The following is a 461,373-nucleotide window of genomic DNA, read 5'->3' as shown; positions in this document are numbered from 1 at the left end:
GGCGTTGAAATTTTGTAGAACAAAAATAGCAATTTATTCTGGAAAGAATCTGGAATAAATTTTAAATAAGAGACTTCCGGGAGTACATTTCCAATTTATTCCTTTATATTTGCTGCGATGCAAAAAGAGGTTGTATGAAGGATAAAGACCTGTCTTCGGACATTCCGGCCGAATATACGGTATGGCTCATCCCGTTGTTTGGGATAGTCATGCTGATCGGGGCTATTCAGAAATGGAAATGGGTGTTGCAAATGCAAGGTACTCGCCCCTTTGGTTTCCTGTATTGGTTAGGATACTTGTGGGGAGAGAAAGGGTATCGTGTAGGGATGATCTTACTTTCTATAATCATTATTATTTGCGGGCTGTTATTGGCTTTTTTGATGTAATAATAATTTAAACAATAGAAATATGGAATATCCGAGTGTTGAGGTTTTAATGAAACAGATCCGGGATTGGGCGGAAGAGGAAGATTACGATGCAATTATAGAGGTGTTGCCGGAATTGAAAACTCCCGGGCAATATTACGAGGCGGTATTATGCGTGGCTTATGCTTATTTGAATCAGGGATTTTACCATGATGCGGAAGAGTGGTTACGTAAAGTGGAAGACCAAGGACGTGAGAGTGGTGTTTGGAATTACCGGTTGGCTGTTGCGTTGATGCATCAGATGCGATTAGAGGAGGCTTTGCCGTATGCCGAACGTGCGGTGACGGTGGAGGCTGGTTACCCGTGGGGATGGTTGGTGTATAGCAAATTATTGTATGGATGTCAAAGAACCGAAGAGGCGTTGGAGGCTGCCAAGAAGGGATTAGTTTTGATGCCGGGGGATGAAGAATTTACTTCATTGATTGAGGATATTTCTAACGGCCTGTCATTTTTTGAAGTTACAGGTGTGGAGGAAGACGATGGGAAAGTGGAGAACGGGGAAGAGAAGGCCGGGACCTTTTGCGGGTCCGTGTTGCTAAACTCGGTAAGTTTCGACGTGGATAAGGTCATGGCAGATTTGAAGACGGAGTGGGGAATAGAGCCATCCGATAAGCCGGGAGATATGGCCAGTGATGATGCGAGTGCAGACGAATCGACCCGGGTGTTTTATCTCGGTGAAACTTTAGTGGCTATCAGTCTCATGCCGGCAAGAGTTCCGGATGGAGAGGCCGAGTATTATGCAGAGACAAATTATATGTGGCCGAAAGCCGTAGAGGTAACGAAGACGCATAAAGCTCACGTGCTGGTAGCTGTTCTTGCTCATGGCTTGACCCCGGTGGAAGCAGGTAAGTTACACGTGAAAGTGATCGCTACTTGTTTGAAACAGCCCAATGCTATTGGCGTTTATGTTTCCGGGACAGTGTTTCAACCGGAATTTTATATCGAGGTGGCCAATATGATGAAGGAAGATGAGGAAAACTTACCCGTGTTGACTTGGGTGTATTTGGGCCTGTACCGGAACGAGGAGGGAAATAATATATACACGTACGGGATGACAGCTTTCGGGAAAGAAGAGATCGAGATATTGGGAAGTAAACATAATTTCCCCGAGTTGCAAAGATTCATGCTTGAAATAGCCTATTATGTTATCGGTTCGGACGTGACGCTACGGGAAGGAGAAACATTAGGAGTCAGCGAAGAACAAAAATTACCAATTACCCGGTCAAAAGGAGTAGCCGTGGAGGGTATGACTTTGAAGATTGAATATTAAATATTAATTTGAATTTATTGGTTTATGCTATTTTTTATATACATTTGTAACCTAAAGGTTTCTTTTTATAACCTAAAGGTTATCATGTTGTTTAATAAAAAATGATTGGTGTCATGGAAAATTCTAAAATTGAACAGGTGGAAGTCGAGCGATTTAAATCGCTTTTTCTTCGTGGTATTGCTTTTATTTTCTGGTTCCCGGGGATAATATTGATGGAACTTCCATTAAATAAATTTCTGATGGCGATTGTAGCTGTTATAAGTTCTGTATTTGGAATCTTGTTTATTTATGCGGTAATAAAGGTATTCCGGGTATTTCGGAAAATCAAGGGAGATCAAGTTCTCCAACAAGCACTAATGAACGAAATGTACTTGAGTTTTGATTATAAGGCATTAGTGACCGGTTTTTATTCAACCTTGATTTATGTTATACTTTTGTTTCTTTTGAGTGATTTTGTGGATATACCTGTACGGGTAATATGTCTGACAATTGTTTATGTTGCGGTTGTCGTAACGGAATTGCGTAGATTCTTTTTATACAGACAATAGTGCTTATGGCTGTTCAGGAATTAAATAATAAAATAAAAGTGTATCGGGCAATGAAAAATATAAGTCAGGAGGAATTGGCCGTTGCTATAGGGGTTACTCGTAAAACGATTAACACGATAGAAACGGGTAAATTCGTTCCCTCTACAATAATTGCGTTAAAAATAGCCCGGTATTTTAAGGTATCCGTGGAGGATATTTTTGAACTTGATAATGGGATTGTTGAGTAATAAAGTGTTTTTCTGTATTTTTGAAAAGGTGTTTTGATTAAAAATAATGGATTAAGATGAGTTTGGAAGATTTAAAGAATAGTTTGGGAGAAGATGTATTGACTTCAATGTATGAGTACTTGATCCCAGAGGAAGATGACGAGATGGAAGGATTTGTTCCGGCTTACGGGAAGAAAGACGTGAAGACTTGTGAGGAGATTCTGTTGGAATTTATTGATGCTTTGTCTCGGGCTGATGAAAACAAGGAGATCATCATGGGACAGGTTAAAGAAACTGTGCTGGCTTTGAATGTTTTGAACGAGAAGTGCGAGTATGAACTGATCGAGACGGATCAGCGGGAAGATATTTGTAAATTTATCATTACGGCCGTAAATGTGGCCGGGTTGAAGACCGATGAGGACGTGACGGAAGAGTGGAGAGAATGGTAGTTCTTTGACCGGAGTAACGTGATTTTAGGCGAGAGTGGAAGGTGTATCGTATTTTATAAGGTGTAGAAGTTTGATATTGTTGATGATTCGTTATCTTTGCGAGTAATAAATCCTTGAAATAGGTGAAAATAGTGCATGGATAGTGATGATATACTTATGGGGTTGAAACGTCGGGATGAAACAGCTTTGTCTGTTCTTTTCGATACATATTACGAGAAGTTGTATCTTTTCGCGGAAAAGTATATCTATGATTCTGATAAAGCGCATGACATCGTGCAGGATGTTTTTCTGAAAATATGGGAGAATGCCGAACGTTTGGAGTTAACATCTTCCATTCAACATTATCTTTTTGCATCCGTTCGTAATGGTTGTTTGAATTACCTGAAAAGTCTGCAAATCGAAGATCGTAATAATCGTAAGTACATGGAGGCCTATATCGAGTCGCAGAACGTGGATATGGTAGATGATGAAGAACTCCTTGCCCGTATTCGGCAAGTGCTTGACGAGTTGCCGGAAAAGTGTCGGGAAGTGTGTCTTTTACGTTTCGTGGAAGGCTGTAAGTACGCTGAGATTGCAGCTCGACTTGATATGAATGAGAACACCGTGAAAGCACAGTTGCACCGGGGTATGGAGCGCTTGAAACAAGCGTTTGCCACGTATGACTACGTGCTTGTTCTTTGCGCTCTTGGTAGAATTTTTATAGATCGGTGATTATTCCAGGATGATATTTGAATATTTGGAGACGGAGGCTCTCCTGTTAATAGGAGATAGAGCGAACACGTAAGCGATACAGTTGGCCGGGGTAAAATCTTCGTGTAAAGGGTATTTTTTTGTTCCGGGTAGTCCTCGTTTACCTAACGGATAAGCTAATGAGTCTTGCTCTTGAGTGTCATAAATGACCAGAAATAAGTCGTCTTCATCTTTGGCAATAGGACTGAGTGGTTGACGTAGCCATTCTGCGTGAATGATACGTTTGTTTTCTTGAATACGAATATTTACCACAGGAGGAGTCAAGTTACCTGTCGTGAAAGTAATTCGCTCCGGATGGAACGTGACGTTTAGGGTTTCTTCATCAACTTCTACGGTGTTTTGGTTGAGTCCGATAAATTGAACCCGGGAGGTCGACCACGACTGGTGAGGTGATCCGGCTCGTATTGCCGTGTAAAAATGGAATGCAATGTCAGATAGTGCTTTAAAGCGAATTTGCTGACAGACTTGTGCTGCGGATTGTTTTTTGCTTTTAAAACATATTTTTCCTTTGGCGATATTTTTCCCTTTGTACCTGCTTATCGTGACGTTCCCCACGGAACCGGATGCGTTATCGAAAATATGTGAATGAATGATAGCCATACTGATTTTAGATTTAAAATTTTGGATTTCAGATAGGATAATAGGGGTTACTTCAATTTTATCTTGTAGTAAAGGCTATTCGAGAATGAGTCCCTGTCTGCATTTGTGAAGAAGGTGTAGATGTGGGCTTCTGTGGCATTCGTTTGGTCGAGGAGAATATTGGCTATCCCGTCATTCCGGGTGATTCCCGTGTTTTCGATGATTTGTACCCGAAATGGTTCGTTGTCGTAAATTACCGCAAGTACGAGTTCATCCTTATTTCTGCGGTCACAAATCCACGGGGCGGTATCCCAGGTAATTGAGAGTATTCCTTCCGGAGCCTCTTGTTGCCTGAATTGAAAGGGGGTTTGTAAATCTCCCAGGGTAAATTTTAATAAAGCGAAATCTCCGACATTGTAATCCGTGTCAAAAGCGTTGATATTTTCCTTGACGAAAAGGTTGTAACCGGAGGAAATGTCTCTGTTGTTCGCTTCCCTGTTCCACGAGTAAACGAGGAAAGTGTTCTTCACGGATTGATAAAGCGTGACCACCGACGATAACCGTGCATTTTGCCGTGCCCGGATTGGAGAATCTACATTACCGTCATACGAGGGAAGTTTACGACCGAACGTTTTTCCTCTTTTGTGGTATATGACCATTCCATCGTGTCGCCCGTGGGCATCTTTTAATAGACCGGATTTAATTTCTACCATAACTTTGTTCTTGTTAATAATTGCCTATGTCTCTCTTGTTTTATTTGTATTGTTTGCTAAATAGGAGAATAAAGATACGATACAAATGACCGTTTGTCAAGTTAAATATCCTTTTCTTTCCTTAAAATGGCGGCTATAAGCGGGCGACTAGGCGGCGAATGGGCGGCGACGACGCCTGATTGTCGCCTATTTGTCGAGTGACAACCATGTAACAGGGTATCGAATCCATGAGGAATGAGTATTTTTAGGGGTGCGAATGGTTTGTAATGTAAAATATTTGTTGCGATATAATTTGTTTATTTCCAGTGTAATAAATGTTAGTATGCCGAGGTGTGAACATTTTTTTGAAAAATAATTCGTTTTCTTGTAAACATTTTGAAGAGGGAGTTTGTCTTTAGGGTGTAATGAAGATGAAAAATAATGGAAAAAGAAAATATACATATTGATTGGGATGTGATTTCGAAAAGTTTTCGGGGCGAGTTGTCCGGGGAGGAACGGGAGATGTTGGAAAGTTGGTTGGCGGCGTCTTCCCGGCATCGGGATTTCTACCGTCAGGCACTTAAAGGGGGCGAGACGGATGCTATAGTTGGAATGGATAAGGGTATATTGGCTGCGAAAAAAAATGAGTTGATGCAACGGGCAAGGGCAATGAAAGGTGAAGTAAAACCTCGGAGATCATTGAAGTTTGTGTGGTATGCAGCAGCAGTCATTTTACCTTTAGCGATAGCTGTCGGGATGTGGATGAATATGGAAGGGAGGAATGAGGGGGTGATTGTCGCTCAACGAGTGCAACCGGGGAGTGGGCGTGCCGTGCTGGAGTTACATGATGGAAGAACTTATTTCTTGGACACGACCCGGGTGGTTGAAACCGGAATAGAGGGAAATCTGGCGAAAGCCGAAAAGCAATCGCTGGTTTACGCGAAGCAGGAGGCTGAAGAACTGGTGTATAATAAAGTGATTATCCCTCGTGCCGGGGAGTATTCTTTGACATTGTCGGACGGGACACGGGTGTGGTTGAATTCTGATTCGGAAATTCGTTATCCCGTGGCTTTCGGGAAAGATCGGAGAACGGTTTTCCTGTCCGGGGAAGCTTATTTTGAAGTGACGAAGGATGCCGTGCGACCGTTTTACGTGGTACTGGACGGAATGGAAGTGAAGGTGTATGGGACGTCATTCAACGTGAACACGCATTATCAAGGGAAAATTTTAACCACATTGATAGAAGGAAAGGTAGGAATTCGGGTGAAGTCGACGGGGGCGGAGAGTTTGCTGCAACCGAACCAGATGGCCGAGTTTAGTTTGGAAAATAAAGATGTTAAAGTAACGGACGTGGATACGTACTACTACACGGCTTGGAGGGCGGGAGAGTTCGTGTTCCAGAACGAAACGGTCGAGGAGATCATGGAGCGTTTGTGTCGCTGGTATGACACGGAGGTATTTTATGCGAATGACAGCGTGAAGGGGAAACGTTTTACGGGAGTTATTGCTCGGTTCACGGATGTGGCGGATGTGTTGCACCTGATCGGGGAGACGGCTACCGTTCAGTTTAATTTGAAAGGAAATACAATCACGGTGAGTGATTCAAGATAAAACCGCGAATCGTTGGCGCGAGTCGCGGTTTGATAACGGATGTTGTGTGTACATCCATAATGTTTAATATTAATCAACAAATCTATGAAAAAAATCAGAAAGTCGTTTGATTTTTCGAGTTTTTTATGCTCGTTAAAGATGAGACTACTATTGAGAAGGTGGGGATTAATGGCGTTGATGCTACTGGGACTGCCTTTCGTGGTTTCAGCACAAAATCAAAAGGTGACGATCAACGTGAAGGACGTTGACGTGCAGGTGGTGTTTAAACAGATCAAGGAACAAACGAGCCTGAATTTCGTGTATAACGCGGATCAGTTGAAAGTGATGAAAGCCGTGACGCTGGACGTGAAAGATGTAACGGTGGATGCAGCCTTGGCTAAATTGTTCGAGGGAACCGCTTTCGAGTACAAGTTCGAGATGCAGTCGATCGTGATCAAGAAGAAAGTGGAACAGGCGGAGAATAAGAAAGTGACTTTGTCCGGGCAAGTGACGGATAAAAGTGGAGCACCATTACCCGGTGTGGCTGTGTTGTTGAGAGGTACGACGGTTGGGACGGCCACGGATATGAACGGGAATTTTAAATTTTTGGTTCCCCGGGAGGAGAATACAATATTGGTGTTCTCGTTTATCGGGATGAAACGTTTGGAGGTTCCGGCCAAGTTTGACGAGCCGATGAAGGTTAAACTGGAGGAGGATGCGACGGAGTTGGAGGAAGTGAACGTGATTTCCACGGGGTATTATAACGTGGACAAACGTCACTTGACGAGTTCCGTGACCTCGTTGAAGATGGACGATATTATGATGCCGGGGGTGAGTACGATTGACCAGATGTTGGAAGGGAATGTTCCCGGAATGATTTTCATGCAGAATTCGGGACAGGTGGGTGCTGCGCCGAAGTTGAAGATCCGGGGATCGACCACAGTGCTGGGATCACAGGCTCCTTTGTGGGTGCTGGACGGGGTTATCCTGTCTGATCCGGTGAATGTTGATCCGCAACAGATTAATGATCTTGATTTCGTGAATTTATTGGGAAATGCGATTTCGGGATTGAACCCGGATGATATTGATCGAATTGACGTGTTGAAGGATGCCTCTGCAACGGCAATTTATGGCCCGCAGGCATCTAACGGTGTGATCGTGATTACGACAAAGAAAGGTAAGGTGGGAGCCCCGGCGGTGTCTTATTCCGTAACGGGTACATTGCGTCGCCGTCCGCATTACTCGGATAGGTCCGTGAATGTGATGAATTCGAAAGAGAGAATCGATTTATCACGGGAACTTGTAGACAAACGTTTGGCTGTTGCCAATCTGAATAGCTGGGTTGGCTACGAAGCTGCTGCTTATGACTATTTTAACGGGGTGATTGATCATGCCGAGTTTGACCGGAGAGTGAGGGATATGGAGACTTGTAACACAGATTGGTTTGATCTCTTGTTAAGAAATTCATTTTCTCATAATCATTCTTTAAGTATTTCCGGAGGAGCAGAAAACGTGAGGTATTATGCATCCATGGGGTATAGTAACGAGAATGGAAATATCCGTAAGGAGAAGAATGATCGTTACACGGGAATGGCTAAAATTGATATTAATTATAAGCGATTTAATATGACTTTTTCTTTAAACGGGAATTTGCAGAAAAAGGATTACACGCCTAGTGAGGTGGGAGTGATGAATTATGCTTATAACACGAGCCGGAGTGTGAGGGCCTATGACGAGGAAGGCGAGTTGTGGTTTTACCAAAGGCATGATTTAATAGGTACCGAGACTTATGATCAACCATTCAGTATTATCAACGAACAGAATAATTCGTATAACAAGATTGAGACGGATCAGGTGGCGTTGACAATGGCTTTGGGATATAAATTAACGTCTTGGTTGAAAGCGGATGCTCAATTTTCTTTTAATATATCCCATTCTTCAAATGATACTTATTATGGAGAAAAGACTTGGTATGCAGCGTGCCTGAGAAAATTGAAAACATCCACGGGTGTTATTGATAATAATAAAACGTTATTATTGAGTGGTGGCGAGTTAACCCAGGATGATACGAAAAGCGAGTCGTATAATTTACGTGGTCAGTTGACTTTTAATCGTTTTCTGGATAAGGAGAATATACATCAGCTCACGGCAACCGTGATCGGGGAGTTAAGTTCCACGACGTATTCCGGTTTTAAGATTGTTCGTAGGGGGTATATTCCGGATCGGGGAATGTTGTTTGATAAGGTTGAGATCGGATTGGATGAGGAGACGAATAGGCTGAAATATCCGGATTATTATACTTGGCTGGAATCCGACGATGCCCGTGGAACAATGAAAGATAATTTAACTCGTAAGGTGGGATTGGTTGCCAGTGCTTCTTATGTTTATAAGAATTCTTATATTTTGAATGCAAATATGCGGATTGATGCCTCGAATAAATTCGGGGATGCGAGTAATGATCGCTTGTTGCCGATTTGGTCTGTATCCGGACGTTGGAATTTACATGAGAATGTGTTGAAAAACGTGCGTCAAGTGAACACGCTGGCGTTGAAATTGTCTTTCGGTTACCAAGGAAATATGTCAGCGCAGGATTCACCCCGGTTGATTATTAAAAAAGGTACGACAAATGAATATTTTGGAGAGTACGAATCGACGATTACTCAATATCCTAACCCGGATTTGAAATGGGAAAAGACATCAACTTTGAATGCTGACGTGGAATTTTCTCTGTTTAATAATAAATTGAACGGTTCAATTGGATACTATTACCGTCACACAACGGATGCTTTCTTGAGTAAAACCGTTTCTTTCGTGAACGGGGTGGGGCAATATACCGTTAATAAAGGGGAGTTGACGAATCAAGGTTACGAGCTGACGCTTAATTTCGTGCCGATTAATACGATGACTTCTATAAACGGGCAGAATAAAGGGTTCGTGTGGAGATTTGATCCGAATTTCGGTTCTGTTTTCAACCAGTTGTTGGATAAGATAAAACCAAAGGATAAAACGATTCAAGATGAGATCAAATATTCGGATTATCTGAATGGTAGTGTGCAGATTGCCGGTCGTCCGTTGAACACGTTTTATTCGTATAAATTTAAGGGGTTGAGTCCGGAAGATGGTCGCCCGATGTTTTACGGGACAGAGGAGACAATGATGGTGAACGGGGAAGAAGTGAAGACTAGGGATGTTTATGCTGAAATGGATAAGGAAGAAGTGTTTATGACCGTCATGGAACGTTCCGGTTGCCGGGAACCGTTTTTACAGGGAAGTATCAGGAACTATTTCGGATGGAGAAACTGGGGGTTGAATTTGAACCTGTCTTATAGTATAGGGTCGAAAGTTCGGATGTTACAAATGTATCCGAACGGGACAACTGCCGCTCCGGGACCGGAGACGAATATGCGACGGGAATTTACTCGCCGTTGGCAACAGCCCGGTGATGAGAGATATACTAATATTCCCGGGTTATTGTCATCAAGAGAATACGAAAGTACGCTTAGCGGTTATTGGTGGAGTGGGATTCCGAACGAGTTTGCCTCGAATATCTGGAAAATGTATGATAATTCGAATTTGAGAGTTGCATCCGGGGATTATTTGAGATTGCAAAATGTTTCTTTGCGGTACGTTGTTCCTGAAAGGTTATGCCAGAAATTACTTTTGAAATCAGCCTATGTGAGCGTGACGGGTACGAATTTGTTTACTCTTTGCAGTAAGAAATTGAAAGGACAGGACCCCTCTCAATCCGGTTCTTCTTCATTGGTAAACTTGTCTATTCGTCCGATGTATTCATTCCAATTAAATGTAACATTCTAAAATATAGAAAGATGAAAAATATAGTATATTTGATAATAGTATGTTTTTTATGTGTTTCGTGTGGAGATTTCTTGAAAGAATATTCCAAAGACTTGACGTACGCATCATCGTGTAAGGATCTGGATGAGGTGATGATCGGGAACGGGTATATGAAATCTGATGCGACGAGTAGTTTGTCAAGTTCGCTAATTTCTCAAAGTACATTGTATTACCCGTGGCTATTTGTCATGGATGATGATGTGGAAGAGTTTGCTACCGGAGTGTATAAGGTGACATCAGAGGGACCGCTTACGTTAATGAGACCTTTTTACGGTTGGCAAAAAAAACCTTTTCAGACGATAAAGGGGGTTCTTTATGACGATCCTTGCTGGAAAAAACTATACGAGCATATCGGATACTTAAATGTGATTCTTTCAGAAATTAAAGAGTTTTCTCACGAGCCGGAGGAAGACAGGAACCGGATAACCGGTGAGGCCGAGTTTTTAAGAGGTGCGTATTATTATTTACTAGTGAATATGTACGCTAAACCTTACGTGAAAGCAACGGCATCTTCTGACATGGGTGTGCCTTTGAATATCACGGAGAAGATCGAGGATAAGTATTTTAGTCGGGAGTCCGTGGAGACGATATATAAACAGATTGTGAAGGATTTGAAGAATGCTGTGGATCACTTGGCCGGGATTCAGCAGGCGACTATTTATCGGGTGAACGAGACTGCAGCCAGAATCTTGTTGAGCCGGGTATATTTGTACATGGGTGAATGGGAATTGGCAGAGGTTGAAAGCGAAAAGGCTATTCAGGCCGGTTGCCCGTTGTGGGATCTGAACGGGGTTGATATGACGGATAACGGATCGGAGTCAACCGGAAATTTAAAACAACAATATATGATTTCCGCTACTTCTCCGGAAGTGTTGTTTACACAAGGGATGAACGTGATGAATTTGTTAATGTATGATGGTACGAACGTGGGACGTTTCAAGGCATCGGATGAATTACTTCAGTTGTATTCGAAATACAGTGGAGAGGGAATAACGGATTTACGTATGACAGGATATTTCTCCGTGTCTCGAAAGAAATCGGATTGTTATTTCAGTCGCAAGACGTCCGTGTTGGCAAAGGATATAAAGGCTTTTGACGCTTTCGTGATACGTTCGGCAGAGGCTTATTTGAATAAAGCAGAGGCTCAGGCGATGCAAGGAAAAAGCGAAGCGATCCAGACGTTGAAGACTTTATTGGAAAATCGTTTTGAAAATGGTGAGATCCCGACCTCCATCGACGGGTTACAGGGGGAGAATCTTGTGAGATTTATCCGGGAGGAAAGACGCCGTGAATTGTGTTTCGAGTGTCATCGTTGGTTTGATTTGCGACGATATGCCGTTTGTGAGAAGTATCCGGAGAAAAAAGAGGTCCGTCACGCGTTGTATGCTCCGGCCACGGTGTCAAACGGGATGGGGGTTTATGAAGGAGAGTATGTGCTGAAACCTTATGGAGAGGATGCGGCTTGGCTAATGCCGATTCCTGATTATGAGATAACTTATAATAAGGGAGAGATGAAACAGAATGACGAGCGGGAAGAGCGTGGTATTCAATAAAGAATGCTTGAGAAAGATGTGATTGTAAAATGATGAAATTATGAATAGATATTTCTTTATATGTATTTCTTTGGGCTTGACGTTATTGTTCGGATGTAACAATGATGACGAGAATTTAAAACCTGCCGGGGTGGGACCGGATTGGTTTGTCATTCAGAATAAGCCCGGACGGTTTAACGAGTTGGCTTACCAAATATATAGTGAAACCGGGATGCCGATGTTTGTGAATGATACGTTAGGTGTGGAGAATCGGGGAACGGATTCTTTTGGAAATCCGATTATTCATTATGAGATGTTCGTGATTGATTATAGTATTTTTAATCAAGTGTACCGTGCGGCAGCTGTCTTGTCAGCAGATACGACGGCGATGGTGAAAGCGGCGGAATTAATCCGGGATGAAGTATTGCCTCGTTATTACCGGGAATACAAGCCTGCCAGTATATTGTTGGTGGATACTCTTTATGCTATAGACCGGGGCTGGTCCTCGGTGCAGGGTGTTAAAGCTTATAAAACCCAAGAGTATGCACATAAAAATATGATAGGAACTGTTGTCGGGCATTTGTCGGATATATTGAAGATGACTGAAGACGAGCAGAATATGTGGGTCGGAAGAATTTTGGCGGAGGAGATTACTGACGAAATTCAGGTGCGGTATGCTGATGAGGTAAAGGAATTTTGTAACGTGTCGTTGCGAACAGGGACATGGACTTGGCATGGGGAGAGCAGGTATGCGGATCTTGAAGGAAAGCCGGCCGGTTCTTTAGGGTATGACGTGGACTATCGAGAACTTGGTTTTTTGGAATGGATATGGGACGGGGTGTATTCTGAGGATCGACTGGTTCGGAGGTATCCGACGGAATATATTGATGTTGCCGGGTATATTGCTGCCGTATATGCTTATAGCGAGGAAAGATTTGAGAGTTTATACCAGGATTTTCCTAAATGTGTCGAGAAATTCAAAATGATGAAAGCTATTTTGGCGAAGTTCGATGCGGAAATGAATAAATAATTGTTTTGTGTGGGGGGAGCCGGAAGGCTTTTCGGCTCCCTGATTGTATGTTTTTAGTGCCGGATACCCGGTGCTTGGGAGAGTATTGTATTAAAATTGCAGGTGTATGAAAAGATTTTTTAGGGTTATCGAGTTGTGTACGTGCTGTTTGTGCGTATGCTTGACAGATGGGACCGGACAGGTAAAAAAGGGGCGGGAGCAGGGAATGCAAGCGACTTCGGTGCGAGAGTCGGGGGTGAAAGAAGCGGTTACCATTGAGAAATTCGTGAAACCGACAGCACAACGATATAAAGGGATGTTTAATGTTTACGTGCAGGAGGGGCGGTATTTCGTGGAGATTCCCAAACGGTTATTGGGACGGGATATTGCAGCGATGCAGGTGTTGGCGAAGGGATCTGCCCAAAATAAAAGAGCGGATACTCAATTGCTGGGGTATGCGGGAGATCCTTTGTCTACCCGGTTAATTCGTTTCGAGGTTGGGAGGGAGAATGAGGTGTGGCTGGTGGAGCCGGAAACTGATAAATGGGTAAAGGATACGACAAGCGAGATTGTCCGGTTGATGAAAGCAACGGAACGTAAGCCTGTTGCCATGATTTTTGACGTGAAGGCAACGGGGGATGAGAGTGTGTTGATTGATATGACGGAGGTCTTGTTGACGGACAATAATATATTTTCATTAAAAGATATGAAAGCAACGCTTGGTCTGGGTGGTTATCAAGCCGATCGGGCGAGCGTGGCCGGATGTAGTGTGTTTCCGGATAATGTGGTTTTTCGGATGATTAAATGTTACGGGGCGGGAGCCGCACCACAATTGTCACCTTTCGCCCGGGAGGAGAAGGTGGAGCAGAATCCGACGGTGTGGGAATTGGCGGTGTCTTTACGTTTGTTGCCGGAAGAGCCGATGCGTCCGAGATACGAGGATAAACGGGTTGGGTATTTCGTGGTGAAGGGTACGGAGTACGGGGATTCCTTGAAGATGAAACAAGCGACATACGCCTGCCGGTGGAGGATGGAACCCCGGCCGGAAGAGGTGGAGAAATATAAACGGGGGGAATTGGTGGAACCCCGGAAACCAATCGTTTTTTATATAGATTATGATATTCCGGAATTTATGATCCCTCATTTGATCGAGGGAGTACGGGATTGGGAGAAGGCGTTTGAACGGGCGGGATTCAAGAATGCGATCGTGGCGAAACGGATGCCCCAACCTGAAGAAGATCCGGATTTCCGACCGGAGGATGCACGGAATTCAATTATTTCGTACAAGGCCTCACCGATTGGGAATGCTTTCGGATTGCAAACAAGTGATCCGAGAACCGGGGAGATTCTAGGAGCCCGTATTTCCTTGTTCCATTGTGTACGCGATTTGTTACAGAAATGGTATTTTGCCCAAGCGGGTGCGGTGGATGAACGAGTGCATCATTTCCCTTTCCCGGAAGAGGTGATGGGGAGACTGGTACGTTACCTTGTTTCTCATGAGGTTGGGCACACGTTGGGATTACGACATAATTTTTATAGTAGCAGTACTTATTCTGTCGAACAGATCCGGGATAAGGATTACGTGAAAGAACATGGACACACGGCATCGATCATGGATTATGCCCGCTTTAATTACGTGGCGCAACCCGGTGATGGAATTGCGTTGGAAGATTTGGTTCCGAGGCTGGGCGAGTATGATTTGTTTGCTATTGAGTGGGGATACCGTTATTTCCCGGAGATGAAGGACGAGCAGGAGGAAAAAGCTTATTTGAGGGCGTGGACTACTCGGCAAAGGACTGAGAACGAGCGTCGTTTCTTTGGTACGGAGTATGATGCTCGCAATCCCCGTTGCCAGAGTGAGGATTTGGGGGATAATAATATGAAAGCGAATGAGCTGGGAATGGAAAATCTGAAACGGATCGTGAAAAATATAACGGACTGGACGGAAGGAGATGATACATTTGGTTCCATTCAGGCAGAGATGTACAAGGGGGTATGTGATCAGTATTTGAAATATATCACTCATGTAGTGAATAATATCGGAGGACATTTCGTGTATGATAAATCACGTTCGGAGGGGGCAGGTATGGATATGCCTATCGGTAGGGAACAACAGAAGGAGGCATTGGCTTTTTTGGACAAGCATTTTTTCCATGCCCCGGAGTGGTTGTTTGAAGAGCATTTGACGGATGTTGCTCGAATGAATAAAGTACGGGTGATGCGGATGTTGTACGGGATGATATGCAAGCAGTTGGCCGGTTCTTTCTTAAAAATGTCGGAACAGGAACAGGTGGAAGAGTGTACATATACTTTGCGGGAGTGTTTGGACGATTTGTATGGAATGATTTTTACAGAGGTCTTGAATAATCAACCGGTGACTTCGTACCGCAGGGAGTTACAACGGATGTACGTGGCGAGTTTGAGAGGCGTGATGGCCCGGGATTTTGTGGATAACCCCGCAATTACTTCTTTGATTTTCGAACAGTTGGAGAGGATAAAGGCGGATGCCCGGAAGGCCGGAAAGAAGAGCAAGGATTTTATGACGAGGGCGTATTGGGACAGTTTTGAATTTTAGATCTAACTAATTTTAGATTTTAAATTTTAGATTGAAAAATTCAACGATAGGAGAATTAAAAGATTTATGATTAAGCGTTTTATGATGAAAAGATATATAAGTATTATCGTACTACTGGTGTTGGCTCTCGGGGCTATGGCACAGGGGAAGGAACCGATGGCGTTTACAGCATTTTTTAAAAATGGGATGGATAAGGTAGAAGGGATTTTACCGGTTTACAAGGGGGCGGATAAGTATTATCTAGAGATTCCTATGAATTTGTTGGGACGGGAGATGTTTTTTTCCGGGGTCGTGATGAGGGGAACGGGGATTCCTTACGCGATGACGGAAGGAATGGGGGTTGCCGTGTTCAAGGCAGAACCGGGAAACCGGGTGTCGTTGTCAAAAGGGATTTTGGGAGAACGGGTTTCCGATACGACTTCAGGGATGTATAAATTGATGGCGGAACGGATACTGGAACCGGTTCATGTCATGTATCCCGTTGTGGCAAGAGGAACGGATGGGGTAAGTCCGATTATTGAGATTACCTCACTGGTGAAAACGAGTCCGGAATGGTTTGGTAGTGCCGAGAGAGGTGCCGCTGATGCGTCTAATTCAGAGATTACGGGGGTGAAGAAGTTGGAGGACGGAGTGAAATTTTCTGTGGTACGGGTTCATTCGTTTGCGAAACAAGGATTCTTGGGAGTACCAGGAAAAGAGGGAATCGTACCGATTGAAATGGAATGTATTATACGGGTGTTACCGGAAAAGTCGATGGTGGTACGTTACGCTGATCCTCGTGTCGGTTACCGGACATTGAGTTATTTGGATTACGGGAGTAACCCGCAGGGGGTGAAGAAAGAGTCGTTGATTTATAAATGGAATCTTTCGGTAAACCCTAAGGATCAGGAGTTAGTGCAACGAAATCAGCTGGTTGAACCGGAGAAACCGATTGTATTTTACATTGCCCCGGAGGTTCCGGAACGTTTTCGTCCGGCTATTCGGAAAGGGATTTTGGCTTGGCAGGCGGCTTTTGAGCAGGCTGGTTTTAAGGATGCAATACAGGTGAAGGATGCGGATCAGACTGTGGATTTGGCGTTAGCGGATGCTGTTGTGTGTTGTTATCCGGGGAGTGGAAATGTGAGTTCTTCTATTTTGGTACATCCGAGGACGGGGGAAATTTTGAAGTGTCGGGTGAATGTTCCGTATTATTTCATGGCGGATGATATGAGAGAGTATTTGTTACAATGTGGGAATGTGGATGAACGTGTGATAAAGGATTTGTCTGACGAGGAGTTGGTGATGGATTTGTTGCGTTATAAGGTGTCTTCGGAAGTGGCGAATGTTTTCGGGATGCTCCCGAATTATGCGGCTAGTATGGCGTTTTCGGCCAAGCAGATGAGAAATCCGAAATGGGTTGCCGAGAACGGGTACACAGTTTCCGTGACGGATGAATTGCCTTTTAATTATGCGGTTCAACCGGGAGACGGGGTAAACGTGAAAGATCTGATCCCGCGGGTAGGATCTTATGATCGGTGGGCGATTATGTGGGGCTACAAACAATATTCAGCGGTGACCGATGCGGAGAAGGATAGATTGATCTTGAATCGATTATGCGGTTCTGTGAAAAAGGCAAAAGTGTTGCATTATAGAGGTTTTGACAGTAATAATCCAATGGGTATACGGGGTGATTTGGGGAAAGACCGGGTTGTAGTGACAGAGTTGGGAATGAAGAATTTGGAGAGAATGTACCCGAAATTGGAAGAGATTACGGCAAAAATAGATGGAGAGGGATGGAGTGAGTTGGAAAAAATGTATTCTAAAGCTCAATCTTTGTATTGCGATTATTTGAAACAGGTCGGGGGATTGATTGGCGGGCGGTATACCGCTCCCGTGATAAAGGAAAGTGATGAAAGACCGGTTACATATGTTTCCCGGGAAGAGCAAAAAGAGGCAATGGAGTTTATGAATCGTTATTTGTTTTCAGGGATTCCGGCATGGTTTGACAGTAGTTTAAACTTGAAGAATGGGTGGCTGACGATTGAAGAGATGGTTAGGCGTTTTGTGGGTTCTTGGATGAAAGAGAAACTGGACGAGGGATGTATCGGTATTTTGTTACAAGGGGAAATGGCTGATGGGAAGAATGCGTACACGGTAGAGAATTTCTTTAACGATTTGGATCGTATGATTTTTAATGATTATCGAGTTACCGAAGTGACGAGTGTACATCGGAAAAATGTACAGTATAGCTACGTGAAGGGTATGGCGGATGGTATGGTGGAAGTGCAGGGAAAGCCCAAGTCCGAAGAGTATATGATGGTGATGAAAATGCACGCTCGGGAGATGAAGGAGAAATTGGAACAATTGGGTGAATCTCATCGAGATAAGGGGGAAAGAGCGTATTTCAGAAGTTTGGCGGCAAAACTTAAATTATGATCTGTTATGAAAGGAATTGTTTTATGTTTGATGTTCGTAACGTTGTTTCTGGTGGCAGGAGGATGCCACCGGGGCACGGACGGGAAACAGGGGTTGAAGGTTTTGTATGTGGGTTTTAATCCGGACCGGGAGTTGCCTCCTAGGAATTTTGCTCACGGGGCGGGAATCGCGGAAAGTCGTTACGAGAAAGATATGAGGGAGAGAATGCCTGCATTTGAAAAATTGCTGAAGCAGTATTTCGTAAAGGTGCAAACGGTGGATGCCCGGGATTATGAAGAGAGTATGACGGAAGAGTTTGATGTGATCGTGTTTGACGGGGTACCGGAGCCTGTCTACCCTAAACAGGAAGAAGCAGAAACCGAGCTTGCTCCTGTTGCAAAAAAGTTGGCAGACGTGGTGGATACAAAGGCTTTGTTTGCTGCACATTATTTCTCGGATCAGTATAATAAACCGACTTTGTTTGTTGGTGATAAAGCTGGAATTTTAGGGGCTGCACTGGGGTTGAAATTGAACTGGTATTGCCGTTGTTTGGATGCCCATGCTTATGATGTACGGGGGGATCACCCGATTTTTCAGGGACCGCTACCCGTGGATATGACGTACGAAAGACGATTGGCACCCTCGTCGGCTATTTCCGGGGTGGAAGGTGTGACGACACCGGGAGTGATGGATATGTGGCGGGTGCAAACAGAGGGGTATCGTGAAGGAGGACGGGAACGTTACCGGCAGGGATTGGTGGCTTTCGGAGATGGTTTTGAAGAGAATGGTGACGGGGAACGGATTGCCGGAGGGGTGAGCGATAAGTACCGGAATGCAGTGGCAATCGGACGACATGGTAATTTTTTCATGTGGGGATTTGCGGCAGACCCGAATTATATGACGGAAACGGCACAAAGGGTGTTTATTAATGCGATATGTTATATCAGTAAGTTCGATGGAAAAGTTCCTGTGACGAGAAAGTACGAGAATGGTTATGTGACGAGGGAAAAGTTACGGCAACAACTGGCCTTATTCGAACGAGATACATTTGAACATTACCGGGAGGCAAGAATGACTTATAACGAGAAATTGATGGAGTTGAAACGTGAAGTTGAGGATCTGAATGCCGCGGGAAAAGAGGTGCCGGGTGATTTGATGGGACAGGCGTGGCCTCAGCCTCAGAAGGTGATGGAGTACGAGGAGTATCTGAATAGTTATTTGAAAAGAGACAGGGAAAGAGCCGGATGTTCGGATGCGGAAGAGTATCGTGTGTATTTGAAGGAGAATATGGATTATTTCTACGGGGGAACGGGTAATTTTTCGTTCCGGGTAGATCGGGATTTGAAACAATTGGGGATTGCCGTGGGGGACGTGAAAGGATTGGAGAGGGCTATCGAGTTGTTGGAGGGTTCACCGGAGGAACGGGAAAAGGGAGAACGTTTGTTGGCCCGCTATTCTATGGAAAATTTTTCGACCGCGGCGGAATGGAAAACATGGTTGGATGAGGTGAGGGACCGTTTGATCTTTTCGGAGGCGTGCGGGTATAAATTTGTTGATAAAGTTAAGGGGATGGCTATCAATTGGATCGATAAGACACAAGGGGGTGTACAGCAGGATAACCCCGTGAGCGTGCTTGCCATGAGGATTGGGAAGGAGATTCAAGTGCAATTTACAATGAAGGAGGGTTTCCATATTTATGCCAATTCGGGAGAGGAAGGAGCTTACGTGTTGACAGATGTTAAGTTTGAATACCCTAGAGGTATTGAGCCGGATGGTAAATTGAAGGTGCCGGAAGGGAAAGCGTATGAGGCAGATTCCAAGGTGAAAATTTACGAGAAGAAAGTAACGCTTGTTCAGCCCGTGAAGGTTATCCCAGCCGATAATAAAGGTGTGATTATTTGTACGGTGACTTACCAGGCTTGTGATGATATGATTTGTATGCCGCCGGTGACGGAAGAGATTGAGGTGATAAATCTTTAGTGAGTGTAATGATATTTAATAATAAAAAAAATGAATCTGATGAAACAAATTATTTTAGTATTGGTCGTGTTGTTCGCCGGAATAAATTTGGCAAACGGACAGATTGAAACGGAACCGGAGAAGTATGGTTTTAAGGTGTGGACAGGAAATGATGTACCTGATTTCGAGGTGACAATGACGAATGGTAAGGCTATTAAAATGAAAAAATTGCGGGGAAAAGTGGTGTTGTTGGATTTTGTGGGTACGCAGTGTACGCCTTGTATCGCTGGGTTGAAAAAATTTAAGAAGGAGATATTCGAACGTTTTAAAGGAAAAGATTTGGTTGTTGTTCCTGTTATTGTGAAGTATAAAAATGAGGAGGATATAAAAAAGTTTCAGGAGCGTTTCGGATTTGATTTTCCTTTTGGAAAGGATAAAGATAGAAAGATTGCCAATTTGTTTTTCGAGGGGGGGATACCCCGTTATTTCGTGATTGACAGGAAAGGGAAAATCGTGTATCACGGACCGAGTTACATGCCCGGAACGTGGGAAGTAATGTTGGATACGATAACAAAAGCATTGGAAAGTAAAAAATAGGTCGGATATGAAAGGGATAACCTTACTATTGAGTTTCTTTTTTCTCTTTGGGAGCGTACGGGGACAGAAGGCGAATTATGAACAGGCGGAACGTTTCGGAAAGATGAAATTCGGGATGTTGGCAGGCTCCCTAGAGGTGAGGCCCAACTATATCGGGGAGAGCGATGTGTTTTGGTATACTTTTAAAACAGGTGATGGTGTACGTTATTATTACGTGGACCCGAAACGTGGCGTGAAACGAGAGCTTTTTGACCGGAAGTTGTTGGCGAAGAAACTAGAAGAGGTGACCGGTGAAGTTGTCCGTGAAGAGGCTTTGTCTTTGAGGAGTGTTCGTGTGAAGGAGGGTGGCCGGGCAGTGGAGTTTAAGTATGCTAAACGTTGTTTCGAGTATGATGTGAAGGAAAATGTACTTGTTCAGGTTGAAGAAGAAGTTCACAATTCACCCGTGAAGAGAGGAGAGGTTTTGTTTGGGAAATCTTCACCGGATGGGGCTTATGTGGCTTACGTGAAACGGCATGACTTGTATGTGATGCGGGTGAAGGATTCGGTGGAAACACGATTAACAACGGACGGGGAACGTTATTTTTCTTATGGGAAGTCGGATAGTGATACGAGCGGGAATGTCGGGACAACTCGTGCCGAATGGTTCGGGGATTCCAAGAAGATGTACGTGATCCGGGAAGATTTGAGGAAGGTGGGGGAACTACCGCTGATTTCTTCAAACGGGGATCGTCCGACAGTGCAAGCATATAAGTGTGCTTTACCGGGGGATGAGCACGTGCCGCAATACGAGGCCGCAATATTTGATGTTACCACGGGAAAGCAGGTGAAAGTGAAGATGGAGAAGTGGAAAGATCAGTTATTATGGTTGTCATATGCGGGGAAACGGTCGGATCAACTTTTTATCCAACGGAAAAAGCGTACCCGGGATGAACTAGAAATATGTGCCGTGGACACGGAGACTGGAGAAGTTCGGGTTGTGATTCACGAAAAAGGGAAACCTTATTTGAATGATGAGTTGTATTCGATAGCTTATTTGAATGATGCGAGCGAGATTTTGTGGTGGTCGGAACGTTCTGGATGGGGAAATTACTATTTGTATGATAATCAAGGTAGATTGAAGAATCAGGTTACTTCCGAAAATTGGACTTCTGGGAGAATTGTGAGGATAGATACAGTTGGTCGGACGTTATATTTCGAGGGACACGGACAGGTAGAAGGTGGTAATCCTTACTATGCCCGTTTGAACCGGGTGAACTTGGACGGGAAAGGGAAAATCAAGATGCTGACTCCGGAAGAGGGGAATCATAAAGTGACATTTTCTCCGTCGGGACGTTATATTATAGATACTTATTCCCGACCGGATCAAGCTCCAAGAAATGTAGTACGAGATGTAAGCGGGAAGCTTTTGTTCACGTTGGAACGACCTGATTTGAATAATTTGTATGCGGAAGGCTGGCGAGAGCCGGAGTGTTTCACGGTGAAGGCGGCTGATGAGGAAACAGATTTATACGGGGTGATGTGGAAACCGATGGATTTTGATTCCACGAAACGTTACCCGGTTATTGCTTACGTGTACCCCGGACCGTGGACGGAATATATACCTCTTGATTTTGAATTTTCTTCTCCTTCGGGAGCCCCGCAACTGGCTCAACTCGGATTCGTGGTTGTCTGTTTTGGTAACCGGGGAGGCAGTCCTTATCGTGGACGGGATTATCATTGCTACGGGTATGGTAATTTGCGGGATTATCCTTTGGCAGATAATAAATACGGGTTGGAGCAATTGATCGCGAGGTATTCATTTATTGATGGGACGAAAGTGGGAATCTTTGGTCATTCGGGAGGGGGATCGATGACGGTGGCAGCTATATGTACTTATCCGGATTTTTACAAAGCTGCAGTGGCCTCTTCCGGTAATTATGACAATACGATTTTTGATTACGGGTGGAGTGAGATTCATCACGGTATAAAAGAGGTGACCAAGGAGGGAAAGGTTAGTTTTGAATTTTCAATACCAGTCCATTTAGAGTTGGCGAAGAATTTGAAAGGGCATTTGATGTTAGTTACGGGAGATGCGGATGATACGGTGAACCCAGCAAACACGTCCCGAATGGTTCATTCTCTGATTCTAGCAGGGAAAGATTTTGAGTTGGTGGTGTTACCCGGACAGAGGCACGGGTACATGGGGTTGGCAAAGGAATATTATTTCCGGAAGATGTGGCGACATTTCGAGCGATATTTGCTGGATGAATGACAAATAAGAGCGGTTCCCAAAGGAATCGTTCTTATTTTTGATTTTATGTGTGTTGCTATTTTGGTGTGTTTTGTACGAATAATTGGCTTGTCATCATGTTTTTTCATTATATTTGAACGGATTTTCGTGTGTAGTCGGTGAAAAATAAGAAGGATATGAGGAACTTGACTTGTAATATGTATATTAAAATTGAGCCTCAGCTTGGGGCGCAATTAGAAGGTAGGCAAATGGCGTGTGTTGAAATTATTGAAAAGGGTGATGACATAATTGCTCCCCAAGCTGGGGACCAATTGTAAGCATTAATATAGAAAAAATTGGAAATGAGTGGAGTGATGATAGGTAATCAGCGTGTGAAAGCGTGAATTGTTACGAGATGGTGAGGTGTATAAAAGATAGGTTGGTAGCTTTTAAAGAGGGAGATGAAGATGCGTTTCGTTTTTATTACGAGATGTATTATCACGCTTTGTGTCTGTTCGGAATCCGGATGGTGAAGGAGGAAGATGACGTGTTGGATATTGCGCAGGATGTTTTCGTGAATCTGTGGAAGGCGAGGGAGACGATAGAATCGTTGGTTCATATGCGAATGTATTTGTACCAATCGATGCGACATCGTTGTTTGAATTATATGCGGGTGAAGAAGTTGGAGGAGATGTATTGTCATGAATATGCGTTGTTCGAATCGGAAGAGGGATTTGGGGATGCGGTCGTGGAGGAGGAAGTGCATCGGATGGTGATGGAGGAAATTGAGCAGCTACCGTTGGAACAGCGTCGGGTGATCATGTTGCATCTGGAAGGAAAGAATAATATTGAAATTGCTGAGATTCTGAAAGTTTCTGTGAACACGGTGAAGACGCATAAAGCCCGAGCCCGCCAGCAATTGAAAACTAAATTGAAGGATCTTTTCGTGATGACGTTCGTCTTAGGATTATAATCTTTGTGTATTTTTTAGAAAAAAGTGATGATTCGTGTCATCCTCTTGGTTGAGATCTTTGTATTAAGAATAGTTAGTGGGTGAGAAACCTGTAATTATTTGAATATGGAAAAAGGGATAGAAAGGTCTATAGAGGAAAAAATTCAACGAATAAAAGCTTATTGGGATGGGGTATTGTCTCCGGAAGAGGAGGCGGAATTTTCGCGTTGGATAGATTCATCTCCGAAGAATAAGGCTTTGTTGGATAGGGTGCAGGATGAGCGTGTTTGGTTGGAAAAGATTCATTTCCGGGAAAGAAATGATTTGGAGAGAGGATGGCATGGTATTCAGAAAAAGATGCAGAAGCGTCCGATGCTGTTTGTTCGTTTGATGCGTTATGCAGCCATGTTGGTTGTTGTTATGTTGACGGGATTGATCGCTTTTAGTGTTTGGGATGATGGAAAAGGTGATGATCTCAAGTTGGGTGTTCAGAACGAAACTCTTTCTGCGAAAGGTGGATATAAGGCCTATCTGGAATTGACGAACGGTAAACGTTTGGAACTGGATAGTTTGAGTAAATTGGAAACACATGTCGAAGGTGCCGTGATAAAAGCGGAAGACCAAGGAACCGTGATTGTTCATGAACAGCAAGGGGATTCTTTGGTGGAGAGCGTGGAGTATAACCGAATGATAATTCCTCGTGGGGGAGAATACAAGATCGTGTTGGCAGATGGTAGTCAGGTGTGGATAAATTCTCAATCTGTATTGGAGTTTCCTTCTCGGTTTACGGGAGGTGAACGGCGAGTAAAATTGAAGGGAGAGGCTTATTTTGAAGTTTCAAGGAATGAGAGTAAACCTTTTGTCGTGGAAGTTGAAGATAAAGAAGTCCGGGTTTTGGGAACTCAATTTAATACAAGTGATTACAAGGGGAGCTTTGTGACGACATTAGTTTCCGGAAAAGTGCAGGTTCGTGTTGGTGATGCGGACTATATTCTTCATCCTTCCATGCAGGCAAGAGTGGAATCGGGCAAGGTGGTGGTGGAGAAAGTGGATATAAAGGAATTTACAGCTTGGAAAGATGGTCTTTTTGTTTTTAAAAAGAAGAGATTACAAGATGTGTTGGATATTTTATCCCGTTGGTATGATGTAGACGTGTTCTATCAGAATTTAGATTTACAGGATTTACATTTCACGGGAACAATTCAGCGGCATAGTAATATTGCTGATGTATTAAAATTTCTGGAGAAGACGAATATGGTGAAGTTTACCTTGAAAGGAAGGACTTTGATCGTTTCTAAATAAAAAGCTGTTGAAAAATTGGCCCTTTTCAACAGCTTGGATAAACAACAATGTGTTTAATCTTTTAGTAAAACAAATTTATGAGAAAAAATCGACAAATGCGATTTTTGAGGAATCGTATTCTAAAAAAAGTGGTGAACATGATGAAATTAACATCTTTTTTGCTGTTGGTTAGTTTTATGCAGGTCTCTGCGGCCCTGTATTCACAGGATTCCAAGGTTTCGATACAGGTGAAAGAATGCCCTATCGAACAAGTGTTTGAATTGATTGAAAATCAATCCAGTTATGTCTTCGTGTATAATCATGAGCAGGTAAAGAACGTGGGACGTGTTACGGCTAATTTCCAAAATGAGAGTGTCGCTCAAATTTTGAAAACTTGTCTGAAGGGATCTGGGCTATATTACGAGTTTGTGGATAACACGATCGTTATACGTTTGGGTCAAGAGGACAAAAAGTTCAAGACGATACGAGGTAAAGTGATGGATCGGGATTCCGTGCCTTTACCCGGTGTGACGGTGAAGATGAAAGGGACTACTATAGGGACGGCAAGTGATATGCATGGAAAATTTGAATTAGTGATTCCTGAAGCTCAGAAAGTTGTGCTTGTATTTACATTCATAGGTATGAAACAGATCGAGAGGGAAGTAAAAGTCGGTCTGCCAATTAACGTGGTCATGGAGGAAGATGTGGCCACGCTGGATGAGGTCGTTTCCTACGGGTATTATAACGTGGATAAACGGCACATGACGAGTTCGGTGACTTCTTTGAAGATGGATGATATTATGATGCCGGGGGTAAGTTCGGTGGATCAAATGTTGGAGGGGCGAGTACCGGGGATGATTTTCATGCAGAATTCGGGACAGGTGGGTGCGGCTCCAAAGATTAAGATCCGGGGAACGACGACGGTTTTGGGGTCTCAAGCTCCATTGTGGGTGTTGGATGGTGTGATTTTGTCTGATCCGGTGAATATTGACCCGACGAGCATCAATGATTTGGATTTTGTGAATTTGTTGGGGAATGCTATTTCCGGTATTAACCCGGACGATATTGACAAGATCGACGTGTTGAAGGACGCTTCGGCCACGGCTATATACGGTCCGAGGGCATCAAACGGCGTGATCGTGATCACGACAAAGAAAGGAAAAGTGGGGGCCCCGTCGGTTTCCTATTCTTTGACAGGAACATTTCGTCAGCGGCCCCGGTACACGGACCGGGCGGTGAACGTGATGAATTCTCAGGAGAGGATAGATTATTCTCGGGATATTGTTGAAAATAAACTGGAGATCCCGGATTTGGAGAGTTGGGTTGGTTATGAATCCGCCTATTATGATTACCAAAGCGGTAAAATCAATCACGCAGAGTTTTTGAATGCCGTTCATAAAATGGAAACCGTGAACACGGATTGGTTAGGGATTCTAATGAAAGATTCTTATTCACACAATCATACGGTGAGTGTTTCCGGTGGTACGGATAATATTCGCTATTACGCGTCCTTGGGGTATAGTAACGAGAATGGTAATATCCGGGGAGAGAAAAATGATCGTTATTCCGCTCTGACCCGTTTAAATCTGAACTATAAAAATTTCACGATGCAATTCGGGTTGAATGGTAGTACGATTAAAAAGGAATATACACCAGAGAAAGTCGGGGTGACCGATTACGCTTACAATACTTCCCGTAGTATTCAAGCGTATGATGATAACGGAGATCTTTGGTTTTATCAAAAGAGAAAAGCAGATGCAGGTGCCTATGATCAGTTATTTAATATCATAAACGAACAAAATAATACTTATGATAAGATTAAAACGGAACAAATCGGTTTGAATGTTTCCTTAGGATATTACTTGCTCCCGAAATTGAAAGCTGAAGTATTCTGTTCCTATAACGTCTCTAATTCAAACGAAGAAATATATTTTGGGGAGAAAACGTGGTATATTGCCGAATTAAGGAAAAAGAACGCGGAAACGGGAGAAATAGATTTCGGGAAGACATTGTGTCCTTCCGGGGGAGAATTGCGGCTGGATAACACGAAAAACGAGAACTATAGTTTCCGGGGATCTCTTACTTTTAATAAAAGTATCGATAAGGAACAGGAGCATGTCGTTTCTGCTTCCGTGATCGGGGAATTGAGTTCTTCGAGATATAGTGGTTTCAAGATTACAAAACGCGGGTATCTACCGGAGCGAGGGTTGATTTTTGACAAGATCGAGTCGATGACAGACGGCAATCTTTACACGAAATATAATGAATGGTTGTTGACTGATGCGGCAAGAGGACAACTGAAAGACAATCTGACGAATTTGGTGGGGTTGATTGGTACGGCAACTTATTCATACCGGAATGCTTATATTTTTAACGTGAATGCGAGAATTGATTTTTCGAATAAATTCGGGGATGCCAGTAATGATCGGTTGTTGCCGATATGGTCTGTTTCCGGACGTTGGAATATGCACGAGAATGTGTTGCGAAATGTGAGTTGGATTGATATGCTGGCGCTGAAAATGTCGTTCGGGTATCAGGGAAATATGTCTGCACAGGATTCTCCCCGTTTGATTATTAAAAAGGGAGGGACGGATAACGATTTCAAGGAATATTCCTCGACGATTGATAGATACCCGAATCCTAACTTGAAATGGGAGAAGACTTCAACTTACAACGTGGATGTGGATTTCTCGTTATTTAATAATAAAATTAACGGTACGGTCGGTTATTATTACCGTTACACAACAGATGCTTTCCTCTCGAAGAAAGTATCCGTGGTGAATGGTATTGATACTTACACGGTGAATAGTGGGAATTTGAAAAATCAAGGTTACGAGTTGACGTTGAATTTTGTACCAATCAACACGATGACAACGGTTAACGGGGAACGTCGTGGGTTAGTCTGGCGTTTTGATCCGAATTTTGGTTCGGTTTTCAACCAGTTGATTGATAAGGTAAAACATAAGGATCAAGTGTTACAAGACGAAGTGACGTTTGAAGATTATTTAAATGGTCGGGTACAAATATCCGGACGTCCGGTGAACACGTTCTATTCCTATAGATACAAGGGACTGGATCCGAAGAACGGGGCTCCGATGTTTTACGGGACAGAGGCGACGACTATCGTAGATGGGGAAGAAAGAAATACGAGCGAGATTTACGAGGCGATGGATCGTGAGGATGTGTGGATGACCGTGATGGAACATTCCGGATGTCGGGAGCCGTTTTTACAGGGAAGTATAAGTAATTACCTCGGATGGAAGAATTGGGGACTTTCTTTTAACTTGTCATATAGTATCGGTTCGAAAATTCGTTTGTTCAGGTTGTACCCGAATCAAGGAGTTGTGAATGGACCGGAACAGAATCTTCGTCGAGAACTGGTAAATCGTTGGCGTCGTCCGGGAGATGAGTTAAACACGAATGTTCCCGGTATCTTGTCGGGAAGAGATCATCTGGATGCTGTTTTCCCTTGGTGGGATGGAGAGACATACGATTTTTCCAGGACGTTGTGGGATATGTATGACTTTTCCAATCTTCGGGTGGCATCCGGTAATTATTTGAAATTGTCAAGTATCTCGTTGCGATATGTCGTGCCGGAAAGTTTTTGTGAGAAATTGCGGGTGAAGTCTCTCTATCTGAATTTGAGCGGGACAAATTTATTTACCTTGTGTAGTCGGAAACTAAAAGGACAGGACCCATCTCAATCCGGTTCTACCGATTTGATTAATATCTCCGTGCGTCCGACGTATTCACTTCAATTAAATGTAACGTTTTAAGTAAGCAGAGTTATGAAAAGAATATTATTTGTTGTTGTCGTAGGATGTTTCTTGTTTAGCTCGTGTGGGGATTTTTTGGAAGAGTACTCCAAGGATCTCGTGTACGCCAGCTCTTGCGAGGATTTGGACGAGATTATTATTGGTAACGGGTATATGAAAAGAAATGCGAATCAGGAATATGCTTATTATAGGGAAAATGAACTGTATTACCCGTATTTACACGTGATGGATGACGACGTGGAAGAGTTTCTTTCCGGAGCGGTAAAAATGTTAACAAATGCGAATCCTGCTGTCCGATACCGGAATTTCTACACGTGGGGAGAACGTCCTTTTTCTGATATGACCGGGGTGGAATTGGTTGATTCTGACTGGAAAAGATTATACGAGCATATCGGGTATGTTAACGTGATTATATCTTACGTGAAGGAGTTCGAGAGTGATCCGGAGGAAATTCGTCACCGGATTGCGGGAGAGGCTCAGTTTTTACGCGGGTGGTATTATTATATGTTGGTAAATCTTTACGCTAAACCTTATTCAAAGGAGACGGCAGCAAAGGATTTGGGTGTACCTTTGAACGTCACGGAGTTTATCGAGGACAAGTATTTTAGCCGGGATCCGGTGGAGAAGGTGTACGAACAAATTGTTTCGGATTTGAAAAATGCGGCGGATAACTTGGCTGGTATCGTTCAGCCAACTTTTTACAGAGTAAATGAAGCGGCAGCCCGCACTTTGCTAAGTCGGGTTTATTTGTACATGGGGGAATGGCAATTGGCTATTGACGAGTGTGATAAGGTGTTAGCCCTGGGATGTAAGTTGCGTGACATGAATGGTCTGGACGAAAAATGGTTGAACACGGTAAACTCTCCGGAAATATTGTTTACCCAGGGTAGTTACGCTATTGGAGGGTTGATGAACAATAATCTATCACGATACGGTGTTACGGGTGGTGGACGTTATCGTGTTTCGGATGAACTTCTGGCCTTGTATAAGAAATACAAGAACGATGGCGTGGTTGATTTACGGGAAAGTGTATTTTTAGAGCCTTCCTCAAGTTATTGTCCGGGATATTTCTTTATCAGGAAGACTCCTGATTATAGTAATAATCGTAAAGGATCAGTAAAAGTTTATGATGCTTGTCTGATTCGCTCTGCCGAGGTTTATTTGAATAAGGCAGAGGCTCAGGCGATGCTGGATCAGCCGGATGCGATAAGTACGGTCAAGGTTTTGATGGAGAAACGTTATAAAGATAGCGTGTTGCCCGCAATAGACGGTTTGAAGGGAAAGGAGTTGGTTGATTTTATCCGGGAGGAACGGCGTCGGGAATTGACTTGCGAGGGGCATCGGTGGTTTGATTTGAGACGTTATGCCGTGTCACCTAAATATCCGGAATTGAAAGAAATCATGCATGGGGTTTACCAGTCCGCGATGGCGAGCTTGAAACCGGGCGTGTATGATGGGAGTTACACGTTGAAACCGTATGGCCAGGATAATGCCTGGGTGTTACCGATACCGGATTACGAGATTATTTTTGATCGGGGGGCCATGGTGGACAACGATAAGCGGGAGTCTCGGGAGAAGAATGAAAATTAACATTAAAAATTGCGAGTATGCTAAGAAATATTTTTGTTGTACTGGGAATGGTGTTTTGCTTTTGCGTGAGTTGTGACAAGGAAGACAATGATGTAAAGGCAGTCGAAAACATGCGCGATTGGTATAAGGTTGAGGATAAACCGGGCGAGGTGAATCATTTGCTTTATAAAATGTACAAGTATTATGACGTGACTATTTTTATTAATGATACTCTTGGACAGGAAGAACGAGGTGTGGATGCTTACGGGGAACCTATCGTTCACACGGAATTGTTTGATATGGGGTATTACGTGTACGGGACTTACACGGATGGGCGAATGACGTTATCCGCTGACAGTGCAGCCATGATTGTTGCTATTAATATGATTGAAGATCGGGTGATTCCGCATCTGCCGGAGCCGGGAGCTTACCGACCACATTCTTTTTTGTTGGCAGATTCTGTTTTCTTGACGCAACAAATCGGTTTTTCCTATGTTACTTACGAAACGGATATTTATAGCCGGGGGATAAGAGGAATGGTGATTGGGAAATTGAATGCGATCAAAAAGATGAGTGAGGATGAACTGAAATGGTTCGGAGGGGAGATCTTGGCTGTGAAATGTGCGGACTGGATTCAGGAGTTTTGTGTGGATGAGTTACTGGATTTTTATAAAATATCCGGGGATTCTAATTATGATGAAGCGAGTATGTTTGCCCCGGCAGATTGTCCGGAAGAGCTTGGATTTATCAAATGGCTGGAAGTGGAGGTTTCATCCCGTAATTGGGTTAAGACCCCTACTAAGGAACAAGACATTCGGGATTACATCGCGGCTATTTACGCCTATTGGGGAGAAAAGGAGAGGTTCTACGAGTTGTATCGTGATTATAAGGATATAATTAAGAAGTTTGATTTGATGGTGCCTTTGGTCGAACGGTTTGAGGAAGCAAATTGTGAGGTGAAGTAGGAGAAAAGCGAATCCCACGAAGTTGATACTCCGTGGGATTCTTTTTATTTGTTTGGTTTTATTGTTTCAACCACTTATCCAGCCAAGAGGCGAAAGTCCGTTGCCATAGGATTCCGTTTTGGCAACCTAATACCCAGTGACATTCTTCGGGGAAGTACAGGTACTGTGCCGGGATGCCACGCATACGGGCTGCATTGAAAGCTCCCATACCTTGAGAGGCGTCAATACGGAAGTCTTTCTGACCGTGAATCACTAGGATCGGGGTGTCCCATTCTCCCACGAATTTGTGAGGAGAGTTGTCGAACGTGCGTTGGGCCACCTTGTTATTCTTTTCCCAAGGAGCGCCGCCCATATCCCAGTTAGCAAACCACATCTCTTCGGTGTTGTAGTATTGCATTTCCATATTGAAGATACCACAGTGAGCGATGAATGCTTTGAAGCGCTTGTCGTGATGTCCGGCAAGGAAATACACGGAGAAACCACCATAAGAGGCTCCCACGCAACCTAAACGGTTTTCATCAATATAAGGCTCTTGCTTCATCTCGTCGATGGCAGAAAGGTAATCCTTGATGTTTTGTCCGGGGTAGTCACCACTGATTTGCTCGTTCCATTCTTGTCCGAATCCCGGTAGACCGCGACGGTTCGGGGCAACAATGATGTAACCGTTGGCAGCCATCATCTGGAAGTTCCAGCGATAGCTCCAGAATTGGCTTACCGTGCTTTGAGGACCGCCTTCGCAATAAAGGATTGCCGGGTATTTTTTGTTCGGATCGAAGTGGGGAGGGTAGATGATCCAAGTCAACATTTGTTTGTTGTCCGTGGTCTTGATCCAACGAGATTCAACCTTACCCATGGTTAATTGATCCAAAATACCTTTGTTCACGAATGATAATTCGGTGTCTTTTCCGGTTTTCGGGTCAACTTTGTAGATTTCTGCCGGTTGACTCATAGATACCTTGGTAGCAATGAGGTAGTCGTTCACGGGAATAACCGAGGTGTAATTGTGTACGCCTTCGGTTAATTTGGTGATAACACCGTCATTCAAGGTTAATCGATAGATCTCGTCCGTAGCGTGATGGTCTGAAATGAAATAGATCGTGTTGTCATCCCCCCAAGAGAGAGCCCCAACATTTTGATCGAAATCTTTCGTGTATTCTTTCTTCTCTCCGGTTTTCAAGTTCATCACGAATAGACGAATTTTGTCAGCCTCGTAACCGTCACGTTCCATGCTTTCCCAAGCCATTAGTTCTCCATTGGGGGAAATCACTTGGTTTTGGTCGTAACCCATCATCCCCTCTGTAAGGTTGCGGGTTTTACCGGAATTCAAATCGTAAAGATAGAGGTCCGTATTGGTAGAAGTCATGTAAGCGATTCCCTCTTTTTTGCGGGCCATATAGATCACGCCTTTTCCGTCTTTGGTCCAGGTGATCTGTTCTGTACCGCCCCAAGGACGAACGGGTGATTCCCATTTTTCTCCTTCCATGATGTCTTTACCCGTGGTAACCATTTGGCCGGGGATGTAATCTGCCACGAAAGGATGGGTGTAAGCCTCTACCCAGTCATTCCAGTGACGATATACTTGACCGTCGATCAAGCGGGCGTTTGCCTTCGGAAGATCGGGGTGAAGATCGTGAACATCTTGTTCCAGTTTCACGTCTTTCAAGAAAAGAAGTTTGGATTTGTCCGGGGAGAAAATGAACCCCCCGATACCGCCTTCGATATTGGTTAACTGGGTAAGCCCACTACCATCGGCATTCATTTCCCATAATTGTACGGAACCGGATTTGCTGGACATGAAGGCAATTTTACCGTCGGAAGTCCACGTCTCTCCGAATTCCTTGTAATCCGTGTCTGTCAGTTGTTTTGATTTTCCATCGGCCAGGTTCATCACGTAGATGTCACTGTATGAACGATCTTCTTCCTTGTTGAAGTAAGTCACGTCGTACACGAGTGTTTTTTGATCGGGGGATACGCTTACGCTACCGATTCTACCAAATGACCATAACACCTCGGGAGTCATCACGTCGGATGCTAGTTTCATATCCGGTGTTTTATAACTTGGTTTTACTGCCTCTTTCTTGCTGTCACACGACACCATTGCCAACAAGACTAATGCAGAACATAAATAACTTTTCATTGTAATTTTAGCTGTTTTATTACTCGATTTTCTTATTTCGTTGCCGCTTGCACGCCGTTCTCCATGGCTTCCACGATTTTTTGGGTAAGCTCTTCCGCCAGTTCCGGGTTATCCATCACCAGTTGTTTCACGGTTTCCCGTCCTTGTCCCAGTTTGCTTTCACCGTAAGAGAACCAGCTACCGCTTTTCTTGATCACGTTGTATTCAACACCGAGATCCACGATTTCTCCTGAACGGGAGATGCCTTCCCCGTACATAATGTCGAATTCGGCTTTCTTGAATGGAGGAGCAACTTTGTTTTTCACCACTTTCACGCGGGTGTGGTTACCGTAGATTTCCTCTCCGTCTTTGATTTGTCCTACACGACGGATGTCCAGACGCACGGAGGCATAGAATTTCAACGCATTACCACCCGTGGTTGTTTCGGGATTACCGAACATGACACCGATTTTATCACGCAACTGGTTGATGAATATACAGCAGGTATTTGTTTTGCTGATGGTTCCTGTCAGTTTACGTAGTGCTTGTGACATCAAACGGGCTTGTAATCCCATCACGCTATCACCCATATCTCCCTCTATTTCAGCTTTGGGGGTTAGGGCAGCTACGGAGTCGATCACGATGATGTCGATTGCTGCCGAGCGGATCAGTTGTTCCGCAATTTCAAGGGCTTGTTCCCCGTTGTCCGGTTGGGATATAAACAAGTTGTTCACGTCAACTCCCAGTTTCTCGGCGTATGACCGATCGAAGGCGTGTTCGGCATCGATGATAGCCGCGATACCGCCTTGTTTTTGTGCCTCGGCGATGGCATGGATGGCTAATGTAGTCTTACCGGAAGATTCGGGACCGAAAATCTCGATCACACGGCCTTTCGGGTATCCGCCTACTCCTAATGCTCTGTCCAGTCCGATAGAGCCGGAAGGGATCACTGCGACATCTTCCACGACATTATCGCCAAGTTTCATGACGCTCCCCTTACCGAAGTTCTTTTCGATCTTGTCAAGGGTAAGTTGAAGTGCTTTTAACTTGTCTTGATTGGTTTCTGTGTTTGCCATAATTTATTGATTTTAAATTTTAGATTTTAGATTTGAACTCCCTCCCCCCTTCGGGGTACTCCCTCTATAAACAGAGGGAGAGTTGAGTTACTTACCATCTTTGGTAAGAGTTACCAGCTCCTCCTCTGTTTATAGAGGAGGTGGTCGAAGGCCGGAGGAGTGCTTTATTTTATTTTTAATTGTTCCAGGATTTGTTTCGCGTGATCTTTCGTGTTTACTTTCGTGATCACTTTTTCAATGATCCCGTTCTCGTCAATGACAAAGGTGGTGCGCACGACTCCCATGTAAGTTCTGCCATATAATTTCTTTTCGGCCCATACACCGTAGGTTTCCAGTATCTTTTTCTCGGTATCAGCAATTAGGTTGAAAGCCAAGTTGTATTTGGCAATGAACTTTAAATGAGAACTTGCCGAATCGGGACTGACACCAACGACTTCAAATCCTTTTTCCGTGAGGGAAGAATAACCATCATTCAAGCTACATGCTTCCGCGGTGCATCCCGACGTGTTGTCCTTCGGGTAAAAATAGAGGATTAATTTTTTCCCTTTAAAATCTTCCAGCGTGATTTTTTTCCCGTCCTGATTTATGCCCTCGAAGTAAGGGGCTTTATCTCCTTCTTTTAATGGTGCCATATTCGTTTATAATTAGTGATTTACGATAAGGAATATAAACAATTTATGATTTGATAAAACTTGTTTACTTCTTTTCCCGTAGTCTATGTACAAAAGTAGGAATATTTTGGTGAAATGAAATAGAGTTTTGGAATATTTGTACATTTGCATAAATCTAAAAATAGAGTATGGAATTTATAGAAACGTATAATTTGACAGGGCTGATTATCGGGATTTGCACGTTCCTGATTATCGGATTATTTCATCCAGTGGTGATTAAAGCGGAATATTATTGGGGAACAGGTTGTTGGTGGATTTTTCTCGTTCTGGGAATCGTGGGAACAGTGGCCGCTTTGTGGGTGACGAACGTGCTATGGTCTTCTTTACTAGGCGTGTTTGCCTTTTCTTCTTTCTGGACGATCAAGGAGATTTTCGAGCAGGAAGAACGAGTGCGTAAAGGGTGGTTTCCCGAAAACCCAAAGAGAAAAGCTAGAAAAGAATAAATTTGTAATTTACGATAAAAAGGCGTTAGCTTTGTGTGTGGAAATCACTGAATCGAAAAATCATAAATCAAGAAATTAATACATGGATAGTTCAGCAATTATAGAGCGGATGAACCGGGAGAGCCGGGGTACATTAATGGCAAGTTTAGGTATAGAGTTTATTGGTATCGGAGAGAATTGGTTGGAGGCAAAAATGCCTATTGACGAACGGACGATGCGCCCCGGTAATTTATTGCATGGTGGAGCAATTATGGCATTAGTAGAGACCGTGGGGAGTGGATTAACTTATATCGGAGAGAATCTGGAAGAAAATCACGTGTTTGGAATCGAGATTAATGCCAACCACGTTCGGAAAGCTCAAGGAAGTTATGTTATTGGTCGTGCGGAGTTTATTCATAAAGGACATCGTACTCACGTGGTATCTGTTAACGTGACGGATGAATTTGGGAACTTGGCATCTGTTGGACGGATCACGAATGTGGTGCTGCCTAAGTCTTAGTTAATAGAAAGCTTATAGGATAGCAGCAATTTTACGTATTTTGCTCAGTTTTTCCATAAACTTGCTATCGTTTTTTGCCATTTGCAGATTGTAGCATGTTTGCATTTTAAGTAAAGGTTCAGCATCAATGTCTAAAGCTGCCCCTATAAGCATGGCATATTCTGTATTTAATGGACGTTTTGCATTTAGTATCTCATTTAAGACTGTATAAGATACGCCCATTTCTTTTGCAAGTTTCTTTTGAGAAATGCCTCTGTATTCAATTTCATCCTTCAAAATTTCTCCAGGGTGTGTTGGCTCAAAAGGAGTAATATTATTGGCAATCATTTTAGGGTCGATATTATCTATTTTGCTCATAACTTTTTCTATTTATAATGGTTTGATAATTCAATTATATTACAAATGGTAGTTACAATTTCGCCTCGCATCTCTGTTACTATGAATTCAATTCGATATTGATTGTTGACTCTAATGGAACAAAGTTCTTTTCTATTTCCTGATAGTTTTTCAAAATTTAGTCCGTTGTATTTGTAAAGTGCTGTAATGTTAGAAACGTTAATCATGATATCTATACAACGTTTGTATCTACGTATAATCTCAGGCTGAAAATGATGTTTTTTGTCATTAGCTTTTCCTGATTCATATAATTCTTTTAGATACTCTTTATCGAATGTAACAATCATATTAGTTGTTTCTTTGAATACAAAGATAGGGAATAAATTTTATAAATTCGCAAATTTGCGAATTTATATGATGATTTTGAGGTAGTGTCGTGGTTTTATACATAAACACTGATCGAAAAAATTTAATATAATCTTGCATTCCTGTTTGCTATTTGTTTATAGTTTGATACCTTTGCTATTGACTTACATTATAACAACCGCAGGGAGTTCCTGCCTAATTGTAGCAGGCATTTTTCATGCCTGTTACTCAACATACGGTTCTGTACCCCCGTGTGGTGTATTAATGTACCCACTGCTGCGGTTGTAGTGTAAGTCAACGGGAAAGGCGGAACCGTTTTTTTCTGCCTGACTTAAACCTATAACTTATGGAAAAGAATGATGCTTTGAAGGCGCAATCAGAAAATGGAGATGCGTTAGGTGGCCTGTCCACGGAAGAAATTGAAAGGCTGGAAAATTACTACATTTGGGAGGCAGAACGTTTAATGGCGTTTGGGGTGCAAGAGAAAAAGGAACCTTTAGAGGGTATGTTGAAACACTTGCGTATCGTGGAAAACCTATTACACAGTTTACAATTTCAGTGGGAGGATAGTATTTCAGTACTATATAGTAGTTTTATGCATTATGTAGTTCTGGTAGAGGGAAAAGAGAAGCAAAATCGCTTATCAGATTTGGTGATAGAGTTGATAAAAAAGATGAAATATCTCTCAAAGAAAGAACCTTTGATTATGGGTTTGGCACGTCGATACCAGCAACAGAGGAAAGAAGTAGAAGCTTTGATTGGTTTGAGGAGTAATGGACCTGAAATGTGACTATCATGGGTGAAAAGGATGAAAGTGCTTTTTCTGACGGGATGTCGGGAGAGCAACAAAGAATGTCTTCGAAAGATTTCTATCTGACGAAGTCTCAGGTTATGAGAAGGTTTCGGAGTAATAAATTGAGCGGAGATTGTGATGAAAATTTATTGGGAGGCTTGCTCCATGAAATGAATGAAACGCAACAACTCTTAGATTGTATGCGACTTCCTTGGATGAAATTGGCTGATGCTTTTTTTCAAGGTTACGTTGATGTCCCCTCGTATAGTAAGGATAAGAGACTGTTAGCTTCACGATTAATAGAATTAATGGTGAAATTATCAAGGGAAACTTCTTTTGTTGAGAAATGGTTTGTGTACAATTCTTTTCAAGCGAAAGAAATTAAAGAATTAGAGGTTGCGTGTAAGATGCGACGCCTCTATAGTATTTCCATTGGTGATGAGTTATTGTACGATCTTTCGTTGAAACAATTAGTTGAAATTCATGATACGATCGAAATATTTCTTGAACAAGGCGATACCTCTTTTCAGGAATTTGAGGATGATGATTTATATGGAATTGATGTGGATATGTCTGTTTGTCGTTTTGCGGACAAAGATACTTATGGTGTTTCTTACTATATTGATACTTACGAGGGGGAGATGCACTTTACATCTTCCGAGCAAATAAGCTGTGTTGTCGAGCAAATGCAACAATTCTTGGATCGGATGGAAAAGAGAGAGTTTATGAATATTGAGGAGGCTACAGAAAAAGAAGGGGCTTTCATTACAATACGGGAAGACTATACCCCAAGAAAGAATGTCTTGAACGAGATTCCACTTGTAAGTAAAAGTATTCGTCAATGTGATGGGGAGGCATTAACGGGAAGTTACACGATAAGTGCTAATGGTTTGTATTTAAATGATCTATCTTCCCCGAAATTAAAAGAAATTTCCGTGAAACTTGAAGAATTTTTAGAATCTGTAGATAAACAATGGAGAATACTTCGAACACCTGTAGAATGTGGGTTCGAATTTTGATTGGAAGGGTAAAAAGCAACTGGAAAAACAGTTGCTTTTTGCTATAATAACGAAGCACAAATATTTCGTAACTTCTCAAATTTGTCAATGTTTTTCTTGTTTTGTCGAGCCAGTTGTAAATTGTAGCGAGTTTGCATATTTACTAACATTTCGGCATTGATACCTAATGAAACTTCGATTAGCAAGGCGAAATCTGTAGATACGGGGCGTTTCCCGTTCAGAATATCATTAAGCATGGTGTACGAAAAATCTACAATTTGGGCAAATTGTTTCTGCGAGATTTTTCTGAATTCCAATTCTTCTTTTATGATTTCACCCGGATGTATTGGAATAAATGGTTCTCCTAAATTTCCCATGGTAATTTTTTTATTTGTAATGATTCGTTTTAAGAATTCAGCCGTTTGATTGTTTCTTCCAGTTTAAACATTTCATCCCGGAGGCGGGCAGCTTCAAGGAAATCCATTTCTTTGGCGGCTTTTTGCATGGCGGCTTTTGTTTTTTGCAGCATTTTTTCCAGTTCCGGTTTACTCATGTAAGCGGTAACGGGGTCTGCGGCCAAGTTCACATGCTCTTCTTCGATGTAAGCACGGGAAGTTTCTTTTAGTACGGATTCCGTGGATTTCCGTATTTGGGTAGGGGTGATGCCGTGTTGAAGGTTATACTCCATCTGTTTTGCCCGGCGGTACTGGGTTTCATTGATGGTTTCCTGCATAGAGCGAGTGATTGTGTCGGCATACATGATCACTTTGCCATTTAGGTTACGGGCGGCACGTCCGGAGGTCTGTATCAGTGAACGGGTAGAACGTAGGAATCCTTCTTTGTCGGCATCGAGGATGGCAACAAGTGAAACTTCAGGCATATCTAATCCTTCACGTAACAAGTTAACTCCGACAATTACGTCAATTACTCCTTTACGTAAATTTTCGATGATCTGTACTCGTTCCAGTGTGTCCACGTCAGAGTGAATGTACTGGCATTTGATGCGAATGCGGTCCAAATATTTACTTAGTTCCTCCGCCATTCGCTTGGTCAGCGTGGTTACAAGAACTTTTTCGTTGATCTCAATTCGTTTTTGTATTTCGTTGATGAGGTGGTCTATCTGGTTCTTGCTGGGAACGACTTCGATTTCCGGATCAAGAATTCCGGTGGGACGAATAATCTGTTCCACGACAACCCCATTGCATTTTTCCAGTTCATAATCGGCCGGGGTGGCACTGACGTATATGGTTTGCCCCGTGTTGGCCTCGAATTCTTCAAACGTGAGTGGACGGTTGTCGAAAGCTGCCGGAAGACGGAACCCGTATTCCACGAGTGATTGTTTACGGGAACGGTCACCGCCATACATGGCTCTGACTTGCGGGAGGGTCACGTGTGACTCGTCAACGACAAGCAGGAAATCCTGCGGGAAGTAATCCAGCAGGCAGAAGGGGCGAACTCCGGCAGCCCGCCCGTCTAGGTAACGGGAGTAGTTCTCGATACCGGAGCAATAGCCTAGTTCCCGGATCATTTCCACGTCATATTTTACCCGTTCGTCCAGTCGTTTTGCCTCAAAGTGTTTACCGATGGAGTTTAAGAAATCAACTTGCACGACAAGATCGTGTTCTATGTCATGTATGGCTTTCGCGAGCGTGGCTTTATCCGTGACAAACAGGTTTGCGGGGTAGATGTTCAGATTTTCCATTTCGTCGATCGTTTTCCCGGTTTGCGGGCTAAACGAGGTAATTCGGTCAATCTCATCATCCCAGAACTCAATCCGGTAGGCCATTCCCTCGAAGGTTTCAATGGCCGGAAAGATGTCCACGGTTTCTCCTTTTGCCCGGAAACTACCGCGTTTGAATTCCAGTTCGTTATTCACGTAAAGGGCATCCACCAAACGGCGTAAAAGTTGATTACGGGCTATCTTTTGACCTTTCTGCAAGTAGATAATATTTGAACCGAAAGCAGTCGGGTCTGCCATACCGTAAAGACATGAGACCGATGAAATCACAATTACATCCCGGCGTCCGGATAGCAAGGATGCCGTGGTTCGTAACCGTAATTTGTCGATCTCGTCATTGATCATGAGATCTTTTTCGATATACGTGTTGGTAGTGGGTAAGTAAGCCTCCGGTTGGTAATAGTCGTAGTAAGATACAAAGTACTCCACCGCATTTTCGGGAAAAAAGGCTTTGAACTCCCCGTATAACTGGGCGGCCAACGTCTTGTTGTGACTGAGGATTAGTGTCGGACGCTGAACCTCTTGTATCACGTTGGCAATCGTAAATGTCTTTCCCGATCCTGTAACTCCCAATAATACCTGCCCCGGGACTTCATCCAGAAGTCCTTGCGTTAGTTCCTTGATTGCTTCCGGTTGATCCCCGGTCGGTTCGAATGCTGAGGTCAGTTTAAACATCTATGATTAAATGATTTTATTTATTCTGAGATTTAGTGATTTTAGATTAGGTGATTAAAAGTGTTGGATTGTGTGGTTGGAATCTAAAATCTAAAATCATTAAATCTAAAATTATTAAAGTTTGCTCATGAATTTTTCCGGGTTGATGATAAAGCGGTCGTGGATGGCTGAGCCGATAGGGGCGGTTTCATCCCATGCCTCGATAGAGAAACGAATACGGCGACCATCAACCTCGGTGATGGTCGCTTTGCAGGTTACTTTCTTGCCAACAGCGGTTGCTTTTACGTGTTTGGTATTGATTTCGATACCTACGGTGTCGCTGTCGGCTTCCAACATACCTTCCAGGCATTTGATAGCCGTGTTTTCCATTAAACCTACCATTGCGGGTGTTGCGAATACTTCCAGTTTCCCGGAACCGTAAACGGCAGCCGTGTCTTTATGTTGCACGGTAATTTCTTGTGTGAAAGAGTGTCCTATTTTTATTTCCATGATCTTTGAATTTGAATTGCAAAGTTAACTAATAATCCTGTATGGAAAGATCGTTTTAAGAAGTTTTCACGTGATGTTATGGATTGTTTAAATCCGGTTAACTGAAAAACAGGCGTACGGCTACAATGACAAGTACGACGAGCAGGAAATACCGAATGTATTTGGCTCCCCATTTGATACTGAAACGTACTCCTAACCATGCCCCAAGCATATTTCCACAGGCTAGGATAAGTCCGACTTTAAAATCCACGAGATCGTTCCAGATAAAGATTGACAGAGCGATAATCGTGTAGAATAGCACGATAAATAGTTTTATGGCATTGGCTTTTAATAGATCATAACCGCATCCGAGAACCAACCCCGCCAGCAGGAAGAATCCGATACCGATTTGGATAAATCCGCCGTAAATTCCCAGGAAGAAGAAGATAATGTTTCGTAGCCACGGGCTTTTCATTTTTGCCTTGTCCACATTTGCTTTAACCCAAGCATCCGGGTTCAAGAGTAGCATGAAAAACATGACGATTAAAAGTCCGGCAATGACTTTTTTGAATATCTCTTCGTTGATGTCCACGGCAATAAATGCACCCACGATACTACCGAGGGCCACGGGGAGTAGCAGTTTAGAATCGGTTTTGAAATCAAGTATTTTCTTTTGTTTAAAGCCGCTGACGGATACCACGTTTTGCAATAAAATAGCAATCCGATTGGTTGCGTTCGCCACGTTTGCCGGTAAGCCGATGAAGATAAGGAAAGGTACTACCAACATGGAGCCGCCCCCGGCAAACGTGTTGATAAAACCTGCGGCAGTACCGAGAAGTATGGTGACGATGATTTCGGTTATTGTCATGGGGCAAAGTTAAGAAGTAAAAGTTTAAAATTTAATAGCCTGTTTAAATTTTGTTCAACAAAATTTTATCGTTGTTTGATTACCTCTAGGTCAGGCTAATGTTCCTTCGGTGTTCCTATATGTCTCCGTCTTGATTCGTGCCGCGTTCAAATGTATTTCCTCCGGTGATCACTCGCAAGTGACACGGAGAAAGCACGGAGAAGACCTAGCCAAACAATAGAGTAACAGCGAATGTCTCTTGAACAACTGACTCCCAATATTTTTATCTTATCAATGCGAAATTTAAACAGGTTCTAAAATGAAATATTTGAACTATTAGATTTATAAAGAGTATTTCTGGGGATAGCGGAAGAATATAGCCAAAAGGGCGGCAACACCCATCAAGTACGGGTAGTAGAGGTACTGCATGATGGCTAGCGGGGTAATGGAGGCTAGACCGGCGGCCATGAGTAATTGTGCCCCGTAGGGAATGATACCTTGCACGAAACACGAGAACGTGTCTAGCAGGCTAGCTGATTTCCGGGGATCGACGCCAAAACGACGGGCAATATCTTTAGCTATGGGGCCGGACATGATGAGGGCTATCGTGTTGTTTGCCGTGCATAAATCGGCGAAACTGACGAGGGCGGCAATACTTAATTCGGCTCCTTTTTTTGATTTGACATGAGTTGTCAATTTCTGAATGATGTAGGCAATTCCCCCGTTGTAGCGAATCATTTCGAGTATTCCGCCTGCCAGTAACGTGATAATGATCAGTTCTCCCATGCCGGAGATACCCGTACCCATGGCGGCAATCCATTCCCAGAATTGAATGCTTCCGGTAATTATCCCGACTATACCGGAACAGAGAATACCGAGTAGAAGTACGATCATGACATTCACGCCAGCTAATGCGGTGGTAAGTACCAAAATGTAAGGAATTACTTTTAACCACTCGATCGGGGTGGTGTTGGGTGTTGTTGTTATTTCGCTGCCTTGGAACAGGTAAACGATAGTTACGAGTATGGCAACCGGGATGACAATTAAGCTATTGACTTTAAATTTATCTTTCATGTTACAGCCTTGCGTGCGGGTGGCAACAATGGTCGTGTCGGAGATAAAGGATAGGTTATCCCCGAACATGGCTCCTCCGACCACGATGGCTACCATGAAAGGTGTGTTTATGCCTGTTTGTGCGGCAATACCGACGGCGACGGGGGTAAGGGCCACGATCGTACCGACAGAAGTTCCCATGGAAAGTGAAATGAAACAGGCGGCAATAAACATCCCCGCGAGTAAGAGACTGTCCGGAAGTACGGATAAAGCGAGATTAACAGTCGCATCTACCGCCCCCACGGCTTTTGCCGTTTGGGCAAATGCCCCGGCAAGGATAAAAATCCATACCATGAGCATGATATTGCTGTTGGCGGCTCCTTTACAGAATAGGTCTATCCGTTTGTGGAGTTTTCCCCCGGAAGAGATGGCCACGGCCACAACGGAAGAGACGAGAAATGCTACCGTGATCGGCATTTTGTAAAAATCTCCCATGATGATAGAGGCGATCAGGTAGATACTTAAAAATACGATCAAGGGAGTTAGTGCCCAAAAGTTTGGTTTAGTTTCTTGTTGCATAGCTTAGAAAACTTGTTTTACAATTTCCTGAATATTTTCCGATTTCCCCATCGTGTAGTAATGAACGGCGGGAACCCCGTGTGCGATGAGTTCTTTACTCTGTGCCACGCACCATTCTATACCGACTTGGTTGATCTCCTTGTTATTTTTGCATGAACGAATCTCTTTAACCAGTTCGTGTGGGATGTCTATACTGAATGTACGTGGGAGCATTTCCAGATGTTTGAATGTTGATATGGGTTTTAATCCCGGTACGATAGGTACGTTAATTCCTTGCGCCCGGCATTTATCGACAAACTGGAAAAATTTGGAGTTATCGAAAAACATCTGGGTGACGATATAATTCACTCCCGCATCGACTTTCTTTTTCAGGTTCTCGATGTCACAGGCTTGGTTGGGTGCCTCGTAATGTTTTTCCGGGTATCCGGCAACCCCGATGCAGAAGTTCGTGGGAACGGCATCTGTCAGCGTGTCATCCAAGTATTGGCCGTGGTTCATGCGAGTGATTTGTTCTACCAGTTCACAACTATATTGGTGTCCGCCTTCTTCGGGAGTAAAGAAACGTTCTCCCGGTATGGGATCACCCCGGAGTGCCATCACGTTTTCAATGTCAAGGAAATTCAAGTCTATGAGTTCGTTTTCGATCTTGTGGCGGGTGGCTCCCCCGCACACGATATGAGGAACCATGTCCACGTTGTACCGTCTCATGATGGCTGCGGCCAGTGCCACGGAACCGGGGCGTTTTGTCACGGTAACTTTTTTGATCGTTCCGTCCGGGTATTCACGATATACCACTTCATCCCGGTGAAAGGTAATGTTAATGAATGGGGGAGCAAGGGCAATCAAGGGTTCGATGGCCTCGTATATTTTATTGATGTCTCCGCCTTTTAGTGGCGGTACCAGCTCGAAAGAGAATACCGCTTTGTCTGTATTGTTGAGTATGTCGATGACTTTCATAATTTTAGATTTTTAGATTCCAATAGTTTATCTATTTTAGAGTTCAAACTCCTCCGTCAGCTTTGCTGCCACCTCCTCTATAAACAGAGGAGGAGTTGGTGACTCTTCCCGAAAACAGGGAGTATTCCAGCTCTCCCTCTGTTTATAGAGGGAGTACCCCGAAGGGGGGAGGGAGTTTGTTACTTTTATCTTATTTTAGAGTCTTATACGCTAAAATATTTTGCTTTAGGATGAGAAATCAGCATACCACACAGGCTTGTCGAGGGATAGATGGAATACCCCTCGGTGAGGCGTACCCCGATCTGGGCAGGAGCATCCAGAATGTCAAAGGCCAATTTCTTCATCGCATGATCCGGGCAAGTCGGGTAACCGAAAGCGGGACGGATGATGTGAGTTCCTTCATTGACTTGTTCCTGCATCCATTCCGCGCAGGCTTCTGCTAACCGGGCACAGAGACTTCCTCGTAACAAGTGTTCAAAATCACGGCAATCGTTGCATTGGTGATCATCCTGTACTTTCAAGCAGAATAGTCCCACGCTGCCAATTCCTTTTTCTTTCGGGATGACGAAATCAGCCAGTGAAAGACACTCTTCCAAGTCCGCTTGCTGTCGGGGCATCGTGAATCGATATTGACCATCCAGAACGATGTCTTCATGCTCCGAATAGGCATCAAAGAAACGGACAATGATGGAAACGTCAAATTCATTTCCGGCGATCACTTTACCCAGCATATCCAGTGCTGCCTGGTAAGTACGGTCCGCCTCGTCGTTCGTGTAAATGATTTCCGGGTATATCCCTTTGAATCCCCAGAAATGGAAAAATGGTGTCCAGTCGATTCTTTCCACTAAATCTTCGAGATTCAAGCGTTTTACCAGTAGATTGTGTTCTCCGAAAGTTGTGGGCTCCATGTGATCCCAATCGTACCGAGGGGCTCTCCGGCGAGCCTCTTCGAGTGATATTTGTTTTTGTTGATGTTGATTGTACAAAGTTCGAATGTTTTCTTGTTCAACTTTTATTTCACGAATATAATTTTCCCGGTCATTCAGTAAACGCTTGATGATTCCCACGGTCCGGGATGCGTCACCGCCTGATACAACGCAATAATCGTATTTAGGTGCTAGTTTGACGGCCGTATGCACGGTTGAGGTCGTAGCCCCGCCAACAAGTAGGGGAACTTGTAATTGTTCTTTTTGCAACAGTTCGCACAGGTTTTCCATTTCCCCCAGAGAGGGCGTGATCAAACCGCTGACTCCGATAATATCTGCCTCGTGTTCTTTGGCAGCCTTAACAATACTCTGATTGTCAACCATGACACCAAGGTCGATTACATCCAGATTATTACAGGTCAGAACAATATTCACGATATTTTTACCGATGTCGTGTACGTCTCCTTTCACCGTGGCAATCACGACACGGGGGCGGCGGGTTACGTTTTTGCCCGATGCGTTGTGACGTTCGATTTCCGGTTGCAGGATGTGTACGGCTTCTTTCATAACCTTGGCTGATTTCACGACCTGTGGCAAGAACATTTTTCCTTCCCCGAAGAATTGTCCGACCCGTTCCATGCCTTTCATTAAAGGTTCTTCAATGATCTCGACCGGGCTGGCATAATGCGCGAGTGCCTCTTGAAGGTCTTCCGTCAGATAATCCGTGATTCCCTTGATCAGAGCGTGTCCGAGACGTTCTTCCAGGGGACGGTTCCGCCATTCTTCCTGTTGCACTGTTTTTACTTCTCCTTTCGTTTCCTTGTATTTTTCGGCAAGGGTGATCAGGGTTTCCGTTGCTTCAGGTGTACGGTTTAGTACGACGTCTTCCACGGCTTTCAGCAATATCGGGTCGATCTCGTCATATACCTGTAACATGGCAGGATTCACGATCGCCATGTCCAACCCTGCATGGATGGCATGGTACAAGAAAACGGAGTGCATGGCTTCCCGCACCGTGTTGTTTCCCCGGAACGAGAATGACAGGTTGGAGACACCACCGGATGTGCGGCATCCTTTCAAGTTTTGTTTAATCCAGCGTACCGCTTCGATATAGTCCACGGCATAATTGTTGTGTTCCTCGATGCCGGTTCCGATGGCTAGGATATTCACGTCGAAGATAATGTTTTCGGGAGTGAATCCGGCTTGCGAGGTCAACAAGTCGTAAGCTCTTTGGCAAATGTCTATTTTGCGTTGGAATGTCGTGGCTTGGCCTTCTTCGTCAAATGCCATCACGACCACGGCCGCCCCCAGACGTTGAATTTCTTTGGCTTTGTAAAGGAAGTCTTTTTCCCCTTCTTTCAAGCTGATCGAGTTTACAATACATTTTCCTTGCGTGTTTTTTAACCCGGCAAGGATGGTTTCCCACTTGGAAGAATCTATCATGAAAGCCGCTTTGGCAATATCCGGTTCGTTGCTGATGATTCGCACGAAACGTTCCATCTCGGCCGTGCCGTCCAACATGGCATCATCCATGTTGATGTCGATGATAGACGCTCCTGCCTCGATCTGTTTCCGGGCGATCGTGGCAGCCTCCGTGTAATTCTTTTCCCGGATAAGACGGGCAAATTTAGCGGAACCTGCCACGTTTGTACGTTCGCCGATATTGATAAAATTGTTTAATTCCTTATCCACCACGACGGTATCGAGACCACTCACTTTTAGTTGGTGGTTGGATGTCGGGACTTTTCTAGGGGGGATGTCTTTCAAGGCGTTTGCGATTGCCCGGATGTGTTCCGGTGTCGTTCCGCAACATCCTCCGGCAATATTGATCAATCCCTCTTTTGCCATGTTCTGGAGACAAAGAGCGGTGAATTCCGGTGATTCGTCGTATTCTCCCATTTCATTCGGTAGTCCCGCGTTCGGGTATATACTGATGTAACACGGGATGCGTGGAGCCAGTTCCCGCAGGAAATGGTGTAACTCTTTCGCTCCGAATGAACAGTTCAGGCCAAAGCTGAGAATCGGGTAGTGGGAAAGGCTTGTGAACAGGGCCTCTAGTGATTGTCCGGTCAGTGTACGTCCGCTTTTGTCGTTTACCGTGGCGGAGAGCATCACGGGAAGATGCGTGCCTTTCTCTTCCTGTACTTTTGCGATAGCGTAAAGAGCGGCTTTCGCATTCAGCCCGTCATAGATGGTTTCAACCAGCAACAAATCTACACCGCCTTCTATTAATGCCGTTACCTGACTGGCGTATGCGTTGGCCAGCGTGTCGAAATCCACGATTCGGTAAGTCGGTTGATCGGGATCGGGGGCGAGGGTCAGGGATTTATCGGTTGGTCCGATACTTCCTGCCACGTAAATTTTCCGTTCTTTACAAGCGGCTGCGGTTTCTTTTGCCAGACGGGCGCCTTCCAAGTTAAAGCGTTCCACCCATTCCGAACAGCCATATTCGGTTTGTGAAATAGCATTGGCATTGAAGGTGTTGGTTTCGATAATATCGGCTCCCGCATCAATATAGTTTTGATGTACCTGACGAATCACGTCCGGGCGGGTAATATTCAGCACATCGTTGTTTCCCTTTAGGGGGATCGGGTGTTGTGCAAATTCCTCGCCTCGGAAATCGGTTTCTGTCAACCGGAATTGCTGCAAAGCTGTTCCGGTGGCTCCATCTAGTATGTATATGCGATCTTGTAGGTTCATTTTTGTAATTTAGAATTTAAAGTTTAGAATGAAAGAGTTTTAAATCAAAAATGCCGTGAATTCCGATTTTGTCATCCTTGATGCAGATGGCGGCAAGGATGTCTTTCGTCTTCCCGATCTTTTCGATGCAGGGGGCGATGTCATCTGTTGTTTTGATCTCGTTGGCAAAAGCCGTGGCGTACGTGTCGGCTAAAGCACAATTTTTACAAATAATCATGACAGCATCCGCTTTCCCGAAACTTAAAGAGGGACCCACGGTTCCGGATGAAGTACAAATTCCCAGGGGGGCGTGGTCAGCCCGGAGGGTGAAACCCACTTTTTCCGACAGGGGAGAGGCCCCGGCAAACACGGCAATATCTATGTTTTCTTGTATGTCTGCGTAGATGTCCCCGCCATTTTCCACGATGATTTCCCGCACCCCGTACTTTTCTTTGACCTCTTGACCAATTCGGCTGGCAACAGCCCCGGCAACTGCGCTCATCGGACCGATTCCGGATTTTCTGGCCACCTCAGACATCTCTTGAAAAATGGTCGGGGCTCCCGGTTGTGCCTCGTAGGGAACGAGTGACGTGGCGTAATCCGGATCATTTTGCAGGTAAGCATCCATATATTCCCGTAATGTTCGGATTCGGGATTCCGTGAATGTAGGTATGCTTTCTTGGAAAGATGCTTGATCTATTCCGATCCACAGGTCTGTCTCTTTGTAAGCAACCGTGAAAGAATACCAGCGCTCTTTCTGCAAATGCTCCCGATATGTGCGATTTTTGTACTCGATCATAACCGAATTAATTTATAATTTCAATTTTCAATTGTCTAGCAGCTTTCCGGATTACTGAATTCAATCTTGAAAAGTTTCAACGGGCAAGCTTTTAAACATAGTTTGCAGGCGATACATTTTTCGGGATTGAATTGTAGTTTCCAGTCGGGAGCCTCGATCGTCAAGGCGTGGGAGAAACAGGCCGAGGCACAGTTACCACAATTGATACAACGGGATTCGTCGTAAGAAATCTTGCTGGATACAGGGCTTACGGTTACCCCGTTATCATTCAGGAAGGCGATAGCCTGTTCTATTCTCAAGGGATCCGCGTCCATTTCGATCAAGAGTGATCCGGTTTTTCCGGGTTGTATCTCCGCCTTTAGGATATTTACTTTTACATCATAGATACGAATTAAGTCGTATGTCAAGGGTCTGTCTGTTGCGTCAACCGGGAAGGTTAATATTACTTTTTTAGTCATAGCCGCTATTAATTTTAGATTTTACTAATTATTTGATTCTGTGATTTCCGATTAGATGATTATAAAATCACGTAATCGTTGAATCGGCAAGCACTTAATCTTTTTTCAATTCTCCATTTTCAATTTCTTGGAGTCCTTTTAGAGAAGTGCCTGTTGGCATGGGGCGAACGGGTTCCGTGAGCAGGAAATCTCCTTTCTGAATCCATGACTTTAAAATCTCGGCAATTTGCCGGGCTTTTGACAAGCTGGCAACAGGAGCCGTTTTGATTTTATGGCCATTGACCTCGATCTCTCCACTTTGCAGGGCGGCATAATTTGTTTTACCTAAAATCTTATTCCCGTCTCCGTAATCGACAACCGTGGTTTCTATTTGTTCATTTCGGATAGATACTCTGCGGGCAAGGTCTTCATCCAGAATCGGGATGGGGATGCCGATGCCGACAAACATGCTTACCCCGTATTTTTCGTAATAAACTCCTCTTAAAAATTCCGTACTCATATTTTTTAAGTCTCCGATCACGGCAATCGTGCGGGCATTGCTGGTGGGAATACCGTGTTCGTTCGTTTCTTTTGTGGAGTGGAATTGTGTTCCGTTCCAAGTGACGTATCCTTCTGTCCCGCAGAGGAAAATACGAGTTCCTAAACCGATCGTGCGACATTCCGGATCGTTCAACAGGGGAGATAATTCTCCGGCCGTGCTGTAAGAGGCGTTTCGCAATTTTGGCAACAAGGTTCCCATGTACGTGTATTTAATTTTATCCGTGGAATTAGTAGCCACGTTATAATTCTGGTAGGCATTTCTGGGGTTGTACAGGATAGCCTCGTTGATCGTGTCTTTGGTGATCACTGTTTTGATATGTTTCCGGGGATAACAATCCGTACCTTTTCCCCAGGCCTCCAGCGTGATTTCTTTACCTGCAATCAGATCTTCTATGATGTGGGCTCCCCCGTAACTGGGGTTTTCCGGATTGCAATCAGTTGCTCCCACGTAAGTGTCCACGGCAGCCAATCCGCCACTGACACGAATGCCGTTCAATTCGATTTTTTCCATGCGAATCGGGGGATTAGCGTGTCCGAAGTTTAAAAATGCCCCGGAGGAACACATTGCCCCGAAAGTGGCCGTGGTCACGACATCCACTTTCTCTGCGATCTCTTTCGGGGAGAGCGTTTTTGCCAGTTCTGCAACCTCTTCGGCAGTCAACACGACAGCCGTACCTTTCTTGATTTTATCGTTTATTTCTGCGTATGTTTTAGCCATGATCTTGTACAATTTTTTAATGGATAAATTTTTTTTTGTTGATTTTTTATCTGTTAGCTGCCTTGCAACTAATTGATTCCTAGTGATAATTTGATGGTATGCAATGACACGTTTTCACACGGTTTATCCTTGAAACCGATTCATGAAATCCTGAAAATTAACGTGTAATTTCCCAATCAAAAATCTGAAATTAAAAAAATCTAAAATAAAAAGTCCGGGGTATAAAAAATATTAGCGCATGCAGCGCATACGCATAGACATGGCGATAGAATGAATGAAAAGAGTGCTACAATTTGTAGTGCAATAAATGCTGTTTTGTTTTGTTGTTTCTGTTTTCATTTTCTTTCAGCTTAAATTATAACTCCTGGTTCTCAGGTCGGGTTTTGGCACCTTGCAAGTAGCCTTGCAGGTTGTCGGAGTTTCCATGAGCCCGTTCTCTCGACTCCTCTTTATAATTCAAACAATCCTTGCAGATTGAATTGATAGGGACAAAGGAAAACAGAATAAATGAATAATGCAAGTATTTGATAATTTTTTTTCTGTAGTTTCCTAAAATCGGTTTACTCGATTTTAGGAAACTACCCTAGAAATAGGGTGGGATTAGATAATCTTGAATCCCAAGGTTAAGTTCCATGATTTGGGTGCTTTTACCCCATCTCCGAATTTCTTTAATCCGAATTCGTAGTCAATATCGAAAGTTACTTTCCATACATCGACTCCGGCTCCGATTTTTCCGTTCCACATCATTTTGTCCGTGTTGAAATCGCTTTTTAAATCTTTCGTGACGAAAGATGCAACGGGACCAGCGAATCCGCGTAATTTGAATATGGGGAGTTTGAGAATGTTATATCCGACCATAACAGGGATGTCGATGGAGCTGTATTTGAATTTTCCGATAGAACCGACTTTGATTTTACTTTCTTTGTGTGCAAAGTTCAAGGCTGGTTCTAAGTAAATACTCCCAAGATTGATTCTTGCGAAGGCACCAATCATGTATCCACCATGCGAATCTACTTTATATTCTTTTGCTTTGATTTTTGCGTCATTCCAACCGCCATGAATACCGATATTTATAGGTAAGGATTGAGCCATGGTGGTTAAACCGATGAGACTAAAGAGAGCTAAAATTACTAATTTTTTCATACTGTCCTTTTTTGTTTTAAATAATTGATTTATCTATTTAATTATATTCTATTCGTTTGAATTCCGAAAGGATGATGCCAGTGGCAACTCCCACGTTCAGGGATTCTGTCGAATAAAGACTGTGTGCAAAACTGGGAATTGTTATTTTATGGTCTACCAGTTGTTCGATACCCGCGGTAATTCCGTTTCCCTCGTTTCCCATGACGATAAATCCCTTGGTTTGGAGGTTCATCCGGTAGATGTTTTCTCCTTCCAGAAATGTCCCGTAACAGGGAAAGTTCGGGTTCGTGAACCGGGGGATAAAACTGACAAGATCCAAGTAAAAAACGTTCACCCGGAATATTGCACCCATGCTTGCTTGAACGGATTTCGGGTTAAAAATGTTTGCACAATCGTGATCGCAAAATATGTTCCGGATACCGAACCAGTCGCAAACCCGGAGTATCGTGCCGATATTGCCGGGGTCTTGAATACCGTTGAGAATCACTGAAAGCGAGTCTTTTATCTCCTCCGGGTTGTATGTTTTAATGGGAATTTCGGCTAGTGCGATGACTTCCGGTAGGGATTTGAAATTGGAAATACGTCCCATCTCGATCTCGTTTACCTCGATCGTGTTATATTTTTTCACGTGTTGTTGATTGCTTTCGATCCACGAGGGACGGGCAATCAATGAATCTATTTTCATGTCAGAGAGGAGTAATTCCTGTACGAGTTTATCTCCTTCTACCTTGTATAAATTATATTTTTCCCTGAATTTCTTTTTTTCAAGGTTTTGAATTACATTTGTTAGGTGTTTGCTAAGCATCATTTTTAAGCTTGCTGGTTAAAATTAAAACACAAACATAGTATTTTTTTGAGATTTTTGAGCATGCGGGTAGCGTACAAGATAAGTTTTATTTTTTTTATATTCTTCATTTTTTATTCGTGTTCACCGACGAAGTATGTCGGGAAAGACGAGTATTTGCTGGATCGTGTGAAGGTGAAAGTGGATGATTATAAGCTTAATCGGTCTGATTTGAAACGAAATATCCGACAAAAACCGAATACCCGGATTTTGGGGGTTGCCCGTTTTCATCTGGGATTATATAATTTAAGCGGGAGGAATGAAAAAAAGAAATTTAACCAATGGTTACGACGTATCGGGGAGGCTCCCGTTATTTACGATCCTTTCATGACGCAACGAAGTGCCAGCCAGATTGAATTGTATCTCCATAATAAAGGGTTTTATAGTGCGGAAGTATCAGATACGATCTTTTATAAGAAAAGGAAGGCGTTTGTGGAATACCACGTGAAAGTGGGACCTGTTACCCGGATTCAGGAAGTGCGATTTGATGATAAGGAGGGGGGACGGGTAAACCAGATCGCCGAGGAAAGCGGGTTGATGGCCAATTTTCGACGGGATACGGTGAATACTCTTTTGGAGAAAGACGCTCCATTGGATCTTGACGTTCTGGATGACGAACGGGAACGAATCACGAAAATGCTCCGGGAAAAAGGGTATTTCAATTTTTCAAAGAATTTTATCCAGTTTTTTGCCGATACAACAAGTGCGGTTAAAGAAAATATGGCCAAAGTTTTCGTACGGGTGGTAGAGAATGCCGTGGATAGCAACGCTTACAGGCGTTATTTCGTGCGGAACATCAGCGTGAATTTTGATTACGACCCGATGCTGACTGCAGAACAGGTGGATTCTACGTATAATACGTTGTATTACAATGGTTATAATATCTTGTACAAGGATAAGCTAAAGATAAAGCCTAAAATGATTATAGAAACCATCCAGTTGCAGCAGATGGAATTGTACGATGCCCGGCGGGTGATAGATACTTACGTGCGATTGCAGGCGCTGAATCTTTTCAAGATGGTGAATATCGATTTTAAAGAGGTGGAGTCGGATGGAGACGTGAAAGCTTTGGACTGCGTGATCCAGTTATCGCCCGTGAAGAGGCAATCCTATAACGTGTTCTTGGAGGGGACGCATAATTCGGGCAACATGGGAGTGGGAGGTAATTTTACCTATAACCATCGTAACGTGTTCCGTGCGGGGGAGAATATTTCGGCCAGTATTTGGGGAAGTTTGCGGAAAGAGCAGGTCAATGGAGAGGGAAAAATATTTAATACCTCGGAAATCGGAGCTGAATTGAAACTCGTGACCCCGCAGTTTTGGATGCCGTTTTTCAAGATGAAAGATTTCCGGCGGAATTATGCCCCGAAGACTTCGATTTCTTTTTCGTATAGTTATGAATATACCCCGTATTATACCCGTTCGATTGCTAATGCCCGTTTCGGTTATTTATGGCGGAAAGCGAACAAAAAGTGGAGGTATAATTTTGATTTGATAGATTTGAACTATGTGTTGATGAAGGATGTGGACCAGAATTTTATCGATGGTTTGAAAAATGAGTATATCAAAAATGCCTACACGGACCATATGATCCTTTCTGCCGTTTTCTCTGCCACTTACACGGATCAGCAGGTGAACGTGAAAACTGCGAATTATAGTTATTTCAGGGTAAACACGGAGACTTCGGGAAATTTTCTTTCCGTTATAGACGGGATTGCCGGAAGTAAAAGTTCTGCGAGTGGAACGTTAAATGAAAAGTATTACAAAATCTTCGGGGTTAGGTACGCGCAATTTGTGAAAGCAGATGCCGAATACCGTTATAACTGGTATATCAACCGGGCGAATTCACTCGTGGGACGTCTTTTCGTGGGGTGTGGTTACCCGTATGGAAACATGAAGGTATTGCCTTTTGAGGAGGCGTATTACGGGGGTGGGGCAAACGACATCCGGGCTTGGCAGGCTAGGACATTAGGTCCCGGTTCTTATCTGGCCACGGAGAAATACCCGAATAGCGTGGGGGATTTCAAATTGGCGGGAAATATTGAATACCGTTTCAAGTTGATTTGGTTGTTGGAGGGAGCGTTGTTCGTGGATGCCGGAAACGTGTGGAATATTAACCCGAAAGAAAATCGTTCCGGGGCAAAACTGAATTATAATTTCTTTAACCAGATTGCTATCGGTACGGGGGCGGGTCTGAGGTTGAACGCTAATTTCTTTTTGTTACGTTTTGATTTGGGAATCAAGGTGAAAGATCCTTCCATGCCCGTGGGAAATCGTTTCGTATTGTTTGATTCGCGTGGAGGATTCAAGCGGTCCGTGTTTAACGTGGCGATCGGGTACCCGTTCTAGGTCATGTTAATCTTGTACTAATAAAGATAAAAATAATAGTTATGTTTTAATAGATAATTTATATCTTTGGAACGTAATTTTATTGAAGATACAAGGCGTTTAAAGAATTATCCGTGTTCAGGAAATCCCCAATTTCAATACTACAATGGATAATGCAGACAACGTCCCTCGTGCTATATCGTATACTCATTTGATTATATCATATAGGCGTGGGGCTTTATGTATTTACTTGTAGTGAGTATGGGGATACTTCTGAACGGTAATACTAAAGTTCCCACGCTTAACCTTATATGGATTCAACCCATGGGAACAGGGTTGTTGTATATTTGAGTTTTATGAAAATTATGAAATTGAAAAAAGAAATTATCATTGTCCCCAGATTTAGGCTTCTTATCCGTCACTGTTTTAAAGACACGCTTGATTTTCACTTCTTCTCGTCGATCACTTCATTTTTGTCATTTCCTCTATTTCTTATTGCGCAAACAATATGCCAAAATAGAGGTTTCATTCATGTTAATAGATGAGGAGACATTCCAGAGAAGAGGATTTTCGGATGTTATTTTTAGTTTTATCGAAGGAAATCCGGGAGTTAAAGCGTGGTTTACAAGGGGATTCCTGGGAATTCGTTCTCAGTAGAATTGAGGATATTGAAAAAGAACTGGATCTTATGTTGACTTTTTTACAAGTGGAAGAGGACAAAAAGGCATAAGATTCTTTTTACTTGACGATATGTCACGATTTTATAGAAGTATGAAACAGTAATTAAATTTTAAGTTGATAATGGATAAGCGAATAGAATATGCCGTGAATGAGTTAATAAATGCGGAGTTATGGTCTGCGAACTTGTATTTGTCGTTACAAGTTTATTTCGAAGAACAACAACTGGCAGAACTGGCTTCTTGGGTAAATTTGCAATCTCAGGATAATATGAGTAGGATTTGTCGGATGATTGAATCTATTTATCGTTCTAAGGGAAGTGTTCTGATTCGGGAAATGAAACGGGATGCATGGGATTGGAATAATACGTTACATGCCTTAAACGAATTGATCAAACATGAAAAATATATGGCAGAGCAGATTGAAATACTTTTGGTGCTTACCGAGAATGTTGACGTAGCTTTTCATGCTTTTGTCCGTGAAATATATTTGCAGAAGAGATTTACTTCTAGGATTTTTATAGAGTTACTTCATATTTTCACCCAAGAGAAGAGATGGAGATTACCCTTGAATATTGACTTGAATAATCGAGAAAATGAGAGTTAGTTGAATGGGTTTGGGAGATATGCAAATTTGCATATCTCCCAAGAATCATGACATATACTTGCTGATAATGTATAATGTTCGAAGTCTAAAAACTTGGTAAGTTTGGAAATAATGCCGATATTTGAACATAGCTTTTATCTTTTAGTTTTTAACTTTTAACTAATACATATATCGTGGTTACACAAATAGTTGTATATTTGTCTTTGTTGTTACAGATCGTTGCGATGGGATTTGCGATTAGTTTGTTTAAGCGGACGAAGTTCAATGCTGCTTGGATTTTGATTTCAACAGGCTTTTTTTTGATGGCGATTTACCGGGCGATAGAATTGGTTCCCTCGATGCACCGGGGAGAGTCGGAAGAGTTGTACCAGACGAAAGTGTGGTTGTCATTTGTTATTTCGCTGGCCTTTGCTATCGGGACATTTTATATACGGAAGGTATTCCAGTTTTTACGTCGGCTGGATGGTATACGGAGTGAGACGGAAAAGCGGGTACTGTCGGCTGTTATCCGCACGGAGGAACAGGAGCGGCAGCGTTTTGCCAAGGAGTTGCATGACGGGCTAGGGCCTTTATTAAGTGTTATAAAGATGTTGCTTTCCGGTTTCGAGGAAAAGAACTCGTCGGAGGTAAACGACAAAATCAAAGGGAACTTGAAACAGGCTGTTGACGAGGCTATCACGAGCGTGCGAGAGATTTCAGCTAATATCAGTCCTCATATATTGAATAATTTCGGTTTAAAGGATGCCACGGAATCATTTATTCGAAAATTGCGTCCGGCTGAAGGTATTAGTATTAATTTTAAAACAAATATTGATAATCGTCGTTTTATATATAACGTGGAAGTAATCATGTACCGGGTGATTTGCGAGTTGATCAATAACACGTTGCGACATGCTAATGCCAGTAAAATCAGTATTGACCTACAGTTGCAGGGGGATGTTTTGTACTTGGAATACGAGGATAACGGCATGGGGTTTGACGTGAAACAAGCTGAAAGTGATGGCGGGATGGGATTGAGCAACATGCAGTACCGATTGAATTCGGGAAATGGGGATATCAAGATTTCCAGCGAGTCAGGACGGGGAATGATTGCGAGAGCTTTTATAAAGTGTAAGTAAATCTTGTTTTATGGATAAATTGAGAATATATCTGGTTGATGACCACAAGTTGTTCCGGGAGGGATTGAAGTTATTGCTTTCAACTCAGGATTTCGTTCGACATATCTACGAGGCCTCGAACGGGAGGGAGTTTGTTGAGAATTTGTCGTTTGTTGATTGTGATGTCGTGCTGATGGATATAGAGATGCCGGAGATGAATGGTATTGATGCCACGATCGAGGCGATGAAAATGAAACCCAATTTGAAGATTATAGTTCTTTCCATGTACGGGGACGAGCAGTATTATTACAAGATGATTGATGCGGGTGCGAAGGGATTCTTGTTGAAGAATTCGGGAATTGATAAGGTGGTAACGGCTATTCAGAAGGTGGCGGAAGGGGAGAGTTTCTTTTCGGAAGAGTTATTGGTGAATATATTGAATAATATGCGTGACAACAAAAGCGAAACACCGGAAACTGTGGATAATGATATTTCGGAACGAGAGCTGGAAATTTTGTATCACGTGTGTAAAGGATTGTCAAATCAGGAGATTGCGGACGAATTGTTTATCAGTAAACGTACGGTAGACAAGCATCGGGCAAATCTGCTCAGTAAGACGGGATGTCGGAATACGGCGGCATTGGTGATGTACGCGATTAAAAATAATATTATAGAGATATAGATGAATGGGATGATTTTTGCAGCCGGTTTAGGTACCCGGTTGCGGCCGTTGACAAACGATCGCCCGAAAGCTTTGGTGGAGTTGAAAGGAAAGACTCTGTTGGAGCGGGTGATCGAGAGAATGAGAGAAGTGCAGGTGGAGCGGTTAGTGATTAATATTCATCATTTTGCCGATCAGGTAGAACACTTTCTGAAAGAGAAAGGAGATTTCGGTATGGACATCGTTTTGTCCGATGAACGAGATGAGTTACTGGATACGGGAGGAGGGGTTTTGAAGGCCCGGGAATTATTTATTCCGGGGAAACCCGTGCTTATTCATAATGTGGATATTTTAACGGACTTGGATTTGAAGGCGCTCGTTCGTCAGCATGAATCACGTGAGGCATACGCCACGTTGGTCGTGCAACAGGCAGTTGCAGATCGGGTATTGAAGTTTAATCATGGTGTTTTGAAAGGTTGGGAGAACAAGCGAACCGGGGAGCAGAAGATCGTGGACGAAGGCTTTTACGGGGCCACGGAGTTCAATTACTGCGGGATCCAGATTCTTAGCCCGGAATATTTAAAGCATATCATTCATCAGGGAGTATTCTCTATCATCGACGAGCATCTGGCGCAGGCAAGAGAACATCCTATCGAGCTTTTTCGGCACGATGGCCGATGTCTCGACTTGGGTACCCCGGAGGCCATAAAAGAAGCGAGTAATTTTAGATTTAGTGATTTATGATTTTAGATTGAGAGATTAAAAGAAGGGATAGCTTGTGTGGCTGGAATTTGAAATCTAAAATCATTAAATCTAAAATTATTAAAGGTTTCTGTTTCCTGGGATTAGTTTTATCCTGTTTGTGTCTTCGAAGAACCTGAAATACATGTAGAGTTTGTAATTAAAATCAAACCCGTAATCTCTGTTCAAGCTGTAATCGATGTAACTGTTGATTCTCGGATCTCCGGCAGCATACCTTCTGTTCCATTCGATAGCATACTGGTGATTCATACTTTGATAATAACTTTCTGAGTGCTGACTGGCCATGCTCTGGTGACTTGTCAACCAAAAATCGAATCCCGAATCAAAAACGATCAATTCATATTGCGCTGAATCTTTGATAGCGCAACGCCCCTTTTTATTTTGGGCTACCTCTTTTTGAGATGCACAGGAGAAAAATAGGGCAAGTACAAGGAGTAAACCGAATATTCTCATCATGTTTGATTTAAGTTATGCACTACTTTCCCCTAAGGTAAGAAAAAAAAATGAAAAAACGGCTGATTCAGCCGTTTTTATCTTTATTTTACAGCGATGGTTTCAATTTCAACCATAGCACCCATCGGGAGAGCTTTTACGGCAAAAGCTGCACGGGCAGGACAATCTGTCTTGTAATATTTAGCATAGATTTCGTTCATATCAGCGAAATAAGACATATCTCCCAACAGGCAAGTTGATTTAACCACGTTGTCAAAAGTATATCCGGCTTCTTCCAGGATGTAACCGATGTTTTTCAAACATTGTTCTGTTTGTTCTTTTACTCCACCTTCAACGAATTTTCCGGTATTCACGTCAATAGGAAGTTGACCACTGATGTAAAGCGTTCCGTTTGCTTCAATTGCTTGACTGTAAGGACCGATGGCTTTCGGTGCTTTCGGTGCGTTGATTACTTTTTTCATAATAACTTTATTTTATCAATTAAAAAATAGATTTCAGTTTCTTTGTCGCGAATATAACGAAAATCAAGTTGTGATTTCTTCGTGACGGGTAAAATAAAAAACTAAAAGTTGAGACATCTGCCTCAACTTTTAGTTTTTTATCCTCAATTACAAGTATGATTAGTAATTGTTTTTCTTTTCTTCGAAATATGCTTGAGGGTGAGCGCAAGCGGGACACGCTTTCGGGGCTGTTTTGCCTTCGTAAACGAAACCGCAGTTACGGCATTGCCACAGGATCACTTCGTCTCTTTCGAATACTTTACCGGCTTCCACGCGAGCTAAAAGCGTTCTGTAACGAGCCTCGTGTTCAGCTTCCACTTTTGCAATGTTACGGAACACGGCTGCGATGGCGGTAAATCCTTCTTCTTCTGCAACTTTAGCAAATTCCGGATAGAGGTCTGCCCATTCTTCGTTTTCTCCTTCTGCGGCAGCTTTCAGATTTTCTGCTGTCGTTCCGATTACACCTGCGGGGTAAGATGCGGTGATTTCAACCATTCCGCCTTCCAAGAATTTGAAGAATCTCTTGGCGTGTTCTTTTTCCTGTTCGGCAGTTTCCATGAATACTCCCGCGATTTGTTCGAATCCTTCTTTTTTAGCTACACTAGCGAAAAAAGTATAACGACTTCTGGCCTGTGATTCACCGGCAAATGATTTCAATAAGTTTTGTTCTGTTTTTGTTCCTTTAATGCTCATAAATTTAATCTTTTTAGTGGTCATGTTTTGATAGCACAATAATACGACAATTTGTTTATCAAAACAAATATTTAGTTTTTATCAGATGATAGAAAATGCCTATAAAGTGTAATTTTTCTTATCTCTGATGTACTACCGTATGGCTAGTATCAAGCATTTTTTTGAATTGAATAATCCGTGATCCCTAGGCTTTCATAAGTCTTCATGAGAGCTTCATCATCATCCGTGATCACGAGTAACTTATCTCCGGTATGTAGTTTGGTTTTTCCTTTGGGGACGCAATATGAATCGTTCTTTTTGATCAAGGCTACCAACGTGTTATCCGGTAATACCAAATCCATTAATTTGTCACCTTTTGCCAACATGGAAGGAATGACTTCAATTTCAGACATGGCGGTTTTAATTTCTTCGGGTAGTTCGACGTTAAAGACGTTTTTGCGTTCTTCGGGGGTTGACAAACCGAGTAGTTTCGCCATGAAACTGACTGTTGTTCCCTGTACAACCAAAGAAAGAATGGTAATGAAGAACACCACGTTAAATATTAATGATGCGTGCTGGATGTTTGCGATTAGCGGGTAGGTGGCAAAAATGATGGGGACTGCTCCGCGCAGACCGACCCATGAAACGTATGCCCGTGCCTTGGTGGTCATTTTCCGGAAGGGGATAAGGCATAAAAATACACTTATCGGACGAGCCAGTATAATCATGAATACCCCGATAAGAATGCTTAACGCTGCGACCGGGAGTAATTCTGCCGGGTTTACCAGAAGGCCTAACGTGAGGAACATCACGATCTGGAATAACCATGTGATACCGTCGAAAAAGGTGGTAAGACTCTTTTTGTGTACCACTTTATGATTTCCAACCACTAAGCCGGCTAAATAAACAGCCAGGTAACCGTTACCTTTTACCAGATCCGTGAACGAGAAAATGAAGAACACGAAAGCTAATAAAAGAACAGGATATAATGATTGATTGATGTTTAGTTTATTGATGCAGTATACGGCCAGTCTTCCCAGTAGATAACCGGATACAGCACCGATGCTCATCTGCATGATGAATTGCAGTATTGTGTTACTTAAACTGTTTTCTCCGGATTGAATAATTCCGATAAGTAATATGGTTAACATATAGGCCATCGGGTCATTACTACCACTTTCCAGCTCTAGCATGGGACGTAGGTTCTCTTTTAGCCCTTGTCGTTTGGAACGGAGAATCGAGAACACGGATGCAGAATCGGTAGACGACATGACGGATGCGAGTAATAATGATTCCGTGAAATTTAGGGTGACGAAACTATTTTCGAGATTCGTGATGTAGTAGATAAAATAACCCGTGAGGAAGGCTGTAAACATGACTCCGACTGTGGCGAGAACAATACCTTGTCCTAAAACAGGTTTGATCTCTGCCGCACTTGTATCCATACCACCGGAAAATAATATAATACTTAATGCAATGACTCCGATGAATTGAGCAGTTTGCGGGTTGTTGAATTCTATTCCTAAACCGTCGGTTCCGAAAAGCATTCCTACTCCTAGGAAAAGGAGTAAGGCGGGAACTCCGAAACGGAAACCTGCTTTTCCGACAACGATACTGACAAATAATAGGATAGATCCAATAAGTAATATATTTCCGGCATTTAGAATCATAAGTGTTTAGTTTTAAAAGGTTATTTATCTAGTTTGAGCCTCCTTCTCGCTTGGCGTGGTTTTTCTTTTTTACGAAAGAACGGCCGCTAGGTTTCCGTCCCCTGCCTTTTGACGAGCCATGTTCGAATGCTTTCGGATTGTATTCCGGTGCCGATCCCAAGTGAGCAGGGAGTGGTATCTTGTAAATCGTTTCTTCGATGAACTGCTCTATGCGGTAAAACTTTCCTTGCTCTGCCCCGGAGACAAAGGTCAAGGCAACACCTTCCGCGCTGGCTCTCGCTGTTCGTCCGATACGGTGAATATAATCTTCCGGATCATGGGGTACATCAAAGTTGATTACCAATCCTATCTCATCAATATCTATACCACGGGACACGATGTCGGTGGCAACGAGTATATCTATTTTATTATTTTTAAAATCCATCATAACAGATTCCCGCTCTGACTGCTCCAAGTCGGAATGCATGGCTGCCACGTTGAATTTTTTACGTTTTAAGGTGAAGGCGAGGTCTTTTACTTTTTGTTTGGAAGAGGCGAAGATTAGCGTTTTGTGTAAGACCGGTTTGCTGAAAAGTTCTTCGATGATACCCATTTTCTGGCTTTCGTGGCAGATGTAAGCGGCTTGCATGATGGCTTCGTTGGGTTTGGATACTGCCACGTTGATTTCTACCGGGTCTCGAAGTACATTTTGGGCTAGCTGTCGTATCTTCGGGGGCATCGTAGCCGAGAAGAGTATGGTTTGTCGGTCTTTGGGCAGTTTGTTCACGATTTGCATGATGTCGTCAAAAAATCCCATGTCCAGCATCCGGTCAGCCTCGTCAAGGATAAAGTATTTTACTTGCGAAAGGTCTACATCGCTATGTTGCAGATGTGCGATCAACCGTCCCGGTGTTGCGATGGCAACATCTGCTCCCAGACGCAATGCTTTTTTCTGTTGATCCCATAAACTTCCGTCACCACCCCCGTAGACGACTACCGTCGAAACGGGGAGAAAATAAGAAAATCCCTCGAATTGTACGTCTATTTGTTGGGCTAATTCCCGGGTGGGAGCCATGATAACAGCTTTTACCGTGTCCGATCGGTTCTCTTCTTTGATTAATCGATTTAAAATCGGAAGAGTGTAAGCGGCTGTTTTTCCGGTGCCTGTTTGTGCGCAGGCGATTAAATCTTTTCCCTCTAAGATAACAGGGATTGTTAATTCTTGTATAGGGGTTGTTTCCTGAAAATTCATGGCATCTAATCCTTGCAACAATGAATCCTCTAGTTCCAGCTCGTCAAATCTCATCTTTTATATCTCTACTATTCTTTATTTTTAATGCTGCCTTTTTCCTGTTTTAAAGTACAGCGGCAGGAGAAAATTACACATAAATCTATCATCGTGTCAATCCCTTCTGTTTGTTGCAAAGTTAAAAAAAAAATCATTTTATTCCCATTCACTCGTGGAATCTTTTAACTCCGGTATGAACGAGGACTTGAATATGATATTTTTCTTGCTGATACGACGTTGACGGTTGTAGTCCTGTAATGCTTTCAAGGCGATTTTACCCAGTAATACGATCGCGATCAGGTTGGTTATAGCCATGATTGCCATGAATAGATCGGCAATATTCCAGACGAGATCCAGGGCGGCGATTGATCCGAACATGACCATTCCCCCCACGATAATCCGGTAAAGTTGTAAATAGGTTTTATTCTTGGATATGAAAAATAAGTTTGTTTCACAGTATGAATAGTTACCCACGATGGAACTGAAGGCAAAAAGGAGTATACAAATAGCGATAAATTGTCCTCCCACGCTTCCGATCTGGTGGGACAGGGCCATTTGTGTCAGTTGGATTCCTTTCACCGAACCATCTAGCGGAACGTCCGAAAGTAGAATAATGAATGCCGTACAACTACAAATGATTAACGTGTCGGTGAAAACACTGAGGGCTTGGATTAATCCTTGTTTCACCGGGTGGGAGACTGTTGCCGTTGCGGCAGCGTTCGGGGCGGAACCCATACCCGCTTCATTTGAGAAAAGTCCTCGCCGGACACCTTGCATGATGACGGCTCCTAAACCCCCGCCCGCGAATTGTTCGAATCCGAATGCGTTCGTGAAAATAGAACCAATGACATGGGGTAATGTTCCAAGGTGCGTGAATAGGATGAAAGCGGCAAGCAGAATGTATGCAATAGCCATAAGGGGGACGATGATTCCGGATATAACGGCAATCCGGTGTATTCCACCGAATATGACCAGTAGGGTAAACAGGGTTAGAATGATTCCCAGCCAGACACGGTTTGTCCCAAAGACTTCATGAAATGCCAAGGTAACGGTATTTGCTTGTACCGAGTTGAATACAAGTCCGAAGGTAATAGTAATGATGACAGCGAAAAGAATGCCTAACCATCGTTTCTTTAAACCTTTTTCCATGTAAAAGGCGGGGCCCCCGATGAACGAGCGTTCTCCTTTAACTTTATATATTTGGGCTAACGTGGATTCGATGAAGGCAGAGGCAGAACCGATAAGCGCTATAAGCCACATCCAGAATATGGCTCCCGGTCCTCCCAGGGCTAGGGCTGTTGCCACACCCGCCAGGTTACCTGTGCCTACCCGCGAAGCGGTTGCAATGCAAAATGCTTGAAAAGAAGAAACCGAGTTCTTGTGGTTCCCGCTTGCTATTCCGTCGCCAAGCAGCCGGAACATTTCCCGGATATTCCGGAATTGTACGAATTTACTCTTGAAGGTAAAGTAGACCCCGATACAGATTAGCAGGGCTATTAATATATAGGTCCAAATAAAATCATTGGTTGCTATAATCCAGTTGTTTAAATTTTCCATAACCGCATCACGTATTTAAATTACGAGTAAAATACGTGATGAAACGGGTGAAAGTTGTAAAAATTAGATTATATTTAAAGAAAAAGTTCACACCATTCTTCGAAACGGGCGACTGTTTCTTCCCCATAAAAAGCCATTTCTGCCCGGATTTTGCCTAGTTTCTTTTCCCGGGTTAAATTGGTTTTCGAATAAAACTTATCGGCAAAAGCGATTAGTTTTTCTTCAAGAGTAACGGGGAGCATATCCCGTTGGGGTAAAGGTAAATGATTTTTCTTGATCATTTCAAGTGATATGCCGGCCCCCGTGTGTCGTTCACATACTAGGGCATGACGGGGAAGGCCTTCTTCGCGGAGTAGATCGGCTCCCAGATAACCGTGGCAGATGTAGGGATGTTCTCCGAAACAACCGATGTCCGGGGCCTTCGTGAGAAAAATCCCGATGTCGTGGAGCATGGCAGCCTCTTGAATGAAGGGGATGTCCAGATCCATTTCGGGATGTCGGATAGCCAGTGATTGTGCTTTATCTCGAACAAGTTGGCTATGTATGAGGAGGGATTGCCCGGCGAGGGAATCCAACGTGTAATATTTACGAATAATATCTAATGGGTTTATCATTATTTGTTCTTTTTTTAAAACTTACAAATATAGATGTTTGTTCGTGAAAATGTCATGATTGGTTTTATATATAAATATTCCGGGCTATTTGTAACGGGCCCCGATGGTTCTCCAGTCAATAATTGTCCATATTTTTTCGATGTGTTCCGGACGGAGATTCTGGTAATCAAGGTAATAAGCATGTTCCCAAACATCGATCCCCAGTATCGGAGTGTAACCTTTGGTAATTGGGTTCCCGGCGTTACTCTCGGAGAAAATGTATAGTTTCCCTTTTTTGTCCTTCGCGAGCCATACCCATCCGGACCCGAATAACGAGGTGACGGCAGCCGAGAACTCCTTTTTGAAATTATCGAATGAACCCCATTCTTTTTCTATGGCAGCAAGCAGCGCTCCTGACGGGGTATGTTCTGCTTTCGGAGAGAACGAGTTGAAATAGATAATATGGTTCAGCGCTTGTGCTGCGTTGTTAAATATCGCTCCGGTGGAGTTCTTGACGATGGTTTCAAGATCACAGTTCTCGAATGGTGTCCCCACGATCAATTTATTCAGGTTATCAATGTAGGCTTTCAGATGTTTACCATGATGTAGTTTTATGGTGGTTTCACTGATAACGGGTGCGAGGGCATTTGTTTCGTAAGGTAAAGGTGGGAGGGAAAATTTCTCTTTCGTTGTTTGTTGTTGAGCCCACAATGCCCCGCTTGTTGTGATGAGAAGGGTAACTATCCATATCCTTTTGAATGCTTGTTTTGTTTTCATCTTCTATTTTTCTTTTAAAGTTTATGTGATTTACGAATAAAAGTACATTTTGGTTATTAAAAAGTCCTCTAACTTTTATAATTTTGACCGTTTTTATGAAAGAGAGTGGTGGGGAACAAATGTGCAATTTCAAAATTTGAGTATATGATCAGGATAAATGTTACAGTTGAGGTGAAGAGCGAGGTTCGCGCTCAAGTCGTGGAACTTTTGCGTGAGATGTCTGAATTGTCAAGGCAGGAAAAGGGGTGTATCGGGTACGAAATACTTGAAAATAATCGTTTGGATAACGTGTTGATGATCATAGAAACGTGGGAAAATGAAACCTTGCTGGCTGTTCATAAAGGAAGTGATCATTTCGTGAGAATTATCCCGCGGGTTCGGGAACTGGCAACGGAAATGTGTAGCCAGAAGTTCACGGATATGGCAGCCGTGAACGAGGCTATCGTGGGACGTCGTAGTGTGAGAAATTATGCTCCGGATAAGGTGTGCGTGGAGACGATCGAGCGATTGCTGAGAGCGGCCATGTACGCACCTTCGGTTAAAGATCGCCGTCCCTGGGAGTTTTTCGTGATAGAAGATCGGGAACATCTTGATACTTTGGCTGAGACTTTACCGGAAGGGATGGCTTTAAGAACAGCCCCGGCCGCGATTTTAGTTTGTTGTAATACCCGCCGGGCCGGGCTTGACGGGGGAAACTGGCCCCAAGAGCTGGGAGCGTGTGTCCAAAACCTGATGTTGCAGGCCTACGGGGAGAAACTGGGAACCACTTGGGTTGGAATTTATCCTCAGATGCACCGGGTTCATCAAGTGAAAACTTTGTTTCACTTGTCATCGGAATTCGTGCCGTTTGCCGTTGTGGCAATCGGGAAACCGGCAGATGAGCAAGCACCTGTTCCCGAGCGTTATGACCCTTCGAAAATACATTTTATCACTCGTTAAAAATATTCGTAAAAAAATCACTAAAAAGAGAACCTTTTCATGTTTCAGTTCGTTAAATTAGGTACGAACATAAAAATTAAAGAATATGAAACATGAAACTTCAAATCTACTGATAGGGCTAGGTATTGGCGCTGTTGTAGGAGTTGCTGTCGGTTATTTAATGGTAGCTGATAATCGTAAAAAATTAGCGGAAGAGTTTGATCGTGCCGTGTCTAAAGTGAAGGAAGAGGTGAAGGACGTTTATTCAAAAGCAAAAAACAAGGCCGAGAACGTGAAAGAACACGTGACCGAGGATGTCAATCATGTAGCTGAAAAGGTTGCGGGGAAGACTGCTACGGAAACGAAGTAATAGCTTATGGAGAATATTGCCGAGAAGACGTTTGCTGAGTTGAAAGAGGATATTTCAACTTACGTGGAATTGAGGCTAGAGCTATTAAAATTGAATACATACGAAAGGGTTGCCAAGACAATGGCAGTCTTTTCGTATGGTATTGTTTTGGTTTTATTGGCTTTTTTTGCCATTTTATTTTTGTTCCTGGCGTTAGGTTTTTTCTTGGGAGAATTATTGGGTAGCATGGCTTTGGGATTCGTGTTGGTGGTTGGGATGTACCTGTTGTTGTTCGGGATAACGATGTTTTTCAAGAGAAAGATCACGTCCAAGGTGATGAACGAGATTATAACAGCAATGATGAGTAAGGATGAAAAAGATAATGAAGAGACAACCGACCCCGCTGGACATGTTGATGGCGGAACAGCGCCGGGTGCGTGAGAGTTGCCGGGTGCAGGAACAGAAAATAAACGAGGATTTTAAGTTCATACATGATCATTCCGGGCGGATTTTGTTTGCCGGGATTTCTTCTTTGTTTTTTTCTAAACGAAGAGAAAACAGGGAGAATGACGGGGGAGAAGAGGCGGAAGGACAAATCCCGATGTTGGGAATGATGTTTAAAAATATTTCACCCTTGTTGTGGGAGGCCGCTTTGCCAATCCTTTTACGTTGGGGACTGGGGCGAATCGGGAATTTGTTTAAAAAACGACCCCAATGATAAACGATAAAAGTTAAAAGATAAAAACTAAAAGTTGAAGTAGGAAATTAAGAAGCGTTGGCCTTGTGCGGTTGGAATCTAAAATCTAAAATTAATAAGGTCTTGTACGGTTGGAATCTAAAATTTAGAATCTAAAATCTAAAATAAACGACGAGTTTTATTATCTTTGTGTCCTCTATTCGGGTTATATTTCTGAAAATAGTGGGTCAATCACGACCATTCCATCAAGAGGTGTTTTATTTTAATAGAAGGAGGATAAAGAGTTATGTCGAGTATTAATGCATCGCAGGTTTTGGAGACAAAGCCAGTCGGGAAGTTATTATTACAGTATTCAATCCCTGCAATCATCGGGATGACAGTAACGTCGTTGTATAATATTATTGATAGTGTTTTTATCGGGCATGGTGTGGGGCCGTTAGCTATATCGGGTTTAGCGATCACTTTTCCCTTGATGAACCTGATTATTGCTTTTTCGACTTTGGTAGGAATCGGGGGAGCGACAATCAGTTCGATTTATCTCGGGCAGAAAGACACGGAGAAAACGAATTCTGTCTTGGGGAACGTGTTGTTGTTATGCGTGATTAACGGGTTTTGTTTCGGGGGATTGACTTTGATATTCTTAGATCCGATCTTGCATTTCTTCGGGGCTAGTCCGGCGACTTTACCTTACGCCCGGGATTTTATGCAGGTTATTTTGATGGGAAATCCGATTGCTTTTACTTTTATCGGTCTGAACAACGTGATGCGAGCCACGGGATACCCGAAAAAGGCCATGTTGAGTTCTTTACTGACCGTATTTGCCAATATTATTCTAGCCCCGATATTCATTTTTCATTTGGATTGGGGAATCCGGGGAGCAGCATTGGCCACGGTGATCTCCCAGTCGATCGGTTTAATCTGGATCGTGAGTCACTATCTGAACAAGAACACGACGATACGTTTTAAACCGGGAATATTTAAATTGAAAGGTCGGATTATCATGAGTATTTTTTCCATCGGGATGTCACCTTTCTTGATGAACGTGTGTGCTAGTTCAGTGGTCATTATATTGAATAATAGTTTTATGCGCTATGGTGGTGACTTGGCTATCGGGGCCTACGGGATTGTGAATCGGGTACTGACCTTGTTTATCATGATCGAGATCGGGGTGACACAGGGGATGCAGCCGGTAATCGGGTTTAATTACGGGGCGCTTCTTTTTGACCGGGTACGTAAGACTTTACGTTATGCATTGATTGCCGGGGTTTCTATCATGACGTTTGGTTTTTTGTTGAGCCAGTTGTTTCCCTCGGCAATTGTGGGGATGTTTACGGATAATCATGAGTTGATGGAATTATCTAAATTTGGCTTACGAGTGACTTGTTTGATGTTCCCTCTCGCGGGGTGCCAGATTATTATCACGAACTTTTTTCAATCCATTGGGAAAGCTAAAGTCTCCATATTTTTGTCTCTTTCCCGACAATTGTTATTTTTGATTCCGTTTTTGTTAATATTACCTCGTTTCTGGGGGATTACAGGCGTGTGGAGTAGTATGCCCATGGCAGATTTTATTTCTTTCATGACCACGATAGGCACGTTCATGTATTTTGTCAGAAAAGGACTTTTGTTTAAAACTAATAAAACAATAGAATGAGAATAGTTCAGTTATTATTTGGCGTGTGGGTAGGGATATGTTTCCTTGCGTGTGGAGAGAAATCGGATTCTTTTACACGGGAGGAACGGGAACGCATCGGACATTCGGAAGAAGAGGGTATTATGCCTCTGTTTCTTGTAACAAACCGGGTAGATTCATTGTTCCTGCGTTTGCAGGCAAAAGAATTCGGGAAAGAAGATGTCGAGACGGAAACCTTTCGTGTTTTAAGATCACGTATGCTTGCTACCGTGAGGGATTCCTTGAACGAGGGAGTGGGTATTGCGGCTCCTCAAGTCGGTATATCACGTCAATTAGTTGCTGTGCAGCGATTGGATAAAACGGGAGAGCCTTTTGAATTTTACGTGAATCCGGAAATCGTTTATTTCTCTCAAGATACTGTTTTAGGGCAGGAAGGATGTTTGTCTATTCCGGGTCGGATGGGGTCGGTATATCGGTCTAAAGAGATTGTCGTGCGCTATCGGGATGAACTTTCTTTCGAGTGGAGACAAGATACGGTGAGAGAATTTACAGCTCGCATTTTTCAACACGAGATCGACCATTTGAATGGAATTCTGTACACGGATTATCTTCCGTGAGTTTTAAGGATATAAATAATAAACGGGTTCTCGATTTTCGGGAACCCGTTTATTAAAAAAAATGTCTATTCGTCGAGCGTTACGGCTCCTGAAAGAGCCACAGCCTCTTTATTACGGAAAGTCATGATCGGTGATACAGCCTCGTAAGCTGACATGATGTACTCGAAGAGTTGTGCCGTCACCAATTTTCCGCGTTCAGCTAATGAGAGTTTTAATTTAATCCCTGTGTCCTCGTCCTCTGAACTTTGTAATTCGGAAAGTTCCCCGAATTGTTTGGTTTCTAATAGATATTGCACCCGATGCAATTCATCTGATTCGAAAAATAACTCGTAATTTTTCTCGTCCCGGTTCTTACTGAATAAAGTTGTTTTCATCTTCTTGTGTGTTGTGTGTGTGTATATATATACAACGTTCCCAGCGTTGCTCTGTTTTTTTTATATCAAAGGATAACACTTAATCGTGTAAACATCTTGTATTAGTACAAGATACGTGCCATATATACGTGAGGTTTCAAATAATTAACAAACAGAGTTCATGGAAATATCGCTTGGGGTGCGATATGAATACTTCGTGTATTCCCGTGTGATCTGCCTCCTTGTTAATGGTAAGACTTTCATTTGCCTGTTTGTAGACCCCGTCCAGCATCACCCGAACCCGGCAGGGTAGCTCTGATCTTGTCATGCTGACAAGTGAAGTCCGGATTAACGGGCTGGGATATTGATTCTGAAAATCAAGGCTTTGTCCCTTGTTTATGGAGTCATGTAATTGTGCTAATTGGTAGGTCACCGCTGTATGTTGAGATTCTGTCATGATCAATCCCATGGCAACATTGCTGAGTTGTGTTACCACAAGAATGAGGATACTATGTAATATGAATCTTATCATACTTAGTGTTTGTTTCAAATTTAAAGAATATAAATTGCATTTGCAATGTTTTTCTTCTTTTTTCTATCGATCTATATAAAAATAAGTATTTTTACTACCGGAAATTGTTTTTTTGTTTCGAAAAGGTTACAAATTAACATTTCATATACCCCATCATTCTACAATTTATGTGGATTTATTACTCATTTATAATTTTTTTTACGATAGAAGTTGAAAAAAGATATAGAATAATAAATAATTTTGGAACTCGGATTGCATTATAAAGCGAACTTGATGGAAATAAAAAGTAAACAGGAAAATTTTAGATTGCGGGAGTGGAAGTTGACGGATATAGTATCATTAGTAAAACATATTAATAACGAGAAAATATGGAATAACGTGCGGGATGGACTTCCATACCCGTATACAATGTTGGATGCTGATAAGTATATCCGGATGGTACAGGCCCAACCTTATGTTCAAAATTTTGCCATAGAGGTAGCGGGAGAGGCCGTGGGAGGAGTTGGGATCGTACCCTTGACAGATGTGGAGCGCCTTAGTGCAGAGGTCGGTTATTGGCTGGGTGAGGACTATTGGGGGCGGGGAATTACGAGCGAGGCTGTTGCGTTGTTGGTTGATTACGTGTTTCGGGAAACCGGAATTATTCGTTTGTTTGCCTCTGTTTACGAGTATAATCCGGCCTCGATGAAAGTGTTGGAAAAAGTCGGTTTTACCAGACAGGCTATTTTGCGTGATGCTGCGATTAAAAACGGACGGGTGATAGATATGTATTATTATGATCTGATAAAGCGTGAAATATGGGAAAGCGTGTATTGATCACCGGTGCCGCAGGGAATTTGGGAGGACTGCTCGCCCGTCGTTTGTTAAAAGACGAGGTGTTGTTGCATCTTCTCGTTCATCGTCAAGATGTAAGTCCGGAATTAAAGGCAAAAGATAATGTGAATGTGTTCTGGGCGGATCTTGCCGTTCGGGAGAGTTTGGGAAGTGCTTTGGACGGGGTTGATACGATCGTTCATTTTGCCGGGGTCCTTTTCAAGCATAATCCGGAAAAGTTTTTAAAGACGACAAACACCCTGTATTTTAAAAATTTATTGGATGTGGCCGTTCAAAAAGGGGTAAAGCGGGTAATTCTAATTAGTTTCCCGCACGTGGAGGGTGAGACAACCCCGGATCATCCTGCTAGGGGAAGATTGGATGGAAATCCTGTTTCGATGCATGCCCGGACTCGCTTGGAAGAGGAAAGGTTACTATTCGAGTATGGGGAGCGAAGAGGTTTTGAACCTGTCGCTTTAAGAGTCGGGATGGTCTACGGGAATGGGATCTTGATGATTGATGCGGCCCGTTGGTTTTCTCGTCATGCTCTGCTGGGAGTTTGGAGAAAGCCTACTTGTATTCATTTGATCTCCACGGATGACTTTTTGGAGGCGACGAGGGCGGCAATCATGAATGAAGGGGTACGTGGAATTTATCATGTTGGGGATGAAGGTATTCAGACCTTGCAAGAATTCTTAGACGAGGCTACAAAATACTGGCACACATGTAGGCCTTGGCGAATGCCTTTATGGATGATTAACACGGCGGCACGAGTGTTCGAGTTGGTTTCCCGACTGTTCGGGGTTAGAAGCCCGTTAACCATCGATTTTATCCGGATCGGGCGAGTGTCATATTACGGGGATACTTCCCGGATGAGGGAGGAGCTATTACCTCGTTTAAAATACAAGAATTTTAGAGAAGGATTGGAAACACTATAATATAAGAATTATGATGAAGTACGGCGTTTTATTGATTTTAGTGGTGATGGCTGTTTCGTGTGCCACTCCCAGTTATATGCATTTATACGAGTCCCCGAAAAGTTTGGATTTCACGACGGGTAAATGGTTGGTGACGAACGTGGAAACTCAGTTACCTCTCATGTACAGGGAAGGGTTGACACGTGATCTATTAAAGGAATTGAAAAAAATGGGAGGGGATTCTATTTATTTTTTAAATGATATATCCTTGAAATACCTGTCTCATGACAAACTCACTTTTGAGTTGTCTCCCGAAGTGATGGAGACGTTGAAGAAAACGACGGATTACAAGTATGTGGTGACTGCTATGGCTCGAAAAGTGCGTAATGAGGTCAGTGATTTGATTTATCCCGGGGGACCACTTTCTTACCAGAAGAGCGAGTCGGAAGTCTGTATTGCCGTGTATGATGTCTCCTTGGGAGCCCGGATTTATTTTCAGCGAATAATAGCATCCGTGACTCTGGATGCGGGAGACGAGCAAGTTGTGTTTGCTCGTTCGGCTGGTACATTATTATATAATGCAATGAAAAAAGGGCTGAAGGATATAAAAAAGAATTCCCGGAAGGTAAAGAAAGGACGAGGTGGGAAGTAATGGTATTGACAGTCTATTTCGCCCGTGTCTTGCCGTAGTCTCGTTAATATGATGATTGTATGAGAACATGATATCGGGAACACATTAATTCCCCGTATCGTTGACCTATCGTTAATCTATCGTTAACCTATCGTTAACCTCTTAGCGAGACATAGGCGGGTTACCGGTGTATTTACCTTGAGATACAGAGAGAGCCAAATGCAAGATTGCCATGAAATCTCGTGATAGACTAAATACTAATTAACAAATAAAAAAGACCGCAATCCATGTTGCGGTCTTTTTGTATATTTAGAAAGTCTTATTACCAGGCGAACATAGGTCTGTCGCTCATCATGGCGTTTACTTCTTTCTTTACTTGTGCGATTACGGTTTCATCGTCCGGGGCACTCAATACTCTGTCGATCATGTCCACGATGATAGGCATATGTTCTTCCTTCAAACCACGGGTAGTGATTGCCGGGGTTCCTACACGAAGACCTGAAGTAGAGAACGGGGTACGGGTATCGAACGGAACCATGTTCTTGTTGATCGTGATGTCAGCTTTAACAAGCGTGTTTTCAGCTTTCTTACCGGTTAATTCCGGGAATTTGGTTCTCAGGTCAATCAACATGGAATGGTTGTCGGTACCACCGGAAACAACTTTATAACCTTTTTCCACGAATGCTTTGGCCATAGCTCTGGCGTTAGCTAGCATTTGTTTTGCGTATTCGGTGTACTCTTCAGACAGCGCCTCTCCGAAAGCAACGGCCTTAGCAGCGATCACGTGTTCAAGCGGTCCACCTTGTTGTCCCGGGAATACGGCAAAGTTGATTACTTGTGACATCATCTTGATCTCTCCCTTCGGAGTTTTTAATCCCCAAGGATTCGGGAAATCTTTCGGAAGAAGGATCATACCACCACGAGGTCCGCGAAGGGTTTTGTGAGTGGTTGTGGTCACGATGTGGCAATATTCCATCGGGTTGTTCAATAAACCTTTGGCAATCAAACCGGCAGGGTGAGACATGTCGCACATTAACAAAGCACCTACTTTATCAGCGATTTCGCGCATACGTTTGTAATCCCAGTCGCGAGAATAAGCGGATGCTCCGGACACGATTAATTTCGGTTTGTGTTCCAAAGCCAATTGTTCCATCTCGTCATAGTCAACCATTCCGGTTTCTTCTTTCACATGGTAAGCTACCGGGTGATAGTTAATACCGGAAAGATTCACGGGAGATCCGTGTGAAAGGTGACCACCATGAGCCAGGTCAAGACCCAGGAAGGTATCGCCGGGTTTCATGCAAGCGAAGAACACGGCAGCGTTAGCTTGTGCGCCGGAGTGCGGTTGTACGTTAGCGAATTCAGCCCCGAATAATTGGCAAGCCCGATCAATAGCCAGTTGTTCTGTCTGGTCAACAATTTGGCAACCACCGTAATAACGGGCTCCGGGGTATCCCTCTGCATATTTGTTGGTCAGGCAAGATCCCATAGCCTGCATTACTTGCTCGCTCACGAAGTTTTCAGATGCGATTAATTCAAGTCCTTCTTTTTGACGATGACATTCTTTGTCAATCAGGTCGAAAATTTGAGTGTCTCTTTTCATTATTTAGATTTTTAATACTATAGACGTTTATAAATCTAGGCCAAAATTATACTAATCGTGCATGTAAACAAAGTATTTGGCAACTTTTTTTCATCTCTTGTTTTTTAATTTTCGAATATTTGTGTACGTTTGTTGTGTATAAAATTTATTTGATTATGGAAAATCCCTTTAGCGTAGAAAAACCGGTCAGACCGACTTTTCTCACCGTACTTTGCATCTTGACATTTATTGGTAGTGGTTGGGGCTTAATTAACAATTTGTTCCAGTTAGCCATGTTTACACCGGAGCGCTTAGTCGTCCAGATTCAACAGATAACGAACATGGCGGGAGCCGAAGCCCAACCTTCGTGGGTTTCTTCTATCATGAGTTCGTCCTTGGAGGTGTTACAAACGACCATAATGCACGGGAAAGCAATTTACTCGTTAGCTGCCTTGTGTGCCGTGATCAGTTTGATCGGGGCTTTCATGATGTACAAGCTAAAAAGGAATGGTTTTTATTTATATGCGATCGCGCAGATTGGCCAGTTGTTTATCCTGCCGATTTATTCCGGTTGGAATAGCGTCGTGGTGATTTCCATGGCTATGTCCGGATTCTTGGCGTTGGTATTTATCATCTTGTATGGCTTGAATTATAGTAAGCTGAAGTATTGATAATTTGAACGTATATTCCCTTCTGAAAGGGATTTGTGCTTGGCATGATACATGTCATTAAACGATCGTTTATTGATATGTATTTTTTTTATTGCCGGGGATTCAGGAAAAAGAATTAAATAATTGAAAATGAATTTTTAAGAAAATGATTGAAAAGTCGATTTAATCCGTTTTATTTGTAACTATTATATGATCATTTCTTAATACAATCGTTTATGATGTTTGATACTTCTAAATCAGGGGGATGCACTGAAAGAGTGAATTATTTGAAGAGAGGTTTTCTGTTTTATATGTGCGCCTCTTGTATGTTACTCGTTCAATTTGTGATCTATCTCGTGAATAGTAATTATTGGGAATCTTTGAATTTTGTCGGGGGCTTTTATTATCTGATGGCGGCATTGGGGCAAGCTTTTCTTTTCAATTTGATCCCTTGGGTTATTTTATATATTCCCTTCACGTGGTGGCGGCAGATGCGGAAGGTCGGTACCATTCTGTTCACCTGTGCTATATTTTTATTGAACGTGCTGGCCTATCTGAACGGGATTGTTTTCCAGTTGTATAAATTTCATATCAACGGGTTTGTGCTGGATCTGGCTTTTGGTGGGGGAGGAAACCAGGTATTCGTGTTTAATAATACTTTGGTCTTGCATGGGGTTCTTATCGGGTTACTTATTTTGTTGTTTACTTTAGCGGTCGTTTTTATCGCTTACCGGTATGCCCGGTATGTTACTTCTAAACAGGTGAAAATCGGTATTTATCTTTTCCTGTTCTCCTGTATCGCTCCCCAGTTAACCCATGCTTATGCTGCTGCGGCTAACGTGAATTCGATCACGGAAGTATCGGCTTGTTTACCGCAATTTTATCCTTTGACAGCCAATCGTTTGATGTTAAAGTTGGGTGTGGTCAAAAAGGAGGACTTATATGTGAATAACCCGGATAAAGGGAAGGGGCATAGTTTCGTGTACCCCCTTCATCCGCTGGAAAAAGTGGATAGCGTGAAACCGTTGAATATTATTTATCTTATTCTGGATTCATGGAATTTCAGGACTTTTACACGGGAGTGTTGTCCTAACATCCGGGCTTTTGGTGATCGTTCCGCGGTATTTAATCGTCATTTAAGTTCCAGTAATGGTACGCGGGGTGGGATATTCGGTCTGTTTTTCGGTATTTCCGCAACATACTGGCAAGATTTTGAACGTACGGGTGTACAGCCTTTGTTTATCGAGAATTTACTGGAAAATGGGTATGATATAGAGACGTTCGCCAGTGCGACGCTTGTTAATCCTCCTTTTTATCGAATCGTCTTCGGAGACGTGAAAGATATTCGCAAGGAAACCCCGGGAGCAACTCCTTTTGATCGGGATAACAGGATCACGGAAGATTTTTTGAATTATTTGGATGAACGGAAAGAGGGGGATAAACCATTTTTTTCTTTTGTGTTTTATGATTTGTTGCACGCGATTGATATTCCGGCTCCTTATCGTAAGAAATTTCAACCCTCGTGGGATTACGCCAATTATCTGGCTTTAAATAATAATTTGGACCCGGAACCGTTCTTTAACCTGTACCGTAATTGTGCCTATTACGTGGATTCACTTGTGGGAAAGGTGGTGAATAAACTGGAAGCGAACGGGTTGTTGGATAATTCCGTGATCGTTATTACCGGGGATCATGGGCAGGAGTTTAACGAGAATAAGAAGAACTTTTGGGGACATGGAAGTGATTTTTCGAACGCACAGGTGCATGTCCCGTTTATCCTGTATTACCCGGGGAACACTCCCGGCGTGTACTCGCACAGAACGTCTCATTATGATGTGACGCCGACTTTAATGAAACGGGTGTTGGGGGTAAAGAATCCCGCGGAAGATTATTCTATGGGAAGAGATTTGTTTGATCCCGAACGCCAGCCTTTTCATCTGGCCGGAGACCCGCAGAATTACGCTTTTATCATGGATAACGTGATTTACGAGAAGAAAGTGGCTGGGAATATCCAAGTGACGGATTCTTTGTTGAATCGTCTTTCCCGGAATCAGATAAATTCGGGATTGCTGCTTAAAGCAATCGAATTCAAGAATATGTTTTTGAAGAAGTAGGGAGTAAACTCAAAACTTGCTGGTACTCATTTGAAATAAAAAAGCTGCTTGTACAAGCAGCTTTTTTATTTTGATTATCCTCCGAAGTTATCGTACATCACGTTTTCATCCGGAACTCCAAGGTCGTACAGCATTTTGGTTACTGCCGAGATCATCATAGGAGGACCGCAGAGGTAGTATTCAATATCTTCCGGGTTTTCATGATTCTTCAAATAATTCTCGAAGATTACTTGATGAACAAAGCCCGGTTTGTAAGCCACTCCGGCTGCGTCAGCCACGGGATCCGGTCTGTCGAGAGCCAGAGTCCAGTGGAAGTTCGGGTTCTCTTCTTGAATCTTGTTGAACTCGTCCACGTAAGGAGCTTCTTGCAAAGCACGTGCGCCGTACCAGAAAGTAACTTTACGATCGGTGTGCATCGTGTGGAAGAGGTTGAAGATGTGTGAACGCATGGGGGCCATACCGGCACCACCACCGATGAACATCATCTCGTTGTTCGTGTCTCTCAAGAAGAACTCTCCGTAAGGTCCGGAAATACTTACTTTATCTCCCGGTTTACGAGAGAAGATGTAAGAAGAACAGATTCCGGGGTTCACGTTGGCAAAACCACCGATAGCTTTGTCGAACGGGGGAGTTGCGATACGAATGTTCAGCATGATAATGTTACCCTCTGCCGGGGAGTTTGCCATGGAGTAAGCACGGTAGGTTGCTTCCGGGTTGTGCATTTTAAGATCGAACATTTTCATGCGTTCCCAATCCGCCTTGTACTTCTCGTCAATATCGAACGTCTTGAAGTCAACGTCGATTGCAGGCACGTCAATCTGAATGTATCCTCCGGATTTGAATTTCAAGTTTTCGCCTTCCGGTAATTTTACCACGAATTCTTTCAAGAAGGTAGAGATATTTCTGTTGGAAACCACTTCGCACTCCCATTTTTTGATTCCGAGAACTTCTTCCGGAATGTGCATTTCAATATTCTCTTTCACTTTTACCTGACAAGCCAAGCGCCAGTTATCGTGTTGTTGTTTGTAGGAGAAGAATCCCGTTTCGGTCGGTAGGATAGACCCTGCTCCGGATTCGACCTGACAACGACACATACCGCATGAACCTTTACCTCCACAAGCCGAAGGGAGGAAGATTTTGTTGTTTCCAAGGGTGGCTAATAGCGTGGACCCCGGTTCGGTTACCAATTCCTTTTCGCCATGATTAATGTCAACTTTCACCTCTCCTTTGGGAGTCAGTTTGGCTTTGGCGAACAAAAGCATGCCCACGAGAATCAGTGTTACGATGAGGAACACGATGACCCCTGACATGACAATTGTTGTATTTATTGCTAATAACATCATTTTTAATTTTAGATTTTATGATTTTAAATTTTAAATTGAGGACTCCAGAGAAATTTACAATCTAAAATTTACAATTTAAAATTACTTTACAGGTTAATTCCCAAGAAACTCATGAATGAAATAGCCATCAATCCGGTCACGATAAAGGTGATACCGATACCTCTAAGCGGGGCGGGGATGTTTGAATATTTCAGTTTCTCGCGAATAGCGGCGATACCCACGATAGCGAGTAACCAACCGATACCTGAACCCAAACCGAAAGCCGTTGCCTCTCCAATGTTAGCATATCCTCTTTCCTGCATGAATAGGGATGCTCCCATGATGGCACAGTTTACCGCGATCAACGGTAGGAAGATTCCTAACTGGTTGTAAAGTGCCGGGGCAAATTTTTCAACTACCATTTCCACGAGTTGCACGATGGCGGCAATGACCGCGATGAACATGATGAAACTCAAGAAACTCAAATCAATGTTTGCAGCGTTTTCACCAAGTAACCAGCTTAAAGCTCCGGCTTTCAACACGAAGTTATCCAGCAAGTAGTTTACCGGGACGGTGATTAATAACACGAATACAACGGCAATACCTAATCCGAATGATGTCTTCACGGTCTTTGATACGGCAAGGTATGAACACATACCCAAGAAGTAAGCAAAGATCATGTTATCAATGAATACGGACCGTACAAATATATTTAATAGATTTTCCATATCGTTATTTCACTTTTAGTTGACTATTTCTGTTCTATTAAATCCTTGTTCTTGGAACGGTGAACCCAAATGATCAAACCCACCAGCATCAATGCCATCGGGGGAAGGATCATTAAACCGTTGTTTTGATAACCCCAATCGTAGAATATTTGTGGGATTACTTTTACCCCGAACAAAGTTCCGGACCCGAGTAATTCACGGAAGAATGCCACGATCACGAGAACTAACCCGTATCCGAGACCGTTACCGATACCGTCCAGTAATGAAGGCCACGGTTTGTTTGCCAAGGCGAAAGCCTCGATACGTCCCATGATGATACAGTTCGTGATGATCAACCCGACGAATACGGATAATTGTTTACTTACCTCGTAAGCGAACGCTTTCAATACCTGATCCACCATGATTACCAATGCGGCAACCACGACCAACTGCACGATGATACGTATACGCGTCGGGATTGTATTTCTCAGTAGCGAAAGAATCACGTTAGAGAATGCCGTTACGGCTGTAACCGAAAGAGCCATCACGATGGCCGGTTCCATTTTTGCGGTTACGGCGAGAGCAGAACATATACCCAGAATCTGCACCAGAACGGGGTTATTTTTGCTCAAGGGGCCGAGTAGCAAGCCTCGGTTCTTAGCTGAAAATAATGTTTCTTTATCGCTCATTATTGTATTTGTTTTAAGAATTGTTCGTAACATTTTAAGTAGTCGGCGATCATCGTCTCAACACCTTTCGAGGTGATTGTTCCTCCCGAAATTGCGTCTACTTCATGAGCCCCGGTAGCGTTTCCTCCCTTTTTTACAGTGATGGCTTTTAACGTGGAGTTCTCGAAAATCGTTTTCCCGCTGAATTGTTCTTGGAAAAACGGTTGGGTGATCTCGGCTCCAAGTCCGGGAGTTTCTCCTTTGTGGTCGAACAGAACCCCGTAAACGGTATTCTTGTCTTCATTTAAAGAAATATATCCCCAAACCGGCCCCCAAAGTCCAACCCCGTAAGTGGGCAGGATGTACTTGATGGCACCGTCAATGTCGGCCACGAATACTGGGAATTTGACATCTGCTAATGCTTTGTCATCTTTGATCGTTTCTGAAAGCAATTTTCCGTCTTTCAATGCTTGTTGAAGTTCCGGATTTTTAAGTGCTTTCTGAAGTTTCTTACCTTCCGTCGGGATGTCCACGGCGAAAGCGTTTCCTTCGATAGCCTCACCCTTGTAGTTCAGAATGAATTGTTTCGTGATGATTTTGTTGAACAATTCAGCCGAAGTCTCCGGGGTAGAACTAACATTTACAGAACTCAGAATGTTTTGTCTCTTCTCGTTCTCTATATTCTCATCTTGGTATGGCTTTAGTGAAAGAGACACTATCGCCAGTATGGCTGCAACTACGACAACCAAAACGATGGAATAGATAAAGGTATATGTATTTCCTTGTTTGTTCATCTCGTTATTAATTTTAAATTTTAGATTTTAGATTTTAAATTCGTATCAGAATAAATTTACAATTTAAAATTTAAAATCTACAATTGCATCGCTTTAGCTCTTTTCAGTCTGCGCTTGATGTTACCTTGAACGACAAACCAGTCAATAAGCGGAGCAAAGGTGTTCATTAACAGGATGGCTAACATCATTCCTTCCGGGTAACCGGGGTTTAGCGTACGAATAAGGATGGCCATGATACCTAAAATGAAACCATATATCCATTTCCCTCTTTCCGTTTGTGCCGATGTTACAGGGTCTGTTGCCATGAATACGGCTCCGAAAGCAAAACCTCCCATGATTAAATGAGTAATCGGGGTGATTGCTGCGTACGGGTTGGTTGCGGGTAACGTGTAGTTAAGTAATAAAGCCATGCAGTAACCTCCGATGAAAGTGGAAAGCATGATTTTCCAACTTCCGATTCCGGTGGCAATTAACAAGATGGCTCCGAGCAATATACAGAAAGTTGACGTCTCACCCACGGATCCCGGGATCAATCCCCAGAACATGGAAGACATATCATAGGTCGTGGGTAGACCTTGGGCAGCCTCGGCAAGCGGGGTTGCTTGCGAGAACCCGTCGGGCATTCCGGCGATCCATACTTTATCCCCCGAAATCATGGAAGGGTAGGAGAAGAAGAAAAACGCACGGGCTAACAATGCCGGGTTCCAGATGTTCATTCCGGTACCACCGAAGATTTCTTTACCGATAATTACCGCGAAGGCAGTGGAAACTCCCACCATCCAAAGGGGTGCGTTTATCGGCATAATCATCGGGATCAATAAACCGGATACGAGGAATCCCTCGTTGATCTCGTGTCCCCTGATTTGTGCTGCAGCAAACTCAATACCCAATCCGACCACGTAGGAAACGACGATCATGGGTAACACTCTCCACAGTCCATAGAAGAATAACTCGAAGAAACTGGTATCGGACAAGGTCCCCATAGCGTTGAAATGCTGGTAACCCACGTTATAGATACCAAATAGAAGGGCCGGAATCAAGGCCATCACGACAATGATCATGGTTCTTTTCAGATCAATCGCGTCCCGGATATTACAGCCTGAAGATGTCGTGCGGTTAGGCACGAAAAGAAAAGACTCAAAACCCGTGAAAACGGAATGCAACTTGTATAGTTTGCCTCCCTTTTCAAATTTTGGCTTTTGCTTATCTAGATAGTTGCGTAAAAAATTCATCTTTATAATTTTAAATTTTAGATTTTAGATTTTAAATTTTGAATCGTGTCCCATCAAGGAATTGACAATTTAAAATTTGCAATTTAAAATTAGCTTAGTTCTTTTATCATTAACTCTATACCTTTTTCCAGTATTTCCTGTACCGGAGTTTTAGAGGTACAAACGAACTCGCATAAAGCCATATCTTCCGGGACAATCTCGTACATACCGAGTTGTTCCATCTTGTCCAAGTCCTCTGCCAGTACCGCTTTCAGCAGGTAAACGGGAAGGATGTCCATGGGAAGAACTTTCTCGTATTGTCCGGTTACCACGAAGGCTCTTTCTTCCCCGTGATAGTTGGCATCAAGAGTGTATTTCTTGTTCGGACATAAGAAAGAGGGGAAAGTTTTTGATATGGAGAATTTGTTGAAACCGGGAGTTGCCCAACCCAAAAATTCGTAATTATCACCTTCGGGGATAACGGTTACCATATTATTATAGAATCCGAGATAGTTCTCTTCAGTTACTTTATAACCCGTGAGTACGTTACCGGAAATAATACGTTGATGAACTTGATTCTTCAGTTTCCCGTTCACGATACAACCGATTTTTGCTCCCAGAATGGTTTTGTAGTAAGCAGGCTTTTCAACTTCTGAACCTGCGAGAGCAATCGTCTTGCGGGCGTCGAATTTTCCGGAAGTGAATAATCGTCCGATAATGGCAAGGTCCATTGCGTTTACCACCCAAACGATTTCCCCTTTGTTGATCGGGTTCAGATGGTGAATCTGGATTCCTGCATTTCCTGCCGGGTGTGGTCCCGCGAAATAATTTACATCCACGTTTTTCAGCTTGGCGAACACGGATGTTGAAGGCGTCCCTTCTTTCAAGTTCAAGTTCACGTTTTTACCGCATAATTTTTTTAAGCAATCGATTCCGGATTGGAGTGCGGTTAATTCATCTGCAAGAGTGATGTCGAAATCCGGAGCGAGAGGGGCGGAATCAAAACCGGACACGAATATCGCCTTCGGCATATCAGCCGGGGTTGCGATGATGTCGTACGGACGTTGTTTGATCATGGGCCAAACCCCGCTGTCAAGTAATTTTTCGATGATTTCGTCTCTGGAAAGTTTGTTCACGTCTGCAGCCCCGAAATCCTTGTATTGGATTTGGTCATCCGCTTTAACCACGACCTCCAGCAACTTCCTTCTTTCTCCTCTGTTTACGGTTTCGACTGTACCGCTAACAGGTGATGTGAATTTGACTTCAGGTCTGTACTTGTCGATAAACAACACGTCACCCGCTTTCACTTGATCGCCTGCCTTTACTGCAAGTTTGGGAGTAAGCAGACGGAAATCTGTTGGTTTTACCGCATAGAAATCACATCTCTCGATGTTTTTCACCAGATTTTCGGCTTCTCCTTTTAACTTGATATCAAGGCCTTTTTTCAGTTTTATAACCTTGGACATTGTTTTATTATGTTTTTGATATGTAGATAATTATTTCTAATTCACCCTGTAATTGTTTATTTTAAAAACACGTGCAAATATATAATCAATTATTGAATTTATTCAGTAATTCAAAAGTTAATTCATCCCTTTAGATGTTTTTTTTTACTGCTTGATTTCTCAAATAAATGAATGTTTGAATGAGGTGAGGTTTATTGATGAAATTCCCTTTTGGCATGGTATTTGTAGAAAAGAATGAGAAAACTAATGAGTACTAATTATCCAAAATGGTGATTGAATTATGAAAGGAATATTTTTTTGTTGTGTATTAGCAATATGGATGACTTCGTGCAAGTCGGCAAAGGAGAGCGTTTCTCTGACCGGGGTGAAATGGGTTGCGGAGAGTTTGAACGGGAAAGAGATTAAGTTCAAGGAAGGTGGGAGCGAGGTATTCATCACGCTTGAAAGCAGTGATAAGAAAGTATTTGGAAGGGCGGGATGTAATCGCTTTTTTGGTGTTTACGAACAAAACGAGTCACAATTGACTTTTAGCGGGATGGGAGCGACTAAGATGGCTTGTCCTGATATGGATATTGAAACAAGTTTTTTCAAGGTTCTGGAAGATACGAAGAGTTTTATCATAAAGAATGATAAGTTGACGCTGAAAGATAGTAATAACGTGATAGCGGTATTTAAAGCGCAAAAAGAAACTCCTAAAAAGGAATAAGACAAAGTTTATAGTTTGATTTTTCGTGTAGTAAAAAGAGTGTCAACATTTATTTTTGACACTCTTTTAGTTTATAAGTTTTTTTAAATCACTTCCGCGACAACAAAAGTACTTCCCCCGATGTATATCATATCCCGGTTGCTGGCGGCTTCACGGGCGGCTTGATAGGCTGCAGCAACTGTCGGGAAGGTTTCCCCGTGAAGATGATTTGCCCGGGCTTTCTCGGCTAAAGTTTTCTCATCCATAGCCCTGGGTATGGATGCTTTACAGAAATAGTAAATAGCGTCTTTGGGCAGGATGTGTAACACGCTGTCCACGTCCTTGTCGTTTACCATACCAATCACGAAATGAAGTTGTTCGTACGTGCAGGTTTTTAATTGGGCGACAATCTCGGTTAGTCCATCGATGTTGTGTCCGGTGTCGCATACCGTATAGGGCGTTTGTGATAATTCTTGCCAACGTCCAAGCAATCCCGTGTTGCGAATCGTGTTGGCTATGCCGTTGTATATGTTTTGATCGGAGATGTGCAAGCCATTGTTTCTTAGGCTTAGAACCGTTTCCAGAACGGCCGGGATATTTTTTCGTTGATAAAGTCCTTTCAGGTCTGCTTGCACGGGGGCAAACGTGATCCCGTTTTTGTTTTCCAGCCGGTAGGCGTTTTTATTATCCCGTGTTACTTGCCAGTTTTCGGATGCAAATTCAAGGGTGGTTTCACACTCTTTTGCTTTCTCAATAAAGACAAAGTCACTGGCGGGGTCTTTCGTCCCGATGATTGCGGGAACGCCGGGTTTGATAATACCCGCTTTCTCGTGTGCGATTTTTTCCAACGTGTCACCGAGAAGAGCCATATGATCGAATGAAATATTCGTGATCACCGAGGCCAGAGGGGTAATGATATTCGTGGAGTCCAGTCGCCCCCCAAGTCCGACTTCGATAACAGCAATATCAACTTGTTGGTCCGCGAAATATTGGAAGGCCATAGCCACCGTCATTTCGAAGAAGGACGGTTTGATCCCGGCGAAAAGTGATTTATTCTCTTCCACGAAATTGATCACGTATTGTTCCATGATCATCTCCCCGTTTATTTTGATACGTTCACGGAAATCTTTCAAGTGCGGTGACGTGTATAGTCCGGTTTTATACCCGGCTTCTTGTAATATGGAGGCCAGCATGTGAGACACTGAACCCTTACCGTTTGTACCCCCCACGTGGATGGTCTTGAATTGTTTGTGCGGAGAACCGAAGTGTTCATCCAGTTTTAACGTGTTGTCCAGATTGGCTTTGTATGCGGCCTTACCTTCTCTTTGGTACATGGGAAGCTGGGCAAATAACCATTCTAATGTTTCCTTGTAGTTCATGTATATTCTTTTAAATAAACTGGTTCATTCTGTTGAGCGGGCAAAAATAGTAAAAATATACAGTGGGTGTAAGTTCGGGCTTTGATATTTCTTTTCAGTGAAAAAAGGCGTGTGTTTGAGGATGAAAATGTTAATAATATATAAGAAGTATATGGCATTGATTTCGTACAAATATGGAATAAATTCGGGAAATGTAGGCTGTGTGGTGTGTTCTTTTCGTGCGTTTCATCTGACGAGCATGGGGCGTGAAGTGAAGAGATCGTGTGTGCCGGTGGAGATGATGTATGTATTTGACGAAATTTCACTAACTTTAAACCCGGAATTAGTATGTCATGATAAGAAAACGTGCTAATTGTCGTAGTAACGTATGTGTTGCATTTGGGAAAATAAAAATGAAATAAAGATATGGGAAAGGAAGTACAGGCAATCTTGAATCTTTTGAGTGAAGGTGTCATCGTCGAGGGGGATATTCAAACGCCAAGGGATATACGGATTGACGGCACGCTTGTCGGGACAGTTCATACTGACGGGCGTTTGGTTCTCGGGCCTTCTTCTCGTGTTACGGGAAAAGTCAATTCTCCGAATATTGACGTGTTCGGGAACGTGGAGGGGGATATAGTTTCAACCGGTATTGTCGTGTTAAGGGCAAAATCAAACGTGAAGGGAACGATCTCCACTGCAACTATGGTTGTTGAGGCCGGGGCGGTGTTTAACGGGGAAAGTAATATGATCGCGTCGGCCAAAGGTGTTGTTCGCCCGGAAACGACAGAAAAGAAATAATGCAAATTCTTTGTGTCGGATTTCGCCGAAAAGATATAACTTTGCAGAAATTATAGAACGTTATATGGCTAATGATAGTAAAGTTGTTCCAGTTCCGGTTTTGAGGCGGATGCCCGCGTATCTTTCTTTCGTGAAGACATTGCAAAAACAGGGAGAGAAGTACGTCTCATCGACAAGAATTGCCGAATACATGGAAATAGACGCCACGCAAGTGACGAAAGATTTGTCGCATACCGGTATCTCCGGTAAAACTCGTGTTGGTTACGAGGTGGATAATTTCGTGGAGATACTGGATGACTTTCTTGGTTTTAACAAGATTAATAACGCTTTTCTAGTCGGGGCGGGTTCGTTAGGATGTGCCTTGTTGCAGGATAAGGGACTGAGAAATTTCGGTTTGAATATACAGAAGGCTTTCGACGTGGACAAATCTAAAATCGGGACAAAGATTAATGATGTCGAGATTTTTCATGTGGACCAGTTCCGGGGAATGCCGGGAGAATGTAACGTGGCGATAGGAATCATTACCGTTCCGGCCGAATGTGCCCAGAACGTGGCCGATTTAATGGTTGCTTGGGGAATCAAGGCTATTTGGAATTTTACCCCGGCCCGGATTAAAGTACCTGCTCATATTGCCGTGCAAAACACGACGATATACACGAACTTGGCCATTTTATTTAATAAATTACACGGACAGGAATAGCTTTTTAATTTTAGCTTTTAAATTTTAGATTCCAGCGCACGAGCCGACATCTTTTAATTTTTAGTTTTTAGTTTCCCCTTGCACAGGGGGGAAGGTTGCTGTTTTGAGCATGACTTTTGAGTTCGCCTCTCATTTTTTCTCGTGCTAAAATCTACACGTTACGTTTTTTTAGAAAAATACAAATTTTGTTAGGCAAGGTGTTATAAATCAATTTTTTATATTTTATGTATTTACTTATTATCATACATTGATCAGCTCGTTTGTATATCGTATTATAATTTAATATATTTTTAATATTAATAGGAGGGGAATAGGGGAGGAATGGGAGCGGAATGGGAGCGGGTCACAATGTGAATGCAATAAAGTAAATAAATAATAGCGAATATTTGCATTTGTTAAATGATGTCCGGGATCGTTTTTGAACATGCCTCGTGTCTGTTTCTTTTTCAAGAGAAGAGGCGTGTTTAAGCCGGGCTTTTTCTTTGATATTCCGATGTTTTTTTATAATTTTGCGGTTCGTAAATTACAAAGAGTAATAACTAAAAGAAAGCAGAATGGTAAAGATTAAATTTCCCGATGGGAATGTAAAAGAGTTCGAGTCCGGGGTAACCGGCATGGACATAGCTAAGTCGATTAGCCATAAGCTGGCTAAGGAAGTGTTGTCTATATCCGTAAATGGCGTCACGTGGGATTTGATGCGCGGTATAACAACTGACTCCGAGATTAAGCTATATACATGGGACGATGAAGAGGGACGCCATGCTTTCTGGCACTCATCTGCACACCTTATGGCAGAAGCTTTGCAGGCTATTTACCCGAATATCAAGTTCGGTATCGGTCCGGCAATTGAAAATGGTTTCTACTATGACGTGGACCCGGGAGAAGGTGTTGCTATCCAAGAGAAAGATTTGGTGGAGATCGAGAAGAAAATGTTGGAATTGGCAAGAAAGAACGAGGAGTATTGCAGGATAGACGTTAGTAAGCAAGAGGCGTTGAATCATTTTTCATCGCTCAATGAAACATATAAAGTAGAGTTAATCAACGATTTGGAAGACGGAACAATCACGTATTACCGTCAGGGTGATTTCACGGACTTGTGCCGCGGACCACACTTGCCCAATACATCCTATATCAAGGCTATCAAGTTGACTTCAGTTGCCGGGGCATACTGGAGAGGGAACGAACATAACAAGATGTTAACCCGTATATACGGTATCACTTTCCCGAAACAGAAAATGCTGGACGAATGGCTGGTATTGATGGAGGAGGCAAAACAACGCGATCACCGTAAGATTGGTAAGGAAATGGAGTTGTTCATGTTCTCGCAAGCGGTTGGTTCGGGACTTCCGATGTGGTTGCCGAAGGGAGCCATGTTGAGAGATCGTCTGGAAGCTTTCTTGCGCAAGGTACAGAAGAAGTACGGTTACGAGCAGGTGATCACCCCGCATATCGGTAACGTGAACTTGTACAAGACTTCAGGACATTTCCAGAAGTACGGTAAAGATAGTTTCCAGGTCATCACGACCCCGCAAGAAGGCGAGGAATTCATGTTGAAACCGATGAACTGCCCGCACCACTGCGAGATGTACAAATTCAAACCGCGGTCTTATAAGGATCTTCCGGTTCGTTTTGCAGAATTCGGTACGGTGTATCGCTACGAGCAGAGCGGGGAATTGCACGGGTTGACAAGGGTTCGCGGGTTCACGCAGGATGATGCTCACTTGTTCTGTACGCCCGATCAGTTGAAAGAGGAATTCAAGAAAGTAATCGACATTATTTTCACGATATTCAAAGCGTTGAGTTTCGAGAATTTCACCGCGCAGGTTTCTTTGAGAGACCCGAATAATAAGGAGAAATACATCGGAACCGATGAAAACTGGGAGAAAGCCGAGAGTGCTATTATCGAGGCTGCTGCCGAGAAAGGATTGAAAACAACTGTCGAGTTGGGTGAGGCCGCATTCTATGGGCCGAAATTGGACTTCATGGTGAAGGATGCCATCGGGCGGAAGTGGCAGTTAGGAACGATCCAAGTGGATTATAACTTGCCGGAACGTTTCGAGCTGGAATACACGGGTGCTGATAACCAGAAACATCGTCCGGTAATGATTCACCGGGCTCCGTTCGGAAGTATGGAGCGGTTCGTGGCCGTGCTGATCGAACACACAGGTGGAAAATTCCCGTTGTGGTTGACTCCGGACCAGGTCGTGGTACTCCCGATCAGTGAAAAATACAACGATTATGCTCAAAAAGTTGTAAATTTCTTAAATAATTCCGACATTCGCACCGTTTTAGACGATCGTAACGAAAAGATTGGTCGTAAGATACGTGATAACGAGTTGAAAAAGATTCCTTACATGTTGATTGTCGGGGAACAGGAAATGAACGAAAATAAAGTTTCTGTTCGTCGTCAAGGAGAGGGAGACAAAGGAGCTATGACAACGGAAGAATTCGCAGAAATGATAAATAAAGAGGTAGAAGCTCAGTTGAACTCTATCTACAATGAATAATAATAAAAGGAGGATTAATTATAGCAAGAACAATGGAAATTAGGGGCAGAGGTCAAAATGACAAGCCACAGCACAGAGTGAACGAGCAAATTCGGGCTGCTTCTGTGAGAGTCGTTGGTGAAAATGTAGAAGCGGGTGTTTATCCTTTAAAAGAGGCTTTAGCCATGGCTGAAGCTGCCGGAGCTGATCTGGTAGAGATATCCCCAAATGCCGATCCACCTGTATGCAGGATCATTGATTACAGCAAGTTCCTGTATCAGTTGAAGAAAAAGCAGAAAGAGATTAAAGCCAAGAGCGTGAAGGTCGTTGTAAAGGAGATCCGTTTCGGGCCTCAAACAGACGATCATGATTTCAATTTCAAGTTGAAACACGCGATCGGGTTCCTGCAAGAAGGTGCGAAGGTAAGAGCCTACGTGTTCTTCAAAGGGCGTTCGATCCTGTTTAAAGACCAGGGGGCTGACTTGTTGGAACGCTTTGTCAATGCGTTGGAAGATTACGGGAAACTGGAATCCGCTCCCATGCTTGAGGGAAAGAAAATGATCGTGGTTATTGCTCCTAAGAAATAATGGAAGTTTAGAGTTTAAAGTTTAGAATTTAGAATGAATAGATCCGCGAATCTAAAATCATTCCATTATTGGATTTTTCAATCTGAAATCTAAAATCATTAAATCTAAAATCGATAAGGGATATTTTATAATTACATATATTCTGAAACAAATTAAAATTAGAACAAATGCCAAAGATGAAGAGTGTGAGCAGTGCAAAGAAAAGATTTACTTTGACTGCTACCGGGAAGATTAAGAGAAAACATGCTTTTAAAAGTCATATTTTGACCAAAAAAGCAACCAAGAGAAAAAGAAATTTGACTCATACAGCTATCGTTGACGTGGCTAACGACGCAACCGTGAGAAAAATGCTTTGTATCTAAGAAATTTAAAAAAAAACAGTAATTAACCAGGATGTTACGCCAGTTAAGTTCCTTGAGGGACGCTAACATTCAAAAAACAAAAGATTATGCCAAGAGCTAAAAATGCCGTTGCTTCAAGAGCACGTAGAAAAAAGGTTTTAAGTCAAACCAGAGGTAACTTTGGTGCAAGAAAAAATGTCTGGACGGTTGCCAAAAACACGTATGAAAAAGGCTTAACGTACGCGTACCGTGACAGAAAGAAGAAAAAATCAGAATTTAGAGCGTTGTGGATTCAGAGAATTAACGCCGCGGTTAGAATGGAAGGTTTGTCTTACTCTAAGTTTATGGGCTTAGTTCATAAAGCAGAGGTAAACATGAACCGTAAAGTTCTGGCTGATCTGGCTATGAATCAACCGGAAGCTTTCAAAGCAATCGTTGCGAAAGTGAAAGAGTTAGCTTAGTAATTATAAAATATCAGAAAAGGCTGCCCTCGGGTGGCCTTTTTTTATTTTTAAATATTACCTTTGTAAGACAGTGGTACATTATTTTTTAATTCAATATAATGAAGATTGCATTACTTGGATACGGGAAAATGGGGAAAACGATAGAGCGTGTGGCTCGTGATCGCGGGCATGAAGTCGTGTTGGTCGTGGATGAGAATAACCGGGCTACATGTACGGATGATCAATTGAAACAGGCTGATGTCGCGATTGAATTTACAACCCCGGCCGTGGCAGTCGATAATTATAATTGGTGTTTCCGTAATCATGTTCCGGTGGTATCCGGTACGACGGGATGGCTGGAAAGATGGAGGGAAGTGATGATGTCACGCGAGCAATTAGGGGGAGCATTTTTTTACGCGTCCAATTATAGTATCGGGGTGAATATATTTTTTCATCTGAATCGTTGGCTGGCACAGACCATGGCTCGATTTTCCGATTATAAAGTTTCTGTCGAGGAAACCCATCACATCCACAAGCTGGATGCTCCCAGTGGAACAGCCATTACTTTGGTAAAAGATATTTTGGAAGAGCATCCGGAATACTCGTCTTGGGTACTGGATGAAGGAAAGGTCGGTGCGGGAGAATTGCCCGTGAAAGCCAAAAGAGAAGGTGAAGTTCCGGGGATTCACACGGTAACTTATAAATCGAACGTGGATGAAATCCAGATATACCATTCCGCTTATTCCCGGGATGGTTTTGCCCAGGGAGCCGTGATGGCGGCTGAATTCCTGATGGGGAAAAAAGGTGTTTTTGGAATGGAAGACTTGTTGAAAATTTAGAATGAAAACTGAAATAACAAACTCCTTCCCCCCTTCGGGGTACTCCCTCTATAAACAGAGGGAGAGTTGAATGCTCCCTGTCTTGGGGAGAGGTTACCAGCTCCTCCTCTGTTTATAGAGGAGGTGGCAGCGAAGCTGACGGAGGAGTTTAATTTAATAAATCAAGAAATATATGAGTAGGATATTGACAAATAAATGGTTTAAATTAGGGTGCGTTCTTTTCGTGTACCTGCTGTGGACGTTATGGATCGGGAGCTGGTGGTTGTTATTAGGTGTGCCTGTTCTGTTTGATATTTATATCACGAAGAAGGTGCATTGGGCTTTCTGGAAGAAGAAAGGAGTGGAAAAACAGACCAAGACGGTGGAGTGGATCGATGCTTTGATCTTCGCTATTATCGCGGCTACATTGATTCGTATGTTTTTCTTCGAGGCGTACACGATCCCGACTTCCTCTATGGAGAAGTCCATGCTGGTCGGGGATTATCTTTTCGTGAGCAAAGTGGCTTACGGACCGAAATTACCTAATACCCCGTTGTCAGTACCGTTTACTCATCATACCCTGCCTTTCACCCAGTCAACGAAAGCTTATTCAGACTTGATTCAATGGCCTTACAAACGGATTGCCGGGTTGGGAGAGATTAAACGTGAAGATATTGTCGTGTTTAACTTCCCGGCGGGGGATACGGTAGTCGTCGGAAGGGAAAACCCGGATTACTATTCGCAAATCAGGGGACAGGAGGCTGCTATTCGGTATGTGGCACAAGAGAAGGGATTGAGTGTAACCCCGGAGGAGGCCTGGTCTATCGCTCGTAAACAGATTTGGCGGGAGAACGAGATTATCGCCCGTCCGGTAGATAAGCGGGAGAATTACATCAAGCGATGCGTCGGGATTCCGGGGGATGTTCTGGAAATGAAGGATGCCGTACTTTACGTGAACGGGAAGAAGTTGGAGGATAAAGATAAAATGCAATATAATTATGATATTATCGTGAATTCTCCCTTTAATAAGGTAAAGTTGCAAGAGATGGGGATTTCCATGGAAGATATTAATGGTGGTTATATGGGGAATAATCATTACGTGTTGCCTCTGACGGTTGAAATGGTGGAGAAAATTAAGAAAATGCCGAACGTTCTGTCGGTGAATCATCAGGAGGATGATGGACAAATATTCCCGTATAGCCCGAATTACCCGTGGACCCGTGATAATTTCGGACCGTTACCGATCCCAAAGAAAGGGGAAACTATTGACCTGACGTTGGAAAATCTGCCGCTTTATGACCGTATTATCGGGGCATACGAGGAGAATAAACTGGAGGTAAAGGATTCCGTTATATATATTAATGGCGCCCCGGCAGATAAATATACTTTCAAGATGAACTACTACTGGATGATGGGGGATAACCGTCACAATTCGGCTGACTCTCGTTACTGGGGATTTGTTCCTGAAGATCATATTGTCGGGAAAGCTTATTTTATCTGGCTTTCTCTGGATAAGGATAAATCCTTCCTAGGTAAGATACGTTGGAACAGGATGTTCCGGTTCATACATTAAAAAAAGCGGCATGTGCCGCTTTTTTTGTTATTATATTTTGTAACTTGTCATTGTTTTAAAAAATTACATTATGACTAAAACTAAAAATAAGAAAACATTTGTATTAGATACGAATGTGATTTTACACGATTACAGATCCATCTACAATTTCGAGGATAATGATATTGTTATTCCAATCACGGTATTGGAGGAGTTAGATAAGTTTAAACGCGGGAATGACCAGATTAATTACCATGCCCGTGAGTTTGTCAGGGAATTGGATCAGATTTCCGGATCAGATTTTTTTCTAAAAGGAGCGCCGTTAGGTAAGGGAAGAGGGCGTTTGTTTATCCAGACGGGAGTGCCTTTCTCTCCCAAAATGAATGATTCTTTTAGCGAGGATATTCCCGATCATCGAATATTGGCTATTGCTGAATATATAACAGAGAAGAGAGAAGGAGAAAAGGTCGTTTTGGTGTCGAAGGATATGAATTTGAGGATGAAAGCGAGGTCTCTGGGAATTTTGGCAGAGGACTACAAGACCGATCAGGTGAAGGACTTGGAAGTGTCGTTAAACAAGTGTATAGAAACAAAAGAGGATTTCTCTCAAGAGTTGATCGCAAAGCTTTACGAAAGCGGGGAGGCAGGAGTTCCGGTAGAGACGTTTTTCCCGAAGGAAGAAATTAAAGGAAATAATTACTATATATTGAAGAATGGTAGTAATTCGGTATTGGCTTGTTATGATCCCGTCCGGAAAGTGGTGCGGAAAGTGGAGAAGCTAAATACTTTCGGCATTTACCCGAAGAATTCGGAGCAGGCGTTTGCTCTGGATGCCTTAATGAATCCGAATATCTCGTTGGTAGCATTGAGCGGTAAGGCCGGTACGGGAAAGACATTATTGGCTTTAGCGGCAGCTTTGCAACAAAACAAGGCATTCGAGCAAATTTACCTGGCACGTCCGATCGTGGCCTTGTCAAACAAGGATTTGGGGTATTTGCCGGGGGATGTGAACGAGAAAGTTAGCCCGTACATGCAGCCTTTGTTTGATAATCTGGCCGTGATCAAGCATCGTTATAATATGCATAGCCAGGAAAACCGGTTGATTGAGGATATGTTGAAAGATGAACGTCTGGTGATTTCGGCACTGGCCTATATCAGGGGGCGGAGTTTGTCAAATGTCTTTTTCATCGTGGATGAAGCGCAGAATCTTACACCACATGAGGTAAAGACGATCATCACTCGTGCAGGAGAGGGCGTGAAGATGGTATTCACGGGAGATATTGACCAGATAGACTCTCCTTACTTGGATCGACAATCGAATGGTTTATCGCATTTGTTTGACCGTATGCAGGGGCAGGATATTTTTGCCCACGTGCATCTGGAGAAGGGAGAGAGAAGTTACCTGGCAGAAGTGGCAAGTAACTTGCTGTAAAGATAAAAACTAAAAGATAAAAGCTAAAAGTTCAATGATTTAGGACTATTAGCTTTTATCTTTGGGATTAAACTTTTATCTTTTAGTTTTCAACTTTTAGTTTTTTCAAGTGAATATACTGGGTTTTTTAAGTGCGGCCATTTTATTGACTTTGATGCCGGGGCCGGATATTTTATTCGTGATCACGCAAAGTATTACCCGGGGAAAGAAAGCGGGAATTATTTTTGCTTGCGGGTTGTGTACGGGGTTGATCGCTCACACGGCGGCTGTGAGTCTGGGACTTTCTTTGATTTTATATAATTCTCCGGTGGCATTCAGCATACTGAAATACATGGGGGCGGCTTACTTGATTTATTTGGGCGTGAAATCATATATCCACCGGAAGGAAAATTCGTTGGCTTTGCCGACTGCTACCGGGGTAGAATATAAACTGTACCGGAAGGGAATTCTGATGAATATACTGAATCCGAAGGTGCTGTTGTTCTTTATTGCATTTTTTCCCCAGTTTGTAAGTCCTGCCACGGAGAACCCGGCAGGAGAGTTACTGATACTGGGATTGCTTTTTATGGCACAGGCCATTGTTATATTCACGTTGGTAGCCTTGCTGGCCGACCGGTTGTCACGTCGGTTGATGCAAAATGCTCGATTCTCGTTGATCATGCATATCATCGAATCGTTGGTCTATTTTGCCATCGGAATCAGTCTGATTTTCGTGACTGTTTGATCAGAATTTTCTTAACCGAAGTATTCGAGGTATATAGGTCGAGATGTGACGGGCTTTCTTGGTTTCGTATACATCTGCAATCTTGATCAGAATTGCTGTTTCTTCCACACCACCAAAGCCCGGGTTTATGGCTGTCCCAAAGGATTTCATGGAAGGTGACAGGCTCATGTAGGCATTTACTAAGGGTGGGATATTTTCTCCATGTTCCCGGACGTAACGAGAGAGGATTCGATAATCCTCGTCATAATTATTTCCGCAGAGTATTTTCCCAAGTTTATTATCATCAATATGAATTTCCAATGGAGTGATCGGCTCGACAAGTCTTTCCGTATCTTTGAAGTACTTCCGCATAAAGAATAAGATCATGTCACGAGCCTCTATATTGAAACTGGTGTACATGGTTACTTTCCCGAAGAAGTATTCCATACCCGGATTCTCCACGGTAAGAGCGCCCAGACCGTCCCACAAGTTATCCAAAGCGAACAGGGATTTGCGTCCCATTTTTGTAGACTGGTACAAAGGTTGTACGAAAGAACGCCCCAACTCAATCATTTTAGTGAGATATTGCTTTTTGAAGGCCTCGGAGAAACGGAATAATTCAGTCGTGGCCAAGTTGGGTTCTCCCTCTTGATTTAAAGGAAGGTTGTCACATAAAATATACCGGTACCCGCCTAGGATTTCCTGCTCTTTCGGGTCCCATACGATTAATTGCTGGTAGGGAACCTGCTCGTCAACATCAAATGGATCAATGTCTACCTCTTTTCCAGTACCGCCCCCGGCAGTCCTGAAGGTTAATTCCCGTAATCTTCCCACCTCTTTCATCAGGTTAGGACTGTTGAAAGCATTAAACGAGTAAATCTCGTTTCCCCCTTTGTTGGTTTTACGAATGAATCTTTCTTCTGTCAGTTCTGCTAATAATTTCGCTTTGTTTACAGGATAGATGACTGGTTGCATAGTTTATGTAGATCTATAATTGGTAGACAATATTCTTTATCTCTTCCGCCCATTCTTTCGGTGTTTTACTTTTATCTAGGGTTTCCCATTTAATGGGTTTCCCGATGACAAGTGTAAAAGTTGAACCTTTCTTGTTGAATGTTTCCTTGGGGAGATACATCATTTCCAGATTAACCTTTAGTCCTATTTTGGTACGAAAGTTTGCTAAATTATAAAAGAATTTTGAATTTTCCGCTTTTACCCGTATCGGAATAATGTCCCGTTGGTATTTAACAGCTTTAACCACGAAACTTTTTTGCCATTCCAAATCTTTAACCACGCCTTTAACTTTGCGGCTTACCATTCCGGCAGGGAAGGTGATGATCTGGGCATCGGAGGCAAACGCATTTTCCAAATCCACGGCAGCTTCTTTGGCTAAGGCTCCGTGTTTGTTAACCGGTAAAAAGATATTATTCAGATTCTTGAGATTCATGAGTAAATCGTTTACCGGGAATTTAAGCTTTTTATATATTTTCCCCAAGAAAGAGATCAGAATGATACCATCCGGTCCACCGAGAGCGTGATTTGCGGCAAAAATATAGCGTCCGTCGGGGGCAGGTAAATTCTCTTTACCTTCGATGATGTAAGAAATATCAAGATATTCCAAGATACCTTCGGCGAAATCCAAGCCTTTTTGATCCCCGTATTTAGAGATGAAGTCGTTGATCTGGTCTTGGCAGATCACACGTTTTAAAAATGAATAAACGAATTTCGGAATCCAGCGGGCTAACTTCGGATTCTTACTTTTGAAAAGTTGTTCAATATATATCGGTTTAACAGTTTCTTCCATAATAAATGTGAATTGAATCTCCTTGTTTCAAAACTTTTGACAAAGATAAAAAACCTTATTCAATAAAATTCGTTAGAGAGGATATGAATTGAAAAATATGAACATTTTTAATGGATAGAATAAGTTAAACGCAAAAAAAGAGAACTATGAGAAAATTATCTTTGATAACGAGTGGAGTTATTTTGATGCTCTCTTTCTTGATGGTGGGGTGTAATACCATGAAGAAGTTGGAGAGAGAGGCCATCGAAACGGCAATTGTGGGGAAAGTTTCTCCTCAGCAGTTGACTGCGGTGGATGGGGTTGTGAATTTTAATTATAATATTGCTTTTGCTCCCAGGCAGTTTTATAAAAAGTTAATTTTGAAAGTGACTCCTAAAATGCAATATCCCGGTGGGGAAGAAGCGATGGAACCGCTTTATTTCCAAGGTGAGAAGGTGAAGGGTACCAATTACCCGGTGGTGGAATATAAAGGAAACACGTTGGGAACTTATAATTTATCATTCCCTTATCGTGACGGTATGCAAAAAGGGGTACTAATCGCTGATATTGAGGCGATCATGGGAAATAAAACTGTTGCGTTTACTCCGGCAATATTAAACACGAATGGGGTGAAGGAATGGAAAACATATATGTATTCTCTACCGAACAATCCGGATGCAATTCCTTTGTTTACCGAAACTTTTGTGAAAGATGTTCCGGCAACAGGTGTGGGAATCATTAGCGGGTATGTGTTATTCCCGTTATCTAAATCAGTGATTACAGATGCGCAGAAAAAATCGTCTGTTATGGCACAGGCTGCTCAAGAAATGAAGAAAATTCTGGCAGACAAAAATGCCAAGATTACCAATATGTTAATGTACGTTTCCAGCTCCCCGGAAGGACCGGAAAGATTAAACAAGAACTTGACCACGAATCGTTTCAATACGGCTAAGGCTTATTTCATGAAAGATTTGGGATTGGCTAACACGCCGATGGCAAAAGATACTAAATTTATCGTTTCCAACACGGTGAGCGAGAATTGGGAAGGTTTGTATATGTTGTTGAATGATTCCAACTTGAAGAATAAGGCACAAATCGTGAAGGATTTACAGAATGCCCCGAATTTACAGAAACGGGAGGCTGTTTTGGAATCGTATATTAAGACCGTACCGGAATTGAAAGATGTGATTCTTCCGACATTGCGGCGGGCTGATTTCTACATTTTCTATACCGTGCCTGAAGTGATGCAGGTGGAGGATCAGGTGACAACTTATTACGTACCTCAATTACAAGAGACTTCAGTTTTGTCAGCTCGTACGGATGTAAATTTGTTGAATGATTTGGCTGTCATTGCTATTCGTAACAAAGATTACAGAAAAGCTAGAAAGTTACTGGAATCGGCAGCTGTAATTAATCAAAAACCGGAAGTGCTGAATAATCTTGGTATTGTTTATCAAAATGAAGGGAATAATACTCAGGCTAAAGATATGTATACGAAAGCTTCTATAAAGAATGAGGCGAAGTATAATTTGGGAATGTTGTTATTGAAAGATAAAGAGTACAATAAAGCTATTCCTTACTTGAAAGCGATGCCGAATGTGAATCTGGCTTACGCTCAGTTGATGGCTAATGATAATCGTGCCGCTTTGGAGACATTGAAGAAGTTGAATCTGACGGAAGGGTACGAGTATTACATGATGGCCGTGGCTGCAGCAAGAGTAAAAGATGTACAGGTAATGGCTGTTGCTTTACAGAAAGCTATACAACTTGACCCGCAATTGAAAGAGAGGGCAAGTACTGATAAAGAATTTTATCCTTACGCTCAAGAAAGTATTTATTTGGATATTGTTGATTAAAATTGTTTGACTTTGCATTTTAAATCGGGCCGTAGCGAGAGCTATGGCCCGATTTGTTACAGGTTACAAGTTTGCAAGTTACACGTTATGACGAACCTGTAACCTGTTAACTTGTAACCTGTAACTTTGTGAAACAATTCATTGTTTCACAAAACCTTATCCGGATTCTGTTTGATAAAGTCACCCCAATCCTTGCATTTGGGATTTCCCGTGGTGGGTAAGTTGCCTTGTAGGTGGTGGCAATAGGCGATGGCGATGGCGTCTGTTTCATCCAAGGTGGAAATGGTGGTCGGTATCGTCATGAATTTGCCTAGCAAAAGGGCAATCTGCTCTTTGGAGGCCTCTCCTGTTCCCGTGATACTCATTTTAATTTTCTTCGGGGCATATTCGAAAATGGGAATATTCCGTTGTAGAGCGGCTGCGATGGCTACACCTTGTGCCCGTCCGAGTTTCAGCATAGATTGGATGTTCTTACCGTAGAATTGTGATTCGATAGCCAATTCGTCCGGATGGTAAGAATCAATGACTTGCAGTGTGCGTTGAAATACTCTTTGCAGTTTGAGATACGGATCGGTCATTTTTTTCATGTCAACGACTCCCGACACGACAAGTTCCGGTTTGCAATTCTTTCCGGTTGTTTTAAGAATTGCATATCCCATGAAGTTTGTACCGGGGTCTATCCCCATGATTAATTTTTCCATCTATCAGTTTTAGATTACAAATATAGCGAAAATCTGTCAGAATTTCGATTTATTCAATCTCTTCGAGAGTGGTACTGAAATATAAAAGATTCTCCCCGAACACATCTACCAGCATGTGCAATAACCTGTCCTTGTAGTTTTCTATAAAGATGGTGTATTCTTCGGCAGAAGGGAATATGAGTTGTAGGGATAGGGACAGGCCTTCTCCTTCACGAATCATGACACGGGTAAATAGAATGTCATTACAAAGGTTTTTGCCTTTGAGATAAGCGATGTAACCACCCCGGATAACCTGAATGAATTCCTCTGCAATGTTTTCGTCAATACTGAATGTCGTGTTGTATATAAAGCGCATATTAAGCTAAAAGATAAAAGTTAAAAACTAAAAGCTAAAAGATAAAAGATCCGTGAAGGATTAACTTTTATCTTTTAGTTTTCAGTTTTTATCTTATATAGTCGGTACCCATAAACCCACGGAGTACATCCGGTACCCGGATACCTTCCGGAGTCTGGTTGTTCTCCAGCAAGGAGGCCACGATTCTCGGTAATGCCAGGGCGCTACCGTTTAGTGTGTGTACCATGGTCGTTTTCTTGTCTCCCTTATCCCGGAAACGTAGTTTCAGACGGTTTGCCTGATACTCTTCGAAATTGGAAACAGAGCTGACTTCCAGCCAACGATCCTGTGCTTTTGAATACACTTCAAAATCGAAGGTTAGGGCAGAGGTGAAACTCAAATCACCACCGCATAGACGTACGATACGATAAGGTAATCCTAACTTGATTAACAGTCCTTCCACGTGTTTCACCATACCGTCGAGAGCCTCGTAAGACATTTCCGGACGGGTGATCTGCACGATCTCTACTTTATCGAACTGGTGCAGGCGGTTCAACCCGCGCACGTCTTTTCCGTATGATCCGGCTTCCCGGCGGAAACAGGCGGAGTAAGCCGTGTTTTTGATTGGTAACTGGTCGGCATCCACGATCATATCCCGGTAAAGGTTGGTTACAGGCACTTCTGCCGTGGGGATAAGATATAGTTTGTCCTCGTTCACGTAATACATCTGTCCGTCTTTATCGGGCAACTGACCGGTACCGAAACCTGAATCTTCATTAACGACAAGCGGGGGCTGCACTTCTTGATAGCCCGCTTTGGTGTTTTCTTCCAAGAAGAAGTAGATCAAGGCTCTTTGTAAACGGGCTCCCAACCCTTTGTAGACGGGGAATCCGGCACCCGTGATCTTCACACCTACTTCGAAATCAATCAACTGATACTTTTTCGCCAAGTCCCAGTGGGGAAGTTGTCCTTCTTCATGGGCAGGCACGTTATCACTGATTTTCACGATCACGTTGTCCGCATCACTCTTTCCGGGAGGTACGGAGTCATGTGGTAAATTCGGTAAACGAACGATGAGTGAGTTCAACTCGTTCTGGGTGCTATTATGTTGGGCAGTCAAGGCTGCAATCTCTTCTTTCAGACGGGTTGTATTAGCCCTTGCTTGCTCGGCTTCCTCTTTTTTTCCTTCTTTCATCAAGGAACCGATTTGCTTGGAGATGCTATTCATTTCGGATTGCTTGTTATCCGATTCTTTTTGTAAATTCTTTCTCTCGTTGTCGAGAGCGATAATCTTCTCAACTAATTCCTTGGCATCAAAGTTCTTCACGGCTAATTTCCGAATGACCGTGTCTTTGTTTTCCTGAATAAATTTAAGGTTTAGCATCTCTGGTAATTTTAAATTTTAGATTTTAATTTTAAATCATCGAAACGGGAACACGGATGTTCTTGTTTCGAGGCGTAAAAATAAAAAAAAACTCCTGTACTTTGTAAGGACAGGAGCTTAAATATGTTCATTTTTCTACTTATTCGGCGATAGCCTCAATAGAAACGTAAGATTTGTTGTCTTGTTTTTTTCTGAAAACAACTTTTCCGTCAATCAATGCGAATAAGGTATGATCTCTACCGATACCCACGTTTAATCCCGGGTTATGTACTGTTCCTCTTTGACGAACGATGATATTACCTGCTTTAGCAAATTGTCCGCCGTATACCTTTACTCCTAATCGTTTACTTTCTGATTCACGACCGTTCTTAGAGCTACCGACTCCTTTCTTGTGTGCCATATCGTTTTAAATTTTAGAAGTTACAAAATAAATTAAGCGTTGATAGCTTCGATTTGAATCTGGGTCATACATTGACGATGACCGTTTTTCTTACAATATCCTTTTCTTCTCTTTTTCTTGAAAACTATTACTTTGTCAGCTTTCACGTGAGATAATACCTTTGCCGTAACTTTAGCTCCTTCTACAACCGGAGTTCCGATTTTGATGTCACCTTCGTTGTCTACTAAAAGCACTTTGTCAAATTCAACTTGAGCGCCTTCTTCTGCAGTCAGTCTGTGAACATAGACTTTACGGTCTTTTTCAACTTTGAATTGTTGTCCTGCGATTTCTACAATTGCGTACATTGTTCTATTTCATTATTAAGTTAATACCGTGGGGTGGGATTCTTCCACTTGTTGTACCCCTGAGGTTAAATTTTCGCTCGGCAAAAGTAATAATTGTTTTTGTACGAACCAATAGTTTACCGAAGTTTTATCAATAATTTTATCTTTCCTCAAAAAACACTAACTTTGACGGGATTTAAGAAAACAGAATGGTTATGAAACATATTGCACGGCTGATATTGAAGATATTCGGATGGAAACTCAAGGGCGGCTTGCCTGCGGATAAAAAAGCGGTGGTTATATCCGTACCGCATACTTCTATCATGGATTTTATCTGGGGAAAGCTGACTTTTATAAGTCAAGGAGTTCCTACTTATATTTTAATGAAGAAGGAGTTTTTCTTTTTTCCGTTAGGACCGATATTAAGGGCTTTGAACGTGATTCCTGTTGATCGGGGGAATAAGGAGAATCATATCGTGGAGAGAATGGTGGAGGAATTCAAAAAACGGGATGTTATGTATTTGACTATAACCCCGGAGGGGAGCCGGAAAAAACGGAAGAAATGGAAAAAGGGATTTCTGGTGATAGCTAAGGAGGCTGGGGTGCCGGTGTATTTGGGACGTATTGATTACAAGGATAAATATTGCACGTGGGGCCCCCGCTTTGAACCAACGGGTGATCCGGATGCGGATTTGAAATATATCATGTCAACATACAAGGATGCGAACCCGCGTCACCCGGAAAACTTTTCCGCGGGCGATTAACAGAAATCATTATTGTATAATAAATAATAGTATATATGAATGTTGCGATCGTACAGGCACATTTGGAATGGGAGAATGTACCGGTGAACTTGAAACTTTTTAACAAGCGGATAGCAGCGATAGAAGGAGCAAACATAATCGTTTTGCCCGAGATGTTTGCGTCGGGATTTACCATGAAGGGAAAAGAACGGGTAGCGCCTTTTTACGAGGCTGTTTACCAGTGTATGCAGGAATGGGCAAGGGAAAAAGACGCGTTGATCATGGGATCGACCGTTTATTTCGAAGACGAGCATTATTACAACCGTTTGTTGGTGGCTTTTCCGGATGGTAAAATCTTGCATTATGACAAAAAGCATTTGTTCACGATGGGAGAGGAAAAAGAGCATTTCACAGCAGGGAATGAGTTGTTGGTGTTTGATTACCAGGGAGTAAGAATCGCACCGTTCATTTGTTATGATTTACGTTTTCCCGTGTGGAGTCGTAACACGTGTGGCTACGACTTGGCCGTGTACGTGGCTAACTGGCCGGAGGCAAGGAGGCAACCGTGGCAAATTTTATTAATGGCCAGGGCAATCGAGAATCAATGTTACGTCATTGGGGTGAACCGAGTGGGCGAAGACGGGGTAGGATTGAGTTATTCCGGTGATTCGGCAGTTATTTCTCCTAAAGGGGATGTCTTGGTTGCTTGTGAACCTTTTGCCGACGAGGTGAAACAGGTGGATATTGATTTGAAAGCTTTACGGGAATTTCGTGTGAAGTTCCCCGTGTTGGAGGATCGGGATGAATTTACAATTGAAGATTAATAATAACAGCTAAAAGTAAAGCATGAAAAGGATGTTTTTGGCAATAATCGGATTAAGTATGATGTTCGATTTAAGCGCACAAAAAAAGGTTTTAACCATGGAAGAGGCCGTGGTAGGGTATCATTTATATCCCCGGTCCAAGTATATTCAATGGCAAGGCGACAAGAATCAGTTGACCTATCTGGACCGGGAAGGTTTGATGGGTGAATCTGTCGATAAAGGTGAAAAGAGTGTATTGCTCACGGTGGCGGAATTGAACAGGATCTTGGGAGCCGAATTGAGAGGATTCCCTAATTTTTCTTGGTTGGATGATAACACTCTGGTGATAGCTCGTCAAGGGAGTATCTACCACATTGACGTTGCCAAGAAACAGGTGAAACAGAAATTTACATTCCCGAAAGGGGCTGCTAACGAGACTTATTCTAAAGCGGGTAATATGTATGCTTACACGATCGATAATAACTTGTATTACATGGACGAACGTGGAAATAGTTATACCGTTACCGCGGACGAGGACAAGAATATCGTGAACGGGCAGGTGGTTAGCCGGAATGAATTCGGAATTACGGGTGGTATTTTTTGGTCTCCGGACGGAAAGAAACTGGGATTTTACCGTAAAGACGAGAGCCAGGTAACGAATTTCCCGTTGCTGGACATCAATACCCGCACGGGCGAGTTAAAGGAGATTAAGTATCCCATGGCAGGAATGAAATCCGAGTTAGTGAGTCTTGGGATTTATGATATAGCTTCTGCTAAGACGACTTTTCTGGATGCGAATGATTTCGGCCGCGAACAATACCTGACGGGAATTACTTGGGCTCCGGAGTCTGATATGGTATATGTTCAGGTGCTTAACCGGGGACAGGATCATATGCGTTTGAATAAATATGACGCGTCAACGGGTAAATTGATTGCTACCTTATTCGAGGAAAAGTCCAATACTTACGTGGAACCGCAAAGCGGTTTGGTGTTCTTGGCTAACAACCCGAAACAATTCATTTATTCTACGAATAACCGGGATGGTTTCATGAACCTTTACCTGCACGATGTGAACGGTAAATTAATTCGTCGTCTGACAGACGTGGATGCAGACGTGGAATTCGTGGCTGTTGATCCTGCCGGGAAATATGTATATTATCTTTCATCGGAAATCTCTCCGGTGGAGAAACAACTTTTCCGGGTAGAGGTAAAAAGCGGGAAGAAAAACCGTTTGACGATGGAAGAGGGATGGCACAATATCACGATGAGTGGTGACTGTGCTTATTTCGTTGATAATTATAGTAGCATCAAAGTACCTCGTAACGTGGATCTGACGATGAATACCGGAAAGGTTGTACGTCGTTTGCAGGAAGTGGAGAACCCGAATAAGGATTACAATTTCGGGGAGATCACGTTGGGTAAGATTAAGGCAGATGATGGTAGTGATTTATACTATCGTTTGATTAAACCGATGGATTTTGATCCGAACAAGAAATATCCTGTGATTCATTACGTGTATGGTGGGCCTCATTCACAGTTGGTAACCAATACGTGGAATGCTTCCTTGCGGATGTGGGAAATGTATATGGCTCAACATGGTTACGTGGTATTCGTGATCGATAATCACGGTACGCCGAACCGCGGTAAGGCTTTCGAGGATATTATTCACCGTCAATGCGGACAAGTTGAGATGAAAGATCAGGTGAAGGGAATTGAGTGGTTGAAAGCTTTCCCGTGGGTGGATGCGAATCGTATCGGGGTTCATGGTTGGAGTTACGGTGGTTTCATGACCATTTCGTTGATTACTAATTATCCTGACATTTATAAAGTGGCGGTTGCCGGAGGTCCCGTAATCGACTGGAAATGGTATGAAGTGATGTACGGAGAACGTTACATGGATACCCCGCAGGAGAACCCGGAAGGATATGCTAAAACGAGCTTAATCGCCAAGGCAAAAGATCTGAAAGGTAAGTTGTTGATCTGCCAGGGAGCTGTTGACCCGGTTGTGGTTTGGGAACAGAGTTTGAGCTTTATCCGGGAGTGTATCAAGAATAACGTGCAGGTGGATTACTTCCCTTACCCGTGTGCCGAGCATAACGTGATGGGACGGGACCGGATTCATCTAATGCAGAAAGTGACGAATTATTTCGAGGACTACTTGCGGTAATTGAAAATGAAGAATTGAAAATGGGAGGGTGTGTTAAAAGGTATTTCAGCTCTCCCTCTGTTTATAGAGGGAGTACCCCGAAGGGGGGAGGGAGTTTGAAAAATACCTTTTGACACACCCTCTCCATTTATAGTATCTTTTCGTAAAGGCGGAATCTATGTAGTCCGTAGTCCCCCAAGCCTAAATCAACCGTGTCGATATAGTTAAAACCGAATTTTTCATACAGCTTGATGGCGGGAATGTTGTTTTCGTATACATCGAGCCGGATAGCTTTCATGTGTAGCTCTTTTCCCAACTCACAGGCAAAAGAGATCAGTTTTTTTCCTACACCCGCTTTCAGGAAATCGGGATGAACCACGAGAGTGTGGATCACGAATATTTTGCTGTAATCCGATTCGATCCCCCAAGAAGCCTTATTGTATGCCGGTTCCGGATGGTGATTTAAAATGATTGAGCCGATAATTCGTCCTTCCTGCCTTACCACGTGAAGGTGTTGTTCGTTAATCCCAGCTTCTGCGATTTGCCGAACGGGATATACTCCTTTGATCCATCCGGGGTGATTTATATCCGAGTCCAGAAAATCATTTAAATCATCGTATAGTCGTGCCAGTTCATCAATATCTGCGTGTACACCTTTTTCAATAACCATTTTCGTCATTTTTAAATATACGGGCAAAGATAAATAAATTACTATCTTTGTACCGAATTTGAAAAGTCATTTTCAATTTTCATTTTTCAACATTCAATTGTTTAGTCATGCGTATCGATATATTAAGTGTAGTGCCGGAATTGCTGGAAAGCCCTTTGAATCATTCGATTATTAAACGGGCGAAAGAAAAGGGAATCGTGGAAATCCATATTCATAACATTCGGGATTGGTCGAAAGATAAACACCGGAAGGTGGACGATTATTCTTTCGGGGGTGATGCTGGGTTAGTGATGGCAGTTCAGCCTATTTTTGATTGTATCAACGAGTTGACTTCCCAGCGACATTATGACGAGATTATCTATACGGCACCGGATGCTCCTGTTTTTAACCAGAAGACGGCGAACGAATTGTCATTGAAAGAAAATATCATGATTCTTTGCGGACACTACAAGGGGGTGGACCACCGGGTGCGTGAACATCTGATTACGAGGGAAATATCCGTGGGTGATTACGTGTTGACGGGTGGTGAGTTACCTGCCTGCATCATGACGGATGCCGTTGTACGCCTGTTGCCGGGAGCCATGGGGGATGAAACTTCTGCCTTGACTGATTCTTTTCAAGATAACTTGTTAGCCCCGCCTGTATATACGCGTCCTGCTGAATTTAACGGGTGGCGGGTTCCGGAAGTCTTGTTATCCGGTAATCATGCCTTGATTGACGAGTGGCAGGAGCAACAAGCATTGGAACGGACGAGGGCTTTGCGGCCGGATTTGCTCGATGAGTAAACGGAGAATCGAATGTCTTTGGCTATACACGTTAAACGTCTGAAATGTCTGTAAGAATTTTGCGTGTAATGAAAAATTCGTAAGTTTGTACCCAAAATAAGAGGGGCGTAGTTATGATAGTCAAAAACATGGACGAATTAGGGGAAATAGAATCCCTGTACAAGGAATATTACGGTTCCCTCTGTTATTACGCCTTGAATTATGTCTGTGATATGGAAGTTGCGCAGGATATTGTGCAAGATATTTTCGTACACTTGATCGAGGCCCGTCCGAAGTTCGAGACTTCTCTTCACGGACGAAATTTCCTTTATTTATCCGTTAAGAACGCAAGTTTGAATTACATCGATAAAAAACGGTCAAAACTCAAGTATCTTCACCTGCACAGGGAAGAGGAGATTATCGAATTGCCGGATGACGAGGTTTTTATCGCCGAGGTTTACCGGAAATTAAAAAAAGCGGTGGACGAACTTCCCCCGGAATGTCGGAAGATTTTTTACATGAGTTATATAGAGAATCAAAGTAACGAGATTATTGCCCGGGAACTTGCTATTAGCGTGAACACGGTGAGGGCCCAGAAAATGAGAGGGAAACAATTACTTCGTGAAAAGTTGAAAAATCTTTACGTGTTGATTTTTATTCTTCCGGAAGTGTTTAAGTAAATGGAATTATTTGCCTAAGTCATGGGATTTACTCGCTTGTTACCTGCCTGTTGTCTGCCTGTTAGGTGCTGTCACCGCCTTATTACCGCCTTATCGCCCGATTATCGCCGCCATTTTAACAGACGATAAGTAAAAATAACAGGGAATTACTTCCCGTTCTGACGTGCAACAAGGAATCCACGGTCAGACAAGAATGCACTTTCGTTTATTTATAACCATCTGTAAAAGTTGGATTCAGCTATGTTTCTCCCGGGACGATTGAACTTGTCGGGAGGACAGTTGTTTCTTTCTAAATAATCCTGTCAAGCTCATGGGTGGAAAAATTTTTTGAAAAAAAATTGCGTGTCATTTAGTCTTTCCCGGATTTTGCCTGTAATTATTGAAAAATGAAATAATAAAGATATTGACGATGAACTACCCAAAAGGATTAGAACAATGGATCGTGGAAATGCTGCAAGGCGAACTCGACGAGGAACAACGGCAAAAACTGGAAAGCTGGCTGGAAGAGGACCCTGCTAACCGGGAATTACTGGACAAAATCCGGGAGGAAAAGCGTTGGCAGGGGGGAATACGGCAAATCGCGTATTTCGATGATAAGATGGACTGGTCGGCTGTATTGCAGACAAGCTTTCGTCGCCGCCGGGTGATTCGAATGTACCGGGCGTGTGCTGTCGCGGGGATTGTCTTGCTACTGGGAGTCGGGGGTTTGTTCCTGATGCAAAAACCGGAGAAGACGCGGGTAATTATTGCACGGGTGCAACCACATGAGGTGAAGTTGAACACGGCGTCGGGAAAATCTTACTCGTTGGATCTTGCCGGGGATATTATAACAGAGGAGACCGTGCTGAAAAGTGATGGAAAGAAGTTGATGTTTGAAGCCCGGGAACAAGCAAACGGGAAGGTGGAGTGGAACACGGTTGACGTTCCCCGAGGGGGAACTTATAACGTGGAGTTGAGCGACGGGACCGAGGTGTTCCTGAACGCGGAAAGTATCCTTCGTTTCCCGAATAGCTTCGAGGAGGGAACGTGCCGGGAAATATGGATTGACGGGGAAGCTTATTTCAAGGTGAAGCGGGACGAGGCACACCCGTTCGTTGTCCACACGGGAAATATTGAAGTGGAGGTGTTGGGGACGGAATTTAACTTGATGGCATATCACCAGAATCCCGAGGAACACGTGACTCTTGTACGGGGAAAGGTGAAAGTCAGGGATTGTGAAAGAAGGGGGGAGGTTGTTTTGACCCCGGGTGTGCAAGCTGTTTTTGATAAAGACCGGGAAATAATGACTAGCCAAAAGGTAGACGTGGGGTACTACACGGCGTGGATGGAGGACCTGTTTGCGTTCCGGGAGACCCCGTTCGATGAAGTGATGCGGATACTGGCGCGGTGGTATGATTTCGAGTTTTTCTTCCAGAACCCGGATGTCCAGGATTTTATTTATTCGGGGAAGGTGGCGCGATACGCCACGTTGAACGAAGTTCTCGATGTCTTCCGGCAGACGGGTGATCTGGATTTCGACGTGAAGGACAAGGTGGTTATCGTGCGACGGGTGTCTTCGTTGTAGAGGTGTGATTTTTACATATAATCAATATATCAATTAAATAAATTTATGAGAAACATTTTAATTCACAGAAGATTTCATCGGGGGATGGGATCCGTTCTCCTGTCTCTCTTTTTCATGTTGGGGATAGGGCTTTCCGCCACGGCGCAGGAAAAAACGGTCTCGCTCCAGATGAAACAAGTATCTTTGGTCCAGGTGTTTGATCGGTTGGAACAAATGACCGGGATTCATTTCTTGTATAATGCGGAGGTGATAAAGGCTAAAGGCGTGGTTGATATAAACGTGACGAATAAAACGTTGGATGAGTTATTGAAAATTATCCTGGTCCCGAAGGGATTAACGCATTCTATCAATGGAAAGCAGGTGGTGATACGCCCGGGGGCGGCGGAGCCGTTACAGGAATTTATGATCACGGGGACCGTGACGGACGAAAAGGGTAACCCGCTACCGGGGGCAACAGTCCGCATCGATAGCACGTCGGTGGGTACTGCCACGGATGTCGCGGGACGGTTCACTCTTCGTTTCATGAAAAAAACTGGTAACTTGAAATTCTCGTTCGTGGGGTACAAGATGAAGACGATGAAGTTCGAGTCCGGTAAGCCGGTAACGGTGAAGTTGGACCCGGATGCGGCGGATTTGGACCAGGTAACGGTAATCGCTTACGGTAGCCGTAAAAAGCGGGAAATTGTCGGGGCTATTTCATCTGTCACGGCTGAAGATATTAAGGAGGTGCCGGCTCCCAGTCTCGAAACCTTGCTGCAAGGACGGGTCGCGGGGTTGGGTGTCTTCCAGCAATCGGGGTCTCCCGGTGGCGGGGGAAACAGCGTTGCCGTGAGAGGGTATAATTCTTTACTGGATGACGAGACGGGATATAAAAGTAGCGGGGCCCCGCTGTACGTGGTTGACGGGGTGCCGGTGAGTTCTTTTACCTCCCCGATCACGGGAACGAACACGATGGCTGAAATTGATCCTTCAACGATAGAATCTATCCAAGTGTTAAAGGACGCGGCTTCCGCAGCCATTTACGGTTCGCGGGCTGCCAACGGGGTGATTCTGATCACGACGAAAAAAGGAAGAGCGGGACGGGGAAAGTTCTCTGCCAATTTCTCTTACACGGGATCTATCTTGCCGGAGACCCCGGTGCAAACCGGGGGGAAGGGGGAACGCCTTTATCACATGGCTATGATGAAGGCCACGAAGAGTGCGTATTATGACGCGGAAACGGGAGAATATAGATACCCGTCCAACAAGTACGAGGCTGCTTTGAACGGGGCGAATTATGACTCATTCTGGAACCAAGGAAAGGGAATCCAGTCGGGAGGTGTGATGAAGATCATCCAGGATTCTCTTAACCCGTTTTTTAATAATTCAACGAACTGGTATAAACATGTTTTCCGTCCGGGAAGAATTTATAACGCCAATATCCAGACAAGCGGTGGAACGGAGACGATTAATTATATGATCGGGGCGGGTTTCTACAAGGAGGAAGGAATCATGCCGGGAAGTAATTTTGTCCGGGGAAATATCCTCACGAACCTGTCGGTTATTCCGGTCAAGAACCTGACAATCGATTCCCGTCTTTATCTTGCTTACACGGATAGAAGCAGGGGATCGGGTTCGGTAGCCGGCTTGGCGGAATCGTTCACAGTGGATCCCAAGAGTACGTCGACGTTAATGCCAGGGAGCGGGGAGATGTTTGACATCATGCTGAAAAAGTTGAATGGTAAAATAGAGGATAACACGTCCTATCGTTTACGGGCGAACCTGAAACTGGGGTACGAGGTCATCAAAGGATTGAATATTTCGACGTCTTTAGCGTTGGATTTTACGCAGGCGAACTTGAACACGTTTTCCCCGACGTATTTGGATCCCACGTATCACGAGGCGAAATCGGAGGGGGAGATCGGGCGTGACTTGACGTTGCTTAACGATAACTTGGTGAGCTATAATTTCTCGTTAAAGGAGGTTCATAATTTTGATTTATTACTTGGGTTATCCAATGAACGGAGTATGACGTGGTCTATTGGCGGGTACGGGCTTGGCTCTCCAAGTAATTCCATTCACTACGTGAGCGGTTCTTTCCCCCAGGAGATATATAATTCCGTGAGCGGGGTTTACCGGGCCATGCAGTCGTATAAATCTGATTTTAGTGAAACACTCATGCTTAGTTATTTCGGGCGAATTGCTTATAACTATGACACGAAATATTTGATCGAGGCCACGTTCCGCCGGGACGGGTCGTCCGTTTTCGGTTCTGATAATCGCTGGGGAACGTTCCCTTCCGTTGCCGCGGGGTGGGCGTTTTCGCAGGAAAATTTCATGCGTTGGGCCTGGTGGTTGAGTTACGGGAAATTGCGGGCAAGCTGGGGAAGGACGGGTAGCCAATTCGGGATTCCTTATCTTGCTCAAGGATTGATGAACGCGGGGAGCATATTTGACGGCGTGCAGGGGATGATGCCGGAAGGTATCACGAATCACAAATTGAAATGGGAAGAATCCGACCAGTATGATTTCGGGTTGGACATAGATATGTTCGAGTATCGTTTGGGTTTGACGATTGATTATTACTACAAATATACCCGGGATTTGATTTACAAGACTGTTCTCCCGGGCGATATGTACGGGCAGAACGGGGTGCAATGGCAAAATGCGATGGAAGTTTCTAACGAGGGGTTGGAAGTGGATATTAAATATGACGTGTTCCGGGACGGGCCTTTTACTTGGCGGGCACGTTTTAATCTGGCGAAAAACTGGAACCGTTTCGAGAAGAGTTACCTTGGGGTGGACACGGATGGCATGATTATCGGGAAGCCGTTAAATGGAATTTACCTATATAAAGATGGCGGGTTGATCCAGTCGGAAGGGGATATTCCGGTTGTTTACGGCGAGGATGGGAAGAAACACGTGCTTTCTCCCGGGGGTGACGAGGAATATTTTTACACGTTGGGAATGCGCAAACCGGTAGATATTAACGGTGACGGGCAGATCTCGGAAGATGATATTTATTACGCGGGTAGTTCTTTGCCCACGTTGTATGGCGGGTTCGCCAGCGAGTTGAAATGGAAAAATTTCGACTTGAATTTTTTGATCATGTATGAATTGGGGCGAAAGATGATTAACGCCGAGAAATGGCAAACACTGGCATCTCCAGATGCGGGAAGTAACCCGTTGTTTAGTGACGTGAAATTGGAAGATTTCTGGCAGAAGCCGGGAGATGATACGGAGTACCCCGCTCCCGGTATTTACCCGCAGGATGCGTTGCAGTACATGGGTGCGTTCGATTCGAATATTGAGAATGTTAGTTACATGAAGGTGAAACAGTTGACATTGGGGTATAATGTACCTTCGAAGTACGTGAAGAAGTTGCACTTGGATAATATCCGTGTGTTTGTTACCGGGGAGAATTTGCTGACCCTGGATAATTATTCCGGGCTTGATCCTGAAGTGGTAAATGTTCACACGGGTGTTGATCTCGGTCGGACTTACCCGTTGGCTAGGAAGTGGACCGTGGGTTTAACCGTGAACTTTTAATTATAAAGTATGAGAAGAATATTTATATATATGATTTGTTTCGCTTCCCTTGTATTTGGTGGATGCGACTTGAATTTGGAACCGGAGAATGGGGTCACTTTTGATCATTATTTTCAAGAAGAATCCGATTGTAATGCTTTGCTCAGGCAAATGGAGGCTGACCTCCGGGTGATTTGGAGCGCTGTGACTTTCCATGAGCACATGGGGCTGCTGACAGACCGGGTTTATAATGCCGCGAGTATTGAAAAAGTTCGGAATTTGGATCCGAATTATTTGACCGATCGAGCTAAACAGCAACAATGGAAGCCGTATTATAACGTGATAACCAATACTCACTTGCTAGAGGAGAACGTGGGTAGAGTTCCTAATTTGGAGAAAAAGCGCCAGTCCTTTTACCTAGGTCAAGTTTATTTCATGCGAGCTGCTTGTTATTTTTGGTTATCCCGCACGTGGGGTGACGCGGTTATCGTGAAAAGTAGTAGCTATATTGATCGTTACGAGAAAAGCCCGGCGGTGGAAGTGATTGATTCCGCTATTGCTAACGCCAAGCGTGCTTACCGGTTATTACCTCGTTTTGACAAGTTGCGGGACTTGAATAACAAGGCTCTCGTTTCAAAACAATACGGCAGCAGGGGGAGTGCCGCGGCGCTGTTAGCTCATATTTATGCGTGGAAAGGGTCCGTGCAGAAGAATGATGATGATTTGCGGGCTTCTGTTGATTGGGCCAGCCGGTTGATCGAGCCGCAATATCAAGATTCCGTGGGCGTGTACACCCTGGCCGGGAGCGCGGAAGAGGTGGTTACAAGCGTGATGGACCGCAATAGCGCGGAAGGAATATTCGAGATTGAAGTTAATTACGCTGATATTTCATATTACGGTTTGTTTTTTCCGGGCAGTTATTTCGTTTCTTACCCGGTGATGCGAAACTCCGGTAAAAATGATATAACGACAATTAATTACGGGTTATACCGTAGTACGGTACTCAACATGTACGAGGAGGGGGATGAACGGAGGGATGCTTTCTTTTACGCCTTGGATTCAGCGGGTATGAACACGGCTGATTTGACGTACTTGTACAAATGGCGTACACCGCGGTACGAGTCGAGTGGATCTAGTATTGATTTTAAAGGTATGGATTGCAATCGTGTCTTGATGCGTTTAGCAGACATTTACCTGTTGCGAGCCGAGTGCGAGGCGAAGTTAGGAATGACGGCTCAAGCACGGGAGGATTTGAACGCTATCCGGGGACGTCGGAAGGCCAATCTTTTCCCTGCCGGGAAAAACGATGACGGGGGCAGTGATTTGCAATATAGTATTTTCTTGGAGCGGGAACGTGAATTGTTATTTGAAGGGCATCGTTATTATGACGCGGTTCGAAACGGGTACTACGGGCAGAACAGCCGGCATCGGGTGTTACCGGATGCTTTTTATAACCTGACAGATCAAGACATTACCGAAGGAGCTCTTTATCTTCCCGTGCCACAAATGGCATTTAATGACAATGATTTGATGATACAAAATGCTTATTGGATTTCTAAAATGAGATAAAAATGAAAGGTATATTTTTGATATTAGGCTGCGTTTTATGTTTTTCTTGTTCGACAAAATATAATTATATCGATACGGGTACCGCTGTTGGGTATTATGATGGCACGATGTTGGAGTATTTTCGTCATGATACATGGCATAATTGGGATTCTATTGCGAAAGTCATTGATCGTTGTAGCCCGGAGCTAAAGTCTTTGTTCGAGTCAACGGATGCGAATATCACGTTTTTCGGCCCGAAGAATATCTCTTTCGAGAAGTTTTTCTTTTGGGCAGAGCATGAAGGTTCGGATGTGACGAATTACAATAAAAATTATTACAGGAGTATTGATGAGTTTCCCCGTGATTTCTGTGACCAGATTGTTAAAACTCATCTCTATACCGGGGGAAAGGTCATGAGGGATGATGTTCCGCGTTTGGAAAGGGACGAGGAAGGTGTGGCTGATGGCGGGGGAATGGTATTGTCCATGATGTACGGGAATAAGATCTGGATATGGAGTTTACGTAACGCTTTTGCCGGGGTGGAAGAGACGGCCGACGTGGAGTTGCGGGCTGCTGCCGTGGAAGAAGACGGGAAGACGATAACCAATAATCTGGGGACTATCGCTACCACGAATCTTGAAAACCAGTCCGGGGTGGTACATGCCCTCGGTGATCAGTATTTCTTGGGACAATTATTTGAACTTGAATAAGAAAATATATTGACGTATGAGAGCTTATGTGTTTATTTTGATGGCAATTACAGGGACAATGTTGATGAGTTGCCATGATACGACGGAAGGATACCTTAAAACGGATAGCGCCCGGTATGTCCCGGATACGATGGAAATTCGCCTGCAGTTGGACGAGACGCTCGATGCTTACCGGATGCACAACATGGCTCCCTGGGTTAGCCCGAAGTTGCAAGGGGTGATCGGGACTTCTCCCATCGAGTTCGAGGTGGTTGAGGTGGAAGCTACCGAAGGGGGTAATGCCGAGTTGTTCCGGCATTTGGTTAACGTGCGTGGGGGAGGACGAATGGAATTTCCGTTAATCAGTGATATTACCCCGGGAAGATACAGGGTATCCCTGCGTGTTTTTAACGAGGGGTATAGTCATATCGTGAAAGACGTGTTTACTTTTATCGTGAAATAGTTATGAGGCAAATTATTTTAATCGGGCTGATAGCCATCGTGTTACTACCGGGTAGTAACACGATGGGACAAGGCATTCAATTCATGCAAGGTTCTTACCGGGAGGTGCTGGAAAAAGCCAAGGCGGAAAACAAGAAGGTGTTTATTGATTTTTACACTACATGGTGTGGCCCTTGCAAGGAAATGTCCTCCAAGGTGTTCACGGATGCCGATGTTGCGAAGTATTTTAACGAGAAATTTATCTCGTACCAGATTAATGCTGAAGATAAGGCTTTCGCGACGGAAGTTTCCCGGTATGAAGTAACGGCTTATCCCACGCTTGTTATTGCGGATGAAACCGGGAAATTGTTAGGCAAGCAGGTTGGCGCATGTGACAGGAGTTATTTCCTGAAATTCGCTCAATCCGCCACGGGGGAGTGTTTGAGTTTCGAAGCGATGTACAATAAGCTGAAAAAGGAGAAGCAGAATGATGCTCTCGTGCAGGATTTTCTGCTTGAAGCCCCGAACTATCTGGTACGTCAATCCGGGCAGGAGCTTACTCGATGGGAGTTACGGGTGGAACGGGTGTACAAGGATTATTGTAAACGTAAAACGACGGCGGACTGGATGAATGCGAAAGATTTTGACGTCTTGCAGTTGTTTCACACCGAGGCGGAGACTGATGATCCATTTTTGAACTATATCATGTCACATTATGACGAGGTGGTTCAGGCCGTGGGGGAGGAAAACGTGTTTAGGTTCGTGTTTACCCTTCACTTGGGATTGATTGATCACCAGGCCCGGAAGGGAAATATGGACTATCTCAAGAATCTCGAACGTGTACGGGGTGATATGAAACAAATGTATGTCGCGCTCGTGGATTTCGGGGGGAAAGACGTGTACACGGGATTGAAGTACCTGTATGACGGGTATTATTACATTTATGCCAAGAAAGACGTGGATAAATATATCGACCTGATGGAGGAGTACGTGAAATATCTGGGGCAAGGTATCAAAGGAGCGGATTATCTCGCCATGGTGAACGCCATGTCAGAGGCGTTAGGGGAGTCGAAGGATAATAAGGTGTTGGAGAAGTACATCGAATGGGTGACTGCCGCTCTTCAGTTCGAATTGACGCCGGATGATAAATTGAACTGCATGTTGATGTTGGGCGATTGTTATAAGAAGTTGAATAATATCGAGCTGGCGAAGAAGTGTTACAATCAAGCGTACGTGTTCTCCTTGCAATTCGGTAATCCGGGATTATCCTCGGCCGTGCAACAGTATATTAAAGAATTGGAAACCTTACAATAAGTGATAAATATGAGAAAATGGTTAATGATATGGATATTGGCGGTTGTTTACCTTACCGCTTGTTCCGACGACAAGGATGCCCCGGTTGTTGACACGGACCCGTTTCTGCCGGTGACGCAATTGGAAATTCCAAAGCGGCAATTGGTGGGGACTGATATTACAATATGCGGGAAAGGAATTGATGCTGAATGTAGTGTTTTTCTTCAATTGAATGGTGGAGACACGTTCTCTGCTGAAATCGTGGAAGTTGGTGGAGATAGTCTGGTTCTTCGTCCTTCAGGGGAATTGGAAGCTGGTTTCTATATTATCATCTTGAAAAAGGGTGATAAGCAATATCGTATCGGGGGAATAAACCTGTACTCCGACTCGTTGAACTTGAAGGATATGGAGGCCTATGCCGTGGGAAAAAGTTCAGATGGTCTGGGATTTTATCCCGTGTCTGTTTCCAAGCAATTGAAGGGAGAACTTCTCTTTTCTATCGGGGGAGCGGAAAGTGAATTTTACGGTGGACTTGTCATCGGGCCAACTTTCTATCATGCGAGTTTTGTTTCAAGGGATGTATTCGAGGAGCCGTTCACGCGTGTGTATGATTTTTTCACTATTGGTAGTTATGACTTGGAGTCGGGAGAACAAGAGACGTTGATGAATGAAGAGCGGGGTTTGGTTGGTATCGGGAATATAGATGGTTTGTTGCATATCATTCAATTCGACAAGGCGGAAAATCTTTACCGTTTGAAGAAATGGGAAGACGGGGAGTTTATCGAAATAAAGAGTTTCACGGCAGGCGGTACGGAGCTCATCCGGCTTAATAGCGGGGTATTCCTTCACGATGCCTCCCGGAACACGCTCCTTATGGGTGTGTTTGACATGGCCGGTTTGACGGAATCTTTTGCGTGGAAGTTGGATATGAGTGCTGCTAATTGGCAATTAGCGAAATTTGGTGGTACGAGTGATATAGATTATAATTTCATCCCGTGTGGGGAGGATATATACGTGGCCGGGGCGAGGTCAGTTATTACGGATGAAGACATAGGAATAGAAACTTACACTTCGTATATTTTCAAGCCGCAAGATCCAAGTAACTGGTCGTTTAATTCGGGAAACTTGATCAGTACTTTTGAAAATTCTCTGTTTATATCACCTTGTTATAATGCTGATAAAGAAGTGATCTATCTGATTTCAGAAGATGACCAGACGATAAATACCTATGATATTCAAAAAGAGCAATTGACTGGAGGTAAGTGGGTTAATTCCAGTATATACGGTCTCTTTATATTCAATAATAATAACTAATAATTTTTACAACTATGAAAACGTTTACTTTTTTATTTTTAGTGCTGATATTAAGTTGCAGTATGTCATTGTGGACAAGTTGTTCGGACGATAATGGAAAGGATGATCCTGTTCCACCCGAACAACCAACAGATTCTATCGTTAAAGACACGACTTGGCTGATTACGAAATTGAACATCGGAACGGATGATAATAATGGTGTTCTGGTGGTGAACCTCACCTTGGATAAAACGACGAAAAAGGTTACTAAAATTACCACGGATGACGAGGGGAGTACGGACTACACTACGACCTATACGATGACCTACACGGATGGAAAAGTTACTGTTGCTTGTGCGGGGGACTTTACTGACTTGGAACAAATTGTTTACACGTTAAATGATAAAGGTTTTGTTTCTAAAGCCGATGGAGGAGAAGATGGTGGAGTGTTTACTTTCTCTTATAATACTCAAAATCAATTAACATCTATAAATCAGGATGATGAACCGTTCTTCACTGTTTTGTATGATGCGAATAAAAATTGGAAAGGTTTTACTCTTGGTGATGATATTGAAGATGCCGTGGCAAGTGCATCTTCCTTAAAGAATACGTGTTATAACATGGATATGAATATGTTACTTGTCTGCGATCAAATGAGCATGGAGGTTCTTAGTGTTGCTGCTTACTTGGGTTTGTTCCCGGCATCCCCGAATGTCATTTCAGGGTTTAATGCTACGGCTTATGGTGAGGATTTAAGTATAAAGGTTCATAACGAAAAGAATGCTGACGGTTCAATTAAATCGTTAGTGGCAGATACGGAATTAGAGGGAACGACCGTAGAATTTAGCGTGATTAAAATATTTTCTTCGGAAAAGCAAATTGTTGATAGAAAAATAGAATAGGTGAATCTATTTTATGTAGAAAATCTTTAAGGAATTAATAGTAGAGAAAATCCGGGTATAATGTAGAAATTTGTACCCGGATCGTTTGTATATCATGGTACAGTCCGGGGATAAGAGTAGGATATTTTGGGGTTGCGGAAAATATTCCTTGTTTCTTTCTTTTTATTTAGAAAGATACTATATATTGGCAAATTATTTTGATAATTATGCGGCAATATAAAACTTATCTTTTTGATTTTGACTATACGTTAGTGGATTCGAGTAATGGAATTGTCATGTGTTTTCGTCATGTGCTGGACAAGCACGGGTATAAGAATGTAGATGATAGAGCAATAAAGCGTACTATCGGCATGACGTTGGATGATGCTTTCGCCCTCCTTACGGGGGTGTCTGGTCGGGAAGTTTTGGTTTCTTATCGGAAAGAATATGTAGCGAAAGCTGATGTATGCATGAGTGATAATACCATTTTGTTTTCGGAGGTTACCAATGTGTTGCAGGCTTTGAAACAGCAAGGATCAAAGATTGGTGTTATTTCAACCAAGTATCGTTACCGTATTATGGAGTTTGTGAACCGGCATTTTCCTGCTGGATTTTTTGATATCGTGGTTGGAGGGGAAGATGTCAGTAAAGCTAAACCTTCCCCTGAAGGGGTGTGGTATGCGATGAAACAGTTGAATAGCGATACTCGTGATTGTCTTTATGTGGGAGATTGTGTCATTGATGCCCAGACTGCTCAGGCTGCTGCTTTAGATTTTGTCGGGGTACTGCATGGTACAACAACCAGAGAAGAATTGCTTGCGTATCCACATATTGCTATAATTGATGATTTGGGAACGATAAGAGTGAAATAATTATTCTACATCATTGGGGGTAATATAAAAATTGGTTCTATGGGGTAAAGCCTTTTGTCAGGGCAGAGATTACCTGTTATTAAGGAGTACTATTGCATCAAAATGAACGTTTTTACACAATAGTACCCCTTCTGGAAAACTCTAATAATAATCCATTTATTTAATAATAATCATAGAGTCCAGCACAAGTTCTCATCTTATTTCATTTAAATTGCGAATCCATTTCTTTTCCAGTAAATATTCTGCGTCATTTTGGTGTTGTTTTGGAAGGCGTCAAAAGAGATCGGGAAGAATAAAGCCCCGTCTTTCACGTCTTGGGCTGAGAGGGTCTTGAATTTACCCCTGAGTTTTTCACGGAATGCCCTGTTACGGACAATATCAAGATATCTCGTGCATATCCCTTCGAGAAATAATTCTTTGTCTCTTTCTAGTGCAATTGCCTCTTCCAAGTTTTCATCCGGGGTATATTCTTTTGCCCCGGCTCGTTTCCTGATCACGTTCAAGTCGGCTATCGCTCCCGGAATATCACCGGATTTCGCTCTCATTTCAGCCCGGAGCAGGTATATATCTGCGAGACGAATCTGGATTTCATTCAGGTCATAGATAGAGAAGTAGTGGCTGAAAGTTAAGTTTGCTATAAGTTGGGAAGAGAGTTATTTAAAGTATATGTTTATCTTATTGAGCAGTTGTATAAAACCGTAAGAGAAGCTATGAAGATACTTTCAAGAAACTACTTCTTCTTCGTTGATCTCTCGAAGATTATTCAGAGCTTCTCCATACGAGCATGGATGAACAACGTTTGATCTTCGAATGAACTCTGAATGAGGGGTATTATTTGGTACTTATCTGTACTTTATTTGGAATATATTTCCTTTTGATTAATAATTCTCTTTTCACTTTCCAGTTTAATGAAGGAACGGAGTCTTTTTTAATCATACTACCTTTTAATACTGTAAAGCCAGAAGCATTATAATATCCTTTAGCATTATATCCTCGACCTGTAGTATAGAAGAGGTGTAAATCTTGCTGTTCTTTAGTTTTAATTATTTCAAAAATATTACACCCAATAAAAGATGTTAAGAACTTAACATCCTCAAAAAATTCATCCATTGAGTCTCGTTGATATTCTGGTAGATTTGGAACTTTCGGTATTTGCTTATTTTCGTTTAACACAAACGTATTTGCTTTTTTAGCTTCGGTAATAGCTTTATGTTCTAAATATGTACGTATTGACTTTCTTTAGGATCCCCATCTATTAAATATGTAGTAACTGTTTTTCCCATAATTTATTTTATCGAAGGTATTTGTCTAATATCACTTTCTTTTGCTCAATGCATAGGTTCATCCTTGCTTTAGCTTCATTTATTATTGTTTCGTATTCTTCAACCTCTGTCATAGCCATATTTTGCACATCCAATGGTATATTAGGTATGGTTAAGCTCTTAATTCTATCAATAGAGGCTCTATTGCTACGATTAAATGCGGCTTGTTTGCCAGCCATCTCAAGCATAAACATCACAAAATGAGGGTTCATTTTCGTTTCATCTACTCGTAGTACTCCGCAATGATCTGTTGGGTAAAACGGTGTATTAGCAGGGATATAATTTACCATCCAATCGCCATCTATACCCCACAATATAGAACCTTTTGTAAAATCATCTATTAAAAGTTTATTAATCTTACCGAATGGTTCCTTAACATTGGCACTATACACTGGTATATCGTAGTTGCTGTTCATCTCATTTGATAGAACTCTTTTGCCTATTAATATTGTAAATAATTGGTTATTGGAAAATTTTATTCTAGTCCAATTGGATGTGTTGGTAATTTGTAAAGCATCAAATACTTCTGCTATTTTGTGTTGATGACTCTCAATAGTTATTCGACTATTATTATACTCAGCATCAACTTTTTTACATTCTTCTATTACATATCTCTGTATGTCAGGAGGAACGTTAGGGATAGGTATTGTTTCAATATCTTTTGGATATACATGAGGTTGTGCTGCACCTTTTTGTAAGTAGAAAATCTGAGATTGAATACCTTTTAGGTAATTAAATATAAATTCTGTGGAGAAACCGTTAGTACCGATAATTGTAGTGCAGTCTGATGCAAATATAAGGTAACTCGCTCACATACGGATGGATTTCAGAGGAATAATGCAAAGTGCTTGGACGAGAAAGGGATAAGTCGTTTTGTTCCACATTCTTCCTTTTGAGGTTTTTGACCTGTTTTTGGGGAGTTAGGCAAACAAATTGCTACTTATCCGTTGCCTTTTCGGGATTGAAAATAGGTATGAAATTTACTTCCAAAACTGTTTTTCTACCCCTGTTCACCACCGCAAGAACGCTGTTCTGTCTGTTTTTTGCTAATGCAAAGTTAGTCAAAATTTTCCGTATCAGGAAAAAATACAGTCTCAGATTGGAAGTCAAGGGGGCTTTTTCTATATTCCGCTATATTTTTCATGCCATTCATTTGCTCGCTATATAATAATTTTGCAAACAAAGGAATAGGTTATGAATCAGGCAAATGTAAAGGTGTCGTTCTACCTGAAAAAGAGCGAGGCGGATGCCAATGGCGAATGTCCGGTAATGGCTAAGTTGAACATCGGAAAATACTCTGAAGCGGCATTCAGCGTGAAGATGAAAGTGCCGCAATCCCGATGGACTTCGGGGCGTGCGTCTGGCAAGAGTGTGACGGCAAAGGAAATCAACAACCGGCTGGATGAGATCCGTGCGGTGGCGTTGAGTATCTATAACGAGCAGTCTGCCGTCCGTGACGGTGTGACCGCTGAGGAAGTGAAAAGCATTTTGCTTGGAATGGCAAGCGGGCAGGAAACACTGTTGAGCTATTTCAGGCAATTCATCAACAACTTTGAAAAGCGAGTTGGAGTCAACCGCACAGCCAAAAGTTTGCAGGCATACCGCAATGCCTATAGGCACATTGAGAAGTTTCTGCAAGAAAAATACAGGCTAACGGATATTCCTTTCTCGGCATTGGACCGCTCCTTCATCGACAAATACGACCTGTACCTTCGTACCGAACGCAATCTCGCTCCCGGAACCGTCATCAACCTGACCGTCCAACTGAAAACCATCGTGGGTGAGGCTATCGCTGACGGTATCATTACCGTTTATCCGTTCATGGGTTACGAGCCGGTTCGTCCGAAAGCGGTGCAGAAGTATCTTACCGATGAAGAGCTGCAACGGCTTATGACCACTCCGCTCCATAGGCAGACACTTTACCTTGTCCGTGACATGTTCCTGTTTTCCTGCTTCACCGGCATTTCATACAGGGATATGCGCTCGCTGACAAAAGAAAACCTGTCGCTTGCGGAAGACGGCACATGGTGGATTAAAAGTGCCCGCCAGAAGACCAAGATAGAATTTGAAATCCCCTTGTTGGACTTGCCGTTACAGATTCTGAAAAAGTACAGTGATGCCGTTTCTGATAACAGGCTGCTACCGATGTATTGTAATTCCAACATGAATCTCTACCTGAAAGAGATTGCCCGGATTTGCAACATCAACCGTCCGCTGGTATTTCATGTAGCCAGGCACACCTACGCCACGGAAATCACCCTTTCGCATGGGGTTCCTCTTGAAACCGTCAGCAAAATGCTCGGACATAGCCGGATTGAAACCACACGTATTTACGCGAAAGTGACCGATGACAAGATTGATTCCGACACAAGGACTTTGAACCGGAAAATATCGGAACGTTTTTCCGTCGTGATTTGATTACCTCTTAAAAAAACAAGAACATGGAAAAGAATATGGAAAACCAGAATATCAAGCGGCGTAGTACATTTGCCGTATTGTTCTATATAAACCGCACGAAAGTCCGCAAGGACGGAATGTGCCAGTTATTGTGCAAGGTAAGCATTGATGCCGAATGGGCACAGATAGGAACCAAAGTATCCGTCAATCCCTCTATTTGGAATCCCGACAAAGGACGCGCCGACGGACGGAGTGAAAATGCAGTTACGGTGAACCGTGCCATAGATGACCTGACAGACGAGATAACCGGACATTACGACAGGATAAAGAACAGTCTGGGGTTCATTACAGCGGAACTTGTCAAGAATGCAGTCAAAGGCATCGGGCAGAAACCACTTACCCTGCTTGCCTTGTTCAGGGAGCATAACGAGGAGTTCAAGAAGCGTATCGGGATAGACCGCATACAGGAAACATACGACTCCTACAAGCGTTCCTACAAGCACCTTTCCGCTTTTGTTCAGGAGAAGAAAGGCGTGGAGGACGTGACATTGAGAAGCCTTGACCGTGCGTTTTATGACGACTTCGAGTTGTTCCTGCGCACGAACCGCAACCAAAAACCCAAGACCGTACATGAACACCTGTACCGCCTGAAGAAGCTGACAATGCGGGCGGTCAGCCAGGGGACATTGCGCCGTGACCCTTACTGCCGCCTGCATCCCGAACTGCCAAAAAGAAAAAGCCGGCACATGAAATTGGAGGACTTGAAGACACTGATGACCACCCCGGTGGAGAAGCCTCAACTGCAATTCGTAAGGGATATGTTCATTTTCTCGACATTTACCGGATTGGCGTATGCGGACTTGAAAAAACTGTCGGTCAATGATGTCACGCAGGCTGAGGACGGCACATGGTGGATTCACATCCACAGGCAAAAGACGGATACGCTTTCGTCTGTCCGCCTGTTGGATATTCCCCTTCAAATCATCGAGAAATATCGTAGCCAAAGAACCGGGGACAAGGTATTCAATGTTTACAATCGTGGATATTTTATAACATTGACACGAGAGCTGGGACAGGTATATGGCTTTGATTTGACCTACCATCAGGCCAGGCATAATTTCGGGACCCACATCACCCTCTCGCTCGGTGTGCCGATAGAGACGGTCAGCCGCATGATGGGACACAACTCCATTTCCACCACCCAGCTGTATGCCCAAGTAACGGACACCAAAGTGGACGAGGATATGAAACGGCTAAAGTCCACAGGTTTCGGAAAACAGATACAGCTTTGCGAAGAAGATTTCATCGTCAAGAAAAAACGGGGAAGAAAGTCTGAAATGGCATAAAATAAAAACGGAGAAATGCCCTTTGTAAAAAGGAAATCATTTCTCCGTCTCTTTTAGTGAACGATGCTATACCCATCGTTGTTCTTCCCGGCAACGCTTGTAGGAATCCTCCAGTATCTTCAGAATATCCGATTCCTTATACAGAGTCTTGCCCTGCACCATGTAATAAGGAACCACCCCGAATGTCCGGTACTCCTGCAATGTGCGCCTGCTTACCCGCAGGACTTTGGAGAGTTCCTCGTCAGTGAGGAAGCGCTCACCGTTAAAGAGGGATTTCGGCATCTTCTCAATCACGGAGAGCATCTTCTCCATTTTTTCCAGCCCTTGAAACATCACGTCGATCCGAGGGTCTTTGTCGTCCAAGAAATGATAGCTCATAATCTGCTTTTTATTAAAGGGTGATAATTCAAATCCAACAATCTCTGTACGTCTTCAGGCTTGTAGAACAGCTTGTTCTTGATACGGCTGAAAGGCAATATCCCTTTGTTGCGATATACCTGTAGTGTCTTCTTGTTGATGCGAAGCACATCGCACACCTCCTGATTATCCAGCCAGTTTTTCAAGCCGAGGTCCTCGGCCGGACGGCATACCCGCGTCATCCGTTCCTCAAAATCACAGAACCGGACACGCAATTCTTCAAAAGTCTGTTTGTCAACACATATTATTTCCATAATCCTTGCTTCATTTTAATTAAACATTTGGCTGATGTCTGAACCTCGCCGGCAATGACTTGCCCTTTTGGTTGAGGAACGCCTCCACTTCGGATGCCTTGTAGTAGGTTCTCCCGTCAATCATGTAATAGGTCACGAGCTTCTTCTGGCGGTAACGCGCCAGCGTGCGTTTGGTGATGCCGAGCAGCCGGCACAGGTCGTAGTTGTCCAAGAGCGTGTCGCCGTCCAGGCATTCCTTCAGCTTGTTCATACGCTCCAATGCCCGCTCTATCCTGTCGAACCGTTCCATGATTTGGGCGAACATCTCGCTGTTTATCTGTAACATGAGTAATCTGTTTTAAGTGTAACTTATCGTTTGCTTACACCTTGTTGCGCAACAGGTTATATCATATTATAAGGCCAACAGCGTACCAATGACACCGATAGACACCAAGAGGAACTGATATAACATTGTATATCAGTGAAATAAAAATCTGAGGCTGTAAAAATGAATAAATGGCGAATCTTGCAAATTGCAAGATTTCCTTGCAGGATGCAATGGACTATCGCGAGGATTTGCGATAAATGAGACGGACAATCCCGTTTTTGAAAGCAACTGTCCTGTAAAGTTTCCAACGATTGACCGGAAGTCGATGCAGGCAGTCCGTACCGTTGCCTGTTGTCAGAGGAAGAATGTAGATGATGATTTCGTCAATGAGGTGGTAGATGGAAAGCCCGTGTAGCAAGTCAAGGCTCTTTGGGTCGGATATTTCTGAGGTAAAGGTAAAGGAGTCCGGTTTCTCGTCCTTTTCACAAATCAAGTCCAGCATGGGATAGCCGGGAAACAGCGTGAAGGTACTCCTCTCGTGCCAGAACGGGAAACCTTGGCTGTCCGTCTTCACCCATTGCAACAACTCTTCATTCGGGTCGGGAAGATAACCGTCCAATGTCACTGCCGTTATGATTTGTATTCTTGCCATACCTGTCCGTCTAAAAAAAGAAGCGTGGTAGCCACGCACTCAGACAGAGGCTCTGGTAAAGCCTAAAGGAGAACACGCAACACCACGCTATGACAGAGCATAGCATAAGCATTACGCAATCATTCTCCTTTAACGTCAATTTACCAGATTTCTGTCCGAGAAGCTTGCGCTCTTATGTTATATAATCAGCAGAGGGGTTTTCCCTCCACCGGTTTTCTTCTATGTTTCAGACCGGCAAGGCTATACCCTGCCAAATCTTTTGCAAATTTACAAAATTTCAGTCGGATTGAAAAATCATTTCAATATATTCTGTGTCAACACTGTTGCCGGAAATAGATAGAATATCGGGGATTATCTTATCCCGTATTTCTTCATCTTCCGGTACAGTGTTGAAGAGTTTACATTCAACAATCGTGCGGTCTGTTCACGATGCCCGTTGCACGCTTGAAGGGCATTTGCAATGGCTTCCCTCTCGCTGTTTTCGTCTTTCAAAGGCAATATGTCCGGAGTTTTCTCCGTAATCCGAATATCAGTCTGACTGTCTGCGTTCAAGTCCGGCAACTCCAATACAGGGGTTTCCGTAAGCAACACCGCCCGTTTGATCCGGTTCTGCAATTCCCTGACATTGCCCGGCCAACGATAAGAACGAAGTCGGTATATGGCATCTTTTGAAAAGCCTTTTGTCTCTTTCTTAAGTTCTTTGGAAAACCGTTCACGGAAAAATTCCGCCAAAGGCAAAATGTCATCAGCACACTCGGCCAAAGATGGCATCCTGATTTCCATCTCTGCCAGACGGTGGTACAGGTCTTCCCGGAATCGTCCTTCCTTGATGGCCCGTTCCAGATTTTCATTCGTTGCCGCCACAATCCGCACGTCTGCCATCCGCTCCCTGTCGCTGCCGATAGGGGTATAGGTATTCTCCTGCAACACTCTAAGGAGCATGGACTGTATGTCAATAGGCATCGTGCCGATTTCATCCAGGAAGAGCGTACCGCCTTTTGCCATGTCGAAATATCCGTTCTTTGCCGTATCCGCACCGGTGAAGGCGCCTTTCTCGTGTCCGAACAGGAGGGATGCCGCAAGTTCGCGTGGCAACGCTCCGCAATTGACCGCTACAAACTTGCCGTCACGTCCGCTGTTCGCGTGAATGCCCTGTGCCACGGACTCCTTGCCGGTACCGTTGGCACCGAGTATCAGCACCGACATATCCGACGGGGCTACTATCCTCGCGTATCTCTCCACCTCAAGTATTTTAGGGCAGGTACGTCTGAACAGGTCTTTCGGTTTCGTGCGGACAGTCGCGAGCGGACGGAATATCTCTTCCGCCAGTTCAAGCAGGTGTTCCCGGTGTACCGGCTTGGGCAGATAGTCTTTTGCCCCCAACTTGATGGCGCGTACCGCATCCGGTATAGACCCGTATTCCGTTGTCACTATGAATGGAATGTCTTTCTTCTCTTTTGTGAGCCACTCTAAAAGCGATATTCCGTCACCTTCAGGCAAGCGCACATCGGACAATATGAAGTCGAACCGATGCTTGCGTATCAATGCACGTGCGGCCGGTTCACGCATGGCGGTCATTACATCGTACCCCGCCTGTTCAAGCCAGTCTTTCTGGCGTTGTGACAAACTTATATTGTCTTCAACTATCAGTACCTTCTGTTTCATCGCTCATTTTCTTTATTTCCTTTTCAGCTTCTGTTATAAGTCCGGAGATGTGTCCTATCAGCAGCTTCACCTGTTCATTGACGGTATTCATATCGCATGCAGAATCGTTTAACGTGGTGCGGAGTTTTACCAGTGGAGCATCGGCCCGTAACAACTCCAACGAGGGCTTTATCTCGTGGGCTATGTCATGGAGCTTTTCAATGTCCCCTGTCTTTATTGCCGATTGCAAGTCTGCCATATTTTGTTCGGACTGGATAATGAAAGTTCTTAGCAGTTCTCTTTTATCAAGCACATCTGCCGTGAACGTGGCAAAATCCGGTGTATGTGACTCTTCCACATCGCGTGACACCACAGAAGAGACCATATCCAACAGTTCTCTCATGGAAAACGGCTTGTGGATGGAGTCCGTGAATCCGCCCTTTATGAATGCCTCTTTTTCTCCTTCTCCTCGTGCAGTCATGGCTACTATCGGAATTGTGTGTGAATTTCCGATGCTGGATTTGCGAAGCAATGCCAGAATTTCAAAACCGTTGGTTTCCGGCATCTGTATGTCGCTTAGCAGCAAGTCGTAATCCTGCCTGCGCATCTCATTGACCAGTTCTTTGGCATTGGAACAGGTGGTACACGATACTCCGTTGCGTTCAAGCATTTCCTTGGCTATTTCCAGTTGTAATGTGTCATTGTCTATAACAAGTACGCGCTGTGGCAATGGCAGACGGTCTTGCGGAACTGCCGACGCTTCACTATTGATTTTCTCATTGGAAACCGCTAACGGCAGGGATACACGAAATGTGCTGCCATGCCCGATTTTACTTTCCACATCAATGCTGCCTCCTAAAAGTTTGACCAATCCTTTTGTGATGGGCAAGCCCAACCCGAAACCTTCGGCATTCGCCTCAGACGACAGGCGTTCAAACGGACGGAAGATACGCGAAACGGTGTCTTGATCCATACCGATTCCCGTATCCTTTATTTCTATATAAAGCATTCCATTTTCATATCGGACATTGAACTGTATCATACCGGCGTTTGTAAACTTCACAGCATTCGTCAGTAGATTGTCTATAATTTGAGAGATACGATCCATGTCACCGCACAGTACGACATCCGTATTTTGGGAATCATGGTGGAATATGATTCCCTTATTATTGGCAATATGTGAAAATCCGGTCACAATACGTTCCAACAGATCATTAAGGTTGAACGGTACATTGTTGCAGGTTTCCTTGGACTCGTTCAGGCGGTACACGTCCAGCAGATTGTTCAGCAGGTGCAGGATATGTTTGCACTCCGTTTCGATATTTTCCAAATGGTGATTCCTGCGTTTCCTGTCCCGGGTATCTTTTGCCAGTTCGACATATCCGTAAATGATGTTCAGGGGGCCGCGTATGTCATGCGAGATAGTAAGTATGACGTTTTTACGCGTTTCCAGCAGTTCATTATTCCGGTCAATGACACCCTCCATCTTTTTCCTGAGCAGCGAATCCCGTTTCAGATGTTTCTGGATAATCAGGTACGAGAACACCAGCAGGAGGATGGCGGCGATGATCAGCCCGGTGATGATGGAGGTGGAGCGTTGGTGCGCTTGGGCTATCTGCTCTTCCCTGTCCCGGAAGGCGGCTTGTGCATGGTCGCTGATGTTACCGAGCAGGGCGAACAGTTTGCGGTTCAGTTCCCTGTTGCGGATGCGCAGGCTGTCGGTGTAATTCTCCATGTTGCGTATCCGCTCCGCTTGCAGGGCGATAAGCTGTTCGTTCAGCGAGCGGAGCTTGTCGGACGAGGCGGGCACTTGCACCGTTTCCTTGCCGCCGAACCATCCGGCTATGCCTTTCTTCTTCTGCACGACGGTACGGGTCTGTGTCGCTTGCCTTGCAGCTTCTGGCAGATGGTTCACCAGCAGGCTGTCGGCTTTGTCCTGCCGGTGGAACACCTGCATGATTTGGTGCAGGTGTGTCTCCTTGTCCGCCAACAACTGTTGCAGGGTATCTATCTGCGACAGACCGAATATGTAGCTATGGTTCGTTTGCAGCATTTGCAGCAGGCTGTCCACCCTCAGCCGTCTCGTTTGGTAGGCATGGTAGTCCTCATCCTCCCAAGCGATGACGCTCTCGCCCAATGAGGCGAGTACCGTGATGTTGCGGTGTATCTCGGATATGTCACGGCGTGCCTGTCTGATTTCGTAGGTGTCGGCCTCGATTTTCCGAAGGCGTGCGTGTTCATGGAAAAGAATAGCGGCCATGCTGATGATGACCGCCATTAACATCATATAGCCGAAGAGGATTTTAGCTTGCAGGGGTATGTTTCTGTTCATATATAACAAGGTCATATTAAACATCTGTATCGTAAATCCTCTTTTGCAGCAGGTCTATAAAGTTCATGGCATCCATAGGGGTGGAGCGAGAGAGGTCGAACGAGAGTATCATAGCCTGCAGGCTGTTGTCATACGAACTTTTGCTGCCCTTGCGGTCTTGCCCGCCCTCCGTTTTTTCGGGGATGGAGACCAACGCCTCCGCTTCGCTGCCGTCTATGCCGGAAAAGACGAAAGAACCGTCGTCCTGCCGGTCGATTTTCCCTCCGGCGGCTATTATCTGTTCCATCACTTTCCCTACATGGCTTTCCGGGAATCCTGTGGTCAGCACAAAATTTCCGCCTTTACGCTGCCGGTGCATGACACGGTAGCCTGTGGCGCGTGCCAAGGCGAAAGCCCCGCAACCGTAGGCGGAGAAAAACTTGCCCGACCGGGTCACGAGGAAACGGCTGTCGCCGAGTTCCTGCTGTTGTTGTATCAATTCGCGTTCTGTCATACAGTCCTCCTCAGTTCTTTGATTTCATTACAAATCTCCTCTTTTTTGCATTCAATCTGTCTGTACCGTTTTTTCAACACGACTTTCTCCAAGTGTCCGGCAAAATAGATGACCTGCCACCATTCCTTACCGATACGGCTCATGACCTTGCACCGCAGGTTGTAGGAGGAAAAATGCCGCATCATTCCCAAATAGGAGTTTATCGTACTGACAAACTCCTCCCCGTGGGTTTTCACGTAATCGGGCGAGCCTGCCGCCAAGCGGTTCAGGCGGTCGATGGCATCGTAGCAGAAGCCGACTGTGCGGTTGCTCAGGTATTTCCGCCCCGGAAGTATCATCCCTCCGATAAACAGGACACCTTTCGTGTAATGTTGCAGATAGATCTTGCGCGGGTGCAGCGACAGCCCGTGTTCGGAGAGCCAGCCGGCAATTTTCGCTTTCACCTCTATCAGGTGCTCTTTCGAGGGATGGACAAGCACCATGTCGTCCACATACCTGCCGTAGTGCTTCACGCCCCATTCTTCGCTGATGAGATGGTCCAGTCCGTCCAGGAAGTTAAGGGCGAGCAACTGGCTTGTCAGGTTGCCGATAGGCAGTCCGCACGAGCCGTCGGAATGGAACAGGCTCTTGTCTTTGGGCAGTCCGCGCCAGCTTTGGGGAGGCGTCTTGCGGATGCAGTTCTTTTCCGGACGGTTGAATATCGTCTCACGGAGCAGATAGAGCAGTATCGCCAGGTCGTTTCCCCCGTAGCGTTCGTGCAAGAGTTCTTCGGTCAGGTCATACAGCCGCCTCTTCGATATTTTCATGAAGAACGAACGGATGTCTATTTTCAGGATATAGCAATCCCGCGTGTAGTTCTCGGAGCAGAGCCGGATATGTTCTTCCACCCGTTCTATGCCGTAGAGCGTACCCTTTCCCTTGCGGGTACTGTAACTGTCATCGATGAACTTCTCTTCCAAAAGCGGAACGAGCCTGTGGGCTATGAGGTGGTGTACAACACGGTCGCGGAAGTCGGCGGCGAAAATCTCCCGTTTCACGGGTTTGTTGATAATGAAAGCGATGGAACGCGAAGGGCGGTATGTGCCGGCATTGATTTCCCGCCACAGTTCCACACACCTGCGTTCGTAATCGCTCTCGAAGGCAAGGGCATTGCAGGTATTGCGTTTCTTTTTACGGCACTCGAAATACGCCTCGAAGACATCCTCCAACGGAATGCCTCCGAGTTCCTCATCTGTAAAAAGACTTTGTTGCAACTCCATATCGCTATACCATTTTGTTTATCGTAAAGTTTTTATTGAAAAAGCCAAGACCGGACGCACGTAACTATTTCTGTTGTTCTTATTGTTGTTGTTCACGTTGCCGTTGTTCACATTCACATAAAGAGCGTTGTTCGCCGGATTGTTGTAGTTCTCAGAAGAGGACCAGTAAATGTTGTCTGTATTTGTCTTTGCGAGTCTCCCTGCACGAGGGAAGCCTGCCGACAACCCTTTTTCAATAATAAACAGTTCACTCCGGGTAGCCTTGACCGCCCGGATTCCGACCGACGAATCATTCATTGCCTTTTATCTTCCTGTTTCTTCATCCCGCGTTCATTATATTGTTTCCAGCTCGTAGCCTGCTTGCCTATCTTCTCCAACAGCAACCCGAACGAGGCGTATTTGCGCTCGGTAATGACCTTCTGCTCCACACATACGCGGAAAAGCATCTGCAACATGCGGTAACGGTCGAGAAATTCGGTCAATACGCCCACTTTTTCATAGCTGCTGTTCGCCTTGTAAATCAGAGACAGCATATCCAAAGTCAAATCCACCATACGGCTGCCCATACTGTACCGGAAGAAGCGGGGAAAATCCTGCGTAAGCACCAGCAGGTTGTTCAACAACCTGTAAGTGTCGCGGTATAGGGTAATTCTTCGGATAATGCCATAACTCGATTTTTCAAAAATTTTTCCGACCCGCTTCGCGGGGATTTAGCCTTTATCAACAAGCGGCTACGCCGCATAATAGATAAATAGATTAAATAGACAAATAGGTCAGAAAGCCAAGACCGGACGCACGTAACTACTCCTGTTGTCCTTAGGGTAGTCGTCCACGTCGCCGCTGCTCACATTCACATAAAGAGCGTTGCTCGCCGGAAAGAAGTAGCTCTCAGAAGAGGACCAGTACCAATCCCTCTGTAAGACTGATACTCCTGTCTTGCCGTCAAACAAAGAAGTACGGTTTTGATAAACATTCCACATCTGGCCGATGGAGGGCAAAAACCAGCCGGTGCTGTTGGCAGGGGACGGGACTTTGCTCGCATAATCCACAACGGCATAGTAGGTGGCAGGATAACCGGAATCTTCGGTGGCATTCAACTTGTCCTTGCCGCCGGCAGCGGTGATGATTTTCTGTGTCCAGGCGTAGCCGCTCCAGTCGATGTCAGGTGCAGAGTAATTGTTCTGTTTTTTTCCGCTTCCATCCGTGGGGCAGCAACCCAACTCGGTTCCGTAAACGCCCCACTGACAATAACCGTTTGTGGCATCCTGCAAGGCAACGGCATAGCCGTGGCACTTCTGCTGACCGATACCGGTGGCGGAGTAATCGGAGGCATCGTTTTCGTGATGACCGGCATGGAACACGATGGCGATGCACTCCTCATTCGGCATTTCCTCACCGGGGATAATATACCAATTACCATCGGAATTCTTGCACAGGTAGTCGCCCATCTGCAAGTTATAATTCTTTTCCATAGCCTGCGCACCGTCCACCTTATAGGTCTTGTAGTTGCCTGTGGCAATGCCGTTCGGGGTGAGGGTAAACTCTTTCTTGCCGCCGTCGAAGCTGCCGGTGAGGGTCGGGGCAGTCTGTGCGGGATTCACGATGCAGCGGTACGAGCCGTCCGCCATACGGCAGGGCTTGACGCTGCTGTTGGTGAAGTCGGCGGCGGTCGGCACGGTGTAGTCGGGGATGCTCGTGTCGGTGAACTTGTACACCGTCTTGGGCATTTCGATGACGGCGAGCGTCATGCGGTGGGTCATGGCGAAGGAGAGCAAGACCTTGCCATTGGCTTTGTCAGCATTGCCACTGGCGGTCATGAGGTCGGAGGCGGTGTAGCCTGCGGTGTAGTCGCTTTGGTCGGAAGCCGGCTGCCAGTCATTGATGAGCGGGGCGAAGAAGTCGGCATCGTCCGTGACTTTTACCTTGCCCGTCATGTCCGCCTGGTAGGGATAGTAGAGGAAATACTGCTCGCCAGCGAGTCCTCCGGCGAGAGTAACGCCCGCTTCGGGCTGCCATGCCAAGTTGCCGTCCGGGCCTGCGGTGGCTGTGAGCTTTACATTTTCATATACTACCGCTTCGCCGCGCACGATGTAGAGTCCGCACTCGTCGCCGGCCGTGAACTCGGTGCGGTAGCCATTCTCCGTGGCGCGGGTAAGGGTTTTCTGCATTCCGCCGTCGGAAGCCGCCGGAGCATAGCCGCCGTCGGTGATGGTGATGGCGAGCGGTGCGGCATTGTCAGCACCGGGCAGGGGAAGCTCCTCCTGCGTGCAGCCGGTCAGCAGCAGTGCCGCCGCCCAAAGGGTATGTAGGATATTTCGTTTCATTGTCACACTTTTTATTTTAACTTTACGTTACTTGTTTTTATCTTCCTTGCGGGGCAAAGACTGCAAGCGGCCGTTGCCACAATTCCGTTTGTAAATCCGACCCGCTTCGCGGGTATTCAGCCTTTATCAACGAGCGGCTACGCCGCATAATAGATAAATAGGCTGAATAGGTAAATAGGTCAGAAAGCCAAGACCGGACGCACGTAACTATCCCTGCGGTCCTTACGGTCGTAGCTCACGTCGCCGTTGCGCACATCCACACAAAGAGCGTAGTCCGCCGGAACGTAGTAGAACTCCGAGGAGGACCAGTACCAGTCAGACTTTAAGCCTGATACCACTGTCTTGCCTTCAAACAAAGAAGCGCGGTTTTGATAAACATTCCACATCTGGCCGATGGAGGGCAAAAACCAGCCGGTGCTGTTGGCAGGGGACGGGACTTTGTGCGCATAATCCACAACGGCATAGTAGGTGGCAGGATAACCGGAATCTTCGGTGGCATGCAACTTGTCCTTGCCGCCGGCAGCGGTGATGATTTTCTGTGTCCAGGCGTAGCCGCTCCAGTCGATGTCAGGTGCAGAGTAATTGTTCTGTTTTTTTCCGCTTCCATCCGTGGGGCAGCAACCCAACTTGGTTCCGTAAACGCCCCACTGACAATAACCGTTTGTGGCATCCTGCAAGGCAACGGCATAGCCGTGGCACTTCTGCTGACCGATACCGGTGGCGGAGTAATCGGAGGCATCGTTTTCGTGATGACCGGCATGGAACACGATGGCGATAACGTTCTTACCGTTCTCCGGCTGCGGCTTGGTCTCTGCCCACTCCATCGTGCCGTCGGCATAGAGCTTGCGCAGGCCACCGTCGCTCCAGGTGCCGTCGGAGTAGTAATAGTCGCCGATTTTCGGTTCTGTTTCCGTGCCGTCATAGGTGATGGTCACGCCCACATTCTCGCTGCCGCCGGCGTTCCACGTTCCGCCCTTGGCTGCGGTCACCTCTATGCCACTGGCTTTCACGGTGATGGTGTAGGCATACCGCTTGCCACCGAAAAACCCAAATTTGCCGGCAGCTTCTGTTTCGGGAGTGTAGGTAAAGTCATTGCTGCCTATGCTGATTCGGATGAGCGGCTTGCCCGTCATATCCTGCGGCGGCACTAACGCCTCGTATTTCTTCGTTGCGGCATCGTAATAGGGCTTTATCTCGCCGTCCGATTGGTCACCCGGTGATACCAAGCCGGCGGTTGAGTGCGTTAGCGGGTCTCCGAAAATGGTGACGGTCGCACCCTCCAACTCCTCTTCCGTAATGCCTTCGCCAGCTTTGAGAATTACTTCGATTTTCGCCATGCGGTGGATGAAACGGAGATTTATGGCTTGGTCATAACGCCCTATGGCACTGGCGTACAGGACATCGAAAGCGGCGTACCCGCCACTTTGGTCGGAAATATCCGTTTCCGATTCTATGTCCGGGGTCCATGCACTGACGCGGGCTTCATCGGTGTTCTTCCAATAGAAGGCATTATCGGCATCCTTCGGGCTTGCATTGCCCGATGCGTCCATCACGTATGTTTTGTTACCAAACACGCCTTCCAGTGACACTCTAATCTCCTCGCCGCCCGTCCACGCGTCCTTACCTCCGGCGCGGGTCTGCGGCTGCGCCACCTCCGCCGTCAGTTGCAGCGGGTACTTGCCGTCGGGCAGGGGCGCGGTGCTTTCATCCTCACTGCTACAGGAAGCGAGCACCCCACAGATGAGCATCACAACCGGCAACCAGTCGCCGATGCGCGGCCACGGCCTTCTCGCTATGTTCCTTATTATTTTCATATTGTCTTTATTTATTTCGTTTTGTGCCACTGCCCGTTGCGACGCGGGCTGCCGCACCATTTATTATATATGGCGTGCCTCCGTCTTACGCCTGATGCACGGCAGTGGCTTTCAGACACACTACATTTTTGCATCACCCGCATGGCTACCACCGTCGTTCCAGTTTTCGATGGTGCTTCCGCTAAGGGTCAGCCCCGTCTTCTTCACCGTGATGGTGTAGGTATAAGAATAACCGGCCTCCAACGCGGGTTTGATCATGTCCTTGTTGGAGTAGCTCTGGTATTCCTCGTCATCGGGAGATATCTCAAGCACCAAAGCGTTGGCGAGTGTCTGCGGGAGCAGGATCATGGTGAAAGTCATCACGCCCGTGGCGGCGTCAAAGGTTGCCACGCACTTGTCCGTGGCCGTCTTCGGGGCACCGGTGCACTGGCGTAACATCCAGTCGCTCACAACGCTGCCCGTGGTCGCGGCGGTACCGGTCTTCACATCGAACGTTCCCTCGTGAACCAGGCCGCCCAGCTTGTAGTCGGCGAATTCCAGCACGGCAGTGTCGTCGAAACCGTCGGTGTTCGACACCTGCACCTTGAGGATAAGACGGGCCATCTTGTGCTTGAAGGAGCAGTCGCTGCCGCCCGCGGCGGTGTTGTCCGTGAAGCTGACGGTCGGGCTGTCTTTATCGGCCTTGGCTCCCGTGGCATGGATGTAGTCCACCTTCTCCTGTTCCGTGGTCGTGGGCTGGTTGCTTGTATTTACCGTAATCTTCCCGTCTGTACCAGGCAGGGTGGAGGCGTTTGCGCCCGATGCGTAAGGCGCGTAGGCGGCAAAAGTAAACTCGAGGAAAGCGTCCTCGAAGAAGATGCCGCCACCCGCCGTCATCGGGGTGAAGTCCGCGTTGGTGCCGGTACTCGTGGTCGCGTATCCCACGTTCTTGTACTTGCCGCCCATGGTCGTGGTCGTGCCAGGGGCATCCACCACCATCACGCCGATTCGGTCGGCGTTCCACCCGTTGTCCACAGCACGGGTCTTCGGCCCGCTCACGCCTGCCGTGATTCGTGCTTCCACCGGATTGTTCTGTACCTCGTTCTCTTGTGTACACGCAGCCAATAGCGTTGCTGCTGCTGCAATAATGAAAAACCTCATGTTCATTGTCATAATCTTGTTTTTTTAATTAAAATATTTATCGTCAGTTAGCATCCCCATTGCCGCTTTCTACCTCGTTCCAGCCCGTGATGGTTGCGCCCGTTACCCCGGCCTCTACGGGCAAAAGCAGATTACCCGTGAGTTTAACCGGTTTGGTGCCGTTATTGAAGTCCCTTATGGCCTCGGTAAGGTCGCTCACTACCCGCTGCGTGTCACCGTTGTTGAAAGTGATGTCCACCGTCAGCGTATGCGTTTCCGTCGGGACGATGCCGAGCAGTCGGAAAAAGATTGTGAACTTGTTGCCGTCCTGCCTGAAAGCGTTTGTTACTTGTGCCGCTGCACTCCGGTCGCCTGTTGCCATATCCGCTGCCGAAGCCACGCCGGAGAGCGTTGCCGTAGCCGACTGTACACGGCTGTAGTCGCCTTCCGTGGCGGTCAGTTCGATGTCGAGCCTGCGCACGTATTGTCTCATCGGGGCGGTGACGTGCAGGGTGTCATCCGCCACGACGCTGATGTCCTGGTGCGAGGCGAAGAGGTAGCCGGGGTGCGGCTCTATTGCACCCGTCAGATCCACCGGATTCACCGTTGCCTTGTTTCCGTCGATACTAATCCCCTCCGGGGAGTTGTACACCGTCAGGCCGTAGCCACCGGGCGCGAGCAGCGCGTCGAACACGTTGGTCGCCGCGCTCACGTTCTGTTCCCTCCCGCCGATGCGCAGTGTGTATGCCTGCGGTATGTCCGCCTCGGTGCTCTTTCCGCTCCAGTCCGTGGTTACGACCACCGCCCCACGGTCGGGGTGCGGCGTGTCATAGAGGTCGTCCTTCACGCACGAGGTCAGTATGGTCACCGCACCTATTAGATATAATAAGGTATAAGCCTTTCCGTATGCTCCCATATATTCCTTTATCTGTCGTATGATTGTCGTTGTATTCATTGTTCCTCCTTTCCGCTAAAAGATGTTCCACACCAGGGTGACACCCGCCGAGACGGGGCCCCACCAGTTCTTTGTTTCGCTGCCGCGCCTTACCCTCACGCCGTTGATGACCACATACTTGTCATAGTCGGCATGGATATAGCCGATGCCGAGGTTGAAATCAAGAGAAAGGGCATTGTTGAGTTTCAGCTGATAACCTCCGACGATACCACCGCCCATGAGGTCGCCCTGACGGCCTGTTTCGGACAGCTTGTAGTTGAACTGCCCGGCCTTGTACATCGCACCGATATAGCCCCGTTTCTCCTTGCCGAGATACCATCGCACTTCGGGGGCCACTTCCCAAAGGGCATAGCGGCGGTTCTTGTCGTCCCAGCTCCATGAAGCCCACGTACCGTTCACGGCAATACCCACATGGCGGTTGATGCGCCACTCGATACCCAAATCGGGAGTGAGGGTTGCCCAACGCAGGAGGTTGGCACGCAAGGCAAAATGATACGGGGTGGCTATTGCCGTTTCTTCAGCTTGCAGGCGGGCTTGTTCCTCCGCTTCCAGACGCTCTTTTTCGACTTGTTCCGCTGCCATGCGTTCACGCTCCATCCGTTCCGCCTCGGCTTTCTCTCGGGCTGCCTGCTCTGCAGCGATACGCTCCTGTTCTGCCTTTTCCTTGGCAGTCTGTTCCGCTTTTGCCTGCTCTTTCGCTGCCATACGTTCGCGCTCCGCCTCGCCAGACACCTCTTTGTTATAGGCTTCCACTCTGGCGGCGGCTTCCGCACCGGCTATCTCCGCCACTTTCTCAACAGAGGCAGGGAGGGTGACGATGACCATGTTGTGCAGGGATTTTCCGTTCCCGTCCGTATAGGCTTCGTCAAACAACTGGTCGGTGACGAAGTTCGACTCTTTTATCTTGCCGCGCACAATCAGTTCCGACTTCACACGATTGCGGCGTGTCTTTGCCACTTGCGCCGCAGTCTGTTCTTCGTTGCCGTCCGTAGCGTAGCTTGTCACTAAAAGATACATTTGTCCGGCTTCGATGGCGGGGCGGTGTTCGTCGATGGCTGCAAGCAACCGCTCAAGTTCCTGTCCGTTGCCGCTCCACGGGGAGAAGAACATATCGTTCTCTGCCACGAACCGGAAACGGTAGGCAGTGGAGTCCGGCTTCTCCTGTGCCGAAAGCGACAATCCTGTAACGGCAAGAAAGACCGTCAATAATATTCGTTTTATCACTGTCATATTTGATAAGATTTGTTGTTACGGGTTAATAAAAAAGCATATCGGCGGCGTATGCGGGCATTGTTGTTCCATGCTCCGGCATACACCGCCGACGGATATGACGATACGCGCCCCCGATTGGTGAGGGCGGCATGTAAAGGTTCGGATAATAACGTGGAAAGGAGAGATATTCCGGAAAACGGACTCTCCGTAAGTGATTGGTATTTAAGGAATATTTTGTATATTGACGCGCGTAGCCATGAGAGAGAGAGAGAGAGAGAGAGAGAGAGAGAGTAACCGAATTATCTGAATATCCAAATAATCGGCACACATTTTAAGCGCATCGGACAAATATTTTCCGGATATGGAAACAACTTTACGAAACGGTAATGACACGAAAAAAGCCTCCGTCTTATAGGACGAAGCACCGCCTGAACAAAAAATATTTGTTATATACGGGTGGTATTTATATGTGCTTTTATTGCCGTTCATACATCGTTAACAAAACATTCTCGAAATACAATAGCAAAAGTACAAATAATTTCTCATTCCGCAATGAATTGAATGATATTATTTTGCAGAAACTTTTCCGGCAAGGCGGTTCCACTTTTTCATATTTGCTTTTGCCTGTCTTATACCCCTATCGGATTGACTTTCATCGTTTCTAAGTTCAGGAACAGCCCGTGATGCTCAATCATCCCGTGGCGGAACATTTTCCAGAGGATATTGCAGCCGAGTTGCGCCAGCGTGGAGTTGATAAACAGATCCTGTTTTTCCAATGCCTCTGCCAGTGAGCAACTCGGTCCGGAATCCACTTCTTTCACTCTCGCATATTTCACAAAACGGGTAATGACTTTCAGTGAGCCGACCGTTTCATACATCGTGGAAACCGGCTGTTTGATTTTCTTCGGCACGGTTCCCAGTACAACCTGCCCGGCGGTCTTTGTATTCCCGAAATCCATCCAGTAGAGCGGCGTGTTATTGTCCGTATAGGAGGATGAAGGAACTTTCGCAAGCACGTTCCACAAATCGAGTCTGGATTTTATATTATCCGTACAGGTAATGGTGATGTTCGCAATTTCGGTCCGCTTTACCTCCTTCAATACCGACGGATAGAAACTCGCCTCCGCTTTCCAGTCGTTTCCGAAAAAATTGTTTATCCTTGTGACCAGACATTGTGACTTGTTCAGTCCCAGGTCCGACGGTCCGAAGAGCTGCCGCCCAATGTTTGCGTCCGTCACGATGTCTGGATCGTAGACCGTTACGAACAATCCCGGATGTCCGAGTGCACGGAGCGTGACATCCAGTCTTGCCATACCGGTCAGCACTTGCGAGCCTGTACCGCCCGCGCCTATGATGTTTACCGTCACCGGATGTTGCGGGTTCATCAGGTAACTGTCTGTATAATGTACTCTTTTCATCGCAATATGTCTTTTAGTTTCAGTTTTTTTAAAGGTTGCAGTTCGTCAAGGTCAAAAGGCTTGTCCTTTGCCGCTTTCGTTACCAGTACCAGATTGGATTTCGTGGGGTTCCCACCTCCACCCAGATGGGAGAACTCCGTCAGCCAGAACCTCTTTTCCCAATACTCCAGCAGGTTCGTGTAGGTCAGGTCTTTCGGCTTCTCAATTTTTGCGGAGCCCAGACAGACGCTCGCTCCCGTCACATTGAAGAACGGAGCCGCAAAAAGGTCCGAATTGTCTGTCAGTTCAACATCTGTATAGGCATAGACATTCAGACGGTTTTCTCCGGCCTCATAGATCACGCCCGGCAGGTTGTATTCCGCGCTTTCAATCTTCAGGATGTCATGGAAGAACATCATGCGCTTTTGGGGCGGGTTGTACCAGATGTATTTCTCACTGCCCTTGCGCGGGTCAAACCACAGCAGGTTGGACGGTATCCTGCCGTATGGTGTCACACTGTGGCTTTCGGAATAGCCCCGTACCAGTTCGTTCATGAACTCCACCGTCACCGGACGGCCTTCGCCCATTGTCCCATTTTCGTCTATGTCCCTGACTTCGATAAAATAACCGTCGTCATCCGTGCTGTGGTTGTCATTCTCTTCCGCATAGACAATCAACGCCGCCCTCGGATGAAGCAGCGTCCTCAGTTTTCTTGTAAGTTCATTCGTTTCTACCATAATCTTTCAATATACAATGTTAATAAATTCATCCGCCCACTTGAAGAACCGTTCCGGATAGTCATCCATGATAAACAGGCGGTCGGTTTCCGGTGACAGGGCACAGGTGGTAATCGGGATGATATCGTATGTCTCCTGGCTGTTATTATTGTAATAGTCCACCAGATATTCGGACACCATGTCGTCGCAGTCATAGACCACCCTTATCTGCTGATCCAGACGCATCGGCTGAAAATCCGGTTCCTCCTCGTAAAAGGCATCATAGCCGTATTGCATGATACCGTGTTCCGGGTTAAGGAAGGGCAATCCCTTTTTCATCGCTCCGACAATGGAACGCTCGAAGTCGTTTTGCGGGGTGTATTTTTCAAGTGCCTTCGGCAAATCCTTGTAATAGGACTTTTTTTCAACATGCTTTAGCAGCCTGCCGATTTTCCCTTTCTCGTATGACCGTACCAGTTCCAGTCTTTTGACAGTTTCCTCTTCCTCCTCCTGCGGATCATCCTCTTTCAGCCACATGAATATATAATCCGTGTCCTCTTCGTCCAAAATGGTAGAGATTCCGTTTGCCCACATCAGCTTGTTAATGAATGTAATGGAAATCCTCCTGAGCGTAGAATTGAGAGATTCAACGAATTTCATCGGGAAATAGTACAAGGTCAGTTCGCCCCATTTGTGACACTTCCACAGATTGAAATAGAGCCTGCCGTTATCCTGTTCGATATTCACATTCATCCCTTCCCCGACAAGTTTGTCCATCTCGTCGTACAGATTGGCTATGCTTGCCCCGATACTTTTGCCCGGAGTATGCACCGCTTCCTGTTTCAACAAAAGGGCATAGTTGAAAAACGAGTCACGCAGGAACTCGTAGTTTTCCTGCGTAATCACGTTGATGCCATTACTGCCGTATGAATCCACGACAATACTTTTCTGTGCTATCGGGGCAAGTGCCGTATTCAGAAAAGAATTACGGCCCCGCTTGGAGCCGTAATCCGTTCTGTCCTGTTCACACCGTGTCGTACATTCCGTTCTGTCTGGCCGATGATGAGCCTTGCGAGCAGTGCCGACTGATGTTCGTCCAATGGTACACATGATTTCTTCTTTTTATTGTCCTTCTTCATGGTTTCCTATCCTTTTGTCCCGATGGTGGTCTTGAACTCGTACACCGCCTTGTCATTCTTGATGACCGGTCCGTGTACCGTCGCCGTGGTCAGCTCCGGGTAGAAGTTGGAGTAGTAACTCATGACCATTTCGGGGCTGTCCGACGGGTTGGGATCGTCGAGCGTAATCATTCCGCTGCCTTTCTTGAACGTGAACGAGCGTGTCATTCCTGTGATTTCGAGTGCCATAATCTTAAACTGTCTGATAAGGTGAATACTTGGGTTCTAACATGGATTGGGGAAAATCGGGATATTCCTCGTAATCCTTGGGATTGTAATTGATTTCTCCGTCCGCGGGATATTGCGCAGGGTAGTCTTCGGGAGAGAATGCCTGTTCCTGCCAGTGCGTGTCAGACTGTGCCCCGTATGGAGGCTGCGGAGCCGTAGGCTGTTGTCCGGCATATTGCGGCTGTGGCGGAAGCGGTCTTTGCGGCGGTTGTTGCGGTGGCCACATCGAAGGCTGTTGCAGCGGTTGTGCCGTCATAGGCCGCTGCGGTTGTCCTGCTATCGGTCTCGGAGCCTGGGGCTGCGGCGGATAGGGCGGTTGCTGCACGGGAACTGCCATTGGTCGTGGCTGTGGCTGTTGTGCCGTTGCCGCCATAGGTTGCGGTTGCTGCTGTGGCTGTGGCTGCGGTTGCGGTGCCGGTTCATCCATCAGCTCGAACAGGCTGCCCTTGTTCATCGCCTTCTTCTGTTCCTCCACCATGCTGTCAATCTTCTTCAGGTCTTGCGGCTTGGCATGGAGGCGTGCCTGGCCGAGTGCGGAGACAGCCTCGCTGTGCTTCCCGGCGGCAATCAGTTCCTCCGCCTTCTTGAGATGCTTCTCGTACTTCTCGCGTTTCTCCTTCTCCTCCTTCGTCTCTTTGGCTTTTTCTTCCTTCGCCGCCTTGCTGTCGGCAGCGGCCTTGTCAGCCTGCGCCTCGAACTGCGCCATGTTGGTGATCAGTCCCGCCACCTTCTGTATCGGCCGGGCGACGGTTTGCAGGAATCCCGCGTCCAGTTCCTCCGGCAGTCCGCTGACCGTCAGGGGCACGATGTGGTTCTGGGCCTCGTCCTTCAGCCCGTTCGACTTCGGCAGTGTGGATACCGCCATTTGTCCGTTCGCTTTGCGGATGACTATCGTGAGGTCCACGCCCTCGGTCATCATCTGGTTGATTGCTGTAAAAAACATAACTGTAATAATTTAAAGTGTGAATAATCGTATTTTTTATTGGTTGAAGAACTCCGCCAGCAGCCTGTCCCTGTCGGGATGGTGGCATATTTCCAGGATGGGGTTCAGCAGCGTGGAGATGTGTACCGGTCCTGTGCCTCTTGGCGGGAACTTGACTACGGGATTCGGCTCCACTGTCCTTTTTCTTCTTGTTGCGGGCATCGGCATCTGCACCGGTGCCATCGGCGGTCTTGAGATGATTGCTTGGTTCATGACTTTATAATTTTAATTGTGAATATCCGGGCTTTGGCAGCCCGTTGAACTACAAGGGCTTTACGGTAAACGCTTCCGGAAAGGCAAGGCTTTCGGGAAAAATACCGGAGCGCAGCGAGGATGATTTTTCCGCGAAACCCGAAGGGCCCGGCCTTGCCGTCCGAAAAGAAGCGTTTGCCAACTTTGCCCTGTAGTTCACGGTCTGTCAATGGCTGTATGCGCTTCCCTGTCTTTTCCATGCGTGTCCTCGTCATTCTCATTTCCATAAGGCATGGGAAACAAAAAGAGCCGCCCGAAAGGACAGCCCTGTTCCGCGAGGTGATATTTGGACCTGTATGGTATATCCGCTTCATATGTCTGTATCTTTAGAAAACCAGATAGCTGAGAATGCAGAAAAGTATAGCCGCCGCTACCAGCAGGCAGGCTATTTTATATAAAAACCTGAAGAATCCCTTGAAACACACGATGGCGACTGCCGCCCATACGGGCGATATTCCTCTTGAGTGGAGATAGCTGAACACGATGAAGGCGACAATGGCCAATGCCATAATCCTTATCCATTTGGCTGTCCTGAGTTTTTCGATACATTCCCTTGTTTTCATGACCGTATATGGTTAATGGGTGAAACATGTCATTTCCAATTTCAGGGGCCGGAAAGCGGACCGCCTCCACCGGCAAGGTTTTCGGGGAAAATACCGGAACGCGAGTGAGGATGATTTTCCCCGAAACCTGCAAGGCCCGACCTTGCGGGTGGAAACGGGCGGTTCCGCTACCTTTGCCCTTGAATTGGAATGGCAGTGCATTATTTCCCCTTCCCTCCCTTGGGCTTGGGGAACGAGAGTTTCAGGTTGAAGTCCGCGTCAAAGGCTACCGCGGCGTCGAAAGAGGCCCCTTTCTTGCCCTTGACCCCCTTGATCAGCCTGGTGGAGCCGGAAGAGAAAAGCTGTTCCAGATGCTGGTCGGTCAGCTCCTTGTTCAGGAAACGGCGGAACACCAGCAGTCCGCACCCCTCATGGTCGCACTTGGCGACTTTTGCCTTCACTATCACATTGCCGGTCTTGCACTTGGGGCAGGTAAAGGCGCGTGACGACGGTTCGGGGAATTTGAGACGCAGTATCTCACCGGTCACTTTCCCGGTGTATTCCCGGATGGAGAGCATGAAGCTTTCCGGATCGAGGGTGTGCCCCTCTATCTGTGCCAGTGCCTTCTCCCATGTACCGGTCAGTTCGGCATCGGCCACCATCATGCCCTTGACCGACTCGTAGAGGTAAAGCCCCTTTTCCGTCGGGCGGATGCTCTTGCCGGAACGCTCGATATAGTCACGCTTGAAAAGGGTCGTGATGATGGCGGCACGGGTAGCGGGCGTGCCGATGCCCAGCTCCTTCACCGCTTCCCGTGCCTGTCCGTCAGCGATTTCCTTACCGCAGTTCTCCATGGCGGTGAGCAAGGTCGCTTCCGTGTAAAGGGGTCTGGGCAGGGTCTTTTTCTGTGCCAGCCCGTATCCCATGACCGGGATTTCCTCGCCTTCGGCAAACACCGCCGTTCCCCCGTTACCTTCCGGCTCGTCCTTTTCACGGTCTTCCTTCCGGGAGAACACGGCACGCCAGCCGGGATTGACGATGACGGCGGATTGTGAGCGGAAATCCATACCCTCGCACACGCACTCCATCTTCAGTGACTCTTTCTCGCAGCGTGGAGAGAAGGCTTCCAGCATCCTTCCGGCTATCATCTCATAAACAACCGCTTCCGCCTCGGACAGCCCTTCGGGAACGACGCCCGTGACGATCAGTGCATGGTGGTCGGTCACTTTCGTGGCGTCCACGCTCCGGGTGTTCAGGCCGGAAAGGTCGAAAGTCCGTCCGTATTCCCTGAACCAGGGCATGGTGATGACCTTTTCCAGCAAGGCCGGGACATGTGCCATGACATCCTCCGGGATATAACGGCTGCCCGTTCTCGGGTAGGAGACCAGTTTCTTTTCGTACAGGGACTGGGCGATGGAAAGGGTCTTGTCCGCCGAAAGGTCGTGGTGGATGTTGCAGTCCTTCTGTAGTGCGGTAAGGTCATACAGAAGCGGAGCCTGCTGAAATACCGTCTTTCGTTCTACCTTATTTATGGTCACCACAGAGTCGGAAGTAATGCGCCTGTACGCGGCCTCCGCCCCATTCTTGTCCCTGAAGTCCTCCGGGTTGAAGAACTGCCGGTGCACGTCGTCTTTTTTCAGCGCGATATGCAGCTGCCAGTATGGAGTGGAGACGAAGTTCCGGTTTTCCTTGAAGCGTGCGCATATCATGGCGAGCGTGGGAGTCTGCACACGGCCTATGGAGTTGTTCGCCGATCCGGAGGCTGTCGCCAGGGCGCGGCTCGCGTTCATGCCCACCAGCCAGTCGGCCTTCGCACGGCTGTCGGCGGCGGCATAGAGGCTGTCGTATCCGCTTCCCTCCCTGAGGTTCGCCATGCCCTCGCGGATGGCCTCGTCGGTAAGCGAGGAGATCCACAGCCGTCTGAAGGGCTTGGTATAGCCCAGATAAGAATATATCCACCGGAAGATAAGTTCCCCCTCGCGGCCCGCGTCCGTTGCCACGATGATGCTGTCGCATTTGGAGAATACTTCATCAATGATTTTGAGCTGTTTGCCGGCGGCGATGTCCGTCACCATCCCCCTGTCCGTGCGTATCTGCCGTGGCACAAGGCGGAACGGTTCGGGAATCATCGGGAGGTCTTCGGCGGTGGTCCTCGTGTAGCCGTATGTTCCCGGCAATGCCAGCGACACTAAATGTCCCAGCGCCCATGTCACCATGTAGCCGTTTCCTGTTATGTAGCCGTCCATTTTTTCTGTAGCCCCGACTACGCGGGCTATGTCCTGACCGACACTCGGTTTCTCTGCTATGATTGCTATCATGATTCGGATAAAATTTAAGCCGTTTCCCGCTTGCCGGTACGCGAAGACGGGAAACGGCGGTTATACATTCGGTTTACATATTATAAGAAGGCGGGGTTACTGTTCCACGGGCTTGATACCGAGGATTTCGAGCAGCGGGTCGCCGTCCTTGCGTACCAACTGGAGTGTGGCGTCCATCACCACGTCCACGCCGAGCAGCACCAGGCTGAGCGATACCACGTTTGTCTTCTCACCGCTGAGCAGCGTATCGAGTTCCCCGGCCATTTCCAGTTCATCCTTCAGAATGCCGATGGCTGCCAGCTCGTCCCAGTTCACGTCTTCCGCCTTGAAAGGCGTGTTGTTTTCCTTGTTCATTTCCATGTTCTGATTCTTTTGGGTTCAACATTCGTTTTGCTTTGACCGTCAGGCTATGCTCGCCCCCCTGGATTGGCGGTTTTCCTCTCCCTGTCTTTGTGTGGCGGACACCACGTTGCGCTGCGAGGCGTCGCGTCTGCGGTCGGGATTCTCGTTGTAGAAGTCCAGTCTGCCCTGGTTGAAGTTCGCCTTGACGTACTGCGAGATGGTCTTGCCGTCATACCCCTTGATGCCCTCGACCAGCACCGCCTTGCCGCTCTGGAGGTCGGCACGCTGCTTGCGGGTAAGCTCTACGTCCCATACCTTGGCCGGTATCTTGAACTCCTCGCGCTGGTCGAAGCCGTCCCGGGTGCGCGAGTAGCTCAGCCTGCCCGTTTCGAGGTCTGCCTTGATGAACGAGGAGAATTCCTCTCCCTTGCGGTTCACCATGTCGTTGAGGAAGATGGGCTTCCCTTCGCGCAACTCTTTCTGTTCCTCGGGAGTGATTTTCACGCCATTGATTTCATTCGGGATGTAGATTTCCCGTGCGCCTTCCGGGGAGTCGGGATTGTAGCGGGTGTAGGACGGACGGCCTGTCGCCTCGTCGAGTTTCACGTAGGAGGAGAACAGTTCCCCGTCCTTGCGCTTCATGCCCTCCACGAAGATGGCCTTGCCCTCGTTCAGGTCGTCAATCTGCTTCTTGGTCAGTTCGACGCCTCCCAAAGACTGCCGGTTGAAGAGCTTGTCGTTCTCGAAGATGAATTCCACGCCCCTGCGCTCGGCGTTGACCTGGAGGTGGGCGTCGAACGGGTTGCCCGATCTGGCTGTCATTCCTTCGACGAATATCTTCTTGCCTTCCCGCAGGTCGTTCTGCTCCTGCTCGGTCAGTTCAACTCCGCTGATTTCACGCGGTATGAAGACATTCTCGGCTTTCATCGCCACCACCTCGTTGGTCAGCTTGTCGATGCTGACGAAAGAGGGGACATACTCGCCGTTGCGGTTCTTCAGTTCCACGACACGCCCCATGTTGCCCGTCTCAAGCAAATTTTTCTTGTCCTCGTCCGAGAAGATGTGCCCGAAGTAGGGACGGTCGAGGTCGGGTTTCTGCCGGATACCGTGGATGCCCAGCACGATGTCTCCGGAGCGGGACTGCTGGAACGAGAGCCTCGCGTCGGTGCGTAGCACGGCGGAGCCGAAGTTCATGCTGATGGGCACGACCTGGTTGGTCTTGTAGCCCCTGAGCATCTGGTCGAGCAGCCCCCGTTCCTGGAGTTCTTCACGGGAGAGCCCGAAGTTCTTCAGCTGCTCCCAGTTGATCATGGACTCGTTGTAGCGGTACTGGGGCTGCTGCTGCGTGCCGTCACCTTGGGCGGCCTGCTGCTGTGTTTCGTTTTTCTTTGCCATTTCTTCTTGATTTTGATGGTTGATACTTTGGTTTTCCTTGTCGCGGGGGACAATCTCGTACTGTTTGAGGAATTCCTCCACCGCGTCTGTCTTTTTTCCGGCGGCGAGGTCTTCGACGGCCTGCCGCACTTTCGGGTCGTCCAGCGTGTCTTCCTTGATGGAAAGGATGCCGAAGCGTGTCGGGTCCTTGAGCTGGCTCCAGAAGTTCTTCAGGAAATTCTCGAACATGTTCGCGTAGCGGTCGATTTTGAGGAAGGAGTTGCGGTGCTCCTTGTCTGCCGGCACTGTTTCGTACCTGCCGTCCTTGTCGAGCTTGCTGACCGCCTGGAGGAGCAGCTCCATCTTGTCGAGGATAAGGACGATGTCACTCATCTGCTCGTTCTCGGTGACTTGCGGTTTGAGGGGTTCGTCCCTCACGTTTTTCTTTGCCATAACTTTGAGTTTTTAGCGTTGATAATTGTTGTTGTCACCGCAAATATATAGGCATAATTTTGATAAATGACTATGTTTCAATGCGTTAGGCTATCCATTTCATCAAGTGTCATCATGTTTCACCGCGAGAGGAAAGAGTGTGGGCCGGAAAATGGGAAAAACGGAGGGAGAAGCCGGAACAACGCACCAAAGCCCGAAAGCGGAAAAAAGGGGGAAGCGTACGGACAGCCGCAACCAATCGAGGAAAAACGGCAGGGACGACACGGAAAACGGAGGCAAACCGCAAGGACGGCACGCAAACGGCAAAGGAAAAACTGTAATATGCAGAGTTGGGAGCGAGCGCAGCCCTTGTCCCCGTTTGAGGTATCCCCTGATGGGACAGGAAGAAGATTTTGTTTGGAAAACTCCGGGTGGCGTGACCCATTGGGATATCATAACGCGGCAAAATATCCCCCGGCAGATTTTTTCATTGACCTTGTATTATGCGTCGTAGGTCGCTTCGCTTGCCAAGTCCCAAACCTTTCCGCAACTCGGACGGCAATACCGGAGCGTTTTTTCGGGCGGAAAATTACCGCAGGGAATTTTATGTCCCGAAAACCGAAGGCTTGAACGTGCAGGTATTCGCCCTCCGAGTTACCTTCTTGATGGGACTTGGTAAGCGAAGCGACATTAATAAGCCCGGCTATTGCTATTGGAGAAATTTGGTACTTTTCCCATTTTTTTCCAATAGAATAATCGCACTACAGATAATTTTTACTACTTTTGCAACATGAAAATACCAAGAGACAAATACTTACAAGAGCTGCAAAGTGTGATGCACAACGGAATGATTAAGATTATTACCGGTGTACGACGTTGTGGAAAATCTTACCTTCTATTTGAGTTATTCAAACAATCATTACTTGATAATGGCGTGAATGAAGATCATGTTATTCAAGTAGATTTGGAAAACCGACGTAGTAAAGATCTCAGGAATCCGGACACATTATTGGATTATATTGACGGGCATATTGTAGATAACGATATGTACTACATACTATTGGATGAGATTCAACTTGTTCCAGAATTTGAAGATGTACTCAATAGCTATCTGAAAATTAAAAATGCAGATGTATATGTGACCGGTAGTAATAGTCGAATGCTATCCAGTGATGTAAAAACCGAATTTCGTGGTCGAGGATATGAAATCAGAGTACATCCTTTAAGTTTTTCGGAATTTCTCAAGACAGGACAGTACGCAAGCGAACTTAACGCTCTGCAAGACTATATGATTTATGGAGGAATGCCGCAGATTGTGTCTTTTTCTGACAAAAAGAAGAAAGAAAACTATCTTAAATCATTGTTTCAGGGTACTTATATACGCGATATAAAAGAACGGTATAATATTAGGAATGATGATGATTTGAACGAACTTATAGACATTATAGCTTCTAATATCGGTTGCCTGACAAATCCGACAAACCTTGAAAATACATTCAAATCTGTGAAAGGTCATAGTATCTCAGATACAACCATACAGAGTTATCTCGGGATGTTACAAGATGCGTTTATGGTGGAAAAAGCCATTCGGTATGACATTAAAGGTAAGCATTACATCAATACACCTTCAAAATACTATTTTGAAGATGTAGGATTGCGCAATGCCCGTCTGAATTATCGTCAGATTGACGGTGGCCACCTTATGGAAAATATTATATATAATGAACTGCGTATCAGAGGGTATTCTGTTGATGTCGGGCAAGTGGAGGTGAGAACAACAAATGCCGAAGGAAAGAAAATACGAAAACTATTGGAAGTGGATTTTATTTGTAACAGTGGGAACAAACGTATGTATATACAATCAGCACTTGATATGCCTACTCCTGAGAAAATTGATCAGGAAACAAATTCACTTCGTCATATCAATGATGGATTCCCTAAAATAGTCATAGTTGGAGGCTTAACCCCTTCTTATGTGAATACTGATGGCATATCAATCATGAATGTGATTGACTTCCTTAAAGATACAGAAATGGGGCTATTGTAAATAATTACAATATGGGCAAAATGGTGTGCTAAAAATGGTGCGTAGGTCTCTATACAAGATGACCTACGCATCATTTTTATAATCCAGGATTCCTTTTAGAGATATACAAGTTCAAGTATGTATACTCCAGCCGTGTATGGGAGTCAGTGTAACCGCATAAGACTGGTCCGGTTTTCCATGGTAAAGCAATCCTCCGACAATACCGCTGCTTCCGTTAGCGGCCACTTCCGCAAAACCGAATGAATGTGGGGCGAAATCCCGGTAGAGTTCAATTTCATACCTGCCGTTTGAGTTCTTCTCCCATTGTTTGAGGCGTTCAATGCAATTCTGAAATGTTGTGTCGCCGATACTTTTGGCGTACTCCACTACCTTATCGTAGTGTTCCTGACATCTGATTTTCATAACATGATTTAATTGGATTTATAATAGTTCTTCGTATGTTCCGAAACCGATACACTCTGCTATGGTGAAATCTTCCCTGCCTTTGTCCGCCATGGATTTCATATCATTCAGGCTGTCGCAGTAGAAGAATATTTCATCGTCCTTTTCCGTATCGGCATCCATAGCCAAAGCAATTCTTGCCTCTTCCGTTTCCAACGTATCGTTCCACCGTATCACGCAATCCGCGTAATGAGGTTCACATCCTTTTTCTGTATAGAATTTAAGATAATGGCTTCCGATTTCCTTTCTGACCTCATCCGGCTTTTTCCATGAACTGTCATCCACGATTTCAAAACCCAGCCCTTCGACCAGCAGGCAAGTACCATTATCATATACCATCATGGTGCGTTTGCCGATGTGTTTTTTACGCATTTCCGCCCAGTCGGGTATATCCCAACGCTCGGTAGTCCATACCCCGCGATAGGCTTCAGATATGGAATTGTATTCGCTTAATGTTATCTTCTTCATGTCAATGTTTTTATAGGATACAGAAAGTTACCTTATAAGTCTTGCACGCCTTTCCGAATGCCGGATTGGTGTCGAATTCGTTGTATGACTCCCAATCCACCGACATGGTGTAACCGTTCGGAAAGTTTTCAACGATGAACTTGGTTATCATCTCCTTGTCTTCATCGGGCAGGAACAGTTCCTCGTCGATGCCGTACTCCAATGAAAAAATCGCCCATTCGGGAATGTTGTCCCAAACGATCGTCTTGCTGTTATTGTTATTCATAGTCCTGCTGATTATTGGGGTGAAACCATAAGTCTTTTTATAATTTCGTCAAGCTCCGTTTCCCACTTGTCCGCCCCCTCAATGAGTGACGGGTAGGTCAGCTGTTTCCACTGTCGGTAATCGAACAGTTTCATCCGTAGCGGATAGTAGTCGAACAGCTTCCTGTTGTCAGCGAATATTCTCAGGTGGTTGGTTCCCACCTCCATCAGTTTCAGTCCGTATCGGTCGATTATCTCTTTGAACCGTCCCATCGGTGTAAAGTTGCTTCTGCTCATACCTTTTGTTTTTTGAGTTAGACATCCCCGGCTTTGTAGAGCCGAGATTTTATTTCTTGCCTGCCCCGCCGTTCCGTGCCGGATTGCGCAAGGCTTTCGGGAAAAATACCGCAAGCGCAGCGAGGATGATTTTTCCGCGAAACCCGAAGGGCCCGGCCTTGCACAATCCATAAGGCACGGGACGAACTTTGCAGGCTGAAATAAAACAGCGGTGTCCTATTCCTCTTTTTTTCCGTCCTCCTGTGGAATCAGGTGTTTCAAATCCGGGTCATTGGCAATTCTTTCCATCTCATCTTCAATTATTTGCAGTACGTCCGCCTTGATACGGGAGTAGTTGCGGTCTATCTGCTGCTGCATGATGTCGTTACCGTCTGCATCCTTGAACTCGTTGATGACAGGGATTTTTTTGTAGGCTCTGGTCTCCGCCGCCACCTTCTCGTTATCGACGATGATACGGGCATGGAAAATCTTCTGCTCGATTTCCTCACCGAAGTTGTCCGCCACGCTGCCCACGAATGTACCCTGCGAGAGGTTGGCAATCTTGGAAGCGGGTATCAGGGAATCCAATTGCGTGTTGATGGAGGTGGATGTGTCCTGCCGGTTGATGGATATGGACTGCCTTTGCTGAAGGATTTTGCCGAAACGCTCCGAAAGGTTCTTTGCCGTTTCGCCTACCACCTGTCCGGAGAAAATATTGCCGACTGTATTTTGGATCACTTTCGCCTCTTTTTCACCGTAGTCACGGGTCAGCTGCGAGAAGTCCTGGAAGCCGAGACATACCGCCACCTTGTTGCTTCGGGCGGTGGCTATCAGGTTGTCGATGCCGCGGAAATAGATGGTCGGTAGCTCGTCTATAATAATGGAACTCTTCAGCTGTCCCTTCTTGTTCACCAACTTCACGATACGGGAATTGTACAGTCCCAAGGCCGCCGAATAGATGTTCTGCCTGTCAGGATTGTTTCCCACACAGAGGATTTTGGGCTGTTCCGGATTGTTCAGATCAAGTGTAAAATCATCGCCCGTCATCACCCAATACAACTGGGGTGAAATCATCCTCGAAAGCGGAATTTTTGCGGACGCTATCTGGCCCTGGAGCTGATCTTGCGCTCCAGATTGCCAGGCATCCATGAATGGGGAAAGGTAGTTTTCCAGCGAGGGATAAGAGGTAAGAATCGTGAAGATATCGGCATACGGCTTGTTAAGAAATTCTATCGCGTGGGGGAAGGTGCAATACTTGCCGTCTTTGTAAATCCGCAAGTACCAGATAATCGCCGCGAGCAGGATAATCGGTGACTCCACGAAGAAATCACCCTGTTTCTGTATCCAGGTCTTGTTCAAATTGAGCATTATCGTGTAGGCGGATTCGTAGGCATCGGAAATATCCACCATGAATTTGGGATTGATGGGATTGCACCTGTGCGAGCGTCGGGGGTCATCGAAGTTTATGACATAGAACTCCGGTTTAACCTTGTAATGTTCCTTGTGTTTAAGCAGGTGATTATAAGCTATTTCGGATAAATCCGGAAACTTGTAATCATAAATGTACATGGCAAAGGATTTCTCGATTTGCTGTTTGATGTAGTTGTTTACCACCGCGTAGGATTTCCCGCTGCCCGGTGTTCCAAGCACGATGGACGCACGAAAAACGTTTACAACGTTGATCCATCCGTCCCATTCCTTGCCCTGATACACGAACTTGGTCGGCAGGTTGACGGAATACTCGTTTTCCATAAAGCGGGTTTCCTGCATGAAACTCTCGTTGGCGGTGTTGAACACGTCCTCCATAAGGTTGTGTTTCAGCATACGGCTTATCCATACGCCCGACATCAAAAGAAGGATGTACCCGGCGGTCAGCGTTACCGTGTAAATGGCGGCATTGACCGTAGGATTGAACGGCAAATCAAGCATCCACCAGTTCATGAAGAACAATACAAGCCCCGAAAGGAAGGCGGTATATATCTTCCGCCAGGTCATCTTCTGGTTCTTCACGCCCTTCGTGCCCAAACATGACAGGGCAAGGAATATGACGGCGAATACTTTTGTCACCAGCAGGTTGCTGAAAAGCCCCGCCGTCCTCTGGAAATTCAGGAGTATCTTATCGACCACTCCGATGTTGATACCCGCATCCACGAATGCCCGGTAACAGAACCAATAAACGTGGATGACGACAAACACGATGGATATGGCACGCATGAACTCCATGACCTTTGCCAATCCTCTCAAATCATCTTCTTGTTGCATATTGAATAATTTTAATGGTGAATGAATACTGTTTTCAGGAGATACCCCGTGAGCGGCGTTTCTTTTTCTTCTTGCGTTGCAGCCTGCGTGCGAGAGCCTCTTCCTGCGGGTCGGGACCATTGGCTTCAAAATCGAAGATTCCGAAAGCCTGCCCGATGGCGTTTTCCATGTCGGCAGAGAAACTGCTTTGCCTGCTGATTTCCGGTGTGGGAGCATCCAAGTCAGGAATATTGTTCGGCCCATTGAACAATCGTTCAAAGGCATTTGCCGAGAACTCCTTTCCGAGCCGCGAGCCGTTATACACCTCCCTGTTCTTGTGGTCGATGAAAGTAGCACCGTAAATGCGGCCTTCATTATTTTCACGGAATACCACGTCTATTCCCTGCCTGTTGAGCAGGCGGATGAAGTCCTCCCGGTTGCCCCGGCAGCCGTGCATGGCGAGTGCGACACCGTTCCGTATCTTGGGCTGCCATTTCTTGTCCTTGTATTCACGGGCATTGAATCCGATACGCTTTTCCAGTCCTTCATAGCCGAAGCGTTTTCCGATAAGGGAGGACTTGATGGGCGTACATACCGGCTTGCCTGTATCGTCTGTCATGGTATAGACAATGCCGTTGTAAGGCGTCCCTTCAAATTCGCCCCTGACCTGCTTCGCCTCGATGTTGAAGCAGGACAGCAACGCGCTGTACTCCCCGAATGACTGAAAGCGGTAAGTGGAGAATACGCTCTTGAGGATGTTGGAAACTTGTTGCTTTACATCGCCATTCTGATAGTCTGCTTTTTTCAGATATGGTTCCAACATTTCCCTGCGTTTGTCCTCCACCTGCTTCAGTCCGAACTTGCGTTCCAGTTCCCGGCAGGCTTTCATCGAGCGATTCCACTCGTAGGCGTCATTTATCTTTTCCCCTTTCTCGTTCACGCAGGTGGAAACGATATGGATATGCCTGCGGTCTATGTCCTCGTGGATATACACGATGTAAGGCTGGTCGCCGTAGCCCATGCGTTGCATATACTCCCTTGCCAAATCCGCAAACTGGCTATCGGTCAGTTTGTCGTCCACAGAAGGATTAAGGGATATATGCAGTATGGGCTTTTCCGTATTCTTGTTGGCGAGCAGGTAGTTCTCGAATGCCCAAAGCGTGTTCCTCATGACCTGCTCCGGATTACCCGTGACATCGGCAATCATGCGGTTGCCCGAAATGATGCGTGCCGTGGAGTCGTCCACTTTCTGCTGGTTGTAGATGACAGCCCCATAGAGCGAGGCGCCCCTGTTGATTTTCGCCACCATGTCATTCCTCCTCCCTCTGCTTTTTGATAAGGTAGGTTTCCTCAAACTCATGGGTCAGCATGATGATCCGCTTGCTCAGCACCACCAGATCTATGGTCGTCTTTTCCAGATTGCGGAGCAGGGCGTATGCCCGTTTCTCCCCGAAATTGTTCTTGATTGCCTTGACCGTCTGGTTGTAGTTGTTGCCGATGGCCTGGAACTGGTGGTAGAAATTGGTAAGGCGGACATAGTAGTCCATCGTCGCCTTGTCGATTCTGACCACCTTGATTTCCTTTCCGAAAATCATTGCTTTGATGAATTTGGAGCGTTCCCTCAGTCCCGATTTTTGAAACTGGATATCGAACTTTACGTTCTCTTCCGAGTTTAGCCGCACCACATAACGGTACACGGCAGGGTCGGTTTTCGGTTTCCGCCCTACACCTTTTCTTGTTTTTCTGTTCTTGTTTTCTTCCATACGCATTGATGTTTTTTGTTTCTGATCTTCCGTCATGGATTCACGACTTTGGAGTGAATCCCACCCTGAGCCGGCAGGCGAGCGGCAAGTTGTTTTGAGTGCCCGAATTCATTTCGGGTGCCTCAAAACACAACTTGCTATTACCGCTTGGTAATGAATTTTCCTTCGTCAAATTAAATTTTGACCTTCAGCCTCATTCTTCGGCTTCGGGAAACCTCCGCAGCGGTATCCGTTCCGTTGTCGGTGCAAAGTTATGGCGGTTTATCCTGTTGTAAAATAGCGGGTTATATGTAACGTGATGACATATGGTGACACAGGTCGTCACCTCCCTTGAAACATAGTGATGATATGAAAAAATACCTTTTTATTTGCAACATAAACGGTAAAACAAACCAATAGTCAAGTAACTGTCCGTTGTATTGCTGGTTAGCGAAAACACTTGTTGCAACAGGTGGGCAGTGATTGTTTACTTGCTTTGTTAGGGCAGATAACTATCGGTTGGTCGGTTTGCCGGTTGGTGAGCACAAAGTAACCATATCACTAACAAACCTTGTCACAAAGTAAATAACAGACAAGTAAAACAATAGTGTAATAAACCATTAAAAAAGTTCAGTTATGAAGAAGAATCCGTTATTCGTTGCGGTCAGCAACCAGAAAGGTGGGGTCGGCAAAAGTACCATGCTGGTAACGCTTGCCAGTCTCCTGAATTATTCGATGGATAAGAGTGTGGCCATCGTTGATTGTGACTCCACCCAGCGCAGCCTGTTCAATCTGAGGGAACGGGACATGGAGATGGTGGAGAAGAACAAGAAGTACATGGTGCTGTTGGAAGAGCAGAGGCTTAGGGGGTGCAGGATTTATCCTATCAGGCAGGCAAAGCCGGAGAATGCACGCCAGGTGGCCGGAGAGTTGGCGGCAAAAGCAGATTTTGATATCGTTTTCATAGATTTGCCAGGGTCTATGGACATATCCGGTGTGTTGCAGACCATTTTCAATGTGGATTATGTATTGACCCCCATTGCCGCTGACAATTTCGTTATGGACAGCAGTTTTGTCTTTGCCAAAAGCGTCATGAAGTTTTTGGAAAACCGGAAGAATATTCCTTTGAAAGACGTGTTCCTGTTCTGGACCAAGGTAAAGAAAAGAAGCAATACTGAAGTGCTTGACAACTATATGGCACTGATGAAGAAACAGGGGCTGAAAATTCTGGATTCAGCCATTCCGGACCTCTGCCGTTATGACAAGGAACTCTCATCCCGGACCCGCACCTATTTCCGCTGTTCACTCCTTCCACCGCCGGCAGGACAACTTAAAGGCAGCGGATTGCAGGAACTGGCAAATGAACTGATTGTAAAATTTAACCTGTAATTGAGGTATGGCAAAGAATATAGTAAAAGTAAATGAAGAGGAAATCAGGGGGTATATGGTCGGTAACATTCCTGATGCCATTGAGAAAGAGGATGTCATCGTGGTAGAAGTTCCAGCAGAGGAAACCGATAAAAGGCCGGATAAGGAAAAGGAAACAGCCTCGGAAAATCCCGAACCTCACCCAAAGCGTAAAAGTGAAAGCGGTTTCCGTCAGAAGTATCTGGTGAATACCCCCATGCCCGGACGTATCCAGGTGTACCTGAACCGCAAGCTGTACGACGAGATAAAGAATTATCTCAATGTGATAGCTCCCGAAGTAAGTATCGCGAGCTATATCAGTAACATCATAGCCGAGCATATAGAACTCAACATCGAGGAAATCACCCGAATGTATAAAGACCGTTTTTCACCCCCTAAAATTCAATAGTCATGGAAACAACATTAATTTATTTTTCAGTAAAAGCCATGTCGGCAACCTATATATTATATAAGGTATGGATGTTTATATTCAGTCCGAAAGTTTATAAATTCTGGGACAATCAGCTTCGTTATATGCGTATGGCACGTATCCGGTTATGGAAATCACGTAAAAAACGAATGGTGGAAAAAGCAAGGAAAGCCCGGTATAGGGCAAGACTGGACAAGGCTGAAGCATGGATCGCACAAGCGGAGAACGATATCCTAAAAGTCGGGCATGAAAAGAAAACCGAAACGCAGCCGAATCCCCTGGACGAGTACAATGAAGTAATCGGCAAGACGAAGATAGTCTATCTTGAAGACCCGGAAGTGGCGAGAAAAACTCCCACACGTTCTGAACCTATGAAAAAGGAACCCATAGAGGAGGATAAGGATATAAATACGGATGACGTGATTGATGACTTTACTCCCAAAAAAGGACTGACTGAATCAGAAAAACGGGAACTCATGTCAAATGACGGGTGCGTTCCTGACCCGGATTTTTCAAGGGCATTGACTTTTGAAGAACTGAACAATGTCGCTGATGTGCTTATTTCGGGAACGGATGACAGAAAGAAAATCCGAAATGCTGCCGAAACCCTGTACCAACTTCAGGATACAGACCTGTTCAGTTTTTTTTCAACCGAACTGAGTACTCAAAGCCAATTGGAAAAACTGCTCAAAGAAAATATGCCAAATGGAAAAGAGACATCAAAACAGTCTTTGGAACAGATTGGAATTGATTGGAATAAATACATGTAAATATGGAATCGAATATGAAGGACAAAAAACAACAAGCAGTACCGCAGTCAGAAGCAGAATCTTTTGGCATAAAAAGAAATCCTGCAGTTCGTGCCCCACGCATCTGTCTATCTGAAGAAGAAGTCATCAGAATTATGCGGAATGAAGACGCTATCAAAAAGAAGATAGGAAATCTTATTGATAGTATGCTTTGTGATGACTCGCAAATTTCAGAAATGGATAATACAAAAAATAAGACAGAGGCATTCGATATAGATGAATTCGTTTAATTGTTTCTTTTTGCTGTCATAGTTTCAGAAGGCATGTCGATGTGATATCGGCCTGCCTTTGATTTTTAAGTATTATTCAACTCTTTTGGCATTATCTAATCTCCTATGACAGTAAGAAATCAAAGACAAAATTTCTAAAGCATCTTGTTCACTCACTGGCCACTCAATTTTTGGTTGATGAGCTTCTGGATTCCTAAACATATTGCACAAACCTTCTAAGATTGCCTCGAAACCTTTCTGTTCATCTTTTTCCTGTTTGGATTTATACGAATTGATTACCAATATAGGATGATTAAACACATATTCCACTAACCGTATTCCATCAGTATTAATTAATGACAGTTGCCGTATTCTTGCAAATAACCCTTTGCAAGCTTCAAATACAGCATGAAAGTAGTTCTTATCAACTAGTTCTGTTGTGCAATATTTGAATATTTCTTGATGTGCATTCCTCATCTGAAGATTTACTAAAAGGTCATTTGCACGTTGTTGGGCTTCACTAATAGTTTTTGCAGTAGTAACGACCCTAAAACGGCCGTTTGATTGTAATTCATAACCTACATAAGATAGGCATTCATTAATCGCCTTTCTTTTTGTCTCAAAAATTTGATTATCTGTAAAACGCGCAGGGTTCAATACAATTTGGATGAATCTCAATATTTTGTTTGAACATTTATCAAAGTTCTGAACGGATGCAAGTGCACTGTAAAGCCTTTTCCATTTCGTTATTTCAGGAGTCACATCTTTAATATTACACTGCTGAAGGAAATAAGATATTTCAGATCCAGTAAGTCCATTCGATGTATCTCCTAGTATTTTTGAAATACGTTCCAATATACCTTGGTTTAAGCAATATCTTAGTTCCATAACTGTCAATATATATAAGTGTTATCAATAAATGTTGAACAAACTAATTTCATCAATGTCTATTACTGGAGTGTAACTATCCCTTACCCATTCAGTGCAAATTTTATATTGAGGAAACGCACCCTTATAGGGTTCATCTACCCAATCATTATTCCATAAATTAACGCCAGTCTCACCATTTACGATTTTACATATATTTTCAGTATATGTAACAGGGTGAGGCAAATTAAATGCTATACGTTGAATCCATATTTGAATTTCGCCAATATTCGGAAACCTCTGAAACTTCGCATAAACATTATTAACAATTCGCTCTCTTTCATCTGTCGAAGGAATTTTACTAAGGAGTTTACTGATGATAGAAAGAATTACCTTGTACGTTTTCGGACTATATAGTGCTATTTCTGTGAAAATTGATATCATCACAAGGTAATCGCCACAAATCGCAATTTTTTTGTTCAATCTTTGGGCAAAAGTTGTTAAAAGTTTTATTAGTGTACCGCTGTTTGGATGTTTTTTGGAAAATTGGTATATAAAAAGAGCCTCCTGCTGAAGATTGGACATTGTAGAGTATATCCTTTTCTGCGTTTTCCTATAAATTGGACCTTCTGAAATATATGCTTTCTTATCAGGTTTTATAGAATCACTGATGACATCTTCTGTCAGATATGTCTTTTTCCCATTCAATTGAAAATTGAGTTCTGCAAGAACTTCTTGAAGAAAGAATGCTATTCGTTCTGTATCCTCTTTTGAATTGCAAAAAATACGATAGTCATCTCGGTATCTTACTATATGATAGTTAGATATTCCATTTGTATTTAGTCTTTCGCTAAGTAGCTTATCTGCATACGCAAGTACTATTTTTGCAATAAAGTCAGATAACGTACTTCCCTGAGGTATACCATTTGTTTGACCATATTGCATACCTTGCATATAGTTGTCAATAATATTTCCCAATAGTCCTGACTTATTGCGTTTTTCTTTAGCTTGTTCTTTTCCCATCAATGCCCACGCAATGGTATGAGTATATATAGCACAGTAACAATTCGTAATATCGGTAACAAACATATATCTATAAGACAAAGCTAACTCAAGGCTTCTTTGTTCAACATTTTCCCACCAAGAACTTACTGATGCTGACATATGTGATTTGTCTGTGTCTCCTTTAACTTTAGGAATACTCGCAACTTCTATGTTTGGTACTTTCAGCTCAGCAAAGCGATCTTTTATCTCCTTCCAACTACTCTTATTTGTCATAGCCTTGACAAGCAGATAATAAAGGTATGGATTAATTAACTGAATAGGCCTATATGAATACTGTGCATCCTTCTTGACTAACATCTTATGATTTACGTTTTCATAATCAGAAGGCATTCTCTTAGGATCTTTTAGAATGTCTCTCAATTCTTTATTTCCGACAGAATTTTGGACATATTCTATCACGGGCTTAAAATCTATGTATTTGGGAAACTGCATATTACAATAGTTTTGCGATTCCAAGAAATACTGTCTTGCTTTTATATGCGAAAGTTCAAGAATGGTCTTCATCGACAATATTTTACTATATTTTTCTGATTGACTTTTATTATTGACGACACTTATGTGTTTATATATCTAAACTATCTTCTTTGAGTAAGAAATCAAATAACCCGACTGTGAGAATCCCTTCCTCATTTCGGCGAGGCATAATGTGATCTTTGACAACAATGATTTTCTTGAATGAATCATTGATATTCGTCAACGAACGGGATTCCTGTATTTCTTTCTCTCTATCCGGTATAGACAATGCCGACTGTATATAGTACTTCTTGCTGCCAAGAGTCGCTATAAAATCCACTTCAAGGTGGATGCGAGTCCACTTCCCGTCCTTATCCGGCTTCTTTATCTCCACCATTCCAACATCGACACTATAACCACGGACAATCAATTCATTGTAAATGATGTTTTCCATGATATGCGTTTCCTCTTGTTGGCGCATATCAAGAATGGCATTTCTTAAGCCAATGTCCGTAAAATAATACTTGGAAAGCGTATTGATGTACTTCTTTCCTTTAACGTCGTAACGTACAGCCCTATTCAAGAGGAACGATTCTGACAAGTAGTTCAGATATTTGGAAATAGTTTGACTGCCAATTTTCACATTTTTCAAACTTTTGAAAGTATTCGACAATTTTGTAGGGTTGCATGGAGCACCTATAGATGATGCCATAATGAGAAGTAATTCACGCATTTCATTCTCATTCTTGATTTTGTGCCTCTCGATAATATCTGCCAAATAAACAGTCTCAAATAGATTTTTCAGATAGTTTATCTTCTTTTGTTCGGTTTCAAATGACTGGACAAGAGGTAAACCACCGTAGGTGAAGTATTCGCGCCACGCATCTTGTTTGTCTCCACCTTTAGCCAAATAAAATTCAGAAAAAGACAGAGGATTTACATGAATCGTCTCTCCCCGGCCTCTAAACTCCGTTGGAATATCGGATGACAGGAAATGGGAATTGCTTCCTGTTACATACGTATCGGCATTTTCGATATGGCGGAAACTGTTCAATACATCGACAAATTCATCCATCAGCTGTACCTCATCAATAATGATATAGTAAAGTTCCTTGTCCTTGATTCTGTCGTGAACATAGTGAAGCATCATATCCGGATTCCTTAAATCCTTGTTCATCCGATCTTCAAGGTCAATCCGGATAATGTGATCATCTGCAATTCCATTTTCCAACAAATAGTGGTAGAATAAAACATTCAGCAGGTATGACTTGCCGCATCTGCGGATTCCTGTCACTACCTTGATAAAACCATCTTGACGGCTTTCTATCAGTTGCTGAAGATATCTGTCTCTTTTTATTTCCATCATCACATTAAATTTCTGCCAATATTGGCATTTTTTTACAATACAAAGGTAATGACTATAATCCGTCCATGCAAGGATTATATTATTTTTTTGCCAATATTGGCACTTATATATTATGGACTACCCGTTGGCGGAATTAATTTAGTGCATACTTAATTCTGCCAATGGGCTTGTTGTTGATGAAGTTTACGTATTGCAGAATGGTAAGTGCACTAATTTTGCCGATGATTCTGGCAAACAAACCATTCTTTATTTTCGCATAGTTTCTGATGGCCAAGAACTGGTCTGTAAGTTGTGAGAATATTGTCTCAATCCTCTTTCTTGCCTTTGCAAACGGAATGAATGTCGGCTTCCAGTCCTTCTGGTTGAGCCGATACGGACACTCCAGTCTTATGTGTGCGGTTTCGAACAAGTCAAGCTGTACATCAGCTCCAATATACCCTTTGTCGCCATAGATGCTACAGTCGTGATAAGCATGTTTCACATCCTTCATATAATGGAGATCAGCCGCACTTGCCTTTGAGAGATCATAGGAATGGATAACTCCACATAACCAACAGAGAGCGTGTAACTTATAACCAAAATAATACGTGTTCTGCGAAGCGCAGAAACCGAAGTCTGGAGCTTGCGAGAAATCACCGGTACGTCCCATCTTGCATCGTTTCCCTCTTGCAACCCTACAGACCTCTATTGGCTTGGAGTCAACAAAGAATTGTTCCTCTCCACCATCCATTTCCATGGCAACCCTTTTGCGCAGTTCCTCACACAAGCCTGCAGTTTTCTTCCTGCGGTCATTGAACTGTCTCCTTGATATGAGATTGGGAATGCAGTCCTTGTACTCTTGCAATTTATAGTCGAACAACCACTTCTCACTATCAATGCTCTCTGTCTCTGCTGTCAGGGACAGTGCCACTACTTCCAAGTCAGAAAACTTAGGAACAGGACCACGGCGTGGAACATTACCCGATTCATTGACGAGATTTTCAGAGAATTGCTTGCATATCTCAAGTATTTTGTTTAATTTTGTATAAAGGTTGTACATACGATGGTTTGAACTTAATGTTTGATTGTCGCTAAGTTACTAAAAATCAACGATATGTGCAACTTTTTACTCATCTTTATCAACTTAAATTAATTCCGCCAACGGGTAACAATCAATTAAAAAACAACTTGTTATGGTAAAGAAATTTTTAACAATCATGTTTGCTTCAGTGATGGCAATGCTCGCTTTCACTGCTTACAGCAACGACGATGAGCCACAAGGACCGTTTGGAGAAAAAATGTTGGAGAATATCGACAAGATAATAGTCGACCAAGCTGATGCCGGAAATCTCTATCAGAAAAAGGATGATGCTGCCCGGTTTATATTGGTAGCAGACTCAAAGGAGGCTGCCCATGGAGTGTGTGAGAAGTTCATTCTCGATCAGTGGGACGGAAAGCAACGCACTGTCAAACTCCCTGACAACTGCGGCAGAATCTCACTCACACCCGGTTCGGACGAAAGTATCTTTTACACCGTTTCGTTCAATGCTCTCAAGAATTTCAAAGAACCGGACATGACAGTCGTAATCGTTCCGGAGGAATACATGGACGGGGATAATCTTGCTATAGACCAATACTTCCCGGCAAGATGGACTGAAAAATGTCCCAATTGTGGTCATAAGTGGAAAACATTTGCATCCGGACCATATACATGCTCCGAATGTGGTCATAAGTTTGATTAGTATGCACAATACTTTCCGCGCTATCTTGGCAATGACAACGTTCCTGGTAACAGGAGCGTTGTCATCCTGTAATCATACCGATGAGTTGGAGCCGGAATCTCCGGCACCACAGATTGTTTTTCTCTTCTCTCCGGGGGGATTGGGTGACATGAGCTATAATGACCGTATACTTGAGGGTGTTCAGAGATTCAAGATGGAAAACGGAGATATAGACATCTATATCTACTCCCCGGAATCCCTGCAAGAGGCTGAGAAAATTTTTGCGGACTGGCTTGAACGTCCCCAAAGCAGCATACCCGTGCTTTTTGTATTAGGTAGCAGTGATTATGAGCCAATGGCGGAACTTTATCTGGCAGAACACGACTTGACACCCAACAAAAGTATTCTGCTTTTTGAAAGCCGGAAACAGTATAAGGACGAGAACATCCATACCTTCCAGATTTCGATGTTCGGGGCTTCATACCTTGCAGGAGTATGTGCAAGAAAATGTTCTGAGATGACACCTCTGGTGCTGCTTGCCAATAATACCGACAGCCCCATCAACATAGCCAAGGACGGTTTTATTGCAGGCTATGGCAGCGACTGCGATGTGGAGTATCTGGCGGATGATTGGACGGGATATGTGTCGGCTTCGCTCGCTTACCGGAAAATGAGCGATTGGGCGGTTGATTACGACTTCATCTTTCCGGTGGCAGGTGGCTCCAACGCCGGTATATACCGCTACTCCCGTGAATTTGAGGTCTCACCGTACCTTGCAGGTATGGACATCGATCAGTCAAGCCTCTCCAACCGGATTACGGGTTCGGTCATTAAGCATATTGACCAATTGATTTACAGGTATCTGACGGAATGGGTCGTCACAGGGGATATGCCGGAGAACCAACTTTACGGTCTTGAAAGCGGGTATGCCGACTGGCTGGTCGCACCCCGATACGTGAATGATTTCAGCAGCTTAGTCAATGGAATGCGCCCTCAGGCTATGATTTTTGAGAAAGAGTATTATGAAACAAGTGGTTATTAAACTTATTGCACCGCTCCTCTGCCTGATTGGTCTGTGGAGCTGTTCGGACGATGAGCCTTCCCTGTCTCCTGACAACAAGCAGTGGACAGAGAAGGTTGTTGCCGTGGTGCTTCCCATGGAGAAAGGGCTTGATGTGCATTGGAAAAGGACATTGGGAATGTTTACAACCAACTTTGAGCGTGCATTCAAGAACCACGAAGCGGGTATAAGGTTAAAGTTTGAATACTACGATGAGGCAAAGACCGATGTGCGGGAACTTGCCCGGTCGCTGGCATTCAACGACGAGGTGTATGCCGTAATCGGCGGGCTGTATTCTTCCAATGCGGCAATCCTCGCGGCGGAACTGACTATTGTGGGCAAAACATTCTTCACTCTCGCCACCGCCGAACAACTGGTTCGTGCATACGCATCGACAGGCTATCTTTGGGCGATGACCGAGACCGACATTACGCAATGTGAGGTGCTTCTCTCCAAGGTGATTAACTATGAGGGTAAAAGTGTGGCACTTTTGGTCAAGGAGAACGACGGTTACGGACAAACGTTCATTGACTGGTTCGCATTTCAAGCACGCGAACTGGGCTTGGAAAACATGGGATGCTATGCTTACACCTCTGACAATATAGCTGATGTGTCTCGCCAAGCCATGCAGTCAGGTGCAGAGTATGTGATATGTATCCCCTCTGAAATAGAAGAGATGAAGCCGATGCTTGAAGCGCATAAAGCACAAAGTCTGAACGGGCGCAGTGTACCGCGGATGTTGTTTTCGGATACCGCCTACGGTGCGGATGTACTCAAGATTCACGGTGATGCCGCCGAAGGCATAGAGGGAGTCGCATTTGGTGCCGACCCTGAGTCGGGGTTTGACGTAAGTTACAGGACCTTTTTCAATGCTACGCCTACTCTTGGAGAATCTCAGCTCTACGATGCCGCTATGCTCATCGGCTATGCCGCATGGTACCAGCAGTTCAGACCGGAGTTGTCGTTACAGAAATCATTAAGGGCCGTTGTTTCGGGTGAAGGCTTGAACATGGGCAGCTGGACAGGTGAGGATATGGGGCTTGTGGTGGATGCGCTCGCTGCCGGAAAGTCGCCCTATGTCCGTGGAGCGTCAGGACATTTAAGGTTCGATGCCAAGGTGTTTACCAATGTACTTGCCACCACTTACTATAATTTCAAGGTTTACAACGGACAGTACATCATCCTTGACTATAACACCAGCGACGGGGGGAACCGCACGGATGCGACACTTGCCGGTTGGAACTGGAAAGCCTCCCGGATGCAGGATTTCGACAATTCAGGAGAATTCAATTACTCTGCACATACCGGCAACTGGGCACTCCTTGTCGCTTCCTCCAAGGAATGGACCAATTACCGCCATCAGGCAGATGTGCTCGCTATCTATCAGCAGCTCAGACAAGCCGGATATACCGACGACCGTATCATTCTCATTGTCGAGGATGACATAGCCGATAATATATCAAATCCCAACAAGGGAGTCATACAGGTGACTATCGGGGGAAACAATGTATACGAAAATGTAGAGATTGATTATCGTATGTCATCGTTGAATACAAAAGATATACTTGCCATTCTCAGTGGCGAAAAAAGCGAAAAACTGCCCACGGTAATCGAATCTACTGAGAACGACAACCTGTTCGTTTTCTGGAGCGGACACGGTGTGCCGGGGGCCATGTGTTGGGATGAGGAAGCTTACGCCATGACAGGCGATAAACTGTCTTCTGTTTTTGAGGATATGAACCGCAAAAGGCGTTACCGTAAACTTCTCATGATGGTGGAGGCTTGTTTTTCGGGCGGTGTGATGAAGCAGTGCGAGGGCATCCCCGGGATGCTGTTCGTCACTGCGGCCAACGGCGACGAAACATCCAAGGCTGATGTCTTCAATTCAGAGATGAAAGTGTGGATGAGCAACCGTTTCACCTCCACCTTTATCGAACAAATAACCGATAACAAGGAGGTGGCTATGCGCGACCTCTATTACCGGCTGTTCATCAATACTGTCGGAAGCCATGTTATGGTGTATAATGCTGAAAACTATGGCAATCTTTATTCAGCCAATATGTCAGAATTTATAAATTCAATAGTTCGTTAAAAAATAGCCACGCCTAAGCGGCTCTGGCAGTAAATAAAATGAGTTCTTTGAAAAGTTTGTCAATAACTTGCATGTCTGGGTTAATCCCGAACACGCAAATAAATCGTTCAAGCATATAAGCATTGTGTATAAAAGACTTGCAGGAGGATATGGAATAGGTTATTCCGAGCCTCTTACATGCCGCTTTGGCCAAGTTGACAGCAGCAAGCGATGCATTGAAGTGAAAATCCAACTTTCTGAAGTCGGTTGACTGACAGTTGGTGATTCCTGCATGTTGCTTACCATCTCTCAAAATTCCAATTGGAACCTGGTTCTGTAATAATCCAGAACCTCCCGTCCATCCATCGAATCGTCTGTAGAGAAGTAAAGCTGCCACTTGTCTGTCCTCCCGTCCATCGGATACCAGATGGCTAAGGAAACATACCTTTTGAGAGCTTTTGCATATACCCTCAATCCGTATAGCTTTCCTTTGTTCACCTCGTATTCCTTGCACCGGGTCAGATCCAGATTGGCAAAGTCGATTCTTCCGTCAAACCACTTTGGATGGCCACGTTTTCCTGTTTTCTGTTCCAATGTCGGATAGTACAGGATTACGTCATTCCGAAAGCGGCTGATGACATGGAAATCGTTCTCACACATAGGCGTTATGAATGTTTCCTTGGAAAAGAATGCGTCTGCAACCACCGTTCTTGATATGCTCTGTATCTTGTCTTTTCTACTGATAAGATAGCTGCTGTACCAGTCAACGAGGTTCTTGTCCATATTATCCAAGGTTTTACAATCCGGTGTCTGAATGGAACCTAAAGTCATGCATTCATGGTTGTCGATGTCTATGACACCGATGCCCATGATTTCCAATCCACGCTTGTACTCTCCTGCACAACCAGACCAGAAGTAACCTATCCAAGGTGTCTTCTTGCCTGATTTGGAGATATAGGAAGGATCGATGGCGATGGCTTTTCTTTTACCTGTGAGATGCTTGCTGATGATAGAGCCGTTGAACGCAAACCAGTCGAAAGTTTCATGCTCAAAAAGGTTACGGTAGGTCTGTTCCGAAAAACGTCCATACCTACCCAATTGGAGGAAGTTTATACGATCAGGGATGGCCATGAATAATTTCATTGCATCCATGAACGTTTTTTCAAAAGGTTTGTGTATATTCACGACTGATTTGAGAGCCGATAGGCACTCGGATTGGTATTGCATAAGGAGTGTTTCTTTAGTCATAATCAGAAGAGTTGGGAGACTTCTAATTTGCTAAAAATCAACGAATTATGCAATACTTTCCACCTTTATTATCAGCAGGTTAGCACTCTTTTTTCAGTACATTTCTTCATGCTTAACCATTCGTTTTTGACAACATTTCAATGACCTCTTTAGTGTTTTCGAACCAGCTTTTGCCGGTTCTATTGTTTAACTTTTAATTTTTCGGTAAAAATTTACCGAAGTATTGTAAATTTCAAAAACAATAAATCAAAATGAAAAGTTCAATCAAAAAAATGTCAGCACTGCTGACGATGATGGCTGTCGCCATCCTTACTTTCACCTTCACCGCTTGCAGCGATGATGACGATCCTGTGACGGAAGTGACTTACACCTACGGCTTCTCCAGCATGTCGGCCTCACACCCCGACTTTCTCGAAGAGATGGGGAAAATAGAGAACGCCTTCCAGTCAGCCCTCGGTATCACCGGCAAGCTCTTCACCAAGAAAGGTACGATAGAAGAATGTGACAAACAGGTTTACGAGGCTTGCCGGAAAGCATTCGATTCGCTCAAAAGCGAGGCCTGGCAAGGGGATTACACCTTCCAGGTTACGAACGTAGGAACAGGCAAGGTGGTATGCACGGCTACATTCAGTGCCGACAACGAAAACTTTATATAGTTTTATTAGCATGACCTGTTGGCGGAATTAAAATAGCGCATATTTAACTCTGCCAATAGGCTTTTCATTTTTGTAGTTAATATATTGAAGGATTGTAAGTGCGCTAATCTTCCCAATAATCCGGGCAAACAATCCATCTGTATCTTTCGCATAATTCCTTATAATCATAAACTGGTCACACAATTGCGAGAATAGGGTTTCAATTCTTTTTCTCGCTTTGGCAAAAGCTGGGAATGTTGGCTTCCATTCTTTTTGATTACATCTGTATGGTACCTCCAATCTGATATTGGCAGTTTCAAACAAATTCAATTGCACTTGGGCACTTATATATCCTCTGTCCCCTATGACTGTACAATTACTATAATCCACTTTCACATCCTTCAGGTAATGAATGTCATGCACACTTGCCTTAGTGAGGTCAAAGGAATGGATGATACCACTTAACCCGCAGACTGCATGGAGTTTACACCCATAATAATACATGCTTTGTGATGCGCAGTATCCTACCCCAGGTGCTTTTCTAAAATCCTTCTTTCCCATACTGCAACGTTTGGAACGGGCAATACGACATACTTCTATCGGTTTCGAATCAATACAGAAATAGTCTTCACCACCATCCATTTTAGAAACCATTCTTTCTCGGATTGCATTACATAGGGAGGAAGTTATTTTACGCCTGTCATTGTATTGTCGGCGGGAAATAAGGTTGGGTATTTCAACCCTATATTCCTGTAGCTTTGCAAACAACAGCGACTCACTGTCAATACCAACAGCCTCTGATGCCATGTTCAAAGCCACTACTTCAAGGTCTGAGAATTTAGGGACGACTCCTCGTCTTGGTACATTCCCGGATTCATTGACTAAATTGCCGGCAATTTGCTTGCATATGTTCAGTAATTTTGCGAATATTGCATATAAGTTGTGCATACGATATTTGTCTATTAAAAGTTTAGTCACCTTTAATTTACTAAATATCAACAATATGCACAACTTTTTAAACATAAATCTTTTATAATTTATAGGTATAGGCGTTTAGAGCGCACTACATTCACAGCTGATTATCAGTCAGTTTTCTTTTGACAAATCATTCGACGAAGTAGCATATCGAAGATTGTGTCCATATTATTACGGCGGTTGAACCTGAAATGATACTCGTCAAGGTATCCTTGAAGATGCTCTTTGGAGCAATGGTGGTGTATTCCACGCAACCATCCCTTTATGTTCATGATGTGAATATGAATCTGTGGATGCCCTTTGCCCTTATCCGAAGGGCGTTGCTCCAATTTTGGATAATCTTTCTTTAACGGCAGGTAGCCTGACCATTCATCGGTTATGACTTTTGCGTCCTTTGATATGTATCTGTCGAAGAACGGACGAAAAGAACTTGCCGAAGCATCATCTATCACTTGGGCATACGCACGTCCCACGCCGTCTCGGACAATCTCCAACGCGACTATCACAAGCTTCTTTTTGCCTTCCGTGCTTCGTCCAATGATTCCTTCCTCTTCTCCTCCGATATAAAACTCATCGACATGTACCTCTCCTTTAAGAGGATAATTACCGCTGCTCCGCATGGCTTTCTGTATCTTACGCTTGAATTCCCATACGGTTTTCTGACGCATACAATATTCTTCCGCCAGTTCCAAAGAGGACATCCCTTTCTTCTTTGTCGATATTTTGAAGGCTATGTGGAAAGCGTAGACAAGCGGGAATTTTATCTTGTCGAACATGCTTCCGCTGGTAACGCTCTCGTCATACTTACAGCGTGTACAACGGCGAGAATAGGGATATCTGTCATTGCAATAATTGGTATGACCGCATTTCTTGCATTTGAAGCCGTCTGCCCACTTTATCGAGGACAAGTACTCAAGGCATGAGGCATCATCGGTAAAACGACTATAAAATTTGATTGATTCCACTCCTTTGAATTTATCGCGTTGTTCCATGCCTGCAAAAGTAGGCAAAATCCATAAAGTTAGTGCGCACTAAACGCCTATACCTATAATTTAATTCCGCCAACAGGTATGGACTATAAGATAATGCTGACAAACAAGTATTTAAGAGAAATCAATGCAAAAATTCTATCTTTGCAAAAAAAATGAACGATGGCAATGACAAAAGCGATATTGGAAAAATGGATGGTGGCGCAGAAGCGTCACCGCCTTTCGGACAAGCAGGTACAGATGGCCCGTGAACTGGGTCTGAACCCCGACAAGCTCGGCAAGATAGACAACCACAAGCAGGAGGCATGGAAAGCCCCGCTTCCGCAGTTCATTGAAAGTATCTATTTCAAACGATTCAAGCGTGAAAACCCGGAAACGGTCAAGCCCTTAAAGCAGATTATGGCTGAAATGGAGGTCAAGAAGAAGCAACAGAAAGCGAAGAAGGAGGAACGGAGGAAACAGCGTGCCCTCTCTTCCGGTTCTGAGGAATAGGTAATGTATATATGAAAAGAAGCGAAGTGTGAAGGCCGACCGGCTTTCACACTTCGCTTTTCCATTCCAATACAGACAGCCGCTATTTCATCCTTTCATAAAGATTGATGACCGACTTTCCGCTTTCCAACGCCTTGTTCACCGTGTAGAATGTTCCCCCTTTCGGTACAAGATCCCAATAGGCTATGACTGTATCCGCTTTACGCACCATGTATTCATCCCTGCGAAGGTAGCAGCCCTTGTGGTAATTCTCGGAAACCATGACCACCCGGTCCATCCTTTCCAACAGACGGGCATACAACAGCTGGTCTTCCGCTTCAAACCACAAGGGCTGTTTCCGAAAAGGTACTGCCGCTATGAGCTTGATATCTTCGTATCTCTCCCTGACCTGCAAGACCGCCTCCGCAGCAGTCATATCAAATCCGCTGGCCATCCCGGTGTAGTATTCCTTGTATCCCTGCCCGTACAGTTCTGTTACCACTCCGGTCACAGCTTCCCTGATTTGTGCAAGTATCCGGGAATCGTTTCCGGACCCTTGCAGAATACGTTCCTTACGGTGTCCCGTGAAAGCCACTGTCTGATTGTTTCTTGTTTCCATGTTATCTTCTGTTTTTTGTTTTTACATATATCCATTCAAACCGAACGGTATTTTATTTCCTGAAGGCTTTTCCGCCCCGGTCCGGAATCCCGCAAGGCTTGCCGTGAAAAAATACCGCAAGCGCAGCGAGGATGATTATTTCACGGCAACCAGCCCGCAGGGCCGCCTTGCCGGGTTTCCCGGGACACGGGGCTACCTTTGCCGGAAGAAATGAAATGCCGCTTTCTCCTTATCCCTGTTTTTACTGTTTCATATTGCCGGGAAAACCCTTTTTGAATGCTTGAAAACCCCTTGCCGATGTAACGTGACGTCATAAGGTGTCACAAGTCGTACAGTTTGTAAATCAATGGATTAAGCACTATATATTCGCAGTCGAAATCATTTTTGTCTCACCAATTAAAAGTTTCGACACATGAAAAAAAGATTCTTTTTGGCAGCCATGACGCTGCTGGTTTCAATGGGGGCTTTCGCCCAAGGCAACGGTATCGCCGGTATCTCGGAAGCGACCAACATGGTCACTTCGTATTTCGATCCCGGAACCAAGTTGATTTACGCCATCGGCGCCGTTATCGGCCTTATCGGGGGCGTGAAGGTATATTCCAAGTTCTCGTCGGGTGACCCGGACACTTCAAAGACCGCCGCCAGCTGGTTCGGTGCGTGTATCTTCCTGATTGTGGCTGCCACCATCTTACGTTCATTCTTCCTGTAATATGGCGAAGTATCCTGTCAACAAGGGAATCGGTCGCAGCCCGGAGTTCAAGGGACTCAAGAGCCAGTACCTGTTCATCTTTGCCGGAGGGTTGCTCGCCCTGTTCGTGGTGTTCGTCATCATGTACATGGCAGGCATAGGCCAGTGGGTCTGCATCGGTTTCGGGGTCATCTCCGCATTGGTGCTGGTCTGGGCGACCTTCAGCATGAACACGAAATACGGCGAATGGGGGCTTATGAAACTCCATGCGCTGCGCAGCCATCCCCGCTACATCATCAGCCGGAGAAAGTTCCTCCGGTTGTTTTCTTCAACTATTAAAAACAGAAAGGCATGAAAAACGTAATGAAAACAGCCACGCTGGAAAGCAAGTTTCCGTTATTGGCCGTGGAGAACGGCTGCATCATCAGCAAGGATGCGGACATCACCGTGGCATACCGGGTGGAACTGCCGGAACTCTTCACGCTGACACGGGCCGAGTACGAGTCCATGCACTCCACCTGGGCGAAGGCGGTCAAGGTATTGCCGAACTACAGCATCGTGCATAAGCAGGACTTCTTCATCGAAGAGGGTTACAGGCCGGACATCTGCAAGGAAGACCTGAGTTTTCTGAGCCGCAGTTTCGAGCGGCATTTCAACGAACGGCCGTACTTGCAGCACACCTGTTACCTTTTCCTGACGAAGACCACGAAAGAGCACAGCCGGACAACCAGCAGTTTCAACGCGCTTACACGGGGATTCATCATTCCCAAAGAGATGCAGGACAAGGAAACCGTTACCCGTTTTATGGAAAGTTGCGGGCAGTTCGAGCGCATCGTGAACGACAGCGGTCTGATCCGTATCATCCGCCTGACGGATGAGGAAATTATCGGAACCAAGAATTCAGCCGGCATCATAGAGAAATATTTTTCCATGTCCCAGGAAGACACCACCTGCTTGCAGGATCTGTCTCTCGGTGCAGGGGAAATGAAGGTCGGGGACAATTACCTTTGCCTTCATACGCTTTCCGATCCGGAAGACCTGCCGTCAAACGTATCCACCGACTGCCGGTATGAACGGCTTTCGACAGACCGGAGCGACTGCCGCCTGTCCTTTGCCGCACCGATAGGCATCCTGCTCACGTGCAACCATATCGTGAACCAGTACCTCTTCATCGACGATTCGGCGGAGATTCTCAGGAAGTTCGAGCAGACCGCCCGGAACATGCACTCGCTTTCCCGTTACAGCCGTTCCAACCAGATCAACCGCGAATGGATTGAGGAGTATCTGAACGAGGCGCACAGCAAGGGGCTGGTTTCCATCCGTGCGCACTGCAATGTCATGGCATGGAGCGATGACCGGGAAAAGCTCAAGCGCATCAAGAACGATGTGGGCAGCCAACTGGCGTTGATGGAAGCCAAACCGCGCCACAACACGGTGGATGTGCCGACCCTGTTCTGGGCGGCGATACCCGGCAATGCCGGAGATTTCCCGTCCGAGGAGAGTTTCCACACCTTTATCGAGCAGGCCCTGTGCCTGTTCATCGGGGAAACCTCCTACAAGGACTCGCTCTCTCCGTTTGGCATCCGCATGGTGGACCGCCTGACCGGAAAACCCGTCCATCTGGATATTTCCGACCTGCCGATGAAGAACGGCACAATCACCAACCGGAACAAATTCATCCTCGGCCCTTCGGGCAGCGGGAAATCTTTTTTCACCAACCACATGGTACGCCAGTATTACGAGCAGGGTGCGCATGTGCTGTTAGTGGATACCGGAAACTCCTATCAGGGACTGTGCAGCCTTATCCATGCGCGTACACACGGCGAGGACGGGATTTATTTCACTTATGAAGAAAAAGACCCGATAGCTTTCAATCCTTTTTACGTGGAAGACGGGATTTTCGATATCGAGAAGAAAGAATCCGTCAAGACGCTTATCCTTACCCTGTGGAAGCGTGACGACGAGCCGCCGACACGTGCCGAGGAAGTGGCGCTATCCAATGCGGTCAATCTCTTTCTGGAGAAAATCCGCAGGGACAGCAGCATAAAACCCTCCTTCAATACCTTCTATGAATTTATCCGTGACGAGTATCAGGATATCCTGAAAGAGAAGCGAACCCGTGAGAAGGATTTTGATGTATGGGGATTCCTGAATGTGCTGGAACCCTATTACCGTGGCGGTGAATATGACTTCCTGCTCAACTCCGACAAGCAGTTGGACTTGCTGAACAGACGCTTCATCGTTTTTGAGCTGGACAACATTCGCGATAACAAAGTGCTGCTTCCGATTGTCACCATCATCATCATGGAGACTTTTATCACCAAGATGCGCAAGTTGAAAGGTATCCGGAAAATAATCCTTATCGAAGAGTGCTGGAAGGCATTGGCATCCGCCAATATGAGCAATTACATCCGCTATCTTTTCAAGACCGTCAGAAAATTTTTCGGCGAGGCCGTGGTCGTGACCCAGGAAGTGGAGGACATCATTTCTTCTCCGATTGTCAAGGGTACCATCATTAATAATAGTGACTGTAAGATTCTGCTTGACCAGCGCAAGTATATGAACAAGTTCGATGAGATCCAAGCGTTGCTCGGTCTGACCGACAAGGAGCGGGCACAGATACTTTCCATCAATATGGCGAACAATCCGTCCAGAAAGTACAAGGAAGTCTGGATTGGTCTGGGCGGTACGCAGTCGGCGGTCTATGCCACGGAAGTCTCACTTGAGGAGTACATATGCTACACTACTGAAGAAACCGAGAAACTTGAACTTATGCGGCTTACGGAAAGAATCGGTGGCAACATCGAACTTGCCATCAAGCAGTTGGCAGAAAGCAAGCGAAACAAGTGATAGGGATTGAAATCATATGGAAACCGAAAAACAATCATGAATCATGGGAATGGAAGAATGGATAAAAGAACAGCAACGCCGCTATCTGGACGAGCCACGCCTCAAGGAGTTGACGGAAGTGATGAAACAGATAAGAAAGTTCGTCCGGGAAAAGGAGTACCGGAAGCTGACGGAACTGGTCAGGCGGTACAGGAAGTCCGAGGATGTGATTACCCAAGTTGCCTGCCTGTTGTCAAACTCGCACCTGTTCCCGACACCGGAAAAAACGGTGGAAACGGACAGGTCAGAATTGATGACGGCATTGAAAAACACGTATTTCATGGAGAAGAACGGTTGCTGGCTTGCGGATGTCAATCCCGAAAAAGCCGATTCCGTCCACGGAATGCTCGCCATGCACACGTTCATGCGGGATGCTTACTTGAAGGTATATCCTGAAAGCAAGCAGGAACGGCCGTCACCGGAAGAAGTACGGTCATCTGTACGGATTCTGGATTTCCATCGGAAAGAGAGTGACGTGTGGGAACTCTGCAACCTGGCTGTGTATCTTATGCCGCCCTCACGGTATGTGGCACTCAGGTACGGGCTTGCGGATGATTATGACAGGCTTGACAGACTGCACCGTTCCGGACCGGAACCGGCATATGACGAGGGGGTGGCATTGGAAAGCCGCCTGTGCAGGAATGCGGAAAAGGCAGCGGAAAGCATCGGGGATGTCCGTCTGCCGGATTTCTACCTGGAAAAGCTGAATGGGGAACTGGAGAATTTGGGACGGATTGCGGCCTCGCCGGATGCCGTCCACGACATACTGCATATCAGTCCTGACTTTCTCACCAAGTACGGCATAGACAAGAACGCTTCCGCGACGGAACGCTCGTGCCAGGCGGAGAAAGCCTACCGGGAGCTGGACGCCCGTTTCGTCAGAATGACCGGACGCAGGCCGTATGCAGACGAATTCTTCGCATTCCTCAGACACGGGAAAGAAAAAGTGGCAGAGGTAGACCGTCCGAGACCGGTACACAAGCCTATCCTCCGGAACCCGCCGTCCAAAGGACGGAAAATGGGAATCTGACTTTTAACAGAATTATTCACAATTAAAAACAGGAACATCATGAAAAAGAAAATTCTTATGCTGTGCATGGGCTGTTTCCTTGTCAGCCTCACAGCGAAAGCCCAATGGGTAGTGAGCGACCCGGGCAATCTGGCGCAGGGAATCATCAATGCCGCCAAGAACATCGTTCACACGTCCTCCACTGCCACCAATATGGCGAATAGTTTTCAGGAAACCGTGAAAATCTACCGGCAGGGCAAGGAGTATTACGACGGGCTTCGCAAGGTCAAGAACCTTGTCCGGGATGCCCGCAAGGTTCAGCAGACCATCCTGATGGTGGGCGATATCACGGACATCTATGTCACCAGCTTCGAGCGTATGCTCAGCGACCCGTATTTTACGCCGGAAGAACTGAGCGCGATTGCTTTGGGGTACACCAAACTGCTGGAAGAAAGTGCCCATCTGCTGAACGATTTGAAGACGGTGGTCAACGAGAACGGGCTTTCCATGAACGACAAGGAAAGGATGGATATCATCGACCGCTGCTACAACGACATGTTGCAAAACCGCAGTCTGGTACAGTATTACACCAACAAGAACATCGGGGTGTCCTACCTGCGCGCCAAGAAACGGAACGACCTGGACCGCGTGATGGCACTCTACGGCTCACCGAACGAACGTTATTGGTAATTATTCCTAATCCGCTTTCATTATGTTATTGTTGGCTATAGATTTTGACAACCTGCATCAGATTTTACAGAATCTGTATGTGGAAATGATGCCGCTCTGCTCAAAGATGACCGGTGTGGCAAGAGGCCTTGCCGGTTTGGGAGCGCTTTTCTATGTGGCGTATCGTGTATGGCAGGCTCTGGCCCGTGCCGAGCCTGTGGATGTCTTTCCGCTTTTGCGTCCGTTCGCCTTGGGGCTTTGTATCATGTTCTTTCCGACACTCGTTCTGGGTACGCTGAACAGCATCCTCTCGCCCGTCGTGAAAGGGACCCATACCATATTGGAGTCGCAGACCTTTGACATGAACGAGTACAGGGCGCAGAAGGACAAGCTGGAGACTGAGGCGATGAAACGGAATCCCGAGACAGCCTATCTGGTCGACAAGGAGACTTTTGACAACAGGCTGGACGAGCTGGGCGCGTTTGACGCTATAGAAGCCTGCGGAATGTATGTGGACCGTGCCATGTACAACATGAAAAGGGCCGTGCAGAATTTCTTCCGCGAACTGCTGGAACTCCTGTTCAATGCGGCGGCGCTGGTCATCGACACGCTGAGGACATTCTTCCTGATCGTGCTTTCGATACTCGGTCCCGTTTCCTTTGCCATCTCCTGCTGGGACGGTTTCCAGGCTTCTCTCAGCCAGTGGTTCGTCCGCTACATCAGTATCTACCTGTGGCTTCCCGTAAGCGACCTGTTCAGCAGCGTGCTGGCGAGAATCCAGATATTGATGCTGCAGAGGGACATCGAACAGCTTTCCGACCCGGATTTCATCCCCGACAGCTCAAACGGGGTTTACATCACTTTCCTCATTATCGGCATCATCGGGTATTTCACCATCCCGACCGTATCGAACTGGATTGTGCAGGCCGGAGGCGGTGCGGGCAATTATGGAAAGAACGTGAACCAGGCGGCATCCAAGACAGGCTCCGTGGTGGCCGGGACTGCCGGAGCGGCGGTGGGAAACATTGCCGGCAGGCTTATCAAGTAATAACAGTATAAAACATTTACAGAATGGAATTCAAATCATTGAAAAATATCGAGAGCAGCTTCCGACACCTGCGTCTGTTCGGAATCGTCTATCTGTGTGTATGCACCCTGCTTGTGGGATTTTCCGTATGGAAGGCTTACAGTTTCGCGGAAGCGCAACGGGAGAAGATCTATGTGCTGGATGAAGGCAAGTCACTGATGCTGGCCCTTTCACAAGACCTGGAGCAGAACCGCCCGGTGGAAGCAAGGGAGCATGTCAGACGGTTCCACGAACTGTTCTTTACGCTCTCGCCCGACAAGAATGCGATTGAAGGCAATATCCGGAGGGCCATGTTCCTCAGTGACCGTTCCGCCTATGCCCATTATGTGGATCTGGCAGAGCAGGGATATTACAACCGGATAATTTCGGGTAACGTGAACCAGCGTGTAGGGATTGACAGCGTCAAGTGCGATTTCCATACCTATCCGTATGAGGTCGTGACCTACGCGAAACTCTCCATTATCAGGGAGAAGAGCGTGACCGAGCGCAGCCTCGTCACGCGTGGCAGGCTGCTGAACTCCACCCGCAGCGACAATAATCCGCACGGCTTCATCCTCGAAGCCTTCCGTGTGGTGGAGAACAGGGATATAAGAGTGTATGACCGTTAAAATTCAGAATGTATGAAAAAGATGTTTGTAAAAATCAAGGAATCCGTGGAAGAAAAGCTGCGGAAGCTGTGTGCCGGGCTTAGCCCGGAAAAGAGAGTGCCGGCAATTGTCATGCTGGCTGCCCTGTTTGCCATCGGAAATTTCTATATGATTTTCCGTGCCATCCATGACATCGGACGGGAGGATGTACGGCCGGAAATCATAGAGATACCCCCGATAGAAATTCCGGATGTCGTTCCTGCCGATACACTCCCGGATAAAAGGGTGCAGGAAATGGAAGAGTTTTTTAACCGATTCAATCAGAAAGAAAATGAGTAATGACGTCAATAAATTGAAACAGAGGCTGGAAATCAGGAAATACCTGGTTTTTGCCGGGATGTTCCTCCTGTTCCTCGGAGCGATGTGGCTCATTTTCGCACCGTCCGAAGAGGAAAAAAAGAAAGAGGAAAAAAATGCGGGATTCAACACCGAGCTTCCCGATCCGAGGGAAGCGGGCATAGAAGGGGACAAGATTGCCGCCTATGAGCAGGCTGACATGAAACGCAAACAGACGGAAAAACTGCGTACGCTGGAGGATTTCTCCGGGATGGCAGACGGGAACTCCGGGACTGTCGTGGAATTGTCACCGGATGCGGATGCCAAGGATGGCAGTTCTCGTGAAGGTGACAGAAGGAATGAAGCCTGTTCTTCATCCGTCTCCGCCTACAATGACATCAACAGGACGCTCGGCAACTTTTACGAGTCACCGCAGGAAGATCCGGAGAAGGAGGCGTTGAAAGCCGAGGTGGAACAACTCAAGCAGGCGGTCGCCGCACAGAACGCGCAGCCGGGTTACGAGGAGCAGGTAGCTCTCCTGGAAAAATCCTATGAGCTTGCGGCCAGGTATATGCCGGGCAATGGCAGTGTGAATACGGACAGCCGTTCCGATAATGAAAGTCCCGGGCGGAACGGAAAGGCGAAAGCCGTTCCCGTGGGGCTGGTTTCCACACCGGTGGTATCATCGTTGCCGCAGCCTGTCAGTGATTCTATACAGCTTACAGGAATGGCACAACCGGAAAGATTCCACACGCCAATCGGTCATAAAGAAGAGAGAAATGTGAGAAATACCATCCGGGCCTGCATCCACGGGGACCAGACCGTCATCAGCGGTCAGGGAGTGAGGATGAGACTGCTGGAGCCAATGCGTGTAGGGAAGCATATCCTGCCCAAAAACTCCCTGCTTACCGGAGAAGGGCGCATACAGGGTGAAAGGCTTCACGTCAATATCCTTCAGGTGGAATATGGCGGTACCATCATCCCCGTGGAACTTGCCGTGTATGACAATGACGGACAGGGCGGCATCTTCATTCCGGGGTCAATGGAGGCTAACGCCGTCAGGGAGGTTGCCGCCAATCTGGGGCAGAATCTCGGCACGAGCATCTCCATCACCAACCAGTCGGCAGGTGACCAGCTGCTTTCCGAACTCGGAAAGGGTGCCATACAAGGTGTCTCGCAGTACATATCCCGGAAGATGCGTGAAGAGAAGGCGCATCTCAAGTCAGGCTATACCCTGATGCTTTATCAAGACAACGATCAATAACAATCCATTAAAATTCAATCGACATGAAAAAGTTTTTTGTAATGCTTGCCCTTGCATGGGGCACTGTGGGCGCTTTCGCCCAAAATGAAGCCGACAGCGTAGCGGCGGTAAACAATGCCGTCACACTGGCCAAGGAAGTGTATCCTCAAAAAGAGGAGGACGGAGACCTCTATCACGGTCTGACCCGTAAACTCACCTTTGACAGGATGATACCTCCATACGGGCTGGAAGTGACCTATGGAAAGACCACGCACATCATTTTCCCGTCATCGGTGCGTTATGTGGATCTCGGTTCTCCGAACCTCATTGCAGGCAAGGCGGACGGTGCGGAGAATGTCATCCGTGTAAAGACCACCGTGAAGGACTTCCGTGAGGAGACCAACATGTCCGTGATTACCGAAAGCGGAAGTTTTTACACCTTCAATGTGAAGTATGCGGAAGAGCCGCTGCTGCTGAATATCGAGATGAAGGATTTCATTCATGACGGAAGTGAGGTGAACCGCCCCAACAACGCCCTTGACATCTACCTGAAGGAATTGGGCTGTGAATCGCCTAAATTGGTACACCTTATCTCGAAGTCCATCCACAAGGACAACAGACGGCACATCAAGCATATCGGAAGCAAGGCGTTCGGCATCCAGTACCTGCTCCGCGGACTCTATACGCACAACGGCTTGCTTTATTTTCATACACAGATAAAGAACCGGTCCAACGTGCCTTATGAGGTGGATTTCGTGACTTTTAAAATTGTGGACAAGAAGCTGATGAAACGTACCGCCATTCAGGAACAGGTGATATTCCCACTGCGTGCTTACGACTATGTAACGTCCGTCGCGGGGAAAAAGGACGGGCGCACCGTTTTCGTCTTCGACAAATTCACCATCCCCTCGGACAAGGTGCTGATGGTGGAGATGCACGAGAAAGGCGGTGGCAGACACCAGACCTTCACCGTGGAAAGTGAGGACATCGTGAGAGCCGGGGTTATCAACGAACTTAAAGTGAAGTAGCCATGAAGAAGTATCTGTTCCTTTTTGTTACAGCCGTGTCGCTTGCCCTGTTTTCAGGGCGGGCGCACGCCCAGCGGTACCTGCCCGGGATGAAGGGCGTGGAACTGCGCGGAGGATTTGCGAACGGCTCAAAGTCCCCCTTGAATTATTATACCGGATTTGCCGTTTCCGGATACACCCCAAAAGCCAACCGCTGGGTCATAGGCGCCGAGTATCTGATGAAGAATTATGGGTATCGGGATGCGAGCGTACCCCGTGCGCAGTTCACGGCAGAAGGCGGCTATTATTTGAAATTCCTGTCTGATCCGACAAAGACGGTCTTCCTCTCGGTCGGCGGTTCCGCACTGGCCGGCTATGAGACCGTGAACTGGGGCGAGAGGATACTGTATGACGGTTCGAGGCTGCTCGCCAAGGATGCGTTTGTCTATGGCGGCGCGATAACCCTGGAACTTGAGGCATACGTGACAGACCGCATCGTCCTTCTTGCCGCTATCCGGGAACGTGTATTGTGGGGAAGCTCGCTGGACCTGTTCACGACACAATTCGGTCTGGGTGTCAAATTCATAATCCATTAGAACCGTATCGCTTATGACTATAGAAGAGATAAGAGACATTCCAATCGCCGTTTTTCTGGCACGGATGGGATATGAACCGGCAAGAAGACGGGGGGATGAATATTGGTATCTGGCCCCGTACCGGGAGGAGCGCACCGCCTCGTTCCAGTTGAATGTCCGTAAGGATATATGGCATGACTTCGGTACCGGACAGGGAGGCGACATATTCACCCTTGCGGGGGAGTTTATCGGCAGCGGGGATTTCAAGGCGCAGGCCAGGTTCATCACAGGGATATGGGGCGGTCTTGCTCCCGAACACAAGACCGTTTCCCGTTCCGGGGAAAATGACAGGGAAGATTCCCATAGGCAGGAAAGTTTCACGAAGGTACAGTCCGGACCGCTGCACAACAGCGTCCTGCTCCGTTATCTGGCGGAACGTGGCATTAGCGGTGATGTGGCTATGCCGAACTGCAAGGAGATCAGGTACACCTTGCACGGGAAGCGGTATTTCGCCATCGGTTTCAGGAATGTCAGCGGTGGGTACGAGGTGCGCAACCGCTTTTTTAAGGCCAGTCTCTCTCCGAAAGACATTTCGCTGATGGACAACGGTTCGGATACTTGCAATCTCTTCGAGGGGTTTATCGACTGCCTCTCGTGGATGCAACTCGAATTGGGATGTGGCGACGACTATCTCGTACTGAACTCGGTGGCATTGCTGGAACGCTCGTTCCCCGTTCTTGACAGATATGAGAGAGTCAACTGTTACCTGGACCGGGACGAAGCCGGACGGCGCACGCTGGAGGCGCTCCGCAAACGCTATGCGGATAAAATAGTGGACTGTTCCTCTTTGTACAAAGGATACAAGGATCTGAACGAATACCTGCAGAACAAGTTTCTGTAAAAATAGAATTAAGTATAACGTATTAAAATCTGATTGAATATGAATGCATTGAATAAAAAAAGAGAATTGGCCGGAATGATGGCAATCCTGTTCCTGGGTCTGGCGGCTTGTCTGTTGTCCGCCTGCAATGATGAAATGGATGTACAGCAGTCCTATCCGTTCAAGGTGGAGACCCTGCCTGTCCCCACACGTATTGTGAAAGGTGAGACGGTGGAAATACGGTGTGAACTCAAACGTGAAGGACGGTTTTCCGATGCCCGCTACACCATCCGATATTTCCAGCCGGACGGCAAGGGTACACTCCGTATGGATGACGGGATGGTGTTGCTGCCCAATGACCGCTATCCCCTTGACAGGGAGGTGTTCAGGCTATACTACACTTCTGAAAGCGAGAACCAGCAGACGATAGACATCTATTTCGAGGACAACAGCGAACCGGCACAGATTTGCCAATTGACTTTTGATTTCAACAACGAGGCGGAGGACGAGGATTCCGTCGTGACTGCGGATAGCAAGGAATTGCCGGTCACAATTGTCGGACACTAAGCCGGTCCTGCCTATGATGAAGTTAAAAGCAATATGGTTTGCGGTGCTTTCCATCACGGTCTTTTTTCCGGGTATGCCGTCGAGGGCGGAGAATCCGATAAAGGCAAGTCCGGACAGGTTCAGTATTGCGGTCGAGTGTGTCAAGCGATTCGAGGGTTGGCATGGAGAGAAAAAGCATTGGCCTTATGTCGGGTGGGGGCACAAAGTTCTTCCCGGGGAGAGGTTTACCAACAGTATTACAAAAGCACAAGGTGATTCCATTCTGAGAGCAGACCTCCGTAAGTTGTGCCGTATGTTCAGTTATCTGGGACGTGATTCTTTGATCGTTAGTGTTCTTGCGTATAATGTGGGCTGTTCCCGTATCAAAGGGTATGGAAAAATACCCAAGAGCCGGCTGTTGAAAAAACTGGAGTCGGGTGACCGCGATATCTATAAGGAATATGTCTCCTTCAGATGCTACAAGGGGAAAGTGGTTCCGAGCATCGAACGGAGAAGGAAAGTGGAATATATGCTGCTTTTTGAGAAGTAAATGAAAAAGGGAGAATCTTTCAGTTGTTTTCGACTGTCAGGTTCTCCCTTATGCGTATTGTCGGAATCAGGCCATTTGTGCGGCTTGTATGTCAGCTTACCGGAACGGCATCCTGTACTTCAGCTGCTTCCGGCAGATGGGAAAGCAGTAGTTCCGCCATTGCTCCGTTTTGTGGAATCAGTGCCGGGAAGTCCGTTTTTCCGGGCTTGTATATCTCTGTGGCTATATTGTATAGCTCCCAAGCGGTAATCTGCCCTTTGGTCATAGCCAGTTTAAGCACCTCTTCCGTGAATATAGAAATTTGCCCTTGGTTCAGAGGATAGGTTTCCACGGAGGATGACAGATTCCTGTCCGAACTGTCGTGGGAGACGCGCAACGCGGTCAACAGACCTATATACATATAGATTTCCTCCATAGATATAACCCGGCGTTTCAGCCGTTGTATGCGTTCGATGTCCTCGTTCATGTTCACCTCGAAATTGGCAAGCCAGCCGTCCACGGTTTCGAACACCTCTTCCGTCGAGACTTTCTTCTTGCCGTAATTGCAGACACTTCGCTCGGGTGAAAGGATACACTGGTTATGACAGATTAGCACGCAGGGACCTATGGCTGCCTGTATGCCGTCCTGGTGGTAGGCGACGACCAATGTTGTGGTCAGTTCGTCCGTCTCCCAGTCCTTGATCCGGATGGTGGCGAAGATACGGCGCAGGATGTGCGCTTCCACGGCTTTTTCGCCATGTGTCTGTTCCACCTGCGGAAGGATGCTTACTCCCGGCTGCGTCTTGTTCCTGTTCTGGGCCGCGAAGATTTCCTCCACCTCATAGTCGAGATTGTATTTCTCGCAGATGTCCATCATGCGCCGGATGACCTGGTAATGGTAGATACCTTGCACCGGGTTGTTGTAGATGTCGTTTTCCTTGTAGGTACGCTGAAGCGTCTCGAAGTTCATCACTTCAATTCCGTTTTTCTGGAAGTCAAACTGCTGTTGTCTTTCCATTACTGCCAATGTCGTTTCCATAATCTTGAATTTTATGAAGTTAATACTGTCGTTTGCCTCTCATCAGGTGTGTATCTGCCATCCGTGGAACGGTTGTAGTGTTACGGCAAAAGAGCGGTCCGGTATTCCGTGATAGAGCAGACCGCCCACGATGCCTGTCCTTCCGTCGGGATAACATTGTGTAAAGCCGAACGAGTACGGGGCATGGTCATAGTAGAGTGAAATTTCGCTGGGACAGTCAGGATTTTCCTCCCAGCTCTTCAACCGTTCCAGGCATTTCCGGAGTGAGGTGTCACCGATGGATTCGGCATAACGCTTAACATTCTCGAAATGTTCTTCATTCAGGATTTTCATGATTCATTGTATTTTATCTGTTAAACACGTCCGGCTCCGGGAGCCGGTATTTTTATTTCTCGCCTGCCAGACTGTCCCGTGATCGTACCCGCAAGGTTTGGCGAAAGAAAATACCGCAGCCGTCAGGCGAGGATGATTTTCTTTCAGCCAACCCCGCAAGGGGCCTGACCTTGACAGGGTACACCGGACACGGGACTACCTTTGCAGGGTGGGAAATAAAATACACGGTAGTGTGCTTTGCATGGTCTGTGGCGATTCTCTTCCTGATTTGTTCGCCATTGCCGGACAAAAGATGTATTTTTGCAATTCTAATTTCAGTTTTATGGAAAACTATATAAAGAAAGCGGCGGATGCTTTCCTTGTGGAGCGTCCGTACGGTATGCGTGTGGATTACAGGAAGAAAGGATTCGTGCTGTTTAACCGCAACCTCAATGTGTTGGGAAATGCGGAACAGACCCGTCTGGAAGAACTGCCTCTGGAGCGGTTCAATGTGGAGGAGATTCCGTTGGAGGGTGAAGTCGTGGAGGAACACTCAGGATTTACCGATGTATTCTTCTATACCGATCTGACCAATCCCTATGCCGGATATGTGCTGAATTTGCAAAAGCTTAAAGCCTATAACCGGTTGATGTTTCCGCTGGCAATGGCGCTGAACCGTGAATTGTGAGGCCGGAAGCCGGTAGCGGTAACAGCTGCATGGAGCAGACCTTTACCGCCCCGGATTTAATTATTTGCCCTCTTTTTCTGTAATGAACGCCAGATAGGCGGACACGGCCTTATGGCATCCGGTAAAGTCCGGAGTCCGGCAGCCCTTGATTTTCCGGAAACTGACGGTGCCGTTCCTGTCAATGCCCCTCACATGCCTGTTGAATGTCCCTTTGGTTCTGATATGGATGTCAAAACCGTCCCTTCCGGTGATTTCAAGGAACATTTCTCCCGTAATCCGTTCCCCGTCCAGGAATTTCCGTTTCTGTTCATTGAGTAGCCACTGATGTTGCTCTTCCTGCACTCTGCGCTCTTCCGCCTCTTTCTCCTTCTGCTCCCTGCGTTTCTGCTCCTGTATTCTTTTATACTCCTCACGGGCTTGCACCAGGGAAGTGGTGTCAAGTCCGAGAGCCTCGAACACGCGGACGGAGATCAAATTGACGAAGGCTCCTCTTTCCGCACTTTGAAGCGTATCCGCAATCCAGTTCCTGCAATAGGTGGCGGCTTCCTCTCTGCAATCTTCTCCCTTGAGAAACCGGCGTGAATACTGCCCGCTGGAAAAATAAACGTTTTCAATCCGGCAGACCACATGGAAACAGTCATCGTCTTCATTCCCGTCTTCGTTCTTTCTTGACAGGGAGAGATATACATTCTTCGCATACGGCTCCAGTTCCATATAAGAAGCCACGACGGTATTCCCGTCAGACTTGTACTTGAACACTTTTGCTTTCATTGTTACATTTTTTTTGATTGTCCGTTCATATAATCCGTAATTCTCATTTCCAGTTCATCGTATATCCGGTTGAACAGTTCCTGGTACTCTTCCAGAAAAGCCCCGTCCGTATCGCACATGTCTTCGAGTGTCTTTCCATTTGCACGGCACAGCTCCGTATCGGCCAGCTCACAGACAATCTCGCTGAGCATCGAGCGGTCCTTGTCTTCGGGAAGCAGCCCTCCTTTTTTCAGGAGGCAGTAGTTACGGATATTGATTCGCAAATACAGGTCCGCCTCTTTCCACCGTCCATCGGGAAAAAGAGAGAATGCCTGTTTCAGTCCGTCGGGCTGTCCGCCCCACCATTCGTTCAAATTGTTCGGTTCCATATTGATAAGTTTAATTGATTACTGTCTGTTTGGTTTGCCATTGCCGATGGGCGGTGATGTATTCCTGGCGTTCCTTCTCCAGTAACGCTTCTGCTTCGGGAGTGTAGCCGATAAAACGAATGTAACCGCCGTTATAGCCTGTAAGCTTGCACCGAATACCGGCTTTCTCCAATTTGTCGATCCGTTTCTGAGCCAGTTTCGCGCTTGAATAATCCTTCGGCCAGAAATAATGCTCTCCGTGTGAGCCGTAATGGTCTTCTCCGAATATCATTTCGCCGGAATGCCTCCTGTGCTCGATAAAATCAAAGCGGGCTGTGCCCAACGCCTGCCTGATGGCCTTGTGTGCCGGACCTTCGGGATGCTTGAACACTTCCGGCTTGTCCTTCCCCTTACAGTCAAGTTTCGGCAGTTCCACCTTGTAAGGCTTCCGGTAACTCCCTATAGCCAATGTCAGGTAGAAATTGGTATGGAAATAATCCGTCATCGCATCGCTGTCATCGAAGTTGTATGACATGACAAAGTCACAGACATTCAGCATCACCTCCTTGGCACGGTCTGTAAGATCGGGGTTTCGCTCTATGTTGTAGTGGTTGATATGATCCTGTACTTTGCCGGATTCCCTGGTGAACGCCTCAAAGTCCGCGCTCATCAGTTTGATGTAAATGGAATTGTAGTTCTCCCGTCTGACGGAGAACTTATATCTCGGATAGGTTTCCTTTAGCCAGATTCTCACAAGTTCTACGATTTCAGGGGCATGTTGCCCTTTGTAGTTGCGACCTTTCCAACGGTATTCATTATACACGTACTCGGTATATTCCTTTGCCGTGGCACCCGAATAGTCATGTTCATACCCGGTTGATGCGGCAGAGACATCCGGTTTGTCTTTCCAGACTTCAAAGAGCCTTTCAAACTCGGTGTTCACCTGTTGCATGATGGCAGTGTCACCACCCTTGTCCGGGTGGTGCTGCAATGCCAGACGGCGGTATTCCTTCTTCAGGTCCGCCAATGAATGTATGTTATGAAAATAAGCCATAGCTATAGGTATTTATGCCCCTGCGAGGCGGTTGATAAAATATTCCTGGTTGTCAAGGTCAAGTCCGAGGTTGCTGCACGCCATTTCGATGTCATCTTCCCTCAGGTCGTCCGCCTCCTGCAACTCGCGCAGGTACCGGATTTCAGAATCCAAGTATTCCTGCGCTTCCATATGGCTGCAACTGCATGAGTTGCTAATCTGTTCAATGATGTTAATCTGCATATTATTCGTTTTTAGAATTATACCTGTTGTAAATTTCCCGTTTATGTTCGTAGTCCCGGCTGTTCCACCATTGGTCTGCCGCATCAATGAATGTCTGCGTGTTTTCGGAAGGCGGAGAGTCACAGACTTTCAACCCTGTGATTTGTTCATTTGTTTCAAAACCGCACGACTCCCACCAGCCCTGCATCTTTTGTGTGAACTCCGCCTTAGTACAGAAAAAGACCTGAACGCCACATTCTTCGCACCATTTCCCATCGCACCACAGCCCGTTATTGTCATCATGCACATAGCTGATACGTTCATCCGTATTGGCGTTTATCCATGCTTGGATTTCCAACTGCCGTGAACCGCATTCTTTACAGACAAGGATGTCGGAATCGTCCGGCTCTTTTCTGAAAGCCCTGCCGTCATAGAGTGTAACGGCACGTTCCACGAGCAATTTCTGGTTGTTTTCCGATAACTCGGCAAAGAACCGTTCCGCCGCGCCGAATATGGACTTGTCCGCCAATGCGGACCATTTATCCCAGAAGTGCCGGTACATATCTCCAAATACGGCCTTGCATTCTTCCTTGCTCCAGGCGTTCCACATATAGTAGAAGAAGCTGGAGACTGCGTTTTCCGCTTGATATTTCATTGTTCTTCAGTTTGTGGTTCTACTTTTTTGCTCTCTTCCAGTTGCTGCCATACAGCCTCATACATTCCGGAAAGCCAGTCGATGTTACTGGCTCCGAGTTCGAACGGGCTGTAACATTCCACTTCATCACCGCTTTCTTTCTCTTCGGCAAGGACGGTCAGGCTGCTGTCCGTTACCCGGAGTCCTGTCACCCTGCATTCGTAGGGGTCTCCGTTCTTGCCAAACCATATCACCCAGACCGGGTCATAATCCTCTTCCGGAAACCGTATCGCGTTCATGGCATGGTCATGGAGCAACTGCCGTATCGCTTCGATGATGTCTTTTCGCAGTTCTTCGATCCTGTCTCCGAACACCGACATGGGGGATTTCCCGCCTCGCTGCCTTACGGAGAGAACCTGCAAGTCCGGATGACAACCGAACTTCCAGTCCGTCACTTCATCGTCATCCCGCGTTGTGTGGATGTTGCCGCCCAATACCAGACCGCAGTCTTCCGCCACCATGCTTTCCGCTTCTTCACGGTCTTCCGCCACCACTGTGTAAGTACCCTCGAAGATGTACCTTACTTTTACATCGTATTTTTCCATAATCTTCTATGATTTGATTGTTGATTAGTTGATTTTATCAGGATACAATGCGAACCGCATCTCCGAAAAAGGAGTCGTCCACCCCATATACATGCCGGACCGAACAGTCATATTTGGAACGTTCGTCATCCAGCCGGAAGCGGAAACCATGATAGTCCTTGACTTCCAATTTCAGCTTTACGTCCCGTTTCAGTTCCATTTCAAGCAGGCTTCCACCACCATACGTCGAACTGAAAAGTCCGCAACAGTTGCCTTTGGGGATAATGACCTCTTTCAATGAAAAGTCGGCTTCATACAGCTCTTTCAGGCTTACCCTGCCGATGTAAGTCAGCAGGTTCGCCCCGCAGCAGGAATTGATAAGTTCCTCGTAGAATTGTTCGTAGGAAACCTGCTCCTTGCCGTTCCGGTTCTTACGGTTCGGGAAACGCCCGTAAGCCCTGTAGCCGTGTTCTGTCAGAATTTTCTTTACCCTCGCCGGATTGAGGTTCAGGCTGTCCACCATGTCCCCGAAGTAGGATTCCTCGTACCTGTAACCGCCTTGCGATTCAAACCAGTTGGAATTGATGCAGTCATAGTTGGAAAGCATCTCCACACGGATAGGAATGTCGTCCGTGTGCCTTACCAATTCCTTCACCACGTCCGAATCGTTGCGGCTGTAAATCTCGTCACGGATTTCATCTTCGTATTCATCGAAGAAGTCATCGACCGCTTCCCCGTCAAAGTCATGGAATACGGCACATTCCTCTTTCAGTTTCGCAATAATCTCACGGACAGCTTCCCATTCGGCATCGCTGTACCACTCGTCTGCCTTTTCCCACAAATGTTCGCGGCTCTTGCTGTCAAGGCATTTTTGAATCAGTCCGCAATGATTGTCAAGATTGTCATTGTAGTCCGTCCATATTAGTGTATAGGCCGGTTCCATCAGGGATTTGATGAAATCCAATGTCAATGTTTTCTGTTCATCCATTTCTGTTACCTGTGTACGGCAGGATTCCTTTTCCCGTACATACCGTTATAAATGACGGAAGCGGCCTTCAAGCCGCCTCCGTGTTGTTTCCTAACCATACAGTTCCTTCACGATCTTGTCATATATTTCCTTTGCCATTTCCGTATTCCGGTTGAAGTGGAAATAAGCCGTGTATCTGTATCCTGTTCTTGGCACTCCTCCGCACTGCTGTATTGCCCTGTCTATCTCCCAGTCGATATCACCTATGCCAAGAGATATGCTTGTGCCATGCAGCATACACCGTGCGAGTTTCAATGCGGAATCTGTCTTGTCTTCCTTGCGCAACCGGTCGAAAGCCATCAGCGCGATTTGTCTGTTTGAAATCTTTATCTCTTCCATATATTTTGCATCTGTTTGGGTCAGACAATCCCGGTAAGTTGCCTGAATCGCGCAACTATTTCATTGCATTTGCTTTGGGCAAGTTCCTCATATTTTTTGCAAATGGCACAGTATGCCTTCCAAGGTTGGCCTCTAAGCTCGTGCTCGTATGAGGACCTGACCAATTCCGGATATTCTTCAAAAAGTGTCTTGAATGCTTTACGCCATTTGCGCCCTTGCCACAATCCGTTTGCTATCAATGTTATGAATTCAAACATCTGTTCGTCTGTTTTCACATCCAATGCATAAAAATGGTCTGTTGTCGGCCACACGTTGTTGGAATGCTGCCAAGTTTCTATCTGCTTGGTTTTGGCATTGTATGCCATTCTTGTAATTACCTGGTGACTCATATTGATATGTTTTTAGTTCATTACCGTATTGTCTCTTTTCCTGTCACGGCTTGCCAGCATCCCGAAATGGATGCTGAATATGCGCCGGCTGAAGCAGAGCGGCGAGTTGTATTCCACCCGTTGCCACAGGGTAAAGTGGTTGTCGGAGAATGACCATCTGAAATATCCTGACAACGAGCCGAATAGCGGATTGGCATTCCTGTTTATCAGGAACCTGTTCACATCCACGATGTGCCCTGCCGTCAGGAGAATGTTCAGTATCTCCACAAACGCCATTTGCGAATAGGGGTCAACCGGCATTACCGGTCCTTTGAAGTTGATTTCCATCTTGTATATGTTTATACGCTTTAATCGTAATTGTCATCGAATACCTCGAAGCGGGGAATACCCGTGTCGAAATAGTTACTTGATATGCCCGGATAGTACAGCAGGCTGTCATCCCCGCTGTCCGGGCAAGGCTCATCGTCGATATAGGCCGCATTTCCATAAAGTTCGATATAGTGCGCCACCAGCAGGTGCGGGTCTTCCGTACTGATGTCATGCCCGTAACGGTCACACCAGTCGAAGAAGCAATCCTTGTCGGGTTCCTCCAGCTGTTCCATCGCCTCCCTTATCTCGAAGAAGTTGGAACACAGCCATTCCCGGTTGATGAGCAGGTCCGGGATTTCCTCCCATCTCGTGTACCTGTATTCCGGAGTTTCCTCTTCGGGAAACAGTTCGGAGCAGGTGCACAGGAATTCCCCCATGTCGCCGAAGTCGGACATTTGCAGCAGGTTGTCTTTTTCCTGCCCCATGTCTATGAGATGCTGCGTGGTCACTGCCACTTCTGCCTGATTCAAGTCCATGATATTCTTCATTATAGTTTATGATTCGGAACCGGGGATTTCATTCCACAGGCTCCAAAAGGTCCGCACCCCGGCAGTGCAGGGTTTTTCGGGATAATACCGGAGCCTCCGGCGAGGATGATTTTCCCGAAAACCGCTTGCGGCATGACCTTGCCCTGCCGGTAAGGGGGCGGGCTACCTTTGCCTGTGGAATGGAATCTGCGGTTTCTCATTTGTTTTTCCATTTTTCAGTTCATGATGCGCTGGCTTCCCCAGCTGATGTGTATCTTGCCTTCGCTGTCCCGTTCCCTGACCAGCAGGCTCTCGATGACGGACATGGTGACGTCGAACTCCTCGAAGATTTCCGACTGTTCCTTTACTTCGCCCGTCTTGATGAACTCGTTCAGCCGCTCTTTGGTAAGCACCAGCGCCATCAGGTTCTGCTCCACGGAGTCCTTGTAGGTGACATAATGCACGTCCTTCAGCTCTTTGGAGTCGAGACGGATGAAACGGAAGTAGAACTGCTCCATCTTCGGGATGTTCCATTGCAGGGATTCAAGTATCACGTCGTTGCAGGTGGGTATGTTCACCGAACTGCTCAGGCTCTGCTGCGTGCATACCAGTATGCCGTTGATGGTGGAATCGAACTCCGTCACGATGCTTTGCCGTTTCTTGAACGCCACGTCGCCCTTGACCACAAATACGGGACGGTCAGGAAAACATTCGCGAAGACGGCTCTCGTAAAGGTCGAATGCGGCTATGGACGTGCAGCCGACAGCCACCTTGCCGGGTATCTTCCGTACCAGCCTTTCGATGTACCTTGTCTTGTTCGGAATCCCGTCTCCGGAATAGCCCTCTATCAGGTGTGGGACGGAGCAGGCCTTGATGAGCAGCTTGATCTGGCGCATAAGCCGGAGTCCGGCATCCTTCTTTGCATCCCCCGTGCTGTTGTAATACAGTTCGCAGATGCGGCAGAACTCCTCGATGATGACACGGTAAACCTCACGCTCGCCGTCGGACGGGCTGACGGTATGTGTCCGTATCTTGTATTTCTCTCCTGCAAAGTCCCTGAACTTGCGTGTAATGACGGTCTTCCCGATAAGGCCGGCCAGCTCCTCCTTGTTATAGACATCCTGGTTCTGCTTCTCAATGCCGAACACGGTGGATTTCCCCGGACAGTGGCAGGCACGGAAAAGCACATGCCCCCTGAAAGCGGGGAACGGCTCACCATAGTGCGGATTGTTATCTTCCTCTATCTCCTTGTCCCTGTTCTCGTGGTACACACGACTGCTCCAACAGACCATGTTTATGGAATTGTTATATAACAGCTCAAACTGGCTGTACAGTTCGGCGATGTTGTTGCGTGTGGTCGTACCGGTGTCGAGTATCTTGTATTTGAGGCGGCGGAAGAGACCGAGGATATGCCTTGTACGTTGTGACGACGGGTTGGTTATCTCGTCCGACTCGTCGAAAACAAGGCACAGTTTTCTTGAACTGCGTTTGACAAACCTTGCCATGCCCCGTTTCAGCTTGCCGAGCATGGAGGTGGATAGGACGATGAACACGCCTTCCGGCACAGCTTCCAGGTCGGCATTGTTCCTTGCCACCCGGAACTGTTCCCTGTTTATCGAGAGGAAGGGTATCCATGTCATATTGGTGGCGATGGCAGGAGCCAGTATGATGACATTCCGTACTTTGCGGAATTTGAGCAGGTATTTGGCACGATGGTACACGGCGGCTGTCTTGCCAGAGCCTTGCTGCCAGTTCAGCAGCGCGTGGCGTTTCTGCAAGACGAGGTTCAGGTCGTGTTTCTGGAGCGTGGTAAACTCGCAGGTCTCGCCGTCCTTGTTGATGAATGCACACCGGTCCAGGTATTCTTTCAGCCTGCCATCTTCCTCCATTTCCGGGAACTGCCGGTTCTGCATTTCGTACTCTCTCCGCTTGCGTCGGATCAGTTTCTCCGCCGCACGGATTTGGTGCATGTTCTTTTCTGTCGGCACTTCCGGCATGGGCAGTTCAGTACGTTCCAGCACGAGGTCGTTGATACTTGCCGCCTTGTGCGGAACTTTGTCAAGGAGTCGCGGAGCATATTGTTTCAGTTTGAAGCCGTATGAGGTCTTCACCAATGCCACTTCCTTGCGAGGTACGGTATTTTGCGAGGTGATGTACCTGCGGATGACGGCAAGCACTTTCTTCGGGGTCAGTTTGTTCTTCTCCCATTGCTCCACCTGCTCCCGCGTGGCGTTCTCAGGCGGTTTCTGGTTACGGAACTTCGTGACCAACGCTTCCGCCTTGTCTATATGTTTGTTCAACTTGGCGTGCGCCTTCAGCTCGTACATGTACTTGGCAAGTTTGTACTCGAACAGCTCAAGTTCTTCCTTGTTGATCCGGTTGGTTTCGCGCATCAGGTCGAAACGCAACCGGTGTTTCATCGCCCTTGCCTCGCCGATGCGCTTTTTCAGCTCGTCCGCCGTTATGAATTCTTCCGCGTTGTAAGCCTGCATCTTGATGTGGCCCGATTTACGGAGAAATACCATGATTTTCGTATTGAAGTCATGGACTCCGACTGCGGCAAAGGCTGACGGGCCCAACTTCGTCTGACCGACAAATGAGAATCTGCCGTTTATACCGGCTATCCGTGTCTTCTCCCAGAACCCGCTCTGCATGAAGGAACAGGGCACGATGACCATCAGGATTCCTGCCGGATTGAGCACATCGTAAGCCTTGTCCATATAGTATTCCTGCGACAGTTTGTAGTCGAACTTCAAGTTAAAAGGAGGATTGCCGATGATAACATCGAAACGTTGTTCCGGATAGTATTGCCGGATGTCGCATTTCTCGATATGGGCTTCCGGGTAGAGGTATCGTGCGACAGACACGGCCTTGCCGTCTATGTCGAAGCCGTAGGCATTATGCGGGTTGGGCAGATGGTTGAAGAAATTGCCCATACCGCAACACATGTCAAGAACCATTTCGGATGAGACAGGACACAGCATATCCACCATGTCCCGGCATATTTCATGCGGGGTGAAGAACTGTCCCATCTCGAACTCCTTCTTCGCTTCGGCATACTCGTGGTAGCTGGCAAAGTCGGACTGTTTGAGGTTGTGCAGCCCTCCGATACCGGTATAGCAGTTGTAGATGCTCTCCGCCGGAATGAGGTTCTTGCCGGAGTCTATGGCGAAAAGTATCTTCTCGTTGACTTCGGCACGCATACCTTGCGGTATCTGTTGGGGGATGATGGTATACATGACTTTATCTGTTTATCGTTAAAAATGAAAACACCCCGCAAGGATTGCCTTACGGGGTGCTGTGTAAATCTTATCATGGTCAGTTTTCTCTTAGGGTGATTTCATCCAGATGCAGACGCTTGAAACAACTTTCGGCTGCCGCACTGTCCTTGAACCGGACATCGATACGTCCGTTCTTGTAGAATCGGATTTGCTCGGCATTGGTGGTCGTAAGGTCGTACCAGTCTGTGACAGAAATGTCGTTGTCATCAAAACGGATAATCATCTTTGAATTTCCATTCAGTATGTCATCCGCACCGTAGGCAATGCCGGCACACAGGGTTTCCAGTTCTCCGCCGTAGTTGTAGGAGATTCTGTTCCTTTGGTTGTATTGCATGGAAAAATCGTCGAAACGGATGATTTCGGGAAAGATTATCTTGTCCTTCTTCAACTCCGTCTTGACTTTGCTCCAGTATGCCGGTCTGACAACTTTGCTCAGGCGTGCGAGCAGTTCTTCCACGGCCGTTTCCCGGAAACTCTTGCCGCCCAAGTGTTCGATGACTACATCTACATATGTGTCATAAACAGGACGGAAGCCCATCGGAAGGGTCTTTTCGTCTATTTTATACTCAGGAACCGACACTTTGTAAGTCCTGTTGAAATAAGAAATGATGCGGTTCGCAAAATTCGCGTTGGCGTTTCGGTTCTTATCTACCAGATCGTTAATCAGGTCAAACGGTTTGAACTCGTTGTGTGAATAGTCTTCCCTGTCGTTATGGTAAGTGTAGAAATCACGCATGGAAACCTTGCCGTTTTCTTCGTAATGGAACTTACGTTCGGCTTGGTATTGTTCGGCTTCTTCCTTGAAGACGGCGTACCAGCGGTCAATCTGGTCGAGTGTCTTGTAAAGCAGGTTTTGCTGCGTCTGGCAATAGACACGGTCCTGTTCCGTAATCTTGTCCTCGTTTCTCACTTGTACGCTCAGAATGCCTTGAAGCAGGTCGGGAGCGTTGCCGGCCTTGGGTGCTGTTGTCGTTTGCATATCTGTTAGGGTTAAATGTTAAAAATTATCCGGTTTAATCCGGTAGAAATAAGTGATGTGCTTTTCCATGTCCTTGACTATCTTGACCTGCTCGGGATGGAAGTTGAGCTTTCGCTCTACGGCAGGGATTTTTATCTTTTCCCATTCGGCGGAAGGTAAGAACACATATTCCCGACGGAAACACCATAACACGATTTGATTATCCCAATTTCCCTTGAACACCGTTCCTTCGTAGTCCTTCAGGAACTGCCGGAACTCGGCTTCGTCCCGAAAAGCGATGTCAAAGCCTTGATAGAGATTGCCGTTTTCCGATTCCTCCCTTTTGTGTAGGTAGAACTTCCGGTAGGTCTCGGTCGTGAAATCTCCATACCTGGGATTGGGTTCGGCATAAAACCATAACGGTACCTTAGCCAGAAATGACACCGAACCGTTGGCGCAAGCACCGCAATGCCCCCAGTCCTTGAACACCCCTTCCGTCCATTTCAGGAATTTCAGTTCCTCCGGATTCACGGAATGGAATGCGCCTCCGCTGACACTCAGACGGATATTGCCGTCCTCTTCCCACACGAAAGGCACATACGGCTGTTCGCATACGGAAAGATATCCTTCTTTTGCACTCCTGCTGTCAATAAGGGCGTTTCCGTAATAATCCCCGTGTTCGGTTACATATACCAGCCTGTCTCCGATTTGCGGTGTAATCTTAGAGCGTGTCCGCTCAATGAGTTCCACATAACTGTTGGCCATATCCACATCTTCCTGTGTCAGCCAATGCTGGTGGTCGTATGAAACATTCCGCTCTCTGAGTGTTTCGATACTGTACTTTTCTTTTGTTACCTGCTGTGACATAACAATTTATTTTTAGTGATCCGGCTTTTCGGGGCCGGAGTTCCCGTAACTACAGGCCATAAAAGGTCGTGTCCCGTACATGCAAGGTTGGCGGGAAAAATACCGCAAGCCCTCCGGGCGAGGATGATTTTTCCACGACACCCGGAGGGCTTGACCTTGCTTGTACGAGCAGGACACGGGTTACCTTTGCCTGTGAGTTACGGGGATTCGGCTACGGTATGGCTGTCATGTCCGCTGTATATGTTTCTTGAAATGACCGTGATATTTTATGCCCGAAAATTACCGGCAATCACGAAAAAATGCTACCTTTGCATCAAGAAAAAAGAGTTATTTGAAAGCATGAGGAATATAGTGATTCTAAACAGCTTGGAATTTTCTTATCCGTTGCCCGTTCTCATGCGAGTTTTCTACAAAGCGTTGATAATCAAATAAGATACTTCAGATTACAACAAATATTGGTTCATTCCAGTAATTGACAAATCCTGCATTTGCACCTGATGCACTTATAGTAATGACATTGGCATCTCTATTGGCTGTATCATGGTAGCAAGCGAAATCTATACCTCCTGCCACAACTTTTATATTACCTTTTTTACATTGTGCAGAGGTGATGGACTGTCCTTTCTGAATTATAGCAACATCACGCAATTTGATTATAGCGTATTTACTAGTGATAGCAATTTGCTTTTCGACGGCTGTCTTTATTGCTTTGTCAAATTTTTCACGAGAAAAATCTAATAAATCAGAAGTATTTACATATTTAACATATTTACTGTTTAGCTCTGTTCCTTCCCAAGCTATATTATAAAAGGCATTTCGTATAGCTGCAGAGATTGTATTATTAGACCATCTTTCTGGTGCGTATAGTAAACCTCCTGCGTTTGTAATTTTAATGCCTTCAGAGCCTTTTCTATTACTCCATTCATACCCCAAAAATGTTTTTTGTTCTGTATTATCATCTGGTGATGCGATAATAACTGTTTGTTTATCATACGTTAAAGCAAAATAGAATAATTTTTCTCGTTCCAGATTCTTAACGAAACCAACAAATCTATTAAAAATCTCATGTTGTTTCTCTTCGTCTGTTTGTTTTTGAAATGATTTTGCCTTCTTTCTACTTATAAGTTCTGTGGATGATTCAAATGCTGCGATATACATGCTTGCATATTTGGACTTCTCTCTATCTTTAAGGACTGAACCATCCAACAAAGAATAGTATTCTTCTTTGGAAAGACCTAGGCAAAGTAGATACGCTTCAAGAATTTTATCATCAAGCCAATTTTCGATATTGGCTCTGTTAAGTATAGCTTCAACACTATCTTCGACTAGATCTCCCGGTTTAGGAGGTTCGTTGTATTTTTCAAGAAATAATATTGCAGTATTTGTTCCTGTAGCCCCGAAAGTCTTACTACCGAACAATACAATAGAATGCAGGTGAAAATTCTTAAAGATAGTTTCTCTTGCTCCAACATAACTACCGCTACCATTCGTTAGTATTGATACGGGGAGAATTACAGCAGCTAATCCTTGAGGTTTGAGTAGCTGTGCTATTCGCTCTACAAATAATGTCTCAATATCACCACCATCATTTGAAATGCGGTCAAGTAATGTCAGAGTGTTGTTTTTCAATTTCAAATGCGATTTAAAGGCAGATACAGAATATGGAGGATTGGTAACAAGTATATCAAATGAACCATTAATAATTTTCTTTTCCGGTGAATTTTCTAAACCGTCCCCAAAAATGATGTTACTTTCTCCTGCTCCGTTCATGAACATCGAAATCTTAGCAACTCTTGCCAAGCGATAATCTTTTTCAATTCCATAGATATAGTCCCGAACCCAATCGTTATTATCACTTTTTATTACAGAGTTTACAGCTTCAACTGCTTCGGTAAGAAAGTGTCCTGCACCACAAGCATAGTCTATGATTTTTGGATGTCGTAACGAACCTCCATTATTTACGTATTCCCTTAATGGAAGTGAATCCCAGATGAATCGAGTAATTGGTATTGGAGTAAAGAATTGTCCTTCGTTTTGCTTGAATCCTTTATTCAATAATTGTTCGAAAAGATCGCCTAAAAATTGGTGTTTAGATAGATAGACGATACGATATCTCTCAAAAAGTTGTACGATCTCAACGAGAATTTTACCGTTCTGAAGAAATAGTTCTTCGTTGTGAACATCTTTGAACGAAAAGTCATTATTGGAATAAAATTTTAAAATTTTAATTTTTTCCTTTAAATCTTCGATAGCCTTTTTTCTTTGTGTCCCCGTGTAAGTTGTAAACAACCATTCCGGGTAATCAGCAGGGACATAGAATATTTTTTCACCCATAAAATCTTCCATACCCTCTTGATGTAACCGTTGTAATCTGTCTTGTAACGATTCGTATGTATCAGTGCCCTGCTTGTATTGGAATTCTACTTCGTCATTATCGCCTTTACGAATTTCATCAGCCAGTTTGCAGATGAACAATGCAACGAGACGATTAAATGCATTTTCTTTATCGCTGACATTATTGTGACGAAGAATTTCTTCGAATTTATTAACGATTTTATCATCTGGAGCAAAGTCCTTCAAATCCTTTTTGCGAAGAGGCTTTACGCCAATTTTATATGCTAAAGAATCATCTCCAAAGATGAGTTCTTGCCATAATTTCAACATATAGGTTTCTGTCCATACTTCAAATAATTCACTAACAGTATGGGCTTTAGAGTATAATTTTAAACTATCATCTTTCTTTGACAATAGCACTAAGTTAGCATCATCGAGACAGTTAATTATATCATTTTCACGTGTAATCTCCCCTCCTACAATGTCAGATGTATATAATGAAATCCATTTTGTACCTCTTTCTTGCTGCCAGTAACTAAATAATTGTCCTCCATCGGTTCGTAAAATTTTGAGAGCATCCTTATACTCTTTTCCATAAGTTTTACACTCGATTATCATCAACATTGAGTTATCTATATCGTAAACACAAATGTCAGCTTTACCACTTTTGGTATCATGACCCAAATGCCATTTTTTTTCTAACTCTATATGTTCAGGACGATAACCTTTTTTCAATAGTTGATTTATGCATTCAAAAACAACAAAATTTTCTGGATGTGCAAAGTTGCTCGTTGTATCATCATTGATTTTTAAACCACGATCTTGGGGATATATAATTTTCTCACTAATAAAGTCGACTTCTATACAGCAATTAACATCAGTAAACTCTTTTTTAAAGCGATGAGGTGATACCTCGGTGTACTCAAGAATTGATAATAACTTTTTGAGATTGCCTTTTGTTATCATAGGTAATATGCTTTATTCTTTGCTATTAATTGAATCTTCAGGATTTACTTGAAAGATTTTGTTATTTTGAATCGTACTTCTAAACTTGGTTGTCGGTAGTTACAAACGTTGGAATTGACAATGTGAAAACTTTTACCTGGTTTATTAGCTAGCCAAGTTTGTTTGATCTCTTTTTTTTCAAGTACTTTTTTTATGCAATTCATGAGTTTATTCATTGTTGCTATTCTTAAATATTCTAATACAAAGATAGAAAATATTGTGCTATAAAAAGAGAAAAGGGAAGAGGAAACTCTTCTTGGTTCAAAATGTTAAATTATATTCCACAATTCTTCCATGGAAGAGTATGGTTGTGAAAACTTTAGAAGTTATAAATGTATTTTTACCTTAAAACTTATCCCATTATTGCTTTTTTAGATATTTACTTTTTCTGCTATCAGCAAGTATTAAAAAAATAATATTGGTACTTGGAATAACGAGCAACAAAAAACACGTGTATTAAGACTATTTTGGAACCTTGCATGGCTTTTATTTTTGGATACCTATCAATTTTTGTAATTCATTAATTTGCAAAGGAGGGGTTACTTTATGTATCATAGCGTGGCAATTGGGACATATTGGTACAAGGTCAGTTTGGGGATTTATCTCGTATTCTTCTCCGATAGTAGATATCGGTGTAATATGATGCACGTGGATATAGTCTTGTCCTAACTTGCCATATGTGTCCCCAAAATTGAATCCACAGACCGATACAGAATATCCATTGGATTCGAGACATAAAAGACGTGCTTGAGGATTTCGCTCATATCGTTTTGATATAGTAGATCTAACCGCACCCTCTTTATAGGAATTTACATTAATCCTACCAGAGCCCCTTTTTAGGGTTTTCTCAAACCATAGTTCCTCAAGTTTTGATGCTACCGCATTTGGTATCTCCATCCCTGATGACTGTGGAGTCCAATTATAATTCAACAGCAGTGCTTGGAGCTCTTGAAGAGAAATAATAGGGTCTTCTGATAATTCATCAAATTCAATAATTACTCGATTTACCATTTGTCCATTATTACTCCAATGTTCCGATAGGAAGGGGGCAGTTGTAATGTACCCAGAACCGACAATTCCTTTGTTTTGTGTCTTGTTTCCAAGTCTTATCAAAAAAGCCCTGTCACCGACTGAGACCTGTTTATAGCTTCTAACACTCCATTTCTCAAGACGACTTCCTTTTTCTTTAATGTCTCTAATGGCATTAGATAAATTCTCCCAAGGCCAATTTTTCGGATTGTGTGCAAATAAAAAAGTCTTCATAGGCTCATTAATTTATTCTATTTTGTTGTTCTTGTTGCTCAAATACTTTCAAGCAATAAAATAGCAACAAAAATGGAATCATATATTATTGTTTAATATTGCTAATATGCTGATTAAAATCGTTTTATTGTGCATATTATTCTAGTTGGATGATCTGTTGTGTGTTGATTATCAGTATTTTAAATAGATTACTTACCGATGCAGAAAATGTTTTGTATCATTTTTGACTTGTAATAAATTGATATTTAATATATTATGTTTTTATGAAATACTTCGGGGGACAAACTGGGGACAAAAATTTGCTGTCCAAAAGATAAAAAGAGCAAATATAAGGTCTATCCCTTGATGTTTTTTAGGCCAATTTTTTTGTCCCTCGGAAAGAAAAACAATCCCGTTCTCATCATACGATGATATTCGAAGCACACTGCAAATATAATAAAGTTTAGTCTGTTTTTTGTATATCTCTTCAAGTTCTAAACTAAACTGCCTACAGTTTCAGAATGTCGAATGTTGGTGATGAATCTCGCTCTTTTTCTTTTCGTCAGCCATAAGAGAAGTTTCACCAATATTTCCTCGCTACATAATTTTACACACAATCATACGGATATGATTATGTGTAAAAACAATGATTATCTCTTGTTTTTCAGTATATTATTTTGAATAAGCAAATAAAATGGATATTATATGATTATATTTGAGAAAATATCTCAAAATCATACATAGTATAAATTTAATTTTGTATCTTTGCAATCGAAATAGATTATGTGTAATAATAGAAATGCTTAAAAGTCAGATATATGTTACTTGAATTTACAGTAGAGAATTACAGGTCGTTTTATGGAAAAAAGACCTTGGTATTGGAAGCCGATAAAGCTTTGAAAGAATGTACTGAAACAAACTTGTTTGATTGCAATAAACATACCCTGCTTCGTTCACTTGCATTGTATGGTGCTAATTCAAGTGGTAAATCCAACCTTGTCAGCGCTATGCACACAATGGTAAGTTGCGTGTTGCTGTCCGTAAAATTGAATGATAATGACGAACTTGAATATGATCCATTTCTTCTTTTGAAGGACAATCACCATCCCACTATGTTTGAGATTATATTTCTGAAAGGTGCGTATTGCTACAGATATGGATTCAGGTATAATCTGGAACGTATCGTTGAAGAATGGTTGTTCCGGAAAACAACACCCCGTTCTAAAGAACAGATGATGTTTGTCAGGAACGAAGAGGGGATTTGTGTAGATGAGAATAATTTCCAGGAAGGAGTTGGCTATGAAGAAAAGACCAATGACAATCGCTTGTTCTTGTCATTATGCCAACAGTTAGGTGGTGAAATATCTCGTCAGGTTATATCGTGGTTTCAATCGGATTTCAATGTGATTTCAGGATTGAATAATCAACAATATAGAGTATATTCAAAATTATTTTTCCACAAAAAAGAATCTTTGAGTGCTGATGCTCTCAACTTCTTCCAGAAACTGAGACTTGGATTTAACAACATTCTTACTCATGAGGAAGAGCCAAATGTTCCTCAGGACTTGCCTTTGGAATTAAGAGCCCTCTTCCAAAGAGAAACGCAAGGTAAGAAGAGTATCGAATTGGATTCCATACATAATGTATATTCAGATAAAGGTAAGGTTGTAGGAACAATAAACTTCTCGTTTGAAGATAGGGAATCTTCCGGTACAAATAAGTTATTCGATCTTTCTGGACCGATATTCGAAACGCTTTATTCTGGAGCCGTGCTTGTTATTGATGAATTGGATGCAAAGATGCACCCTCTTATATCTCAGTATATCATAGAACTGTTTAATAATCCGGAAACCAATCCTAATAATGCGCAGTTGGTATTTACCACTCATGATACACATCTGCTTTCTCAGAAAATCCTCAGGCGTGACCAGATTTGGTTTACTGAGAAAGACTCAAAGGAACAGACAGATTTGTATAGTTTGATGGATATTGTTCTTCCAGACGGAACTAAACCACGTAACGATGCCAATTATGAGAGGAACTATATCGCTGGTCGTTATGGTGCCATTCCTTATATTTTGAATGATTAATAACGTAAGGTTATGGCAGCAAAGAAAATAAAGATAGACAATGCTTCCTCGAAATTCAGGAGGCAATCGCAAAGGCGAGAACAAAAAGTCATACGCTGTTCGGTGCTGATTGTTTGTGAGGGTACAAAGACTGAACCCAATTATTTTGAGGCATTCGCTGAAAAGCAGCAAGGAGTCATAGTGTATGATGTTGAAGTTAAGGGGCTTGGGCGTGGAACAAAGGATGTTGTGGAGAAGGCCATTGACCTTAAAAACAAGAATCACTATGACCGTGTTTGGGCTGTTTTCGATAAGGATGAATTTCCTGCAAAGGATTTCAACGAAGCCATTGCAATGGGACAAAAGAATGGCATTGAGGTAGCTTGGAGTAACGAGGCTTTTGAATTATGGTATTTGTATCATTTTCAGAATGTGACAACTGGTGTTTCAAGAAAGCATTATGAAGAGAAGATTTCAGCAGCCGTGAATGATTCTCCCAAATACAAATCAAAGAAGAAGTATAAATATACCAAGAAGGATCCCAATAATTATGAAATAATGACAACATATGGCTCGATGGAGTCTGCCTTGCGGTATGCGGAAGCAAAACATATTGAATACGCAGACTCCCGATATGCCAATCAGAATCCTTGCACTACGGTTTATCGGCTTGTGTGTCAATTGCTAGGTCGAGATGAGAAACTGAATGTAGAACTGATAGCAAAGATAGAATGTGAATAAACAATCCCCAAGTAGTCATTTGTAAATATTATATTCTTTATTTTTATATATAAATAGATAATATACAATGTATCTTTCAATACTTAGACTTTGGAATTTTAGAAAATATTGTGCTATGGCTGATGGAAAGCCTGGGTTAGAAATTCATTTTCAAGAAGGTGTGAATGTACTGATCGGAGAGAATGATTCAGGTAAAACAGCTATAGTGGATGCCATTCGTTATGTGCTAAGAACTCAGAGTGGAGAATTTATTCAATTTGATGATAAAGATTTTTATCAAGATTCTGCTGGAAACCGAAAGGATGAATTCAAAATAGAATGCGTATTTGACGGGCTAAATGAGCAAGACTCTGGCTTGTTTTGGGAATGGTTGTCGTGGAGTGAAGACAAGACAAAATATTTATTAAAAGTATGGCTATACGTTAAGCGAAAAGATAATGTAATAATGCCTACTTTCTCCGCAGGAACCGAAGGACAAACTGATAGGATGGATTCTGAAGCAAGGGAACTTCTAAAAGTAGTATATTTTAAGCCACTTAGAGATGCGCTCACAGACATGACTCACGGTTACAAGTCAAGGCTGGCACAAATCCTTGGTGCGCACGAACTTTTCAAAACGAAGAAAGACGCCCACGGCAACATCACAAAACATAAACTTGAAACAGATTACGGACATCTGAAAAGAGAAATAGAGAACTATTTCAGGGTTGGTGGTAATGGCCAAAGTATCACAGACGAAATTAATAATTTCCTAAAAGATCATTTTCTGCTGAATGGTGACGCACGGAAAGCTGAGGTCAAGCTAACAGGAGGGGAATTGACAGAAATATTGAGACTGCTCGATCTGATTATGGAAGGTAATAAATCGGGGCTGGGTACACTTAACTTACTATGTATAGCAGCAGAAATGCTACTCTTTAATAATCAGAAGAAAGGATTGAAGTTGGCGCTTGTAGAAGAATTAGAGGCACATCTTCATCCTCAGTATCAATTGAGGCTGATTGAATACATTTCTTCTCAGCAGAAAAATGGACAATTTATTCTTTCCACTCATAGCATTACATTGGCCTCAAAAATAAAGATTGCAAATTTGATTGTGCTGAAAGGGAGGGAAGCATTACCAATGTCGTCGGAGTATACGTTGATGAGACCTGCTGACTACAAATTTTTAGAACGATTCCTTGATGCTACAAAGGCCAACTTGTTTTTTGCCAAAGGGCTAATCATGGTAGAGGGGGATGCTGAAAATCTACTAATACCTGCTATAGCTCAATTGATTGGTAAAAATCTTTATCAATACGGTGTATCTGTTGTGAATGTGGGAAGTACAGCGTACAAGAGATATGTTAGTATATTCAAACGCAAAGACGGTAAATCATTTGAAATGCCCATAGCTGTTGTCTCAGACCTGGATGTCAGAGCACTTGAGTATTACGATGATAATTGTGATGATCGCAAAATACCAAAGTATTGGTTGAAAGAAACATTAAGACCTGAATTGGAGAATATCTCACGGGATGTGAATTATGATGCTATGGCAACTATTTTCGGAAGTAAATCTGCTTTTGAGAAAGAAGTTAAATTGCACAAAACAGAAAACTTCGGGCCTGTTGTTGACACAGTGAATCGCATGAAAGTTGTCTTGACAGATGATAAAAAGACTGTCTTGGATGAAGAAATGTTAGTGCGAATTAGGGAAGAAAAGACAAAGCGACTGGAGAGTGATATCAATCAGGATAGGATAAAAATATTTCTGCCCCAAGCATGGACATTGGAGTATGAACTTGCTGGTAGTGGTTTGTATAGGTTGCTGGCAACAGCGATAAAAGCTGCCCAAAAAGAAGAAACCGACCCGGAGCAGGAAGTAACTGACGATATCTTAAAGGGTATCTGGAATGAGGTTATAACCGATTATCCGGAAGGACATACACCAACCAAAGAAGAGGCATATAAGATTTTTAAACCCTTAAATGAAGGGACTGTCAGCAAAGCCATTACTTCGCAGTATTTATCGGGAATGCTTGTTGGAGAATTACCTCCCACTAGTGTTGGAACAGTAGATATTAATGAGGTAAAACGCATCGTTGAAACTGACGAGAAACTTAAATATCTGGTGGATGCGATCAAACATGTTACAGAATAACTCTATAGAGAATACTTATGCCATTTGCTACTGACGAAGAAATAAAAATCGCACACGATATTCTATTGAAAGGCAAGAAACAGTTCGATATCTCTAGGGTAAATATTATCAAGGAGGATCGCAGTTGTTATGTCCAGGCAAGTCCTGGAAGTGGCAAAACAACGGTATTGTTGGCCAAGTTGATAATCCTTACCAATAAAATGCCCCTACCTGAAGGAAAAGGAGTGTGTGTGCTGACACATACCAATGTCGCCATTGATGAAATAAAGGCAAAGCTGGGACAAAAGGCCGATGTACTTTTTAGCTACCCTAATTTTTTTGGAACCATACAAACCTTTCTTCATAAATACATTGCAGCAGCTGCACTCCATTATTTTTATGGTAGTCAAATAGCATATGTGGACGATGATGTGGCCAATGCTGTGTTTCTAAAGAAATATAGCAAATTACCCATCGGTGAGAGCAAACTTAAAGGACGGATATATAGACAGACCGTTTCAAAAGAGCATATTATAGATGCTGCTGAAATAGAAGCGTTGGGTGGCGTGGATATGCTAACATCTGCGAATGTTATCAAGAAGAAAAAGAGAGTTGACAAATATGATTTTCAATTAAGAGATTATAATTGGAGTAATATTCCTAGAGAATACAAATCTTTGATTCGAGCAAAGAAAGATAAAATCCTAAATAGTCAAGGGAAAGAGATAGTTCTCTCGTATAAAGTTGATTGGGGTAATAATAAAATTATAACAGATTCTGGCCAGATAGGAGTGGATACTCCAACCGGTGCTGAATATATTAAGATAAAAGAGGAAATGTTTAGCGAAGGTATTTTATCCTTTCAAGATGCTTATGACCTGGCATTTCGGTATATTCGGGAGAAGAGCCTCAATTTCAGTAGGTTTTCAGACAAAAGATTTAAATATTTGTTTATAGACGAAGTTCAGGACTGTAACAATCAGCAAGTAGCCCTCATACAAAAGATATTTGATGAAAATAAAGTAGTCATTCAGCGTTTTGGAGATTACTGCCAAGCTATTTATGAGAAAGATGAAAGTAGCGGACCTGAAAATGATAGGTTGAAAGATGAGCAAGTATTATATATACGCAACAGCAACCGCTTCGGAGAAAAAATAGCCAAACCGTTGCGGACATTATGTATTGAGGATAATCATCAACTTATAGGAAATGAAGAAGTTCCATCTACAAAACCCATTATCATTACTTATGAGGATCCCTTGTCTGTCCTTCCCAAATATGCAGAATTGCTCAACTCTACATTAATCCCAGAGATGGACAATCGTTCTGTTTTGGAAATCGCGAATAGAGAGAGACAAGAAGACCCATTGCATAGAGTAAATGTTAAAGCTTGTGGATGGGTAGGTAAAAAAGGTGCTAATGATCAAAAGAGATTCATAGAATCGTACTTCCCAGCATTTGAAAGGAAAAATGCAAGACTAAGAACGGAAGGTGATTCTTTCAATGATTTTATACTCAAAAAAGAACATAAATATGTTAAGGATTATGCCATATCTATCATTCAGGGTATATTAAAGTTTTTGGATTTATGCGATATAAGAAATGGTAACCGGCGTTACACCAAGACATCTTTATTAGAATTCTTGTCAGCGAATAATATTGAGCAGAAAGAGAACTTTCTAAAAGATGTCATGAATTGGGCTTTACTCATAATAAATAGTAATAGCGACAATGATATACAATCCTTAAAAGAAGCTATTTATCAGTACATGACAACAACTATACTGCCTTTGTATGGAAAAAGCGTAACACGTGATGCCCACAACTTCTTTAATGCTATAGGAGAAGGGATTCACGAAGCACCTGTTGCTGAGCATGGGAATATTTACCACGGGGATAAGATAGATATAGAGGTGGCTACAGTCCATTCTGTAAAAGGAGAAACTCATGCTGCAACGCTCTACTTAGAAACATTTTATGATAGACATCATGAATCAGATCGTTTATCTGAACAATTTAAAGGGATAGCATATACAAGAGCCGACAAGAAAGTACTCAGCAGTTTAAGAGTTATTTATGTCGGCATGAGCCGTCCTCGTTATCTGTTGTGCGTTGCCATACAGAAGGATAGATTTGATAATATGGATTGTCGTGAACTGAGAGAGATTTGGAAAGTGGTTAAAGCTTGAAGTATCAATTTTAATGTGGTAATATCAGGGTATGAAACTGTAAATGATTGTTGATGAGGTATTTATTGCATACTTTTCTACTTCAAATATATCAATGTATTTAGTTTAATATATAAAATCGGCAATAAAATAAATTTATTGCCGATTTTGGAATTGTTCATACCAGCTAAAATAATAAGGACATACTTTAGTTGTCAATGCTTACCATTCAAAAGCTTAGTTACTTCCAAAATAGATGTACATAATATGTCAAACTTGCGTTTTTACAAGTCTTCTGAGTCGTTTAGAAGCAATCTTTTCTCATTTTTTTGATTTACCATATGTGGTATGATAGATATATGATTTCCATCATCTCGGTTAAACCTTACATCTTTTGTTCTTGTAGGTTCATGCCACTAAGTTGAGTTAAATTTTGATTGTCTTAAAACTTCAATCTGCCAGCATCTTTAATAACAGATAATATTCTTTCTTATGTCTTTCCATCTTCGCTACGTCTTTGTCTGTCGGGTGTAGAATGCGGGTAATATCCATATTGTACTGAAGGTCATTCAATTTGACTTTGATGGCCAAACGATGTCCGCGGAAACGCTCGATATATGTTTCACGATTGGCAGTTGTGCGAAAGTCCATCAGATCGAGAGCCTCTTCAATCTCGTCCCATTCTTGCTTTGTTAATTTGTGGTATTTTTCGTTCGGAAAGGATCCTACGATATCTTCAAATTCATAAATCCAGTCATGTTTTTCCTTGTTCTGCTCCCAGTCATCCAGTATCGCTTTCAGTTTTCTAATGATCTCTTTTACGGTATGACCTGTATCTTCAGCTGCATCGTGTAGAAATCCCACAGTTTTTTCTTTCCAGTCGAAACCGTTTCGTCCGACAGACGATAAATGTCCTTCAAAGTAATTTTTACCTGCTTGATCTACCTGTTCTTTGTGCAATTCTTTGGCCAATCGTGCCGCTGCGTATGCTACATGTATCTTATATCCCATGATATCTTCATAGGCATCTTTTGTTTCTTTTGCAGCTTGAGGGTTAAACGTTCCCAAGTATTTGATATATTTCATATAAGTCCGTTCTCCCGCACCTGATAGCCCTGACATAGTGTCAAGTAGCTGGTCTGCAATCCGATCCAATACATTGATATCTTGGATATTGTTGCGCATTGCTTCATTCAACCGTGTTCCCGCCTGTTTCGCCATTCGTTGTTCCAATGCGACGCTCTGCTTGCAGAATGCTATAAAATCTGCGTCAAGTTCCATACTTTCACACGCTTCTTAATAATTCCTCTTATTTTAATTATATAGCTAATTATAACATATTTGGCAGACTATCATTATCTGCCAAATATGTTGCTAATAATTATGGGATTATATCCCGTTTTTGTCAATGTTTACTTTTTCTATTTCATCCCATTCTGCCAGAGAGATGATTTCATGGTATTGTTCCAATGATAAAACATTCTCCTCGCTATCCATACATTCGTGCTCCCATGGAAGTTGATAAACGGTTCCTTCTTCATGATGGCCCATGTAATCGTGGAACGTGTACGGGATCAATTTCACATGATCCTCCTCCTTGAGTATTCGTAAAAGTTTGGCAGCGTCGTGTATTTCCAAAGGAGCGCCATACTTGTAAAGCGCAGTGGCGACTTCTACCGCAACATCCGCATATGCTGAGTAGCTATTGGAAACAATGATTTTCCATCCGGGGCTGTCAAAATCCGAGGCGAGTACATTCAGCCGCGACAATCCCAGCTCCCCATAATGGTCCGAGGCGAATTGGTTGAAATCCGTCTCACTGTCGAGATCGTATTTATCCTGCAAATCGCAGAACTTAACCATGTTGTAATATGCGACATCTTGTAATTCCAATGGCATCCCATTCGGAATGGTACGCTTCTTTCGTGTAGTATCAAACCTTTCAAAATACCGGTCATAGGCTTCATGAGCGATCCGATAGTATTTGCAATACGAACGTATCGTCATTGTCTCTAACGGCCGCTCGAAATTCTTGCAGATGGAATTCTCCAGTGCTTTTATTGCAGTCTTCTCGTCTTCGACTGCGATTTTAAATCTCGGTTCGATTCTGTTGAACTCCTTTCTCGCAATTTTCCCGTCTCGCTGCTGGTAAGGAAGATGATTCGCCACATAATCATTGAACCCCTCCGGATATTGTATGATGGCATCGATTAGCTTCTGAAGATATAAGACCAACTTTGCCAAGAAATCCTTTTGCCATTCATTGGAAAAATTGTTACCTACTGGGTTTATATATTGAGAATAGTTCGCAATAGTAAAATACGAGTGTTTCCTGTCCGTGAATTGTATGGTACGCTTTTCTTTGTATCTGGCGGAGCCGACATGATACCATACCGTTTCTCTGGGATTTGACAATTCCCAATCCCAGAGGTATTCTTCCTTACTCTCATATTCTCCGTCTGCAATCGATGCTTCGCAATCTCCCCATTCTTCCGGAGTAGGGCGGGGCAATTCGATATAAAATCCTCTGTATTCGTTGTCGCCCATCTCTTCCAGTCGGGCAAATTGCTCCTGAAGTTTAACCAACATCTCCAATATATCGTTATCAACCACGATTTCTGTATCGCGCCCGCTTCCGAGCTGTTCGAATATCGCAGTATTCAAACCGCATTCTTTTGCCAAGTCTATGAAAAATTGATTGGTAAAGATTGTCTTCTTATGTGGTTCTATTTTATGTCGTTCCATATCTCATTCGTTTTCAATCGTTAAAAATTTCCTCGGATCAAATCCGTTGATTATATGCTCGTTTTCAAATACATATCCCATCTGGTTGCAAATCACTTTTGTACTCCCGATTTCTGTGTCGATATTGGTATGCGAATGTCCGTAAATCCAGGCATCGATCCTGCTGCCGGCTATCAGTCCTTCATATTCAGTAGCAAATGCACTGTTCAATACGGAACTTTTATGCTGAGGAGCAACAACCTGCAAAGTAGGCAGGTGGTGAGTCACGACCACTATGTGTTTTGCCGTACTTTCGGCAAGACTTTTTTTGATATGACCTAAACAGAAGTCATGCATCTGATTATATGCTTCCGTTTGGAGCAGTTTCCCTTTATACAAGGTCTGACGGAAATCGTTAAGTCCTTTCCAAACAAAATATTCGTCTGCCGGTTCGATATGCGACCAGAGTGTGCTCATTATGAAATTGGTATCGTCTATTCTCAATACCTGATTTTGATAATAACCGACATTCTCTTTGAACATCCATCGCCATTGTAACCCCCGTTCCATTACATCACAATAATTGTAATACTCATGATTGCCGGGAATAATGAGTACTTGTCGGTAGTTCTCCGATGCCCATTTCCAGAATCTTGATAAAGGGGAGACTTTGTCCTTCAGATAGAAAATATCTCCGGCCAATACGAGTATATCGCCCGTTACCGGGAATTCGTTATGTTTTATGTACCTGCTGTTCTCCCGAAACTCAAAATGCAGATCGCTCATGTATTGTATTTTCATATTACTTATTTTTATTTGCTTGTTCAACCTGTTTTTGGATTATCCTTTTTACCTGCGCAAATGAGACCGGAGTAAAGTCATTATTATCCACACCCACATCATATTGCGTCGGGAAAATCATATCCAGCCGTAAAGCGTCTTTTCCCGTATTATTCTTGCTCGTATGCACATGCCCGAACAGTTGCCACGTGTTCCCGTAAGCACCTCCATAACAGAGGGGCGGACAGTGGTTCAGGTAGATTTTCTGCTTGTCAACCTCTATGTGCATTTGCATGCTTGTCAATTCAAATCTACTGGCGTACCCTTGCCTGATATTTTTTAGATCATGATTACCGAGAATGAGATAGATTTTTCCATTCAGTCTGTTAAGAATCTTGGTCCATTCATGAGATCCTCCCAGGCAAAAATCCCCCAAATGAAACACGATATCATCTTGACCAACTACCCGGTTCCAATTTTCGATCAGTGTTTCATTCATATCTTCTACATTTTTGAATGGCCTCTTGCAAAAGCCAATGATATTCGAATGATAAAAGTGTGTGTCCGATGTAAAATACACCTTGTTCCCGTCAAATTTGTAATTCATTTTGCTCTCTTTTGTGTACATCGCTGTGCGGTTAATTAAAATTGGTTGTTCTTGCGCTCATTGGACGGAAATGACGGGAGAGGAATTGCACGGAGCAAACAGTCACCAATGGGCATAAAACAAAATAGTTGGAAAGTTCGGTAAGGACTCTCCAACTATTCTGTTGTTTATTTTAAGATCAAGATACGAGCATCTATCGCATCTTATCTCCTATATCTGTTCGTTGGAAAGTATTTATGATATTCTCTGGCGTTTCAATGCTCCAAACATGAAGAACATACGACTGAACTTCGAAGCATTTGTTGCCTCGAATTGTCGTTTGGGATAATATGTTCATTCTATTTTGCTGCATTGTAAATTTTCAAAAAGAGGCGCAAATGTACAGAATAATTTCGCAATACTCCAAATATTTTTCAGTGAATTCTTCAAATCACCCTATAAAAATCATTGCGAGACTTAAGAGGATGTTCAATGTACTATTATTCGCATACTTCGCAATAATGGTTGGGAATATTTATCAAATGTTATGTTAGGAAATCTCATTGGTGATGATTTCTGCTGTTATGTTCAAATATGTTAACTGTTTGATTGTTAGAGGTAATTATGGCTGGAAAACAATTCAGTTCTATTCGAATATTATCTGTAATTTGGATAAGTTTTAGTGGTACTGATAAAATTTGCCTATTTATCACTGTTAAATTGTATGAGGGACAGAATTTTGTCCCTTGTATCCGTTCAGGGAACAAACGGGGGACAAAATCAGGAAAAATTGATGCAATGCTTTATTATTTCTATGTGTTTAATGTGTTGATTATCAATATTATCGAAGTTGGATTGTTTCTTCTTTTACTTTCTATTGTGTATTATGTAATATATTGATAATCAATTAGTCGAGAATGACTATTTGCCGATACACCAAGAGTAGATCATTATAAATGAGGAATTTACGTTTTAAACGGTAGAAAGGCGGTAAAAAACAAGTGTATATCTTTATAAATCAGCCATTTCGAGTATCCTCTTTGTCAACCAGAACCTGTAAAACCTGAATTTCTGCACGAAGTTCACCAAACTTTTCTGTATGCAAAGGTACGAAATATACGTGAGATTATCGCCGATTATGTCAACTAAATTCTGTAGGGTTTCACGTATAAAAGTGCAAAAGGGTTGTATCTGTATAACCATTTGGGCAATATTGCTTGCGAAAAGAAAGAAGATTCAGTCACACATTTCATCTGAGGTGATGTCTCTTATATTTCGAAGAATTGGGAAAATGTGAAATCTGAGGTGGTTTTATGGGTGGAAAATGTGAAATTAGACCTCATTTTGGGTATGGAAAATGTGAAAACCATTGAAATTGATCATTGCAATTATGGATAAAACCGCTTGAAAATATCAGAGGCAAAGCCTCTCTTTTCTTTTCCCTCTTTTAAACTTTACTTTAATCAGCGTATATATATGTACGACAATAAAGTAAAGTGGCTATCTTTTCTTTTGGCTGGCCAAATTGAACAGCTTTTTTGGAAAAATGCAGATTTATGAGTGATTTTCTTTGGATAATTGCAGAAAAGGGTGTGTTTTTATGTTGGAAAAATGCAGAACGCCATATTGGAAAGAAAAATATCACATTACATTGAGAATATCACTTTACTTTAATCAGCGTATATGTATGTACGGCAATAAAGTAAAGTGATTTTTTCTTTTGGTTGGCCAAAAAATGTGCTATTGCTTGTGGAAATCTATCAAAAATCACCACATTTCCACCGCGGATAAGCACTTTTTGAGTAAAAATGGGACATCGGAATAAAACGGATTCTATCTACAAATTGAGCTAAATCGCAATTCTTTTGAAAAATAATATAAAATAAAAGCAGTTTTTCCGTTTATTATGATTAAATTTGAAGTCAAATAAATAAAATTATGATGGAACGCTCTAAAAATATTAACAGGTTAAAGGTGGTTTTGGCTGAAAAGCAAAGGACAAATAAATGGCTTGCTGAACAGCTCGACAAGGATCCGGCAACTGTATCAAAGTGGTGCACCAATACAGCGCAGCCAGGGCTTGAGACCTTGGTAGAAATTGCAAAAGTAATAGATGTAGATGTAAAAGACTTGTTGTGGTCAACAAAATAGTTATATGGAGCAGAATAATCAAATAGTAATATATCAGACCCCTGATGGGCAGACTTCAATTGATGTAAAATTGGAGAAAGAAACTGTATGGCTGACAAGACAGCAGATGGCCGAGCTGTTTCAAAGGGATAAGACTGTTATACTTAGACATATACAGAATATCTTCAAGGAGGGGGAACTTGAAGAAAATGTGGTATGTGCAAATTTTGCACACACCACTCAACATGGTGCTATTCCAGATAAAACGCAAGAAGCAACAGTAAAACTTTACAATCTCGATGTCATCATCTCTGTCGGCTACCGAGTAAAGAGCCAGCGTGGTGTTCAATTCCGTCAATGGGCAAACAAGGTGCTAAAGGAATACCTTGTAAAAGGATATGCTATCAATAACCACATAGCAGCTCAGAAATACGAAGAGTTAAGTCAGTTAGTACATCTACTCGGCCGAACCATAAACAATGAGCAGGAGCTGATTAATGGTGACGATAGCAGGGAATTGGTGAATGTCGTTACAGACTACACATATGCTCTTGATACCCTTGACAGGTATGATTACCAACAGCTCACTATTGAACACACAACCATCGAGGAAAGTTTCCGTGCAACATACGATAGCGCAATGGAAACTATTGAGACACTTAAGGAGAAGTTCGGTGGCAGTACATTGTTTGGAAAGGAAAAAGATGGTTCTTTCAGAAGTTCAATAGGACAAATCTATCAGACTTTTGATGGTAATGAGCTATACCCATCGGTGGAAGAAAAAGCTGCAATGTTGCTCTACCTTGTGGTTAAGAATCACTCATTCGTAGATGGCAACAAACGAATCGCAGCCACTCTATTCCTTTGGTTTATGCAGAACAATGGCATTCTGTATAATCCTGATGGAACTAAGCGAATCAGTGATGGCACCTTGGTAGCACTTACACTGATGATCGCTGAAAGCCGTGCAGACGAAAAAGATATGATTCTGAAAGTGATTGTAAATCTTATCAATAAGAGAAATTGCTGATGATAACTCCAAAACAATTCAATAATATTACTGAGCGAGTAGTTGATGATTTAAAACAAATACTATCATCTGATAGTCAAGTCTCAATCGCCGCTGCCAGTTTCTCTATATATGCTTATGAAGCATTAAAAGAGGAGTTGGAGAAAGTGGATTGTGTTAATTTCATATTTACGTCTCCGACATTTAACACAGACAAATCAGTTAAGCAGAAACGAGAGTTTTATATTCCTAAACTTAGTAGGGAACGTAATCTGTTCGGCTCTGATTTTGAGATCAGGCTTCGAAATCAACTAACTCAACGTGCTATTGCCAGAGAGTGTGCAGATTGGATTCGTAGAAAGGCAAAATTCAAGACCAATATCACTCAAGGTTCAATGAATGCATTTCTTAATGTAAAAAATGGAACAGATACATTCACATATATGCCTTTCAATGAATTTACTACAACCGAATTAGGTTTAGATAGAGGCGATAATCTTTGTCCTATGGTCGTGGGAATGCCTGGGCATAGCACAACAGATATGTTCCTTAAAAATTTTAGTGAATTGTGGAAAGACAAGGAGAGATTCCAAGATGTTACAGAATACATCATTGAGAGTATTGAAACAGTGTATAAGGAAAATTCTCCTGATTTTATCTATTTCATTACATTGTATAATATCTTCAACGAATTTTTAGAGGATATAAGTGAAGATGTTCTACCAAATGAAGCAACTGGTTTTAAGAGCAGTGTAATCTGGAACAAGCTGTACAATTTCCAGCAGGATGCATCGTTGGCAATTATCAACAAGTTGGAAAAGTATAATGGTTGTATTTTAGCTGATAGTGTTGGTTTAGGTAAAACATTTACGGCATTGTCAGTTATTAAGTATTATGAAAACCGCAACAGAAGTGTCTTGGTGCTTTGCCCGAAGAAACTTAATGATAACTGGCAGACATTCCGCTCAAATTATAAGAATAATCCTGTATTGGCAGACCGCTTGCGATATGACATTCTGTTTCATTCCGACTTATCACGCGATAAGGGTGTAAGTAATGGATTAGACCTTGAACGAGTAAATTGGGGTAACTATGATCTAATTGTCATAGATGAAAGTCACAACTTCCGTAATGGTGGTAGATTTGATAATGAAGATGACGAGGATATAAAAGAAAACCGTTATGCCAAGTTGATGAACAAGGTTATTCGCAGTGGTGTCAAGACAAAAGTTTTGATGCTTTCTGCAACCCCAGTAAACAACCGTTTCAACGATTTGAAGAACCAGCTTCAGTTGGCCTATGAGGGGAAGACTGAAAACATAAACGACCTGTTAGATACAGGAAAGAACATTGACCAGATATTTAGAGATGCCCAAACAGCCTATTCGCGCTGGTCGAGGTTGGATTCCGACCAAAGAACCACAGAGAAACTATTGGACTCATTAAGTTATGATTTCTTCCAGGTGCTTGATGCTGTTACTATTGCGCGAAGCCGTAGTCACATTATCAAGTATTATAATACAAACGATGTCGGGAAATTCCCTACACGATTGGCACCTATTGCCCGTCGTCCTAAATTGACAGATTTAAGTGATGCAATTACTTTTAAGGATATTGCAGAACATCTAAATCAGTTGAATTTGTCTATTTATACACCTTCTCTATTCATTTTTGAGAGTGCAAAAGATAATTATGATATTGATTTTGAAGGCTCGGGACTTTCTGTCGATGGGCGAGAGAAGGGTATGAGAAAATTGATGGCAATCAATATGCTTAAGCGAATGGAAAGCAGCGTCAATTCTTTCAGACTTACATTAGAAAGGATAGAAAACTTCATAAAGACATCTATTGCTGCTATCAATAAATTCGAAGAAAGCGGAGCTGGATTGATTGAGGTTACTTCTTTTGCTGATGACTATGACAATGAGGATTCAGAGAACGACCCATTTGTTGGCCGCAAGTCGAAGATTAATCTTCGTGATATGGACTACAAGAGCTGGAGAAGAGATTTGCAAGCCGACTTGGAGATTCTTCAGCTCATCCTGATCATGTTGAAAGATATTACACCGGAACATGACAGTAAACTGCAACAGCTTATTGCTGATCTAAGGAATAAGTTCAATAATCCTATCAATGGTAATAACAAGAAGGTGTTAATCTTCACCGCATTTGCTGATACTGCGGATTACTTATACGAACAGTTGGCTGGTCGTATTCTTGATAAATGTGGATTGCATACAGCCTTGATTACAGGTAGCACAGATGGCAAGTGTACTATTCCGAGAATGAAATGTACATTTAACGATGTACTAACCTATTTTTCTCCTGTTTCAAAGGACAGAGACGCAATTCATCCTAATGACAAACGAGAGATTGATGTGCTTATAGCAACAGATTGTATTAGTGAAGGACAGAACTTGCAAGATTGCGATTATATTATAAACTACGATATTCATTGGAATCCAGTACGCATCATTCAGCGATTTGGCCGTATAGATCGTATTGGTAGCAAGAACGATTTTATTCAGCTGGTAAATTATTGGCCGGATATTGAACTGGACGATTATATCAAGCTGAAAGGTCGTGTTGAGAGCAGAATGAAAGCAACGGTTATCACCAGCACAGGTGACGACAACCTCCTTTCGGCCAATGAAAAGGGCGATTTGGAATATAGACGCAATCAGTTGAAACGCCTTCAGAATGAGGTGGTCGATATTGAGGATATGGATACTGGTATCAATATCATGGACTTGGGATTGAATGAGTTCCGTTTGGATTTGCTCACAAATTTAAAGGAGCATCCTAATATGGATCTCACACCTTTTGGAATGAGTGCGGTGGTTAAAGCCACAGATTTAGCAGAACCGGGAGTCATTTTTATTCTTAAAAACAAGAATAATGGTGTAAACATAGACCGTTCCAATTTGCTGCACCCATTCTATATGGTTTATCTCACTCATGCCGGTGAGGTGATTTGCGACCACTTATCACCTAAAAAGTTGCTTGACAAGATGCGTTATCTCTGCAAAGGTCAGACAAAGCCGGATAAAGAACTTTGTAAATTATTCAATAAAGAAACCAAAGATAGTAAGAAGATGGAGCATTATAGCAAACTTCTTCAATCTGCCATTGACAGTATTATTCACGTCAAAGAAGAGAGTGATATTGATAGTCTTTTCTCTTTTGGTGAAACATCAGCTTTAACCAATGAGATTAAAGGACTAGATGATTTTGAATTGATTTGTTTTTTGATAATTAAATAATATGGCTCTGCACAAAAAACAACACTATATACCACAATGTTATCTGAAAATGTTTTCAGATAATAACACACATATATGGGCGTACGACAAGATTTCTAAAAAATCTTATGGTGTTTTAATTTCTGATGTATGCACAGCCAATAATTTTTATACGATTTCAGATAGTTTTATAAAAGAAAACAATAAGCTTAATCCATTTACAATTGAGGAAAATTTCTTTGCTGAAGAATATGAGCCTAAATTTGCAGAGAAATTATTTCATTTACAACAATTAGCTAATGATGCATATAAAAATAATGAGTTAAGAATTCGATTAAGTAGAAAAGAAAAGTATGAATTTGCTTTACTTTTAGTTATCCAATGGTTTAGATTACCTGCATTAAGAATAGAGAATGAGGAGGTATTCGAAGATATGATGCCAAAAATGGTGAGACTATTTCAAGAGGGATTAGCATTAGAGTTAAATAACCCTGATATTGCTAAATTGAGAATTCAGTCTAAAATAAAAGATAAAGCTGTATATCATGCTGAAAGTACATTTATGAATGAAGACTTATTAGATAGATATAGTACATTGTTAAGCAATAACATATGGACTTTTAATTATTCCGTAAATGGCGATTTTTACACATCAGATTTTCCTATAACTGTTAATCCTCATGTTAATAATGTAAAACCTATATGTCAGGGATTAGCTCAATATGGAGCTGAGCTAACTTTTCCAATATCAAAGAATTTATTGCTTACAATCTGGGATAAAGACTATTTTTCAGATAAAGAGTCAGATGAATGTAAGATGGAAGTAGTCCATGGACGAGATTTGAGAGAAGCTAATCATATACGTACAATGTATGCGCAAAGACAGTTGTTCTCAAATAAAAATAATTTTGAATTTATAGATTTTATTTCAAGGATAATGCCTATAACAAAGAATCCTTTTAGATAATGAATATGAACAATCCTCTCAATTTCCCAGCGACTACAGTAGTCAATAAGTCTGTACCTAAGAATGCCTTTTACGGTAGGAGTACAGATAGCTCGCTTCGTGAGTTTCTCACAAGGGAGTTTGAGAATATTGTATGGTTGTATAAACTTGCGCCCAGCACGCTGAATGTGGAAGATGGGGAGCGAGTACACGAAATAGCAGTATTCCATTGTAAGATGAAGGGAGATGCCTATAGCATTAACCCATTCTGTGCGATGGACAAACTCTTGCCAAGACATACGCTGTTTATCATTGAGTATGAAGGCAAGATTGATATCTTGATGCACCATAAGGAAATGACTGCTGCAAAAAGTGAGCAGAAATGGACTTGCGGTGTAACTGAATTACAAAGAGAAGTGTCCTTTGATACATTGTCTCTTAAAATAGAAGGACAGTCAATGGATGCTGTATATAGCAACATCCTAAGTCAAATATCTGGACTTTCTGCTTCAAATGAGGTTGAATACAAAGAACAAGCGGAAATAAGGAAGAAAGTCGAACAGCTTCAAAAACAAGTAACTTCTTTGCAAAAACAGGTTCGGGCTGAAAAGCAGTTTAACCGACAAATGGAGTTGAATGCCGAAGCAAGAAGATTGAAAAAAGAGATAGCTAAATTTCAAGAAATAATAAACAAATAAATATACAGACATGAAACCCAATAAGTTGGAACTTCAATCAGCAAATGGAGTGAATATCAATTTAGAAGCACTCTATCAGATTGCGCCCTCGTGCTTTACAGAGGTTAAAGATGAAAAAACAGGCGAATTACGTCATGTGGTAAACTTCACTACTCTTCGTCAGTTGTTAGGTGATGACGCTGTTGAAGATGCACCGGAAGCATATCAGTTTACATGGCCTGGTAAGCAGGAGGCTCGCCGTGAAGCAGCACGTCCTACAAACAAGACATTAAGACCCGTCATGGAGGATAGTGTAGATTGGGATACTACAGAAAATGTATATATTGAAGGTGATAATCTACAAGTATTAAAACTACTACAAAAGTCATATTTGGGTAAAATCAAAATGATTTATATAGATCCTCCTTACAATACAGGAAAGAATCTTATATATAAAAATGATTTTTCCATAGATGAAAATGAATTCTTGAGAAAAACAGGAGAACTTGATGATTATAACAACAGATTATTTATAAACACACCTTCTAATGGTCGTTTCCATTCAGACTGGTGTTCAATGATATATTCCAGATTACTAGTCTGTCGCTCACTTCTTTCTTCTAACGGAATAATATGTTTAACAATTGATGATAGCGAAATAGAGACTGTTACCGCTATAATGAATGAAGTTTTTGGCGAAAGTAATCACCTCGCAACAATTGTTGTTAAAAACAATCCTTCTGGTAGATCGACAACAAAGGGAGCATCAATCTCACATGAATATGCACTATTTTATGGTGCTAATGACGAAACGACTTTGGGGAGATTACCACGTAATGAATACCAAATTGCTAGGTACAAAGAAAAAGATAATTTAGGAGCCTTTGAATGGGTTAATTTTAGAAAACATGGCGGTTATAAAGAAGATGCACCATCGATGTTCTATCCAATTTATGTTAAAAAAGATTGCTCGGATTTTAGAATTCCTAACATTAAATGGAATGAAGTACGAAAAGAATATGATATTCTTGAGCAACCATTAGAAGATGAAATTGTTTCTCTCCCTGTAGATGAACATGGAAGAGCAAGGCGTTGGAAGTGGGGACTTGATAGAGCACTAACTGCTAAAAATGAAATGATGGCTAGAAGAGATAGGTCGGGGATTCCTACTGTTTACATAAAAGCACGCATGAACGACGAGGGTATGCTCCCATTGACAGTATGGGATGATAAACTTTATTCATCAACAGAATATGGAGCTAACCTATTAAAAAAAATGTTTAATGCACAATATTTCGATTACCCAAAATCTTTATACGCTGTTATTGACAGCTTAAAAATAGGAGATTTGGACAAGGATTCATACGTATTGGATTTTTTTTCAGGTAGTGCAACTACCGCTCATGCTGTTATGCAATTAAATGCAGAAGACGGTGGAAAACGGAAGTATCTCTGTGTGCAATTACCAGAAAAAACAGATATAAATAGTGAAGCATATAAAGCTGGTTATAAGACCATCCCAGAAATTGCTAAAGAACGTATTCGTCGTGCTGGTAAAAAGATCAAGGAAGAATCAGGTTTGCAAGGTCAAAACCTTGATACTGGTTTCAGAGTATTCCGTTTGGATGAAAGCAATATGGAAGAGGTTTATTTTGCACCAAAAGAATATAAGCAAGAGCAACTTGACTTATTGCTCGATAATGTTAAGAGCGACCGTAATGACCTCGACTTACTGTTTGGCGCAATGCTCGACTGGGGTGTGCAGTTATCCTTGCCAATGACAACCGAAGTGGTGGATGGTAAAACAATCTACTCTGTGAACGATGGAGACCTTGTGGCTTGTTTTGCAGATAATGTAACCGAGAATGTTGTCCGTACAATTGCAGACAAACAACCTTTGAGAATTTTGTTCCGTGACAGTTGCTTTGAAAGAGATGATGCTAAAATAAACATCTTTGAGTCTTTGAAACAACAACTTGACTGGAGCGAGGAAGAGGCTATGAAGAGTATTAAAGTTATTTAATAGGCTGGCTGTATGAAACTAAAATTCAAACATCAACGTTTTCAAGCAGATGCGGCTAAGAGTGTGACCGATGTATTCACCGGTCAACAATTCTGTGATGGTACCGACTTTTTGATAGATCAAGGCAAAAAAGGCGGTATGTTCACGCTGACAGGTTTTGGTAATCAGCGTCTAATGCTCGATGCAAATGCATTGACCGAAAATTTACGTGAAGTACAGATGGGTTGGGGCTTAAAGCCGGTTGAGTATCTGCAAGGTGATACCAAAAATCCTATGTTTACCATCGAAATGGAAACAGGTACTGGTAAGACCTATACTTATATTAAGACGATGTATGAGCTTAACAAGCTATATGGTTGGAGTAAGTTCATCATCGTTGTTCCAAGTATTGCAATTCGTGAAGGTGTTGCCAAGAGTTTTGAAACGATGCAGGAGCACTTTGCCAACGAGTATGGTAAACGTATTCAATTCTTCATCTACAATTCCAAACAGCTTTCAAAGATTGATGCCTTTGCCAGCGACAGCGGACTTTATGTAATGATTATCAATACCCAAGCCTTTAACACTTCAATGAACGAGGAAAAGAGTAAAGGCGAAGGTAGAAGTGGAGATGCTACAGCTCGTATCATCTTCTCGAAACGAGATGAATTTGGCAGTCGTAGACCTATTGATATATTGGCTCAAACAAATCCAATTATGATTATTGATGAGCCACAAAGCGTATTGGGTGCAAACAAGGATAATGCTACCCGAAAAGGTATCGCAAAATTCCGCACTCTGTTTACGCTGTTATATAGTGCTACTCACCGTAAGGGAGATATTTACAATATGGTTTACCGACTGGATGCAATGGACGCATACAACCGCAAGCTTGTAAAGAAGATCGAAGTGAAAGGCATTACACAGCAAGGTTCTACTGCTACCAATGGCTTTGTCTATCTTGATCAAATAGTTATTGGTAAGGGTAATCCTCAGGCTCGTATTTCATTTGATGTAAAAACTGCCAATGGTTTTAAGCAGACAACAAAGTTGGTCGGTGAAGGATTTAATTTGTATGAGCAAAGTGGAGGTTTGGCAGAATATGAGAACCACTTCATTGTAGAGCGTATTGATGGAGTTGCTGGTACTGTCCGTTTTTTGAATGGTATTGTGCTTAATGAAGGTGATGCTGTAGGCAAAGTGAATGAAGAAGCCCTAAGAAGAATACAGATTAGGGAAACTATCCGCACCCATATAGAGCGCGAACGTGACTTATTCCCTAAGGGAATTAAAGTACTTTCATTGTTCTTTATTGACCATGTAAACAGCTACCGAATTTATGAGAAAGATGGCACAATCAATGGAAAGTTTGCAGAAATGTTTGAAGAGGAGTATCTGAATGTACTTCAGGAAATGCAACCTCGTTTTTCCGATGAAGCTTACCTAAGATATTTGAGTCAATTTCAAGTCGAGAAGGTACATCAGGGCTACTTCTCACAAGACAAAAAAGGTGTATCTGTTGACTCCAAGGAGAAAGAAGGGGAAAATGAGATTCGTGCCTATGATTTGATTATGAAGGATAAAGAGACTTTGCTCTCTCTTGATCCCAAAGTAAATGGTTCGGAAGTGCGTTTTATTTTCTCTCATTCTGCATTGAAAGAGGGCTGGGACAATCCTAATGTATTTCAGATTTGTACCTTAAAAGATACAACTAACGAGATTAAAAAACGTCAAGAGGTAGGTCGTGGTATGCGCCTATGTGTAAATAAAAATGGAGAGCGTCAAGATCAGGACAACTTGGGCGATGGTGTTTTTGATACTAATATCTTAACTGTTATTGCAAGCGAAAGTTATGAACATTTCAGTAAGCAATTACAGACTGAATTGGCGGAAAATATAGGTGATAGACCAGTTGTTGTTACTCCGTATTTATTTGAAGATATGGTAATGATAACTACTGACGGCAAGGAGGTTAAAATCAATAAGGAAAAGGCGATTGAAATTCATGAGGAACTTATCAGTTGTGGTTATGTAAAGAAAGGTAAGCTGACCGAGAAATATTTCAATGATAAGAAATCTGGTTCTATTGATTTGGGTGAAGAATTAGCACCTATTAAAGAAGGTATTGTGCGACAGTTAGAGACTGTATTCAACCCGGATGCCATGAAACCAACAAATGCTCGTGCTCCTAAAATAGCTACTTTCCGTGAAGATTTATTTAAGGAGAAATTTAACGAAGTGTGGAAACGCATTAATGTAAAGACTTATTACAAGGTTGATTTCAGTACAGACGAGCTAATAAAGAAAGCGATTGATGCAATTGATAAGCACCTTATCGTTACAGAAATCCGTATTGTAGTAGAAGGTGGTTCATTGGAAAATATACGTGATAGAGAGTCGCTGGAGGCTGGCGTAGCCATGACAGCAGGTAAGTCTCGCACTATCCGTGTGAGTGAAGCAATTGGTAATTCTGTGCGATACGACTTAATAGGCAAACTGGTTGAATCAACAGGTCTGACCCGTAAGACCATTGTGGAAATATTAAAAGGTATTAAGCCGACAACTTTCTATCAATTTAAGATGAATCCTGAAGAGTTCATCATTAAAACAAGTAACATTATCAATGATGCTAAAGCTATTGCAGTCATTCAAAAGATTGCATACGAAAAAACAACGAATACCTATGATATGGAAATCTTTACAGAAAGCACCATTCGTGGTAAGTTAGGCGTAAATGCAATTGAGAGTGCAAAATCTTTGTATGATATTGTCGTAGTAGATAGTCAAGGGGTTGAAAAGAATTTTGCAGAAGCATTGGAAAGTCAGGATGATGTAGAAGTTTATACAAAACTACCTCGTGGATTCTATATTAACACTCCTATGGGTCATTACAATCCAGATTGGGCAGTAGCATTCAAAGAAGGCAGTGTGAAGCATATCTATTTCATTGCAGAAACTAAAGGTAATGATTGGCAAGAGTCTCAGCTGAGAGGTTCGGAAGAGGCTAAAATAGAGTGTGCACGTCGCCACTTTGCAGCTATCAGTGATTGTAAAATTCAATATGGAGTAGCTAAAGACTATCAGACATTGTATAATCTTGTAACAAAGTAATTGTAGAAAATCACATTATAAGTATCTATGGCAAAGAAAATGAATAGGGCTACAAATGCAGGTGTAAATGCAATTACAGGCTTTGCATTACAAAGGAATACTGCTTTGTATTTAATTCTTAACGACTATGAATCAAAGTACAAAGATGCTAACTATTTTGTATGTCTAGAGCATCATGATGATTGCCTTATATGTTTTCTTGATAATAACAATCATATTGAAACTATTAATGCCTATCAATCCAAGAAGAAATCTCCTAATAAATGGATTTTAAACAATGAGCTTTTAGAAATCCTTGAAAAAATTCTTTGTACAGGAAAAGCATTAGTAGATGATATTTCTTACCAAAAGTCAAAAGATTATTCGCACTCTTTGTTTTTTGTAACTAACCAAACAATTGAGTTAAAAAAATCATCTGATAGTGTTATTGTAAAAGAAGATAATACTTGTGTTAATTATAATGATTTACCAAACACTATTAAGGATTATATAAAAAAAAGTATAACAGATAGTGATCTTCACAATCACTTGGAACAATTGAATGTCCTTGGGATTGACTTAAGTAGAACTGCTATTAATCAAGAAGATCAATTAGTTGGAAAGATTGAACGAATTTTTGGGAATAAGATAGAATCTGCTAGAGCAGCTTTAAATCTGATATTGGAATTATTTCAGAAAATCGAAAGTACGTATAACAATGGTAATGTAGCATCATTGCTAGATGAAAGTAAAAGGGTATCTTCTGTTGAAATAAATAACGCTTTCAAAATTATAACTACCAAGAGTAAGTGCTTTAAATACTGGAGGGAGCAAAAATCTCAAATATGTAGAGCATTAAAAATTCCTATTAAGGAACGAGAATTATTCAAATTCCACTTTGAATCAGCTTTTGATTATTTTAAACTAGATACCAGTACAGAGCATCTGATAGTTAAAAAATTCGTCACAGAAAATATCAATAGTATAGAAGATGTCTATGATGAAATAGAAATGATTGATAGGTTAATAGATTTATTTATAAGGTCTAAAACGACTAGTTTGAGTAACACACAATTAAAAGCAGTATTTTTTGCTGCATATTTTGAAGTTTACGATTCATTAAAAATGATTTAAAATGAGAACAATAATAAAATATAATCGACTTTTCATTTTTACGGAGAATGCATCTAAAAGTTTTTATACTGAGTTTTTAGATGAAATTAACATCATATACGGTGCTAATACATCAGGTAAAAGCACTGTGATTCAAGCAATTAATTATACTTTTGGAATTAATGACGAAAAGTATAAATTAGCCGAAATCCTTGAAGAAAAACCAATTTTTAGAGTGGACTTTTCTGTATTTTATAATCAAGAGGTAAAACATTGTATTATTATCAGAGATGATGATTTTGTTTATATAAAAGTTAATGATGCTCCAGTCATCAAATTTCAAGGAATCTCCGGAAATAATAGTACTGAACATATTAAACTAAAAAAATATATATCCGAACTATTTTATTTTAGATTAAAATTAAATAGTAAGGGTAACGAGGTTGAGGCTCCTCTTGAAGCTATGTTCTTGCCATATTATGTTGCTCAGGATTATGGCTGGATTTTGCCTCTAAAATCCTTTAAAAATTTTGAATATTACAAAGGGTTTAAAGAGTCCTATTATGACTATTACTTCGGTGTACTCAATCCTCTTGAAGATAAAACTGAAAAATATAAATTAGAAGAAGATAAAAAAGAATTACAATCAGAATTAGATGTACTGAATCGAATAAAACAAAGTCGGGAGGATTTAGTATATGCACAGAATAATGACGAATTATTCGTTCAGAAAGCAATTGATTATGTTAGTAAGTATAATAAAAATCGTAAAGTGCTTATACAAAATGAAAGCAGATGTATTGTCCTTGCTAGTCAACTAAGATATCATGAGGAAAGATTAGCCGTCTTAAGAAAGACTCAAAAAACACTTAAAGATAATACCTATTCCCAAAAACGATGTCCGGTTTGTAATCAAGAAATGCAATATACTCTTACAGAAAAATACATCTATTTTCAAAATCAAGAGGATACATCTACTTTAATTGAAACAACGAAAAAGGAAATAGCGGAATTAAGATCAAAGTTAAATAAACAAAAGAATACAATAGAAAAAACGAAAATTGATTTAGAAAATAATTATAACGTTCTTGAATCGTATAATACCAATGGATTATCTATGAATGATTGGATTAAGAATAAAGCAAGCATTCAGATATTGGAAACAATTCAAGATAAGGAAAATGGAATTCAACATAAACTTCAAGAGGTTACTAATAGACTGAAAATGTTTAAGACTGATGAAAGTATTAAACAAGATCGTAAGAAAAAAAGCGACGAATTCAACAGACTTTTCTTGCAAGATCTAAAGATGTTAAATGTTAAAATTGGAGATTTTGCTCATTCTCCTTACGAGCTATCTGTATTTCGACAACAAGGCGTCGAGTTATTAAAAACCGTATTATCTTATCACTTTGCGTTTAATAAACTTATTGATAAAACTGATAATATACATAAACTACCACTATGTTTGGACGCAATATTCAAAGAAGATGTTGATGCAACCAACAAAGAGTTGATAATATCATTTATAAGTAAAAATCTTCCTTCTGGGACTCAGTTGATATGTTCTGTAGCTGAATCATCACTAAATGAGACAGTAAAGAAAAATTCTGTGATAGATTACAATGAAAAGTTTTTCAACAATTCCGCAACTCTTATAAAAACCGGAGATACTGCAAGAAGTTTATTAAAGGACTTTGATAGTACTCAAATGCCTATTTTTGAAGAATCAATTTCTATAATGACTAGTTAGCAAAACACATTTTGAATCTGATTTTGATAGCTTTTATGACTCGTCAGAAAAATTACGATATAGAAATTTGGGAAAGTACGTTTTGTATAAGAAGATGTAATTATACCAATGAAATGAATGTAGATGTACAAAATTTCCTATGAACATTCAGCTTATTTAAATATTTAAATAAGTAACCTTAATTCCGCAACACTTTGATTTAAATTAATTTATAAGTTCCTGAGCAACAAAAAGTTGCCCAGGATTTTGCTGTGTCAGATTTTTCACTTATCTTAGTGTTGCAATTATTAGTGGTGCGATAAAAACCACACCACTGTAGTTAAACGATTAATTTTTAGTCAAATATAAGCGTTCATTGATTTTTTGATTTGAAAATGATTTATTAGTCCTGTAGTTTCAACACATCAGGATTATGAATCAAGGCAAGTTTGTATTTTCCCAAGTTGTCGAGTATATACCGCGTTATCAGTTTGATAAACTCGTAAAGCAATATAAAGGAGATTGGCATACCAAAAATCTCAGCAGTTACAATCACCTCCTTCATCTGCTTTTCGGACAGTTGACAGGATGTGATTCTCTGAGGGATATTTGTCTATGCCTCGAAGCCCATAACAAGATGCTTTATCATCTCGGTTTTCGTAAGGCCGTGAACCATACCTCATTGTCTCGTGCAAACGAAAGCAGGGATTATCGCATTTTTGAGGGGCTGGGCCTTTATTTGATTGCCACGGTCAGACCGATGTTCTCAAATATCCAACTGTCTCAAATTACCATTGATAACGTGATATATGCGCTTGATTCCACGACCATATCAACCAGTATAAGGCTTGCAACGTGGGCTTTGGGGAAATACAGCAAAGGAGCTGTCAAGATGCACGCCCTGTTGGATTTGAGAGGCAGCATACCTGCCAATATCCATATCACGGACGGCAAGTGGCATGACAGCAACGAGCTTGATGCACTGGCACCGGAGCCTTATGCTTTCTACGTGATGGATAAGGCCTATGTTGACTTTAAAGCACTTTTCAGATTTCATCAGGCTCAGGCATTTTGGGTATCACGTCCAAAAGAGAACATGAAATTCGAGACTGTCGAGCAGATGGATATTTCCGATGTCAAGTCTGGCGTACTGGAAGACTCCCGTATAAGGGTAACGGGGTATAACTCAAGCAAGCTGTATCCCGAAGCCATGAGATTTGTCCGCGTTTATGACCCTGATAATGATACTATTGTGGACTTTATATCCAATAACTTTGAAGTCAGTGCCTTGGAAATATCCAACTTGTACCGCCATCGATGGGATATAGAGGTATTCTTCAAGTGGATTAAACAGAACATTACCGTAAAAACTCTGTGGGGATATTCGGAAAATGCTGTCAAAATCCATCTTTGGGCTGCCATCATATCGTATCTGACAGTAGTAAGAATAAAGGTTGCCAGCAACAGCCCTTATTCAATCACCGAGGTGGCTACCCTGATTAGAATATCCGCGTTGGAAAGGACTGACCTGCGGTCGTTGATAACCAAGCTAGACTCATCAATCATTTCAAACCAAAATGTCAAAGAACTCTCGTTATTTGATGATATTTAAAACTAATGCGATTTTATCGCACCAGTAGTATGTTGCAATTAGAAAACAAGCGAAAATCGTAACAAGGCATGGCAAAGGTACAAATAAAATCTGAGAAACTCACACCTTTTGGAGGAATTTTTTCAATCATGGAGAAATTTGACTCCATGCTTTCACCCGTTATCGACTCAACACTGGGTCAGAGATGCCGCAGTATCATCGGATATCAGTTCAGCGAGATAGTCCGTTCGCTGATGAGCGTTTATTTCTGTGGCGGCTCATGCGTGGAAGACGTAACGTCACAACTGATGCGCCATCTCTCGTATCATCCTACCCTTCGTACATGCAGCTCTGATACCATCCTCAGAGCCATCAAGGAACTGACAAAGGAAAACATCTCCTATACTTCCGACCAAGGCAAGACCTATGATTTCAATACTGCAGACAAACTCAACACATTGCTTATAAACGCTTTGGTTTCTACAGGCGAGTTGAAGGAAATTGAGGAATACGATGTTGACTTTGACCATCAGTTTCTTGAAACGGAGAAGTATGATGCAAAACCGACCTACAAAAAGTTCCTCGGCTACAGGCCTGGCGTATATGTTATCGGTGACAAGATAGTCTATATCGAGAACAGCGATGGCAACACGAATGTGCGTTTTCATCAGGCAGACACCCATAAGAGATTCTTCGCTCTTCTGGAATCCCAGAACATCCGTGTAAATCGCTTCAGGGCAGACTGCGGTTCCTGCTCGAAGGAAATCGTCAGTGAGATAGAGAAGCATTGCAAACATTTCTACATCCGTGCCAACCGATGCAGTTCGCTCTACAATGACATCTTTGCTCTGAGAGGATGGAAGACGGAGGAGATTAACGGCATCCAGTTCGAACTCAATTCCATTCTCGTTGAGAAATGGGAAGGCAAGTGCTATCGTCTTGTCATCCAGAGACAAAGACGCAACAGTGGCGACCTTGACCTGTGGGAAGGCGAATACACTTACCGTTGTATTCTGACCAACGATTACAAGTCATCGACAAGGGACATTGTTGAATTCTACAATCTGCGTGGCGGCAAGGAACGTATCTTTGACGACATGAACAACGGATTCGGTTGGAGCAGGCTCCCCAAGTCATTCATGGCGGAGAATACTGTCTTTCTTCTGCTTACTGCATTGATACACAATTTCTACAAGACCATCATGAGCAGGCTTGACACCAAGGCTTTTGGGCTCAAGAAAACGAGTCGCATAAAGGCTTTTGTCTTCAGATTCATCTCCGTACCTGCCAAGTGGATCATGACTGCAAGGCAATACGTGCTGAATATCTACACAGAGAACCGCGCTTATGCAAAACCCTTCAAAACAGAATTCGGATAAGAATCCTTTCTTTCCGGTTAGAATCTGCGTATTACCTCAAGTCGCATCGTGGGGTAAGGGGATGTTGGCTACATATTGATGTTGTGCTGTTGCTTTTTACTGAAAGCTACTACTAACGACTCATAAATCTACCCTTAATCGTGTATTGGATGATAGTTGCGGATTTTAGGAGTAAATAAATATATTCCATGTCTAAGAAAGGATTATTAACATACGCATTTAATTCAAATGGAAATTTTGTCCATATAGATGAAGTCCCCAAAGGCTTGGCGTGCGATTGTTATTGTCCATCATGTAAAGAAAAGTTAGTAGCTAAAAATGGTGGAGTCAAACGTATCCATCACTTTGCTCATGCCTCTGGAATGGATTGTGAGGCTGCCTATGAAACCATGTTACATAAGCTAGCAAAATTAAGGGTACAAGAGGCTTTCATGTCTAAAGATGTATTTAATGTGAGTTTCGAGTATCGCTCATATTGTCCTCAAGTTAACTCATGTACATTTGTAAGATATGGCGATTGTTATAAAGCAACTCAAAAAATATTCAATTTAAAAGAGTTCTATGATTCATGTGAACAGGAGGTACAATATGAGTCAATAAATAGGCGTTCTGACTTAAAAATATTTTCTTCCAAAAATCCCAATTTGCCACCGATATACATAGAGTTCTTTGTAACTCATGCGAGTGATTCTAATAAATTACATAATGGAGGAAAAATTATTGAGGTTAAATTAGAAACTGAAGATGACATTCAATCTATAATAGATAATGGTTTCGTAGAATCAAATCGACAGATTAATAAAGATGAGATAGATGCCAGATTATACCCGGAGTGCTATACTACATTTTGGGGATTCAAATCAGAAGATTACAATGAATCAAGCATTAATCAGGAGGTGGAATTTTCAAGATATATACTATATACATCAGGAAAATCACGATGTTATCAAGACACATCATTTTGTAAAAAAATAAAGAAAGCTAGAAGCCAATCACTTATGGAAATCTGTTTTCACACTCCTGTAGCATTTGGTATTTATGAATTGGCTAAGTACCAAGGTTACAAAAGGTTTGGAATCAAAAACTGTCTGTATTGTAAAAATTACGTTGATAGCTATGATGGCTTAGGCAAGTTGTGCCGTTTATACAAATATCTTGGTATAAATCGATTTGACCAACACGATACTGCAAGAGCTAAAAATTGCTCTCGTTTCATACTCAATCATGAAGAAATGGATGAAGAACTGAAACGATTTGAATCATTGAGTAAAAGTGAATATACCGAATTAGAATAACCCCAACAAGTTAATACCAACTAGTTGGGGAGTTTTCTTTTTATCATTTCTCAAATTTCCTTATCCATTTTGGAAGATACAGTACCAGCGTGATTCCGATGGCTGCAATTCCGGTTGTTATGCCGAGGCATTTCCATATTAGGCTGGAGTGCCAGAATTGGATGTTCAGAATCAGGATGCAGAGCATAAATGTGGATAGGGCAAGTATCAAAATCAGAACAATATAAATAGAGTTTATTGGAATTGCTACATAGCCATCTATTTTACGGATGCGACTCTCTGATTCTTTCAGTTTGCTGTCTATGTGTTCAGTCAGCTGTCGACTTGCTTTGCAGAGATTCTCAAAAGCCTCTTTCTCACCCTTATGCTTTGCCTGCTGATGTACATACTCCTTTACATCAGGCATAGTCTGAAGAAACTCATATAACCTTCGCCTGAGCTGCGCCACATTGTGATTCAATGAAATTAAATCTTTGAGGTTAAAAGCAATGTTGTTTAGAAGAGCCTCTATCTGCTTATCTGTCAATGGATGTTCTTCCTGACCAGACTTTGCACTCGGCTTCACACTATTACTTAGTTCCGATATATCTATTCTTTTTCCCATGCTTATCGTTTTAATCCTGATTTCGTTTGCTTTCCTAATGAACGGGTTGCCATGCGTGCACAACGACGAGCCCAGTCCAGTTCATCTTCATTCTTATCTCTCCATGGTAAGTCGCTTTGAGAACCGCCACCACCGCCAGTTGCAACTATCTCATCACCTCCGATAAGCCCAACAAAAATTGCTACAGCCAAATCTTTAAGTTCATCACAGTTGGCAACAAGTCTGTAGTCAAATTCATCATCAAATAGGTTGAGCACATCACGAGGAACAAAATATCGCTGCTGTTCTCCGTTGTGAGTAACCTCGAATGCATCTGTATTTGGTCGATATTGAGTATAATCAACAGCTATTTCCTGTCTTGATGCAATCTTCGGTGCACTTTGCACTTTTGCACTTTTCTCTGTTGATCTGATTGAGGTTGCAGGCTGATGATGTAATTTCTTCCATGTGCGTTCTAGCTTGGAAGCCATCAAATTTCTGCCCACTCCAATCTCAGAAGCTTTATACTTGTAACTACCTTTTTGCAATACATAGCCTCTGAGTGTTCCACTTTCATCCCTGCGTTCAAATATTGAGTAACCTTTTGCTTGAAGTCCTCTTTTATAATCGTCCCATGACCAGGAGGGCATTGATTGAAGTGTATCGAGACAATCAGTATTGACCTGAGGGATATTACTATTGTGCACTTCAATTGCGGTAGTCCAGCCACGTTTGCGTGCAACTCGTTCGGCAGCTCGTTGTGCTCTAAGATGAATTTTGTGGTCATTGTTTACGTTACCATTTTCATCAACCCTGCATACTATACCATGCAGATGCGGAATACCTCCGTCCGATTCGGTGTGCAACCATACTGTATGCTTACTTCCCGATATATTGGTCAATTTGGATATAACCTTTCCGTTCTTATCGGGGATGTTTTGCTTATCGAATTCCTCGATAAATTCTTTCCATAACTTCTCCCAATCATCAAGAGTAAAGTGTCGTGTATGTCCGGGTGATGGTGACAACTCAATGCGTATAACTGAATTCTTCATTGAACGAAATTGTCCAAAGGTCAGCTGCATCGAATTCCATATTCCATAAGCATCCAAATGAGAGGGGAGTATATTATCATATACCCTGTATATCTTCTCAGGATTCTTCTTATTATGTGATTCTCCGGTAATATACCGAAGTCCATTAACTCCATGTGAAATGGCTTTAGCTTTTGCAATCATGATTCTTCTATCTCTAATTTTGGTGGTAAATTGTTCGGGGTTTTCACTTTGTCTAAAAAGGCAGTTATGCTGTTACCCATATCTGCAAGTCTCTCAAGCCACCCCAACATATAAGGATAACTATTGAACATCTGCATTCTTTTAGATATTTCCATTCCTTTGAGTGCTGATGTGTATTGTACAATATCTGCCCGACAGTTATTAAGGTTTTGTAATGCCGATACTTCGGCTTCTGTTAGCCGATGTTTTGGCTCATAGTTATAGGCACGAGCCAGCAGATAATCACTGACAGACATTCCACATTTGTCGGCCGACTCCTTTATATATTCCTTCTGTGATGGGGTAACTTTTGCCCCGATAAAGATGTTTCTTATTTCTTTCATATTTTCTGAATTTGATTTAATAATAGGTGCGAGCTTGCGAGTACCGCACCTGCGAATAATGAGCAGGCAAGAGCGCCATTGTACAACCGTTACGCAGTGAGGTTATACCTTGGCATATCTTGCAACAGTGACCTGTTGTTTTCTACTGAACGGCTAATACAAGTGTACACACAAATAGGTGCTTAGCAGTAACTTTACTTTAATCAGGATATATATGCTTTGAGAATAAAGTGAAGTCGCTTTAATAACGGAAGTCCTACTTGAACTCATAGACTTTATTGTCTTTGACTACCATGCGTTTGTTGCAAACGAATTGTGCTACCGCTACTGCTCTGTTTTGTCCGAGCTTCACACCCTGAGATTGATATCCACGTCGCAAAGCCTTAACGAAGTCGTTGTATTTACCGATGCTTCCATTTTCAAATGCCACAGTCAGAGACTTTCGGTGTACATCTTCCGTTATGTCTTTGTACGGGTCAAATGGTGCTTTGGTTGGACGTCCAGCTTTCTTCTTTGTGGGTGTATAATCTTCTACCAATTCGGGCAATATCTCATCGTTGATACAGAACGCAAATGGCTCAAAATCCTTTCCTCTGCTCAAAAGTGACTCTACGACGCTTATGGATTTATCCTCTTTATCTACCTCAATTTGAAGAACTGATTCAGCTTTATTATTGAGTTCTGTTCCGATGTGTCCTCGTGCATTTTCATCACTTTTATTCTGGTGGAGAATGGTATGCAAATGTATCTGCTTGTCATACGTCCATCTCATTAGTTTGGTTGAAATCTCAGTAGCCTGATTAGCACTATTGATGTCATATAACAGGTCTCGTACACCATCAATGATAACCAGGCCAAGATTGGGTATCGCTTCTATGGCTTGTTCAATGATTGTGATGCGTTCTTCAGGGGAGTACCTGCGTAGAGCCAACTTCAAAAGGTTCTCCGGGTCTGAATCTAGCGAATGTCCCATTAGTCGGATAATTCTGTTGAGTACCTTTTGACAATGGAGTTGTCCTTGCTCTGTATCGATGTACAAAACAAATCGTTTATCTTCCGGGAATTTTGCATTATAGTGCAGTACAGAGCCATTGGATAATGCAGCAGCTACAATAGCCGACACATTAAAAGTCTTTTTGCTCTTAGCCTTTCCGATTGATACGCTGAAGTTGCCTAGTGTTCCAAATGTACTGTCGCCAACCATCAGTACTTCAGGTGACTTGATGTAATCTTTTGTTATACTGATTCGAGACTCTTCAATACACGCTTGCAGATCTTCATACTTTGAAAAATCCAACTCTGCCATAACCTAAAAGTTTAGAGGTTTTGGTCTGCGACGGATAGTTGAACGCATTGCTTCGTGCTCTTCCTCAATGCTCATAGGCTTTTCGCTCTTTCTGCCAGATTCCAACCATTTATCAAGGTCATCCCGATAGACAAGCAGACGTTTTCCTTGTTTTACAACAGGAAGTCCACCATATTTAACCTTGTGATAAAATGATGATTTTGTGATGCCACCAAGATAAGCACACACTTCCTCTCTTGTCATGGGTACATGCGTGTTCTCTTTCTTCTGAGCAGCATTGGCAAAATGCATCTCCATCATTGATTCCAAATTGGCGATTTGCTCGCACAGCTGATTTACCACGGTTGGCAAATCATTAAATGTTAATTCTTTGGTCGACATAATTTAAACAGATAATTAGTTAAACGTGTCGCAAATCAATACAATGGAAAAATGCAGTTTTTTTTCAGCAAAGATTAATTATCCTGATAACTGAAAATATTTGCAGTTGATGGTTTAGGCTGCTGTTCCCATCATACACTTGAAGTGATAATCTCCTTTTTTAGGTGCGTCAATACGGATTTTAGATGTAATATCATCGCGAAGATTCTTTTCCAAATATTGAACAGTTGCTTCACGAAGTTCATACGGAAAGACAGTCTTGATGAATAATGCTCTGTCAGCCATTGGTGTTCCTAATCGCTGACCTATATTCCAGGCAAAATGTCTCAGGTCAGGGGAGCGAAGTGGCTTGTCGGGATTAGAGCGTATTGGCTTAAGTTCTTCTAATTTTCCACATGAAAGATAGTTGATGTTGTCAAGAAGAATTTTCACATTCTCTTTGCTGAGGAATTCATGCATAACACCTACAGTGTATCTACGCACTTCATTCATAATATCAATACGTTTTTCGGCACTTTGTTTCTGGCTCTCTTCCAAGAGTGTTTCGAATTTATCTAATGCAGAGGACGGCTTTTCTGTAACTTCTTCTGTTTTCTCTGAAGTAGTCCCGGTATTTTCGAGGTTAATGGTAATATTGATGGGAGGCGTAGTAGAGACTTCATTAGTTGCTACTGATGGAACAACCTGTTCGACAGCATCTTGTGATACTTTATCTTCATTAACACTTAGGTCTTGCTTGCCAAAAGAAAAATAAATCTCATTCTTTGTCAGGAACTGATAGAAGATACGGTTAAGCACTCCGCAAGCGAGGATTGATACTATCAAAACCAATATTATTGGAGTTGAATATTTCATCAAATTGATTTGATGATTAAGGAACAGATAACTGCCAACAATCGTGAAGGCAATTACAAATAATGAAAGAAAAAGGCTTACTTTCTTGGCTTGAAGTTGAGCTGAATTAGTCATAATTATGAGATTTTATGTTTATCTTTTTCTCAAAATTAGATGCTTCAATCCGATTGATTGCAATTAGTTGCAGTAAATCGTTCAGAAAGTATGAAAAAAACAAGTCAGAGTATGATTATCTGAAAAATATCATACTCTGACTGCAAAAATAAGGGTAAAATAAGACTCTTAAGATCTTCTCAAAGTTATCTTATTGCTGGCTTCAAGTTTGTTCGCATCTACTACCTTTACATATCGCTGTGTGGTAGTAATGGATTTATGAGCCATCATGCTACGAATGGTATTCGGGTCGGTTCCGGCAGCGGCCTGAAGTGTTGCAAATGTTCTGCGATAGGAGTGAAAGGTAATGTTCTTTGTGATGCCTGCCGAAGCAATCCATTTCTTCATTGGGTATTGTGTCCAACTCACTCTCAATCCCTTAAACACTTGTCCACGTTTACCCGGTTCATAACCAACCAACTCCAATGCTTCGGCACTAATGGGAATGATATCTTCAGTTTTGGTTTTCTGTGTGATGATATGCACGCATTTACCACCTGCTGAGTAATCTACAATATCTTCCCAACGTAGTGCTGAGATGTCGCTTCGTCTCAGACTGGTCAGGCAAGAGAAAAGGGAAGCAGTTTTTAAAATAGGGATTTCACAAGGTGTTTCAGCCAAAGTGAAAAGTTCTTCTACCGATAAATAATCCTTGATTACATCGTCTGTCTCGATCTTTTCGAGATAATCATTTACATTGTCTTTAATCATTTTACTTCTATATAATATTTTAAGGAATCCTCTGAAAGTTGACCAGTAACCTGCGGCTGAATTCTTTGATACTCTTCCTGAACGAGTCAATTTCTTTGCATGTAAAAGATATTCGCGGAATCCATTACAGAGGTCATAATTGACATCTTCAAAGGTGCATTTGTTCTTTACATAGTGGGAAAAGTGAGCATACACGAAAGCCCATTTCGGGTCATGTTTGGGAAGCTGCTTGCGGAAATATTCGAGCAAGTCACCTTTGTAGCGATCCTTGTCGAAGAAATCATACATTTCATTGACTACAGACGCGTACACACGACAGCGAATAGCTTCTGCCTTTTCAGACATTTCAGCATTGAAATTTCTTTCTCTCTGATTTTTCGGATTTGCATAAATTTGTATATCTATGCTTTTGTGACGATAGACTTTCATAGTCTCTTTGTCGCGATAACCTGGATAAAAATCCAAATAGAAACCTAACATACCGTTTCTTAATACACGTGTTCTTAATGTAATGGTTTTACAGTCCATATTTTTATAATTTTAAAAGTGATACAATAAATTTTTCTGGTGCAAATGTGAATAATGGAAACATGCAGATTCTTTTCAGCAAGAGTTAATTTTCCTGTTTTCTTCAAATAATTGCAATTAGTTACTTTCGAGCTCCCATAACATGGTCAAAATCAACTTTTAGGAACCGTACATAACGACCTTTCTTCTCTCTTTTAATCTCATGGAATTGTAAAACTCCATATACAGAATCACGAGAAAGGTTGTATTTCTTCATAGCTTCCTGCACAGTGTAGTATTCAGCTGTACTCTCTTGCTCACTTGATTTTGATAAATCGAAATGGATTTTGGAATAGAATATTTGCCCATGTTCTTTCTTTGATGGGATATTGTTACGATAGACTTGTGAACGGATAGCAACTCGTGTCATTCCATATTTCTCCTGAATCTCTTCGGGAGTGTACCATTCAGTCAAGGCTTCATCAGTTTTATACTTTGCAAATGCGGCATCAATATGCTTTTTGCTGTAATAATTGAACTGACGGATCTTTACCTTGGGAATGTTGTTCTCTCTGGTGTAGGTCCAAACCCATTTAGGCTTAACCTTGTACTTCTCCGCAATCTGCTCAGCGGTGTAGTATTCTGTGATGTCAAAATCATCTTTAGGAATAATACGCTCATAAGGTTTCGTCTTTAACATTAACTCGATGTCTGTTCTTCTGATGATGGATTTCTTGGGACTGATTCGTGATGCACGAAGTTTATTTTCTTTGACAAGTTTATAAATGTACTGTCTAGTTACACCCATAAGTTTTGCCGCTTGTGCAAAAGAAAAGAAATCCTGACCTTCTACAGATGACTTTGGTGTTAAAATCTCCTGCATCTTTTTTAGTTCACGTTTTCGTTCTCTTATTCTTTCTTTATATCCAAGAGATGAACATCTGTGGCTACAATAACACGTTGTAGTCTTTTGTGCGATAAATGGTTGACCGCACCATTGGCAAATTTTTCTTACTTTCATATTTTTCTATTTTTATGAGGTTATTTCGCTTTATTTCGCCTCTTTTATGTCAATACACGTAAACCACTGTCAACACACGTAAACTAATGCGTCATAGTGACATCGGGCATTTCTTCCCATTGGTTTCGCGGTAGAAATACGGTAGAAAAATATGGTGAAAAAGTGCATATAACCGGACTTAACCGGATTTTAGGCAAATAAAAAAGCCGCTGAAAATCAGCGACTTCGTTATAAATAGTTCTAATTGATTGCAGTTAATAATGATATCTTACTTTCCGATGCAAAAATTCTTAAATATATTTCCCAAAACCTCATCCGTTGTGATTTGTCCCGTGATTTCACCAAGATAATGTAGGCATTCCCGAATGTCTTGTGATACAAACTCACCACTAAGATGGGAATCCAGTCCAGTGATGACTCGCTCGATGGCAAGGCGGGCATGGGTGAGGGCTTCGTAATGACGGGCGTTGCTGACGATAACATCTCCTGAATGAAGAGCATTTATGTTGATCGTGGAAACTAATTCGTCTACCAAGTGGTTGAGGTTATACCCTGTCTTTGCAGCAATCGGGAGAATCTTTTCTCCGGAAGATAGAGACGTGATTTGTGACAAGATAATATCGGCAGCATCTGTTTGGTCTGTCTTGTTGAGTAGAATTAACAAGCGGGCATCAGGTCCGAGATGTTCTTTCACTTGGGTATAATAGGGAAGGAATTGTTCCGTGTCTTTGGTTGCATCGATTAAAAATAACACGACACGGGCTTGTTCGATTTTTGAAAAAGTACGTTCGATTCCCATATTTTCTACTCGGTCGTCAGTGTGGCGGATGCCTGCCGTGTCGATAAATCGGAACGTGATTCCCTGAAGGTTAATCGTATCTTCGATCACGTCGCGGGTCGTGCCTTCTATATCAGAGACGATGGCACGATCCTCTTTTAGCAGAGCGTTGAGTAGGGTACTTTTCCCCACGTTGGTGTTACCGACGATGGCTACCGGAATTCCGTTTTTGATCACGTTGCCGAGGGAGAAGGAGGCACATAGGCGAGAAATTAATGTATCAATACCGACAGCAATGCCCCGTAGTTCCGATCGGTCTGCAAACTCCACGTCCTCTTCCGAAAAATCCAGTTCGAGTTCGAGTAGAGAGGTGATATGTAACAATTCCATTCGCAGTTTCATCAGTTCGTCCGAGAATCCGCCTCGCATCTGGCTTAATGCCATGCTATGGGCTGCTGCGGAGGATGAGGCGATCAGATCTGCAACGGCTTCCGCTTGGGAAAGATCCATTTTGCCGTTTAAAAAAGCTCGTTGAGTAAATTCCCCGGGAGCGGCAAGCCGTGCCCCGGAAGAGATTAATAGCTGTAATATACGTTGCTGTATGTACACGGAACCGTGACAGGAAATTTCGATCGAGTCTTCCCCGGTAAAAGAATGGGGAGCATGAAATACGGAAATCAGAACCTCGTCGATTAGCTCTTTCCCGTCATAGAGTTTCCCGAAGTGAATCGTATTCGGACGAACGTCTGTCAATTTTTTCCCAGAAGGGGAAACAAACACCCGATCACAAATTTCAATACATCCTTTTCCTGACAGGCGAATCACGGCGATAGCACCCATCCCGGGAGCAGTGGCAATAGCACATATTACAGACTGGTCATTCATGATAATTTCTTTCGTGCAAAGGTATATCTTTTTGTTGAAATTCGATAGGGTCTTTACGTGCTAGCGATATAGAAAGAAAAGAATAGTCATGCTGTACGAGTGATTAGATAAAATAATTGCGAAGTAGATGTGGTTGTACTTATTCTGCCTTTAAAATGGTTGTTAAAATAATATAATTCTAATTTTCACGTGATTACGCTATTGAAACTTGTTTTATATTTGTGTTTGACAATAGTGTAAAACGTATATGTAAAACGTGTAGGCTATGATTAGAATGGGTATTGATATAGGTTCAACGACAGCCAAGTTAGTGGCAGTTGATGAGTATGATAAGATTTTGTTCTCAAAGTATGAGCGGCATCATGCCAAGGCAAAGGAAACAATAATTCATTTCTTGAGAGAGTTGTTTTCTTTGCTGGGTGATGCGGATATTTCCGTGAAGATCACAGGTTCAATTGGTATGGGGATTTCGGAAAAATGTTCTTTGCCTTTCGTGCAGGAAGTTGTGGCAGCAACAAAGGCCATACAACAGGGTTATCCGCACGTGGGGTCCATGATTGATATTGGTGGAGAAGATGCAAAGGTTGTTTTTTTCAAGGATGCCGAGGCGATTGATTTGCGTATGAATGGTAATTGTGCCGGGGGAACAGGAGCGTTCATTGACCAAATGGCGGTGATTCTGGGGGTGAATGTAGAGGAGTTGAATCGGCTTGCCCTAAATGCTACCCGGGTGTACCCGATTGCCTCCCGCTGCGGAGTGTTCTGTAAAACGGATATTCAGAACTTGGTGGCACGGAATGTCAGCCGGGAAGATATTGCGGCCTCGATCTTTCATGCCGTGGCAGTGCAGACGGTGATTACGCTGGCTCATGGGTATGATATAGAAACGCCCGTGTTATTCTGTGGCGGTCCGTTGACGTTTATTCCAGCTTTGCGGAAGGCTTTTATTGAATATTTGTCTCTTGACGAGAGGGACGTGATTTTACCGGATAACGGGACGTTACTCCCGGCGTTTGGTGCGGCATTATATCGAGAGGGCGATGATCACACGTGTAAATTGTCAGCACTGATTTCGAGAATTGATCGAGAGTTTGATTTTTCGGGAAATGCGAGGGGAAGTCTGGAGCCGGTATTTACCAATGCGGAAGAGTATAGGATGTGGCAGGAGAGAATTTCTAGGAATCAAGTGCGGAAGTCATGCTTGACGGCGGGTGAGCATGAGGTATTCGTGGGTATAGATTCCGGTTCTACCACGACGAAGATCATGGTGACGGATATTCATGCCAGACTACTGTATTCTTATTATAAAATAAACGGGGGAAACCCGATAAAAGCGGTGGAAGAGGGGTTGGACGGGTTGAGAGAGGAATGTGAGAAAAGGGGAGCTATTCTCCGGGTAAGGGGAAGTTGCTCCACGGGATACGGGGAGGACTTGATTCGATCGGCATTCCAGCTCCATGCTGGGATTATCGAGACGATCGCACATTATATGGCCGCTCGTTACTTGAATAAGAATGTATCTTTTATTCTTGACATCGGGGGACAGGATATGAAGGCTATCTTCGTCAATGACGGGGTGATTGACCGGATTGAGATCAACGAGGCTTGTTCTTCCGGGTGTGGTTCGTTTATCGAGACATTTGCCCACACGTTGGGATACACGGCTCACGATTTTTCTATGGCAGCCTGTCGTGCGTCCTCACCGAGTGATCTGGGGACACGATGTACCGTTTTCATGAACTCGAAAGTCAAACAGGTACTCCGGGAAGGAGCAACGGTGGATGATATTGCTGCAGGATTGGCTTATTCCGTCGTGAAGAATTGTTTGTATAAAGTACTGAAACTAAAGAATGTCTCGGTTCTAGGTAAAAATATCGTTGTGCAGGGTGGGACCATGCGAAATGATGCGGTGGTACGTACGTTGGAATTACTCACGGGTACGGAAGTTACCCGGTGTAATATTCCGGAACTGATGGGGGCTTTCGGGTGTGCCTTGTATGCGATGCAACATCCGGGAAAACCTATCTCTCTTGACGAGATGATTACCCAAGCTCGTTACACGTCAAGCGTGTTACATTGTAAAGGATGTGACAACACTTGTTCCGTGATGCGCTATTGCTTTGGTAATGGAAAAAACTATTATTCCGGGAACAGGTGTGAGAAGGTCTTCACGAATGGCGAGAACAATAAAGTGAAGGGAGTAAATGTTTATCTCCGGAAAAACGAGTTGCTATTCCATCGTGATGTACGGGTTGACCATCCATTACTTACGATTGGTATACCACGCTGTTTGAATATGTACGAGGAATTCCCGTTCTGGCATACGTTATTTACATCGTGCGGTATACGGGTGTGTTTATCCGATCCCTCGAATTTTCAGCAGTATGAACGTCATGCTCGCATGGTTATGTCGGATAATATTTGTTTCCCGGCGAAACTGGTACATAGCCACGTGCAGGATTTAATTGATCGAAAGGTAGACCGGGTGTTTATGCCTTTCGTGGTTTTCGAGAAACAGGAAAAAGAGCAGAATAGTTACAATTGTCCTATCGTGACGGGGTACTCGGAGGTCGTGAAGAGTGTACAGGCAGAGGGAATACCGGTTGATGCTCCGGCAATTAATTTCAAAGATAAGGAACTACTGTTTAAACAGTGTCGTGAGTATTTGGAGCAGGTAGGGGTAGACATTCATTCCGTGAAGAAGGCTTTCGCAGTAGCCCTGAAGGAGCAGGAGACTTTCATGAACGAGTTGATCGGGTATAACGAGCAAGTCTTGCGTGATGCGGGGCAGGCGGGGGCCTTAACGATATTGCTAGCTGGTCGCCCGTATCATACCGATCCGTTGATTCAACATAAGGTTTCCGATATGCTTTCAGACATGGGTATTCACGTGATCACGGATGATATAGTCCGCGATAAGGATATTCCCATTCATGACGTGCATTTCGTGACGCAATGGGCATATCCCGATCGTATTCTGAAAGCGGCCCGGTGGTGTGCCGGGCAGGGTAGAAATATCCAGTTCGTGGAGATGACCTCGTTCGGTTGTGGACCTGATGCTTTTCTCGTGGACGAGGTTGGCGAGCTGTTAATGCGTCATGGTAAGTCACTCACCTTGTTGAAGCTTGATGATATTAATAACGTGGGATCGATGAAGTTGAGGGTACGTTCATTGGTTGAGAGTTTGAAACTTGCTAACGAGGACAAGAAACAAGAACAACAGACTAGGGAGTTTGCCACCGTTCCCGTTTATGACGAGACGTATCGAGACCGAAAGATTCTGATTCCGTTCTTTACTCCGTTCCTGTCGCCATTGATTCCGGCGGTGATGCGTGTGGCGGGGTATGACGTGGAGAACTTGCCTCTCAGTAATACCGAGTCTTGTGAATGGGGGCTGAAATACGCCAATAATGAGGTCTGTTACCCGGCAACGTTGATCGTGGGGGATATTATCAAGGCCTTTAAGAGTGGGCAATATGATCCCTCCCGAACGGCCGTGGCGATCACCCAGACGGGAGGACAATGCCGGGCGAGCAATTATATATCTTTGATCAAAAAAGCGTTGGTTGATGCGGGTTACACGGATGTGCCTGTTATCTCGTTTTCCCTGGGTAGCTCGATCGAGAACGTGCAACCGGGATTCCAGATAAACTGGTTGAAGATGTTACCCATAGCTTTACGTGCTGTTCTTTATAGCGATTGTATCTCTAAGTTTTATCACGCGTCTGTTGTGCGGGAGAAAGAGAGTGGGGAGGCGGCCCGCTTGAGAGATATGTATCTGGAAAAGGCGGAAAAGTTAATCTTGGAAAATCGTTCAAAGGAATTGTTCCGTTGTCTTTCCATGGCCGCTGCTGACTTTGATCGAATCTGTAAAGATGAGACTCGTCCTAAGGTTGGTATTGTTGGCGAGATCTTTCTGAAGTTTAATCCTTTTTCTCACAAGAATATAACCGGGTGGTTAATAGAACGTGGGATAGAGGTGGTGCCGCCCATGATTACCGGTTTCTTCATGCAGAGTTTCGTGAACCGGAAAGTGAAGGTGGAGTCGTACATGGAAAAAAGGCAGTTACCCGAATTCGTGTATGATTTGGGTTATAAGACGGTGAAGAAACAAATAGACCGGGTAAACCGGATTGCCGGGCGTTTCCGCTATTTTATTCCTTTCGGGGATATTTTTGAAGAGGCGGAGGATGCCCGAAAGGTCGTTTCCCTGAACGCCCAGTTTGGCGAGGGGTGGCTGTTGCCTGCCGAGGTGATGTCTTATGCCCGACAGGGGGTGAAAAACGTGTTGGGACTACAACCTTTCGGTTGTATAGCCAACCATATAGTGGCTAAAGGTATTGAAAAACGTGTAAAAAGTTTCTTCCCGGATATTAATTTACTATCTTTAGATTTTGATAGTGGTGTTAGTGATGTGAATATAACTAATCGCGTTTTGTTATTTATAGATAATTTAAAGGGATAGTGTCATGACGGAATCTGTTAGTAATGAGAATCTGGAAACAAAGATTATAGAGATAGCTAAACAACAATTTATAGAAAACGGTTTTGCCGAGACCAGCATGAGTGATATTGCGGCGAAGGTGGGTATTAACCGTCCGGGGTTGCATTATTATTTTCGGACGAAGGAGCGGATGTTTCAGGCTGTTTTCGGGGAGATCGTGCTGTTTCTGCTCCCCAAAATACAGGATATTGTCTTGCAGAAGGATAAACCTGTTACGGAGCGTGTAGGGGGTGTCATTGATGCTTATTTTGAGGTATTTAGTGAAAACCCGCGTTTGCCGTTGTTCGTGATGAGAGAATCGAATCGGGATGTTAATCATTTGATCAACACGCTTGCCGATTTACGATTGGAACGGAATTTTCTAGAGATAGCGCGAAGTTTGCAAGATGAGATGGATTCCGGGCGACTGAAGCCTGTACCTCTACGTTTTGTCTTTTTCACGTTTTATAGCTTGTTGATCATGCCTTTCGTGATGAAAGACCTTTGTGCATCTCTTTTTCTTGAAAAAGGGGAGTCTTTTGAAGAGATGTTTGCCCGTTGGAAACCTTATATCGTCATGCAGATGGATAATTTATTACGTGTGGATTGAAGATGAAGGAGTGGCAGAAATTTTTTGCCACTCCTTCATTATTTTTAATTCTGTATTTGCTTAAAGAAATTGTAATAGCGCTGCCCCGCAAGAGTATCCACCCCCGAACACGGAGAGAGCCACGAGGTCGCCATGGTCGACCCGGTCAAGGTTTTGCGATAAGGCGATGGCGCAACTGGGACATCCCGTGTTACCTACCTCTTCAATGTTCGACAGCATATGATCTTCCGGAAAATCGATCTGACGTGCGACGGTAGCCATGATTCGCTTGTTCGCTTGGTGTGATGCGATGAATTTCAAGTCTGTCAGTTTTATACCTTGGCTGTTGGTTACAGCATTTAAGCCTTCGATCATGTAATGGCAGGCATTGATAAACACGTCACGTCCTTCCGGCATTCCGATCCCCCCGTGATGTGGGCGTAAATATACGGCAGTGTCTGCTTTACCGATGTGGCCAAGTCCGCGGGTGAATATATTAAGTATGCGGGCGGCTTTTTCTCCTTCCGGCATAGTGGAGATGGCAATAGCCACAGACCCGTCACCCCATAGATGACCGCTTTGCGGACACGTCTCGTTGCTGTATTCCGTGTTATGCTCGGATGCCACGACGATTGCTTTCGTTGCCTTGTTCATGGCAAAATACCCTTCAACGATTTCCATGGCATTGATAAACGAGGAGCAGGCTGCCGAAACGGTGAGACAACGTGCAGCTCGTGCTTTGAAATGGCGTTGTATCATGTGTGCTGCCGTGGCTACCGTGTCGTGAGGCGAGTAAGTGGCTGCCACGATCAAGTCGACTTCCTCTATGGGGAAGGGTAGTTTTTCATTCAGGCGTTTAACAGCCTCCAGGGCCATGGTATTCGTGTTCTCGTTTTCGCCAGCCTTGCTCCGGGTGCTTATTCCGGTACGGGTGCGAATCCACTCGTCGTCCAGACCATTTACGTCCTTGAAGTAGGAGTTTGGTACTCGGTCGTCCGGGAGATAATGGGCGAAGGCGTTGATATATAATTCCATATAATAGTGTGTGTTAGTTTATTTCTTAATTATACCGTGAAATAATATGTTAATATACTCGTTAATCACTTGTGGTCGTGGTTGATGTTCGTACTGGCGTATAAAACCGAATTCCAAACTTTTAAAGACGGATTGCAGAGAATTAGCCAAGCGCCGGGGTTGTTTGATCGAGAAGATTCCCGCATCGGCCCCATCCCGAAGGATCGAATAGAGTAGCTCTATTTCCTGCCTGTCTATATTCTCCCGTAGTATTTCAATCTTACTGTTATTGTGTAAAAAAGTTTCCTTGATAGGTTGGCTGCCGCCCATGAGTTCTGCGATTAAATTGAATCGTTCCTTGATATATAACTTCAACCGTTTGTCGGCTGGCAAGGCCGTTCTGACTGCCTGTTCGAGTTTTTGTTCTATTAATTCTATTTTTTGATCTACAATGTGGTTAAAAATATCTTCCTTACTGTTAAAATGAGTGTATAGCGTACGCCGACTGACTTTAGCGGCACGGGCAATATCCTTCATTGTAGTTCGATAAAAACTTGTTTCAGTGAACAATTTTTGTGCCACGCTGATAATTTTTTCTTTTGTAATCAGTAAGGTTGTTCTCATTTTAATTTCACAATTTGGAAAAAGTGTGCAATTATAATTAATATTCTCGTACGAACAAAATCAATGCCACGGGTAATTCTGAAATGTTAAATAACGAATTAAAACATTTTCCCCCGAAAATATGACTTTTGTCATGTTTCGTGAGATGGGGGAGGTGTATATTCGCGGCCGAATTTAAATCAGATGAAATGGTGAATATACTTTTAAAAGAGAAACCGTTTACCCGTGAGTGGTTCCGGACGTATGCGTTACTCGTCGGGGGAGCTTTTGTGTTGGCTCTGGGGTATAGTTGTTTTATGGCGCCTTACAAGATTGTCCCGGGGGGAATTTATGGTATCACGATCGTTCTTCAGCACAAGTGGGGATTCCCGATCGGTATGGCCGCACTGTGTTTCAACCTGCCGTTGAGTTTGCTGGGCCTACGGGTACTGGGTTCCGGTTTTGGGGTGAAAACGTTTATTTGTTTCATCCTTGTCGCTGTTTTCTCTGATAGCTTGCCTGCGATTCTGTTGACATTGATGGGTGAGCCGATTCCCACGGATCCTTTGGTGGCGCTCGATCCTTTCAAGCTGGGTGATGAGGTGTTATTGGCGTGTATTTTTGGTGGTGTTGTCATGGGTGTCGGTGTGGGGATGATCATGAAAAGTCGCGCATCAAGCGGAGGAACCGACGTGTTGTCGAATATCCTCCACAAGTGGACTCACCGCCCGTTGGGACAGTTGCAGATGATGGTCGATTCATGTATCGTGATCTTCGGTTTCCTCATGTTTCAGGACTGGAAGGTGCCGATGTATTCATGGCTTTCCATTTTCCTCATGGGTAAAACGATTGATATGATCCTGCAAGGGTTCAATGCCGAGAAGAGTTTCTTTATTATCTCCGACAAGATCGAGGAGATTCGTGCGTATATATTGAATGACCTGCATCGTGGTGGCTCCATCGTGCCGATACAGGGGATGTATAACCGTTCGGAGAAGGAGATGATCATGACTATGGTCAATCGTCGGCAGATGGCAACCTTGCAACAGGCCATCTACAAGATTGATCCGAATGCTTTCGTGACGATATTCGACGCTAACCAGATTCTAGGGAAAGGATTCAAACGGTTGGATGCAGAATGAATCAAGAATATTATTTCGTAATATAATTTATTTTAAATCCGGCTTAACATGGGGTAATCTCTTTTGTTGAGCCGGATTTTAATTTAAATTGTTTTCTATATCTTCATTCGTTTTGTAACTTTTCGCCTGATTCATTCGTCCCATTAATAAACAAAAATAGTGGTATGTTAAAAACATGGATAACTGGGTGCTTAATCTGTTGTGCCTGCGTGACTAACGGGTCTGCGCAGAATAGTCGAGCAATACGGATTTACGGGGAAGTGACTACGGTGATGAATCGTAAAATCTGCGGGTACATCACGTGGGGAAAAAACCTTTACTGGACAGACATTTTCACTGCGGGAAAGATAGGGAACCCGTATATGCGGTATCGGGATATTATGGGCGATAACGTTCGTTTCAGTGATGGGCGGAGAGATACCCCGCCGGAGCATGAATTCTCTTGTCGTTTCGGGAATATTCGATCGATTCGGGTGATCGGTGACAGGCGGATTGAATTGGGTGTGAAAGGGGGAAATGTCACTGAACTCGAACGGGGGCGGTCGCTTGCCATCGGTAACTGGATTGCCGTGGAACTGCGGAATGGAAAGACGGAAAGCGTGGTATGGGACCATATCAGCGAAATCGTTTTCTCTGCCGCACCTGACACGATCCCCGAGCCGAAAGATCGTCCCATTGCGGGTATCGTGGAGACACCTTACGGGATGTACAAGGGGCTTGTCCAATGGGATCTGGACGAGAATTCACTAGATGCGTTACTCGACGGGCGGACGGAATCCAGCGGGGTTTCCGTGGCATTCAAGAATATAGCGAGTATCAAGTCGCTGGGAAACTCTTCCTTGGTAACCCTTCATAGTGGTAGGGAACTTTACATGTGGGGAGAAAACGACGTGAACGCCACGAACCGGGGAATAGCCATCAACCTGCCGTCTGTCGGGCAGGTGATCGTGGGATGGCATGACTTCAAACTGTTTCGTTCCATTCCTCTCGATCAATTGAATCTTCCTGTTTATGATGATTTTGCGGCTCCCGAACGTTTGTCCGGGAGGGTGGAAACACGGGACGGACTATCGCTGGAAGGGGTGCTGGTGTATGATCTCGATGAGGCCATGGATTTCGAATTACTGGACGGGCAGAACGGGAATATATCTTACCGTGTACCTTTCAAGTATGTGCAGGAGATAGAACCTAAAAACTATAAATACACGTGGGTCAAGTTGTCGGGGGGAACCGAGCTGGTGTTGGGGACGATGTGTGACGTGACAGCGGCGAATGACGGGGTATTGGCCTTCCGGGCGGGGGGAGAAGTTGTTTACGTGCGTTGGCGTGACGTGAAACGTGTCGAGTTATGGACCAAGGTAAAACAGAATGACTAGAACCGAGTATAACCGGGCCGTGGACCATTTCTCCGATGGTGTGTATCGTTTTATCCTTAAAATGTGCAAGTCGAAAGAGATGGCGGAGGATGTTGTGCAAGATAGTTTCATGAAACTTTGGGAGGAAGTGGGGCATATCGCTTACGATAAGGCAAAGTCTTTTCTTTTCAGCACGGCGTATCACAGGATGATTGACGTCTTACGGCGGGAAACGAAGTTTGGGGATATTGAGACCGTGGCAGACCGGGCCGGGGAGGTGCGGGAGGAATACACGGGGTTACAAGAAATATTGAATATGGCCTTAGAAAAATTGCCCCCGGTGCAGAAAACGGTGATTCTCCTGCGGGACTACGAGGCGTATTCTTACGGGGAGATTGCTGGGATCACGGGGTTGAACGAATCGCAGGTGAAAGTGTACATCTTTCGGGCGAGAGCATTTATGAAAGCCTACATCCGCAGGCCGGATGTGGTTGTTTAAGCGGGAGGAGATATGATAACGAGAGAGAATTACGAGATTTATTTCATGGAGTACATGGATGGGAACTTGTCGGCGAGAGAACAGGCAGAGGTGGAGGCATTCTTGCTGGTTCACCCCGACTTGCGGGAGTTACTTGACGGGATGGACGAGGTGCGGCTGGAAGTTCCTGCGGAAGTTTTCGGTAAAAAAGAAGAGATAAAACGAACGGTATGGGAAAGGGAAATTGAATATTATGCTATTGCTGCCGCCGAGGGTGTTATCACGGATGAAGAACAGGCGTGGGTGGACGGGAATGTCAATAAAGATGTGTTTGAACGGGAAGTTGAAACGTGTGCCAAGATTAAAGTAAAGCCTGACCCGACATGTCGATTCGAGGGGAAAGCAGGGGTGTATCGTAAGTCCGGGGCGGTACTTTTCGTCAAACGCTATGCGGCTATCGCTGCGGTAGTGGCCTTGGGGATCGTGGTGGCTATTTATTCCACGAAAAAAGAAGAATTTTCCATGGAGGATTTACCCGTGACCGTGGTTAAGACGGAGACAATCTTGTTACCGGGGGTACCGGAACCGGAGGCAATAATGGAACCGGAGATTGAGAGGGAGCAGTTTATGAAACGGGAGGCAGAGGCGGGAGAGACAGTCGTGGTCGTGGAACGGGTGATCCCGCCGGATGTTATCGAATTGAAAAAGCAACTGAAGGTTCCCGTGGAGATCATGGCTCCGCAACCGAACGAGATTCTGACTTCCCCGTACGAGGGACTTCAATTCCGGGCATCGGTGAAAGAACAACGAGAACCCGTGTTTCAATTGATTACCCGGTCGGGAAAGTCAGATAACATCGTGAATAACTTGATTGATGTGGGAAAGAACGTGCTGGAACGTCTCCGGGCTAAAGAGAAAAAAGATATAGAGAGCTTGTAACTAATCGGGAAACTTAAACGTCATGTAAGAAATAAAAATAAGGTTATGAGAATAATAGCAGCTTTTATCATTTTGATGGTGTGGGGACTGTCTGCCGCGGGGCAACGGGATAGCGTGATTGTCAACGACGGCTGGCGGAAGGACACCATTCGCAAGAAAGGGCAGGTCATCGACACCCTCGGCAAGGAAACAGAAATGATTATCTGGGACAACACGGTGCGGGAAAGCGAGGAAGAAAGGATAAACAACATGGTCAAACCTCCTCTAGATTCTAGGGTGTTCAATGCTCTTTCCGGTAAGGTGCCTCGTCCTAACAAGTTCCGCGGGCATTGGAACGGGTTCTATTTCGGGTTCGTGAACTTCGGGAAAACCAATTATTCCAAGTATGGCGGCGATAATTTCATGGAGTTGGATTGGGCGAGTTCGTTCACGATGCACTTCAACTTTGCCAGGTTTAGTTTCGGGTTGAGCCCCCGGCAGCGTTTCGGTATATTCACGGGATTCGGTCTTGACTACTCCCGCCTGTGTTTTGACGGTGATATAACTGTCCGCCGCAAGAAAGGCGAGATGCTTCACGCTGTGCCATTGTCTGACTTGGGAATCGAGGAGGTGAAACGGAGTACTTTCAAAGCTCTTTATTTAACGATACCTTTGATGTTGGAAAAACAAATCCCAGCTCCACATTGGAAAAGGTTTTATGTCTCCACTGGGTTCATCGGGGGAATTCGCCTGCACTCTAAGACAAAAGTCGTTTACACGAGTGAAAAGGGAAATAAACGTAAATTGAAAGAGAACGGGAGTTATGGGATGGTTCCTTTTAAAGTTGATTACACGCTCCGGGTTGGTTACCGTGGCGTGTGTATCTGGGGAAACTACTCGTTGACCAATATGTTTAACAAGAACCGGGCACCGGAGTTGCGACCTTTTGCGGTAGGGTTCGGGATAACGATTTAATAATTTAGATTTTAGATTAGGTCGCACGAGGAAACCTCTTTAACTACCTCCTTTAACTCCTCTTCACTTGTGTAAGGGGAGCCAAAGGGGGTAGCTCAATTTTAAATTTAAAATCTAAAATTTAAAATCAGTAAGTTCTTTCGTTGCCCTTTCGAATATTCCATGTAGGTAAGCAATCGTCATTCCATAATTACTAACAGGTATTCCTGCGTCGATGGCAGGTTGGAGCCTGTTTTTCAATTGTTTCCCGGTGATCATGCAACCACCGCACTGGATAACCATGGCATAGTCGGTGATGGGGCGAGTGATCGCATCTAGACCGACGATGAAATCGAACTGGAAGTTTTTCCCAGTGTGTTCCTGTAACCAACGGGGAATTTTGTGACGGCCGATGTCCTCACAGGAAACGTGATGTGAGCAGGACTCCAGCATCAATATGCGATCTCCTTCTTTCAGTTCTTCGATCCGGGGTGTCCCGGCGAGATAAGCCTTGAAGTTTCCCTTGTGGCGGGCAAGAACGATGCTAAAACTCGTGAGGGGAATCTCCGGGGAGATGATGGCAGCCACTTTTTTGAATACTTGACTATCGGCTATCGCAAGACGGGGGCGGATACCCGTTTTTTCCAGAAAGGAAGTGACTTCTTCCGGTTGCAAGGCGATGGAGACGCAACGGTTGTCGAGAATATCCCGGATCATCTGTACTTGCGGCAGGATGAGTCGCCCGGCGGGGGCTTCGGAATCAATCGGGGTGATCAGCAACACGATGTCCCCGGGGGTAAGTAAATCACCGATCAAAGATTTCGGGGCGTTGTCTTTTTTCCATACACTTTTCAGTGTATCTAGGATCGGGGTCGTGTTATCTTCCCGGGTGGAGAAGTCGATTACGGGACAGTTGTAGGTAGCCGTTAATTTTTCCTTTAAATCGGGAGTTAAGGCGACTTCGTCCCGTTTGTTGTGGATTACTAGAAACAGGGTTTCCAGTTTCTTTAACTGTTCGGCAAGTTGTTGTTCGTGTTCTTCAAAACGGTTATCCGTGATCACGAGTAGGGCCATATCAGCTTGAGATATAGCATTCCGGGTTTTTTCCACCCGCATTTCACCCAAAGTTCCCGTGTCGTCGATACCTGCCGTATCGATAAAGATAACGGATGCAAAGTCCGGGATTTCATAACTTCTTTTCACGAGGTCGGTAGTGGTTCCGGCCACATCCGAAACGATAGCAATATTCTGACCTGTCAGGGCATTTATCAGCGAGCTTTTCCCGCTGTTTCTCCGGCCCAATAATATAATATGTAGTTTATTATCTTTTCCCATAAAACGAGCTAATTTTAAATTTTATATTCCTGCCGGGATTCGCCTTCGGCGAGTTACAGGTTAGCAAGTTACAAGTTACAGGTTTTTCAACTTTTAGTTTTTATCTTTTTTCTTTTATCTTTCCATTATCTGTACATCCTCACGTCTTCCCGGGTAATGGTGTTGCCACAAAGAATGACTAATCGTTCCACGACGTTACGTAATTCACGGATATTACCCGTCCATTCGCACTCCTTCAGTGCGGCGATGGCATCGGGAGAAAGCGTTTTGGGGGCGATGCCCATTTCCGTGCATACTTCTGTCAAGAAGTGATTGGCCAAAGCATCAATGTCTTCCAGACGCTGGCACAAAGGAGGTACGTCAATAATAATCACGCTTAACCGGTGATAGAGGTCTTCCCGGAAATTTCCCTTCTTGATTTCTTCTTTCAAATTCTTGTTCGTGGCGGCAATGACTCGCACGTCTACATTAATATCGGCATCCCCACCGACACGGGTTATCTTTTGTTCCTGCAAAGCTCTCAGCACTTTGGCTTGGGCGTTGAGGCTCATGTCACCGATTTCGTCGAGGAAGAGCGTTCCCCCGTTGGCGAGTTCGAATTTCCCTTTCTTTTGCTTGATGGCCGAGGTGAAAGAACCTTTCTCATGCCCGAATAACTCGCTCTCGATGAGTTCCGAGGGGATGGCGGCACAGTTTACCTCGACAAAGGCATTGTCCTTGCGGTGGCTTAGCTCGTGCAATTGGTGGGCAACGAGTTCTTTCCCGGAACCGTTAGGCCCGGTGACCAGTATCCGGGCATCGGAAACGGCCACCTTGTCGATCATGGCTCGTATATGGTTTAAGGCCTCGGAATTCCCGATCATGTCGTATTTCTTGCTGACCTTGTTTTTCAGGGTCTTTGTCTCGTGAATTAATAAATGTTTGTCCGTGGCGTTCTTTATCGTGATTAGTATACGATTCAAATCCAACGGTTTTTCGATGAAATCATAAGCCCCTTTCCGGATGGCCTCTATGGCGGTGTCTATGGTTCCGTGACCGGAAATCATGATTACCGGGGTGTCCGCGGAGAACTCTTTGATGCGTTCCAGTACTTCGATACCTTCCATTTTCGGCATCTTTATATCGCAGAATACAATGTCGGGTTTTTCAGATTTCACGGAAACGAGTCCTTCCATTCCGTTTTCAGCCAGCACGACTTCGTGTCCCTCGTATTGTAGAATATCCTTCATCGAATTACGGATACTTCTCTCATCATCAATCACTAATATTTTCGTCATACTACATTTTTTAGTCTCACCGCAAATTTAGCCAAATAATTTGGAAAAAGAAATGTCAGATGTTGTGCGAACTTGGGAAGTTGAGTTGCTAATGTTCCGAGAAATTTGTATTTTTGGGGAGTTTAGAGCGAGAAGAATGGTATCTTTTTTGATCTAACCTCTTAAATTTAAATTCTGAAATGTATGAAACGAATTTTGGTGTTTCTTCTTGTTTTATTTATTATATTGGATGTTCAAGGCCAACGGAAAAAGGTCGGGTTGGTGCTGAGTGGGGGAGGTGCGAAAGGCGTGGCACATATCGGAGTGTTGAAAGTGTTGGAGGAAGCAGGTATCCCGATTGATTATATTGCAGGGACGAGTATGGGGTCTCTCGTCGGGGCGTTGTACGCAATTGGGTACGATGCGCACACGATGGATAGTTTGGTGAGGAAACAGAACTGGATGTTTCTGTTAAGTGATAAAGTATATCGTTATAATCTCCCTTTCTCGGAAAAGGAGGAAACGGAAAAGTATCTGGTTTCCGTGCCGATAAAGAATAACCGGGAGATCAAGATTCCATCGGGATTCATCAGCGGGCAGAATATTTACAACCTGTTTTCGGATCTGACAATCGGTTACCATGATTCGTTGGATTTTAAGAAATTGCCGATCCCTTTTGCTTGCGTGGCGAGTAATTTGGTGGATGGTAAGGAGGTTGTTCAGGACCGCGGCGTGTTACCGCTGGCCATGCGTGCGAGTATGGCTATTCCGGGTGCTTTCGCTCCCGTGCGGAAAAATGGTATGGTACTGGTGGACGGGGGTATTTCGAATAATTTCCCGGTAGATATAGCTAAAGCGATGGGAGCCGATATAATTATCGGGGTAGACGTACAGGCGGAACTGAAAGATGCATCCGGGTTGGAATCCGTGATGGGGATTCTTGACCAGATGACCTCTTTTTTAGGTATCCAGAAGTACGAGGAAAATAAAAAGATGGTAAACATCTATATAAAGCCGGATGTTACACCTTATTCGGCCGCCAGTTTTTCGTCAAGCGCTATTGACACGCTGATCATGCGGGGTGAGGACGTGGCCCGGAGTCAATGGGATGAATTGATGCAATTGAAAAAAGAGCTAGGACTCACAGAAAGTTTTCAACCGAAAAAAGTATCTGAAGATATAATTATTGAGAATGACACGATCATGGTGGAACACGTGCATCTGTCAGGAATTGATGAACGGGATGAGAAGTGGCTACGGAAAAAGATACGGATAAAGGATTATAGCCGGATCACGTTGAGCGATCTGCACGAGGCAATTGCCGAGTTGTACGGGATCGGGGCATTTTCGAGCGTGAGTTACAAGCTTAGTGGTGGCCCGGTGTACGATTTGGAATTGATACTAAAACAAAAGCCGATGAGTTCTTTGAATCTGGGTTTCCGGTTTGATTCAGAGGAAATGGCGGCTATTTTATTGAATACCACGCTTACTCACAAGGATTTGAGAGGTTCGCGGCTTTCCCTGACCGGACGTTTAAGCATGAATCCTTACGTGAAGTTGAACTATTCGTTAGGCAATACTTTCCTGCGGCGTTTTGAATTGGAGTACATGTTCAAGTACAATAACCTGGATATTTATACCAAGGGAAAGAAAACGGATAACGTGGATTACGGAGTTCATCGGGTAAACCTGGGAGGTTCTGATATTTATTTCCGTAACTTTAAATTGCAACTGGGGATTCGTTATGAGTATTATAATTACGAGTCGTTCCTCTTCTCGGACAAAGATCATAATATTTCGGTGAAACCGGAAGGGTTCTTTAGTTATTACGGGCTGGCGCACCTGGAAACCTTTGATAAACGTTATTACCCGACACGAGGAATGTCGTTGAAAGTGGATTATTCTTTGTACACGGATAATTTGATCACCTATAATGACGGGGCTCCGTTCTCTGCTATCGGGCTGGATTTCGAGTCCGTGCTGTCCATCACCCGGCGGGTGAAGTTTATCCCGTCTATTTACGGGCGAGTGCTGGTGGGGCATGATGTTCCCTATCCCTATTTGAATTGCATGGGAGGGGATGTTGCCGGGAGGTATGTCGATCAACAATTGCCTTTCTTGGGAATTCAGCATCTGGAGATATTCGATAATTCGGTTGTGGTGGCAAAAGTCAAGGTGAGGTATAATATCGGTCGTAATCATTATATTTCTCTAGCCGGGAATTATGCGAAACAGGAGGCTAATTTCTTTGATATATTCGGAGGTGATGATATTTGGGGCGGGGGTGTCGGATATTCTTACGATAGTATCGTGGGACCAATTGATTTCATGTTCAGTCTCTCGGATTGGTCAAAGAAACTGGGCTTTTATTTTAACTTGGGATATTATTTTTAGAAACGTGTATGAAAAAGTTGGGGATTATTATTTGCGGGTTGGTGTTGGTGATGGGGTGTCAGCGTAATGTGTACCGGTTCTCGGAGGGTAGCGTGTACGGTACCGTTTATCACGTGTCCTACCAAAGTGAAATGGATTATGCGGTGGAGATCCGGCAGGAGATGGAGCGTGTAAATCGGTCCTTGTCAATGTTTAACAAGAATTCGGTGATTGCCCGGTGGAACCGGGGTGAGAGTGAACAGGTAGATTCGCTTTTCGTTGTGATGTACGAGAAGGCTAGAGAGGTGAACGAGGTGACGGGTGGTGCCTTTGACGTGACAGTGGCCCCGTTGGTGAATGCTTGGGGATTCGGTTTTAAAAACGAGAAGTTGCCTTCGGACGAGAAGATCGATTCTCTATTGCAATACGTGGGAATGGATAAGGTGCAGTTGGGAGGGGAGCGGTTGGTGAAACTGGTTGAGGGGGTACAGATGGATGCCAGTTCCATTGCCAAAGGGTTAGGAGTGGATCTCGTGGCCGAGTTTTTTGACCGGAAAGGAGTACAAAATTACATGATAGAGATTGGTGGTGAAATCCGCGTGAAAGGGGAAAGTAATAAACAGCGCCCTTGGCATATCGGTGTAGACAAGCCGATTGACGATGCGACGGCAGCAAACAGGGAGTTGCAGCTTGTGTTGGCCTTGCGGGAAGGGGCGCTGGCGACTTCCGGGAATTATCGTCGTTTTTACGTGGTGGATGGAAAAAAATATTCTCACACAATAAACCCTAGGACCGGTTATCCTGTCCAACAAGATATACTAGGTGCTTCCGTGTACGCTCCGACTTGTATGGAGGCTGATGCTTACGCGACAGCGTTTATGGTGTTAGGAACTGAAGAATCTAAAAAAATAGTGTTAGATAATCCTCATATCGAGGCTTGTTTTATTTATCAAAATAAACAGGGAGAACGTGAGGTTTGGATGTCTGACCGATTGAAAACGTTAGTGTTAGAAGAGTAATTTTATTGGAAAAGAAGCATGTGATTATTCGTTGTATGATATGGATGCTGGCATGGGTATTACTCGTGGAAAGTCAAGCAAATGCAAGACCTTTATCATTCGACGTGCGTGGGAATAACGAGTATGAATTTATAAAGCTACCTGATACACTGAAACAAAATGACGTGGTTTTCTTACCGGATAGTTTAATTCGGGATACTCTCCAGTATGAGTTTTCCAGGATCAAGGAGGTCGCTTATCGGCGGAAATGGACGAAAGAGTTGTACAAGATGATCTTCGTGAATCCCCGAAAAATCAATATTGATATTGTTCAAACGGAAAATAGCGAGGATCGTTACAAGCCCTATCGGGGAAAGACGATCCGTGATATTCATGTGAAGGTTTTACCTCCTTTCGGAACGAGTGTTAACGACACGACGCCCTTGCAGGACAGTTTACAATGGCTTTTAAGCGTGGCAAATTCCGTTCACCAGAAATCGGCCGAACGGGTGATAAAAAAACAGTTGACCGTGAGGCCGGGGATGACAGTCGACCCTTTCGAGTTGGTACAGAATGAACAGTTACTGAAAGCAATGTCGAACGTGGACGATGCGCTGATTGGCATACAAGAGGTACAGAGTGACACGAATCAAGTTGATCTGATGATTATTTGCAAGGATGAATTTTCATGGACGGGGGAGGTGTGGAGTAACTTTTTGAATGCGGTTGACTTGGGACTGGAAACAAAAAACTTGTTTAAACTGGGGCATAGTTTACATTATCAGGCTAGTTTTCGGGGGAGTAAAGATAAAAAATGGGGAAACTTGATCGAGTATAAGGCCAGTAATCTTCTAGGGTCTCACATGGACTTCTACGGGATGTACGAGAATTCCTATAACCAGGATATTTTACGGGTGGAACTGGATAAAGAATTCTTGACGTACAAGACGAAATGGGCCGGAGGAGCCGCGTACAGTCGGGTATATTCCTCGAAAACATTGGTTGACCGGGACATCAACAAGCCCGTGGAATTGTTTAATTACCGGTTGTGGGACTTCTGGGGAGGAACTTCTTTTTATTTGCCGGAGAAGTATAGTTATAACCGAATATTTTACCTGACGGGACGTTACACGGGTACTAGTTTTGTCGATCGTCCGGAAGTGTCGAGTGATTCCAATCATTTCTATTACGACCGTGACCGGATCATGGGAGCTTTGACGTTTACCAAAATCAAGTATTTCAAGGCGAACTTGATCTATGATTTCGGGCGAACAGAGGATATTCCCTCGGGATTATCGGGGACGTTGCTTTTCGGGTATGAGAAGAGTGATTTCACGGAGTACGGGTACTTGGGAACAGAATGGCATTATTCCTGGTTTAATAAATACACGGAGAGGTACTATGCTTGGTATGCGGCTTTTGGCACTTTTCTAAATGGTTACACGGCCGAGAGTGGCGTGTTTAAGGTCGGTAGTCAGTATATCAGTCGTTTGTACGATCTGTCCCGGCACCGGTTACGTTTTTATAGTAACGTGGATTACGTATTAGGAATCAAGAGGAATCCGGATGATAATATTTATTTCGAGGATGCTAACATCCGGGGATTTGATTCCGATACCACTCGGGGGACACAACGACTTTCTGCCTCCATGTCCGCAACGTTGTTCCTGCCTTACATTAAGAGGGGATTTCGGGCATCGGTTACCGGGTTCGTGGATTGGGGAGTGTTGGCCCGGGATGAGAAGAATTTGTTGAATAGTCAATCGTACTGGGGAATCGGTTTTAGTCTGAATCTACGAAATGATAACTTGATTCTCAAGAATGTAAGTATTCGTTTTGCTTTTTACCCCAAAGGACCACCCGATATTCATAGTATAGAGGTGAACGTGTCGAGTCGTCGGAAAAGTGGATTTTATGATTACCGTGTTTATAAACCTGATGCGATTAAATACGAGTAGATCAAAGCTTTTGATATACATTTTTTAACTAGATTCGTTTTAAATAGCGATCGAAAATTGCTTGAAAATCCCTATCTTTGTGGCAAATTAATTTTGATGGGGATGAAGAAAGTTTTTTTATTTTCTATTTTCTTACTTTGTGGCTTATTTTTTTCTCAAATACTTCCTTCGGCGTTAGGAAGTGTGTATGGAACGTTGGCATCGATAAGTAAATGGCTGATGTTTATTTGTCTTGCTTTTATCATGATTAATGTAGGGAGGGAATTCGAGCTGGATAAGGCAAAATGGCGTTCGTACACGACGGATTATTTTATTGCCATGGCGACGGCTGCCGTACCTTGGCTCTTGATAGCTTGTTATTATATCTTTTTTCTGGATACGGGATTGTCGTGGGAGAATAATTTGCTGATCAGCCGGTTTGCGGCTCCCACTTCAGCGGGAATTCTTTTTACGATGCTTGCTGCTGCCGGGCTGAAAAAGGAGTGGATCTACAAGAAAACGCAGGTGCTGGCTATATTTGATGACTTGGACACTATTTTATTGATGATCCCGTTGCAAATACTGATGATCGGTTTCAAGTGGCAATTGTTTGTTATTATTCTGGTGGTTTGTATCCTTTTGATTTTCGGATGGAAACGGTTGAGTTCGCTGAACCTGCCACAATCTTGGAGAGCTATTCTGCTTTATTCCGTGTGTATCGTGGCGACATTCGAGAGCGTGTACCTGATCTCGAAAGCTTTTATGGGACAGGATGGGGCAATTCATATTGAGGTACTGTTACCGGCATTTGTGCTGGGAATGGTGATGAAAACCGTGCATAATCATTCGAGAGAGGAAGAAAGAGCCTCTAGTTTTATCTCGTACCTGTTTATGTTTTTGGTCGGGTTGAGTACGCCTATCTTTATCGGTTTGGAGACCGGGGGAGACGGGATGCCCGGATGGGGGATGCTGATTTTCCATGTAATTGTGGTAACGATTCTTTCGAATCTTGGGAAGATGTTCCCGCTATTCTTCTATCGTGACCGGAAGATTCAAGAGCGTTTGGCCCTTTCGATCGGTATGTTCACGAGGGGGGAAGTAGGTGCAGGAATTATCGTGATAGCCATGGGGTACCAGTTAGGAGGTTCTGCGTTGATTATCTCCATTTTAAGTTTAGTACTTAATCTCGTTTTAACGGGTTTCTTCGTGGTCGCTGTGAAACGTATATCCCAGAGTGTGTACGGGGTGAAAGAATAAAGGGTTTATGATCTTCTGAATTTATTTACGAGTGCATAGATTCTCCACCAGAGGTAAGCGATGATTAACACGGATAGAGAATAGATAATCCAATCGTCCATTTTAAGGAATCGTTTGAACATGAGTGGAACAGCTTGGACGGTATTCCACGGGTTCAGCCCGTGCCAGGAGTAACGTATTTCAGCCGGGGCAGCAATCATTGATATAATACTGAAAGCGATAGCCAGTATGATAAGGGCAAGGAGCAGGGATGTCTTGTTTATTGTTTTCATGGTGAATTATTTTTTATCTTTCTTTTTGAATAGGTCCCCGATTTTCCGGAAGAAACCTTTTTTCTTGGGAGTATCGGTATCTTTTTCTGTATCTTGTTTCTTTACTTTTTCCAGTTTTTGGTTGGTCAATCTTTCCAACAGGTTTATATTATCCTTGAACGTGGGGACTGCTAGTTCTTTTTGTGTATCCGAGGGTGGAACCGGGAAGGACAGACCGGACCAATAGGCGTAAGTGTTACTTTGCAGACATTCTTGCATGAACAACCCGAAGATTGGAAGTGCCATGTTGGCACCTTGTCCAAGTGCGGTAGAGTTGAAATGTACACGAGAATTATTGGCCCCGACTCTTACGCCCACGACGATACGAGGATTATAACCAATAAACCAGCCATCGGCTTGATTTTGGGTTGTCCCGGTTTTTCCGGCTAGGGGGATGTTCAACCCGTAGTTGTTGATCAGTCTTTTCCCTGTTCCTTCTTGAATAACGGCGGAAAGCATGGAGGACATGGTATGAGCCTGTTCTGCCGGAATCACCCGTTCTCTGCGTGGTGGTTCAGCCTCGTAAAGAATACGTCCGTCTCGGTCTTTTATAGAAAGCAGATAATAGGGTGTTGTCGATACGCCATTGTTTGCATAGCACAAGTAGGGGAGAATCATTTCCCGAAGAGGAATATTGGCAGCTCCTAGGGCAATGGAGGGAACTGCGGGTAGGTCACTTTGTATTCCTAGCCGATGAGCGTGTTCTATCGTGGCGTCGATTCCTGTTTGTAGGAGAACTTGGACGGCAATCGTGTTGATGGATTGACTTAGGGCCCCTTTTAGCGTGTAATAACCACCGTATTGGTTGTTTGAATTTCGAGGCGTCCAGTTGTCGTATTCCGGATAACTTTTTTGTTCATTATTATAATAGGCATCGACACGGGCTCCATGTTCAATGGCAGCACTGTAAACGACCGGCTTGAACACGGAACCGACCTGGCGGGGGGCCAGCACTTGGTCATATTGGAAATACTTGAAATCAAGTCCCCCGATCCATACTTTTATTTTTCCGGATTGGGGTTCTACTGCTATCATACCGGGTTGAAGAATCTTTAGATAGTGTTTAATGGAATCAATGGAAGACATTTGCATTTCGGTTTCTCCCTGGTATGCACTATAAATAGTCATGGGCTTTTTCTCATTCATGGCGGCGAGGATGGCTTTCTCGCCAAGTCCTTGGCGTTTTAGATTTTTATATACCTCGCTTTCCCGAATGGCATTATCAAGGAGATTCTTCTCTTTGTCCCATGGTTCTTGTTTTCCCAGATGCGTGTAAAAAGCGTGTTGCAACGACTTCATGTGTTGTTGCATGGCTTTTTCCGCGTAACGTTGCATCTCAGCGTCGATTGTGGTGACGAGTTTCAGCCCGTCTTTGTATAAATCGTAATTGGTGCTGTTTGCTTCGTTGAATTCGGCAATGAGCTTGACTGCATCTTGGCGGATTTGTTCACGTAAGTAGGGAGCTAGGCCGGAATAGTGGTTTAACGGTTTGAAACGGAGTCGTAACTTTTCTTTTTTCAATTCTTCTCCTTCTTCTTCGGTCAGATAATCGTACTTAACCATTTGGGTAATCACCGTGTTACGTCGTTGTAACGTGCGATCGGGATGTACCCGGGGATTGTAGTAAGAAGGTCCCTTCAAAAGTCCGATCAGTGTGGCAGCCTCCGGAACGGAGAGACGTGTTGCCGTCGTGGAAAAATACTTTTGGGCGGCACTTTCAATACCGAACGTGCCTTCGCCAAAAGATACTGTGTTTAAATATAGGGTGAGAATTTCGTCTTTCGTGTATAGTTTTTCAAGACGATGTGCCGTGATGATCTCTTTGATCTTGATCACCGGAATCATGAAACGGCTGCTATACTGGCGAGGATAGAGATTTTTGGCCAATTGCTGGCTGATCGTACTTCCCCCGCCCGAACTCTTATCGCCTAATAGTAATGTCTTGAACAATACCCTTAGCATACTGACTTTATCGAACCCGTGATGTTCGTAAAAGCGCACGTCTTCAGTGGCGATCAAGGCGTTTATGGCATTGCGGGATATACTGCCGAACATGACGTTTGTACGGTTTTCCACGTAATATTTTCCGAGTAACTCTCCATCTTCACTATATAGGGAAGATGCCTCGTTGTTACGAATTTCCCTTAGGTCCCGGTAATCCGGAATTTTCCCCCACATCCCGTAGTACACGCAACATACGAATAACCCAACGAGAACGGCGCCTAGTAAGGCACTCAATAGTATTGTCTTGAAAACACGGGCAAAGATACTTTGTTTTTTCTTCGTGGCTTTTTTTCGTGTTGTGGTCTTTTTCTTGTTCATATTATTGATTCCGGAAATGCCTGCGAATGTACGAAATTGCAATGTAATTTTCAAGAATAGAGATAAGGTCTTATAACTACTTTCGTTTGTTTATATCCAATATTGTCGAATTTAGAACGAATTGGATGGTATATTTAATTTATTTTATATATTTGTAACTGCAAGGTGATAATTACATTCATAATGTAAAAAGAGTAAGTAAATTATTTCGATAAATGAATAAAACCATGACAAAAGAAGAGTATGTAGCTTCTATAAGAGAGCTGGAAGAAATTATAGCCAAATATCGGGAGCAGGAAAAGCAACTGAAAGAGCAGTATATTGACGAGAACAAGCAATTTGAGGTGAATGAGAAGGTGAAAATTACAACTCCCGCTTTTCGGCGGGCTATCCCGGACGAGAATGGTCGAAGATACATGGACGAGGAATGTAAATACGGATTTGTAGAAGACTATGAGGTTGATAACCATGGAAATATTAAGTATGTTTTGGCCAGAATGAATGCAACGGGTAAGAAATCGCAACATCGTACCTATTACACGGATCTGGACGTGCTTGAAAAGGTGAAAGAGTAATTATGGGGGAAGCAAATTAACATGAATAACTTTAGCATGAAGTTTCTAAAATACTGGAATTCACAATAATGCAAAAATGATGTTATTCCAAACATAAAATTAGAAAATATTCTGACTTTTCTATTTTAAAGTTTGGATTAAAGTATACCTTTGTGGCTGAGTTCATAAAAATGAAACAATTAATACATCAAAAGGAATAAAATAAAGTTATTGTCATGCTGAATATTGCATTGTTTGGCCCTCCAGGAGCCGGAAAAGGTACTCAGGCGAAAAAGATCGTTGAAAAATACAATCTAGCGCATCTGTCAACAGGGGAGATGATTCGTAAAGAGATTGCCGAAGGTTCGGATTTTGGTAAAATGGCTGCCGGGATTATTAATAAAGGCGAGTTATTATCTGACGAGTTTGTGGTTGCGTTAATCGAAAACAGCATCGAACATCACAAGAACGTGGATGGTTTCCTGTTTGACGGGTTTCCCAGAACGGTGAGACAAGCTGAAATTCTTGATGAGATGCTGGCTAAGACGGGACACCCGTTAAGTGCATTGGTGAGTATCGATGTGCCTCACGACGAGTTAATGCGCCGGATGCTGGAACGTGCTAAAATCGAGGGACGTGCCGATGATAACGAGGAAGTGATTGAAAATCGTTTCCGCGAGTACCGGGCAAAGACGTTACCTGTTGCCGATCACTATAAGATTCAGAAAAAGCATTTTTCTGTGAATGGTCATGGTTCGGTAGATGACGTGTTTGAGTCCATAACAAAGATTCTCGAAGAGGTACGGTAAAACGGATCAAGAAGAAGAGATTGAAAGGATGTTTGCGAGAACATCCTTTTTATTTTAAACTCTAAACTTTTTTAAACTTTCTTCGAGTAGCGCCATTGTAAAATTAGGAATAGTAGTCCGGGAACAAAAATGATGACGGCTGTTGCTTGTAATGCGATAGAGAGGGAATACAGGTCATGCAGCCAGCCCACTAACGGGGCCATGGCCGCAAACATAAGCCGGATAACGAAGTTACGGATAGAAAGTACGGTTGCCCGCATTTCGGAGAAAGTAATTTGGTTTATATACCCTTTTAATATAGGAGTGGCGAATCCTCTCACAATGTAGAAAAAGAACAGGCATATCAAACCAACGTAAGATATGTTGAAGGCTACTGCGATATATCCACCCACGATAAAGAATAGTATAAAAGCGTACATTCGCAGACTTCCCAGCCGTTGATCCAGTTTATCGGAATAGAGAGCAGAAATGCCGACGGTGAGATTCAGTATTGTCCAGATGATCCCGAACCAAGAAGTGGGGGTATCCAGTTCTATCAACAAGGGTTGAACGAACCAGGCCATGGTCAGCGTGGCGGCACCGATCACGCCGGAAAACATGATGTTATAGCACAGTTCCTTGTTCGTGAAAAGGGAGTATTGTATGATTTTCATGATATTGGCAAACGAATTCTTGATTCTGGTTTTGGCTGCGTGTTCGGTCAGGGCAATGGCAGCCGGAATTCCGATAAAAGCGATACCGCTCTGCACGTAGAAAGGGAATCGGAGGGAATAAACTGCTAGCAGCCCGCTGAAAATCCCGGCGAATGCTTCCGAGAAATTCCCTACCATGGTAACCCGTCCCTCGTATTTTAAATAGGCGTCTTCCTTTTTATAATATAGCATCGTATCATAAAGTAGGGCAGAGTCGGCACCGGACACTAGGCTCTGTCCGAATCCGAGCAAAATTTCCGAGAGGAAAAATGCCGTGAAAGTGTCAGAAATTGAATAGTTGGTGAATCCCAAGAAACAGAATATACAACCAGCAATCAAGCAATTCCTTCGTCCCCATACGTCGGCTAGGTAGCCTGTTGGTATTTCCAAGGACACCATGGCGATGGAATAGACGCTCTTCAGAATAAATATATCTGCCAGATCCAAGCCACATTCCTTGTAAAACAGCACGATGATAGGCATCACTAGGGTAAACCATTTGGAAACCTTGATCAAGTAAAGTGCTATTATATTTTTTTTAAACGACACGTGATTTCTGTTTTTCTATTCGAAAGACAAAAGTAATTTAAAATTAAGAATAAACGAAGTGATTAGAATCTAAAATCAAAAAGCTCCTTTTTGTTTCAGTTTTCATCAAAAAGCGTTATTTTTGTTTCCAAATTTAAAACATAAATCACTAATCAAGTAAAAAATAAGTTTGCCATGGCAATACAGAAAATTGATGACATCTACGAATTACTGAAGGGAAATACCCAAAAAAAGCGTTTGGTTGTAGCTTACGCTAACGACAGTCACTCTATCGAGGCTGTGAATAAAGCCGTTGAAATGGGTATTGTTGAAGCCACCTTATGTGGTGATGAAAATGAGATTAGGAAAGTGTGTGCCGAGCATGGTTTTGATATTTCCCGATTCAAGATTGTAAATGAACCGGTGGACACGAAAGCGGCTGCTAAAGCTGTTCAAATGGTACGTGATAAGGAAGCTGACTTCATCATGAAAGGATTGGTAAGTACTGATAAATATATGCGCGCCATCTTGAACAAGGAGTGCGGTTTGTTGCCCCCGAAGGCCACGTTGTCTCACGTTGTTGTGATGGAGTGTCCGAATTACCACAAATTGTTGGTGTTCAGTGATGCTGCTATTATTCCGGCTCCGGATTTCAGCCAGAAAATGGCAATCGTGAAGTATGTAACCCAGATTGCTAACGCTCTTGGTATTCAGCGCCCGAAAGTTGCCATGATTTCAGCCACGGAACAAGTACTTCCGAAAGTGGAGTCTACCACGGATGCTGCTATTCTTGCCAAAATGGGAGAGAGAGGTCAGTTAGGTAATATTGACATCGACGGACCGTTAGCTCTTGACGTGGCTATTGATAAGGAGGCTGCCGAGATTAAGAAAATCAAGTCTCCGGTTGCTGGAGATGCGGACTGTTTGGTATTCCCGAGCATCGAGGCCGGTAACGTGTTCTATAAAACAAACACGAAGTTGGCAAACGCTCGCCAAGGGGCTATCTTGGTAGGTGCCACCGCCCCGAGTGTGTTGTCTTCCAGAGGTGACAGCGTGGATGCAAAATTGAATTCTATTGCATTGGCGGCTCTTTTTGCAAAGTAAGATAAGTTAGATACAAGTGAAAAGCCGAAGTTGTTGTATTAACACTTCGGCTTTTCTGAATTATTTAAACAACTAAGAACACAGGCTTATTCATTTTCTTCCGTGATGACGATTTTAATAATCTCGTCTCCTTGGCGGATGGCATCAATCACTTCCAATCCCTCGTAAACTTGGCCGAAACACGTGTGGCGTCTATCCAAATGAGCTGTGTTTCTGCGGTTGTGACAAATAAAGAATTGAGATCCCCCGGTATCCCGTCCGGCGTGAGCCATGGATAGGACTCCCCGATCATGATACTGGTTATCCCCGTTTAACTCACATTTGATGGTGTAACCCGGTCCTCCGGTTCCGTCGCCTCTAGGGCAACCGCCTTGGATCACGAAATCCGGGATGACCCGATGAAACGTTAATCCGTCATAAAAGCCTTCTCTGGCTAGTTTTACAAAATTGGCAACGGTATTCGGCGCGTCTTTTTCGAAGAAAAGAACCTTCATAACACCTTTTTCTGTGTGTATTTCTGCTCTGTACATTACGAAATTGGTTTTGAATTATTGCAAACAAATGTAGGGTATAATCCTAATGAATGCAAGTTGTCCAAGTTTATTTAACGCATTTTCTGTTATTTGCATATAGTTAAAAAAAGAGGTGTTTTCGGGAATTTAACAACCTGAAAGATCAAAAATATCAGTATGTATTTAAAAACTTCGTCGTATATTTGCGTACGATTAAAAATAGAGAGTATGACGTGTTGTAATAGCAGACGAAAACCGGAATGGTTGAAGATTAAATTACCGAAAGGACAGAGTTCCACGGAGGTTTTAAATATAGTCAGAAAACATAATCTACATACGATATGTACCAGTGGTATGTGTCCCAATCAAGGCGAATGCTGGGGAAACAGAACTGCAACGTTTATGATCGGCGGGGATGTATGTACCCGTTCGTGTAAGTTTTGTAACGTGAAAACGGGGCGTCCGGCTCCATTGGACCCGGCAGAACCGGAAAATATAGCTAACTCCGTGAAGTTGCTCGGTTTAAAACATGCCGTGATCACTTCCGTGGACCGGGATGATCTGGCTGATTTGGGAGCTGCTCACTGGGTGAAAGTGATCGAGGCTATGAAACGAGAGAATCCCGAAACGACAATGGAAGTGCTGATTCCGGATTTTCAGGGAAGACAAGAACTCGTGCAACAGGTGATTGATGCTCGTCCGGAAGTGATTTCTCATAACCTGGAGACGGTGAGAGAATTGTCGGATGGCGTACGTAGCCGGGCAAAATATGATATTTCTTTACAAGTGATCCGTCAGGTTTCGGAATCGGGTATCGTTTCCAAATCCGGTATTATGCTGGGATTAGGGGAGACTCGTGAACAAATTCTTCAGACGATGGATGATTTGCTGGCAGTCGGGTGTAAAGTAATGACTATCGGTCAATACTTGCAACCGTCCGAGGCGAATCTCGAAGTAAAAGAGTACGTGACACCGGAGACCTTCAAGGAATACGAGCGTATCGGGTTGGAAAAAGGGTTCCGTTACGTGGAGAGCGGTCCGTTGGTTCGCTCTAGTTACCACGCGGAAAAGCATGTGAGATAAGTTATGAAACGTACACGATTAATTGATCTAGGAGTGGCAAGCTATATGCCCGTGTGGCAACGACAGGAAGAGTTGCACAAGGGGATTATTGCCGCGAAGTTAAAGGGTGAGGACACGGAGAATTGTATGATTTTCGTGGAACATAATCACGTGTACACGTTAGGGAAGAGCGGGAACGAGGCGAACATGCTGATTAGTGCCATTCAGTTGCAGGCGGCTCATGCTGAATTCGTGAAGGTAAATCGGGGTGGGGATATTACATATCATGGTCCCGGACAATTGGTCGTGTACCCGATTATTGATATGGCTAATTTTGGCGTGGGGGTGAAGGAGTACGTGGATTTGTTAGAAGAGGTGGTTATTCGTACCGTGGGAGAGTTCGGGATTACCGGGGAACGGTTGGAAGGAGCCACGGGGGTATGGTTGGATGCACACACTTCTAGGGCACGCAAGATATGTGCGATCGGGATTAAATGTTCCCGTTACGTGACGATGCACGGTTTTGCGTTGAACGTGAATACGGATTTGAATTATTTCAATTATATCAACCCCTGCGGATTCGTGGATAAGGGGGTGACTTCTATCTCGAAAGAGGTGGGGGCAGAGGTTCCCGTGGCGGAAGTGAAAGCAGTCGTGAAGAAGTATTTCGAGGAACTCTTCGGGATGGATTTTTACACGTTTTAATACAATTTGGCGGGAAATGTCATACACTTCCCGCCGTGTATCTATTCTTGTTTATTTTAATTTTGTAGCCGGAGTTAACGAGAGATTGGGGCGAGTTAAGCGGGAAATAGGGGCCGAGAATAGAATGACAGACAGATCCCCTACGTTGCAAACCCGTTTGGGAAGTGGCTATGCTGTGGGGGAGGGGCAAATGGATTTTAATGTAATGTGCTTATTTCTCCCGTTATTCTTTTTTGACACGTGATACTCTGTTGAATGTATGTAAGTTAGAAATAACTTGAATGTTAAGGAGCATTTTATACCTGCTTTTTATTTGAAGTTTGTCGATAATTTCATTATATTCGTAGTATGAATTAACAAATAAACAAAAATTGACAGAGCGGAATGAAGAATAATATTGAGGTCGAAATATGTACTTTTTCTTTGGAATCATGCTTGAATGCCCAGTTGGCAGGGGCATCCCGGGTGGAACTGTGTTCTGGGATGTATGACGGGGGAACAACCCCGTCCGCGGCTATGATTCGCATGGCCCGGGAAAAGTTATCTATACAACTTTACGTGATGATTCGCCCGAGGGGAGGTGATTTTCTTTATTCCGATTTAGAGTTCGAGGTGATGAAGGAGGACATTCGGTTTGCCAAAGAGTGCCGGGCGGATGGTGTCGTGTTGGGTATCTTGAATGCAGACGGTTCGGTTGACGTACAACGTACGCGGGAGCTGGTCGAATTGGCGGCTCCTTTAAAGGTAACGTTTCATAGGGCGATAGATATGACTCGAAACATGGAAGAGGCTTTGGAGGGGATCATTCAGGCCGGATGTTACCGGGTTTTAACATCGGGAGGACGCAACACTGTAAGCGAGGGAATGGAGCAAATTAAAGCCTTGGTGGAGCAGGCGAAAGGGCGTGTGCAAATTATGGCCGGAAGTGGTGTAAATGCCGCGAATGCCAACACGTTAATAGAATTAGGGGTGGATGCTATTCACTTGAGCGGGAAAAGTAGTCGGGACAGTGAAATGGAATTCCGTAACCCGAACGTGTTCATGGGCGGGGTTTCGGGACTACCGGAATACGAGCAATATTACAGTGATGTTGAGAAAATAAAAGCAGTTTTAGACAACGTGAAATTTAGAATATAAAATTCAGAGAGTGCCGTTCATTCTATGTTTTACATTCTAGATTCTAAATTCAATATATGCGAACATTTGTAGAGAAGATATTAAATGCCGAACGTGGGAGTATCGTGGTCCGTGAACCGGATTATGTGATGAGTCATGATAATTCGGCACGGGTTAGGTTTTTGTTTGAACGAATTCATGGTACCCGAGTATACAATCCTTCCCAGTTGGTGATCGTGCTGGATGGAAAGGTGTCGGGGTTAGTCAACGAATTATCCTTGGAATATAATTCGATACGGGATTTCGTGGAAGAGCAGGGAATAGAGCATTTTTATGACTGTGACCGTGGAATCAGCCACCAGATTATCTCAGAATTGGTACGTCCGGGTATGTTGGTTGCGGGGAGCGATTCTCATACAGCCACGGCGGGAGCGTTCAACACGTTAGCTGTGGGAATTAATAAAACAGAGACGGCCGTGTTATGGAAAACGGGCAAAATGTGGTTTCAGGTGCCTGAAACGATGAAGATCGTATTGAAAAATCGTTTGTCAGAAGGAGTGTTTGCTAAAGATTTAGCTTTATGGATAAAAGGAATATTGAGCGAGTTGGATGTGAACGGGCAGGCAATTGAGTATCACGGGGAAGGGGTTTCCTCTTTGTCCATTGATGATCGAATGACAATAGCCAATATTTCCACGGAAATGGGAGTGGTCAGTTCTGCTTTTCCTCCGGATGACCGGTTGGCAGACTATTTTAACGAGCCGGCAGTACGGGGTGTTTGGGCGGACGAGGAGGCTGTTTATTCTCGGTTTATAGAGATTGATCTGGCCAACGTCTTTCCGATGGTATATGACACGAGAAACAATGTTCTTCAGGGAGTGGAGGAACTTGTCGGGTTGAAAATACAGCAAGGACTTATCGGTGCTTGTGCTTCAGGACGGTTGGAGGATTTACGGTTAGTTTCCATGATCTTGGAAGGAAAGCGTATTGCCAACGGGTTCCAATTGTTCGTGGTTCCGGCTTCTAGGAGTATATATTTACAGGCTGTTGAAGAGGGTATTATTGATAAGATTGCACAGTCCGGAGCCATCGTTCTTGGCTCCAGTTGTGGGCCTTGCTTGGGAGTGGGACACGTGGCGTCTGCCGGAAATAGCCGTTTTATCTCTACTGCCAATAGTCGGTATATCGGAAGTTCGAATCATTCCGGTGTTGAGAAATATATTGCCTCTCCGGCAACCGTGGCTATGACTGCGTTGCGAGGAGAACTGACATCAATAATACACTTCGAGGGCGCACGGTATAAATATAAAGCTCCCCGGATAGAACCAGTCGTGTTGGAAGGGTACGATTATCGTAAGAGTAACGGGGTGTGGAATTACGGGGATATAGATAATATCTCAAGTAACCAGATATTTGCGGAAAAATTGATGTATCGCTTGACCCTTGAACAGGTGGAGGAGATTAAACCTTACTTGTTTGGAGGATTGGATCCGAATTTCGCTTGCGACGTGAAACCGGGAGATATTATTATCGCCGGGGAGAACTTCGGGTGTGGTCAACTGGTGAAACATGCAGCGACGGGATTGGTAGCAGTGGGGGTAAAACTGGTGATTGTAAAATCTGTGAACTGGGATTTTTACCGTATGGCTATTAATCACGGGTTACGGATTCTTGTTGATTGGGCCGTGGTGGATGCTTACACGTCAGGGGAACAACTGACAATAGATGATGAAAATCATTTATTATATTTGAACAAGAGAGCGTATAAGCTCCCTTATGTTGATGCGGAGTTTCAAGAAATCCTCGAAAAAGGAGGATTAGTAAATACCTTTTCTTAAATAAGAAAAGGTTATTGATATTCATGTGTGTGTTGTTTTTTTCTGTTCCGGGGTGCCGGAACGGGGAAGAGGGCAATCCTTTCGAGGGTTGCCCTTATTCATTTTTGGGCGTAAAGCCTAAAACAGCGGGATATGGTAAATTAACCCGATGGATAAAGTTGATGTAGAGTAGTTCTCGGCTCCTAGTGTTTTGGCCTTATCCGTGAATCGATAAGAACGTCCGATGTACGATGCGAAGAAGTGGAGGTTTTCCGTGGTTGGATAGTATTCGATACCACCGAAATACCCGTAAGCCGTCCGGTATTTGCCTTTCTCCAGTTGATCGGTATGCTTGTAAACAGAGGCATTTTCGTACATTCCTTTCACGAAAATATTCCATTTGGGCTGGAAACGATAGTTTAATTTGGTGACCCAGGATTCATAACGGGCATTTTTGATGCAATCGGCATCTCCTTGAAGGCGGTAGAGGGTTGAAATAATACCCCGGTTATCCAGTTCTTCATCGGAAAGGTAGAAATCGAGGTACATGTTGAATTTTCCCAGATCTAATTCGTTACCGATGGCATAAAAATGATTGTTATATCCTTTTGCCAGACTGAGCAAGGAATATGACCAACGGGTTCTAAATTTGTCGCTGAAGAAATTACCGTTCCAGTTGGCCGTGTAAGCGAGGGGCGCACGACTTTCTTCCACGTCTTCCGGGAGTTGCCCGTAAATATCATCCATGGAAGCCGTCCGGCTGTTCACGACTTGCAAGGCTATTTCTTGGGTAGGGGTAACTTGATAAGAGAACGTGATTCCGGTCATGAAATCGAAGAGCATATAATCGATCATGTCGCTGTACTGGTAGATTTCAATCGGATCCAGATCATACTCGAAACCTCCGTATGCTGCTGCCTGTTTCCCGATGGAGGTGACGAACTGATCAGTCAGGCGTACGGAGATCATGGCATAATCGATAGAGGAGGGAAGATTATCCAGCGCGTGGGGCGTGTTACTGCTGTTCAGGCGTTGACGCCAACGGTAAGAAAGCCAGTCATTGATGTCCCCCCGGGCTTCTAATCGAAGCTGGTTCATTTTGAAAGCTGCTTGCTCGAATGTCCCGTCTGTAAATGCACCGTTGAATGTGGCTTGCATGTGCAGTTTCAGATTAAAAATATTATTCTTTTTTTCGATGTTCGACACTCTTTCAAAAAGAGAGCGCCCGTTTGTCGTGTCATTTAGATGGGATAACAGGCCTTGGGCTGACAAGCCCTGTAATGATAGTGCTAATAGCGTGATTAGTAATAGTTTTTTTCTTTTCATTGTTATCGGATTAAAAAAACTAAAAGCTGGAGATCGTTCGAAAACAGCCTTCCAGCTTTTAGTGGTTACTTACTGATTGTATCTTATTTCAAGGTACCTTCTTCTGCTTGTTTGATCATGTTCGCACTTGCCGTGATATATACTTCGACACGACGGTTTTTAGCACGTCCTTCTGCTGTACTATTGTCGGCTACCGGTTGATCGAATGCTAGGCCTTCCGTGGTGATTCTGTTGCGGGCAATCCCGTTTCCAACGAGGAAGTTTGCAACAGCCTCCGCACGTTCTTTGGATATTCTTTCATTTACGGCACGGGTTCCGGTGTTATCCGTGTGGCCGTAGATCGTGATGTCTGTTTCCGGAGAGTTCTTTAACGACGTGGCAAATTTCGTCAAAGCATCTCTGGAAGATGAACTTAATTGGCTAGAGTTCGTGGCGAACAATATACCGTTATCAAAAGTCACTTTAATGGCTTGTAGGTCATTAGCATCTGTAACAGTTTCAACCTGAGCCCCTTCAATGGCTTCTAACTCTTTTTTCTGTTTATCCATCTTTCTACCGATCAAAGCTCCGGTTCCTGCTCCAACGGCTCCACCCACGGCTGCCCCGATGGCGGCTCCCTTACCTTTACCAACCAAGGCTCCGATACCGGCTCCAAGTGCGGCTCCACCACCGGCCCCGATAGCAGCGCCTTTGCCCGTGTTACTCATGGATGCACATCCTGAAAAAATAATGCTTCCGCTTAATACTAAAATAGTGAGTAGATTAGTTTTTTTCATAGTAATAGTTTTGTTTCTAAATTTAGATTGTAAATCTTTGCTCTAATATGGTACAAAAATAACACTCGTTAAAACAATTTCAAAATAAAATGAGATAAATCAAAAGAGGGAATATATTTGAATATTCCCTCTCGTAATTGTATCATTTCTTGTTTGTTAGAACATCGGTAATTGGTATATAAACCCGACTTCCAATCTTTGCGTGTTGTATCCTTTTTGAGCGGCACGATCAGTAAATTTGTAAGAACGTCCCACGAAAGTACAGAAGAAATGCAGGTTGCTGTCTTCTAACGGGTAGTATTCGATACCGGCCAAGTAACCGTAAGAAGTACGATAGTTTCCTTTTTCGATGTCACCACGTGTTTTTGACACAGAGGCCGTTTCATACATTCCCTTCACGAAAGCATTCCATTTCGGTTGGAAACGGTAGTTTACTTTTGTCACCACGGATAGGTATTCTGCATCAAGTGCATTGTGACCGTCAAGAAGAGCGGCATCTTTGTTTTCTAGCATACCGGTAATGATACCTTTTCGGTCAATTTGTTCGTCAGAATACATGAAGTCTACAAACATATTTACTTTTTTAGAGAACGTGAAATCGTTACCTAAAGCATAATAATACATTTGTTTATCTTTTGTTTCGGACATCACGGATGCTGACCAACGAGTTTTATAGATTCCATCGAACAAGTTACCATTCCAGTTTAACGTGTACAAGAGTGGGGCACGGCTTTTTTCAAATCCGGGACCGTATGTTTCATCCTGAGAACCGTTACGGCTATCCAAAATTTGGAATTGGAGTTGATGGTTGTCACAAATCTGGTAAGCGATGTTCAAACCGGTCATGAAGTTACTCATGTTCTCGATCATATCGCTATATTCGTAGATTTCGATCGGATTCAAGTCAAATTCGATACCACCATACGCGGCGCATTGTTTTCCGGCAAAGAATGAAAACTGGTCATTTAATTTTACACCAATACCTGCGATGTCAATGGAAGTAGGCATGTTGTCGATATTGTTACCACCGTTGTTCCCACGGTTCAGACGTTGTCTCCAGCGATAGGACAACCAAGGGGTGATGTTACCTTTTGCTTCAATACGGAATTGACGCATCTTGAATGCAGCCTCGCTTAGTCCGCTTTGGTCATAGTTGAAACAGGCATCAAAAGAACCTTGCATGTTCAAATAGAAGTTGAACCAGTCCATTTTTTTCTCTATTTGGGTTACTCGTTCGAAAAGAGTCTTTTCGTTCGTGGCATTTTGTGCGAAAGCACCAGCTGCGCAACCCATAACAAGTATTAATAAAGCTAATTTTTTCATATTCTGTGTTTTGATAAAAATATAATTTCCTAATTTCTAGTTATTATAACTAGAATTACAAATAGAATAAAGCACCGAGTCCTTTAAAACAGGACTTGGTGCTTTTATGAATTAATATTCGTTGAAATATTGTTGGATCTGTTTCCAATCGTTAGTCTTAGTCAAAGCTAACATCAAGAGGATTCTTGATTTTTGCGGGTTCAATTCTTGAGAAGCGATGAATTTGTATTGATTGTCATCTACTTCAGCGTCAAGCGTGGTCGGTCCTGTCGGCACACGGGTTGAACGTACGATAAGAATTCCCTTGTTACGTGCGTTGATTAATTCCGGGAACACGTTTTTGTGGATGTTTCCGTTACCTAATCCGGCGTGGATAATTCCCTTGTAACCGCTATTAGCCATCATTTTAACAACGTCACCTTCCATGTTTGAATAGCTGTACACGATGCCCACTTTCGGAAGAGAGTTCAGGTTCGTTACATCAAATATGGATTGACTGGTGTGTTTTTTTAACGGAGATTGATTGTAGAATACTTTGCCGTTGTAAACATAGCCAAGGGCTCCTGAATTCGGTGCTTGGAATGTTTGAACATCAATCGTATTCATTTTTAAAACACTGTGAGCTCCGAGAATAATACCATTCATGGAAACTAAAACTCCTTTACCCATGGATTCTTTTGCTCCTGCAACAACCACGGCATTGTATAAGTTTAACGGGCCGTCAGCGCTAAGAGCGGTAGAGGGACGCATGGCACCTACAAGTACAACCGGTTTGTTACTTTTCACGACAAGATTCAAGAAATAGGCGGTTTCTTCCATCGTGTCGGTTCCGTGGGTGATCACGATTCCGTCAATGTCTTTTCTTGCCAATAATTTGTTGATTGTTTTGGCAAGTGTCAACCACACGTCATCCGTCATATCCTGTGAACCGATTTTAACGATTTGTTCTCCGGTTACATTGGCTATTTTCTGAATTTCGGGTACAGCCGATAAAAGTGTACCGATGGCAACCTGTCCGGCTGTGTAATTGGTTCCGGTTGAAGAAGCTCCGGTTCCGGCGATCGTACCTCCTGTTGCCAGAATATGGATGTTAGGCAACTTTTGTGCGAACGTGGTCGCAACAGAGAATAGCACTAGGGCTACCAGCAAACTTAAATTCTTAAACATTTTCATAACCTGTAATTTAAAATTTACTTATAATTAGAGTATTTAAAAAATCTGTATAAAGAGCAGTCCAAGTCCAACGGCCACGATGGTCGCGACAAGTCCGGGCATCATGAACGAGTGGTTCAGCACGTATTTGCCGATTCGTGTTGTACCCGTTCGGTCGAAGTTAATGGCGGCTACCACGGTGGGGTAGTTCGGGATAAAGAAATACCCGTTGACGGCCGGGAACATGGCGATCAGCATGTAAGGCGATATTCCCAAGGCTATGCCGAGAGGCATGAGCGCCCGGACGGTAGCGGCTTGGCTGTACAACAAGATAGACATCACGAACAGGGCTATACCGAACAACCAGGGCATTTGTCTAACGACTTCTTCGATAGAAGATTTTAATTCTGCCATGTTGCCTTGCAAGAAAGTATCTCCCATCCAGGCGATTCCGAAGATGGCTACTACCGCTTGCATTCCTGCCCCGAAGACGGAACCTTGTGCGGCTTTTAACCCGTCTGTACGAGTTATTAATAATATGATAGCTGCCGCGGATAACATTAATATTTCAATGATAGATGGCATATCTAATAATACTTGTTCGCCATTGATCATGAATGAAGGACGCATGGTATCAAACGAACCGAATAGCACGATGAATACCGTGGCGATAATGAAAACAAAAACAGACAGACTTGCTCTTCTCTGGTTGGCAACGTCTTTCAGTTCGTATTTCTTGTCATTGAACACGCCTTCTTTCAAACGTTTTTGATATTCCGGGTCATCAACGAGTTCTTTCCCGACTTTCATGGAGAAGAAGGCACCGACGAGTACACCGATTAGCGTGGCGGGAATCGTGATCTTCAAAATGTCAAACAAACTAATGTCAAAACCGGCTAGTAAGCCCAGTAATGCTACCGTGGCAGCAGAAATTGGACTGGCGGTAATGGCTTGTTGGGAAGCGATCACGGCAATTCCTAGGGGACGTTCCGGGCGAATTTTGGTTTCCGTGGCAACTTCAGCGATTACCGGAAGTACGGAATAGGCAACGTGGCCGGTACCGGCGATAAACGTGAATGCGTAAGTTACTAACGGGCTTAGAATTGTGACGTGTGCCGGATTCTTTCTTAATAAGCGTTCGGCCACCTTGACCATAAGGTCCAATCCTCCGGCAGCCTGCATACATGCTGCCGCAGAAATAACCGCCACGATCATAAGCATAACATCAATAGGCGGGGCCGTGGGTTGCAGTCCGAACACGAATGTCAGAATTCCCAATCCAATACCTCCCATGACACCCAGTCCGATACCACCTAGACGCGCTCCGATGATGATTGCTGTTAAAACGAAAGCTAGTTGTAAAATCATCTCATCTATTTATTTAAAGTTTTATTTTTCAATCATTATCAAGTCTTACACGATATATCCTACGGTAATCACGAAATGAATGTTTCACTTTTCGCAAAATAAATGAAACTTGTTGTTATTAATTTAAAATCTGTATAAATGCGGATAACCGTTCATCTCCTCTTTATTTAAACTTTTATATGTAATACAAAATTTAAGCCAAAAGTGTTACTTTTGCTCTAAAATTTAACATTTATGCAAGATTTATACCTGTTTAATCCGGATAATGAAATTTCAATAGCCAATGGAACAAATGGTTACACGCCAAAGGCGAATATTTCCATTATGGCCGATGATCTGGCGTTTTTATCTGCATATTTGGCCGGAAAAGGGGATTATGTGTTGGTGACGAAGATGCCGGACTTCGACTTTATGAAAAGTCGAGAAGAAGTTTTTGGTCTGGATTGTAAACCGGTGATCTGGGAAAAAGCTCAATTACTTTCTTTTAACGAGATAAAGCCTTGGGGATGGAGTCCCCGGGTTCACAATTTATTGAAAGAGTTGAAAAGTCGTTGTAACGAGCAGTTCAGGGAGAGTGTCATGTCAACGTGGAGTGATAAACGGAGGGATTTATATAGCAGGCGAATGGCTGCCACTTGTTTGGCTGAGATGGTACGGGCTATTCCCTGTATAGGGGAGGATATTATTCCTCGTGAATGTAACACGTTGGCAGGAATCAGGTCGTTGTCGGAAAAGGAAGATGTCGTGGTGAAAGCTCCTTGGTCCTCTTCCGGTAAAGGAATTCTTTTTATCCCGAAAGGACAGATGACGTGTAAAGAAGAGGAAGTTTTATCCGGTATCTTGCGTAAACAAGGGTACGTGATGGTGGAAAAAAGATTGAATCGGGTGCTGGATTTTGCCATGGAGTTTGAAATGGACCGTTTATTTCACCTGAATTTTCTGGGGTATTCTGTTTTTCAAACAAGTCGGCGGGGAGAATACGAGGGGAATAGGGTGGCATCGAATTCTTGTTTGGAAGGGATGATTGCAAAATATACGGGAACGGGGTTCCTACATGAAATCCGTGAACAGTTGGAAAAGGTGGTGACGGCGGTGTTTCACGGGAAATACGTGGGATACTTGGGGGTGGATATGATGATATACGAGGACGAGTCGGGAGAATTTGGTGTGCAACCTTGTGTCGAGATAAATCTGCGTTATAACATGGGAATCGTTTCAATCGCTTTGCAGCGTTATTTACAAGAGAGTGTTGAGGGTGTTTTTAATATTCACTTTTCTCCCAAGCCGGGAGAAATCATGCAATCGGTAGAGAAGAATAGAGATATGTATCCCTTGCTGATGGAGGCGGGACAAATCGTGTCCGGATATATAAATTTAACACCGGTATCTCGTGAATCACGCTTTGTGGCCGAATTGTATATAGGTAATAAATAAAAAGTTTGTAAACTTTATGAACTTTTATAGGGAAAATAAAGAAAATTTTATTCTCTTTGTTGTTGATAAAAAGGGTCAGGCACTAAATTTATAGATAAGCATATGCATACGAAAATGAAAGGTGAAGGTATCAAGGGGCTTTTTATTGAGCAAATTGTTCCGGTCATGGAAAGGCATGGCTATCATTTCATGAAGGCTAAGAATGTATTTGTTTATGAAGATCGTGAATGGAAGAACGAGTGTATTCTTCGATTCACGAATTGGGAGAATGATCAGTTGTCTTTGCGTACGGAGTACTTTGTAACTTGTAAGAAAGTCAGCCAATTATATAAGGAGGCTATATCGGAAAAGGATTGTATGCCTATTTGTGGCGTGTTGGATGTCGGGTGGGCTTACAAGTATTTGGGAATACCTTTGGATGATAAGCCTTGGTTTCAGATGAAAATAGCAAAACTTCATTCACTTGTGCAGAAATGGATCGTGGAATTCGAGAGCGTGGGACTTTCTTTTTTCAAGGAAATGAACGATTATGAGAAGGTTGAGAAAGCCTTGGATATTTTTAATGTTTCCGGTTGGGCTCCTTTGGCCGTGTGGACCGGGGAACGTATTTTGCATGGAATCTGTTTATATTATTTGAATACATACGACAAGCGGGGAACGCTGGGGTTGTTCGATTTGTACCGGGGGAAAATCAATGAAATGGAATATTCCCCGATCCGGGAACAGTTTGAGCGTTTAGAACGATATATGAAATGTTTGCCCGACAGGCAGCCAATACCCAGAAGAAATGAAGATAAGGAAAGCCAATCTAAATGATGTCAACTTGTTGATCTCTCTTCGGTTGGATTTTCTCCGGATGAACGGGGCGAATCTTACGGTGGAGGAACAAATAGCTATCGTTGCACAGATGCGGAAGTATTTCCAAAAGCATATCCCTTTGGGTGATTTTATCGCCTGTTTGGCCGAGAAAAATGGGCAGGTGGCGAGTGCTGCATACGTGGTTATCGAGGAGAGACCGGCAAATGGTTCATTTATAACGGGGATTGTAGGGAATTTAATAAACGTGCTGACTTATCCCGAGTATCGTCATGCCGGGCTTGCGACGCGGGTGATCGGGGTGTTGATCGAGGAATGTCGTCAATTAGGAGTTTCCGCGATAGATTTGAACGCGACTGAAATGGGACGCGGGGTGTACGAACGATTGGGATTTAAGGTGATGCGTGATGTCGCGATGAGATTGAAGTTGTGAGTTGAACTTGTTGTGGGTGAAATGTTTAATAATTCATGTTATGAAAAAATGGAATAACATTATTTTTTTGGCCACATTACTATTTTTTTAGTTTTATCCATGCTTGTCGTGGGATGTAGTGACAATGATGAGAATCCGGTTGGTTTCTATACATCATCCGGTGGAGATCGTATCGAGGGTTTTTCGGCTTCCGTGGGAGAGAGTTGGTTGAGAGCAGGTGGTGGCAGCGGTGTTTACAAGATTTCTTCGAGTGACGAGAGTATTGTGAAGGCTGAATTGTCTCAGGAGGTTATCACGTTGAAGGCTTATAAGGTTGGGCAGGCAAAAATCACGATCGTGGATAGCCGGGAAGAGTCTGCCACAATTGAGATTACAGTGTGTCCTCTAATCAGAACGATCGAGGTAATGGAAACTCGTGCCTTTATCCGTTATTCTGATGGTAGAGATACATCGGATGTAGAAGAGAAGGTAAAGAAAGAAATTATCGAGAACATGGATATTGCCAAAGGGTGGCAGTTTAAGATGGTGTATGATCATTGGAATGGAATGTATGAAAGAGAGGGAAAGGTAACTGTTTATCAGGATGCGTCTCAAGAGGAGGGGATCGAAGGTACTTATTCGATGGGAAACGTGGAAAACAAAATCGCCTACACGTTTAAGTATGGGGATCGGGAGCATATCCTTCAGTTTCCTGAGATTTTGGAATCCGGGATAGCGAGAGATACGGGTCCCCAGCAAATGACTTGGATTGAGAATTATTCAGCAGAATATAAAGAAAAATATCCGGATGCGAATTTTAAGGAAGTCGTGTGTATTTTGCAGGTTTCGATATGGCGAAGATAGTTTTCAAGAGTAAGGATATTTGAAATTCCGGCATTATAGATGACGATTCAATTGATGTGTTAACGAGGGGAAAATATATCTTAAAACTTTCGATATTATAGCTGATTTTTAATATATTTGTTGAATAATTTAGAGTTGTGTTGATGACATTGCTATATGAAGTCGTTATTCAGAATCGTATATTTTCGAAAGTTTCTTAACGTGGCATTGTTGCCTAGGATTTCTATGGTTCGCAAAAGGGAAAATGGAGGAATACTAACTGTTTCAATGTATGGCGGAAACGTGTTTTGTGGCAAGGATGGAAGGGATCTGTGTGTGGAATTAATTCATGATAAGAATAGTGAGATAATATTGAGAGCGAGAGCTTTTAGGTATAATATAGAATAAAAATAAGTGATATGAGAAATCGGACGATAAGTATTGTCTGTATGCTGTTATGTTTGTTGGGAATAAGCCGGGTTTCGTTTGCCCAACAGGAAGATGATTTGTTACGGCGGGAGTATCAGGTGGCGATGGAGGAACACGTGCAAAATATGATTGCAGCATTATCCATGTACAGTTCGGATATTTATTACGAGAATGAGAACGTGTTGAGGACAAGGCGGGTGAAGTTGATCCGGGTGTTCTTCCGGTCAGAGCAAGCCAAAATGTACGATTTCTTGAAGATCGGGGTGGAAACTCAGGATAATTATCTGGATGTAATGGAGTTTCTAAGGACAATTCCGGTAGTCTTGCCCCGGGTGACGTTTAACATGAGCGTGGAGGAAATTTCCCCGTACGTGCGTTTGGCGAGTGGAGAGTTTAAATTGCCGGTAAAGGTTGCCATCACGTTTGTTGACTTGAACACGAATCAAGAGAGAACAATGCCGTCAAGGGTATATAATGTGTACTATTGGCAGTCAGAAAATGGTAATTTTGCCGTATCCTCGATGGATTTGTTGCGGGAACAGCAACAGACGGTGGTCAGGAACGAGGGCAATGCGAGCGAGTGGATAGCGCAAGGAGATAAATATTACAATGCCAAGAATTACACTTCGGCTTTGACCTATTATAAACAGGCCGCAGAGGCTGGGAATGCTAGGGCGGCGACGATGGTCGGGTGGATATACAAAAAAGGACTTGGGGTGACGGAGAATGCGGTAGAGGCGGTGAAATGGTATCGTATGGCAGCAAATGGCGGTAATGCTTCCGGGCAGGTGAATCTGGGTGATGCGTATTATACGGGAGAAGGGGTGACGAAGGATTATAACGAGGCATTCAAATGGTTCATGCAGGCAGCCCAGCAAGGGAATAGTACCGGGCAGAGTTGGCTTGCTATCATGTACCGGTATGGTTTCGGTGTGACGAAGGATGAAACCGAGGCCGTGAAATGGTATCGAAAAGCTGCGGATCAGGGAAGTGATTTTGGCCAGTATTATTTGGCAGAAATGTATGAAAACGGATACGGGGTTGAAAAAAATATGACGGAGGCTAGGAGATGGTATCAGAAAGCGGCTGATCAAGGGTATCAAAAAGCCAAAGATAAGTTGGCCAGTCTGGAGGTTGGTGTATCGGCTTCTGCCAGTGAAATTGGAGATTGGAAGAGCAAGGCTTACAAGTATTATAATGATAAACAGTATCGAGAGGCGATGACGTGGTTCCGAAAAGCTGCCGACGCTGGTGATGCGGGTGCGCAGTACTTTATGGGGGTGATGTATTTTTGTGGGTTGGATGTTGCGAAGGATCATAAGGAAGCCGTGAAATGGTATAAACAGTCGGCTCTCGGTGGTGATATGCACGGGCAATATTCTTTCGGTGAGATGCGAGAGAATGGTTGGGGGATAGAGAAGAATATGGCGGAGGCCAAAACGTGGTATCAGAAATCGGCTGATCAAGGATATGATCGGGCTATCGAGAAACTAAAGGAATTGTCGGGGACGGCTACAAGTTCTACTTCCGGCAAGACGTACAAGGAATACGAGAAAATGGCGGATGAGTTTTACGATAAAAAGAATTACACGGAGGCATTGAAATATTATAAATTGTCAGCTCCGGGTAATGATGGGGGGGTACTCAATCGTTTGGGGTACATGTATTCGGCGGGTGTTGGTGTTGATGTGAATGCATCGGAAGCGGTGAAATGGTTCCGCAAATCGGCAGAGCAGGGATATATGATCGGGCAATATAATATGGGATTGATGTACGAGCTGGGAAGAGGTATTGGGAAGGACGTGAATGAGGCGATCCGTTGGTATCGTAAGGCTGCGGATCAAGGGTATCAAAATGCCAAGGATAAGCTGGCAACCCTGTCAGATACGGGAACAACTTTATCCAAGACGGAGATTAAATATTACGTGGATAAGGCGGATAAATATTACAAAGAGAAGAATTTTCAAGAAGCACTGAAGAATTACTTGATAGCCGCAAATGCCGGGGATGATTACGCTCAAAACTGGGTGGGATGGATGTATAAGAATGCAGAAGGGGTGGAGCAAAATTATATGGAAGCATACAAGTGGAATATGAAATCAGCCGAGAATGGAAATGGTTATGCCATGAATAGCTTGGGAATTATGTGTGAGAACGGGCAGGGGGTGGAGGTAAATCTTCCGAAAGCGGTGGAATGGTATCGGAAAGCTGCAAATGTCGGGAATTCGAATGGAGAGTATAATTTGGGGCGTATGTATCAAGATGGACGGGGAGTAACGAAGAATATTATTTTGGCGAAACAGTGGTTTGAAAAAGCGGCGGCACAGAATAATAGTGATGCGCAGAATAGTTTGGGAATTATCTATTATGATGGCGATGGTATTGCCAAGGATTACGCTAAAGCTATGGAGTGGTATCGGAAAGCGGCTGATCAAGGTAATATGTACGGGGAGTTTAACATTGGCTTGTTGTATGAATTTGGTTACGGGGTGACCAAGAATCTGGATGAAGCTGCCAAGTGGTATCGTCGGGCGGCGAATCGGGGGATGGAACGGGCGAAGACCAAATTACAGGAGTTGGGACGATAAGTATTGAATAAAAAATTAGAATATATGGCTAGATTGAAGTGGGAATACAAGGATAAGGTGATTCGATTTTCAGCAAGTCACGAGGGGCAGGAGAGTGAATTTTATATTGATCCCCGGTTGGTGACTTATTTGACCGAAGGAAAGAAAATCTATGATTTCCAAGTGTATGTTCAGAAGGGACAGACGGATCCTTACGTGTTTGTCGGGAAGTTCACCGATATGACCGTGGAGGAAGGAGTTCTGGAAGGATATGAATTTACCGAATCGGACCAGATAACAGATCATTGCTTTTGTATTTGTCGGGCGTTGAATTTACCGGACCCTTGGTTAAGTGGAGACGGGTGGCGTAGTGAACCTTGCTATTTTGTTGCTAGGAAATTGAACGTGGAGGTTCCTCCTGTTCCCCCGGTACCACCCGTGCCTCCGAAGAATGAGGATGTTCCCCCGGTGAAAGATAACAAGCCAGAGCCTCCCAAGGCACCTGTGGAGGAGCCGAAAAAAGAGCAGGATGAAAAGCCCGAACCGTCCAAGGAACCGGAGGTAAAACCGGAAGAAAAAGATATGGTGGTATGCAAACGTTGTCAGACGAAACAGCGTATCGCGAATCAGTATTGTAAACATTGCGGGGAGTCATTCGTTCCCTTGGAACGTTGTGGAAAATGTGGACGAGAAGTGCCGAAAAATGCTATTTATTGTCCATTTTGCGGTAAAAAGCGATAATAATGATATAAAATATAAAGTTCATGATAACACTTATTCCAAATTCCGGTGTACAGTTTATCACGAAGGAAGTGAATCTTTCTGATGATAAATTGAATAAGTTCAGACCTTTTGAGTATTACGAGGAGAAAGATGAAGAGGAGGAGGACGAAGATGTTTTTCTGTTCAAACTTCCCTACTATTTATCGAGGATTTCCAGTTATATAGAGAAGGCTCCAAGCGAGTCGGGAAATACGGTTATCAATGCCGAGGCTATCAACGTAGAGACGTGGGAGGTCATGGACGAGGAGAAGATCCTGGATCGGGTGATTCACCGTATTCCGGAAGAAGAGATTATTTCTATCCCGGCCCGGAAGGCATTGGAATGCTTTGAGAATAAGTGGTTACCTGTTCCGTATTTATTAAAGACGGCTGCCGGGGATAAATTTCATGACGGGCCGACAGCTTGGGCCCGGATGTGGTTCACGAAGATCGGAACGCTGGATCATGGAAAGACGGGGGCCACGCATCACGTGGTGTTTGCTTTTGACACGACGGAAGCGGAGAGGCAACATCGCTTCATGAGCTTGAAAGCACAGAATGCCCGTACAAACCAGTTTTTTGCAGTCCCTAGGGCTGAAAGTGATTTGTACCAGTATTGGTATGGAAATGAGTGGATTGACAATTGGTTACGGCAAATTGTCCCCTTGTCCGGTTCCGAGCGGGAAAAGGTGTTCACGCATGTGGGATATTATTTCCAACTGTTAAAAGTACTGTTGGGGTCAAATGTATTTGAAGAAATAGAGATTCCCGGGCAGAAGGGAACGCAGGATATAGATGTAGATTTAGTGTTGGATATTGGAAATTCCCGAACTTGTGGGGTGATCTTTGAAACAGATCACGAGACTCCTTTCCAGTTCACGAACGCAGTACCTGTGGCAATACGGGATTTGGGGCAGCCGAATCGGTTGTATCGGGAACCCTTTGAAATGCGGGTCGCTTTTCATGAGCAAGTGTTCGGTAACCGGATAGCCCGTATGGAGGCCGGGGACCAGAATATATTTAATTGGCCCAGCTTGGTTCGGGTGGGCAAAGAAGCGTTGCGTTATTCCGTGATCTTCGGGCAGAAATCCAATTCCTACATGTCAAGTCCGAAACGTTACTTGTGGGATTCCCGGAAACGTCCGGTGAGCTGGATGGTCGTTCCGGCCAATAAAGAGGCGGATTCGGCATCGGCCTTATTTGGTGTGGCTCATCATTTGACGGCAGACGGCGTGTTGTTGGAACGTGCTAGAGAAGATTTGGAGAAAAAGGGAGAAGGGCTGTTGCCTATCGCGGCGATGGAGGCGAACTATTCGAAGAGTTCGTTGATGACTTTCGCCATGTTCGAGATTTTATTACAGACACTTTCTTATATAAATAGTCATGAGTTTCGAGGAAATTCCCGCTTGAAACCGATGTACAAAGATTTTGCCCGGAAATTAAAACGGGTTGTATTCACTTGTCCCACTGCCATGTTGGAGGAGGAGAAGAAAATATTGCGGGAACATGCCGAGGATGCCGTTCATCTGTTAAAAGATTACTTCCCGTCTTCATTGGTTGACGAGGTAGAAATTATCCCGTCGGCAAAAGATATTGGCGTGGATAAGACCAAACGTAAAAATTGGGGATATGATGAGGCTACTTGTAATCAGTTGGCTTTCGTGTATGGCGAGATCATGCATCGTTTCCGAGGAGACGCAGGCCTCTTCTTCAAGTATTCACAGGTTTGGCAGGATTATCTGAAAGAGAAGAATGCGGTACGGATTGCCAGTATTGATATTGGTGGTGGTACTACGGACGTGATGGTTTGCGAGTATTCCAGGGACCCGGATGCGCATATTGTGGTGCTTTCTCCTGATCCGCTTTTCTGGGAAGGGTTTAACTTGGCAGGAGATGACATCGTGAAGAGTATCGTAGAAAGGGTGGTGCTGCCCCCGATCGCGGAATATGCCCGGGAACAGGGATGCACGTCCACTTTCGAATGTATGAATTTTCTGTTCGGTCCTCACTTGGGTACACAAAACGGGACAATGCAACAATTACAGTTGATGTTCTCCACGCAGGTGGCTTACCCGATAGCCTTGGGGATTCTGGATCATGTGCGGGAAAACAGAAATGCTTGTTTCTACACCTTCAATGATTTCTACACGGACAATAAGCATGCAAACCCGGTGAATCAAGTGATTCAATACGTGAATGACGAGTTTAGAAATCATGGGGCTACTTCATTTAACTTATTGAACGTGAAGTGGAATATTGATAATCGTTTTATAAATCAGGTGATCGGGCAGGTAATTGAAAAGTTATTAGGGGATGTGTGTAAGAAGTTGAAAGCATACGAATGTGATTACGTGTTGCTTTCCGGTTGCCCGACGACCTTACCGGTTGTGAAAGACCTATTTTACAAGTACTTGCCTGTACCGCCGGAACGGGTTATCCCCATGGGTAACTATCGAATTGGAGAATGGTATCCGTTCTCTAATAATGCCGGGCAGATTAAAGACCCGAAGACTTGCGTGGCCGTGGGGGCGGCAATCGCTTTAATGAGTGGGGAATTGATGCGCTTGGATAATTTCCGGCTAGACATCGGCAAGTTAAAAGAGAAATTCGAGTCAACGGCTAAATATATCGGTATTTATGACAAGATAAAGTCTCACTTGGCATCTATTTGCTTTGATGAGAACGAAAATAATAAACAATTGCGTTTTGATGGTCCCATGTTGCTCGGGTTTAAGCAATTCGAGGCGACGGAGTGGGTTGCCTCTCCCATGTATTTACTGGATTTTGCATCGTCGGAAAAGGCCCAGATGATCAAGGATAAGTTACCTTTATCCGTGAATATCGAGCGTTCGGAACGGAATCGGGAAGCATTAAAGATCCGGGGGACTATTTACGATCGGGACGGGCATGCCGTATCACCGGAGTATCTGATTTTGCGGTTACAGACCTTGGCAGATGAGCAGGGGTATTGGTTGGATTCAGGGATCTTCTCGATTAACGATAACGTGGACGGCTTATGAATGTGACAAGAGAAAAATCCGCTTTGTTGTCTTGGGAAACGAGAGGGGACGATGCCGAGCGTTTGGCAGTTTGGTTAACGACGTTTCTGGGGGAGGACGTATTCCGACGTCTGGAAGAGAATGAAAACTTGCACGTGTCCATGTTGGAGGAAAAGAAAGATGTCACGGGTTGGTTAACAGCAGGTTTAAAAACAATTCTGAAGTCGGAGGACTTGGAGTTGTTGGTGCAACGTGTGGAACAGGAAATACAAGAATTGCAGAAAAGATTGATCGTTGCCGAGGAAATTCAGGTTTCTAATCAGGATATAACGGCTGATTGTGAACGACAGAAAAGGGAGATAGAGGCTTTGGAGGTGAAGTTGGAGCCTTTGCAAAGAGAGGTGAACAGCTTGAAAAAGAAAGTGGCTGCATCCGTGGGAATTGATGTTATGGTGGATGCTGTTTTTTCCGGAGAAGCCGTGGAGATTCAGACCATAAATCAGCTGTTGAAAGAGGATATAAAGAATCCTTCCGAGGCATTGTCTGCCTTTTGCGTGGCGCTGGCAAAGACTTGGGGAATTTTAGTGCGAGCTTTGCAGAAAGAGGGTGAGGAGGAAGAGAAAATGGAAATTCTGCATGCCGCCTTGACTCGTGTGTTAGAGGCCTTAACGGGACTTTATATTCCCCAGCGGCGAGCCGTGTTGGAGCAGTTGGCTAAATTGTGTAATTCGAGGGTTTCGGATTACCTGTTTATTTCACCGGAAGAGAGTAAAGAAATTGATTTAAGGATTCACAACGCCGCGTCTATCGGGGGGAACCAGATACTAGAAGGGCGAACGTTTGCCGTGGTAAACCGTTCTTCCTACCAGACAGTGAAATACGCGGAAATCGAGGTTTGTTAACAATATAGAAAGATATAGGATATGAAAGATATAGTTGCTAAATGCCAGATCGTTGGACGAGGAATAAGTTCTGCCCTCCGGTGGATGGAAGAGTTCGCATCCGAAGAAAAGCAGCGAGCCTCCCTTGCTAAACTGAAAAAGTTAAACCGGGAGATTAAGAAGTTGGAACGGGCAACACATTTAAAGCCGGCCGTGGCTTTGTTCGGTCCCAGTCAGGCGGGTAAGTCTTTTATGGTGGGGCTGTTGGCAAAGAGTTCCAGCGATGAAGTGATGTACGTGGCGGACGATACGACTGGGAAAATGTATGATTTTACAGATCAGATCAATCCTCCTGGAGGAAAAGAATCTACCGGATTGGTTACTCGATTCACCGTGGAGCGACACGCGGGACAACCGGCAGATAAGCCGATTATGGTGAAATTGTTCAGCCAGGTGGATTTGGTGAAGATTATCGCCGTGGGATTTCATAAAAATATTATAGAACCCGCGACTTGCCCGAGAGAGCAATTGCTGGGAGAGGTGGAAAAGGTGTTGGCTGATTTGAGGGGAGAGATGCGGGAGACACCTTATCCGGAGATTGACGAGGATCAGATCATGGGTATCAAGGAATATTTATCCATGAAGTTAGGGGATAAATATATCATTCGCACGTTGGACGAGATGTCTTTCTGGGAAAGGGCGGCCGAGATATTGCCATACGTGTCTTGGGACAAACGGTATGAATTGTTGCAGTTCATATGGGGTAAGCATGACTTCTTCAATGATTTGTTTATTTTGTTGAGCCGGGGATTGAGTACGTTGAATTTTGCCAATATGGCTTATGTTGGTTTTGACGCTTTGGTTCCGCGAGAAGTTTCTATCATTGACGTGAGTCGTTACTCCGAGATCAAGGAGAGTGAAGAGGAATGGTGCCGGAAGAATGCCCGGACGGGAGTGCGAACCAAATCGCTGGAAGTTTCTGCCGGTGGTAAGTTGGCGAATATAGACCGGACGATATTGAGCGCGCTTATTTCCGAATTGGTGCTGACATTACCCACGAACGTGTTGGAAGATCATAGTCGTGATTTTCTGAAGAATGCAGACATATTGGATTTCCCGGGAGAACGCTCGGCTGATATGTTCAAAGAGAGAGATTTCGTCGTGAAGGGATTTGAGGATCAGTTGAAAGTGTTTTTGCGGGGACGGGTGTCCTACCTGTTTGATTATTATAGTTTAAACTTTGGTATCAGTTCCTTGTGCTTGGTTCTGGGAGATGGTAATCACGAGGTGGCACAGTTGCCGCATTTGATTCTGGAGTGGATTCATGGAATACATGGGGAAAGTCCGGAGGCTCGTGCCCGTAAAGAGAGCGATACGAAAATGTTGACCGGACAGGATTACGCGAATCCGTTGTTTGTTATCCTTTCTAAGTTCAACACGGCATTTGATAAGGGAAATGCCATGAAAAAAGAGGGGTATTACAGTATATGGAATGGCCGTTTTGATGATAATTTCAGTCAGGCCTACACGAAGCAGATGACAGACGTGTGGACCAAAAAATGGACGGATAAGGACTCATTCAAGAATGTTTTCATTTTGAGAAATCCGATGTTCTCTAAAGCTTATTTTAAGAACCGGGGAGGGGAAACCCACGTGTGGGAAGAGGGATTAAAGGAAGAGTTTGAAGTTATGATGAGCTATATGAGGGAGTCCTTCGTGACCGACGAGAATGTACGTTCTTTGGTGGATAAGCCGGAGGCTTGTTGGGATGATATGATTCAGCCGAATCATAGTGGTATTGATTATATGATGCCCTACCTGACCCCGGTAACAGATCCCCGTATCAAGAAAAAACAAATAGAGGATGCCGTGGAACAGGTACGTAAGATCGTGCTGAATGAATTGGAACAGTATTACGTGGGGGGAAATATTGAAGTGGAGTTGAGTAAGGCGAAAAAGAATGCTTTACAGACTAACCTACTGATTGGCAAGATGATCTCCGAGCAACGAACAGGGAAATTTATTACCGCTTTGTCTTGTCCGGATTATGTGGCGAGAAGAGTGTACCAAGAGTTCGTGAACGGGCAGTTCGCGGTGCAGAAAGAGGTGAGTCAAGTAAACGTGTCGGATAACCAAGTATTGGTAGATTTACTGGATAGCTACGGTATTCAAGTTGTCCCCGGGAAAACTCGTTACGAGGAAATTATTTCACAGTTAAAGACGGTTACGGATATTGATGATGAAAAGATGTTGCTGGAGGTGATCGGGGAGGCTGGCATTGATGAGGCTGATTTACATGCTTTGGCTTTCTACGATCGGACAAAAGAGAATGATCCGGTGTACCAGTTTGTAAATCGTCTGGTAGGGGAGTGGTTGAGGCATATAGACAGTATGGACAGTTCTCGTTTGAAGGAGGAGTTTTGTATTGTGAACCCGGTGGCCTTTGTACAGGTTGTGGGGGTGCTGAAAGATAATTATGAACGGGTAGGGTTGAAAGAGCGTTTAGTGGATGCTCTTCGGAGCCAAGTGGAGAGTTATGATGTATCTCGGAATCAGAATTTCGAGTTGGTAACTCGTATCGCCTCCTCCGTTATAAATCAATTCGTGTTCTCTTTGGGATGGATATGGGTACCTGTATCTGAACGTCCGGTTCAGAAATCATCCGGTACACCGATATTTACCCCGGGGGAGGAAGGAATGGATATTGCCCAGAGCTGGCGAACCGGTTTGGTGGAATCGTTCGTGGCCAATGTTTACTTCAAGAGTAAAGTAGATAATAAATCGAATTTGAAGTCGATGTCTAAACTAGGTGAGATTATTCATTCGATACAGGAAGATTAAGGGTATGAAAAGTCGTGAGTTGTTTAAGATAAAATTAGAGAATTATCGTCCTCTACTGTGGTATGGTGATACGGTTTTCGGCCGATATGCGTCAATTAAGAATTTGCTAGGTTCTCAATTCGGACGAGAGTTTGCAAACGTGCTGGCAGAACCTTCCGTGATGGATGGTGAAAATGGAGTTCGATACGGGGTTTGGTATGCTGAGAACGTGGAGGAATACCGATCTTTTGATAAACTCGGGCCGGAGGAACAAGAGCAGGCAGCCAATCAACTCTCCGGGATGCTGGAAAAAGTGACAACATTCGCGGATCAGTTATTGCAAAGTGGGGAGACTTCCCACAAGCAGATGGGTGAGATTCTGCATCTGGCATTCCGGGTTCCGGGATATGAATCTATTTATTGGGGTAACGGGCAAGTGATCCTGGTTTTATGGGGATTTGTTTCTGATGAGTTAAGCAAGAAAAGTTTTAGCTTGCGGGATGCATTGAGTCGATTCCGTCCCCAAGTGACACCCCCGGAACCTCCGACGAAGGTGACGCCTCCGCCTGTGCCGGAAACCGGAACTACTGGTATCACGGGAGACGTGAAAGAACCTGTTGTTACTCCACCGCCTATTCCCGAAAAGAATAAGGAGATAAACAAAAACGTGGAGGAACATGAAAAGGATATAAAGATAACGGATGAAACAACCACGGTTACGAAGGATGTGAAAGTAAAGAAAGCGTCTCGCTGGAGACTTTGGTGGGGAAAATGGTGGAAACGTTTATTGTGGATTTTACTAGCCTTATTACTCCTGTTATTATTGTTTTTCCTGTTGAATAACTCTCGTTGCGGAGGTTCAACAGGCCGGGATGAGACCACTCATATTTTAACGAATCCGGTACCGGGACGTGACCAAGATCGTTCGGGCGACCGAGATCGGCAGAATCCGGTGCCGCCTGTCCGAAGGGAACAGATTCCGGAGACGCCCCTTCCTATTAATAGAGATGATGTACGTCCCATGCCGGGAGATACATTGCAGCGTCCTATTGTGGGTAATCGCCTGAATGTTATTATTAACCGGGACAATACGATAGAAGAGTTTCTGGAAGATTTCAATGCAAGGTATGCGGATCAAGCTCAAGTCGTGTATTGCGACACGCTGGCTAACTTGTTGCAAGTACAATTCGCCACGGATGACATTGTTGTCTGGAAAGAAAGACTGCAAAAGTTGACGGGAGTCCGGATGGTTTTCACAGAAGGTGTCTTTGGTGCGGAAGTGATACCGGATGAGCCGGGTTTTAAGGATGCGGATGAGTCTTATTATTTTAAACTCATCCGGGCTTTTCAGGGATGGGATGTGACGATGGGAAGGGAGGATGTTGTTGTTGCGGTCATTGACAACGCTTTCGATTTGGAACACGAAGAGTTGAAAGGTCAATGTGTCAATCCTTGGAATATCATGACTAATTCGCCGGATGTGAACACGTATGGGGGAACGCAGCGTCATGGGACCCACGTGGCCTCGTTGGTTGTTGGAGCCATAAATGGAGTGGGGGTTTCCGGAATAGCCCCGGGATGTAAAGTGATGCCGATACAGGTGGGAGTTGAGGACGGGAGTATGCCGACGTCTGCCATCATCAAAGGTTTCCTATACGCTTTAAAACAAGGGGTACAAGTTATAAGTATTTCCATCGGGAGTAATCCTCGGGAGGGAACGGATCAGCTGCCGTGGGATGTACAGGAACAGATCGGGCAAACTACTTTCGTTGAAGAAGGAATGTTCTGGAATGAATTATATGTCTATGCAGAGGAATGTGGCGTGTTGGTGGTGGAATGTGCGGGAAATGAAAACATATTGACCGTCGTTGACCCGATGAAACGTTCCGATAAAGTTTTATATGTAGGAGCTGTCGGAGTGAATGCCGAGCCAGCTTGGTTCTCGAATTTTGGGAAATATGTATCCATTTGCGCCCCCGGTATGAGTATCTATAATGCCATCCCGGATAATAAGTATGATTTTTTACAAGGAACGAGTATGTCAACTCCTATTGTTGCCGGAGCGGCAGCTTTGCTGTTTTCACTTGGGGATGATGTCAAGTTTACGGACGTTAAGGAGGCTTTAGTGAAGACAGCCATACCTTTGCCGGGGAACGGGGTACGTAAGCAAATCGGAAACTTGTTGCAAGTAGATAAAGCGATGGCCTATCTTCAGAAGAATAATCCTTTGCTCGCAGATCCATGTACTCGTAAAATAGACAGTTTAGAACGGGAAATCGAGCGTTTGAAAAAACAATTAAATCAACACTGATGCTACTACTGAGGACAACCGGATTGGAGCATGTTGTTCCTATTGTCAGGGACAATCTGGAATTGATTGCTTTATACCGTCAAATAAAGAGTAACCTGGGAAGAAATGAGGAATATCGTATTTTTGCGGAACCTAGTATTGACCGTTTCAAGAAACAAATTAGCTGGTACACGGAATACGAGGAAGAATTTTCTCCTTTGCGGGCTGTTTTTGCGTCCTGTTCTCTGCAAGTTCAGGACGAAATAAAATCCGCTCTAAAAGAGAAGATTGATACCGTGTTGGCCCATTTTAATCCGGACAATGGGGTGAAGAATCCCGATTACGTGGCATTTTATCAATTACTGTTGCAATGTATCGAGATCCCCTCACTGGAAGATTGCGTATACATGAGTCGCTTGGCGGACGGTACGTTACATTTCGTGCTAACGGAATGGGGGTTCTTGAGCAACACGTCAAATGCAGAGATGGGGATTATCCAGAAGATAAGACCCTTGAGAAATGTCATGATCGATTGCATTTATACGGATGGAACTCCGGCAAGCCAAGTTTTACTGCATTTCAAGCAAGGAGAACGTACTTGGAAAGCGATGACTGACGGGAATGGAAAATGTAATTTTTCTTTGCCTGTCGGGACTTCTTTCGAGGCTTATGACGTGCGGGAAGAAGGGAAACAACGTTTCTTGAAAGGGTTTAACGTGTTGGATCACGCGAAATACCAGTTGGTTTTGGAGGCAGAGGATAAGCCAATGCCTCCTCCGGTACCCCCGGTTCCGCCCAAACAAGGAACCCCGCCTCCGGTACCCCCGTTGGGTGTGAAACAACCAGCAGAGGCCCCGCTTCCGCATAACCGGAAGACGGTGCATGTAATGAATCATTTGAACGAGGTGCTGACAGGAGTTCCCGTGCATGTTTGGGGGGAAGGAATCAATCTCCGGACAACAACGGATGAGAATGGTAATTTCTATCTGCATGATGTCTGGGGAACTAAAAAAGTGAAAATGAAGATCGGTGATGCTCCCGGGAAATTAAAGATCGTGCCGGATGCAGACTATTATCAAATGACGGTTTATCCCAAGAAAAAGAGACCTTGGTGGCTTTGGTTGTTGGGTATATTGTTATTACTCCTGTTATTATGGCTGTTGCGGGATTGCAGTTGTTCGTGTCAGCGACCTGCAGACGTCCCTGTTTTACCGGATTCTACTGTTACGCACCGGGAGACTGTTCCGGCTCCACCGGATTCATTGACGGAACCTCCCAGGGATACCGTGTTGCGGGGTGAAAGAGGTTCTTTGAGAATAAATTTGCAGTGGGGTAGCACGGATGATTTGGATTTGCTCGTGATTAATCCCTGTTCGGATACGATCTATTACAAGCGTAAACGACAGGTTTGTGGCGGTTGTACAGGAACTTTGGATGTAGATGCAAATGCAAAACCGGAAATGGCTATCGCGAATCCTCAGGAAAATATATTCTTTGACGAATTGCCCCGGGGAGAAATTCAAGTGGGGGTGCAGATGTATAATAAACGGGTATCGAACACTTGTCCGTTTAGAATAACAATTCAAGCTCATAATTTTGAGCAAGTGATAGATACTGTACTTGTTTTTGATAGATTAAGGGAAAATATGATTATTTTTACCAAGAAATTTGATTGATGTATATAGATAAATGTGTAGTGTTATGAAATGTTCTCGATGTGGTCATGATAATGATTCTGATGCGTTATATTGCGTGGAATGTGGTTTGGTGTTGAATGGAGCCCACTCGTGCAAGGCTTGTCATAATTGGTTGAATCCGGGATATAAATATTGCATCTATTGTGGGAAGAAACAAGGGGCTAACGTGGCAAAAATAGCCGGAATATCTACCTTAGTCGTTGTTCTGTTGGCGGTGGCTTTTGCCGTGTGGTATTTCTATCCTGTTAATACCCCGGAAACTCCCGTTGCCAATAATGACCAGATCATAGAGCTTATCCAGAAAAACTTAGGCGAGGTGTCTGCCGGACATGTAGATTTATCGCAACCACCCGCCCAGTTGAACACGGTTTTAAGTGACTTTGCCGCACCTGATTCCGTCTGCGTGGAGGACCGGTTTATCGGTCAGCGTTTTACTCCCAAGGAGTTTTTGAATCATTTATGGTTAACGGGGGAAGTATATCAGGTCATTTCCGTGACCAAGAATGATGCGAAGAAAATAACCGAATTAGTGGTAACAAAATGATATAACTATGATAAAGAGAGTTTTACTATTCACGTGCGTCTGTACGCTGGCCGTTTTGAGTACTTCTGCCCAGACTTTCAGGAATAAGTTATTCCCATCGAACGAGATTAGTGGTGAGGAATTTAAAAAGCAGGCCATAAACAAGATACAGTCATTACAGAATTATCTGGAAGTCTTGGTGAAGAACGATCAGAATACTTCTAAAACAGCCAAGAACGCGGCAGTCGAAAATGCCGTACGTCTATTTTCAGATGAAAACCGTATCGTAGAGGTAAATTCAACATCCCGGCCCAAGCCCCGGAAACTAAAGGTTCGTCAGTATTTGGTGAGAATCGCCTTCTTGTCCGAGAAAGTGTACGATAAAGTGACGATTCGTTTTTATGATGTCTTTTTCATTTCTAATTTCAAGAAGCGTCCGGATGGGAAGTACGAGGCTGTGGTTTCCATGAGTCAAAAGTTTACGGGAGAAGGTGATCGTCCCTATTCCGATGTCGTGCAAAAGAACATACAGATCATACTTGTTCCTATTCAAAAGCCGGAAGGCACGTATTACGAAGTAAAACTGGGGGATATTTCGATCACGGATAATAATATATAATACCTTGAAAATACTGAATTTATATAAATACATCCTTCTCGTTATTTGTGGTTTACAGAGCGTTACTCTGGCGGCTCAAGGTTTTGATGATGACAGGGCGATAAATAACGTGTTGACGATGCGTGTTAAAATGCTGGACGAGTTTTTCCAGCGTTTTAACGGGAAATACACGGTACATGCATTTCAGCAGGAGAATTTAGATTCCGTTTTGTTGGAAAAGATGGCTACGGTAATGAAGGATCGGGAAATGATGATTCAATTCCTGGTAAATCAACGAAACGAGAAATTGGTGGAAAGTCCGGTTGTAAAGGAATTCGTGAAACAGGTTGTGAAGGATTCCACCTTGTTGTCTTTTTATGATCCGGATTGGTATGCCGTGATTACCTGCAAAATCAAGATAAAGGGGAAGGAAGAACGCGTGAATTTGACGTTAAAAGTTCAACAGGGGGAACAGGGCGATAGCCGATGGGTTATCGTGGGATGTAGCCCTTTTAACGAGAAGGCTTTCACCCCGAAAGTAGATTCTCTTTTCTTTATCGGCCCGGCTAATAATGAATTGAACTTCATGGAACTTTCAAGTAATATGGTAGCAGACACTTCGTTGGTAACCTATTGGGCGAAGGGAATTCAGCCGGATTACCTGACTCTTTTTTCTTGGTTGACGTACAGCGGGACGGCAGAACTACAAAAAATCGAATCTATAAAGTACTATTGTTTGCAGGTGAAAAATTATATGTTCACGATCGAATTTTTTAACCGGGCCGAGTACAATTCCGGCTGGCTGATCTCTTCCGTGCAGAAAATGAATAGCGAACAGAAAGTTGCCTTCCGAAAGGAGTCTCTTTTCGTGAAAGGAGAAGTTCTCCAGTGGAAATTGTTTCAAAGATAATCTTGTATTATCTCGCTTGATTTCGCTAAAGTTACATGAATTTTTCGTATATTTGTATGTTTTGTGTCGGGATGAAATTCCGGCTGTGAATGAACAGTTTAGCGAATATAAGAAATAAGAAAAAACAATTAAATATATCATATGAGTGAAGAATTAGAGCAGAACATGAGTGAAGAAATAGAGCAAACGAATAACGAGTATTCGGCTGATAGTATTCAAGTGTTGGAGGGGTTGGAGGCCGTTCGTATGCGTCCGTCCATGTATATTGGAGATGTTAATACGAAAGGATTGCATCATTTGGTGTACGAGGTGGTCGATAACTCGATTGACGAGGCGTTGGCTGGCTATTGTAAAAATATCGATGTAACGATTAACGAGGATAACTCGATCAGCGTGTCTGACGATGGACGTGGAATTCCGACGGGAATGAACCAGAAAGAGAATCGCTCGGCACTGGAAGTCGTGATGACGATTCTGCATGCCGGTGGTAAATTTGATAAAGGTTCTTACAAGGTTTCCGGGGGACTTCACGGGGTGGGTGTATCCTGTGTGAACGCGCTTTCCACGAAATTGGTCGCAACCATTTATCGTGAAGGTAAAATCTGGTGCCAAGAGTACAGTAAAGGATTCCCGTTAGCAGATGTGCAAGTGATTGGCGAGACGGATCGGACGGGTACGACGATCTATTTCAAGCCGGATGATTCTATATTTTATGTAACAGAATATAAATATGATATTTTAGCTGCCCGTTTGCGGGAGTTGGCTTACCTAAACCGGGGGATCCGCTTGTCGTTAACCGATAAACGGACGATTGATCCGGACACGAACGAGTTTAAGTCAGAAGTTTTCTACTCGGAAAAAGGATTGAGTGAATTCGTGGAATACTTGGATGAAACCCGGGAGAAATTGATTGACGAAACCATTCATATCACGACCGAAAAGAATGGAATTCCGATCGAGGTGGCCATGCATTACAACACGGAGTTTAAGGAAAATGTTTACTCTTACGTGAATAATATCAACACGATCGAGGGGGGAACACACCTTGCCGGATTCCGTCGGGGAGTGATGCAAACCTTGAAGACGTATGCCGATAATTCCGGGATGTTAAGCAAGTTGAAGTTTGATATTAGCGGGGAAGATTTCCGTGAAGGTCTGACAGCTATTATTTCCGTGAAGGTGGCAGAACCTCAATTCGAGGGACAGACCAAGACCAAGTTAGGTAATACTGAGGTTGGATCGGCCGTGGCTCAAGCAGTAAGTGTCGCATTAGCAAATTATCTGGAGGAACATCCGAAAGATGCCCGTGCTATCGTGGACAAGGTAATCCTTGCCGCACAAGCTCGTCATGCGGCCCGTAAAGCCCGTGAACTTGTGCAACGGAAGACGGTGCTTTCCGGTTCCGGTTTGCCCGGTAAATTGGCGGATTGTTCGGATAATAACCCGGAGAACTGCGAGATATTCCTTGTCGAGGGAGACTCAGCAGGGGGTACAGCTAAACAAGGGCGTGACCGTAAATTCCAGGCAATCCTTCCATTGAGAGGTAAAATCCTGAACGTGGAGAAAGCGTTGGCTCATCGCGTGTGGGAAAGCGAGGAGATCAAGATGATCTTCCAAGCTTTGGGTATCACGATTGGTACAGCGGAAGACAGTAAAGCGGTTAATTTGGAAAAAATACGTTACCACAAGATCGTGATCATGGCCGATGCCGACGTCGACGGGGCGCACATTGCCACGTTGATTATGACATTATTTTTCCGTTACATGAGATCGGTAATTGAAAACGGTTACTTGTATATCGCAACCCCGCCTCTTTACTCCGTGAAGAAAGGAAAGGATCAACGCTATTGCTGGACGGAAGAACAGCGTTTGCAATTGATCCAGGAAATGGGAGCGGGTAAAGAGAGCAGTTTGCATATCCAGCGTTACAAAGGTCTTGGTGAAATGACAGCAGAACAGTTGTGGGACACGACGATGTCTCCCGACGGCAGAACGTTGCGTCAGGTGACGATCGAGAATGCTGCCGAGGCAGACCGTATTTTCTCCATGCTTATGGGGGACGATGTGCCGCCTCGTAGACAGTTTATCGAACAGAACGCTACATACGCTAACATTGACGCTTAAGCGTCAATGTAGTTCCAAGTTGCAGGTTAATGGGTTACAGGTTTGTACTATTAATCTGCAATTTGTTTTATGAAATGAATGACTTACAACCTGTAACTTTTAATCTATGAAAATTTGTGTGTTTTGTGCATCATCGGAGAGTGTCGATAACGTGTATTTTGAGGCTGCGGCTGATTTGGGGAAAGAGATCGTGATGCGGGGATGGGGGTTGCTGTATGGCGGGACAAATTGCGGGTTGATGCGTGAGGTGTCGGATGCCGTGAAGAATGGTGGGGGAGAGGTGACCGGGATCATTCCGCAATGCATCGTGAACCGGGGTGTTTCGGCAGAAGGTATTTCCGAATTAATCGTGGCTCCCGATATGAAAGAACGAAAGAGCATGATGCGTGAAAAAGCAGATGCTTTTATCGCTTTACCCGGGGGATGGGGAACGCTGGAAGAGATCACGGAAGTGATTACCTTGAAACAACTTGGAATACATAATAAACCAATTATTTTCCTTAATACGAACGATTTTTACGAGTATTTTTTCCTTTTTATCAATAATATTCGCAAGGAAGGATTCGTGTCAAAGGCCTATGATGGGTTGTATGTCGTCGTAAATACGGTGGAAGAGGCAGTGGAGTATATCGAGAATTATCAGGCTAAAGATTTTTCAAGTAAATATTAAAAAAAACTTGTTTTTTTAATATTTATATTCTATATTTACAAAGCTAATATAGCGTATGAGTTGACTATTGTAGTGATACAAAAGTTTGGTTAGTTTAGTTTAGAATGTAAAGGGTGGCTTTTGTCACCCTTTATTTATTTAATATATAACTTCTTTGTTAAAATATTGCTGCTATATTCTTGATCCTATTTAGTTTTTCAAGTAGTGTATCATTCTTGCGAGCCATTTGTAGATCATAGTCTGTTTGCATTCTTACCAGTAGATCTGCGTTTATATCTAATGCAGCTTCCAGAAATAATGCAAATTCAGTTGATATTGGACGTTTGGCATTCAAAATTTCATTTAATGCGCTATACGATAATCCAAACTTTTTGGCAAAATCCTTTTGTTTGATTCCTCTGCATTCCAATTCTTCTTTTACCAGTTCTCCCGGATGGAATGGACGAAATGACTGTAAATTATTTGCGGATGTTCCCATATCTCGTTTATTTATAATGATTCGTGATCTCTACTAATGAACATATTTCTATTGTCGTTTGATTAGATTGGCTTGGAATTTCTCGAAATTCAAGCCTGTACTGGTCATTTATACGTAGAGAAGAGAGTCCCTTCTTATCACCCTTCAATTTTTCATAGTTTAGAGCTTGGTAATTGTACAAATCTTCTATACGCGTGGAGTTTAGTAATGCTTTCACACATTTTAAATAGCCGTTAATTATATTGGGCTGGAAACGGTGTTTTTTATCTGATGTTTTTCCAGTTTCGTATAACTCAACTAAATATTTCTTTTCAAACTCAACATTCATGATATTGTTCTTTGACTATGCAAATATAATGATTTGTATCTGTAATTCGCAAAAAAAGCGAATTATTATTATTTTCTTAATTTTGAAATCTTCTTTCGTGAATCAAAAAAATGAATTAGTACTGTCATGTATGGCGGATGGTATATTTTGATATGTAATTAATATCATGTCGCTATTGTTAATTAATGTTTCACACGACAAGCATTGATTGCTTTTATTTTGTTAGTTATTCTCTTGGTTCTCAGTATACTCTCACTAGAGTCTCAGGCGTAACTATTCGATAAGTATTCGATAAGTTAACGATAACTTACCGAGGCGGGGACGGTAACTTCCAGTTGATTTGTACCCGATATTTAATGATGCTAAGCGTGAGACTACGGTGAGACAATGTTGAAATAGGTCGGGGTGTCCGGATCTCTATTCTCTGAAAATTCTCATAATTTTATCATATTTGAATTCTTTATATTAGAAAAATAAACCTTTCCTTTGTTGAAAGAATAACTAAATACGTGAGATATGAAAATTAAGATTTTGTATGCGGAAGATGATGAGTTTACACGGAAATTTGAAATTAGGCGTTTAAAAGAGTGTGGATTTAACGTATCCTCGGTAGAGGATGGACAGGAAGCTTGGGACGAATATCAAAAAGGTCGTTATGATTTATTACTTCTAGATGGAGATATGCCGAAAATGCAAGGTGAAGAAGTGATGCGTCTTGTTAGGGAAACGGGAGATGATATTGCCATCGTGATGTATAGCGGCCTGCCGGATTACAGCCTTTTGAATGAGGGTGTTGATGAGTGTATTGATAAAGGAACTCGTAACTCGCAAGAAGTGGAATGGCGTATCAAGACGGCATTTCGACGTTCTCAGGAAAGAAAGGAAATGAATCGCTTGAAAGCGCCAAAGACAGAAAAACGGAAAACATTCTGGGATAGATTCAAACGAAATTCATGAACAGAAAAGGAGTAACCCAAAAGTTGAATTTGTGAAATAGCTACGGTCTCTAACCCTCGTTACACGGAAGGGAAACCGCCTGGTAATCAGCTCTCCCCCTGTGTAAGGGGGAGCTGGAGGGGGTAGTATTACTCCATCAAACCTCGACCGACTTTTCTGATTTCATTCTTTTCTTTCAGAAGAGCCACGGTTTTGTCGAGAACACCATTAATAAACCCGCTACTTTTCGGGGAACAATAGTTCTTGGAAATCTCGATATACTCGTCCAGAGTCACCTTCACGGGGATAGAGGGGAAATATTTCAGCTCGCAGATTGCCGCATCCATGATTAGTTTATCCATGTCGGAAATTCGGTCGAGTTCCCAGTTGGTAGTGAACTGATCCACTAATTCCAGGTTTTCCTTCATATCGAGAATGGACTTCCGGAACAGGGTTTTCGCAAAACTCAAGTCTTCTTCCTCGTTATATAAAGAGATAAAGAAAACGGTGTCTTCTGAATAGCTTTCTTTCATATTCTTCACCGTTTTGTACACGATGCTTAACACGAGTTCGAAATCGTCATTCCAGAAAATATTCTTTTCTTCCATGGCTTGGTCGAAATCTTCATCTTCTGCGATTAATTCCGAGATCATGTCAAGCACGAGTTTCTTGTGATCCTCGTAAGTCACGCTGGGTTTGGACATGTAAAGCTTGAAAAAATCCATTTCCATCATGCGGTCATGCAGCAAGGCGACCACGTCTTGACACTCGTTCAAAGAAACCAAATTCGTGGAAACATAGGTCTTGAATTTCCGGTTATTGGCAATTTGATTGATTACCGGGTTGTCAATAAAGCGGGTGTTCGGGTTTAACTCTCTTTGTGATGCAAGTTTCCGATTACGGGCAGCATCTATTTTTAAGAATGCACGACGTTGGATTTCCGTGATTAAGAGGAAAACGTGGTAGTATAAATCCGTACTTTTGGTTATACTTTTGAACAAATCTCTTTCCACTTCCGTAATTGTCACTCCCTCTTTCTTCGTGTAAGAATATAAAAGCTGTAAAACTTTAATTCTAATTAATCTTCTACTTGTCATTTTATAAAGAACTATATGTTTAAACCGGTGCGCAAAAGTACTAATTAAATTGAAAACGGAAAATTGAAAATGGAAAATTATTAGTACTTTCGCATGATTTATGCAATAAAGGTTGTAGGAATGATAAAGAACATCCATATAGGAAATTACGCTTTGATCGATAAAACGAATATCGAGCTAGAGAAGGGATTTACGATTATTACCGGGGAAACAGGTGCGGGAAAATCCATTTTGTTGGGTGCGATCGGGCTGACGTTGGGACAGCGGGCTGATGTTGCAGCCATTATGGATAAGAACAGAAAATGCGTGGTCGAGATCACGTATGATGTCGTGGGGTACGATTTACAGCAATGGTTTGCTGATAATGACTTGGATTATGACGACGAGGTGGTCGTGAGACGAGAATTGACGGCAGACGGCAAATCGAGGGCGTTTATTAATGATACTCCCGTAAATAACAAATTATTGAAAGAGTTCGGGAGCTTCTTGATCGACGTGCATTCGCAGCATCAGTCCTTACTTATCGGGCAACCGGAATATCAATTGGAAATACTGGATGCTTTTTGCGGTAATCAAGCGTTGTTGAAAGATTACCGGGTAAAATATACCCGTCGACAGGGATTGTTGTCAGAACTGACTTCACTAAAACAGCGGGCAAAAGAGGCCGAGCAAGAGGAAGATTATTTGAAATTCCAGTTTAACCAGCTGGATGAAGCCCGTCTGCGAGAAGGAGAACAGCAGGAGTTGGAGGAAGAGCTGGCCGTGTTGAATAACGCGGAGAATATTAAATCTGCCTTTTCCGAATCGACGTATGTATTAACGGAATCGGATAATCCCGTTATTCAGGCCTTGAAAGGGGTGAAGAATCGGATGGCGACATTGGAGGGGATCGTGAAAGAGGCTGCCGACTACGAGCAACGTCTGAGTTCGGTGATTCTCGAACTGGAAGATATAGCCGATGAATCGGAACGGATGGCGGAACGGGTGGAATACAACCCGGCAAGAGTCGACGTGATCAACGAGCGGTTGAACGTGATGTATGATTTGCTACACAAGCACCGGTTGGAAAAAGTCGAGGAACTGATCGCTTTAAAGGAGGAGTTAGGGAAGAAGTTGAAAGGAATACAATCCTTTGCGGAACAGATCGAAATATTGGAAAAACAAATTAAGTCCGTGGAGACGGAAATGGATTCGTTGGCGGGTAAGCTACATAAAGCCCGTGTGGCGTCGGAGGAGAAATTGAGAGAAGAGATGCGGGGATTGCTGGTAAGCATGGGGATTAAACATGCCGTGTTTAAGGTTATGATCACCCCGTTGGATCATTTTACGACGACGGGAAAAGATGACGTGAGTTTCTTGTTTTCGGCGAACAAGAATCAGGAGCCGGGAGAACTGGTAAAAGTGGCGTCCGGGGGAGAAATTTCCCGGTTGATGTTGTCGCTGAAGTATATCCTGTCCCGCACGAAACAATTGCCGGTCATTATCTTTGATGAGATTGACACGGGGGTTTCCGGGGAAATCGCTCACCGGATGGCTGAGATGATGAAAGAGATGGCTCGCCGGATGCAGGTGATCAGTATTTCCCATCTGCCCCAGATTGCCGCGGCGGGAGATCACCACTTTAAGGTATATAAAGAAGACGATCAGGTGGGAACAATTTCCCGTATCCGTCGTTTAACAGATGAAGAGCGGGTGGCGGAAATAGCCGGAATGATCAGCGGGAGTGTTGTCAGTGATGCAGCGTTGGAGAATGCCCGGTTGCTACTCGGTCAATTTTAATAGTAGAAAGAATTTTTTAATTTAATACAGTTTTATGAGTTACAATTTATTGAAAGGAAAAAAGGGGATAATATTCGGTGCGTTGAATGAGATGTCCATTGCGTGGAAAGTGGCGGAGAAATGTTTGGAAGAGGGGGCCGAGATCGTGTTGACGAACACTGAATTATCTATCCGGATGGGACAGATCAAGGATTTCGCGGAGAAGAATAATGTTCCATTGATTCCTGCAGATGCAACTAGTGAGGAAGATTTGGAGCGTTTATTTAAAGAAGCGATGGAATTGTTGGGTGGGAAGATTGATTTTATATTACACTCGGTAGCCATGTCGTTGAACGTGAGAAAAAAACGTCCTTACGATAATCTGGATTACGATTTTTTACAAAAAACATTGGATATTTCGGCTATTTCTTTCCATAAGGTTCTCCAGACGGCAAAGAAATTGGACGCGATTAATGAATGGGGGTCTGTTGTGGCGCTTTCATACGTGGCTGCACAGCGTACCATGTTCGAATATAATGACATGGCGGATGCCAAAGCGATGTTGGAGTCTATCGCTCGTAGTTTCGGGTATATTTACGGACGGGAAAAGCGGGTTCGTGTCAATACGATTTCACAATCCCCGACGGTAACCACGGCTGGTAGCGGTATTAAAGGTTTTGACTCTCTGATTGATTTTGCAGAACGGATGTCCCCGTTGGGAAATGCCTCGGCAGACGAGTGTGCGAATTATTGTATTACCTTGTTCTCTGACTTGACCCGTAAAGTGACCATGCAGAATTTGTTCCACGATGGTGGGTTCTCCAGCATGGGTATGAGCTACCGGGCTATGCACCAGTATAACAAGAGTTTTGAAAACGGCGAAACGAAATAATTTCGGATTTACGATTTATGATTTCAGGTGTAGGCGTGGTAAAGAAAATCATAAATCGTAAGTCATAAATCGTAAATATAGTAAAGATGTTTTTATTTTTTGACACGGAAACGACGGGACTTCCGCAGCGTTGGAATGCTCCCGTGACGGACGTTGATAATTGGCCCCGATTGGTGCAGCTTGCGTGGATTATGTGTGACGATAAGGGGAATATTATCGAGGAACGTAGCGATATTATTAAACCGGAAGGTTTTTCTATTCCGGTGGAGGCATCCCGTGTACACGGGATTACCACGATAAAAGCCCAAGAGGAAGGGCAAGATTTGTTATCCACCTTGGAGCTGTTTTCGGATAAGATAGATGTGGCCTATGCCTTGATCGGGCATAATATCAGTTTTGACGAATGTATTGTGGGGGCTGAATTCGAGCGGAAACGGATGATGACTTCTTTATTTCTGAAACCGAAATACTGTACGATGAAAATGTCCACGAATTATTGTAAATTGCCGGGTGGAAAACAGGGATTCAAATCTCCGAAATTATCCGAGTTACACCAGGTTCTGTTCGGGGAGGGATTCGAGAATGCTCATGATGCTTTGGCGGACGTGCGGGCAACTGTTCGTTGTTTCTGGAAATTGAAAGAGTTAAAAGTGATTTAATATGGCGAAGAAACCGGAGTATAATTACAAGTCATTACAAACCGAATACGGGAAAATGCCACCGCAGGCCGTGGATCTGGAGGAGGCTATCTTGGGATCTCTGATGTTGGAGAAGGATGCGTTTATTACCGTGAGTGACTTCTTGAAACCGGAATGTTTTTATAAGGAGGCACATCAAAAGATATACAGGGGAATTCAAAACCTTTCCTTGAATAACGAACCGGTGGATATTCTTACCGTGAGCGAGGAGATGAAACGTTTGGGGGAACTGGAAGAGATCGGGGGATATTACTATTTGGCTCAACTGACTTCGAAGGTGGCATCTGCGGCTCATATCGAGTTCCACGCCCGTATTGTGGTACAGAAATATATCCAGAGGGAATTGATCCGGGTATGTACCGATATACAGAACAAGGCATACGACGAGGCAACAGACGTGGCCGACTTGGTGGATATGGCCCAAAAGCAGGTGTTCGAAATTGCCGAGGGAAATATAAAAAAAGAGACAACGGCTATTAATGCTTTGATTGATGAAGCGATCAAGGGAATAGAGATTGCCGGTAAACGTGCAGATGGATTGAGTGGGGTTCCTTCCGGGTTCAACGCTTTGGATGAAGTGACTTCCGGTTGGCAGCCTTCCGACCTCGTGATTATTGCCGCCCGTCCCTCTATGGGTAAAACAGCATTCGTGTTGTCCATGACCCGGAATATGGCGGTGAACCATAACCAGCCCATTGCTTTATTCTCTTTGGAGATGTCTTCGGTGCAGTTAGTGAACCGTCTGATTGCTAGCGAGACCGAGTTGGGTTCCGAGAAAATACGTAATGGTAAGTTAAGCGAGGAAGAGTGGCAACAGTTACACTCGAAAATTAAGGCCTTGATCAAGGCCCCGATATACGTGGATGATACCCCAGCCCTCTCTATATTCGAGTTGAGGGCCAAGTGTCGCCGTCTGCAACAAAGATACGGAATCAAGGTGTTGATTATCGACTATTTGCAGTTGATGACTGCCGGGGCGGATATGCGGGGAAACCGGGAACAGGAGGTAAGTATGATTTCGCGGCAGTTGAAAATTATTGCCAAGGAATTAAATATACCGGTGATCGCCTTGTCCCAGTTGAATCGTGGTGTTGAGCAACGTACGGGAGATGCCAAGAAACCGATGTTGTCTGACTTGCGTGAATCCGGGGCCATCGAGCAGGATGCCGATATGGTGCTTTTCATTCACCGTCCGGAACGTTACGGGATCATGGAGGACAGTATGGGAAACAGCTTGAAAGGAATTGCCGATATTATTATAGCCAAACATCGTAACGGTGCGGTAGGGGAGATTCAGTTGCGGTTCCGTAACGAGTTGGCACAATTCTGTGATTTGGAAGAAGTTTCTCCGTTTGCATCGGGAGGTTCTACCGTGAAGACGGTTACTTTCGGCTCCCGGATGAACGAGGATGCGGCTCCACAAATGCCACAATTGGATTCCGATTTCCAGGAGGGAGGCAAGAGTTTCGAGAATCCGGCGAATAGTAGTAAAGCACCGTTTTAATAATTGAAAATTGAAAATGGAGAATTGAATATGAAAAATAAACTCCCTCCCCCCTTCGGGGTACTCCCTCTATAAACAGAGGGAGAGTTGAGTTACTCTTCATTTTTGGGAAGAGTCACCAGCTCCTCCTCTGTTTATAGAGGAGGTGGCAGCGAAGCTGACGGAGGAGTTCAATCTAAAATTTAAAATCTAAAATTAATCTATGCGTGATAAATTACTGTTTTTGCTAAAATACTATCTCTTTTGGATTGTATTTTCATGGGTGGCCAAGGTGGTGTTCTTGATATATCAATACAAGGAGACGGCCACTCTTACCGGACATGATTACATGATGATCTTTGCCAAAGGGTTCCGCATGGATCTTTCGTTTGGCGGATACGTGATTTTGTTGTCCTGTGTTCTGATGGCAATCGGTGTCTTTTTATCCGCAAAAATATTGAGACGTATTTTCTCCTGCCTGACGCTTTTGCTTTTAGTGGTATCGAGTCTGATTATCGTGGGAGATCTGGAATTATTCAAGAATTGGGGGTATCACATGGATGCAACTCCCTTGTTTTACTTGAAGACACCCGGAGAGGCGATGGCTTCAACTCCGACGGGGTTGATTCTGTTGCTCTTGTTACTCTATGCAGTCATGGTGGCTGTTTTTTATGCGATTTACCGCCGTTGGGTGGCCAAGACTCTTCGTGCGGACAGACGAGAGGCATTATGGCATGGTGTCGTATATCTTATTTTAGGTGGTGTTGCGTTTATTCCCGTGAGAGGCGGTTTCAACGTGGCCCCAATGAACGTGAGTTTCGTGTTTTTCAATAACAAAAATATGTACGCGAATCAGGCTGCGGTTAATCCGGTATGGAACTTCCTGTACGAGGTAATGCATATTGACAAGGTAAAAGGAAATTATGCTTTTATGCCGGAGGATAAGGCTCAACAGTTGGTGGATAGTGTGTATGTGGAAACGGGAGATTATCCCAAGGTATTGAAAACCGATAAACCTAACGTGGTGGTACTCTTGTTGGAAACATTCACATTAAACGCTTGGGACGCCATGCCGAATTTACAAGCAATAGCCAAGGAAGGGATATTTTTCTCTAATATATACGCAACCGGAAATCGTTCAGACCGGGGTATTTTGGGGGTGATCAGCGGTTTCCCCGCTTATCCGAATGCATCCATGTTGAAATACCCGAACAAGACTTATGAACAACCCCGTTTCCCGCTGAATTTCGAAACAGAAGGATACTCTACTCGTTTTTATTATGCAGGGGATCTCAATTTTGGCGGTTTCCGTTCTTACGTGACCATGAGTTTTCAGGGTACAGTTACCGAGGATGATTTTTCGGGTGAGGCCATCGAGAACCGTTTCAAATGGGGGGTACATGACGGGTATATGCTTGATCGTCTTTACGAAGATTTACGAATTGCCCAAGTACCGTTCATGTACATGGCGTTCACTATGAGTAGTCATGAACCCTTTATCGTTCCTATGGAGACAAAGATTCCGGGAGACGATAATGGTTCTAAGTTGAAGAATGCGATTGCTTACACGGATCAATGCTTGGGGAAATTCTTTGAAAAGTGTAAGAAATCGGGGCTTTGGGATAATACCTTATTCGTGCTGGTAGCCGATCATGGAACCCGTCACGTGGGGAATTTACAACCTCATTTGCCGGAGGCTTATCGAATTCCGATGATCTTCACGGGAGGAGCGATGAACGTGCAGGATTCCGTGGTCAATACATTGGGATCTCAGACCGATATGGTGGCAACATTGTTTGCCCAGTTGGGAATGAACGCCGAGGCATTCCATTACAGCAAGAATCTGTTGAACCCGACGGCCAAACCTTTTGCTTTTTATTCTTTCACGAATGCGGCGGCAGTGGTGACGAATAACGGGGCATACATTTATGATCTGAAAACCAAAAAGCCGATAGGACCTAACACCAATCCCCAAGATGGAGAGTTATTGAAAGCTTATTTACAAGTTGTTGATCGGGATTTTAAAAAATGAATCAAAAGGGGAGGGTGTTTGATAAACGACTTTTGTCCCCCTCCCTTTTATAAATATTGCACAGCAAACAATGTCAGATCGTCCGCCTCTTCATGGCTATTCCCGGTATATTCTTTCAGATCATCTAAGACGATATGAACCAGTTGTTGCGGGGTGTCACAAGGGTTGGATTCGATAACCTTTTTCACCCGTTCCTTCCCGTAAAAATGGCGTTCAGAATTCTGGGCCTCGGTCAACCCGTCCGTGTATAGGAAGAGCATATCGCCACTTTCCATTTGATAGCGGCTTTCTTTATACATGGTTCGCATAACACCGATTGGAATACCCAATGAATCTTCAAGGAATTTCACCTCTTTCTCTTCCCGTGTACATAGAATCGGGAAAGGATGGCCCGCGTTAGCATAAGATAGCATCCCGTTCTTTAAATCGAGAATACCGACGAACATGGTGATGAACATATCGTCTTCCACGTTGTCACTCATGTAATTATTAATAGTATTACAGATGTCCGAGGAAGTACGTTTCCGAGGAGCGATATAATTAAAGAGGGTGGAGACCGAAGCCATGTACAAGGCGGCTGGAATACCTTTCCCTCTCACGTCACCCACGATAAAATAGAGGCAGTTTCTTTTCACGAAATAACTGTACATATCTCCGCCGACAGCCTTGGATTGTTCCAAACGGGCATACAGGGAGAAATGGAATTTCGAGATTCGGGGGATTGAGGGAAGGAATCTTTCTTGGATGCGTTGAGCTACACGCATTTCACCTTCTATCTTCTCTTTTTCGATGGTGCTGATCCTAAGATTCTCGATCGATTCAACGATCCTTTTTTGCATATAGACAAATGATTCCCGTAGTTCCTGTATCTCGTCTTTATTCCCGATCATGGGTATAGGTTCATTGAAATTACCGTCAGCAATCATGCGTGTGACTGTTGAGAATTGTTTCAACGGGTAGAATAAACGCTTGATCACCCGGATAACCACCCAGAAGAGAAGAATCAAGCAGGAGATGCAACAGATCAGGATCAGATCGTTAATACGGGCGATAGAATCAAACACTTCGTGATGCGGACAGATAACAACCAATACCCATTTCGTGTGGGGCATATGTTTGAAATACACGAAGAAACGAACGTGATCAATGGATATTTCACCCGATCCGCTTTCTTCTTTCGTGGCTCTTTTGAGGATTTTTTCGTAATCAATATTTTTAGTTTCCGCATATTTACGAATATCACTGAACATTCGGATTTCTTGATTCGGGTGGGCAATCAGAATACCGTTCCGGTTCATTAGATAGGCATAACCTGTTTTATAGAGAGACAGGTGATTGACAAAATCCGTGAATTCTTCTAAGAAAATATCCAGTCGTAGATACCCCACAAATTGATTTTTCGAATCATACATCGGCTCGAAACGGGAGAAAACCCGTTGCTTGATATAGGAAAAACTGTAATAGTAGTTGCTCCAATAAGATTTTCTTTGAGCATGGGCGTCTTTGTCCAAACGTTCTGTGGAAAAATGGATACTACCGTGTGACAATTTTTTGAAATGGACGGAGTCCTTATGGCAGTAAACAAACACATCATGATCTTTATAGCCCGGTTCGTATTCTAAGGCACAACCACATATTTCGGGGGAGTTTTTCAATACGGACTTAAACGTGTTACGATCTCCGGCAATAAGCAGGTCTTTTATCGGCTCGAGTTTCAGCATGGAATTAATTCTTTCAATCACCCTGCCTTGTTCTTTAATTTGATTTTCTGCCTGTTCAGCGATTAGTTCCGAGTACATCGTGACATTTTTGTATTGTGATATTCTCGGCAATACATATAGGATGATAAAGATGACCAGAAATATGACCGTGCAAACGGATAATATATAGATGGTCAATCTGGTACTGAAAGAGTTTTTCCGGGAAGATTTCATTATTTACAATCGTTGGTTAACTTGATTAAGGTGATTTCCGGTCTTTGGCCGATACGTCCGGCGAATCCCAGATAACCAACTCCCCGGGAGACGTACAATTGTTGGCCGTTTGCTGTATACAGTCCGTTATACTCCGGGTAGACGTACACTGCCGGGCTCCACCGGAAACTGCCGATGGTGATTCCCAGTTGCATGGCGTGCGTGTGACCTGCCAGCATGAGGTCCACGGGATAATTTAGTACCTCGTGTCGCCAGTGAGACGGGTCGTGAGAAAGGAGAATGACGGGATAACCGTCTGTCCCTTCCAAGGCTTGAGCTAATTTACCAAAACAAGGAAAGGGGGGAAGTCCCCAGTTTTCAACTCCGGCCAAATAAAGCGTATCCTTCGCGATGACAAGCGGGACATTCGTGTTATTCAGCATCGTGAAATCAGCCCGTTCCATATTCTTGAAAAACTGTTTCAGGTTATTCTCTTGGTCTGTTTTCGAGGGCCACTTCACGTAAGTACCGTAATCATGGTTCCCGGTCGTGGCATATTTGCCGTATTTGGCTTTTAATTTTTTTAAGGTTTCGATCCAAGGGTCCATTTCCGAGGCAAAACTATTTACCATGTCTCCGGTAAACACGATCAAGTCGGGATTTAACCGGTTTACTTCATCCACGAGTTTCGTGATTCCGGGATAGTGTTCTCCGTAACTTCCCAAGTGTAAATCGGTTAGTTGTACGATGCGAAAATCATTGAAGGCGTCGGGTAGAGTTTTGATACACACGGTCTCCCGCTCAATTTTGTAGCTGTACCTGTACCACGTGATCCCGTTCAATATAACAATAAAAGAGGCTAGAGCTATACCTAGAGCCAGTCTGTTCACGATTCTGGCAGCAGGAATGCATTTAGCCATCCTCAATAAGATAGAGAAAGCATTTACAATGATATACAAAGTCTTGGGGGTATAGAACAGCAAGATGATAGAGATGCATTTTTCTACCCAGAAATAGGCTTCCGGACCTTTTAGAGTTGGGATAAACAAGTGATACCACACGATACAAGCCACGAAAAACAAGGAGTGCAGCCAGAATAAATACGAGCATATTTTCCGCTTGAAATAACGTCTGATCTGTAAAAATAGGAGCGAGTCATTCAGCAACACGCAGAAAATTCCAGCTATCAGTATGAATAATCCTGTTTTCATGGTTAGTTATTTAAAAATAAGTGTTCCGAAGAATTCCGGTCGATGGAAATCCGGTTCTTCCGTTGGAATCGGATTCCACGTGACAAAGTGAGGGTGGGGAAGTTTGTTCCCGCATTTATGAATATTTCCCCTGATCGTGGTTCCGGAAGTGGGCATAAAAGTGTGTTTGAAAAAAGCCGTGTGAGGGAATCTGATAATCAGTGACCATTGATAAAAAGCTTCATCTTGATTCTCATTGTTGAATTTTATGGTAGAATCCCTGAGAATGGTGGTACTTATTTGCATTGGCATTAGGCTGCGCTTCTCTCTACCCGTACCGTAAGCGCATAAGATTGTACCGATCGCATTGATTTCAATATTGTAGTATCCGTCCCCATCTTCCAATTGGATGAAAAGTTCCACGCAGGAATCTTCCCACACGTGTCCGCAATCCGTGATTTCCGTGGCTCGGAATTCATTTTCATGCACGTCAAATTTCAAGAAAATGTGCTGTTCGTTATAAGCAATCCGGAAATGGATGTCCGGGCGATAAGGATAGGTATCCGGCCAGTTTACTTCCTTCAAGGTGATACGATTACATTCCCGGTCCAGGTGGTAGCTTAACACTTGTAGCGTTTCGTTACTTGCATACGGGGGAAACTTGACAATATCAATGGTATCCATGGCTTAGAACGAAAATAAGGAGGGTGTGTCAAAAGGTATTTTATCCTCAAAAAACTCCTCCGTCACTTCGTGCCACCTCTTCTATAAACAGAGAAGGAGCTGGAGACTCTTCCCGAAGAAAGGGAGTATTTCAACTCTCCCTCTGTTTATAGAGGGAGTACCCCGAAGGGGGAGGGAGTTTGAAAAATGACTTTTGACACACCCTCCAGTTTAAAATTTATTTAGAATAATCCGGTGATCTTACCGTTGTTATCTATGTCAATTTTTTCGGCAGCGGGAATATCCGGTAAACCGGGCATTCTCATGATGCTACCCGTGATCGGGATGATGAATCCGGCTCCGGATGCAATCTCGATCTGGCGTACCGTTACCACGAAATCTTTCGGACGGCCAAGTAATTTCGGGTTGTCCGACAATGATTTCTGTGTTTTGGCGATACAAACCGGGAGTTTATCCAAGCCTAAGTCCATCACTTTTTTCAAGTCCGATTTAGCCTCTGCCGTGTAGTCAATAGCGGCTGCACCGTATAATTCTTTGGCAATGGTTTCAATCTTCTTTTCAACACTCCATTCCCAATCGTACAATGGTTTCATGTTACAAGTACATTGTTCTGCCACTTTGGCAACCAAACGAGCCAGGTTCTCCGCACCTTCTCCACCTTTTGCCCATACTTCAGCCACTTCCATGGGAACGTCAAGTTCTTTACATTTCTCGGCAAGGAATGCAATCTCCTCGTCGGTATCTGTGATGAATTTATTGATGGCAACAACGGGGCAGATGTTGAATTTCTTCATGTTCTCGACCTGTTTTTCCAAGTTGGCCACTCCTTTCTTCAAGGCTTCTAAGTTCGGTTCTTTCAATTGGTCTAGTTTGGCACCCCCGTGGTATTTTAATGCCCGAACGGTGGCCACCATAACGACAGCGGTGGGTTTTAATCCGGCTTTCACACACTTGATGTCGAAGAATTTCTCCGCCCCGAGGTCAAAACCGAATCCGGCCTCTGTCACCACGTAGTCGGAGAGGGTTAGCCCCATGCGGGTAGCGATAATCGAGTTGGTTCCTTGGGCGATATTCGCGAAGGGACCACCATGTATGATGGCCGGGTTGCCTTCCAAAGTTTGTACCAAATTCGGTTTGATTGCATCCTTTAATAAGGCCGCCATTGCACCGTGTGCGTGTAGATCCCGGGCATAAATCGGTTTCTTGTCGAAGGTGTAACCGATAAAGATGTTACCTAGTCTGTTTTTCAGATCCTCGAAATCATCCGACAAGCAGAGAATGGCCATCACCTCGGATGCTGCAGTAATGTCGAATCCGGTTTCCCGCGGGATTCCAGCTGACGTACCACCCAAGCCTACGATAATATGGCGTAAGGAACGGTCATTCATGTCCATCACCCGTTTCCAGGTTACTGTACGAGGATCAATATTCAAAGAATGGGTTTTACTTTGAATATTATTGTCGATAAGGGCGGATAGCAGGTTATGAGCTTTTTCGATAGCACCGAAATCACCCGTGAAGTGCAGATTGATGTCTTCCATTGGAACGACTTGAGAGTAACCACCACCGGTGGCTCCTCCTTTGATTCCAAATACCGGGCCAAGTGAGGGTTCACGTAGTACGACCGTTGCTTGTTTCCCTATCCGGTTCAATCCTTCTGTAAGACCGATGGAGATTGTTGTTTTACCCTCTCCGGCAGGAGTTGGTGATATGGCAGATACAAGAATCAATTTTTTGCCGTCGATCTTTGATTTATCAATTAAACTTAACGGTAATTTGGCTTTATATCTTCCATAAGGTTCCAATAAATCTCTGTCTATGCCTAATTTATCTGCAATCTCGTAAATCGGTTTTATCTCGATCGAGTTTGCAATTTCAATATCTGTTTTCATGTTTATTAATTTTAGTTTCAAATTTCAAGTTACAAATCCCAGGTTAATTAGTTTACTGATTTTCTTGTAACTTGTTTCATTTTTTTATTTTAAAATAAATTTAAGTGAACCGATTTGTTGGTTATCCGAGAACAGATCGGCCACGTATTCTCCTTTCGTCAGACTACCGTCATTCGGCCAATAGATAGCAACATCCAATTTTTCTCCCTCGTACGTGATCTCTCTTCTGGCAGAATAGGTCAGGGAGGCATTTTGGAATTTAAAGAATGATTTGCTGGATGCAGCCAGTACTTCTCCATCCGGACGAGTAATCCGCAAGTAGATCATTCTAGGACCTCGTTTTGCCGTGATGTTACGGGAAATGGTAAAGTCAGCCTTTAATTGGAAACACTTTTTCAACGTGGTTTCCTTGTCTCTTTTGTTGATCGGGTAAATGTGGAAGTTTTCGACGGCCAGCGTGTTGGCTTTTTCAAGAGTCTCTTCCATTTTTTCCGTCTTCTTTTCTAAGGTCTTATTGCGTTCGCGTACCCAGTCCATCTGTTTCTTCACCTCTTTGTTTTCGGCAAGGAGCTTTTGATTCAGTTGGTTCAGCGAGTCGATTTGTACCACGTAACTTCTTAAAACGGTTTTTAAAGTTCCGATCTCGCGTTTGTAACGATTAATTTCAGCGTAAGAATCATTTCGGAATTTCTTCATTTTATCCATCAACGTGGCAATCTTTTCTTGCTCGTGTACGAGTTTGGCGTTCAACGTGTCGTTGTCTGTTTTCAGATTATCGTAATGGTGGCTCAGATCGGTCAATTCTTGCTGCAATTCCTCTTTCTCGGCCGTAATAGCAATCATATTTTCCCTGTTTTCCTTTTTCTCCACGAGGAAGAACACGAAGAGTACGATTAAAACCGCGGACAACACCCCGATAATTATCATTAACGTCTTATCTTTCTTGCTTTTAGTTAAATTCTCATTTTCCATATTCGTTTCCTGTTTTATGTTATAGTCAAAGCTTGGTTATTCTTTTCAACAAATATAGGTATAAAACGTTATAGAAAGGAGAAAGGATTAGAATTTATAAAAATTTAGCACTTGTTTTTTTGTAAAAAAGTGCGTAATATTGTGAATGGCGTTTTTAGGGTCTGAAATATTCATATCAATTAACAAGTGAATTTTATGACAGAAGAGTTTTTGCAGTATGTATGGGCGAATTCGCTTTTCACGAGTACGGAGTGTATGTCAACCAAGGGGAAAAGAGTAGAAATTTTAAATGTCGGTTTTCAGAATCGGGATGCCGGACCGGATTTCTTTAATGCTAAAGTGCGTATCAATGATGTCGTGCAAGTGGGAAACGTGGAGATTCATCAGAAAGGAAGTGATTGGTTCCGTCATGCTCACGAAAAAGATTTGGCCTATAATAATGTTATTCTCTCCGTGGTGGGTGAGGCAGACATGGAAGTGTACGATTCTCGTGGTCGGGAAATTGATGCGATTACCCTGGTCTATGATAATAGGTTATGGGATGAGTATGTTTTCATGCAGGGAGTACCTGTTGAACCCCGTTGTCATCGACACTTGAAAGAGATTGATTCGACCCGTTTGGAAATGTTGTTCACGGGGTACGCGATCGAGCGGTTGGAACGTAAATGTAAAGATATTCAGGTGATGTTGCGGGAGACTAAAAATGATTGGGAGGAATGTTTCTACCGGATGTTGGTACGGTATTGGTCTGGGAACGTGAACGCTGATGTTTTCGCCCAGCTGGCTCAAAACTTATCTTACAAAAAAGTGGTTCGTAGTAGTGAATCTCTTTTCCGGGTGGAGGCGTTGCTTTTAGGGTATGCCGGTTTGTTGGCTGACGTGCCGGAAACAGACGAGTATGCCCTTGGTTTGCGGGAGGAGTACGAGTATCAGGCAGCCAAATTCCAACTGGAAGCCATGAATGTTTCTCAATGGAAATTCATGCGGATTCGTCCGATAGCTTTTCCCACGGTTCGTCTGGCCTTGCTGGCCTCTTTGATGATGCGTTTCAATTTCTTGCTTTCCAGTGTGCTGGATGCCTCAGACGTGTCGGAAATTTATGGTTTACTGGACGTAACCGCCTCTTCTTATTGGGATACTCACTATAAATTAGGAGTGGTTTCCGTGAAACGGGTGAAGAAATTGGGGAATAGCATGAAGAACGTAATTATTATTAATGCCTTGATACCGTTCCTGTTCATTTACGGGAAAGAACGGGGGGAAGAACGATATTGTGATAAGGCGTTACGATGGCTGGAAGAGTTGAGGGCGGAACGTAATCATATTTCGGATGCGTGGACCCGTTACGGGGTACAGGTGAATTCCGCTTTACAATCCCAAGCTTTGTTACAGGTAAAACGAGAATATTGTGATGCACATCGTTGTCTGCATTGTAAAATAGGAGCGGAAATATTCCGTCGGGTAGGAAGAGGTTGATTCGACACTAATTGAGTTCCTGTTTCAGAACATCCGGCAGTTCGATTCCTCGTTTCTCCAAACTGATAAACCAATCGGATAGCTCTTCGGGACGGATCGTGTATAGGATTTCCCGGAATTGGTCAATTTGTTGGTCATTGAAACTGTCGGAGGGAATACCCCTGTATTGATCGAGTTCCTCGTCATCGAAATATTCGATCTTTTCATCTATTTTTTTCAGCCCTTTTTCACAGATGGCATGAGCCCCACAACAATCGGCAGGGGGAACCACGACGGGAGGCTCTTCTGTTTTCGTTTTTGATTTTGAAGAGTATGTAAAAAGGGCAACTATTACTAGTAGCCCTATTATGCTAATAATGATATAAATCATTTTTAATTATCTGCTAAGTTCTTTTTTCAGAAGATTTACTTGATTTGTCAGTTTTTCAACCTCTTGGGTTTTCTTGGTTAACTGGCTCTTAGCGTCTGCTAACTGTTTTTTTACCCCGGCAATCTCTTTTTCCAAACGGGCAATCTCGCTGTCTTTGAATTTGAGGCTCGATTTGATGTGTTCCACCTCGTTGCTCAATTTACGGTTGTCCCAGTCAGCGTTGGTTTTATAGTCAGTCAACTGTTTCCGGATTTGGTCCCGTTCCTCGGTTGTCCTTTTTAGTTGAAGTTGTAGTTCAGCTAGTTGTCCTTCGCTGCTTTGTACTTTGGATTTTACCTGTTCTGACACGTCTTTTAACTCTGATTTTAAGGCTGATTCCTTGCTTTGTAAAGCACGTAATTGGGTGTTCAGGTCATCAATCTGTTTGTCCTTGGCAGCATTGTTAGCTGTCAACTGGTAACGAACAGCGTTGAAGTCATCTTTCAGTTTCTGCATTTCGGATTCCAATGATTTTTTGTCATTCTCCAAAGTTGCCACTTCCCGATCAATGCTCCTTTTTGCTCTGGCTAACTCCTCGTATTTCTTTTTAGAAACACAAGAGGAAAGAAGTAATGTAAATATTAAGATGCCTGATATATAAAATAATCCTTTTCTCATATTTGAAATGTTTTAATTGAACTTTTCTGTTGTCGTGTGACAAAAGTAGTAAATAATTTGTGTATAACAAAGAATGTAGGGGATGCCAGAATCTTAATTTATTGTTAATGAAAGGCGATCTGGTGTATTTTTGAGTGTGATGTGCGATAAACATGGTCTGTTTTTTTGCCGGTAACGGCAAAAACAACTACCTTTGTTTGAAATCTGAATGTAAAACTTGCCGATAATTTTAATATGGAATATATTTCAGTGAATGAATTTGCTAGGAAATACGGTATTTCGGAGCGTACTGCACGCAACTATTGTGCGACCGGGAAGATCGAGGGGGTGTTTTTAACGGGTAAAACTTGGAATATTCCAAAAGCTGCCGGATTGCCCATGCGTAAGTCTTCCCCAATGGAGGTTATGCCATTACTTGCTATATTGCGAGAACAGAAGAAAATGAAGTTGAAGGGGGGCATTTATCATCGTACACAAATAGACCTCACGTATAATTCCAATCACATCGAGGGAAGTCGCTTAACTCACGACCAAACGCGTTACATTTTTGAAACCAACACGATCGGGATAACAGATGAAAGTGTGAACGTGGATGATATTATCGAGACGACCAACCACTTTCGTTGTATTGATCTAATTATTGACCGGGCAGAAGAGCGACTTTCAGAAAAATATATCAAAGAATTGCATTATATTTTGAAATCCGGAACGTCTGACCATCGTAAAGATTGGTTTGCTGTTGGTGACTACAAGCGTTTACCGAACGAGGTGGGCGGAATCTTGACAACACCACCGGAATTGGTCCACTATGAAGTTAAAACTTTGTTGGCAGAATATAACGCGAAGAAGTCTAAGACTTTCGAGGATATTATTGACTTGCATCAAAGATTCGAATCCATTCATCCGTTTCAGGATGGTAATGGACGTGTTGGTCGGTTAATCATGTTCAAAGAGTGTCTGGCGAATGGTTTTGTCCCGTTTATCATCACGGAAGAGTTGAAGATGTTTTATTATCGTGGATTGCAGGAATGGAGTCATGTCAGAAACTATTTGCTTGATACGTGCCTTACTGCACAAGATAATTACAAAGAAATTTTAACTGGATTTAGAATCAAGTATTCAACGTAATCAGCACCGCTTAGAACTTTGAAATTACAAGCTGAATACCCTTAATCAAGGTGTATTGTTTTTAATAACTTGCGACTAGTGAACTTGTAACCTGCAACTTTTTTATATCTTTGCAGAGGAAAATTAATTTTGAATAATAGAAATGCTATGAATAAAAAAATACTATCATTAATTATTTTGTTTTTAGGAGTGTTCTCGGTCATACAAGCTCAGAATGATGGGAAGATTCGGGTGAAAGGTGTTGTACTGGACGAGACAACACGGCAACCTATCGCTTTTGCAAATATTGGAATTATCGGAACTGCGGCGGGAGCTGCCTCAGATATGGATGGTTTGTTTGAGTTGATCGTGTCGGAAAAATTGGCAACTTACATGATGAGAGTGTCCGCGGTGGGATATGCATCCGCGGAGATGAAGGTGTACGAGGCACGAGATAAAGGGGAGGTGCAAATTCTTCTGAAACCGGTTACTTACGGGATCGGGGAGGTGGACGTGACGGCCGAGTCTCTGGTGTTGAAGAAATTACTGGAGAACGTGGTGAAGAATATTGGGAGGAATTATATTCCACGGCCCTATAATTACGAGGGATATTTCGAGTATGGTGTAGAGGTAAACGACGGGGAGAAGAAATTTAAGGAGGCGATCGTGGATATTTATGATAGTGAAGGGTATAAGCGTTCAAACGTGGAGCAAACGTTTAAAGCGTTGAATTATAATTTTTCGCAGGTTCGCCGGAGCGGGGAAAGCGGTTCTGCTGTTGACGGTTTGATCTATTTCGATGATATTATTACGGCAGATATTGTTCGTAATACTCGTAATATACTGGATTTACAAAATTTCCGAGACTTCAAACTGAGAAGTAAAGGAAAATTCATGTATGAAGGGGATTCCGTGCAGATTGTTACTTATGAATGTCTAAAACCTTCCTTGTCAAATTCCGGTACGGCAAACGTAACGAAATTCAGTGGGGAGTTGTACGTGGAATTAAAGAGTTTCGCAATTATCAAGAACGTGATGCACGTAACTTCTTCTGCGTTTAACTTGTTGGGACGTAATTTGCTGCTTGCTGGAGATAGTCCCCGGCACGAGGTGATGGCCACAATCACGACGAACTATAAACGTGTTAGTTCATATTATTTCCTTAGTGGCGTAAGTATCGTCTACACTTACAAGGATGGTGCCGACCGGATTAAGGGTGAGATGCAGTACCAAACTACTAAAGTCAGCGTGAACAAGACCACCCCGATTACCGGAAGAGTCTATTACGAGGAAGTACCCACCGATCACAATTTCTGGGATCGGTACACGATTTATTTGGAGGAAGAAGAATAGATTAATTTTAGATTTAATGATTTTAGATTTTAAATTCCAGCCGCACTCATCAGCGCTCCTGATTTAACTCTAAACTTTAAACTCTCATTTTCAACTTTCAGTTTTCAATTATCATGTTGGAGCAAATTTGGGAAAATATCCAGCGGGTGAAGGAAGAATCCCCGCTGGTGCATAATATAACGAATGCCGTGGTGATGAATAACACGGCAAATGCGTTGCTTGCCGCTGGTGCATCACCGATTATGGCACACGCCTTGGAAGAGATTGACGAGATGGTGGCTTTATGTCGTGCCACGGTAATTAATATTGGTACATTGGATCGTTTTACCGTGGAATCCATGAAAGCGGCGATCCGGCGGGCAAACGAAGTGGGGCATCCCGTGGTACTTGATCCCGTGGGAGCCGGGGCCACGAGCTTTCGTAATCAAACGTTGCGGGATATACTGGCAGCTGGAACTCCGACTTTTATACGGGGCAATGCATCTGAGATCATGACGATGGCAGGATTATCAACACAATCCAAGGGAGTGGATAGTTCCGAATCTTCTTTAAATAGCCTTGATGCAGCCAAAGCGTTAAGCCAGCGAGTCGGGTGTATCGTTTGCGTTAGCGGGGAGACGGATCTAGTAGTAGAAGGCGATCGGGTAGTATACCTGCATAACGGTTCGCCGATGATGGAGAAAGTGACCGGGTTGGGGTGTACGGCCTCGGCTATTCTGGGGGCGTTTGCCGCGGTTGTAAAGAATCCGTTTATGGCAGCCGTTAGTGCTACTTCTTTCATGGGGGTATGTGGCGAGATTGCCGTGGGGATGTCTCAAGGCCCTGGAACATTGCAACTTCATCTATATGATGTGATGTATAACTTGAGCCAAGAACAATTCATGCAGATTGTACGAGTTTCAGAATAAGAGGGATATGCGTATTTATTTGGTTACGGATGAAGGGTTGTTATTAGGGAAGGACTTGTACCGTACGGTCGAGGCCGCCGTAAAAGGCGGGGTGAGCATGGTACAGTTACGGGAAAAAGAGTCGTCAACCCGAGAATTTATTGAACGGGCAATTCGGTTGAAAGAAGTGTTGACTCCTTACGGAGTCCCTCTGATTATTAATGACCGGGTGGATGTTGCGTTGGCGGCTAATGCTGATGGGGTACACGTGGGACAAAGCGATATGCCCTACGAGATGGTTAAGCGGTTACTACCGGAGGGGAAAATTATCGGCTTATCCGTGGAATCACCGGAACAGGTGCTGGAGGCCAATGACTATGATTTGGATTACGTGGCAGCAAGTCCCGTGTTTTCAACCACGACGAAAACAAATACTATCGTAGAATGGGGATTAGATGGCTTACGCTGGATCAGATCTGTTTCCCGCCATCCGTTAGTTGCCATCGGGGGAATTCGTCCTGATAACGTGGCGTCGATATTTCAGGCCGGGGCGGATAGCGTGGCGGTAATTTCGGCGATTGTCTCTGCCGACGATCCGGAACGAGCTGCACGGGAATTATTGGAAAAAAGCGGTAAACTTCACTAATTTGTTTTACTATACTAACCCCTGCTTGATGGTTAGGCTATCCTTGCTTTACCTTTAAAATATAATCTAAACATACCATGAACACATCATCGACACGGACTATTGTTGATGATGTGTTCATGGTATGTTGTTGATATGTACTTGAGGTAGTGAATCCATAGTGTATTGTCCTTGTATCGTCCTGAAAAAGTTTACTGTAAACTTAGTAAACTAATTTTAGGAAATACATTGTTGAGAGAATAATCAGAATAATCCCAGCGAGTGTAATAGAATCACGAGGATAAATAGGGGTGCTACATATTTTAGGACGAATATCAACGGTTTCAGTAACCATAGTTTCAATTCTCCATTATTGGTTAATTCCGCTTCCAGTAAACGGCGATCGAATCTCCAGCCCACGTAAATGGAAATCAAGATTCCACCCACGGGTAGCAGTATGTTGGAACTGACGCAATCAAATATCCCGAAGATCGACAAGTTGCCGATATGGACTTCTTTTAACGGTCCAAAAGAAAGGGTGCATAAAATGCCGAAGATCGTGACGATTACCGTGGATATGACGGTCGCTTTGCGGCGGCTGATGTGCTTTTCTTCCACGAAAAAGGCAACGATTACTTCCAGAAGGGAAATCGAGGAAGTGAGAGCGGCCATGGTTAGCAGGAGAAAGAAAAGAATCGCCCATAGTTGCCCGAAAGCCATGCTTTGGAACACTTGTGGCAACGTGAGGAACACAAGGCCCGGCCCGGAATCCGGTGCAATGTTGAAAGCGAACACGGCGGGAAATATGGCAATTCCTGCCAACACGGCGATCAGCGTGTCCGCGCAAATCACTTGCAAGGATATAGAAGTCAGGTTTTCATCTTTTTTGATGTAAGAGGCGTAAGTCAAGAGGACACCCATGCCGATTGATAAGGAGAAAAAGGCCTGTCCCAGAGCAGAAAGTACTCCCTGCGAAGTAAGTTCCGAGAACTTGGGTAAGAAAAGAAATTTTATCCCTTCCATGGCTCCCTCCAGCGTGCATGCCCGGATTCCGAGTATCACAATAAGCACGAAAAGGAGGGGCATCATGAGTTTGGTGTATCGTTCGATACCTTTTTTTACTCCTGCCAGCACGATAAAACCGGTGAGAGCCATGAACACGATTTGCCAGAACACGGGTTTATAGGGATTCGTGATAAAGTCCGAAAACATGGTATTCAAATCAACATCGGTGCCGGCATGAAAAGAGAAGGTGAAAGATTTAAAGACATATTCCAACGTCCAGCCGGCAACCGTCCCGTAAAAGGAGAGAATCATCGTGGCGGCAAGAAGAACCAGTACCCCGAAATAACGCCAGGCTGTTTTGGGCTCCAATCGGTCGAAGGTTCCGAAAGCGTTTCTTCCGGAATAACGTCCTAAAGCAAATTCCGAAAGCATTACCGGTAATCCTATGGCTACCGTGAAAAATATGTATACCAGAAGAAAGGCACCCCCGCCATTATTCCCTGCCTCGTAGGGAAATTTCCAGATATTTCCCAAACCGACCGCGGAACCAGCTAGGGCAGCTATTGCCCCGAATTTAGAGCCAAAACTATCTCTCGTGTTGTGCATAAGAAGAAAAAGTTACAAGTTAACAGATTGCAAGTTACAGGTTAAAATTGTAAAGTGTAAGTGAATTACGGTTTATAGGGATTTTAGGTTACGAAATAACGTCATTTTTTAACCCTGCATATCAGGAGGTTATAAGTATATCAATAGCCTGTAACCTGTTAACTTGTAACCTGTAACTTTTTCGTCAGGACTTTTTTAAAGTTCCGGCGAAAAAAACGTATCTTTGCCCGAAAATAAATAAGCGATTCACATGCAAGAGAAAATTCTAATACTGGATTTCGGTTCACAGTACACGCAGTTGATAGCGAGACGCGTGCGGGAACTGAATGTCTATTGCGAGATTTACCCTTTCAATCACTACCCTGCACTTGATGCGTCCGTGAAAGGCGTGATCCTTTCGGGAAGTCCTTTTTCCGTGCGTGACGAGAAGGCCCCGCAACCGGATTTGTCTTCTATAAAAGGAAAATTACCGTTGCTGGGAGTATGTTACGGGGCTCAGTATCTGGCCCATTATTTCGGGGGTGAAGTTAAAGCCTCGAACAAGAGAGAGTACGGTCGGGCGAATTTATCATTTGTTGATAATTCTTGCCCGTTGTTCAAAAATATCAGCCAACATTCACAGGTGTGGATGTCTCACGGTGACACGATAGAGGTGTTACCCTCGCATTACACGGTGGTTGCCAGCACGTCTGACGTGGAGAATGCCGCTTACTGCATTGGGGGAGAAGAAACTTTCGGTATTCAATTCCACCCGGAGGTGTACCACAGCACGGAAGGAACCGCTTTGTTGAAGAATTTCGTGGTGGACATCTGTGGTTGTAAACAAGACTGGACACCGGATTCTTTTATCGAGACTACGGTTGCCGAATTGAAGGAAAAGATCGGCGAAGACCGTGTGATTCTTGGTTTATCGGGGGGAGTAGACTCCACGGTTGCAGCGATGTTATTACACCGGGCTATCGGTAAGAATTTGACTTGTATTTTCGTGGACAATGGTTTGTTGCGGAAAAACGAGTTCTCTGATGTGCTTGAAAATTACAAGGAACTCGGCTTGAACGTGATCGGTGTGGATGCGGGAGATCTTTTCCTTTCCCGTTTGGCAGGTATCGAAGATCCCGAGAAGAAACGTAAGATTATCGGAGCAACATTCGTGGACGTGTTCGACGAAGAGTCGCATAAAGTAAAAGATGCAAAATGGTTGGGGCAAGGTACGATTTACCCGGATGTGATTGAATCATCATCAGTGAACGGACCGTCACAGACCATCAAGTCACATCATAACGTGGGCGGTTTACCCGATTATATGAAACTGAAGGTCGTGGAGCCTTTACGTCTGTTATTCAAGGATGAAGTTCGCCGGGTAGGTAAGAGTCTTGGATTGGCGGATAAGTTTTTGAAGCGTCATCCTTTCCCCGGACCGGGTTTAGCTATTCGTATCTTAGGGGAGATCACGAAAGAGAAAGTGAGATTATTGCAGGAGGCCGACTATATTTATATTTCCATGCTTCAAGAAGAAGGTCTGTACGATAAAGTATGGCAAGCCGGAACCATCTTACTCCCGATCAAGAGTGTCGGGGTGATGGGAGACGAGCGTACTTACGAAAGTGTGGTAGCCTTGCGTGCCGTGGAATCAACGGATGGGATGACAGCCGATTGGTGTCACCTACCATACGAATTTTTGGCAAAAGTGTCTAACAGGATTATCAATAATGTCCGGGGGATTAACCGCGTTGTTTATGACATCAGCTCAAAGCCACCAGCCACGATAGAGTGGGAATAGTGGTGGAATTTAAAATAAAGGAGAGCGTTCGACAGATTTAGAGTTGGACGCTCTTTTTCGTAAGATACTTTGAAATGAATTTAGATTCTATTCTGTTTTTATCAAATCAGTAATAGCATCGATGAAAATTTTAGCTTGCGGAAATAATTCATTTACTAAATCTTCATCGCAATAAGCAAAATCATCATAGTCCCCACTATGCCTTTTTTCAAATAAAGTACTGAATGTTTTACCAATTTTTAATGGTAATTTGCCAGTTGCGACAAAATGTAATCCGAGCATCGTTTTAACCCCATTGTGAGTTTGTGTTTGAATATCATACTTTAATAGGAGAGCCACGGTTGCATAATAACATGCGTAATACAAACGATTGATGGCTGCATTATAGAAATTTTCACGTTTCATAACCTCTGCCTCTTTCAATGTTTCATAAGCTCGTTGTATTCTGTATGCAATCAATGCATTCTTGCTATTTTCGTCCATTTTTTCTTTCATAACACGATCCCTTCATTTACAATGTTGATATAAAATGGTGTTTTAAATGGACGATTTTCCCAAAGCTTTTTTAACATTATGATAGGGCTGATCGTGACACCTGTCTTTAATTCCAGTTCATAAAGAGGTAGAGTAATAGATTCTTCCTGTTCTAGAGACATTTTTTCTCCGTCGACTAAAATCAACAAGTCAATGTCACTATCAGAACGAGCTTCTCCACGAGCCTCAGAACCAAACAGGATAGCTTTAGCTGTTGGGGCAATTTCATGTATTATCTTTCTAATTTGTTCTACTACGTCAGCTCGTTTCATGGGTAATGAATTACTTCGTTCTTACAAAGATAAGAATTTATCTTTTATCTTCAATGCTATTTTTTAAAGAACACCTTTTTTGAACCCACCTCTTTTCGTCACGAATTTCTCGAAAAAGTCGTCCCGGTAACTATTGCCAATGGCGATTTCGTGTGAGCGGATGGTGACGTCGTTGTTGTCGAAGGAGGTGATGTGTCGGGTGTTGATGATATAGGATTTGTTAATGCGGAAAAACAGACTGGCAGGAAGTTGTTCGTGTATGGCCTTGAGAGTCATTTTGGTAATGATCCGTTGATCTTTCAACTGGAGAATCACGTAATCTTTCAGTCCCTCGATAAAAAGAATATCCTCGAAATTTACCTTGAAATAACGGCGTTCGGATTTCACAAACAGGTAATCATTCTCCACTTCCTCGATGTTTTCTTTTTCTCCCGTGACGAGTAAAGTGTGATAGTTCATTGCTTTGTTGACCGCTTTCTGGAAACGTTCGAATTCAATGGGTTTTACCAGATAATCCACGGCATCCACCTCGTAACTATCTAACGCGTATTCCGTGTACGCTGTTGTAAAGATGATCAATGTATCTTTAGAAATATTCCGGGCGAACTCGATTCCCGTGATACCGGGCATCTGTACGTCGAGAAAGACGAGGTCTACCGGGTGAGAGGTTAGGTAAGTGGCCGCGGAGGAGGCATTATTGAACATCTCCATCAGTTCCAGTTCCGGCACCCGGGCTATAAGAGACCGGATACCCTTCCGTGCGATCGGCTCGTCGTCGACAATAATACATTTCATAATTTCAATTGTAAATGAACTTTATATTGCGTTTCTGTTTCTTCTATCCGAAGCGAGTAATCCTTCCCGTACAATAACTCCAAACGTCGTTGCACGTTTGACAATCCTAACCCTCCGGTTTCTTTCTTTACCGGAACGAGAGGTTTGGAGTTTTCGCAGGTGAAAGTCAGCTCGTCATGTTCCACACAAAAATAAAGGTAAATGTACGATAAATTCTCGCTATCGGGGTTATGTTTTATAGCATTTTCAACAAAGGGGATAAAGAGTAGCGGGGGAATCTTCACGTTATTCACATCACCTTCCTTTGAGATCAAGTACTCGAAATGATCCCGGCGCATCTTTTCCAGTTCGAGAAATCCCGTCAGGAAGTGAATGTCCGCACTCAAGAAAACCTCTTGCCGGGCGCTGTCGTTCAATTGGTAGCGCAGCATATCGTCGAGCTTGGTCAGGAGACGGGAAGCCTCGTCCGGGTCTTCCTTCACGAGAATATTGGCATTGTTGAGCATATTGAACAGGAAATGGGGATTGATCTGGTTCTTCAATTGCTGCAATTCCGACTGCATCGTAGTTTTTTCCAGTTCCGTGATTTGCCGGTCATAGATCATCCAGCGCCGGAACAGTTCGATACTGGTGGTTCCCATGGTGATCATCCCGATGATCACGATCGCGTAAAGAACATTGGGTAAAGAGTAGGCGTTCTCGTTCACGAAAATCTCCGTGATCACGCCATATTTTTGATAAAGATACTGAACGATAGGGACATAAATCAATAATCCTGTAATAATGATGAGAAACAAGGCCGCAATATAAAACGACAATTTATTCTTCACGAGCAGGTGGGGAATCAAGATAAACTGGTTGATATAGGTCGGTAGCATGAACATGGACAAGCTGATGAGATAAGCATAGAACCAGCCTATCCCGGTGAAGTAACCGTACACGTTCTGGAAAGCAAAGAAAGCGATGATCAGAAAGGTCGTGATATTTCTGATCTGGTTGAAATTTGGATTCAACTGAAAGTGCGGGTTCAGGTGGTTCTTTATAAACATATTTGTAAACTGGTAATGTTATTTTTGTCTCCTTGTTTTGTTTCAAGTAGAAAGCTCTCCCCGTACAATAACTGGAGTCTTCGATGCAGGTTATATAACCCGTTGGCTGGCTCTTTCGAAAGGCCGGGAGGATAGATACAGGCGAAGTACAGGTTGTTGTTCTTCATTTTGAACAGGATGTATATATCGGGGAATTTACCCGTGTCATGGGATCGGATATACCCGAGGGCATGTTCAACAACAGGAATAAAAAGCAAGGGAGGAACCAGAACATGATCAATGTCCTTATCCATCGTGATACTGAAGTCAAAACGATCGTTGAGTATTTTCTCTAAGTTCATGTAATCCCGAATAAACGAAATATCCGCACTTAACAGCACCTTTTCCCGCATACTATCATAGAGTTGATAGCGCAGCAGGCGACTTAAACGGAGTAAGAGAGAAGAAGCTTTGCCCGCATCCTTTTTGGTCAGCACGTTGGCCGTGTTTAACATACGTGACAAGAAGTCCGGTTGAACCTGATCTTTCAGACGGTCGAGTTCATTCTGTACCTTGCTTTTTTCCAATTCCTGCAATTGTCGGCTGTGCATGATCCAGCGTTGCAGGAATATGGTCATGGAAAATGCCGAGATATAAAAAAAGATGCCTAGGAAGTTAATGAAAAAGAACAGAAAAAGATTACAATTCGGTTTAATTGCCTCGTGAAATACCGGGAAATAAAATTTCGAGATGAAAATAACCAGAAACATCATGAATAGGAGAAATAGGGTACACGAAAGCAGGCAAATCGCGTATGTCCAATACTTACCTTTAAAAAGAAGACGAGGTATTAATATATACGTGTTCAAGCATATTATCCCCCAGAACAGGAATATGAGGGTGATGTTAATCAACGTGATGGCATTCCATCCCGGGGAAAACTCGGAGTTCTCGAAGAGTCCCCTCATGACGATAATTCCAAGCAGCAGGAGAATCAACAAGTGCCTGAAAATCCGAAATTTTGGATGCATTAGGAAATTTTCCCAATACTGGTTTCCGTTTTTATATGTGATTGAATTGGACATTTGCGTGTAAAACTGGGGATAAATTTAATGATTTCTTTTTAGAATTTCCATGCTATACCGAGAGAGCAATAGAATCCCAATCTGAAATGCGGATCGCTCTCGTCGTCATCGGAGAAGTATTCCTTTAAACTTCTTTTCGAGTAAAAAGCACTCCGAGCCGGAGTAATGCCCAAGGTGAGCGGGATGGATAACGATTTGCCGAGTGTGAATTCCGGACGTAACCCGACAACCACGTATTGCTGGGTGAAATACATCTTTTTCCCGTTTCTCTCGGAAAGAGCCATCATCCCGTCCATTTCGGCAACAAGACTTAATTTCAGGTGGTTGTTAAATTTCATGCCCACGGAAACCCGCACGGCATCAATTAAGGCAACATTTACCTCGTAACGTCCTTCTAATCGCCAGTTGAAATAGAATGCGGGGAAGAGCATAGGATAACCAAACGTGTTATTCAGGGCGGCTCCCACACCAAGGTCTAGGTTCGGGCGTAAATGGCGGATGAACACGATGGCACCTTGTCCCAGTATATTATCCCATCTTGCCTTGGATAGATTATCGCTATCCATGTAAAGGCCGGCCCCAACGGTTGCCAGCATGGACCATTTAGCATTTAGCGGTCTCGTGTGTGTTAACCCGATTTGAAGGTTTAACATATCCGAGGGACATAGGGTTACGGGAAGTTTCTTGTTACTCATGCTTGCGTGTGATGCGCTACATCCGATTACCCAGGCCGTGGGGCTGTTATTCTCGTTCATTTTAACTGAAAGCGGAACTCGGAATCCACCTTGTATTACTTTTAAATCTCCCTTGGCTCCCGAAAGTTTATTCTCTTCATCTTTATATGAGGTAGAACTGATGTACTCCGTTTTAAAGTAGACTTGAGCGTGTGTTTGCTGATAGGCGAGCGGGATAAAAAAGAATAGATAGCATAGGATAGATTTCATATTGTATTGATTTTTTATTCACGGGATAAAAGTAGAAGATGTTTGGGAATGGGGATGAAATAATAGACGAAGTCCGGGTATAAGTCGACCAACCTCATGTTTTTGTTCGTCCTTGCGGCATATATTCTTTTATATCTGTCCCTTTATCCCGTCGATATGCCTTCGTAAAGTCTCCGTTTCTATGAAACACGTGTTTAACGATAGTATAACAAACTGATGTGAGAGAATGTATTGATTAATAGAAGATTAATATATTGTGTGAATTTTTTTTGAAAAAAGTGGCATTTTCTTATTACACCAAAGGGGGTGGTTCCCGTTTTGGTATTAAAAGCACAAAAATGACATTGAAAACAAGAGAATATATCGTACAGTTAATTGTCCGCCACGTGCAAGGGACGTTGGATGATACCGGGAAAAAGGAGTTGCTTGAATGGCGGGAAAGTTTCCCCGAGAACGAGGCTCTTTTTCAAAGAATGACTTCCCGTGTTCATTTCGAGGAAAGTTTAAAGGCTTGCGAGATGACGGGTAAGGAGATGGAATCAGAATGGAAACTGATCTATGGGAAAACGATTGGACGTCGGCGCTTGAGTATGAGACGGATGTTTCAGTACGCCGCAATATTGATTGCAGTTGTGTTGATCGGTGGGATCTGGATGTTGGGAGATCGGGATGTTGAGTTACCTGGTGATTCCTTGATGGCTAAGGCTCATCTGATAAAGAAAATAAAACCTCAGGCAATTTTGGTTATGGGGGACGGGACGACCGTGAATTTAAAAGACACAAGCTCTCTGGCATCATTGGTTTCCACGAAAGTGGCACTTTCCGCGAACAAGGAAATTTTGACCTACACGGAAGGAAGTGTTGACACGGTGATGGAGTTCCACACGATGAAAATACCCCGGGGTGGGGAGTACGTGCTGGTATTGTCCGACGGGACGACAGTTTATCTGAATGCCGAATCAGAATTAACATATCCAGTCAAATTCAGTGGTAAAGACAGGCGGGTTTATTTGAAAGGAGAAGCGTATTTTGAGGTGGAAAGAGATACGTGTAAACCTTTTATCGTGGAGGCAAATTCTTTGGAGATACAGGTTCTCGGAACGGAATTCGGGGTGCGGGCTTATGGGGATGAAGAATGTGTCCGTACAACACTTAAAAAGGGAAAAGTGAGCGTGGAAAGTGAGGGGTGCGGGGTGATCCTGACCCCGAATATGCAGGCCTCTTTTGACAAGAAAACGTCACAGATGGATGTACGGGAGGTGAACGTGGATTTGTTCCTAGGCTGGAAAGACGGACGGTTGATATTTGATAATTGTTCTTTGGAAGATATTTTAAAGGATCTGGGTAAATGGTATGATTTTGATGTACGTTATGCCCGGGAAGATGCCCGGTTAATACCATTCTCTCTGAATATAAAGAAACATGATGCTTTTGCGGAGGTCCTTCAATTACTTGAAGACACGGGGTGTGTGAAATTTGATATAAGAGATAACGTCGTTGTTGTAAAATAAAAAGTAGCGCGGGAACGCTACTTTAACCATCCCCCGCTAAGAACAGGGGACGAATAGTTATAAATTTGATTTACAAAGTTATGAAGAAAAATTGTAATCTTGTAAGGAAGAGGTATTTTTTATTTTTCCTTTTCCTGGTTTTTTCTATGCAATTTAGCCAGCGAGTCTACTCGCAGGAAATGAAGTTGTCCTTCAACCTGAAGAATGCAACTTTGAAAGATGTGATTAACGAGATCAAGCGTATTTCGGTCTATGATTTCGTGTATAGCGATCCTCAGTTAACCTCCTTCAAACAACGGGATGTATCATTTACGAACGCGACGATTCAACAAGTGATGGAGGATTGTTTGAAAGACACGAAACTCACGTACGCGATTAATGGAAACACGATCGTGTTTAAATTGAAAGCTACCCAAGAGAAAGAACAGGAGTTGAAATACATCTCCGGAGTGGTTACGGATCAAGCTGGTAATCCTTTGCCGGGAGCTACGTTGTTAATTAAAGGAACCACGACAGGAATGGCCACGAATACCAATGGAGAGTACAAGATCGGGGTGCCTAAAGATGGGGAATGTACATTGATTTTTTCATTTATGGGAATGAAAACACAGTACGTGAAAGTCGGGAATAAAACGAAAATTGACGTAAAATTAGAAGAAGACTTGACGGAAGTTGAAGAGGTGGTTGTGACCGGTTATCAGAATATTGATAAAAGACATTTGACCAGTGCTGTAAGTTCCGTAAAAGCATCGGATATATTAACTCCCGGTATGACGAGCATTGATCAAGCTTTGGAAGGACGGATTCCTGAATTGGTATTAATCAGTAATTCGGGGGAAGTAGGAGCGACTCCTAGAATTCGGGTAAGAGGTACTTCCACGTTGCTGGGTAACCGGGAGCCGTTGTGGGTGTTGGACGGTTTTATTATGCACGATCCGGTTAACGTGAGTAATGATGATTTGAATAATCCGGATTATATTAATATTATCGGTAATGCTATTGCCGGGATTAATCCACAGGATATTGAACGTATTGATGTATTGAAAGACGCTTCGGCCACGGCTCTTTACGGAACAAGAGCAGCCAATGGCGTGATTGTAGTTACGACTAAAAAAGGGGCAATCGGTCCGGCTCGTTTCTCCTATAATCACTCATCAAAATATACGCGTCGTCCTCGTTATTCGGATAGAAATATAAACTTGATGAACTCGCAAGAGCGGGTACAGTTTGGTAAGGAACTTAGTGATCTGCATTACCAATTCCCATCAGACATGACTATGGTCGGATACGAAGGAGCTTTGGATAGTTATTATAAAGGTTTATCCACGTATGATGAATTTGTGGAAAACGTGAAATGGTATGAAACCGTGAACACGGATTGGTTTGATATTTTAACACGTGATACTTATTCTCATGATCACACATTTGGTGTATCGGGTGGTAATGATGATATCCGCTATTATGTATCAATCGGGTATAACAAGGAAAATGGAGTTTCTAAAACAACTTATACCGAGCGTTACACGACACGTTTGAATTTGGATATGACTTTCTCGAAGAAAATTAAGGCTAATTTTTCCATGAACGGGAACGTGCAAAAGAAAAATCACTTGATGGATGAGATTGATGCAATGGATTATGCTTATAACACGACCCGGGCTTTACCTTGTTTTAATCCTGATGGAACACTTTATTATTATAACAAGTCGGCTTACGGTGGAACGAACAGGTATAGCAATAAGTTTAGGTATAATATTTTAAATGAAATAGAAAATAGTTCTAACGAGTATGACGGAAACACGATTGGAGCAATGCTTGATATCAAATTAACCCCGATCACTGGACTGGATATCTCTGTATCTGGAAATTATAACAGGAGTAGTACTTTACAGGAACAATGGTGGGGAGAAAAAACGCATTATGTAGCTCGTTGGAAAAATGCCGAGTATGAGTCTCTTCCGTTGACAGGTTCATCCGGATATTGTTATTTGCCTTACGGGGGTATTCTAAAAACAGTAAATTCTATTACAGAAGGGTATACTTTCCGTACTCAGGTTGATTATCGTAAATTATTTGGAGAAAATCAACAACATATGATGATGCTGATGGGTGGATTCGAGTTAAATGGAAATACAACCAGACAGATCAGTGATGAAAACCGAGGATTCGTGAAGGACCGGGGACTGCAGTTTATTGATGAATTACAAAATTTGGATGATTATCCGTGGTACAAGGATTGGTTGAACCAGAATCACCGTAGTATAGCGCATGGTATTTCTCACCAGATATCCGGGTATTTTGTACTGAGTTATAGTTATCAAAATCATTTCACGTTGAATGTGAATGGACGTTTTGATGCTTCCAATAAGTTTGGTAGCCGCAGTAATGAACGTTTTTTACCGGTATGGTCTGTTTCTGGTAACTGGAATTTGCAGGAAAATATATTAAAAAACGTTAAGTTTATTAGTGAATTGCGATTGAGAGGATCATTCGGTATACAAGGAAATATGTTGGAAGACCAAAGTCCGAATTTGATTATTAAACAAGGTACATTGGAACCTATTTACAATGAGAACGTGTCTACGATAGCTCGTTACCCGAATCCTAATTTACGCTGGGAAGAGACGCAACAATTAGACGGAGGTCTTGAGATTGGATTTTTTAATTCACGTTTGAACGTGGAGTTTTCTGTTTATTCCAAGAAAACCACGGATTGTTTTACTGATGTGAGAGTTTCTTCGGTAAACGGAGTGGCCAATCATGCTTACGTTATGAATGGTGGGGATTTGAAGAATAGCGGCTACTCTATTTCTCTGTCTGCCACGCCTGTTAAAACAAAAGATTTCCAATGGAAATTCTCCACGTATTATTCAGGAAACTTTAATAAAGTTCAGACAGCATCGGTTGAAAGTTATACGTTAAATGATTATTTGAATGGTACTGCGTTGGTTGACGGGGCAGCAATTGGTAGTTTTTATTCGTACAAATTTTGGGGATTGAATCCTTCGAATGGAACTCCGATGTTTGATGATTATAATGACCGGAAACATTTACTAGAATATAAAACGTTAGAAGAAACGGTGTTGATGACCATGGAAAAGAGTGGACAACGTGATCCGATTTTTAGTGGTAATTTCTCGAATAATTTCACGTACAAAAATTTTTCTCTGTCGATGAATTTATCTTATAGCATCGGTTCAAAAGTAAGATTATTCCCGTTGTATTCTCCAGTGGTTTCGGGTGTTAGTTCGGAGATGAACGTGAGAAAAGAATTCATGAATCGTTGGATGGCTCCCGGTGATGAAGCACATACGAATATTCCGGTTATCATGAGTCCGGCAGATCCTGAATACATGACATATTATGCTCATTTTTCAGCAGGACCGACAACAGCAACACATATACAAAATTTTGCATCCAATGTTTGGAATATGTATGATAACTCTGATATTCGTGTCGTTAGCGGTAATTACTTGAAATGTTCATCTATGACCATACGTTATAATCTCTCTTCCGAGTTGTTAAAGAAAACACCTTTTTCTAACATATCGCTTAGCTTAAATGCGTTGAATTTATTCACGATATCTGCTAAAGAATTGAAAGGACAGGACCCTTCACAAGCGGGTTTTGCAAAACCGAACTTATCGGTTCGTCCTTCTTACACATTCCAATTTAATGTTACATTTTAATAGTCATGATAATGAAAAATATTATTTACATCGCTATTTTAATCCTGTTTACGGGTTGCGGGAATTTTCTTGACGAATATTCGCAGGATCTCGTTGTCCCGAAAACGGTATCGGATTTGAATGAAGTTTTGCTAGGAAATGGATATGTACCTTCTTCGGAAGTACAGTATTTGAGAAGTGGTTCAATTGGCTGGCAACTTAATATTCTAGATGATGACATTAATACGGTCATTGCTTATGTTGCGAACAAAGGTTTGCAGGAAATGGATCAAGTTTATTATGGGTACACGACTTGGCAAATGGAAGTGGGGAGAAATTACACGGGAAATAATTTGTCCGGAGATAATGCCAATTGGGATGCCTTATATCAACGGATTAATTCAATGAATATTATTTTGCACGAACTTGGCAACGTGAGTCAAAGTACGGAACAAGATAAAATGGATGCCATTCGGGTGCAAGGAGAATGTTATTTTTTACGGGCACAGTTTTACTTATTACTTGTGAATATGTATGCTAAAGCGTACGATCCGGATAATGCGGCAACGGATTTGGGAGTGCCTTTAAAGTTGACCTATTACGTGGAGCATGATAAGGATAAAGAAACTCAGTTTGAACGTACTCCTGTTGCTAAAGTTTATGAGCAGATTGTGAAAGATTTAAAGGAATCTGTGGATTGTTTCACGAAAAGTCCCCAGACAAAAAGTTTTTACCGGGCTTCTAAGGGTGCTGCTTTATTATTGTTGAGCCGGGTATATTTGTATATGCAGGATTGGAAGAATGCAGAAATAACAGCAAAAGAGCTGTTGGCAGAAAACAAATCTCTGTTAGATTATAGTAGTATCGTTGACAATGAGAAAGGATATGCAATATCCGAGAGTAGTCCGGAACTCTTGTTCTCACAAGGTCCTTTAAATTTGCAGTGTGATTTTACGGGAGTTGGGGGAGATTTTTGTATATCCAATGATTTGTATAAACTATATGATGAAAATGATTACCGGAAGGGAATTTATTTTGTTCGATCAACACAAAGTGATAGTTTGGGCTTAAATCGTAAATACGAGATGGGAAAGCATCGTTCTTATGTTTCGGACATCTTTACGTTACGTACGGCAGAAGGATATTTGAATGTAGCAGAAGCTTGTGCCATGCAGGGGGATGCTGAAGGGGCATCTGATTGGTTGAATCAATTGAGGCATAAACGTATTGAAAATTACACAGATGTAGAATACGATGCCAATGAGGTAATAGATCAAGTACGTGTAGAAAGGAGAAAAGAGTTATGCCTGGAAGGACATCGGTGGTTTGACCTAAGAAGGTACGCCGTGTGTAAAAAAGCTCCTTTTAAAAAGACCATAGAAAGAGTGTATGCCATTTATGATTGGGAAAGTCGAAATATATTTAAATATGCAGAAGTCTACCAGTTAAAAGAAGATGATTTGGCGTATGTTTTCGCTATTCCGAAATCCGTGTTGGAATTTGATAAAGGTATGCCCGATAATATCAGAGAAAATAGGGAATATGTTAGGTTGATATACAGAAATAATGAATAGGTTATGAGAAATGTTATATATTTAGTTTTTGCGTTCTTGATTTTAGGGTGCGGGAATGAGGACGAACTAACGTCTAAGATTGAGATCGAAAATCTGTACGGTATTCAGGATGATCCGTCAGATCCAGTGAAACATCGTGTTTTCGAGATGTACAGCGAATACGGGATACCCGTTTATTTTAATGACACGATCGGGCGAATTTTCGTGAAAAAAGATGTGACCGGAAAGGATGTTTATCGTTATGAAACCTTGGATTTAGCTTGGGGATTCACTTCCTATGATCGGGTTACTTACGATTATGAATACATGATGGACCCGGATGAGCAACTGAAAGCGTTAGATATCATTGAAAATTACTTAAAACTAGCCGCAAAACCTCTTCATCCGTTTAATTTCTTTGTTACCAAATCTGCAAAAATAACTGATTCGAATGATAAAGAAGAGATTTATGAAAAGGGGGCTTACACGATCAATTATCGAACATTATTAATGACGGGAGATTGGACGGACTCTCAGGTTGAAAATTTACCGGGAGAGATGGTTCGAGAAATGGTGAAATCTAAAATTGTTAATTATAAGGATCTGTTAGAGGCATTTAATACTATTTCGGATCCCACTTGGTATGGTGAAATCTGGTCTAGCTTGGATCCTCATTACTATGACTATGTAGACGGAATTGGGCAACCTAAAGCTTGGTTTACCCCATCCGCTTTGTCTGAAGATTGGTATCTGGCCTCTTACTTTACCGAGGAAGAATTGGCTGAATTTAGAGCAGCGGTACGAGCTGCGATTGGGCAATGGGGTTTTGTTAATGGTGATACGTTCGCAAATGTCATGTCTCCTCGCAAGAATGAAATCGATCTAGTACTATACATTACGGAAATGCTAAGATTGTCAAGAGACGAATTCGAAGAATTATGGGGAGACTGTCCTTTGGTTATGGAGAAATATGAGATTTTATATGATATTGTCGCCAATAAACTGGGTGTGGAACTATAAAGAAATGTAAGTATGAAAAAGGTCATTATAATATTATTAGGCATTATAGTGTATTGTAGTTGTCAGGATGATAATAATTCTAATCGGGTAAAACCTGAGGTCAGTTTTTCTGATTTTCAGGATCCTAGAGATTCGAAGACGTATAAATGCATTACTATCGGGGGACAAACTTGGATGGCTGAGAATCTTAAATATCGTTCTCCACGCGGAAGTATGGACGGATGCTATACTTATGGAGAAGAAAATATGAGAGCACAAGATATTGTCATTAATCAAGAATTATGGGCGGATTCCATACGGGCCGGAATTACACGGGGGGAATTTGAGGGAACTGTCGGGACTATGAAATTGGCAGATATACTCGTTTTATGGCTTGATTATTTTAAACCGGATTCCTATATCAATCAAGTTGAGAATAGTTACGGTGCAACTTTTCCAAATGCAGTTATATCTTTAAGACGGATTTACAATAATCTTTATCCTCAAGCACTTATGGAGGTGTCGAAACAGTTTTTTGAGAAAGCTGAAAGTACAAATGGACATTATTCTAGTAAATATGGCTTTTTGTACACGTACGAAGGAGCCTTGCAGGCAGTACCCGATGGCTGGCGTCTTCCGACGGATGACGATTGGAAGAAACCTTGGGTATGTCTGTTTCAGAAATAAATATGTTGGACGAGTGGCGAGGAAGTTATGAAGGTGACCTATTGAAAGAGGGGGAACAGGGAATCGGTTTTAATGCAGGTTATGCCGGCGCCAGAGTATATGGGTCTCACATGTATGGTGGAAATTTTTATAACAAAGATGTTAATGCCTACTTTTGGTCGGCAACTCGTAAAGTAGAAAGTGATACAGTCGATTTAGGGATAACAAGGATACTTTTTTTGAAAGAGGATCGCATTATGAGAAGTTCTTCCAAATTAAGTGCTGCATATAGTGTTCGTTGTATAAAAGAATAAAATGTAAAAACAATCACATGAAAAAGTTTACTTTAGTATTAAATCTTGTATGTTTTTTAGCTTTGGGCTCTTTTGCCCAAAGCATGTACGGAGATGCCGTGAAGGCTGACGTGAAAATGAAATATGTCTATTCTTTTGAAGAGGCATTGAAGAAAGCAAAGGAAGAGAACAAACTGATTTTCTTTAATTGTTTTGCAGATTGGGCTGTTCCCTGTCACTCTATGAATAAATTAGTGTTTAGTGATCAAGAATTTGCAGATTGGATGGACAAACATTTCGTGAATTTTTTTATAGATGTAACTACCCCGGCAGGCCGTCCGTTTGCAGATAAGTATAAAATTACATTTCAAGCACATTATCTCGTTTTAAATAGTGATGGTGAAGTGGTGCATCGGATTGTAGGAGGGCATCAGATCCCTGAATTCAAAGCTATTTTGAAAAATGCTTTAAATCCTAAAACTTCATTGGCAGGTATGAACAAGAGATATGCTGCCGGAGAAAGAAATGTTAAATTCTTGAATGCGTATGCTGATGTATTGAAAATTGCCAGCGAAGATGAGACATATAAAAAAGTTGTTGAAGAACTTTTCAGTAAACTGAAAAAATCGGATTGGTCTAAAAAAGTGTACTGGAAATCATTTTGTTATATGACAAAAGATATTGACAGTGAAATGTTTAAATATATGTTGGATCATAAAGTGGATTTCGTCAAATCAAATGGAGAGGAACAGGTCAATCAGTTTATTTCTAATCTCTATGCTAGAACTCTCTATTCATACGCATCTGGAAAAGAGGTTTATAACGGTGAAAAATTACTGAATATTTATTTGGATATTCAAAAAGCAGGATTGCCAAAAGAGAATATGGTTTATTCTTTATATACCATTGCCAAGTACCGGGGAGAGGGGAATTTCAGTAAAATGATGGATGTGATCGAGACTGTTGTCCCGACATGGGAGTCTACAATTGCGGTTGCATTGGATTTATCTTTAGCCGAAATGAAGGATTTAGACAAGACAGATAAAGAGCGTTTGATCAATTACTTTCAAAAAAGATCAGAGAAAGCCGGGGGAGCCAAAAAAAATTATTTGGCAGCGATAAGCGATATGGTGAATACCGAAGGAATAAAATTTGAGGATATTACTTTTAACGAGGCCTTGAAAAAGGCCAAAGAACAAGGAAAACTGATTTTTATGGATTGTTACACAACATGGTGTGGTCCTTGTAAGATGATGAGTAATCAAGTCTTCAAACAAAAACAAGTAGGTGATTTTTTTAATCAGAATTTTGTAAATCTAAAAGTGGATATGGAAAAGGGTGAAGGACGAGATTTATTGAAAAGATATGGAGTAGACGCCTTCCCAACAATGTTTTTATTAGACGGTGATGGAAATATTATTTATAAAATTCGAGGAGGGCGGAGTGTACAAGCATTCATGACGGCAATAAAAAGAGGACAGAATCTGAAAATTCCTTTCTACATTCAGAAAAGCAGGTATGAGGCTGGTGATCGGTCGGCAGAATTAATGGCAGATTATTTTTATACAATGGCAGATGCTGGTGATGTAAAGAATGTAATGGGAGAGGCTCGTTCTTACCTTGCAACTTTGAAGGCTCCGGATTTATATAGTAAATCAGCTTGGGAGTTGTATGAGAATTTTGTGAATAACGTTACAGATCAAGAATTCAGATATTTGGTAACGAATCGAGAGAAGTTCGTGGAAAATATTGGGGATAGTGTGGTAAATAAAAAGATTGAAAAGGTTATTTTCCCTATGGTTATTGAATATTTGAAAGGTTCTGTCTCTAAAAATGACATAGCTGTAGCTTGGAATCTGGTAAATACAGGTAAATTTTCTTTGGATTATTCTTTGGTGTTGCTAAATAAAATTATTTCCATGTATGACAAAAAAGAATTTAGCCAACTAATCGATTTTTACGAGAAAGATGTTACATCGAATCAAGATGATAGAACACGTCTAAACTTGGATGTAATTCTTCATTATTTACTGAAAGATGCTTCTTCTAAAGAGAAAAATCGAGCTGTAACTTATGCGAAAAAAGAGATGGAGAAAGCTAGACCTGGTGTGCGGGATAGTTACATGGCCTTAATTGAGACTTTATCAAAATAAATAATAAATTTCTATCAATGATTCTCCTCGTAAGACTTTGCGGGGAGAATTTTTGTATTATAACCACGTCAGAACAGTAAGTAGATATTTGAGGCGTTCTCGCATATAATGGTTTGCGTTGTTCTTGTGTTTTTTCACGGTATTAATTGTGATATCTAATTGTTGAGAGATTTCTTCGTGGCTTTTTCCTTGTAAACTGAGTAAATATACTTCTTTACAAGCAGGAGGGAGTTCGTTAAATACAATACGTAAAGCTTGGAATATTTCAGTTTCCAGTATGTTGTCCAAAAATGATTTTTCTTCAGTATCTTCAGAATTAACGTGTTGAACATATTTTTGAGCAACAGCCTCATGGCGAATCAGATCAATACAGGAATTTTGTACAACTTTGTAAAGAAAGGCTTTCACCTCATTTTCATCTTTAAATTGGGACATTTTTTCCCATAATCGGACAAATGCATCTTGAATGATATCAGAGATAATATCTTGATCATTAATATACTTTATGGCAAAATAGCGTAGAGTAATCCCATACTTTTCATATAAGTAATGAAAGTTTTTTTCTCTTTCTTTATCCGTGAAATGTGGTACAAAACTTTTTGGCATGGGTATTATTGGAATCCTTCTTAATTATTAAGTTAACAAACTGTCATTCTGTTATTTTTATCTAGGTATTTGCAGGTAATTTTGTATCATAAATGGAACGTTTAATGATTGTACATTAAGGACATTATTATATTTCCAAAAAAAATTTTTATTTTATATTTTAATTAAAATATAAAATAAAAATTTTTTTTGAAATGATTATAATTACTTAATGTAAATCATTAAACGTTCGTTTTTTCACATTTCACGAATACTTAATAGATATTAGATTAAAAGAGATCTATCCCAGAATAAATGGTAAAGCTAACGTGAATAAACCCCTTATTCGTAGAATATTCGAAACTCATACAGAGCTTATACAATGGGGAATGGATAAGCAAAAGATGATCTCTGAACAAGCAACGAATAAGGGGTATTTTTTCCTTGGGATCTCGGCTATATTACTTCGAATTTTGGGTTTGTGAGTATTTAAATTCCATATTTTAGATGAGAAAAGCAGTTTTTTCCTATTTTTGCGAGAATTCATACTGAAAAGATAATACAAATGTACGAAACAATCATAGAAAGAATAAAGGAGAGGCTGGAAAGCAGAGATTTAAAGGCGGTTATCATTCCTCACATATCACCAGACGGAGATGCTGCCGGTTCATGTTCTGCCCTGTGGCAAGTGTTGGATCGGGTGGGAATACAGGCACAGTTGATGACGTGTGATTATATCCCGGATTATTTAAAGTGGTTGAAGCGTATTCCGGATGCAATATCTTTTCAGAATCGGCCTAAAGAATGTAAACATTGGTTACATCAAGCGGATATATTGTTCATGCTAGATCATAATACCGTGACCAGGGAAGGAGATTTGGAGCCTTTCGTGAAGGAGTTCAAAGGGGAGGTTATCATGATTGATCACCACCCGGATCCGGATGACGTGACGTATCGGATTTCGGACACGAGTGTTTCCTCCACGTGTGAATTACTTTATAATGTAATTTCCGGAGTATGGGGTAAAGAGATCATTGACACGGATATAGCGAATGCCATTTATACCGGGATTTCAACCGACACGGGAGGATTAAGTCACAATTCTTCTCATCCGGAAACGTATCGTGTGATTGCCGATTTGTTGGCATTAGGACTGAATAAAGACTACGTACACGAACAGCTTTATCAACGAAACACGCTTTCCCGGTTACGTCTGACGGGGAATTGCCTGTTGAATAAGCTGACGATTGACGAGCATTTTCCGGTGGCCACGATTCCGATCACGTTTCAGGAATTGGAATTATACAATTATAAAGACGGGGATCTGGAAGGATTAGTAAACATACCCTTGTCCATCGAGGATGTACTGGTTTCTATTCAGATTACCGAGCGTAAAGATAAAGTGAAGTTATCCTTCCGGTCAAAGGGCAATATCCCCGTGAACCTGTGGGCAAAAGAGTTTTTCAATGGTGGAGGACATTTAAATGCCGCCGGGGGACAAATGCCGTTGCCTTTGGATGACGTGGTGAAGAAGGTACGGGACACGGCGGAATGGTTCTTTAAGCAATTGAAAGTTGAGAATTGAAAATTGATTCGTTATGCCATTTTTAAGATTTCATGCAGTAGAAAAAAGTAGATTGGACTTGGTAGGGGAGCGATTGATCTCGGAGATTGTTCGCACCTTGGGATGTCCGAGAGAGACAGTTGTAATAGAAGCTATTGACTCTTCTTTTATTTCTGGACACGAGCAATTTCAGGCTTATCCTTTTGTGAAGGTGGAGTATTTTAAGCGTCCGTTGGAACAGCAGAATGCGGTGGCAAAGATTATTTTCGAGTGTCTGAAAGAGATCGGATACCCGGAAAGTGATGTCTATTTCTCTTTCTTGGAGAAGGATTGTTACTATGAAAACGGGGAAGTGATAAAGTAAAGATTACAAGATGGAAATAGAAAAAGCGGTAATATTTTTGCAGATATTGCCGCTTTTTTCAATAATAATAATTAAGTTTGTGCATAGTATAAAATGCAACGACTATGACGGAAGTAAGTGAATTAGTAGCTCTCTTGAGCAAGGCGGAAAGAGGTTACACCAAAGTTTTAAATCGCAGTTTCCAAAATGCCGGGTATGATCTTAGCCGGGAGCAGTATGAACTTCTGGAAGTGTTATGGGAACAGGATCACGTGAACCAGCAGAACATTTCCAAACGTCTCCAGAAGGATAAATACAATGTCACAAAACTATTGAACACCTTGCAAAAAAGAGGTTACGTGCAAAGAAAGATGGACAAAGATGATAAGCGGAGTAATTTCGTGGTACTAACTGAAAAAGGGGTAGAATCCCGTCATACGTTGCGCCAGATCGTGGAACAGGTTCACACGGATATAAGTTTTACTTTGTCCCCGCAGGAGCTGAAGTCCGCGATATGGGTGTTGAAAAAGTTGAATTTGCAATAGATCGCCTACGGCGAGTTGTAGGTTGCGAGTTAACAGGTTACAGGTTGAAATTTGAAATTATAAATCTAAAATTGTAAATCATAAATTGTTATGGGAGTTTTTGAAGGATTAAAACCAGAAGCAGTTTGGGGATATTTTGAAGAAATATGTCAGGTTCCCAGACCGTCAAAGAAAGAAGGTAAAATTATCGCTTATTTATTGGATTGGGCGAAGAAACACAATCTGGAGGCGAAACGGGATGATGCAGGCAATGTGTTGATTAAAAAGCCTGCAACAAAAGGAAAAGAGAATGCACCGACCGTGATTTTGCAGGCTCATATGGATATGGTTTGTGAGAAGAATTCAGATACGGTACATGATTTTGATAAAGATCCGATACAACCCTATGTGGATGGAGAATGGGTACGTGCTAAAGGAACCACTCTTGGTGCTGATGACGGGATTGGTATGGCGGCTCAGATGGCCGTGTTGACTTCTACCGACATCGCACATGGACCGATCGAATGTTTGTTTACCGTGGATGAAGAGACCGGGTTGACGGGTGCTTTTGCTCTGCAACCGGGATTCCTGAGCGGGAATATACTTTTGAATCTGGATTCGGAGGATGAAGGAGAGATGTTTATCGGTTGTGCCGGTGGTATCGATACCGTGATTAACATGGGCTACAAGACCGAGAAGACCCCAGTCGATTCTTTTGCCGTGAAGGTACAAGTGAAAGGACTTCAGGGGGGGCATTCCGGTGATGATATTAATAAAGGCAGGGGAAATGCCATCAAGATTCTGAACCGTTTCTTGTGGGATTTGAATGTAAAATACGGAATTCGTGTTTCCGTGTTTGAAGGAGGTAATCTGCGGAATGCTATCGCCCGTGAATCTTTTGCGGTGATCACGTTCCCCGAGCAGTACAAGGAAAACGTGAGAGTCGACTTTAATATATATAGTGCAGAAATGGAAAACGTGTGGAAAATCACGGAACCCGGTTTGCAGTTAGCATTAGAGTCTACGGATGTGCCAGAAAACGTGTTGACAAAAGAAAGTACGGATGCACTTGTAAACGCGTTGTACGCTTGTCCTCACGGGGTTTTCTCCATGAGTTACCGTATGCCGGGATTGGTTGAAACATCAACAAATCTGGCAGCTGTTAGATTCAACGAACCCAATAATATTTTGATCACCACTTCACAACGGAGTGACGTGAATTCGGAAAAATTCAATATCGCTAATATGGTTGAATCCGTGTTCACACTGGCAGGAGCCAAGGTTGAGCATGGGGAAGGGTACCCGGGTTGGGCACCGAATCCGGATTCTCCGGTGGTAAAAGTTGCCGTGGATTCTTACAAACGTCTGTTTGGTAAAGAACCGATCGTACGATCTATCCATGCCGGATTGGAATGCGGTTTGTTCTTGGAGAAATATCCGAACATGGATATGGTATCCTTCGGACCGACACTGAGAGGTGTTCACTCCCCGGATGAAAAGATTAATATTAAGACGGTACAGATGTGGTGGAGCCACTTGGTGGATATATTACAAAACCTGTAATAAGTTTGAAAGTTCATAAGGTTTATAAAGTGGAGAATGATTCCTTGATTTTATACTCTTAAAACCTTATGAACTTTACGAACCTTATAAACTTTATAAACATTCATTTTATGGAGACTTCAAGAAAACTGGCAAAATACGACCGGTTATATGATCAGATCAAGCAGTATATCCAGACCACGGAAGATATATGGGCCCGGTTGGCAACGATGGAGGCCGTATTGCATCATAAGATGCAGTCTTTTTTTTGGACAGGGGTATACGTGTTGGTTGACGGGGATTTAATTGTACGTTCCTACCAGGGGCCGGTGGCTTGTCAGAAACTCCGAAACGGGGGTGTTTGCTGGGCCGCGATCAACTCCGGGGATACGGTTATCGTGGATAACGTGGAAGAATTTCCGGGGCATATCGCTTGTAATGCCGCCTCGAAAAGTGAGATTGTAATCCCTTTGCGGGATCCCGAAGGCCGTATTTTTGGCTGTCTGGACGTGGATAGCGACCAGTTAGGGGCCTTTGACAGGGAAGATGAAGCAGGTTTAAAGAAAATTTTGTCTCTTCTTTATCAATCAGATAGCGTGAAATGATTCGAGAAATGTAAAAAATAAGTTAAGAGACTTTTGATTTTTCTTAATAGAGTGTTATCTTAGTGGGCATAAACAACGAATTTATTCATGTTAAACAAAAACACACGGAAAATATGAAGAAACTACTTTTATTTGTTCTAACGAGCTTGTTTGTAGGAGGGGCTCTATTTGCACAGACCGATGAATCCGGCAAAGTTAAGAATGAAGGTAATGCAGCTTGGAGAGCCAAGAATTATAAAGAGGCTTTTACCAAGTGGGAGCAATACCTGAAATTAATCGAATTCAAAGATGACGCAACGGTTTATAACGTGGCTGTTTGTGCAACTAAATTGAAAGATTATGCCAATGCCGAGAAATACTTTGGTATGTCTATCAAGAATAATTACAAAGTTGCCTCTTCTTATCTGGGAATGGCTGATGCTCAGGAGAACTTGAAAAAGATTCCGGAAATGTTGAAAACGTTACAGGACGGGATTAAAGCAACCCCGGGACAAAACGTGAAGTTGGAAAAAGCATATTCTGATTATTTTGCTAAAGAAGGTCAGAAATTCCAAAAAGCTAACGATATTGCCAAGGCTGCGGAAAATTTCACAAAGAGTAGTCAGGTTTCTAACAAACAATTGAAAGCACGCGGATTGTTGAGTTTAGGTACTCTTTATTTCAATAATGGGGCATCTATCCTTCAAAAAGCAACTCCTTATGCTACTTCTGAGAAAGAAAAATATGAAGCAGAAAAGGCAAAAGCTTTGGCTGATTTCAAGAAAGCCCAGGATTATCTGAAACAAGCTGCAACTGTTGAGCCGACAAATGAGGCTGTAAAAGAAACGCAAAAACAAGTGGCAGAGGCTATCGCACCACTAGTTGAAAAGAAATAAACTTTAGGTATAAAAGAAATAAAAGGATGTGTCAAAAGTTTTTGACACATCCTTTTTGTTTGTAAAGTCATTACTCATTTTAAATTTACGATTTTAGATTTTTCGGATTATTTAAAATATGATTGGCAATTAAGTTACTATTTTGCAAAAATATCGTTTGTTTTTTGTAAATTTGAATGAATTATTGGTGTAACTTAAAAGCGTGGGTATGGAGAAAGATTCTTTGGATAAAAAATTGCCTTGGGAAAATCGGTTATCTATATTTCGGTTTGTCCAGAATCCCCTAAAATATGTCACGGATGAAGATGAATTTGATTGCTTACCGGATCGGATTCCTTTACGACATGATGTAGGTATGTATTTTCCGGCGTATGACGATTACATGGATTATTATCAGTTTGACAAAGAGATTAATCCAGAATTTATCAAACGACTTGCAGATATGTTTCAGGCCTATGTAAATCGGGGAAATATAAATGCTAAAATCGAATTTTATAATCTATTGAAAGGTTTTCCCATTATTAATTATCACCGTGATTTTATAAATGAATTGGCCACGAGAAAAGTTGTGATCACTCCGCAAATGAAAGAATTAGGACGTTGGATGGTCATGGAAACTCCGGATAGGGAAGTGGTCAAGATGGGAATTATCTTGTTGGGGGTATCTCATGACATTGAAAGTATTCCATTGTTAAAGAGTATTGCCAAACATGGAGAGTTTACTTATTATGTAGGATTGGCATTATATGAAATGACCCCCCAATGGGATCTTATGCTGATTGATATTATAGAGCCTTTGTATTACTGGGGCCGGATTATGGCTGTGATTCTATTACTTGATTATTCACCCCGGGAAAAAGTGCGAAAATGGTGTGTTAGATATGGATTCCGGCACAATTATTTACCGGATTATAATATCGAAGACTGCATGAAACAAGGGAATGTTTTAAAGGATATGCGAGAAGAAGAGTGGGATGAACCATTATTACGTGCCGTACAAGCCTACGTGGTGTTTTTACTTGAAAATACTCGCTATACTCACGAAAATGGAGGGGAAGTTATTCGGTTATATCTAAAATACACGCTTGGGAAACGAAGAGGGTATGTACAGTTTCATATTATACAGTCATTATATAATTTTCTGAATGTAGCGAAGAACGATAAAACATTGGTAGAAAATCTTAATATATCGGAGGAAGATTATAGTGATATATGGATTGATGTACACGAAGAAGTCCAAAAGCCGTGGTTCCAGAAATTATTACATGAAGATTGCACATACAAAACTTATCCTTATACTACGCAAGATCGGTTAAAGAAGGTAATACAAGATCTTGGCGACTAATTAATAGTATTGCGAGATAATTTCTGCTGCTTTCGAGTAACCGAGGCGTTTTGAGATTTCCAAATCTTGAAGGGCTTCTTTGTAATTATCGACAATCAGCTTGGAAATAGCTCGGTTATAGTAGGCTCTGGCATTGGAAGGATCGATTTCAATGGAACGGGAGTAGCTTTCAATGGCATCGCTAAGTTGGCCTTTCTGGTGAAAGATGACCCCTCGGTTGAAATATACGGCACTTGATTTTAAGCCGAGGGAAATTGCCTTGTTGTAATCGGCGAGGGCTCCGTCTAAATCTTTCATTCCATAACGAACGATACCGCGGTAGTGGTATGCCTCCAATAAATCCGGCTGTAAGTTGATAGCGTGACTATAGTCCTGGATAGCTTGGGTTGGCTGACCGAGATTCTCGTATATGATTCCCCGGTTATAATAAGCTAGAGCATGATCAGGGACATTGGCTATCACGTAATTAATATCTTTAAGGGCCTCTTCATTTTGCTTGAGGTTCGCCCGGATAATAGCCCGGTTATAATAGGCGGAAAAGAAATCCGGGTCCAACGAGATCGCATGGTTGAACTCTTCCAAGGCTTTCCGGGGTTGCTCTCGGGTAATGTAGTCCATACCTCGCTGATTACTCTTCACGGCTTGGTGGTGAGTACACGAGGTGAATAGAAAAAATAACATTATCCAAGTATAATAGCGCATATTCCTTTTAATTACGTGATTCAAAGTTAATGATTAATCATGAAAAAATGAATATTTATTTATTTTTATTTGAATATAACCGTTTTACGAGATCCATTCTTTTCAGTTTCGTGAGGATACCGATAATTTCACTTTTGAATTCCCGTTTGTACCAGAAGAAAAATATGTTCTGGCGTTTTTTCTCGGTTTCTGTTTTGGCCGATTGAATTTTGCGCAGGGAGTAGGGATGAAAACCGGAATAGTACATATCCGTGGCTAATGTCATGGGAGTGGGGGTAAAATCCTGTACTTGTTCCAGCTTGAAATCCAATTCTTTGGTATTGATGGCCAAGTCAGCCATGTCCTCTAGGCTACATCCCGGATGAGACGAGATGAAGTAGGGTATAATCTGTTGTTTTAAATGCTCTTTGTTGTTGATGGCATTGAAACGAGCTGTCAGTTCCCGGAAAAGCTTGAACGAGGGTTTGCGCATCAGGTGTAGCACGTTGTCGGAACTGTGTTCCGGGGCGACTTTAAAGCGTCCGGACACGTGGTGTTTGATGACGGTTTCCAAGTATTCCCGGTTTATGGCGTCGATCTCTTTATTGCCCGTGCGATGCATGGAGAGATCGTACCGGATACCGGAACCCACAAAACAGTGTTTCACCCGAGTGTCTCTACGCACTTGGTTATATAGGTCTAAAAGGTGCGAATGGTTGGTGTTTAAGTTTTTACACACGGTCGGGTGTAGGCAGGACGGACGTTTGCATTGCTCACAAATACGATGATCTTTTCCCTTGATCATGTACATGTTGGCGGAAGGTCCTCCTAAATCGGTAATCGTTCCCTTGAAGTCGGGCATATCACAAACATGCTGAACCTCTCGCAAAATGGATGCCTCGGAACGGGATGCGATAAATTTTCCCTGATGGGCGGAAATCGTACAAAAGGCACATCCCCCGAAACAACCGCGATGCATGGTAATGGAATGGCGGATCATGTTATAAGCCGGAATCTCTTTACCCCGGTATTTAGGATGGGGCAAACGGGTAAACGGCAGATCGTAAATCGCATCTATTTCTGTCGTGGTCATGGGCGGGTAGGGCGGATTCACGATTATTAATTCATCTCCGATAGGTTGTATCAGTTTTGCGGCATGAATACTATTGGATTCTTCTTCGATATACCGGAAGTTTGTGGCATATTTTTGCTTGTCCGATAAACACTCTTCGTGAGAGGCGAGTGTGATGGTTTGCCATTTCTTGTTAGTGGCGTATTTCTCGTCTTTGTGCCTGATCACGGAGGTTTGCGGGATATTGGTTAAACTTTGAAAAGGAATACCTCTTTGCAGCATCCGGCAGATTTCGGTGAGAGGTTTCTCTCCCATACCATATACTAGCATATCTGCTTGGCTTTCATGAAGAATAGACGGTTTAAGTGAATCTTTCCAATAATCGTAGTGGGTGAAACGTCTTAAAGAGGCTTCTATCCCCCCGATAATGACGGGAGTGTCGGGAAAAAGTTCCTTTAATATCTTGGTGTAAACAATGGTCGGCATATCGGGGCGTGCGCCACTCCGGTTGCCGGGGGTGTAGGCATCATCTGAACGGCGTCTTTTAGCTGCCGTGTAGTGGTTTACCATGGAATCCATACAACCGGGACTGATTCCAAAAAATAAATTCGGTTTGCCCAATTTCTTGAAATCCCGTAAATCATCCTGCCAGTTGGGCTGGGGGACGATAGCTACGTTCAGTCCGAGAGATTCGAGAAGTCGCCCGATAACGGCCCCGCCAAAGGAAGGATGGTCCACGTAGGCATCTCCCGTGAAAAGAATGACATCAATACTTTTCCATCCCCGCTGTTCGACTTCTTTTTTGGTGGTCGGTAACCATTGTTGTATATTATAATCCATGATAGAGCATTTGCTTGAATTCCGCAGCAAAGATACGGAAAGTCGCTGAAGATTTTATTACCTTTGCCGGCAAATTAGAATATGGCATGAAGAAAGTAAATATTATCAGCTTGGGATGCTCCAAGAATTTAGTGGATACGGAGTTATTGATGAAACAACTGGAGAAGGCGGGGTATGGTGTTGAAGTGGATGTTGAAAACTCGAATGCGAAAATTGTTGTCATCAATACCTGCGGGTTTATCGGGGATGCGAAGGAAGAATCTATAAATACGATTTTGGAGCAAGTGGAACGGAAGCAGGAGGGGGAAGTTGAAAAGATATACGTTATGGGATGTTTATCCCAGCGCTATGATCAGGATTTAAAGAAAGAGATCCCGGAAGTGGATGCTTATTTCGGGAAATTCGATTGGAAAGGGATTCTTGCGGAATTGGGTAAAAGTTATGACGAGAAACTGCGGAACGAGCGCCATTTGACGACACCGAAACATTACGCTTATTTGAAAATATCCGAGGGATGTAATCGGGGATGTTCTTATTGTGCCATTCCAATTATGACGGGGGAATACAAATCACGTCCGTTCGAGGAGATTGTTGATGAAGCAGAACGGCTGGCCAAACAGGGGGTGAAGGAGTTGTTGGTGTTAGCACAGGATATTACCTATTACGGGATTGATAAATACGGAAAAAACAGGTTGGCTGAATTGGTGGACCGGATTGCAGATATACCGGGCATCGAGTGGATCAAATTGCATTATGCTTATCCGGCTGGGTTTCCCATGGAACTTCTTACCGTGATGCGGGAACGGAAAAACGTATGTAAGTATTTGGATATTGCTTTGCAACATTGTAGTGATCACATGCTAAAAATGATGCGAAGAGGGGTGACAAAACAACAGACGATAGATCTCATCAACAAGATTCGGGAAGAAGTGCCGGGGATTGCCTTGCGCACAACACTGATGGTCGGGCATCCCGGAGAGACGGAAGAGGATTACCAAGAACTGGAAGATTTTGTAAAAACGATGAAATTTGAACGTTTAGGGGTGTTCCCATATTCTCACGAGGATGACACGTATTGTGACAAGCATTATCAGGATGATGTACCCGAAGAGACGAAAAATAAACGGGCTGAAAAGTTGATGGCGTTACAAGAAGGGGTTATTGCCGCTATCAACGAATCATGCGTGGGAAAACGTTTTTTGGTTTTGATAGATCGGGTAGAAGGGGATTATTTTGTCGGACGTACGCAATATGATTCCCCGGAAGTGGATCAAGAAGTGTTCGTGACAAGTGGAAAAGCACTGCAAATAGGGGAGTTCTATGAAGTTCTTATTACCGAATCGGGACAATTCGAGCTTTATGCTAAATGTGAATAGTGATTTTTCAACAAGGGAAATCTATTTTTAGTTGTAAAAAAAATAAAAGATCGGGAATATTTTTTCATTTTTATTTGTACTTTTACTCATCAGGGTTCGTTTAAATCTTGACGAGTATTTTTTGTACGACTTTTACTAACTACAAATATATAATACCATGTTAAACGATCTATTTTGGATAGTACCTGTATGTGCTATTACCGCTCTCCTTTTCGCAAGGATCTTTTTTAAAGGGATGATGAAAGAGTCGGAAGGAACCGACACGATGAAACGTATTGCCGGGCATGTACGCAAAGGAGCTATGGCTTATCTGCGTCAGCAGTACCGGGTGGTAGCCCTTGTTTTTCTTGTTTTATGTGCGTTTTTTGCATGGATGGCTTACGGACCCCGTTTACAGAATCCGTGGGTATGGTTTGCATTCCTGACAGGAGGATTCTTTTCCGGATTAGCCGGTTATATCGGGATGAAAACAGCTACCTACGCATCTGCAAGAACAGCCAATGCTGCACGTAGGAGTTTGAATGACGGGCTGAAAGTTGCTTTCCGTTCGGGGGCAGTCATGGGATTGGTTGTTGTCGGTCTGGCTCTATTGGATATTTCTTTATGGTGGTTATTATTAGATTATTTTGTGGAAGAGGCTACAGAGACGGAAAAGGCGATCGTGATTACGACCACGATGCTGACTTTCGGAATGGGAGCATCCACGCAGGCACTTTTCGCCAGAGTGGGTGGAGGGATTTTCACGAAGGCAGCGGATGTCGGTGCGGACTTGGTAGGTAAAGTGGAAGCCGGAATTCCGGAGGATGATCCTCGTAATCCGGCAACTATCGCGGATAACGTGGGGGATAACGTGGGAGATGTGGCCGGAATGGGTGCCGATCTTTACGAGTCTTATTGTGGTTCGATACTGGCGACGGCAGCGCTAGGAGCTGCGGCATTCCGTATGGAGCCAGATGCACAATTTAATGCGATATTGGCTCCGATGTTGATTGCTGCATTCGGGGTGATCTTATCATTGCTCGGTATATTTCTGGTAAAGACGAAAGAAGGAGCCTCTCAGCAACAATTATTGCGGGCCCTTGATCGGGGGATTAACGTGAGTTCCTTGTTAATCGTGGGAGCCAGTTTCTTGGTGATTCATTTGCTCGGTTTGAGTTATTGGATATGCGGATCAGTGATCGTGGGGTTGGTAACGGGTATTATTATCGGGAAAGCGACGGAATATTACACTTCTCATGCTTATAAACCGACACAAGATATTGCTAAAAGTTCGGAAACGGGTCCCGCAACTGTGATTATCAAGGGAATTGGAACTGGAATGATTTCAACGGCCATCCCAGTACTTACGATTGTTGCGGGTATTATTCTCTCGTTCCTGTTTGCGGCAGAATTTAGTTTTGCCAATATGTCCATGGGATTGTATGGTGTGGGTATCGCAGCAGTGGGAATGCTTTCCACGTTAGGTATAACCTTGGCCACGGATGCTTACGGACCGATTGCTGATAATGCCGGGGGTAACGCTGAAATGAGTCAGTTGGGAGAGGAAGTCCGTCACCGTACGGATGCGCTGGATGCACTGGGTAACACGACGGCTGCCACGGGTAAAGGATTTGCTATCGGATCGGCTGCATTGACTGGGTTAGCATTGATAGCCTCTTATATCGAGGAAATTAAGATCGGTTTGTTGCGGATGGGTGAGGAAGTGTTGAAGATTGGAGACAACGTGGTACGGACGGCTGATGCCACGTTGACGGATTTCATGAATTACTATGATGTTACTTTGATGAATCCGAAGGTGTTGTCCGGAATCTTCATCGGTTCGATGATGGCTTTCGTGTTCTGTGGTTTGACCATGAATGCGGTAGGGCGTGCTGCCCAGAAAATGGTGAATGAAGTCCGTCGGCAATTCCGGGAAATCAAGGGAATTATGACAGGGGAAGGAGAACCGGATTACGCTAAATGCGTGGAGATTTCCACGAAAGGGGCTCAACATGAAATGGTTTTCCCGTCTTTGTTGGCAATTATTATTCCGGTTGTCATGGGATTGATCTTTGGCGTTTCGGGTGTGATCGGGTTATTGGCCGGAGGATTGGGTACCGGGTTCGTGCTGGCTATTTTCATGGCAAATTCAGGTGGAGCTTGGGATAATGCTAAAAAGTATATTGAAGAAGGTAACCTTGGTGGTAAAGGTTCTGATAATCATAAAGCAACAGTTATCGGCGACACCGTGGGCGACCCGTTTAAGGATACTTCCGGACCGAGTTTGAATATTCTGATTAAATTGATGAGCATGGTGGCTATCGTGATGGCCGGGGTGACTTGTGCGTTTAGTCTTTTATAATATTTTATACTACTCCCTCCAACTCCCTCTTGCACAAGGAGAGTTGGAGGGAGTAGTATAAAATATTAAAAGTTTATTCTCATTATTCAAATTGCATTATTCAAAATGAATAATGGGGAAAAGATATGATTACGGAGAGAATAAAGTATTATTGTAATGTTTTTTAATTTGATTTATTCTAAATAATCTAACCTTTTCAGAAAAAATGCGTATATTGTAGAAAATAAATCATTGAGATATATGGAAAGAAAATTTAAAGAAGCTTTGGCACATAGGAGAAGTTATTATGCTCTCTCGAATAAATCACTTATTTCTAACGAAGAGATAGAGGAAATCGTAAAATTTGCTGTTAAAAATATACCGTCAGCATTTAATTCTCAATCAACGAGAGTGGTGCTTTTATTAGGTGATCAACATACGAAACTGTGGGATATCGTAAAAGATACGTTGCGGGAAATAGTTTCCGCAGAGGCTTTCAAATCGACTGAAAACAAAATTGATAAATCCTTTGCATCCGGTTACGGTACGGTGCTTTTCTTTGAAGAGCGGATGATCGTGGAAGGCCTGCAAAAATCATTTCCGACTTATCAGGATAGATTCCCGGTATGGTCACAGCACACTTCGGCAATGCACCAACTGGCGGTGTGGACCATGTTGGAAGATGCCGGATTCGGAGCTTCATTACAGCATTACAATCCATTGATTGATGAAGCGGTAGCTAAGGAATGGCAATTACCGGAAACTTGGGAATTAATCGCCCAGATGCCTTTCGGAGCGCCTTTACAAGAACCCGGGGCTAAAGAGTTTAATCCGATAGAGGAAAGAGTGCGTATTTTTAAATAATTTTCACGATAAAAATCTTTAAGGCTAACTTCATGGAGGCGGGTGGTTACTACCCGCCTCCATGATGATTGGTTTATTTCTACTTAATCTACTCCCTTAATTTCATTGGGTTAATTTGAACCGATTTCATGGAACAAATGTAACAGAATTCTTAATATACTTTTGTTTCGTATACAAAACCGGGTGTTTTGTCTCTTTTCTTTAAATCACTTCTGCCCTGAGTCTATTTTTGTCCCGTAATCAAAAAGTATTGGATATGAATAAGACGGAAATAATAACAGAAGTATCACAAATGACAAGTGTAAGTGTAACAGACTGCGAGAAGGTTTTAGACGCCTTAGAAGAAGTTTTAGGGGGAGAACTGAATCGTAAAGGATGGAAAAACGGGCTTTTTGACATGATTTTCCAAATCATGAGCAAGATTAAAAGCAAGAAAAGAATCATCGGCATATATTTTCTCCTTTTCATGTTATCTGTGAATGTATGGGGACAGAAAGAGGGACGAATTTTAACCCAGAGTGTACGAGGACGGGTGATTGACGCCGCATCGGGTTATCCGGTAGCTTATGCATCCGTGTATCTCATGGGGAAAACGGAGGTCGGTGGAGTAACGGATTCCCTAGGCCGTTTTGTCATCAAGAATGTCCCGATCGGCCGACACGATATACGGGCTTCTTTCGTGGGATACGAGCCAACTATTTTCCGGGAGATACTGGTAACTTCCTCAAAAGAAGTCTATTTGACCATTCCATTGAAAGAAAGCATTAAAGAACTGGATGAAGTGATGGTTCGACCACAATTGAATAAAGAACAACCATTAAACAAGATGGTCACCACGGGAGCCCGGATGCTCAGCGTGGAGGAGGCAAGCCGATATGCCGGGGGAATGGATGATCCGGCCCGCTTGGTAAGTTCCTTTGCCGGGATTTCTCCCAGTATGTCAACGAATGGAATATCCATTCACGGAAATGCTCCGCATTTATTGCAATGGAAACTGGAAGACGTGGAAATCCCGAATCCCAATCACTTCGCAGATTTGTCCATTCTTGGCGGGGGAATTTTATCCGGGTTAAGTAGTCTCGTACTGGGTAATTCGGATTTCTTTACCGGAGCTTTTCCCGCGGAGTACGATAATGCCGTGTCGGGAGTCTTTGACATGAAGCTACGTAACGGGAATAATCAAAAGATCGAGAATACGTTTCAGATCGGCTTATTAGGAATTGATTTTGCCTCGGAGGGGCCTTTGACCCGAAAACACAATTCTTCTTACATTTTCAATTATCGTTATTCCACCACGGGATTGCTGGGGAACATCGGGGCTGTTGATATTGACGGGACTTTGGATTATCAGGATTTGAATTTCAAATTGAATCTGCCGACACGTAAAGCGGGTGTCTTCTCGATTTGGGGAACAGCCTTGATAGACAAGTCAAAAGGAGATTTTGAGGAGAACACGGACAAGTGGGAATCGATTGGTGACATGATGAAATCCAGTACCAAACAATACATGGGAGCCGGTGGTATTAGTCACCGCTATTTCTTTAACAACGAGACACAACTGAAAACGACGTTAGCGGTTACCTACTTCAAACACGAGGGGACGATGACAAGTTATGACTGGAATTTGAATTCGGCACCATTCCTCGATTTAAACCGGAGTAATACGAACTTGATATTCACCACTGCCATTACCCGGAAATTCAGTGCCAAGTTCACGAATAAAACAGGGATAACCTACACGAAGATGTATTACGACATGGACATGAATCTGGCCCCCCATCAAATGCATCCCATGGAATTAATTTCCCAAGGTAAAGGAAACACGGATTTAATATCCGGTTACACGAGTTCATCTATCGGCATAAGCGAACAGGTCACTTTAAACGTGGGAGTTAACGCACAGGTCCTGACACTGAATAATAGCTGGACTCTGGAACCCCGGGCCGGGATTAAATGGCAATTTTCACCGAAGAGTTCTTTTGCTCTCGCTTACGGGTTACATAGCCGGATGGAAAAAATGGACGTTTATTTCGTGAAAACACAAGGTACGGGTGATCGTTCCGTGAATAAAGACTTGGGATTCACGAGGGCGCATCACGTGATGTTATCGTATGGTTTCAAAGTATCGGATAACATGAATATGAAAATAGAACCTTATTTCCAACAATTGTATGATGTACCTGTTATTTCCGACAGCTCTTATTCCGTGCTGAATAGACGAGATTTTTACGTGGAGAACGCTCTGGTCAACCGGGGGAAAGGACGTAATATCGGGGTAGACATCACGCTGGAACGCTATTTAAACAAGGGACTTTATTACATGGTGACGGCATCCATTTTTGATTCAAAATATTATGGGGGAGACCGGAAATGGCGTAACACGTTGTATAATCGGAATTTTATTGTCAACGTGTTGGGTGGCAAGGAATGGATGGTCGGGCGTGACAGGCAAAATATGTTCAGTGTGAACTTTAAAATAACTTTGCAAGGGGGAGACCGCTATGCCCCCGTGGATGAAGTAGCCACGTTACTCGATCCGGACCGGGAAGTGCAATATGATGAAACGAAGGCTTTTTCCAAACAATTCTCACCGATGTTTATCACGAATTTCTCCGTGGGGTATAAAATCAACCGGAAAAAGGTGTCACACGAATTCTCGATCAAGTCCTTGAACACGACGGGATGCGAAGAATATTACGGGCATGAGTATAATTTTAAGACCGATAAGATAAAACCCATCCGTGGAGCCACCTCTTTGCCGAATGTCAGTTATAAATTAGAATTTTAATCCGATTTAGGAATAAGATCGTAACTTTGTAACCATCAAATAAAACCTCGAATGTTTAAAATCAACACGGAAGGACAGGCTTTCCTATATAATCTTCTGGTAAATTCGAAATTCCGGATCTGGCGACATATTCTGTTTATCGTGTCACTTGCTGCCATTTCTTTTAACCAGACGTATGTTATCTTCCAACCGGAAATTCCAGCACTTGGAATAAGGCTCTACTGGATTGCCCTGGGGAATTTGGCCTCCTACTTGGCCGTGGCCTATTTGAATATCTACGTGTTGGTACCCCGGTATCTCATGCAGAAGAGATACCTAACGTATACAGTCATGATATTTGGTACCGTGCTGGTGCTTTTATGGATACAGACAATCATTGAAGATACGGCACGAATTTGGTTGGGACAGCGTGCAGGAAACATCCTGGAACCAGTATTCATTTTAAATTATATCTCCTCTTTTGCCACCGTAACCTTGTGTATGCTGGGAGGTTCAATCACGATCGTATTAAAACATTGGATGACAGAAAATAACCGGGTAAACCAACTGGAAAGAATTCATGTGCAGTCGGAAGTGGAGCAATTGAAAGCCCAAGTCAATCCTCAGTTACTTTTTAATGTGCTTAACCGTACTGCAGTTTTGGCAAAAAGTGAACCGAAGGAGGCATCCGGGATGTTATTGGAGTTAAGCCAGATTCTGAGATACCAACTCTATGATTGTAGTCGGAAAGCGGTGTTATTAAAGGCTGAAATAGATTTTTTGACAAACTATCTCGCTTTGGAACAGGTGTATTCCCATCGTTTTCAATACATGGTTTCAGCCGAAGGGGAGGTGCATCGGATATTTGTCCCTCCCTTGTTGTTCCTTCCTTTCGTGCAACAAGCCGTGATTCAGATATACAGTCAGCCTGTATTTGGCTCGATTGATCTAAATTTTCATGTGAATGGGAATGAGATTCAATTTGTTTGCTCTTTTGATAATGGGAATTTACTGCATCCGGATGACTTTTCGAAAATCAGGCAGAGACTGAAATTGCTATATGGAAACGATTATACCTTATCTGTTGCTAAAAGGACAATTATGTTGAAACTTAAAATACAGAAACCATGAGTAATTTGATTGATAATCACGTTCCGGATTTCCTGTTATCTCCACGTTTTAAGTTCGTGAGACATTTTCTGTTACTATTAACTCTTGCCTGTATCACAATTAGTATATTTGCCAATCAATCAGGGGAGTTAGTGTTGACTTGGGAACGTTTTTACGGGTGGGTATTTTATTTTTTGCTTACCAGTGTGATCATTTACTTTAATTTATATGTGTTAGCCCCTCGTTTTTTAATAAAGGGCCGATTATTGAAATATCTGGCATCCATGTTGGTACTGACATCATTCTCGCTTGTATTTATCGCAATTTTGCAGATGAATGTTCAAGAGGTTAGTGCAAATTACGAGGATGGAAATCCATATATCATATTAAACATGATCACGTCAATTATTTCGTTTGGGTTACTAATATTCGGAACGTCGGCTTTGCTACTATTTAAATACTGGATCGGTTACAGCCAACGAATAGACGAACTGGCCTCTTCGACATTACAATCCGAATTGAAATTTCTCAAGAAACAAATCAACCCACATTTTCTATTCAATATGCTGAATAATGCTAACGTGCTGATCAAGAAAAATCCAGAAGAAGCCTCCCGGGTGCTTTTCAAGCTTGAAGATATGTTGCGTTACCAAATTAACGACAGTGCGAAAGAACAGGTGTTGTTGAGTTCTGAGATCCATTTTTTGAATGACTTTCTGAATCTGGAGAAGGTTCGACGGGATAAATTCGAGTATGTTATTTCCAAAGAAGGAGATATTAGTGAGGTATGGTTGCCACCATTATTGTTTATTCCTTTCGTGGAGAATGCCGTGAAACATAACGTGGATAGCGAGAATTCATCGTATGTCTATCTCGGTTTTAAGGTCTGGGATAAACAACTGGAATTTCAATGTATAAATTCAAAGCCTAAAATCGCTTTACGGAAAAATGAAGTGGGAGGGTTGGGACTAAAGAATATAAAGCGCAGGTTGGAATTGCTGTTTCCGGAACGTTACACGTTGGAGATAGAAGAAAGTGAAATAAGTTATACCGTATATTTACATTTGATATTATGAATTGTATTATTGTTGATGATGAACCGTTAGCCCGTGAGGCGATAGAAATACTGGTAAAAGATACGAGTCAACTAAATCTGACGGGTATGTTTAATAATGCTATCGGAGCATCAAAGTTCATGGAAGAGAATCCGGTAGACTTAATCTTTTTGGATATTCAGATGCCGGGAATCACGGGTATCGAGTTCGCTCACAATATATCCAAGAGAACGTTGGTCATTTTCACCACGGCTTACACGGAATATGCTTTGGATAGTTACGAGGTCGACGCTATCGACTATTTAATTAAACCGGTTGATCCGGAACGCTTTCACAAGGCTGTCAACAAGGCAATTGCTTACCATTCTTTATTATTAAAAGAAGAGAAAGAAAATATCGAGGCAGGTAACACGGAATACTTCTTCGTAAAGTCTGAAAGACGCTACTTTAAAATAAATTACAAGGATATTCTATTCATCGAGGGACTGAAAGATTACGTGATCATCCAATTGGATGAACAACGGGTGATTACCCGAATGAATCTAAAGAATATATTTGAGTTATTACCCAAGCATGATTTCTTACGAGTCAATAAATCCTATATCGTAAATACTAAGCATATAGACTCCTTTGACAACAACGATATTTTCATTAAAACACATGAAATAGCTATTGGAAACACCTATCGGGATGCCTTTTTCGAGGCGTTTATGAGGATGGGGTAGTTTTGCTATATATGGCTTTCCCAATTTGTGAGACACCATCTCACAAATTATTATTTCTAATATTATACAATATAGTTGTTATTTAGAAAATTATTATTTTCTAAATAACTTATTGCTTTTATATATTTAAGTACATTTGCGAATGTGTATGTGTAAAACTATTCTTATGTCTATAAGCTCTACTATTTTAGAGAAATATTTTAACAAGTTGTACCGACCGTTATGCTTGTATGCCTTAAATATAACCGAATCATACGAGGAGTCGGAGGATATTGTACAACAGATCTTCGTGGAATTGTTGGAAAAGGCGGTTGCTGGAAGTTTGGAAGTGGGAGACATGAAGGGATATTTATACACGGTGGTACGGAATCGGGCGGTGAAATATGCGAAAAAGAATCAGGAAAAAGTTTCCGTGGAAAGTGCAATGTACTTGACAGACGAGAATGCCTTATCCATATCGGTAGAGGAGGAGGCTTTAGTTTGGGATTGGATAGACGCTTTACCTACTGAACGACGGAATATATTTTTGATGGCAAAACAGCAAGGCATGAAATACAAGGAGATTGCCATACAACTGGATATTTCGGTTAAAACTGTTGAAGGGCAAATGGGAAAAGCATTGAAGGCTTTGAGAGATAAAGCAATAAAAATCTATTTGTTCTTCTTCGGATAAAATAATCTCGTAAACATAGGGAGTATGAAAAATGAATTACTAGCAAAATATATTCTTGGTGAGGCGAACACGAAAGAAGGGCAAAGAGTGGAAGAATGGTTGGGGGAAAGTGAAGACCACCAACGAGAATTTCGACAACTCAAGCGCCGTATAGAATTAGGTTCTAAGCGTTACAAATATGGAGTTTTTGCCCCCCGACAGGCAATACAAAAAGTGAAATTCCCTGCGAAGACGCACTACTTGCGAATTTTGCCAGTAGCTGCCTCTATCATTGTTTTAATATTCGGTGTATTATGGTTTTGGAATAAATCGTCACTTCAGGAAACGGTTTTACTCTCCCGGACCGGGGAAACAAAAGTATTTTATTTACCGGATAGTTCCCGTGTAATGCTAAGCGGAGATAGCCGTTTGACTTATAATGCTCAATTCGGAAAGACAAATCGAGAACTTTCCCTACGGGGAGAGGCATTTTTCCAAGTAAAACGGGACACGAGCAAACCTTTTATCGTGGAAACATCTTTAATTCAGGTAGAAGTATTGGGTACTTCCTTTCAAGTGATTGCTCAAAAACTTCAAGCTGAAGTAGCCGTGGAAAAAGGACGGGTGAAAGTTACCACCCAAGATAAAAAACAAGAAAGTATCCTTGAAACCGGAATGTCCGTTAAGTATGGGAAAAAGGATAGGAAATTAATGATCTCCACGAAAGAAGATAAAGGGGAACAACAAATCCTTAAATTTGATAACGCCCCCTTATCTGAAGTCATCGAAACGCTGAATGAATACTATGGTAGTCACGTAACACTACCCGCGGACTACGCAACTCTCCGGATAACCGTTGTTTTTAAAGAAGTTTCATTGGAGGAAGCGATCGAGATTATTAACAGGACTTTGGATATTCAATTGACGATTTAAGTATGCGTGCCGGGCTTATACTTATCTTGTTGATCTTTTGTATCATGAGAGGAAATGCTCAGGAAGTCTTTTCATTTACATTTCGTGAAACTCCCGTGGAGGAGGTGTTGAAGAAAATCGAACAACAGGCGGGATATATATTTTCATATTCACCTTCTATTTTACAACCATTAGCTCAAAAGACAATATCTATAAAACAGGCTAATTTAGAACAGGTTTTGAACCTTTTGTTTAAATCATCAAACATCTCTTGGGAGAAATTGGGAAGATATATCATTTTAAAACCGGGGAAACGCTTTTTCTCTGTTTATGGAAGAATATATGATAAAGAATCCCGGGAAAGACTGATTGGAGCCTCTGTTTATGATTCCCGGTTGCACGTGGGTGCGGCAACCAATAATTACGGGTTCTACACGTTAATCGTACCGGAAGGAGAAGTTTGTTTAAACTACTCTTACGTGGGTTATCAAAGTGCCTCATGTCAATTTTATTTGAAATCGGATACCGTGATTCACGTCGAATTACAGCCCATGTTGAACTTGGATGAAATTGTTGTAGTTCAACCCAATATCCCCGAATGGGTAAAGAATTCGCAACCGGGACAACTGGAATTTCCGATCTTGACTGCAACCGTGATTCCCAAACTCTTGGGAGAGAGCGATCTACTGAAAGCGGTTCAGTTATTTCCCGGTGTGCGGGTTGGCATGGAAGGAATAGCGGGAATACAGGTCCGAGGGGGCAATCGGGATGAAAATCAATTTCTGATAGATGATATTCCGTTGTATAACGCGAATCATTTATTGGGATTTTTCTCGGTATTCAATTCTGATGCCGTGAAAAACGTAAATTTCTACAAATCAAGCTTCCCGGCTCGTTACGGGGGCCATCTTTCTTCCATCATGGACATACGTTTGAAGGAAGGTAATCTACAAGAATATCATGGTAGTTTTTCTATCGGCCTTTTATCCAGTAAATTTAATATTGAAGGCCCCATGGAAAGAAATCGTAGCTCGTTTAATATCACGGCTAGAAGAACTTACTTGGATTTAATTGGAGCTCCTATTTATGCGGCGATAAATAACACGAATGATAATAAAGAAAAGATAGGATATAATTTCACGGATATAAATATCAAGCTGACCCGCGTATTCTCGCGACGGAACACCTTGTCTTTTATTCTATTCTACGGGAATGACTATTTGAAATATAAAAAGGATGAGAAAGACTCCTATTTTGAACCGGACCGTAAGCGAGATTATATGCGTGGAACGTGGGGAAATTGGGGTGTCGGATTACGGTGGGATAAAATGATCTCCACAGGATTGTACGCGAATACGGTGCTTTCTTATAATCAATATCGGGCTTTTATGAATAAAAGATACCGACATGAAAATTCATCGGGTGACACCATCCGGTTAAAAAAGATTCGTTTCAAATCCGGTCAGGAGGAGTGGAGGCTGAAAAGTGATCTAACTTGGGTCATGAATCATTGGAACCGTTTGTATTTCGGGGGACATTACATTTATCATGTTTTTACACCGGAAAAACGAATCACTCTTCATAAAGTAATGGAAGAAGAAACGCCTTCCCGGAAACGGGTAAACTATAAAGAATATGCCCATGAAGTAGCCCTTTACATGGAAGATGAAATGACGATAAAAGAGAAATGGATCGTGCATCCCGGAATTCGGGGTATATTATTTCATGTCGGGAGTACAAATTATTTTTCACTGGAACCTCGATTCTCCATGCAATATAATTGGACGGATCGTTGGGAGACAAAGGCTTCCTACACGCTGATGTCCCAATATATTCATCAGTTGGGAAGTAGCACGATGAATATGCCTACGGATCTGTGGGTGCCGGTTAGTGATGATGTGAAACCTATGAAATCACATCAATGCGTGTTAGGTGTTTATTTTCACCCTTGTGTGCGATGGCATTTTTCTCTTGAAGGATTTTATAAAACCCAGAATCATCTGCTAGACGATTACAACGGGGTTGATATCACCCCGGAATATGCGGATTGGAAAGAAAACGTTCATTCCGGAAAAGGACATTCCTATGGATTGGAGTGGATGGGGCAAAAAACAGGGGGAAAGACAAATGGATGGATAAATTATACTCTTTCCCGTGCTTATCGTTGGTTTCCGGACGGTTCAATCAATCAAGGCCAACGTTTTCCGGCGAAATATGATAGCCGTCACATTCTGAATCTGGTTTTACTGCATAAATTCAGCAACTTTTTTGATATAAGTGCCACGTGGACATTCAATAACGGTTTTTATACGACGCAACCATTGGAAAGATATGATACGCCGACTTACCTACCGGGAGAGAAAGGAGAAGAAAAGAAGGATATCATATTTCATATTGAAAAACGTAACAACATGAAAACACCCGATTATCATCGTTTGGATTTGGGATTCAATTTCCATCGTCGTCGGAAACATGGAATTTCCACTTGGAGTATTAACCTGTACAATGCTTATTGTAGGTTGAACACGATAGAATTAAGCCCCGATTATGATTCTAAATATGGTGATCGGGGAGAGCGACAATATTTTAGTAATGATTGGCTTTTCCCGATCATTCCCTCTTTTTCTTACACGTTTACTTTTTGAGATGATGAGAATAGTGATTTTTATATGGATTGGTTTATTTTATTGCGGGTGCAATAATTCAGAAGAATATGATTTTCGAGGAAAGGTACCCGAAAGTCGCTTGGTACTTTATGCTTATGCAGAAACGGATTCTTTGCTATATGCTGAAATATCGAAATCAAGAACATACACGGACAACACGGAAATGGATTCAACGTGGAATGTGAGAGGGCAGGTGTACATGAACGATCAGTACGCGGGGGAATTAAAACCCGTGGGTCATAACCGTTATTCATCAGACGTTCGCCCTAAAGCGGGAGATAAAATCACGATAAAAGTTACCTGTTCGGGATTAGAGGAGGCAGTCGGTTCTACCATGGTATGCAATTCGTTCCCGGAAATCCAATTAGATACTTTCAGTAAAATGAATGCCCTGCAATTACGTGTTCAGATAAAAGATGGGGGAGAAACGGAGAATTATTATAGGCTGGTGGTTGAAAATGAAAGGTTCTATCATGGAATCCGTTGGAAAGAGGGACAGGTAAAAATAGATTCTTCCACGACTTATTCTTATGACGTGGATCTTTCCGGGGATGAGTTATTATCACACGAAATGATCACGACGATTTTCGGAAAAGAGATAAATGTCAACCCGTATCAGGTATTTACGAATGAAAGTTTCCGGGGAAAGGAACGAATTATCCACGCAAGCGTAAGTCATCCCTATGCATACGAGAGGGAAACATGGGTGATCACGGGTGACGGAGACACGATCCGGTACGTGGAAAAGGAATCCTATCGCTTGCGGGTGAAAGTACTCCGGATTGACAAACCTTTGTTTGATTACCTGTACTCCTTGGGGATTTTTGAACAACAATCGACCATGTATAAAGAACCCGTTAAGGTGTATTCCAACGTACAAGGCGGGTTTGGCGTGGTGGGAAGTTGTTTCACTCGTGAAGTGATCATGGATTTTCGGGCAAAATCTGAAAAATAAAAAATTAGAATAGGGGTTTTCCGGTTTATTGACTCTTAAGAGTAGAAAACTTAAAAGAATCAATACATGAAAAAAGAAGTTGTCGGAATGTTCCTCGTATTATTGGTATGGGAATTATTATTAAATGGATGTGAGCAAAAATTGCACCTTGATTTAAACGCCCAATCTCCCGTTCCGGTTGTAAATAGTATTTTAATGGCTGGTGACGATTCTGTTCGTGTGCGGGTCACTTGGACAAAAAACGTCTACGAACAGGGTGATTTTCCCGTAGAGGCAAATGCTTTGGTAAAATTGTACAAAAACGATCATTTCGTGGGTGAATGTCGGTACCGGAAAGAGGGATGGTATGTCATTACCCATCACGTGGAGGCTACCGGAGTTTATCGGGTAGAGGTAGACATTCCGGGCAAACCGCTTGTCTGGGGCGAAACCAGAGTTCCGGCCCCCTTGCTGAATGCAAGCATAGAATGTGACAGCCTGCAGGAACGGATTATCAATCGGTGGACTGATCGGGAAGAAGAAAAAAACTACTATTGGCTGTCATCCACCCATTCCTCACAGAATGGGGTGCCGGACACCTTGCACATGGAACTTCAGTCGTATCTTCAAACGAATAGCACGCTACCCGATGCCTTTAACCGCAGTTTTGACTTTGATGAAGAAATTCCGGCAGAATATGATTACTATTTAAGGGTAGAGGATAGCGGTTTGTCCGGGAAGGAGATCGAGTTAAGCTACAAGGGACGGCGTTCGGGGTATTATTACTGGGAACCGGACACGGGATGCTATAAAAGTACCCGTTTTATATTGAGCCTTGATGAAAATTACGATCGTTACTTGAAATCGTCGATCGTGAACGACGATTATCTATCGGCAATGGATTCTGAACCCTTGTTTTATGCTCCTTTGTGGACTTATTCTAACATACACGGGGGAACCGGGCTGGTGGCCTCTTATTCAAAATATGAAGATTTATTCATTCAAGTATTCACGAAACGGGAGGAATGGTAAGATGAAACGTATTTTATTCATATTCAGCATTCAAATTTGGATTGTATTTACTTCTTTCGCGCAAAACGTAACGTTGAGCGGGTATATTGAGAACAAGGCAACAGGGGAACGATTGGTAAATGCCACGATCGTTGAAACGAAAAGCGGGCGGGGATCAAGCTGTAACCGATATGGTTTCTTTTCACTCTCTTTACCTCGTGGAGAAAACCATTTATCTGTAAGTCACGTGGGATTTACCCGTGTAGAATCTATCATTAACTTAAAAACGGACACATTGATTGTCCTGTCGTTAATTCCCGGAAATTGCTTGGAAGAAGTGTTGGTTGTGGAAAAAAAGAATGCTTTTTCATCTGCCGTGGGAAAACATACCTTGTCTTTAGATTGGGTGAAACGAATGCCTGCGGTTCTGGGGGAGGCTGACGTGTTGAAATCCCTTCATTTCCTTCCCGGTGTGAATCCCGGTCAGGAAGGGTTAACCGGTTTTAGCGTGAGGGGTGGTAGTCCCGACAACACTCAATTTTTACTGGATGGCCTTCCCGTGTATAATGTGAATCACGCTTACGGGTATTTTTCCGCTTTTAATGGAGATGCCCTGCAAGACGTTACGCTTTACACGGGTGATCTTCCCGCTCGTTACGGGGGGAGCTTGTCTTCCGTGCTGGAAGTGACCATGCGGGAAGGGAATCGTAAAAAATATTCGGGAGACATTCATGTTAGCCCGGTGGCCGGCTCCGTCGTTGTGGAGGGGCCACTGAAAAAAGATAGGGCCTCATTTCTCGTATCGGGAAGAAGAACTTGGTTGGACGGTTTACTATGGACAGGACAAAAGATCGCCGGGAGTGATTTCTCGACAGGTTATAATTTTTATGACTTAAATGCTAAAGTAAATTGGGAAATCAACCCGTATAATCGGTTGTATATAAGTATGTACAATAGCCGGGATTCTCGTTTCGCAACATGGAAAGCAAAGGATTCCAAACATTCCGACCGTTTCCGGTTTTACTGGGGTAATCTTAGTGTTTCGGGGCGGTGGAACCATCTCTTTAGTCCTACCTTTTTCTCTAATATCACCTTGTATTATAGTCAATTCAATAATAGTCAAATCATGACGGTATATAACGAGAGTGTCTCTCAATGGGAGCAATCGAAGACAAATTCCCGGTTACGGGATTGGACTTTAAAAACCGACTCGGAGATTGCTATCGGGGAAAAGCACCGCACCCGATTCGGAACGGTTTGCTCTATTAAATATTATGCCCCGGAAATGTCATATATCGGTAGTGTAAACTTGAATGAAAACGTGAGAGACACGACCACCGGTAATGTGTATTCGCTGGAAACTTATCTGGAAGATCATTGGCAACTGAATGATCATTGGAGCGTGGACGCCGGAGTTCGTTTTAGTTTACTGGCGGTGCCCCACGCCCGTTATTATTCCTTGCAACCTCGTCTCTCTATTTCGTACCGGATAGGAGAAAGCGTGTTATTCAAGACCTCATGGGCAAGGATGCAACAATCGCAGCACCTGTTGACGAGTAATTCGATGGGCATGAATACCGATTTGTGGGTTCCTGTTACTCGGCGAGTAGCTCCCGCATCTTCGGATTTGTTTTCGATAGGTTGTTTCTACGCCTCTGCAAATACATGGAATTTCTCGATAGAGGGATATTTCCACCGGATGGATCACGTGGTGCGTTACCAAGATGGTATTCTTTTTCTTAAAACAAAGGACAGGAGCTGGCAGGATTATGTTGACATGGGCAAAGGACGAGCATTAGGAGTGGAGGTTATGGCAAAGAAAACTACCGGAGCCTTAACGGGGTGGGTTTCCTATTCGTGGTCAAAATCGGAACGTCGTTTTGATCATGTAAATAACGGGGAATGGTTCCCATTTGAATACGACCGTCGGCATAAGTTGAACGTGACGACCAATTACACGCTCCCGATCAAGGAAAAATGTAAGTTCAACAAATCATTTTCAATTAATTTTACGCTTGCGACCGGGAATTACATCTCGATAGGGAAACAATTCTATCATGCGGCCCCGATGCCTGAAAGTTTTCAAACAGATGCAGACAACACGCAATACCGGGAATATATTGAACGTCCGAATAATTTTCGAATGCCTGCCTATCATCATTTGGATATATCATACGTTTTGGATAATCGAAAAGGAAAGGGAAGTTCATGGGTATTCGGCATTTATAATTTGTATGCCCGTGAGAATCCTTCTATCATATACCATAAACAAACGAAAGAAGGGGTGACTACCCGAAGTTGGAGTTTACTTCCATTTGTACCGTCCGTGACGTGGAGTTACCATTTTTAAACTACCCCCACCAGCTCCCCCTTACACAGGGAGAGAGCTGATTATCAAGCGTTTTTCACTCCTGTGTAAGGAGAGCTGGTGGGGTAGTTTATGAATAAATCTTTAGATTTTTGAATTCACGATATTCAAAATATCCGTTTCCATTTGTTTGGCCATTTCAACCACTTTTTCACCTCTGGAAATAATATCGTTAGCATATTCTTTATCATCCAATCCGGCTGCATTGATCTTCACGTTCAAGAAAGCGCCGATTACTCCGGAACGAGCAGCCAAAGCACCAACTCCGGCATCAGTTACAGAATTCGGATTACCGATCTCTGCCATGGCTTTCACCACTTCCATACATTCGTAGCAAAGCATCATCGTTTTGAACGGTACTTCGGTAGCAAACTTGGTTGCATCTTGAATTGCTTGGTGACGTGCAGCTTTTTCTTCGTCTGTTTTCTTCGGTAATCCGAAGGCATCCATGATACGATTGAAAGCGTTAGTATCCTCGTCAACCATTTTGATTAATTCAACTTGATAAGCTTTTCCTCTTTCAGCCCAATTACTGAATTCTTCCCAACGCTCATCCCAACCGCGTTTGTGAGAAGACAAGTTGGCAACCATCGTGGCCAGTGAAGAAGCAAGAGCTCCCATGTATGCTGAAATGGAACCACCACCGGGAGCCGGAGATTCTGATGCTGTTTCATCAGCAAATTCATGAAGATTCATATCGATCAAGAATTTCTTTCCTTGATTCATCTCATCTTCCAGAATATACTCGATGATTTTCTTTCTGGGTTCGAACGGATACAATTCATCCAAACCTAAAGATTTCACGGCAATCTTGATCAATTCTTTATCCGATACCCCGGTAGAGCGTTGTTGTTTACGCAAGAAATAACGTCCGGCATCCAACATGGCTTTTAATGGAATTACACCCACTAACTCGGAACCGGTTACACGAATACCGCGATCCTGTGCTTTACGGCATACTTCGTCGAAAGCCTCATGTACGGAAGTCACGGAAATATCCGTCAAGTTCATGGAGATCTGAGCAATTCCATACTCTTCGATAAACCAACCGATAGCCTTCACAGACTTCAAAGTTCCCGGGATCATCACGTTTTTACCTTTCTCGTCTTTCACGATCTTACCGGTAATAGGATTTCCTTCTCTCTTAGCTCTTCCTCTTTCGCGTACGTCAAAAGCGATCGCATTGGCACGACGGGTAGAGGTGGTATTTAAGTTCACGTTGTAAGCCACCAAGAAGTTACGGGCTCCAACAGCCGTAGCTCCGGTTTTAGCCGTCCACTCGTTCAACTCACGGGGACCGAAATCGGGATGCCATTGTTCACTGCTTAAACGCTCTCCAAGAGCCTCATATTCTCCGGCACGGCAAGTAGCCAAATTTCTTCTTTCCGGGGTGAAGGCTGCACTCTCATAGCAATATACCGGGATATTCAATTCTTCACCGATACGTTTTGCCAAAGCACGTGCGTATTCCACGGTTTCTTCCATCGTGATGTTTGATACCGGAACCAAAGGACAAACGTCTGTAGCTCCGAAACGGGGATGCGCTCCCTTGTGTTTTTTCATATCGATCAACTCGGATGCTTTTTTAACGGCACGGAAAGCGGCTTCACATACTTCTTCCGGAGTACCAACCATGGTAACAACCGTACGGTTCGTTGCTTTTCCCGGGTCCACGTCAATAAGACTAACTCCTTCAACAGCCTTGATTTCTGCTGTAATCTGATCTATAATATGCATATCGTTCCCTTCACTGAAGTTCGGAACGCATTCGATTAATTTTTTCATATATATTAATTTTATAATTTGACAAAAAATAAATTTAGTATCGATTTCCTAATTACTCAATCATGAAATCGTAAATCATCAATCAATAAATCTTCTAAGGGTATCTTATCCGGTACGCTTTCCGAATCCATACCTTTTTGTAATGTGAATAGGGCATAGCTTCCTTAAATTTGTTCTCCGTTTAAGAATACCGCTTCAACTAAATCCGTCCCGTAAGCGTATGGAAGATACTCTATTCCAGTAATCGGAGTCGTGATATAGAAATTCGCTTTTTTACCCACGGCGATACTACCCAACTCTTCTTCTACACCCATAGCGTATGCCGAGTTGATGGTCGTTGCGTTAATCACCTCTTCCGGCAGCATTTTATAATTCACGCACCCGAGAGACATCACGAATTTCATGTTTCCGGAAGGAGAGGAGCCGGGATTAAAATCCGAAGCCAAAGCAACAGGAAGTCCGGCATTAATCATTTTACGAACCGGAGAGTAAGGCATATTCAAAAAGAATGCAGCTCCCGGTAACACGGTCGGCATGGTTTCACTACCTTTTAATGCAGCGATTTCTTCATCCCCGACATATTCAAGATGATCCACGGATAAGGCATTGTATTTTACCCCGACTTGAATACCACCCGAGTAATCCAGTTCGTTAGCGTGTATCTTCGCACGCAATCCGTATTTCATTCCGGCATTTAACATCCTGTCCGTGTCTTCCACCGTGAAGAATCCTTTATCGCAGAACACGTCGATATAATCAGCCAAATCCTCGGCAGCAACAGCCGGAATCATTTCATTAATGATTAAATCCACGTATTCCGTCTGCCGTCCCTTGTATTCCACCGGAACAGCATGAGCACCTAGGAAGGTGGACTTTATGGTTAAAGGTGTTTCCTCGCTCAGTCTTTTAATCACACGCAACATTTTGAGTTCACTCGCCGTGTCCAAACCGTAACCACTCTTGATTTCCACGGCTCCGGTTCCAAGAGAGGCAATCTCTTGCAAACGGGCATAAGCTGAATCAAATAACTCTTCCTCCGATGCCTTCCGGATACGTTCGGCTGAATTCAAAATGCCACCACCTCTTTGGGCAATCTCTTCGTATGATAAACCTTTGATTTTATCAATATATTCTATTTCCCGGCTTCCGGCATACACGATATGCGTGTGGGAATCACAGTAGGCGGGGAGAACCAAACGTCCTTTGGCATCTATTTCCTTCACCGTGTCCGTGCCCTCGTAAATCGCATCTTGATTCAATTCGCTCATTTTACCGAAAGCCTCTATTTTATCCTCGTTAATCAGAAGGTAGGCATCGTCAATGATACCCAGTTTTGCCATGTCGGCACCCGTAACCCATTTACGTGGTTCTTCCTCAACCTGAACAAGTTGCTTTATGTTTATAATTAATGTTTTCATTCTTCTCGTGTTTAATTCATTTGGGAACGAATGTATTAAAATCCTTGAAAATCCACAAGGAAAGCGTTCAGAAAGTTTATTTATTATCTAAAGACTTGTAAACGATTGGCATCTAATCTCAAAAATATAAATATAAGAATGGTAAAAGACCATAGTGATGATCCCCCGTAACTGAAGAATGGAAGAGGAATACCAATAACAGGTGCCATTCCAATGGTCATTCCAATATTGACCGCCACGTGGAAGAATAGGATAGAGGCTACTCCATAACCATATATCCGGGAAAAACTGGAACGTTGTCGTTCTGCCAGTTTGATAATTCGTAAAATAAACACTGCCAGTAGCACGATGACGAGGGTACTCCCGATAAATCCCCACTCTTCGCCAACAGTGCAGAAGATAAAGTCTGTACTTTGCTCCGGAACGAAGTTCAATTTAGTCTGTGTTCCTTGCAGGAATCCCTTACCCAGTAATCCCCCGGAGCCTATTGCAATTTTGGATTGCGTGACATTGTATCCTGTTCCCTTGGGATCTACTTTTATACCCAGTAACTCGTTAATACGATCCTGTTGGTGAGGTTGAAGATGATCAAAAGCATAATTCACGGAAGGAGCGGCCCCGACGCATAACCACGAGATCAGTAACAGGGTAATCATGTTTTTCATCTTCCGTTTATATATCGGGTAGATCGAGGTTATACTTGTAATCACGTAAACGATAAGTAACATATAATAATCGGAAATCGATAGATTAAACATCCATTTAATCAAGACGAAAAGCCCGAAACCACACCCGATGAACAGGATGATCTGGAATAATTCCCGAATATCGTGCCGATAATAATAAAAGGCTATCAGTGTTCCCCCGATAATGACAAGCAATACCGTGAAAGGGGTATACAGCAATGCCATGATAAATATAGCTGCCGCCACGAAACAGAGCAATAGGATAGAGCCATGCAATCCTTCCCGGAAAAGAACGAGTATAAAACTACTGTACACGAGAGCTGACCCCGTGTCGTTCTGCAAGATAATCAATCCCGCGGGAAGAGCTAAAATTAACCCGATGGTCAAAAGGCTGGAAAAGCGCATTACCTTGAAATTATGCCGGCTCATGACGTAGGCTATGGCCAAGTTTGTTGCAAATTTGGCAAACTCCGCCGGTTGAATGCGAAAATCCCCGACTTCAAACCACGAACGCGCACCCTTGGTTTCCGTACCAAAAAACAGGACGGCAATCAACAAAAATATCATGATGCCGTAAATGACCATCGAGAAGGTGGTAAAGAATTTACTATCCGTGAGTAGAACGAGAAAAGCAAGCACGAAAGCCGCCCCGATCCAAATCAACTGTTTCCCGTACTTTTGAGAAATATCAAGAATACTGCTATGATTTTCATCATATACTGCTGCGTAAATATTTATCCACCCGATTAATACAAGCAACAGGTATAATAGAATGGAAACCCAATCTATGTTGGCAAGTAGGTTATTAGATCTGCTATTCATTGCTCGTTTCTTTTACTTTACTGGTTGTATCATGGATCAGACTACCTTGGAACATCTCTTTTTCAAGAGGTTTCTTCTTGTCGGATATTTTTCCTTTTAAATATTTCTCTATTAATAAACCGGCAATCGGGGCCGCGTAGCGTGATCCCCAAACCCCGTTTTCAACATATACAATCAACGCGATCTTAGGATCTTCTACCGGGGCAAAAGCAATAAACACGGAGTGATCGTCACCATGCGGATTTTGCACGGTTCCTGTTTTTCCGGCTATTGCAATCGAATCCACCTGAGCCCGTCGTCCGGTTCCCCCCTTGATAACCATTTGCATTCCTTCCACGATAGGGTCAAAGTGTTTCCGGTCAATGGGAATAACGTGCTTTTTTATCTGGCTGGAAATCGAGTCATTTATTGATCTTACAATATGTGGTGTGATATAGTATCCCCGGTTCGCCAAAATCGTGGCCAAATTCGCCATTTGAATCGGCGTGATCATTAATTCTCCCTGACCAATGGAAAGAGAAATCATGTAGGAAGGGTACCATTTTTGTGTTTTAAACACATTGTCGTAATATTCCTGCGTGGGGATAGAACCGGATACTTCATTGGAGAAATCCGGGCATATCTTATTGCCGAACCCGAAGGACATCACGTATTTCCGCCATTCCCCGTAAGCATTTCGCACCGTTTTATATTCCGGTAATTCCAAGATTCTCTTGAAAACATTGGCGTAATAGGGGTTACAGGAATTTTCGATGGACTGGAGTAAATTCACGGGAGAACTATGGTGGTGACACTTCATGAATTTTCCTCCGACAATATAAGCTCCTCCACTACACGTACATTGTGTTTGCAGGGAAATCGCTTTTGTTTGTAAACCAATCAGAGCCTGAACGGTTTTGAATATGGAACCCGGGGGATATTGTGCCATCGTCGTTCTGTCAAATAGGGGTTTCAAGGGATCATTTAGCAATTTGGAGTAATTTTTCCCCCGATCCAAGCCGACCATTAATTGCGGATCATAACCGGGACTGGACATCTTGACCAATATTTCTCCCGTAGAAGGTTCAATAGCCACGATTCCGCCTTTTTTGTTCTGCATGAGTTCGTAGGCGTATTCTTGTAGGTCAACATCTAACGTGGTGTATAGATTTTCACCGACAATGGCATCTTCGTCATATTCTCCGTCCGCAAACGAACCCTTCACCCGGTTTTTATTGTCGACAAGAACGACCCGTTTTCCCTTGGTACCGCGAAGGTGTTTTTCGTATGTTTTTTCCAACCCACTGATCCCGATGTAGTCTCCTTGTGCATAATAGGGATCTTTCATCTGTTCGGAATTCACCTCTCCGATATAGCCGAAAACATCTGCAGAATGGCTTACATTATATTTTCGTAACGTTCTGGTTTGTATGTAGAAACCCGGATAACGATAAAGTTTTTCTTGAAGGACAGCATATTTGTTTCCGGGGATCTGAGAAACAAGAACCGAAGGTTTGAATTTCGCATAATCCCGACAATCCTGAATCCTTTTTTCCAAAGATTCTTTCGTTATATCCAGAATGGAAATCAATTCTAAAGTATCAAATTTTTTTACCTGGTTGGGGATAATCATTAAATCGTAGGCCGCTTGATTATCAACCAAAAGTTTGTTATTCCGATCATATATTAATCCTCGTGCCGGATATTCGGTTTCCGTCCGCTGGGAATTATTTTCAGCCATAACTTTATATTTGTCGGACACCACCTGATAGGTAAACAATCGCAGGAGGTACACGACACATACACTGATAATAATTCCTGATATAATCCCTTGTCTATACCCGAATTTGTTCATTTCAAGAATTCATTAATCGATTAAAACCACGCTTTTATTGCTGTACTTTCTTAATTCCGATGAAATAGTAGAGTAGCATGAATAACATTGAGATAAAGGTACTTAAAATAATCCGGATAATCGAGATCAGCATATCGTTAAAAGTAAAGGCCTCTGTCAAAATCAGTACCACGTTAAATAACAGCGTGGAAACAAACGTGTATTTCAGAAACCACCTGACATCCGTCAGACCTTGCCCTCCATGCGTGTCGTCTATTTCTTCCCGGGTAGAGGTCAACTGCAATAACCGGGGACGAATATAAGCGATGAAAGTAGATGCCGCGGCATGAATACCGACCGTGTTATCAGCCAAGTCCATGATTAAACCTAAAAAGAACCCGAATAACAGTAATGGTATACCTTTCATCTTATAAGGTAAGATGTAGAGAGCCAGAATATAAATGTTCAAGTAAAAATAGGAGCCAAGGTGGATATTATCCACGATTACAATCTGTAATAAAGAAAGTATCAACAAATGAATGAAATAGTTTATATTATTCATGATAGTTTATGGCTTCTAAACTTGTTTGCTCATTTTTCTTGTTATTCAATATGACATAAACATGGTTTATGCGCTTGAAATCAACGGCTAGTTTGACCTTTATCTTTAAGAAGTTTGCAGTTTCCTTGTCAACAGATTCTACATATCCCACGACAATTCCTTCCGGAAAGATTTTTGAAAGGCCGGAAGTGACAATCGTATCTCCGGCATTAACTTCCACGTGATAGGGAATATCATTCAAATAGGAGTAGGCATAATCATTACCATCCCATTGCAAGGAACCGTAATAGTTATTCTTTTTTATTTTGGCCGAAATTCGAGAATCCACGTTGATCAAGGGGATGACTACGGCAAAATGATCACTTAAATCCTGAATAAGTCCCACGATCCCTTCCGGAGTACAAACGGCCATTTCTTTCTGAAGACCGTTTTTTCGTCCTCGATTTAAAGTAATGTAATTCTTTGTCCGGTTATATGTTGCGTTGACCTGTTTTGCCCCGATATACTCGTAAACAGGTATACTATCTTGCACAACCGTCCCATGGATAATCGTATCCCGTAAAAGCTCATACTCTTCCAAACGATTTTTCAGCAAGATATTTTCATTTGCCAAAGATTCGTTCATCTCTTTTAGACGAAAATAATCTTTTATGCTCGTGATCGTTGACGAGACGTTTCCGAATAGAGTAGAAGCACTTTCAGAGAAAATTGCTCTCTGATATTCGTTATGACGAATAATCAGAGAGAAACTTACGATTTCCAGTAATATAAAAATAATAGTAAAATGATATTTTAATATCAGTTTTATAATCTCTTTCACATCACTATCTTATAAGGAATGAGAACCTGTCCACGTTCTTTAATGCAATTCCCGTACCTCTGGCCACGGCTCGCAATGGATCTTCAGCAATATGGAATGGAATGTTCAGCTTGTCGGTCAAACGTTTATCCAACCCGCGCAACAATGCACCACCACCGGCCAAGTATATTCCTTTGTTCACAATGTCTGCATACAACTCGGGAGGCGTCTGTTCCAAAGCGGCCAAGATTGCAATTTCAATTTTAGAAATGGATTTCTCGATACAATGGGCTATCTCCTGATAGGAAACAGGTACTTCAACCGGAAGAGAGGTCATCTGATTCGGTCCTTGCACCACGAAGTCGGCAGGAGGTTCATCCAGTTCGGACAAAGCTGAACCGACATGAATTTTAATTTCTTCTGCTGTACGTTCCCCAATCTTGATATTGTGTTGATGTCTCATGTATTCCTGAATATCATCCGTCAAGTCATCACCCGCAATACGGATGGATTTATTCGTAACGATACCTCCCAAAGAGATCACGGCGATCTCCGTGGTACCACCACCTATATCCACGATCATGTTACCTTCCGGGGCTTCCACGTCCAAGCCGATACCCAAAGCGGCAGCCATCGGCTCGTAAATCATATAGACATCACGTCCTCCGGCGTGTTCGGCAGAGTCTCGTACGGCACGTAGTTCAACCTCAGTACTTCCAGAAGGTATACAAACCACAATACGCAAAGAAGGAGAGAAGAACTTGCTCTTTCCGTTTGCCATCTTGATCATACCCCGAATCATCTGTTCGGCAGCGTTAAAGTCCGCAATCACACCATCTCTCAACGGGCGAATGGTCTTTATATACTCGTGTGTCTTACCCTGCATTTGGCGAGCTCTCTCACCAATAGCAATTACCTTCTCTGTTTTTTTATCGACGGCAACAATGGATGGCTCGTTTACAACCATCTTGTCATTCATGATGATGATCGTGTTCGCTGTCCCCAAGTCGATCGCTATATCTTGTGTTAAAAAAGAAAACAAACCCATAATCAATTAATGTTTGAAGTGTCTCATTCCAGTAAAAATCATCGCAATATTATACTTGTTGGCCGCATCAATCGAATCCTGATCATGGATAGATCCGCCCGGTTGAATGATCGCGGTGATGCCGGCTTTGTGGGCAGCCTCAACACAATCAGCGAAAGGGAAGAAGGCATCGGATGCCATCACGCTCCCCGCAATTCGCTCCCCGCCTTGACGAATGGCATTTTCCAATGCCCAGATTCGACTTACTTGTCCCGGACCAACTCCCGTGGTGCATTTGTCTTTTGCAATCGCAATTGCATTAGATTTAGTATGCTTGACAACTTTCCATGCAAACAACAAGTCTTCCAGTTCTTTTTCCGAAGGACGACGATTTGTAACGTATTTCAATTCACCATCAAGCAACTGTTGGTCCATATCTTGAATCAACAGACCTCCCAATACGGTTTTTGCTTTGGGAGAAGTATAATCTCTTTTACTAATATTTGATACTTGTAATAATCTCAGATTTTTCTTTTTGGTAAGAATTGCTAAAGCTTCTTCCGAGAAAGAAGGAGCTACAATCACTTCCAAGAAAATAGGGGACATGACTTCTGCCGTTGCCTTATCTACTTCCCGGTTTACCGCAATGATTCCACCAAAAATAGAAACAGGATCCGCCTCGTAAGCTTTCTTGAAGGCCTCAGCAAGAGTAGCGGCACTACCAACACCACAAGGATTGGCGTGTTTTGCAGCTACAACTGTCGGTTCTTCGAACTCTTTCAAGGTTTCTAAAGCCCCGTCGGTGTCACCGATATTATTATAAGATAATTCTTTTCCATGTAACTGAATCGCCCCGGTCAACGTACCCTCCGTCTCCTGAATTTGGGTATAGAAAGTAGCTGACTGGTGTGGATTTTCTCCATAACGAAGATCTTGTTTCTTTTCGAACGTTAAGGTCAAGGTCTTCGGTGATTGAATATTCAATCGTTTAGAGAAATAGTTGGCTATTAGAGCATCATAGTGTGAAGTATGAATAAACACTTTAGCTGCTAATAGCTCTTTGGTTTCAAGTGAAGTATCTCCATGAGCTTGAATTTCCTCGATTACTTTCGTGTAATCTTCCGGATCTGTAATCACCGTCACGAAAGGATAATTCTTCGCTGCCGCCCGAATCATAGTCGGTCCGCCAATATCGATATTCTCGATAATTTCTTCGTGTGAAACTCCTGCTTTAAGAATGGTTTCCTTGAAAGGATATAGATTACAAACGACCATATCAATAGGTTCTATCCCAAGTTCGGCCATCTGTTGCTTATGTTTCTCGTTGTCTCGTATCGCTAAGATACCTCCCTCAACATTCGGGTGAAGGGTTTTCACTCTTCCGTCAAAACACTCGGGGAATTGGGTTAAATCTGAAATATCTTTCACCTGTAGTCCCTCTTCTTTCAATTTCTTAGAGGTTCCCCCAGTAGAAATAATCTCCCAACCCATAGAATTTAGCGATTTAGCAAAATCAACAATCCCACTTTTGTCAAATACACTGATTAATGCTCTTTTCGTTCTCATCCGGATATTTAATTTTTATTGTTCCAAACGTAATATTACTTGCAGACAAAGGTAAAAAAAGAATATTATTTTTTTATATAAAAAAGCGTTTCGTGCAATATTTTTCTTGCGATCGCTTTCCCGTGTTCAAAAAAACAGTATATTTGATAAATAATTGGATATTATTAAAGGTTTCGGAATAATTTATTTGTTGATATTATGAGCGATAAAGGTGTTGATTTAATTGTTTACTTACTGTTGACGTTAGGTGCGAGTGCAATAGGCTGGTTTAAGGCTTCCAAGGAGAAAAAAGCAAAAAATACACCTCCCGAATTTCATCTTCCGGAAGAAGAACATGATGATTTGGATGATGAGATTGTCGTGATTTCACAAGAACCGGAAATCCCATCTCCGGAACCTGTTTTTGCTCCGATATCAAATAGCGATGAACTTGTAGAAAGAGCGGGGAGAGAGATAAACGTGAATAATTTTGGTAAAACAGATGAAGAACGTTATGCCATGCTTGAGCAACTACAACAAGCAAGAAGAGGACGGACTAAGAAAGAGGTGGCCCTCTTTAAAGATGACGAAGAGTCTAACGAGCAACCAAATAATTCAACCACGGAATCTTTTGACTTCGATATACGTCAGGCCATCATTTCCAGCGAGATATTAAATCGTAAATATTAATTAGAAATTAATTCCGATTCCAGTGGAGAACGTGAACGAGTAAGGTTTAAAATCAATTTCTGCACTCTTACTCAAGGATTGTAAATAATATTTGAATCCGGGCTCCACTTTTATGTGGATTGATTTTGAAAGGGGATACTCGATACCGAAACCGATATTCGTACTGATATTAAACGTTCTGATGTCCTCGGCTTCTCCCATAAATTCTTTCTTCCCATTGTAATTCACGTAAGTATGGTTACGTACCATAAAACTGGCACCAAACCCACCTAACACACTAAATTTTACTCTATTATCATTCAAATGATAACGGAAAATTAAAGGAATCTCGATAGCATCGAATTGCTGCTCGATGCTTCCGTCTTCATCCTGTTCTGTTTTTAACGAAACAAAGGTTTCGGGAGAAGAAACGGTCGCATTGGCTTTGTTTTTTACGCTACCAAGTGGGGTATAGGCATGAGTGTTAGCATTATATGACACCATATCGGAACGAGGCACATACACTTGTGCATCATCCGTCTTTTGTCCCATACGGGAATACCCCAAACCAGTTTCTATTGAGATTCGTTTAGTCGGTTTTACGGCGAAAGTCAACCCTCCACCTACATTAAAAATACCACTCATCTGGCTACTTTCATACTGGGCGGAGCGGGCATTTGTTCCACTCGTTTTATAGCTACCGGACGAATATCCGGGAGAGACATATCCACCTACAGTAAACATTTTAGTATCTTCTGATTTTACTTTATTGGTAGTCTTTACCGTGGTTATACTTTTCCCATCCAAAAGTTCCGTGTATTTACGTTGATTTTCTATCGCATTTTGATTTACCAAAGGGATAAACCCTGCACGAACGGATGTTTTTTTCAAATTACCTTCCGGCTGCTCGTTCTCCAAACTGGTTAAAGTGGAGGTAGAAACCGGAACCGGAGCAAGATGCTCTACGGTATATTCTTCTCTTTTCTTCTTTATTTCTGGTATTGAATGAGGGGTGGAAGTAAATGCTAGTATCTTATTATTATCCTGATTGTTAATGTCTGAGTTTAGAGTGGCAACAGATGTCGGGGTATAGATATTGGTATGTTTGCTTTGCATGAAAAATCCCACGCCGAACAATAATATTACCGCTGCAGCAATACCACTATACGTGTAAATTCGCCTTAGACGTCTTTGTTTCATCACGAAATGGGAGTTTATTCCTTCCCACACTCGTGCTGGAGGTTCAACGGAAACTTGTTCCAAAGCGTTTTTAAATAATTTCTCAATCTTCTCACTCATCTCTCAAATATGCATTTATCTTCCTTTTCAAAATTTCTTTCGCCCGTGCCAGGTTAGATTTCGATGTACCGTCGGATATACCTAGTAATGCTGCTATCTCCTTGTGTTGCATGTCTTCCATGACGTACAAGTTGAAGACCAGCCGGTATTTCTCCGGTAATTGATTGACAAACTCGAACAGCACCTCGGGAGGTATGCTCATGTCATCATCAACATCATCTTCATCCACCACTTCCGGAACTTCTTCGACAACTTGCACGGATCGATTTTTTCTGAATTTCTCTAACGCCGTGTTGATGAAAATGCGTTTCATCCAACCTTCGAAAGATCCTTTTCCCTTGTATTGGCCAATGGACTCCAACACTTTGATAAAACCATCTTGCAAATTATCTTCCGCCTCTTCGCGTGATTTGGAGTATTGGATACATACGGCAAACATTTTAGCCGAGAACATATGGTAAAGTTGTTCTCCCGCTTTTCTGTCTCCCTTTTTGCATCGGTCTACTATTTTGTCCAAATTACACATTGATAACTATTGCTTAGATGCGCTATTTTGTAAATGGTTGCGTTCACTACGCGAAAAAAATGAAAAAAAATCATTATCAGCTAAAAAGCTGTCTTTTTTTTTGCATCGTATTGTTTTTTTGCGAATCTTCGCAGTGTGAAATGAAAATATGTGGTGATAATCACGGAATATTTAAAACTATAAAACAACTAAAAATGAAGACAATCTTAAATTTAAAACAGTACGTAATTTTATTGGTTGCGGCTTTCGCAATGACATCTTGTTTGGATAGCGATGATCCTGCTTTTCAAGTTGCAGGTACAGGATATGTAATCCAAACCATTAGTGAACAAACTGCTAGTGGAGAAGAAGAGGCAACCATTACGAGTAGATTTACACCCATTATTTTAGCGGGAGCAAATGAGCCCATGACAAAATGTAGTGTAAAAGCTCCTGGTGGAGAATCTATTTTAATGACTCAGTTAGATGGTTATAGTGGAATAACATGGGTTTCAAATACATCTTATGGTAGTGAAATGGATAAACTTCCTAGTGGTACATTTACAATAACTGCTTATAATCAAGAGGAAGAACCAGCACAAGGCGTAGCCGTTATAAACAACACGACTGAAATGAAGGCAAAATTGAAAGGGGATGTGGAGTTCAAAGATTCTAAAATCACTGCAACATTCAATAAAGTTGAAGGGGCAACAGATTATTTAGTAATGATAAAAAAATCACGATCATCCATTTTTTACACGTCTATTACTGTTGCAAACTATAGCGCAACAGAACTTGAAAAAGCAGATTGGACTGTTACAATAGATGAAAGTACCTATTCATCTAAAGTTTCTTCTTTGGAAGCAGGTAGCTACTTTCTAACTATTGCAGCTGCAGTTTCTTCATCATCAGGCCTTGTTCTGTATCAAGAAAGTGAAGAGTATGACAACTTTACAAAAAATTAGTTGAATTTGATGTGACGTTATTTCGTATTAGTGCAGAAATAATGCGAGACGATAAATAAACAGACATTCAATTTACAATTTATAGCCGTTTCATCACACGTGTTTCAAACGTAGGGGAAACGGCTATAATTCGTTTATGGTGACTTATCTCGAAACAAACTCTCGCTCAATTCTTATCAAATTGCTTTTGTCTTATTTCGCAACCAAACCCTTTCCTGTTCTTCAAGATAAGGAGATACTTCTTGATAAACCCGTTCGTTGTAAGCATTTAACCAATCGATTTCATTTTGATTTAAAAGTTGAATTAATAGGACTGAAGTGTCGAAATAACAAAGAGTTATTGTTTCAAATTGATAGAATTCTCCAAATTCATTCACCGCTTTGGGCTGGCACACGATCAAGTTCTCGTGACGGATTCCATGTAAACCTTCCCGGTACAATCCCGGTTCGTTAGAGGTTACCATACCCGGCAACATTTCTTGATTCTTTAAATCCGGGCGAATAGATTGCGGTCCCTCGTGTACATTGAGAAAATATCCTACACCATGTCCGGTTCCATGTCCAAAATTCCTAAGGTTCATATACAATGGCAACCTGGCAACTATATCAATGTTACATCCTTTCGATCCTTTCGGAAAATATAGCATACTAAGATCAATCATACCCTTTAAAACAAGCGTGTAATCCTCTTTTTCCAATTCTGTCAGTTCTCCCAGTGGCATCGTACGGGTTATGTCCGTCGTGCCGTGCATATATTGAGCACCGGAATCCACGAGATATAATCCTTTGGGATGTATTTCCGATTGTTGTTCCGGGGTTGCGGAATAATGTGGTAGGGCTGCATTAGGACCATAGGCAGAAATACACCCAAAACTATCCGACACGTATTCTTTATCCTGAGAGCGGAACCGAGTTAATTGTTCTGCTGCTTCCAGTTCTGTTATAGGTTGTTGTGATAATCTATTTTCCAGCCAATAATAGAATTTAGATAACGCAACTCCATCTTTCCGGCAAGCTAATCTAAATCCATCCAACTCGGTTGTATTTTTTACAGCCTTCAGTAAGGGAATAGGTGATTCGATTTCACGTACCTCGAATTTTTTCGCCAGATGATTAAAAACAGCATAGTTGCAAGTATTAGTATCAATGAAATACGTGTTTTCTTTATTCTGTTCATCCAGAAAGAGGAACAAATGATGGTAATCATGTAACTCGATCCCATCTTCTGCCAATTGTTGTGCTATTTCTTGAGAAATCTTGTCTAATTTGATGAATAAATGAGCTTTATCCTTTTCTACAATGGCGTAAGAAATGGCTACCGGGTTATAAGCAATATCGTTACAACGAATATTATATAACCAGGCAATTTCATCCAAACAACTGAATAATATGGCGTCACCATGATTATCGCGTATAAACTCTCGAATTTTACCTATTCGTTCTCCGGCAGATTCCCCGACATATTTTGTATCCAAACGAATTATTTTCTCCACGGGAAGAGCCGGACGATCAAACCACATTTCTCCCAGCAAATCTATTTGTTCCTGGATAGTTATATTTTTAGGGCTTAATGCATTTTTCAGGTTACGTACATCACTAACAGACATACAAAAGCCATCAATTCCTACTTTAGTTCCAGATTCAAGTACTTCAGTCAACCATTGAGGATAATCGACAGCACCGGGAATACGCAATTTATGGAGTTTTATGCCGGAACCGTCCAATTCTTTCTCTGCTTGAATAAAATAGCGGGTGTCAGTCCACAATCCAGCCTCGTTTTTCGTGACCACAACAGTACCATATGACCCGGTAAAACCGGAAATCCATTTTCTCTGTTGCCATGGAGCGGGAAGATATTCGCTATTGTGAGGATCTGTTCCGGATATGATATAAGCCGCAATATTTTCTCGATCCATAATGCGTCTTAATTCGATTAATTTCTCTGGTATATTCATGACTATATTTTTTTATTTCTCAAATGTAGAGTTTTTGTTGAATATAACAAAATAGAGGAAAATTACATTTGTAAAGTCGTTGTGACGAAAGCTATGTGTTACATTTGTAATGTACGTACTGTCGCAAAAAGGGGAGAGGAGTACACAAATGTAATCATTACAAGTGTCAGCTAGCTCAAGGTGTTTCACGGGTTAACAGTTGTAAACAAATCAATCTATAATATTGAATTCCAATAAATAAACGCATAATATATGATGTTTATATTTAATGATGATTTAACCATAATAACGAATTCAGAATATGTCCGTTGTTAATTAGATTTAAATTTAAATTATAACACACTAATATTCAGTGGTTATTAAACTCTAACATAAAGTTTAAGTATAAGTACTGTTCACTGTCACGAACATGTGTAAGTTATTGATTATTAATAATTAGTATGTCTCATGACATAAGCGGCACAATAAAAAGATATAAATACTATGAATCATGTTGATAACAAGTATATTACAACCATAGAATATAAATTGACATATATCATCATGAATCATTGATTACATTTGTAACTCACAGTAATTACAAATGTAATTTTGATTTCTCGGCACGAATGATTACATTTGTAACTCTTGATTTTACAAAATAACAGACCTATGCAAGAACGTTTGAATCAAATTATCGAGAAAAGAGGGTTGACCGCAACAAAGTTTGCCGCCATGATTGGAGTAAATGCCTCTACAATTTCCCATATTCTTGCAGGTAGGAATAAACCCGGTTTTGATATTATCAATAATATAGCTAAAACATTTCCGGATCTCAATCTGACTTGGTTAATCACAGGAAACGGATCAATGGATAATTCTCCTATACAAGAAGAAAAAAATCCGGTAGTAACCGAGCCTACGTTATTTGACATGGAACCGACGGAAAAACAAAATGCACCTATTATGTCCGATAAAAATGTAAAATCAGAAGAAACAAGAGATCCGATAACATCCGTCAGGTCTTTAACGAAACAGACAAAAAAAATAAAACGGATTATATTATTTTTTGAAGATGGCAGTTTTGAGGACTATGAGAAAGAATAAAGAGAATGAGTCAAAAATCCATAAAATCGAACGGACTTTTGACTCACCTTCTTTTGTTTTCTATTTTTTATATCAAGCCAATAATTTCCTTTACAGACTTAAAACCGTTCTGATCCAGGTAATCGTTAATTCCATCAATCACTTTTATCGTTACTGTCGGATCGATAAAGTTTGCCGTACCGATCTGTATGGCCGAGGCTCCGGCCAATAAGAATTCTATCGCGTCATTGGCGCAACTTATTCCCCCCAAACCAACTACTGGAATTTTCACGACTTTGGCAACTTGCCAAACCATACGAAGTGCGACAGGTTTCACGCAGGGACCGCTCAATCCTCCTGTAACTGTACTCAATACAGGTTTTCGAGTTTTTACATTGACAGCCATTCCCATCAACGTGTTGATGAGTGATACAGAATCTGCACCAACTCCTTCCACAGCCAAGGCAATTTCCTGTATACTCGTGACATTAGGAGATAATTTAACCATCAAGTGTTTTTTGTAGACTTTCCGAACTTCCTTGACAACCTCAGCCGCTGAAACACAACTTGTTCCGAAAGCCATACCACCTTCTTTCACGTTAGGACAAGAAATATTCAGTTCGATTGCCGGGATATGATCCAAAGCGTTGATTTTTTCTGCCGTGGCAACATAATCGGAAATAGTTGAACCGGATACATTCACCAGTATATTATTGTTTATGTCTTTTATCGTCGGGTAAATATGCTCGATGAAATAGTCTACACCTTTATTCTGTAATCCCACGGCATTCAACATTCCGGAAGGAGTTTCGGCCATCCGGGGATAAGGGTTTCCTTCACGATGTTTTAACGTTGTTCCTTTCACGATGAATCCACCTAAACGTTCTAAATCAATAAAATCCTGGAATTCAGTTCCATACCCGAAAGTTCCGGATGCTGTCAACACGGGATTTTTCAGGGGTAAGCCGTTGATATTTATATTTAAATCTGCCATTTTAAATCTTTTATATTGAAAATAGGACCTTCCGTACACACGCATTTGTGACCTTCTTTCGTGTCGGTTACACAACAGAGGCATACTCCAATACCGCAAGCCATCGTGTTTTCCAAGGATACTTCACAATTGATGTTATTCTGGTTCGCATACCCCGCAACTGCTTTCATCATCACTTCCGGACCACAACAATAGATATGATCAAATTTTTCTTTCAAAACAGAATGTTGCGTGACATATCCTTTTTCCCCGAAGGAACCATCTTCAGTTGTATAGTATACCGTGGCATATTTTTCGTACTCTTCTTTCCGAAGAATATCTTTATCTGTTCGGGTACCAATCAACACGATAGGCGATAAACCCTGTGCTTTCATGATCCGGGACAAATGCAACATGGGAGCCACCCCGCAACCACCACCGATAAGCAAAGGTCTACCGGAAGTCGGGATAGAAAAATGATTACCAAGAGGTAGCATCACGTTCACTTTATCACCAATTTGTAGTTCGCCCAAAGTTGATGTTCCACATCCCACGATTTTGATAAAAAGGTAAAGTAACCCGCGTGATTCATCCACGTCATGCACGGAGATCGGTCTTCTTAAAAAAGTCGAGGGAGAATGATCCACCCGCACGTTCACGAATTGTCCCGGCTGAATTTCAGGCAATTCATCCGAATGTAACACCAGCAAAATGGTGTCGTGATTTAATCTTTTGTTCTCAGTAACAGTGAAATCTATTAACTTCTTCATATTTAAATATTCCAAATGAGCAATATCTGTTATTTATTCTCCTGCAATTTCTCTGCAAGATATTTCCCGGTATAAGAGGCTTCACACGTTATCAATTCCTCCGGTGTACCCTCGAAAACGAGATACCCGCCTTCACTTCCTCCTTCCGGTCCCAAATCTATAATATTATCGGCACATTTGATCACATCCATGTTGTGTTCAATAATTAGTACCGTGTGTCCTCGCTCTATCAAGGCATTCAGAGAATCCATCAATTTATGAATATCATGAAAATGTAATCCCGTGGTCGGTTCATCAAACACGAAAAGGGTAGGTTCCGCGTTTTCCTGGCTAAGATGGTAAGCCAGTTTTACTCGCTGGCTCTCTCCACCGCTCAACGTGCTGGATGCCTGGCCTAATTTTATATATCCCAAACCTACATCGATTAATTTTTGCAGTTTGCTAACGATACTGCGCTCACTATGACTTGTCCCGGAAGAGAAAAATTCAACTGCCTGGTTCACGGTCATCTCTAAAATATCGTATATATTCAGGCCCTTGTATTTTACTTCCAGAACTTCATCCTTGAAACGTTTTCCTTTACAATGTTCACATTCCAAGTAGACATCTGCCATAAATTGCATCTCGACCTTGATGATTCCTTCCCCCTGACATTCTTCACAGCGACCTCCCGGTACGTTGAAAGAAAAATGAGCCGGCTTGAACCCGTTCAATTTAGATAATTTTTCGTCAGCAAATATTTTACGTATATCATCCCACGCTTTCAGGTAAGTAACCGGGTTAGAACGAGAAGATTTACCAATCGGATTCTGGTCAATAAATTCCACTCCATGAATAGAATCCACGTCCCCGCTCAAGCGGTTGAAACTTCCTGTACGGTCGGAATAGTCTCCATAATATTTTTTCAAAGCTGGAACCAGAATTGTCTTGATCAATGTACTCTTGCCTGACCCACTGACCCCGGTCACGGCTGTCATTATCCCCAAAGGAATTTTGACATCAATATTCTTAAGGTTATTTTCTGTGGCACCGGAAAGGAGTATGTAACGATTTGATTTTCTCCTTTTTGCCGGAACAGGAATATTCTTTTTTCCATATATATAATCTGCCGTAAGAGTGTCCGCTTTCTTCAAGTTTTTCAGTGTTCCCTGGTACACGATTTCTCCACCCAATCTCCCGGCCAAGGGACCAACATCAATAATTTCATCCGCGGCTTTAATAATATCCTCGTCATGTTCGACTACTACCACGGTGTTACCAATATCACGAAGACGATGAAGTACCTGTATCAAGCGATCCGTATCCCGGGAATGTAACCCGATACTCGGCTCATCCAAGATATACAAGGAACCGACAAGAGCTGAACCCAACGAAGTCGCCAGATTGATACGTTGCGACTCTCCACCGGATAATGAAGAGGATAGACGATTTAGCGTCAAGTATCCAAGACCAACATCCAATAGAAAATCAATCCGGTTATGAATATCCGGAAGGACTCGTGCGGCAATCGTCTTATCGTGTTCGGATAACTGAAGATGGTCAAAATAGACTTTCAGTTCCGAGATGGGCATATCCACGAGTTCCGTGATGGACCGGTTGTTTATTTTCACGTACGTGGCTTCTTTTTTCAAACGAGTCCCGTGACACACCGGACATTTGGTCTTTCCCGTGTATCGGGCAATCATTACACGGTTCTGTATTTTAAACTTTTTGGACTCTAGGTATTCAAAAAATGCGTATATCCCGTTTTCACTATTCCAAAGAAGATCTTTCTCCTTGGCCGTCAGCTCAAAATAAGGGGTATGTACCGGAAAATTTATCTTGTGAGCGTGTTGTACGAAAAAATGTTTCCACTCGCTCATTTTTTCTCCCCGCCAGCACATAACCGCATCATCGTAAACACTTAATGATTTGTTGGGGACCACGAGATCCTCGTCGATCCCGAGTATCTTCCCGTATCCCTCACATTTCGGACAAGCTCCGATGGGGGAGTTAAAGCTGAACGTGTTAATGGTCGGTATTTGGAATTCAATACCATCGGCCTCGAATTTATTTGAGAACGAACGTGTTACTCCATCAATATCAATGTAGCAAGTACCGTTTCCCTCGTAAAGAGCCGTCTCAACGGAATCCTTGATCCGGGATACCGTGTCTTTCTCGTCATTTATCCGGGTCCGGTCTATCACGAGAAACATCTCTTTCGAAGTGTCTACCGGAATATTTTTCTCGATCAAGTCGGAAATTCGTATAAACTCATCTCCGTATTTTATTCGCGAGAATCCCTGACTAATCAAAAGAGGAAGATTTTCATTTGTTGTCTCGGCTAATTTTGCCATGATAACAACCGTCTGATCGGTATGCCCTTCCAAAATATACGAGTAAATATCATCCACGCTATGACGCTTAACTTCTTCACCCGAAATAGGGGAGTAGGTTTTACCGATTCTGGCATACAACAGTTTGATATAATCGTAAAGTTCCGTGGATGTCCCCACGGTTGAACGCGGGTTCGAGGTATTCACTTTTTGCTCGATCGCCACGGCAGGCGGGATTCCTTTAATGTAGTCACATTCCGGTTTATTCAATCTTCCCAAAAACTGACGCGCATAGGAAGACAAGCTTTCAACGTAACGTCTTTGTCCTTCTGCATATAACGTGTCAAAAGCCAGTGAAGATTTACCACTTCCGGAAACTCCGGTAATCACGACAAACTGGTTTAACTTGATATTCAGATCTATATTTTTCAGGTTGTGAACCCGTACTCCTTTCAACTCAATGCTCTGCTTACTCATATATGTCCTTCCAAAATATATACAAAGATAAGACTTTTCGCAAAAAAAGCACCCTTTGGGGGTGCTTTTAGCGTTTGGAATATGTTTGGAAATACGTTTAAGTCTTGTTAATGACTCGTTTTAATTATTCGGAAACTACTTCGAACTCAACATCAACTTTCACTTCTCTGTGAAGTTTGATAAGAGCGGTGTAAGTTCCAATCTCTTTTACATCTTTCAGCACGATCTTCTTCCGGTCGATGTCGAAACCTTTCTCCTTCAAACTTTCAGAAATCATGATGCTGTTAACAGAACCGAAGATCTTACCGGTAGAGCTGGTTTTAGCTCCGATAGTAAGTTTAACCTCAGCTAATTGTGCTGCTATTTCTTCTGCCTCTGCTTTCAGTTTAGCTTCTTTGTGAGCTCTTTGTCTTAAATTTTCTGCAACAACTTTTCTTGCTGAAGGTGTTGCTAAAATAGCGTAACCTTGAGGGATAAGGTAGTTACGTCCGTAACCTTGTTTTACATCAACGATGTCATCCTTATGTCCTAAGTTTGCTATATCTGTCAATAATATTATCTCCATTTGTGTCCTCCTTCCTTAAAATTATTTCATCAAGTCGGTTAAGTAGGGCAACAAAGCAAGATGTCTTGCTCTCTTCACAGCGGTTGCTACTTTCTTTTGGTACTTTACAGAAGTCCCGGTAATTCTTCTAGGAAGAATCTTTCCTTGTTCATTCAAGAATTTCTTTAAAAATTCCGGATCCTTGTAGTCGATGAATTTGATTTTTGCTTTTTTGAATCGACAGTACTTTTTCTTTTTGATTTCAACCGTTGGGGGGGTTAAATATCTAATTTCGCTTTCGTTCTGTGCCATGGCTTATTTCTCCTCTTGTTTTACTTGATTTTTAGCTCTTCTTTTCAATGCATACTCGTAAGCATACTTGTCTAATCTGAACGTCAAGAAACGAATCACTTTTTCGTCACGTCTGTAAGAAGTTTCCAGTTTGTCAACTAGAGTACCTTCTCCTTCGAATTGGATTAAGTGATAAAAACCTGTCGTTTTCTTTTGGATTGGATAAGCCAGCTTGCGTAGACCCCAAGCCTCCTCGTGCTCGATATTACCGCCATTTTCGGTAATAACAGCCTTGAATTTTTCTACCGCTTCCTTTACCTGTATTTCAGATAAAACGGGAGTTGTGATGAAAACGGTTTCGTAATGATTCAACATAACTGATTGTTTATTAATACATTAATGTAATATAAATTTATTTATCGCCCGCAAAGTTACTACTTTCCTTCGGATTTACAAAGAAATTTACCATTTTAGATTTTAGATCCTATTAATTTCGTGATTTAGCGATTATAGATTAAGTGATTCACACCCATGATCTAACGCTTGTTTTCAATCACTTGGTCTCAATATCAGCAATCTCAGAATCTTTCATTTACCTCCAGATTTTCCGTTTATTCAATTCTTGATGGTACTCCCGGGCATAAATATTATGCTGCCGAAGTGTTTTCGAAAAATTATGATACCCGGAAAAGTCACTTTTAGCGCAGAAATACAGATAATCATGTTTTTGATAATTCAACACGCTATCAATGACCTTGATGGAAGCCATCCGGATCGGTCCCGGGGGAAGTCCGGCGTACATATACGTATTATAAGGGGAATCGATCTTCAAGTAACGATCCAATATACGGCTTATCGTGAAATCTCCCAACACGAATTTCAGTGTCGGGCAAGCATCCAATTTAATTCCCCGGTTCAACCGATTGATGTAAACGCCGGCGATGACTGGGTATTCTTCCGGTTTCACGGTCTCTTCTTCGATGATAGAGGCTAACGTGATCACTTCTTCCGGGGAAAGCCCAATTGCAGATGCTTTTGCCATTCGGTCTTCATTCCAGAAACGATGGTATTCTCTTTTCATTCGTTTCAACAAATCAAGAGCCGGGGTATTCCAATAGATCTGATAGGTATTCGGGATAAACATGGCCATGATCGTGGTAGAATCAAATCCTAAATCGGCAAGCACATCAGAATCTTTCAGCAGCGTTAGCAATTCTTCTTTGGAAGTACCTAATTCTTCATGAGCTTCCTCGGCAAATTCAGCCAGCGTTCGCATATTATTAAACGTGAAGTAAACCGGGTATTGATTACCGGAACGGAACATATTGATCAACTCGTTATTATTCATCCCATCCTGAATTTTATACCTTCCGGGTTTCACGGGTGAAGAAAAACGTTTGAGTCTGGCAACCACGCTGGGGGTGTGTGCATTTTCGATGTACCCGTGCCGTCGCAAGGTATCAATCACTTGTGATATAGTGCTACTATCGCGCAAGTAAACAATACCGTCATCTTTGACACTCGTGTTTGGAGCTAAAATATAATAATATCCCAATCCCACACAAGCGAGAAAGATTATTGCCAGTACTCCTAATATGATAACAAATCTCCTGATTTTTTTATTCATAGGCAGGAAGTGTTAGTTTTCTTCTCTAAAATACAGCTTGTAATAATTCATATCCCGGTCCGAGTCATACCCTTTCTCGATGTATTTTTTTTGTCCGTGAATATAAACGTGAAAGTTCTTGTCCAATTTCAACACGTGTTTAAAGTATCTTTTTTCGTCTTTTACCGCACTATTTGATACATCAAACTGGTCTTTTAACGCGAGTTCGTTCTTTTCTTCATAATAGTTTTTGAAATTCTCAAAAGCATCGATAATCTGCGGATCGGAAACAACTTCTTCTTTGAACAAGTTTTCATTGAAAGTATCCGCTTTTTTGAAATAATCAATCGAACGGTTAAGCATATCGATTTGGTCTGCTTTGGGAATGTCATTTTCCTGATTATAAACCTCTTGAACAAAATCTTTGCAGAGTTTCAAGTAATTGGATGTCTGGAAATAGTTATCTTCGCATTGTTCCAATCCCAAGAAATCGGTCGTCCAGTAAACAGCCTCCGTGGAGTTTGTCTTGTCCAAAATACTTACCCGGTAACCGTTTTCACTCTCGACATTGAAGACCAAGCAAGCTTTATCTAATTTTTTGATATTAATACCCGATTCACTTTCCAGTTGATAGCTATTATCATTCATGATAATTTTCAAGAAAGTATCTTTCGTTTCTGATTTAAAAATACCGATGGCATCACAAGGGCCTTCTTCCAGCACGCAATTCTTGAAATGGACCATGTATAACTCTCCGGCTTTTATGTTTGGATGGTTTGACTGGTCGAATAAATGTTGAGCGATATTCAACGAAGCCTCGTAAAAATTCGTGTTATCCTCGAAAATAGAATTAACCGCATTGTACACCAGATTGTGATATAAATTATCTTCAATAGGTGCAAACCGGTAATAGGCGTCCTTCTTAAAAGGTGCAAGAAAATAGCTTTTAAGTAGGTTGTGAACATCCATATCATCCGGTAAAAAGCAAGATTCGGAGAGACGTAATTTTCCATCCTCGTATTTATTGCCGATGTCATGGATCACGATATTATTGATCTCACAGGATTCAAAATTCATCATATGCTTTAAAATCTAAAATATACTCCTAAGTTTAATGTTTGTTTCAATTGTATCTTTTTCGAATCATTCTGGTTATAAACAGCATTAGCATAGACGGAAGTCTGCATGAAATAATTGATTTTAAAGTTCAGCGTTAACCGCCAGTCTAATGTCAATTTTTCCGGTTGTTCATAATAACTGGAAAATATAATCAGATGATTGTCTATTTTCAAGAACTTGAAAAGTTCATGCTGGTTTTTCAATTCAATTTTAGCACCCGCATCACTTTTAAATTTTTTCCCTATTTCTAAACCGTAACGGCTGGGAGCAACGAGGTTTGTATCACGCATATATACCCATTGTCCGGCGATAGGGGACAGGTATAAAGAAATGTTATTTTTGGGTTTATAGTCCAAACCTAGAGATAAGGTAAAATTTCCCGGAGTCAAAAAGGCTGCAATAACCTCTTTATCGGGATTATTCTTTGTCTTGAACAACACTGTATTCATATCGAACTGTGTGGCGTAATTCCAATGTTTAAAAGCCTTTATTCCCAGTTTCGATTGGAGCTCCAACTTATCTTCATTTTTACTCAAATCTTCGCTACCGCTTTTTAAGGCTCCCAGACGATAACGGATCGAGTTTTCCCACGTTGTGTTATTCTTTTTATATGTTGCAAAATACTTTATATCGGAGAGAATTGACAGAGAGTTTTCACCGCCACTGGCCCAGTTACTACTGATAAAACCTTGTCCGAAAGAGAAGGTTACGTCAGAATAGTACATCCAGCGCCTTTTGGTTATTTTTCCAATTTTCATTTCCGATAGTACAAAATACATTGAGTCAGGGGCTTCCAGAAGACATTCCTCAACAATTTCTTTAGGCTCTGAATATTTCTGATATTGATAAACATTTTCATCCAGGAAGAATTTCAGTTGATTTCCTCGCGGCATTACCTTCACCCAGGTTCCTATGGTGTCACCAATAAAATTCTCTGCCATAAAACGATAATATTGTGTTTTACCGGTATTAAGCCACAAGTTTTTAGGACGATTAGAGGCTGATAGTAAGGTGATTTGTACGGAATCACGACTTTTCTCCTTCAACCATTGATAATTCACGTCCTGATCCATAAAAGAGAGTAAGGCTTTCAAGTTCTGGTTCAACAGTTTATCGTATTGTACGGAATCTTCCGGGTGTTCTTTATAAAAATCGACACTGTCTCTTTTAATACGATCTTCAATTTGACGAATCGCCTCTTCTTTTGCCTGTACCGTTTCAAAGTAGTTTCTCACGTAATTGAGCATATATTTAATATGTTCGTTTTCAGCGTAATCACTTAACGTGTTGATGGCCTTGTATAACTCATAATATTTCATTCTTTCTTTCTTCAAGTTATCCAATGCATAACGAACAAGCGGATCATCAATATGTTGATTTTTATGGCGTAAATAAATATACTTGAGTTGAGGCCGTGTATGATAAAGAGAATCTCTCTTGTTATGTTTCAATGGTAACACGTAAGAATGTGACAATTTAGGCACAACACGTATATGTTCTCTCTTTTGGGCAAAAAGGGAATTTATAGATAATAGAAATATAAAAGTAATAAGTACAAGATTCCTCATGTGCTTTTTTTCGTTATTTAAACGGTGAATCAGGTTCTTTAGCCATGTGGCTGTAAGCAAGTTTATCCAACAGGCTAGGGAACCACTTGCTTAAAAACACGGATATTTTTCCTTCAACCAGTGTCATCACAATTTCCCGTTTGCGTTTCACAACACCATTTACAATTATTTGAGCGCATCTTTCTGCACTCATCATTTTATTTTCTGCCCGCGGGCTATCGCCTTGTTGATGTCCGTCTGCTACTAAAGCTGTTTTTCGTATGTTAGACGCCGTGAATCCCGGAGCGGCAACAAGAACATGCAATCCTTTCTTTAAATTCTCAACTCGCAATGTATTCAAGAATCCGCGCACGGCAAATTTACTAGCAGAATATCCGGTTCTTCCGGGTAGTCCCAAGAAACCGGCAACAGAGATAATTCCGACTAAACTACCTTTTGTTTTTAATATATAAGGTAGAGCAAATTTGGTACAATAAACCGTTCCCCAAAAATTCACATCCATTAAACGCCGGATGACATCCAGTTCCAAATCTTCAAATAGCGCACGCATGGATATTCCGGCATTGTTTACAAGAACATCAATTTTACCAAATCGTTCAACTGTTTTCTCAACCAGATTTTTACAATCCAACTCCCGAGTAACATCCGTTTGAACGGAAAGGGCATCAATACCCCGAGATTTTAAATCTGTCTCGATTTTCTGTAATTCATCCAAATTCCGAGCTCCCATGGCAATTTTTGCTCCACGTTTTGCAAATTCATAAACAAGCGCTTTACCTATGCCAGAAGAAGCTCCTGTAATAATTACAACTTTATTTTGCATGAATAATTTTCTTAGATGAATGAAATATTTATTTTGTAACTTACAAATATAGTAACTTTTAGAGGATCATGAAAAGAAAAAGTACTCTTTTCTTCTATTATAATATTTGTCTCATAATTAACGTTATGTAAACTATTGCATATAAAAAAGAAGAAGGAGTGTTATATATCTCCTTCTTCTTGTGATATTTACAAGCTATTCAAAGCCTCCATTGTCTTGTCATACTTCTCTTGATAAACTTTATTTTTTGTTCTCAAGCGGAAATATAATTCTTTCAACGTAGTCAACGTATTCTTGTCATTAGGATTTAATTCCAATGCTTTTTCAAAATAAGGAATTACAGCCTCATATTTCTCCATAACCTTATCCAAGGCAGCGTTATATTCCTTTGCATCAACGATATCCTGTACAACTTTATGATCTTCAATAACCCGGTTCAAATGAATGTTACCCAAGTTATATTGTGCGAAGAAATCATTCGGATTCAGTTCCAAAGTCTTGATATACATTGCCTCAGCCTTTTCTGGTTGATTTAATTTTTCGTATAAAGATCCTTTAGCTCTGTAATATTCAGCTTTATTCGGCTCTTGTTTAATGGCAGCATCCAGGAACTCTTCAGCTTTAGCCGGAGTATCACCCATCAAGTAATAGTTGATTAACTCAACCAGCATATAGTTATCATCCGGATACAATTTGTGTCCTTCATGTAAAAAATTAACAGCTTCTTCCTGTTTTGCTTTTCCAGTAACAGAATCTCCGGCCTCATTAGCGGCACGGCTTTGTCCTAGAAGGATATTTGCCACCATCGCGTAAATCTTTCCGGCTTCATAATTCAATTCCAGAGATTTCTTATAGAATTTAATTGCTTCATCTAGGTCTCCGGCTTTGTGTGCAGCAACTCCAGCATTATAGATGACGGTCGTGTCTACTTTTTGTGTTCCTAACGGGGATTCATTGATTTCCAATACTCGTTTAAAATTGTTTACAGCATCTTTAAAATCTTTGGTATCATCTGTTTTCATTCCTTGATTGTAACAAACAACACCTTGGTTAGTAAAGTCTATAACCAAGTTAGCATACTGGGTCTTTAAATCTTTCTCGAATTTATTCTTATCGTCCAGTTGGATAACTTTTTGATACGAGTCCCAAGCTACACTTAACGGATCTTTGGAGAGTTTTTTGTAATTCTCATCCTGAGTTTCGAAGATCGCTTGATAGATTTGTCCTCTAACCATATAAGCTTTCGCCCAGTTTACGCAATTCTCATGGCCAATAGCTTCATCTATCAGCTCTTTCGCTTTATCCAGCTTTCCCTGCGTGAAAAAGCTAACAGCCGATGTTACTTTCCCCTTTTGCGCGAAAGATATATTCACGCAAAGCAGAAGGGCAATGATAAAAGATAGTTTTTTCATACGTTAAAAATTTGTGTTCCAATTAGATATCATGTGTAAATAATTATTCTTCATCATTCGAATCTGCTACTTCTGTTCCCTCCTGCCCTTCTTCCGGAAGATTCTCTTCTTTCGAAGCGGATACTTTCGCTACTGCTGCAATAGCATCATCATTTCTCAAATTAATTAATCTCACTCCCTGCGTGTTACGTCCCATAACTCTCAAGGTACTAACATCCAGTCTTATCGTCAATCCTGACTTGTTAATAATCATCAAGTTATCTTCATCCGTAACGTCAAGCAAGGCGATCAGGTTACCTGTTTTTTCCGTCATGTTGATGGTCTTAACACCCTTACCACCTCTATTGGTGATACGATAATCCTCGATACTGGAACGTTTTCCATATCCATTTTCAGACACGACCAACACGTCGGATTTACCGGATTCAATGCAAATCATACCGATTACCTCGTCTCCTTCGTTATCCAGCGAGATACCCTTTACCCCGGATGCAGTTCTACCCATCGGACGAACTTTTTCTTCCGGGAAACGGATGGCTTTACCGGATTTGACCGCTATCATGATGTCACATTTACCATTGGTCATTTTTGCATCCAACAGTTGATCCCCGTCTTTAATTGTAATTGCATTCACACCATTCGCTCTCGGACGAGAGTAGGCTTCCAAGGTCGTTTTTTTCACAATACCTTGTTTCGAGCATAATACAATATAGTTATTATTGATATACTCTTCATCTTTCAAATTGAGGATGTTGATATAAGCCTTCACCTTATCATCCGGCTCGATATTCAATAAATTCTGGATAGCTCTACCCTTGGATTGTTTAGTTCCTTCCGGGATTTCCCATACTTTCAGCCAGAAACATTTTCCTTTTTCAGTGAAGAACAACATGGTGTTATGCATCGTGGCCATAATCATGTGTTCAAGAAAATCTTCATCTCTCGTGGCAGATCCTTTCGAACCTACTCCCCCGCGATTTTGAACCTTATATTCGGATAGCGGAGTCCGCTTGATGTATCCCATGTGAGAAATAGTGATTACCATTTCTTCATCGGCATAAAAATCTTCCGGGTTGAATTCTTCAGAGGCATAAACGATGTCTGTTTTACGCTCATCGTTATATTGAGCTTTCACCTGAAGTAGCTCATCTTTGATAATTTGCATTCTTAATTCTAAACTAGCTAGAATTTCTTTCAAATGCTCGATCAATTTCATGATGTCGTCATACTCGGCTCTTAGCTTATCTTGCTCCAGACCTGTTAGTTGACGTAATCTCATTTCAACGATAGCACGAGCTTGTACCTCCGTCAAGGAGAAACGTTCAATCAAATTATTCTTCGCTTCCTCCGGAGTTTTAGATGCCCGGATAATCCGGATTACTTCGTCAATATGATCACTGGCAATGATCAAACCTTCCAGAATGTGAGCCCGATCTTCCGCTTGCTTTAATTCAAATTGAGTACGCCGTGTAATGACATCATGACGATGTTCCACGAATAACCGGATCAAGTCCTTCAAATTCAACAAACGGGGTCTACCTCCCACGAGCGCGATGTTGTTCACCCCGAAAGAAGTTTGAAGAGCCGTATGTTTTAATAATGTATTCAGTACGACATTGGCAATAGCATCTTTTTTCAAATCAATAACGATACGCATACCGCTACGGTCGGATTCGTCATTGATATTAGAGATACCATCTATTTTTTTCTCGTTCACCAGATCAGCAATGCGAGAAATCAATTCTGCCTTGTTGACCATATAAGGAATTTCGTGAACGATCAGTTTTTCCCGGCCATGAGGAGTTGTCTCCACGGATGTTTTCGAACGCACAACCACGCGACCTCTTCCCGTGTGATATGCCTCTTTCACCCCGGCATACCCGTAAATTGTTCCTCCCGTGGGGAAATCCGGAGCTTTTATGATCCGGATCAAGTCATCTATTTCAATATCCCGGTCATCAATATAAGCACAAATAGCATCGATCGTGTCACGCAGATTGTGGGGAGGCATATTAGTAGCCATTCCAACCGCAATACCTGAGGCACCATTCACGAGTAACAACGGAATTTTAGTGGGTAGAACGCTGGGTTCTTTTAATGATTCGTCGAAGTTCGGAATCATGTCCACGGTATCCTTATCCAAATCCACCAACGTGTCCTCGGTTACCTTCATCAAACGAGCCTCAGTATAACGCATTGCCGCGGGGCTATCTCCATCCACGGAACCGAAGTTTCCTTGTCCGTCAACCAGCGGATAACGTAAAGACCAACTTTGAGCCATACGTACCATCGCCATGTAAACCGAGCTATCACCATGAGGGTGGTACTTTCCGAGTACCTCTCCGACAATTCTCGCTGACTTTTTGAATGGTTTACCAGACGTAACACCCAATTCGCTCATTCCATATAATACCCTTCTCTGTACCGGTTTCAAACCGTCCCTAACATCAGGTAATGCACGCGACACAATCACCGACATTGAATAGTCAATGTACGAAGATTTCATCTCCTCCTCGATGTTGATCTTGATAATTTTTTCTCCGACGTTTTCCATTTATAATATTAAATTACACTATTAACGCATTGTTTTATAGGGCATTATTCTAAATTTCACCCCTATATTACTAAAATCCCACAAATGTAATAAAAACAGTGGATTAACGGAAATTTTAAGTCCTTTTTTATTCACATTCACTCTTGCCTTTCAGCAAGCATTTAACAAAAAGGAAACCGGAGCGAGTAATAAGATTTTAGAACTCAAATGATAACATATCATGAGCCAGTTGTATATTTTCAGGTAATTCCCGCGAGACCTCTTCGTGCAATCCCATCTGATGACCGATATGCGTGATGTAGGCCTGTTTCACGTGTAAGGTTTTCACTACATCAATGGCTTGATTCAGCGTAAAGTGAGAAAGGTGGACTTCTTTACGTAAGGCATTAATCACCATGTATTCGACGCCTTTCAGTTTTTTCATACTTGCCTCCGATATGAAATTCGCATCCGTGATATAAGCGAAGTTATCAATACGAAATGCCGTCACGGGGAGCTTGTAGTGCATCACCGTAATAGGTTCTATTTTAATATCCCCAATCCAGAATGGGGCTTCACCTATCACGTGAATGTTCATTTCAGGTACACCGGGATAACGGAATGCTGCGAAAGCGTAGTCATAATCCTTACTGATAACGTCTTTCGTTCTCTGGTTACAGTAGATGTCTACCTCGCCATTTTTGACCCAGTTAAAAGCCCGAATATCGTCCAGTCCCCCGATATGGTCTTTGTGTTCATGTGTCAGCAGCAAAGCTGTCACGTCCTTTACACCCGCCCGTAGCATCTGTGTTCGGAAATCAGGTCCCGCGTCTATAATTAGTTTTTTATCCCCAAGATCAATCATGGCAGAACTCCTTAAACGCTTGTCATTCTCATCCGTAGATTGACAAACAGGACATTCGCAAGCAATAACGGGAACCCCTTGTGAAGTTCCACTTCCTAAAATCGTTACTCTCATCTGTTGAAGACTGAAAAATAATTATATTCTGACATCGAAAATTCCATACAGAACGTTTTATTGTGTCATGCAAAAATAATAAGATTCGGAATAATCCTGTATATTTGCCCCAAACATTTTATTATGGGAAAATTATATTTGATCCCCAATTTACTTGGGGAGACACCGATAGAGCGGGTTATTCCTGATGATGTAGTTCATATCATTAAGAATATCAAAGTTTTTGCAACTGAAAACGTGAAAAATACCCGTCGTTATTTAAAGAAAATAGATAAAGCGATAAATATTGATGAACTCGTTTTTTTAGACCTGAATGAACATTCGGACATAAAAGATATTGAAACCTATCTCCCCTATCTGGCCGATCAAGATATGGGGATTATCTCCGAGGCCGGATGTCCCGGTATTGCAGATCCGGGAGCCGAATTGGTAGCATTAGCCCATAAACACGATTATCAGGTAATTCCTTTAGTGGGTCCCTCTTCTATTTTATTGGCTCTGATAGCCTCCGGGGCTAACGGGCAAAACTTCTCGTTTAATGGTTATTTACCCATTGCTAAGCCTGAACGCATTAAAACATTGAAAACTTACGAGAAACAATCTGCCGTGGAGAACCGGACACAATTATTTATAGAGACCCCCTATCGGAACGTGCAATTATTCGAGGATATGATAGCCACCTTGTCTCCCACGACACGCCTCACGATAGCCTGTGATATTACGACAGAAAATGAATACATAAAAACCATGTTAATAAAGGATTGGAAACACGTGAAACCGGATATAAATAAACGCCCGACGATCTTCGTGTTATATGCCCGATCATTCTAAACCTTTTATTTGTCATGAAAACCTACAAGAGAGTATTATCTATAGCCGGTTCCGATAGCGGTGGTGGTGCCGGAGTTCAAGCAGACTTGAAAGCGATCTCCGCCTGCGGGTGTTTCGCCATGACCGCCATTACAGCCGTAACAGCTCAAAATACATTAGGTGTGAGAGCCATTGAACCTCTTCCCGTGAATGTCATAGAGACCCAGATTAGGGCTTGTTTAGACGATATTGGTGTGGATGCGGTAAAAATTGGTATGTTACATTCCGTGGAAGTGATTCAAGCCGTCACGAGAGTATTAGCCGATTACCCGATCAAGCACGTTGTCGTGGACCCGGTAATGGTGGCAACCTCAGGCGATCTGCTTGTGCAGCAAGAGGCCATTGCCGTGATGCAAAAGGAATTATTCCCGTTGGCTACCGTGATCACTCCCAACCTTTACGAGATAGAAATTCTCTCCGGAAAGAAAATACGCTCTCAGGAAGATTTATATCTTTCCATTCCTGCATTGAAGAATATCGGCGCTCGCAATGTCTTATTAAAAGCCGGACACTTGGAATGTGAAGAGATAACAGATGTTTTAATTGATTGTGAGAATGATTTGGAATATCGTTATCCGGCAAAGAAAATAATCACCCCGAATACACATGGTACCGGGTGTTCTTTATCATCCTCCGTGGCCTCTTATTTAGCCCATGATTTTCCCTTGAACATAGCCGTGGAAAAAGCCTTGAATTATTTGCACGGGGCCATAGAAACGGCTGCCGGGTACCAAATAGGGCATGGACATGGAGCCATTCATCATTTTTACAAGTGGTGGTGAGCCTTTCAAATATGCTCGTTTATAGGTAAAACCCTAGTATAACGTTGTTACAACCCATAGATAAGGATAAATCTAACAATAAAGCCGCCTCTATCAACTAGAGACGGCTTTTTCCTAATATAGTGTGATTGTCAATGTGTTTTAAACCAGCGGAAGACATTCCTTACCGTTTTATCCAGAACAAGAGGATCTTCAAAATATTGTGCATGAGTAACGGAACCTTCCCATATCGCTAATTTTTCCTCCGCACAGATCGTGTCGTACACGCGTTGAGCGGATTGGTACTCCTTTTCGTTTTCACCTCCGTGAATAACGATTGTTGGTACTTTTACCCGAGATGCCTCTTTGCGTTTGTAGCATCCTGCCACTAAAGCGATAGCTTTCAATCGTTTTTCCGCTTCTGTACTGGCCAGAACTTCATTCGTTCCGTTACATATTCCCATGGCGTACATTTTATTCGGATCAACTTCATCTTTCAAACTCAAATAATCAATGGCTGCTTTTACATTTTGAGTTTCCTCCATTCCTAAAACGACAAAACCATAGTTTGCCAATCGCGTGGCATATTGTAATAATACCGTGTTATTCGAGGCATCTTTGGGGCCTAAAACAAGTATTGCCGGTTTTTTACCCTTTTCTTGTGGATTACACAACCAACCTTTACTATCAATTCCTCTATCTGATAAAGTGACGTCTTCGCATCTATAAGTTCTCATACAATTCTCCGTGTTAAATTCAATTTCGAGTGTTGTTACGGGAACTTATAAGGTAAAGTTACATAAAATACGTATAAAAAATGTACTATTTTATTAATAAAAAGAGATCGTCTAAGCCTTGACGATCTCTTTAATCTTATAAAATAACCTACAATAGATTACTTGAAGTAACGATTGTATAAACCTTCGAAACCTTTACCATGACGGGCTTCGTCTTTACACATTTCATGAACGGTATCATGGATAGCATCCAAATCCAATTTTTTAGCCAAAGTAGCAATACGTTTTTTATCCTCGCAAGCACCAGCTTCTGCCTCCATACGTTTTTTCAAGTTTGTTTTGGTATCCCAAACACATTCTCCCAATAATTCTGCAAATTTAGCCGCGTGCTCTGCCTCTTCAAAAGCATAGCGTTTGAAAGCCTCTGCAATCTCCGGATAACCTTCACGATCAGCCTGACGACTCATAGCCAAATACATCCCGACTTCTGAACATTCCCCGTTGAAATGCGCTCTCAATCCTTCGAGAACTTCAGGATCAACTCCTTTTGCTACACCGAGACGATGTTCGTCAACGAACGTCAAAGCACCTTCGGTTTCAACTAATTCTTTAAACTTGCTTTTCGGTTGTTTACATTGAGGACAAATTTCCGGAGCTTCGTCTCCTTCATGAACGTAGCCACATACGGTACAGATAAATTTTTTCATAACGCACTTTTTAAATGTTATAATAATATGTTTTTTCTTTTCTCTTCGGCGCATTTTTTACAATACCCCTTGTAATAAAGATGAATTTCTGTAATAATCAATTCCCCTACTCCTTCCAATTGTATCGCATCCTGATTTTCAACCGGAAGATCATACACGCAACCACATTCCAAGCACATGAAATGAGCGTGACTCGACGTGTCAATATCGAATCGCACGTTTTTTTCATCGATCACGAGAGCTTTCACCGCACCTTGCTCCGTGAACAATTTCATCGTATTGTATATGGTCGTTTTAGACAAAGTAGGCATGGTCGGATATAAAGCATTATAAATCTCGTCAGCCGTCGGATGGACCCGGTGTGCCATCAAATAATCCATAATTGCCATTCTCTGCAAGGATGGTTTGATGTTATATTTTAGTAAATACTCCCGTGTTCCTTCAACTGTATTCATTGCTTATTTGTAATCGTTACAATTTTATATCGAGTGCAAATATCGTTATCTTTTTTATAAATGCAACATCTCGAATTGTATTTTGCAAAAATTTAGAACAGTTCTAATTAGTGATGTTCACATAGAATTTTGATCATCCCTATCTAATTATTTTATAGATTTGCACCATGTTTTTTATCGGACCATCGGCAAACATATTCGTTTATTTGCTTGTTTCAGCGTTCTTTGTGATATGTTTCTATGCACAAACTGAAATAAGACTCCCGGAAGGTATTCCGGGACAAGAAAGAATTATCGAATACCGGATCGGGAAAAACGAGATATGCTATTGCCAGACGATGGAAGACGAGGAGGTTATATCCTCTCCAAACTCTCCTTATTTAAAAATAACAGACGATCGATCGAAAACCAAACAATATGTCTATTTTGGTCACTATGACGATCCTAACCTTATATTATTAACACTAAGGGCCCCTCCCGCTATCCACTTGTCGTAATCCTTTAAGAGGAAAAAGTGGAATAATTCACGGGATATATTAATTTAAAACAACATCAAATGCGGATCATATATAGCATTCTGCTATTGACATTTATTTCCGGTCATTTGTTTGCGCAACGGTCCGAGACCGTGCAGACGAATGATTCTACATTCAGTGTCATTAAACAATTGAAAGAAGTCGTCATTACGGCTGAAAAGAGGGAATTATCCATTAGCGAGATTCCTGTTGCTCTTAGCGTGATTAGCGGGAAAAACTTGTTGAACGAGAATAATCCGGATCTCCGGAACCTGTCGGGAATCGTTCCGAATTTCTACATGCAGGAAGGTGGCTTGAAACTATCAACTCCGCTCTATGTTCGTGGAATTGGAACGGTATCCGGGACTCCACCCGTCGGTTTGTACGTGGATGGAGTTCCAATTTTTGACAAAAATGCTTTTATATTTGATTTGTATGACATTAGGCAAATAGAAGTACTGCGAGGCCCTCAAACAACCTTGTACGGTCGGAACAGTATCATCGGTTTGATTAATATTCGGACAAATCCTCCTGCGACAAAGCTTTCTTTGCAAGCAAAAGCTGGTGTTTCCAGTTATAATTCGCAGAATTACATGATTATGGCTAATTTGCCTATAAATAAAGTCCTGTATAACAAATTATCTTTTGCATATAATCGCACGGACGGATATTTCAAGAATGATTTTACCGGGGGAAAATCGAACAAGTCGGATTCATACGATATTCGTTACCAGGGAAGCGTGTTTACGGATGCAACATGGAAAGTGGCGTTTGGTCTGAACTATAACCATAGTTTTGATGATGGTTACGCTTATCATGCCGTTGATTCTTTAAAAGCACACCGCTATCGGGTTAATTATAACGCAGACGCATCCTATAAACGGGATTTATTGTCCACGTACGTGAACATTCAGAAACATTTTTCTCAAACTCTGTTGAACTGGATCACTTCCTATTCCCGGGCTAAAGATAAACAGGTTCTGGATGCCGATTTCACGTATCATGATGTATTTCAAAATGAAAAGGAATCGAAACAGGATCTGATCACGCAAGAGATTAATTACCAATCCTCCCAAGGCGAGAAAATCGATTGGACATTAGGAACATTCGGTTTCTACAAGGACCTGACGAATGATTACTTAGCCACTTTTGGTACGGAACGTCACTTACTTCTCCCGCTAGATTTGGATCAAGCGTCGTATTATAACAACACTTCGACTTGGGGAATTGCCGGATACGGGCAAGTTACCGTGAAAAATCTCTTGCCGGGGATGTTCGTTACTTCCGGAATCAGGTATGATTACGAGAAAGCGTCTCTCTCCTACCGGGACAGTTTGTTATTTCACGACGCAGACCAGTTTACCGGTTATCATGATTGGGATGAAAACCATTCTTACGCGGCTTGGTTACCCAAATTTTCCATTCTACAAAAATGGAACGAGCAGTTATCCACCTACTTGAACATATCTAAAGGATATAAAGCCGGCGGGTATAATATCATTTCAAACGAAATGACCACGCAGGTTGTAGAACTGGAATATGGTAAAGAATCCTTGTGGAATTACGAGCTTGGGGCTAAATACTTCAGCGCTAATGGACGGTTTAACTTGAACGGAGCGCTTTTTTATATTGATTGGAAAGATCAGCAAATCTTCGTCATGGAGATGATGGGGCCGATTATCAAGAATGCAGGAGACGCCCGCAGTATCGGTGCGGAGATTGATTTAAGTTGGGAATGTCTGCCACGATTGGTTTATTTCCTTTCCTCAGGATATAGTAATTCGGAATACTACCACCACTTAACCAAGGAATATGAGGGTAATAAAATTGTCATGGCCCCGGAATTCACGATGAACACGGGGGTATCGTATTCCAAGACAATCAAGTCCTTATTATTCAAATCTTTCACGGCAACTACGTCTGTTACTGGTTTCGGGACCCAATATTTTGACGAGGCGAACACCATGAAACAAGATCCCTATTTCCTTTGGAACATGGATTTGGGTATTTCCGGTAAACACATCGATTTCCACGTGTGGGGTAAGAACATTTTGGATAAAAGTTTCTTTTGCTACATGTTCAACAGCCCCGTGGGCAAGAACTTGCCGGAATACATGAAATCCGGACAATCCGGGGCACCCTCTCGATTCGGGGCCTCTATAACAATAAAATTATAAACAATCATTTTAAATTTATCTATATATGAAAAACAAATTAATTTACTTGATCTCTGTATTATTTGTGGCAGTTGCATGTTTCTCTTGTAGCGACGATGATGATAATAATAACAATAAAGACCTTATCGGGACTTGGAATTATTCAGGAAAAGCGGCTGATATTCATTTTGAGTTTGACTATAATGGCGATGAGATCAGTTTCCCCGAAGGATTGATTCCATCAGGGGTTATCCCAGAAGAAATTCCAGGAGTTAGTGAAACGGGGATTGATGTTACCATGATTAAAGTGGCGCTACCCATGCTTGCAAATAAATATATGTCTCAATATTTCCAAGGAATTAAATTTACTTCTGAAACCGAGATGGAAATATTAATGACCATGAATGACCAACCAGCAACTTTAAAGACGACTTATACGATTCAAAAAGATATTATAAAAGTCAGTACACAAAGTGATGGTTTTAAAGAGCTATTAGGCACCATTCCCGTTACCTCGATTGATTTGAATTACAAAATAGCAAACAATGAATTGACAGTATATTTAAATACTTCTTACGTAAAAACACTCCTTGCGGCAGTTCCGGCTATTTTAAAAGTTACAGACTTGCCAGCAGAACAACAAACAATAATTGAAGACTTTGTTGAATCTTTTTCAAAAAATCTTAAAACACTGGAATTCGGTGCAAAACTGACGAAATAGAGTCATCCATGTACATGGATAAAAACGGGTAGTGAAAAATAGTAACTACCCGTTTTATTTTTTTCATAGAAAGCAGTAACTTTATTCATATTTTATCGTATCCTTAGTAATAGAATTTGTAAATTTAAAAACAGTTTAATTTAAAACATAAAGATATGAAAACAGAAGAGTACAAAGAATTGGATGTGTTGATGTCATCAGAGGTTATAAATACAAAAGGTGAGGACAACAAATTTAAACTACCCCCTCTACCCTATAAAGAAAACGCATTAGAACCTTATATCAGCGAACGTACCATCCAATACCACCACGGAAAACATCTTGCAACTTATATTACGAACCTGAATAATTTAATCGTGGGTACCGAATACGAAAAAATGTGTTTAGAAGGTATCGTGATCAAATCCGAAGGTGGTATTTTCAATAATGCAGCACAAACATATAATCATATATTCTACTTCGAGACCTTCCAGGCTCATCATGCTGCACAAGTTGCTCCGACAGGAAAAATAAAGGAATTGATTGATAAATCATTTGGAAGTTTCGATGCCTTCAAGGAAGCGTTTGCTAAAGCAGCCACCACTTTATTTGGTTCAGGATGGGCCTGGTTGGTTGTGGACAAAGAGGGTAAACTGGAAATCGTACAAACCGGTAATGCAGATACTCCATTGAAACATGGAAAGAAACCCGTGTTGACAATTGATGTCTGGGAACACGCTTACTATTTGGACACCCAAAACGCTCGTCCGAAATACATTGAAAATTATTGGAACATTATAAACTGGGACGTTGTAAACAAACGCCTTTAAAATCCATAATGCATAGAACATCTCTAGCGGCAATTCAATTCCATTGCCGCTATTTTTATAACCTTTTATTTGTGAAAACAGAACTAATTCGTTACATTTGTTATAAACTAGAAAATACATGAATTATGCCCGAAATTTGTAGGTTTTTTGGTATTATAATATTCCTTTATTGGAAAGATCACAATCCACCACATCCATTTCACTTATGGAAATTATGAATGTTCAATCAGTATTCTGGATCGAATTGTTGATGGTCAAGCCCCAGCAAAGGTGATTGTTAAAGTCAATGAGTGGATTGATTTACATGAAACAGAGATTCTTACACTTTGGGAAAAAGCCCAAAAAGGTGAAAAAATAGATAAAATAGAACCTTTAAAATAATTATTTATGTTACGAGTAGTCGATGTTGATTATATCAAAGATTATGAACTTCTTGTAACTTTCAGTGATGGGAACAAGAAGAAAGTTGATTTGAGACCTTACTTAACGGGAGAAGTTTTTGGTGAACTATTGGATAAAGAAAAGTTTGTTCAATACGGCTTAACCCGTATCACTATTGAATGGGCCAATGGAGCTGATTTAGCACCAGAGTTTTTGTATGAAATCGGAACTGCCGCATAATATTTAGGTGTCTTGAATTTGTCGGTCTGAGAGTTAAATTCACAAATAAAAAACAAGCCTTTATCGCTGATTTTGCTGATAAAGGCTTGTTTTTTAATACTTTTCCGAAGATGATATTATTATTAATGAATGATTACCATCTCGTCAATCAATCTTTGTGCTCCTGCATATTTATCAATGATAAACAGGACATAGCGAATATCAACGGCAATATTCCGACAAATCTCCGGGCTATATTGCATATCTGACATTACACCTTCCCAAGCACGGTCAAAGTTTAAACCGATCAAATTACCTTCTGCATCTAGAACCGGACTACCGGAATTACCGCCAGTCGTGTGATTCGTTGCGATAAAGCAAACGGGAACTTCCCCGTCTTGAGTGTAGGGGCCGAAATCCCGGTTCTTGTACAAATCCCGTAATTTCTGGGGTACATCATAATCATAGATATTCGGATTATCCTTTTCCATGATACCTTTCAATGTCGTGTAGTGCGTGTAATAAACAGCATCAGTTGCATGGTATCCGGCAATTTTCCCATAAGCTACACGTAAGGTAGAATTCGCATCCGGATAGAACGTTTTATCGGGCTGCATCTCCATCAATCCGGCAATCCACAACCGATTCAATAATTTCAATTCACTTTCAATTCGGCTCAATTCGGGACGAATTTTATCTGCATACAACGTGTAAATTCCGGTCGCCACTCCAAGAATTGGATCTTTTTCAATTTTCGTAATTGATTTCTCTGATAAATTGTCGATGAATTTCAGCAAATTATCCTTATGCGTGAATATTGATTTTTTAAACAAGTCGGCAGCATAACGATCAGGAGCGTTCAATTTAGCATATTTAGGGCTCAAACGAACGACTGACGGTATCCATTGGTCTCCGACTTCCTTATTATTATACAACTTGAACATTTCGGTCAATATCCGTTGATCCGTGGCCACATCGTAATCTTTATAGAAGGCCTCAACGTAATTTTTCAAAGATGTTTTAAGCTGTTCCTTATCCGGGAATTTGTCATAGTTATCCAATACCTGTTCGATTTCACGGGCAAATTTTATGATTTCCGCACCTCCCAATCCGGCCTCCGAAGCATAAGCTGCAGCCAAAATATATTCTTTACGAGCGTCATATAACGCTTTGTAACGATCCGTCAAACCGATATACTCGGTTTTTCCATTACTTTTAGCCCAGTTGTTGAAATTATTTTCAAGAATTCTTTTATTATCTGCCGTGTTGAAACGATCCAATCCTTTAATCTCCCCCTGCCATTTTTTCCAGGCATTAGCAACGCTTGCAGCTTTCGCAGCATATTTTATACGCAACAATTCATCCGACTCCATAGCGGCATTGATTACCTCCAATTTTGCCGTACGGATTTTGATCTTATGCGGGTCTTCAACAGAAGCAATTTGATCTATCGCGTAAGAAGTCAGGTACTCGTTTGTCGTTCCGGGATAACCGAAGACCATAGTAAAATCACCTTCTTGTACCCCCCGTGCAGAAATCTTAAAGAATTTAGCCGGTTTATAAGGCACGTTCTTATCTGATATAGCTGCCGGCTCATTGTCCGGTCCTGCGTAAATACGCAAAACGGAAAAATCACCCGTGTGACGCGGCCATGTCCAGTTATCCGTATCCCCACCAAATTTACCGATAGCAGAATTCGGAGCCCCAACTAAACGAACATCCCGGAAGATTTTAAACACGGAAAGAAAATATTGATTTCCGTTAAAATATGGCTTTATATTAGCCGCCAGATTGGTTCCTTTAACAGCTTCCGCTTCCAATTTCCGGCATATTTCATTCACCTTCTTCGTACGTTCGCTTTCAGACATCCCGGCATTCAATCCTGCATTGATTTTATCCGTGACATCCTCCATCCGAACTAAAATAGAAGCTGTTATCTTGGGATTAACCAACTCATCCGCCATGGATTGAGCCCAAAAACCATCCCGTAAATAGTTATGTTCCAAACTGGAATGAGCTTGGATCATGCCAAAAGAGCAGTGATGATTCGTAATCACCAATCCTTGATCACTCACGATCTCCCCGGTACAAAAGTGATGAAACGGAGAACCTTCATTACCCAGCCCGATAACGGCATCTTTTAATGAAGCTTGGTTAATGTCGTAAATATCCTCCGCTGTTAATTTAAAACCGGCTTTCTGCATATCTTCTATGTTGTATTTTTTCAACAACATGGGAATCCACATTCCCTCGTCAGCTAAACTTGGTAAAGTCAGCAGAATGAAAGCCAAAAAACATAATGTAATTTTTCTCATTTACTGGTATTTTTGAATGTTATTTATTGAAATTGTAATTTCCGCAAAGTTTCATATAATTTCTGTATCGGTAATCCCATCACGTTATAGAAAGAACCTTCTATACGCTCGATTCCGATGTACCCGATCCACTCCTGAATCCCGTAAGCTCCCGCTTTATCGAATGGCTTATACGTGTCCACGTAGAATTCAATCTCTTCATTTGATAAATGCTTGAAAAACACGTCTGTCCGTGAAGAGAAAGAAAGTTGTTCCGTACGAGTGGTTACGCTCACACCCGTTACGACCAGATGACGATTTCCCGATAGCTTCTGTAACATCGAAATAGCCTCTTTCCGGTCAGCGGGTTTACCTAAAATCCGGTCATGAATACAAACTACCGTATCGGCTGTTATCAATACTTCATCAGCCTTTAGCTCCTCTCGAAAGGCTGAGGCTTTTACTTTCGATAAATATTCCGGTACATTCTCCAAATGGAGTTCTTGAGGATATTTTTCTTCAACATTTTTCAACCGGACTTCGAAGGTAAACCCAGCATCTTTCATCAATTGCTGTCTCCGTGGTGACGCAGAGGCCAATATTAATTTATAATTTTTAATAGAATGCATCATTCACACAACTTACAAAATACACTGACTCCTATGCACAAAACCATAATCAAACGAATCATTCGCAACTGGAATTTCATCTTGTCATTCTTCAATACCGCATAGCCGTAAAACAAGTATGGTATAATCAAAGCTACAACAAAATAAATCCATACGATCGGGGTTCGTGTAAATCCGAATAACAAAAATAGGATCAACGATGTGATGGCAATCGTGATCAACCCGATGATCACCTTTCTCGTTGCCGGAATACCAAATTTTACAGGTAAAGTAACGATTCCATCAGCCCGGTCGCCATTTATACTATATATGTCCTTGTTGATCTCGTAGATCAGCATATTAATAAAAAGAAAATACGAGAAACATACTGTCCAGTAGAACACGTAGGCAAAACTAACGTGCGTTTTCAAAACGACATCCGAGTACACATCACTCAATAACGGGATTTCGAATGTAATCACGGTCAGCGGGATTAATCCGGCCAAAATAGCCACAACGATATTTCCCCAAATAAAACGTTTTTTTATCCGGGAGGAATAAAACCACAATACCAATGATATAATTAAAAATAAGAATACGATCTCAGCATGATGAGCTTCTCTCGCCAGATAATACGCGATTCCCACGGCCACAACATTCAAAATAGAATGTAGAATGATTGCAGCCCTGCGGCTAATGGTTTTCCCAACAATCACGGGTCTGTTTCCCGAAATACGGTCCGCCTTCGTGTCAAAATAATCATTTATGACATAAGCGGCCGACACCAGACAACACACGGCTATTACCAGTAACGAGAAATTGCCTTCCGGCATTTGCAGGGCAAAACCAGCTTTCTCCAGCACGGGCTGGACAACAAAGAAACGCATGGCATACATGGTAAATGCCGTGAATGCGATCGTTCGTAGGCGTATTAACTTGAGAATTTCCAACATCTTATTCTTTAACTTACATACATTTCACGTAGCATTGGGTATCCATCCATTCGCCTTTTGCTTTCAGGACTTGAGCCACGACATCCCGTACGCATCCGAGTCCCCCGGGCGTGTCTGAAATATAACGGGAAATAGCTTTGATCTCTTCGCACGCATCCGAAGGACATACCGGCATTCCCACGATTTTCATCACGTTGTAGTCTGGTATATCATCTCCCATATACATCACATTTTCCGGGTTCAGATTATATTTTTGCAAGAACTCGTTCAACGCTTCAACTTTATTCGCCACGCCAAGATACACGTCCTTCACTCCCAATTTCTCAAAACGTTCTCTTACCCCGGGAGCCTGCCCCCCGGAAATGATACAAACCGGGTATCCCTTCTTCGTACAGTACATCATGGCATAACCATCTTTCGTACAGGATGTACGAATCAAGTCACCTTCCGGCGTTATATTCATTTCATGACGTGAAAAAACTCCATCTACATCGAAAGCAAAAGCTTCTACTTTCTTTAATTCCTCTTTAAATAGTTTCATAGCGTTCGTATTTATCTAATTTACCACAACGTGGGCATATCTATCGTATCTTGCGAGATCTTTTGATCCCCGGTCTCTTCTTTATCTTGCGTTTCTTTTATTCCTTCCGACAATATCGTGTATATTTTCAGCAAGTCTTTGTCATTCTTCAACATATTCTTGTGCATATTCATGATACTCTCGTCCCCCCGCTTGGCCGGTCCGGTTTGAGCCTCTTCCGGATTTAGGAGCATCACCTTATGTGCCGTCTCGAAAATCAGAGGACGTAGCATAGCAAAGGATAGTCCTTTGTCTTCTAGCAATTTGCCTGCCACTTGATACAAATAATTAGGAAAATTACAGGCAAAAACTGCAGCCAAATGCAATTCTTTACGCTGGGCCGAGTCTATCTCGTATATTTTACCCGACAACTTTTCCGCAAACTTTTTAATTCGTTCCTTCACGGGGCCCGTGTTTCCCTCCACACATAACGGGATCTCCCTGAAATCCAGTTCTCGTTTCTTGGAAAAGGTTTGTACCGGATAAATCACCCCGTAGTGTTTGGAATATGACTTGAATACATCCATCGGTTGACTTCCTGAAGTGTGTAGAAGTAACGCATTATCTGGCATTCTAATCGTCTTAATAATAGATGGTAAAACATCATCACTAACACAAAAAATATAAATATCCCCATCCGGATACACCTCATTTGCTTCAGCCGTGTAAGATATTCCCGTCTTCATTCCCAGTTGCCGGGCAGAATCAAGCGTACGACTATAAATCTGACATAAATTCTCTCCCGCTTTTAAAAGGGCCCCGGCCAAATGATGAGCGACATTTCCAGCCCCGATCAATATGATTTTATCTTGTTGTTCCATGTATTAGTAAGCAATATTTTTAGGAGATAATACCCCGTTTTTAATAGCTTCTAAAAGACGTTCACTCGCCTTGCAAATATCTTCATTGAAAACTTCGGAAATTAAAACTAATTTGCCATCGATTATTTGTAAATGTTTATATCCGTTCTTATTGTCCGCTTGATTCAATAATATCAAATCATTCCCGGGAATGAACGTGTGAGTCATTTGGTTGCGAAGTTTATCATACAAAAAGCCATTATCATTTAACAACCGATAACGCCCGCCGAATAACTTCTTTACCCCAAGAGAAAAACGTTTGGCCGACTGCCCTTTGGCTTTCATGGGTTTATTATCTAAAAAACTTCCCAGAACCTCAATCGCTTGCCCCATGATGACAAATTGCATATATGACAAGCCCACGCCCTGCAACTTAGTAATTTCATCCACAATCACTTCACGTATGAAATGCTCTATCCGTTCTATTTGCTCTTGTGTTTCCATATATCAGCCAAAAATAGCGCAAATTATCGAAAGTAACAAGCCCCATTTTCTCTCTCTAAAATTTCTGAACATTTCCGGTTATATAATCGTTTTAAAGCATAAATTCGCGACACATAAAAGGAGAAAAATTATGATGTTATTTAATAATAAACCCATCGATAACAAGGAATATTCCGAAGACATCCTAAATGAAGGACTTAGTATATATGAGGTATGCCGGGTTTTTAGAGGAAAAGTTATATTTCTAAACGACAACCTTTTACGACTTGACAATTCAATAAAAAAATCAAATATTGCCATTGATTTGAATTCATTACACGTGGCAGACCAATTAAATCGATTGATTCAGCTTGAAAATATCAAGGAAGGAAATATTAAATACGTACTTCGAGTTACCCCGAAGGGAATCGAGCAATATGTCTATCAGATAAAACATTCCTACCCGTCGGAAGAAGCTTACCAACATGGAATTGACACGGTTACTTGCCATGCTATCCGTGAGAATGCCGAAGTGAAATATGTCAATTCCGAGTTACGGGAAATGACAAACAAGATCATTCAGGAACAAGGAGTTTCTGAAGTTTTATTAATCGATCAGGATAACTGTGTGACAGAAGGTTCTCGTTCAAATGTATTTTTTATCCGGGATAACGTGTTTTACACGGCTCCTCTTCCTCATGTTTTGCCGGGAACTAGTCGGAAACGGGTATTAAATATCTGTCAGGAAGACGGGTTGACCGTGGTGGAACAAAGAGTGAATTACAAAGACATTGCCTCCTATCAAGCAGCCTTTATAACGGGGACTTCCCCACTTGTGTTGCCCATCGCTCATATAGACGGAATAGCTTTCGACCCGCACCACCCATTGCTGGTGAAAGTTATGGAACACTACTTCAATTTATTAAGTAAGAATTTTTAAAGGTGTTTCACATCTGATCTCTTTGAATAAAAATGTATTTTTATTAATATTGCAAGCGTAATATTCCATCTCAAAAGAATATTACGCTTTTTTCTTTAGATTGCAGATGTAATGAAATATATTATACTAATTATACTATTCTTTTCAGTTATCAGTTTCAGACCTTGGAATTCTTTCACAAAAGAAATTCAGGTTGAAAAAGATTCTATTCCCCAAGACACGCTTGCCGTAGCGGTACATGATTTATTCACGAATGAATATTCTGATCTAGTTGAAACCAAGCGTTTAGATCAAACGATTGAACGTTTTATGAGTCAGTGGGAAATAAAAGGGGCTTCCCTCGCAATCATGAAAGATGGAAAACTGATTTATAGCAAGGGATATGGGTATGCCGATGAAGAAAATGAGGTGAAAACCGATGTGAACCATATCTTCCGAATTGCCTCGGTTTCCAAGCTAATCACGGCGGCAGGAATTATGAAATTAGTTGAAAACGGGATTCTATCTTTGGATGATAAAGTATTTGGTGAAGAAGGTATTTTAAGTGACACGACACTTTATGCCCCGATAAAAGATAAACGGGTGAATAATATCACCGTGGAAAATCTTCTACGCCATCAGGGGGGATTCACCAATCGCGCAGGAGACCCTATGTTCTGCCCGGTAGACATAGCGGAAAAAATGAATGTTCCGGCACCAGCTGACTTGAATACCATCATTAAATTTGTTTTATCCCGACGTTTAGGTTTCACACCGGGAACAAGCACGTGTTATTCAAACGTGGGTTACGGAATATTGTCTAGGGTGATAGAAAAAGTTTCCGGAAAAAACTACGAAGAATTTATTCAGGACAGTATACTCATTCCTGCCGGGTGTTATGATATGCATTTGGCACATAATCTGGATAAAGACCGATATTTCAACGAGGTCAGGTATTACGAACAATCGGACGCAGACCTGATCCGTTCATGTGATGGGCGGGACACGCTAGTATATCGCAGTAACGGGGGAAACAATATTGAGGCTCTTTATGGTGCCGGTGGTTGGGTGGCTTCCCCGACCGAATTATTACGTTTCCTTTCTGCCATAGACGCTGACGATTCATATCCGGATATATTGACAAAAGAGAGCGTGGAGACCATGACAAAATGCGTGAAAAACGCTTTACCTCTTGGCTGGATGAACACGAACAATCAGGGTGATTGGTGGCGTTCCGGTACTTTGGCAGGAACCAGTGCCATGTTGAAACGTCAACGGGACGGGTTCTGTTGGGCATTTATCACCAACACGAGCAATTGGACCGGACCTCGTTTTCCCCACAAGATCGAAGGTATGATGGTTCGTGCCATGGATCGGGTAAAAGAATGGCCGGACAGAAATCTGTTCGATCCTGATTACTGCAAGGCTTTCGAAGACGGGAAAAAATTGCTGGCCAATGAAAAAGGAGCCCAAGCACATCCCGTGCATCCTGACAATATCTAACCATGAACCTCATAAACAATCGTAATATTCTTCTAGCTCCTAACTCATTCAAGGGAAGTCTGGATGCTTTCGAGTTTTGTCGAATCCTAGCCACTGAATTAGAGGAATGTGGATTTCATACGATCTCTCTTCCATTAGGAGATGGCGGTGATGGAACAGCCCGAATTGTGGCACATTACCTTCATGCACTCCCTATCATGACGAAAACGGTAGATGCCTTGGGACGTGAACATTTTGCCTCATATTACTTAAAAGACAACACGGCTATCATTGAATTAGCCGAAGCTTGTGGTCTGAAACATTTGAAACGAGAGGAGTATGACATCTTGAACACGAACACGGCAGGGTTCGGTGTTTTAATCAATCATGCCCTCTCTCAAGGAGCGACCCATTTGATTCTTTGTGTCGGTGGAAGTGCCAGCGTGGATGGTGGTACAGGAGCTCTGCAAGAAATGGGATTGACAATTGTCAACAATTCTTCGAATAGAAATTATATCACAGATATTAAGGAGATTAACACTAAATTATTGCAGCAAAGATTTAATGGCATTCATATTACGATATTATGTGATGTTGATAATCCTATTTGTGGACCGGAAGGTGCAGCCGCCGTGTTTGCCCCGCAAAAAGGAGCATCACCAGAACAAGTTGTCATGCTTGATAATCAATTGTGCCTTTGGAGTGCTTTATTAAAACAGCACACAGGTAAAGATGTAACCCGGTTGAAACATGGAGGAGCCGCGGGTGGAATCACGGCGGCCATGCACGCTTTACTAAACGCACAACTTGTTTCGGGTTCCGAATATTGCTTGACTCTCTCCCATTTCCACGACAATCTTTTACAAGCCGGAATTGTTATCACCGGAGAAGGAAAAATTGATATCCAGTCCTTTTATGGCAAAATTCCGGGAACAGTTGCAACCTTATGTTTGCAACAAAACGTTCCGGTTTATGCCGTTGTCGGATTGGCAGAAAAACAGGTCCTTACCCGTTTCGATAAAGTATTCACGATGAGCCAGTATGCCCGTTCTATTCAAGATTCTATAAAGAATGCCCCGTACTACCTAAAGATCATTGCTCAAGCCATTGTTGATGCCCTTTATTCATCCGCTTATTCGGATTGATTCTCTATTATAAATAAATTATCACTTTTTCTTTGAGTTTTGCTTACAATTTATAAATTTTGCAGCCTCATAACGTGCGAAAAAGAATAATTATTAATATTTAAAATAACAATTAAAACTATGTCATTTAAAATTCTTGCGATCAATCCGGGATCAACTTCCACGAAAATTGCAATCTTTGAAGATGAAACAGAGAAATTTGTAAAGAACATCAAACATTCCGCAGAGGAAATTGCGAAATTCGATAACGTGGCTTCACAGTTCCAATTTCGGAAAGATATTATTCTTTCCGAACTGAAGAATGCTGGATTTAATATTAATGAAATCAACGCAATTGTTGGAAGAGGAGGTTTAGTTAAACCTATCGAATCCGGTGTATATGAAGTAAATGAGGCGTTAATTAACGACTTGAATAATCCTCCTCTTGGAGAACATGCCTCCAATTTAGGTGGTCTGATCGCAAACGATATCGCAAAATCTCTTAACAACGGAACAAAAGCTTATATTGCAGATCCCGTGGTGGTTGATGAATTGCAAGATGTAGCTCGTTTGACCGGACATCCTGATTTTACAAGAGTATCAATCTTCCATGCCTTGAATCAAAAAGCAATAGCACGGACTTATGCAAAAGAAATTGGGAAGAAATACGAAGATATAAACTTGATTATCGCGCATCTTGGTGGAGGCGTTTCTGTTGGAGCGCATGATCACGGACGGGTAATTGACGTGAATAATGCTTTGGATGGTGATGGTCCTTTTTCACCGGAACGTTCAGGAAGTCTTCCTACAGGTCAGTTGGTAAAACTATGCTTCAGCGGTAAGAAAACCGAAGCAGAAATCAAGAAAATGTTGAAAGGTGCAGGCGGATTAGTGGCTTATCTTGGAACAAACGATGCTTACGAAGTAGAAATAAAGGCAAAAGAAGACCCGAAATATAAATTGGTACAAGATGCCATGTCCTACCAGGTAGGTAAAGCCATTGGTGAAATGGCTGCCGTGCTAAAAGGTAAAGTTGATGGTATCCTGTTAACCGGTGGAATTGCTCACAACCCCTTCTTGGTTGACTACGTGAAAGAGATGGTCGGATTTATCGCTCCGATAAAAGTATATGCCGGTGAAGATGAGATGAGAGCATTAGCTATGAACGGACTGATGGTTCTTCGCGGAGAACTTTCCGGAAAAATCTACAAGTAATAATTTAGGATTAGTAATAGATTACAAGTGGGGCTGTCCAAAAAGTCATTTCTCGAACTCCCTCCCCCCTCCGGGGTACTCCCTCTATAAACAGAGGGAGAGTTGAAATACTCCCTTTCTTCGGGAAGAGTCACCAGCTCCTCCTCTGTTTATAGAGGAGGTGGCACGAAGTGACGGAGGAGTTTTTTGAAATTAAATGACTTTTGGGACAGCCCCTTTTTTTGTTGAGTACAATAATCCAAGGAACACTCTAATGGCTCTAAAGAAGTATCTTTGCATATTTTTTTGTAGTTTTGCAACAAGACAAAATACAAATAACAAAATGAAAGATACCATTTATTCCTTCAAAATGTTGAGCTTGTTAATAGTCCTTGCATTTTCTAACTATAGCATGGCTCAAGAAGTATCCTTGAAAAAACAGGATGTAAAAACAAAAGAAAAAATCACGACCCATTTCTCCGGTCACCTGTCAGGTAATACTGATGCCTATGACGACAAAAGCACACTCAAATCAACTGATGTGAAAAAGATGCAGCAAATCGTGTGGGATGCATGGAAGGAGGCAAATAACAAATTCTCCGAGCAGAAACTGATTAATCTTGATAAACTGGAAAAAGCAAATTCAGGAAAATGGACTCTTCCGCAGGAACTGGAACCCAATGCAATCATGCCGTATTACTGGGGTTACAAGGGGGATGCAGAACCGGAAGGAGGTTTCCCATTATATCTATACACGCATGGTTCTGGAGATAAAACCAGTGAATGGAGAACGGGAATCAACATATGTCAAAAGTTCGATGATGCTCCATCGGTTTACTTCATACCTCAGATCCCCAACATGGGCGATTACTATCGTTGGTGGCAAAAGGCAAAGCAGTTTGCTTGGGAAAAGATGTTACGTTTAGCTTTCGTATCCGGAAAAATAAATCCCAATAAAGTTTACTTTTTCGGAATATCAGAAGGTGGATACGGTAGTCAACGGTTAGCATCATTTTATGCGGATTATCTGGCTGCAGCAGGCCCGATGGCCGGAGGGGAACCTCTGAAAAATGCACCTGTTGAAAATTGCAGAAACATCGCCTTCTCTCTGTTAACAGGAGCAAATGACAGGGGATTTTACAGGAATAAACTCACGCAACGCACGAAAGACGAATTTGATAAATTAGAAAAAGCTAATCCGGGTAACTTTATCCATCGTATAGAACTGATTCCCGGCATGGGACATGGTATAGATTACAAACTTACAACCCCTTGGTTGAAACAATATACCCGGAATCCTTATCCCAAGCATGTAAGCTGGGAAAACTTCGAAATGGACGGTCTATATCGTAATGGATTCTACAACTTATTTGTTGAAGAACGTTCTAATGATGATACGAAATCCAGAACCCATTATGAAATGGATATACAGGAGAATAATATTTCCTTAAAGGTTGATTTAGTTACTTATAAAGCAACAGAAATTGATCCGAACTGGGGTATTGAACTGGATTTTGAAAAGAGCTATCAACCCGCAACCAAAGGGAAAGTAATCATTTACTTGAATGATCAACTGGTAGATTTAGACAAAGAAATTACATTGGTAGTAAATGGGAAAGAGGCTTTCAAGGGAAAAGTTAAACCACAACTTAAAAACATGGTGAACAGTTGTGCTGCATTTTTCGACCCGGAAAGAATCTATCCGGCAGCAATAGAAGTAAATATTGCAGATTTACAGTAATCATCGGAATATACGATAAGAAATCCCCAAGACTCTAACTCTTGGGGATTTTTAATATGTATCCTAAAGTATTTCATTAACCCAAAATCCTGACACAATTTTCCACCATTAGTGCGATACCCGCTTTCATAGCATTCTCGTCGGGAGCCATTCTCGGATTGTGAAGTGGAGGCATACTCTCCTGTTCCGGCGGACAAATACCCAAGACCCAGAAGACTCCTGGAATTTTCTCCAAGTAAATGGCAAAATCTTCTCCTAAGGTAAGATGATCCATTGGGATCACATTGTGTTCTCCCAGTAAATCTGTTGCATTTTTCTTCACAAATTCTGTCAAACTCTTATCATTCACCAACACGGGCAATCCATTCCAAGTTTTATCCAAATGGAATGTACAACCGTATAAATCACAAATGGAGTTTGATTTTTCCTCGATTAACTCAAATATCTTATATCGTAAAGAGTTGTCATGCGTCCGGACTGTTCCCAACACGTCTACCCGATCCGGAATTACGTTATTACACGTGCCACCATGGATAGACGTGATCGAAAGAACCGCCGGGATCAACGGATCTCGAAATTTAGTAATTAACGTCTGGTAAAATTGTATCAAGCAAGCCGTGGCCAATATGGGATCCGAACCCATGTGTGGCATGGCCGCATGAGTACCTTTACCTTCCACGGAAAAAATAATATTATCTGAAGAGGCGAAAAAGGCCCCGGGACGAATTCCGACAGTTCCGGTCGGAAGGTTCGGGAAAACGTGTTGTCCGAATATAGCTTGCGGAACGGGGTCTTTTAAAAGTTCGGGAAGTAATAGACGAGCCCCTCCCGGACGTTTCTCTTCACTGGGTTGAAAAACAATTTTTATTGTTCCCTGTAATTTGTCTTCTCCGGATTTAAGAACAAGTGCTGCCCCTAAAACCATAGCCATATGCATATCATGTCCACAAGCGTGCATCATGCCTTCATTTTGAGAACAATAGGGTAATCCGGTCTCTTCCTTGACTTTCAGAGCATCCATATCAGCCCGAATCGCGATACATTTCTCTCCTTTCCCCACGGTTGCAATTAATCCCGTCCCCACTTTTTGGTACGGGATTCCATTCTGTTCCAGTACTTCCGCAATATAGCATTGCGTCTCCACTTCTTGCATGGCGAATTCCGGATGTTGATGAAAATAACGCCGAAATTCAACAGCCAAAGGGTAAATCTCTTCTATTCCTATCATTTTATGCTATAATCTAATTTAAGAATCAACTCTTAAAGGTTGTTTTCACGATTATTCTTTCACGTGTATCAGTACATTCGACACAATTGCCGTCAAACCTCCCGTCGTAATCCCGGATGAGAATATATTTTTAATGGTATCGGAACAACTGTTCAATATTTCCGGAATGAATTCGACACTTAATCCCAAGGAGAAACTTAATGCTATAACCAGCGTGGCTTTCCTATTTATATTCTGGGAGGCAATAATACGGATTCCGGCAGCAGCAACCGTACCGAACATAAGTAGTGTCGCTCCCCCCAGAACCGGTTCCGGCATTAACGAGAATACCAGCCCAACAGCAGGAAAAAGTCCCAGTATCACTAAAAAAGCAGCAATATAATATCCCACGTAACGACTGGCCACTCCCGTTAATTGTATCATCCCGTTATTCTGGGCAAACACTGAATTCGGGAAAGAATTAAATGCCCCTGCCAAGAAAGAATTGAAACCATCGGCAAGGATTCCCCCGGAAGCCCGTTTAATAAACTTCTCTCCTTCCACGGGTTCCCCCGAAATCATGGAGTTAGCCGTAATATCACCATAAGCCTCGATAGCAGTAATCATGTAAATCAACCCGACGGCAATAAATGATGACCAACTAAAAGCTAACCCGTATTTAAAAGGAACAGGAATATTTACCCCGGAATAACTCTGTACAGAAGAGAAGTCAATCATACCCATGAAATAAGCGACAACATATCCCACGACTAACCCGATCACGATGGAACTCATCCGTAGATATTTATTATTACTCCGGTTAAAAAAGATGATCAAAACTAACACCAATAAAGCCAATCCAAGATTCTCGAAACTACCGAAAGTACCGTTTTCTTTAGCAATAACACCCCCACCACAAGCCGTAATACCTACTTTCACCAAACTCATCCCGATTAATGTTACCACAATTCCCGATACTAGAGGGGTAATGATTTTCTTGGCATATTTCAAAATCCTACTTATCAGCATCTCAACCACTGAACCTGCCATGCACACCCCGAATATCAGAGGCAAACCACCCGCCAATCCCGTAGATATAATCGGGCCGATAAACGAAAAACTTGTTCCTTGAATACATAATAACCCGGTTCCGATAGGTCCAACCCGTCTACACTGAATAAAAGTAGAGACACCAGAGGCAAAAAGAGCCATCGAAACGAGAAAACCCGTTGTTTCCAAGTCAAGGTTCAACGCCCCGGCAATAATTAACGGTGGAGTTATAATAGCAACAAAGATGGCTAATAAATGCTGTAACGCGGCAAAAAAAGCCTCTTTAAAAGGCGGACGGTCCTCTATTCCATAAATAATGGCCGAGCTAACCTGACGATTGGTCGTTTCACTCATGCCGGATTATCTTATTTTTATCTGACAATTATCCAGACTATCTATAATAGCTAAGGATTCAACGTGAATCCCACGTTCTCTCAGTACTTCGCCCCCATGTTGAAAAGCTTTTTCAATAATAAATCCCATGCCTACAAGTTGTGCCCCCGCCTGGTCAATCAAATCAATAATACCATTCGCGGCATTCCCGTTTGCAAGGAAGTCATCAATAAAAAGCACACGATCCTCTTTACTCAAGAAATCTTTACTGATACAAACATTATATTCCCGGTCTTTTGTAAAAGATCGTACTGTCGTTGAAATCATATTTTCCATCGTTTTCGGTTGCTTTTTCTTGGCGAAGACCACGGGCAATTCCAAAAGATACCCCACCATGATTGCCGGAGCGATACCGCTAGCCTCAATAGTCATCACTTTATTAAAATCCTTATTCGCGAAACGACGCACAAATTCCACCCCAATCGACTTCATTAAAATCGGGTCCATTTGGTGATTAATAAAACTATCCACTTTTAAAATGCCACCTTCAAAGCATTTTCCATCCTGTAAGATTCTTTTCTTGAGCAAATCCATATTGATCGTACTTTTTTACACTTCGGCAAAAGTAAGAATAATAATCAAAAAACAGGCTTTTTACTATAACTTGAATAAAAATTAATGAATCACCTCGTCCAAATCAACAATGGTTATCTTGTTTTCTTGGGCATCGTACAATTTATTCCCAACGCGTACAGCATTTTTACTGATTCGTAAATGAGCCCATAACTCTCCCGAAGGAGCAATTACAATAGTTTCCTCTCCACGGGAAAGAAAAGAATACCCCTGATAAGTCAGGTAACACAGACTGTACTCGCTCGGCAATAACATTCTTGCGCCCTGAGCATTCGCCTTGACACACAATATATTTTGTTTTCCGGTAAGGATATAACATTGAGTACTATCCATCTCCTGCAATGTCTTGTATTTAGAATCTTCCAAAACAAATATCCGGTTACTGGCAAAATATCCTGCCCGATCTTTATCCAAAGAAAATTCTACTTGAATTCCCTGAGCCAAATCCGACGAGGACAATTTTATCAGATGCTGGTCAAATAATATATACAAAGTATCTTTGGACACTTGTACGTGATTTACAATTCCCAAAGTAGTTGGGAATGAGGAAAACGCTTCTTGAAGTCCCGTATTTTGATTGAACTTAGCGATATAAGGAATCCCCCATTTTTTCGTTATCGTGCCTTTAACGAGACCACTTCCGTAGTTTACCATGTAAAGCGAACTGTCCATTGTAAATATCTGGGATTCTCCGGTTATTTTTCGGGACAGCCCTTGTAACCAAAGCACTTTTCCCATGTGATCCAAACAAAACAAACGATCACATGATGCTATATATATTTTCTCTTTTTCAATGAGAATATTCGAGGTAAACCTTTGCATAAATTCCTTTTCAGCTTTAGGGAAAGGTAATTCTTTTAAAAAGATCTCATGCCTCCATCCTTCCCCGTTTTTCATGTTAAGCGCATACAAGGCATCTGAAAGCAGGAGAATAACCGAATCATTCAAGGGTAACATATCCGCCCATCCTTGTTGGGAAAAGATCTTCCTTTCCCATATTTTCTTCCCATTATACAAGTTGATCCCTTCCAGTTTCGAAACCTCCGTACTCCCCAAATTATCTTTACATCTTATCCCCACGCCCAATTTCTGATCCACGTAACTAATGCAACCTCTATCATTCCAATGTTCCTTTCCACTCCTTCGGTCAAAACACCGGGTCTTGAAGTTGGACGTCAAAAATAACACGTTCTGAACAGGACTGAGATTCTCAATATCACTATTAATTTTACAATGCCACAAGGATCGTTCCTTTTCCGGGTCCCAAACAAATAGTATTCCCGAACCTTGTGGAACCCCTTTCCTTGAAAACCGGTCCAATTGCACGGAAATAGTTTTCGTGATAGAATCCGCATACAAATGCCGTACATACCCCTCTACCAATATTTCTTTCCCCGAAATATTTTCCTGCCTTTGATAATGACGCCCAACCAACCGGGGCATCACCTGGTCTTCCGACTCTTGTTTTGTGGACTGGGCAAATCCATCGATACAAATAACCGACAATAACATACTCCATAAAAAGAAAATCCTAACGAAAGACATTTCTGTAACCATGATCGAGAAATTTATATCTACTTTCACAAATATATCATTTTATTTAGAGTTTGTTTAAATTTTGTTGAACAAAATCTTGTCGTTGTTTGATTACCTCCAGATCATGCTAATATTCCTTCGATGTTCCTATATGTCTCCGTCTCGATTTGTACCGTGTTCAAATGTATTTCCTCCGGCGATCACTCGCTAGTGACACGGAGAAAGCACGGAGAAAGTACGGAGAAGACCTAGCCAAACAATAGAGTAACAGCGTATTATAAGAGTAGCGAAGTGCTTGTTGTCTGATAACCATCTTATACCGAGATAGTTGATCTAAAAAAGTACATATAAATTCGAGAAATCCTCTTCATGCAAGGAAGTATGAAATAAAAGAAGACAACCCCAAAGCCATTTAAACAAGGCTTTGGGGTTGTCTTCTTTTATTTTGATTCCCAAGATTTATATTAGGTAATTATATACCACTTTACAGTCTATTAAGGTAATGCTTGTTTTCATTCTCAAACTCCTCCGTCACTTCGTGCCACCTCCTCTATGAACAGAGGAGGAGCTGGTGATTCTTCCCGAAGAAAGGGAGTATTTTCAACTCTCCCTCTGTTTATAGAGGGAGTACGGCGAAGCCGGGAGGGAGTTGGTTTCCTGTAAATTCATATATAAGTTCCTTATATTATTTATGCTCTTCAATCCACAAACGGGCATTTACAAACGCTTCAATCCACGGGCTGACTTCATCTTCCTTCCGATCCTCGGCATAATATGCCCAGTTCCACGGGTGAAGAGAACGTTCCAAGTGAGGCATCATTGCCAAGTGACGCCCGTCTTTACTACAAATAGCTGCCGTGGCAAAAGGTGATCCATTCGGATTCGCCGGGTAAGTGTCATGGCTGTATCGAAGTGGAATATTATATTCTTCCTGTCCGTAAGGTAATTGGAATTGTCCCTCTCCGTGAGCCACCCAGATTCCCAAACGAGATCCGACTAATGACTTCAACAACACGGAATTGCTCTCCACGACATCCACGCTCAAGAATGCGGATTCCAGTTTGTGGGATGCATTATGCAACATCTTTGCCTTTTCACCATGTTCCGGGTAGACCAAGTCTAGCTCAACCATCAACTGGCAACCGTTACAAATACCCAAGCTCAAAGTATCTTCACGTTTATAGAAGTTTTCCAAAGCCACCCGAGCCTTTTCGTTATATTTGAAAGCTCCGGCCCATCCTTTAGCAGAACCAAGCACGTCCGAGTTCGAGAACCCACCAACAAACACGATAAAGTTCACGTCTTCCAAAGTCTCTCTTCCGGAAACAAGGTCTGTCATGTGAACATCCTTCACGTCAAAACCGGCCAAGTGCATCGCCCATGCCGTTTCCCGCTCGCACTGACATCCTTTCTCCCGGATAACGGCAGCTTTTATACCCGAAGGTTTAACACGGTTAACATCCAATCCATATTGGGAAAGCTTACCGCTGAATGAAGGTGCAAACTTGTATTTCAGATCATGATTCTTATAGTTTTTATATCTTTCAAGGGCCAGCTCATTGCCACTCTGACGACGATCCAGCAAATAAGATGTCTTAAACCACAAGTCTCTTAATGACGGAATATCCAAATGGAAGTTTTTACCGTCTTTCTTGATATTCAACTTTCCGGCCTTACCCAAGCGTCCCAAGAAATTGTAAGCCACTCCCGCTTCATCCAAGATAGCGGCAACCTTCTTGCAATCCTTAATCTGTACTAGTACACCCGGATTCTCCGCGAACAAGATCTTCACGATGTCCTTTTCAGCTAGGTAAGAAAAATCAATATCCAATCCCAAGCGATTATCGGCAAAACACATTTCCAACAAAGCCGTGATCATACCTCCGGCAGAAATATCGTGTCCGGCTAAAACATACCCTTCCTCAACCAAACGCTGTATTGCCATGAAAGCATTCACGAAATAATCGGCATCCTTTACATCCGGGGTCTCTTTACCTACCCGGTTCAACACTTGAGCAAAACTGGAACCTCCCAATTGCAATTTATCAAAAGAGAAATCGATATACACAATTTCAGAATCCTGATCCGGTTTCAGTACCGGAGAAACAATCTTCTTCACATCGGTAACCTCACCCACTGTAGAAATAATCACGGTTCCCGGGGCGTACACCTTATCCTTACCATACTTTTGCGTCATGGAAAGAGAGTCTTTCCCCGTCGGGATATTAATTCCCAACTCGATGGCAAAATCACTGGCAGCTTGTACGGCTTTATATAAACGGGCATCTTCACCGGCATTTTTACAAGGCCACATCCAGTTAGCAGACAAAGAAACACCTTTAATTCCCTGTTCGATAGGAGCCCAGACCAAATTCGTCAAGGCCTCTGCAATAGCCAATCTCGAACCGCAAGCCGGGTTTGCCAATGCCGCTACCGGAGCGTGCCCGATGGACGTGGCAATACCTCTTTCTCCTCGATAATCGAGAGCCATGGCACCCAAGTCATTCAAAGGTAACTGTAAAGGTCCGGCGCATTGCTGACGGGCCACACGACCGGTAATAGAACGGTCAACTTTACTTGTCAACCAATCCTTACAAGCAACAGCCTCAAGCTGCAAAACTTGCTCGATATATTCTTCAACTTTATCTTCACTATATTCAACATCGGCGAAATGTTCTCTTTTGGTTTTATCCTCCATCACTGTTTTCGGGGGATTTCCGAACATATCCGTCATCTCCAGATCAATGGGTTTCTCTCCGGTTCTGGCATCTTCAAACACGAAACGATGATCTCCCGTGGTCTCCCCGATCACGTACATCGGAGCCCGTTCCCGATCAGCCACACGCTGCAAGGTTTCCACGTCCTTTGCTTTCATCACAAGGCCCATCCGTTCTTGGGATTCATTTCCCACGATCTCTTTGTCGGAAAGAGTCGGATCACCGACAGGCAATTTCTCCAAGTGAATCAATCCACCTGTTTCCTCCACCAGCTCGGACAAGCAGTTCAAATGTCCTCCTGCCCCGTGGTCGTGAATAGAAACAATCGGGTTTACATCGCTCTCGGCCATAGACCGGATGGCGTTACATACCCGTCTTTGCATTTCCGGATTGGAACGTTGCACCGCATTCAACTCGATAGCGTTGGCATATACTCCCGTATCCACGGAAGAAACGGCCCCACCACCCATTCCGATGCGGTAATTATCCCCTCCTAGCAAAACAACCTGTTCGCCAACCTCCGGGGTCTTTTTCATGGCTTGTTCTTTATTACCAAAACCGATACCACCTGCCTGCATGATTACTTTATCGTAACCATACGTCTTTTCGTGTTCCTCATGCTCGAACGTGAACACGGAACCCACGATAAGGGGTTGTCCGAATTTATTTCCAAAGTCAGATGCCCCGTTAGAAGCCTTGATCAGAATATCTTCCGGAGTCTGGTATAACCATTTCCGAGGATCAATAGCCGATTCCCAAGGACGACCTGCCTCCAAGCGCGGATATGATGTCATGTAAACGGCCGTGCCTGCCAACGGAAGTGATGCTTGTCCCCCGGCTATACGGTCACGGATCTCACCTCCGGAACCGGTTGCGGCCCCGTTAAAAGGCTCTACCGTGGTCGGGAAGTTATGAGTTTCCGCTTTCAATGAAATAACCGTGTTAATATCTTTTTGCGTGTAGAAATCCGGTTTGTCCGGTGTTGCCGGGGCAAACTGCACCGTGGCCGGTCCTTCAATGAAAGCGCAGTTATCTTTGTAGGCCGAAACAATCCGGTTCGGGTTCGTTCGGGAAGTTTTCTTGATCATGGAGAACAAAGACTCTTCCTGTTCTTCCCCATCAATAATAAATGTACCTCCGAAAATCTTATGACGGCAATGCTCGGAATTCACTTGTGAAAAACCAAACACCTCGGAATCTGTCAACCGACGGTTTAATTTCTTACTCAGACCTTCCAGGTAAGAGATTTCATCTTCATTCAGCGCCAATCCCTCCTGTTGGTTATATGCCCGGATATCCTCGATATACACGATCGGGTCCGGTTTCTTGTCAATGGTAAACGTATCTTGATTCAGGCCCTTGTAAAATGCTTGAAGCATCGGGTCAAAAGCCGCTTTTTCATCTTCCACACGAGTAAACTCCTCTATCCGCAAGATACCGGAAATACCCATATTCTGAGTAATCTCCACGGCATTAGTACTCCACGGGGTAATCATTTCCCGACGAGGTCCCACGAAAAAGCTTTCCAGTGAATCGCTTTGAACTTTCTTAGCCCCACTGAATAACCATTCTAACTTACTTACATCTAAAGGATTTTCCGATTCTTTATAGTGTACGGCATACACTGTTGCATCTTTTTGATAGAATACTATAGCCATGTGTTTTATTTGTTTATTTTCAACTACACGTATTTGCACCGCGAATATAATAAAAAGCGGGCAAATAAACCTATCCGATCTTCAATTTATGATCTCAGACTTTGGAGATATTTTAATGTGAACACCTTTCGGCTCCATAAAGTCTGCATAACCCCGCGTAACGCAAGGTAAACCAAGAAAGCCAACCATAACATATGATTATTCGTAGCCCCGGAAAAACAATAATAGATCACAAAAAAACTACCGGAAGCCACCAGCATGGCCCATAACATAAAACGGGTAGCCGTGGCACCAATCAGAATTCCATCCCACAGAAAGGCAGCAAATCCCGCTAGCGGAATAGCAAGCACCCAGTAAAAATAATGCCCGGCAGTCTCTATCACGACCGTGTCATTCGTTAACAATCCCAAGAAATTCTCTCCTCCTATCCCGTACAATAACGTGAAAACCAATGATAAACCGACTCCCCAGCCGAACAATGCCTTCACCGCCCGTTTCAATTGTACCAAATTACAGGCTCCCACGTAACGCCCCGACAGAGCTTCCCCCGCATATGCAAAACCGTCCATGATATAGGAAAACAAGGTAAACAACTGCATGAGCAATGTATTAACAGCCAGAATTACATCTCCTTGACGGGCTCCTGTTGAAGTAAAGAATGTTGTCACTCCGATCAAGCAAAGTGTCCGAAGAAATATATCCCGGTTCACGGCAAAAAAACGCCGCATAGCTATCAATTGAAGACTTCCTCTAAACGTGATCCGTCCCCGCAGTTCTTTGTAATTATAAAACCAAAGCCACCAAGCCATCATCACTCCTGAATATTGCGCAACAACTGTCCCCAAAGCCACACCTTCCACCTTCATCCCGAACAAAAAGACAAAACAGGAACTACACACGATATTAATCACGTTCATCACAATGGCAATATACATCGGGTAACGGGAATTCTGCATTCCGATAAACCACCCCGTGAATCCGTATTGTGCCAACACCGCCGGGGCCCCCCAAATACAAATTCTAAAATAAGTGACCGCGTATTGTTCCACCTCCGCACTTGTATCCAATAGTCGAAAAGCCAGTCGTTCTATCGGGTATTGCAGAATCAACATGGCTAAGGCTGAAAATAAACCGACACTCACCGCCTGCACAAGTACCCGTATTTCAGCATCTTTATCTTTCCGACCGTATGCTTGTGAAGTCAGCCCACTGGTTCCCATTCGTAGAAAACCGAAATTCCAGTAAAGAATATTAAATAACAATCCTCCCACCGCGATGGCACCAATATAGGCTGTCGCCCCTAAATGTCCCACAATCGTCACGTCCACCAATCCTAACAAAGGAACGGTAATATTAGACACGATAGAAGGAATAGCAAGATGAAGTATTCTGCGATTCATTGCTTGTACCCGATTGTATTCCTTTCTGATGTCATACTATCCAACATGGCAGGCGTGAACATTTCAACATCCTGTTTCGTGACCGAATGTTTCACATCCACGTCATTCGCTTTCTTATTCTGGGCCAAGCGCTGTACCCGATTCCGAATCATCATCTCTGCAACCAATTTGATTAACCGGGCACTGGCATGACTACGTTTTTTATTCGCAACAATATAAGAGATAAATTGTTCCATGTGTTGTTGAGCCGTTCTCGTCATCCGGGTATTATCCGTGGCAAGATCACGTTTCAATATTTCCATTAACTGATCAGCCGTATAATCCTCAAAAACAAGAATATTAATCATGTCAGAAACCTTTTCAACCTCGTCATTGATAATCTGACGGGGAGGATCTTGTTTCGCGTATATCACGTTATAAGCCCCCGGTTGTGTTGCCAACTGATTCACAAGAATCGCCCTTACCCGATCCCGGAAACCGGAAACTTCATTCAGACTACTGGAATCTTCATCGAAGAAAAATAACCCTCCTTTCGATTGTAATAGAGCCATACCGATACTTTGTATAGCATCTTCCTCGGTCAACCCGAGTAAACGTTCTACTTTAAAACTTGTAACCTCACTTTTATCTATAATCCCCATAGCTTTATAAATACGGGCTATAATCCGGGCAACCGTTCCTTTTCCCATTCCGGAGTTCCCGGTAAAGCACCATTGTAATGATACACGGGTATTCAGTTTCGTCCCTTGTTGATTATAATGACGAGCCAAATCCACGAAATCATGAATCTGTTTTTTGAGTTTCGTCTGTCCCACCATATGATCCAGATCCTTCAAAGCTGAGGCAATCTCTTTCTCGTCGAAGGTATCTTTATAAGAATTGGGTAGCTCGGAAGTTGCCGTCGGAATATCCACGGCCATCAATGTCGTGATCTCCTTTCGGGTAAGTTCCCGCTCCTTCCTGATCTTCATGGTTCGAGCAGATAGGTTGTGAATGGCTTTATCCACCATCTTCTCGACAAATAAAGCATTTCCAAAGAATTTATCATGCTCGTTACATACTTGGGATACCAAGTTTTTAAATGCCTCTTTCGCTTTCGGATGCAGGGTATAATTCTTCTCTGCCACCTTCTGAATCGCTATTTCCAATAACTCTTCCGGCGTGTAATCGGAAAAATGGAAATGATACGGGAAAAGAGACTTCACTCTCGGATTTCCGGCCAGAGCTTTATCCATCGCTTCCGGGTCACCACTCAATATAACAATGGTATCTCCATTATCGGTAGGTGACAATTGCCCAAAAATGACACTCAATGCCGCAGCCCCCACATTATCTTGAAACAAGGTGTGAGCATCTTCCAAGAAAAGAATACCCCCTCTTGCCTGTTCGAAAATATACATGGCAATCTGTTGTGGAGGAATGGAACCATCACCAATAATTTCCCCCCTGCTCCTGACGGTCACCATAGAACTTTCCAGAATCCCGGCCGACTCGAATATCTCCCCAAGCATTCGGGCCACAGTCGTTTTCCCTGTCCCCCGATTCCCGGTGAACAGCATATGCAAAGGCGGAATCACATCCGCGTAACCATGCTTTTGTCTTTCCCGGATAAAATAGATATAATTAATATAGCTAATCAAGCTGTTTTTTAACTCTTTAGATCCAATCATCTCATTCAATGCATCAACGGATTTACTCGGATCCGGTTGTTCCAGCGTTTCGATGTCTCCCACCTGAATCAACATCATATCTTCCTTTGTATGTGTGCCCTTGTGATTTGCCATCAATCGCTTGGCCATCCGTGTCGAAGCATCATCCAGTCGCTCTTCTATAAACCGACCATTGGAAAAGCCGGATTCCCTCACGGAACAACAATCCTTCAACATATCGGAGAACTTATCCTCAGCCTCCGGGGTAAACTTAAATTGTCGCTTCTCCAACATTTGATGAGTAATTTCCATCAATTCCTCTGCCGAATAATCATCAAATACAAATTGGTAAGGGAAACATTTCTTCACACCGGGAATTCCTTCTGTAATTGCCTGCAAAGCCATCACATCTCCCACCATGACAACCAACAAAGAAGGTTGCTCTTGCTCCAAAATTCCCAACAACACGGTAAAAATACGCATGGCCGGATCATTCGGGTCATTTGTCGGGTACAATTCATCTGCATCCTCAATCAACAGAATACCTCCGATACTCTTCGTGATAGCCTCCCGAATCAACTGTTCTTCCGCGATCACTCCCGGACGGGTAAAATCCTCTCTCTTATACCGATGCACTTTACCATTTGATAGTACTCCCAAACGGTAAAACATCTCTCCCGTGATCTCGGTAACCAAATGTTTACCTGTTCCCGGATTCCCCATAAGGATCATATTCAAAACCGGAAGTTTATCGTTAAAACCGTTCTCTTGTCGCATTTTCACGAATTCTGCCAACTCGTACATCCGGGTAATTTCCTCTTTCACTTTACGCAATCCCACTAACTGATACAAACGGGATAGAGCCTCTTCCTTATCTTGTGGAGTTGAAGGTTCTCCCGCTACTTCATGTACCTGCCCGTTGATTCCGGCAATTTCGTCGGTAAAATTGTAGGGTAAATCCTGCTCCCCAATCGAAAACTCCAATTGAATCACAGGCTGATCAAAACACAATACTTCAACCCTATATTTCCCTTCTTCCCAAAAATTACTCAATCCTGCCCCTAAATCCAAGGCAAAACAAAGCAAACGCTTTCCTTCCCGGTTCGGAATGTAATAATTCCCTTTAGCTACTCGATTAGCTTTTAGTATTCCGTTAGCGTCAAACACATTAATCAAAAATTCATACGTCCATTCACTCGATAAAAAATTCTCTGCCACCAGATAGAACCGAACGTCTTCCAATCCTTTGGCTGCAAAGGCCTGATACGAGTGAGGACGCTGCACATCAGGAGCTTCCTCCACACATTTGTCAAACCCAATGTCCAACAATTGAAAATAATCCCGGAACAAATCATGCGGTTCCAACAAATGGATTTCATCCGACACCCCGGCTTGCCCGTTTATCATCACCTGTACCCGATAAGCTCCTTCTTGAAACCTAAAGTCTGTAAAGTCCTCGACAGAAAAAGCAGTTGAAAATTGAAAAACAGACTCCGTTTCGGGGATGGTAACTTTTCCTCCTTTTTGTGCCACCAGTACAGGTTGCTCTCCATGCATATATATCAAAGCCGCCACAATCTCCGCATCCCAAGCTTTTTCATCAAACTGTTTATTTATCACTTCCGTATCCACGAACAAAGTTTCGACCTCGTTCAAGCGGAAAACCGTACGATAATGCTTGTTTCCGGTAAAATCAATTACCTCGCTACAACTTGTGCGAATACTCTTGAACTTGAAATTTATATCTGTAGCAGTCTGATCTTTTGACGCTTTTGATTTTTTGGCCTTCTCCACCATAACTCGTTTGTTTTACATTTATTTTTCAATCCCCCCATCTGATCCTCCCTTGCATCCAAAATTAGTTTTATTTTTTATAAAAGACTACTTTTGCAACGTATTATTTAAAATCAAAAAGTATGCTAAAACATATTGTCATGTGGAAACTCAAGGAGTTTGCCGAGGGAAAAACAAAAGCAGAGAACGCATTAATCATGAAAGAAAGCTTGGAAAGACTGGTCGGGATCGTTCCGGAAATCATATCATTACAGGTCGGAATCAATGAAAAGGAATCCGATATGGCATACGATGCGGTCCTAATCTCCACTTTTGCCGATGCCGAAGCGCTCGCCCGTTATAAAGTTCATCCGGAACACATGAAAGTCAGCGACTATTGTAAGAAAATCAGGGAGGGACGAGTATTTGTTGACTTCCATGAATAAAAAGATCAACTCTTTCATGCATTGGAGAACAGATCTAAAATAGACTTCAGGAGGGATGTTTAAACATAAAGTTTTGTCCCTCCTTTGTCAGTCTAAAAATTCATACCAAGACTATCCAAATACTTTTTATTTTCAACCGCTCTATTTATTGATTCTAATATAGTCTCACATAATATTTCTTCAGAAATTTCTTTACCTATATTAGTTGAATAAATTGGTTTTCCTTTTTTGTAATAAAGAAAATACTCTACTCCCCCCACACGAAATATTTTAAAATCTTTTGAATCAGCCTCTCGTAACCTCTCTGGAAACCATTTTATAATATCCCCCCAATTTTCTGAAAATCTACTTAAAATCCAAGCATCTTCTTTTCTTTTCGCTAGCATACTATACTCTAAACATCCATCTTTTGAAATGGCAAAATACAAGTCATTTGACACGACAAGACTTTCCAGTATTTTTTCTGGAGAAGGATCCTTGTAAAAAATTGCAGTATCAAAATCGTAATATGGTAATAACGTAACATCTGTGCTATCTATGTTTAAAATTGCGGTAAAAGAAAATGGAGGTTCTATCGTCCTACTCTTTCCTATAAATTCTAAAACCATTTCTTTGATTTTACTTATAGCATTCATTTCATTACTAGTCAACGGAACACCTAATCCATGAGTTTTTTTATTATCACTTATTGCATTTGAACAATTGAATAATAAAAAAGCAATACAAATGATTTTTTTCATAAATAAGCTATTTATATTAATAATTCTGTGAAAAATCAAATCCTTTATTTCAACTATTTTCCATATTGCAACTATATAGAAAAATTTTCACACACAATTTACGAATAAAAATCTTATCGTTTTTTAGAATCAAGATTATTTTATTGAACTATTTATAATTTTGCAGTCATGAGAAAAGAAGGAATTTACACACTTTTTGAAACACTATCCTATCCTTTTTTACCATGCGCCCAAACAGGGAATCGGAATATGAATTGAATAAAAAAAAACGTGCCAAATAATTGACACGTTTCAAGCGACGAGCGAAAAACGGGGCTCGAACCCGCGACCCCGACCTTGGGAAGGTCGTGCTCTACCAACTGAGCTACTTTCGCATTTAAAAGCGAGCGAAAAACGGGACTCGAACCCGCGACCCTAACCTTGGCAAGGTTATGCTCTACCAACTGAGCTATTTTCGCATTTACTATTCCAATTAAGAACTCTAGCGTGGGTTATTCCCAACTGCGATGCAAAAGTAACACCTTTTTTCTAAAAGCAAAAAAAATCAGAGAAATTTTTCCAGCCTCAAGAATGAAATCTTTAAAAAGACCATCCCCTCTTGTTTTCTGCCATATATTTCGTAATTTCGACACGTTAAATTAGTTTACAAACCGGGAAGTTGAAAATTGAATTTCATTTTCCATTTTTCAACTCTCAATTTTCAATTATATTATGGCAATAATCAGAGAATTAAATGGACACACGCCGAAATTCGGTAAGAATTGTTTTTTAGCTGAAAATGCCGCTGTTATTGGCGACGTGGAGATGGGTGACGATTGTAGTATATGGTACGGAGCTGTTCTGAGAGGTGATGTACATTATATTAAAATAGGCAACAAAGTAAACATTCAAGATAACGCAACAATACACGCTACCTATCAAAAATCTCCGACCAATATCGGGAATAACGTTTCTATCGCCCACAATGCCGTGGTTCACGGATGCACGATTCATGATAACGTACTGATCGGCATGGGAGCTATCGTTCTTGACAACGCTGTCATTGAAAGTAATTCCATCGTAGCAGCCGGTAGTGTGGTGACGAAAGGTACTGTTGTTGAATCCGGTTGGGTATATGCCGGGGCTCCCGCTAAAAAATTGAAACAAATGGGTCCGGAACTCTTACGTGACGAAGTGGAAAGAATCGTGAATTCCTATTCCATGTATGCTAGCTGGTACAAATAATTTAAATTCTAAATTTTAAACTCTTTAAAATGAGCGTTATTGTTTCTCCCTCGCTATTATCTGCAGATTTTCTGCATCTATCAAAAGATATTGAAATGGTCAACCATAGCCAAGCCGATTGGTTTCACTTGGATATCATGGATGGCGTATTCGTCCCTAATATATCTTACGGACTTCCAGTAGTTTCCCAGATAAAGAAAATGGCCACGAAACCACTGGATGTACATTTAATGATTGTGCAACCGGAACGTTACGTGGAGGCTTTTCATAAAGCCGGAGCAGACATATTAACCGTGCATTACGAAGCGTGTACTCACCTGCACCGCACTATCCAGCAAATAAAAGCACAGGGCATGAAAGCCGGGGTTTCACTGAACCCACATACCCCGGTCTCTCTATTGGAAGATGTTATCGAGGATATTGATGTTGTTTTATTAATGAGTGTTAATCCGGGATTCGGGGGACAGACTTTCATTGAACAGACTATCAATAAAGTTGACAAACTGAAGAAATTGATTATGGAATCCAACTCCCATACCCTTATCGAGATTGACGGCGGGGTTAATTTCGAAACCGGAAAACGCTTGGTAAATGCCGGAGCCGATGCCCTGGTAGCAGGTAGTTTCGTTTTCAACTCTCCCGATCCGGAAGCAAACATCAAAGGACTAAAGGAACTATAAATGGAAAATTGAAAAGATTCAGTGATTACAAAACGGTGACCTTGTGCGGTTGGAATCTAAAATCCAAAATCATTAAATCTAAAATTAATAAGGTGGAAGCAATTATAAAACTGGAAAACGCCGTCATCCGGCAACAAAAAAACACGATTCTCAAAGATGTATCCCTAGAGATCAAAGAAGGTGAATTCGTTTACCTGATCGGTAAAGTCGGGAGCGGAAAAACGTCTTTGCTCAAAACATTATATGCCGAACTCCCCCTTATTTACGGTAAAGGAGAAGTTGCCGGTTACCAACTGAGTAAGATCAAGAAATCACAAATTGCTTACTTACGACGCAAATGCGGGATCGTGTTCCAGGATTTTAAATTACTGACAGACCGGAATGTTTACGCAAACTTGGAATTCGTGCTGAAAGCCACAGGCTGGAAAGATAAGAAAGCAATCAAGGAAAGGATAAACGAAGTGTTGGATAAAGTCGAACTTCCTGACAAACGAGATAAATTCCCACACCAATTGTCCGGCGGTGAACAACAACGCATCGTACTTGCCCGAGCATTGCTAAATGCCCCTCCTATCATCCTGGCTGACGAGCCTACCGGAAACATTGACCCGGAAACTTCCTATCGATTGGTTGAACTATTGAAAGACATCTGCGATAGTGGCAAGACTGTCGTTATCGCCACTCACCAATATGACCTAATAAAACATTTTCCAGGAAAAGTATTCCGATGTGAAAACGGTGTTCTTCAAGAAGATTTTTCGTTTGCAGAAAACCAAGCAGCCATGACAACAATCATCTCAGAAAATTCCGTTATTGATATTGAGAGTCCTACGGAAGAGATAGAGGAACCAACAGTTGTACATGAAGTTATTTCTTTAGATGAAGATCCGGAAATTCTCTCTCTCACCGAACCGACTTTACAAGAAGGGCAAGAAATTACACCCGTAATAGAGGAGTCTGAAACTACAGCCCCCACAACAGTATTAATAGAAGAAAAAATAACGGAAGAACCACGGGATGCCTCCGAAGAAGATGTCTTATCTGAAAATGATGAAACGAAGAAAAAAGATGATAACGGTCCTGATATTGTGGGATTTGAATTGATATGATACTTAAAAGGTCGGCATTTAGCCGACCTTTTATATCATCTTTATCTCGTATTTTAGTTTTGCTTGGAAATCAACAACCATGCATCAGCAAATTCCGGATATTGTTCACGAACTTTTAATAATTCTTCACGAGCGGATGCCTCTTCGTCAAATCCAGCAATACTTACCCGACTCATCCCTGCACTATTCTTCATGATAATGCTGTGATAACCCATCCCGTTCAATTTCGCCTGTAATTTCAAAGCATTATCCACGTTTGAAAAACTGCCGACAATCACGTTATAACGTTTCAACACGTCCCCGTGAGTCATAGTTACATTCTCTTCCCGAGAAACGACAGGTTTTGTATTTTCAGTTTTCTTTGTGGGATTTTGTGCCGTGGTTTGCACGTTTTCTTTCACTACAACAGTCTCTGTCTCTTCTTCCTCAAAAGGTGGTGCGTAAACACGTTTGTTAGTACCGCAACTGACAGTGATAAATGCCAATAAAATTACAGATACAATAATTCTCATTTTTCCCAATTTTTAATGTTATCAATCTTATATTAAAAAGACAAATTTAGTGATAATACATGAGAATTGGATTGGAATAAAAAAGATTTTTTCTTACATGAACGTAAAAAGAGGAAAACACAGATAAATCTAACACACCTTACCCTTCTAGGCTATTATTAATTGTTATAACAATATACCAAAACAAACATAATCCTCCTATCAAAAAACGAACGATTAATAATCATACAAATATAGGTTATTAATGGTTATTTTCACATGAAATTATGTTTTATTAATTTTTTTATTCTCAGTGTGAAAGAGGCTCTAGTTAGTATTTGGTCTTATCATAACGAAATCAGTACTTTTTACTATTATTAATCGTTGGTTTAAAGATACGGCATTTACATGGAAAGTCAAATAACAACAAATTTCTGGGGACAAGACAGCGATAAAGCTTTCCGCTATTTATATGACAAATACGCATCAACATTGCGCTATTTCTCAGCTAAATATGTAGATGATGATGCGACCATTGAAGATGTAGTACAAGATGCCTTTCTCAATTTGTGGGAAAAAAGGAACGAATTTAAAACAGAAAGCACGATAAAAGCTTATTTATACAAAATCGTACGTAGTTTCTCTGTCGATACCATCCGTCGCAGAAACATTGCGAATCGATATGCCGAGAAAATTGTTCTCGAAGAAGAAGATCAAGAATTCTTTCTGGAAAACATCGTCGAATCAGAAGTTTTCCAGATGATCCAAACCGTCTTTAACGAACTCTCCCCTTCTTGCCGAGAAGTGTACCAACTCAGTCTTCATGGGAAATCTCATGAAGAAATTTCCCAGTTACTGGACATATCGATAAATACAGTGAAAAAGCACAAGAACAATGCTAATCACTATATGCGGGAAAGATTAAAACACGTTCTTTCCATATTTTTATGCATCTAACTTAAAATTTCATATTATCAAGGAAACTATATTTCTTTCACTCTATCTTCATTTTTTACTCCCCGACCACTTTTCTTTACACGATCACACAGGCGTCCAAAATTATAGACTAGGGTAAACGACACCCACCGACCTCGCCATTGTTCATCTTTGTGGTAGTAAAACGAGTCTGTTTCTTTCACGTGTTCCACATTGATATGTTTCCATAAAAACTTGTCCATATCAACTAGGAAAGATAACCTTGAAGTAAAAGTATATTCTCCTCTCAAAGTAGCTGTTGTGAGATATTCAAATTTTGTATGTTGTACAGACGTTGACATAGGACGAATATTACCAATAATTCCAAGAGTTGCCTTTTTGAATAATGTAACATAAACTCCCGCAGCTGCTTTAAAATTCCAAAGAGGAAAATTACTTCTAGTGATAGAATAATACGTATATTTTGCCTCTCCCGTACACCATATTTGAAGTTTATCGGGGACTTTGTATTCAAAGTTCATATTAAAAGAAAGCATTTCCGAACGATTCATATTCCTGTAAGTCGTGACAAGCGCTCCTGTTTCATTCGTGTAGTCATAAGGATATATGGCATTACCCGAATGTTTATACTTTGCTGAAAAAGCTAAACTCGTCTTTTCTGTATAAAAGCGATAACTCATCGAGAGCAACTGGGATATTTCCGGTTCTAAATCAGGATTACCAACTTTCCAATGTGAAGGATCAGAACGATCTACAAAAGGATTCAAATAATAAATATCTGGTCGGAAAGAAGGCACTGAATATAATATTGAAAACGTAGATTTCCGACTTAATAAAAATATAGCAGAAGCACTGGGAGTTACATTAAAGAAATTCTTTCGTACCTTTTTGCTCTTCTTACTGAATTGCATATCATTTATTGTTTTCTCAAAACTCACTTCTGCCCTTAAACTCATTTTGACTGTAGAAAAAGAATAACTTGCCCGAAATGCCGGAACATATTGATCATAATTCAATTCCTCATCACTGCGATACTGTCTGGCAACAAGTTTAGCCGTCAGGAAATATGAATGTTTCTCATTTATTGGATTCGTAAAATCCACTCCTGTTGTGTGTTCCGTTAAACGCAAGCTATTCTTAAATATTCCCCTAGAATCCTCTATCCCCAACATCCCTGTTAACTCCTGTCCATACTGTTTTTTCCCTTGATTATTTTCCACGCCATACGTGGCAGTAAAAAGCCTCCCTTCTTTATTCCGGAACGACTTCTGATAATTAATTTTTCCATTCCACCGCTCCTCTCTGTTGATATTTCTATTTTCAAAGGAATAAATTTGTACCTTGTTATCTTTTTTATTCCATATCGTAGTTTTTCCTTCCTGAAACTCCCTTTCCCGATAGTAGGTGTATTGCCCGGTAAAGGTGAGTAAATCATTGTCTGAAAAATCGTAACTTGCGTTTAATTGTAACTCATGCGAATCATCTTTCGACCAAGTTATCAATTCTGATTCCGTTCTGTGTATCGTGTCATCCCTATAATTTATTACCTTTGTCTTATCTGTTAACTCCGAATAATAGGTGTATCCCGGTTGATAATTCACGTTATACACCAATTTCCCAATTTTTGAAGTTACCCCTAAATTCGGTTTAATGAAGTCTTTACCGAAATCAATCATAATATTCCCGACAATACCATCCGGCAAACTCCCCTTTGTCACGATATTAATCACGGCAGTCTTATCACTGTATTGTCCTTGTGGCGAGGTGATTAATTCAACTTGTTTCATCTTATCTCCTTGTAACAGTCGAGCCACATATTGATTTGCCTCCGAAAGAAAAAGATTCTTTTTCCCGTTAATCGTAATCACGAAATTCGTCCCTCCCATCACTTGTAATTGTTTCGTTTTCAAGTCAATATCAACAAACGGAAGTTTCTCTAGTATCTGCATCGCCACAGAATTTTTGGCCATTGAATCTCGCTCCACATCATATATGATCCGATCTACTTTCGTTGTTAAAGATTTCTTGTGCTTTATCACTGTTACTTCATCCAAGGTAATCCCTTCTTGCATTCTAAACACGCCTAAATCCCCTTGATTTTCCTCTATCAAAATATTCTGTTGTAAAACCTCGAATCCAACACAGGATATGTTCAATTTATATACCCCTTTTTTCACGGACGTGATTAAAAAGAAACCATCATCACCACTTACAGCATGGGCAACAACCTTTAAATCTGAATTTAGTAAAATAACATGAGCTTGAGAAACAGGTTTCTCCTCCAAGGTTTTGACATAACCTTGTAAGATTTGTCCAGTTCCTTTACAAACGACCAAGAAAAATAATATCAAAAATAATATTCCTTTTTTCATTAGATTTCCTATAACTTTTTATTCAAATTAGATTTCTTCACGCAAGAACTTAAATTCTGAATTTATTATCGTCTCTATATTAGTGTTTTCGCCTTCTCGATTATTACTACATTCATGACTTCTTCACCCACTTCACCGCATCCGCAAAAACCAATTGTTCCGGGAAAGCCCCTTTATCATGTAAAATTAGTTTTACTTTACCCTTGACTAGCGGGAGAACACCTACTTGGATCCAACCACATTGAGGCATTTGTTGCTGGTAAGAATATTCTTCCTTTCGTCCGAGATTGTCTGACAGATAAATGTTTTGCAGTCCATTTCGGAGAAACGACATCACAATATCCGCACGATAATCTCCTTGCTCCAACGTGTAATAATAGGCCACTGAATCAGCTTGCCTTTGGTACCTGAAATCCAGGTCTAACTTGTATATAGACACCCCATACTCTCCTTGTTCCGGAATTTCCGTTTTCCATTCCGCACGGGCCTGGCTGTTTTTCGTCTTTTTACCTAAAAAACTCCGTACTGGAAAACCGTAAGCATCTATATAAACGGAACTAACCCATCCCGGGGCATTGTCGGTCAGAAAATCGACCCCACTATCTTCCACGATCATCTTATTCTGCAATAATTTCCCTAACAAGGATTCTTTCGTCTCCGAAGCGAAAACATGAAATCCTTGATCCTCATTGTCCACGACAATCTCTCCTGAAGACGGTAAAAAGCAAGAGGGTTCCAACTTTTTCCGTCCCGCATGAACAAGCGCTTCCTGGGGAAATTCCATGAAATTGTAAATATAATTACCCGGGATATTCTGCGCCAAATTAGATTGCAAGATCACACCTCCTACACTATGGGATAACGGGAAACAAATCCGGGAACATTCACCGGCCCGGATCATAAAATCCCCTACATTCAACAAATCTCTTGAACCATCGCCTTTATCCGTGTACGCGGAAATAATTCCGTTCACGTCTGAAGAATTCCATACACTGAAAGCAAGCATCGGCCCTTCGTTTCCCTTCCCCGTGTATTGTTCAATATCTTGTACACGAAGTGCGGCAAGTCCATGTTGGTCATACAATTCGCATGTTGCCTCAACAAGATCGAAATTAAATTCACGTTCAAATTCTTCCGCCAGACATTCGAAAGTAACGCGAGAAAAAGAATTCCTAGATCGGAAATTGTTCATGAAAACAGCAAAACTATCCTGATTCACTTTTATATTAATCTGTTTTCTCAAATAAGCGGCTTTTAGCTTGTAAATGGCATCTAAATCACAAGACTTTCCCGTTCCTTTCAATACATCTCGTAAACTTTGCGAAGAAAGAGTCCGTATCGCTTTATGTTCACCGGTTTCTCCGACCTTGTATAATTCCCATTGTATATCAACTTGATTATTTGCTCGCATTCCTGTCATAATTCGATTAATGCCCGGAAAATTTTCAGAATAAATGTAATCGCTAAAATCAGTAAACATGGGAAGAATTGAAGCCGGATTCTTTATTATTTCCGGTGTAATTTGCTGCCCGGCAATAAAATCCGGCAACGCCATTTTTCTCAACACGCTAATTTCTTCCCCTACATTCGCCGTACAAAAATTACGAATCGCCTCACTTTCGATCTCTGTTCTAGAACTTCCGGTAACGGCTTTTTCTCTTTTATCCGCATACTCCTTTACGGGAAGATAATCTGATTGATCGCAACAATTTTCCGGTTTAAAGATTAATTCCGGTTGAATCCGTTCACTCCTTTTCCTATTTTCGCCACGATAAGCACAAAAACTAACCGGGGTTTCAATGAAAGCCAATTTATGAAAAGGATAAACTTCTCCGGTTAGTTTTTCAAAATATGCTTTAGCCTCACCAATTCCTTGCACAAGCCCTTCTCTAGTCGCCTCAAGCGAAGAGAACAAGGCTCCTTTTTCATCAAAATAATACAATTCAAAGCGAGTATCGTCAATCGTAATCTCTCGTTTATTATACCTGCCCATGCACAATGTTAATCCCGGCAATGCGTGAGCATGATCAAAACGGGTTCCATCCCCCGTTTGTGAAGCCTCCCCTTGAGATATAACGGTATAACTTGAATCATGGATAACGGTTAACACGTAATCCGTAAAATACCTGTCGGCAAATTGTAATGCCACGGGAGATGTCTGAAACTCCACAGTCGGATACCATAAACATTCGGGAGTTAACAACGTGTATTCATCATCAACCAAAGCTGTATGTTTCCCGTATCTCAAAATATTAATACTCCATTGTGTCGCGTAATAATCCTGATCCGGAATATCTAAATAACAAACACTCTCGTCAATTTCTCCGGCATAACGAATCACGAACTCTTTCGCCTCTCCCGGCTCCAAAGAATGGTGTAATGATATGGCAAAATCTTTTCGATCGAAATTCACGCTAGTCTCTCCCGTCGTTATGTCATCAACATATAATCCGGGATTCAGGAAAAGGAAAAATCCATCTATTTTTTCCCGGTAGGGATTACGAATAGTCAGCGTGTCATTCACGATCATCCGAGTTCGATGTTGGCTATACTCGATATGTTGACGGATAATTTCCACACGTTTCCGTGTTGCATACTCCATGTACAATTTCACAAACTCCTGTCTTTTCTGTCGGTCTTTTTCAAAATGGAAATAATAAGTTCCTCCTACCCAGATTCCTGTAATCAGCACAATAACCCCCATCCATTGTATCCATCGTCTATTTCCGGGATTATTCGGTAAACGTTTCAATCTAACTACAGATAGCAACATGAAGGCAATACCTAACATGGCAAATGCGATTCGTTGAGTCACATACGGGAAAAGTCCCACGTGTTTTCCCGTGGCATCCGAGAACACATTAGGTATCGAAATCGCCAGATAGTCCAAACTGCCATATAAATAATCCGTCAAAACAAAAACATTAAAAAAGATATATCCTATCAAGCACAATAACGCCACGGGCCATATTTTTATCGTGACGGTTATCCACAAAGTTATCCCGACCAAAAACAATAAAGAAGGGAGAGTTAATGTCATGAAATAAAATACATACGGGGAAAAAACAGGAGATGATTGCATAGAAAATTGATGGAACCCCCATGTAATCACAATGACCAGCACGTTCAACACCACGAAACTCCCCACAACAGCCAGTAATTTCCCCATTGCGTAATCGCCATTCCCATGAGAACGTGTGCTTAGCGATTCAAAAGAGTCTAAAGAACGATCTCTCCGGATAAAATCACCCGCTATAAAGAGGATAAAAATTCCCTGAATAAAATTGAAAAGAAAAGCACTCACGAAAGGAATCGAACAAGATAGTGCATTCAGAAAATGAATAGGAAAGTCCACTTGTATAAACCATTGAGCCGCCAGACTCCCACCTACCAATAAAAACACGAGAAAAATGAATAACCAATTTCTCCTTAGTAGCTTTGCCTCATAGTGACTGATTAATAGTATTTGATTGATATTCATAATTCTCGCGTTTTAAGTTATTAAAATATTTAAGCCATTTCTACATAAATCTTTTTAGGTAATATAAAATATGATTCCCACACCTCTTCTATTTCCTCTCTCTGATTTTGAGAAAAACGATAATCACCCAATATTGTAACAGTTATAAACAAAAATTGATTACTAGGCATCATTAAATCAACAATTGGTTTTGTATACCAAAGTGTCGGATTTTCCACATATACATTAAAATGATGAAAAACACTAATCTTAAACGAAACCCTTCCATCAACATCAGTTATTCCATGATAATTTTTCCCGCCAGCTTCATGGACTGAAATACCCATTCCTTTTATAGGATTACCGAAATTATTACCAACTAAAGTTATATACAAATTATCTTGTCCAAATGAAGCCAAACCACAAAGAACGAATAAAATCATTAAATACTTTTTCATAACATCATAAATTTTTATTATTATATTTCTTTCTAAAAATTTTATACCCTTGTAATGCCATAAGTAGCATAACTGCACCTATCTCCCACCACATCCACGAAAGACTTTTACTAGCATTTAAAAGTTTCATCTTTACAATTGGAGATCTATTCACCATATCATTTTTCCAAGTGACACGAACTTCCTCGATTGGTTCATACCCTTCTTTACTAAATTGGAGATAATACGTTCCAAAGTTTTGTATTTCTATTTTCTTAATCTGCCCTTTAAAATCAGTTTTATTAACAACTTCCTCTTTTACAAACCGATGAAGACTATCATATACAATTACTTTAGGTTTATCAATAGGATTCCCTTCTGAATCAAACACGCCAATCTTTATTGCAGGTTCAACATACTGTGGTTGAGCTTGTGTCAGCAAACTGGTTCCAGATAAAAGTCCTAACAAACACACGAATTTTATTGCTAGATGTATCATTTCTTCATTTATTATTTTTTACAACATGCTCAATTTCCTCCATTCCCGGATTGGTATCCAAAACCATCCCATCCGGAGAAATCAAGTATAGAGTAGGCAAAAATTCTACCTTATAATCATCGGCTGTATCACTTCCGTTTATCTCCTGATCAACACGTAATTGTTTCCACATAGGTTGATCCTCTTCCACGGCTTTTAACCAATCCTCCTTTTTCTTGTCACAGGAAATAGCAATCACTTCAATCCCTAATTCTTGCAGACGACCATATTCTTTTTTCAACTCCTTAATCTTCATGCGACATGGTTTACACCAAGAAGCCCAAAAGTCAATCAATAAATATTTCCCCTTGTAATCCGACAATTTTACGTTTTCCCCCTTTAGATCCGGCAAAGTAAAATCCGGGGCTTTACCCGTTAATTGTTTTTGTTTTGCCGCCTCATATTTTTCCATGATCTCCTTTCTTATTTCCGAATCAGGTCCATCCCCCATTGCTTTTACAGCTCGTGTGAATAATTTAAAATCATAACTGATTATCCACATATTATCCTGTACCAACATGGCCGCCACGAAAGTACCACTGAAATCAGTCACCATATCCAATAGCAGATCGTTCCCTTGTTTCCATAATCGTTCATTTTCTCGTCCCAATGACTCTAAATCCCCTTCATCCCTTGTTTCTGCCATTCGTTTTTGCAAATCGAACCTTTCCGTCGAGTTCTTCTCGATCTTTTCGAGATGAGCGTTTAACCGGGATTGCATTCCTTCCTGCCCGGTCTCGACTAAATAATTATTACCTATCTTTTTCAACTGGTACTCTCCGGGTTCTGAATAAAAATAAACTCTTCCACCATAGTTTCCCATATTTAAATAAAGCAAACGATTCTCCGCCTTACCTTTTAATGTAAAAGTACGATCCCCACGTACCGTACTTTTTGCAAGAGTATCAGCACCTTTCCCTTCCCTCGAGAGTAAATAAACTTCAGTGGCTTTACTATTTTCGGGCAGGGTACCCTGAAGGGTATAATAATCCGAAGGTGTACATGCTAGGCACGCCACACCCAATACAATACAATCTATAATTTTCATGTTATAAGAGGTATATATTTCAAAGGAGACGCTTCAAGCATCTCCTTTGAAAAACGATTCATTAAAAAGAACTAGGAAAATAACTATAACTAACCATAGACATAGACGGATCGACATAATGCATCTTCACCACTTTCCCCTCTCCTTCCAGCACGCGCACCGGCTTTCCATAAGGCTTACCTCCTAGAATCTCGTATAAATACACTTTATACTTTCCATCCTTATGAGTAGCAAATACCAAATAATCAAAGTTTTTATCAGCATTATCAGAACCCGACCAGTAACGATTACTAATATAAGTAATCTCTTCTCCCGTAGCCATATCCGTCGGTCGAAGTAACTCTTCCGTATTCTGTACCAGATCATACATATACAATTGATTATCGTTTACAAAATACATCACTTTAGCTGTCAACTCATTCACGGCAAACAGATTCGCCCCGTTCAATTTAGACGAAGTTGCAACTTCTGTTACCTTTTCAATCGGGTTAGAAGGATCCATTCCCAACACTAACTGGTAAATATAATGTTTTCCTGCAGTATTCTCATCTTCAAACAAAGCATACCCTGTACTCTTTTTATCCATGTAATTCTTTCCAAAGAATTTCAGATGGTGAGTTATACCGTTAGGCTTATTTGGCTTTTCTTCATTATTCTCGTCTAAATCACTATAAGTATGCAAACTACCATTATAGTCCAAAAACAAAAAGCGTCCTTTCAATTCGTCTAAATAATAAAAACAAGTACTTGCGAACACACCGTTTCGATTAGGCTTTGTTTCTTCGTCATCATTTACCATAGCGGGGAATCCGAACTTTCCCGTTCCTAACAAATCCCAAAGGGATGCCTGTGTGGAAAAGTATGCTCCTTTATCAGAAATATATCCGACCCCGTATGCATTTCGCCACACATAATACGGCTTTTCTTCGGGAGCCTCACCACCAAGGAACATGTTACTATGAGTATAAATCGTACTCATATCCTCGATATTAGAAATCCGGACATCCTTCTCCGTGCAAACAGTTAAAGCCTTCGTGATCACGTATTCTGCCGTGGTTTCATCAACAAAACAATATCCGGGATCTAAGCCTAAGCTAACTGGCGCATCAGGCATATGTTCCCCATCCATTTTCAAGAAAATATTATCCACTAAACTGTTATCAGAAGCGTGCAAATCCACGTCTGTTGAATTTCCCATATCTTTCAACAGGTAGAAACCTTCTGAAAATTTAGTCACCACGCTCAAAGACATCACCTGATACGTTTCCAGCTTATTGCTCTTATTCGTTACCCGAAAGGTCAAATCATAAAACCCTTGTTTAATATTTACCGGAAAATCCAACACCCGATCAGTTCCAATCGTGTCCAGTATTATTTCTATTTTATTGGAAGTCGTACCCGACCCTTTCGTCAGGTTCAACGTCCATAAATATTCAAAATCACTCTCCCCACCCGTTGCCGTAACGGTTGGTTCCAGATGAAGAACATCCTGGTAGGACGTTTTCGTGTAACTCTTTTCCAATCCTTCAGTATTAATCGTACTGATTTCATGATAGTCATAGTTTCCCTCGTCGTCATAACATGCCGAAACAAGTAACGCGAATAAACAGACTGATAATATATTGTATATTTTCTTTTTCATAACTTGTCATTATTATCTTTCATACCGGGTAAATCTAACTAACGCTCCTTCCGTTTCACCGGGCTCCGGTGCCTCTCGAAGAGGTTCTTCACCTCTGGCAGCTCTAGCCTCATTTTCAGCAGCCAATTTCCGAGTGAAGAAATAGAACCAATAATCCGTCATTCCCATGTCAACACTATTCGGATTGCCAACTAACGAATAGAAAAAGTCATCGTTCATCTTGATTCCTAAATCTGCCGTGGCATCAATCATAAACTGATGCTTCACTTTACCATATTTTCCAGCGAAATAATACGATGCATAAAAATCCCAGTATTTCGGTTGCATCAATATATCTGCCACCCGAATGATCTTCTTCTGATATTTTTCGTAGCCGGGAATAAAGTTTTCATTGTGACCGATCTGAACACATAATGTCACCTCCTGTTGTTTTAATGAAGGATCACGTTTTAATATTATCGGAAAACGTACGGTATTTTTTCCCGCTGGAATCTTATAATAATCGGCAACAAGCGGATCATCAAAAGCAATATAATGCTTTCCTACCACGGCTTGTTCTCCCTCTCCTTTCTTCACTTGTTCCAGTGCAAACGAACGTTCATGATCTTCGACATACCCCATCGTTTCAACTTCCAACCAAACGGTATCGAATACCCGGGTTTCAACATCGTAAACAAATGTACGAGGAATCACGGTATCGGCCATCGTGAATGGCTCATATATAAAATTCAAACGATTCTCCGGTGAATTATACACCCCCATCTCATCTTCACATGCGAATAATCCGAAAACCGGTAATAACCATAGTATATATTTATTTATCTTTTTCATAGCTTTCTACTTTTAATTTGCGTTCAGTTCTGTACTTGGTAATGGCACAATATAATCCTGTTCGCCAACCTCCCGATCCGTCTTCCATAACATATTTTTTATTCCCAAACGTTTGTAAGTATAGAACATTTGTCCTTCTCCAAAGAATTCTCTACGATATTCCCGGATTATCTCGGTCATCAACTGTTCTTGTTGTAAAGGAGACGCATCCACGTTTCTCGCTTTCATATAAGGAATATAAAGAGCATTAGCCTCTTTCAGCGTGGGAGCAGATTCGATAGCAATCAAGTACATCTCGGACAAACGAATCAATGGAACCACCTGTTTCTGCGTGGCCAACACTTCCATATCCGTGTTCGTGGTTGAGGACGGTTGATTGTACTTTTTTAGCAAAGGTTTTATAGCTCCTTGATTATCAGGTGTACGATCCCACACTTGCACTCGGTTATTCACGGCCGTAGATTGTCCGGCAAACAAATCATTATTAAACTGTTTTTCTGTAAGGTATATTTTTTCAGCTTGATCTGATTTAAATAATTTCTCTGTATTACTTTCAATCTCGTAATTACTTAAAGCCAAAATACACTCTGAAGGCAAAGCAAAATTACTACTACTAATATCTCCCGCTCCCGCCAATTCCAAAACTTTCTTACCATTCTTATCGACGGCATCAATAATTTCTTTTGCTGCAGTATATGCTTCTGTTTTCTTCCCCATATACATATACAACCTTGCCCGAATCGCTTTCACAGCATAATAATTGAAACGGAAACGTCTAAATCCCATAAACTCGTCCGCCAGCTCTACATTATAATTTTTTGTATCGAAGAAATTATCTAATTCTTGGAAAGAATAAGTAAATAACGGATCATGATCTTTAAACAAAGCTTCAGCCGCATCTAAATCAGCAAGAATCAAATTCGTGAAATCATTATATGAATAATGCGGAATCATCACCGTGGACACGGTTTTAGCATACGCCAAAGATACCTGTTTATCAGAATTTTGCGGCATTTGCCCAAACAAACGTAATATTTCCATGTGACAAAATGCCCGAATCGTTAATGCCTCTGCCTCTACAATTGCCCGCATATCCTCGTTCGTGATCACCTCCTTATGCTCGGGCATATTCTGTAGTATAATATTGGCTTGGGCAATTGTATTATACATCTCCCCGTAAATTGCGGATATTAATGTCTTCGGATAATCGTTTTCATATTTGAAAGCCTTGAGATCCTCTGCCCCCCGATAATTACTCTCCTGATAACTCCAATGTTGGGCCATAAATTCAATATCCGTAATCGTCAAACTTAGCCCATATAAATTTTTGGAATTCAATTTAATATAGCAGGCAGTCAAGGCATTTTTAAACCCAGAAACCGACTCGAACATATCTTTTTCATCGGTTTGAGTCTCCGGCTTTACATCCAGCCAATCATTACAAGAGGCTAGTGATAAAGTTGCGAATAACGTGATATATAGTAAAATTCTTTTCATAATACCATTGTTTAAAACATTAATGAAAGGGTTAAAGCCAGTCTGCGGGCAAACGGATAAGAAGTTCCTCTTTCACGCTTGATAGAAGAAATATAGAATATATCCGACATATTAGCCCCGATACTGATTGTCTCAACTTTCCACTTGTCACGCAGGAAATCTGAATGTAACCGATACTCCACACTGGCACTTTGGAATTGGAACACGTTATCATCCATCACGAAACGGGAAGTCGCTTTTGTCTCCACGGAACCGTATCCCTTGTAAGGTTTCACGTCTCCAATATACTGCCATCTCTTTTTCAACACCCGACTATCAACATTATTCTTATCAATTTCGCCATTAGTCACTTCCACCTTGTTAAGTAATGTCTCGTTATATTGTTGTCCTCCCCATTGATAAGCAAATGACAGATTAACAGAAAGATCCTTCCAAGCAAAGTAAGTACTGATATTACCCCTGTATTTGGGCTCATCAACTCCAAAATAACGCTTGTCGGATGGATTCCATTTATCCGTGATATTCCCATTCTTATCCAAGAAAATTTCATATCCGGTACTCGGATCAATTCCCATGGAAGGAACAGCCCAAATTGAATTCTGTGCATACCCTTCATACAATAACTGATTGATCTCTACATTTTTTGACTTATAAAGCTCATTCTGCCGTTTGATCGCTTCTGAGAGCTTGGTAATTTCATTCTTCGTGTAAGCTAATTTTGCTGTCATAGACCAGATGATATTCCGGTGCGTATCACGCATTAAATATCCACTAATCATGGCCTCGTAGCCCGTATTTTTCACCTCTCCCACGTTATCCACGTAAGAACTGAATCCGTTCGCCAAAGGCAAATCCATTTGAGACAACAAATTAGAAGTCTTTTTACTATAAATATCGAAAGATGCCGACAAGCGTCCGTCGAAAAGTCCAACTTCAACACCACCATTTAATTGCTTGGTAACCTGCCATTTCAACTTTTCATTTCCTAATCCCATCAACTCAGACCCGTTCCAAATAATGTAACGTTTTCCCGTGTAACTCTGGAAGGTTGACAACGCC

Annotated in this window: 405 protein-coding genes, 2 tRNA genes, 5 pseudogenes and 1 riboswitch (1 of these 413 running past the window's edge); of the genes and pseudogenes, 206 read left to right on the top strand and 206 right to left on the bottom strand. The window is 42.9% G+C overall.

Annotation, left to right across the window (positions count from 1 at the left end):
- The first annotated feature begins 134 nt into the window (after positions 1-134).
- The 6 genes from F1644_RS02720 to F1644_RS02695 all read left to right on the top strand — a co-directional run bounded on the left by F1644_RS02720 (position 135) and on the right by F1644_RS02695 (position 3,609).
- Positions 135-386 carry an Imm17 family immunity protein gene (locus F1644_RS02720; RefSeq protein WP_118302139.1) on the top strand — a complete coding sequence of 84 codons (252 nt, stop codon included), beginning with the start codon at positions 135-137 and terminating at the stop codon, positions 384-386.
- 22 nt (positions 387-408) lie between these two features.
- Positions 409-1,695 (top strand): DUF4261 domain-containing protein, encoded by a 1,287-nt coding sequence (locus F1644_RS02715; protein ID WP_229782430.1) that lies wholly within the window; start codon positions 409-411, stop codon positions 1,693-1,695.
- A 113-nt stretch (positions 1,696-1,808) separates the two neighbouring features.
- Positions 1,809-2,243: a hypothetical protein gene (locus tag F1644_RS02710; protein ID WP_118302140.1), complete on the top strand. Its 435-nt coding sequence runs from the start codon at positions 1,809-1,811 to the stop codon at positions 2,241-2,243.
- 5 nt (positions 2,244-2,248) lie between these two features.
- Positions 2,249-2,470 (top strand): helix-turn-helix transcriptional regulator, encoded by a 222-nt coding sequence (locus F1644_RS02705; protein WP_118302141.1) that lies wholly within the window; start codon positions 2,249-2,251, stop codon positions 2,468-2,470.
- Positions 2,471-2,526: 56 nt separating this feature from the next.
- Positions 2,527-2,898, top strand: a complete 372-nt coding sequence (locus F1644_RS02700) for a hypothetical protein (RefSeq protein WP_087420486.1) — start codon at positions 2,527-2,529, stop codon at positions 2,896-2,898.
- A 135-nt stretch (positions 2,899-3,033) separates the two neighbouring features.
- Entirely contained in the window at positions 3,034-3,609 is a 576-nt protein-coding gene (locus F1644_RS02695) for an RNA polymerase sigma-70 factor (protein WP_118302142.1), read from the top strand.
- Here F1644_RS02695 and F1644_RS02690 read toward each other — a convergent pair whose 3' ends face one another.
- Entirely contained in the window at positions 3,610-4,248 is a 639-nt protein-coding gene (locus F1644_RS02690; protein WP_118302143.1) for a hypothetical protein, read from the bottom strand.
- A gap of 47 nt (positions 4,249-4,295) precedes the next feature.
- On the bottom strand, positions 4,296-4,940 hold the full coding sequence (locus F1644_RS02685; protein ID WP_118302144.1) for a hypothetical protein: 645 nt from the start codon (positions 4,938-4,940) through the stop codon (positions 4,296-4,298).
- Positions 4,941-5,360: 420 nt separating this feature from the next.
- Between F1644_RS02685 and F1644_RS02680 the strand changes: the two genes are divergently transcribed.
- The 14 genes from F1644_RS02680 (at position 5,361) to F1644_RS02615 (ending at position 31,185) form a co-directional block, all read left to right on the top strand.
- The gene (locus F1644_RS02680; protein WP_118302145.1) at positions 5,361-6,530 is read left to right on the top strand and encodes a FecR family protein; all 1,170 of its coding nucleotides are present in this window, start codon (positions 5,361-5,363) and stop codon (positions 6,528-6,530) included.
- A gap of 84 nt (positions 6,531-6,614) precedes the next feature.
- Positions 6,615-10,325: a SusC/RagA family TonB-linked outer membrane protein gene (locus tag F1644_RS02675; protein ID WP_118302146.1), complete on the top strand. Its 3,711-nt coding sequence runs from the start codon at positions 6,615-6,617 to the stop codon at positions 10,323-10,325.
- Positions 10,326-10,336: 11 nt separating this feature from the next.
- On the top strand, positions 10,337-11,917 hold the full coding sequence (locus F1644_RS02670; RefSeq protein WP_118302147.1) for a RagB/SusD family nutrient uptake outer membrane protein: 1,581 nt from the start codon (positions 10,337-10,339) through the stop codon (positions 11,915-11,917).
- A gap of 40 nt (positions 11,918-11,957) precedes the next feature.
- Positions 11,958-12,926 (top strand): hypothetical protein, encoded by a 969-nt coding sequence (locus F1644_RS02665; protein ID WP_118302148.1) that lies wholly within the window; start codon positions 11,958-11,960, stop codon positions 12,924-12,926.
- A gap of 106 nt (positions 12,927-13,032) precedes the next feature.
- Positions 13,033-15,480 carry a zinc-dependent metalloprotease gene (locus F1644_RS02660; protein ID WP_118302149.1) on the top strand — a complete coding sequence of 816 codons (2,448 nt, stop codon included), beginning with the start codon at positions 13,033-13,035 and terminating at the stop codon, positions 15,478-15,480.
- An 84-nt stretch (positions 15,481-15,564) separates the two neighbouring features.
- Positions 15,565-17,895: a zinc-dependent metalloprotease gene (locus F1644_RS02655; RefSeq protein WP_158572005.1), complete on the top strand. Its 2,331-nt coding sequence runs from the start codon at positions 15,565-15,567 to the stop codon at positions 17,893-17,895.
- Between the two features lie 6 nt (positions 17,896-17,901).
- Positions 17,902-19,854, top strand: a complete 1,953-nt coding sequence (locus F1644_RS02650; protein WP_118302151.1) for a protein-disulfide reductase DsbD domain-containing protein — start codon at positions 17,902-17,904, stop codon at positions 19,852-19,854.
- Positions 19,855-19,893: 39 nt separating this feature from the next.
- On the top strand, positions 19,894-20,430 hold the full coding sequence (locus tag F1644_RS02645; protein WP_158572004.1) for a peroxiredoxin family protein: 537 nt from the start codon (positions 19,894-19,896) through the stop codon (positions 20,428-20,430).
- Positions 20,431-20,437: 7 nt separating this feature from the next.
- The gene (locus F1644_RS02640) at positions 20,438-22,684 is read left to right on the top strand and encodes a S9 family peptidase (RefSeq protein WP_118302153.1); all 2,247 of its coding nucleotides are present in this window, start codon (positions 20,438-20,440) and stop codon (positions 22,682-22,684) included.
- 373 nt (positions 22,685-23,057) lie between these two features.
- Complete coding sequence (locus tag F1644_RS02635) at positions 23,058-23,615, top strand: RNA polymerase sigma factor (protein WP_118302154.1); 558 nt, start codon at positions 23,058-23,060, stop codon at positions 23,613-23,615.
- A 105-nt stretch (positions 23,616-23,720) separates the two neighbouring features.
- A complete protein-coding gene (locus F1644_RS02630) occupies positions 23,721-24,896 on the top strand; it encodes a FecR family protein (RefSeq protein WP_118302155.1) in 1,176 nt (391 codons plus the stop codon).
- Between the two features lie 137 nt (positions 24,897-25,033).
- Positions 25,034-28,651, top strand: a complete 3,618-nt coding sequence (locus F1644_RS02625) for a SusC/RagA family TonB-linked outer membrane protein (protein ID WP_229782428.1) — start codon at positions 25,034-25,036, stop codon at positions 28,649-28,651.
- Positions 28,652-28,663: 12 nt separating this feature from the next.
- A complete protein-coding gene (locus F1644_RS02620; RefSeq protein WP_118302157.1) occupies positions 28,664-30,241 on the top strand; it encodes a RagB/SusD family nutrient uptake outer membrane protein in 1,578 nt (525 codons plus the stop codon).
- A gap of 17 nt (positions 30,242-30,258) precedes the next feature.
- On the top strand, positions 30,259-31,185 hold the full coding sequence (locus tag F1644_RS02615; protein WP_087420479.1) for a hypothetical protein: 927 nt from the start codon (positions 30,259-30,261) through the stop codon (positions 31,183-31,185).
- Between the two features lie 58 nt (positions 31,186-31,243).
- On the opposite strand, the gene F1644_RS02610 is transcribed toward F1644_RS02615, so the two are convergent.
- The 3 genes from F1644_RS02610 to bcp form a co-directional block, all read right to left on the bottom strand.
- Positions 31,244-33,322: a S9 family peptidase gene (locus F1644_RS02610; RefSeq protein ID WP_118302158.1), complete on the bottom strand. Its 2,079-nt coding sequence runs from the start codon at positions 33,320-33,322 to the stop codon at positions 31,244-31,246.
- Between the two features lie 32 nt (positions 33,323-33,354).
- Positions 33,355-34,377, bottom strand: coding sequence for a recombinase RecA (gene recA / locus F1644_RS02605; RefSeq protein ID WP_087420477.1), 1,023 nt, complete (start codon positions 34,375-34,377; stop codon positions 33,355-33,357).
- Between the two features lie 164 nt (positions 34,378-34,541).
- Positions 34,542-35,009, bottom strand: a complete 468-nt coding sequence (gene bcp / locus F1644_RS02600; RefSeq protein WP_087420476.1) for a thioredoxin-dependent thiol peroxidase — start codon at positions 35,007-35,009, stop codon at positions 34,542-34,544.
- 167 nt (positions 35,010-35,176) lie between these two features.
- Here bcp and F1644_RS02595 point away from each other — a divergent pair, with 167 nt between their 5' ends.
- Complete coding sequence (locus F1644_RS02595) at positions 35,177-35,491, top strand: DUF4491 family protein (RefSeq protein WP_087420475.1); 315 nt, start codon at positions 35,177-35,179, stop codon at positions 35,489-35,491.
- An 82-nt stretch (positions 35,492-35,573) separates the two neighbouring features.
- Positions 35,574-35,990, top strand: coding sequence for a PaaI family thioesterase (locus tag F1644_RS02590; RefSeq protein ID WP_118258247.1), 417 nt, complete (start codon positions 35,574-35,576; stop codon positions 35,988-35,990).
- Positions 35,991-36,002: 12 nt separating this feature from the next.
- Here F1644_RS02590 and F1644_RS02585 read toward each other — a convergent pair whose 3' ends face one another.
- Together F1644_RS02585 and F1644_RS02580 are read right to left on the bottom strand one after the other, a co-directional pair.
- Positions 36,003-36,347, bottom strand: a complete 345-nt coding sequence (locus tag F1644_RS02585; RefSeq protein ID WP_087420473.1) for a HigA family addiction module antitoxin — start codon at positions 36,345-36,347, stop codon at positions 36,003-36,005.
- An 8-nt stretch (positions 36,348-36,355) separates the two neighbouring features.
- Positions 36,356-36,673: a type II toxin-antitoxin system RelE/ParE family toxin gene (locus F1644_RS02580; protein ID WP_118258246.1), complete on the bottom strand. Its 318-nt coding sequence runs from the start codon at positions 36,671-36,673 to the stop codon at positions 36,356-36,358.
- Positions 36,674-37,038: 365 nt separating this feature from the next.
- Between F1644_RS02580 and F1644_RS02575 the strand changes: the two genes are divergently transcribed.
- Positions 37,039-37,482, top strand: a complete 444-nt coding sequence (locus F1644_RS02575; RefSeq protein ID WP_118302159.1) for a hypothetical protein — start codon at positions 37,039-37,041, stop codon at positions 37,480-37,482.
- A gap of 5 nt (positions 37,483-37,487) precedes the next feature.
- Complete coding sequence (locus F1644_RS02570) at positions 37,488-38,504, top strand: hypothetical protein (RefSeq protein WP_118302160.1); 1,017 nt, start codon at positions 37,488-37,490, stop codon at positions 38,502-38,504.
- A 41-nt stretch (positions 38,505-38,545) separates the two neighbouring features.
- Here F1644_RS02570 and F1644_RS02565 read toward each other — a convergent pair whose 3' ends face one another.
- The 12 genes from F1644_RS02565 to F1644_RS02510 form a co-directional block, all read right to left on the bottom strand.
- Complete coding sequence (locus F1644_RS02565; protein ID WP_118258243.1) at positions 38,546-38,860, bottom strand: HigA family addiction module antitoxin; 315 nt, start codon at positions 38,858-38,860, stop codon at positions 38,546-38,548.
- Positions 38,861-38,889: 29 nt separating this feature from the next.
- A complete protein-coding gene (gene uvrB / locus F1644_RS02560) occupies positions 38,890-40,896 on the bottom strand; it encodes an excinuclease ABC subunit UvrB (protein WP_118302161.1) in 2,007 nt (668 codons plus the stop codon).
- 114 nt (positions 40,897-41,010) lie between these two features.
- Complete coding sequence (locus F1644_RS02555) at positions 41,011-41,385, bottom strand: thioesterase family protein (RefSeq protein WP_087420467.1); 375 nt, start codon at positions 41,383-41,385, stop codon at positions 41,011-41,013.
- A 97-nt stretch (positions 41,386-41,482) separates the two neighbouring features.
- Positions 41,483-42,232: a sulfite exporter TauE/SafE family protein gene (locus tag F1644_RS02550; protein WP_087420466.1), complete on the bottom strand. Its 750-nt coding sequence runs from the start codon at positions 42,230-42,232 to the stop codon at positions 41,483-41,485.
- Positions 42,233-42,553: 321 nt separating this feature from the next.
- Positions 42,554-43,843 (bottom strand): Na+/H+ antiporter NhaC family protein, encoded by a 1,290-nt coding sequence (locus tag F1644_RS02545; protein WP_118302162.1) that lies wholly within the window; start codon positions 43,841-43,843, stop codon positions 42,554-42,556.
- Between the two features lie 3 nt (positions 43,844-43,846).
- Positions 43,847-44,800: a methylenetetrahydrofolate reductase [NAD(P)H] gene (metF, locus tag F1644_RS02540; RefSeq protein WP_118302163.1), complete on the bottom strand. Its 954-nt coding sequence runs from the start codon at positions 44,798-44,800 to the stop codon at positions 43,847-43,849.
- A gap of 203 nt (positions 44,801-45,003) precedes the next feature.
- Positions 45,004-48,426 carry a methionine synthase gene (gene metH / locus F1644_RS02535; protein WP_118302164.1) on the bottom strand — a complete coding sequence of 1,141 codons (3,423 nt, stop codon included), beginning with the start codon at positions 48,424-48,426 and terminating at the stop codon, positions 45,004-45,006.
- A 16-nt stretch (positions 48,427-48,442) separates the two neighbouring features.
- Entirely contained in the window at positions 48,443-49,204 is a 762-nt protein-coding gene (locus F1644_RS02530; protein ID WP_209279524.1) for a UPF0280 family protein, read from the bottom strand.
- A 35-nt stretch (positions 49,205-49,239) separates the two neighbouring features.
- Positions 49,240-49,662, bottom strand: coding sequence for an NIL domain-containing protein (locus tag F1644_RS02525; protein ID WP_087420462.1), 423 nt, complete (start codon positions 49,660-49,662; stop codon positions 49,240-49,242).
- Between the two features lie 94 nt (positions 49,663-49,756).
- Positions 49,757-50,920 carry a homocysteine biosynthesis protein gene (locus F1644_RS02520; protein ID WP_087420461.1) on the bottom strand — a complete coding sequence of 388 codons (1,164 nt, stop codon included), beginning with the start codon at positions 50,918-50,920 and terminating at the stop codon, positions 49,757-49,759.
- A 352-nt stretch (positions 50,921-51,272) separates the two neighbouring features.
- Positions 51,273-51,378: riboswitch (SAM riboswitch) on the bottom strand.
- A gap of 142 nt (positions 51,379-51,520) precedes the next feature.
- Entirely contained in the window at positions 51,521-52,063 is a 543-nt protein-coding gene (locus tag F1644_RS02515; protein ID WP_087420460.1) for a porin family protein, read from the bottom strand.
- A gap of 37 nt (positions 52,064-52,100) precedes the next feature.
- Positions 52,101-52,868, bottom strand: a complete 768-nt coding sequence (locus F1644_RS02510; RefSeq protein ID WP_118302165.1) for an RNA methyltransferase — start codon at positions 52,866-52,868, stop codon at positions 52,101-52,103.
- A gap of 48 nt (positions 52,869-52,916) precedes the next feature.
- Between F1644_RS02510 and tamL the strand changes: the two genes are divergently transcribed.
- The 5 genes from tamL to F1644_RS02485 all read left to right on the top strand — a co-directional run bounded on the left by tamL (position 52,917) and on the right by F1644_RS02485 (position 59,021).
- A complete protein-coding gene (tamL, locus tag F1644_RS02505) occupies positions 52,917-55,256 on the top strand; it encodes a translocation and assembly module lipoprotein TamL (protein ID WP_229782426.1) in 2,340 nt (779 codons plus the stop codon).
- A gap of 780 nt (positions 55,257-56,036) precedes the next feature.
- Positions 56,037-56,519 carry a ferritin-like domain-containing protein gene (locus F1644_RS02500; RefSeq protein ID WP_118302168.1) on the top strand — a complete coding sequence of 161 codons (483 nt, stop codon included), beginning with the start codon at positions 56,037-56,039 and terminating at the stop codon, positions 56,517-56,519.
- A gap of 173 nt (positions 56,520-56,692) precedes the next feature.
- The gene (locus F1644_RS02495) at positions 56,693-57,637 is read left to right on the top strand and encodes a sensor histidine kinase (protein ID WP_118302169.1); all 945 of its coding nucleotides are present in this window, start codon (positions 56,693-56,695) and stop codon (positions 57,635-57,637) included.
- A gap of 10 nt (positions 57,638-57,647) precedes the next feature.
- Entirely contained in the window at positions 57,648-58,298 is a 651-nt protein-coding gene (locus tag F1644_RS02490) for a response regulator transcription factor (protein ID WP_087420456.1), read from the top strand.
- Entirely contained in the window at positions 58,299-59,021 is a 723-nt protein-coding gene (locus tag F1644_RS02485) for a nucleotidyltransferase family protein (protein WP_229782425.1), read from the top strand. It abuts the gene before it with no gap.
- 78 nt (positions 59,022-59,099) lie between these two features.
- Here F1644_RS02485 and F1644_RS02480 read toward each other — a convergent pair whose 3' ends face one another.
- The 8 genes from F1644_RS02480 to F1644_RS02445 form a co-directional block, all read right to left on the bottom strand.
- Positions 59,100-59,495 (bottom strand): DUF6146 family protein, encoded by a 396-nt coding sequence (locus F1644_RS02480; protein WP_118594344.1) that lies wholly within the window; start codon positions 59,493-59,495, stop codon positions 59,100-59,102.
- A gap of 80 nt (positions 59,496-59,575) precedes the next feature.
- A complete protein-coding gene (locus F1644_RS02475) occupies positions 59,576-59,953 on the bottom strand; it encodes a RidA family protein (protein WP_118302171.1) in 378 nt (125 codons plus the stop codon).
- Positions 59,954-60,112: 159 nt separating this feature from the next.
- The gene (rbr, locus tag F1644_RS02470) at positions 60,113-60,685 is read right to left on the bottom strand and encodes a rubrerythrin (protein ID WP_027201120.1); all 573 of its coding nucleotides are present in this window, start codon (positions 60,683-60,685) and stop codon (positions 60,113-60,115) included.
- Positions 60,686-60,834: 149 nt separating this feature from the next.
- The gene (locus F1644_RS02465; RefSeq protein ID WP_027201121.1) at positions 60,835-62,334 is read right to left on the bottom strand and encodes a potassium/proton antiporter; all 1,500 of its coding nucleotides are present in this window, start codon (positions 62,332-62,334) and stop codon (positions 60,835-60,837) included.
- A 28-nt stretch (positions 62,335-62,362) separates the two neighbouring features.
- The gene (locus F1644_RS02460; protein ID WP_118302172.1) at positions 62,363-63,619 is read right to left on the bottom strand and encodes a DEAD/DEAH box helicase; all 1,257 of its coding nucleotides are present in this window, start codon (positions 63,617-63,619) and stop codon (positions 62,363-62,365) included.
- Positions 63,620-63,757: 138 nt separating this feature from the next.
- On the bottom strand, positions 63,758-65,158 hold the full coding sequence (locus F1644_RS02455; protein WP_027201123.1) for an alanine/glycine:cation symporter family protein: 1,401 nt from the start codon (positions 65,156-65,158) through the stop codon (positions 63,758-63,760).
- A gap of 74 nt (positions 65,159-65,232) precedes the next feature.
- On the bottom strand, positions 65,233-65,769 hold the full coding sequence (locus F1644_RS02450; protein ID WP_027201124.1) for an HD domain-containing protein: 537 nt from the start codon (positions 65,767-65,769) through the stop codon (positions 65,233-65,235).
- 87 nt (positions 65,770-65,856) lie between these two features.
- A complete protein-coding gene (locus F1644_RS02445) occupies positions 65,857-66,528 on the bottom strand; it encodes a superoxide dismutase (protein ID WP_118302173.1) in 672 nt (223 codons plus the stop codon).
- A gap of 144 nt (positions 66,529-66,672) precedes the next feature.
- On the opposite strand from F1644_RS02445, the gene F1644_RS02440 reads away from it, so the two are divergent.
- The 6 genes from F1644_RS02440 to def all read left to right on the top strand — a co-directional run bounded on the left by F1644_RS02440 (position 66,673) and on the right by def (position 70,742).
- Complete coding sequence (locus F1644_RS02440; protein ID WP_118302174.1) at positions 66,673-67,467, top strand: nitroreductase family protein; 795 nt, start codon at positions 66,673-66,675, stop codon at positions 67,465-67,467.
- An 85-nt stretch (positions 67,468-67,552) separates the two neighbouring features.
- On the top strand, positions 67,553-67,816 hold the full coding sequence (locus F1644_RS02435) for a YtxH domain-containing protein (RefSeq protein ID WP_087420450.1): 264 nt from the start codon (positions 67,553-67,555) through the stop codon (positions 67,814-67,816).
- A gap of 6 nt (positions 67,817-67,822) precedes the next feature.
- Positions 67,823-68,236, top strand: a complete 414-nt coding sequence (locus F1644_RS02430) for a phage holin family protein (RefSeq protein ID WP_027201127.1) — start codon at positions 67,823-67,825, stop codon at positions 68,234-68,236.
- Positions 68,166-68,513 carry a hypothetical protein gene (locus F1644_RS02425; RefSeq protein ID WP_140402565.1) on the top strand — a complete coding sequence of 116 codons (348 nt, stop codon included), beginning with the start codon at positions 68,166-68,168 and terminating at the stop codon, positions 68,511-68,513. Before F1644_RS02430 ends, F1644_RS02425 begins: the two co-directional genes overlap by 71 nt.
- A gap of 265 nt (positions 68,514-68,778) precedes the next feature.
- A complete protein-coding gene (locus tag F1644_RS02420) occupies positions 68,779-70,146 on the top strand; it encodes an MATE family efflux transporter (protein ID WP_118302175.1) in 1,368 nt (455 codons plus the stop codon).
- The gene (gene def, locus F1644_RS02415; protein ID WP_087420447.1) at positions 70,143-70,742 is read left to right on the top strand and encodes a peptide deformylase; all 600 of its coding nucleotides are present in this window, start codon (positions 70,143-70,145) and stop codon (positions 70,740-70,742) included. The genes F1644_RS02420 and def overlap by 4 nt, the downstream gene beginning before the upstream one ends.
- 65 nt (positions 70,743-70,807) lie before the next feature.
- On the opposite strand, the gene F1644_RS02410 is transcribed toward def, so the two are convergent.
- Both F1644_RS02410 and F1644_RS02405 read right to left on the bottom strand, forming a co-directional pair.
- Positions 70,808-71,116, bottom strand: a complete 309-nt coding sequence (locus tag F1644_RS02410) for a hypothetical protein (protein ID WP_027201130.1) — start codon at positions 71,114-71,116, stop codon at positions 70,808-70,810.
- Positions 71,117-71,252: 136 nt separating this feature from the next.
- On the bottom strand, positions 71,253-71,627 hold the full coding sequence (locus F1644_RS02405; RefSeq protein ID WP_027201131.1) for a hypothetical protein: 375 nt from the start codon (positions 71,625-71,627) through the stop codon (positions 71,253-71,255).
- A gap of 273 nt (positions 71,628-71,900) precedes the next feature.
- On the opposite strand from F1644_RS02405, the gene F1644_RS02400 reads away from it, so the two are divergent.
- Genes F1644_RS02400 through F1644_RS02390 form a run of 3 tightly spaced genes read left to right on the top strand, consistent with a single transcriptional unit; the run spans position 71,901 to position 74,009 of the window.
- The gene (locus F1644_RS02400; RefSeq protein WP_118302832.1) at positions 71,901-72,443 is read left to right on the top strand and encodes a GNAT family N-acetyltransferase; all 543 of its coding nucleotides are present in this window, start codon (positions 71,901-71,903) and stop codon (positions 72,441-72,443) included.
- Entirely contained in the window at positions 72,425-73,378 is a 954-nt protein-coding gene (locus F1644_RS02395; protein ID WP_118302176.1) for an NAD-dependent epimerase/dehydratase family protein, read from the top strand. Before F1644_RS02400 ends, F1644_RS02395 begins: the two co-directional genes overlap by 19 nt.
- A gap of 10 nt (positions 73,379-73,388) precedes the next feature.
- The gene (locus tag F1644_RS02390; protein ID WP_118302177.1) at positions 73,389-74,009 is read left to right on the top strand and encodes a hypothetical protein; all 621 of its coding nucleotides are present in this window, start codon (positions 73,389-73,391) and stop codon (positions 74,007-74,009) included.
- Positions 74,010-74,310: 301 nt separating this feature from the next.
- Here the strand turns inward: F1644_RS02390 and glyA are convergent, their stop codons facing one another.
- Positions 74,311-75,591: a serine hydroxymethyltransferase gene (glyA, locus tag F1644_RS02385; protein ID WP_087420444.1), complete on the bottom strand. Its 1,281-nt coding sequence runs from the start codon at positions 75,589-75,591 to the stop codon at positions 74,311-74,313.
- A 155-nt stretch (positions 75,592-75,746) separates the two neighbouring features.
- Here glyA and F1644_RS02380 point away from each other — a divergent pair, with 155 nt between their 5' ends.
- Together F1644_RS02380 and F1644_RS02375 are read left to right on the top strand one after the other, a co-directional pair.
- On the top strand, positions 75,747-76,241 hold the full coding sequence (locus F1644_RS02380) for a hypothetical protein (RefSeq protein ID WP_087420443.1): 495 nt from the start codon (positions 75,747-75,749) through the stop codon (positions 76,239-76,241).
- A gap of 215 nt (positions 76,242-76,456) precedes the next feature.
- A complete protein-coding gene (locus F1644_RS02375; RefSeq protein WP_118302178.1) occupies positions 76,457-78,334 on the top strand; it encodes a DUF3413 domain-containing protein in 1,878 nt (625 codons plus the stop codon).
- A gap of 74 nt (positions 78,335-78,408) precedes the next feature.
- Here F1644_RS02375 and nqrF read toward each other — a convergent pair whose 3' ends face one another.
- The 6 genes from nqrF to F1644_RS02345 form a co-directional block, all read right to left on the bottom strand.
- The gene (nqrF, locus tag F1644_RS02370) at positions 78,409-79,677 is read right to left on the bottom strand and encodes an NADH:ubiquinone reductase (Na(+)-transporting) subunit F (protein ID WP_027201137.1); all 1,269 of its coding nucleotides are present in this window, start codon (positions 79,675-79,677) and stop codon (positions 78,409-78,411) included.
- A gap of 86 nt (positions 79,678-79,763) precedes the next feature.
- Positions 79,764-80,384, bottom strand: a complete 621-nt coding sequence (nqrE, locus tag F1644_RS02365; protein WP_118302179.1) for an NADH:ubiquinone reductase (Na(+)-transporting) subunit E — start codon at positions 80,382-80,384, stop codon at positions 79,764-79,766.
- A 23-nt stretch (positions 80,385-80,407) separates the two neighbouring features.
- The gene (locus F1644_RS02360; RefSeq protein WP_087420439.1) at positions 80,408-81,052 is read right to left on the bottom strand and encodes an NADH:ubiquinone reductase (Na(+)-transporting) subunit D; all 645 of its coding nucleotides are present in this window, start codon (positions 81,050-81,052) and stop codon (positions 80,408-80,410) included.
- On the bottom strand, positions 81,052-81,825 hold the full coding sequence (gene nqrC / locus F1644_RS02355; RefSeq protein WP_118302180.1) for an NADH:ubiquinone reductase (Na(+)-transporting) subunit C: 774 nt from the start codon (positions 81,823-81,825) through the stop codon (positions 81,052-81,054). The genes F1644_RS02360 and nqrC overlap by 1 nt, the downstream gene beginning before the upstream one ends.
- Before the next feature lie 77 nt (positions 81,826-81,902).
- On the bottom strand, positions 81,903-83,057 hold the full coding sequence (locus tag F1644_RS02350) for an NADH:ubiquinone reductase (Na(+)-transporting) subunit B (protein ID WP_118302181.1): 1,155 nt from the start codon (positions 83,055-83,057) through the stop codon (positions 81,903-81,905).
- 89 nt (positions 83,058-83,146) lie between these two features.
- Positions 83,147-84,502, bottom strand: a complete 1,356-nt coding sequence (locus tag F1644_RS02345) for a Na(+)-translocating NADH-quinone reductase subunit A (protein WP_087420436.1) — start codon at positions 84,500-84,502, stop codon at positions 83,147-83,149.
- Positions 84,503-84,782: 280 nt separating this feature from the next.
- Between F1644_RS02345 and F1644_RS02340 the strand changes: the two genes are divergently transcribed.
- Positions 84,783-85,208: an META domain-containing protein gene (locus tag F1644_RS02340; protein WP_209279522.1), complete on the top strand. Its 426-nt coding sequence runs from the start codon at positions 84,783-84,785 to the stop codon at positions 85,206-85,208.
- Positions 85,209-85,291: 83 nt separating this feature from the next.
- Here F1644_RS02340 and F1644_RS02335 read toward each other — a convergent pair whose 3' ends face one another.
- A complete protein-coding gene (locus tag F1644_RS02335) occupies positions 85,292-86,566 on the bottom strand; it encodes a bifunctional folylpolyglutamate synthase/dihydrofolate synthase (protein ID WP_118302182.1) in 1,275 nt (424 codons plus the stop codon).
- Positions 86,567-86,971: 405 nt separating this feature from the next.
- Between F1644_RS02335 and F1644_RS02330 the strand changes: the two genes are divergently transcribed.
- The 10 genes from F1644_RS02330 to F1644_RS02285 all read left to right on the top strand — a co-directional run bounded on the left by F1644_RS02330 (position 86,972) and on the right by F1644_RS02285 (position 96,429).
- Positions 86,972-87,346: a bactofilin family protein gene (locus F1644_RS02330; protein WP_087420433.1), complete on the top strand. Its 375-nt coding sequence runs from the start codon at positions 86,972-86,974 to the stop codon at positions 87,344-87,346.
- 64 nt (positions 87,347-87,410) lie between these two features.
- Complete coding sequence (locus F1644_RS02325) at positions 87,411-88,046, top strand: redox-sensing transcriptional repressor Rex (RefSeq protein WP_087420432.1); 636 nt, start codon at positions 87,411-87,413, stop codon at positions 88,044-88,046.
- Positions 88,047-88,600: 554 nt separating this feature from the next.
- Positions 88,601-90,553: a threonine--tRNA ligase gene (thrS, locus tag F1644_RS02320; protein WP_117775061.1), complete on the top strand. Its 1,953-nt coding sequence runs from the start codon at positions 88,601-88,603 to the stop codon at positions 90,551-90,553.
- Positions 90,554-90,585: 32 nt separating this feature from the next.
- Positions 90,586-91,119 (top strand): translation initiation factor IF-3, encoded by a 534-nt coding sequence (gene infC, locus F1644_RS02315; protein WP_027200084.1) that lies wholly within the window; start codon positions 90,586-90,588, stop codon positions 91,117-91,119.
- Between the two features lie 167 nt (positions 91,120-91,286).
- Positions 91,287-91,481 (top strand): 50S ribosomal protein L35, encoded by a 195-nt coding sequence (gene rpmI, locus F1644_RS02310; RefSeq protein WP_027200085.1) that lies wholly within the window; start codon positions 91,287-91,289, stop codon positions 91,479-91,481.
- Positions 91,482-91,567: 86 nt separating this feature from the next.
- A complete protein-coding gene (gene rplT / locus F1644_RS02305) occupies positions 91,568-91,921 on the top strand; it encodes a 50S ribosomal protein L20 (RefSeq protein ID WP_027200086.1) in 354 nt (117 codons plus the stop codon).
- Positions 91,922-92,022: 101 nt separating this feature from the next.
- The gene (gene dapB, locus F1644_RS02300; protein WP_118302183.1) at positions 92,023-92,742 is read left to right on the top strand and encodes a 4-hydroxy-tetrahydrodipicolinate reductase; all 720 of its coding nucleotides are present in this window, start codon (positions 92,023-92,025) and stop codon (positions 92,740-92,742) included.
- 172 nt (positions 92,743-92,914) lie between these two features.
- Positions 92,915-94,294 (top strand): signal peptidase I, encoded by a 1,380-nt coding sequence (lepB, locus tag F1644_RS02295; RefSeq protein ID WP_087420429.1) that lies wholly within the window; start codon positions 92,915-92,917, stop codon positions 94,292-94,294.
- 70 nt (positions 94,295-94,364) lie between these two features.
- A complete protein-coding gene (locus F1644_RS02290; protein WP_087420428.1) occupies positions 94,365-95,705 on the top strand; it encodes a PhoH family protein in 1,341 nt (446 codons plus the stop codon).
- A gap of 109 nt (positions 95,706-95,814) precedes the next feature.
- Positions 95,815-96,429, top strand: a complete 615-nt coding sequence (locus F1644_RS02285) for a LysE family translocator (RefSeq protein ID WP_118302184.1) — start codon at positions 95,815-95,817, stop codon at positions 96,427-96,429.
- On the opposite strand, the gene F1644_RS02280 is transcribed toward F1644_RS02285, so the two are convergent.
- Positions 96,430-97,383: a GNAT family N-acetyltransferase gene (locus F1644_RS02280; RefSeq protein ID WP_087420427.1), complete on the bottom strand. Its 954-nt coding sequence runs from the start codon at positions 97,381-97,383 to the stop codon at positions 96,430-96,432.
- Positions 97,384-97,396: 13 nt separating this feature from the next.
- Positions 97,397-98,212 carry a glycerol acyltransferase gene (locus tag F1644_RS02275; protein WP_087420426.1) on the bottom strand — a complete coding sequence of 272 codons (816 nt, stop codon included), beginning with the start codon at positions 98,210-98,212 and terminating at the stop codon, positions 97,397-97,399.
- A gap of 146 nt (positions 98,213-98,358) precedes the next feature.
- Here F1644_RS02275 and F1644_RS02270 point away from each other — a divergent pair, with 146 nt between their 5' ends.
- Entirely contained in the window at positions 98,359-100,047 is a 1,689-nt protein-coding gene (locus F1644_RS02270; RefSeq protein WP_229782424.1) for a tetratricopeptide repeat protein, read from the top strand.
- 146 nt (positions 100,048-100,193) lie between these two features.
- On the opposite strand, the gene ruvC is transcribed toward F1644_RS02270, so the two are convergent.
- The 5 genes from ruvC to rplU form a co-directional block, all read right to left on the bottom strand.
- Positions 100,194-100,748, bottom strand: coding sequence for a crossover junction endodeoxyribonuclease RuvC (gene ruvC / locus F1644_RS02265; RefSeq protein ID WP_087420425.1), 555 nt, complete (start codon positions 100,746-100,748; stop codon positions 100,194-100,196).
- A 49-nt stretch (positions 100,749-100,797) separates the two neighbouring features.
- Entirely contained in the window at positions 100,798-101,103 is a 306-nt protein-coding gene (locus F1644_RS02260; protein ID WP_118302185.1) for a DUF4286 family protein, read from the bottom strand.
- Between the two features lie 88 nt (positions 101,104-101,191).
- A complete protein-coding gene (gene serS / locus F1644_RS02255; protein WP_087420423.1) occupies positions 101,192-102,466 on the bottom strand; it encodes a serine--tRNA ligase in 1,275 nt (424 codons plus the stop codon).
- Positions 102,467-102,605: 139 nt separating this feature from the next.
- Positions 102,606-102,866, bottom strand: a complete 261-nt coding sequence (rpmA, locus tag F1644_RS02250; protein ID WP_087420422.1) for a 50S ribosomal protein L27 — start codon at positions 102,864-102,866, stop codon at positions 102,606-102,608.
- A 32-nt stretch (positions 102,867-102,898) separates the two neighbouring features.
- On the bottom strand, positions 102,899-103,210 hold the full coding sequence (rplU, locus tag F1644_RS02245) for a 50S ribosomal protein L21 (RefSeq protein WP_027200098.1): 312 nt from the start codon (positions 103,208-103,210) through the stop codon (positions 102,899-102,901).
- Positions 103,211-103,404: 194 nt separating this feature from the next.
- On the opposite strand from rplU, the gene F1644_RS02240 reads away from it, so the two are divergent.
- Genes F1644_RS02240 through F1644_RS02230 form a run of 3 tightly spaced genes read left to right on the top strand, consistent with a single transcriptional unit; the run spans position 103,405 to position 106,902 of the window.
- Positions 103,405-103,953: a 1-acyl-sn-glycerol-3-phosphate acyltransferase gene (locus F1644_RS02240; RefSeq protein ID WP_027200099.1), complete on the top strand. Its 549-nt coding sequence runs from the start codon at positions 103,405-103,407 to the stop codon at positions 103,951-103,953.
- Between the two features lie 35 nt (positions 103,954-103,988).
- Positions 103,989-104,756 carry an amidohydrolase gene (locus F1644_RS02235; protein ID WP_118302186.1) on the top strand — a complete coding sequence of 256 codons (768 nt, stop codon included), beginning with the start codon at positions 103,989-103,991 and terminating at the stop codon, positions 104,754-104,756.
- Positions 104,757-104,778: 22 nt separating this feature from the next.
- Positions 104,779-106,902 carry a S9 family peptidase gene (locus tag F1644_RS02230; protein WP_118302187.1) on the top strand — a complete coding sequence of 708 codons (2,124 nt, stop codon included), beginning with the start codon at positions 104,779-104,781 and terminating at the stop codon, positions 106,900-106,902.
- A 127-nt stretch (positions 106,903-107,029) separates the two neighbouring features.
- Here the strand turns inward: F1644_RS02230 and F1644_RS02225 are convergent, their stop codons facing one another.
- Complete coding sequence (locus tag F1644_RS02225) at positions 107,030-107,551, bottom strand: GNAT family N-acetyltransferase (protein ID WP_204247529.1); 522 nt, start codon at positions 107,549-107,551, stop codon at positions 107,030-107,032.
- Positions 107,552-107,658: 107 nt separating this feature from the next.
- Between F1644_RS02225 and trmD the strand changes: the two genes are divergently transcribed.
- The 12 genes from trmD (at position 107,659) to F1644_RS02165 (ending at position 121,083) form a co-directional block, all read left to right on the top strand.
- Positions 107,659-108,336 (top strand): tRNA (guanosine(37)-N1)-methyltransferase TrmD, encoded by a 678-nt coding sequence (trmD, locus tag F1644_RS02220; protein ID WP_087420418.1) that lies wholly within the window; start codon positions 107,659-107,661, stop codon positions 108,334-108,336.
- Between the two features lie 113 nt (positions 108,337-108,449).
- Entirely contained in the window at positions 108,450-108,995 is a 546-nt protein-coding gene (locus tag F1644_RS02215) for an RNA polymerase sigma-70 factor (protein ID WP_118302188.1), read from the top strand.
- A gap of 10 nt (positions 108,996-109,005) precedes the next feature.
- Positions 109,006-109,128 (top strand): hypothetical protein, encoded by a 123-nt coding sequence (locus F1644_RS02210; protein ID WP_255378861.1) that lies wholly within the window; start codon positions 109,006-109,008, stop codon positions 109,126-109,128.
- A 276-nt stretch (positions 109,129-109,404) separates the two neighbouring features.
- Complete coding sequence (locus F1644_RS02205; protein ID WP_118302189.1) at positions 109,405-110,559, top strand: FecR family protein; 1,155 nt, start codon at positions 109,405-109,407, stop codon at positions 110,557-110,559.
- A 45-nt stretch (positions 110,560-110,604) separates the two neighbouring features.
- On the top strand, positions 110,605-114,087 hold the full coding sequence (locus tag F1644_RS02200; RefSeq protein ID WP_118302190.1) for a SusC/RagA family TonB-linked outer membrane protein: 3,483 nt from the start codon (positions 110,605-110,607) through the stop codon (positions 114,085-114,087).
- A gap of 9 nt (positions 114,088-114,096) precedes the next feature.
- On the top strand, positions 114,097-115,635 hold the full coding sequence (locus tag F1644_RS02195; protein ID WP_118302191.1) for a RagB/SusD family nutrient uptake outer membrane protein: 1,539 nt from the start codon (positions 114,097-114,099) through the stop codon (positions 115,633-115,635).
- A 2-nt stretch (positions 115,636-115,637) separates the two neighbouring features.
- The gene (locus F1644_RS02190; protein WP_118302192.1) at positions 115,638-116,324 is read left to right on the top strand and encodes a hypothetical protein; all 687 of its coding nucleotides are present in this window, start codon (positions 115,638-115,640) and stop codon (positions 116,322-116,324) included.
- A gap of 16 nt (positions 116,325-116,340) precedes the next feature.
- The gene (locus tag F1644_RS02185; RefSeq protein WP_229128322.1) at positions 116,341-116,766 is read left to right on the top strand and encodes a hypothetical protein; all 426 of its coding nucleotides are present in this window, start codon (positions 116,341-116,343) and stop codon (positions 116,764-116,766) included.
- A gap of 2 nt (positions 116,767-116,768) precedes the next feature.
- Positions 116,769-118,058 carry a thioredoxin family protein gene (locus tag F1644_RS02180; protein ID WP_118302193.1) on the top strand — a complete coding sequence of 430 codons (1,290 nt, stop codon included), beginning with the start codon at positions 116,769-116,771 and terminating at the stop codon, positions 118,056-118,058.
- 9 nt (positions 118,059-118,067) lie between these two features.
- Entirely contained in the window at positions 118,068-119,351 is a 1,284-nt protein-coding gene (locus tag F1644_RS02175) for a hypothetical protein (protein WP_147344492.1), read from the top strand.
- A gap of 14 nt (positions 119,352-119,365) precedes the next feature.
- Entirely contained in the window at positions 119,366-120,232 is an 867-nt protein-coding gene (locus tag F1644_RS02170) for a DUF4595 domain-containing protein (protein WP_118302195.1), read from the top strand.
- Between the two features lie 206 nt (positions 120,233-120,438).
- Positions 120,439-121,083, top strand: coding sequence for an HAD family hydrolase (locus F1644_RS02165; RefSeq protein WP_118302196.1), 645 nt, complete (start codon positions 120,439-120,441; stop codon positions 121,081-121,083).
- A 206-nt stretch (positions 121,084-121,289) separates the two neighbouring features.
- Here the strand turns inward: F1644_RS02165 and F1644_RS02160 are convergent, their stop codons facing one another.
- The 3 genes and pseudogenes from F1644_RS02160 to F1644_RS02150 all read right to left on the bottom strand — a co-directional run bounded on the left by F1644_RS02160 (position 121,290) and on the right by F1644_RS02150 (position 122,884).
- A complete protein-coding gene (locus F1644_RS02160; RefSeq protein ID WP_255378863.1) occupies positions 121,290-121,664 on the bottom strand; it encodes a RagB/SusD family nutrient uptake outer membrane protein in 375 nt (124 codons plus the stop codon).
- A 292-nt stretch (positions 121,665-121,956) separates the two neighbouring features.
- Positions 121,957-122,304: pseudogene (locus F1644_RS02155) on the bottom strand (DUF4357 domain-containing protein); the annotation flags it as partial.
- Between the two features lie 70 nt (positions 122,305-122,374).
- Positions 122,375-122,884 carry a restriction endonuclease subunit S gene (locus tag F1644_RS02150; protein ID WP_262891432.1) on the bottom strand — a complete coding sequence of 170 codons (510 nt, stop codon included), beginning with the start codon at positions 122,882-122,884 and terminating at the stop codon, positions 122,375-122,377.
- Between the two features lie 715 nt (positions 122,885-123,599).
- On the opposite strand from F1644_RS02150, the gene F1644_RS02145 reads away from it, so the two are divergent.
- Both F1644_RS02145 and F1644_RS02140 read left to right on the top strand, forming a co-directional pair.
- Positions 123,600-124,823, top strand: a complete 1,224-nt coding sequence (locus F1644_RS02145; protein WP_005832231.1) for a site-specific integrase — start codon at positions 123,600-123,602, stop codon at positions 124,821-124,823.
- Between the two features lie 23 nt (positions 124,824-124,846).
- A complete protein-coding gene (locus F1644_RS02140) occupies positions 124,847-126,148 on the top strand; it encodes a site-specific integrase (protein WP_004319016.1) in 1,302 nt (433 codons plus the stop codon).
- A gap of 66 nt (positions 126,149-126,214) precedes the next feature.
- Here the strand turns inward: F1644_RS02140 and F1644_RS02135 are convergent, their stop codons facing one another.
- The 15 genes from F1644_RS02135 to F1644_RS02065 all read right to left on the bottom strand — a co-directional run bounded on the left by F1644_RS02135 (position 126,215) and on the right by F1644_RS02065 (position 140,948).
- Positions 126,215-126,526: a helix-turn-helix domain-containing protein gene (locus tag F1644_RS02135; protein WP_004319015.1), complete on the bottom strand. Its 312-nt coding sequence runs from the start codon at positions 126,524-126,526 to the stop codon at positions 126,215-126,217.
- Positions 126,523-126,819, bottom strand: coding sequence for a helix-turn-helix domain-containing protein (locus F1644_RS02130; protein WP_004319014.1), 297 nt, complete (start codon positions 126,817-126,819; stop codon positions 126,523-126,525). The genes F1644_RS02135 and F1644_RS02130 overlap by 4 nt, the downstream gene beginning before the upstream one ends.
- 19 nt (positions 126,820-126,838) lie before the next feature.
- Complete coding sequence (locus F1644_RS02125; RefSeq protein ID WP_004319013.1) at positions 126,839-127,144, bottom strand: helix-turn-helix domain-containing protein; 306 nt, start codon at positions 127,142-127,144, stop codon at positions 126,839-126,841.
- Positions 127,145-127,361: 217 nt separating this feature from the next.
- The gene (locus F1644_RS02120; protein WP_034522606.1) at positions 127,362-127,778 is read right to left on the bottom strand and encodes a hypothetical protein; all 417 of its coding nucleotides are present in this window, start codon (positions 127,776-127,778) and stop codon (positions 127,362-127,364) included.
- Positions 127,779-128,129: 351 nt separating this feature from the next.
- Complete coding sequence (locus F1644_RS02115; protein ID WP_021971807.1) at positions 128,130-129,443, bottom strand: sigma-54-dependent transcriptional regulator; 1,314 nt, start codon at positions 129,441-129,443, stop codon at positions 128,130-128,132.
- A complete protein-coding gene (locus F1644_RS02110; protein WP_347786950.1) occupies positions 129,418-131,754 on the bottom strand; it encodes a hybrid sensor histidine kinase/response regulator in 2,337 nt (778 codons plus the stop codon). The genes F1644_RS02115 and F1644_RS02110 overlap by 26 nt, the downstream gene beginning before the upstream one ends.
- A 16-nt stretch (positions 131,755-131,770) precedes the next feature.
- A complete protein-coding gene (locus F1644_RS02105) occupies positions 131,771-132,247 on the bottom strand; it encodes a MutS N-terminal domain-containing protein (protein ID WP_004319010.1) in 477 nt (158 codons plus the stop codon).
- Positions 132,244-133,506, bottom strand: coding sequence for a reverse transcriptase domain-containing protein (locus tag F1644_RS02100; protein ID WP_209279521.1), 1,263 nt, complete (start codon positions 133,504-133,506; stop codon positions 132,244-132,246). Before F1644_RS02100 ends, F1644_RS02105 begins: the two co-directional genes overlap by 4 nt.
- An 18-nt stretch (positions 133,507-133,524) precedes the next feature.
- Positions 133,525-133,803, bottom strand: a complete 279-nt coding sequence (locus F1644_RS02095; RefSeq protein ID WP_168044323.1) for a hypothetical protein — start codon at positions 133,801-133,803, stop codon at positions 133,525-133,527.
- A complete protein-coding gene (locus F1644_RS02090) occupies positions 133,800-134,111 on the bottom strand; it encodes a four helix bundle protein (protein WP_229782422.1) in 312 nt (103 codons plus the stop codon). The genes F1644_RS02095 and F1644_RS02090 overlap by 4 nt, the downstream gene beginning before the upstream one ends.
- A gap of 168 nt (positions 134,112-134,279) precedes the next feature.
- Entirely contained in the window at positions 134,280-135,830 is a 1,551-nt protein-coding gene (locus tag F1644_RS02085; protein WP_168044321.1) for a fimbrillin family protein, read from the bottom strand.
- A 179-nt stretch (positions 135,831-136,009) separates the two neighbouring features.
- The gene (locus F1644_RS02080; RefSeq protein WP_168044319.1) at positions 136,010-137,644 is read right to left on the bottom strand and encodes a fimbrillin family protein; all 1,635 of its coding nucleotides are present in this window, start codon (positions 137,642-137,644) and stop codon (positions 136,010-136,012) included.
- Between the two features lie 120 nt (positions 137,645-137,764).
- Positions 137,765-138,796, bottom strand: coding sequence for a fimbrillin family protein (locus F1644_RS02075; RefSeq protein WP_168044317.1), 1,032 nt, complete (start codon positions 138,794-138,796; stop codon positions 137,765-137,767).
- 31 nt (positions 138,797-138,827) lie between these two features.
- Positions 138,828-139,718, bottom strand: coding sequence for a FimB/Mfa2 family fimbrial subunit (locus F1644_RS02070; RefSeq protein WP_168044315.1), 891 nt, complete (start codon positions 139,716-139,718; stop codon positions 138,828-138,830).
- 15 nt (positions 139,719-139,733) lie between these two features.
- The gene (locus F1644_RS02065) at positions 139,734-140,948 is read right to left on the bottom strand and encodes a DUF3575 domain-containing protein (RefSeq protein WP_004318993.1); all 1,215 of its coding nucleotides are present in this window, start codon (positions 140,946-140,948) and stop codon (positions 139,734-139,736) included.
- Between the two features lie 51 nt (positions 140,949-140,999).
- Here F1644_RS02065 and F1644_RS02060 point away from each other — a divergent pair, with 51 nt between their 5' ends.
- Positions 141,000-141,224 (top strand): hypothetical protein, encoded by a 225-nt coding sequence (locus tag F1644_RS02060; protein WP_004318991.1) that lies wholly within the window; start codon positions 141,000-141,002, stop codon positions 141,222-141,224.
- 335 nt (positions 141,225-141,559) lie between these two features.
- On the opposite strand, the gene F1644_RS02055 is transcribed toward F1644_RS02060, so the two are convergent.
- From F1644_RS02055 to F1644_RS02010, 10 genes are all read right to left on the bottom strand, one after another.
- Positions 141,560-142,348, bottom strand: coding sequence for a PRTRC system ThiF family protein (locus F1644_RS02055; RefSeq protein WP_004318986.1), 789 nt, complete (start codon positions 142,346-142,348; stop codon positions 141,560-141,562).
- The gene (locus F1644_RS02050) at positions 142,345-143,064 is read right to left on the bottom strand and encodes a prokaryotic E2 ligase family D protein (RefSeq protein ID WP_004318984.1); all 720 of its coding nucleotides are present in this window, start codon (positions 143,062-143,064) and stop codon (positions 142,345-142,347) included. The genes F1644_RS02055 and F1644_RS02050 overlap by 4 nt, the downstream gene beginning before the upstream one ends.
- 6 nt (positions 143,065-143,070) lie before the next feature.
- Positions 143,071-144,153, bottom strand: coding sequence for a hypothetical protein (locus tag F1644_RS02045; protein ID WP_168044313.1), 1,083 nt, complete (start codon positions 144,151-144,153; stop codon positions 143,071-143,073).
- Positions 144,154-144,188: 35 nt separating this feature from the next.
- A complete protein-coding gene (locus F1644_RS02040) occupies positions 144,189-144,410 on the bottom strand; it encodes a PRTRC system protein C (protein WP_004318980.1) in 222 nt (73 codons plus the stop codon).
- Between the two features lie 4 nt (positions 144,411-144,414).
- Positions 144,415-145,392 carry a PRTRC system protein E gene (locus F1644_RS02035; protein ID WP_004318978.1) on the bottom strand — a complete coding sequence of 326 codons (978 nt, stop codon included), beginning with the start codon at positions 145,390-145,392 and terminating at the stop codon, positions 144,415-144,417.
- A 36-nt stretch (positions 145,393-145,428) separates the two neighbouring features.
- The gene (locus F1644_RS02030; protein ID WP_168044311.1) at positions 145,429-145,644 is read right to left on the bottom strand and encodes a hypothetical protein; all 216 of its coding nucleotides are present in this window, start codon (positions 145,642-145,644) and stop codon (positions 145,429-145,431) included.
- A 365-nt stretch (positions 145,645-146,009) separates the two neighbouring features.
- Positions 146,010-146,246 carry a hypothetical protein gene (locus F1644_RS02025; RefSeq protein WP_004318972.1) on the bottom strand — a complete coding sequence of 79 codons (237 nt, stop codon included), beginning with the start codon at positions 146,244-146,246 and terminating at the stop codon, positions 146,010-146,012.
- Between the two features lie 200 nt (positions 146,247-146,446).
- On the bottom strand, positions 146,447-148,543 hold the full coding sequence (locus F1644_RS02020) for a type IA DNA topoisomerase (protein ID WP_119064714.1): 2,097 nt from the start codon (positions 148,541-148,543) through the stop codon (positions 146,447-146,449).
- A 96-nt stretch (positions 148,544-148,639) separates the two neighbouring features.
- On the bottom strand, positions 148,640-148,903 hold the full coding sequence (locus tag F1644_RS02015; RefSeq protein WP_004318970.1) for a DUF4099 domain-containing protein: 264 nt from the start codon (positions 148,901-148,903) through the stop codon (positions 148,640-148,642).
- Between the two features lie 42 nt (positions 148,904-148,945).
- Complete coding sequence (locus F1644_RS02010) at positions 148,946-150,712, bottom strand: DUF3945 domain-containing protein (RefSeq protein WP_004318969.1); 1,767 nt, start codon at positions 150,710-150,712, stop codon at positions 148,946-148,948.
- A 151-nt stretch (positions 150,713-150,863) separates the two neighbouring features.
- Here F1644_RS02010 and F1644_RS02005 point away from each other — a divergent pair, with 151 nt between their 5' ends.
- Positions 150,864-151,205: a hypothetical protein gene (locus F1644_RS02005; RefSeq protein ID WP_034522595.1), complete on the top strand. Its 342-nt coding sequence runs from the start codon at positions 150,864-150,866 to the stop codon at positions 151,203-151,205.
- Between the two features lie 276 nt (positions 151,206-151,481).
- Positions 151,482-152,738, top strand: a complete 1,257-nt coding sequence (locus tag F1644_RS02000; RefSeq protein WP_004318967.1) for an ATP-binding protein — start codon at positions 151,482-151,484, stop codon at positions 152,736-152,738.
- A gap of 111 nt (positions 152,739-152,849) precedes the next feature.
- Here F1644_RS02000 and F1644_RS01995 read toward each other — a convergent pair whose 3' ends face one another.
- The 7 genes from F1644_RS01995 to mobA all read right to left on the bottom strand — a co-directional run bounded on the left by F1644_RS01995 (position 152,850) and on the right by mobA (position 158,176).
- Complete coding sequence (locus F1644_RS01995) at positions 152,850-153,140, bottom strand: DUF4120 family protein (protein WP_005832188.1); 291 nt, start codon at positions 153,138-153,140, stop codon at positions 152,850-152,852.
- A gap of 18 nt (positions 153,141-153,158) precedes the next feature.
- Positions 153,159-153,647, bottom strand: a complete 489-nt coding sequence (locus F1644_RS01990) for a hypothetical protein (RefSeq protein ID WP_004318963.1) — start codon at positions 153,645-153,647, stop codon at positions 153,159-153,161.
- Between the two features lie 10 nt (positions 153,648-153,657).
- Complete coding sequence (locus F1644_RS01985; protein ID WP_004318961.1) at positions 153,658-153,912, bottom strand: DUF6926 domain-containing protein; 255 nt, start codon at positions 153,910-153,912, stop codon at positions 153,658-153,660.
- An 11-nt stretch (positions 153,913-153,923) separates the two neighbouring features.
- Positions 153,924-154,187 (bottom strand): hypothetical protein, encoded by a 264-nt coding sequence (locus tag F1644_RS01980; RefSeq protein WP_004318959.1) that lies wholly within the window; start codon positions 154,185-154,187, stop codon positions 153,924-153,926.
- 216 nt (positions 154,188-154,403) lie between these two features.
- Positions 154,404-156,428: a conjugal transfer protein MobC gene (gene mobC / locus F1644_RS01975; RefSeq protein ID WP_004318957.1), complete on the bottom strand. Its 2,025-nt coding sequence runs from the start codon at positions 156,426-156,428 to the stop codon at positions 154,404-154,406.
- A 34-nt stretch (positions 156,429-156,462) separates the two neighbouring features.
- Entirely contained in the window at positions 156,463-157,716 is a 1,254-nt protein-coding gene (mobB, locus tag F1644_RS01970) for a conjugal transfer protein MobB (protein ID WP_168044309.1), read from the bottom strand.
- Between the two features lies 1 nt (position 157,717).
- Positions 157,718-158,176, bottom strand: coding sequence for a conjugal transfer protein MobA (gene mobA, locus F1644_RS01965; protein ID WP_034522587.1), 459 nt, complete (start codon positions 158,174-158,176; stop codon positions 157,718-157,720).
- Between the two features lie 609 nt (positions 158,177-158,785).
- On the opposite strand from mobA, the gene F1644_RS01960 reads away from it, so the two are divergent.
- From F1644_RS01960 to F1644_RS01945, 4 genes are read left to right on the top strand one after another with little or no spacing between them, the layout of a single operon-like run.
- On the top strand, positions 158,786-159,538 hold the full coding sequence (locus tag F1644_RS01960; protein WP_005832182.1) for a ParA family protein: 753 nt from the start codon (positions 158,786-158,788) through the stop codon (positions 159,536-159,538).
- Between the two features lie 7 nt (positions 159,539-159,545).
- Positions 159,546-159,965 carry a DUF3408 domain-containing protein gene (locus F1644_RS01955; RefSeq protein WP_005832181.1) on the top strand — a complete coding sequence of 140 codons (420 nt, stop codon included), beginning with the start codon at positions 159,546-159,548 and terminating at the stop codon, positions 159,963-159,965.
- Between the two features lie 2 nt (positions 159,966-159,967).
- Positions 159,968-160,756, top strand: a complete 789-nt coding sequence (locus tag F1644_RS01950; RefSeq protein ID WP_005832180.1) for a DUF4122 family protein — start codon at positions 159,968-159,970, stop codon at positions 160,754-160,756.
- 2 nt (positions 160,757-160,758) lie between these two features.
- Entirely contained in the window at positions 160,759-161,025 is a 267-nt protein-coding gene (locus F1644_RS01945) for a hypothetical protein (protein WP_005832178.1), read from the top strand.
- Between the two features lie 72 nt (positions 161,026-161,097).
- Here the strand turns inward: F1644_RS01945 and F1644_RS01940 are convergent, their stop codons facing one another.
- The 4 genes and pseudogenes from F1644_RS01940 to F1644_RS01925 form a co-directional block, all read right to left on the bottom strand.
- A complete protein-coding gene (locus tag F1644_RS01940; protein WP_034522585.1) occupies positions 161,098-161,892 on the bottom strand; it encodes a TIGR02391 family protein in 795 nt (264 codons plus the stop codon).
- A gap of 24 nt (positions 161,893-161,916) precedes the next feature.
- The gene (locus F1644_RS01935) at positions 161,917-163,440 is read right to left on the bottom strand and encodes an RNA-directed DNA polymerase (protein WP_168044307.1); all 1,524 of its coding nucleotides are present in this window, start codon (positions 163,438-163,440) and stop codon (positions 161,917-161,919) included.
- A gap of 58 nt (positions 163,441-163,498) precedes the next feature.
- On the bottom strand, positions 163,499-164,755 hold the full coding sequence (locus F1644_RS01930; RefSeq protein WP_005832172.1) for an ATP-binding protein: 1,257 nt from the start codon (positions 164,753-164,755) through the stop codon (positions 163,499-163,501).
- 133 nt (positions 164,756-164,888) lie between these two features.
- Positions 164,889-165,868 (bottom strand): annotated as a pseudogene (locus F1644_RS01925) (IS982 family transposase).
- 59 nt (positions 165,869-165,927) lie between these two features.
- Between F1644_RS01925 and F1644_RS01920 the strand changes: the two are divergent.
- From F1644_RS01920 to F1644_RS01910, 3 genes are read left to right on the top strand one after another with little or no spacing between them, the layout of a single operon-like run.
- Positions 165,928-166,476, top strand: a complete 549-nt coding sequence (locus F1644_RS01920) for a zinc ribbon domain-containing protein (RefSeq protein ID WP_117589815.1) — start codon at positions 165,928-165,930, stop codon at positions 166,474-166,476.
- 1 nt (position 166,477) lies between these two features.
- Positions 166,478-167,497 (top strand): BMP family ABC transporter substrate-binding protein, encoded by a 1,020-nt coding sequence (locus F1644_RS01915; protein WP_005832166.1) that lies wholly within the window; start codon positions 166,478-166,480, stop codon positions 167,495-167,497.
- The gene (locus tag F1644_RS01910) at positions 167,478-169,607 is read left to right on the top strand and encodes a C13 family peptidase (protein ID WP_168044305.1); all 2,130 of its coding nucleotides are present in this window, start codon (positions 167,478-167,480) and stop codon (positions 169,605-169,607) included. The genes F1644_RS01915 and F1644_RS01910 overlap by 20 nt, the downstream gene beginning before the upstream one ends.
- A gap of 288 nt (positions 169,608-169,895) precedes the next feature.
- Here F1644_RS01910 and F1644_RS01905 read toward each other — a convergent pair whose 3' ends face one another.
- A complete protein-coding gene (locus F1644_RS01905) occupies positions 169,896-170,834 on the bottom strand; it encodes a hypothetical protein (RefSeq protein WP_117589814.1) in 939 nt (312 codons plus the stop codon).
- Positions 170,835-171,085: 251 nt separating this feature from the next.
- Between F1644_RS01905 and F1644_RS01900 the strand changes: the two genes are divergently transcribed.
- On the top strand, positions 171,086-171,490 hold the full coding sequence (locus tag F1644_RS01900; RefSeq protein ID WP_009017593.1) for a hypothetical protein: 405 nt from the start codon (positions 171,086-171,088) through the stop codon (positions 171,488-171,490).
- A gap of 27 nt (positions 171,491-171,517) precedes the next feature.
- On the opposite strand, the gene F1644_RS01895 is transcribed toward F1644_RS01900, so the two are convergent.
- Positions 171,518-172,492, bottom strand: coding sequence for an IS982-like element ISPrsp2 family transposase (locus tag F1644_RS01895; protein ID WP_168044303.1), 975 nt, complete (start codon positions 172,490-172,492; stop codon positions 171,518-171,520).
- A gap of 59 nt (positions 172,493-172,551) precedes the next feature.
- On the bottom strand, positions 172,552-173,436 hold the full coding sequence (locus F1644_RS01890) for an IS1595-like element ISPrsp1 family transposase (protein WP_009017594.1): 885 nt from the start codon (positions 173,434-173,436) through the stop codon (positions 172,552-172,554).
- Between the two features lie 159 nt (positions 173,437-173,595).
- Here F1644_RS01890 and F1644_RS01885 point away from each other — a divergent pair, with 159 nt between their 5' ends.
- On the top strand, positions 173,596-173,925 hold the full coding sequence (locus tag F1644_RS01885) for a hypothetical protein (RefSeq protein WP_034522578.1): 330 nt from the start codon (positions 173,596-173,598) through the stop codon (positions 173,923-173,925).
- A gap of 82 nt (positions 173,926-174,007) precedes the next feature.
- Here the strand turns inward: F1644_RS01885 and F1644_RS01880 are convergent, their stop codons facing one another.
- Entirely contained in the window at positions 174,008-174,523 is a 516-nt protein-coding gene (locus tag F1644_RS01880; protein ID WP_005832151.1) for an SLOG family protein, read from the bottom strand.
- Between the two features lie 412 nt (positions 174,524-174,935).
- Here F1644_RS01880 and F1644_RS01875 point away from each other — a divergent pair, with 412 nt between their 5' ends.
- The 14 genes from F1644_RS01875 to F1644_RS01810 are packed head-to-tail and all read left to right on the top strand — an operon-like array spanning position 174,936 to position 186,589.
- Positions 174,936-175,232, top strand: coding sequence for a DUF4134 domain-containing protein (locus F1644_RS01875; protein WP_005832149.1), 297 nt, complete (start codon positions 174,936-174,938; stop codon positions 175,230-175,232).
- 1 nt (position 175,233) lies between these two features.
- A complete protein-coding gene (locus F1644_RS01870; protein WP_005832146.1) occupies positions 175,234-175,566 on the top strand; it encodes a DUF4133 domain-containing protein in 333 nt (110 codons plus the stop codon).
- Positions 175,563-178,061 (top strand): TraG family conjugative transposon ATPase, encoded by a 2,499-nt coding sequence (locus F1644_RS01865; RefSeq protein WP_005832144.1) that lies wholly within the window; start codon positions 175,563-175,565, stop codon positions 178,059-178,061. Before F1644_RS01870 ends, F1644_RS01865 begins: the two co-directional genes overlap by 4 nt.
- A 43-nt stretch (positions 178,062-178,104) precedes the next feature.
- Positions 178,105-179,130 carry a hypothetical protein gene (locus F1644_RS01860; RefSeq protein WP_117589903.1) on the top strand — a complete coding sequence of 342 codons (1,026 nt, stop codon included), beginning with the start codon at positions 178,105-178,107 and terminating at the stop codon, positions 179,128-179,130.
- 39 nt (positions 179,131-179,169) lie between these two features.
- Entirely contained in the window at positions 179,170-179,799 is a 630-nt protein-coding gene (locus F1644_RS01855; RefSeq protein WP_005832139.1) for a DUF4141 domain-containing protein, read from the top strand.
- A 22-nt stretch (positions 179,800-179,821) separates the two neighbouring features.
- Positions 179,822-180,826, top strand: coding sequence for a conjugative transposon protein TraJ (gene traJ, locus F1644_RS01850; RefSeq protein ID WP_005832138.1), 1,005 nt, complete (start codon positions 179,822-179,824; stop codon positions 180,824-180,826).
- Positions 180,827-180,849: 23 nt separating this feature from the next.
- Positions 180,850-181,473: a conjugative transposon protein TraK gene (gene traK / locus F1644_RS01845; RefSeq protein ID WP_005832135.1), complete on the top strand. Its 624-nt coding sequence runs from the start codon at positions 180,850-180,852 to the stop codon at positions 181,471-181,473.
- A gap of 12 nt (positions 181,474-181,485) precedes the next feature.
- Positions 181,486-181,791, top strand: a complete 306-nt coding sequence (locus tag F1644_RS01840; protein ID WP_008777483.1) for a TraL conjugative transposon family protein — start codon at positions 181,486-181,488, stop codon at positions 181,789-181,791.
- A complete protein-coding gene (gene traM / locus F1644_RS01835; protein WP_005832131.1) occupies positions 181,784-183,052 on the top strand; it encodes a conjugative transposon protein TraM in 1,269 nt (422 codons plus the stop codon). Before F1644_RS01840 ends, traM begins: the two co-directional genes overlap by 8 nt.
- Before the next feature lie 23 nt (positions 183,053-183,075).
- Entirely contained in the window at positions 183,076-184,059 is a 984-nt protein-coding gene (gene traN / locus F1644_RS01830; RefSeq protein ID WP_005832129.1) for a conjugative transposon protein TraN, read from the top strand.
- Between the two features lie 2 nt (positions 184,060-184,061).
- Positions 184,062-184,634 carry a conjugal transfer protein TraO gene (locus F1644_RS01825; RefSeq protein WP_005832127.1) on the top strand — a complete coding sequence of 191 codons (573 nt, stop codon included), beginning with the start codon at positions 184,062-184,064 and terminating at the stop codon, positions 184,632-184,634.
- Between the two features lie 13 nt (positions 184,635-184,647).
- Positions 184,648-185,514, top strand: coding sequence for a toprim domain-containing protein (locus F1644_RS01820; protein WP_005832125.1), 867 nt, complete (start codon positions 184,648-184,650; stop codon positions 185,512-185,514).
- Between the two features lie 39 nt (positions 185,515-185,553).
- Entirely contained in the window at positions 185,554-186,060 is a 507-nt protein-coding gene (locus tag F1644_RS01815) for a DUF3872 domain-containing protein (protein ID WP_005832123.1), read from the top strand.
- Between the two features lie 13 nt (positions 186,061-186,073).
- Positions 186,074-186,589: a glycoside hydrolase family protein gene (locus F1644_RS01810; protein ID WP_005832121.1), complete on the top strand. Its 516-nt coding sequence runs from the start codon at positions 186,074-186,076 to the stop codon at positions 186,587-186,589.
- Between the two features lie 91 nt (positions 186,590-186,680).
- Here F1644_RS01810 and F1644_RS01805 read toward each other — a convergent pair whose 3' ends face one another.
- A complete protein-coding gene (locus F1644_RS01805; RefSeq protein WP_005832118.1) occupies positions 186,681-187,607 on the bottom strand; it encodes a hypothetical protein in 927 nt (308 codons plus the stop codon).
- A gap of 42 nt (positions 187,608-187,649) precedes the next feature.
- Entirely contained in the window at positions 187,650-187,940 is a 291-nt protein-coding gene (locus tag F1644_RS01800) for a DUF4120 family protein (RefSeq protein WP_168044301.1), read from the bottom strand.
- Between the two features lie 322 nt (positions 187,941-188,262).
- Here F1644_RS01800 and F1644_RS01795 point away from each other — a divergent pair, with 322 nt between their 5' ends.
- A complete protein-coding gene (locus F1644_RS01795) occupies positions 188,263-188,607 on the top strand; it encodes a hypothetical protein (RefSeq protein WP_008777488.1) in 345 nt (114 codons plus the stop codon).
- 60 nt (positions 188,608-188,667) lie between these two features.
- Here the strand turns inward: F1644_RS01795 and F1644_RS01790 are convergent, their stop codons facing one another.
- From F1644_RS01790 to F1644_RS01720, 15 genes are all read right to left on the bottom strand, one after another.
- Complete coding sequence (locus tag F1644_RS01790) at positions 188,668-189,378, bottom strand: hypothetical protein (protein WP_168044298.1); 711 nt, start codon at positions 189,376-189,378, stop codon at positions 188,668-188,670.
- A gap of 2 nt (positions 189,379-189,380) precedes the next feature.
- Positions 189,381-189,746, bottom strand: a complete 366-nt coding sequence (locus F1644_RS01785) for a hypothetical protein (RefSeq protein WP_005647131.1) — start codon at positions 189,744-189,746, stop codon at positions 189,381-189,383.
- A 10-nt stretch (positions 189,747-189,756) separates the two neighbouring features.
- Positions 189,757-190,779, bottom strand: a complete 1,023-nt coding sequence (locus tag F1644_RS01780) for an LPD29 domain-containing protein (RefSeq protein ID WP_168044296.1) — start codon at positions 190,777-190,779, stop codon at positions 189,757-189,759.
- Positions 190,780-190,791: 12 nt separating this feature from the next.
- Positions 190,792-191,001 (bottom strand): hypothetical protein, encoded by a 210-nt coding sequence (locus F1644_RS01775; RefSeq protein ID WP_005647134.1) that lies wholly within the window; start codon positions 190,999-191,001, stop codon positions 190,792-190,794.
- Position 191,002: 1 nt separating this feature from the next.
- Positions 191,003-191,635: a hypothetical protein gene (locus tag F1644_RS01770; RefSeq protein WP_168044294.1), complete on the bottom strand. Its 633-nt coding sequence runs from the start codon at positions 191,633-191,635 to the stop codon at positions 191,003-191,005.
- The gene (locus F1644_RS01765; RefSeq protein ID WP_005832105.1) at positions 191,632-192,219 is read right to left on the bottom strand and encodes a hypothetical protein; all 588 of its coding nucleotides are present in this window, start codon (positions 192,217-192,219) and stop codon (positions 191,632-191,634) included. Before F1644_RS01765 ends, F1644_RS01770 begins: the two co-directional genes overlap by 4 nt.
- 37 nt (positions 192,220-192,256) lie before the next feature.
- Entirely contained in the window at positions 192,257-193,186 is a 930-nt protein-coding gene (locus F1644_RS01760; protein ID WP_005832104.1) for a hypothetical protein, read from the bottom strand.
- Between the two features lie 90 nt (positions 193,187-193,276).
- The gene (locus tag F1644_RS01755) at positions 193,277-193,564 is read right to left on the bottom strand and encodes a hypothetical protein (RefSeq protein ID WP_005647140.1); all 288 of its coding nucleotides are present in this window, start codon (positions 193,562-193,564) and stop codon (positions 193,277-193,279) included.
- 20 nt (positions 193,565-193,584) lie between these two features.
- A complete protein-coding gene (locus F1644_RS01750) occupies positions 193,585-193,953 on the bottom strand; it encodes a hypothetical protein (protein ID WP_005647142.1) in 369 nt (122 codons plus the stop codon).
- Between the two features lie 12 nt (positions 193,954-193,965).
- On the bottom strand, positions 193,966-194,280 hold the full coding sequence (locus F1644_RS01745) for a hypothetical protein (RefSeq protein ID WP_005647143.1): 315 nt from the start codon (positions 194,278-194,280) through the stop codon (positions 193,966-193,968).
- 20 nt (positions 194,281-194,300) lie between these two features.
- Complete coding sequence (locus F1644_RS01740; RefSeq protein ID WP_009276377.1) at positions 194,301-194,798, bottom strand: hypothetical protein; 498 nt, start codon at positions 194,796-194,798, stop codon at positions 194,301-194,303.
- An 11-nt stretch (positions 194,799-194,809) separates the two neighbouring features.
- On the bottom strand, positions 194,810-195,010 hold the full coding sequence (locus tag F1644_RS01735; RefSeq protein ID WP_005832102.1) for a hypothetical protein: 201 nt from the start codon (positions 195,008-195,010) through the stop codon (positions 194,810-194,812).
- A 15-nt stretch (positions 195,011-195,025) separates the two neighbouring features.
- Entirely contained in the window at positions 195,026-198,028 is a 3,003-nt protein-coding gene (locus F1644_RS01730; RefSeq protein WP_122141347.1) for an N-6 DNA methylase, read from the bottom strand.
- A 79-nt stretch (positions 198,029-198,107) separates the two neighbouring features.
- Positions 198,108-199,049, bottom strand: coding sequence for a hypothetical protein (locus F1644_RS01725; RefSeq protein ID WP_005832100.1), 942 nt, complete (start codon positions 199,047-199,049; stop codon positions 198,108-198,110).
- Between the two features lie 18 nt (positions 199,050-199,067).
- Positions 199,068-199,895, bottom strand: coding sequence for a DUF4121 family protein (locus tag F1644_RS01720; RefSeq protein ID WP_005832098.1), 828 nt, complete (start codon positions 199,893-199,895; stop codon positions 199,068-199,070).
- Positions 199,896-200,018: 123 nt separating this feature from the next.
- Between F1644_RS01720 and F1644_RS01715 the strand changes: the two genes are divergently transcribed.
- Positions 200,019-200,327, top strand: a complete 309-nt coding sequence (locus tag F1644_RS01715; RefSeq protein ID WP_229782421.1) for a hypothetical protein — start codon at positions 200,019-200,021, stop codon at positions 200,325-200,327.
- A gap of 6 nt (positions 200,328-200,333) precedes the next feature.
- On the opposite strand, the gene F1644_RS01710 is transcribed toward F1644_RS01715, so the two are convergent.
- Together F1644_RS01710 and F1644_RS01700 are read right to left on the bottom strand one after the other, a co-directional pair.
- Positions 200,334-203,195 (bottom strand): N-6 DNA methylase, encoded by a 2,862-nt coding sequence (locus F1644_RS01710; protein WP_168044292.1) that lies wholly within the window; start codon positions 203,193-203,195, stop codon positions 200,334-200,336.
- Between the two features lie 525 nt (positions 203,196-203,720).
- Positions 203,721-204,497, bottom strand: coding sequence for an HNH endonuclease (locus F1644_RS01700; RefSeq protein WP_118302198.1), 777 nt, complete (start codon positions 204,495-204,497; stop codon positions 203,721-203,723).
- A 797-nt stretch (positions 204,498-205,294) separates the two neighbouring features.
- Between F1644_RS01700 and F1644_RS01695 the strand changes: the two genes are divergently transcribed.
- The 4 genes from F1644_RS01695 to F1644_RS01680 all read left to right on the top strand — a co-directional run bounded on the left by F1644_RS01695 (position 205,295) and on the right by F1644_RS01680 (position 211,597).
- Positions 205,295-206,566, top strand: coding sequence for an AAA family ATPase (locus F1644_RS01695; RefSeq protein ID WP_118302199.1), 1,272 nt, complete (start codon positions 205,295-205,297; stop codon positions 206,564-206,566).
- A gap of 12 nt (positions 206,567-206,578) precedes the next feature.
- On the top strand, positions 206,579-207,286 hold the full coding sequence (locus F1644_RS01690; RefSeq protein ID WP_118302200.1) for an RloB family protein: 708 nt from the start codon (positions 206,579-206,581) through the stop codon (positions 207,284-207,286).
- 67 nt (positions 207,287-207,353) lie between these two features.
- Entirely contained in the window at positions 207,354-209,429 is a 2,076-nt protein-coding gene (locus F1644_RS01685; RefSeq protein WP_118302201.1) for an ATP-dependent nuclease, read from the top strand.
- Between the two features lie 17 nt (positions 209,430-209,446).
- On the top strand, positions 209,447-211,597 hold the full coding sequence (locus F1644_RS01680) for a UvrD-helicase domain-containing protein (RefSeq protein ID WP_118302202.1): 2,151 nt from the start codon (positions 209,447-209,449) through the stop codon (positions 211,595-211,597).
- Positions 211,598-212,026: 429 nt separating this feature from the next.
- Here the strand turns inward: F1644_RS01680 and F1644_RS01675 are convergent, their stop codons facing one another.
- The 4 genes from F1644_RS01675 to F1644_RS01660 form a co-directional block, all read right to left on the bottom strand.
- Positions 212,027-212,857 (bottom strand): hypothetical protein, encoded by an 831-nt coding sequence (locus F1644_RS01675; RefSeq protein WP_118302203.1) that lies wholly within the window; start codon positions 212,855-212,857, stop codon positions 212,027-212,029.
- A gap of 108 nt (positions 212,858-212,965) precedes the next feature.
- Positions 212,966-214,321, bottom strand: a complete 1,356-nt coding sequence (locus F1644_RS01670) for a hypothetical protein (protein ID WP_209279520.1) — start codon at positions 214,319-214,321, stop codon at positions 212,966-212,968.
- A gap of 3 nt (positions 214,322-214,324) precedes the next feature.
- Positions 214,325-215,101 carry a metallophosphoesterase gene (locus tag F1644_RS01665; RefSeq protein ID WP_118302204.1) on the bottom strand — a complete coding sequence of 259 codons (777 nt, stop codon included), beginning with the start codon at positions 215,099-215,101 and terminating at the stop codon, positions 214,325-214,327.
- A 1-nt stretch (position 215,102) separates the two neighbouring features.
- On the bottom strand, positions 215,103-215,687 hold the full coding sequence (locus tag F1644_RS01660; RefSeq protein ID WP_118302838.1) for a metallophosphoesterase: 585 nt from the start codon (positions 215,685-215,687) through the stop codon (positions 215,103-215,105).
- Positions 215,688-217,607: 1,920 nt separating this feature from the next.
- Between F1644_RS01660 and F1644_RS01655 the strand changes: the two genes are divergently transcribed.
- The 12 genes from F1644_RS01655 to F1644_RS01600 all read left to right on the top strand — a co-directional run bounded on the left by F1644_RS01655 (position 217,608) and on the right by F1644_RS01600 (position 235,872).
- Positions 217,608-217,817 carry a helix-turn-helix domain-containing protein gene (locus tag F1644_RS01655; RefSeq protein WP_118302840.1) on the top strand — a complete coding sequence of 70 codons (210 nt, stop codon included), beginning with the start codon at positions 217,608-217,610 and terminating at the stop codon, positions 217,815-217,817.
- A 4-nt stretch (positions 217,818-217,821) separates the two neighbouring features.
- Complete coding sequence (rhuM, locus tag F1644_RS01650; RefSeq protein ID WP_118302206.1) at positions 217,822-218,826, top strand: virulence protein RhuM/Fic/DOC family protein; 1,005 nt, start codon at positions 217,822-217,824, stop codon at positions 218,824-218,826.
- Complete coding sequence (locus tag F1644_RS01645; RefSeq protein ID WP_118302207.1) at positions 218,826-222,068, top strand: helicase-related protein; 3,243 nt, start codon at positions 218,826-218,828, stop codon at positions 222,066-222,068. The genes rhuM and F1644_RS01645 overlap by 1 nt, the downstream gene beginning before the upstream one ends.
- Before the next feature lies 1 nt (position 222,069).
- Positions 222,070-223,014 carry a DUF4238 domain-containing protein gene (locus F1644_RS01640; RefSeq protein ID WP_118302208.1) on the top strand — a complete coding sequence of 315 codons (945 nt, stop codon included), beginning with the start codon at positions 222,070-222,072 and terminating at the stop codon, positions 223,012-223,014.
- Positions 223,014-223,691 carry a DUF4391 domain-containing protein gene (locus F1644_RS01635; RefSeq protein WP_230328291.1) on the top strand — a complete coding sequence of 226 codons (678 nt, stop codon included), beginning with the start codon at positions 223,014-223,016 and terminating at the stop codon, positions 223,689-223,691. Before F1644_RS01640 ends, F1644_RS01635 begins: the two co-directional genes overlap by 1 nt.
- Positions 223,692-223,701: 10 nt before the next feature.
- A complete protein-coding gene (locus F1644_RS01630) occupies positions 223,702-225,693 on the top strand; it encodes a site-specific DNA-methyltransferase (RefSeq protein WP_118302209.1) in 1,992 nt (663 codons plus the stop codon).
- 12 nt (positions 225,694-225,705) lie between these two features.
- Positions 225,706-228,783 (top strand): type III restriction-modification system endonuclease, encoded by a 3,078-nt coding sequence (locus F1644_RS01625; protein WP_118302210.1) that lies wholly within the window; start codon positions 225,706-225,708, stop codon positions 228,781-228,783.
- Between the two features lie 27 nt (positions 228,784-228,810).
- The gene (locus F1644_RS01620) at positions 228,811-229,896 is read left to right on the top strand and encodes a dsDNA nuclease domain-containing protein (protein ID WP_118302211.1); all 1,086 of its coding nucleotides are present in this window, start codon (positions 228,811-228,813) and stop codon (positions 229,894-229,896) included.
- Between the two features lies 1 nt (position 229,897).
- Positions 229,898-231,628: an ATP-binding protein gene (locus F1644_RS01615; RefSeq protein ID WP_118302212.1), complete on the top strand. Its 1,731-nt coding sequence runs from the start codon at positions 229,898-229,900 to the stop codon at positions 231,626-231,628.
- 412 nt (positions 231,629-232,040) lie between these two features.
- A complete protein-coding gene (locus F1644_RS01610; RefSeq protein ID WP_168044627.1) occupies positions 232,041-233,219 on the top strand; it encodes an IS4 family transposase in 1,179 nt (392 codons plus the stop codon).
- A 68-nt stretch (positions 233,220-233,287) separates the two neighbouring features.
- The gene (locus F1644_RS01605) at positions 233,288-234,577 is read left to right on the top strand and encodes an IS1380-like element IS612 family transposase (protein ID WP_008766692.1); all 1,290 of its coding nucleotides are present in this window, start codon (positions 233,288-233,290) and stop codon (positions 234,575-234,577) included.
- Positions 234,578-234,765: 188 nt separating this feature from the next.
- Entirely contained in the window at positions 234,766-235,872 is a 1,107-nt protein-coding gene (locus F1644_RS01600; protein ID WP_118302213.1) for a competence protein CoiA family protein, read from the top strand.
- A gap of 43 nt (positions 235,873-235,915) precedes the next feature.
- Here the strand turns inward: F1644_RS01600 and F1644_RS01595 are convergent, their stop codons facing one another.
- From F1644_RS01595 to mnmE, 9 genes are all read right to left on the bottom strand, one after another.
- Positions 235,916-236,476: a hypothetical protein gene (locus F1644_RS01595; protein WP_118302214.1), complete on the bottom strand. Its 561-nt coding sequence runs from the start codon at positions 236,474-236,476 to the stop codon at positions 235,916-235,918.
- A gap of 2 nt (positions 236,477-236,478) precedes the next feature.
- Entirely contained in the window at positions 236,479-237,693 is a 1,215-nt protein-coding gene (locus F1644_RS01590; protein WP_118302215.1) for a relaxase, read from the bottom strand.
- Entirely contained in the window at positions 237,690-238,076 is a 387-nt protein-coding gene (locus F1644_RS01585; RefSeq protein WP_118302216.1) for a plasmid mobilization protein, read from the bottom strand. Before F1644_RS01585 ends, F1644_RS01590 begins: the two co-directional genes overlap by 4 nt.
- Positions 238,077-238,332: 256 nt before the next feature.
- Complete coding sequence (locus F1644_RS01580; protein WP_118302217.1) at positions 238,333-239,382, bottom strand: AAA family ATPase; 1,050 nt, start codon at positions 239,380-239,382, stop codon at positions 238,333-238,335.
- 3 nt (positions 239,383-239,385) lie between these two features.
- The gene (locus F1644_RS01575) at positions 239,386-239,763 is read right to left on the bottom strand and encodes a helix-turn-helix transcriptional regulator (protein ID WP_118302218.1); all 378 of its coding nucleotides are present in this window, start codon (positions 239,761-239,763) and stop codon (positions 239,386-239,388) included.
- A 114-nt stretch (positions 239,764-239,877) separates the two neighbouring features.
- Positions 239,878-240,732: a hypothetical protein gene (locus F1644_RS01570; protein WP_118302219.1), complete on the bottom strand. Its 855-nt coding sequence runs from the start codon at positions 240,730-240,732 to the stop codon at positions 239,878-239,880.
- A 168-nt stretch (positions 240,733-240,900) separates the two neighbouring features.
- Positions 240,901-242,010 (bottom strand): tyrosine-type recombinase/integrase, encoded by a 1,110-nt coding sequence (locus F1644_RS01565; protein ID WP_118302220.1) that lies wholly within the window; start codon positions 242,008-242,010, stop codon positions 240,901-240,903.
- Positions 242,011-242,131: 121 nt separating this feature from the next.
- Positions 242,132-243,010 (bottom strand): helix-turn-helix domain-containing protein, encoded by an 879-nt coding sequence (locus F1644_RS01560; RefSeq protein ID WP_118302221.1) that lies wholly within the window; start codon positions 243,008-243,010, stop codon positions 242,132-242,134.
- A 268-nt stretch (positions 243,011-243,278) separates the two neighbouring features.
- Positions 243,279-244,673, bottom strand: a complete 1,395-nt coding sequence (gene mnmE / locus F1644_RS01555) for a tRNA uridine-5-carboxymethylaminomethyl(34) synthesis GTPase MnmE (protein WP_118302222.1) — start codon at positions 244,671-244,673, stop codon at positions 243,279-243,281.
- 265 nt (positions 244,674-244,938) lie between these two features.
- On the opposite strand from mnmE, the gene F1644_RS01550 reads away from it, so the two are divergent.
- Entirely contained in the window at positions 244,939-249,138 is a 4,200-nt protein-coding gene (locus F1644_RS01550; protein ID WP_118302223.1) for an acyl-CoA dehydratase activase-related protein, read from the top strand.
- Between the two features lie 4 nt (positions 249,139-249,142).
- On the top strand, positions 249,143-249,766 hold the full coding sequence (locus F1644_RS01545) for a TetR/AcrR family transcriptional regulator (protein ID WP_118302224.1): 624 nt from the start codon (positions 249,143-249,145) through the stop codon (positions 249,764-249,766).
- 60 nt (positions 249,767-249,826) lie between these two features.
- Here F1644_RS01545 and F1644_RS01540 read toward each other — a convergent pair whose 3' ends face one another.
- Positions 249,827-250,780: a 3-oxoacyl-ACP synthase III family protein gene (locus F1644_RS01540; protein ID WP_118302225.1), complete on the bottom strand. Its 954-nt coding sequence runs from the start codon at positions 250,778-250,780 to the stop codon at positions 249,827-249,829.
- Between the two features lie 18 nt (positions 250,781-250,798).
- Positions 250,799-251,383 carry a TetR/AcrR family transcriptional regulator gene (locus tag F1644_RS01535; protein ID WP_118302226.1) on the bottom strand — a complete coding sequence of 195 codons (585 nt, stop codon included), beginning with the start codon at positions 251,381-251,383 and terminating at the stop codon, positions 250,799-250,801.
- A gap of 188 nt (positions 251,384-251,571) precedes the next feature.
- On the opposite strand from F1644_RS01535, the gene F1644_RS01530 reads away from it, so the two are divergent.
- The 5 genes from F1644_RS01530 (at position 251,572) to F1644_RS01510 (ending at position 256,230) form a co-directional block, all read left to right on the top strand.
- Entirely contained in the window at positions 251,572-252,504 is a 933-nt protein-coding gene (locus F1644_RS01530) for a YitT family protein (RefSeq protein WP_087420335.1), read from the top strand.
- Between the two features lie 164 nt (positions 252,505-252,668).
- Positions 252,669-253,880: a hypothetical protein gene (locus F1644_RS01525; protein ID WP_118594302.1), complete on the top strand. Its 1,212-nt coding sequence runs from the start codon at positions 252,669-252,671 to the stop codon at positions 253,878-253,880.
- On the top strand, positions 253,873-254,358 hold the full coding sequence (locus F1644_RS01520; RefSeq protein WP_118302228.1) for an RNA polymerase sigma factor: 486 nt from the start codon (positions 253,873-253,875) through the stop codon (positions 254,356-254,358). The genes F1644_RS01525 and F1644_RS01520 overlap by 8 nt, the downstream gene beginning before the upstream one ends.
- A gap of 12 nt (positions 254,359-254,370) precedes the next feature.
- Positions 254,371-255,276 (top strand): anti-sigma factor family protein, encoded by a 906-nt coding sequence (locus F1644_RS01515; RefSeq protein ID WP_118302229.1) that lies wholly within the window; start codon positions 254,371-254,373, stop codon positions 255,274-255,276.
- Positions 255,277-255,321: 45 nt separating this feature from the next.
- Entirely contained in the window at positions 255,322-256,230 is a 909-nt protein-coding gene (locus F1644_RS01510) for a porin family protein (protein ID WP_087420331.1), read from the top strand.
- Between the two features lie 114 nt (positions 256,231-256,344).
- On the opposite strand, the gene hydF is transcribed toward F1644_RS01510, so the two are convergent.
- The gene (gene hydF / locus F1644_RS01505) at positions 256,345-257,544 is read right to left on the bottom strand and encodes a [FeFe] hydrogenase H-cluster maturation GTPase HydF (protein WP_118302230.1); all 1,200 of its coding nucleotides are present in this window, start codon (positions 257,542-257,544) and stop codon (positions 256,345-256,347) included.
- A 125-nt stretch (positions 257,545-257,669) separates the two neighbouring features.
- On the bottom strand, positions 257,670-258,821 hold the full coding sequence (locus F1644_RS01500; protein WP_087420329.1) for a sigma-54-dependent transcriptional regulator: 1,152 nt from the start codon (positions 258,819-258,821) through the stop codon (positions 257,670-257,672).
- Positions 258,822-259,004: 183 nt separating this feature from the next.
- Here F1644_RS01500 and F1644_RS01495 point away from each other — a divergent pair, with 183 nt between their 5' ends.
- The 4 genes from F1644_RS01495 to F1644_RS01480 all read left to right on the top strand — a co-directional run bounded on the left by F1644_RS01495 (position 259,005) and on the right by F1644_RS01480 (position 265,365).
- Entirely contained in the window at positions 259,005-261,194 is a 2,190-nt protein-coding gene (locus F1644_RS01495) for a patatin-like phospholipase family protein (RefSeq protein ID WP_118302231.1), read from the top strand.
- Positions 261,195-261,202: 8 nt separating this feature from the next.
- Complete coding sequence (locus F1644_RS01490; protein ID WP_229782382.1) at positions 261,203-262,192, top strand: FAD:protein FMN transferase; 990 nt, start codon at positions 261,203-261,205, stop codon at positions 262,190-262,192.
- A 5-nt stretch (positions 262,193-262,197) separates the two neighbouring features.
- On the top strand, positions 262,198-264,129 hold the full coding sequence (locus F1644_RS01485) for a BamA/TamA family outer membrane protein (RefSeq protein WP_118302232.1): 1,932 nt from the start codon (positions 262,198-262,200) through the stop codon (positions 264,127-264,129).
- A 102-nt stretch (positions 264,130-264,231) separates the two neighbouring features.
- On the top strand, positions 264,232-265,365 hold the full coding sequence (locus F1644_RS01480) for a cation:proton antiporter domain-containing protein (protein WP_118302846.1): 1,134 nt from the start codon (positions 264,232-264,234) through the stop codon (positions 265,363-265,365).
- 5 nt (positions 265,366-265,370) lie between these two features.
- Here the strand turns inward: F1644_RS01480 and F1644_RS01475 are convergent, their stop codons facing one another.
- A complete protein-coding gene (locus F1644_RS01475) occupies positions 265,371-265,637 on the bottom strand; it encodes a hypothetical protein (protein ID WP_087420326.1) in 267 nt (88 codons plus the stop codon).
- 6 nt (positions 265,638-265,643) lie between these two features.
- Positions 265,644-267,998, bottom strand: coding sequence for a transglycosylase domain-containing protein (locus F1644_RS01470; RefSeq protein WP_118302233.1), 2,355 nt, complete (start codon positions 267,996-267,998; stop codon positions 265,644-265,646).
- 227 nt (positions 267,999-268,225) lie between these two features.
- On the opposite strand from F1644_RS01470, the gene F1644_RS01465 reads away from it, so the two are divergent.
- A complete protein-coding gene (locus tag F1644_RS01465; protein WP_140402560.1) occupies positions 268,226-268,573 on the top strand; it encodes a hypothetical protein in 348 nt (115 codons plus the stop codon).
- A 215-nt stretch (positions 268,574-268,788) separates the two neighbouring features.
- The gene (locus F1644_RS01460) at positions 268,789-269,361 is read left to right on the top strand and encodes an adenylate kinase (RefSeq protein WP_087420324.1); all 573 of its coding nucleotides are present in this window, start codon (positions 268,789-268,791) and stop codon (positions 269,359-269,361) included.
- 71 nt (positions 269,362-269,432) lie between these two features.
- Here the strand turns inward: F1644_RS01460 and F1644_RS01455 are convergent, their stop codons facing one another.
- The gene (locus F1644_RS01455) at positions 269,433-270,536 is read right to left on the bottom strand and encodes an MFS transporter (protein ID WP_087420646.1); all 1,104 of its coding nucleotides are present in this window, start codon (positions 270,534-270,536) and stop codon (positions 269,433-269,435) included.
- A gap of 240 nt (positions 270,537-270,776) precedes the next feature.
- Here F1644_RS01455 and F1644_RS01450 point away from each other — a divergent pair, with 240 nt between their 5' ends.
- Entirely contained in the window at positions 270,777-271,685 is a 909-nt protein-coding gene (locus tag F1644_RS01450; RefSeq protein ID WP_118302234.1) for a bifunctional enoyl-CoA hydratase/phosphate acetyltransferase, read from the top strand.
- A gap of 86 nt (positions 271,686-271,771) precedes the next feature.
- On the opposite strand, the gene F1644_RS01445 is transcribed toward F1644_RS01450, so the two are convergent.
- Entirely contained in the window at positions 271,772-272,215 is a 444-nt protein-coding gene (locus F1644_RS01445) for a peptidylprolyl isomerase (RefSeq protein WP_027200235.1), read from the bottom strand.
- Positions 272,216-272,425: 210 nt separating this feature from the next.
- On the opposite strand from F1644_RS01445, the gene lipA reads away from it, so the two are divergent.
- The 4 genes from lipA (at position 272,426) to F1644_RS01425 (ending at position 276,918) form a co-directional block, all read left to right on the top strand.
- Positions 272,426-273,280, top strand: a complete 855-nt coding sequence (gene lipA, locus F1644_RS01440; protein WP_087420322.1) for a lipoyl synthase — start codon at positions 272,426-272,428, stop codon at positions 273,278-273,280.
- A gap of 3 nt (positions 273,281-273,283) precedes the next feature.
- Positions 273,284-273,964 carry a lipoyl(octanoyl) transferase LipB gene (lipB, locus tag F1644_RS01435; protein WP_118302235.1) on the top strand — a complete coding sequence of 227 codons (681 nt, stop codon included), beginning with the start codon at positions 273,284-273,286 and terminating at the stop codon, positions 273,962-273,964.
- Between the two features lie 384 nt (positions 273,965-274,348).
- Complete coding sequence (locus F1644_RS01430) at positions 274,349-275,101, top strand: copper homeostasis protein CutC (RefSeq protein WP_189021490.1); 753 nt, start codon at positions 274,349-274,351, stop codon at positions 275,099-275,101.
- Positions 275,102-275,157: 56 nt separating this feature from the next.
- Positions 275,158-276,918 (top strand): aconitase family protein, encoded by a 1,761-nt coding sequence (locus tag F1644_RS01425; RefSeq protein ID WP_087420319.1) that lies wholly within the window; start codon positions 275,158-275,160, stop codon positions 276,916-276,918.
- 117 nt (positions 276,919-277,035) lie between these two features.
- Here the strand turns inward: F1644_RS01425 and F1644_RS01420 are convergent, their stop codons facing one another.
- The 5 genes from F1644_RS01420 to F1644_RS01400 all read right to left on the bottom strand — a co-directional run bounded on the left by F1644_RS01420 (position 277,036) and on the right by F1644_RS01400 (position 282,842).
- Positions 277,036-278,223, bottom strand: coding sequence for a porin (locus F1644_RS01420; protein ID WP_118302236.1), 1,188 nt, complete (start codon positions 278,221-278,223; stop codon positions 277,036-277,038).
- A gap of 83 nt (positions 278,224-278,306) precedes the next feature.
- On the bottom strand, positions 278,307-278,999 hold the full coding sequence (locus tag F1644_RS01415; RefSeq protein WP_087420317.1) for an OmpA family protein: 693 nt from the start codon (positions 278,997-278,999) through the stop codon (positions 278,307-278,309).
- Between the two features lie 156 nt (positions 279,000-279,155).
- Entirely contained in the window at positions 279,156-280,322 is a 1,167-nt protein-coding gene (locus F1644_RS01410; protein ID WP_118302237.1) for a porin, read from the bottom strand.
- A 111-nt stretch (positions 280,323-280,433) separates the two neighbouring features.
- Positions 280,434-281,495, bottom strand: a complete 1,062-nt coding sequence (gene ansB, locus F1644_RS01405) for an L-asparaginase 2 (protein WP_087420315.1) — start codon at positions 281,493-281,495, stop codon at positions 280,434-280,436.
- Between the two features lie 36 nt (positions 281,496-281,531).
- Positions 281,532-282,842: an anaerobic C4-dicarboxylate transporter family protein gene (locus F1644_RS01400; protein ID WP_087420314.1), complete on the bottom strand. Its 1,311-nt coding sequence runs from the start codon at positions 282,840-282,842 to the stop codon at positions 281,532-281,534.
- Between the two features lie 234 nt (positions 282,843-283,076).
- Here F1644_RS01400 and F1644_RS01395 point away from each other — a divergent pair, with 234 nt between their 5' ends.
- The 16 genes from F1644_RS01395 to F1644_RS01320 all read left to right on the top strand — a co-directional run bounded on the left by F1644_RS01395 (position 283,077) and on the right by F1644_RS01320 (position 305,617).
- On the top strand, positions 283,077-284,276 hold the full coding sequence (locus F1644_RS01395) for a hypothetical protein (RefSeq protein WP_118302238.1): 1,200 nt from the start codon (positions 283,077-283,079) through the stop codon (positions 284,274-284,276).
- Between the two features lie 102 nt (positions 284,277-284,378).
- Positions 284,379-285,092: a hypothetical protein gene (locus F1644_RS01390; RefSeq protein ID WP_087420312.1), complete on the top strand. Its 714-nt coding sequence runs from the start codon at positions 284,379-284,381 to the stop codon at positions 285,090-285,092.
- Complete coding sequence (locus tag F1644_RS01385; protein ID WP_118302239.1) at positions 285,064-285,525, top strand: GNAT family N-acetyltransferase; 462 nt, start codon at positions 285,064-285,066, stop codon at positions 285,523-285,525. The genes F1644_RS01390 and F1644_RS01385 overlap by 29 nt, the downstream gene beginning before the upstream one ends.
- 99 nt (positions 285,526-285,624) lie before the next feature.
- A complete protein-coding gene (locus F1644_RS01380) occupies positions 285,625-286,368 on the top strand; it encodes a hypothetical protein (RefSeq protein WP_118302240.1) in 744 nt (247 codons plus the stop codon).
- Positions 286,369-286,766: 398 nt separating this feature from the next.
- Positions 286,767-289,364 (top strand): tetratricopeptide repeat protein, encoded by a 2,598-nt coding sequence (locus tag F1644_RS01375; protein ID WP_118302242.1) that lies wholly within the window; start codon positions 286,767-286,769, stop codon positions 289,362-289,364.
- A 24-nt stretch (positions 289,365-289,388) separates the two neighbouring features.
- Positions 289,389-290,084 carry a zinc ribbon domain-containing protein gene (locus F1644_RS01370; protein ID WP_158571932.1) on the top strand — a complete coding sequence of 232 codons (696 nt, stop codon included), beginning with the start codon at positions 289,389-289,391 and terminating at the stop codon, positions 290,082-290,084.
- Positions 290,085-290,107: 23 nt separating this feature from the next.
- Entirely contained in the window at positions 290,108-293,125 is a 3,018-nt protein-coding gene (locus F1644_RS01365) for a virulence factor SrfB (RefSeq protein WP_118302244.1), read from the top strand.
- The gene (locus F1644_RS01360; protein WP_118302245.1) at positions 293,122-294,006 is read left to right on the top strand and encodes a hypothetical protein; all 885 of its coding nucleotides are present in this window, start codon (positions 293,122-293,124) and stop codon (positions 294,004-294,006) included. Before F1644_RS01365 ends, F1644_RS01360 begins: the two co-directional genes overlap by 4 nt.
- A gap of 21 nt (positions 294,007-294,027) precedes the next feature.
- Positions 294,028-296,826 (top strand): virulence factor SrfC family protein, encoded by a 2,799-nt coding sequence (locus tag F1644_RS01355; RefSeq protein WP_118302246.1) that lies wholly within the window; start codon positions 294,028-294,030, stop codon positions 296,824-296,826.
- 4 nt (positions 296,827-296,830) lie between these two features.
- Entirely contained in the window at positions 296,831-299,116 is a 2,286-nt protein-coding gene (locus F1644_RS01350; protein WP_118302247.1) for a S8 family peptidase, read from the top strand.
- Positions 299,116-300,771, top strand: coding sequence for a hypothetical protein (locus F1644_RS01345; protein ID WP_118302248.1), 1,656 nt, complete (start codon positions 299,116-299,118; stop codon positions 300,769-300,771). Before F1644_RS01350 ends, F1644_RS01345 begins: the two co-directional genes overlap by 1 nt.
- Positions 300,772-300,796: 25 nt before the next feature.
- Positions 300,797-301,336: a zinc ribbon domain-containing protein gene (locus F1644_RS01340; RefSeq protein ID WP_158571933.1), complete on the top strand. Its 540-nt coding sequence runs from the start codon at positions 300,797-300,799 to the stop codon at positions 301,334-301,336.
- A gap of 7 nt (positions 301,337-301,343) precedes the next feature.
- Entirely contained in the window at positions 301,344-301,934 is a 591-nt protein-coding gene (locus F1644_RS01335; protein ID WP_118302252.1) for a hypothetical protein, read from the top strand.
- Between the two features lie 4 nt (positions 301,935-301,938).
- A complete protein-coding gene (locus tag F1644_RS01330) occupies positions 301,939-302,823 on the top strand; it encodes a hypothetical protein (RefSeq protein WP_140402559.1) in 885 nt (294 codons plus the stop codon).
- 165 nt (positions 302,824-302,988) lie between these two features.
- A complete protein-coding gene (gene gyrB / locus F1644_RS01325) occupies positions 302,989-304,947 on the top strand; it encodes a DNA topoisomerase (ATP-hydrolyzing) subunit B (protein ID WP_118302848.1) in 1,959 nt (652 codons plus the stop codon).
- Positions 304,948-305,053: 106 nt separating this feature from the next.
- Positions 305,054-305,617, top strand: coding sequence for an LOG family protein (locus F1644_RS01320; RefSeq protein WP_118302254.1), 564 nt, complete (start codon positions 305,054-305,056; stop codon positions 305,615-305,617).
- 157 nt (positions 305,618-305,774) lie between these two features.
- Here the strand turns inward: F1644_RS01320 and F1644_RS01315 are convergent, their stop codons facing one another.
- Together F1644_RS01315 and F1644_RS01310 are read right to left on the bottom strand one after the other, a co-directional pair.
- Positions 305,775-306,095: a HigA family addiction module antitoxin gene (locus tag F1644_RS01315; protein WP_118302256.1), complete on the bottom strand. Its 321-nt coding sequence runs from the start codon at positions 306,093-306,095 to the stop codon at positions 305,775-305,777.
- Positions 306,096-306,102: 7 nt separating this feature from the next.
- Positions 306,103-306,423, bottom strand: coding sequence for a type II toxin-antitoxin system RelE/ParE family toxin (locus F1644_RS01310; RefSeq protein ID WP_118302258.1), 321 nt, complete (start codon positions 306,421-306,423; stop codon positions 306,103-306,105).
- A gap of 516 nt (positions 306,424-306,939) precedes the next feature.
- Here F1644_RS01310 and F1644_RS01305 point away from each other — a divergent pair.
- Positions 306,940-307,380: a response regulator gene (locus F1644_RS01305; RefSeq protein ID WP_168044151.1), complete on the top strand. Its 441-nt coding sequence runs from the start codon at positions 306,940-306,942 to the stop codon at positions 307,378-307,380.
- A 128-nt stretch (positions 307,381-307,508) separates the two neighbouring features.
- On the opposite strand, the gene F1644_RS01300 is transcribed toward F1644_RS01305, so the two are convergent.
- Positions 307,509-308,456 carry a transcription antitermination protein NusB gene (locus tag F1644_RS01300; RefSeq protein ID WP_168044154.1) on the bottom strand — a complete coding sequence of 316 codons (948 nt, stop codon included), beginning with the start codon at positions 308,454-308,456 and terminating at the stop codon, positions 307,509-307,511.
- 120 nt (positions 308,457-308,576) lie between these two features.
- Between F1644_RS01300 and recN the strand changes: the two genes are divergently transcribed.
- From recN to F1644_RS01275, 5 genes are all read left to right on the top strand, one after another.
- On the top strand, positions 308,577-310,235 hold the full coding sequence (gene recN / locus F1644_RS01295; protein ID WP_168044156.1) for a DNA repair protein RecN: 1,659 nt from the start codon (positions 308,577-308,579) through the stop codon (positions 310,233-310,235).
- Between the two features lie 34 nt (positions 310,236-310,269).
- The gene (locus F1644_RS01290) at positions 310,270-311,106 is read left to right on the top strand and encodes an enoyl-ACP reductase FabI (protein ID WP_087420297.1); all 837 of its coding nucleotides are present in this window, start codon (positions 310,270-310,272) and stop codon (positions 311,104-311,106) included.
- A gap of 86 nt (positions 311,107-311,192) precedes the next feature.
- Entirely contained in the window at positions 311,193-311,765 is a 573-nt protein-coding gene (locus F1644_RS01285; RefSeq protein WP_087420296.1) for a 3'-5' exonuclease, read from the top strand.
- A gap of 1 nt (position 311,766) precedes the next feature.
- The gene (dnaB, locus tag F1644_RS01280) at positions 311,767-313,308 is read left to right on the top strand and encodes a replicative DNA helicase (protein ID WP_027200254.1); all 1,542 of its coding nucleotides are present in this window, start codon (positions 311,767-311,769) and stop codon (positions 313,306-313,308) included.
- A 202-nt stretch (positions 313,309-313,510) separates the two neighbouring features.
- Complete coding sequence (locus F1644_RS01275) at positions 313,511-315,319, top strand: LTA synthase family protein (protein ID WP_168044158.1); 1,809 nt, start codon at positions 313,511-313,513, stop codon at positions 315,317-315,319.
- 47 nt (positions 315,320-315,366) lie between these two features.
- Here the strand turns inward: F1644_RS01275 and F1644_RS01270 are convergent, their stop codons facing one another.
- From F1644_RS01270 to F1644_RS01250, 5 genes are all read right to left on the bottom strand, one after another.
- Positions 315,367-317,118, bottom strand: a complete 1,752-nt coding sequence (locus F1644_RS01270; protein WP_168044160.1) for a SpoIIE family protein phosphatase — start codon at positions 317,116-317,118, stop codon at positions 315,367-315,369.
- 134 nt (positions 317,119-317,252) lie between these two features.
- On the bottom strand, positions 317,253-318,443 hold the full coding sequence (locus F1644_RS01265) for a metallophosphoesterase (RefSeq protein ID WP_118302264.1): 1,191 nt from the start codon (positions 318,441-318,443) through the stop codon (positions 317,253-317,255).
- Positions 318,444-318,449: 6 nt separating this feature from the next.
- Positions 318,450-319,106 (bottom strand): carbohydrate-binding family 9-like protein, encoded by a 657-nt coding sequence (locus F1644_RS01260; protein WP_168044162.1) that lies wholly within the window; start codon positions 319,104-319,106, stop codon positions 318,450-318,452.
- Positions 319,107-319,327: 221 nt separating this feature from the next.
- Positions 319,328-320,998: a formate--tetrahydrofolate ligase gene (locus F1644_RS01255; RefSeq protein ID WP_168044164.1), complete on the bottom strand. Its 1,671-nt coding sequence runs from the start codon at positions 320,996-320,998 to the stop codon at positions 319,328-319,330.
- A gap of 84 nt (positions 320,999-321,082) precedes the next feature.
- The gene (locus F1644_RS01250; RefSeq protein ID WP_027200260.1) at positions 321,083-321,970 is read right to left on the bottom strand and encodes a coiled-coil domain-containing protein; all 888 of its coding nucleotides are present in this window, start codon (positions 321,968-321,970) and stop codon (positions 321,083-321,085) included.
- Between the two features lie 195 nt (positions 321,971-322,165).
- Between F1644_RS01250 and F1644_RS01245 the strand changes: the two genes are divergently transcribed.
- A complete protein-coding gene (locus F1644_RS01245; RefSeq protein WP_168044166.1) occupies positions 322,166-323,446 on the top strand; it encodes a DUF2851 family protein in 1,281 nt (426 codons plus the stop codon).
- 7 nt (positions 323,447-323,453) lie between these two features.
- On the opposite strand, the gene F1644_RS01240 is transcribed toward F1644_RS01245, so the two are convergent.
- Complete coding sequence (locus tag F1644_RS01240) at positions 323,454-323,816, bottom strand: hypothetical protein (RefSeq protein WP_168044168.1); 363 nt, start codon at positions 323,814-323,816, stop codon at positions 323,454-323,456.
- Positions 323,817-323,822: 6 nt separating this feature from the next.
- Complete coding sequence (locus tag F1644_RS01235) at positions 323,823-324,473, bottom strand: hypothetical protein (protein ID WP_087420287.1); 651 nt, start codon at positions 324,471-324,473, stop codon at positions 323,823-323,825.
- A gap of 234 nt (positions 324,474-324,707) precedes the next feature.
- On the opposite strand from F1644_RS01235, the gene F1644_RS01230 reads away from it, so the two are divergent.
- The 4 genes from F1644_RS01230 to thiE all read left to right on the top strand — a co-directional run bounded on the left by F1644_RS01230 (position 324,708) and on the right by thiE (position 328,466).
- A complete protein-coding gene (locus F1644_RS01230) occupies positions 324,708-325,601 on the top strand; it encodes a Fic family protein (protein WP_118302276.1) in 894 nt (297 codons plus the stop codon).
- A gap of 147 nt (positions 325,602-325,748) precedes the next feature.
- On the top strand, positions 325,749-326,933 hold the full coding sequence (locus tag F1644_RS01225) for a carboxypeptidase-like regulatory domain-containing protein (RefSeq protein WP_118302278.1): 1,185 nt from the start codon (positions 325,749-325,751) through the stop codon (positions 326,931-326,933).
- A gap of 113 nt (positions 326,934-327,046) precedes the next feature.
- The gene (gene thiM / locus F1644_RS01220) at positions 327,047-327,841 is read left to right on the top strand and encodes a hydroxyethylthiazole kinase (protein ID WP_118302280.1); all 795 of its coding nucleotides are present in this window, start codon (positions 327,047-327,049) and stop codon (positions 327,839-327,841) included.
- 7 nt (positions 327,842-327,848) lie between these two features.
- The gene (gene thiE, locus F1644_RS01215; protein ID WP_168044170.1) at positions 327,849-328,466 is read left to right on the top strand and encodes a thiamine phosphate synthase; all 618 of its coding nucleotides are present in this window, start codon (positions 327,849-327,851) and stop codon (positions 328,464-328,466) included.
- Positions 328,467-328,709: 243 nt separating this feature from the next.
- Here thiE and F1644_RS01210 read toward each other — a convergent pair whose 3' ends face one another.
- Positions 328,710-330,056: a sodium-dependent transporter gene (locus F1644_RS01210; RefSeq protein ID WP_168044172.1), complete on the bottom strand. Its 1,347-nt coding sequence runs from the start codon at positions 330,054-330,056 to the stop codon at positions 328,710-328,712.
- Positions 330,057-330,306: 250 nt separating this feature from the next.
- On the opposite strand from F1644_RS01210, the gene guaA reads away from it, so the two are divergent.
- Positions 330,307-331,836 (top strand): glutamine-hydrolyzing GMP synthase, encoded by a 1,530-nt coding sequence (guaA, locus tag F1644_RS01205; protein WP_168044174.1) that lies wholly within the window; start codon positions 330,307-330,309, stop codon positions 331,834-331,836.
- Positions 331,837-331,923: 87 nt separating this feature from the next.
- Here guaA and F1644_RS01200 read toward each other — a convergent pair whose 3' ends face one another.
- From F1644_RS01200 to F1644_RS01175, 6 genes are all read right to left on the bottom strand, one after another.
- A complete protein-coding gene (locus F1644_RS01200; RefSeq protein WP_124317847.1) occupies positions 331,924-332,331 on the bottom strand; it encodes a HEPN domain-containing protein in 408 nt (135 codons plus the stop codon).
- Entirely contained in the window at positions 332,328-332,642 is a 315-nt protein-coding gene (locus tag F1644_RS01195) for a nucleotidyltransferase family protein (RefSeq protein ID WP_087420280.1), read from the bottom strand. The genes F1644_RS01200 and F1644_RS01195 overlap by 4 nt, the downstream gene beginning before the upstream one ends.
- A gap of 63 nt (positions 332,643-332,705) precedes the next feature.
- On the bottom strand, positions 332,706-333,437 hold the full coding sequence (locus tag F1644_RS01190) for a LytR/AlgR family response regulator transcription factor (protein ID WP_118302292.1): 732 nt from the start codon (positions 333,435-333,437) through the stop codon (positions 332,706-332,708).
- Positions 333,434-334,486 (bottom strand): sensor histidine kinase, encoded by a 1,053-nt coding sequence (locus F1644_RS01185; RefSeq protein ID WP_168044176.1) that lies wholly within the window; start codon positions 334,484-334,486, stop codon positions 333,434-333,436. Before F1644_RS01185 ends, F1644_RS01190 begins: the two co-directional genes overlap by 4 nt.
- Positions 334,477-335,496: a sensor histidine kinase gene (locus F1644_RS01180; protein WP_162613734.1), complete on the bottom strand. Its 1,020-nt coding sequence runs from the start codon at positions 335,494-335,496 to the stop codon at positions 334,477-334,479. The genes F1644_RS01185 and F1644_RS01180 overlap by 10 nt, the downstream gene beginning before the upstream one ends.
- Positions 335,497-335,588: 92 nt before the next feature.
- Entirely contained in the window at positions 335,589-336,494 is a 906-nt protein-coding gene (locus F1644_RS01175) for a DUF6268 family outer membrane beta-barrel protein (RefSeq protein WP_168044178.1), read from the bottom strand.
- Between the two features lie 338 nt (positions 336,495-336,832).
- Here F1644_RS01175 and F1644_RS01170 point away from each other — a divergent pair, with 338 nt between their 5' ends.
- From F1644_RS01170 to F1644_RS01140, 6 genes and pseudogenes are all read left to right on the top strand, one after another.
- Positions 336,833-338,005, top strand: a complete 1,173-nt coding sequence (locus tag F1644_RS01170; RefSeq protein ID WP_168044180.1) for a FecR family protein — start codon at positions 336,833-336,835, stop codon at positions 338,003-338,005.
- Between the two features lie 80 nt (positions 338,006-338,085).
- Positions 338,086-341,694, top strand: coding sequence for a SusC/RagA family TonB-linked outer membrane protein (locus tag F1644_RS01165; protein WP_168044182.1), 3,609 nt, complete (start codon positions 338,086-338,088; stop codon positions 341,692-341,694).
- Between the two features lie 11 nt (positions 341,695-341,705).
- Positions 341,706-343,247 carry a RagB/SusD family nutrient uptake outer membrane protein gene (locus F1644_RS01160; protein WP_158571939.1) on the top strand — a complete coding sequence of 514 codons (1,542 nt, stop codon included), beginning with the start codon at positions 341,706-341,708 and terminating at the stop codon, positions 343,245-343,247.
- Between the two features lie 3 nt (positions 343,248-343,250).
- Positions 343,251-344,246 carry a hypothetical protein gene (locus F1644_RS01155; RefSeq protein WP_087420272.1) on the top strand — a complete coding sequence of 332 codons (996 nt, stop codon included), beginning with the start codon at positions 343,251-343,253 and terminating at the stop codon, positions 344,244-344,246.
- 12 nt (positions 344,247-344,258) lie between these two features.
- Positions 344,259-345,205, top strand: a pseudogene (locus tag F1644_RS01150) (FISUMP domain-containing protein).
- 17 nt (positions 345,206-345,222) lie between these two features.
- Positions 345,223-347,337 (top strand): thioredoxin family protein, encoded by a 2,115-nt coding sequence (locus F1644_RS01140; RefSeq protein ID WP_168044184.1) that lies wholly within the window; start codon positions 345,223-345,225, stop codon positions 347,335-347,337.
- A 57-nt stretch (positions 347,338-347,394) separates the two neighbouring features.
- Here F1644_RS01140 and F1644_RS01135 read toward each other — a convergent pair whose 3' ends face one another.
- Positions 347,395-347,943: an RNA polymerase sigma factor gene (locus F1644_RS01135; protein ID WP_118302310.1), complete on the bottom strand. Its 549-nt coding sequence runs from the start codon at positions 347,941-347,943 to the stop codon at positions 347,395-347,397.
- 544 nt (positions 347,944-348,487) lie between these two features.
- Between F1644_RS01135 and F1644_RS01130 the strand changes: the two genes are divergently transcribed.
- The 7 genes from F1644_RS01130 (at position 348,488) to F1644_RS01100 (ending at position 354,720) form a co-directional block, all read left to right on the top strand.
- Positions 348,488-349,507, top strand: coding sequence for a DHH family phosphoesterase (locus tag F1644_RS01130; protein ID WP_118302312.1), 1,020 nt, complete (start codon positions 348,488-348,490; stop codon positions 349,505-349,507).
- Between the two features lie 13 nt (positions 349,508-349,520).
- Positions 349,521-349,850: a DUF1904 family protein gene (locus F1644_RS01125; protein ID WP_087420267.1), complete on the top strand. Its 330-nt coding sequence runs from the start codon at positions 349,521-349,523 to the stop codon at positions 349,848-349,850.
- 104 nt (positions 349,851-349,954) lie between these two features.
- Positions 349,955-350,374, top strand: a complete 420-nt coding sequence (locus tag F1644_RS01120; RefSeq protein WP_118302314.1) for a MarR family winged helix-turn-helix transcriptional regulator — start codon at positions 349,955-349,957, stop codon at positions 350,372-350,374.
- Between the two features lie 90 nt (positions 350,375-350,464).
- Entirely contained in the window at positions 350,465-351,916 is a 1,452-nt protein-coding gene (locus F1644_RS01115; RefSeq protein WP_118302316.1) for an aminoacyl-histidine dipeptidase, read from the top strand.
- 110 nt (positions 351,917-352,026) lie between these two features.
- Entirely contained in the window at positions 352,027-352,500 is a 474-nt protein-coding gene (locus tag F1644_RS01110; protein ID WP_118594305.1) for a GAF domain-containing protein, read from the top strand.
- A gap of 113 nt (positions 352,501-352,613) precedes the next feature.
- A complete protein-coding gene (locus F1644_RS01105) occupies positions 352,614-353,375 on the top strand; it encodes a tetratricopeptide repeat protein (protein WP_118302320.1) in 762 nt (253 codons plus the stop codon).
- A gap of 208 nt (positions 353,376-353,583) precedes the next feature.
- Entirely contained in the window at positions 353,584-354,720 is a 1,137-nt protein-coding gene (locus F1644_RS01100; protein WP_118302322.1) for a hypothetical protein, read from the top strand.
- Here F1644_RS01100 and F1644_RS01095 read toward each other — a convergent pair whose 3' ends face one another.
- Together F1644_RS01095 and F1644_RS01090 are read right to left on the bottom strand one after the other, a co-directional pair.
- Positions 354,721-355,422, bottom strand: coding sequence for a tetratricopeptide repeat protein (locus F1644_RS01095; protein WP_229128279.1), 702 nt, complete (start codon positions 355,420-355,422; stop codon positions 354,721-354,723). It abuts the gene before it with no gap.
- Positions 355,423-355,477: 55 nt separating this feature from the next.
- Positions 355,478-357,316: a YgiQ family radical SAM protein gene (locus F1644_RS01090; RefSeq protein WP_370819013.1), complete on the bottom strand. Its 1,839-nt coding sequence runs from the start codon at positions 357,314-357,316 to the stop codon at positions 355,478-355,480.
- Positions 357,317-357,399: 83 nt separating this feature from the next.
- Here F1644_RS01090 and rimO point away from each other — a divergent pair, with 83 nt between their 5' ends.
- From rimO to F1644_RS01025, 13 genes are all read left to right on the top strand, one after another.
- Positions 357,400-358,689, top strand: coding sequence for a 30S ribosomal protein S12 methylthiotransferase RimO (gene rimO / locus F1644_RS01085; protein ID WP_118302326.1), 1,290 nt, complete (start codon positions 357,400-357,402; stop codon positions 358,687-358,689).
- Between the two features lie 157 nt (positions 358,690-358,846).
- Positions 358,847-361,030, top strand: a complete 2,184-nt coding sequence (locus F1644_RS01080; RefSeq protein WP_118302328.1) for a sodium-translocating pyrophosphatase — start codon at positions 358,847-358,849, stop codon at positions 361,028-361,030.
- Positions 361,031-361,270: 240 nt separating this feature from the next.
- Complete coding sequence (locus F1644_RS01075; RefSeq protein ID WP_118302330.1) at positions 361,271-361,873, top strand: nitroreductase family protein; 603 nt, start codon at positions 361,271-361,273, stop codon at positions 361,871-361,873.
- Positions 361,874-362,123: 250 nt separating this feature from the next.
- A complete protein-coding gene (locus F1644_RS01070) occupies positions 362,124-364,661 on the top strand; it encodes a carboxypeptidase-like regulatory domain-containing protein (protein WP_189021487.1) in 2,538 nt (845 codons plus the stop codon).
- Positions 364,662-364,712: 51 nt separating this feature from the next.
- The gene (locus tag F1644_RS01065; RefSeq protein ID WP_118302332.1) at positions 364,713-365,771 is read left to right on the top strand and encodes a sensor histidine kinase; all 1,059 of its coding nucleotides are present in this window, start codon (positions 364,713-364,715) and stop codon (positions 365,769-365,771) included.
- Positions 365,768-366,826, top strand: a complete 1,059-nt coding sequence (locus tag F1644_RS01060) for a sensor histidine kinase (RefSeq protein WP_118302334.1) — start codon at positions 365,768-365,770, stop codon at positions 366,824-366,826. The genes F1644_RS01065 and F1644_RS01060 overlap by 4 nt, the downstream gene beginning before the upstream one ends.
- The gene (locus F1644_RS01055; RefSeq protein WP_087420254.1) at positions 366,823-367,530 is read left to right on the top strand and encodes a LytR/AlgR family response regulator transcription factor; all 708 of its coding nucleotides are present in this window, start codon (positions 366,823-366,825) and stop codon (positions 367,528-367,530) included. The genes F1644_RS01060 and F1644_RS01055 overlap by 4 nt, the downstream gene beginning before the upstream one ends.
- A 166-nt stretch (positions 367,531-367,696) precedes the next feature.
- The gene (locus F1644_RS01050) at positions 367,697-368,203 is read left to right on the top strand and encodes a sigma-70 family RNA polymerase sigma factor (RefSeq protein WP_229782381.1); all 507 of its coding nucleotides are present in this window, start codon (positions 367,697-367,699) and stop codon (positions 368,201-368,203) included.
- A gap of 24 nt (positions 368,204-368,227) precedes the next feature.
- On the top strand, positions 368,228-369,115 hold the full coding sequence (locus F1644_RS01045; RefSeq protein WP_118302338.1) for a FecR domain-containing protein: 888 nt from the start codon (positions 368,228-368,230) through the stop codon (positions 369,113-369,115).
- A 44-nt stretch (positions 369,116-369,159) separates the two neighbouring features.
- A complete protein-coding gene (locus F1644_RS01040; protein ID WP_158571940.1) occupies positions 369,160-371,739 on the top strand; it encodes a TonB-dependent receptor in 2,580 nt (859 codons plus the stop codon).
- A 4-nt stretch (positions 371,740-371,743) separates the two neighbouring features.
- On the top strand, positions 371,744-372,715 hold the full coding sequence (locus tag F1644_RS01035; RefSeq protein ID WP_158571942.1) for a DUF4249 domain-containing protein: 972 nt from the start codon (positions 371,744-371,746) through the stop codon (positions 372,713-372,715).
- 66 nt (positions 372,716-372,781) lie between these two features.
- Positions 372,782-373,726, top strand: coding sequence for a DUF4249 domain-containing protein (locus F1644_RS01030; RefSeq protein WP_118302344.1), 945 nt, complete (start codon positions 372,782-372,784; stop codon positions 373,724-373,726).
- A complete protein-coding gene (locus tag F1644_RS01025) occupies positions 373,680-376,055 on the top strand; it encodes a TonB-dependent receptor (protein WP_158581811.1) in 2,376 nt (791 codons plus the stop codon). Before F1644_RS01030 ends, F1644_RS01025 begins: the two co-directional genes overlap by 47 nt.
- Positions 376,056-376,157: 102 nt before the next feature.
- Here F1644_RS01025 and ftcD read toward each other — a convergent pair whose 3' ends face one another.
- From ftcD to purH, 8 genes are all read right to left on the bottom strand, one after another.
- Positions 376,158-377,858: a glutamate formimidoyltransferase gene (gene ftcD / locus F1644_RS01020; protein ID WP_087420247.1), complete on the bottom strand. Its 1,701-nt coding sequence runs from the start codon at positions 377,856-377,858 to the stop codon at positions 376,158-376,160.
- Between the two features lie 164 nt (positions 377,859-378,022).
- Complete coding sequence (gene hutI, locus F1644_RS01015) at positions 378,023-379,276, bottom strand: imidazolonepropionase (RefSeq protein ID WP_118302348.1); 1,254 nt, start codon at positions 379,274-379,276, stop codon at positions 378,023-378,025.
- Between the two features lie 83 nt (positions 379,277-379,359).
- The gene (gene rodA / locus F1644_RS01010) at positions 379,360-380,784 is read right to left on the bottom strand and encodes a rod shape-determining protein RodA (RefSeq protein WP_118302350.1); all 1,425 of its coding nucleotides are present in this window, start codon (positions 380,782-380,784) and stop codon (positions 379,360-379,362) included.
- A complete protein-coding gene (gene mrdA, locus F1644_RS01005; protein ID WP_118302352.1) occupies positions 380,777-382,618 on the bottom strand; it encodes a penicillin-binding protein 2 in 1,842 nt (613 codons plus the stop codon). The genes rodA and mrdA overlap by 8 nt, the downstream gene beginning before the upstream one ends.
- Before the next feature lie 34 nt (positions 382,619-382,652).
- Complete coding sequence (locus F1644_RS01000) at positions 382,653-383,159, bottom strand: rod shape-determining protein MreD (RefSeq protein WP_087420243.1); 507 nt, start codon at positions 383,157-383,159, stop codon at positions 382,653-382,655.
- Positions 383,152-383,979: a rod shape-determining protein MreC gene (gene mreC / locus F1644_RS00995; protein WP_087420242.1), complete on the bottom strand. Its 828-nt coding sequence runs from the start codon at positions 383,977-383,979 to the stop codon at positions 383,152-383,154. The genes F1644_RS01000 and mreC overlap by 8 nt, the downstream gene beginning before the upstream one ends.
- A 4-nt stretch (positions 383,980-383,983) precedes the next feature.
- A complete protein-coding gene (locus tag F1644_RS00990; RefSeq protein WP_027202431.1) occupies positions 383,984-385,006 on the bottom strand; it encodes a rod shape-determining protein in 1,023 nt (340 codons plus the stop codon).
- A 6-nt stretch (positions 385,007-385,012) separates the two neighbouring features.
- A complete protein-coding gene (gene purH, locus F1644_RS00985; protein WP_118302354.1) occupies positions 385,013-386,551 on the bottom strand; it encodes a bifunctional phosphoribosylaminoimidazolecarboxamide formyltransferase/IMP cyclohydrolase in 1,539 nt (512 codons plus the stop codon).
- Between the two features lie 198 nt (positions 386,552-386,749).
- Between purH and F1644_RS00980 the strand changes: the two genes are divergently transcribed.
- On the top strand, positions 386,750-387,220 hold the full coding sequence (locus tag F1644_RS00980; protein WP_118302356.1) for a hypothetical protein: 471 nt from the start codon (positions 386,750-386,752) through the stop codon (positions 387,218-387,220).
- On the opposite strand, the gene F1644_RS00975 is transcribed toward F1644_RS00980, so the two are convergent.
- Together F1644_RS00975 and F1644_RS00970 are read right to left on the bottom strand one after the other, a co-directional pair.
- Positions 387,221-388,498, bottom strand: coding sequence for an outer membrane beta-barrel protein (locus tag F1644_RS00975; RefSeq protein ID WP_118302358.1), 1,278 nt, complete (start codon positions 388,496-388,498; stop codon positions 387,221-387,223).
- Positions 388,491-389,024, bottom strand: coding sequence for an RNA polymerase sigma factor (locus F1644_RS00970; RefSeq protein WP_118302360.1), 534 nt, complete (start codon positions 389,022-389,024; stop codon positions 388,491-388,493). The genes F1644_RS00975 and F1644_RS00970 overlap by 8 nt, the downstream gene beginning before the upstream one ends.
- Positions 389,025-389,218: 194 nt before the next feature.
- On the opposite strand from F1644_RS00970, the gene F1644_RS00965 reads away from it, so the two are divergent.
- The gene (locus F1644_RS00965) at positions 389,219-389,968 is read left to right on the top strand and encodes a hypothetical protein (RefSeq protein ID WP_147344484.1); all 750 of its coding nucleotides are present in this window, start codon (positions 389,219-389,221) and stop codon (positions 389,966-389,968) included.
- Between the two features lie 176 nt (positions 389,969-390,144).
- Here the strand turns inward: F1644_RS00965 and F1644_RS00960 are convergent, their stop codons facing one another.
- Positions 390,145-391,923, bottom strand: a complete 1,779-nt coding sequence (locus tag F1644_RS00960; protein WP_118302364.1) for an aminopeptidase P family protein — start codon at positions 391,921-391,923, stop codon at positions 390,145-390,147.
- A gap of 651 nt (positions 391,924-392,574) precedes the next feature.
- Between F1644_RS00960 and F1644_RS00955 the strand changes: the two genes are divergently transcribed.
- Positions 392,575-393,009 carry a helix-turn-helix domain-containing protein gene (locus F1644_RS00955; protein ID WP_118302366.1) on the top strand — a complete coding sequence of 145 codons (435 nt, stop codon included), beginning with the start codon at positions 392,575-392,577 and terminating at the stop codon, positions 393,007-393,009.
- 67 nt (positions 393,010-393,076) lie between these two features.
- Here the strand turns inward: F1644_RS00955 and F1644_RS00950 are convergent, their stop codons facing one another.
- From F1644_RS00950 to F1644_RS00890, 13 genes are all read right to left on the bottom strand, one after another.
- Positions 393,077-393,982: a dihydroorotate dehydrogenase gene (locus F1644_RS00950; protein WP_118302368.1), complete on the bottom strand. Its 906-nt coding sequence runs from the start codon at positions 393,980-393,982 to the stop codon at positions 393,077-393,079.
- Positions 393,970-394,731, bottom strand: coding sequence for a dihydroorotate dehydrogenase electron transfer subunit (locus F1644_RS00945; protein WP_118302370.1), 762 nt, complete (start codon positions 394,729-394,731; stop codon positions 393,970-393,972). The genes F1644_RS00950 and F1644_RS00945 overlap by 13 nt, the downstream gene beginning before the upstream one ends.
- A gap of 29 nt (positions 394,732-394,760) precedes the next feature.
- Positions 394,761-397,523: an excinuclease ABC subunit UvrA gene (uvrA, locus tag F1644_RS00940; protein ID WP_118302372.1), complete on the bottom strand. Its 2,763-nt coding sequence runs from the start codon at positions 397,521-397,523 to the stop codon at positions 394,761-394,763.
- Positions 397,524-397,647: 124 nt separating this feature from the next.
- Complete coding sequence (rplI, locus tag F1644_RS00935) at positions 397,648-398,088, bottom strand: 50S ribosomal protein L9 (protein ID WP_087420231.1); 441 nt, start codon at positions 398,086-398,088, stop codon at positions 397,648-397,650.
- 21 nt (positions 398,089-398,109) lie between these two features.
- Positions 398,110-398,379 carry a 30S ribosomal protein S18 gene (gene rpsR, locus F1644_RS00930; RefSeq protein WP_018336357.1) on the bottom strand — a complete coding sequence of 90 codons (270 nt, stop codon included), beginning with the start codon at positions 398,377-398,379 and terminating at the stop codon, positions 398,110-398,112.
- Between the two features lie 3 nt (positions 398,380-398,382).
- Entirely contained in the window at positions 398,383-398,730 is a 348-nt protein-coding gene (rpsF, locus tag F1644_RS00925; RefSeq protein WP_027202443.1) for a 30S ribosomal protein S6, read from the bottom strand.
- Positions 398,731-398,950: 220 nt separating this feature from the next.
- Positions 398,951-399,985 (bottom strand): endolytic transglycosylase MltG, encoded by a 1,035-nt coding sequence (mltG, locus tag F1644_RS00920; RefSeq protein ID WP_118302374.1) that lies wholly within the window; start codon positions 399,983-399,985, stop codon positions 398,951-398,953.
- 12 nt (positions 399,986-399,997) lie between these two features.
- Positions 399,998-401,044 (bottom strand): nucleoid-associated protein, encoded by a 1,047-nt coding sequence (locus tag F1644_RS00915; RefSeq protein WP_087420228.1) that lies wholly within the window; start codon positions 401,042-401,044, stop codon positions 399,998-400,000.
- Positions 401,045-401,049: 5 nt separating this feature from the next.
- Positions 401,050-402,567, bottom strand: a complete 1,518-nt coding sequence (locus tag F1644_RS00910) for a DUF3078 domain-containing protein (RefSeq protein WP_270546299.1) — start codon at positions 402,565-402,567, stop codon at positions 401,050-401,052.
- A gap of 97 nt (positions 402,568-402,664) precedes the next feature.
- Entirely contained in the window at positions 402,665-403,474 is an 810-nt protein-coding gene (locus tag F1644_RS00905) for an SDR family oxidoreductase (protein ID WP_087420226.1), read from the bottom strand.
- A 188-nt stretch (positions 403,475-403,662) separates the two neighbouring features.
- Positions 403,663-404,886, bottom strand: a complete 1,224-nt coding sequence (locus F1644_RS00900) for a tetratricopeptide repeat protein (RefSeq protein ID WP_027202448.1) — start codon at positions 404,884-404,886, stop codon at positions 403,663-403,665.
- A gap of 43 nt (positions 404,887-404,929) precedes the next feature.
- On the bottom strand, positions 404,930-407,440 hold the full coding sequence (gyrA, locus tag F1644_RS00895; protein ID WP_118302378.1) for a DNA gyrase subunit A: 2,511 nt from the start codon (positions 407,438-407,440) through the stop codon (positions 404,930-404,932).
- Positions 407,441-407,636: 196 nt separating this feature from the next.
- A complete protein-coding gene (locus tag F1644_RS00890) occupies positions 407,637-408,398 on the bottom strand; it encodes an MBL fold metallo-hydrolase (RefSeq protein ID WP_118302380.1) in 762 nt (253 codons plus the stop codon).
- Positions 408,399-408,521: 123 nt separating this feature from the next.
- On the opposite strand from F1644_RS00890, the gene F1644_RS00885 reads away from it, so the two are divergent.
- Positions 408,522-409,229 (top strand): SAM-dependent methyltransferase, encoded by a 708-nt coding sequence (locus F1644_RS00885; protein ID WP_209279499.1) that lies wholly within the window; start codon positions 408,522-408,524, stop codon positions 409,227-409,229.
- Positions 409,230-409,243: 14 nt separating this feature from the next.
- Positions 409,244-410,050 (top strand): bifunctional hydroxymethylpyrimidine kinase/phosphomethylpyrimidine kinase, encoded by an 807-nt coding sequence (thiD, locus tag F1644_RS00880; protein WP_118302382.1) that lies wholly within the window; start codon positions 409,244-409,246, stop codon positions 410,048-410,050.
- A gap of 131 nt (positions 410,051-410,181) precedes the next feature.
- On the opposite strand, the gene F1644_RS00875 is transcribed toward thiD, so the two are convergent.
- The 3 genes from F1644_RS00875 to F1644_RS00865 form a co-directional block, all read right to left on the bottom strand.
- Positions 410,182-410,766 carry an alpha/beta hydrolase gene (locus F1644_RS00875; protein WP_118302384.1) on the bottom strand — a complete coding sequence of 195 codons (585 nt, stop codon included), beginning with the start codon at positions 410,764-410,766 and terminating at the stop codon, positions 410,182-410,184.
- A 158-nt stretch (positions 410,767-410,924) separates the two neighbouring features.
- On the bottom strand, positions 410,925-411,473 hold the full coding sequence (locus tag F1644_RS00870; RefSeq protein ID WP_087420221.1) for an NADH peroxidase: 549 nt from the start codon (positions 411,471-411,473) through the stop codon (positions 410,925-410,927).
- A 17-nt stretch (positions 411,474-411,490) separates the two neighbouring features.
- Positions 411,491-411,928: a Fur family transcriptional regulator gene (locus F1644_RS00865; RefSeq protein ID WP_118302386.1), complete on the bottom strand. Its 438-nt coding sequence runs from the start codon at positions 411,926-411,928 to the stop codon at positions 411,491-411,493.
- A gap of 167 nt (positions 411,929-412,095) precedes the next feature.
- Between F1644_RS00865 and F1644_RS00860 the strand changes: the two genes are divergently transcribed.
- The 6 genes and pseudogenes from F1644_RS00860 to F1644_RS00835 all read left to right on the top strand — a co-directional run bounded on the left by F1644_RS00860 (position 412,096) and on the right by F1644_RS00835 (position 416,750).
- On the top strand, positions 412,096-412,425 hold the full coding sequence (locus F1644_RS00860) for a hypothetical protein (RefSeq protein ID WP_140402556.1): 330 nt from the start codon (positions 412,096-412,098) through the stop codon (positions 412,423-412,425).
- A gap of 59 nt (positions 412,426-412,484) precedes the next feature.
- The gene (locus tag F1644_RS00855; RefSeq protein WP_118302388.1) at positions 412,485-414,620 is read left to right on the top strand and encodes a TonB-dependent receptor; all 2,136 of its coding nucleotides are present in this window, start codon (positions 412,485-412,487) and stop codon (positions 414,618-414,620) included.
- 25 nt (positions 414,621-414,645) lie between these two features.
- Positions 414,646-415,320, top strand: a complete 675-nt coding sequence (locus tag F1644_RS00850; protein WP_118302390.1) for a hypothetical protein — start codon at positions 414,646-414,648, stop codon at positions 415,318-415,320.
- A gap of 155 nt (positions 415,321-415,475) precedes the next feature.
- Positions 415,476-416,129, top strand: coding sequence for a superoxide dismutase (locus F1644_RS00845; RefSeq protein ID WP_118302392.1), 654 nt, complete (start codon positions 415,476-415,478; stop codon positions 416,127-416,129).
- Positions 416,130-416,254: 125 nt separating this feature from the next.
- Positions 416,255-416,510, top strand: a pseudogene (locus F1644_RS00840) (DUF4160 domain-containing protein).
- Between the two features lie 6 nt (positions 416,511-416,516).
- Entirely contained in the window at positions 416,517-416,750 is a 234-nt protein-coding gene (locus F1644_RS00835; protein ID WP_087420216.1) for a DUF2442 domain-containing protein, read from the top strand.
- A 122-nt stretch (positions 416,751-416,872) separates the two neighbouring features.
- Here the strand turns inward: F1644_RS00835 and F1644_RS00830 are convergent, their stop codons facing one another.
- Genes F1644_RS00830 through F1644_RS00805 form a run of 6 tightly spaced genes read right to left on the bottom strand, consistent with a single transcriptional unit; the run spans position 416,873 to position 422,468 of the window.
- Positions 416,873-419,044, bottom strand: coding sequence for a S46 family peptidase (locus F1644_RS00830; RefSeq protein WP_118302394.1), 2,172 nt, complete (start codon positions 419,042-419,044; stop codon positions 416,873-416,875).
- A 23-nt stretch (positions 419,045-419,067) separates the two neighbouring features.
- On the bottom strand, positions 419,068-419,655 hold the full coding sequence (locus F1644_RS00825; protein ID WP_118302396.1) for a Maf family nucleotide pyrophosphatase: 588 nt from the start codon (positions 419,653-419,655) through the stop codon (positions 419,068-419,070).
- Positions 419,652-420,584: a geranylgeranylglycerol-phosphate geranylgeranyltransferase gene (locus F1644_RS00820; RefSeq protein ID WP_087420214.1), complete on the bottom strand. Its 933-nt coding sequence runs from the start codon at positions 420,582-420,584 to the stop codon at positions 419,652-419,654. The genes F1644_RS00825 and F1644_RS00820 overlap by 4 nt, the downstream gene beginning before the upstream one ends.
- A gap of 13 nt (positions 420,585-420,597) precedes the next feature.
- The gene (locus tag F1644_RS00815) at positions 420,598-421,125 is read right to left on the bottom strand and encodes a KdsC family phosphatase (RefSeq protein ID WP_118302398.1); all 528 of its coding nucleotides are present in this window, start codon (positions 421,123-421,125) and stop codon (positions 420,598-420,600) included.
- A gap of 20 nt (positions 421,126-421,145) precedes the next feature.
- Positions 421,146-421,985 carry a Rossmann-like and DUF2520 domain-containing protein gene (locus F1644_RS00810; protein WP_118302400.1) on the bottom strand — a complete coding sequence of 280 codons (840 nt, stop codon included), beginning with the start codon at positions 421,983-421,985 and terminating at the stop codon, positions 421,146-421,148.
- A 3-nt stretch (positions 421,986-421,988) separates the two neighbouring features.
- The gene (locus tag F1644_RS00805; RefSeq protein WP_087420211.1) at positions 421,989-422,468 is read right to left on the bottom strand and encodes a hypothetical protein; all 480 of its coding nucleotides are present in this window, start codon (positions 422,466-422,468) and stop codon (positions 421,989-421,991) included.
- A 130-nt stretch (positions 422,469-422,598) separates the two neighbouring features.
- Here F1644_RS00805 and F1644_RS00800 point away from each other — a divergent pair, with 130 nt between their 5' ends.
- The 5 genes from F1644_RS00800 (at position 422,599) to F1644_RS00780 (ending at position 428,907) form a co-directional block, all read left to right on the top strand.
- Positions 422,599-423,387, top strand: a complete 789-nt coding sequence (locus F1644_RS00800; protein WP_087420210.1) for an aminotransferase class IV — start codon at positions 422,599-422,601, stop codon at positions 423,385-423,387.
- A 111-nt stretch (positions 423,388-423,498) separates the two neighbouring features.
- Positions 423,499-424,869, top strand: a complete 1,371-nt coding sequence (locus F1644_RS00795) for a serine hydrolase domain-containing protein (RefSeq protein ID WP_087420209.1) — start codon at positions 423,499-423,501, stop codon at positions 424,867-424,869.
- A 2-nt stretch (positions 424,870-424,871) separates the two neighbouring features.
- Positions 424,872-425,993 carry a glycerate kinase gene (locus tag F1644_RS00790; RefSeq protein WP_118302402.1) on the top strand — a complete coding sequence of 374 codons (1,122 nt, stop codon included), beginning with the start codon at positions 424,872-424,874 and terminating at the stop codon, positions 425,991-425,993.
- 120 nt (positions 425,994-426,113) lie between these two features.
- Positions 426,114-427,187 carry a butyrate kinase gene (gene buk, locus F1644_RS00785; RefSeq protein ID WP_087420207.1) on the top strand — a complete coding sequence of 358 codons (1,074 nt, stop codon included), beginning with the start codon at positions 426,114-426,116 and terminating at the stop codon, positions 427,185-427,187.
- 322 nt (positions 427,188-427,509) lie between these two features.
- A complete protein-coding gene (locus F1644_RS00780) occupies positions 427,510-428,907 on the top strand; it encodes a hypothetical protein (RefSeq protein ID WP_118302404.1) in 1,398 nt (465 codons plus the stop codon).
- Between the two features lie 76 nt (positions 428,908-428,983).
- Here the strand turns inward: F1644_RS00780 and F1644_RS00775 are convergent, their stop codons facing one another.
- From F1644_RS00775 to F1644_RS00745, 7 genes are all read right to left on the bottom strand, one after another.
- Positions 428,984-430,135, bottom strand: coding sequence for a M20 metallopeptidase family protein (locus tag F1644_RS00775; RefSeq protein WP_209279500.1), 1,152 nt, complete (start codon positions 430,133-430,135; stop codon positions 428,984-428,986).
- A gap of 51 nt (positions 430,136-430,186) precedes the next feature.
- Complete coding sequence (locus tag F1644_RS00770) at positions 430,187-431,518, bottom strand: nucleobase:cation symporter-2 family protein (RefSeq protein ID WP_118302406.1); 1,332 nt, start codon at positions 431,516-431,518, stop codon at positions 430,187-430,189.
- A 6-nt stretch (positions 431,519-431,524) separates the two neighbouring features.
- Positions 431,525-432,091 carry a xanthine phosphoribosyltransferase gene (gene xpt / locus F1644_RS00765; protein WP_087420204.1) on the bottom strand — a complete coding sequence of 189 codons (567 nt, stop codon included), beginning with the start codon at positions 432,089-432,091 and terminating at the stop codon, positions 431,525-431,527.
- Positions 432,092-432,172: 81 nt separating this feature from the next.
- Entirely contained in the window at positions 432,173-433,714 is a 1,542-nt protein-coding gene (locus F1644_RS00760; RefSeq protein ID WP_147344485.1) for a PQQ-binding-like beta-propeller repeat protein, read from the bottom strand.
- A 637-nt stretch (positions 433,715-434,351) separates the two neighbouring features.
- Entirely contained in the window at positions 434,352-438,041 is a 3,690-nt protein-coding gene (purL, locus tag F1644_RS00755; protein ID WP_118302410.1) for a phosphoribosylformylglycinamidine synthase, read from the bottom strand.
- Positions 438,042-438,127: 86 nt separating this feature from the next.
- Positions 438,128-439,441 carry an MATE family efflux transporter gene (locus F1644_RS00750; RefSeq protein WP_087420201.1) on the bottom strand — a complete coding sequence of 438 codons (1,314 nt, stop codon included), beginning with the start codon at positions 439,439-439,441 and terminating at the stop codon, positions 438,128-438,130.
- Entirely contained in the window at positions 439,438-442,887 is a 3,450-nt protein-coding gene (locus tag F1644_RS00745) for an AAA family ATPase (protein ID WP_118302412.1), read from the bottom strand. The genes F1644_RS00750 and F1644_RS00745 overlap by 4 nt, the downstream gene beginning before the upstream one ends.
- A gap of 119 nt (positions 442,888-443,006) precedes the next feature.
- Between F1644_RS00745 and F1644_RS00740 the strand changes: the two genes are divergently transcribed.
- Positions 443,007-443,309 (top strand): Dabb family protein, encoded by a 303-nt coding sequence (locus tag F1644_RS00740; RefSeq protein WP_118302414.1) that lies wholly within the window; start codon positions 443,007-443,009, stop codon positions 443,307-443,309.
- Between the two features lie 92 nt (positions 443,310-443,401).
- Here F1644_RS00740 and F1644_RS00735 read toward each other — a convergent pair whose 3' ends face one another.
- From F1644_RS00735 to F1644_RS00725, 3 genes are all read right to left on the bottom strand, one after another.
- Entirely contained in the window at positions 443,402-444,049 is a 648-nt protein-coding gene (locus F1644_RS00735; protein ID WP_118302416.1) for a hypothetical protein, read from the bottom strand.
- Between the two features lie 301 nt (positions 444,050-444,350).
- Positions 444,351-444,423: transfer RNA gene (locus tag F1644_RS00730), tRNA-Gly, on the bottom strand.
- Positions 444,424-444,434: 11 nt separating this feature from the next.
- Positions 444,435-444,507 (bottom strand) — tRNA-Gly (locus F1644_RS00725).
- Between the two features lie 253 nt (positions 444,508-444,760).
- Between F1644_RS00725 and F1644_RS00720 the strand changes: the two genes are divergently transcribed.
- From F1644_RS00720 to F1644_RS00710, 3 genes and pseudogenes are all read left to right on the top strand, one after another.
- Positions 444,761-445,273 (top strand): gamma carbonic anhydrase family protein, encoded by a 513-nt coding sequence (locus F1644_RS00720; RefSeq protein WP_087420195.1) that lies wholly within the window; start codon positions 444,761-444,763, stop codon positions 445,271-445,273.
- Positions 445,274-445,302: 29 nt separating this feature from the next.
- Positions 445,303-445,953: a ribulose-phosphate 3-epimerase gene (gene rpe, locus F1644_RS00715; RefSeq protein ID WP_118302418.1), complete on the top strand. Its 651-nt coding sequence runs from the start codon at positions 445,303-445,305 to the stop codon at positions 445,951-445,953.
- A gap of 83 nt (positions 445,954-446,036) precedes the next feature.
- Positions 446,037-446,684 (top strand): annotated as a pseudogene (locus tag F1644_RS00710) (cell division ATP-binding protein FtsE); the annotation flags it as partial.
- 431 nt (positions 446,685-447,115) lie between these two features.
- On the opposite strand, the gene F1644_RS00705 reads toward F1644_RS00710, so the two are convergent.
- The gene (locus F1644_RS00705) at positions 447,116-447,574 is read right to left on the bottom strand and encodes an SPOR domain-containing protein (RefSeq protein WP_051466006.1); all 459 of its coding nucleotides are present in this window, start codon (positions 447,572-447,574) and stop codon (positions 447,116-447,118) included.
- A 387-nt stretch (positions 447,575-447,961) separates the two neighbouring features.
- On the opposite strand from F1644_RS00705, the gene F1644_RS00700 reads away from it, so the two are divergent.
- A complete protein-coding gene (locus F1644_RS00700) occupies positions 447,962-448,510 on the top strand; it encodes an RNA polymerase sigma-70 factor (protein WP_118302420.1) in 549 nt (182 codons plus the stop codon).
- 26 nt (positions 448,511-448,536) lie between these two features.
- Here F1644_RS00700 and F1644_RS00695 read toward each other — a convergent pair whose 3' ends face one another.
- The 9 genes from F1644_RS00695 to F1644_RS00655 all read right to left on the bottom strand — a co-directional run.
- Positions 448,537-450,861, bottom strand: a complete 2,325-nt coding sequence (locus F1644_RS00695) for a TonB-dependent receptor (RefSeq protein ID WP_118302422.1) — start codon at positions 450,859-450,861, stop codon at positions 448,537-448,539.
- Positions 450,862-450,973: 112 nt separating this feature from the next.
- Positions 450,974-454,342, bottom strand: a complete 3,369-nt coding sequence (locus tag F1644_RS00690) for an ABC transporter permease/M1 family aminopeptidase (protein ID WP_118302424.1) — start codon at positions 454,340-454,342, stop codon at positions 450,974-450,976.
- A gap of 29 nt (positions 454,343-454,371) precedes the next feature.
- Positions 454,372-454,779, bottom strand: coding sequence for a hypothetical protein (locus F1644_RS00685; protein WP_118302427.1), 408 nt, complete (start codon positions 454,777-454,779; stop codon positions 454,372-454,374).
- Positions 454,780-454,783: 4 nt separating this feature from the next.
- On the bottom strand, positions 454,784-455,227 hold the full coding sequence (locus F1644_RS00680; RefSeq protein ID WP_147344449.1) for a hypothetical protein: 444 nt from the start codon (positions 455,225-455,227) through the stop codon (positions 454,784-454,786).
- 34 nt (positions 455,228-455,261) lie between these two features.
- A complete protein-coding gene (locus F1644_RS00675) occupies positions 455,262-456,344 on the bottom strand; it encodes a TlpA disulfide reductase family protein (protein WP_118302431.1) in 1,083 nt (360 codons plus the stop codon).
- 61 nt (positions 456,345-456,405) lie between these two features.
- A complete protein-coding gene (locus F1644_RS00670; RefSeq protein WP_118302433.1) occupies positions 456,406-457,986 on the bottom strand; it encodes a PKD-like family lipoprotein in 1,581 nt (526 codons plus the stop codon).
- Positions 457,987-457,998: 12 nt separating this feature from the next.
- Entirely contained in the window at positions 457,999-458,817 is an 819-nt protein-coding gene (locus F1644_RS00665; RefSeq protein WP_118302435.1) for a DUF4843 domain-containing protein, read from the bottom strand.
- A 12-nt stretch (positions 458,818-458,829) separates the two neighbouring features.
- Positions 458,830-460,314, bottom strand: coding sequence for a RagB/SusD family nutrient uptake outer membrane protein (locus F1644_RS00660; protein WP_118302437.1), 1,485 nt, complete (start codon positions 460,312-460,314; stop codon positions 458,830-458,832).
- A gap of 11 nt (positions 460,315-460,325) precedes the next feature.
- On the bottom strand, positions 460,326-461,373 hold the 3' end of the coding sequence (locus F1644_RS00655; RefSeq protein ID WP_118302439.1) for a SusC/RagA family TonB-linked outer membrane protein. It continues 2,279 nt past the right edge of the window; only the last 1,048 of its 3,327 coding nucleotides appear in the window; the start codon falls outside the window, past its right edge; it ends in the stop codon at positions 460,326-460,328.

Source organism: Butyricimonas paravirosa, from assembly GCF_032878955.1.
In the GTDB taxonomy this organism is placed as follows: Bacteria; Bacteroidota; Bacteroidia; order Bacteroidales; family Marinifilaceae; genus Butyricimonas; species Butyricimonas paravirosa.
This window is presented reverse-complemented; position numbering and strand designations above follow the sequence as displayed.

Excerpts from the sequence above, each read along its gene's own strand:
- F1644_RS01635 (WP_230328291.1), top strand. The coding sequence starts at position 223,014 with ATGAATATGAACAATCCTCTCAATTTCCCAGCGACTACAGTAGTCAAT.
- F1644_RS00770 (WP_118302406.1), bottom strand. The coding sequence starts at position 431,518 with ATGAGTGAAACGACCAATCGTCAGGTTAGCTCGGCCATTATTTATGGA.
- mobA (WP_034522587.1), bottom strand. The coding sequence starts at position 158,176 with ATGCGTATGGAAGAAAACAAGAACAGAAAAACAAGAAAAGGTGTAGGG.
- rplT (WP_027200086.1), top strand. The coding sequence starts at position 91,568 with ATGCCAAGAGCTAAAAATGCCGTTGCTTCAAGAGCACGTAGAAAAAAG.
- def (WP_087420447.1), top strand. The coding sequence starts at position 70,143 with ATGAGAATAGTTCAGTTATTATTTGGCGTGTGGGTAGGGATATGTTTC.
- F1644_RS00955 (WP_118302366.1), top strand. The coding sequence starts at position 392,575 with ATGCAAGAACGTTTGAATCAAATTATCGAGAAAAGAGGGTTGACCGCA.
- F1644_RS00965 (WP_147344484.1), top strand. The coding sequence starts at position 389,219 with ATGAAGACAATCTTAAATTTAAAACAGTACGTAATTTTATTGGTTGCG.
- F1644_RS02050 (WP_004318984.1), bottom strand. The coding sequence starts at position 143,064 with ATGGTAGAAACGAATGAACTTACAAGAAAACTGAGGACGCTGCTTCAT.
- F1644_RS01120 (WP_118302314.1), top strand. The coding sequence starts at position 349,955 with ATGACGGAAGTAAGTGAATTAGTAGCTCTCTTGAGCAAGGCGGAAAGA.
- F1644_RS02125 (WP_004319013.1), bottom strand. The coding sequence starts at position 127,144 with ATGTTACAGATAAACAGCGAGATGTTCGCCCAAATCATGGAACGGTTC.
- F1644_RS02185 (WP_229128322.1), top strand. The coding sequence starts at position 116,341 with ATGAGAGCTTATGTGTTTATTTTGATGGCAATTACAGGGACAATGTTG.
- F1644_RS02425 (WP_140402565.1), top strand. The coding sequence starts at position 68,166 with ATGAAAAAGATAATGAAGAGACAACCGACCCCGCTGGACATGTTGATG.
- lepB (WP_087420429.1), top strand. The coding sequence starts at position 92,915 with ATGAGTAGGATATTGACAAATAAATGGTTTAAATTAGGGTGCGTTCTT.
- F1644_RS01200 (WP_124317847.1), bottom strand. The coding sequence starts at position 332,331 with ATGAAAGAAAAAATGGACGAAAATAGCAAGAATGCATTGATTGCATAC.
- F1644_RS02025 (WP_004318972.1), bottom strand. The coding sequence starts at position 146,246 with ATGAAAACAAGGGAATGTATCGAAAAACTCAGGACAGCCAAATGGATA.
- F1644_RS01045 (WP_118302338.1), top strand. The coding sequence starts at position 368,228 with ATGAAAAATGAATTACTAGCAAAATATATTCTTGGTGAGGCGAACACG.
- F1644_RS02000 (WP_004318967.1), top strand. The coding sequence starts at position 151,482 with ATGAAAATACCAAGAGACAAATACTTACAAGAGCTGCAAAGTGTGATG.
- F1644_RS02115 (WP_021971807.1), bottom strand. The coding sequence starts at position 129,443 with ATGAAACAGAAGGTACTGATAGTTGAAGACAATATAAGTTTGTCACAA.
- infC (WP_027200084.1), top strand. The coding sequence starts at position 90,586 with ATGGAAATTAGGGGCAGAGGTCAAAATGACAAGCCACAGCACAGAGTG.
- F1644_RS02360 (WP_087420439.1), bottom strand. The coding sequence starts at position 81,052 with ATGAGCGATAAAGAAACATTATTTTCAGCTAAGAACCGAGGCTTGCTA.
- metH (WP_118302164.1), bottom strand. The coding sequence starts at position 48,426 with ATGAACCTACAAGATCGCATATACATACTAGATGGAGCCACCGGAACA.
- F1644_RS02510 (WP_118302165.1), bottom strand. The coding sequence starts at position 52,868 with ATGCTTAGCAAACACCTAACAAATGTAATTCAAAACCTTGAAAAAAAG.
- F1644_RS01950 (WP_005832180.1), top strand. The coding sequence starts at position 159,968 with ATGGAAACAACATTAATTTATTTTTCAGTAAAAGCCATGTCGGCAACC.
- F1644_RS01365 (WP_118302244.1), top strand. The coding sequence starts at position 290,108 with ATGATAACACTTATTCCAAATTCCGGTGTACAGTTTATCACGAAGGAA.
- F1644_RS01340 (WP_158571933.1), top strand. The coding sequence starts at position 300,797 with ATGAAATGTTCTCGATGTGGTCATGATAATGATTCTGATGCGTTATAT.
- F1644_RS02035 (WP_004318978.1), bottom strand. The coding sequence starts at position 145,392 with ATGTTTTTTACAGCAATCAACCAGATGATGACCGAGGGCGTGGACCTC.
- F1644_RS02530 (WP_209279524.1), bottom strand. The coding sequence starts at position 49,204 with ATGATCGAGTACAAAAATCGCACATATCGGGAGCATTTGCAGAAAGAG.
- F1644_RS01100 (WP_118302322.1), top strand. The coding sequence starts at position 353,584 with ATGGAGAAAGATTCTTTGGATAAAAAATTGCCTTGGGAAAATCGGTTA.
- F1644_RS01885 (WP_034522578.1), top strand. The coding sequence starts at position 173,596 with ATGGCAATGACAAAAGCGATATTGGAAAAATGGATGGTGGCGCAGAAG.
- rplU (WP_027200098.1), bottom strand. The coding sequence starts at position 103,210 with ATGTACGCAATTGTAGAAATCGCAGGACAACAATTCAAAGTTGAAAAA.
- F1644_RS00810 (WP_118302400.1), bottom strand. The coding sequence starts at position 421,985 with ATGGAACAACAAGATAAAATCATATTGATCGGGGCTGGAAATGTCGCT.
- F1644_RS02675 (WP_118302146.1), top strand. The coding sequence starts at position 6,615 with ATGAAAAAAATCAGAAAGTCGTTTGATTTTTCGAGTTTTTTATGCTCG.
- F1644_RS01875 (WP_005832149.1), top strand. The coding sequence starts at position 174,936 with ATGAAAAAAAGATTCTTTTTGGCAGCCATGACGCTGCTGGTTTCAATG.
- F1644_RS01745 (WP_005647143.1), bottom strand. The coding sequence starts at position 194,280 with ATGGAAATCAACTTCAAAGGACCGGTAATGCCGGTTGACCCCTATTCG.
- F1644_RS01250 (WP_027200260.1), bottom strand. The coding sequence starts at position 321,970 with ATGGAAAATGAGAATTTAACTAAAAGCAAGAAAGATAAGACGTTAATG.
- F1644_RS00870 (WP_087420221.1), bottom strand. The coding sequence starts at position 411,473 with ATGAAAAAATTTATCTGTACCGTATGTGGCTACGTTCATGAAGGAGAC.
- F1644_RS01595 (WP_118302214.1), bottom strand. The coding sequence starts at position 236,476 with ATGGGAAAAAGAATAGATATATCGGAACTAAGTAATAGTGTGAAGCCG.
- F1644_RS02270 (WP_229782424.1), top strand. The coding sequence starts at position 98,359 with ATGAGAAAATTATCTTTGATAACGAGTGGAGTTATTTTGATGCTCTCT.
- rhuM (WP_118302206.1), top strand. The coding sequence starts at position 217,822 with ATGGAGCAGAATAATCAAATAGTAATATATCAGACCCCTGATGGGCAG.
- F1644_RS02260 (WP_118302185.1), bottom strand. The coding sequence starts at position 101,103 with ATGCGCTTTATATACAACACGACATTCAGTATTGACGAAAACATTGCA.
- F1644_RS01465 (WP_140402560.1), top strand. The coding sequence starts at position 268,226 with ATGACAAAAGAAGAGTATGTAGCTTCTATAAGAGAGCTGGAAGAAATT.
- F1644_RS01730 (WP_122141347.1), bottom strand. The coding sequence starts at position 198,028 with ATGTATACCATCATCCCCCAACAGATACCGCAAGGTATGCGTGCCGAA.
- F1644_RS02625 (WP_229782428.1), top strand. The coding sequence starts at position 25,034 with ATGATGAAATTAACATCTTTTTTGCTGTTGGTTAGTTTTATGCAGGTC.
- F1644_RS02715 (WP_229782430.1), top strand. The coding sequence starts at position 409 with ATGGAATATCCGAGTGTTGAGGTTTTAATGAAACAGATCCGGGATTGG.
- uvrA (WP_118302372.1), bottom strand. The coding sequence starts at position 397,523 with ATGAGTAAGCAGAGCATTGAGTTGAAAGGAGTACGGGTTCACAACCTG.
- F1644_RS01510 (WP_087420331.1), top strand. The coding sequence starts at position 255,322 with ATGAGAATAATAGCAGCTTTTATCATTTTGATGGTGTGGGGACTGTCT.
- traN (WP_005832129.1), top strand. The coding sequence starts at position 183,076 with ATGAAAAAGTTTTTTGTAATGCTTGCCCTTGCATGGGGCACTGTGGGC.
- F1644_RS00970 (WP_118302360.1), bottom strand. The coding sequence starts at position 389,024 with ATGTGTAATTTGGACAAAATAGTAGACCGATGCAAAAAGGGAGACAGA.
- F1644_RS01545 (WP_118302224.1), top strand. The coding sequence starts at position 249,143 with ATGACGGAATCTGTTAGTAATGAGAATCTGGAAACAAAGATTATAGAG.
- hydF (WP_118302230.1), bottom strand. The coding sequence starts at position 257,544 with ATGGGAAAAGATAATAAACTACATATTATATTATTGGGCCGGAGAAAC.
- F1644_RS01620 (WP_118302211.1), top strand. The coding sequence starts at position 228,811 with ATGGCAAAGAAAATGAATAGGGCTACAAATGCAGGTGTAAATGCAATT.
- F1644_RS02570 (WP_118302160.1), top strand. The coding sequence starts at position 37,488 with ATGGGTGAAAAGGATGAAAGTGCTTTTTCTGACGGGATGTCGGGAGAG.
- F1644_RS02280 (WP_087420427.1), bottom strand. The coding sequence starts at position 97,383 with ATGCAACCAGTCATCTATCCTGTAAACAAAGCGAAATTATTAGCAGAA.
- F1644_RS02455 (WP_027201123.1), bottom strand. The coding sequence starts at position 65,158 with ATGGAAAATTTAAACAACTGGATTATAGCAACCAATGATTTTATTTGG.
- F1644_RS01515 (WP_118302229.1), top strand. The coding sequence starts at position 254,371 with ATGATAACGAGAGAGAATTACGAGATTTATTTCATGGAGTACATGGAT.
- F1644_RS02240 (WP_027200099.1), top strand. The coding sequence starts at position 103,405 with ATGAAACATATTGCACGGCTGATATTGAAGATATTCGGATGGAAACTC.
- F1644_RS02420 (WP_118302175.1), top strand. The coding sequence starts at position 68,779 with ATGTCGAGTATTAATGCATCGCAGGTTTTGGAGACAAAGCCAGTCGGG.
- F1644_RS01685 (WP_118302201.1), top strand. The coding sequence starts at position 207,354 with ATGTATCTTTCAATACTTAGACTTTGGAATTTTAGAAAATATTGTGCT.
- rodA (WP_118302350.1), bottom strand. The coding sequence starts at position 380,784 with ATGAATAGCAGATCTAATAACCTACTTGCCAACATAGATTGGGTTTCC.
- F1644_RS02620 (WP_118302157.1), top strand. The coding sequence starts at position 28,664 with ATGAAAAGAATATTATTTGTTGTTGTCGTAGGATGTTTCTTGTTTAGC.
- F1644_RS00980 (WP_118302356.1), top strand. The coding sequence starts at position 386,750 with ATGAGCGATAAAGGTGTTGATTTAATTGTTTACTTACTGTTGACGTTA.
- F1644_RS00735 (WP_118302416.1), bottom strand. The coding sequence starts at position 444,049 with ATGAAAAAAATCATTTGTATTGCTTTTTTATTATTCAATTGTTCAAAT.
- F1644_RS02120 (WP_034522606.1), bottom strand. The coding sequence starts at position 127,778 with ATGGCAAGAATACAAATCATAACGGCAGTGACATTGGACGGTTATCTT.
- F1644_RS02375 (WP_118302178.1), top strand. The coding sequence starts at position 76,457 with ATGATGTTTGATACTTCTAAATCAGGGGGATGCACTGAAAGAGTGAAT.
- F1644_RS00865 (WP_118302386.1), bottom strand. The coding sequence starts at position 411,928 with ATGAATACAGTTGAAGGAACACGGGAGTATTTACTAAAATATAACATC.
- F1644_RS02215 (WP_118302188.1), top strand. The coding sequence starts at position 108,450 with ATGATAGTCAAAAACATGGACGAATTAGGGGAAATAGAATCCCTGTAC.
- F1644_RS01590 (WP_118302215.1), bottom strand. The coding sequence starts at position 237,693 with ATGATTGCAAAAGCTAAAGCCATTTCACATGGAGTTAATGGACTTCGG.
- F1644_RS01815 (WP_005832123.1), top strand. The coding sequence starts at position 185,554 with ATGAATGCATTGAATAAAAAAAGAGAATTGGCCGGAATGATGGCAATC.
- mrdA (WP_118302352.1), bottom strand. The coding sequence starts at position 382,618 with ATGAACAAATTCGGGTATAGACAAGGGATTATATCAGGAATTATTATC.
- F1644_RS02485 (WP_229782425.1), top strand. The coding sequence starts at position 58,299 with ATGAATGGGATGATTTTTGCAGCCGGTTTAGGTACCCGGTTGCGGCCG.
- F1644_RS02695 (WP_118302142.1), top strand. The coding sequence starts at position 3,034 with ATGGATAGTGATGATATACTTATGGGGTTGAAACGTCGGGATGAAACA.
- F1644_RS02405 (WP_027201131.1), bottom strand. The coding sequence starts at position 71,627 with ATGATAAGATTCATATTACATAGTATCCTCATTCTTGTGGTAACACAA.
- F1644_RS01375 (WP_118302242.1), top strand. The coding sequence starts at position 286,767 with ATGAGAAATCGGACGATAAGTATTGTCTGTATGCTGTTATGTTTGTTG.
- F1644_RS01895 (WP_168044303.1), bottom strand. The coding sequence starts at position 172,492 with ATGTTTAAAAAGTTGTGCATATTGTTGATATTTAGTAAATTAAAGGTG.
- F1644_RS01415 (WP_087420317.1), bottom strand. The coding sequence starts at position 278,999 with ATGAAAAAAACTAATCTACTCACTATTTTAGTATTAAGCGGAAGCATT.
- F1644_RS01755 (WP_005647140.1), bottom strand. The coding sequence starts at position 193,564 with ATGGAAGAGATAAAGATTTCAAACAGACAAATCGCGCTGATGGCTTTC.
- F1644_RS02180 (WP_118302193.1), top strand. The coding sequence starts at position 116,769 with ATGAGGCAAATTATTTTAATCGGGCTGATAGCCATCGTGTTACTACCG.
- rpmI (WP_027200085.1), top strand. The coding sequence starts at position 91,287 with ATGCCAAAGATGAAGAGTGTGAGCAGTGCAAAGAAAAGATTTACTTTG.
- F1644_RS01960 (WP_005832182.1), top strand. The coding sequence starts at position 158,786 with ATGAAGAAGAATCCGTTATTCGTTGCGGTCAGCAACCAGAAAGGTGGG.
- F1644_RS02095 (WP_168044323.1), bottom strand. The coding sequence starts at position 133,803 with ATGAATGATTCGTCGGTCGGAATCCGGGCGGTCAAGGCTACCCGGAGT.
- F1644_RS00835 (WP_087420216.1), top strand. The coding sequence starts at position 416,517 with ATGTTACGAGTAGTCGATGTTGATTATATCAAAGATTATGAACTTCTT.
- F1644_RS02100 (WP_209279521.1), bottom strand. The coding sequence starts at position 133,506 with ATGGAGTTGCAACAAAGTCTTTTTACAGATGAGGAACTCGGAGGCATT.
- F1644_RS01995 (WP_005832188.1), bottom strand. The coding sequence starts at position 153,140 with ATGAAAATCAGATGTCAGGAACACTACGATAAGGTAGTGGAGTACGCC.
- F1644_RS01035 (WP_158571942.1), top strand. The coding sequence starts at position 371,744 with ATGAGAATAGTGATTTTTATATGGATTGGTTTATTTTATTGCGGGTGC.
- F1644_RS02065 (WP_004318993.1), bottom strand. The coding sequence starts at position 140,948 with ATGACAGTGATAAAACGAATATTATTGACGGTCTTTCTTGCCGTTACA.
- F1644_RS00775 (WP_209279500.1), bottom strand. The coding sequence starts at position 430,135 with ATGATAGGAATAGAAGAGATTTACCCTTTGGCTGTTGAATTTCGGCGT.
- F1644_RS02190 (WP_118302192.1), top strand. The coding sequence starts at position 115,638 with ATGAAAGGTATATTTTTGATATTAGGCTGCGTTTTATGTTTTTCTTGT.
- hutI (WP_118302348.1), bottom strand. The coding sequence starts at position 379,276 with ATGAAAACATTAATTATAAACATAAAGCAACTTGTTCAGGTTGAGGAA.
- rbr (WP_027201120.1), bottom strand. The coding sequence starts at position 60,685 with ATGAGCATTAAAGGAACAAAAACAGAACAAAACTTATTGAAATCATTT.
- F1644_RS02650 (WP_118302151.1), top strand. The coding sequence starts at position 17,902 with ATGAAAGGAATTGTTTTATGTTTGATGTTCGTAACGTTGTTTCTGGTG.
- xpt (WP_087420204.1), bottom strand. The coding sequence starts at position 432,091 with ATGGATTTGCTCAAGAAAAGAATCTTACAGGATGGAAAATGCTTTGAA.
- F1644_RS02580 (WP_118258246.1), bottom strand. The coding sequence starts at position 36,673 with ATGATTGTTACATTCGATAAAGAGTATCTAAAAGAATTATATGAATCA.
- F1644_RS01840 (WP_008777483.1), top strand. The coding sequence starts at position 181,486 with ATGAAAAAGATGTTTGTAAAAATCAAGGAATCCGTGGAAGAAAAGCTG.
- F1644_RS02615 (WP_087420479.1), top strand. The coding sequence starts at position 30,259 with ATGCTAAGAAATATTTTTGTTGTACTGGGAATGGTGTTTTGCTTTTGC.
- F1644_RS02690 (WP_118302143.1), bottom strand. The coding sequence starts at position 4,248 with ATGGCTATCATTCATTCACATATTTTCGATAACGCATCCGGTTCCGTG.
- rpmA (WP_087420422.1), bottom strand. The coding sequence starts at position 102,866 with ATGGCACACAAGAAAGGAGTCGGTAGCTCTAAGAACGGTCGTGAATCA.
- traM (WP_005832131.1), top strand. The coding sequence starts at position 181,784 with ATGAGTAATGACGTCAATAAATTGAAACAGAGGCTGGAAATCAGGAAA.
- F1644_RS01820 (WP_005832125.1), top strand. The coding sequence starts at position 184,648 with ATGACTATAGAAGAGATAAGAGACATTCCAATCGCCGTTTTTCTGGCA.
- F1644_RS02575 (WP_118302159.1), top strand. The coding sequence starts at position 37,039 with ATGGAAAAGAATGATGCTTTGAAGGCGCAATCAGAAAATGGAGATGCG.
- F1644_RS02350 (WP_118302181.1), bottom strand. The coding sequence starts at position 83,057 with ATGAATTTTTTACGCAACTATCTAGATAAGCAAAAGCCAAAATTTGAA.
- F1644_RS01770 (WP_168044294.1), bottom strand. The coding sequence starts at position 191,635 with ATGAAATATCAAGCGGAAAACGCAGTCTCCAGCTTCTTCTACTATATG.
- F1644_RS01940 (WP_034522585.1), bottom strand. The coding sequence starts at position 161,892 with ATGGAACTAAGATATTGCTTAAACCAAGGTATATTGGAACGTATTTCA.
- F1644_RS01605 (WP_008766692.1), top strand. The coding sequence starts at position 233,288 with ATGGCAAAGGTACAAATAAAATCTGAGAAACTCACACCTTTTGGAGGA.
- F1644_RS01550 (WP_118302223.1), top strand. The coding sequence starts at position 244,939 with ATGATTAGAATGGGTATTGATATAGGTTCAACGACAGCCAAGTTAGTG.
- F1644_RS00685 (WP_118302427.1), bottom strand. The coding sequence starts at position 454,779 with ATGAAAAAGTATTTAATGATTTTATTCGTTCTTTGTGGTTTGGCTTCA.
- F1644_RS01725 (WP_005832100.1), bottom strand. The coding sequence starts at position 199,049 with ATGCAAACGACAACAGCACCCAAGGCCGGCAACGCTCCCGACCTGCTT.
- F1644_RS01910 (WP_168044305.1), top strand. The coding sequence starts at position 167,478 with ATGAAACAAGTGGTTATTAAACTTATTGCACCGCTCCTCTGCCTGATT.
- lipB (WP_118302235.1), top strand. The coding sequence starts at position 273,284 with ATGAAACGTACACGATTAATTGATCTAGGAGTGGCAAGCTATATGCCC.
- F1644_RS02325 (WP_087420432.1), top strand. The coding sequence starts at position 87,411 with ATGGCTAATGATAGTAAAGTTGTTCCAGTTCCGGTTTTGAGGCGGATG.
- F1644_RS01610 (WP_168044627.1), top strand. The coding sequence starts at position 232,041 with ATGAATCAAGGCAAGTTTGTATTTTCCCAAGTTGTCGAGTATATACCG.
- F1644_RS00890 (WP_118302380.1), bottom strand. The coding sequence starts at position 408,398 with ATGAGAGTAACGATTTTAGGAAGTGGAACTTCACAAGGGGTTCCCGTT.
- F1644_RS01135 (WP_118302310.1), bottom strand. The coding sequence starts at position 347,943 with ATGCCAAAAAGTTTTGTACCACATTTCACGGATAAAGAAAGAGAAAAA.
- F1644_RS01255 (WP_168044164.1), bottom strand. The coding sequence starts at position 320,998 with ATGAAAACAGATATTGAAATTGCAAACTCGATCGAGATAAAACCGATT.
- F1644_RS01750 (WP_005647142.1), bottom strand. The coding sequence starts at position 193,953 with ATGAGTCACCAGGTAATTACAAGAATGGCATACAATGCCAAAACCAAG.
- F1644_RS02430 (WP_027201127.1), top strand. The coding sequence starts at position 67,823 with ATGGAGAATATTGCCGAGAAGACGTTTGCTGAGTTGAAAGAGGATATT.
- F1644_RS01660 (WP_118302838.1), bottom strand. The coding sequence starts at position 215,687 with ATGAATTACAAATTTGACGGGAACAAGGTGTATTTTACATCGGACACA.
- F1644_RS01985 (WP_004318961.1), bottom strand. The coding sequence starts at position 153,912 with ATGAATAACAATAACAGCAAGACGATCGTTTGGGACAACATTCCCGAA.
- F1644_RS02670 (WP_118302147.1), top strand. The coding sequence starts at position 10,337 with ATGAAAAATATAGTATATTTGATAATAGTATGTTTTTTATGTGTTTCG.
- rpsR (WP_018336357.1), bottom strand. The coding sequence starts at position 398,379 with ATGGCACAGAACGAAAGCGAAATTAGATATTTAACCCCCCCAACGGTT.
- F1644_RS01800 (WP_168044301.1), bottom strand. The coding sequence starts at position 187,940 with ATGAAAATCCTGAATGAAGAACATTTCGAGAATGTTAAGCGTTATGCC.
- F1644_RS01980 (WP_004318959.1), bottom strand. The coding sequence starts at position 154,187 with ATGAGCAGAAGCAACTTTACACCGATGGGACGGTTCAAAGAGATAATC.
- F1644_RS02130 (WP_004319014.1), bottom strand. The coding sequence starts at position 126,819 with ATGGAAATAATATGTGTTGACAAACAGACTTTTGAAGAATTGCGTGTC.
- F1644_RS01945 (WP_005832178.1), top strand. The coding sequence starts at position 160,759 with ATGGAATCGAATATGAAGGACAAAAAACAACAAGCAGTACCGCAGTCA.
- F1644_RS01670 (WP_209279520.1), bottom strand. The coding sequence starts at position 214,321 with ATGGAACGACATAAAATAGAACCACATAAGAAGACAATCTTTACCAAT.
- F1644_RS00990 (WP_027202431.1), bottom strand. The coding sequence starts at position 385,006 with ATGGGTTTGTTTTCTTTTTTAACACAAGATATAGCGATCGACTTGGGG.
- F1644_RS01030 (WP_118302344.1), top strand. The coding sequence starts at position 372,782 with ATGAAAAAAGAAGTTGTCGGAATGTTCCTCGTATTATTGGTATGGGAA.
- F1644_RS02435 (WP_087420450.1), top strand. The coding sequence starts at position 67,553 with ATGAAACATGAAACTTCAAATCTACTGATAGGGCTAGGTATTGGCGCT.
- F1644_RS02205 (WP_118302189.1), top strand. The coding sequence starts at position 109,405 with ATGAACTACCCAAAAGGATTAGAACAATGGATCGTGGAAATGCTGCAA.
- F1644_RS02585 (WP_087420473.1), bottom strand. The coding sequence starts at position 36,347 with ATGAGCAAAATAGATAATATCGACCCTAAAATGATTGCCAATAATATT.
- F1644_RS02235 (WP_118302186.1), top strand. The coding sequence starts at position 103,989 with ATGAATGTTGCGATCGTACAGGCACATTTGGAATGGGAGAATGTACCG.
- F1644_RS02105 (WP_004319010.1), bottom strand. The coding sequence starts at position 132,247 with ATGACAGAACGCGAATTGATACAACAACAGCAGGAACTCGGCGACAGC.
- F1644_RS01040 (WP_158571940.1), top strand. The coding sequence starts at position 369,160 with ATGAGAGGAAATGCTCAGGAAGTCTTTTCATTTACATTTCGTGAAACT.
- F1644_RS01700 (WP_118302198.1), bottom strand. The coding sequence starts at position 204,497 with ATGAAGACTTTTTTATTTGCACACAATCCGAAAAATTGGCCTTGGGAG.
- ansB (WP_087420315.1), bottom strand. The coding sequence starts at position 281,495 with ATGAAAATGTTTAAGAATTTAAGTTTGCTGGTAGCCCTAGTGCTATTC.
- F1644_RS01710 (WP_168044292.1), bottom strand. The coding sequence starts at position 203,195 with ATGATAACAAAAGGCAATCTCAAAAAGTTATTATCAATTCTTGAGTAC.
- F1644_RS01870 (WP_005832146.1), top strand. The coding sequence starts at position 175,234 with ATGGCGAAGTATCCTGTCAACAAGGGAATCGGTCGCAGCCCGGAGTTC.
- F1644_RS01395 (WP_118302238.1), top strand. The coding sequence starts at position 283,077 with ATGCAAGATTTATACCTGTTTAATCCGGATAATGAAATTTCAATAGCC.
- F1644_RS01645 (WP_118302207.1), top strand. The coding sequence starts at position 218,826 with ATGATAACTCCAAAACAATTCAATAATATTACTGAGCGAGTAGTTGAT.
- F1644_RS02040 (WP_004318980.1), bottom strand. The coding sequence starts at position 144,410 with ATGGCACTCGAAATCACAGGAATGACACGCTCGTTCACGTTCAAGAAA.
- F1644_RS01270 (WP_168044160.1), bottom strand. The coding sequence starts at position 317,118 with ATGTACTCGGAACTAATCGCTGAACAGGCAGAAAATCAAATTAAAGAA.
- F1644_RS01400 (WP_087420314.1), bottom strand. The coding sequence starts at position 282,842 with ATGATTTTACAACTAGCTTTCGTTTTAACAGCAATCATCATCGGAGCG.
- F1644_RS00705 (WP_051466006.1), bottom strand. The coding sequence starts at position 447,574 with ATGAGAATTATTGTATCTGTAATTTTATTGGCATTTATCACTGTCAGT.
- F1644_RS01630 (WP_118302209.1), top strand. The coding sequence starts at position 223,702 with ATGAAACCCAATAAGTTGGAACTTCAATCAGCAAATGGAGTGAATATC.
- bcp (WP_087420476.1), bottom strand. The coding sequence starts at position 35,009 with ATGGCACCATTAAAAGAAGGAGATAAAGCCCCTTACTTCGAGGGCATA.
- F1644_RS01125 (WP_087420267.1), top strand. The coding sequence starts at position 349,521 with ATGCCATTTTTAAGATTTCATGCAGTAGAAAAAAGTAGATTGGACTTG.
- F1644_RS01665 (WP_118302204.1), bottom strand. The coding sequence starts at position 215,101 with ATGAAAATACAATACATGAGCGATCTGCATTTTGAGTTTCGGGAGAAC.
- F1644_RS00745 (WP_118302412.1), bottom strand. The coding sequence starts at position 442,887 with ATGGTGGAGAAGGCCAAAAAATCAAAAGCGTCAAAAGATCAGACTGCT.
- mobB (WP_168044309.1), bottom strand. The coding sequence starts at position 157,716 with ATGGTGGCGAAAATCAACAGGGGCGCCTCGCTCTATGGGGCTGTCATC.
- F1644_RS01210 (WP_168044172.1), bottom strand. The coding sequence starts at position 330,056 with ATGCACAACACGAGAGATAGTTTTGGCTCTAAATTCGGGGCAATAGCT.
- F1644_RS00820 (WP_087420214.1), bottom strand. The coding sequence starts at position 420,584 with ATGTTGGAAATTCTCAAGTTAATACGCCTACGAACGATCGCATTCACG.
- recA (WP_087420477.1), bottom strand. The coding sequence starts at position 34,377 with ATGGCAAACACAGAAACCAATCAAGACAAGTTAAAAGCACTTCAACTT.
- F1644_RS02460 (WP_118302172.1), bottom strand. The coding sequence starts at position 63,619 with ATGAGATTTGACGAGCTGGAACTAGAGGATTCATTGTTGCAAGGATTA.
- F1644_RS00660 (WP_118302437.1), bottom strand. The coding sequence starts at position 460,314 with ATGAAAAGAATTTTACTATATATCACGTTATTCGCAACTTTATCACTA.
- F1644_RS02555 (WP_087420467.1), bottom strand. The coding sequence starts at position 41,385 with ATGGAAATAAAAATAGGACACTCTTTCACACAAGAAATTACCGTGCAA.
- F1644_RS02380 (WP_087420443.1), top strand. The coding sequence starts at position 75,747 with ATGGAAAATCCCTTTAGCGTAGAAAAACCGGTCAGACCGACTTTTCTC.
- F1644_RS02145 (WP_005832231.1), top strand. The coding sequence starts at position 123,600 with ATGAATCAGGCAAATGTAAAGGTGTCGTTCTACCTGAAAAAGAGCGAG.
- gyrB (WP_118302848.1), top strand. The coding sequence starts at position 302,989 with ATGAGTGAAGAAATAGAGCAAACGAATAACGAGTATTCGGCTGATAGT.
- F1644_RS00690 (WP_118302424.1), bottom strand. The coding sequence starts at position 454,342 with ATGAATATCAATCAAATACTATTAATCAGTCACTATGAGGCAAAGCTA.
- F1644_RS01410 (WP_118302237.1), bottom strand. The coding sequence starts at position 280,322 with ATGAAAAAATTAGCTTTATTAATACTTGTTATGGGTTGCGCAGCTGGT.
- F1644_RS01935 (WP_168044307.1), bottom strand. The coding sequence starts at position 163,440 with ATGAAGACCATTCTTGAACTTTCGCATATAAAAGCAAGACAGTATTTC.
- F1644_RS01170 (WP_168044180.1), top strand. The coding sequence starts at position 336,833 with ATGACATTGAAAACAAGAGAATATATCGTACAGTTAATTGTCCGCCAC.
- F1644_RS01760 (WP_005832104.1), bottom strand. The coding sequence starts at position 193,186 with ATGGATGAACAGAAAACATTGACATTGGATTTCATCAAATCCCTGATG.
- F1644_RS02030 (WP_168044311.1), bottom strand. The coding sequence starts at position 145,644 with ATGAACCAAGCAATCATCTCAAGACCGCCGATGGCACCGGTGCAGATG.
- F1644_RS01655 (WP_118302840.1), top strand. The coding sequence starts at position 217,608 with ATGGAACGCTCTAAAAATATTAACAGGTTAAAGGTGGTTTTGGCTGAA.
- F1644_RS00915 (WP_087420228.1), bottom strand. The coding sequence starts at position 401,044 with ATGATGAATTTTGAATCCTGTGAGATCAATAATATCGTGATCCATGAC.
- F1644_RS01175 (WP_168044178.1), bottom strand. The coding sequence starts at position 336,494 with ATGAAATCTATCCTATGCTATCTATTCTTTTTTATCCCGCTCGCCTAT.
- F1644_RS01380 (WP_118302240.1), top strand. The coding sequence starts at position 285,625 with ATGCTTGTCGTGGGATGTAGTGACAATGATGAGAATCCGGTTGGTTTC.
- F1644_RS01525 (WP_118594302.1), top strand. The coding sequence starts at position 252,669 with ATGTTAAAAACATGGATAACTGGGTGCTTAATCTGTTGTGCCTGCGTG.
- traJ (WP_005832138.1), top strand. The coding sequence starts at position 179,822 with ATGTTATTGTTGGCTATAGATTTTGACAACCTGCATCAGATTTTACAG.
- F1644_RS01265 (WP_118302264.1), bottom strand. The coding sequence starts at position 318,443 with ATGAAAACAGGATTATTCATACTGATAGCTGGAATTTTCTGCGTGTTG.
- rpe (WP_118302418.1), top strand. The coding sequence starts at position 445,303 with ATGAGCGTTATTGTTTCTCCCTCGCTATTATCTGCAGATTTTCTGCAT.
- F1644_RS02045 (WP_168044313.1), bottom strand. The coding sequence starts at position 144,153 with ATGTGTACCATTGGACGAACATCAGTCGGCACTGCTCGCAAGGCTCAT.
- F1644_RS01240 (WP_168044168.1), bottom strand. The coding sequence starts at position 323,816 with ATGATTTATATCATTATTAGCATAATAGGGCTACTAGTAATAGTTGCC.
- F1644_RS02135 (WP_004319015.1), bottom strand. The coding sequence starts at position 126,526 with ATGAGCTATCATTTCTTGGACGACAAAGACCCTCGGATCGACGTGATG.
- F1644_RS01310 (WP_118302258.1), bottom strand. The coding sequence starts at position 306,423 with ATGAATGTTGAGTTTGAAAAGAAATATTTAGTTGAGTTATACGAAACT.
- F1644_RS01275 (WP_168044158.1), top strand. The coding sequence starts at position 313,511 with ATGCGTGATAAATTACTGTTTTTGCTAAAATACTATCTCTTTTGGATT.
- F1644_RS01615 (WP_118302212.1), top strand. The coding sequence starts at position 229,898 with ATGAGAACAATAATAAAATATAATCGACTTTTCATTTTTACGGAGAAT.
- F1644_RS01825 (WP_005832127.1), top strand. The coding sequence starts at position 184,062 with ATGAAGAAGTATCTGTTCCTTTTTGTTACAGCCGTGTCGCTTGCCCTG.
- ruvC (WP_087420425.1), bottom strand. The coding sequence starts at position 100,748 with ATGGAAAAATTAATCATGGGGATAGACCCCGGTACAAACTTCATGGGA.
- F1644_RS00960 (WP_118302364.1), bottom strand. The coding sequence starts at position 391,923 with ATGAATATACCAGAGAAATTAATCGAATTAAGACGCATTATGGATCGA.
- F1644_RS02490 (WP_087420456.1), top strand. The coding sequence starts at position 57,648 with ATGGATAAATTGAGAATATATCTGGTTGATGACCACAAGTTGTTCCGG.
- F1644_RS01290 (WP_087420297.1), top strand. The coding sequence starts at position 310,270 with ATGAGTTACAATTTATTGAAAGGAAAAAAGGGGATAATATTCGGTGCG.
- F1644_RS01890 (WP_009017594.1), bottom strand. The coding sequence starts at position 173,436 with ATGGAACAACGCGATAAATTCAAAGGAGTGGAATCAATCAAATTTTAT.
- F1644_RS02660 (WP_118302149.1), top strand. The coding sequence starts at position 13,033 with ATGAAAAGATTTTTTAGGGTTATCGAGTTGTGTACGTGCTGTTTGTGC.
- F1644_RS00665 (WP_118302435.1), bottom strand. The coding sequence starts at position 458,817 with ATGAAAAAGATAAATAAATATATACTATGGTTATTACCGGTTTTCGGA.
- F1644_RS01420 (WP_118302236.1), bottom strand. The coding sequence starts at position 278,223 with ATGAAAAGAAAAAAACTATTACTAATCACGCTATTAGCACTATCATTA.
- F1644_RS01445 (WP_027200235.1), bottom strand. The coding sequence starts at position 272,215 with ATGTACAGAGCAGAAATACACACAGAAAAAGGTGTTATGAAGGTTCTT.
- F1644_RS00675 (WP_118302431.1), bottom strand. The coding sequence starts at position 456,344 with ATGAAAATTATAGATTGTATTGTATTGGGTGTGGCGTGCCTAGCATGT.
- F1644_RS02330 (WP_087420433.1), top strand. The coding sequence starts at position 86,972 with ATGGGAAAGGAAGTACAGGCAATCTTGAATCTTTTGAGTGAAGGTGTC.
- F1644_RS02390 (WP_118302177.1), top strand. The coding sequence starts at position 73,389 with ATGATGAAGTACGGCGTTTTATTGATTTTAGTGGTGATGGCTGTTTCG.
- F1644_RS01905 (WP_117589814.1), bottom strand. The coding sequence starts at position 170,834 with ATGACTAAAGAAACACTCCTTATGCAATACCAATCCGAGTGCCTATCG.
- F1644_RS01780 (WP_168044296.1), bottom strand. The coding sequence starts at position 190,779 with ATGGCTTATTTTCATAACATACATTCATTGGCGGACCTGAAGAAGGAA.
- F1644_RS02175 (WP_147344492.1), top strand. The coding sequence starts at position 118,068 with ATGAGAAAATGGTTAATGATATGGATATTGGCGGTTGTTTACCTTACC.
- F1644_RS01640 (WP_118302208.1), top strand. The coding sequence starts at position 222,070 with ATGGCTCTGCACAAAAAACAACACTATATACCACAATGTTATCTGAAA.
- F1644_RS01900 (WP_009017593.1), top strand. The coding sequence starts at position 171,086 with ATGAAAAGTTCAATCAAAAAAATGTCAGCACTGCTGACGATGATGGCT.
- F1644_RS02085 (WP_168044321.1), bottom strand. The coding sequence starts at position 135,830 with ATGAAACGAAATATCCTACATACCCTTTGGGCGGCGGCACTGCTGCTG.
- F1644_RS02705 (WP_118302141.1), top strand. The coding sequence starts at position 2,249 with ATGGCTGTTCAGGAATTAAATAATAAAATAAAAGTGTATCGGGCAATG.
- F1644_RS01580 (WP_118302217.1), bottom strand. The coding sequence starts at position 239,382 with ATGGCAGAGTTGGATTTTTCAAAGTATGAAGATCTGCAAGCGTGTATT.
- F1644_RS02550 (WP_087420466.1), bottom strand. The coding sequence starts at position 42,232 with ATGACAATAACCGAAATCATCGTCACCATACTTCTCGGTACTGCCGCA.
- F1644_RS02020 (WP_119064714.1), bottom strand. The coding sequence starts at position 148,543 with ATGATAGCAATCATAGCAGAGAAACCGAGTGTCGGTCAGGACATAGCC.
- F1644_RS02445 (WP_118302173.1), bottom strand. The coding sequence starts at position 66,528 with ATGAAAACAAAACAAGCATTCAAAAGGATATGGATAGTTACCCTTCTC.
- F1644_RS01475 (WP_087420326.1), bottom strand. The coding sequence starts at position 265,637 with ATGAAAACAATAAACAAGACATCCCTGCTCCTTGCCCTTATCATACTG.
- F1644_RS01060 (WP_118302334.1), top strand. The coding sequence starts at position 365,768 with ATGAGTAATTTGATTGATAATCACGTTCCGGATTTCCTGTTATCTCCA.
- F1644_RS01585 (WP_118302216.1), bottom strand. The coding sequence starts at position 238,076 with ATGAAAGAAATAAGAAACATCTTTATCGGGGCAAAAGTTACCCCATCA.
- F1644_RS01430 (WP_189021490.1), top strand. The coding sequence starts at position 274,349 with ATGAAGAATAATATTGAGGTCGAAATATGTACTTTTTCTTTGGAATCA.
- F1644_RS02060 (WP_004318991.1), top strand. The coding sequence starts at position 141,000 with ATGCGGGCATTGTTGTTCCATGCTCCGGCATACACCGCCGACGGATAT.
- lipA (WP_087420322.1), top strand. The coding sequence starts at position 272,426 with ATGACGTGTTGTAATAGCAGACGAAAACCGGAATGGTTGAAGATTAAA.
- F1644_RS01300 (WP_168044154.1), bottom strand. The coding sequence starts at position 308,456 with ATGACAAGTAGAAGATTAATTAGAATTAAAGTTTTACAGCTTTTATAT.
- F1644_RS01195 (WP_087420280.1), bottom strand. The coding sequence starts at position 332,642 with ATGAAACGAGCTGACGTAGTAGAACAAATTAGAAAGATAATACATGAA.
- F1644_RS02500 (WP_118302168.1), top strand. The coding sequence starts at position 56,037 with ATGGATAAGCGAATAGAATATGCCGTGAATGAGTTAATAAATGCGGAG.
- F1644_RS01130 (WP_118302312.1), top strand. The coding sequence starts at position 348,488 with ATGTACGAAACAATCATAGAAAGAATAAAGGAGAGGCTGGAAAGCAGA.
- F1644_RS01470 (WP_118302233.1), bottom strand. The coding sequence starts at position 267,998 with ATGAACAAGAAAAAGACCACAACACGAAAAAAAGCCACGAAGAAAAAA.
- F1644_RS01810 (WP_005832121.1), top strand. The coding sequence starts at position 186,074 with ATGATGAAGTTAAAAGCAATATGGTTTGCGGTGCTTTCCATCACGGTC.
- F1644_RS02480 (WP_118594344.1), bottom strand. The coding sequence starts at position 59,495 with ATGATGAGAATATTCGGTTTACTCCTTGTACTTGCCCTATTTTTCTCC.
- F1644_RS01105 (WP_118302320.1), top strand. The coding sequence starts at position 352,614 with ATGAAGAAACTACTTTTATTTGTTCTAACGAGCTTGTTTGTAGGAGGG.
- mltG (WP_118302374.1), bottom strand. The coding sequence starts at position 399,985 with ATGAATAAAAAAATCAGGAGATTTGTTATCATATTAGGAGTACTGGCA.
- F1644_RS00975 (WP_118302358.1), bottom strand. The coding sequence starts at position 388,498 with ATGAGTGAGAAGATTGAGAAATTATTTAAAAACGCTTTGGAACAAGTT.
- F1644_RS01855 (WP_005832139.1), top strand. The coding sequence starts at position 179,170 with ATGAAAAAGAAAATTCTTATGCTGTGCATGGGCTGTTTCCTTGTCAGC.
- F1644_RS01865 (WP_005832144.1), top strand. The coding sequence starts at position 175,563 with ATGAAAAACGTAATGAAAACAGCCACGCTGGAAAGCAAGTTTCCGTTA.
- mobC (WP_004318957.1), bottom strand. The coding sequence starts at position 156,428 with ATGCAACAAGAAGATGATTTGAGAGGATTGGCAAAGGTCATGGAGTTC.
- F1644_RS01795 (WP_008777488.1), top strand. The coding sequence starts at position 188,263 with ATGGAAAACTATATAAAGAAAGCGGCGGATGCTTTCCTTGTGGAGCGT.
- F1644_RS01520 (WP_118302228.1), top strand. The coding sequence starts at position 253,873 with ATGACTAGAACCGAGTATAACCGGGCCGTGGACCATTTCTCCGATGGT.
- F1644_RS02685 (WP_118302144.1), bottom strand. The coding sequence starts at position 4,940 with ATGGTAGAAATTAAATCCGGTCTATTAAAAGATGCCCACGGGCGACAC.
- purL (WP_118302410.1), bottom strand. The coding sequence starts at position 438,041 with ATGGCTATAGTATTCTATCAAAAAGATGCAACAGTGTATGCCGTACAC.
- F1644_RS01315 (WP_118302256.1), bottom strand. The coding sequence starts at position 306,095 with ATGGGAACATCCGCAAATAATTTACAGTCATTTCGTCCATTCCATCCG.
- F1644_RS01115 (WP_118302316.1), top strand. The coding sequence starts at position 350,465 with ATGGGAGTTTTTGAAGGATTAAAACCAGAAGCAGTTTGGGGATATTTT.
- F1644_RS01385 (WP_118302239.1), top strand. The coding sequence starts at position 285,064 with ATGAAGATAAGGAAAGCCAATCTAAATGATGTCAACTTGTTGATCTCT.
- F1644_RS00830 (WP_118302394.1), bottom strand. The coding sequence starts at position 419,044 with ATGAGAAAAATTACATTATGTTTTTTGGCTTTCATTCTGCTGACTTTA.
- F1644_RS00695 (WP_118302422.1), bottom strand. The coding sequence starts at position 450,861 with ATGAAAAAAGGAATATTATTTTTGATATTATTTTTCTTGGTCGTTTGT.
- F1644_RS01920 (WP_117589815.1), top strand. The coding sequence starts at position 165,928 with ATGGTAAAGAAATTTTTAACAATCATGTTTGCTTCAGTGATGGCAATG.
- F1644_RS00740 (WP_118302414.1), top strand. The coding sequence starts at position 443,007 with ATGCTAAAACATATTGTCATGTGGAAACTCAAGGAGTTTGCCGAGGGA.
- F1644_RS02225 (WP_204247529.1), bottom strand. The coding sequence starts at position 107,551 with ATGGTTATTGAAAAAGGTGTACACGCAGATATTGATGAACTGGCACGA.
- F1644_RS00790 (WP_118302402.1), top strand. The coding sequence starts at position 424,872 with ATGAACCTCATAAACAATCGTAATATTCTTCTAGCTCCTAACTCATTC.
- F1644_RS01880 (WP_005832151.1), bottom strand. The coding sequence starts at position 174,523 with ATGGAAACAAGAAACAATCAGACAGTGGCTTTCACGGGACACCGTAAG.
- F1644_RS01625 (WP_118302210.1), top strand. The coding sequence starts at position 225,706 with ATGAAACTAAAATTCAAACATCAACGTTTTCAAGCAGATGCGGCTAAG.
- thrS (WP_117775061.1), top strand. The coding sequence starts at position 88,601 with ATGGTAAAGATTAAATTTCCCGATGGGAATGTAAAAGAGTTCGAGTCC.
- F1644_RS02565 (WP_118258243.1), bottom strand. The coding sequence starts at position 38,860 with ATGGGAAATTTAGGAGAACCATTTATTCCAATACATCCGGGTGAAATC.
- F1644_RS01790 (WP_168044298.1), bottom strand. The coding sequence starts at position 189,378 with ATGAAAGCAAAAGTGTTCAAGTACAAGTCTGACGGGAATACCGTCGTG.
- dapB (WP_118302183.1), top strand. The coding sequence starts at position 92,023 with ATGAAGATTGCATTACTTGGATACGGGAAAATGGGGAAAACGATAGAG.
- F1644_RS01915 (WP_005832166.1), top strand. The coding sequence starts at position 166,478 with ATGCACAATACTTTCCGCGCTATCTTGGCAATGACAACGTTCCTGGTA.
- F1644_RS01740 (WP_009276377.1), bottom strand. The coding sequence starts at position 194,798 with ATGGACTTGAATCAGGCAGAAGTGGCAGTGACCACGCAGCATCTCATA.
- F1644_RS01000 (WP_087420243.1), bottom strand. The coding sequence starts at position 383,159 with ATGAATAATATAAACTATTTCATTCATTTGTTGATACTTTCTTTATTA.
- F1644_RS02200 (WP_118302190.1), top strand. The coding sequence starts at position 110,605 with ATGAGAAACATTTTAATTCACAGAAGATTTCATCGGGGGATGGGATCC.
- F1644_RS02595 (WP_087420475.1), top strand. The coding sequence starts at position 35,177 with ATGGAATTTATAGAAACGTATAATTTGACAGGGCTGATTATCGGGATT.
- F1644_RS01570 (WP_118302219.1), bottom strand. The coding sequence starts at position 240,732 with ATGACTAATTCAGCTCAACTTCAAGCCAAGAAAGTAAGCCTTTTTCTT.
- thiM (WP_118302280.1), top strand. The coding sequence starts at position 327,047 with ATGTTGGAGCAAATTTGGGAAAATATCCAGCGGGTGAAGGAAGAATCC.
- F1644_RS02400 (WP_118302832.1), top strand. The coding sequence starts at position 71,901 with ATGGAAATAAAAAGTAAACAGGAAAATTTTAGATTGCGGGAGTGGAAG.
- F1644_RS01860 (WP_117589903.1), top strand. The coding sequence starts at position 178,105 with ATGGGAATGGAAGAATGGATAAAAGAACAGCAACGCCGCTATCTGGAC.
- F1644_RS01765 (WP_005832105.1), bottom strand. The coding sequence starts at position 192,219 with ATGGAAAAATACGATGTAAAAGTAAGGTACATCTTCGAGGGTACTTAC.
- mnmE (WP_118302222.1), bottom strand. The coding sequence starts at position 244,673 with ATGAATGACCAGTCTGTAATATGTGCTATTGCCACTGCTCCCGGGATG.
- F1644_RS02140 (WP_004319016.1), top strand. The coding sequence starts at position 124,847 with ATGGAAAAGAATATGGAAAACCAGAATATCAAGCGGCGTAGTACATTT.
- F1644_RS01160 (WP_158571939.1), top strand. The coding sequence starts at position 341,706 with ATGAAAAATATTATTTACATCGCTATTTTAATCCTGTTTACGGGTTGC.
- serS (WP_087420423.1), bottom strand. The coding sequence starts at position 102,466 with ATGCTAAACCTTAAATTTATTCAGGAAAACAAAGACACGGTCATTCGG.
- F1644_RS01285 (WP_087420296.1), top strand. The coding sequence starts at position 311,193 with ATGTTTTTATTTTTTGACACGGAAACGACGGGACTTCCGCAGCGTTGG.
- thiE (WP_168044170.1), top strand. The coding sequence starts at position 327,849 with ATGCGTATTTATTTGGTTACGGATGAAGGGTTGTTATTAGGGAAGGAC.
- F1644_RS01360 (WP_118302245.1), top strand. The coding sequence starts at position 293,122 with ATGAATGTGACAAGAGAAAAATCCGCTTTGTTGTCTTGGGAAACGAGA.
- F1644_RS01140 (WP_168044184.1), top strand. The coding sequence starts at position 345,223 with ATGAAAAAGTTTACTTTAGTATTAAATCTTGTATGTTTTTTAGCTTTG.
- F1644_RS01155 (WP_087420272.1), top strand. The coding sequence starts at position 343,251 with ATGAGAAATGTTATATATTTAGTTTTTGCGTTCTTGATTTTAGGGTGC.
- F1644_RS01180 (WP_162613734.1), bottom strand. The coding sequence starts at position 335,496 with ATGCATCCAAAATTTCGGATTTTCAGGCACTTGTTGATTCTCCTGCTG.
- purH (WP_118302354.1), bottom strand. The coding sequence starts at position 386,551 with ATGAGAACGAAAAGAGCATTAATCAGTGTATTTGACAAAAGTGGGATT.
- F1644_RS01335 (WP_118302252.1), top strand. The coding sequence starts at position 301,344 with ATGATAAAGAGAGTTTTACTATTCACGTGCGTCTGTACGCTGGCCGTT.
- F1644_RS02055 (WP_004318986.1), bottom strand. The coding sequence starts at position 142,348 with ATGAAAAGAGTACATTATACAGACAGTTACCTGATGAACCCGCAACAT.
- F1644_RS02525 (WP_087420462.1), bottom strand. The coding sequence starts at position 49,662 with ATGACTAAAAAAGTAATATTAACCTTCCCGGTTGACGCAACAGACAGA.
- F1644_RS02195 (WP_118302191.1), top strand. The coding sequence starts at position 114,097 with ATGAGAAGAATATTTATATATATGATTTGTTTCGCTTCCCTTGTATTT.
- F1644_RS01930 (WP_005832172.1), bottom strand. The coding sequence starts at position 164,755 with ATGATGGAAATAAAAAGAGACAGATATCTTCAGCAACTGATAGAAAGC.
- F1644_RS00900 (WP_027202448.1), bottom strand. The coding sequence starts at position 404,886 with ATGAAAAAACTATCTTTTATCATTGCCCTTCTGCTTTGCGTGAATATA.
- F1644_RS02395 (WP_118302176.1), top strand. The coding sequence starts at position 72,425 with ATGGGAAAGCGTGTATTGATCACCGGTGCCGCAGGGAATTTGGGAGGA.
- F1644_RS02645 (WP_158572004.1), top strand. The coding sequence starts at position 19,894 with ATGAAACAAATTATTTTAGTATTGGTCGTGTTGTTCGCCGGAATAAAT.
- F1644_RS02665 (WP_118302148.1), top strand. The coding sequence starts at position 11,958 with ATGAATAGATATTTCTTTATATGTATTTCTTTGGGCTTGACGTTATTG.
- dnaB (WP_027200254.1), top strand. The coding sequence starts at position 311,767 with ATGGCGAAGAAACCGGAGTATAATTACAAGTCATTACAAACCGAATAC.
- recN (WP_168044156.1), top strand. The coding sequence starts at position 308,577 with ATGATAAAGAACATCCATATAGGAAATTACGCTTTGATCGATAAAACG.
- F1644_RS02015 (WP_004318970.1), bottom strand. The coding sequence starts at position 148,903 with ATGGAAATGAACAAGGAAAACAACACGCCTTTCAAGGCGGAAGACGTG.
- F1644_RS02340 (WP_209279522.1), top strand. The coding sequence starts at position 84,783 with ATGAAAGGAATATTTTTTTGTTGTGTATTAGCAATATGGATGACTTCG.
- F1644_RS01460 (WP_087420324.1), top strand. The coding sequence starts at position 268,789 with ATGCTGAATATTGCATTGTTTGGCCCTCCAGGAGCCGGAAAAGGTACT.
- F1644_RS01535 (WP_118302226.1), bottom strand. The coding sequence starts at position 251,383 with ATGAGAACAACCTTACTGATTACAAAAGAAAAAATTATCAGCGTGGCA.
- F1644_RS00950 (WP_118302368.1), bottom strand. The coding sequence starts at position 393,982 with ATGGCAGATTTAAATATAAATATCAACGGCTTACCCCTGAAAAATCCC.
- F1644_RS02655 (WP_158572005.1), top strand. The coding sequence starts at position 15,565 with ATGAAAAGATATATAAGTATTATCGTACTACTGGTGTTGGCTCTCGGG.
- F1644_RS01080 (WP_118302328.1), top strand. The coding sequence starts at position 358,847 with ATGTTAAACGATCTATTTTGGATAGTACCTGTATGTGCTATTACCGCT.
- F1644_RS00815 (WP_118302398.1), bottom strand. The coding sequence starts at position 421,125 with ATGAAACTATTTAAAGAGGAATTAAAGAAAGTAGAAGCTTTTGCTTTC.
- ftcD (WP_087420247.1), bottom strand. The coding sequence starts at position 377,858 with ATGAAAAAATTAATCGAATGCGTTCCGAACTTCAGTGAAGGGAACGAT.
- F1644_RS00780 (WP_118302404.1), top strand. The coding sequence starts at position 427,510 with ATGAAAGATACCATTTATTCCTTCAAAATGTTGAGCTTGTTAATAGTC.
- F1644_RS01245 (WP_168044166.1), top strand. The coding sequence starts at position 322,166 with ATGACAGAAGAGTTTTTGCAGTATGTATGGGCGAATTCGCTTTTCACG.
- F1644_RS02165 (WP_118302196.1), top strand. The coding sequence starts at position 120,439 with ATGCGGCAATATAAAACTTATCTTTTTGATTTTGACTATACGTTAGTG.
- F1644_RS01095 (WP_229128279.1), bottom strand. The coding sequence starts at position 355,422 with ATGCGCTATTATACTTGGATAATGTTATTTTTTCTATTCACCTCGTGT.
- F1644_RS02680 (WP_118302145.1), top strand. The coding sequence starts at position 5,361 with ATGGAAAAAGAAAATATACATATTGATTGGGATGTGATTTCGAAAAGT.
- F1644_RS00845 (WP_118302392.1), top strand. The coding sequence starts at position 415,476 with ATGAAAACAGAAGAGTACAAAGAATTGGATGTGTTGATGTCATCAGAG.
- F1644_RS01480 (WP_118302846.1), top strand. The coding sequence starts at position 264,232 with ATGAAGAAAGTTTTTTTATTTTCTATTTTCTTACTTTGTGGCTTATTT.
- guaA (WP_168044174.1), top strand. The coding sequence starts at position 330,307 with ATGCAAGAGAAAATTCTAATACTGGATTTCGGTTCACAGTACACGCAG.
- F1644_RS02110 (WP_347786950.1), bottom strand. The coding sequence starts at position 131,754 with ATGAACAGAAACATACCCCTGCAAGCTAAAATCCTCTTCGGCTATATG.
- F1644_RS01075 (WP_118302330.1), top strand. The coding sequence starts at position 361,271 with ATGGAAAGAAAATTTAAAGAAGCTTTGGCACATAGGAGAAGTTATTAT.
- F1644_RS00825 (WP_118302396.1), bottom strand. The coding sequence starts at position 419,655 with ATGATGCATTCTATTAAAAATTATAAATTAATATTGGCCTCTGCGTCA.
- F1644_RS01185 (WP_168044176.1), bottom strand. The coding sequence starts at position 334,486 with ATGTTTATAAAGAACCACCTGAACCCGCACTTTCAGTTGAATCCAAAT.
- F1644_RS01990 (WP_004318963.1), bottom strand. The coding sequence starts at position 153,647 with ATGAAGAAGATAACATTAAGCGAATACAATTCCATATCTGAAGCCTAT.
- F1644_RS01455 (WP_087420646.1), bottom strand. The coding sequence starts at position 270,536 with ATGCCTATCATCGTGCTGTTTTACAAGGAATGTGGCTTGGATCTGGCA.
- F1644_RS01065 (WP_118302332.1), top strand. The coding sequence starts at position 364,713 with ATGTTTAAAATCAACACGGAAGGACAGGCTTTCCTATATAATCTTCTG.
- F1644_RS01530 (WP_087420335.1), top strand. The coding sequence starts at position 251,572 with ATGGTGAATATACTTTTAAAAGAGAAACCGTTTACCCGTGAGTGGTTC.
- F1644_RS02345 (WP_087420436.1), bottom strand. The coding sequence starts at position 84,502 with ATGTCCAAGGTTATAAAACTGAAAAAAGGCCTTGATATCAAGTTAAAA.
- F1644_RS01355 (WP_118302246.1), top strand. The coding sequence starts at position 294,028 with ATGAAAGATATAGTTGCTAAATGCCAGATCGTTGGACGAGGAATAAGT.
- rplI (WP_087420231.1), bottom strand. The coding sequence starts at position 398,088 with ATGGAGATAATATTATTGACAGATATAGCAAACTTAGGACATAAGGAT.
- F1644_RS01260 (WP_168044162.1), bottom strand. The coding sequence starts at position 319,106 with ATGGATACCATTGATATTGTCAAGTTTCCCCCGTATGCAAGTAACGAA.
- F1644_RS00855 (WP_118302388.1), top strand. The coding sequence starts at position 412,485 with ATGCGGATCATATATAGCATTCTGCTATTGACATTTATTTCCGGTCAT.
- F1644_RS01540 (WP_118302225.1), bottom strand. The coding sequence starts at position 250,780 with ATGGAATTATATATCAACGCCTTCGCCCATTATCTCCCGGACGACCGA.
- metF (WP_118302163.1), bottom strand. The coding sequence starts at position 44,800 with ATGAAAGTCATCGACATACTCAACAATACAGACAAAGCGGTATTCTCT.
- F1644_RS00750 (WP_087420201.1), bottom strand. The coding sequence starts at position 439,441 with ATGAATCGCAGAATACTTCATCTTGCTATTCCTTCTATCGTGTCTAAT.
- F1644_RS01675 (WP_118302203.1), bottom strand. The coding sequence starts at position 212,857 with ATGGAACTTGACGCAGATTTTATAGCATTCTGCAAGCAGAGCGTCGCA.
- F1644_RS00875 (WP_118302384.1), bottom strand. The coding sequence starts at position 410,766 with ATGAGAACTTATAGATGCGAAGACGTCACTTTATCAGATAGAGGAATT.
- F1644_RS00805 (WP_087420211.1), bottom strand. The coding sequence starts at position 422,468 with ATGGAAACACAAGAGCAAATAGAACGGATAGAGCATTTCATACGTGAA.
- F1644_RS02700 (WP_087420486.1), top strand. The coding sequence starts at position 2,527 with ATGAGTTTGGAAGATTTAAAGAATAGTTTGGGAGAAGATGTATTGACT.
- F1644_RS01575 (WP_118302218.1), bottom strand. The coding sequence starts at position 239,763 with ATGTCGACCAAAGAATTAACATTTAATGATTTGCCAACCGTGGTAAAT.
- glyA (WP_087420444.1), bottom strand. The coding sequence starts at position 75,591 with ATGAAAAGAGACACTCAAATTTTCGACCTGATTGACAAAGAATGTCAT.
- F1644_RS02275 (WP_087420426.1), bottom strand. The coding sequence starts at position 98,212 with ATGGAAGAAACTGTTAAACCGATATATATTGAACAACTTTTCAAAAGT.
- F1644_RS02440 (WP_118302174.1), top strand. The coding sequence starts at position 66,673 with ATGATCAGGATAAATGTTACAGTTGAGGTGAAGAGCGAGGTTCGCGCT.
- F1644_RS01500 (WP_087420329.1), bottom strand. The coding sequence starts at position 258,821 with ATGACGAAAATATTAGTGATTGATGATGAGAGAAGTATCCGTAATTCG.
- F1644_RS00945 (WP_118302370.1), bottom strand. The coding sequence starts at position 394,731 with ATGAAGAAGTTAATAGATTTCACTGTTACTGAGAACAAAAGATTAAAT.
- F1644_RS00850 (WP_118302390.1), top strand. The coding sequence starts at position 414,646 with ATGAAAAACAAATTAATTTACTTGATCTCTGTATTATTTGTGGCAGTT.
- F1644_RS00800 (WP_087420210.1), top strand. The coding sequence starts at position 422,599 with ATGATGTTATTTAATAATAAACCCATCGATAACAAGGAATATTCCGAA.
- F1644_RS00720 (WP_087420195.1), top strand. The coding sequence starts at position 444,761 with ATGGCAATAATCAGAGAATTAAATGGACACACGCCGAAATTCGGTAAG.
- F1644_RS01235 (WP_087420287.1), bottom strand. The coding sequence starts at position 324,473 with ATGAGAAAAGGATTATTTTATATATCAGGCATCTTAATATTTACATTA.
- trmD (WP_087420418.1), top strand. The coding sequence starts at position 107,659 with ATGCGTATCGATATATTAAGTGTAGTGCCGGAATTGCTGGAAAGCCCT.
- F1644_RS01425 (WP_087420319.1), top strand. The coding sequence starts at position 275,158 with ATGCGAACATTTGTAGAGAAGATATTAAATGCCGAACGTGGGAGTATC.
- F1644_RS02230 (WP_118302187.1), top strand. The coding sequence starts at position 104,779 with ATGAAAAGGATGTTTTTGGCAATAATCGGATTAAGTATGATGTTCGAT.
- F1644_RS01680 (WP_118302202.1), top strand. The coding sequence starts at position 209,447 with ATGCCATTTGCTACTGACGAAGAAATAAAAATCGCACACGATATTCTA.
- F1644_RS02075 (WP_168044317.1), bottom strand. The coding sequence starts at position 138,796 with ATGACAATGAACATGAGGTTTTTCATTATTGCAGCAGCAGCAACGCTA.
- F1644_RS01320 (WP_118302254.1), top strand. The coding sequence starts at position 305,054 with ATGAAAATTTGTGTGTTTTGTGCATCATCGGAGAGTGTCGATAACGTG.
- F1644_RS02640 (WP_118302153.1), top strand. The coding sequence starts at position 20,438 with ATGAAAGGGATAACCTTACTATTGAGTTTCTTTTTTCTCTTTGGGAGC.
- F1644_RS02720 (WP_118302139.1), top strand. The coding sequence starts at position 135 with ATGAAGGATAAAGACCTGTCTTCGGACATTCCGGCCGAATATACGGTA.
- F1644_RS00700 (WP_118302420.1), top strand. The coding sequence starts at position 447,962 with ATGGAAAGTCAAATAACAACAAATTTCTGGGGACAAGACAGCGATAAA.
- thiD (WP_118302382.1), top strand. The coding sequence starts at position 409,244 with ATGAAAACCTACAAGAGAGTATTATCTATAGCCGGTTCCGATAGCGGT.
- F1644_RS01190 (WP_118302292.1), bottom strand. The coding sequence starts at position 333,437 with ATGAAATGTATTATTGTCGACGACGAGCCGATCGCACGGAAGGGTATC.
- F1644_RS02610 (WP_118302158.1), bottom strand. The coding sequence starts at position 33,322 with ATGAAAAGTTATTTATGTTCTGCATTAGTCTTGTTGGCAATGGTGTCG.
- F1644_RS01390 (WP_087420312.1), top strand. The coding sequence starts at position 284,379 with ATGCATACGAAAATGAAAGGTGAAGGTATCAAGGGGCTTTTTATTGAG.
- F1644_RS01345 (WP_118302248.1), top strand. The coding sequence starts at position 299,116 with ATGCTACTACTGAGGACAACCGGATTGGAGCATGTTGTTCCTATTGTC.
- F1644_RS02520 (WP_087420461.1), bottom strand. The coding sequence starts at position 50,920 with ATGGCTAAAACATACGCAGAAATAAACGATAAAATCAAGAAAGGTACG.
- F1644_RS01695 (WP_118302199.1), top strand. The coding sequence starts at position 205,295 with ATGTTACTTGAATTTACAGTAGAGAATTACAGGTCGTTTTATGGAAAA.
- F1644_RS02630 (WP_118302155.1), top strand. The coding sequence starts at position 23,721 with ATGGAAAAAGGGATAGAAAGGTCTATAGAGGAAAAAATTCAACGAATA.
- F1644_RS00670 (WP_118302433.1), bottom strand. The coding sequence starts at position 457,986 with ATGAAAAAGAAAATATACAATATATTATCAGTCTGTTTATTCGCGTTA.
- F1644_RS01955 (WP_005832181.1), top strand. The coding sequence starts at position 159,546 with ATGGCAAAGAATATAGTAAAAGTAAATGAAGAGGAAATCAGGGGGTAT.
- F1644_RS02290 (WP_087420428.1), top strand. The coding sequence starts at position 94,365 with ATGACTAAAACTAAAAATAAGAAAACATTTGTATTAGATACGAATGTG.
- F1644_RS02010 (WP_004318969.1), bottom strand. The coding sequence starts at position 150,712 with ATGGCAAAGAAAAACGTGAGGGACGAACCCCTCAAACCGCAAGTCACC.
- F1644_RS01110 (WP_118594305.1), top strand. The coding sequence starts at position 352,027 with ATGGAGACTTCAAGAAAACTGGCAAAATACGACCGGTTATATGATCAG.
- uvrB (WP_118302161.1), bottom strand. The coding sequence starts at position 40,896 with ATGTTTAAACTGACCTCAGCATTCGAACCGACCGGGGATCAACCGGAA.
- F1644_RS01715 (WP_229782421.1), top strand. The coding sequence starts at position 200,019 with ATGATTTTTCCACGACACCCGGAGGGCTTGACCTTGCTTGTACGAGCA.
- nqrC (WP_118302180.1), bottom strand. The coding sequence starts at position 81,825 with ATGAACAAACAAGGAAATACATATACCTTTATCTATTCCATCGTTTTG.
- F1644_RS01775 (WP_005647134.1), bottom strand. The coding sequence starts at position 191,001 with ATGCAGATTAACATCATTGAACAGATTAGCAACTCATGCAGTTGCAGC.
- F1644_RS02080 (WP_168044319.1), bottom strand. The coding sequence starts at position 137,644 with ATGAAAATAATAAGGAACATAGCGAGAAGGCCGTGGCCGCGCATCGGC.
- F1644_RS00905 (WP_087420226.1), bottom strand. The coding sequence starts at position 403,474 with ATGCAAAATAAAGTTGTAATTATTACAGGAGCTTCTTCTGGCATAGGT.
- F1644_RS02590 (WP_118258247.1), top strand. The coding sequence starts at position 35,574 with ATGGATAGTTCAGCAATTATAGAGCGGATGAACCGGGAGAGCCGGGGT.
- buk (WP_087420207.1), top strand. The coding sequence starts at position 426,114 with ATGTCATTTAAAATTCTTGCGATCAATCCGGGATCAACTTCCACGAAA.
- F1644_RS01225 (WP_118302278.1), top strand. The coding sequence starts at position 325,749 with ATGAATAAAAAAATACTATCATTAATTATTTTGTTTTTAGGAGTGTTC.
- F1644_RS01490 (WP_229782382.1), top strand. The coding sequence starts at position 261,203 with ATGAAAAAGTTGGGGATTATTATTTGCGGGTTGGTGTTGGTGATGGGG.
- F1644_RS02635 (WP_118302154.1), top strand. The coding sequence starts at position 23,058 with ATGGTGAGGTGTATAAAAGATAGGTTGGTAGCTTTTAAAGAGGGAGAT.
- F1644_RS01025 (WP_158581811.1), top strand. The coding sequence starts at position 373,680 with ATGAAGATTTATTCATTCAAGTATTCACGAAACGGGAGGAATGGTAAG.
- F1644_RS01785 (WP_005647131.1), bottom strand. The coding sequence starts at position 189,746 with ATGGAACCGAACAATTTGAACGAATGGTGGGGCGGACAGCCCGACGGA.
- F1644_RS02465 (WP_027201121.1), bottom strand. The coding sequence starts at position 62,334 with ATGATTCTAAATGCCGGAAATATATTACTTATTGGATCTATCCTATTA.
- F1644_RS01230 (WP_118302276.1), top strand. The coding sequence starts at position 324,708 with ATGGAATATATTTCAGTGAATGAATTTGCTAGGAAATACGGTATTTCG.
- F1644_RS02545 (WP_118302162.1), bottom strand. The coding sequence starts at position 43,843 with ATGCAACAAGAAACTAAACCAAACTTTTGGGCACTAACTCCCTTGATC.
- F1644_RS01565 (WP_118302220.1), bottom strand. The coding sequence starts at position 242,010 with ATGGACTGTAAAACCATTACATTAAGAACACGTGTATTAAGAAACGGT.
- F1644_RS01370 (WP_158571932.1), top strand. The coding sequence starts at position 289,389 with ATGGCTAGATTGAAGTGGGAATACAAGGATAAGGTGATTCGATTTTCA.
- F1644_RS00885 (WP_209279499.1), top strand. The coding sequence starts at position 408,522 with ATGGGAAAATTATATTTGATCCCCAATTTACTTGGGGAGACACCGATA.
- F1644_RS01350 (WP_118302247.1), top strand. The coding sequence starts at position 296,831 with ATGAAAAGTCGTGAGTTGTTTAAGATAAAATTAGAGAATTATCGTCCT.
- F1644_RS01050 (WP_229782381.1), top strand. The coding sequence starts at position 367,697 with ATGTCTATAAGCTCTACTATTTTAGAGAAATATTTTAACAAGTTGTAC.
- rimO (WP_118302326.1), top strand. The coding sequence starts at position 357,400 with ATGAAGAAAGTAAATATTATCAGCTTGGGATGCTCCAAGAATTTAGTG.
- F1644_RS01690 (WP_118302200.1), top strand. The coding sequence starts at position 206,579 with ATGGCAGCAAAGAAAATAAAGATAGACAATGCTTCCTCGAAATTCAGG.
- F1644_RS02335 (WP_118302182.1), bottom strand. The coding sequence starts at position 86,566 with ATGAACTACAAGGAAACATTAGAATGGTTATTTGCCCAGCTTCCCATG.
- F1644_RS02070 (WP_168044315.1), bottom strand. The coding sequence starts at position 139,718 with ATGAATACAACGACAATCATACGACAGATAAAGGAATATATGGGAGCA.
- F1644_RS01450 (WP_118302234.1), top strand. The coding sequence starts at position 270,777 with ATGGCAATACAGAAAATTGATGACATCTACGAATTACTGAAGGGAAAT.
- F1644_RS02410 (WP_027201130.1), bottom strand. The coding sequence starts at position 71,116 with ATGAAAACAACTTTATTCAGTAAGAACCGGGACGAGAAAAATTACGAG.
- F1644_RS01600 (WP_118302213.1), top strand. The coding sequence starts at position 234,766 with ATGTCTAAGAAAGGATTATTAACATACGCATTTAATTCAAATGGAAAT.
- F1644_RS01055 (WP_087420254.1), top strand. The coding sequence starts at position 366,823 with ATGAATTGTATTATTGTTGATGATGAACCGTTAGCCCGTGAGGCGATA.
- F1644_RS02515 (WP_087420460.1), bottom strand. The coding sequence starts at position 52,063 with ATGAAAAAATTAGTAATTTTAGCTCTCTTTAGTCTCATCGGTTTAACC.
- F1644_RS01305 (WP_168044151.1), top strand. The coding sequence starts at position 306,940 with ATGAAAATTAAGATTTTGTATGCGGAAGATGATGAGTTTACACGGAAA.
- nqrF (WP_027201137.1), bottom strand. The coding sequence starts at position 79,677 with ATGATGTTATTAGCAATAAATACAACAATTGTCATGTCAGGGGTCATC.
- F1644_RS01165 (WP_168044182.1), top strand. The coding sequence starts at position 338,086 with ATGAAGAAAAATTGTAATCTTGTAAGGAAGAGGTATTTTTTATTTTTC.
- traK (WP_005832135.1), top strand. The coding sequence starts at position 180,850 with ATGGAATTCAAATCATTGAAAAATATCGAGAGCAGCTTCCGACACCTG.
- F1644_RS01720 (WP_005832098.1), bottom strand. The coding sequence starts at position 199,895 with ATGTCACAGCAGGTAACAAAAGAAAAGTACAGTATCGAAACACTCAGA.
- F1644_RS02005 (WP_034522595.1), top strand. The coding sequence starts at position 150,864 with ATGGGAAAAACGGAGGGAGAAGCCGGAACAACGCACCAAAGCCCGAAA.
- F1644_RS00795 (WP_087420209.1), top strand. The coding sequence starts at position 423,499 with ATGAAATATATTATACTAATTATACTATTCTTTTCAGTTATCAGTTTC.
- F1644_RS01805 (WP_005832118.1), bottom strand. The coding sequence starts at position 187,607 with ATGGAAACGACATTGGCAGTAATGGAAAGACAACAGCAGTTTGACTTC.
- F1644_RS00860 (WP_140402556.1), top strand. The coding sequence starts at position 412,096 with ATGTTTTTTATCGGACCATCGGCAAACATATTCGTTTATTTGCTTGTT.
- F1644_RS02475 (WP_118302171.1), bottom strand. The coding sequence starts at position 59,953 with ATGAAAAAAGTAATCAACGCACCGAAAGCACCGAAAGCCATCGGTCCT.
- F1644_RS02170 (WP_118302195.1), top strand. The coding sequence starts at position 119,366 with ATGAAAACGTTTACTTTTTTATTTTTAGTGCTGATATTAAGTTGCAGT.
- gyrA (WP_118302378.1), bottom strand. The coding sequence starts at position 407,440 with ATGGAAAACGTCGGAGAAAAAATTATCAAGATCAACATCGAGGAGGAG.
- F1644_RS02710 (WP_118302140.1), top strand. The coding sequence starts at position 1,809 with ATGGAAAATTCTAAAATTGAACAGGTGGAAGTCGAGCGATTTAAATCG.
- F1644_RS01495 (WP_118302231.1), top strand. The coding sequence starts at position 259,005 with ATGAAACGAATTTTGGTGTTTCTTCTTGTTTTATTTATTATATTGGAT.
- nqrE (WP_118302179.1), bottom strand. The coding sequence starts at position 80,384 with ATGGAAAATCTATTAAATATATTTGTACGGTCCGTATTCATTGATAAC.
- F1644_RS01735 (WP_005832102.1), bottom strand. The coding sequence starts at position 195,010 with ATGAGAAACCGCAGATTCCATTCCACAGGCAAAGGTAGCCCGCCCCCT.
- F1644_RS01560 (WP_118302221.1), bottom strand. The coding sequence starts at position 243,010 with ATGAAAGTAAGAAAAATTTGCCAATGGTGCGGTCAACCATTTATCGCA.